Source organism: Cellulomonas sp. URHD0024, assembly GCF_000426185.1.
Lineage (GTDB): Bacteria > Actinomycetota > Actinomycetes > Actinomycetales > Cellulomonadaceae > Cellulomonas.
Genome location: NZ_KE384505.1, coordinates 286,440 through 667,974 on the forward strand (window position 1 = coordinate 286,440; position 381,535 = coordinate 667,974).

A 381,535-nucleotide genomic window follows, 5' to 3' on the forward strand; every position below is an offset into this window, starting at 1 on the left:
GATCTCCCTGTTCTCCGGCCACACCGTCGCCGAGGTCACCGACCCGAAGACGCGTGCCGCGCTGAAGGCCCAGCTCGTGACCGAGCTCGGCAAGGCCTACGACGGAAAGGTCATGGACGTCTATCTGACGAACTACGTCACCCAGTAGGGCACAGCAGGCCGGGAACGTGATCCCGGCGAGTCGGGGCGCCATGGAGGGCGCCACACCGCTCCGCAGCTGAATGTCCGACCCACGAAGGGTCGGTGCGGAGAAGCGAGCACCGGGTGAGATGGGCTTGACCCGCGCCGAAGTGCTCACAACGCGCGTGCGCCCGCCGATGAGTGGCTTCGTGACGGTCCCTGACACCCTTCCTCCTGCGCGCACCACGGTGCGGGCGCAGCGCCGCGGACGCACGGCGGAGCCCGTGGCGTACGACTTCCGTCGGCCGCTGACGCTGCCCCGTGACCACGCGCGCCACCTCGAGATGGCGTTCGAGCGGTTCGCCCGACAGTTCGGCAACCAGCTGACCGCTCGCCTGCGGGCCATGACGAGCCTGACGCTCGAGAAGCTGAACCTCCGCACGTACGACGAGTACATCAACCTGACGCCGACGCCGACCGCGATGGTGATGTGCACGGTCACGTACACCCGCCAGACGGCGATCCTCCAGCTCCCCGTGCCGGCCACGCTGGTGTGGATCGACTACCTCTTCGGTGGCAACGGCCGCGGCGACGACCGCGAGGGTCGCGAGCTCACCGACATCGAGCTCTCGCTGGTGAAGGACCTCCTGGGCCACTCGCTCAGCGACCTCGAGTACGCGTTCGCCGGTCTGGCGCCGCTCGCGCTCACCGTCGGGGGAGTCCAGTACAACCCGCAGTTCGTGCAGGCCGCCGGTGCCGGTGACGCCGTGCTCGTCGCCTCGTTCACCCTCCGTGTGGGCGACCACGTGGACGCCCTGACGCTGATGCTCCCCGCCGACGTCCTGCTCGCCCAGCTCCGGGCCGCCGACGGACCCGTCGCCCGATCGGCCGACGAGCGCGTCGCCGCGGCCAAGACCGCCGCCGAGATCGAGCGCGCCATGCAGGACGTGCCGGTCGAGGTAGCCGTCCGGTTCGCACCCGTCGTCGTGCACCCGCGCGACGTCATCGATCTCGCGGTCGGCGACCTGCTGCCGCTGTCCCACCCGTCGACCGACCTGCTGGACGTGGTCGTCGACGGTGTCGTGCTCGCCCGTGCCGCCGCCGGCAGCCACGGGTCCCGGCTCGCGTGCCGAGTCGTCACTGTCGAGGAGAACAAGGCGTGAACAGTATGAAGAGCCCCACCATCCCCACCGCGCGCACCGCCGGGGACGTCGACGCCTCCGAGACCGCCCTCGCCGCGGCGGCCGCCGCCGCAGCGCTGGTGCCCTCGACCGTGCCGCTCGTCGCCGTCAGCGCGAACCACCGCGACATCCCCGCCGGCTCCACCGCGCTCGTCGCGTCGTTCGTCGGCTCGCCCAGCGCCGAGATCGTCCTGGTGGCCGACGCCGTGATCGCGGACGTGCTCGAGGCCAGCGCGGCCGCGGGCGACGCGATCGACCTGAGCGACGCGCTGCGTCCGGCGATGGAGGCCGCCGCAGCCGTTCTCGGTGCCGGTGTCCTGGAGGCCGCGCGCCTCGAGCCCGTCGAGCAGGTCGTCGGACCCGACACGCAGGTCGTCACGCTCCAGCAGGGTGGCGAGTCCGTCGCCTGGTTCGCGCTGCGGATCCGTGCGTCGAAGGCCTCCGCCCCGGCCGGCGTCGTGCCGAGCCCCCGTACCAACATGCGCATGCTCTACGACGTCGAGATGACGCTGACCGCCGAGATCGGCCGCACCCGGCTCCCCGTGCGCCAGGTGCTCGACCTGGCCCCCGGCGCCGTCCTCGAGCTGGACCGCACCGCCGGCAGCCCCGCCGACGTCATGGTCAACGGTCGGCTCATCGCCCGCGGCGAGGTCGTCGTCGTCGACGAGGCGTACGGCATCCGCGTCACCGAGATCGTCTCCGGGTCGGAGTCCGGCCTCTGATGCTGACCGCGACGTTCGTGCTCCGCCTGCTGCTGGCGCTGACCTGCGTGGTCGGCCTGATCTGGTACATCGGTCGTCGGTTCGGCAACGGTGGTTCGCAGCAGCGCACCTCCCGTGAGCCGGGCGTCAAGATCGTCGGTCGGCAGTCCATGGGCAAGCACGCAGGCGTCGCCGTCGTTGCCGTCGGTCCGCGCCGGATCCTCGTCGGGTACGGCGACCAGCAGGTCTCGATGCTCACCGAGCTCGGGCCGGTCTTCGAGGAGCTGCCCGCTCCCAAGGTCACGGCGTCCACGGCCGAGGCCGCCGGCGCCCCGTGGGTGTCGGTGGTCCGGGCGACGAAGGCCGCCGCCGCCGGCATGCTCCCGACGCCGCGCAGCCGCAAGGCGAGCGCGCCCACGGCGATCACGCCGCAGTCGCTCGCCGCCGCCGGCGTCCCCGCGCCGCCCGTCGCTCCCACGGTGGCCAAGGCTCCCAAGGCTCTCAAGGCGCTCGACGCGAGCCCCATCGACCGGCTCGACAAGGACAGCTGGCCGACCCTCGCGGAGCCGACCGTCCACGTCGCACCCGCCGTGCCTCGCGCGGCAGCAACCCCGGCCCCGGCCCCGGTCGCGGTCGCCGCAGCGACGGCCGCCCCGGCCGCACCCGCTGTCGTCGACGTCGCGACGACGATCGAGACCCCGGTCGGCCCGGAGCTCGCCGGGACGACGTCCGGGCCGGCACACTCGGCGCTCGCCGGCTCGATCCTCGCCCCCGACACCTGGCGCCAGGCGCTGCGGTCGCTGCAGGACCGGACGGTCCGCCACTGATGCTCTTCGACCCCACGGCACCTGTGGTGCCGACACCTGCTATGTCCCCGGGCATCGGCGACACCGTCTCCGTGGCCGTCAACGGCGTCAACGGCACGCCGAGCAACTCGATCGTGGTCCTGCTCGCCATCACGCTGCTGTCGGTCGTCCCGGCGGTGCTGCTGATGACGACGAGCTTCACCAAGATCTTCGTCGTCCTGTCGTTCACGCGGAACGCGCTCGGGCTGCAGGGCGTCCCGCCCAACCAGGTGCTGGCCGGGCTGTCGCTCTTCCTCAGCCTGTTCATCATGGCGCCGACCATCTCCCAGGTGAACGACACCGGTGTGCAGTCCTACATGCACGGCGAGATGACGTTCAGCCAGGCCGTCGACATCGGCAAGCAGCCGCTCGAGAAGTTCATGCTCTCGCACACCCGTGAGCAGGACCTGGCGCTGATGACCCGCGCGGCCGACCAGGAGAACCCCAAGGACGAGGCGGACGTCCCGTTCACCACCCTCGTGCCCGCGTTCCTGATCTCCGAGCTCCGCTCGGCGTTCATCATGGGGTTCGTCATCTTCATACCGTTCCTGGTGATCGACCTCGTCGTCTCCGCGTCGTTGATGTCGATGGGCATGATGATGCTGCCCCCGGTGATGATCTCCTTGCCGTTCAAGTTGTTGCTGTTCGTCCTCGTCGACGGCTGGGGACTGGTCATCTCGTCCCTCGTCGGCTCCTACACCGGGAGTGGTTGACGATGGACACCAACGCAGTCCTCGACATCGGCATGCAGGCGCTGCTCCTCGCCGCCAAGCTCGCCGCCCCGGTCCTCGTGACCTCGCTGGTGGTCGGCTTCGTCGTCTCGCTCATCCAGTCCGTGACCCAGATCCAGGAGGTCACGCTCAGCTTCGTGCCCAAGGCCATCGCCGCAGCCGTCGCGCTGCTCGTGGCCGGGCACTGGATGATCTCGACGATCGTGCAGTTCACCACCGAGCTGTTCGCCCGCATCCCGTCGCTGACGGGGAGCTGAGCGTGGACCCGGTCAACATCACGTTGCCCTTGGACGCCGTGCAGACCGCGATGCTCGCCGGCGTCCGCATCGTCGCCTTCATGACGGTCGCGCCGCCCTTCTCGCAGAAGTCGATCCCCGGCACGGTGCGCTGGGTGATCGCGCTCGGGCTCGCGCTGGCGGTCTCGCCGCGGTTGTCGTCCGCCGGGACGGACACGACGGGCGCGTTCGTCGGCTCGCTGCTCCTGCAGGCAGTGATCGGGGTCCTCTTCGGCTTCCTCGTGATGATGGCGTTCTCGGCGATCCAGTCGGCCGGGACGCTCATCGACCTGTTCGGCGGCTTCCAGATGGCGACCGCGTTCGACCCGATGAGCATGTCCAGCGGTGCGCAGTTCCAGCGGCTCTACCAGTGGACCGCCCTGGTGCTCCTGTTCGTCACCGACGGCTACCAGATCGTGCTCGGCGGCCTGGTCCGCACGTTCGACGCCCTGCCCCTGGGCGCGGCGCTGAACCCCGACCTCTTCCTGCACTCGCTGACCACCGGCGTCGGGCAGATGTTCGTCGGGGCGCTCCAGATCGCGGGCCCGCTGCTCGTCGTGCTGTTCCTCGCCGACGTCGGCCTGGGCCTGCTGACCCGGGTGGCACCCGCGCTCAACGCGTTCGCCATGGGCTTCCCGCTGAAGATCTTGATCTCGCTCTCGCTCGGGGCGTTCGCGTTCCTCGCGCTGCCCAACGTGGTCCGCACGCTCACCGGCAAGTCCGTCTCCGCCATGCTCGGAGCCGGCTCATGAGCGGCGAGGGCGGCGACCGCACCGAGAAGGCCACCGCGCAGCGGATGAAGGAGGTCCACCGCAAGGGCAAGCTCGGGCGGTCGCAGGACCTCGCGTCGTGGCTCGGTCTGGGTGCCGCGGTGCTCGCGCTGCCGATAGTGATCTCCCGTGGCCGAGCGGCCGGGCTCGAGCAGCTCGCGCAGATGGAGCGGGTGGCCGACGACCCGACGGTCGAAGGTGCCGTGGCGCTGCTGGAGAGCGCCCTGCGCTCGGTGCTCTCGACGCTCGCGCCCCTGTTCGTCATCCTCATGATCGTCACCGTCGGCGTCGGCATGGCGCAGGGCGGCTACCACCCGCAGCGGTTCCGGTTGCACGTGGACCACCTCAAGCCGATGAACGGCCTCAAGAAGCTGTTCGGTGTGCAGGCCCTGTGGCAGGGCGCCAAGACGCTGCTCAAGTCGGCCGTCGTCGCGCTCGTGCTGATCATGGGCCTCAAGTCGATGGTGCCCGTGCTCATGGCGTCCGGGCAGCTGCCGCTGTCGAGCCTGCTGGGCACCGCCTCGAACGGCACGGCCACACTGCTGCGCACCGGCATCGCCGCGGGCCTGCTGCTCGCCGTCGCCGACGTGATCGTCGTGATGCGACGCAACCGCAAGCAGACCCGGATGACCCTCAAAGAGGTCAAGGACGAGAACAAGCGCACCGAGGGCGACCCGATGCTCAAGGGCGCGATCCGCGCCAAGCAGCTCTCGATGAGCCGCAACCGCATGATGTCGGAGGTCGCGACGGCGGACGTCGTCCTGGTGAACCCGACCCACGTCGCGGTCGCGCTGCGCTACGAGCCCGGCACCGGGGCGCCCAAGGTCGTCGCCAAGGGTGCCGGCGCCATCGCCGCGAAGATCCGCGAGGAGGCGACCGACAAGCGCGTCCCGATGATCGAGGACATCCCGTTGACCCGCGCGCTGCACGCCGCGTGCGAGATCGGCCAGGAGGTCCCCGCGCACCTGTTCACCGCGGTCGCCCGCGTGCTGGCGTTCGTGATGGCCCTGCGCCGTCGCGGTGCGTCCGCCGGGCAGCACCGCGTCCCCGGCGGCCCGACCATCGAGGCCGACGGCACCGACCACCGCGCCAAGGCCCGCGCCGCACGGCGGCCCGCCCGCCGTCCTTCCGCTGCGCAGGCCGTCACCACCACAGTGCTAGCCCACAACCTCACCGACGGCGCCGACGCGTCGCCGGAGTCGCCCTCGACGAATCAGGTCACGCGATGAAGAACAAGTCCCTCACGTCGCTCGCGGTGCCCCTGGGCGTCGTCGGCATCGTCCTGCTGCTCGTCGTGCCGCTGCCCTCGGCGCTGCTCGATCTCCTGATCGCGCTCAACATCACCGTCTCGCTCGTGATCCTGCTGACCGCGATGTACGTCAAGCGACCCCTCGACTTCTCGGTGTTCCCGTCGCTGATCCTGGTCTTCACGCTGTTCCGGCTCGGGCTGAACGTGGCCTCGACGCGACTGGTGCTGCGCGACGGATTCGCCGGCCACGTCATCGGCGCGTTCGGCGAGTTCGTGGTCGGCGGGTCGCTGGTCATCGGGCTCGTGATCTTCCTGATCCTCGTGGTCATCCAGTTCGCCGTGATCACCAACGGTGCCGGCCGCGTGGCCGAGGTCGGCGCACGGTTCACCCTCGACGCCATGCCCGGCAAGCAGATGGCGATCGACGCCGACCTGAACTCCGGCCTGATCGACGAGGACACGGCCCGTCGGCGCCGCGCGGACGTCGCCGCCGAGGCCGACTTCTACGGCGCCATGGACGGTGGCTCGAAGTTCGTCAAGGGTGACGCGATCGCGGGCATCATCATCACGATCATCAACCTCATCGGCGGGTTCGTCATCGGCATGGTCCAGCGTGGCCTGAGCGCGAGCGACGCCCTGCACCAGTACAGCCTCCTGACGGTCGGCGACGGCCTGGTCACCCAGATCCCCGCGCTGCTCCTGTCGGTGGCCACCGGCATCGTCGTCACTCGTGCGACCGCCGAGGGTGACCTCGGCGCCGTCGCCGCCAAGCAGCTCGGTCAGTCACGCATGGCGCTGCGGATCGCCGGGGGCGGAGCGATCCTGCTGGCGCTCATGCCGGGCATGCCCAAGGTGCCGTTCGTCCTCGTCGGCGCGACGCTGCTGATCGTGGCGCAGCGCGCCCGCAACACCGAGGTCAAGGAGGAGGCGGCCGTCCAGGCGGGTGAGCAGGCGAACGCCGTGGCACCGTCGAGCGACAGCCCCGAGCAGCTCATCGAGCAGATGCGCGTGCACACCCTGGAGATCCTCCTGGCACCCGACCTGGTCGACCTGGTCGGCAGCGGGCCCGACCAGGACCTGCTCGCCCGCGTCCGCGGCCTGCGCCGCAAGACCGCGCTCGAGCTCGGCATCGTGGTGCCGCCCGTGCGTACGCGCGACAGCGTCGACCTGCCCCGGTCCACCTACGTCGTCAAGATCGCCGGTGTCGAGGTCGGGCGCGGCGAGGCCCCCGCGGGCCGCATGCTCGCGCTCGGCGACGACCTCGCCGCCCTGCCCGGCACCACCGTCAACGAGCCGGTGTTCGGGCTGCCCGGCAAGTGGATCCCCGCCGAGCTCCGGCACGCCGCGGAGATGTCCGGCGCGACCGTCGTCGACCGGGTCTCCGTACTGATCACGCACCTGGGTGCCCTCATCGCCCAGCACGCCTCCCGTCTGCTGGGACGCGAGGACGTGCGGGTGCTCACCGAGGGTGTCAAGAAGGTCAACCCGTCGGTCGTCGAGGAGCTCATCCCGACGCTGCTCAGCCTGGGCGAGGTGCAGCGGGTTCTCCAGGGCCTGCTCGCCGAGGAGGTGCCCATCCGGGACCTGGGACGGATCTACGAGGCTCTCACGCTGCGCGCTCGCGTCAGCACGGACGCCGAGGGGCTCGTCGAGGCTGCGCGCGCGGCCCTCGGCCCGGCGCTCGGGTCCATGTACGTCCAGGACGACGTGCTCCGCGCGATCACCCTCGACCCGTCGCTCGAGCAGAGCCTCGTCGAGGCGATCCGGCCCGGCGAGCACGGCACGCACCTGCTGGTCGACCCGAACCGTCTCGAGTCGATGCTGGGACAGCTGCGGCACGCGGTCGCCGAGGCGGAGGCCGACGGTCGCACCGTGGTGCTCGCCTGCGCACCCGCGATCCGGCCGGCACTGCGCCGCCTCGTCGCCATGGGGCTGCCGCGCCTCGCGGTCCTGTCCTACGGTGAGGTCACCGGAGTGGGTGTCCAGGTCGAGACCGTAGGGGCGGTGAGCGGTGTCCCAGCGCTTGCTTCTTGAGGGGTCCGACCTCGCCGAGCTGATGGCGCACGTGCAGAGCGAGTTCGGTCCTGGCGCCCGGGTGATCCGCGCCGAGCGCGTCCGGACCGGTGGCGTCGCGGGGTTCTTCGCCAGGGAACGGTTCGAGCTCACGATCGACGTGCCCGAGGAGCCCGTCCCACGGCCGCGCGCACTCATGAACCCGCCGACGAAGAAGCCCGCTGCGCCGGCGCCCGAGGTCGACGGGATCGACGGTCTGCTCGCCGCAGCCGACGCGTATGACGCGCTTCCGGACGGGTCGATGCCCGAGGCGACCCTCGACGTCCTCGACGACCCCGACGAGGTCGCGCCCGAGCCGGCCGGCCCGAGCGTCAGCACCGGGAGCGCGTCGTTCGCGGGAATCCTCGAGCAGGTCCGCGCCCTGGCCGGCACGCCGGCCCCGGCCGACATCGAGGTGCCTGCACCGCCCCCCGAGGACCCGCTGCGCGCGTCGCTGCGCGGCATCGGCATCCCCGAGGCGCTGCTCGGCGGCGCCGGTCCCGTGACGCTGCCGTCCGTCCTCGCCCGCGTGCCCGCTGCGCCCGCGCTGCCCCGCACGCCGGGTTCCGTCCTGGTCGTCGTCGGCGAGCAGTCCGACGTCGACGCGGTCGCCCTGCTCCTGGCGGAGCGGCTGCGCCTCGACGCCGCCGCCATCTGCGCCGCCGGCGCCCGGCCCGGCGGTCGTGCCCGTGGCGGTCGCGTCGGGGTCTCCAAGGCCGGCACCGCCGACGAGCTGGCCGCCTGGGTCGAGCGCACCGCCAGCGGGCCCCAGATCGGGGTGGTCGCCCTCGCGGTCGGACCCGAACCCTCCGACCGCGCCGAGGCCGCCGAGCTGGTCCGCACCTGCGGGGCGGCACAGGTGTGGGCGGTCGTCGACGCTCGGACCAAGACGGCCGACGCCACGCGGTGGATGGCCGAGGTGGGCGGTCCAGCGGGGATCGACGCGGTCGCCGTGCGCGGACTGTTCGACACGGCGCAGCCCGGCACGGTCCTCGACCTCGGCGCTCCGGTGGCCTGGGTGGACGGCATCCCCGCGACGACGGTCGCCTGGGCGGCCGCGCTGGGACAGGCCCTGGGACCGTCCGGGAGGTAGCGCCCGCCAGGGTCGGCACGGCAGGTCCGGACGTTGTGCGCCACCGGCGCGCATCGCCGCGGGTGGGTACTCGCTACGGGGTAGGGTCGCCGCATGCTGGTGCTCAGTCGTCGCGTCGGGGAGCGGCTCGTGATCGGTGACGACATCGTCGTCACAGTCATCGAGGTCCGCAGTGACGGGGTGCGGCTCGGTATCGACGCCCCCCGCGAGGTACGGGTGCACCGCGCGGAGGTGCTCGAGGCCGTCCGGGCCGCCAACGTGGACGCCGTGGCGGCCGACGAGAGCACCGCGGCCGCTCTGCAGCGCCTGGTCCTGCCCCCGCGCCCGACGTCACCCGGTCAGCCCGAGCCAGCTGCCGCGGACTCCTCAGGAACCCCTCCCGCCGACCGATGAGGTCGTTCGCCGGGACGCCTCGGTCACGAGTGCGTCACGCGCGGAATCGGGAGGACATCGGTGGAGGACATCGACGAGATCGTCCGTGAGTTCCTGGTCGAGAGCTATGAGAACCTCGACCAGCTGGACCGCGACCTCGTAGCACTTGAGGAGAGCCCCGGCTCACGCCCGCTGCTGGGCAGCATCTTCCGGACGATCCACACGATCAAGGGCACCAGTGGCTTCTTGGCGTTCGGACGTCTCGAGCGCGTGACCCACGTGGGCGAGAACCTGCTGGTCGAGCTGCGTGACGGCAAGCGGTCGATGGACCAGCGGACCACCGACGTCCTGCTGCAGATGACCGACTGCGTGCGTGACCTCCTCACCCACATCGAGGCCGACGGCACCGAGGGCGAGGTGGCGATCGACCCGGTGATCGAGGCGGTCGACGCGATCCGCAATGCCGGCGCCGCAGCGTCCGAAGCGGGCGCCGCACCTGCGGCCGCTGAGACCGTCGCCCACGCCACGGTCGGCGACACCGCCGCAGCGCCGCCCGCGGCAGCAGCGCAGCCCGCGGCCGCAGCGACCCTGGTGGTCGAGCAGCCGGCGCAGGCCCGTGGCGACGAGCCCGCCCAGAAGATCGGCGCACCGGCCGACAAGCCGCTCGTCCCGACCCAGACGAGCGCCCCGGCGGCCGAGAGCATCTCGGACGAGGCTGCGGGCTCCCGCGGCGGCGCGGCCGACACCTCGATCCGCGTGGACGTGGAGCTGCTCGACCTCCTCATGGGCCAGGTCAGCGAGCTCGTGCTGGCCCGCAACCAGATCAGTCGGCTCGCGTCCGGCACCGACGACCCGGACCTGTCCCGGTCCGCTCAGCGTCTCAACCTCATCGCCTCGGAGCTGCAGGAAGGCGTCATGAAGACGCGCATGCAGCCCATCGAGCACATCTGGTCCAAGATGCCGCGCATCGTGCGCGACGTCGCGGCCGCGTGCAAGCGCGAGGTCACGCTCGAGATGACGGGCGGCGACACCGAGCTCGACCGCAGCCTGCTCGAGGCCGTCAAGGACCCGTTGACGCACCTCGTGCGCAACGCCGTCGACCACGGCATCGAGCCGTCGGAGGAGCGCATCGCCGCCGGCAAGCCCGCCAAGGGTGTGCTGACGCTGCGGGCTTACCACTCCGGTGGGCAGGTCGTGGTCGAGGTTGCCGACGACGGACGCGGGGTCGACCCCGAGGCCGTCGCCGCCAAGGCCCTGGAGAAGGGGCTGCGCACCCTCGAACAGCTCGACGCGTCCAGCGACGCCGAGCTCCTGCAGCTGCTCTTCCTGCCCGGCTTCTCCACCGCCGCGAAGGTCACCAACGTGTCCGGCCGCGGTGTCGGCATGGACGTCGTGCGCACCAAGGTCGAGGCGATCGGCGGCAAGGTCGACATCGACTCGACGCTCGGTGTGGGGACCATCTGGCGCCTGCGCATCCCGCTGACGCTGGCGATCATGCCCGCGCTGACGGTCGAGTGCGCCGGTGACCTGTACGCGGTGCCGCAGATCAACCTGCTCGAGCTGGTGGCCCTCGACGGCCAGCGGTCGGGTACGGGGATCGAGTACGTGCACTCCGCTCCCGTCTACCGGCTGCGCGGCGAGCTGCTCCCGCTGGTCTCCCTCGCGGGCAGCCTGGAGATCGAGCAGGGCGCGCGAGAGCTGGAACGCAAGAGCGTCATCGCGGTCGTGCAGGCGGAGAAGCAGCGTTTCGGCCTGCTCGTGGACCGCGTCCTGAACACCGAGGAGATCGTCGTCAAGCCGCTGGCGACCCGGTTGAAGTCGATCGGCGTCTACGCGGGTGCCACGGTGCTCGGCGACGGTCGTGTCGCGCTCATCCTCGACGTGCAGGCCATCGCGCGCCGCGCCGTCGTCGGCAACGTCGAGCAGGCCAACAACGACGCCCGGCGTCGCGCCGAGGAGGATGCAGCCCTGACGCTCGACCTGGAGCGGGTGCTCGTGGTCGGGGTCGACGGGCGGCGCATCGCGATGCCGCTCGCCTCGGTCGCACGCATCGAGCACCTGCGCGAGGAGCACGTCGAACAGGTCGGTGGCCGCGAGGTCCTGCAGTACCGCGGCTCGATCCTCCCGATCGCCCGCGTCGCCCGGTTGGTGGGCGCGCCCGCGACCGCCGCGGACGGCGAGCAGCTGGTCGTGGTGTTCACGAACGGTGAGCGCAGCGCGGGACTCGTCGTCGAGGAGATCTTGGACATCCTCGACGACGACCTCGCGCACCACTCGGACATCGACTACCAGGGCCTGCTGGGCTCCACCGTCGTCGGCGACCGGGTCACCGAGCTGCTGGACACCCGCGCCGCGATCATCTCGGCGGATGCCCTGTTCTTCGACGCCGACGCCCTCGTAGGAGCCTCGTCATGAGCCAGTACGTCACGTTCACGCTCGACGGCAGCCTCTACGGCATCGACGTCGTCCGGGTGCAGGAGGCGCTGCGCGCGCAGAGCCGTACCCGCGTCCCGCTCGCTCCGGCGACTGTCGCCGGGCTGGTCAACCTGCGCGGCCAGGTGGTCCTCACGATCGACCTGCGCACGTGCCTCGGGCTGGAGTCCCGTCCTGACGTCACCGAGCCGATGATGGTCGTCGTCCAGGTGGCCGGCGAGGTCGTGAGCCTGCTGGTCGACAACATCGGCGACGTCATCGACGTGGGTCCCGACTCGTTCGAGACGCCGCCCGACACGCTCGACCCGACGGTCCGCCCGCTCATCCGTGGCGCCCACAAGCTCGACTCCGGCCTGCTGCTCGTGCTGGACGTCGACCGCGCCGTCGCTGCTTGAGTCCACCCGTCCGACCCCTCATTCCGAGGGGCTAGCAGCCGATCGGCTGAAACGCGGGCCGCCAGTGTCCGGTACCTAAGGAGAACCCATGTCGACGACCCTGCCCGCGACCGGCGCAGCCGTGCCGCGCCGCCGCGCCGCTTGGCTCGTGGACCGTTCGGTCCGCCTCAAGGTGCTCGCCCTGACCGCGCTGTTCGGCGTCACGGCGCTCGCCCTCGGGGTGTCCGCGTACCGCAACATGGAGGACATGGCGTGGGACACGAGCCGGGTCGCCGACGTCATCACGGACCTGACCACGCCGCTCGACATCGTGCACCAGGACCAGCTCAAGGCCCGGATGATCGTGGCTCAGCTCGCGGCGCTCTCGACCCCGGAAGCGCGCGACTACTGGCTGTCGGAGCAGACGGCCAACGACGCCGAGCTCGACCAGGCGATGGCCACGTTCGAGGCGAACGGCGGCGCCGAGGTCGGCGAGTGGGCGACCTTCACCGCGGCCTTCGCCGAATGGCGCTCGGCGCGTGACTCCCAGCTGGTACCCGCCGCGCTCAGCGGTGACCAGGCGCAGTACGAGGACATCCTCGACCGGGTCACGGAGCCGCTGAAGTCGACCTATGTGGACGCGCTGGACGTCACGGCAGAGGCGGCGACCGACAAGGCGCTGCACATCTCGTCCCACGTCCAGAAGCAGGCCGACGCCGTCGGTCGTCAGCAGCTGCTCATGCTCGCCCTCGCCCTGATCGGCGTGAGCGTCGCCGGCGCCGCGCTCGCCACGTGGATCCGCAACGCCATCCGCAAGGTGCAGGTCTCGCTCGAGGCGCTCGCCGGCGGCGACCTGACGGTGCGCGCCGTCGTGGCCAGCCGCGACGAGATCGGCCAGATGGCCGCGTCGCTGACCGTCGCGCAGGACGCCCTGCAGCAGACCCTCGCCGGGGTCATCGAGACGTCCCAGACGGTGGCTGCTGCCGCCGAGGAGCTGTCGGCGTCGTCGCACGAGGTCGCCTGGGGTTCCGACGAGACGAGCGCGCAGGCGGGCGTGGTGGCCGCGGCCGCCGAGCAGGTCTCGCGCAACGTGCAGGCGGTCGCCGCGGGCGCCGAGCAGATGGGCGCCTCGATCCAGGAGATCGCCCAGAACACCGTCCTGTCCGGCACTCACGTCGCCCACGCGATGAGCCTCGCAGAGTCGGCCAACGACCAGGTGGCTCGCCTCGGGGAGTCGTCGCGCCAGATCGAGAACGTGGTCAAGACGATCACGGCCATCGCCGAGCAGACCAACCTGCTCGCCCTCAACGCGACGATCGAGGCCGCTCGCGCCGGAGAGGCCGGCAAGGGCTTCGCGGTCGTGGCGGGCGAGGTCAAGGACCTTGCCTCCGAGACCGCCCGGGCCACCGAGGACATCGTCCGCCGGGTCGAGACCATCCAGTCCGACACCGCGGGCGCGGTGGAGGCCATCGGTCAGATCTCGGTCGTGATCGAGTCGATCAACGACGTGGCGATGGTCATCGCGGCGGCGATCGAGGAGCAGACCGCGACGACGAACGAGATGTCGCGCGGCGTGACCGAGGCCGCGACCGGTTCCGGCGAGATCGCGACCAACATCTCGGGGGTCGCCTCCTCGGCGGCGTCCTCTTCACAGACGCTCGGGCAGATGGGCGACGCCGTGAACGAGCTCGCCCGCATGTCCACCGACCTGCGCACCCGCGTGTCCGCCTTCACGTTCTAGAGCGCCGCCGCACCCTCGCGGCCGCCCCTTCCCAGCCCTCTCCCGACCCCGCGCCCCTGCCGTCGATCGGGGGAACGACGACAGACCGCATCCCGGAGGACCCCATGAGGATCGCCAAGCCGAAGCGCACCGCTGCGCCGACGCCCACTGCTGAGCCGACGACCGGCGTCGAGCCGACGGAGGCCGTCGAGCCGACGACCGCCGCCGAGCCGACGACCGCCACCGAGCCGAAGACCGCCGCTGAGCCGACGGACGGCGCCGAGCCGACGGACGGCGCGCGGCCGACGCCCCTCGCCCGGCTCGCGGGCCTCGCCAAGCCGGCGCGCCTCGCCGAGCTGGCGCGTCTCGCCAACCCTGCGCGTCTCGCGCACCTCGTGGGTCTGGGCAAGCCCGTCAGCGCCTCCGAGCCGACGCAGGACGGTGAGCCGACGGGCGCGACCGGTGCTGCGGTCGCCGGTGGGCACGCGGGCAACGCGCCCGTCAAGGTCGCCGGCCGTGGGAACTGGTTCATGAACCGGTCCGTGCAGACCAAGATCCTCACCGCGATCCTGCTGCTCGCCGCCGTGTCGCTGGGCACCGGCCTGTACGCGATCCAGGGGCTGCAGAAGGCCGCCGCGGACAGCCAGACGTTCGCCGACATCCAGACGGTGGTCTCGGGGACGCGCGTCAAGGTCCAGGTCGGCGAGATCGACGCGCGCCTCATCGTCGCGCAGATCGCCGCCGTGTCCGACGACCCCTCGCTCCAGACGTCCTGGCTCGAGAAGCAGAAGACCAACGACGCCGAGATGGCCGCCGCGATGAAGTCCTACTCGTCCGTGGCGCGCGCCTTCCGGGGCAAGGACTGGGAGTCGTTCGCCGGCGCGTACGAGGCGTGGATCGAGGTGCGCGACTCGACGCTCATCCCGGCTGCGACCGGAGGCAAGGCGGCGGTGTACACCGCGGCGGTCGAGGCAGTGGGCCAACCGCTCGTCGAGTCGTTCCAGGCTGACCTGGACAAGGTCGTCATCGACACGGACGCCTACAGCACGGCGCTCGCCGCCCAGTCCCAGGCCTCGGCCAACCGCGCCGAGCTGATCCTCGTGGTCAGCGTCGTCCTCGGGCTCCTCGTCGCCGTCGCCCTCGGGTTCGTGATCGCCCGCAGCGTCCGCAAGTCCGTGCGCAAGGTCGGTGAGGTGCTCGACGCGATGGCCGACGGCGACTTCACGGGTCGGGTCGAGGTCACGTCCACGGACGAGATCGGTCGCATGGCCCAGTCCTTGAACCACGCTCAGGAGTCGGTGCGGGCGGCGCTCGGCGGGGTGGTCGAGACGGCCGAGACCGTGGCGTCCGCCGCGGAGGAGCTGTCCGTCTCCTCGAGCCAGGTGGCCGCAGGCTCCGACGAGGCCAGCGTGCAGGCAGGCGTGGTGGCCGCGGCCGCCGAGCAGGTCTCGCGCAACGTGCAGGCCGTCGCCGCCGGCGCCGAGCAGATGGGCGACTCGATCCGCGAGATCGCCCAGAACACCGTCGTCTCCGGCCATCACGTGTCGCAGGCGATCGCGATGGCCGAGTCGGCCAACGACCAGGTCGCGCGGCTCGGCGAGTCGTCGCAGCAGATCGGCAACGTCGTCAAGACGATCACGAGCATCGCCAAGCAGACCAACCTGCTGGCGCTGAACGCGACGATCGAGGCGGCGCGTGCCGGGGAGGCCGGCAAGGGCTTCGCGGTCGTCGCCGGGGAGGTGAAGGAGCTCGCCTCCGAGACCGCCCGGGCCACCGAGGACATCGCCCGCCGCGTCGAGGCCATCCAGGCCGACACCGCCGGTGCCGTGGACGCGATCGGTCAGATCACCGTGATGATCGGCTCCATCAACGACGTCGCGACGATCATCGCCACGTCGATCGAGGAGCAGACCGCCACGACGAACGAGATGACGCGCGGGGTGGGCGAGGCTGCGGCCGGCTCCGGCGAGATCGCGACGAACATCTCCGGTGTGGCCAGCTCGGCCGCGGCTGCGTCGCAGACGCTCGAGCAGATGGGCAAGTCGGTCAACGAGCTGGCCCGGATGTCCACCGAGCTGCGCACCCGCGTGGCCGCCTTCACGTTCTAGCAGGACCTCGCACGACCCCGGTCCGCTCGTGTGCCGGGAAAGCAAGTCGATCGTCCGGGCGACGTCCTGTCGCGCACCTGAGAAAGGTCTCCCATGAGCAACACCACGCCGTCGAGCCCGGCCACCGTCGAGAGCTCCCCTGGCGGCCGGCCGCGCAGTCTGTCGCTGCAGACCAAGATCCTCGCCGCGAACGTGCTGCTCGCCGTGGTGTCGATCGGCACGGGCCTGTACGCCGTGTCGGCCCTGAACAAGGCTGCGGACGGGGACACGTCGGGGGCCAAGGGCGCTGCGACCGTCCTCATGATCTGCCTCGCCGTCGGCCTCGTCGTCGCGATGGGCGTGAACCTCCTGGTGTCGCGCCACCTGCGCGCGTCGATGAAGCAGGTCGGTGACGTGCTGGAGCAGATGGCTGCCGGCGACTTCTCCACGCGGGTCGAGGTCACCAAGAACGACGAGATCGGCCGCATGGCCCTCGCGCTGAACAGCGCCCAGGACTCCGTGGCCGTCGCGCTCGGCGGCATGGTCGAGACCGCCGAGACCGTGGCGGCTGCGGCCGAGGAGCTGTCGGCGTCGTCGCACGAGGTGGCGTCGGGTTCCGACGAGACCAGCGCGCAGGCGAGCGTGGTGGCCGCGGCCGCCGAGCAGGTGTCGCGCAACGTCCAGGCGGTCGCCGCCGGTGCCGAGCAGATGGGCGCCTCCATCCGGGAGATCGCCCAGAACACCGTCGTGTCCGGCAGCCACGTCGCGCAGGCGATCGTGATGGCCGAGTCGGCCAACGACCAGGTCGCGCGGCTCGGCGAGTCGTCGCAGCAGATCGGCAAGGTCGTCAAGACGATCACGAGCATCGCCGAGCAGACCAACCTGCTGGCACTGAACGCGACGATCGAGGCGGCGCGTGCCGGGGAGGCCGGCAAGGGCTTCGCCGTCGTCGCCGGGGAGGTCAAGGAGCTCGCCTCCGAGACCGCCCGGGCCACCGAGGACATCGCCCGCCGCGTCGAGGCCATCCAGGCCGACACCGCCGGTGCCGTGGACGCGATCGGTCAGATCTCCGAGATGATCGGCTCCATCAACGACGTCGCGATGATCATCGCGGCGGCGATCGAGGAGCAGACCGCGACGACGAACGAGATGTCGCGGGGCGTGGCCGAGGCGGCGACGGGCTCCAGCGAGATCGCGACGAACATCTCCGGTGTGGCCAACTCGGCGGCGTCCTCGTCGCAGACCTTGGGGCAGATGGGTTCGGCCGTCAACGAGCTGGCCCGCCTCTCCATGGACCTGCGTACCCGCGTCGGGGCGTTCGCCTTCTGACGGCGCAGCCCGACGCCCGCCGCACGACCCGGCGGGTGTCGGGACGCCTGACGGCTTCGAGCCTGGCTCGAGCCGAAGGGTCCACGCCGCATCACCATCTCCTGTGCGACCACCCCGCGGTTCACCTGCGGGTGGCGGCCTCCGAGGGCTCAGAAAGTGCCCTCGTCGGTCGATCACACAGACAACGAATCCGACGCCGCGGGCTACCCCCGCGCCGTCTGGTCCCAGGCCACCAGGCCGGGGCCCGTGTCAGACCAACCCATCGGCTACCAGTTGATGCGAAGGAGGAACCTTGAGCCCGATCCGCGTGCTCGTCGTCGACGACTCGGTCGTCGTACGTCGGCTCGTCACGGACGTCTTGTCCCAGGACTCGGACGTCGAGGTTGTCGGCTTCGCCACCAACGGCCGGCTCGCGGTCGCCAAGGTCGCCCAGCTGGCACCCGACCTGGTGACCATGGACATCGAGATGCCGGAGATGAACGGCCTCGAGGCCGTCCGTGCCATCCGGCGCGCCGGCCACAAGGTCCCGATCATCATGTTCTCCACGCTCACCGAGCGCGGTGCGATGGCGACGCTCGACGCCCTCGCCGCCGGGGCGCAGGACTACGTGACCAAGCCGGCCAACGTCGGCAGCGTGCAGGAGTCGCTCGCCCAGGTGGCCGACAACCTGATCCCCAAGATCAAGGCTCTCGTCGCCCGCAGGCCGGTCCGTGCAGCGGTCCGGTCGTCGGCGTCGTCGGCGTCGTCGCCGTCGTCGTCGGCTTCGTCGGTGGTCGCCGTCCCCGCGCCTCCGGCCCCCAGGATCGCCACGCGCCCTGAGCCGGCTGCGCACGCGATCCGCGCGGTCGTGCTCGGGTCGTCGACCGGTGGCCCCGAGGCGCTGTCCCGGGTGGTCGCCGCGCTGACGCACGCACCGCCCGTGCCGGTCCTCGTCGTCCAGCACATGCCGCCCGTGTTCACGAAGCAGCTGGCCGCTCGTCTCGACCGCCTCGGCCCGGCCACCGTGGTCGAGGCCGAGAGCGGCACGGAGCTGCTGCCCGGCACCATCTACATCGCGCCCGGCGACCGGCACCTCGAGGTGCAGCGTCGATCGGGCGTCGTGCGCACGCTGCTCACCGACGGTCCGCCCGTGAACTACTGCCGGCCGTCCGTGGACGTGCTCTTCGGGTCCGCCGCGCGCGTCTTCGGCGGGGAGCTGCTCGGCATCGTGCTCACCGGCATGGGGTCCGACGGACGCACCGGCTGCCAGAAGCTGGTCGACGCGGGCGGGACCGTCCTGGTCCAGGACGAGCCGTCCAGCGTCGTCTGGGGGATGCCCGGCGCTGTCGCGCACGCCGGCCTCGCGCACCGGGTGATACCGCTCGTCGGGGTGGTCCCGGCGCTCGAGCGCATGCTCGCGTCGACGTCCCACGGGGATGCCCCGTCCAGCCGAGGGGGGGTGGCCTGATGGCCGTCAGCGGGGAGTCGTTCACCTTCATCGCGGACCTGGTGCGTCGCCGAAGTGCGATCCTGCTCGCCCCCGGCAAGGAGTACCTGGTCGAGGGGCGCCTGCTCCCGATCGCTCGCGAGCGGGGGCTGCCCGATGTCGACGCCTACGTCAACAGCCTGCGCAACGGCGCCATGGAGACGGAGTTCGTCCGTGTGGTCGAGGCCATGACCACCAACGAGACCTCGTGGTTCCGCGACTCCGGACCGTTCTCGGCGCTGCGCTCGCACGCCGTCCCCGAGCTCATCGCGGCACGCGGCAAGACCGCACAGCTGAAGATCTGGTCCGCGGCCTGCTCGACGGGCCAGGAGCCGTACTCGATCGCGATGACCCTCGCCGACTGCCTGCCCTCGGGCGCAGGCGTCGACATCCTCGCGACCGACCTGTCCGAGCAGGTGCTCACCAAGGCCCGTGAGGCCCGGTACAGCCCGCTCGAGGTCAACCGTGGCCTGCCCGCCGCGATGCTCGTCCGGCACCTGACCCGCTCGGGCGGCGACTGGCAGGTCTCGCAGGAGCTTCGCGGCCTCGTGACGTTCCAGGCGCACAACCTTCTCGACGCGCCGCCCAACGGACCGTTCGACGTGGTGTTCCTGCGCAACGTCCTCATCTACTTCGACCTCGCCACCAAGCGCGCGATCCTCGACCGGGTCCGGCGCGTGATGAGGGCGGACGGAATCCTCGTGCTCGGCGCGGCCGAGACCACGATCGGCGTCGACGACGCCTGGGCACGCGTCCCTGTCGGGGCCGTCTCGATCTACCGCCCCACACGGCCGGTGCCCGTCGGCTCCACCGTGACACCTATCGTTCCGCAACCCCGAACGGCGTCTCTGTCGCCGGTACTGACCCAAGGAGCACACCGATGAGAGCGCTCGTGATCGACGACTCGCGCACGATGCGACGCATCGTCGCGGGTATTCTGGAAGGCCTTGGGTTCGAGACCGAAGGCGCAGAGCACGGGCGCGCCGCGCTCGACCTGCTCGAGGGGGGCCTCGACGTGCAGCTGTGCTGCGTCGACTGGAACATGCCCGTCATGGACGGCCTCGAGTTCGTCACCGAGGTCCGTGCCCGCCGGGACTGGAGGCACATCACCATGATGATGGTCACCACGGAGGGTGAGCAGGGGCAGATCGTCCGTGCCCTCGCCGCGGGCGCCCACGAGTACCTGATCAAGCCGTTCACCCCCGACGCAGTCCGCGGAAAGCTGGACCTGCTCGGACTTCTTCCCATTGAGGAGCTGGCATGAGCACCATCGTCGAGCACGACCAGGTCTTCCTCATCGCGCAGGAGGTCTTCGCCTCGATGATCGACGGCGACCCAGGGCTGCTGCAGCCGTGGACCGGCGACCTGCCCGAGTTCGAGGAGCCGATCGTCGCCTGGGTCGACCTCTCCGGTGACTGGGCCGGTCGGGCCGAGCTCCTGACCGCGACGGCCACGGGCCACGACCTCGCGCGGGCGCTGCTCGCCATGGAGCCCGACGAGGTCGTCACAGCGCTCGACCTCGTGGACGCGTTCGGCGAGGTGGCCAACGTCGTCGGCGGCAACGTGAAGTCGCTGCTCCCGACCCAGGGCAAGCTCGGCCTGCCGCAGGTCGCGCCCGTCGCGCCCGTCGTGCCCGGCGCCGTCGTCGTGCAGGAGCTCCGGCTCGCGTGGCGCGGCATGCCGCTGGTCGTCACCGTGCTGGGCTTCGTCCCGGCCGACGAGGAAGGGACCGCCGGAGGTGACATCCGATGATCCGCGTACTCGTCACCGACGACAGCCGCGTCATGCGCCAGATCGTGATCCGCACGCTGCGCCAGGCCGGCTACGACTGGGACGTCCGTGAGGCGTCCGACGGCACCGAGGCACTCGAGGCCATCCGTGCCGACGAGCCCGACGTCGTCCTGTGCGACTGGAACATGCCCGAGATGAACGGCATCGACCTGCTGCGCAACATGCGCGCCGAGGGATTCCAGACTCCGTTCGGGTTCGTCACCTCGGAGGGGTCGCCGGAGATGCGCGCGACCGCCGAGGCCGCCGGCGCCCTGTTCCTCATCGCGAAGCCGTTCACCCCGGACGCCTTCCGCGAGGTCATCGAACCGGTGCTCGCATGAGCGCCGCGACGCCGCTGCCCTCCGCCAAGGAGGTCCGCGAGCTGATCGAGGGTCTCGTCGGTCGTGAGATCGCGGTCCTGACCGGTGGCCCGATGGTCGACCCGGGCTCCGAGGACGGTGCCCTGGTGGGCGTCTACGTCGACGACCGGCACAAGCTGACGGGCCTCGTGCTCTTCGACGTGCCGCTGGCCGCGTACCTGGGCGCGTCGCTCGGGCTCGTTCCCGTGCGCATCGCGCAGCAGCACGCCGACGCCGGCGTGCTCTCCGAGGCGCTGTCCGAGAACGCCGGCGAGATCCTCAACGTGATGTCGTCCTTGTTCAACGCCGAGGGTGCGCCGCACGTGAAGCTCGGCAGGGTCTACGAGCCGAAGGCTCACCTCCCGGCCGACGTCGCCCAGTGGGTCCTCACGTACGTGCGACGGATGGACCTGGAGATGGACGTGCCCGGCTACGGCCCCGGCAACTTCTCGCTCCTGGTCATCTGAGAACAGGTGTGAGCGTCGTCTGACGTCCACGGCGCGCGCGCCTGCCGACGTGCCCGTGCTCTGGCACACTGCGGCGCATGACGACGACCACCCGTGGCTCGACGAGCGCGATCGACCGGTTCTTCAGGATCACCGAGCGCGGCTCGACCGTCGGCACGGAGATCCGCGGCGGCCTGGTCACCTTCTTCACGATGAGCTACATCATCGTGCTGAACCCGCTGATCATCGGCACCGTGCAGTCCGGCACCGGGCAGTTCCTGGGCGGCGGTGACAAGCCGAACCTCGCGCTCGTCGCGGCCGCGACCGCCCTGGTCGCCGGCGTGATGTCGATCCTCATGGGCGTCGTAGCGAACTTCCCGCTCGCGCTGGCCGCCGGCCTCGGCCTGAACGCGGTCGTCGCGTACTCGATCGCCAAGCTGCCCGACATGTCGTGGCCGGACGCCATGGGGATCGTCGTCCTCGAAGGCCTGGTCATCCTGGTCCTGGTGGCCACCGGTCTGCGGCAGGCGGTGTTCCGCGCCGTCCCGCTCGAGCTCAAGACCGCCATCAGCGTGGGCATCGGCCTGTTCATCGCGTTCATCGGCCTGGTGGACTCCGGTTTCGTGCGGGTCCCCACCCCGGCGTCGACCCCCGTCGAGCTGGGCATCCACGGGTCGCTGGGCAGCTGGCCGCTGATGGTGTTCGTCGTCGGCCTGTTCACCGCGATCATCCTCATGGTCCGCAAGGTCAACGGCGCCATCCTCATCGCGATCGTCTCCGCGACCGTCCTGGCCCTCGTCGTGGAGCTCGTCGGCGATCTGGGTTCGAGGTCTGACGAGAACCCCGGTGGCTGGTCGCTGGCCGTTCCGCACTGGCCGTCCGGTGGCATCGTCGCGACGCCGGACTTCTCGCTGGTCGGCCAGTTCTCGCTGTTCGGCTCGCTCCAGTCGATCACGGCCCTCGCCGTGATCCTGCTCGTCTTCTCGCTCGTGCTCGCGGACTTCTTCGACACGATGGGGACGATGGTGGCCGTCGGCGGCGAGGCCGGCCTGCTCGACAAGGAGGGCACCCCGCCGGGCGCGACCCGGATCCTCGTCGTCGACTCTCTGGCCGCCGCCGCCGGTGGTGCGGGCAGCGTCTCGTCGAACACCGCCTACATCGAGTCCGCGTCCGGCGTCGGCGACGGCGCCCGCACCGGGCTGGCCTCCGTGGTCACCGGCGTCGCGTTCCTGCTGGCGACGTTCCTGTCCCCCCTCGTTGAGCTCGTCCCCTTCGAGGCCGCGACCCCGGCCCTCGTCGTGGTCGGCTTCCTCATGTTCACCCAGATCACGGGCATCAACTGGCGCAACTACGAGGTCGCCATCCCGGCGTTCCTGACCATCGTCCTCATGCCGTTCACCTACTCGATCACCGTGGGGATCGGCGCCGGCGTCATCATGTTCGTGGTGCTCAAGCTGGCCCTGGGGAAGGTCCGCGAGATCCACGCGTTCATGTGGATCACGTCCGCCCTGTTCGTCGTCTACTTCCTCCTGGGCCCCATCAAGGCGTGGCTCGGCATCTAGCCCGCGTCGGAGCGGTCGGCGGCGTGCGTCCCCAGCGCCGCTTGGGACTGATGGGTCACCTGAGTGTCCCGCGGCGGCTCGTGACGCCCCTGCCGCACCAACCGTCCCAAGTGGCGCTAGGTCGAATCACGACGCGAGCCACCCGCGGCCGCGGCCGACGTCGCCGTCGCCGTCGCCGTCGCGCGAGCCGACCACAGCCCCGGCGGACCGGCAGCGGGTCCGCGGCTTGTGCGCGGCCGCCCCACGCGACGCCGGCGCAGGGTGTGATCGGGGCGTGGACGACGTGATTCCGCGCCGCATCGCGGACCTCGGTGGCGCTGCACGCCGGCAGGACGTCGTCCTGGAAGGTGCGGACGTGCGGGCGCTCGACCGGTTGCTCCAGGCCGGCCGGGTCGTGCGACTCGCGCCAGGTGTGTACGGAGTGCCCGGCTGCTCGTCCGAGGCCGTCGCGGCGGCCGTCCACGGCGCCGGGATCGGGTGCGTCTCGGCTGCCGCGCGCGCGGGCGTCGCGATCCTGCGTCCGCCCGAGGCTCCGCACCTCGTCGTCCCCCGCGGGCGTGGACGGTCCGCGTCCCGGCTTCGCGACGAGTTCCCCGCGGTGCTCCACCACGAGTCGTGGTTCGCGCGGGGACGCGCTCGGGGCGCTGCGGTGGCTCCCGTCGGCCGGGCGCTCGCCCGGATGGTGCTCTGCCTCCCCACGCTCGACGCGGTGGTGGCGCTCGACAGCGCCTTCCAGAAGCGTCTCGCGACGATCGGCTCGGTCGGCGCACTGCTCCCCGCGACGGCCGACGTCCGGATGCGCCGGGTCCTCGATCTCACCGATGGGCGGAGCCGGTCGCCGATCGAGACGGTCGCGCGCCTCACGCTGCGGGGGGCGGGTCTGAGCGTCGTCGCGGGCGTCGTGGTCCCGATGGTGGGGGAGGTGGACCTCGTGGTCGAGGGGCGCGTCGTCGTCGAGCTGGATGGCTTCGCCCACCACTCCGGGCGCCGGGAGTTCGCCGAGGACCGCCGTCGCGACCGCGAGCTTACGCTGCAGGGTTACATCGTCCTGAGGTTCACGGCCCGCGACGTGCTCCGAGATCCTGATCGACTGGTCGCGACCGTCCGCGCTGCCGTCACGCTGTCGCGTGGAGGCCGTCGAGCCGGGCGGCCCTAGCGCCACCTGGTACAGGAGTTGCTCGAGTGATCGCTGCGGCGCCCCACGGGGTCCTCCGCGTCACCACACGTCCCACGTGGCGCTAGGCAGACACGACCGTCACCGAGCCGCGAGCCGCCGAGCCACCGAGCCGCCGAGCCGCCGAGCCGCCGAGCCACCGAGCCGCCGAGCCGCCGAGCCGCCGAGCCACCGAGCCGCCGCGTCAGCGGCGGACCAGGGCCGTCAGGGTCTCCACGGCCGGGAGGAGCTGGTGGAACGAGCGCTCGTAGAGCGCCGCGTCGCCGCGGAAGGGGTCGACGACGTCGTCGTCGGCCGGGCGGTACGCCGTGAGCCCCCGACGGCGAGCGACCAGGGGGACGAGGGCGCGCAGGCGGTCGGCGGTGGTCGCGTTCGCGCCGGGGAGTGCCGCCGGGTCGACGTCGGCCGCCAGCCGGGCCAGCTCGCGCAGGGTGAACGTGCGGCGGACGGCCGCCGGCACCAGCTCGACCACCGAGGACCGGTGCTTGCGGGTCATCCCGATGACGAGGTCGGCGGACCGGATCATCGACGCCTCGAGCTGACGGCTCGTGAAACCGGCCGGATCGCCTCCGTGCTCCGCCACGAGCTCAGCCATCGCGCGGGTCATCGGCCGACCGACGGGGGCGCCGGTCCCCGCCGACCCGATCTCGATCGCCGGCGCCAGCAGGCCCACAGCACGCCCCTGGAACGAGGCGCCGAGCCGAGCGGCCAGGAGCCGTTCGACCGCGGGCGACCGGCAGATGTTGCCCGTGCACACGACGAGGACGCGCAGAGGCGAAGCCACGTCGGAGGGGAACATGGCTCTATGGTCCCTGGCCACGGGCGCTGTTCGGCGCATTCGCACCCGATCGGCGCAGCAGGATCAGCCGGTCGTGCCTTCGGCGGTCCCGGCCCGGCGGCGGGCGTTGATCGACCGTGCTGCCTGCAGGCCGAGCAGGCCGATCGTGGCTCCGAGCGTGTTCATGACGACGTCGCGGATGCTGGGCACCCGCGTCGGGAAGAAGAGGAGCTGGGTCAGCTCGATCGCCGCGGACAGGCACAGCCCGAGCACCACGACCAGCCACCGACGCCGTACGAGCAGACCGACCAGCACGCCGAACGGCACGAACATGACGACGTTCGCGCTCGCCTCGAGCTGCGAGAAGCTCAGGGGGACGCCGGCCCGCAGGAACCAGGTGAGGATGTCGTCCACCAGGTCGAAGAACAGGCCCGAGGAGGACGGCGCAGGCCAGAGGGTGATGCGTGCGACGAGCCCGAGGTAGAGCACCAGCGTGACGACGACGGCGCGCCGGGTGGCAGGCTGGGGCACGTCACGGACGCTAGCAGGGCCTTTCACCCGTCCGGCCGCGACCGCGAATGATCACCCACCGGTGCCATCGACCGCCCCGGTACGCTCGTCGAGAATCCACCACAAAGGGGCATTTCGTGCGACTTTCTGTCATTGGGTGCGGCTACCTGGGGGCCGTGCACGCGGCGAGCATGGCTCAGCTGGGTCACGACGTCATCGGCATCGACGTCGACGAGCGCAAGATCGAGGCGCTGCGGGCAGGCCGTGCACCGTTCTACGAACCGGGGCTGCCGGAGCTGCTCACCGAGGCGGCGGCGACGGGTCGGTTGTCGTTCAGCACGGACATCGCCGAGGCGAACGGCGCCGAGGTCCACTTCATCTGCGTGGGGACACCGCAGGTGCACGGCGAGTTCCGTGCGGACCTCACCTACGTGAACGCGGCGGTCGCAGCCCTGCGCCCGCACCTGCGCTCCGGTGACGTGGTGGCGGGCAAGTCGACCGTCCCCGTCGGCACCGCGGAGGCGATCGCGGAGACTCTCGCGCGCACCGGCGCCGTGCTGGTCTGGAACCCTGAGTTCCTGCGGGAGGGCTTCGCGGTCCAGGACACGCTGCACCCGGACCGCCTCGTCTACGGCTTGCCGACGAACGACGACGGCGAGCCGACGCCCGAGGGCATCAAGGCGCAGGCGGCGCTCGACGAGGTCTACGCCACCCCGCTGTCGGAGGACACCCCGCTGGTCGTGACGGACTACGCGACGGCCCAGCTGGTCAAGGTGGCCGCCAACTCGTTCCTGGCGACGAAGATCTCGTTCATCAACGCGATGGCCGAGCTGTGCGAGTCGACCGGCGCCGACGTCACGCGCCTGGCCGACGCGATCGGCTACGACGACCGGATCGGCCGCCGGTTCCTGAACGCGGGGCTGGGCTTCGGGGGAGGCTGCCTCCCCAAGGACATCCGTGCGTTCATGGCTCGTGCCGGCGAGCTCGGCGTCAGCGACGCCCTGGGCTTCCTGCGCGAGGTCGACTCGATCAACATGCGACGCCGGGTGCGGGTGGTCGACCTGGCCCGTGAGGTCTGCCACGGCTCGATCGTCGGGCGTCGGATCGCGGTCCTCGGTGCGGCGTTCAAGCCCGACTCCGACGACGTGCGGGACTCGCCCGCACTGTCCGTCGCGGCCCAGATGCAGCTGCAGGGTGCTCACGTGACCGTGACCGACCCGCAGGCGATCCCGAACGCACGGGCCAAGTGGCCGGACCTGCACTTCGCAGACACCGCCCTCGAGGCAGCCGCTGGCGCGGACGTCGTCCTGCTCGCCACGGAGTGGGCGCAGTACCGCGAGCTCGACCCCGAGGAGCTGGGGCAGGTCGTGGCGCACCGGCGGATGCTCGACGGCCGCAACGTCCTGGAGCCCGCCCAGTGGCGTGCAGCCGGCTGGACGTACCGAGCGCTCGGTCGCCCCTGATCGAACGCGACGAGACTCGCACCTCGACGACGGCCGTCCCCCCGCGGGGACGGCCGTCGGCGCGTTCCGACCTAGCGCCACCTGGGACGGATGTCGTCGCCTGGGGCGCCCAGACGCGTCCCTGGCAGCACGTCCATCACGCGCGTCACAAGTGCCGCTAGGTTCGCGCGGGCGCGGTTTCGTTACGCAAGGTAATGACGTAGGCTAACGATATGACCAGCGCCCCCGACCCCACCGGTGACCTCCGCATCGCCATCGGGCAGGCTGCGCGGCGGATCCGGGCGGAACGCGGTGGCGCCGGACTGGCCGACCCGCAGTACACGGTCCTGCTCTGGCTGAACAAGAGCGGACCGCTGACGCCGGGGCAGCTTGCGGATCTGGAGCGCGTCCAGCCGCCGTCGATGACCCGCACGGTGAACTGCCTCGCCGAGCTCGGTCTGGTGGCCAAGGCGCCGCACCCGACGGACGGACGCCAGGTCGTCGTGAGCCTGACCGAGACCGGCACGGCGGAGGTCGAGGAGACCCGTCGTCGGCGCAACACGTGGCTGTCCGGCCAGCTCGACGCGATGACGCCCGAGGAGCGACGGGTCCTGGCGGAGGCCGCCGAGCTGCTGCGGAGGATCGCCCAGGCATGAGTCCCACGTTCTCCTCGCTGCAGTTCCGCAACTACCGCCTGTGGTTCGCCGGGGCTCTGGTCGCGAACATCGGCACGTGGATGCAGCGCGTCGCGCAGGACTGGCTCGTCCTCACCGAGCTGTCCGACGAGTCCGGTGTCGCCGTCGGCATCACGACCGCCCTGCAGTTCGCGCCCGTGCTCGTCCTGTCTCCGTGGGCCGGGTTGCTCGCCGACCGGGTGGACCGTCGCAAGCTGCTCATGGCCACGCAGATCGCGCAGGGGATCCTGGCCGCCGGCCTCGGGCTGCTCGTCCTGTCCGGGAACGCCCAGCTGTGGATGGTGTACCTGTTCGCGCTGACGCTCGGGTGCGTCACCGCGATCGACGGTCCCGTCCGGCAGACGTTCGTCGCCGAGCTCGTCCCGGCCGCCAAGCTGTCGAACGCGGTGGGGCTGAACAGCGCCTCGTTCAACGCCGCCCGGCTGATCGGCCCGGGCGTGGCCGGCCTTCTCATCGCGGCGGTCGGCACCGGCTGGGTGTTCCTCATCAACGCGGCCACCTTCGCCGCGACGATCGTCGCACTGGCCGCGATGCGCACGGCGGACCTGCGGCCGATGCCGACGGTCGTGCGCGCCAAGGGGCAGCTGCGGGAGGGCATCGCCTACGTGCGGGGACGCAGCGACATCCTCGTGATCATGGTCGTCGTCGGGACGGTCTCGACGTTCGGCCTGAACTTCCAGCTGACCAGCGCGATGATGGCGCGCACCGAGTTCGGCCGGGGCGCGGGCGAGTACGGGATCCTCGGCTCCGTGCTGGCGATCGGGTCGCTGACCGGGGCGCTGCTCGCGGCACGTCGAGAGAGGCCGCGCGTCCGGCTCGTCATTGGCTCGGCATTCGGATTCGGCATCGCGACGGGCGTCATGGCCCTGATGCCGACCTACCCGTCGTTCGTCGTCGCGACCATCCCGGTCGGTCTGGCCAGCCTGACGATGATGACGGCGGCGAACTCCACCATCCAGATGACGACCGATCCCGCTGTACGAGGACGGGTGATGGCGTTGTACATGATGGTCTTCCTCGGTGCGACGCCGGTCGGTTCGCCCATCATCGGCTGGATCGGGCAGACCTTCGGTCCGCGCTGGGCGATCGGCATCGGCTCGATCACCGCGCTCCTCGTCGCCGCCGGTGCGGCGCTCTGGGTGCGTGCGAAGTGGGACGTCCGCGTCCGCTACAGCGTCCGGAGCAGGCCGCACCTCCAGGTGGTCAACGTGCGGGTCCTGCCCGACGACGCCGCCGCCCGGCTCGGCGCGCAGGAGGCCGCGGACAACCGGTCGGCGGCGTGACGGCCGGTTGAGGGCCGGGTGAATCACGCGGACGACGTGCTCGCGTCGATGTCCGGCATGTGACGATCTGTCGGTGAGCGCAACGGTCGAAGGCACCCCGGACTCGGGCGATCTCTTCGACGTGCTCCCCGACGGGGACCCGGCACCGCGCACACGCAGGTCACGCCGCACCCGCATCGTGGTCTGGTCCGTCTTGGCCGCGCTCCTCGTGGTCGTCCTGCTCGGCGCGTGGCTGGGCTACCGGGCCGTCCAGGCCGCCGACGCCCTGTCGTCCGCACAGCAGGGCTTCGTCACGATGCAGAAGGACCTCGGTGACGGCGGCACGGACAAGATCGAGCAGCAGCTCCCGGCCGTCCGGAAGGACTTGGCGACCGCGGTGAGTGCCACGCACGACCCTGTCTGGCGCGTGGCCGAGCACCTGCCTGTCCTCGGCGCCAACCTCGAGGCGGTGCGCATCGTCTCGACGTCCCTGGACGACATGACGACCGACGCGCTGCCCGCGGTGAGCACGCTGAACGCCGTGCTGAACCTCGAGGGTGCACGTGGTCAGGACGGCCGGGTGGACCTGGCCCCGCTGGCTGATGCGGGCCCGCAGATCATCACCGCGGCCGCGAGCGCTCACCGGGCCCAGGACGCGGTGGCCCAGATCGACACCGGCGCGCTGGTCCCGCAGCTGGCCCGTCCGGTGGAGAAGCTGGGCTCGGCGCTCGACACCGTCACGGGTGCCCTCGACGCCGGCGCTCAGGTGGCCACGCTCCTTCCGCCGATGCTCGGGTCCGACGGCCCACGCAACTACCTGCTGGTGTCGCTGAACTCGGCGGAGCTGCGCAGCGCGGGAGGCATCGTCGGCGCGTTCGCCGTGCTGCACGCCCAGGACGGCGCTGTGACGCTCGTCGACCAGCGCTCCACCATCGACCTGCCCGCGATCCCCGAGTCGATCCTCCCGCTGAGCGACGAGGAGCTGAACCTCGACACCGACCGCCTGGGCCGCTGGGTGCAGGACTCGGTGCTCACGCCCGACTTCCCGCGCTCCGCCCAGCTCCTCGCCGCCCGTTGGGAGCGCGACACGGGACAGCACGTCGACGGCGTGGTCGCCGCGGACCCCGTCGGAGCCCGCTACCTGCTCGACGCCACAGGACCCGTCACCGACGAGGCGGGAACCACCGTGAACGCCGCCGACGTCGTGCGGGTGCTGCTCCACGACGCGTACCAGAACATCGAGGACCCCGCGAAGGTCGACGAGTTCTACGCCCGGGTCGCCGCCGCCATCTTCGGGGCGGTCGGGTCCGGTCAGGGGGACACCCACGGCCTCGTGACCGCGTTGACGAAGTCCGGGTCCGAAGGACGCCTGCGCATCTGGTCCGGCCACGAGGCGGAGCAGAAGACGCTCGCGGAGACGACGATCGGCGGGGCGTTCCTGTCGGGCGACCACCCGAACGCGACGGGCGTCTTCCTCAACGACGGCACCGGCGGCAAGCTCGACTACTACCTCACCACCAAGGTGACGATCGAGGACCTGTCGTGCACCGGCCCGGAGCCGACAGCGACGGTCCGTCTCGAGCTTGCCTACGCACCTCCCGAGGCCGTCGCAGCACTCCCGTCGTACGTGACCGGTCCGGGTGTCGGCGGGCTGCCGCTGGGCAGCCTCGCGACGAACATCAGCATCTACTCGGCCGTGGGCGAGAAGCTCGGACCGCTGGGCCTGGGCAACGGCTCGGTCGGTGGCAAGACGGGCTCGGCTGCCGGCCGTGACGTCGAGGTGGTGACGTCGATCCTGCAGCCGGGCGGCCACGAGACGTACTCCACGACGGTGCCCGTCAAGAACGGCAGCGTCAGCGTCTGGACGACGCCGACGCTGACCGATTCCGGCTTCGCATCGGCGACGTGCCCCTGACGCCCTGACCTGGACCTTCGTGCTCACCCCGGGTCCACGACCTGGACAGGATCTCACCCGACCGGGTGAACTATGGGTGAATTGGTCCGCTTTCGACCGCTTCACCCGATCTGTCCTCCCACTCGGGGGCCGGGGCGGGTCATGATGGTCGTCTGAAATGTCCGTTTCCGTGAACCAGAGGGCGAACATCATGGTCAGAAATATTCGTCGTGTGATCGTCGTGCTGGCGGTGGTGCTCCTCGGCTTCGCCCTGGCCGGCCCGGCGACCGCCATCTCGAGCGCGTCCCCCACGGGAAGCCCGACCGTCAGCCCGAGCCCCTCGCCCAGCGAGACCATCCCGACGACCGGCTGCGCAGACGACACCGACTACCCGGTGCCGTGTCTGTTCTCGGTCCAGGTCGCACCCACCTGCGTCGAGAACGTCCCCGAGGTGTCGTACGACGTGCTGGGCGCACCTGCCGGCGTGACCACCGTCGACCTGACGTTCGACAACCCCAGTGGCCCGAACGCGACGCTGACCGGGCTGCCCCTCCACGGCATCTTCGCGAACCCCGCCGCGTTCGTGAAGGCGGGCATCCTCATCCACTTCCTGGCGGGTCCCGGGATCGAGGCCACGGCCGCCTACCCGGCTCCGCAGGTGGACTGCGGCGCGACGCAGCAGACGCCGAGTCCGACGCCGACTCCGACGTCGACCCCGACCCCCCAGGTCCTCGTCGACACGCCCAGCCCCACGGCCACGCCGGTCAGCGAGGTGCTCGCCGATGACGGCGCCGTCCTCTCCGCCACCGGCAGCAACGGGGCACCGATCCTCGCGGCAGCGATCGGCTTCGTCCTGATCGGCGCCGCCGCGGTCACGTTCGTCACGATCTCGCGTCGCCGCCGGAACGCCTGACCGAGCCCCACAAGCACGACGCCCGCCCCTCACTGACCAGGGGGTGGGCGTCGTCGTGTTCCCGGCGACGTCGGGGCCAGCCGGCGGGCGGACCCGGCGGGACCGGGCGGACCAACCGGCCGCGCTGCCCGGGATCGTCAGCTTGTCGCTGGGCGAGCCGAACGGTGACGCCCACCCGTGGCGTCCGTGGACCAACCGGCCGGGCGGATCAACCGGCCGGGCGGACCAGGTGAGACGGGGCGGACCGGCGGCCGGGCGGACCAGGTGGGACCAGGCGGCCGGGCGGACGGGTCAGAGCAGCTGGTCCACGACGTGGTCGATGCAGGCTGTCAGGGCGAGCACGTCGTCCGGGTCGACCGCGGGGTACATCGCGACCCGGAGCTGGTTGCGGCCGAGCTTGCGGTAGGGCTCGACGTCGACCACGCCGTGCGCGCGCAGCACCTTGGCCACGGTGGGTGCCTCGATCTCGGGCGCCAGGTCGATCGTGCCGACGACGTTCGAACGGATCGCGGGATCGGCGACGAACGGGGTCGCCCAGTCGCGGGCCTCGGCCCAGCCGTACAGGTGGCCGGCCGAGGTGGCGGTCCGCTCCGCCGCCCACGGCAGGCCACCGTTGCCGAGGATCCAGTCGAGCTGCTCGGCCAGGAGGACGAGCGTGGCGATGGCCGGGGTGTTGAGCGTCTGGTCGAGGCGCGAGTTGGTGACGGCCGTCGTGAACGAGAGGAACTCGGGCACCCAGCGGCCACCGGCCTCGATGCGCGCGGCCCGCTCGATCGCGGCCGGTGAGGCGGCAGCGATCCAGAGCCCGCCGTCCGAGGCGAAGGACTTCTGCGGCGCGAAGTAGTAGACGTCGGTCTGCCGGACGTCGACGGCCAGGGCGCCCGCGCCCGACGTCCCGTCGACGAGGACCAGCGCACCCTGCTCACGCGAGCCGGTGACGCGGCGGACGGGCGCGACGACGCCGGTGGAGGTCTCGTTGTGCGGCCAGGCGTAGGTGTCGGCCCCGTCGACGAACGTCGGCACGGACACTCCTCCGGGCGCGACGGCGCTGACCACGGGCGTCGCGAGGAACGGTGCCCTGCCTGCTGCGGCTGCGAACTTGGCGCCGAACTCGCCGAACGTGCCGAAGGCGGCGACGTCGTCGACGAGGCACAGGGTGGCGATGTCCCAGAACGCCGACGAGCCGCCGTTGCCGAGCACGATCTCGTAGTCGTCGGGCAGGTCGAGCAGCGACGACAGGCCGGCGCGGACGCGTCCGACGAGAGCGCGCACGGGCGCCTGCCGGTGCGAGGTGCCCATCAGGGCCGCGGACGGTCCGGCGAGGGCCTCGAGCTGGGCGGCGCGGACCTTGGAGGGACCTGATCCGAAGCGGCCGTCCGCGGGCAGCATGCTCGCGGGGATCGTCGGTCGGAACGTGGCTGCGGTGTGGTCGTCGGGCACGAGCCCGAGGATAGGCGGTCGCGAGCCTCCGATGCCCGCGCGAGCAACTAACCTGTGCACCAGCACGGAGACGCGACGTTGGAGGCTGCAGCAGTGAGCGACCTGATCGACACGACGGAGATGTACCTCAAGACGATCTACGAGCTCACCGAGGAAGGCATCACCCCGCTGCGCGCCCGCATCGCGGAGCGTCTGGGGCACTCCGGCCCGACCGTGTCCCAGACGGTGGCGCGCATGGAGCGCGACGGCCTGGTCGTCGTGAGCGGCGACCGTCATCTCGAGCTGACCGGTGCAGGTGCCGCCAAGGCGACCCGGGTCATGCGCAAGCACCGGCTGGCGGAGCGGCTCCTCATCGACGTGATCGGCCTGGAGTGGCCGTACGTGCACGAAGAGGCCTGCCGCTGGGAGCACGTGATGAGCGAGCGCGTCGAGATCCGCCTGGCCGAGCTGCTCGACCACCCGCACTTCGACCCGTACGGCAACCCGATCCCGGGCCTGGGGGAGATCGGCGAGGAGACCACGCGCGAGGGTTTCCTCGACGGTGTCACGTCGCTCGTCGGTTTCCACGGCGAGATCGGGTCCGACGGGGTCGAGCGGGCCGTCGTCGCGCGCATCGCCGAGCCGTTGCAGGTGGATGTGGAGCTGCTGTCGCGTCTTTCCGAGGCCGGGGTGCTGCCGCACCAGGAGATCTCGATCGAGCGTTCCGACGGCGTCGTGACGGTCTCCACCGCCGGGTCGGACATCCTTCTGGACCTGCCCGAGGACGTCGCGCGACACATCTTCGTCGGGGTCCGCTGAGGGCACCCGTGGCCGTCGGACGCGACGCCGCCCGGTTCGTCACCGGACAGGTTCGTCCGTATTTCTGGTCAGATGGTGCATCGGTCCGACAGGTCCGTGATCAGCCAGAGGCTTGCCGGGTGAGGTCTGCCGACGCGGCAAAACGGGCGCCGACCTGCGTCTTTGCAGGTCATGCGGCGCGCGGGGAGCCCCGCTGCAGGACGCCCGTCCAACATGGACGAAGATTCTCGTGACCGGAACGTGACAATCGCTGCGGGCGTCATGTACGTTCGTCCTGCTTCTCCAGAACCCTCCTCTGAGGAAGCCCTCGAGCGGAACGCCTAACCCTGCCGTCGCTCCGAGGTTCGCTCTACACCGCCGGCAGGGGCGGGGGACCCAATTGCGGGCACCGGAAGTTCGGTGTCCTTGGGGTGAAGTCGCAGAACCGGTTCTCCGGGGACGCGGCCGGGTGTTCTCCCATCCGAACCCGACAGCTGACCTCGTAGGCCTCAGGAGAGGCACAGCGTGACCGTGAGCACTACTCGCGCCCGCCATCGTGCGGCGCGGCGTCCCTCGACGCCACTGACAGAGCTCGCTGCGGCGGCAACCGGTCAGATGGGCACCGTCGGTCGTCGTACGGCCGTCGTGGCCGCGTCGTCGGGACTCGTCGTCTCGATGCTCAGCTCGCCCGCATCGGCCACAGCCGGTGACGCAGGTGCGCTGCCTGCCGTCGACACCGCAGCACTGACCGCCTCCGCGCGAGCCGTGCTCAACTCCGCGCCCGTCGTCACGTCCCCGGCCGCAGCCACGTGGACGGTGGACATCCCGGGCGTCACGGTCGAGACGCCGCCGCCCCCGCCCGTCAAGGTCAAGGTTGCCAAGGCCGCCTCGCGCAGCGTCGCACGCGCCGGCGTTGCCCGTGCCGCAGCGGCGACCGCCAAGGCCGCTCCGACAGCCGCCGTTCCGCAGGCCGTCGCCGGCAACGCGGTCCTCGAGATCGCCGCGCAGTACGTCGGCACGCCGTACGTCTCCGGCGGCACCTCGCCCGGCGGCTTCGACTGCTCGGGCTTCGTCTCCTACGTCTACGCGCAGCTCGGCGTGAGCCTGCCGCGCACCTCCGGTGGCATCAAGGCTGCGGGAACGATCATTCCCCGCGACCAGGCCAGGCCCGGCGACATCATCTGGAGCCCCGGGCACGTGGCGCTCTACGCCGGCGGGAACTCGCAGATCGACTCGCCCCGCCCGGGCAAGACGATCCAGTTCCGCGCCATCTGGCAGAGCGCACCGGTCTTCATCCGGATCGGCTGACTCCAGCCCGAAGCACGACGAAGCCACGACGACGCCGCTGTCGTCGGGGCTTTGTCGTGTCCGACCGGCCCCCGCAGCGCCGTGCACGTCACCTCGGCACCCGACAGCTGAGGGCCGCGCGTAGTCTGGCCGTGCACCACGCTGTTGCAACGCTGCGCCGGGCCGGCAGCCAGCCGGTCCGACCTCCGAGGTCGGGAGAACGCCGTGCTCGTGAATGCCCCCGCGCTGACAGCCGAGACGACCGGTGGAGCGGAAGCCGCCGCCCCCCTCGCCGGATCCGGCGCCCGCTCACTGCTTCTGAACGCCAGCATGGAACCCCTGTGCATCGTGAGCCTGCGCCGTGCCGTCGTCCTCGTCATGACGGGCAAGGCCACGGTGCTCGAGTCGGACGGGCGGCTGCTGCACGCCGAGCACGTCGTCGTTCCCCTGCCGGTCGTCCTGTGCCTGACCCGGTACGTGCACGTTCCCGTCCGCAGGCCGGTGCCGCCCACGCGCCGGACCGTCCTCCAGCGGGACAACCACCGGTGTGCCTACTGCGGCGGGGGAGCGGACACGGTCGACCACGTGCACCCGCGGTCCCGCGGCGGCCGGCACGAGTGGACCAACGTGGTCGCGGCCTGCGTCCGGTGCAACCACCGCAAGGCGGACCGGCTCCTGCCCGAGATCGGGTGGGAGCTGCCGTTCGTCCCACGGGCGCCCCGGTGGTCGGTGGCCTTCGGGACCACGTCGGTTCGCGCCGAGCCGTTGTGGTCGCAGTACGTTGTGGCCTGACAGTGGTGCGACGCCGGCTTGACGAGTCGTAGGAGGTCCCCACGTGACGAGAGACGACGCGGTCCTCGTAGGGGTCGACGGGTCGTCGGCGAGCCTCCACGCGTTGGACTGGGCGGCCGCGCAGGCAGCGACGCACGGCTGGGCGCTGCGGATCGTGTGCAGCTACTCGCTGCCGTCCTTCACGGCCGCGTCCCTCGACGGCGGCTACGCGGCGCTCGACGACGCGACGATCCAGCAGGGCGCACGGGCGGTCCTCGCCGAGGCGACGGAACGCGTGTCTGCGCGCGGGGTGCCGGTCACCGCGAGCGTCGTCACGGGCGACGCGACGGGCGTGCTGGTCGAGATGTCGCACACCGTCCGGACGGCGGTCGTCGGCACGCGCGGGGGTGGCGGGTTCGCGGACCGGCTGCTCGGCACGGTGTCCTCGGCCCTGCCGGCGCACGCGTACTGCCCGACGGTGGTGGTCCCGCTGCGCAAGGGCGGCAAGCCGCTCCCCAGCGATGTCGAGATACCGGCGGTCCGGCCGCTGCGCCGCATCGTCGTCGGGGTCGACGGCTCGCCCGCCGCGGAGTACGCGTTGCGCTACGCGATCGCCGAGGCGGAGGTCTGGGGTGCCGACCTGACCGCCGTCGCCGGTGTGCCCGTCGGCGCGATGACCGGTGTGCTCGCATGGCTGCCGGCGGCCGTCGACCGCGAGCAGGTGCTGCGCGACGTGACCGAGGGCCTGCACGTGGTCGTGGACCGTGCCCTGGCCGACCATCCCGGGGTCGTCGTCAAGCGCCACGCGCTGGACGGCACCGGCGCCGAGCTGCTCACCGAGTTCTCCGCCGCGACCGACCTGATCGTCGTGGGGTCGCGCGGCCGTGGCGGGTTCGCCGGGTTGCTGCTCGGTTCCACGAGCCAGGCGGTCCTGCACCACGCGGACTGCCCGGTCATGGTGGTCACCAACCGCTGCGCGATGGACGCCGCCGCGGCGAGCTAGGGCTCACGACACCGGGTCGGGCGGGACGTCCGGGCGTCGGACCAGCGCCGACAGCACGACCGTGGACCGCGTCCGGGACACGAACGGCTCGGCGGCCAACCGCTCGACCACCCGTTCCAGGTGCCGCATGTCGCGCGCCCGCACCTGGACCATCAGGTCGACGTCGCCGGTCACTGTGCTCGCCGCGACGACCTCGGGGTACTGCTCGACCGCTGCCTGCATGACGGCGGGGCTCGTCGACCCCTGGCAGTAGAGCTCGACGAACGCCTCCGTCTGCCAGCCCATCGCTGCCGGGTCGAGACGGACCGTGAATCCGCGGATCACGCCGCGCTCGCGGAGCCGGTCCACGCGGCGCTTCACCGCCGGGGCAGAGAGCGAGACGAGGTCCCCGACCTGCGCGAACGTGGCGCGGGCGTCCTGGCCCAGCGCGCGCAGGATCGCGGTGTCCAGCGGGTCGAGCCCCGTCGCGTCGTTCACGTACACATCATGGCCGAGCCTGCGAAATGACGTACCTCGTCTGCAATGCCCCAAGAGGGCTCAAGCCGGACACCGGGCGTGCCGAGAGCACTGAAGGGCGTCTCGTGAGGGCGTTCTCGTGGTTCGTGAAGGAGGCGACGTGGCAAGAGACACCGCAAGGCGCATCGACACGGTACCGACGCCGCGTGCGTCGGACGTGGACGTGGCGGTCACCGAGCCCGTCGGTGTGTCGACGGGCGACCGGACGACCCTGCCCGCAGGCACCTCGAAAGCGACCGCCGCATCCGACGCGACCACCGCATCCGACGCTGCCGCCGCCTCCGAGGCGGCGACGCCGACGACGACGGTCAAGCCGCGGCGCGGCCCCGCCGCACGTGGTCTGTCCGCCGGAGCACGACCGGCGGGAGGCGTCCCGCAGCAGCCGTCGGCCTCGTCTCCGCTCGTCGCGACCACACCGGTCCGCCCGGCGACCGCGCCGGAGCGTCGGCACCGGGTCCGCCGAACGGTCTGGATCGCGGTCGCCGCAGCCGTCGTCGTCGCTCTCGGATCAGGCAGCGCCGTCTACGCCTCGGAAGCCGGCGACCTCTCGGCGCAGGACGCGGAGCTCGACGCGACTGTCCGTGTCGACGGGGCGGTCCTGGCCTCGTCGCGGGACGACGCCGTCGACCAGGACGCCGACCGCGCGGGTGTGACTGCTGCGCTCGCTGCCAACCGCGCACGCGCCGCGGCTCAGGCCAAGGCGGTCGTCGACAAGGCGAACGCCGTCCTCGCTGCCACCCCGAACGCCGGCGACGGCCCGCGTAGGGCTCTCGGAGCGGCCACGTCGGCCCTCGCCGCGAGCATCGCCGCACCGGCGACGAGCGCCGCGACCGTGCGCGACCTGGCTCACGCCGTGGCCGCGCCCCAGCAGGCCGCGACAGACGGTCAGGCCACCTGGCAGGCCACCGAGAACGCGCGCATCGCCGCCGAGCAGGCCGCCGCCGCTCAGCAGGCAGCCGGGCAGGCCTACGCGGGGACCGGGACCAGACCGCGCTCGACGGTGCGGTGGAGCGCCCCGCGCACCACGGCTCCGCGGGTGAGCTCGGGTGGCTCGGTCGCACCTCCCGCAGCGGCACCGTCGGGTGTCCCGGCGGGCGGCAAGGTCTGCTCGGGCTCGGGTGGTTCGGGTGCGAGCGAGTCCAGCGTCGCGGCGATCGGCGCCGCGATCAACGCCTACCGCGCAAGCCGCGGCCTGTCTCGGCTGTCGGTGTCGCGGAGCGGCACCCTGGTAGGGCACGCGGTGAACATGGCCAACACCGGCGGTATCTGGCACTCGGGCAGCGACAACATCGTGGCGTGCGTCAGCAGCGGCTCGGCGTCGGCGATGGTCTCGGCCTGGTCGCACTCGCCGCCGCACGACGCACAGATGCGCCGCACCGACGTGTCGAGCATGGCCGTCGGCGGTGCGAGCCTGCGCGGCTGGCTGTTCGGCGCTGTGAAGTTCAACTGACGGCCCGCCGAAAGACGTCCGAGCAGATGCGCCCTGCGGCGCGCGTCTGCTCGGACGTTTTTGCGCTCTGACCTGCGCTCGCACTGCGGTGTCGGGGCGGCGTGACCCGGTCCCGACGCTCTCCTGCCCGGCGCCCCGGGCCGTCGCGCCGTCGGCCGCGGGCTTGCGCGAATGCCCCAGAGATGTTCAAGTCGTACACGAAGCATGCCGCAGGGGACAGTGAGACGCATCGTCGGGCGCCTGAATGTTCATGAGGGAGGCGACATGGCTCGAGACACCGAGAAACGCATCGACACCGTACCGACGCCTCGTGCGTCGGTACCTGCACGTCCGGGGGGCGACGTTCCCCGGCAGGTATCGGCACCGGCCGCCGAGGAGACACCGGACGCGGCTGTGCGCGGACACCACGCCCGTCGGGGAGTCTGGGTCGCGGTCGTCGGAACCGCCGTGGTGGCGCTCGGTGCGGGGAGCGCGGTCTTCGCCGCAGACTCCGGCGACCGGGAGGCCCAGGACGCCGCGCTCGACGCGGCGCTCCGTGTCGACGGGACGGTGCAGGCCGCCTCAGGCGACGCAGCACTCGACGAGGAGGCCGACCTCACGGCCGCCACAGTTGCGCTCGCTGCCAACCGTGCGCGCACGGCGGCGCAGGCGCGGTCGGTCGTCGACCAGGCGAACGCCGTCCTCGCGGCGACTCCGAACGCTGGCGACGGCCCGCGCGGGGCTCTCGGTGCTGCGTCGTCCACCCTCGCCACGAGCATCGCCGCCCCGGCGACGAGCCCCGCGACCTGGCGCAGGCTCGTCGCCGGCGTGGCCGCCCCCCAGCGGGCCGCGACAGACGGTCAGAACGCCTGGCAGACCGCCGAGAACGTTCGCGTCGCCGCCGAGCAGGCCGCCGCCGCGGCCGTCGCCCACGATCGTGCGCCCGTGAGCAAGAGCGCCTCGCGCTCCGCCGTTCCGCGTCCGCGCTCGGGCTCGGCCGCCGCACCAGCACCCGCACCCGCTGCGGCCTCCTCGGGAGTCCCCGCCGGCGGCAGGGTGTGCACGAGTGCCGGTTCGGGTGCCGGCGAGTCCAGCGTCGCAGCGATCGGTGCCGCGATCAACGCGTACCGCGCCGGCCTCGGCCTGCCTCGGCTGTCGGTGTCCCGCAGCGGTGCCCTCGTGGGGCACGCGGTGGACATGGCCAACGCCGGCGGGATCTGGCACGCGGGAGACAACATCGTCGCGTGCGTGCCGGGCTCGGCCTCGGCGATGGTCTCCGCCTGGTCGCGCTCGCCGGGGCACGACGCTCAGATGCGTCGCACCGACGTGTCGAGCATGGCCGTCGGCGGCGCGAGCCGCAGCGGATGGCTGTACGGCTCCGTCAGGTTCGGCTGACCCTCGACGTCGTCCGTGGCACGGAAGGTCCGCGCCCGTGCGGTTCAGGGGGCCACACGGGCGCGGACGGAGGAAGGCGCCTCTCAGCGCAGGGCGAGCTCCAGACGGTCGGTGGCCAGGTCGAGCTCGTCGGCCGTGATGGTCAGCGGGGGAGCGAGCCGGATCGTCGACCCGTGCGTGTCCTTGGCCAGCACGCCGACGGCCAGGAGGCGCTCGCACAGGTCGCGACCGGTCATGCGGCCGTCCGGGACGTCCAGGCCCGCCCAGAGGCCCGCACGGCGGACGGACGCGAGCAGGCCGTCGGAGACCAGCGTGTCGAGTCGCTGACCCCAGCGGGTGCCCAGAGCGGCGGCCGTCGCCTGTACCGACCCGTCGGACAGGAGGCCGACGACCGCGAGCCCCACCGCGCACGCGAGCGGGTTCCCGCCGAACGTCGATCCGTGGGTGCCTGCGGTGAGGACACCGAGCACGTCGGAACGGCCGACCACGGCGGAGACCGGCAGCACCCCGCCACCGAGCGCCTTGCCGAGCGTCACGAGGTCGGGACGCACGCCCCACAGCTCCGACGCGAGGGTGGTGCCGGTCCGGCCGAGCCCGGACTGGATCTCGTCGCAGATGAGCAGCACGTCGGCCGCTGTGCACAGGGAGCGGACGGCCGGCAGGTAGCTCGGAGGCGGGACGACGACGCCCTGCTCACCCTGGATCGGCTCGATCAGGACGGCGACCGTGGTCTCGTCGACCGCGGCGGCCAGCGCCTCGGCGTCGCCGTAGGGGACCACCACGAAGCCCGGCGTGTAGGGGCCGAAGTGCCGGCGCGCGTCCTCGTCGGTCGAGAAGGACACGATCGTCGTCGTGCGGCCGTGGAAGTTGCCGTCCGCGACGACGATCGTCGCCCGCCCGTCGGGGACGCCCTTGACCTCGTAGCCCCACTTGCGGGCCGCCTTGATGGCGGTCTCCACCGCCTCGGCCCCCGTGTTCATCGGCAGGACCATGGGAGAGCCCGCGACCAGCGGCCCGACGAGCCCCGCGAGCGCCTCCGCGAACGGCACGAGCAGGTCGTGGTCGAACGCCCGGGACGTGAGGGTGAGGCGATCGATCTGCGCGTGGGCCGCAGCGACCAAGGACGGGTGCCGGTGCCCGAAGTTCAGCGCCGAGTACCCGGACAGCAGGTCGAGGTAGCGCCGCCCCTCCACGTCGGTCACCCAGGACCCGAGCCCGTCGACGAGCGTGACGGGCAGCGGGTGGTAGTTGTGCGCAAGGACCTGCGACGTCTCGGACGACGACGGCGACGGCGACGGCGACGAGGGCAGGGTGACCGGCGGGGCGATGCTCATCGCCGGGCGCGGATCTCGAGCGTGCAGCACTTGGCACCGCCGCCGCCCTTGAGCAGCTCGCTGGTGTCCACGGGTATCGGGTTGTAGCCGCGCTCGGCGAGGGTCGCGGCCAGGTCGACGGCCCCCGGTGCGACGACGACGTTCAGACCGTCGGAGACGGCGTTCAGGCCGAGCGCGCGGGCGTCCTCGGACGTGGCGTGGATCGCGTCGGGGAACAGCTGCTCCAGGACCGCACGCGAGCCGGAGGAGAAGGCGGGCGGGTAGTAGGCGATCTGGGGGTCGTCGGCGGAGCTCGACAGGACCGCGAGCGCGGTGTCCAGGTGGTAGTAGTGCGGCGACACGAGCTCGAGCGACACCACCGGGCGGCCGAACAGCTCCTGGGCCTCGGCGTGCGCCATCCGGTCGGTGCGGAAACCAGTGCCCGCCAGGATCAGGTCACCGACGACGAGCAGGTCGCCCTCGCCCTCGTTGGTCTCGGCGGCGGTGTGCGTCACGTAGCCACGGTCCGCGAACCACTTCTGGTACGCGGGGCCCTCGGCCGAACGCTCGGCGTAGCGGAAGCGTGCCGAGTAGACGACGCCGTCGACCACCGTCGCACCGTTGGCGGCGTAGACCATGTCGGGCAGGCCCTCGACGGGATCGATCGTGTCGACCGTGTGCCCGAGGGCGAGGTAGGTGTCGCGCAGCCGTCGCCACTGCTGGACCGCGAGGCCGGCGTCGGTGTGCTTGGTCTTGTCCATCCACGGGTTGATCTCGTAGGACACCGTGTAGTGCACGGGCTCGCACATCAGGTAGTGGCGGTCCGTACGTCCGGGGGCTGTGGGGGGCATGGGGTGGCTCCTCGTGGCGTGTCGTTCCTCCGAGGGTACGAGTCGGTACGGTGGAACGGCCGGATCTCGCAGTGCGCATCAGGGCGCGATCCGTTGCATCTCTGGCGTGTTCAACGACGATCTGTTGCGCGAACCTCGGCGACAGCGCGCATGAGTGCGTACCGGACCATCGCCCCGAGGAAGGGCCGCATCGCCAGCTCGGTGAGTCGGCGCGGCAGGGGCCCGGCCAGCCACACGTGCTCGGTCCACAGCACCCGGCACGACGAGGGACCGGCGGGGACGACGACGATCGACGCGCTCCCCCGCAGCACGTGCCCGGTCTTCGTGAACTCCGCGACGCCCGTGCGGGTGTCGGTCGGCGGGTCGTAGCGGTCGATGCTCATGACGTCGGCGAGCCCAGGTGCGCCCCGCGTCGCGAACGGTCCGGACACCGCCGTGACCACCGCCCCCACCTCGGGCGCGCTCGTGGACAGCCCCACGCGCGTCAGGGGTATCCACCGGGCGTGAGCGCGCGGATCGGCCACCAGGGCCCACGCGGTCGCGGCATCGACGGGAAAGGCGCGCACGACGGCGTCGGTGGTCATGCCCCCATCGTGGACCCCAGGTACGGTCTGCGGCATGGAGAACAGAGTGCTGGGGCGTACGGGTCGCAACGTCGGGGTGGTCGGGCTGGGGTGCTGGCAGCTGGGCGCGGACTGGGGGTCGGTCGACGACGACGTCGCCCTCTCCGTCCTGGCCACCGCGGTCGACGCGGGCGTGACGTTCCTGGACACCGCGGACGTGTACGGCGACGGGCGCTCCGAGCGGCTGATCGGCCGGTTCCTGGCGGAGTCCGAGCATGACGGGATCACCGTCGCGACGAAGATGGGCCGCCGCGCCGACCCGCACACGTCCGACGCGTACACGCTCGACGCGTTCCGGGCGTGGACCGACCGCTCGCGCGAGAACCTCGGCGTCGACACCCTCGACCTGGTCCAGCTGCACTGCCCGCCCAGCGAGGTCTACCGCCGCGAGTCGACGTACGACGCCCTGGACGCGCTGGTCCAGGAGGGTCGGGTCGCCGCGTACGGCGTCTCGGTCGAGACCGTCGACGAGGCGCTCGACGCGATCATCCGGCCCCACGTGGCGACCGTGCAGATCATCCTCAACGTGTTCCGGCGCAAGCCGCTGGACGAGGTGCTGCCCGTCGCGCGCGAGCACGGGGTGGGGATCATCGCCCGGGTGCCCCTGGCCAGCGGGCTGCTGTCCGGCAAGTACGACGAGCACACCCAGTTCGCCGCCGACGACCACCGCTCCTACAACCGGCACGGCGACGCGTTCGACGTGGGGGAGACCTTCGCGGGCGTGCCGTTCGAGATCGGCGTGGCGGCCGCTCGTGAGGTGGCGGCGCTGACGCCCGCCGGCTCGACCACCGCCCAGCTGGCCCTGCGCTGGATCATCGACCAGCCGGGCGTCTCCGTGGTGATCCCCGGTGCCCGCACGCCCGACCAGGCGCGCGCGAACGCCGCCGCGGCCGCGCTGCCGCCGATCGACGAGGAGACTCTCGACGGACTGCGCGGGATCTACGACAGCGCGATCCGCCCGCACGTGCACGGCCGCTGGTAGAGCGACGCTAGAGGTCCTCTTCGGCCGGTGCCGAGGGCTGGTCAGGAACGGCGGCGAGCGCCCGGCGTGCCTTGCGGCCGCGCGGAAGGCGGCGCGGGGGCACGGGCAGGATCAGCGGCGTGCCGCCGGACCCGGCGATCTCGTACACGCGGGCGAACCTGTCGGGCGGGGGACCGAAGGCCTTGCGGGCCCCTGCGATCACGGTGCGCCCGAGCCCGCGGGCGCCCGCCACGCCGATCACGATGCCGATGCCGAACGGGATGACGCGCCCGATCGCCAGCCCGGTCTGCTTGCCCGCCTGCGTCCGCACCAACCGGCGCGTCATGGTGGAGTTCACCTTGCGCACGGTCGCCATCGGCATCCGGGTGAGCAGGGCGCGCGCGACGCTCACCGAGGTCAGCTCGGTTCCGTCGGTGACGACCACACCCTTGTTCTCGCCGAGGATCGTGGTGAGCAGCAACGCCGTGCGACGGTCGGCGTCCTCGACCTCGATGCCGTGCACCGAGGCGACGGCGAGCGCGAACGCCGCGGACGCGCCGAAGAACGTGGCGATGTCGCTCGCGGTCAGGGCCAGTGCGACGCCGGTGCCGACCGCGGGGGCCGCCGCGACGGCGCCGACCGTGCCGCCGGTCGCCTGCACGACGCGCAGGTACTCCTTCTCGAGCAGCCGGATGATGCGTTCGGGGCTCGCTTCCGGGTTGCGTCGGCGGAGCGACTCCACGTGGGCGTGGATGGTCGACGACGGGATGGTGACCGCCTTGGCGAGTGCCGCGTCGACGACGCCGGCCATGCGCTCAGCGCTCCCCGGTGACCGTCAGCTGCACGGTCGCGCCAGCCTCGAGCGTGCGCCCGACCGTGCAGTGGTTCTCGATCGCGCGGTGCACCACGGTGAGCAGGCGCTCGCGGGCGGTCGCGTCCAGGGCGCTCAGATCCACGACGAGCTCCTCGAGGAACGCCGGGTAGCGGTCCTCGTCGTCGTCGCTCATGCCGGACACGTTGATCGTCACGTCCACGTCGTCGCCGAGCCTGTGCCGCAGCGCCGAGTCGGAGGCGAGCCCGCTGCATCCCGCGAGCGCGATCTTCAGCAGCTCACCAGGACTGAACGCCGCCTCGTCGCCCACGCTCCCGATGAGCACCTCCGCGCCGCGCGAGTTGCGGCCCGTGTACCGGCGCACCCCGGTCCGCTCGACCCACAGCTGGGTCTCCTGTGCGTTGGTCGTCACGTCAGGCGCTGCCTGCTCGGTCGTCATCCAGCGATCCTGCCATGGGACGCGCGTTCGAGCCGAAGTTAGGCAGTGACTACGGATGGTCTGCCCAGGCGCGCTGGCTAGGCTGCACCCGCGGTCGACCCTGTCCGCGCAAGGTGGAGGTCGGTGCGTGGTGAGGCTGGTGCGGTCCGTGCGGCACGGCGTGGCCCTCGGCGTGCTCGGGGTCGTCGTCGCGCTCGCGGTCTCGGGGTGCTCGTGGTTCGGGAACGACGACGACAAGGCGACGTCGATCGCGGTGTTCGACGCGAAGATCGGCGACTGCTTCCTGGCGCCCGAGGACATCGCGGTCGAGGTGACGCACCTGTCGCGCGTGACGTGCGCGACCCCGCACCAGCAGGAGTCGTACGCGCTGCCCACCTACATCGACCCCGGCACCGCGAAGACCGCCAAGACCTTCCCCGGGGACGCCGCGCTCAAGTCCTTCGCCGACGGCAAGTGCGCGGAGAAGTTCCAGGACTATGTGGGCGTCGACTACCGCGACTCGAGCCTCTACTTCACCTACCTCGTCCCGTCGGCGCGCAGCTGGCAGCAGGACGACGACAGGAAGGTGATCTGCTTCGTCACGACGACCGGCCAGACGCTCACCAAGTCCGTCAAGCACTCGGACATGTAGCAGGAGGAATCATGGGCAAGCCCGCCGCGGTCGCGACCGCGACACTGCAGTGCAGCTTCGGGTTGGCACCCTCCACGCTGAGCGTCCTGCCGACCGCCAAGGTCCTCATCGAGGGAAAGCCGGCGGGGACGATCACCGACATCATGCCCGGGGCCAACATCCCGCCCTTCGCCATGTGCACGAGCCTGGCCAACCCGACGGTCGCAGCTGCCACCGCCGCGGCCCTCGGCGTGCTCACCCCGATGCCCTGCATCCCGACGGTCGTGGCTCCGTGGGCACCACCCGCCGCGCAGACCCTGATCGGGGGGATCCCTGCGCTGACGCTGGGTGCGATGTGCACGTGCGCCTTCGGCGGGGTGATCCAGATCCTGAACCCGGGGGCGATGAAGACCCTCGAGGGCTGAGCGGCGGGCCCGACCGTGGGCTCGAGGGCGGAGCCGGAGCGCAGCGGAAGGTGCGGGTCGCGCAGCGGCGCGCGTCCGTAGGTCAGCCGGGCCGTGGCCTGGGCTGACGCCCGTCGGAGGGCCTCACAGGATCAACATCGGTAGCGATTACCGATGCTCCTGCCGCGCGCTCCTGCATACCCTGCAGACGTCCTGCCGGTGTCCGGTGCAGGTTCGCGCGCGTGGGTCCCCCGGGGGTCGTCGTGCGCGGCAGAGGTGCTGAAACCACGCACGGCACGACGTCAGCGATCGCATGAGGAGGCAGTGAGCATGCTGATCCCTGCTGTCGAGGACGGCCTGGAGAAGCTGCTGCGCAGCACCCTCCCGCTGCCGGTCGAGCAGGGTGACATCTCGTTCGACTCGCCGAACAACACCTGGTCGGCCCAGGTCAACCGGCTCACCGTGAACCTGTTCCTGTACGGCGTCTCGCGCAGCGGCCAGCCGCACCGTGGCCCCGCTCAGCGGACGAACGGGTCGGGCGCTCTCGAGCGACGCCGTGCCCTGCCGATGGTCGAGCTCTCGTACATGGTCAGCGCCTGGGCGGGCTCCACCCGCGACGAGCACCTGCTGCTCGGCGATGCGCTGGCGCGACTGCTCGCGCACCAGGTCCTGCCGGCCCAGCACACGTCGTCCGCCCTGCAGTCGTCCGTGCAGCTCTCGCTCGCCGACGACGAGAAGGTGCGGCCGCGCGACGTCTGGGGCGGTCTCGGGGGAACGCTCAAGGCGTCGTTCACGCTGCTCGTCACCGTCGCAGCCGACGCCTACGACTGGGAGGCCGAGGCTCCGCAGGTCACCACCGTCCTCGGCACCGCTGTCCCCATGCCGGCCGGCCCGCGTCCGTGAGAGTCAGCAGCACGGTCGAGCGGCTGGACGTGCCGCCCGGCGGGAGCGGCATCGTCCCTCTCGAGGTCATCAACACGTCGTCGGTCATCGAGTCCATGTCCGTGACCGTGATCGGCCTGCCGGACGACCTCTTCCGCTCGGAGCCGACCGCGCTGGCGCTCTTCCCGGAGGCCTCCGGCGCGCTGACCATGACGCTCGCCCTGCCCGAGGCGTTCCCCGCGGGGACCTACCCGGTGACGCTCGTCGTCTCCGGCAGCGCACCCGGAGCCGTCGAGGCCTTCCACGACCTCGACCTCGTCGTCCCGCCGCACCCGCACCTCGCGCTGCTGGCCACCCCGTCGCGCGTGCGCACGCGCGGGCGGGCCGCGTTCGCGGTCGAGGTCCGCAACGACGGCAACGTGCCGCTCGACGTGGCGTTGCGCGCCGTCGACAGCGACCGCACGCTGCGGACGACGCTGACGCCCTCGACGCTCTCCGTGGTGCCCGGTGCCGCGGTCACGAGCACCGTCCTGGTCAAGGGCCCGCGGCAGCTGCTCGGCTCCGACCGCGACCGGCCGCTCAAGGTCGCGGCGCAGGCCACGAACGCCCAGGCCGAGGTCGACCTGGTCCTGCGGCAGCGGTCGACGATCAGCCGCGGCCTGCTCACCGCGCTGATCCTGCTCTCGATCCTGGCCGCCTGGGCGCTCGCGTTCCTGCTCGGCATGCAGCAGGTCTTCGGGACCGACCCGTTCACGAAGGTCGCGCCCGCGTCGTACTTCGCGGCCACGGTCAGCGAGGACGGCACGACAGGGACGGACGAGCACCCGAACGGGCCGCCGGCGGGCGCCCTGGCCAAGGACGGGCCGGTCCCGGCCGGCGTCGGCGCGACGATCACCGGTGTCGTCACGGGGGCGTCGGACGGGCAGGGCGTGGGTCGGATCACGGTCGACGCCATGCGCGAGTCGCCGACGCAGGGGCTCGTCGTCGTCTCGTCCGCGGCCACGCAGGCGGACGGCACGTACTCGATGGCGGGGGTGTTCCCCGGCAGCTACATCATCCGCGTCAGCGCGGACGGCTACCAGACCGCCTACTACCCGAGCTCGGCCACCCCCGAGGGTGCCACCCTCGTCGGCGCACCGGCACAGAAGGTGAAGTCCGGCGTCGACATGCCGATCACCGGCCTGCCCGCGTCGATCAGCGGGAGCGTCGACACCGGGGAGGCCGCCGGCGAGGTCGCGGTCGCCGTGACCGCGAAGCCCGCGTGGGACGGTGCGGACCCCGCGACGGTCTACACGTCGACGGCCGACGCCTCCGGTGCGTACGTCTTCAGCGGCCTGCCGGCGCCCGGGACGTACGAGCTGAGCTTCGTCGCCGAGGGGTACCAGCCGTCGACCGTGACGGAGCGGGTCCTCGGCGGCCAGAACCGTTTCGCTCTCGACGTCCGGCTCGGCGCAGGGACCGGGCAGATCTCGGGGCTGGTCACCGACGGGCGCAAACCCCTCGGGGGCGTGGCGGTGACGACGACCTCGGGCGGGAAGGCGCTCGTCGTCGGCACCCCGACCGTGGGTCAGGTGGGCCAGTTCGTGCTCCCCAACCTGCCGACCCCGGCCACGTACGTCCTGACCTTCACGAAGGCCGGCTTCGGCAGCCGCACCGTCGTCGTCGACCTGCAGGCCGGTGAGGTCCGCGGCGACCTGAACATCGTCATGTCCGGTGGCGCGGGCGTGCTGACGGGGACGGCGACGGACTCGAGCGGCGCAGGCCTCGGTGGCGTGACCGTGACCGCCGGCGGCTCGGCGGCGACCACGCTCAGCACGACGACCCTGACCTCAGGCGCCGTGGGCACGTTCACGCTCACCGGCTTGACCCCGGGTTCGGTGACGCTGACGTTCAGCAAGCCCGGCTACGTGTCGGCGAGCGTCCCTGCGACCATCACGGAGTCCGGACCGACCGCACCCGTGAACGTGACCATGACGTCTGCGCTCGGGTCGGTCACGGGCCGGGTCCTCGACAAGGACCTCGCGGGCGTCGCGGATGCGACCGTCCAGGCGACCGACGGTGTGATCACCCGGACGACGACGTCCACCGCGGGCGGAGCCCTCGGTGCCGGCACGTACCTGCTGGCCGACCTGCCGGCGGGCACGTACACGCTCTCCGTGACGATGAACGGTGCGGTGGTCTCGACGGCCGTCGTGACGATCAGCTCGGGCACGGTCGCCACCCAGGACCTGCCGATCGGCGGTCCCTGACGATGCGCCTGAACGTCGAGCCGCAGCGCGCGACGGCGAACCCCGGCATCCCGACGATGCTGGGCGTCGTCGTCACCAACGCGTCCGACGTCATCGCGGGGTACGTGCTCCGGGTGCTCGGCGCCGACCCGTCGTGGGTCGAGATCGAGGACCCGTCGCCCCGGTTGTTCCCGGGCGAGTCCGTGTCGGTCGGCGTGATGATCACGCTCCCCGTCGGGGTGCCCGCCGGTGAGCGGCGGGTGGCCATCCAGGTGCGGGACGTCACCGACGAGGCCGCGATCGCGATCGAGGACGTCACGCTCGACGTGCCCCCGCAGCCGCGCACCTCGGTCAAGCTCGAGCCGACGACCGTCACCGCAGGCAAGGCCGCGGCGTTCACGGTGCTCGTGCACAACGAGGGCAACACCGTGCAGCACGGCAGCGTCCTGGCCAGCGACCCCGAGGCCAAGACGACCTACACCTTCGCGCCCGCGACGTTCAGCCTCGCTCCCGGGGAGAGCACGTCGGTCGCACTCGAGGCCAGGGCCAAGCGCCCCTGGGTCGGCGACCCGCTCCTGCGGCCCTTCGAGCTGCGCGTCGACAGCACCGCGACGCCCGTCACGCCGGACACGCCCGCCGCGGCCGCGGGTGTGTTCGTGCAGAAGTCCCGCCTCTCGCGTGGGCTCCTGAGCCTGCTCGGGCTGCTCTTCGCGCTCACCCTGTTCGCGGTGATCATCACGCTCGCGCTGAGCTCGGTGGTCGGCCACTCCGCCGCGGACCGCGACCTCGCGCTTCAGGTGGCGCAGGCGCGGCAGGCCGCTGCGAAGACCGGCACCAGCGCGATCAGCGGGACGGTAATCGACCTCTCGACGGGTGCGCCCGTCCCCAACGTGAGCGTCGCTCTGTTCACGCCTGACGACCCGTCGAACCCGTTCGTCACCACTGCCACCGCCGACGCCGGGACGTTCGCGATCAGCCGTCTTCCCGCCGGCACGTACCTGCTGCGCGTGACCGGCGCCGGCCTGACGGAGGTCTGGTACGCGGCGGCGGCCACCCAGGCGGACGCGACCAAGATCCCGGTCACGCCCGGGCAGACCGTCTCCGGGCTGACGGTCGTCGTCGGTGGGGTCCCTGCCACCGTCGCGGGGACCGTCGTGGGGGACGACGTCGCCGGGGCGACGCTGACGGTCGAGATGCCCCTCGACACCCCGCCGCTGGCCGGCACCGTGACGGCGGAGCCCGGCGAGGCGGACCCGCCGATCGGTTCCGGTGCCGTGGTCCGCACCGTCCCGATCGGCGCCGACGGCACGTTCCAGGTGGAAGGCCTGCCCTCGCCGGCGATCTACGACCTGGTCGTCTCCAAGTCCGGGTACGCCAGCACCGTGCAACGCGTCGACGTGGCTGCCGGCGAGGACCGCTCCGAGATCGAGCTGTCGCTGCTGACGGGTGACGGGTCGATCGCGGGGACCGTCTCGGGGTTCAGCGGGCCCGTGGGCGGTGCGACCGTCGTCGCGACGACCGGGCAGGTCACCGTCGAGACCGTGTCGCTCACGCAGGACGCCGTGGGCTCGTTCGTGCTGCGCGGGCTGCCGACCCCCGGGTCCTACACCGTCGTCGTGTCGGCCGACGGCTACGCGCCGGCGACCCTCAACCTCACGCTCACCGCCGGGCAGCAGCTCACGGGTGTCTCGGTCGTGCTCGGACGGGACCAGGCCTCGCTCGCCGGCCAGGTCACGGTGCCCGGCGGTGACGCGGCGGGCGTCACCGTGACGGTCACCGACGGTGCGGTCACGGCGCAGACGGTCACGCAGTCCACCGCGCCGGCCGGTCACTGGGAGGTCACCGGCCTGCGCGTCCCGAGCACGTACACGGTCACGTTCTCCCGCGCCGACCTCGAGTCGCAGGTGCTCTCCGTGGGCGTCGACGGCTTCGGCAACGTGACGTCCGGGGCGCCGAGCGCGAGCCAGGTCGACGCCACGATGCGTGCCGCGGACGCGAGCATCTCGGGCGTGGTCAGCCAGACCGCGTCGCCGGGAGAATCGGTACCCGTCGGGAACGTCACCGTCTCGGTCAGCTCCGGGATCACGCAGCGCACGGTGACGACCGCCTCGACGCCCGAGTCGCAGGTGGGCCGGTACATCGTCGGGCAGCTGCCGCCGGGCACCTACACGGTCACGTTCTCCCGTCCGGGCACGCGGCCGACGTCGACGATCGTCGTGCTCTCCGCGGCGCAGGACAAGATCCTCAGCCCGCTGCTCGTGGCCCCGGCCCGGATCACCGGGACCGTCACCTCAGCCTCCGAGATCTCGCCCTCGGGCCGCGCGGTCCTGCTCTTCCGAGCCACCGAGTACGGCAGCGCCGCACCCGCGGTCGCGTCGACGACCACAGGGCCGGACGGCTCGTACACGCTGGACGACGTCGACGCCCCCGAGAACTACATCGTCGAGGTCCGCGCCTCGCCGACCGGTGCGGTGCTGGTGACGTCGCAGACGTTCCCGATGTCGGCCAGCGAGCAGAAGACCGTCAACCTCGTCATCGGCACCCCACCGTGACGCTCGAGTGAGGACTCTCACGGGTAAGAACTGACGTCGCGACTCACCTTCAGGTCCCGACGAACCGACACACACAGAGACGCTCGAGAGGACAGACCGTGGCCGTCGCCCCGCAACGCACAGCTCAGGGCTCGCCGAGCGTTCTCGTCGAGCCTGGTTCCCACGCGTCCGCAGGGCAGGCCGCGCTCCTTCGCGTCTACGCGCGCAACGTCTCCGGGCAGCCGCAGGACTTCACGGTCTCGGCGGTCGGTCTCGAGGACTCGTGGCTGCCGCTCGCCGTCACCGTGCCGGGTGTGCCCCAGGACGCGACCGCGTCGTTCGAGCTGACCCTGACACCGCCCGTGGGCGCCTCGCCCGGCGACTACCCGTTCGTGGTCACGGTAGAGGCACGCACCGCCGCCGACGCACCGGCGGCCACGACTCTCGCCGACGGGTCGCTGCGCATCGACGGCGTCAGCGACCTGGTCCTGACCGTCGAGCCCGCCGACTCCCAGGCGCTCCGGCGCCGCAAGGTCCACGTCGTGCTGGCGAACACAGGCGACCAGCCCGTGCGGGTTCGGCTCGACGCCGGGTCGGACGCCGAGCTCGCGGTCGACCTCGGCGACGGTGACCTCGACGTCGGTGCGCACCAGACCGTACGCATCCCCGGCAGCGTCCGGGCCACGCGCCCGCGCATCGTCGGATCGGCACGCCGGACGGCGTTCCACGTGACCGCGACGGGTGCCCGTGCACCTCAGCGGTTCGACGGGACGGTGTCCCTGCGCGCGCTGTTCACCCCGGCGCTGCTGCGGTTCCTCTCGATCGCGATGGTGGCAGTGCTGTGGGTGGGTACGGTCCTGGCGGTCCTGCCCTGGGTGTCGGCGAAGTTCTCGCCGGGCTCGAGCGACAAGACCGTCACCAGGCCGACGCCCACGCCGACGAGCAGCACCGGAACGGGCACGGGGACCGGCAGCGGCACCGAGGGCGGGACCGGCGGCGGGGGCGGCGGCGGCACGACCCCCGACGCGGCCGCCGCGGTGCCCGGCGTGCGGGTCGCCGGGCTCGTGACCGGCACGGCGCCCGCGGGTGTCGTCGTCTCCGTGCAGCCGGCGTCGGCGCTGTCGACGCCCGCTGACGGCACCACCACCCCGCCGCCGAACGCCGCAGGCGTGGAGAAGGCCGTCGCGGCGCTCGTGAACCCGGAACGTGCGCTGGTCACCGCCATCGGGAACCGGATCGCGAGCACGAAGAAGTCGCCGAGCGCCGGCAAGGTCCTGGCGACGAGCCTGCCCGTCGAGCGCACCGACCAGATCTCCCAGCGCCGCAGCACCGTCACCGAGGACGACGGCACCTGGGCCTTTGCCGACCTGTCCCCGACCGCGCGCTACCTGATCGTCCTGGCCAAGCCCGGCTACCAGACCCAGCGGTTCCTCGTCACCGGTGCCCAGGCAGCCGCGGCGGCGATGAAGGTCGCGATGGTGCCGGGCAAGGGCACCATGTCCGGCCGGATCAGCGGTCCGTCCGGTCCGGTCGGTGGCGTCGAGGTGACCCTGTCCGACGGGACGACGACGGTCACCACGCGCAGTGCGACGAGCGGGCGCGTCGGCTTCTGGGAGGTCGACGGGTTGTCGACCCCGAGCACCTACCTGGTCAGCGCGAGCGGCGAGAAGCTCGGCGCCCAGTCGACGCTGGTGTCGATGGCCGCGGCCGCCACCCGGACCGTCAACCTCTCCCTGCGCCCCGGCGTGGCGACCCTGTCCGGCACCGCACGCGGCATCGACTCGCTCGGCGGGTTCGGCGGCCTGGGCGGACTGACCGTCACCGCGACCTCGGGCGAGACGTCGCGCAGCGCCACCACGGTGACGGGTGACCGCGCGGGCACGTTCGTCCTGCCCGACCTTCCCGTGCCGGCGTCGTACACGGTCACGGTCTCGGGCGTGGGGTACGCCACCCAGACGCGTCAGATCGACCTGACCGCGGCCGGCGTCGCCCCCATCGACCTGACCATGACCACCACCGGCGGCACCGTCCAGGGCACCGTGACCGGGCCCGACGGTTCGGGCATCGCCGGTGCCGGACTGATCCTGGACGGACCGTCCGGGACGTACAAGACCATGTCGGCGTCCGACGCCCACGGCACGTTCCGGTTCAGCGGCATCGAGCCCGGCCAGTACGTGCTGACGGCCATGGTGTTCGGGCACGAACCGGGTTCGTCGCAGGTGACGGTGACCAGCGGAGGGTCGGCGACCTCGGACCTGGTTCTGACGATCGTCCCGAACGACGGCGTGAAGGCCACGTCGTTCATCCGCGGCAGCGTGCACGACGCGAGCACCGGTGGCCAGATCGACTGCCCGTACGGCCTCAAGAACGAGCCGTGCGTCGTCACGGTCACCGCCCAGGTGACGGACCCGGTCACGCACACCACGTCCACGGTGCACATCGAGAACCCGAACCCCGACAACGAGTACACCTTCCCGGACAGCTCGAAGGTCTCGGGGCTGCTGCCTGGCTTCTACCGGCTGACGATCACCGCACCGGGCTACGAGCCCGGACATGTCAACGTCTCGGTGCCCATGGGCCAGGTGGTCGACGCGGCACCCGTCGCGCTGGAGCAGTCACCGTCGATCGTCGGCACGGTGCAGGCGCGTGTCGGCGCGTTGCCGCCGGCGGACGACACGTGCGTCGTCGCGGTGAAGGTGCTGCCCAACAAGCCCAGCCCGGCGCCGACCGGCCCCTGCGTCAAGACGGGCGGCAAGGGCGACGTGCACTGCTCGATCGTCCCCGTGACCGGGTGCTCCTTCCTCGGCACCAACGGGTCCTACGCCATCAACCGCCTGCAGGCCGGCGGCTACGACGTGTGGGTCCTGCCGGGTTCGCCCGGCGAGTTCCTGGCCCCCGAGAAGGGTTCGGTCTCGCTCGTGCCCGGCTCGTCCCGGCGCTTCGACGCGGTGCTCGAACGGTACGGCGTCCTGAACGTGCTCGTGATGCGTTCCGACGGTTCACCGCAGCTCACCCCGGACGTCGGCGCGGTGGTCAAGACCGTCCCCGGTCCGGTGGTGAAGCCGGTCAAGGACGCCGTGACGACCTCCAGCGGCTCCACGCAGATCCGCGGTCTCGCCCCGTTCGACCACTACAAGGTCACGTCGACGGGCAACTACGGGACGGCGAGCCTCGACGGCGTCCAGGTCGGGCTCAACCAGGAGCTCACGGTCCAGCTGGTCGTCACGACGGCACTCACGAGCAACGTGTACGGGGCAGTCACCTACCAGCCCTCGGCGGGATCGACGTTGCCGGTCGAGGGCGCAACCGTCGACGTCACCGGGACGACGGGGTACAACGGCCTTGTCCCCGTGCGGACCACGGCGACGACGACCACCACCGAGAACGGCCTCTGGACCCTGTGCGTCACCGCCGACGGGTGCAAGAACGACCCGGCACCGACCACGCTCCTGCTCGTCGGCAAGCAGGTCGACGTGCGGGTGAGCCAGGTGGACACCTTCGAGGACTACCGGGCCAACGACGTCGCGGCCGACTCGCTCTCCTCGATCACGCTGGCCCCCAGGGGTGTCCACTTCCAGGGCACGCTGGCATTCGATCCGGCGCTGCTCACGGACGACGACCTCACGGCGACCCTGCCCAAGGTGCGCTTCGACGTCGTCAGCGCGCCACCGGGCGTCGGTCAGGTCTCGTTCAAGGTGAAGAAGGGGACCGGGGGCACGGGGACGCTCGTCTGGACGGACACCAAGCAGCCAGCGGACGGCAGCACGGGCAGCACGCTGATCCGGCCCGGTGACTACGAGATCAGTGCGTCGCTGCCCGGCTACGACACGGACCTCGAACCGATCACCGTCCCGCTTCGCGTCGACGGCACGACGGCTATGGATGCGGTCGAGCTCAAGCTCGAGAAGTTCGGCTTCCTCCGGGTGCAGGCCGTCACGTCGCAGGACCAGTTGGTCGGCGTCCCCGGCACCGTCATGACGTTGTCGGTACCGGGCGGAACGACCAGGCAGATCGAGGCGCACCCTGGCGACACGTACGTGGACTTCGGTGACCTGCCGAAGGGCGAGTACACGATCGACGTCAAGGCACCCGGCTACCGGAGTGTCCTTGCCAAGACGATCAAGGTGGACGCGCAACACACCCGGACCGCCCCGGAGACGGTGGCGCTGGTCAAGCTCGGCGCCGCGAACGGGGTCGTCATGTCCAGGCTCGCGCCGGGGTGGACCGAGCTGTTGCCCGGCGCGCACGTGAGCGTCACGGACGGCACGAAGACCTTCAGCGGTGTCACCGACGGCTTCGGCGCCTTCCGGGTGACGGGCACCGCGGACGACCTCGGCCTGGCCAGCGGTCCGTGGACCATCTCCACGACGTCCCCTGGATACTCTCCCGGGTTGGCCACGGTCACTGTGCCGAACGACCTGGAGAACGCCACCCCGTCTGCTCTCGAGGTCTGGCCGCCGTCGACGGATTCCGCCGTGCCGAGGCCTCCCATCGTGATGGATGCGAACTCGGGCGACCTCGAGGTCTTCGCGAAGGACGGCGAGAAAGACGTCAACCTCCTCGACATGCAGATCACCTACCGCGACACGCGCGGCAACAACGAGGAGAAGGTGCCGATCTGCTACCCCGGGAAGACCACGGACGGGTGCAAGGGCACTGACGGGTTGTACATCTTCAAGGGCATCCTGCCCCTGACGTACAACCTGAGCATCTCGGGCGGTGGCTACTCACCCCTGACCCTTCCCGTCACGGTGGCACCCGGCGAGATCAAGCAGATCACGGTCCCGATCACCACGCCCGCGGGCTCGATCCAGGGCGTCGTGCTGCACCAGTCGGCGAGCGGTGGTTCCACCGTGGTCCCGTCGGCAAAGGTCTATCTCAAGAGCACCGCGGCGGGCGCGGTGGAGAGCTCCACCGTCGCCGACCCCCAGGGTCGCTACGAGTTCCCGTCGGTCCCCGCCGGCGTCTACCAGCTCCGAACGTCGATGGACGGTCTACCCGACGCCACCCGCACCGTGAGCGTCCTGGCGGGCCAAGGGCTGGTCGTCGACCTCACGTTGCAGGACGTGACGCGGCAGGTGGTCGTCACGATCACCTCCGCGCACAACACGGACCTGTCGGGTGCCCTCGTGGCGCTGACGCGCGACGGAGCGAGCGGTCCGGCGGCCCAGCCCGCGGTGCGCACGGCGGCCGGGGCGAACACCTACGTGACCACGTTCAACCAGGTGCCCGCCGTGGGCGAGTGGGTCGTCACGGTCTCCGGGCCGTCCGGGCACCTCGGGACGACCACGAGCAAGGTGGACGTCCCGTCGACTGCCACAGGTCCGGTCCCTGCACCGGTGACGGTCTCCGAGACCCAGGTGACCCTGCGGGCGACCAGCTCGGTCACCAGCGGTGGCCCCACCAGGCTCACCGCCACGATCACGCAGGACATCGGGACCGAGACGGTGGTCAACCGCGTCCCGCTGTACGTCGGAGCCGCCGACACGATCGTCTTCATCGCGGCCGAGGCCGCGAAGGTCACGGGCGCCCCGACGGACGTCGCCGACGCCGACTACCCGGTGACCGTGACCGGCGGCGTGATACCGGCCGACGACGACTTCCAGCTGGTCAGGCTGAACGTCACCGGCTACGTCACCACGACGACGGCGACCACCAAGACCCTGGTCGTGGGTGCCGGCGGGACGTTCAAGGCGTCGGTCAAGGTGGCGTCGTCGCCCACGGTCACCGGCGGCACGGTGAAGCTGCAGCGGCTGAGGACGGCACCCGACGACTGGGTGGATGTCGACAGCGCTACTGCCGACGGCACGACCCAGGTGCTGACCGCGACGGTCGACGCGGCCTGGGCCCCGGGCCCGGTGACGTTCCGCGCCGTCTACCTCGGCAAGGGTGCGTGGATGCCGTCGGAGAGCGACCCGCCGATGTCGATGACCTTCCCGGTGCCGACGAGCATGGTGCTGGCCAGCACGGGCGCCACCCAGATCACGGCGACGATCACGCCGGGCGGGGCGACCGGAAAGGTGGACTTCTACTGGGACACCCCCGGGAACAACGACGCCAAGGTGTGTGCCGACGTGGCCGTGAACGCCGGGAAGGCAGTCTGCGACTTCGCCGCGCCGAAGGCTACGACCGACGTCTACGCGACGACGAACCTCGACACTGGGTGGGTCGACTCGACCAGTTCGAACCAGATCTCCGTCACCGGCACCGGCTGAGCGGCACCCGTGTGGATGGTCTGACGGGTCAGACCATCCACACGATCATCAGGGTCAGCCCGACGGACACGATGGCCGTGCACATGGCGACCAGCCACGTGGGCGGGTGCAGGCAGGGCTCCGTCACCGTGATGATCACGGGTGCGGGGGCCGGCTCCGGGAGCGGCGGCGGCGGGGGCGGCGGTGGGGGGTCCATGAGGGCCCCGCAGCGGACGCAGTTCACGGCGGTCGGCACGTTGAGCTCGGCGCACGCCGGGCAGGCCAGCGTCGCGGAGACGGCATTGCCCGACGCGCCGGGTGCCCGGCGCAGGGCGTCGTCCGACGACCCGTCGGCCACCCCAGCGCTGGAGGACGGGCGGGCCCAGAACAGCGGGTAGTCGCAGGTCGGGCAGAAGTCGGTGGCCAGGCGGCGGTCGGCGTGGACCGTCGAGACCGTGCCGCACTCGGGGCACGCGAGCACGATCGAGTCGCCGGCCTGGGAGCCGTGCAGGACATCTGTCATGAGGCCACTCCTTGGGCAAGTCTCTCGGGCAGAGGCCAGGCCCGACGCTCCCCGATCCAGATCTCGGCGTGCACGTGGGCGGGAATCTCGTCGAGCACGAGGCGCAGGAAGTCCGCCTCCTCGAGCAGCCCGGTGGACTGTACCTCCATGACGACCCAGGCGGGTCCCACCGGGGCCTCTCCGCGGCGGAAGACGCCGCCCCCCTCGCTGACGGTCACGGCTCCGCCGGAGAAGAGCTCGAGCATCAGGCGCAGGCCCTTGGGCGTCCCGCGCCACTGGAGCGTCGCTCCGGCGGTGGTGAGGATCTGGCGCTGCACCGGGTCGGTGAAGGAGTCGTCGATGCCCGCCAGGCCGAGCCACTGGGACATCCAGTGGACCATCGCCAGCGGGGTGATCGTGCGGTCGGCCAGGTACGGCAGGTTGTCGGCGTGCGCCAGGAGCGTGCCGGCCTGCTCCTGGAAGATGCGCACGAAGCGCACGAAGAAGTCCTCGCCGAGCATCCCGGCGGGAAGCTGGTTCAGGAGCCAGTCGTCGTGCCGGCTCATCGGTAGCACCTCATCGCACGACCACCCGGTGCTCCGCCGAGAGGAACAGGGCGTACCGGGCCAGCGGGACGGACTCGCGCCCACCGCCGATCCGGCGTCCGGTGCGCAGGTCGTACTCGAACAGCTGCAGCTCGTCGACGGCGAGGACACCCTCGACCGACTCGATCACCTGGGTCACGGCGCTCGAGGTCAGGGACGCGTCGAACGGCCAGCCGGCCCCGTCAGGCCCGCCGGTCAGCGGGTGCACGTACCGGGTGAGCTGGTCGACGACGCGCTGCCGCACCATGGCGGCGGGACGTCCGGGCAGGGCCCTGATCAGCGCGGCGACGCTCACGCCCTGGTAGAACGGCGTGCCCAGCTCGAGCGGCACCCCGACCATCCGCCGAGCGTTCAGCGCCGACTTCACCGCGCCGAACAGCTCCGGCTCGAGCGCGAAGTCGTCGAGCTTGTGCGTGCGCGGGTCGGTGCGCAGCTGCGGGACGACCAGCACGCGGACCACCGAGGAACCGGTCTGCGCCGCGGGCAGGCAGCGGGCGCGGGCCACCTCGACGGAGGCCTGGCGGGCGATCGCCTCGAAGTCCGACGCGGTCACGGCACGCTGCCCGGTCCGCAGGGTCAGCGGTCCGCGGACCTTGGCCTCGGCTGCCGTCTCGGCGTCGACGCCGCCCCTGGCCGGCAGCAGGTTGGTGACCGAGGCGATGAAGGGCAGGGCCGTGCGAAGAGCCGTGAGGGTGCGGACACCGACGTTCCCCCCGGCGCCGCCGCCGGTGCGGTACCCGGACACGCGGATCTCGGCCCCGTCACGCGGGATCGCACCGTGCTGGCGCTTCTCACCGTTCGGGTGCCGGATGGACGGCCCGAACCGGACCTCGCCCGTGTTGGAGTCCCAGACGACGTGCAGGTCGTGCGGGCCGGACCTGGCGAAGTCCGGCACCTCGGTCCAGACCTGTGTCCCGCGACGGTCGGTGACGACGACGTGCTCCTCGCCGCGGCGCTCGGCCACGGGCGCCACGGACACGGTGAACGTCTGCCCCGCCACGCCGGTGGAGCGCCCGAGCATCTCTGCCGGTTCCGCGCTGGCGTGCTCGGCGGGCACCGTGATGCCGATGGCGTGCAGCGCGATCGACGCGATCCGGGGAGACGCCTGGTAGGTGGGCTGGCCGGGCTGCGGCCGCAGCAGCTTGACGCGCAACCAGTGCGCGAGCGTGCCGCCGAGCATCAGCGGCTCGTGCCGTTCGGGCACCAGGAGGACCACGGAGCCGGGCTTGTTCAGGCCGCCGGTGCCGTCGGACTCGACGAGCGTCTTGATCCAGGCCTCACCGTTCCAGGCCTCCCAGACGATGGGCGCGTTCAGCGGGTCGACACCGATGCCCTCGGCCCGGGCCGCGAGGTCGAGGCGCACGGCGTAGCCGGCCAGCGAGTCCTGGGTGCCCAGGTACAGGGCGTCGCCCTCGACCAGCGGGTCCGACGGGAAGCAGGTGGCGGACTGGCCCGGGAGCGTCAGGTCCTCCCAGACGTCGTTCGTCGCGACGAGCGACGCGTTGGACGTCAACGCCGCGACGAGCTTCGGGGGACCGACGACACCCTCGGCCGACGTGCTGAACACGATGGCGTCGGCGTCGCCGAGGACCGTCGACGCCTCCGTGCCGCTGGGCACGCGGACGATGCGCTCCGCCGGTGCGGACAGCCAGAACGTCAGGTCGGTGCGCGCCACGGACGGCGGGAACGGCTCGATGCCGACCAGGTTGAGGAACTCGACGTACATCCGCTCGGGGACCTGGTTGACGCGGTAGAGCACCATCTCGCTGACCCAGGCGAACAGCTCGATCAGCGCGACGCCGGGGTCGGACACATTGTGGTTGGTCCACTCGGGGGTGAACCGGGGGATCAGGCGCTTGGTCTCGTCGACGATGTCCTGGAAGGTCCGGTCGTCGAGGTTCGGCGGGTCGAGCGGCATCAGACGTCCTCGCGGGGAATCACATAGAAGGGGTACACCAGGTTGCGCTTGTCGTTGGTCGCGCGGATCCGGTAGGCGATGGCGATCCGGACCAGTCCCGACGAGGCCTCGTCCTGCACGGGCGTCACCTCGTCGACCTCGATCCGGGGCTCCCACTGCGCGAGCGCGTCCCGGACGGCCTGGGAGATGAGGCCCAGCAGGTTGGCGTTGACGGGTTCGAACAGCAGGTCCCAGATCCGGCACCCGAACTGCGGGCGCATGAGCCGCTCACCGGGCGCGGTCAGCAGGACCATCCGGATCGAGTCCTCGAGGTCACCGCCCTGCTGGGTCAGCGCGATGGAGCCCGTGTGGTCCACACCCATCGGCCACGCGAAACCGCGGCCGACGAAGTCCGAGGTCGGCGGCCCGAGTACCGGCTCGCTCAATTGATCTTCACCAGGGCCCCCTTGACCTCGACGACACCGGAGGCCGAGACCTCTGCCGTGGCGGTGCCCTTGAGCGTGGCCTGCGTGCCCTGCAGCTTGAGCCCGCTCGTCGCCGTGGCCTCGACGTCCACCCCGCTCAGGGCGACCTTGGTCTTGGCCTTGATCGTGATCTTCGTGGCGTCGATCGTGATGCCACCACTGCCGTCGAACTCGATGTACGACGACCCCACCGTGATCTTCAGCGGGACCCCGTCGGGCAGCTTGAGGTCTGCGCGGTCCTTGCCGATCCGCAGCGAGTGCTTGAGCCCTGCCAGCGCCAGCTGTACGTGCTGCGTGTCCGGCGTGGTGCCGTCGCTCATCGTCAGCGTGTGCCCGAGCCGCGATGTCAGCGCGCGGGTCACCACGGCACCGTTGCCGTCGACGGCCTCCGCCGTCGGCGTCGTGGACTTGTTGCCGTAGAGCCCGCCCAGCACCACCGGGCGCGTGACGTCGTCGTCCTCGAAACCGAGGAGCACCTCGTCGCCCACCTCGGGGATGACGACCTGGCCGCGGTTCGCGCCGGCGCCGACGGCCAGCACGCGTGCCCACGCGCTGGAGAGCTGCTCGGAGGCGGTGGCCAGCGAGACGCGCACGCGGCCCAGCCCGTCGGGGTCCTTGACGTTGTCGACGATGCCGACGGCGAGCCCGCTGCGCCGGAAGCTCGACACGGGCGACCCGGTCTCCCACGGGTCCGAGAGCTGGACCGGGTCGCGGTCACCGGCGACGAACCGTGAGACCGCGTTGCCGTTCATCCACGAGTTGTCGACCTCGCGGATGTAGTAGTTCCCGTTCGAGGGCCCGGCGCCCTTGACCACCAGGCGACCGCCGGGCACGAGCAGGGCGGTGTACTGGCACTCACCCTCCGCGATGACCCGCCCGGTCCGTGCGGCGATGGCGGCGGCCGCGACCGTGGCCTCGGTCTGCGACGTGGTCGCCGCCCGGGCATCCACCCGGGTGTACGTCGTGCCACCGCCGGTGGTCGCGTCGAATCCCCCGCGCGACGTGGGCGTGGCGGCCGTGCCGACCACCGCGGCCTGCGCGACGGGGTCCCAGCCGCGCACGGTGACCGACGTGGCGCCGTCGCCGACCTGCCGCGCCGAGAACGACATGACGTCCCGCCCTATCGTGACGCCGACGGGCTGGGCGTCGGGGGCACTGCCGGTGGCGGCGGACCACATTGAGAACGTGTGGCCGAGGATGCTCCAGTCGCGTCCGGTGCGCTCGGCGATCTCGTCGATCATGCCCAGCGCCGTGTCGTTGCGCAGCAGGTACTTCACGGGCGCGGTGGGCAGGTCGATCGTCCCGATGCTGAGCCCGACCGCCTGCACGAGCGTGCTGACGATGGTCTTGAGCGACCTGTCGGTGAACGACTCGACATCGGTGTTGCGGAGCAGGTCGTAGGCGCCGTCCTGGACCACCACGGTCAGGGTGAGGTTGCCCCAGGAGTCCACCTCGCTGGTGACCGAGGTGACCTTGCCCTCGAACGCGGGGTCGGTCTTGTCGCCGTACCCGGCCTCGACCGAGACCGACTTGCCGATGTTGAACATCCCGGACGAGACGATCGTGAAGGCGTCGTCGACGTACGTCAGCGTGCAGCGGCCGATGGTGCGCAGGCCGCGGTGGACGCGGACGCGCGTGAGCCGGAGCGTCTCGGGGACGGGCTGGCCCTCGGACTTGATGTCGACCCGCACCACACCGTCGGACTCGAGCAGCGGGCTCGTCATGAGTCGAGCTTCGGGATCGTGAGCATCGAGCCGGGCTTGAGGGCGAGCGGGTCGGCGATCGCGTTGGCGGTCGCGAGCGTCCGCCACCTGGTCGAGTCGCCGTAGTACTGCGCGGAGATGCGGTCGAGCGTCTCGCCCGGCTGCACGCGGTGCACGCGGTGCGGCCGCGGTGTCCCGGAGGTCGGGTTCTGACGGCCGAACGCCTGGGACTCCTCGTACTGGCGCAGCACGAGGGCCATCGTCGCGCGCAGCGGCATGCCCGTGCTCGAGAAGTACGTGTACGTCAGCTCGAGCTGGGCGATGACCGCCTTGAACGAGTGCAGGTCACCCCAGTGGAACGTCACGTAGGGCGGGCGGGTGCTGTGCTTGGACTCGTCGGTGCCGGGCAGGCTGGGGTCGACGTCCATCAGCGAGACGATCTTGCCGGTGTGGGCGCTGACGTCCGTGCCCGTGTCGGTCGTGTCGAAGAACAGGTCCACCTTGAGCACGCCGGAGTTCGCGCCGGTGTACCGCAGACGCGTGACCCCGCGACCGGGCATCGCAACCCCGGACCACGTGTTGCTGCGGCTGATCTTCAGCTGGGCCGGGTTGAACAGGCACGACACGCGCGTGCCGTCCTCGGTCTCCAGGAACGCCTTCTGGCTCGACGGAGCCGGAGCGGCCGGTGCGGGCGGTGGGGCAGCCATCAGAACACCTCCGACCCTCGACGCCAGGCGCGGCGCTCGGTCTCTTCGCGAAGTCGTTCGTCGATGATCCGCAGGACGGCCCAGCGGAACCTGTCGGTCTCGAACTGCGCGTCGGACCCGCCGCCGCCACCTAGCAGGCCGGGGTCGCCGACGCCGATGGTCTTGTCGACCTGTGAGTTGTCGAACTGGGCAAAGTCGAGGTCGCTCATGTCGAGTCCCCCCTCCCCTTCTCCGAAGAAGCGTCGCACGATGTGCGGCGTGCCGGCGGGAGCGCCGAAAGTCATGGGTCCGGCGGGTGTGCCGGGTGGTGCCGTTCGGGATCCACCGTCGTTCCGGGTGGACAGGGCGTTCGCCACCGCCGACGAGGGGACCGGCGGTCCCTGCTCGATCGGCGAGCGTCGCACGACCGTGCGCGGCGGCAGCATGCTCCAGGACTCCGGCAGCGAGGGCGGGTTGGCGCCGCTCGCGGGCCGGAGAGGTGGCGGGGCGTCGGGGCTGCCGATCGCGGAGGCCCATCCGGCCGCAGCGCTGCCCGGTGCCCAGGCGCTCGTCCCGGCGCGGCGGCTGATGCCGCTCGCGGACCCGGTCCCGTCCGACGCGTGCCCACCGGTGCCGGGCTTGCCGGTACCGGGCTTGCTGGTGCCGGACTTGCCGGTACCGGGCTTGCCGCCGGCCGGCGAGCGGCGGACCACGGCGCCCGGTGGGAGGCCGACGGTCGGGACGCCCGGGGTCCCGGCGCCGGCCCGACTCATCGTGGGGACGCCGTCGGACCAGGACGAACCGGCGGCGTTTCCCGCACGGGCCACGGTGCCCGCGCTGGTGCCCGCGCTGCTGACCGCGCTGCTGCCCGCGCTGCTGCCCGCCCGGTTGTCCGCGACCGGGCTGTTCGTCGTCGCGGCGCTGCGGGTGTTCGCGCCCGCGACTCCGCGGGCCGCGCCGGCGTTCGGGCCACCCGCGGAGCCGGCTGCTCGCGGCGCGCCCGCCCAGGTCGGTGCGGCGGGACCGGTGCCGGTGGCCGCAGCCGCGGTGCTGGTGGTCGTCCGGCGGCGCACGGGTGCGGAGGCCGAGAGGATCGAGCCCGCTCCGCCGCCCCCGGCCCCTGCGGTTCGGACGGACACGGGCGACATCATCCGCAGTGCGTGCCCCGGCCCGGCGAGCTCGGCCCGCTGCTCAACGTGGGCACCGGTGAACGCGCTGACCGGCGCCGTGCGCTGGGCGGTCGCGTACACGGCTGCGGCGCCCGTGGGCGGGGCGAAGCTGCCCCGATGGTCGCCGACCGCGATCGACGACGAGCCGCCAGGCGCACGGGTGGCGCGTCGAACGGTGGTCCGCTCGATGCCCAGGCCGCCTCCTGCGGGACGCGTGCGGGTGTGGCCGCTGCGGCGGTGGCCGGTGCCGGGCAGGTGGCCGGCGAAGCCGGGGTCGCTCGTCAGGTCCGTGCCGGTCGCGCCGTCGGCGGCCGAAGCGACGTCGACGGCTGCCGACGGGTGGGCTGCGGCGGAGTTCGGGCCCGAGTGCGCACCCAGCACCGACCGACGGACCGCCGGCGACGACCCGGCGGACGCCCACGACGAGGTCGCGCCCGCAGCGGCGGCTCCCGAAGCGGACGCGCCGGCTGCTGGGGTTCCGGACGCGCTCGCGGCCGCTGCGGAGGTGCTCACCGCGGTTGCCGAGGTGGTGGAGGACGAGGGCGGCGGTGTGGAAGGGCTCGACGCCGAGGTGCTCGTCGGGATCCCCGCAGACGTGCTCGCCCCGGAGTGGCTCGCCGGGGACGGAGCCGATGAGGACCTGCTCGCCGTCGAGGTGCTGGGTGCGCTGGATCCGACGCTGCCGGCTGCGGAGCTACCGGCTGCCGAACGTCCGGATGCCGAGCTGCCGGGTGTGGAGCTGCTCGATCCCGAGCTGCCGGATGCCGAGCTGCTCGATCCCGAGCTGCCGGATGCCGAGCTGCTCGATCCCGACGGGCTCGATGCTGCGGCACCTGGCGTCGGCGCGGCCGGTCGGACGTGCCGGGGACCCGCTGGTGCCGCGATCGAGCCGCTCGACGACGCCGAGACCGCGGGGGGCGTCGAGGCGGTCGATCCGGTCGTCGACCTACGGACGACCGTGGGGCCCTGCGAGCCCGGAGCGCTCGGCGAGCCTGGGCTGGAGGTCGTCGCGCCGGACGATGCGGCAGTGGTCGAGGGGCGCGCGATGGGCGTCGAGCCGGGTCGGGGGGTCGACGAGGAGGTCGAGCGGGCGGCAGCGGCGGTGCCGGCGGACGCCGCCGAGTCCGCGGCGACGGCAGCGACCGCGGCCGACGTCGGTGCGACCGAGCGGCGGACGCGGACCGTCGGGTCCTGGAAGGTGCTGGTCGGCCCGAACAGCGGGCGCGCGAGCGTCCGGCGGACGGCGCTGGCCAGCGGCCGGTGCGCGGGTGCCGGCATCGGCTGGTCGGTGGATCCCCCGAGGGGCGAGCCCGAGAACAGGGACCTCGTCGGTGCGCCGGCCGCAGAGGTGGGGGTCACGGTCGCTGCGGAGTCGGTCGTGGACGGGGCCGGTGCGGTGGGGGTCGTGCTCGAAGGTCCCGAGGTGCTCGTCGGCGGCAGGCCGACCCCGGATGCACCGGCCGAGGCGGACGAACCGCGGAGCGACTCCGGTCCGGCGTGCGGCGGGCCCGCGGAGGTGGTGGACGCCACGGAGGTGGGGACGGCCGACGGTCGGGGTGCCGACGGGTCCGGCGTGGACGCGGTCGAGAACGCGCGGCGGACGGTGGCTGGCTGCGTGGGCCCAGCCGCTGGGGGAGCGGACGCGGCGCCGGTCGTCGTCGGGGAAGTGTCCGTCGTCGTCGGCCGAGCGCCCGTGCTCGGGCCCGCCGCGGACGCAGCCGAGGTCCCAGGGGTACGCGTCGTCGGTGCTGCCGGCGACGACGGGCCGCCAGGCGTCGCCGGTGCAGACGACGGTGCCGACACCGACGACGGTGCCGACGTGGACGGTGTCGACATCGAGGAGGGTGCCGAGGCCGCGGTCGAGGCCGCGGTCGAGGTCGTCGTCGATGACGCCGTCGGCGCCGGAACCGCCACGGGCGACTGGCTCGGTGAGCGCCGGACCGGCGCGGGTCCAGCGGGAATCGTCGGAACGCCCTGAGCAGCAGTGGGCGCGTCCCTGCCGGAGGGCGCCGCTGGACCGGACACCGGACGGGGACGGGAGGTCGAGGGCCGCGCGGTGGACGGTGCCGCAGCGCGCCGGGACTCGGCGGTCGCGGCAGCGAGCGCACGCCGACGCAGGAGCCGACCTGACGGCGCCGGAGCAGCGGAGGCCGAGCCGGACGGCGAGGAACCCGGGCGACCAGGACCGGAGGAGAGCGTCGAAGCAGAGGGAGTCCGGGCACCCGGCACGGCGGACGACGCTCGTCCGGACCCCCCGTCGTTCCCCGGGCGGGCCGGAGGGCCGGCCGCGCGGGCCGGTGAGCGCAGGACCCGCTGGTCGGACGACGTCGTCATCGTGCCGCTGGCGCGCACGTCCTCGGGCACCCGGACGCGAACCGTCTGCGGCGCGAAGCGCGTGGAGGTGGTGCCGGGGCGGTAGCTCTTCTCGTCGGGCACACGAGCCAGCATCCGGGGGAGCCCACGGGCGGTGGGCGCCTCGGCCGGAACGTCCGCGGAGCGGATCGCGGCGACGTCGGACCACCAGCGCGGCGGCTGTACGCCGACGGGTCCGGAGGCGACGGAGATCGTCGACGCGGGACCCACGAGCGACCGGCGCACGGCGACGGAGCGGCCCCAGCCCGTCGAGAAGCGGGTGGACGACGAGGCCAGCGACCCGATCGGTGCCGGCCGCTGGTGCCCGAGCGACGGGCCGGGTCGGCGCAGGCGCTCGCCGATCGCACGCCCGAGGCGGGTGCGAGGGTCGTCGCCGGCGGCCGGAGCGGTCGCCGAGCCCGGGGTGCTCACAGCGTCTTCGCCCGGAACCCGTTGTGCGCGACCTCGAGCGTCTCGTTCAGGGACTCGGCGAGGTCGACGCTGAGGGTCGGACCGCTCCACTGCACGGCGAAGACTCCCTCGAACTCCCACGAGCGCAGCCGCGTGCCGTCGTAGGAGAGCACCGTGACGGCGCCGGTCGAGCGGGTCAGCTTGTTCTGGTTGCCGGCGAAGCCTTCGCCTGAGGACTTTCCGACCCAGGTGAACAGGGCGTCGGAGTCGACCAGGCCACGCTTGAACACGAGGTGCGGCCAGCGGATCACGCCCGGGAACTGCTGGACGTACTGGTTCTGGCCGCCCTCGACGTACTCGTGCGTGCCGACGGTCATCTGGAGGCCGGAGACCTCCTTGAACGTGCCGATGTGGACGCCGTCCACCTCGAAGATGAAGTTACTGGCGACAGGGAGGTCGCCGCCCAGGGGGCCGTCAGGCACTCTCTCTCACCGCTTCCCACGCTCGAGCGTTCATGGCAGACACCGCGCGCACCATCCGGACGCGGTCCAGGTGCTCGAGGTCGAGCAGCTCGTTCAGCGGCCAGTGCAGGTGGTACGCGAGGAACGCGATCTCCTGCCAGAGCGCCTCGGTGGGGTAGCGCAGCATGGTGGTCCTACCGGGCCTCGGACCGGATCTCCTCGATCGACGCGCGACCGGCCCGGTACGTGGTGGTGGCCGGCTCGGCAGCGGCCGGCTCCGGAGCCGCCGGGGCCGGCGCCGGAGCCACAGGCTCCGGCGCCGTCCCGGGGAGAGGTCCGGCCTGCTGCTGAGCAGCGACGAACTCGTCGAACTCCTCCTGCGACCCGAAGTTGATCACGCCGTAGAAGTCCTGCAGGTATGCCAGGTCGGCCGCGAAGAGACCTTCGATCTCGTGCGCGGTGACCAGGTCGAGCGACCCGAGCGTCTCCACCACCCGTGCGAGCACCACGATCGTGAGGCGCGGGTCGTCCGGCCCCGTGATCGTGGGGTCGCGCAAGGGCTCGAGCTCGTCACGCGCTGTTGCCAGACGCATGACGCCGTCGCGGTGGAGTCCGCCGTTCCGGTCCACGTAGCCGCGAGGCAGCGTGAACTCGTAGCGGGTCTTGAGGCTCACTTGACCCGGGCGAGAGACTCCACGACGAGCGTGATGGTCTCCTTGACGGGGTCGTTCGACTCGACGCTCAGCTGGTCGGTCGCGATCTTGCTCGGCCAGCCGTTGGTGAAGTTGAACCGGGCGATCTCCGCGTTGGCGGAGTCGTACATCACGATCGAGCCGTTCTTGCGCTGGGTTGCCCGGTCCGCGTTGGCCATGCCCTTGTCGCGGATGCCGTTGAACCAGGCCCAGAGCTTGTCGTTCGCCATGTCCGGCGCCGCCATGCGGACGAGGGAGAGGTCGGGCGCCTTGTTGGCCTTGCCCAGGGTCTTGACGACCTGGACCTTGCCGTTGGCTCCGGCCTGCTCCGTCGTCACGACCTCCATCTCGATGTCCAGCCCGGAGACCGAGCTGAGGATGGAGACGACGGAACCGTCGATCTCGAGGAAGAAGTTCTGCGAGACGATCGGATCGGTACTGATGAGTGCGTTCGGCATCTAGGTGCTCCTGTCAGGGGGTACGAGGCTGCGCGTCAGGACGCGGACTGCTTGTTCTGGCTGATGCGGAAGATCACGAACTCGGCCGGCTTGACGGGCGCGATGCCCACCTCGACGACGAGCTTGCCCGCGTCGATCGACTCCGGCGGGTTGGTCGTCGCGTCGCAGTTGACGAAGAACGCCTCCTGCGGGCTTGCGCCGAACAGCGCACCGGCCGACCACAGTCCGCGCAGGTACGCGTTGAGCGTCCGCTTGACGCCCTCCCACAGGGTCACGTCGTTCGGCTCGAAGACGGCCCACTGCGTGCCCTCGAGGATCGTCGCCTCGATCATGTTGAACAGGCGGCGGACGTTGATGTACGTCCAGTCCGTGTCCGACGCGAGCGTGCGGGCGCCCCAGATGCGGATGCCGCGCTGGCCGAACGGCCGGATCGCGTTGATGCCCAGCGGGTTGAGCACACCCTGCTCGGCCTGCGTGATGTTCCGCTCGACGTCCAGGACGCCGCGGATGGTGTCGTTGGCCGGGGCCTTCCACACGCCGCGGGTCTCGTCGGTCCGGGCCCAGACGCCGGCCACGTGGCCCGACGGCGGGATCAGGATCTCGGAGTTGCCGTTGGAGCCGGTCGGGTTCTCGACCTTGATCCAGGGGTAGTACAGCGCCGCGAACGCGGAGTCGAACTGCGCCGTGTCCGTGCGCCACTCCTTGACCCCCTGCGGCGACAGCCCGGGGGGCGCGTCGAGGATGGCCAGGCGGTTGGCGTGCTGCTCGCAGTGCGCGATGAGGCTCGTCTGCACGGCCTTCCAGAGGCCGAGGTCGAGCGACCCGTCCGCCTTCGTCGCGGCCGTGACCAGGTCCGGCACCAGGACGATCGTGACGTCGTCGGCGATCGCGAGGCCGGCGATGCCGGTACGAGCCGACTCCGAGCCCGCGAACTTGCGACCGTTGACCTGGACCGGCTTGGGGGCGGCGTGCTCGAGCGTGTACGCACCGGGCTTCAGCAGCTCGAGCTGGCTCGACAGGTCGACGTCCTCGGCGAGCTTGACCTCGACCTTGACGCGCTTCGACGTCTTGTTGATGACCGTCGCGGCGTCGCGGGGGCCACCGAGCGTGAGGTCGTCGTAGCTCTCCACGGCCTCGCCGCCGTCGACGATCGTGATGCTGAAGGGCGCCGGGCCGTCGTGGTCGTCGGCGACCTCGGCCGCCTCGACGACGATCGTCAGGTTGGCGTCGGGCTCGACGGACTCCACCGCGATGGGCAGGCCGAGCGAGCGGTCAGCGGCCGGCAGGGCGAGCCGTGCGGGCTCACCGGACGGCTCGGCGTTGGGCACGCGGACGATGTACGCGAGGCTGCCGCCGTTGAGGAAGTAGCCGTACACGGACAGAGGCAGGATCGCCCCTTCGACGAAGCCCCCGTAGAGGGACTCGTACTGGGTCCAGCTGGTGACCAGGCGAGGCGCGAGGCCCTGCGGGTCGTTGGGGTCGTCCTGAGGCGCTCGCTCGGTGAAACCGACGAATGCAGCCACAGCGGTCGGCGCCGAGGCGAGGACCTTCTGGCTCGACGGGATCTCTTCGACGTAGACGCCGGGCGCGGTGTATGTGGGCACTGGCCATCCTTTGGCTTTGGATCGCTCCCGCCCGGGCATGACCTGCGCGGGGACGCTGCGACGCGGGTGTGTCGTGGTCACGTTATGGACGAGACCCGTCAGCGGGCATCGGTAATCGCTACCGAGGTTTCCAAACCTCTCGCGCGAGCCTTAAGGTGCGAACCGGCACACGTGCTCAAGTGAGAGCCGAAAAGTGCCGACACACAGGTGAAGGACAGCAGTCCGACGCAGTGTCGTGCACGAGATGGGTACCCGATGGTCGCAGGGGCAGAGCATCCGTCATCGACGACGGTCGAAGACTCGTCGCTGCCGCTGCCGAAGCTGCCCGCCGTCGTCCAGGCGCACCACAGCCGTCGTCGCACGATGCTCGCCCGGCCGGTCGTCGACCAGGTTCGCGCCGAGCTCGCATCCGGTCGTTCGGTGCTGGTCGTCGGCGACGCCGGTGTGGGCAAGACCCACCTGGTGACCGCGGCGCTGGGCTCCTTGCGGCTTGCCGACGAGAGCGTCCCGCACGTCGTGACCATCTCGGGCGCGTCCGCGCGTGGTGGCATCCCGCTGGGTGCCCTGGAGCCGCTCCTCGGCGACGACGCGCTCGTCTCCCTCGGCAGCGTCGCCCGGACCGTCGACGCCGTCGCAGCCTCGCTTCGAGGACGCGCTCGTGGCGGCGCCCTCGTGCTCCGCGTCGAGGACGCCCACCTGCTCGACACCGCCAGCGCGCAGGCGCTGGGCTGGATGGTGCAGCAGGGAGAGGTCCAGCTCGTCGCGACCGCCCGTGCGTCCGCCGTGGCCGGGTCGCCGTGGCTGGAGCTGTGGAAGGACGACGTGGTCGAACGCGTCGACGTCCCGGCGTTCACCCTGGCCGAGGTCGAGCACTGGCTGATCGCCGAGCTGGGTGGGCAGGTGTCCCTCGACACCGTGCGCCGGGTCTGGGCGGAGACCAGCGGCAACGCCTTCCACCTGTCGGAGGTGATCCGCGCGGACCGGCTGGGTGGTGCCCTGCGCCAGGTCGACGGCGTGTGGGTGTGGACCGGTCGGGCGACGCCCGGCCGCCGGCTCCTGGACCTCGTCGCGCACGACATGGCGCTGCTGTCCGCGGACGCCCGTGCCGGGCTCGAGGTTGCGTCGCTGGCCTGCCCGATCCCGCTGAGCGCCCTGCTGGACCTCGTGCCCCGGCACGCCGTCGACGAGCTCACGCGCGTCGGCCTGGTCTCGCTCACGCCGCGCATCTCCGTGGCCGGTTCGGGCGACGTCCTCGTGGACCTCGCCCACGCGCTGTACGCGGAAGCGGTCCGCTCGAGCATCCCGCGAGCCCAGCGCCGGGAGGTCCTGCTCGCCGTCGCCGAGCTGACGCACGACGGCCAGCGCAGCGGCCCCGCCCTGATGCGCTCGGTGTCCCTCTCGCTCGACTGCGACATGCCGGTCGATGCCCCACGCCTACGCTCCGCGATCGACGCGGCGTTCGAGATGCAGCAGCCCGACACGGCCGTCCGGATCGTCACGGCTGCCCTGCGCCGCGGACTCATCGACGACGTGCACCGGATCGAGCTCCTGGTGGAACGGGCCGACGCGTGGTGGCACATGGACGAGACGGCCCACGCGTCCCGTGACCTTGCCGAGGCCATCGACTCCGTCCGAGTCCTCGAGCGGCCGACCGAGCCCGCCGTGCGGCTGATGGTCGCCGCCACCGCCATGCAGGCCGCGATCGCGCACTACCAGGACGGCGACCTGCTCCAGGCGCTCGTCGCGTTCGGCCCCACCGAGTGGTGGCTGGACACGCTGCCCGCCGGGCTCGCACTGATCGGTCGACGAGAGCTCGACATCGCCCGCCTGACCCGCCTCGGCTACGCCGGCCGTGCCGACCTCGACGCGGCGCTCGCGGTGCTGCTGTCACCGTCCGTCGCGGGCATGGCCCTGTCGCTGGCGTGTCCGACGATCCTGGGCCTGGCCCAGTCCGGGCGGTTCCGCGACGCGCACCGGGTGGCGGCGCGCTACGCCCAGCTGGCCGCCGCGCACCGCGACCGGTACCGCTGGGCCGTCGGAGAGGTGGCCGTCGCGTCGTTCCTGGCCACCGTGTGGTCGGGCGACCTGGCCTCCGCCGAGGCGTCCGCGCTGGCGGGCGTCTCCGAGCCTGCGCTCGACTGGGTCGCCACCCACGTCACGCGCGGCATCGTCGGCATCGCGCAGGGATCGTGGTCGTCGGCCCGCAACGACCTGCACGCCGCGTCCGCCCGCCTCGGCCTGGCCGAGCTCGGGGGAGTCTCCGTGTTCACCCAGGCCGCCGAGGCCGTCGCCGCAGCCGCGTCCGGCGACGGATCGGTCGCGCGGGGTCTGCTGAGCCTGCTCGACTCGTCGCCGCTGCGGTCCATGGGTGGCCTCGAACCCGAGGTGCGGCTGCTGCGCCTCGACGCCCTGCTCTGGATGCGCGACCCGCGCGCCACCGCCGAGGCGGTCTCCCTCGCGTCGTGGGCTGCCGCGTCCGGCCTGGACCGCATCGAGCTCGAGGCCCTGCACCGCTGCGTCGACCGGCACGGCCGCGGCCAGCTCCTGGACCCCGCCGTGCTCGAACGCGTCAGCGAGCTGGCGCAGTCCGTGGACGGTCCCCGCGCCGAGGCGCTCGTCGCGCACGTCTCCGCACTCGCCCTCGACGACCCCGACCTGATCCGCATCGCCGAGCGGGCCCTGAACAGGTGCGGCCTGTGGTTGCCTCCGCTGGAGTCGCCCGTCGCCCTGACGCGTCGCGAGCAGGAGATCGCCGCCCTCGCCGCCGGCGGCATGACCTCGCGCGCGATCGCCCTGCGGCTGACCCTGTCCGTCCGGACCGTGGACAGCCACCTCGCGCGCGTGTTCACGAAGACCGGCGTCCACTCCCGCGAAGGGCTCTCGGTCGTCCTGCGCTGAGCGGTGGCGGTGGCGTCACGGTGAGCGCCCTTCGATCGCCGATTGGAAGAACGACGCGGCCGACACCGCCAGCGATGCGACGTCGAAGGCTGCGCCGTGAGGGTCCACGTAATGGAGCGGGTTGTCGCCCGCGCAGCCGTACCGATGGACGTTCGCTGGGTCGAGGGGCCCGTCGAGGGTGTGCGCCGAAGCCTGATGACGAGCGCGACGCCGCGATCCGGCACTCACGATCGCTGTCCGGACCCGTCCCGATCTCGGTCGGCTCGCTCAGGTAGGCTTCCTCCGTCCGCGGGGGCCTCCCTGAGGGCGCTGCATGGCGCCAGCACGGAGGATCTCGGCAGGGCTGGGCAACCTGCCGACGACAGTCGGATCGGTGCCCAGCTGTTGCCCAGTGACTCGCGCCTGTAGCTCAGGGGATAGAGCACCGCTCTCCTAAAGCGGGTGTCGGCAGTTCGAATCTGCCCAGGCGCACGGTGTGTTGGTGTAGGTCAGGGGCTGTGTGGCTGCGGCGGATGAGTCCGCCGCGGTGTCGCAGAGGCCCCGGTGTCAGCAAATGGTCAGCAGTCGCCGAGGACGGGCTCGCACCCACAATTAGCCGGTCGCCGATGTGGATCTTGCGTATGCGAGTGCGGTCGGCGCGGTCACCGGACGTCGAGTCGGACTACTGGGTGAGCCGGGTCCTCCTGGGAGGTGAATGCGTCTAGTCCTTCGCAACTCGCCGTTTCGACCAGCGGCGCGGCTGCGACTGACTCGGCTGCTTCGGCGCCTCAACATGGATTGGGGACCGATGCCATGGCTCCCACGGATGGATGCGCTCCGCGCGCTCGTCCAACCTCAGGTCAGACAGCTCTCGCAAGGAAGGGGCTGCGCGTACCAGGTGCGAAAGGTGTACCAGCCGGATGTCTTCGGCCGGTAGGGCCGAGTGCTCGCCGTCGCACAGCACCTGCCAGTCCTCGCCACGCCTGTCATCACGCTCCCGGGTCACGTGCGCGACCGTGGCACCGTCCTCGAGGTGCGCGCAAGAGAACGCCATCGTGTCGGCGGGGACGGGCATCACCCAGTCCGGATCCGGGGCAAGTGGACCTGTGCGGCTGCTCGGGATGCGCCAGGACTCAGGCTGCCGTTCGCGGGTCAACTCGTGTGCCCCCGGCTGCCACGGCCAGATGCCGTCCATGTCGGTCCAGACGAGCTGGACGGCATCGATGGGCCCGCGGTGGAACCAGCTGCTGTAGGTCGCTGTCACCTCGACGGTTCGCCTGGTCAGTTCCTCGACGGCGACCGGGAAGCCACCGATGACACCTTCGGCCGACATGCCGGGGGTGAGGCGGTATCCGGCGCGCACCCGGTCGGCGGCGGCGTTGAGGGACCGGTGCATCAGCTCGGGCCTCTGGCCAGTCATGACGAGCTCCGGATGCCGGGCCTGATGCCAGAGTCCGATGGTGTAGGCGAAGGTCGGCTCGTCGGGTCCCTCACCGGCCGGGACCCAGATGATGTGCACGTAGTGCTCCAGCACGCTGTGAACGACCTTCTCCTCATGCTCGTTCTCGAGGGCGCTCGGGTCACAAACGCGGCAGGTGCACCCTTGCGTCAAGGCCATGGCTACATCCTGCCGTCTCGCCGGGCGCGAAGAAGACGCGCGTCGAAGCATGGTCGCGCTTCTCGGCCGCCAGATGCCGTTGACGGGACGTACTGGTGCGCTGGTCGGTCGCTCGCTCGGACGAGTCGAGGTCCGAGACCGCTATTGGTATGGGGTTCGCCGCCGACGCGGGTGATGCGAGCATCGCGGAGCGATCGCTGGCCGACGTCGTCACCACCTGGATCCGCTCCATCGACTCAGGCTTGCACTTTGGAGTCCGAAGGTGAGTACTGGTGTCGCGCCACCGTGATTGCATCCAGCGCAAAGACTGCGTGGGCGCAAGCGTGCCAAGGCTGTCACCGTCGAGCGCGTCACATTGTGTCTCTGGTGCGCTGCTCGTTGCCGGCCCGTCCCGCTGCACGTCCCGCTGGTGCGGAAGCCGGTCAAAAGCGGGGGTCGCAGGTCCCCTTGCCGAGCAGGGCCAGACCGGCCAGGTCTCCGGCCTGGAACGTGTTCACGCCGGGCATCGCGGACGGGTTCATGATCTGGGTCGGGTCGGCGACGTGGTCCAGACCGACCAGGTGTGCCAACTCGTGCATCACGATCGTGACGCCCTGCCCGTCGTAAGCCTGGGCGTCCATGACCTGCTCCACGTCCAGCTGGATGCCGCCGGTCACGTTGACCAGTAGCTGCCCGTCGATGGACACCGGTGTCGGTCCGCCAACGCCGGCGACGTTGCCGGCAAGGCGCATGTTCTGCGCCTCCGTGTCCCACTCGATCAGGACCGGGGCCCACCGGTCGCCGTACAGGGCCGGCTGCGACAGCGGCCGCATGCTGCGCAGCGGGTCGCTCTCCTCGGTGGCGCCGTCGTTGACGAACACGAGCCCGCTCGCCGCTGACACTGCCGAGACGGCGGCCTCGATCATGTCGTTGCCGCCGGGTGGTGCGCCGGCGGTGCGTGTCACGTAGTGAATCGGGCGGCACGGGTCCCACGAGACCGGGGTGATGCCGTCGGCTTGGACGTGCAGGAACTTGTACGAGCTCGACACCGAAGCGACGAGCGGCGGGTGCCCGAGCGGAACGGTGCCCGCCTCGAATCCGGGCGTGGGGAACCCCATCGCCGTGCGGACGTTCTCGGGGATGGTTGTGCCCATCGGCGTCGCCTCTGGCGCAGGTGGCAGAGGGACGTTGATGCCGCCCAGGTCAACGGGCGCACCGACGACCTGGGTGTGCGTGGTGAATGCGCTCCCGTACTTGAACCAGGCCCCCGTAACGAACACGACCACGACGAACAGGACGAGCGTGTTCTGGTATCCCGCGGACTGCCGGATGCCACCAGCTGGACGTCGCGACGCGCGAACGCTGCGGCGCGTGACACGCCCAGCGCGGCGACCGCGCCGCGCCCGTCTCGATGTCTGGACGGTTGCCGGCGTCCCATACACCGTGGGTCCCTGGCGCCACGGGTCGGGGACGATCTCTTTGCCGGTGTGGGCTTCGTCGGCAACCCACTTGGGGACACGACCAGACGGTGAACGGGGCAAGTCGTCGTGCGCGTTGTCGTTCACAGGCTGGCTCTGCTGCCCTTCAGGTTGGCGTTCGCACTGGTCATCGGCTTGCCGAGCTCGCAACTGAAGTTGAATCGCGGCTCGGGGATCCGCTTGCGGAGGTCTCGGTCGACAAGGATGTGCATGTGGCCACGGAACTTCTCAGTCGGGCAACGAACGCCTCGAAGAGCTGTTCGACAGCAGTCGCGTCGTCTTCATGGATCTCCGCCGTGCGTCAGTGGTCTGACTCGCACGGTGTCTCGTCGACGAGGTCGGCCCACCGACTGGCGTCGACCAACCCAAATGGAGATGCCGGACGTCAAGACCGTCCCGGCGGCCGAAGCGGTGCCTCAGCGGAAGGTGTGGACGACGTCGATGGTTCCGACGATGTTGTCGTTGAAGTCCTGGAGTTCCTCGGCGGGGATCCAGTACTCGAGGATCGTCTGCCCGCCCACCTGGTGGACCTCGTACCGGTCGAGGTACTCACCCCGCACGTCGAACCGCGTCACGTACCCGACCCCGGACGCCTCGACGTTCCAGTCGCGCGCGATTCGGATGGCGTAGTCCTCGTTCAGCACGGGGTAGAAGATCGGCTGGTCGGGGAGGCGTGGAGGCCAACGCCGGAACCCGGTCGCTCGGACGAGTTCGAGCTCCTGCGGGCCGGTCGGGCGCCAGAGTGTGACCAGCTGCTCGGACATGACCGGGACGCTAGATATCCAACTGCTCTGGTGGCACCGACTTCGCGTGCGCCGCTTCCAGACTCCCGCGGACCTAGCTGTACTGCCCAGGGACGTTGGTTGAACGAGTGTGACGACACGCTCTGATTGAGCATGGACAGGCGAAGACCTCCCGGCGTGGAGTGGGACTGCTGAAGGTTCCGCTCGACGACCAGGAGGTCTTCGTGTCTCACGCTAATGCTGCTTTGACCCCGGTGATGCGCTTGCGGATCGCGCGGCTGATCGTCGATGAGGGTTGGCCGGTCGCTCGGGCGGCCGAGTGGTTCCACGTGTCGTGGCCGACCGCGAAGCGGTGGGCCGACCGGTACGCGGCGATGGGCGAAGACGCGATGGCGGATCGCTCGAGTCGTCCGCACCGCGTCGCGAACCGCACCCCGCAGCACCTCGTGCGTCAGGTCGTGCACCTGCGCTGGAAGAAGCGGCTGTCCCCGATCCAGATCGGCGCCCGCCTGGGCATGCCGTCCTGGACCGTGCACGCCGTGTTGACCCGCTGCCGGCTGAACCGGCTCTCCCACGTCGACATCCGCACCGGCGAACCGATCCGCCGCTACGAACACCCCTATGCCGGGGCGATGATCCACGTCGACGTCAAGAAACTCGGCAACATCCCCGACGGCGGTGGCTGGCGGTTCGTCGGACGCCAACAAGGTGACCGGCACCGATCCGCCACCCCCGGCAAACCGAAGAACCGACACAGCAACCCCAACATGGGCACCGCGTTCGTGCACACCGTCATCGATGACCACTCGAGGGGTCGCCTACGCCGAGATCCACGACGACGAGACCGCAAACACCGCCGTCGCTGTCCTACGCCGGGCTGTGTCGTGGTTCGCTGCCCGCGGCGTCACCGTCGAACGGGTCCTGTCGGACAACGGGTCGGCCTACCGGTCTCACGCCTGGCGCGACGCCTGCACCGAGCTGGGCATCACCGCGAAGAAGACTCGCCCCTACCGTCCGCAGACCAACGGCAAAATCGAGCGATTCCACCGCACCATGGCCGCCGGCTGGGCCTTCGCCGAGCACTACAGGTCCGAGACCGCCCGCCGCAAAGCCCTGCCAGGATGGCTCCACCAGTACAACCACCACCGGCCCCACTCAGCCATCGGCAAGGTCCCGCCCATCACCAGATTGACCAACCTCCCTGGGCAGTACACCTAGCGGTGGTTGGCTGGCCTAGTGACTGACTGGCAGGCCGTGCGGGACGTGTATGGGAGCGCCGCCGACATCCCGGCGCTCCTTCGTGACGCGGCGTCGACGAACGACTGGGACGCCCGCGCCTGGCAGGAGCTGTGGGGAAGGCTCTATCACCAGGGATCCGTGGCCCCCGCGAGCTACGTGGCCTTGCCTGCGCTCGCGGAGATCGCCGCATCGCGTGCTGACGTCGCTCTGGACCCTGCGCTGTTCCTGGCCGCGGCGATCATCTCCTCCAACGACGGCCCTCCGGAGATCGACGGGGTGCGCGGCCGCTACGCCGCAGAGCTGGCGCTGCTACGGCCCGTCGCAGCGCGCAAGCTCGCCCTTGTCAGCGACCGAGGCGATGTTCTGTGGGCGCTCCAGGTCGTGGCCGCGTTGGAGGACCTCTCTCCCTGGCAGAGGCATCTGGAGGGCCTCGCCGGCGAGGAGCTGGAGCTCGAGTGCCCGCTGTGCGACGACCACATCTTTCTCGAGTTCCTCGGCGGCACGCTCGTGGCAACGGCGGATCCTGATGCCGCCGGTCGCGGCGTGCCGGTGCAGGCGGCGGCCAGCGACGGCCTCGACAGTGGGGAGGCCCGCCTGCTCACGTTGTGCCAGGAGTACGGCAAGGCCGCGGTTGCCGGCGAACTGCTGCAGTTGTTCGGCCGGGCATCTTGCCCGTACTGCCGCGCATCGTTCTCCATCGCGCGGGCCTGGGCTTAACAGGCGACGAGCGAAGGCTCGCCGCGGTCGGACTTCATCACGGCCGGCGGGTGCGCTGGTCGGGTTGGAGCGGTGACGCAGAGCTGAAGGAGGGCTCCGCTCTGGTGGAGTGGCTGGCGGCGCACGGTCTCGCTGGGCCGCTGGAGGAGAGGACACGCGCCGACCTTCGACGCGACGTCGCGATCGCCGAGCAGAACGCATGGAAGGACCGCGTGCCCGCGTGCCTCCGGACGCTTGCTGACGAGATGGTCGCTGCCGGTTCGTGGGAGCAAGTTCGCCCGCGTACTCGTCAGCCTGAAGGCCGCATTCGGCGTTGTGCTCGGAGCCGGGCTGGCACGATGACCGGCATGTGGAAACCAGGTCGGGAGCAACGCGAGCTCCGCAGGCTGCTGAAAGGACGTCCCAGGTTCAAGGTCTTCTTCTCGAAGAGCCTGGTATCGGCCAGCCTGTGGGACTACGGCGAGGACGAGCTCGCCGAGCGCGCCCTGGCAATCGATGACTCGGACTTGCTGTCGATCCAGGCGATCGCTGCGTGGTACGAGGATCCCACCTATCCGCTCCCGGTCGAGGGGCAACGCATCACCCACAACCACGTCACTGCGCTCGCCGCGATCACGTACTTCGAGGGAGCAGTCCGACCCCTCGTCCGAAGTCGCCGACGTCCCGCGAAGAACCGCCCGGCCCGATTCGATCCCGTGCCGCCGGACGCCGCCGCAGGCTTGTGACGCCGGTCCGGGCACGACGACTCGTCCTCGCCGGTCAGCCATCGCGCCTGCTTGAGCGGCGCTCGGTGGTCGTGTGATCCGCGTCTGAGACCACCGTCGCGGCAAGGCCGCCGGTACGTTGTGCGGCGTGATCATCGAGGACTCCGATCCGTCCGTTCTCCGCGTCGCGACGTCGGCTGGACTGCAGCTGGAGTTCGAGAAGGCCTACCCGTACGGGCCTGACGATCCCCACGTCGGCGGCATGATCGTGCGCGCGACGGGCCGTGACGTGCGCATCGAGCAGCAGGTCATCCTTGTGGAATCGGGCGGCCCCGCCGACTTCCTCATCGGGCTGTACGCGGACTTCCGGGGCTGGACCGGGGAACGTGTCTGGCGCTCCCTGGAAGACGAGCTCCGGATCACCGCACAGCACGACGGCCGCGTGCACCTGCGCTGGGAACTGACCCATGCTCCGTACCGAGAATCGCCGTGGACGTTCGCGGTCGGCACTCGCCACGGCGCCGGAGAGGACATCCGGCAGCTGGCGGAAGCGTTCGAGACGCTGCTCGGCCGGCCGGTGGGAGGTCGCTCGCCAGCGTAGCCACCGGGCCCTGGCCGTAGCGCCGTCCGGCAGGGGGCCTTGACGGACGGTCGGCGGCGACGAAGAGACCCGCGGCCCGTGAGGCAGGGCGTCGCCGTGGAGGTGACCGACCCGGTACAGGGACGCACAGAACGGAACTCCTGCTCGGATGCGCAAAGGGATCGGTGCGCAGACCTGCGTGGCACCGCGTCGTCCAGGAACTCGCGGCGGGCGTGGTCAGCACGTGGTGAGCAGCTGTGTCCAACGGAGTGCAATCAGGGAACTACCTGCACGCATCTGTGCAGGTCACGGCGGTAGGACCGTCCTCGATCGACCTCCTCACGCGCGTGTCGGCGGTGGGGTCTGTTCGGGCAGCCCGTGGCGGAGGACGCCGACGGGTTCGGTGAACCGCTCCCGTAGCGAAATCGTTATCGACATCGGTATCGTACGGATCGTCCGGAATCCGACTGTTGTGCCACAGCGTCGGACCCCGATCGGAGAGGAACAACGATGTCCCATTCCAGAACGCTGAGGCGTGCCGCCGCCGTCACCATGGCGGCGATCACCGCCTTCGCGCTGTCGACCCCGCTCGCCCAGGCCCACCCCATGCACTCGACGACCCTGCGCGCCGAGGCCCCCCGAGATCTCGAGATCGGCAGCGCCGTCTGGGGTCAGCGTGACCTGCTCGACTACAACCGCAAGCACCCCACGCAGTTCCAGCGCATCCTCGCCTCCGAGTTCAGCTCGCTGACCCCGGAGAACGACATGAAGTGGGCCGAGGTCCACCCCGAGCCCGGCGTCTACGACTTCTCGGGTGCGGACGCCGTCGTGGCCTTCGCGCGGGCGAACCACCAGGAGGTCCGGGGCCACACGCTGCTCTGGCACAGCCAGAACCCGCAGTGGGTGATCGACGCCAGCGCCACCTGGACCTGCCAAGAGGCGCGCAGTGTCCTCAAGGACCACATCCGTACCGTCGTCGGGCGCTACGCCGGCAAGATCTACCAGTGGGACGTGGCCAACGAGATCTTCCAGGACGACTGGGACGCCGGCGGTGTGCGCCTGCGCACCGAGGCCAACCCGTTCCTCAAGGCGTGCGCCGACGACCCGGTCGCGCTCATCGGTGACGCCTTCCGCTGGGCGCACCGGGCGGACCCCAAGGCGGTCCTCTTCCTCAACGACTACAACGCCGAGGGCATCAACAACAAGACGGACGCCTACTACGCCCTCGCGAAGGAGCTGCTGGCCGACGGCGTGCCGCTCGGGGGCTTCGGCGCCCAGGGACACCTCAGCCTGATGTACGGCTTCGACGAGTCGATGCAGGCGAACTTCGAGCGGTTCGCGGCGCTCGGGCTGCAGGTGGCCGTCACCGAGGCGGACGTCCGCATGCCGCTCGGCGAGGACGGGCAGCCGGACGCCGCCCAGATCGCGCTCCAGGCCGAGCGGTACGACAAGATGCTCCAGGCCTGCCTCAACGTCCCGTCCTGCACGAGCTTCACGGTCTGGGGCTTCGACGACGGGCGCTCCTGGGTTCCGGGCGTCTTCCCCGAGGGCTACGCGACGATCATGACCGAGGACTTCGTCAAGAAGCCGGCCTACTACGCGCTGCTCCAGAGCCTCACCGACGCCACCCCCGGCACGTCCCCGCGAACGCCACCGGGACACCACCGGCCGCCGGGACACCACAGGTAGGACCACTCGATGTGAGCATCGATGGCGCGTGGGCCCGACCGGCCCACGCGCCATCGCTCTGTACAGACCGGTTGACTCGAGTCACAGTTGCCCATACGTTGTCACCCGGCGAAAGCGACTGATCGGCGCAATCGCCGCACTGCGACACGGCGTCGCCCCTCGACGTCGCTCACCGACGAGCGGCGAACGAGAGCCCCCCTGGGCCCTCATGCGCCGAGCCGCCGACGTCCGCACCCCTCGCAGCCGGTGTTGCATCCCCTCGCGCATCCGGCCCTGTGGCGCCCATCGAACGGCAGCCGCCCGCCCGACCGCAGCACACCGCCCGAGAAATGTGGTGCCCCTCCATGACACACGCTCGTACCTCAGCACGCCTTCGGCTGTCGCAAGCAGCCCTCATCGCGGTCGGCGTCGTCGCCGCCTCGCTCGCGGGGGCCGGCGGCGCCCAGGCTTCCGCTCCGCCGACCCCGTCCGGCTGGACCCAGCAGTTCGTCGACGACTTCAACGGCGCGGCGAACACCGGCCTGAACACCGGCAACTGGTTGTACGACATCGGCACCGGCTACCCGGGCGGCGCGTCCGGCTGGGGTACCGGTGAGATCGAGACGATGACCAACAGCACCGCGAACGTCTACCAGGACGGCGCAGGAAACCTCGTCATCAAGCCGATCCGTGACGGCTCGGGCCGCTGGACCAGCGGCCGCGTCGAGACGCAGCGGACCGACTTCGCCGCACCGGCCGGAGGCAAGCTCCGCATCGAGGCGCGTCTCCAGCAGCCGAACGTCAGTGGGGCGGCTGCCGCTGGCTACTGGCCGGCCTTCTGGGCGCTCGGCGCCGCCGCCCGCGGCACCGGTGCCTCCGGCTGGCCCGGGATCGGCGAGATCGACATCATGGAGGACATCAACGGCCTGAGCTCGGAGTTCGCGACGCTGCACTGCGGCACCTCTCCGGGCGGTCCGTGCAACGAGACCACCGGCATCGGCAGCGGCCAGCGAGCCTGCTCCGGCTGCCAGACGGGCTTCCACACCTACGCGATGGAGCAGGACCGCAGCGTCTCGCCGGAGCAGATCCGGTTCTACCTCGACGGGAACAACTTCTTCACCATCGCCGCCAACCGCGTGGACGCGACGACGTGGAACAACGCCACGCACCACGGCTTCTTCCCGATCCTCAACGTGGCGATCGGCGGCGGGTTCCCGGCGGCGTTCGGCGGCGGTCCGACCGGCTCGACCCAGTCCGGTGTACCGATGGTGGTCGACTACGTCGCGGCCTACACCTCCGGCGGATCCACCGGCGGTGGTGGCGGTGGCGGCGGTGGCGGGACAGCCACGGCCGGCTCGATCACCAACGCCAACGGCCTGTGCCTGGACAACAACGCCGCCAGCACCGCCAACGGCAACAAGGTCCAGGTCTGGGGCTGCAACGGCACCGTCGCGCAGAGGTGGACGTTCGTGCAGGCGGGCACGACCCTGCACGTCCAGGGCAAGTGCCTGGACACCTCCGGCGGCGGTACGGCCAACGGCACCAAGGTGCAGCTGTGGGACTGCAACAACACCGGCGCCCAGGTGTGGATCCCGGGGGCCAACGGGTCCTACCGGAACCCGCAGTCGAACCGGTGCCTCGACGACCCGAACGGGTCGACGACGGCCGGGACCCAGGTGCAGATCTGGGACTGCAACGGCAGCGGCGCCCAGAACTGGACGCTGCACAGCTGACCCCGTACCGGGGAGGCCTCCGGGCCTCCCCGGTACGTCCCACGCCAGTCCGGAAGACGACTGGGGTCGACGGGGACGGCTGTCCGGGGTCAGATGGGCGGTGGAGGAACGCCGAACCGGGGGAGGGTCGATGACGACGAGCGACGGGCGGACCACCGACGACCGCACCACCGACGACCGCACCACCGACGACCGCGTCCCCGTCGCCGGCAGCGAGCGCCGGACGGCGACCCGTGTGCCGGTCACCGGGTCGCAGCAGGCGACCGTCACCGTGGTCCTGCGTCGACGCACGCCGCTCCCGTCGGTCGAGTCGCTCGAGAGCCCGCTCAGCAGCGAGGCGCTCGCCGAGCGGTTCGGCGCCGATCCGGGCGACGTCGCGACCGTCTCGCAGGTCGTGCAGGCCGCCGGGCTTCGGGTCGAGGAGACCTCGACGGCGTCGCGGACCATGCGGGTGACCGGGACGGTCGACGAGCTGAGCACCTTCTTCGGCACCCGCCTGTACGAGGCCACGGTCCCGGGGCAGGAGCGAACGTTCCGCGCGCGTCACGGTGCGCTCACGGTGCCGGGCGCGCTCGGCGAGGTCGTCGTCGCCGTGCTGGGTCTCGACGACCGGCCGCAGGCCTATCCGCGCTCCGAACGAGCAGCGAGCGCCGCGACGAGCTTCACGCCGCCTGAGCTGGCTGCGCTGTACGGGATGCCGGAGTCCGACGGCGCGGGGCAGACCATCGCGATCATCGAGTTCGGTGGGGGCTTCGCCCAGAGCGACCTCGACCACTACTTCGGGGGCCTCGGCCTCCCGACGCCGTCGGTGCGGGCGGTCGGCGTCGACGGGGCGAAGAACGTGCCCGGCAAGGACCCGAACGGCGCCGACGGGGAGGTGCTGCTGGACATCGAGGTCGCCGGCGGCATCGCGCCGGCGGCCCACCAGGTCGTCTACTTCGCACCGAACACGGACGCGGGCTTCCTCGACGCCGTGACGACGGCGACGCACGCCACGCCGCGACCGGTCGCCATCAGCATCAGCTGGGGCCAGAGCGAGGACCAGTGGACGCCGCAGGCCCGGGCCGCCATGGACGATGCGTTCGCCGACGCCGGCGCGCTGGGCATCACGGTGACCTGCGCCGCGGGCGACACCGGCAGCGGAGACACCGATCCTGCGGGCGGGAACCACGTCGACTTCCCCGCGTCCAGCCCGCACGCGCTCGGCTGCGGCGGGACGACGCTGAGGACCTCCGGCGGGAAGGTCACCAGCGAGACGGTGTGGAACTCGAACGGCTCGACGGGAGGCGGCGTGAGTGACGTCTTCCCGACACCCTCCTGGCAGGCGAAGGCAGGCGTCCCGACGCGACCGACGGGAGGTCGGGGCGTCCCGGACGTCGCTGCGGTGGCCGATCCGAACACGGGCTACGAGGTCTTCGTCGACGGCCACGCCGCGGTGTACGGCGGCACGAGCGCCGTCGCGCCGCTGTGGGCGGGTCTCGTCGCGCGCATCGCGCACCTGACCGGCGAGTCGCCCGGCTTCGTCCAGCCCGCGCTGTACGCCGGCGCCGCACCCGGCACGGCGAGCACCGCGCTGCGCGACATCACGAGCGGCAACAACGGCGCCTTCGCCGCAGGTCCGGGCTGGGACGCGTGCACCGGTCTGGGGGTGCCGGAGCCGGCCACCGCAGCCGTGCTCGGCGCCGGCGGCTGACGATCCCGCTGCGACGAAGATTCGGGCCACCGATCCGTCCCGGCTCCACGGCGGTAGGCTCCAGGTTCGTCGGCGATCAATCTGGGGACGATCCTGCCGTGGCGGTACACCGAGACGCCTGGCGGCATGTCACCATCGGCGGAGCACGGCTACGGGCGGTGCAGGCAAGGGCGCTGCGGGGGGACGCGGAGCCCGTCAGAGCACCTGGCACTCCGGCAGCGGGGTCCGTGGACCCGAGCCGGCCAGGGCGCGCGCCCGAGGCACGGCGCGCTGCGCCGTAGTCGCGGTGCGGATGCTGCGAAGGAGGAGAAGTGGCACGAGGAGGTCAACGCGGGTCGGGTCGCGCCCATACGGCGCCCGCGGCCCAGCGGCGTCCTGCCCCGCGCCCCTCCGAGCAGGGGATCATCCCGGTGCTCGCGGAGGTCGCCCGCGAGGTCGACCGGGCGGTGCAGCGACCGCCGACGCGCCCGGCGATGCGCACGAAGTTCCAGGTCGTGGCGCTGCTCGTGCGCGAGGAGCGGGCGCGGGTGATGGCCGATGCAGGGCTGAGCACGTCGCGACGTACCGAGCAGCTCAAGCGGCTCGACGGGGTGGCGACGATGCTGGCCCGGACTGCCGCCCGGGACACCTCGCTGCTCGAGCTGCTCGCCGAGGAGGCCCGGGTCTCCGACGCGGCGCGCAACTACAAGGCGACGCTCATGCGTGCCGGCGGGCTGGAGCCCGCGGAGGAGCCTGCGCCACCGCCGCCGGTCGCCCCTCCGCCGGGGGCAGCGACCCGGGTGGTGCCCCGGTCCGTCATCTCGCGACAGCTGGCGAACCCGTTCCTCGCTCCGGACTACGAGGCCGCGGCCGAGCGGACCGCGACCCGAGCCCGTCGACTGGCCGGCTGGGAGCTCCTCGAACCGCTCTTCCGGTCGTTCGAGCGGGCCGCGACCGGCGCGCCCGCCTGCATGCAGCTGCCCGAGCCGCGCTGGGTGCCCACCCCGGCCGGCCGCGAGCTGATGCCGCACCAGGCCCAGGTCGTCGCGGCGACGGTCGGCGGCCACCGCACGTTCCTGCTCGCCGACGAGCCGGGTCTCGGCAAGACCGCCCAGGCGCTGCTCGCCGCGCAGGCCGCCGACGCGTACCCGCTGCTGGTCGTCGTCCCCAACGTGGTCAAGACGAACTGGGCGCACGAGGTGGGGCTGTGGACGCCGTTCCGCCGGTCCACGGTGGTCCACGGCGACGGTGAGCAGGTCGACGGGTTCGCGGACGTCGTGATCGTGAACTACGAGCTCCTGGACCGGCACGTCGGGTGGCTCGGCGACCTCGGCTTCCGCGGCATGGTCGTCGACGAGGCGCACTTCATCAAGAACAAGACGTCCCAGCGCTCCCAGCACGTGCTCGCGCTGTCCGAGCGGATCCGTGCGCGCGTCGCCCGGCCGCTGCTGATGGCGCTCACCGGCACCCCGCTGATCAACGACATCGAGGACTTCCGGGCGATCTGGCAGTTCCTCGGCTGGATCGACGACAGCAAGCCGCTCGGCAAGCTCCAGGCGGCGCTCGAGGAGACCGGGCTCACGCCCGCCGACCCTGGCTTCTACGCCGCGGCGCGGGCCAGCGTGATCGACCTGGGCATCGTGCGTCGTCGCAAGGTCGACGTGGTTGCCGACATCCCGGCCCGTCGGGTCGCGGACCTGCCGGTCGAGCTCGACGGACCCGTGGGCCGCTCGATCCGCGCCGCCGAGGCCGCGCTCACCGCCCGGATGGTCGGGCGCTACCGGTCGGCCCTGGAGTTCCGTGGCGAGGGTGCCGCCCTGGACGGGATCGACGACGAGCTCGTCCGTCAGGTGGCGGCGGCGGAGCTGAAGGACTCGAGCTCGAAGGCCGGCGGCGAGAACGTGTTCACCATGGTCCGTCGGATCGGCCAGGCCAAGGCCGGGCTGGCCGCCGACTACGCCGCTCAGCTCGCGCGCAACGTCGGCAAGGTCGTGTTCTTCGCGAAGCACGTCGACGTGATGGACCAGGCCGAGCAGACCTTCGCGGACCGCGGGATCCGCTACGCCTCGATCCGCGGCGACCAGACGACGAGGACGCGCAACAAGAACATCGCGTCGTTCGTCGACGATCCCGAGGTGCAGATCGCCGTGTGCTCGCTCATGGCGGCCGGCGTCGGGCTGAACCTCCAGGTCGCCTCCAACCTGGTGCTCGCCGAGCTGTCCTGGACCGACGCGGAGCAGACCCAGGCCATCGACCGGATCCACCGGATCGGTCAGGACCAGCCCGTCACCGCGTGGCGGATCATCGCCGCGCAGACCGTCGACTCCAAGATCGCCGAGCTGATCGACAGCAAGGCGGGACTGGCCGCGCGGGCGCTGGACGGGGCACCGGAGGACGAGGGCTCGTCGTCGACGGACGTCCAGCTGGAGACCCTCGTCGGGCTGCTGACCGATGCCCTCGCCGTGGGCGTGGTCTGAGAGCCACGCCCACGGCTGGGACGTCAGAGGCCGCGCGCGGACCGCGCCTGGTAGTACGCGGAGGACGCGGGCCGCCAGAGCAGCACGAGGATCACCACGGCGAGCACGACCGAGACCAGCTGCAGCGCGATCGCCGGGCCTGCCGAGTTCGACAGGCTCAGCAGGGTGCCGACGACACTGAGGGCGCCGAGCACCGTCGAGACGATCCGGGCCCAGGACCGACCGGCCCCGTTGGCCGCAGCCATCCAGAGCCACACGATCACGGCGACCAGTCCGAGGACCGTCGCGAACACCAGGCCCGCCGTCACTGCGGTGTCCACCTCGTCTGCCGTGAGGGCCGGCCCCGCCGCCGCCACCTTGTCGTGCAGCTGGCTCTTGGTCGCCCAGCTGACGACGATGCCGAGCAGGCTCAGCGCGGCACCGACGTACATGAGCTGCACGGCCCGAGTCAGGCTTGACGGACGCTCCACAGGTTCCTGCGCCTGCGGCTGGTACTGGGGTGCGACGGGCATCGAGGGCGTCGACTCGGGGTCGCCGTACGTCATGGGTGCTCCTGAGAATAGATGTCGTGTGAACGTTTGCCTCCGGACGCTACCGGGTTCCGGCGGAAAGATCAGGGCATAGGGGGACATTTTTTCCGCGACGTCGCCGGGCAGCCTGGTCACGGTGGGCGTGGATCGCTCGTGCGCGATCGTGCAGGGCAGAACTGGTCAGGCGCTGCCGGCCCGGGCGAGCAGATGTGCCCGTTCGGCCCCGTTCGTGGTGAGCTCGGCGGCGCGCCGGAACTCGGCCCGCGCCTCCGCGGAGCGGCCGAGCTTGGCCAGCAGGTCGCCGCGCACGCTCGGGAGCAGGTGGTAGCCGCGCAGCGCGACGACGTCGAGCAGGTCGTCGGTCACTGCGAGGCCGGCCGCTGGTCCGTCCGCCATCGAGACGGCGACCGCGCGGTTCAGCTCGACGATGGGCGAGCGGGTCAACGTGACGAGGTCGCCGTACAGGGCGGCGATCTGGGCCCAGTCGGTGTCCTGCGCGCGGGGTGCTCGGGCGTGGCAGGCCGCGATGGTGGCCTGGATCGCGTAGGGACCGGCGCCGCCGAGCTCCTGCGCCCGACCGAGCGCGGCGAGCCCGTGGGTGATCAGGAGCCGGTCCCAGCGGCTGCGGTCCTGCTGGTCGAGCGTGACGATCGAGCCGTCGGGCCCGGTGCGGGCCCGCAGGCGGGACGCCTGGATCTCCATCAACGCCACGAGGGCGTGCGTCTCCGGCTCGCCGGGGGCCAGCGCGGCGAGCATGCGGCCCAGGCGCATCGCCTCGTGGCACAGCTCGGCGCGCGCCCACTGCTCCCCGGAGGTCGCGGTGTAGCCCTCGTTGAAGACGAGGTAGACGGTCTCGAGCACGGAGCCGAGGCGGGCGCCGAGCTCCTCGCCCACGGGGACCTCGAACGGCACGCGCGCCTCGGTGAGCGCCTTCTTCGCCCGCGTGATCCGTGCGGCCATCGTCGTCGTCTGCACCAGGAACGCGCGCGCGATCTCCTCGGTCGACAGTCCGGCGACCATCTTCAGGGTCAGGGCCACGCGGGCGTCGACCGACAGCACCGGGTGGCACGCGGTGAACATCAGCCGCAGGACGTCGTCGTCCACCCGGGGTTCGAGCTCGATCTCGCTCGTCGGATCCGGGTGGTCACCGAGCTCGCGACCGAGCAGCTCGACCTTTCTGCGCAGGGTCACGGCGCGACGGATCGAGTCGACGCCGCGGCGGCGCGCCACGGCCATGAGCCAGGCGCCCGGGTTGTCCGGGACGCCTGACTCGGGCCACTGCTCCAGCGCCGCGACGAGGGCGTCCTGCGCCAGGTCCTCCGCCAGCCCGACGTCGCGCACCACCCGGGTCAGGCCCCCGATCAGCCGGGCGGACTCGATCCGCCAGACCGCGTCGATCGCCTGCTGGGTCGCCGAGGTCACCTGAGGTCTGCGCGCGCCTGCTCGTCGGCCGCCGCGAGATCCGCGGGGAACGCGTCCCCGAAGTCGTCGGCGTCGAGGATCTTGCGGAGCTCGACGTGGCTGTTGCGCAGCGGCGAGCGCTTGACCCACTCGACCGCCTCGTCCATCGACGCCACCTCCCAGATCTGGAATCCGGCGATCAGCTCTTTCGTCTCGGCGAACGGGCCGTCGATCACCGAGCACCTGCCGTCGCCGTCGAAGGCGAGCCGCTTGCCCTTGCTGGTGGGCTGCAGCCCGTCGGACGCCAGCACGACGCCCGCCTCGACCAGCGTGTCGTTGAACTGCTCCATCGCCACGAAGTCCTCCGGGGAACCGAACTCACCGGACTCGGACTGCTCCGTCGCCTTGCCCAGAACCAAGACCCTCATCGTCGTGCTCCTTCGCGTCCGCCCAGGATCGGCCCGATTGACCACATCCACTCTGGCTCGCCCGAGCGTCGAACGGGAAGAGCGGAAATCGACAGGGTGTCCGAGCGACCCGACCTCGATAGCCTCGAGCATGATCTGGCTCGAGGTCGTCGGATGGGCCGGGTCGGCCCTCGTCATCGTGTCCCTGATGCAGGCGCGCGTGCTGCGCTTCCGGGTGCTCAACCTGATCGGCGCCCTCCTCGCGGCGGTCTACAACGCGATCATCGGGGTCTGGCCCTTCGCCGCCATGAACGCCGTGATCGTCGTCATCGACGTGTACTGGCTCGTCAAGCTGCTGCGCGAGCGGCACGACGAGACCGTCTACTCGGTGGTGGAGGTCGACGGCGACGACGCGTACCTGCAGCACGTGCTGCAGGTGCACCAGGAGGACATCGCGAAGTTCCAGCCGTCGTTCACGAGCGACGGGACCGGTGCGGCGTTCCTCGTGCAGCGTGGCGACGAGACCGTCGGCGTGGTGGTCGTGCGGGATGCGGGCGGCGGGGTCGGCCGGGTGGAGCTCGACTACGTGACGCCCCGGTTCCGGGACTTCACGCCGGGGGAGTTCGTGTACCGGCACAGCGGCGTGTTCGCCGCGCACGGCCTGCGGTCGCTCGTCGTCGACGCCCTGCCGCAGAACCAGGACTACCTCCAGCGCGTCGGCTTCCGTCCCGGGCCGGCGGGTTGGACCCGAGCGGTGGACGTCGCCGCGTAGGCCTGACGTTCGCGTGGACAGCGGTCAGCAGCCCCACAAGACTGGACGCACACACAGGGCAGCGCCCACGACGAGGAGGCCCGATGGCTTCGTTCGGCCGGTCCGACGACCTGCAGGGTGCCGAGTTCCGCTGGGTGAACCTGCGGGGAGCCCGGTTCGTCGAGGCCGACCTGTCCGGTGTCGTGATGCGCGCGGTCGACATCGCGAACGCCGACATCGACGCACCCTGGATCACCGACGGGGAGAGCTCGTTCTGGGTCAACGGCGTGGACGTCGCGCCGCTGGTCGACGCCGAGCTCGACCGGCGCTTCCCGGGCCGCGAGCAGCGCCGAGCAGCGGATCCGGAGGGTCTGCGGTCGGCGTGGGCGGCCGTCGAGCGCACCTGGGCAGCCACGCTCGAACGCGTCGCGACGATGCCGCCCGGCACGGTCCACGTGTCCGTGGGCGGCGAGTGGTCGTTCGCGCAGACTCTGCAGCACCTGGTGATGGCGACGGACACCTGGCTGGGCAAGGCGATCCTGCAGCTCGAGCAGCCGTTCCACCCGATCGGCCAGTCCTACACGACGGACCAGACCGAGGACGCGCCGGTGCCCTCGCAGGACGGCCCGTCGTACGAGGAGGTCCTCGAGGTTCGCGCGGGCCGGGTGGCGATGGTGCGTGACTTCGTCGCGACCGTGACGTCGGAGCAGCTCGACGCCGAGCGTGCGAACCCGCACGACCCCGACTACCCGGAGACCGTCCGGCACTGCGTGCAGGTGATCCTCGAGGAGGAGTGGGAGCACCACCGCTTCGCCGTCCGCGACCTGGAGCTGATCGGGAAGCTGGTGTGAACGCGCCGAGCAGCGGGCCGTTCATCCCGCGGGTGCCGACGGCTCACCCGCTGTTCGCACGGGTCGCCGAGGGTGGAATCGGCCGCTCGGGGCGGGTCGCGGCGTCATGCCGGTCGACGTGCGGCCCCGGCGGTGAGAGGGTCGACTGACGCAAAAGCCGCGGAGGGCGCAATGCGGACACCACGATGGAGAAGCGGGGGGCGTCACCGTGCGCGCCCGATTCCCGGCGCGTGGCGCTCCAGGTCCGTCGCCGCCTTCTCGTCGGTGACCGTCCTGGCGGGGGCCCTGGCCGTGGTCTCCTTCGCGCCGTCGCCCTCGGTCGGCGTGGTCCCGAGCACCGAGCGCCAGACGGTCAGCGGCCCCGCCACCCACAAGCAGCTGGCGCCGAAGCCCACGAGCGCGGCGTACCGATCGGCCCTGGCGCGGCTCACCGAGCGTGTGGAGGCCGTCGAGACCGCCTCCGTGACCCTCGTCGGCGGTCCGCTCGCCAGCCCGCCGGCGACGTTCGACCCCGTCTTTCCCGCGGCACCGCCCGAGTTCGTCGAGTCGGTGTCGAACGTGCCGCCGTCGGTGCTGACCGCCGACAGCCTTGCCCCGCGGGTGCGGGGCGCCCGCCAGCAGGTCGCGGGAGGTGACCTGACGGTCGCGTCCCGCGTGGTCAAGGGCGTCGAGACGGATGTGCTCCGGGTGGCCCTGGACCTCGCGGACCAGTCCGCTCAGAACTCGGCGCTGGCCCGCATGCTCTTCTCCACCGACCCGCACGTGGCGGTCCTGGACGCGGCGGTCGGGGCGACCCACGCCGCGGCAGCGAACCGCGACGTCGTCGCGGCGGCGACGGCCGCGGCGCAGGCCCGGGACGCCGCTGCAGCCATCACGGTCGCCGCCCAGGAGGCCAGCACGACGGCCGACGCGGCGACCAAGGCGGCGATCCTCCTCGCGGAGCAGCAGGCTCACTCGACCGACGGCTACACCAACGGCAACATCCCCCTCGACGTGCTGTGCGCGGTCGACTTCGCGCCCGGTCAGCACCTGCGGTGCGACGCGGCGGCGGCCCTCGTGCGGATGAACGCGGCCTACCACCAGGTGTTCGGCCACGACATGGTGATCACGGACTCGTACCGCAGCCTCGGCGCCCAGGTGATCACCAAGGCCGCCAAGGGTGGGCTCGCCGCCGTGCCCGGCACGTCGAACCACGGCTGGGGCCTGGCCGTCGATCTCGGCGACGGACTCGACAGCTACCGATCGCCGCAGTACGCGTGGCTCGCTGCCAACGCCGTGCTCTTCGGCTGGCACCACCCCACGTACATGAACGAGGACGGTCGCGGTCCCCATGAGCCGTGGCACTGGGAGTTCGGCACGACCGACGACCGCGGCACCGGCACGTCGACGCCGATCCTCGTGAACGGCCGGCCCAACGCGGCGACCCCGGCCCCGGTCGCGCCCACGGAGCAACCGAGCGCGACGCCGACGCCGACGCCGACGCCGACGCCGAGTCCGAGTCCCACGCCGACTCCCACGCCCAGCACTACTCCTACCCCGACGCCGACCCCCACCCCCAGCGTGTCGTCGACCCCGCACCCGACGCCGACGCCGAGCCCCGACCCACCCACCGAGTCGCCGACCGAGTCGCCGACGTCGACTCCGTTGCCCGACGCGACCGATCCGACGGTGCCCGGCCAGACGCCAACGCCCTGACGCACGCAAACAGGTGACTCGGACGGGCGTTCAGAGGTCGGCCCGCTAGGCTTCGCGCTCACCATGGCCCTTCAGACAGAGTCGTCCCCGGCCCGGTCGCGCACGCGGTTGCGCCGCCGCGAGGTCCGCACGTCCGTGATCGCTGGTTCGGTCGTCGTCGTGCTCGTCGCGCTGCTCGCGTTCCTCGACCCGACGGGGTTGCTCGCGCCGGTCGGCGGCCACGGCATGCCCGTGATCCGGTTCGGGGGTGTCTACCAGTGGGCGCCGCTGGTGGTCGGCCTGCCCGTCCTGCTCGCCGGCACGGTGCTGCCGGTCTACGCGGTCGGCCGGTCCAGCGCCCGAGCCGGCTGGATGTTCCTGGCGACGTGGATCGCCGTCACGGGGGCCGTCGCGCTCGCCGCCGCCGCCACCGGCCTTGCCGCCGCGCTCCCGCTGGTCGGACCGCATCTGAGCTTCGTGTCGGCGCTGACGTTCGCCGTCGCGACGAGCGGGTTCGCCGGTCTCAAGGGTCTGGTCGCCGGACCGCTGGTCGGCCTCGCGGCGGCGCTGGCCCACGGCCGACGACAGACCGACCCCGCCGGCACCGAGACAGCCGACCTCGACACAGCCGGCGACGACGCAGCCGTCGGCGGCAGGGCCGACACCGCAGCCGGCGCTACGGCCACGACGGGCGGTCCTGCGCCGGCTCCCGCCGAGGCGCCCAGCCGCCCGACCGTAGCCACGGCGACGGGTCTCGCCGTGGGGATCATGTTCGTCGTCGTGGCGCTCGCGGCTGTGGGCAACACCTCGTGGCGCGGCGGGCCGGTCGGCTACGCGTTCGCCGGACCGCTGCTGGCGCCGACCACTGCCGCCAGCGCGTTGGGCGCCCTGGCCGGGACGCTGGTGTTCCTCGCCATCTTCGGGCTGACCGTCCGGTCCGCGCTGCGGCGGACTCCCGACGAGGGCGCGCTTGCCGTCTGGCTCGCCGCGATCGTCGCAGGTGTGGCGCTGGGGGTGCTCGGGGCGGTCGTCGCCGGTGCGACCGGCCACCTCGACGTCGCGGGCCCGGACAGCTGGTGGATCGCGACGACACTCATCGCGGTCGCCACCGGGATCGGGTACGGCGTCGGGGTCGGCCCGATCGCCGCGGCAGCGACGGCACTCATGGGACGCGGCCGTGTGCGCGTGCCGCAGCTGCGCACCTGGGTCGTCGTCGGAACCGCCGTGGTCCTGCTCCTGGTCCCGCTCGCGGTGCCGACGCCCGCGAAGGGGCCCGACGCCGTACCGCCGCAGAAGGCGAGCGGCGGGATGGAGCGGCTGCACCTGCTGCCGGCGCGCGAGAAGGGCGGCCTGCCGGTGATCGGCGACGTCACCGGGCGGCGGGTGATCCTGCGCGGCGCCAACGTGAACCAGCTGATCGACTACTACCTGCGAGACCCTGCCGTCCCGGCGACACAGCCGCCGACCGACGAGGACTTCGCGCAGATGGCGGCGATGGGCTTCAACGTGGTGCGCCTCGGCATGTCGTGGTCGCGGCTGGAGCCGACTCGGGGTTCGTTCGACGAGGACTACCTGGACGAGGTCAAGAACGCCGTCGCGGACGCCAAGAGGAACGGCCTGTACACCGTCCTCGACATGCACGAGGACGCCTGGGGCAACGCGCTGGCGCGGCCCGACGAGAGCTGTGGCCTCGGGACCTCGCCGACCACCGGCTGGGACGGTGCCCCGGACTGGGCGACGTTCACCGACGGCGCCCTGCACTGCCAGTTCATGGCGCGCGACCTGGCGCCCGCGGTCGCGACGGCGTACAGCAGCTTCTACACGGACCGCGACGGGATCCAGAAGGAGCTCGTGCGCACCTGGGCGACCGTCGCCGCCGCCTTCGCGGACGAGCCGGCCGTCGCCGGGTACGACCTGTTCAACGAGCCCGGCATCGGCGCGACGCCGCCGGTCAGCAGCGGCCTGCTGCTCGGGCGGTACTACGACGCGGCGATCACGGCGATCCGCGAGGCCGAGTCGACGTCCGGCGGCTTCGCGCACCTCGCCTTCTTCGAGCCGAGCGTGCTGTGGTCCGGCCTCGGGTTCGACGTGACGCCGCCGCCCGGGTTCACCAGCGACACGCAGCTGGTGTTCTCGCCGCACCCGTACAGCGAGTCGATCACGCTGGACCAGAGCCTCGGGCTGACGATCGCGTCGATCGAGCGGAACCTGACGATGTCCGCCGAGGCGGCCAGGTCGTACGGCGCCGCGCTCTGGCTGGGGGAGTGGGGCTGGTTCGGGGACCCCGACGTCGACGGTGCCAAGGTGCAGCGCTTCGTCGGCGCACAGGACCGGCTCGGCGTCGGCGGCGCCTTCTGGGTGTGGCGGCAGGGCTGCGGCTCCCCGGAGACCGGCGACGACGCGACCAGCTCCGGCAACCTCGTCTCGGTCGACTGCGCCACCGGCGAGCTGACCCCGCCCCCGGCCGGCTTCGCGGAGCCGCTGAGCCGGGCGTACCCGCAGGCGTTCCCCGGACGGCTCGACTCGCTGATGTCCGGCGGCGCCGGACTGACGTTCCGGGCGTCCGTCGACGACCCCGACATCAACTGCCGGCTCGACGTGTGGGTGCCGGGCGATGCGTCACCGGTCGTGAGCACGGTGGGCGTGACGGGGGTCGAGACGACGAAGGTCGACGGCGGCTGGCGGGTGACCGGGTGTGCCACGGGCCGCTACACGGTCGAGGTGGGGGCCTGACCGCCTCCGCGGCGCGCGCCTGACGTCGACGCGAGACCATGGCGGTCTCGACTCGGCAAAGGAGCGTGCGATGCGCACGGTAGTCGTCACGGGAGCTGCGTCCGGGATCGGCTTGGCCACCAAGGAGCTGCTCGAGTCCCGCGGAGAGCGCGTCATCGGGGTCGACCTCCACGACAGCGACGTCGTCGTCGACCTGACGTCGGCAGACGGCCGGCGCGACCTGGTCGAGCAGGCCCGCGACCTCAGCGGCGGCACGATCGACGCGATCGCGGCGATCGCCGGTGTGGCGAGCTCGGGCGCCGCGGTCGTCGCCGTCAACTACTTCGGCGCGCTCGCCACCCTGGAAGGGCTGCGGCCGCTCCTCGCCGGCTCGTCCGCACCGCGCGCGGTCGTCACCTCCTCGATGTCCAGCCTGCTGCCGCGCGACGACGAGCTGGTCGACCTCTGCCTCGCCGACCAGGAGCGCGCTGCCCTCGACCGGGCCGACACGCTCGTCGACACCGGTCTCGGCCGCCTCGTCTACGGCACGTCGAAGGCGGCTCTGAGCCGCTGGCTGCGGCGGTCCGCCCCGGCCGAGCGCTGGGCCGGCGCCGGGATCCCGCTCAACGCGATCGCGCCCGGGATCGTCAAGACCCCCCTGGTCGCGAGCCTCATCTCCACCCCCGAGCGGCGGGAGGCTCTCGCCGAGCAGGTGCCGATGCCGCTGAACGGGTTCATGGAGCCGTCCGCGCCTGCGGCACTCCTCGCCTGGCTGATCAGCGAGGAGAACACGCACCTGTGCGGTCAGGTCGTCTTCATCGACGGGGGCTCCGACGCCGTGCTCCGTGGTGACTCGACCTGGTGAAGGTGCCCGGCGGCGCGGGCCGGGCCGATAGCCTCTCGCCGGTCTCCTGGCCGTCCGGGTAGGCGTCGTCGTGCCGACGGTCGCGACGTCCGCCCCGTCGAGCGAGCGGGCGCCGGCCCATCCGGCGTCGAGAACAACCTGAGTGCCGTCATAGGGGGTCTTGGCGTCACCCACGTTGTTCTCGGTCAGCGTCGGGCTGGTTGCGGTCAGTCGGGAGGACTGAGCGCGGCCTCGGCGTCCTTTCCCTGGGGATGACGTGCTCGTGATGTCCCCGGCGGCTGGCAGGGTTGGCCCGTGACCGACACGACGTTCGACGATGCCCTGGCGGTGCTGCGGCAGCTCGTCGGCAGTCCGGCCGCGGTGTTCCATGACGGGCAGCTCGAGGCGATCGAGCAGCTTGTCGACGAGCACCGGCGGGCGCTCGTCGTGCAGCGCACGGGCTGGGGCAAGTCGGCGGTGTACTTCGTCGCGACGATGCTGCTGCGTGCGCGCGGTGCGGGTCCGACTGTGCTCGTGTCCCCGCTGCTCGCGCTGATGCGGGACCAGGTGGCCGCCGCCGAGCGGGCGGGTGTGCGGGCCGTCGCCATCAACTCGACCAACGCGCACGAGTGGTCGTCGCTGCTGGCGTCGCTGGCGGCCGACGAGGTCGACGTGCTGCTCGTCTCGCCCGAGCGGCTGAACAACCCGTCGTTCCGTGAGACCCAGCTGCCCGCGCTCGTCGAGCGGCTCGGGATGCTCGTGGTCGACGAGGCGCACTGCATCAGCGACTGGGGCCACGACTTCCGCCCGGACTACCGCCGCCTGCGCGACCTCATCGCAGCGATCCCGCCCGATGTCCCGGTCCTCGCGACCACGGCCACCGCCAACGCCCGGGTCGTCGCCGATGTGGCTGAACAGCTCGGCGGATCGTCCGTCCTGACGATCCGCGGACCGCTGGCACGCACGTCCCTGCGGCTCGGCGTGCTGCGGCTGCCCGACGCCAAGACCCGGCTCGGCTGGCTGCTCAGCCACCTGGCGGACCTGCCCGGGTCCGGGATCATCTACACGCTCACCGTCTCGGCCGCCGAGGACACCGCCCGTCTGCTGCGCGAGGCGGGGTTGTCGGTGCGCGCCTACACGGGGCAGACCGATCCGGCGGAGCGTGAGTCGTTGGAAGCCGCCCTGAAGGCCAACGAGGTGAAGGCCCTGGTCGCGACGAGTGCGCTCGGCATGGGCTTCGACAAGCCCGACCTCGGCTTCGTCCTGCACCTCGGCGCGCCCTCGTCGCCGGTCGCGTACTACCAGCAGGTCGGCCGCGCCGGCCGCGCGACCGCGTCCGCCGACGTGCTCCTGCTCCCCGGCCCCGAGGACCGCGACATCTGGCAGTACTTCGCGACGGCGTCGATGCCGTCCCAGGACCGGGCCTCACGCGTCCTGCGCGAGCTGGCCGACGGTTCGGTCCTGTCGACGCCCGCCTTGGAGGCGCTCGTCAACGTGCGCCGGACCCAGCTGGAGCTGCTGCTCAAGGTGCTCGACGTCGACGGTGCCGTGCGTCGGGTGAAGGGCGGGTGGGAGTCGACCGGCCGGCCGTGGACCTACGACGCCGAACGCTACGAGCGGATCGCGGCCGCCCGAACCGCCGAGCAGGACCACATGATCGAGTACGAGCGCACGTCCGGCTGCCGCATGGAGTTCCTGCAGCGCTCGCTCGACGACGAGACCGCCAGACCGTGCGGCCGCTGCGACTCGTGCGCGGGCGCGTGGTACCCGGTCGACGTGGCTCCAGACGCGTCTGCCGAGGCCTCCCGTGCCATCGACCGCGTCGGCGTCCCGATCGAGCCGCGCGCCCAGTGGCCGGTCGGCGTCGCGGACCGCCTGGGCGTCCGCGGGAACATCCCGGTCGGGGAGCGAGCCTCCGAGGGCCGAGCCCTCGCCCGTCTGACGGACCTGGGTTGGGGCAACGTCCTGCGGTCGGTGTTCGCGGCAGGGGCGCCGGATGCTCCGGTGACGAGGGCGATGCTCGACGGCTGCGTCCGCGTCCTGGCGCAGTGGGACTGGGAGGAACGGCCCACGTCCGTGGTCGCGATGCCGTCACGACGGCGCCCGCTGCTCGTCGACTCCCTCGCCCGCGGGCTGGCGGAGATCGGGCGTCTGCCCTACGCGGGCGCGCTCTGTCTGGTCGACGGGGGCCCGACCGGCGAAGCGGGCGGCAGCAGCGCCTTTCGTCTGGCGGGCGTCTGGCAACGGTTCGACGCATCGATGCTCGAGCTGCCTCCCGGTCCGGTGCTGCTGGTCGACGACTTGGCGAGCAGTCGCTGGACGATCACCGTTGCCGCCCGTGAGCTCCGCCGATGCGGCGCGTCACGTGTCCTGCCGCTCCTGCTGGCCACGGTTGCCTGACAGGTGCAACCCCGACGCGCGCAACGAGACACAGGTGCGTCAGTCGGCGAGGCGCGTGGGACCAGGCCTGAGGGACATGAACCGCGTCGAGAGCGCATTGCCACCTTGGTCGTGGAGCTTGATGAGCGCATCCGAAGCCCGTAAGAACTTTCGGTCGAACAGGGTGAGTGAAACACGCATCGCCATGTAGGGGTAGGTGAGCAACATCGTCGTGACGTCTAGCGAGAAATACTTTCGAAGCAGGAGCAGCATCCTGTAGTGGGTCCGGCGCGCAACCGGACGAACAGCGACGACAATCGAGAACAACAGCAGCAGGGTCACCGCGATCGACAAGGCTCCGGCCTGGTTGGCGCTGAGCGGGGCGCCTGCCAGTGCGACGAACCCCGCGAAGCCAATACCCGCCAGCGCAAGGCCCGGCCACATGTGCATACCGACAGCCGGTGCTGGCACGAGCGAAAGCGCGTCGACCAGCGGGAATTTCGACTCCACTGCGTCCGTGGCGACCCTTTCGTGCTTCCCAGCCGTGCCGTGCATCGCGAGCGACATTGCCGCGGCGTAGATCGATGGGCGATGGGCGGACTTGGGAAAATCGCGGTCCAGCCGGGCCGATCTGGGCATCAAGGCGAGCTCATCGAGCCAACGCGACGGACACGGCACCTTGTTGAGCGTCACGGCGAGGTATCGAGACTCGAGAGCGGCCTCCGCAATAATTCGTGCCCACGCCCTCGCGTCTGTGGAGTCCGCGCCGGCCTGTTCGATCGCAAAGTCAAGGAACGGTGCGTCCTCGTGCATCGCGTTGACAATAAGACCAGGAGACTCCGTGACAAGGTCGACGCCTACTCCGCGGGCCAGGCGGAATGCGGCGGAGGCGCCCTCCCCTGCATAGCGTGAGAACAGGGTGTTTAGCCGATCGCGGCTGTCGCCCACGAGCGTGCTGAACATCGTGAAGAGGTCGTCGCCGTCCAGCGCCTGGCGCGGGCGAACATTCATCGTCTCCGCATTGGTTGCGTCGGCGACAACCGTTTGATAGAGGTGCAGGCGGCGAAGCCACGAATCGTCCCAAGCCGTAGATTCGACGGAGAGAAGGAACGTCCGCTCGTGTGTGAAGTACTGCGGCCAGATGTCGTGGTCGTACGCCTGGGTCTCCAGGAGACAGCGGCCGAGCAGGGGATCATGGCCGATTTCGGCGACCGCAGTGAGCGCAGCACGTTGTTGCTCGCGATTAGGGAGCAGGCCGACCATGAACGCCACGGTGTCGTCGAGTCGGGAGTCCGCGCGCCGCGTCGAGTCCGCGGCCAACGCCCTGCGCGCGTCGATGACTCCACGCCAGGCATCCGACCTTTCCCCGCGCGCTGCCTCGAGCGCTGCAAAGAATTCACAGAAGCTCCGATGGAGGAAGCGGAAGGACTCGCCGTCCCGTTCGACAGCCGTGAGCCCGGTCTCGGATCCCAGCGTGGTGAACGCTTCGTCGGCGTCGTCAGCCTCGACCCCGGTGACCTCGGCGACAACCTCGAGCGCGCGTGCCCAGGAGAGCGAGTTCGTCGCCTGTGCGGGATCCACCATGTTCTCGAGCGCGAGGATCCCGAAGATCGCTTGTCTCTGCCGCAGCGCGACGACCTGGGCCCGTCTGTCCCCCAGCTGTTCGCTCCTGCGTCGGATGAGCAGTTCCTTGGTGACTTCCTGGTAGAACTGGGTGCGGGTGTCGGGGAGGTTCTGTCCCCGCACCTTGAGGAAGTTTGAGACGTACATCGCGAGCACCAGTGGATTCCTGCACAGGTCGCGGAGGCTAGGTTTCTCCGCCAGCTCGGCGTGGACGTTCGCCGCAGTCACCGTCTTTGACGGAAGGGTCGTGAACCAGCGGACGAGGAAGTCGTAGATGTCGCCGGTCGAGAATGGTCGGACCGCGAGCACGCTTGGATATTGGTCGGCGAAGTCCTGGCGGCTCTGCTGGTGGAACTGCACGCGCATCGTCAGGACCACCCGATTGGCTGCGCTCCTGTCGGACAGGCGGCGGCTCAGGAGGTTCAGTGCGCGTCTTACCGCTGGGTAGCGATCAGCAGCGACTTCGTCGAGACCGTCGAGCAGTACGAGCAGGCCGGAATCGGAGGATTTGCTGTACTGCTCGAACAGGGCGTCCATCTTGTAGCCGTGCACGGGTTCGACCTTGTCCTTGCAGACCCGCCATATCCACTCCTCGATCTCCTCGTCGGAAACGTCCGACGCCGGAGGTCTCAGCGTTTTCAGCTCGATGATCAGTGGCAGCGGCTGCGTCTTTGGTGAGGCGATCGCTTTGCGGCAGCTGTCGCGGAAGATGCGCTTGACGAGCGATGTCTTGCCCGAACCAGGATCTCCGATCACTCGGAGGCGGTGCCCGGCATCGAGAACGTCGATGCTCGTGTACGCCGCCTGGTCGGTGGACTCCAGATTGAGGCGAACGAACATCCCGTCGGTCGGTATTTCCCGATCGTCGCCGGGGACCCGTAGCGATGCGGTATCTGGCCGTGCCAGGGCGATCCGACAGTATGTCCGCATGCTCGCCGAAGCGCTGATCGTGAAGTTGATCCAGCGATCCAGGCTGTACTGCAAGGCGTCGGCGACCTGGATCGCCTTGGACCGGAAGAATTTTCGGAAGCTTGCTATGAAGGCGATGACGGGCACGGTGAGAAACAGGATCAGCGGGGTGCGGATAGGATCCCACACGTCTGAAAAGAATGTTCCCATCTGCGTTGTCTCCTCGGCGTCGAGTTTCGAGACTGTCCTGTCCGAATACTCGTGAGACAGGTCTACGCGCCGCCCGCCGGGCGGTGAAGTGGCGACGGCCACGGGTCGCTGTGCATCAAGTCGACATGACGAGAATGTCAGATTCGACTTGTGCGTGTCTCTGGTTGCGCGGGGTGAATAGTGTGCCCGCCGTCATTGGCGGTCGGGGCCATCCGTGGCTTGCCGGTCGGGCCGTGCTCAGTCCGTGCTGGTAAGGAGCGACCGGCGAGGTGCTGCGACGCAGTGAGGAGGGGCCTGGCTGAGCACGGGCGCGGAGCGCCGCCGTATCAGGCTGGTCGCGGCACGCTGGCACCTCCGAAACGTCGAACGGGACCGCCTGCGGTCGTTCGCCGCGATGCCGCCGAGAGCGGGGTGACGCCGGGGCATGGTCAGGGGCGCGTCCGGCGTTCCCGGTGCGCCGCGATGACCGCCGAGACGATCAGACCGACGGCGCTGAGCAGCATCACGACCAGCCCGAGGCCGGCGTAGGCCGCGGCCGCAGGCTCGGGCCGGAAGTCGTCGGCAGCATCGACGACCGCGCCGACCGACCAGAAGACGTACCCGAACGCGACGACACCGACGACCACCGACGCGACCATCAGCCAGTGGCTCCAGTGCGACGGCGTCCCGGTGCGCGCCAGGATCAGGACGACAGCGACGACCGCGACGAGGCTGAGGACGACGAACGGTCCACCGATCAGAGACGTCGCCACGAGAAGCGCGCCTAGTCCGCCCCAGAGCCCCAGCGCGGGACCGGCACCCGACCGGCCCACCAGCACGTGTCCCAGCTGCCCCATCCGCAGTCGGACCGCCAGGCGCACAGCTCCCCGCGCGACGTCGTGGGCGTCGAGACCCTGCGCCTGCGCTTCGGCGAGGTCGGTGCGCCACTCGGGCTCGTACCGGGGGCGGTCGTCCCGCGGCGTGAGCCGGACGGCCCGGTCGACGCGCTGTGCGGGGGTGGTCATGGGACGTCCCTTCCGGTGCTGAGCTTGTCGGTCGCCCACGCGTGGCCCTCGGGCGTCAAGGTGTACAGCCGCCGGCGTGCGCCGGGCGCGTCCTCGCCCCAGCGTGATCGCACGAACCCCTCGCGCTCGAGGCGTTCGAGCAGCGGGTAGATCGTTCCGGTGGGGCGACCGGTCTGCTTGGCCACGAGCAGACCCCAGACCTCGGCCTCCGCTGCCAGGAAGCACCCGAGCACGCCGCGCAGCGCAGGCGTCAGCCTCAGATAGGTCCCCACGTGCTGACTCTACATATATAGGAACAGAACGCGACAAGCCAACCGCGCGATCCCCCCATGCGACGGCCCTGACGCTCACCGCCCACCCCCGCCCGAGTTCGAGCCTTTGAGGCGAGTTCGTGCGTTTCAACGCACGAACTCGCGGCAACCGCACGAATTCGGGGTGCCGGCGCCGATTCTGCCGCGGACGACAGGGCAGACCTGCTGGTCACGTCGCCGGAGGTGCCATATATTGCGGCACAGCAGGGGTCGGATCGAGGCTCGTGCAGGAGGGGAACCGCGTGCCTGCGCTGCCGGACGGTGGGGACCTGTTCCTCAGGGTCCTCGGGGGCATGGGCGCGACGAGCGCCGGCAGGTCCCTCGACCTCGGCGGACCCCGGCAGCGCGCGGTGCTCGGGCTTCTGCTCGTCGCCCGTGGCGTGGCGGTTCCTGCGGGCCGGATCGTCGACGAGGTCTGGCAGGACGGTGCGCCCGGGAACCCCGCGGCGGCGCTCCAGTCGTACGTCTCGCACCTGCGGCGAGCGCTCGAACCCGCCAGCGCGGCGCGCAGCCGCGGGTCGCTGCTGGTCAGCGAGGGTCGCGGCTACGCGGTCCGGCTCTCCGACGACGCGGTCGACGCCTGGCGGTTCGAGGACCTGGTGCGCGAGGCGTCGGCGCTCGGGGAGGTCCCCGCGGCGGTCGGCCCGTTGCGCACCGCGTTGGAGCTGTGGCGAGGCACGCCCTACGCCGAGCATGCCGGTCAGGGGTGGGCCGATGCGGAGTCCGCCCGGCTCGACGCGCTGAGGGCCGTCGCCGTCGAGCAGCTGGCCGCCGCGCGGCTGGCGACGGGGGAGACGGCCGTCCTGGTGCCCGAGCTCGAGGCGCTGGTGGCCGACGAGCCGCTGCGCGAGGACCGCTGGCGGCTGTTGGCGCTCGCGCTCTACCGGTCGGGGCGGCAGGCGGACGCGCTGGGCGCGTTGCGACGAGCCCGCACGCTGCTCGTCGACCAGCTGGGCGTGGACCCGGGGCCGGCGCTGCAGGCCGTCGAGGCGCAGATCCTCGCGCAGGACCCGGCGCTCAGCCCGCGGGTCCCGCCGCCGAGCACACCGTCGAACGGCACGCGCGTCACCCAGGCGGCGCCCGCCCGTCCTGCCGACCAGCTGGTCGACCGCCACCGTGAGCTCGCCCAGCTCGACCAGCGGCTGGACGACGCGTTCGCCGGTGAGGGGTCGATCGCGCTGGTCGAGGGCCCGGCGGGCATCGGCAAGACGCGGCTGCTGACCGAGGTCCGCGGCAACGCGGAGCAGCGTGGAGCCCGGGTGCTGGTCGGGCGGGGGAGCCTGCTCGAGCAGGAGTTCGCGTACGGCGTCGTGCGGCAGCTGCTGGAGCCCCTGCTGGCGGACGTGTCCGTGCGAGCGTCGCTCCTCGACGGTGCGGCGGCGGGCGCCAAGGCGGTGTTCGACGTCGGGCCGGACAACGCCGCACCGCCCGGGGACAGCTCGTTCTCGGTGCTGCACGGCCTGTACTGGTTGACGGTGCGGCTCACCGACGACCGCCCCCTGGTGCTCGCGGTCGACGACCTGCAGTGGTGCGACGTGGGCACGCTGCGCTTCCTCGCGTACCTCGCTCGCCGTGCACAGGACCTGCCGCTGCTCGTCGTCGCGACGATCCGGACGGGCGAGCCGCACGCGGAGCAGTCGTTGCTCGCGGACCTGGCCCAGGACCCCGCGACCGTCGCCGTCCATCCCGGGCCGCTGACGGCGGAGGGCGTCGCGGACCTGGTGACGCAACGGCTCGGGCCCGCCGAGCAGCCGTTCGTCGACGCCTGCCACCGCACCACGGGAGGCAACCCGCTGCTGGTCCGCCAGCTGCTGCGGGCGCTGGAGTCGGAGGGCGTCCGGCCCGACACCTCGCACGCCGACACGGTGAACGCGATCGGTTCGCGGGCGATCTCCAGCATCGTGATGCGCCGCCTGGACCGGCTCTCGGCCGACGCCGGCGAGGTGGCGCGGACAGTCGCGGTGCTCGGCGACGGGTGCACGCTGCCGCTCGTCGCGACCTTCGCCGGACTGTCCGAGACGGCCGCCGCCGACGCGATCGCCGCCCTGTCCGCCACCGAGATCCTGCGGTACGACTACCCGCTCGGGTTCGTGCACCCCCTGGTCCGCGACGCCGCCTACCGCAGCCTGGCGCCGGGTCAGCGCGAGCTCGCGCACGAGCGGGCCGCGCGGCTGCTCAACGACCAGGGTGCTGCCGCGGAGCGGGTCGCGGCGCACCTGCTCCAGGCACCGCACCGCGGGGAGCAGTGGGTGGTCGACGCGATGCGCGAGGCGGCACGCGTGGCGGCGGAGCGCGCCGCACCCGGCAGCGCGATCACCTACCTGCGCCGGGCGCTCGCCGAGCCGCCGGCCGACCGCGGTCCGGTGCTGGGTGAGCTCGGCATCGTCGAGGCGGTGGTCGACGGCGCCGAGGCGGTCGACCACCTGCTCGAGGCGTACGCGCTGCTGCCTGCGGGCCCCGAGGCCGCACGGGTCGCGGCCGTCGCTGCCCAGACTCTGGTGTTCGCGGCCGGTCCGGGGGTGGCGACGGAGTTCGCGAGCCGCGCCGCCGACGCGCTGCCCCCCGGCATGGACGACCTGCGCCAGGGCCTCGAAGCCATCGCACGCATCGGTGGCTACATCCACGGGCTGCCCGCCGACCGTTGGCAGACCCGCGCGGTCCACGTGGAGGGCGACGGCGTCGGGGCGCGCATGCTCGCGTCGCAGCTGGCGTGGGAGAAGCTGATCGCCGGCGTCGACCGGGAGGGCGCGGTCGCGCTCGCTCGGTTCGCGATGGACGGCGGGGTGCTGCAGGCGAACGACCCCGGACTGTTCTGGGTCATCGCGACGTTCGTCCTCGACGCGGCGGACATCGACCTGGGCTCCTTCTGGCCCGACACCCTCGCGCGCGCCTACACGCAGGGCCCTCTGTTCACGGCCCTCTCGACGCACCTGTGGTGGGGGCACGCCCAGTCCTGGGCCGGTGAGCTGCGTGAGGCCGAGCACTCCCTGCGCACGGCGATCGAGCAGTCCAACGAGTGGGGTGCGATCGGCATCGCCTCGTCGTACTCGGAGGCCTACCTCATCGTCGTGCTCGTGGACCGCGGAGACCTGCGCAGGGCTCGGGCGTTCACGGATGCGACCGAGGGGCGGGTGCGTGCGGGCGACGGGCGACGGCTCTACCTCGATGCGACGGCGACCCTGCTCACCGCCGAGGGACGCTACGCCGAGGCGCTCGCGGTGCTCGACGAGAGCGAGACCCTGATGGGGTCCGTGATCAGTCCCGTGTGGCGGCCGTGGCGGTCGTTGCGCGCCGGCGCGCTGGCGGGCCTCGGGCGGGTCGACGAGGCGATCGCCCTCGTCGACGACGAGCTCGCGCTCGCGGAGTCGTGGGGGTCCCCGCGCCTGCTGGGCCGCATCCTTCGCGTCCGCGGACAGCTGCGCGGTGCAGACGGGGCCGACGACCTGCGCCACGCCGTGGACCTGCTGCGCACGACCCCGTCCCGCGTCCAGCTGTCCCGGGCGCTCGTGTCGCTGGCGGCCCTGGTGCCCGACGACGAGGCGGTCCAGCTCCTCACCGAGGCTGTGGCCGTCGCGCACGGCGGTGGTGCCGACGGGATCGCCGCCAGTGCTCGGGAAGGACTGCGCCGGCTCGGCGCACCCGAGCAGACGATCGCACCGATCCCGCTGACGACGACCCAGCGTCACCTCGCGGACCTCGTCACCGCGGGGGTGAGCGTCCGTGCTATCGCGGACCGTCTGCAGGTCAGCCCGCAGCTGGTGGAGCACCTCCTCGCAGGCATCTCAGAAGGCCTCAAGTAGGCCCCAAGGTCGGCGGCGCATGGTGGCATGGACCAGCTCCGCCCCCGAAAGGCCGCTCCGTGCTCCTGCCGCAGCCCGTGCTCACCACCCTCATCGATCTGTGCGGTGGTGCGGTCCACCTGCCCGGTGACCCCGGTTATGCCGCCGGCGCGCAGGGTCTGAGCCCGCTCGCGGTGGCCTACCCCGGCGACGAGGCCGAGGTGTCCGAGCTCGTCGCGTTCGCGCACCGGCACGGTCTGCGGGTCGCGGTGCAGCGCACGGCGATGGGCTGCCGCCCGATGAGCGCGTTGCACGACGCGATCCTGCTGCGCACCGCCGGGATGTCGGGCGTGCGCGTGGAGGCTGGGCTGGTGCGCGTGCAGGCCGGCGCCCTCTGGGGTGACGTGGTCGACGCGGTCGGCGACCGACTGGTCCCCGTGCCCGACGACCCGCGCCTCGGCGTCGTCGGAAGCACGCTGGAGGGTGGGATCGGCACGTTCGGTCGCCTGCTCGGGCTGGCCAGCTCGCGGGTCGTCGGCGCACGTGTCGTGCTCGCGAGCGGCGATGCGCGGGAGGCCGACGAGGACCTCCTCTGGGCCGTGCGCGGCGGCGGCCCCTCGGCCGCCGTGGTGACGGAGCTCGTCCTGGCCACCGCCGAAGCCCGGACGCTGTCGTTGTGGACGGCCCAGGTCGATCCCGACGAGGCGGTCCGGCTGCTGCGCGATGCGCACCCCGACGGTGCCGGCGTCACCGTGCGACTGTCGGACGGCCGGCTGCGTGCGGACGTCGTGACGTTCGACGGCCCGGGCGAGCCGCTGAGCGCCGGCACCGTGCTGCGTGATCTGCGTTCCGAGCACGCGACCACCGGACCGCTGGCCGCCCGGTTCCTCGAGCACCTCGGAGTCGACGACCTGCGCACCCTCGCCCGGACGCCCGCGGAGGTGACCGTCCGCCTGGCCGGTGGAGCCCTGCTCGGCCAGCCGACCGGTGCACGCACCCACACGAGCAGCACGTACCTCGTGACGAGCTACGGCGCACCGATCACGCTGGGCGTCGACGCGATCGCGCTGCCCGCGGAGGTCGAGGACCGGCTCGTCGCGCTGCGTCGTCGGATCGACCCGGCAGGAACGTTCGTCCTGCCCGTCTGACCGGACCACCGCACGGCCGTCTGCCACCCGGTCCGGCTCGCGACCTCCTCGTAGGCGTCGACATCCTCGACGCACGGCTCGTGGTCCCGCGGGCCGAACCGGATGCCGGCACGCGAAAGCCCCCGACCGATGTGACGTCGGTCGGGGGCTCGCGTCTAGTGCGTCACGGGTTGCTGTAGTTCTGGTCCGCCTTGGCGTTGGAGAGCGCCTCCGCGAGATTGCGGTTGTTCCCGCGGAGCGTCGCGTCGGTCCCGCCGAGCTCCACCTTGTACTCCTCGTTCGTCTTGAACCAGTCGCCGAGGCCGAACGGGAGCTTGGACAGCTTCTCGACGGACGCCGAGAACTTGAGCCTCAGGTACACCCACGGCTTGGACGGGTCGGCGTACGTGGTGACCCCTCCCGCGCCCTCGCACCCGAAGTCGGCGACCTTCTGACCGTTGATCTCGGGGCTGAACTTCACTCCCACGCTGACCTCGGGCTTGTCGGTGCTGATGCAGAACGGACCGTCGCACACCTTGGAGTACTTGGACTTGATCGCCTTCTCCGCGTCCTCCTCGGCGTCGTTGGCGGCCCAGTCCTTGGCCCAGTCCCAGGCCTTCTGCAGCTGGCTCTCGGCCTTCTCCAGCGCGGTCAGGTTGGGGATGTCCGCGTACGGGTCGATCTCCTCCTCGTCGAGCCCGCTCAGGTCCCGGGCCTGCGTCGGGTGGTCCCCGACGTAGGCGTACAGGTCCGTCTGGCCGCCGCCGAAGCCGGCCGGGTCGCGCGTGGTCCACCGACCGGTGCCGGGCTCGTAGTCACGCAGCCCGAACCGGACCAGACCGGTCACGGCGTCCGTGAGCCCGCCCGCATACCCGACGGGCGTCTGGACGGTGGGTGCGCTGTCGGTCAGCACGGCACCGTAGGCGTCGTACGTGACCTGCTTCAGCACGGTGCCGGCGGCGTCGGTGACCACGCGGGGCGAGCCCACCTGGTCGGTGCCGACGTAGAACCGAGCGCCGCCGTGCAGGTACGACACCACGTGACCGAGGGAGTCGTACGTCAGCGTCGTGAGCACGCCGTCCGGGGTGCGGATCGCGTTGACCCGGAACGGTGAGGTGGGGTTGCCGTACAGGTACTGCGTGGTGCCGCCTCCGTCCGTGCGGGTGGTGCGACGCCCCTCGGCGTCGTACCCGTACGTGACGGTCTGCCCACCGACGCTCGCCGAGCGCAGCTGCCCGTCGAACCCGTAGGCGAACGTGTCCGCACCACGGCTCGCCAGCGACCCGTCCGGGGTGTAGCCGTAGGCCACCGACCCGACCGAGAGCAGCCGGTCCTGGTCGTCGTACCTCTGGGTCCCTGCAGGGCCCTGCGAGCGGCGGCCGTCCACGTCGTACACGTCGTGCTCGACGGCGGTGCCGTCGCGGGTGACGTCGGTGAGGCGGTCGTCGGCGTCCAGGCCGTAGGCGAGCGTCGAGGTGACGCCGTCGACGGTCTCGGTACGGCCCGTGACCGTGGTTCCCCGGGCGAGGGTCAGGTCGTAGACCGCGTGCCCGGCGACCGTCAGGGACGAACCGGTGAGCCGTCCGAGGTCGTCGTACGAGTACGCCAAGGCGCCGGTGCCGTCCGTCATGGTCCGGACGGACCCGAGAGCCGGGTCACGGGTGAACGTGAAGGACCCGACGCGCAGGGCGCGGCCGTCCTTGTCGTAGGCGAGGTCGTACGACGCGGTATCTGCCCCGCTGGTGAGCGTGAACGTCGCCGGTACCAGGTTCGCGTCGTAGGTGAACGCGAACGCGGCGGGAGCTGCGCCGGTGACGGTCATGCCGGTGAGCAGCGGACCGTCGGTGGTGAACGAGCGTGTCTGCGTCGGTCGGCCGTCGCCCGGGTCGGCCGTGACGGAGCTGACGCGGAACTTGTCGGCGCCGTACTGGTAGAGCACCGAGCCCTGCGGCTCGCCGGCTCCCGTGAGACGGCCGTTCGCATCGTGCGTCAGGGTCGTCTCCGCGCCACCCGGTCGACTCCAGGCCGTCGCCGCACCGTCCGTGTCGTACGTCGTCGTGTACTGGCCGTCGCCGGGCGGGTCGTAGCTCGTCTGCCGGTCGCCCGCCTGGTATCCCAGCCGGTGCTCCGTCCCGCTCGGCAGCGTCACGCTCGTCACGTTGCCGTTGGCGTCGTACTCGAGCTTCGTCGTCGCGTGGCCCGGCGTGGTCTGGGACGTCATCCTGTCGGCCGCGTCGTACCCGTAGGTCGTCGTGCGGTCGTCGGAGTCCCTCGTCGACGTCAACCGGTTCTTGGCGTCGTACACGTAGGTGGTCTTCAGGGAGCCGCGTGTGATGCGGGTCAGGCGACCCGCGTCGTCGTACGTGCGGACCACCGGGGCCAGGCCCGTGCCGAGGTCGGTGCGCACGACGCGCAGCTGGTCGTCGATCGTGGCCACCTGCGAACGGCCCTGCGGACTGGTCGCCGTGACGGTCCCGGCCGCCCGGTCGTACACCTGCGACGAGACCCGCCCGTTGGTGGTGACCTTCGTGGTCAGCTTCGTGAGGCTGAGCAGGTCGGCCGGGTCGGCCAGGGTGGCCGTCGCGACGGTCGTCGAGGTGAGCGTCTTGCCCGACGGCACCGTGGACGTCTGGGACGTGATCAGCGGTGCCACCAGGCCGAACCGCGGATCCGGTCCGAGCACGACGCTGAGCGTCGACCCGTCAGGGTTGGTGACCGAGCGCGTGCCGTCCTTCGAGATCAGGGCAACCGTGGTCGCACCCGTGGCGTCGACGGTCGTCCGCTTGGTCTGCCCGTTGGGCAGTCGCTCGATCGCGTAGCTCCGCACGCGGCCGAGGGTGGAGGTGGCCGTGACCTTCTGGCCGGTCGGGGTGGCCTGCCGGGCCAGGGTCGTCGAGACGCCGTCCGGTGCCTGGTCCTTCTCCAGCAGCCCGTAGTAGTCGAACGTGAACCGGTGCACCCCGTTCTTGGGGTCGGTGTACGTCTCCAGGAGGCCGTTGTCCGACGACGAGAACCGGCTGGTCAGCCCGCCCGGCGCCGTGATCTCGGACAGGAACCCGTGGGCGTCGACGGTCAGGTCGGTGCGCTGACCGCCTGGGGCCACGATCGCGGTGGGCCTGCCGTCGGCGGCCCGCTCGACCGTCGTGACGTTGTCGTCACCGTCGGTGACCGAGACGAGCCGTCCCACGGAGTCGTACGCGACGGTCGACGTCACGGCCCCCGTGAGGGTGCTGCGCGTCTGCACGTGGCGTCCGTGCTCGAACGTGTACATCTCGCCGCCGTCCGGCGAGACCACCGCCTGGTTCTGCCAGCCGTACCCGGGCATCGGGGTGGCGACGACGCGGACGCGGTTGTTCAGCATGTCCGCGATGACCACCCGACCGTCGGGCAGGACCGCGGTGCCGCTCGGACCGTACAGGCGTGCCTGCGGGCCCGTCCCGCCGTCACCGGAGTTGCCGGCCGTGCGGGTGTTGCTGGCGTACGCGTTGATGATCCCGTCGGGGGTGACCACGCGGATGCGGTTCATCTGGTCCTCGGTCACCAGGTAGGAGCCGTCGGGCAGGACCGTGATGTCGTGCGGGAAGAGGACCTGCGCCCCGACCGCCGGGATGCCGTCCTGCTGGGTCGTGCCGCCGACGACGGTCGAGACCTTGCCGTCGGTGCCGATCTTGCGCACGCGGTGGTTGTCGGAGTCGGCGACGAGCAGCGACCCGTCCGCGGTGAGCGCGACGTCGGCGACCCGGCCGAAGAACGTCTTGCTCGCGGCAAGACCGTCCCGGTCGAACCCGCACCGGGCCTCGTTGTCGACACCGATCACACCGGCGACGTGCCGCATGATCCCGTCCGGACCGATCGCCCGGATCCGGCATGCCGACTGGTCGGCGAAGTACACCGTGCCGTCGGGCGCGACGTCCATGCCCTGGACCGACGCGACCGTGGCGGCCGTGGCGGGCCCGTTGTCGCCGGTCCAGCCGCTCTGACCGTTCCCGGCGACGGTGCTGATGATGCCGTCCGGCGCGATCCTGCGGATGCGGTTGTTCGTCGCGAACAGCAGCGAGCCGTCCGGAGCGACCGCGAGCGCGTGCGGGTTGGTCAGCGCCGCCGCCGTCGCGGGTCCGCCGTCGCCGGCGTCCACCGGGGTGCCCGGCGGGGTGGTCCCGGAGGGGATCCCGATCCCGGCGATCGTGGTCACGGTGCCCGTCGGCGACACCGCGCGGATGCGGAGGTTGTACGAGTCCGCGATGTACACGGTCCCGTCCGGTCCGGCCGCGACGTCGCTCGGCGTCGCGAACGTCGCCGCCGCGGCGGGCCCGTTGTCGCCGCTGAACCCCTTGGCGCCGGTGCCGGCGAAGGCCCCGATGGCCTTGGACAGGTCCGTGCCGCCGTCGGTGCTGCCGTCGCCGCGGTGCACCAGCAGGGAGACCGGGTCGTACGCGTGGACGCCGGACAGCGACCAGCCGCCGAGGCCGAGCCCGCGCGCGTCCCAGTGGCCCACGGGCACCTCACGGGTGGTCCACAGGACGATCGTCTGGCGGGACCTGCTGCCGGTGATCGCGTCGCCGCCGAAGCCGCCGAAGCTGTTGCTCCCGACCGCGGGGCTGTTGTACGCCCCCTGGTACTCGTACCCGACGGAGATGCGCATCAACTGGGCGCCCTGGACCACGCGGCCGTAGGGGTCCTTCCCGTCCCACGACACGTTGGTCACCATGTTGGCCGACGGGGTGACCGAGCCCTCGGAGACCTGACCGGCCACCTCGGTGCGCAGGAGGATCTGCTGGACCCCCGGGGGCAGCGTGGCGCCGGTCAGCGGCACCCGGACGTTCCGGTCGGAGCGGCCGGGCGTGCGCTCGCTCTGGTAGTGCAGCGACTGGCTGGTGCCCGCGAGCGACACGGCCTCGCCGAGCGTCTGGTTGTCGCAGCCGATGATCGAGCCCGCCTGCTCGCCCTGGCACTGGTACTGCGCGTCCGGCACGAGCTCCGGCAGCTTCGGGAAGCTCGCGTTCGCGGGCGGGCCGAAGGGCCAGTTGTGGTCCCACGGCGTGAAGTGGTCGACCGAGACCCGCCACAACGACGTGCCGGCGGCGTACAGCGACGCCAGCTTCGCGCGCTCGGCGTCGGTGACCCCGAGCGTCGTCAGCTCGGCCGGCGTCGCCGCCACACCCTTGCCCGCGACGTCGAGGACGGCCGTGCCACCGGTGATCGACAGGATCTTGACGACCCGGCCGTTCGGCGCCGCCACCCAGGCGTTGCTCCCGCGGTCGTAGTAGCCCGTGGGCACGGGCGTGCCGACGGGGAAGTTGAGGAAGTTGTCGGTGTAGTTGGCCACGGGCTTGCTGAACGTCACCTGCGACGCGCCCGCGGCGACGGCCTCGTCGACGCTGTACTCGGCGGCGTAGGTGTAGCCGCTCGCCGCCGGCAGGTCGCCGGGCATCGCCTTGGGGCCGTCCGTGCCGACCGTGAACTCGGTGGCGCGCACGTGGACGTCGTCGAGCGCCTGCGTGGTGCCGTCGGGCAGCGTCATGGACGCCGCCGTGCCCTGCGCGAACAGGAGGGTGGCCTGGCGCGTGCCGGAGGCGTCCGTCACCGGGCTGCCCTGTGCGACCTCGATCGGGTCGGTGAAGTCGACGGCCGTCACCTTGGTGTCGAACGGCACCAGGACCACGTCGTCGAGCGTGGTGAACGCGTCCCAGGACGGCGTCGTCTCGCGCTGCGCCTCCGGGTAGCCCTCCTTGGCGTACCGGACCACCAGTGGCCCGCCACCGTTGACGGCCAGGTCGTAACCGCCGTCGGAGCGGCTGACGGTGTGGCCCAGCTCCGGGTGGCCGTCGATGCTCACGGTGACGCCGTCGAGCGGGTCACCGGCGCGGTCCTCGACCGTCCCCCGGATGACGGCGGCGCGCTGCGCGACGATGGTGCCGGGCGCGACGCCCACCTGGATCGGGTGCGGACCGGTGTAGAGGAACGAGGTCGAGCCGGCGACGTCGGTCGGGACCGTGTGGTCGATCGGCGTGGCGACCGTGGTCGGGTCCTGCGGGAGGCCGTTCGGAGGCTCGGGCACGGTCCACGTCGTGGTGGCCGGGGTCGGGTCGGTGTTCCCGGCGCCGTCCGTGGCGCGGACGGCCAGGGTGTGGTCGCCGACCGCGAGCCCGGTCAGGCTCAGCGGGCTCGCGCAGGCGACGAAGTCGGCGCCGTCCAGGCTGCACTCGAACGTCGACGCCGGTTCGGTGCTGGTCAGCGTGAACGTCGCGTTCCCGAGATCCGTCTGGACGTCCTCGATGCCCGTCTGCGGGGGCGTGTGGTCGCGGTTGTCCTCCGGGACCGCCGTCGCCGTCGCGGCACGCGGGCCGCGCTGGCCGAGGGTGTCGATCGCCTCGATCGTGTACGCGTACGTGGTCCCGTTCGTCAGGTCCGTGTCGACGAAGGTGGTCTGGTCGGCGCCGAGGCTCGCGACCACGGCGAACGTGCCGTTGCCGGTCGCGCGCAGGACGCACTGCGTCGCCACGTCGGTCGCGGTCGACGGGGTCCACGCCAGCGCGACGGAGCCGCCCGCGTCACCGGGCACGTCCACGGCCGTCAACGCGGTCGGTGCGGCGGGCGCGGTGGTGTCGAGGGTCAGGCCGACGGCCGCCGAGGTGGTCGTGACCCCGACCCTGTCTGCCGCGGTGGCTCGCACCTGGAACGCACCGTCGGGAAGGTCCGTCGGCAGGGTCGCCGTGAAGGGCGCGGTCGTGTCGGGCGTCCCGACGGGAGTCCACGTGGCGCCGTCCGCGCTGACGGCGAACGCGACGCTCGCCACCCCGCTGGGGTCGGTCGCATCGGCCGTCACCGAACGGCTCGCCGTCAGGCCGCCGCTGGTCACGCTCACGGCCGGGCCGTGCGTGTCGACGGTGGTCGTGCCGGTCCGCGCGACCGCACCCGGCGCGCTGATCGTGTACGTGTAGGTGCCGTCGGCCACCGACGCCCCGTTCCACACCTCGGTCGAGGTGCCCTTGGGCCGGTTCGCGTCGACGAGCGTCGTGACGGGCGTGCCGCCGGCGGCGGTGAGCTTGAGCGTCACCTTGGCCGCCTGCGAGAGCGTGTACGAGATGGCCGACGAGTCCGCAGTGCCGTCCGCGTTCGGCGAGAACGGGTCGGGGCTGTCGCTGACGGCGGAGATGTCGACGCCCGCCGACTCCGTGATCGCGGGGACCACGGCGGCCGGGCCGAGCTTCCACTGGTCGAAGTCCGTCAGGACGAACCGGTTGACGGCGTTCTGGGCCAGCTTCACCGTGATCGACCAGGTGGTGCGGGTGCCGACCAGCCAGTCCGCGCCCGCGGGCGCCTCGGCGCGGTCGCGCAGGCCGTTGCCGTTCGCGTCCACCCACGCGAGCACGAGGGTGCCCTTGGGGGCCGTGCCCTTGAGCACGTAGGTCGCCGCGTCCACCGTGACCGGTGCGGCCGGCGTGCCGATCTTGATGGGCGACACGGTCGCCGTCGCCGGCTTGGTCGTGCTGGCGGCCGTCGTGCCGGCCGCCGCCGTCTCGGCTGCCTTCTGCGCCGCCGCGGCCGATGTCGTCGTCTCGCACTGCGCCGCGGCCGCTGCCGCTGCCGCAGCCGTGGCCGCTGTTGTCGTCGCGCTCGCCGGCAGCGCTGTTGCCAGCGTCGCCAGCAGTGCCGCGACGACGGTGGCCGCAGCCGCCCTCGTCCGTCCTCGTCCGTGTGCCATCGGTCTCGCGCGCCTCTCGTCGGTCCGTCTCGAATGCCTGTGAGACACCTGTGTGTCCTAGGACATTTCTGGCGGTTCGCCGTTGGAGCCGGCTTGGGACGCACTGGGGGAGGCGGTCGCAAGTTCTCCGCAAGTTCCGGGCAGCGCTCAGCCCCAGGTCGTGCGTTCCAGCCGAGTTCGTGCGTTGCAACAGGCGAACTCGGCGCAAACGCACGACCTGGAGCGCGCGACGGAGGAGCGCGGCGGCGGAGCGCGGCGGGGCGGCGCTCGACGGGCGGGGTGGTCCGGGGCCTCAGCGGCCGTCGAGCTCGTCCACCTGGGCCTGCAGGTCGTCGAGGGGAGCGCGGCGCGCCTGGGCGGCCGCGACCTCGGGTGTCAGCTCGCCGGCGATGACGGCGTCCATCAGGTCGCGGTACCGCGCGGCCGTCGCCTCCACGGCTTCGACGGACGCGACGAGCAGCTGACCGAGAGACTCGGCGTCGAGCTCGAGCTCACCGAGCAGGACCGGCGACCGGTAGGCCACCGACCCCGTCGAGAAGTCGATCTCCAGGGCGGCGTCCAGGAGGTCCGACGTGGCCCGCAGGATGAGGGCGGCCACGTCGGGGTACTCCGTCGCGGGCACGAGGGTCGGATGCACCACGTAGAACGTGACCGCCCGCGCGACCGGACGCACCACGCCGAGCACCGAGCCGATCTCCGGATCCGCCGACGCGATGTCGATCGCCATCAGGTCAGCGTCGATCTCGAGCTCCCGACCCGCCGACGCGAGCGCCTCGACGACCAGGGCGAGGAACGGGTCGCCGCTCACGACTTCCCCGAGGGGGTGGCAGAGACCCACGGCGTCGGCGCCGGCGACGAGGGCCGCCCCGGTGCTGCCTTGGCGGCCTTGTCCCGCAGCGCCTCCCGCAGGAACTCGATCCACTCCGGCCGGTTGCGGCGCGGGGTCCGCTTGAGCTCGGCCTCGATGGCCTGGACGGTCAACGAGTCCGTGAACTTCTTGATGTCGGGTGGGCTGGCCTGGTCCTTGAGCTCGAGGTCGCCGACCATGCAGACGATGCCCGAGGGCAGCGACTCGGCGTTGCCGAGGGCAGCGGTCTTCTCCTTGAGCATCCCGCGGTGCTCCGAGCGGAACAGCTGCTGGATGCGCCAGCCGAGGCCACGCTCGGTCTTCTTGTTGTCGCCGAGTCTGCCGTCCTTGGCCTGCTGGTTGCGCTTCTGTGCCAGCTCGTCCGTCTCGGCCCAGGCCTCGGAGATCCCCGTGAGGGCTCCGGTGACCGGCGACGCCTTCTTCTTGAGGTCCTCGAACACCGACTGCGGGTCGGCGTTGGTGTCCATGCCCTCCAGCACGACCGCACGGATCTTGAGGAGCAGAGCGTCGTTGCTCGTCTGCTCCTCGTTCGCGTCGGGCTTCGCCTTCGGGTCGAACGGCTTCACAGGCCTCGGCTTGATCAGGGCGACGTAGGCGGGCGTGATCGGCTTTCCGTCGATGCGGTAGTTCGAGAGGAACTGCTGGGCCGTCTTGTCGCCCGCCGCGGCCTTCATGATGATGCCGTCGACGGCCATCTTCGGGTGCTTCTTCAGCTCGTCCTCGGCGCCGCCCTCCAGGTGCATGACGGCCGACTCCTTCTGTGCCGTCTTCGCCATCTGGTTGAGGACCTTGCTGGCGATGTAGTGCGCGATCTTGTGGAGGTTGTCGATGACGGCCGTGGCCGCCTTGATCGCCGCCGGGACGCCGAAGCCACCGGCCGAGGCGACCTGTGCGACCGACGTGCTGAAGTTGATGATGTTCACGCCGAGCGACCAGCACTGCTGCTCGAGGTGCTTGGTGTAGACCTGCGACACCTTCATCAGCGGGTACACCATCACGTTGACCTTCTCGCCGCTGCCCGCGCGCGCCTCGAACATCGAGAGGTCCGTCTCGCGCTGCCGCATGCCGGCCGTGGCGACGTCGGTGACACCGCGCACCATGGCGAGCGCCGAGGCCGCGATGTCGAGCCCGGGGATCACCTGCTTGACGCCCTCGGACACGCCGCTGTCGATCAGCTTGGCCAGGTCCGCCGAGTTCTTGGCCACGCTGACGAGCCCGTCGAGCCCCACGGCCCCGGCCTTCGTCGCCTTGAGTGCCTCGTACGGGTCCTTGGTGGTCCACGCCTGCTCGGCGGACTTGACCATCGTGAACGCCGAGTCCACGGCCGTCATCAGCCCCGAGAGGATCCCGGTGACCTGGCTGATGCCGAACTTGGCCTTCGTCGCGTCGGACTGCGGGAGCGTCTGCGAGGTGGCGCTGCGCTGCCCGGTGGCCAGCTGTTTGTGGGCCTGCAGGCCTGCCCGACCGAGCTCTCCGGCGCCCTGGTCGACGGCACCCGGGAGGTAGGTGGTGAACTCCTTCTCCTTGACGATGCCCTGGTCGGCGCGCAGGCCCTTGTCCTGCTGGCTGCCGATCTTTCCCGCGATCCCGCCTCCGACCGTGGTGACGACCGTCTTGCCGAGACCGACCTTCGAGCCGACGTCCGAGACGGTGTCCATCGTCTCGTCGGAGACCAGCGGGGCCTTCTGTGCGCCGCCGCGCTTGGCCGGGTCGAGGAGCAGGAGGTTCTCCTCGATCGTCGCGGCATCGCGCTTGGCCTGCTTGTCGCGTGCGACGACGCGCCCCTCGGCCGCGGCGAACGCGGCCTGGTCCAAGGGCCCGTCCTTCGGGGGGAGCTTCGCGGCTTCCTTGGGCCCGAGCTGCTTCTTGACCAGCTCGTAGGCCTCGTCCTGCGCCAGGGACTCGATGCGCTTGGGGTCGGCCTTCATCAGGTCGTTGCGGTGGGTCACCATCCGCTCGTACGCCGACTCGACCTCCTTGGGGAGCATCTTGACCTTGAGCACGGCCTTCTCGGCCTCGGCGTGGCTCACGTCGACCTCGGCGCCCGTGCGGGCCTGCCGAACCTGGATCACCAGGCGTTCGGCGGCGGTCTCGCGTGGCGGGGCCAGAGACCCGAGATCCTTGTACTCGCCCCTCCAGACCCGCTCGTAGGCCGTCGCGGCCGACTTCTCGTCGGTGCCGCCCTTCGCCTTCAGCTCGTCGAAGATCTCCTGCTCCCGCAGCAGACCCTCCTCGAACCGCTTGTACTTGTCGTCCATCCGTGCGCCGCTGGCGTCCTTGCCGAGCGGGACGTGCCCGACCTCGTTGACCTTGCCCGAGACCGGCGCCTGGGGTGCGTCGTGGGAGGTGTCGTAGACCTGGGCGACCTGAGCCTCGCGGCCGGCGACCCCCTCCTTGCGCGCCCCCTTCAGCTGCGCCTTCTCGGTCTTCTCGGTCTTCTTGCTCTGCTTGACGCGGGCGGCCTTCGCCTCTTCCTCGGCCTTCGCCCGAGCCTTCGCCGCCTTCTCCTCGGGCGACTGCTTCTTCTTGCCGGGGAAGCGGCGGACGGTCGACGCGCTGGGGCTGGAAGTGGTGCGCGCGGCGGGGTCCTCGGCCTGTCCGCCCGTCAGGCCAGCCACCGGCACCAGGGCCGCCGGGACGTCTGCGGCAGGCCTCGGCGGGGCCTGTTCCAGCGGACGCTTGCGCTGAGCGCCTGCGGTGACGGGTACCCGTGGGGCGTGCCTGCTCACAAGACCTCCGGCAGATCGGACAAAGGACGTAGCGCCCCCACGCGCCCAGCGTGGCGGGTGCCCGGGGCGTGCGGCATCAGTAAGGGATACGCAGGTTCGGCGACCGGACGCGGATCACCCGCGGTGCTGCCCGCCCGGCGCAGGCCTCCCCGGCCGGTCAGCGGCTCTCGATCCCGTCCACCTGGGCCTGCAGCTCGTCCAGGGGAGCGCGGCGTGCCCGGGCGGCCGCGACGTCGGGCGCGAGCTGGCCGGCGATGACCGCGTCCATCAGGTCGCGGTACCGCGCGGCCGTCGCCTCCACGGCTTCGACCGACGCGACGAGCAGCTGACCGAGAGACTCGGCGTCCAGCTCGAGGTCACCGAGCAGGACCGGCGAGCGGTAAGCAACGGACCCCGTCGAGAAGTCGATCTCCAGGGCGGCGTCGAGCAGGTCGGAGGTCGCCCGCAGGACGAGCGCGGAAACCTCCGGGTACTCCGTCGGGGCCACGAGCGTCGGGTGCATCACGTAGAACGTCACGGCCCGCGCGACCGGGCGCAGCACGCCGAGCACCGAGCCGATCTCGGGGTCGCGCGACGCGATGTCGATCGCCATCAGGTCTGCGTCGATCTCGAGCTCCCGGCCGGCGCAGACGAGCGCCTCGGAGACGAGACTGAGGAACGGGTCGGCGCTCACGGAGCCACCCGGGCCGACGATCGCTGCCGTGTCGCCGGCATGTCCGACATTCCCCGGCCCGACCCTCGCTGCCGTGTCGTCGGCGTGTAGTTCATGTCCCGGAGGGCCCCGCGCAGGATCGCGATCCACCCGGGCTCGTTGCGGCGCGGTGTGCGGGCGATCTCCTCCTCGATCGCCGTGTCGGACATCGCGGCGAGGAACGTCCGGACGTCCTCGGGGGTGGCCCCTACGGGGACCGAGGCGTTGCCGACCATGCCGAGGACGCCCGACGGCAGAGGCTCGATCTTGTCGAGCTGCGCAATCTCGGCCTGGCTCGGCGAACCCAGGGCGTTCCCGATCTTCATCAGGATGGCGCCCTTGGTCGCAGCCAGCTTCTTGATGTCCTCGTACGCGGACTTCGGGTCGGCCTCGGCCCCCATGCCCTCGAGCACCACCTTCCGGACCTTGGCCAGGAGGGCGTCGTTGCTCGTCACGCCGTCCTCGGCGTCCGGCTTCGGTTCCGCCGGGTTGCCGGCCGAGGTCCGGACCGCCTGCTTCGGGCTCGGGTCCATCGGCCTGATCGGGCGCGGCTTGATCTGCTCGAGGTATTCGAGGGTGAGTGGCTCGCCTGCGATGCGGTAGTGGGAGAGAAGCGCCATTGCGGTCGTGTCGCCGCCGGCGGCCTTCAGGATGATGGCGTCGACGGCCATCTTCGGGTTCTTCTTCAGCTCGTTCTCGGCGCCGCCCTCCTGGTGCATGACCGCGGACTCCTTGTTCGCGGTCAGGGCCATCTCGTCGAGGACCTTGCCGGCGATGAAGTGCGCGACCGTGTGCAGCTTGTCGAGGACGGTCTTCCCCATCTCGACAGCCTTGGGGATGCCGAAGCCCCCCGCGGTCACCACGTTCGCGACCGAGGTGGTGAGGTCGAAGATGGCCATGGCCAGCGACCAGCACGCCTGCTCGAGGTTCTTGGTGTACATCTGCGACACCTTCATCAGCGGGTACACCATCACGTCGACCTTGTCGGCGCCCCCCTTGACGCGCGCCTGGAAGATCGCGCTGTCCGTCTCGTGTTGCCGGCTCCCGGCGGTGGCCAGGTCTGCGCCGCACTTCACGATGGACAGGATGGCCGACGCGAGGTCCAACCCGGGGATGAGCCGTTTGACGCTCTCGGTCACGCCGCCGCCCATGTCCTTGGCCTCGTCCGCGGCTTTCTTTGCCGCGCCCACCATGGTCTCCAGGGCCCCCGCGCCCGCCTTCGTCGCCTTGAACCGTTCCTTCGGGTCGGGCTCTGACCATGACTCGCGGACCGAGCTGGCGTACGCGTCGGTCCCCGTCACGAGCGACTTGAGGTGATGCCAGGTCGTGATCGTCTTGGCAGCGCCCATCTCGGCGTTCGCCTCGTCGGACTGCGGGCCGCCGACCTTGGGTGTCTGCTCCGGCGCCGCCCCGGCCTTCCAGGCGGTCTCGCGATCGGCGGGATCGAGCAGCAGCAGGTTCTCCTTCGACGCCGCGACCCGACTCTCGGCGGCGGCCCACGCCGCCTGGTCCAGCAGTCCGTCCTGCGGGGGAAGGTTCTCTGCGACCGGTGCCGGCAGGCCCTTCTTGACCTCCGCGTACGCCTCGTCCTGGAAGAGCACCTTGCTGCCGCCGCCGTTCGCGAGGTCGTCGCGGTACCGGACCATGCGCTCGTACGCCTGCTGGACGCTCAGCGGCAGCTTCTTGACCGTCGCGTCGATCTTTTCGGCCTTCTCCGCCTCCGCGCTCTTGGGGAGCTTGACCAGGCCCTCGGGCTCCTGAACCTCGCGCGCGGCGGCCCGGGTCTGGCGAACCTGCATCACGAGCTTTTCGGCCTCGGTCCCGCGTTCCGGGGCCCTGTGTGCGAGGTCCTTGAACTCGTCCTGCCACACCTGCTTGTAGGCCTTGTCGACGATGACCTCGTCGGACTCGGTGGGCTCCGTCGCCCTCAGCTCCTGGTAGAGGTCCCACTCGCGCTGCAGTGCCTCGTTGAAGCGCAGGGTGACGGCGTCGACCCGCGCACCCACGGCGTTCTTGGCCCGGGGCTGGTGTCCCGCCGCGTTGTCCGGACCGGAGGGCACGGGCTCTGGTGCGTCCTTGCTGGTGGCGTAGACCGCCTCGGTCTCGGCCTTGCGGGTGGCGACGCCTTCCACGCGCGCCTCCTTGAGCCGCTTGTCCTCGGCCGCGACGACCCCGACGTTCGCCTTGGCGGCGGCCTTGTCGTCTTTCGGCGACCGCCGCGCCGTCGAGGAGCCGCCCTCGGTCAGCACGTGGGCGATCTCGTGCGCCAGCACCCGCTCACCGGAGGGCGTCTCGGGGGCGAACCTGCCCGCGCCGAAGAAGATGTCGTTGCCCGTGGTGAAGGCCTCGGCGCTCATGCCCGCGCTGAGGGCGCCCGCCTGAGCCCCGTCGTGGACACGCACATGGCTCAGGTTCGTGCCGAACCCGGTCTCCATACGGCGCCGAACGCCGTCCGGCAGCGCGGAACCGCCACCGCGGGCGGACTCGATGCGGTCGGACGACGAGGCGTCGAGCGCGCCGCCGGCCATCCCGACCGTCGCGGTGGCCGCGGGCGCGGGCGACCGGCGCAGGTGGCCGCAGCCGGGGTCGTGCGCGTGCTTGTCGGCCTCGGCACCCGGGGAGACGGTCGCGCGCAGCCGGGCCAGAGCGCCATCGGCCATCCGGTCTGCGGCGTGCTCGGCCGGGTCGTCGGCGCGCCCGACCGTGAGGCCCGACATCGGGACCGGGGCCGACGGGGTCGAGGCGGCAGGCGCAGCGAAGGTCCCGTCCACGGCCTGCGCAGGCTGTGGCACCGCGGCGACGGGCACGCGTACGTCGGGACTGCTCACTTGGACCTCCGGCATTCGAACGAGGACGCACAGCCCCCGGGCGGACAGCGTGCGCGGCGTAGGTGCCCAGGGCATCGGTAAGGGCTACGCAGGTTGCCGTGTCGGACGCAGATCACCCGTTCGCACTCCGGGAGGAACTGGTGCGTTCGGGTCAGATCGCGTCGTCGGTCCACCGTGCGTCGTTGGTGCGTCGGCCGAGCTTGGCCATCTCGCGCACGGTCGCGGCGCGGACGTCGCGCATCCCGACCAGCCGGTGCACGGCGACCGCGTCGTAGGCCGCCGCCAGGACGATGTTGCGGATGTCGCCGCCGGCCAGCTCGACGCTGGCGGCCAGGAACTCGACGTCCATCGGGTCGTCAGGGTCGGTCTGCGGCAGCTGGGCCAGGTGGTGCTCCCAGAGCATCCGGCGCGTGAGCTCGTCGGGGTCGGGGAAGTGGATCATGAAGTGCAGCCGACGGGCGAAGGCCGGGTCCAGGTTGCCGCGCAGGTTCGTGGCGAGGACCGTGATGCCCTCCGACGCCTCCATGCGCTGCAGCAGGTAGGACACCTCCTGGTTGGCGTACCGGTCCTTGGCGTCGGACACCGAGGACCGGCTGCCGAACAGCGAGTCGGCCTCGTCGAAGAACAGCACCGCGTTGAGCGACTCAGCCTGCGTGAAGACCTTCTCGAGGTTCTTCTCGGTCTCGCCGATGTACTTGTCGACGACGGCCGACAGGTCCACCTGGAACAGGTCCATGCCGAGGGAGTCGGCGACCACGTGCGCCGCGAGAGTCTTGCCGGTGCCCGGACTGCCCGAGAACAGGGCGCAGATGCCGGCGCCCTTGCCGCCCTTGCCCTGCAGCTCCCCCAGCGCGAGGACGTCGTCGCGATCCCGGGCCCAGCCGATCAGTCGCTCGACCTCGTGCCGCGTGCGCGCCGGCAGGACCAGGTCGTCCAGCGTGGCCGGCGACCCGCTCGTGCGGACCCGCGGGCCGTGCGTGTTCCCGAGGCGGCGCGCAGCCATGCGCACGTCGTCGGGCTCGACCGTCCGGCCGTCCCGGGCGGCGTCGGTCTCGGCGCGGCGGCCGACCGCGCTGATCTCCTCGGGGGTCATCCGCAGCGTCAGGACGTCCCGCGTCGTCGCGTGCTCGCCGACCACGCGGTGCCACTGCTCGGCGCGCTCGCCCTGGCTCAGCCGTCCCGCGACGACCGCCGCGGGCAGCCCGATCGCCCAGCGTGGGTCCCAGGGGGAGCGGCCGACGGCGATCACCGGGACCACGGCGTCGAGCTCGCCCAGCAGCTCGGCCGCGAGGTGGGCGCCTGCGAGCACGAGGACGCTGCCGTCCAGCCCGGCCTCCAGCACGAGCGCCCGGGTGGTCTCCCGCACGAGCCCGAGGTCCGTGCCGAGGCCCGGCGTGACCGGTAGCCGTTCGAGGTCCGCGACGAGGCACGTCACCTCGACGTGGCGGCAGGCCGCGACGGCGAGCGCGGTGCCGGCCGTGCCGATGGGCGAGTGCACCCAGACGAGCTGTTCGCCCAGCGCCAGCGCCGCCGCGACGTCGAGGTAGCCCTCGACGTCCACCGGCTGCGGGTCGCGCAGCACCCGGGCCACGAGGTCCGGCACCCGGTACGAGCCGAGGAGCCGAGCGACGACCCGGTCCGGGACCCTGAGCCGGCGGGCCAGCAGGACGTCGTCGCCCTCGAGCGTCAGGAGGCCGCGGCGTTGCAGCGGTCCGTCGTCCGTGAGCCGGGCGCGTGCGGCCCCGTCGACGACGCTCGCGCCGACGAGCTCGAGCGCGAGGGCGGCCGTCGGCCGCGCCGGACCCTCGTCGCCGGACAGCAGGCCCATGAGCAGGTGCGCGCTGGGGTGCAGCTCGGCCAGCAGCGCCACCTCGAGCAGGGCCCTGTCCGTCGTCGAGAGCCCGAAGACGTCACCGACTGCGGCGAGGTGCTCCTGGGCCGCCCCGACCGGGTCGTCGAGCTCCACGGCGGTGAGGGCGGCCCGAGCACGCTCGCGCCCCGGCCAGTCGGTGCGCCGGTCGACCGCCGACGCCAGTGCCGCGGTCGTCGACCGGGCGGGCTGGTCGGTCGTCGTGCTCATGGGGTCTCCTCGGCGGCGCGTTCTCGATCCGTACTCTCACCCGCCGGGAGGGCCCGCGTCGAGTGCACGCGGACAAGTCCGGTAGCGATTACCCAGTGCGGAGCCGTGTGGCCACGCCCGCGCTGCTCCGATTCAGCGACACGCTCGCTGTGGGTCTCCCAGGCGGCTGCTGTGTCGACGGGTCGGGTTGGAGGAGACCATCACCCGGGTCGTCTCGGCCGTGACGTGTCACGCCCTCGGGCTCTGCCGCGGAATAATCACGTGAGGCCCGCTACGACTCCATCACGGGCGCGAATGACTGGACCCGACCCTCTGTCTGCCCCGTGATCCTGCGGATCGGGTGCGTGATGCGTCACGTGGTGGACGTCACGAGGAATCTCCCCTGGACGTTTGACCAGTAGAGATTTCTGCAGCAGACTCGTACCTGACGGTGCGCATCGCCTGCCCCCTGCGCGGTGCGCACCGTCTTCACTTCCGAAGGGCGCGGCGGATCATCTGATCCGGTCCGCGCCCTTCGTGCGTCCGCCCCGGCGCGCCCTCCCCGGCACGGGCCGAGTCCGCGGTTAGCGTTCGATCGTGACCGTCCCCGCGCTCTCCACCGGCTCGGGGCCCGACCAGGCTCCCGAGTCCGCCACCGCCTTCGGCGACGCCGCCGACGCTGCGGCCGCAGTCGTCGGCGCGGCCGTCGACGCCCCCGTGGTCCTGGTCGAACCACCCAGTCCGGCCGAGCTCCTCGAGAGCGCCGTCGCCACCTGGCGGGCCGCGCTCGTCGAGGCTGCGGGCGGGTCGACCCTCGTCGACGTCGAGCTCCTCGGCGAGGCCGCGCTCGACCTGACGGCGGCGCACCCGTCGGGGATCTCCCAGCTCTTCGCCGGCCGCGAGACGCGCCTGTCCAACCTCGTGCGCGACGGTGCCGCCCTGTCCACGGCACGCCGCCGTGCGCGTGCCGTGTCCGCGCGCGCTGCCGTCTACGCCCAGCGGTACGGGATCCTGCCCACCTCGCTCGCCATCGGCGTCGCGACGTGGACCGAGCGGACCACCCCCGACGTGGCGACCGACGACGTCGCCGCACTCGCGTCGGTCACCCGGCACCGCGACCAGACGGGCGTCGAGCAGTCCGAGGCCGTGCCGCGCACGGTCCGCGCGCCCGTCCTGCTCCGTCCGGTGAGCCTCAAGGCACGCGGTTCGGGGGAGAGCGACTACGAGCTGGCGCTGGAGCCGTCGCTCGAGGTCAACCCCGTGCTGGCCCGCGCTCTGCGCTCCCGCGGCGCCCTGCTGGACCCCGGCGCCGTCGCGCGTGGCACGTTCACCTCCAACGGCTTCGACCCGCGCGGCGCCCTGCAGCGGCTCGCGTCCCTCGGCGAGGCCGTGCTCGACGACTTCTCGCTGACCGATCGCGTCGTCGTCGGGACGTTCGTCCACCCGGGCCAGATCCTCGTCGACGACCTGGACAACCTGTCCGGCACGCTCGAGCGCCACGAGGTGGTCGCCGCCCTGGCCGGCATCGACACCTCTCTGCGCCGGCCGCTGCCGGTCCCCGTGCCGGGCGACCGTGACCCCGCGCTCGAGCGTGGCGTCGGCGACCTCGATCCCGCCCAGCAGCACGTGCTCGACGTCGTGGCCACCGGGACGCACCTGTTCGTGGACGCGCCCGCCGGTGCCGACGTGACCGGCACCCTGGCCGCCCTCGTCGCCGACGCCGCGGCGTCGGGCCGGACGGTGCTGTACGTGCCGGGCCACCGCCGCGCGGCGACCGCGCTGGCCTCCCGGCTCTCGTCGCTCGGCCTCGGCGACCTCCTGCTCGACGTCGCGCCCGACGCCGGGTGGCGGTCGGCGATCTCCCGACGCCTGCTCGGGGCCATGACGCTCGAGGCGCCGCCGGTCGACGCGCACGGGGTCGTCGCGCTGCGGTCCTCGCTCGTCGCCGAGCGCGAACGTCTGCGTGCCTACGTCGACGCCCTGCACACCGAGCGCTCCCCGTGGGGCGTGTCCGCGTACGACGCGCTGCAGCAGCTCGCGCGGTTGACGTCGACGCGACCGACCCCCAGGACGACCGTGCGGCTCACCACCGACGTCGCCCGCGTGCTCGACGCTCCTCGGCGGGCGGAGCTGACCGCCGACCTCGTGCGTGCGGGCGAGCTCGGGGCGTTCCAGGTCCGGCCCACCGACACGCCGTGGTACGGCGCCGACCTGCGCACCCGCGCCGACGCCGACAACGCCGTGCGCCGCGTCGAGCGACTCCTCGACGGCATGCTGCCGGCCCTGGTGGAGCGGACCGCCCAGGTCGCCGCCGAGACGGGCCTCGTGCAGGCGACCACACTGCGCGCCTGGGCCGAGCAGCTCACGATGCTCGACGGCGTGCGTGCCGCGCTCGACGTGTTCCAGCCGATCGTCTTCGAGCGCACCGCCGCCGACCTCGTCGCGGCGACGGCGACCAAGCAGTGGCGCGAGCAGCACGACGTGCCCATGGGGTACTGGGTGCGGCGCCGGCTGCGCAAGCAGTCCAAGGACATGCTGCGCCCTGGCCGCCCGATCGCGGACCTGCATGCCGCGCTGCTCGAGGTCCAGGCGCAGCGTGAGGTGTGGCAGGCGCACTGCCCGTCCGGCGGCTGGCCGCGCCTGCCCGACGGGCTCGAGCTCATCGAGGAGGAGTTCGCCGCCGTGCGCGCCGACCTCGACGCCCTCGACGACGTGCTGGAGGGCACGCCGCTGGGCGCGGGCCTGTCGTCCCTGCCCTTCGCCACCCTCGTCGAGCGCCTGACCCGGCTGCGTGAGGACACCTCCGCACTGGACACGCTGCCCGACCGCGCCGGCCTCCTGCACCGCCTGCGGTTCGCCGGGCTCGGCCCGCTGGTCGAGGACCTGGCATCGCGTCGTACGGCTCCGGCCCTCGCGGCCGCGGAGCTCGACCTCGCCTGGTGGAGCACCGTCATCGAGCAGATCCTGGCCGACGACCCGGCGCTCGCGGGCTACGACGGCACCGCGCTCGGGCGCCTGTCCGCGCACTACGCGACACTCGACCGCGCACACGTCGACAGCCTGCCCGGGCCGGTGCTCACCTCGGTCGTCGCGCACATCGGCGCTGCACTGCGCCAGCACCGTGAGCAGGCCGAGGCGCTGTTCGCGGACCTCGTCGAGGAGCGGCTGACCACGCTGCGCGACACGGTCACGCGCCACCCGGACGTGGCCCGTCGGCTGCGCCCCGTGATCGCCGCGAGCCCCATGCTGGTCCCGCAGGTGCTCCCGCCCACGCGCACCGTCGACCTCGTCGTCCTGGACTCGGCCGCGCACCTCCCGGTCGAGGTCGCGCTCGCCGCGATCGCCCGCGGTCGTCAGGTGGTCGTGCTCGGGGACGCGCGCTGCGCCTCCAGCACCGCGGTCCGCGCGCTCGCCGACGTGCTGCCCTCCGTGGCACTGCTCGCCGGTGCGTCGCGTCGCGACCCGTACCTGACCGCCTTCCTCGCCGCGCACGGCTACGCGGGCGTCCTGCGTCCCACCCCGCTGCCCCAGCACCGGCCGCTCGTGCACCTCGACATCGTCGACGGCACCGGCATGCCCGACCGAGCCACCGGGATCATCGACTCGACCCGTGAAGAGGTCGAGCACGTCGTCGAGCTCGTCCTGACGCACGCGCTGCTGCGTCCCGACGAGTCCCTTGCCGTCATCACCGCGACGCCCCGGCACGCCGAGGCCGTCCGCGAAGCCGTCCTCGCCGAGGTCCGCGCCAACCTCGCGCTCGCCGCGTTCTTCGACGCCGGCCGCGCCGAGCCCTTCGTCGTCACCGACCTGCCGAACGTCGCCGGGCTGCGCCGCGAGGCCGTCATCCTGTCCGTCGGGCTGGGCCGGACGCCGCACAAGCGGGTCCTGCACAGCTTCGGGCCCGTCTCCGCGCCCGGTGGCGACGCGCTCCTGCTCGACGCTCTCGGGTCCACCCGGCACCGGCTCACGGTCGTGTCGTGCTTCGGGGCCGACGACCTCGACCCCGACCGTCTGCGCGGCGCCGGGCCGCAGCTGCTCGCCGACCTGCTCGCGTTCGTCGGCCGCCGTTCCGCCGGCTCGGCCGACGCCGACCTGGTGACGCCACGGTTCACCGTGTCGGACTCGGCGGTCGCGCTGGCCGTGGCGCCCGGGTCCGCCGCCGACTCCGTCCCCGTCGAGTCGCCCGAGCCCGACCGCCTGCTGCTCGACATCGCCGAGCGCCTCTGGAAGCACGGGCTGCTCGTCGAGGCGAACCACGGCATCCCCGGCGGCGAGCGCATCCCGCTCGTGGTCGGCCACCCGGACCTGCCCGACGAGATGCTCGTCGCCGTCCTGACGGACGACGCCGAGTACACCGTCGAGCCCTCGGTGCGCGTCCGCGACCGGCTCACGGCCGACCGTCTCGAGCGCGTCGGTTGGTCCGTCGTCCGTGTCTGGTCCGCCGCCGCGTTCATCGACCCGCAGGCCGAGGTCGACCGCATCCGCCGAGCGGTCCACGCGCGCGTGCCCACGCCCGCCAGCCCCCGCAGCGGCCCGCTCCACCTCGGCCTGCCGGGTCTGATCGACGAGGCCGACGACGTCGAGGACCTCCCGACCGCAGCGTCTGGCGCTGCGACCGAGGTTGCGACGACTCAGGCGGCGGGCTCGGACGTCGCCTCGACGACCGACCCTGCAGATCCCGCTCAGGCGGCAGGCTCGGACGCCGCCTCGACGACGGGTGTCTCCGACGACTCGAGCACCGGGTTGCAGGACGCCGCACCGGTGACCGCGACCGACGACACCCCGGCCGGTGCCACGCCTGACCCCTCCGCCGGTCGGGCCGCCGCGGTGGACGCCGGGAAGCCCCTGCCGACCGGGTCGGTGGCGACGACGACCGGCGCCCTGCCCGTCCACCCCGACGGTTCCGTCTCGACGGACTCGGGTGCGTTCGCCGCGCATCCCGACGAGTCGGCACGTACGGATTCCGGACCGGTGCGTTCGGTTCCCGCACACCCGATCCTCGTGGACTCCGTCCTCACGGGTGCCCTGAGCGCAGCCGCGGTGCGCGCCGAGGCGGCACGTCCCGCTGCCGCGCCGGCGGCGGTCTCGCGGGCCGCCCACAGCGCGCCCCGCGGGATCCCGGTCCAGGCTCCGGCGTCGACCCCTGCGTCCGCGTCGTCTGTCTCGACGTCTGAGCCTGCCGCGCCGTCCGACGCCTCCGCCGGGTCGACCGGCTCCCCGGCCTCGACGTCCGCCCCTTCGTCGTCGGCGGTGGCCTCGACTGCACCGGCCAGCACGGCGTCCGGCGGCGTCCGTGCCGACCAGGGCACGCCAGAGACGCCGACGAGCCGTCCGCTCCAGCTGGCGCTCGCCGTCCCGACGCGGCAGCGTCCGGACGTCCGACGGGGGCTGCCGATCGGCGCGTACAGCGACGACCAGCTGGACGAGCTCGTCGCCTGGCTCCGCTCCGACGAGCAGGAGCGCACCCGCGAGGAGCTCGCGGCCGCCCTGCGCGACGAGCTGGGAGTCACCCGCCGCTCGTACCGCATCGACACGGCTGTCCGCTCGGCGATCGCCCGAGCCCTGTCCTGAGCAGACCGGACGACGCCCCGTCGCTTGTCGGGCCTCGCCCGGTACCCGATACGGCCGCTGCTGTCCCGCCGGTGATGGCAAGATCTCGCCGTGCCCCCGATATGGCGAGCCCTCGACCGTGGTCGAAGCACGAAGGCCGTGACGGCCGAGTCGGGACCGATCACGAGCGACGTCGAGCCGGTCGCGGCTCCGGACGTCGCAGACGGTAGCGCGCGCCCTGGCGCTTTCGACCTGTGGTTCGAGGCCGAGGGCGGTCTGCGGATGTCCTCGGGCGACGGTCCGACGTTCCCCGTGCCGGCGTCTGCGGTCCCGTCGGGCTGGATCGGGACGACAGGCCCGGGCTTCGACCCGACGACCTGGCCGCGCGGCACGGCAACGGGACTGCCCATGTTCCACGCCATCACGCTGCTGCTCCCCGAGGATTTTCAGCGTCGCGGCCCGCACTACCCGGCGGTTGCGTTCTTCCAGGGTGAAGGTCAGTTTGCCGCGTCGCGGACCGCGGCCGACGCTGATGATCCGTTCGAGGTCGACCTCGCACGTTCCACGCCGCACGCGCAGCTGCGCCGCCGCGAGGACGTCATCGACGGGCAGTTCGCGCTCGTGTGGCTCACCCAGGAGGAGTTCGACGCGGGTCCGAGCGCACCGCCGCCAGACCCTCGACGCCCGGGTGAGCATGTCGCCACGGACGAAGGCCCGAACGCGTGGGACACCCTCGAGCCGACCCGCACGGTCTGGCTGCGGGAACGGCCCGATCCCAACGCGGGGCTACCCCCGGTCGACGCGTTCGGAGCCGACGGGTCGCCCGGGTACGTCTCGCCGTTCGACGAGCAGTTCGCGGTGCTGCCGTGGGCGCAGGACCTGCCGACGTCCCATCTCGGCGGGACGGCGTTCCCGGTCCAGGGCCTCGCCGAGGGCTTCACTGCCTACTACCTCGAGCTCGAGGAGCTGCCGGGCCTGAACTTCGGGTCGGGGATCGCGCAGATCGACCTGGAGTCGGACGCGTTCGACTGGGCGTGCTGACCAGTCGTCGTCCGTCAGGCGCCGGGGACCTGGCCACGGTGGGATCATCGGAGGGTGTCGGACACTCGGGGTGGGCGTGGCCAGGGGCCGCGTCGGGCCGTCCGGCGCGCCGGAACCGTGGGCGGCGACGACGCGAACGTCGTCTCCGTGCTGCCGGCGATGACGGCCGGCGCGGGCGACAGGGCGTCCGAGGAGTCCACCGAGCACCGGCCGGCTGAGGCCCCGTCGGAAGCGCGGCGCGCAGCCCGCACGGGCGACCACGACCGAAGCGCTGACGACACCGACGTCGGCTGGGGGGAGCGGACGCCGGGCTCCAACGACGACCGGCTGATCACGGACAAGCCGCCGCACTGGTGAGCGCCGACCACGCCGGAGACTCGGAGCCCAGTCCCGAACAGCCGGACGTGGGCACCCGGGATCTCCACATCCGCAGCTGTGGGTCGGTGGGTACCTCCGCACGGCGGCGCGGCGTCAGGTGGGCGGCGGTGGTGTGCCTGGGGTGTTCGGGCCGGGGTCGTTGCGCCCGCCCGGCGCCGCGCGCCCGGCGAGCAGGTCGCGGATCTCCTGGAGCAGGAGGATGTCCTCGGCCGGGGCCGCCGGCTCCGCCTCCACACCTCTCCGGCGACGGTTCGCCAGCGCGTTCAGCGGCAGGATCACGAAGAAGTAGACGGCGACCGCCGTCAGGAGGAAGGCCATGAGGGCGTTCAGGATCACGCCCACCTGGATCGGCTGGGCACCGTCGTTGCCCGGCCAGGTGTACGGCCCGATGTTCCAGAGGTTGTCGAGGTTCGGCTGACCGAAGATCCACCCGATGAGCGGGTTCAGGAAGTTGTCCTGGACCGCGTTGATCACGGCCCCGAACGCGATGCCGATCACCACCCCCACGGCCAGCTCGATCGCGTTGCCGCGTGCGATGAAGTCCTTGAAGCCCTGCAGGACCGGCCTGCTGCCGTGGAGCCCGTCGCCGCTGGTGAATCGATCCGTCATGGTGCTCCTCGTCGAGGGGGCTGGTGGGCGCCGGCACTCCCGGTGGACGTGCACCGCCGGCCGAGGTGGACCGTCGGGCGCCGTGCATCTCCCGTCGCTGTGCACCGACGGTTGACGATCATGGCACGACGACCGCGGACAGCAAGGCGGAGGCAGCGGCGCCGGCGAGGGCCGGTGCCTCGTCGGGTGACACCGCGACGAGCACGGGCACCGAGTCGTCGTCGGACGTCCTGCCGCCGAGCAGCCCGCTCGGCTCAGCGACCTTGTGGGCGACCGGCAGGACCAGCGCGCGTCGGGCGACGACCCCACCCGGACCGCCCTCGGCGGTCGCGGCGAGGACGTCGACGTGCATGCCCGGGGAGAGGAGGCCGGCCACCGCGGCATCGGCGAACCGGACGGTGGCGACGACCGTGCCGGGCGGACCGCGGACCTCGTCGGACGCGAGCAGGCCGGGCCCGAGGGGGCTGCCCGTGCTCAGCGGAACCGCCGCCGACGCTCCCACGGCTGCGCCGACGTCGGTCAGAGCGCCGTCCGGTACGGCCCCGACGGGGAACCGGGCGATCCGCACGTCCGAGAGGGTCAGGGCGGCTCCCGCCGGGACCGCACGAGCCGCGACGACGACGCCGACAGTCGGTGCGCGGGGCGGGCGGAGTGCGTGCACGGTCGAGGTCGCCGCGACGCCGAGGCAGAGGGCGCAGACGAGGAACCGGCAGCGCCACGCCACTACCCGCAGCCGGAGGGAGCCGGGGCGGCGGCGGGCCGTGAGCGGCGGCGGACGTCCGTCGGATGAGCGCATGCCCTGACGGTAGAAAGCAGAGCGCGCGCGCAGGTGCGGCGCCTCGGGTGGACGGCCCGACTCGGGGCTGTGGGCGCGTCGCGCCCAGGGAGTGCCCGAGTCGGACTACCAGCAGGTCAGGAGGATGCGGCGGGCTTCGCGGCAGCGGGTGCGGGGGTGGGGGTCGCCGGCGCGGGCGTCGACGAGCTGGCCGTGGACGAGTCGGACGTCGAGGGCGTCGACGGCGCCGGGCTCAACGTCGACGACTTCGCTCCGGCGCGGGCGTCGTTGCGGTAGAACCCGGACCCCTTGAACACGACCCCGACCGAGGAGAACACCTTGCGCAGGCGCCCCTCGCACTCGGGGCACGAGGTCAGGGAGTCGTCGCTGAAGGACTGGACCGCCTCGAAGGCGTGGCTGCACGCGGTGCAGGCGTAGGCGTAGGTAGGCACGGAACAACGTCTCCTGGCAGGTGGTCGGCGGCTCAGGCGATCAGGAGACAACCTGGCACTCACAACATCCGAGTGCTAATCCTAACGGCAACCGCCGCCACGTCATTCCGAGCGAACGTCCGAGGCGCGGGCGAAGTACCCTCCGAAGCGTGCCTCGTCGCCACCTGGTCCGTCTCTCGGTCGTCACGCTCGCCGTGGTGCTCGTCGTCGTGCTCGTCGGCGTCCTCGTCACCGGCTTCGTCGTGGTCCGCCGCCCGCTGCCCGAGGTCGCGGGGACGCTCGAGCTCCCGGGGCTCGGGTCGGACGTCACGGTCACCCGGGACGGCCGGGGAGTGCCGACGATCACGGCGCAGTCGTCGAAGGACCTGTTCATGGCGCAGGGCTACGTCGCCGCGCAGGATCGGTTCTTCGAGATGGACTACCGCCGGCACGTGACCTCGGGCCGGCTGGCGGAGCTCGTCGGCAACGTGAAGGACGCCATCGACGCGGACAAGGTCACCCGGACGCTGGGGTGGCGCAGGGTCGCCGAGCAGGAGTGGAAGGCGGCGACGCCGGCCACGCGGGCGGCGCTGCAGGCGTACGCGGACGGCGTGAACGCGTACCTGGACGGCAAGCCGAAGGGTGCGATCGCGGTCGAGTACACGATCCTCGACCTCCAGCTGGACATCCGAGACCCCCAGAAGTGGGACCCCGTCGACTCGTTGGCCTGGTTGAAGGCCATGGCGTGGGACCTGCGCGGCAACTACGACGACGAGCTGGGCCGGGCGGACGCCTACTCCACGATCGGTGACGTGGGCCGGGTCGACGAGCTCTACCCGACGTACCCGCAGGAGATGAACGCGCCGATCCTCGACCGTGCGGACCTGCCGAGCACCGTCACCGACGCCGCCGCACTCGCCCCGCTCGACCTGTCCCAGGGTGAGCTCCAGCGCGCCGTGGCCAGCGCCCGGAAGGCGCTCGACGCCGTGCCGCACCTGGTGGGGCAGGGGGAGGGTGTCGGCTCCAACTCGTGGGTGGTCAGCGGCGCCCTGACGGCGTCGGGAGAGCCGCTGCTGGCGAACGACCCGCACCTGGGCATCTCGGCGCCCGGCGTCTGGGCGCAGGTCGGGCTCCGCTGCGCGGACGTCTCGCGGGCGTGCCCGTTCGACGTCTCGGGATTCTCGTTCGCCGGCATCCCCGGTGTGGTCATCGGCCACACCCCCCACCTGGCGTGGGGGCTGACCAACCTGGGGGCGGACGTCAGCGACTTCTTCCTCGAGGACGTCACGGGCAGCACGACGAAGGTCGACGGTGGCACGGCGCCGATCTCGGAGCGGACCGAGATCATCGCCGTCAACGGTGGGGACCTGATCCGGCTGCCGGTCCGGGAGACGGTGCACGGCCCGATCGTGTCGGACGTGCTCGACGTCGCAACGGTGGCCGCGGCGCCAGCGCCGAAGGAAGGCCGAACGTTCGAGGTCGCGCTCGCCTGGACAGCCCTGCAGCCGACCCGAACCATGGAGGCGCTGCTCGCGATGGACGTGGCGGCCGACGCGGGCGACATCCAGTCGGCCGCGGCGCTGCTCGACGTCCCGTCGCAGAACATCGTCTTCGCGACGACGGACGGCCACATCGGCTACCAGGCACCCGGCCGGATCCCGATCCGAGCCGATGTGGTCGGCGGCCCGGTCCCCTCGGACGGCACCTGGCCGCGTCCGGGCTGGGACAGCGCGTACGACTGGCAGGGCTTCGTCGACCCGGCCGACATGCCCCGCACGCTCGACCCGGTCGACGGGTTCGTCGTCACGGCCAACAACGCCGTGACCCCCCAGGGTGTGGGGCCGTTCCTGACGAAGGACTGGGACTACGGCTACCGCGCGCAGCGGATCCGCGAGCAGATCCAGGCCGCGAAGGACCACAAGCTCACCGTCGCGGACATGAGCCGCCTCCAGCTCGACCAGCACAACCCGTACGCGGACGTCCTGGTCCCGGTCCTGCTCCAGCAGCACATCGCCTCGGCGTTCGACCGCGAGGGGCAGGACCTCCTGCGGTCCTGGGACCGGGCGCAGTCCGGCGACTCGGCCGCGGCGGCGTACTTCGCAGCGGTGTGGGCGGACGTGCTTCGCTCGGCGTTCGCCGACGACCTCCCGGAGGGCTCCGGCCCGGTCGGCGGGTCGCGCTGGCTCGAGGTGGTCCGCGGGCTGCTCGACCAACCGACGTCTCCCTGGTGGGACGACAAGCGGACCGCCGGGGTCGTGGAGGGGCGCGACGAGGTGCTGACCCGCGCGATGGTCTCCGCCCGCCGGCAGCTCACGGCTCAGCTCGGCCGGGACACGAGTCAGTGGCGCTGGGGTGACCTGCACAAGGCCGCTCCCGAGCACCTGGTCCTCGGGGGACCGTCGGTCCCGGGTCTCGTCCGGTCGATGGTCAATCCCTCCGCCCTCGGGGTCGGGGGAGGCTCGTCGATCGTCGATGCGACGTCCTGGGACGCGAGCTCGGGATCGTTCGGGGTCACGTCCGCGCCGTCGATGCGGATGGTCGTGGACCTGAGCGACCTGGACTCGTCGACCTGGGTGACCCTCACGGGCACGTCCGGGCACCCGGGCAGCGTGCACTACGCGGACCAGTTCGGACCGTGGTCGCGGGGCGAGACGTTCGCGTGGCCGTTCTCGGCAGCCGCGACGCAGGCGGACGCCCACGACGAGCTGACCCTGGTCCCTCGCTCGTGACCGCCTCCGAGCGGCAGCCGCCCTCGGCGCCTAGTTCCTGAGCGCCTCGATCGGGTGCCAGCCCTCAGGCGTGGCGACGGCGTCGACGGTGCGGTCGTGGCGCTCGCTGGGCAGCGGCCGGACGCCGGCGTCGTAGAGCTCCTCGGGGAAGACGAGCGCGACCACCGGGACGCCGGGTCGGATGTGCTCGAGCGCGCGGTCGTACCAGCCGCCGCCCTGCCCGAGCCGTGCCCCGCTGGTGTCGACGGCCAGCGCCGGGGCGATGACCACGTCGGCGTCGGCCAGCGCGTGGGCGCCCAGGGTCGGACCGCCCGGCTCCGGCGGACGTCCGGGCGCGCGCTCGCGCAGGTCGTCGGGACCCGTGTACTCCGCCCAGTCCCGCTGCAGGCCGCTGCCCAGGACCGGCATCAGGACGCGGACCCCACGGGCGGACAGCTCCTCGAGCAGCGCACCGGTTCCGGGCTCCGTCGAGCGGGCGGCGTAGACCGAGACGCAGCGGGCGTCCTGGACGGCCGGGATGGTCAGCACGACCCGAGCGAACGCCTGCGCCGCCTCGTCGCGACGGCGGGCCGAACGCGCCCTGCGGGCCTCCCTGATGGCCAGCCGCAGCTGCTCCTTGACGTCCTCGACGTCGTCACCCTCGGAGACGTGCGGATAGGGCTGGGCGACGCTGCTCATGCGGCAAGTGTCGCACCTGCGACCGTCCGGGTGATCCCCCTGGGGGTGGGTCCCGTGACCCACACCACTGCACATTCCGGACACCCCGGATAGTGTCCCTAGATGACTATCCTCAAGGCCGTCATCCCCGCCGCGGGTCTGGGTACCCGCTTTCTTCCCGCCACCAAGGCGACTCCCAAAGAGATGCTCCCGATCGTCGACAAGCCGGCGATCCAGTACGTCGTCGAGGAGGCCGTGCGGGCCGGCCTCGACGACATCCTCCTCATCACGGGCCGGTCCAAGCGCTCGCTGGCCGACCACTTCGACGCCTCTCCCGAGCTCGAGGCGGCCCTCGAGGCCAAGGGCGACACCGAGCGGCTGGCCAAGGTCCACGAGTCGACCGACCTGGGTCACGTGCACTTCGTCCGGCAGGGTCAGCCCAAGGGCCTCGGGCACGCGGTGCTGCAGGCCAAGCACCACGTGGGCGCCGAACCGTTCGCCGTGCTGCTGGGCGACGACCTGATCGACGAGCGCGACGAGCTGCTCAGCACGATGCTCGCGCTGCAGGAGCGCACGGGTGGCTCGGTGATCGCGCTGCTGGAGGTGCCACCGTCGCAGATCTCGCTGTACGGGTGCGCCGCGGTGGAGCCGTTCTCCGACGACGACGAGGACCAGGTCCGGATCACGGCGCTCGTCGAGAAGCCGGACGCCGACGCGGCGCCGAGCAACCTCGCGATCATCGGCCGGTACGTGCTCAACCCGGCCGTGTTCGAGGTGCTGGAGAGCACGGAACCCGGTCGCGGCGGTGAGATCCAGCTGACGGACGCGCTCGCGACGCTCGCCGAGACGCCTGCCGAGCAGGGTGGCGGCGTCTACGGGGTGGTGTTCCGCGGCCGGCGGTACGACACCGGCGACAGGCTGGACTACCTCAAGGCGGTCGTGCAGATCGCGTCGGACCGGCCCGACCTCGGACCCGACTTCCGCGAATGGCTCACCGAGTTCGTCCGGAAGCGCGACGCCTGACCGACCGCGACGGGGCAGAATGCCCGCATGAGATCGGTGCAGGACCACCTGGCCGCGGTGCTCGCGGCCGTCGGGCCCGTATCGCCGCTCGACGTCGTGCTGCACGACGCTGTCGGCTGCATCCTCGCGGGTGACGTCGTCGCGACGCAGGACCTGCCCGCGGTGGGTGTCGCCACCCGCGACGGCTACGCGGTCGCCGCGCACGACACGTCGCGGTCCGGCCACGCGAGCGAGACGCCGTTGCCGGTCGCCCACGACGTCCGGCCCGGCCAGGGCGGTCCCCTTCGCCTCGTGCCGGGGACCGCGGTGCGGATCGCGTCCGGTGCCCCGCTGCCGATCGGTGCCGATGCGGTCGTCCCGCTGGAGGAGACCGACCGGGGGACCGCCCGCGTCTCGATGCAGCGACCCGCTGTATCCGGCCAGCACGTCCGGCCTGCCGGGTCCGACGTGCGGGCGGGCAGCGTGGTGCTGGAGGCGGGGACCCGGCTCGGTGCCCGACAGCTCGCCCTCGCCGCCGCGCTGGGTCGGGGACGCCTCCGGGTGCATCCGACGCCGCGAGTCGTCCTGATCTCGGTCGGCGACGAGCTCGTCGAACCCGGCAGCACGGGCACGCTCGCCGGAACCGTGTACGAGGCCGACGGGCACGCGCTCGACGCCGCCGTCCGGGACGCGGGAGCCACGTCGGTACGGGTGGCGGCGCTGCCCGACGACCGTGCCGTCCTGCGTGAGGCCCTCGAGGACCAGCTCGTCCGCGCCGACCTCGTGATCCTGACCGGCGGGCTGTCCGAGCTCGCGCACGACACGGTCAAGGACGTGCTCGCGCCGCTCGGCACCGTGCGCCTGGACCAGGTCGCCATGACGCCCGGCTACCGGCACGGGTTCGGCACGATCGGCGGTGAGAACTCCGACGTCCAGCACGACCGGGCCGTGCCGATCTTCGCGCTGCAGGGGCACCCCGTCGCCGCCCAGGTGTCGTTCGAGGTGTTCGTCCGGCCCGCGCTGCGGGCGATGGCCGGTCACGCCGAGCTGTTCCGACCCTCCGTCGCGGCCCTCGCGGAGACGGGGTGGATCTCGCCGCCCGGCCTGCGCCAGTTCGTGCCGGCCACCGTGCTCGGGTCTCCCGACGAGGGCTACCGCCTGACGCCCCTCGGCGACCCGTCGGAGCCCAGCATCAGCGCGCTCGCGCACGCCAACGCGCTGGCGGTCGTCGGCGAGACGGACCTGACCGTGCACCCGGGGCAGACGATCCACTGTCTGGTGCTCGAAGGATGACCGCCGCCGGCTGGCCCGCGGTCCTCGTCGACGGTGCCGTGCGGTTGCGCCCGTTGCGTCGTCGGGACCAGGACGCCTGGATGGAGCTGCGCCAGATCAACGCCGGCTGGCTCGAGCCGTGGGACGCCACCAGCCCGACCCCGTTGACCGGCCCGCGGCCGTCGTTCGGCTCCTTCGTGCGGACGCTCGCCTCGCAGGCCCGCGCCGGCACGACCTTGCCGTTCGCGATCGACCTCGACGGTGCCCTCGTCGGCCAGCTCACGGTCTCGTCGATCGTCTACGGCTCGCTGAGGTCCGCCGCGATCGGCTACTGGGTGTCCGAGCACGTCGCGGGCCGCGGCATCACCCCCACAGCCGTCGCACTCGCCACCGACCACTGCTTCGACGCCCTCGGCCTGCACCGCGTCGAGGTGAACATCCGGCCCGAGAACCGGCCGTCTCTGCGGGTCGTCGAGAAGCTCGGGTTCCGGGACGAGGGGGTGCGCGAGCGCTTCCTGCACATCCAGGACCACTGGTGCGACCACCGATCCTTCGCGCTGACCGTGGAGGACGTGCCCGAGGGGCTGCTGGCGCGCTGGCACGCCCGCCGGGGCTGACCCGGTCCACTCGCGGGTGACGCCTCCCCGACACGCCGCCGCCCTCCCCAGAAGCGTCCGGTCCGGCGCCTACCGTCGGTGCGTGAACGATCTCGCAGGACCGGTCGCGCTCGCGCTGGTCGGCCTGTGGGTGGCGTACCTGGTGCCGCACAAGCTGCGGCACCGGCAACAGCTGCTCGAGTCCCGGGCGGACGACCGGTTCTCCGAGGCGCTGCGCGTGGTGGCTGTGACGTCCCGCGCGTCGCCCTCGGCGGCGTCTCAGGCCACGACGGCAGCCAGCAGTACCGCGGGGCTACTGACCCCGGGCAAGGGGCTACCGGTGCAGATCGGGAGCGCGACAGGAGGCACCACCGTGGACCGACCGCACGGCATGCAGGACCGGATCACCGCCGACGCCGCTCGGCGCGCAGCTCAGGCGCGCGCTGCGCGCGCCGCTGCGGTCGCCCGCCGCGCCGCTGCGGCTCGCCGTCGTGCGGTCCTTGCCGGCCTTCTTCTGCTCGCGACCGTCGCCGGATGGGCCGCCTTCGCGGTCGTGCCCACCGTCGGCTGGGTCGTCGGCGTCGCACCGACCGTCCTGCTCAGCACCGTCCTCGTCCTCGGCCGTCGCGCGGTCCTCGCCGGCCGCGAGGCCGACGCCGAGTGGGAGGCCCGCATCGCCGACGAGCGCCGCGTGGCCGGTGCTCCGCGCACCGGAGCGCAGCGCGCCGTGGCGACCGCCGCCGCGACCGCCCGTTCGGCGGCGACCGAGGCGACGAGCGCGTCGGCCGGTTCGGCGCCTCGCGCCGCCCGTCCGGCGGCCAAGACCGCGACCGCCGAGCAGTTCGCGGCGGCAGCCCGCACCGCGTCCGCAGCCAAGGCCGCGTCGCGGACCGCGGCCGCTTCCGGCAAGGCGGCTCATACCGATCCTTCGTCCGTCGCCGGTCCAGAGCAGGCCGCGGACCCAGCAGCCCGCGACCGCCGCGAGTCGACGCTCCCGTTCGTGACGGGCCGGGCGATCCACCCGTCGGATGCCAGCACCGAGGTGTTCGAGCGCATCGTCGAGGACCAGGGCGAGACCGGCGGCCTGGCACGGCACGCCACGGGTGCGATCCCGGTCGTGCGGCGCTCGGCGCTCACGGGGCCGACCGCCCAGGTGGCCGAGCAGCCCGCCGAGGACGAGGCCTGGTCGCCGATCCCGGTCCCGCGCCCGACCTACACGATGAAGGCGTCGGCCCCGCGCCGCGAACCCGCTCCGCTCGAGAACCTCGAAGGCTCCACGGCGGCCCGCACCTCCACGGTGGCCGACGCCACGTCCGAGGCGGTCGAGGACGTGCGCGGCCCGCTCGAGGCCCCCGTCGAGACCACCGGCAGCATCGACCTGAACGCGGTCCTGGCCAAGCGCCGCGTTGCGGGGGAGTGAGCGGGATTTCGCGAAGCGAGCGGCCGTGGTGTTAGTCTTTAGCCCGCTCGCGGGGCTGTGGCGCAGTTGGTAGCGCGTCTCGTTCGCAATGAGAAGGTCAGGGGTTCGAATCCCCTCAGCTCCACCCGCAGGTGCTAGCAGTTGGTCCGTCTCGGGCTGACGATTGGGATCTGAAAGAGCACGACGAAGGACCCGGCACCGTTCCTGGTGGCGGGTCCTTCGCAGTTTCCGCCTCTTCGGGCGCGGCATCACGCCCACGGGCGTACGTGGCCCGTGCTCCCCGTCGCGGGCTGCGGCTTCGGCGGCTGCTCGCCGGGCGTGCCAGCGGTCGAGCCAGATTGGTGGCGATGACGCTCATCGGGGTCATCAGTGAGGTCTTGGCCCGGCCTAACACGCGGATGCTGCCGCGGCTGATGTCCTGGATGGCAACAGCAGGCCACGAATCGCCGCGAACGTCGACGGCCTCCGGCGCAGTCGGTCTCGCCGATCGAACTGACGTTCCGAACGAGAACCCGGGCAGCCGTCGGTGGTCATTCGATCGAGAAGTAGACCTCCTCCTCGGTCGAGCCCGCTCGCAGTACCGCTGGCATAGGACCAAGACCTGCTGGTGGAGACTCCACGGCCCACGTGATGGAGTAGTCGGAGCCGCGGCTCGCCGCGTCAGCGGTGCCCAGAGACCAGACGTGCCCGTTCTGCTCGACGGTGAGCTCCACATCGACGCTGGCGGTCTCATCGCCTGGCGAACCGGTGTCGCCGCAACCGTCGTGGAAGCCCTCGCCGACGACGACGAACGAGTGGGGAAGGACGACGGTCGGCGGCTCGCTTGCGTCGCTGGCTTCGGCCTGCGCGCCCGCGACGTGCAGGACGGGGGAAGAGCAAGCGGCCGCAGCGCCGGGCGAACTGTGGTCGGACGAGCCAGGCCCGGCGCACGCGCTGCTCGCTGCACCAGCAGCGAGCAACGCCCAAACGACTCGGACACCGCGGCTGCGACCCTGAAGCACTCGAAGCACTTCGCCCCCTCACGTGTTACCCAGTCTGTGTCGTGAAGTCGACCGATCTTGCACCCGTTGGCGGTGCATCTGCGCACGCGCACCCCCGGGCAGCGAGTGTTCCGATGGCGGCATCGAGCGAACCGGAAGGGGATTGGTAGCGCGCCGCCCGGAGTCGGTCCGCCTCGTTGTCATCCGACCACGTTTGCCGGGGCGGGAAGGAGGTCGGAGGCGCATCCCGCAGGTCCCCACGGTCCGCCCGTCCCGCGCTGACGATCGGACCGAATGAGCATGACGAAGGACCCGGCACCGTTCCTGGTGCCGGGTCCTTTGCCCTTCGTGGCCCTTCCGGTCACACTCGAACGCGTGACGCCCGAGCAGTACTCGCAGCTTGATCCTCTGGCTCGCGCACGGTGGATCACCTACGTCGGGCCGCAGTCGGCCGAAGAAGAAGAGCTGATCGCCGGCGAGCAGCATCACTTCGTCCGCGCGGAAGCAGCCGGCTCAGTCACCTCACCGGCTCTGCTGCAGCGCCTGTACGACGACGAGCCCGATCCCGGCGTGCGTGTCGTCATAGCGACCAACCGACACGCACCGCTCGCGCTCATCGGGTCGGTGCCCGTCTATCGCCAGACCGGTGCCTCACTCGTCGCCTATCTGGATGGCCGAGGCTTCGAGGGGGACGAACGGGAGCTGATCGGCGAGGCGCTGAACGCCCACTCGAAGGACGGTCGTCCGCTGGAAGTCTTCGTCGCGGCGGTTCTTGCGGGCCCCTGAATAGAGCTGGCAGGCCCTGTTCACTGCCCAGCGTTCCGGCCGTTCCCGGTACGTCTTACAGGGTGTCGTCGTTGCCGCACTCCGGTCCGGTCTGATCCGGTCCGCGCCAGGCGGGGGTCCGCTAGCCTGGCCGACGAACCAAGGGGGCGGCATGATTCGGGTTCGACACCTGTCCAAGTCCTTCGGCGCAGTTCGCGCGGTCGACGACGTCTCGTTCGATGTGGAGCGTGGCTCGATCTTCGCGTTCCTGGGGACCAACGGCGCCGGGAAGAGCACCACGATCGGCTGCGTCACGACGGTCCTCGCGCCGGACGCCGGACACATCGAGGTGGGTGGGCACGCGGTCGGCACGGAGGCCGACGAGGTGCGCCGGCTCGTCGGAGTGGTGTTCCAGCAGTCTCTGCTCGACCCGGTCCTGACCGTCCGCGAGAACCTCGACCTACGCGCGGCGTTCTACGGTCTCGACCGGGCCGCCCGCCGCGCGCGCATCGGGGAGATCGCGCCGTTGATCGGCGTCGACGGCATCCTCGACCGGCGGTACGGCACGCTGTCCGGCGGGCAGAAGCGGCGGGCCGACATCGCACGGGCCCTGGCTCACGCGCCGTCCGTGCTCTTCCTCGACGAGCCGACCGCAGGGCTGGACCCGGCCAGCCGCGAGCAGGTGTGGGAGACCGTCCACAGGTTGCGACGGGACGCGGGGCTCACCGTCTTCCTGACGACGCACTACATGCACGAGACGGAGGAGGCCGACCAGGTCTGCGTCATCGACGCCGGCAGGATCGTCCAGGAAGGCACTCCCAGCGCCCTGCGCGAGCGGTTCAGCAGCAGCATCCTGACGGTCACCCCGCGGGACCCGGCGCCGATCCGGACCGCCTGCGCCAACCGCGGGCTCACCGTCACCGAGACGCAGGGTGTGCTCGCGATCGAGGTCGACTCCAGTGCGACGGCCCGCGCGATCCTGCACGAGCACGACGCCCACATCGAGGACTTCGAGTTCAGGCACGGCACGATGGACGACGTCTTCCTGGCCCTGACGTCGCGGACGGTCGACGCATGACCGTGCAGACCGTGGCCAGGCGGGGCGAGGTCGGGGCGCTGCCCGTGGCGCTCGTGCTTGCGCGTCGGAACCTGACGCTCTTCGCCCGCGACCGGACTGCCGTCTTCTTCTCCATGCTGTCGCCGCTCATCCTGCTCGCCCTCTACACCTTCTTCCTGGGCAGTCAGCAGGTGGACAGCCTGAGGGCGCAGTTCCCGGCTGCCGACCTCGGCGACGTCCACGGGTTCGTCGACGCCTGGGTGTTCGCAGGGATCACGATGATCACGTCGCTCACCACGGGCCTTGCCGCGATGAGCGTGTTCGTCGAGGACGGGGAGTCGGGACGGTTCCAGGACTTCCTCGTCTCGCCGGTGCGCCGTTCCAGCCTGATCCTCGGGTACATGGGCGCCACGGCTGTGGTCGCCGTCACGATGACGGCCGCGTTCGTGGTGATCTCGCAGGTGTACACGGTCGCGCGCGGCGGTTCCGTCATGACCGCGGCCGAGCTTGTCGAGTGCCTCGGGGTCGTCGTCCTGTCGGCCGGAACGTTCTCGGCGCTGTCCGCCTTCGCGGTGACGTTCGTGCGGACGAGCAGTGCGTTCGCGGCGCTCAGCACGATCGTCGGAACCCTGATCGGGTTCCTCGCGGGCGCCTACATCCCGATCGGCGCCCTACCGGCAGGAGCGGCCAACGTCGTCGACGCCCTGCCGTTCGCGCAGTCCGCGATGCTGGTCCGGGGGCCGTTCACCGCGCAGCCCCTCGCTGTCCTGACCGACGGGCAGCCCGCCGCCGCGGCCGATATGGAGTCGTTCTACGGCCTCACCGCCTCGGTCGGCGGTCTCGAGATCACGACGACGATCGCGGTCACCGTCATGGTCGTCGTCCTGGTGGTCTTCGCTGCGCTCGGCGCCTGGCGCATCGGCCGCCGGATCGGCTGACGGTCCAGACCAGCCGAGGGAGTCATCGCACGCTGCGACGACCCCCTCGGGCCGGCAAGCGGGGCGACGAGCCTCGGCCGGCAGAGCGGCCAGAGGCTCGCGAGCCCCGTCTGCAGGTGACCTACAGGATCGACCGGCGACGGCGGCGGCCCGACACGGCCGCGACGAACACGGCCGCCAGACCCACCTGGAGCGCGAGCTCGATCCAGTCGACGCCACCGGTGTCGCGGACGCCGATCAGGGTCGCCAGCCAGGTGCCGACGAGCGCCGCGACGATGCCGACCAGGATGGTCACCAACCACGAGATGCGCTGCCTGCCGCGGACGAGCAACCGGCCGAGGATGCCGACGATCGCACCGATCACGATGGCGCTGATGATGCCGTGCTGAGTCATGGTCCACTCCTTGTCGAAGACGGTCCCCCCACGACAACTAGCGAAGATAGGGCGATCCGGGCACGACCGCTCGTCGAGAAGCAAAGTCCGGACCAGGTGCGGCGGGGGTGCACTTCAGGTCCTGAGCGGCGCTCTGTCGCCGGCGTCCAGTAGCGTTTCCCGGGCGACCCGCGCCCCACCACGCACCGATCCCAGGAGCCTCGTGCCCGCCGTCCCCGCCGTCATCCCGAAGCCCGCACGCCTGGAGGCGACCGGGGGTGCTCCGTTCGTCGTCTCGGAGTCGACGACCGTGGTGGTCAACGGTCGGCCGGACCTGATCGGGATCGCGGTGCTCGCGGCCGACCTGCTCGGGCGGGTGACCGGGCGCTCGATCGAGATCCGCTACGCGGAGACCGACGCACCGGACGTGGTGCGGCTGCGCCTGACGACCCCGGACGGTGAGGGCGACGAGTCGTACAAGCTCATGTCCACCGCCGGACGCGTGGACCTGGAGGCGCGCTCGCCGGCGGGCCTCGTCCGCGGGATCGTCACGTTGCGGCAGCTGCTCACCACCGCCCCGGACGGCTCCCTGCGGGTGCCCGCCGTGATCATCGAGGACGCGCCGCGGTACGCGTGGCGGGGACTGTCGATCGACGTCGCCCGGCACTTCGTCGCCAAGCGGGACCTCAAGGTCATCATCGGGCTGATGGCCCACTACAAGCTCAACGTGCTGCACCTGCACCTCACCGACGACCAGGGCTGGCGCATCTACGTGCGCTCGCGCCCGCAGCTGACGCGGCTGTCGAGCAGCAGCGCGGTCAACGGTGACCCGGGCGGCTACTACACCGCCGACGACTACGCCGACATCGTGGCGTTCGCGTCGGTGCGCGGGGTGCGCGTGGTGCCCGAGATCGACGTTCCGGGACACGTCAACGCGGCCACGCACGCGTACGGCAACCTGACGCCGAGCGGCGAGCCGACCGACGTCTACACAGGGATCGAGGTCGGCTTCAGCCGCCTGTACGCGGACCTGCCCGCCACCGGCGACTTCCTGCGCGAGGTGTTCGCCGACGTCGCCGAGATGACCCCCGGCGAGTACGTGCACATCGGCGGCGACGAGGTCCTGACCATGGAGCCCGCCGAGTACGCGACGCTCGTGGGTGCCGCGTCCGCGGCGGTGCGTGCGGCCGGCAAGAAGGTGGTCGGGTGGCAGGAGATCGCCGGCACGCCGCTCGAGCCGGGCACGGTGGTGCAGTACTGGGACACGCGGGTCGACCCGGAGCCGTTCGTCCGAGCCGCTCAGGCTGGGGCGTTCCTGCTCATGTCACCGGGCTCCAAGGCCTACCTCGACATGAAGTACGACGCCGACACCGTGCTCGGCCTGGAGTGGGCCGGGCACATCGAGCTGCGCGACGCCTACGACTGGGAGCCGTCGACACTCATCCCGGGCGTCCCGGAAGCCAGCGTCATCGGCGTCGAGGCAGCCGTGTGGACCGAGACCCTGCGAGACCTGCCGGCGCTCATGTCGATGCTGCTGCCGCGCCTCGCCGCGATCGCCGAGGTGGCCTGGACCAGCCCCGAGAGGCGCGACTGGGACGACTTCCGCGGCCGGATCGCCGGCCAGGCCGCGTTCTGGGACCGGCTCGGCCTCTCCTGGTACCGGAGCCCGCAGGTCGACTGGTAGGCGCTCGCGAGACGACTGGTAGGCGCTCGCGACTCCACTGGTGGGGCCAGGTGCGAGTCCGCTCGAGCCGTGCTCAGATCCAGGTCTCCAGCCACATGTGCAGGTGCCAGAACTTGTAGGGCACCACCCACGCGGACCAGATCGGGTAGAAGAACGCTCCGACGAGAACGATGAGCCCGACGAGGACCCCGCAGCCGATGATCGCTCGTCGTCGACCGACGGGTTCGAGGTCCTTCGGTCCGACCACCAGACCGATCACGTAGGTCAACGTCAGGACGACCCACGGCGTGAACACGATCGAGTAGAAGGTGAAGATCGTGCGGTGCTCGTAGGCGAACCACGGCAGCCAGCCCGCGACGATGCCGGACAGGACCGCACCGGCCCGCCAGTCGCGGTAGCGGATCAGCCAGAGGACGGTGACGAGGAGCGCGGCGGTCGCGCACCACCACAGGATCGGGTTGCCGAGCGCGGTGATCGCCTGCGAGCAGGACGTCGCCCCGCACGCGTCCTGGGCCTGCTGACCGGTCAGGCCGGAGACCTCGGTGGGGTAGAACATCGACGTCGGCCGCCACTGCACGATCCAGCCGAGCGGGTTCGCCGCGTAGGTGTGCGGCGTCTCGAGCCCGTTGTGGAACGCCCACATGTCCTGGTGGTACTTCCAGAACGACCGCAGCGCCGGCGGCAGCCACTGGACGCCCGCGTCGGGATTCTGCGCGGCCCACTGGTGCCCGTACGACTCCGGGTGCGCGAACCAGGACCACCAGCTGCCCAGGTAGACCGCCACCGCGACGAACACCATGGAGATGCCCGCCACCAGGCCGTCCTTGACGATGCCGGCCCAGATCCACTGCCGGACGCCGGCGGTGCGTCGTGCCGTGACGTCCCAGGCCACGCTGAGCAGCCCGAACACCGCCAGGAAGTACATGGCGGACCACTTGGTGCCCAGCCCGAGCCCCAGCAGCACGGCGGCGGCGAGCCGCCACCAGCGCACCCCGAGGCCAGGACCCCACCCGAGCGGCCCGTCCGCGTCGAGCAGCGACGCGGTCCGGTCGGCGAGCCGTCGTCGCGCCTGGTCGCGATCGAGCAGGAGTGCGCCGAACGCCGCGAGCATGAAGAACATGAGGAACGGGTCCAGCAGGGAGACCCGTGACATCACGATCGCCTCGCCGTCGACGGCGAGAAGGAGGCCGGCGACCGTACCGAGCGCCGTCGAGGTGAACAGCCGACGCCCGATCCGGGCGACCATGAGCACGGCGAGCGTGCCGCAGATCGCGGCCGACAGGCGCCAGGCGAACGAGCTGTCGGCGCCGCCGCCGAGGTGGATGCCGAGCGCGATCATCCACTTGCCGACCTGCGGGTGCACGACGTACTCGCCGGTGGTCTGCAGCCCGCTGAGGTCACCGGACTCGAACGCGGGGTTCGGGTTGTCCACCCAGTTGGCCTCGTAGCCGTGGATCAGCAACGACCAGGCGTCCTTGACGTAGTACGTCTCGTCGAAGACGAGCTTGTGCGGTCGGCCGAGGTGCCAGAACCGCAGGATGCCGGCCAGCAGCGTCACCGCGAGCGGCCAGACCCATCCCATGAGGCGCGCCCGCGGGGCGTCGTCCAGGGTGAGCGTGTCCTGGCCGAGCAGCAGCCGGAGCAGCCGGGGCCGGTTCTCCTCGGGCTCCTCGGGCTCCTCCGGCTCGCCGGACTCGCCCGGCTCCTCGAGCCCGTCCGGCTCCGACTCTGCGGGCTCCTCGGGCTCGTCCAGCTCCTCGTCCCCTGGTGCCGAGAGCGTCGCGACGGCGCTCGCCGCGGTGCCCTCGTCGAGCGGGCCGGCAGCGGACGTCGAGCTCGACGGAGCCTCCGGCGAGTCGGCGGCGGCGTGTGACGGCGTCGCGGCGTCGTCTTCGGTGGGCGGCACGAGCGTCATCGTAGGGGGGAGCGCTGTGGTGCGCGGGCAAACAGGTGGCAGGCTCACCCGCGTGGACATCCCTGCGCCCGGCCGGCTCGTGCTGGCAGCGACCCCGATCGGCAACACCGAGGACGCATCGGCGCACCTGCGTCGTCTCCTCGAGGAGGCCGACGTCGTCGCGGCGGAGGACACCCGACGCCTGCGCGCCCTCGCCGCCCGCCTCGGTGTGGTGATCGGCGGTCGGGTGGTCAGCCACCACGAGCACAACGAGGCCTCGTCGTCCGCGGAGCTGTTGGCGGTCGTGGCGGGCGGCGGCACGGTCGTCGTCGTGACCGATGCCGGGATGCCCGCAGTGTCCGACCCGGGCTTCCGCGTGGTCACCGCAGCGGTCGCCGCGGGCCTGCCCGTCACTGCCGCGCCGGGTCCGAGCGCCGTCCTGACCGCGCTCGCCCTCTCGGGCCTGCCGACCGACCGCTTCTGCTTCGAGGGCTTTCCCCCGCGCAAGCCGGGGGAGCGCCTCCGGGCCCTCGAGCTCCTGGCCGACGAGCGCCGCACGATGATCTTCTTCGAGGCCCCGCACCGCCTGGACGACACCCTCGCCGCGATGAGCTCGGCGTTCGGCGCGGACCGGCCGGCCGCCGTCTGCCGCGAGCTGACGAAGACCTACGAGGAGATCCGACGAGGAGGCCTGGCCGAGCTCCACGCGTGGGCCCTCGCAGACCAGGTGCGCGGCGAGATCGTGGTGGTGGTCGGTGGTGCGTCGGGCGCGGTCGAGCTGTCCACGGCCGACCTCGTCGCCGAGGTCCTGTCCCGCGCCGACGCCGGCGAGCGCCTGAAGGACGCGGTCGCCGACGTCGCCGCTGCGGCGGGCGTCCCGAAGCGGGACCTGTACGCGGCGGCCCTGGCGGCGAAGTCCCGCTGACGATCCCCGCAACCGGCTCCCCGGTTCCATGACCACATGTCGGGGCGATCGGGGTCCCACCACCGATCGAATCCCACGAGGAGCCTGCCGCGGCGGACGGCGCCTGGGGCGCGCTCGACCGGCCTCCTCGGCTAGCGGCGATGCGCGGACCGTGCTGGGCTGACGGGATGGGTCGTCGTCGGGCGCTCGCCATGGTCGCCGTGCTGCTGCTCGGCGCGCTCGCGGGGTGCACGGGTTCCGACGAGGGCGCCGCGCCGACCGCCACCGGCCTCACCGCCGGCCCGGCCTACGACCCCGCCTCCCCGCACGTCCCGGCACCCATCCCCGCGGAGGCCACCGACATCGTGACGGGCCTCGACGCCCCGTGGGGCATCGCGTTCCTGCCGGACGGCCGGGCTGCCGTGACACTGCGCGACGCCGCGCAGCTGGTGCTGGTCGACGCCCACGGGACCGTGACGACGGTGACGGGTCCGGGGGCCGACCAGCTTCTCGACGCGGTCGCACCTGGTGGCGAGGCCGGGCTGCTCGGGGTCGCCGTGCTGGACTCGTCGTCGCAGAGCGCGGACCTCGCCCTCTACGCGACCACGGCCGACGACAACCGCGTGCTTCGCGGGACCCTCAGGGGCGACGAGCTCGGCGAGCTCAGGCCGATCCTGACCGGGATCCACAAGGCGGGCCACCACGACGGCGGCCGGCTCGCGGTCGGCCCGGACGGCTACCTCTACGTGAGCACCGGCGACGCCGGGGACCGGCCCGACGCCCAGGACCCGGGCAGCCTGAACGGGAAGATCCTGCGGGTCACGTTCGACGGCGACCCGGCCCCGGGCAACCCGACGCCCGGCAGTCCGGTCTGGAGCCTCGGGCACCGCAACGTGCAGGGACTCGGCTGGGCCGACGACGGGCGCATGTTCGCCTCCGAGTTCGGGCAGGACACCTGGGACGAGCTGAACGTGATCGAACCGGGCCGCAACTACGGCTGGCCGGAGGTGGAGGGCGTCGGTCGCCACGAGGGCTTCGTCGACCCCGTCGCGACGTGGGCGACCGACGACGCGTCGCCGAGCGGGCTCGCGGTCACGGACGACGCCGTCTACCTCGCAGCGCTGCACGGCGCACGGCTGTGGCGGGTCCCGCTCACCTCGGACGGCGTCGGCACGCCCGAGGCGCTGTTCGTCGGGACCTACGGACGCCTCCGGGCCGTGGCGGTCGCACCGGACGGTTCGCTGTGGGTGCTCACCAACAACACGGACGGCCGGGGTGACCCGCGCCCGGGCGACGACCGGATCGTCCGGGTGCCGATCGGCTGAGCGGCCACGGCCCCTCGAGCGCTTCATGACGGGGTCGCAGGGTCCGTGTGCCTCGCTCACCTAGGATCTAGCCCATGTCCCGCATCCTGTCTGCCGTCGCGTGGCCCTACGCGAACGGCCCCCGCCACATCGGTCACGTCGCCGGCTTCGGTGTCCCGTCGGACATCTTCAGCCGCTACATGCGCATGGCGGGCAACGAGGTGCTGATGGTCTCCGGGACCGACGAGCACGGGACGCCGATCCTGGTCCTCGCGGAGCAGGAGGGCGTCGGACCGCAGGAGCTCGCGGACCGGTACAACCGGGTGATCGTCGAGGACCTGGTCAACCTCGGGCTGTCCTACGACCTGTTCACGCGCACGACGACCCGCAACCACTACGCGGTCGTGCAGGAGATGTTCCGCACGGTGCACAAGAACGGCTACATGATCGAGCAGTCGACCATGGGCGCCATCTCCCCGAGCACCGGCCGCACGCTGCCCGACCGGTACGTGGAGGGCACCTGCCCGATCTGCGGGTACGACGGCGCGCGCGGCGACCAGTGCGACAACTGCGGCAACCAGCTCGATGCGATCGACCTGATCAACCCGCACAGCCGGATCAACGGCGAGACGCCGAAGTTCGTGGAGTCGAACCACTTCTTCCTCGACCTGCCCGCGTTCGCGTCCGCGCTCGAGGCGTGGCTCCGCACGAGGACCGACTGGCGTCCGAACGTCCTGAACTTCTCGCTCAACCTCATCGACGACCTGCGCCCGCGCGCCATGACCCGCGACATCGACTGGGGCATCCCCGTGCCGCTGGAGGGCTGGGAGACCAACCCGAACAAGCGGCTCTACGTGTGGTTCGACGCGGTCATCGGGTACCTGTCCGCGTCGATCGAGTGGGCGCGCCGGTCCGGCGACCCCGACGCGTGGCGCCCGTTCTGGAACGACCCGTCCGCCCTGAGCTACTACTTCATGGGCAAGGACAACATCACGTTCCACTCGCAGATCTGGCCGGCCGAGCTGCTCGCCTACGACGGCGGCGGAACGCGCGGCGGCGAGCCGGGGCCGTTCGGGACGCTGAACCTGCCCACAGAGGTCGTGTCGAGCGAGTTCCTCACGATGGAGGGCAAGCAGTTCTCCTCGTCGCGCGGCGTGGTCATCTACGTGCGGGACGTGCTGTCCCGCTACCAGCCGGACGCGCTGCGCTACTTCCTGAGCGTGAACGGACCCGAGAACCAGGACTCGGACTTCACGTGGGCCGACTTCAAGACCCGCACCAACACCGAGCTGGTGGCCGGCTGGGGGAACCTGGTCAACCGCACGGCGAGCATGATCGCGAAGAACTTCGGCGAGATCCCCGCTGCCGGTGACCTGCAGCCCGTGGACCAGGCGTTGCTCGCGACGACGGCCGCGGGGTTCGGGAAGGTCGGGGAGCTGCTCGGCGGCCACCGCAACAAGGCCGCGATCGGCGAGGCGATGCGGGTGGTCCAGGAGGCCAACCGGTACATCTCCGAGACCGAGCCGTGGAAGCTGACCACCGACCGCGACCGCCTCGGCACGGTGCTGCACACGGCTGCGCAGGCGGTCAGCGACGCGAACACCCTGCTGGCGCCGTTCCTGCCGCACTCCGCGCAGCAGGTGCACGAGACGCTGGGCGGCACGGGGACGTTCTCGCCCCTGCCGCGGATCGACGAGGTGACCGACCTGGACGACGCGTCGCGCGCCTACCCGATCATCACCGGCGACTACGAGCTCGGTCGGACGGTCGCGCCGTGGGCGAGCACGCCCGTGGTCGCCGGGCGGCCCGTAGGCAAGCCGACGCCGGTGTTCACCAAGCTCGACGACTCGATCGTCGAGGAGGAGCTCGAGCGGCTGCGTCAGGCCTGATGGCACGGTCTCGGTCGAAGGGCTGGCCGGACGCCCCGGAGCCGCTGCCCCTGCCTGTCGTCGACAACCACACGCACCTCGAGTCGGTGCTGGCGTGGCGGGCCGACGGCTGGGAGGCGTCCTCCTCGCTGGACGCGCAGCTCGAGCGGGCTGCCGCAGTGGGTGTGACGCGGATGGTCCAGGTGGGCTGCGACCTGGCCGCTGTCGACTGGACGTCGACGATGGTCGGTGCCCACGAGCAGCTGCTCGGTGCCGTCGCCATCCACCCCAACGAGGCCGTGCGCCACGCGGGCATCCAGGAGGTCGCAGCCGACGGGCTCGATCCGGAGGACCCCTACGAGACGTCGCTGGACGAGGCGTTCGCGCACGTCGCCGAGGTCGCGCGCGACAACGACCGCATCCGGGCCGTCGGCGAGACCGGCCTGGACCACTTCCGCGCGGGACCCGCCGGGCGTGCGGTCCAGCGCGAGGCGTTCCGCGCGCACATCGCCCTGGCCAAGGAGCTCGGCCTCGCGTTGCAGATCCACGACCGCGACGCCCACGACGAGGTGGTCGGGGTCCTGCTCGCCGACGGTGCACCGGACCGGACGGTCTTCCACTGCTTCTCGGGCGACGCGGCGCTGGCACGGCTCGCGGTCTCGCACGGCTGGTTCCTGTCCTTCGCCGGACCGGTCTCGTTCGGCCCGAACGACGCGCTGCGGTCCGCTCTGCGTGAGGTCCCGCCGTCGCAGCTGCTCCTCGAGACCGACGCCCCGTACCTCACCGTGCACCCGTTCCGTGGGCGACCGAACGCGCCGTATCTCCTGCCCGGCACGGTCCGGACGGTCGCCGAGGTGACCGGCAGGTCGGTCGACGAGGTCTGCACGTCGGTCGTCGCGACCTCCGAGGCGGTCTACGGCCGCTGGTGAGCGGTTTGTCCCGAATGTCCGTCTCCGAGGTACCGCAACCCGGACACCGGGTTTCGGGGATCATCACGGATCGGTTACGGTCGGACCGCCGTCCAGGACGGTGCACCCCCCGAAGACCGAGGAGCCACCGCGTGAGCGACCCGATGGAGCGAGCGACGCACCGTCGCGCCGCGCCTCGTAGGCGCCTGGGACGGCTCGTCGCCCAGGCCGCCGTGCTCGCCGTCGTCGCCGGGGTGACCAGCGCATTCGCGGTGCTGCACAAGCAGGTGACGGTCGACGTCGACGGTCGACCGGTGCAGGTCGAGGCGTTCGGCCGGACCGTCGGAGACATCCTGGCCAGCCGGGACATCACCGTCGGTGACCGCGACCTCGTCGCGCCCGCGCTGGACGAGACGATCGCCTCCGACGCCCAGATCGTCGTCCGCCACGGTCGCGACGTCGACGTCGAGGTCGACGGGTCGCAGCGCAAGGTCTGGACCACGGCGCTCACGGTCGGCGAGGCTCTCGACGGGCTCGGCCTGCGGGACCGCGAGGTCCGCCTGTCGGCGTCCCGCTCCGCCGAGCTGGGCCGCCAGACGCTGCGGGTCTCGACTCTCAAGACGATCCACCTCGTGGTCGACGGGCAGGTGATCGACGGCGTGAGCAGCGCCGCCACCGTTCGCGACTCGCTCAAGGACATCGGCCTCGTGCTCAACGAGGGCGACCAGCTCTCGGTCCCGCTCGACGCGACCTCCGTGGACGGGCTCGTGGTCCTGGTGACCCGTGCGAGCAGCGAGGGCGAGACCGTCACCGAGGCCGTGCCCTTCGACTCCCAGGAAGTCGAGGACCCGAAGTCGATCAAGGGCACCAAGGTGATTGCCACCAAGGGCAAGGCAGGCATCCGGACCACCACGTACGACGTGCAGGTGGTCGGGGGAGTCGTCACCGGCCGGACTCCGGTCGCGTCGGTGATCACCGTCCCGCCGGTCACGCAGGTGACCAAGGTGGGCACCCAGGAGCTGCCGGACCCGGCGGTCGTCGTCGTGGCGCCCGGCAGCGCGCAGGAGATCGCCAAGGGCATGGTCGCGGCCCGCGGCTGGGGCGACGACCAGTTCGCCTGCCTCGTCTCTCTGTGGAACGCCGAGAGCGGCTGGCGCGTCAACGCCGGCAACAAGTCCTCGGGCGCGTACGGCATCCCCCAGGCGCTGCCCGGCTCCAAGATGGCCTCCGCCGGCGCCGACTGGAAGACCAACCCGGCCACCCAGATCACCTGGGGCCTGGGCTACATCTCCGCGCGCTACGGCACGCCCTGCGGGGCTTACGCCAAGCACGAGTCGTCGGGCTGGTACTGACCGGCTGCATCGGCCGCCTGGCGCGTGTTCACGAGATCTCCTCGTTTGCCGACGACCCGCCGCTGACGTGCACCGATGCGCGAAGGGCGCGCCGCGCTGCCGCCTGCTGAGGCGTGCGGGCTTGGTTTTCTGATCACGGAACGGTTACGGTCGAGGCGCTCCGGAAATTGGACAGCGGCCCAGATGGACCGCCGACCGAGTTCCTGGAGCCGACGGGGCCCGCCAGCGGCGGGCCGCCGTGACGGCCGGATCGGGGATCCGGGACCGCCGGGGACATCTCCCTCCAGGTGTCCGCACGAGCCGCACGACGGGCTCACCGACGGGTGTCGCACCGCGACACGACCTGCACCCCGTGCCCGGGCACCTCGACGGCTGGAGCCTCGTGCAGTTCTCGACCCTGAACCCCTTCGCGCGCGCCAACACCGCCCCCGACCCGTCGGACGGCACGGCCGTCGACCACACGGCAGACGAATCCGCGAAGGGCCATCGGTCGATGCGCTCTCGCGTCCTTCCCGTCTCGGCAGCGACCCTCGCCCTCATCCTCGTGGGCGGCACGGCAGCGTTCGCCCACGCCCAGAAGACCGTCACGCTCGACGTCGACGGCAAGGTCAGCAAGCTCACCACGTTCGCCGGCTCGGTCGAGGGTCTGCTCGACGCGCACGACGTCACGGTCGGCAGCCGCGACGACGTGAGTGCGAGCGGTGCACTGACCGAGGGCGCGGACATCGTCGTACGGCACGCGCACCAGGTGACCGTGCTCGTGGACGGCAAGCAGACCTCGCTCTGGACGACGGCACTGTCCGCCGACGACGCGCTCGACGCGCTGTCGGCCCGCGGACAATCGGTCGCGCTGGTGGCGACGCGGTCGGCGAACCGCGCAGAGCTGCCCCTGGAGCTGGCCGTGAACGGTCCCGCCGACGTGCTGGTGGACGGCAAGACGCTCCCGGTCCCGGAAGCCGACACGACGGTCGGTGAGGCGCTCAAGGGGCTCAAGGTCACGCTGCAGCCGCTCGACCGGGTCTCGGTCCAGCACGCCGACAGCGGCCACCTGCAGGTCGTCGTGAACCGCGTGGTCGAGCAGGACGTGACCACGACCGTCGAGGTGGCGTTCGCCTCCGTCACGCAGGACGACCCGACCCGGTACGCCGGTCAGAAGCGCGTCCTGTCCGCCGGCGTCCCGGGCGTGCGCACCGTGGTCGACCACGTCACCACCGTGGACGGCGTCGAGACGGAGCGCGTGCCGGTCAGCGACGCGGTCACGCAGGGGCCGGTGAACGAGGTCGTCGGGGTGGGCAGCAAGGCGCGGCCGGTCAGGGTCGCGACTCCGGCCGCTCCCGCTGCGAGCAGTCCTGTCGCGGCAGGCGGCTCGGCCGACGGGCTGAACTGGGCCGCGCTCGCCGCCTGCGAGTCGGGCGGGAACCCCCGGTCGGTCTCGGGCAGCGGCAGGTACTACGGGCTCTACCAGTTCTCGACGAGCACGTGGGCGTCCGTCGGCGGCTCCGGTCTGCCGTCGCAGGCCTCCGCCGGCGAGCAGACGGCCCGCGCCAAGATGCTCTACAACCGCTCGGGTGCTGGCCAGTGGCCCACCTGCGGCAAGCGCCTGTTCAGCTGAGCGGCACTCGCGGCGAGGCCTCCGTCCCGACCGGGCGGGGGCCTCGCGGCGTTCACGCGGCCGGCGGCCGGGACGACGGCGCGCGGTGCGCGGCGGCGCGGGTCACTCGCCTAGGCTCTGGCGCATGTCGAGCATCGAGCTGTTGAACGCCACGGAGATCCGTGAGCTCGCGGCCCGTGCCGGCATCCGGCCCACCAAGCAGCTGGGACAGAACTTCGTCCTCGACGGCGGAACCGTGCGCAAGATCGTGCGACAGGCCGACGTGCTCCCCGGCGACCGCGTGGTCGAGGTCGGACCGGGGCTCGGCTCGCTGACGCTCGGTCTCCTCGAGGCCGGCGCCGACGTCGTCGCGGTAGAGATCGACCCCGTGCTGGGCCGCCTGCTCCCGACGACGGTCCTCGCGCACGTGCCCGGGCTGTCGCTCGTGCCCGCGGTGTCCGACGACGACCCGGTCGTCCTGCGCGACGCCGACGGCCGCGACCGGCTGACGATCGTGCTCCGCGACGCCCTCGAGGTGCGCGCGCTGCCCGGACCCCCGCCCGTGGCCCTCGTCGCGAACCTGCCGTACAACGTGTCCGTGCCCGTCCTGCTGACCTTCCTCGAGCGGTTCGACTCGCTCGAGCGGGTGCTCGTGATGGTGCAGGCCGAGGTGGCCGACCGGCTCGCCGCGCCCCCGGGAAGCCGGACCTACGGCGTCCCGTCCGCCAAGGCCGCCTGGTACGCCTCGGCCCGCCGCACGGCGACCGTCGGGCGCACCGTCTTCTGGCCGGCACCGAACGTCGACTCGGCGCTCGTCCGTTTCGACCGGCGCGAGCCGCCGGTCGCCACGGCGTCGCGCGCAGAGGTGTTCGCGGTGGTCGACTCCGCCTTCGCGCAGCGACGCAAGATGCTCCGCTCGGCGCTGGCCGGCCTCGCCGGGTCGCCGGAGGCCGCCGTCGCCGCGATCGAGGCTGCCGGCATCGACCCGCAGGCCCGCGGGGAGGTCGTCGACATCGCGGCGTTCGCTCGGATCGCCGCCGCCCTCGCAGCGCAACCTGGCAGGGTGGTGTCGTGACCCTGACTCCCGTAGCACCGCTGCCCGAGCACGAGGTCCGGGTCCGCGCTCCGGGCAAGGTCAACCTGTCGCTGCGTGTCGGCGCGCTCGAGCGCGACGGCTACCACCCCGTCTCGACCGTGTTCCAGGCCGTGTCGGTGTTCGAGGAGGTTGTCGCGACCCCTGCCGACCGCCGGCTGCTGACCGTGAGCGGGCCGCAGTCCGAGCGGGTGCCCACTGACGCCAGCAACCTCGCCCTGCGGGCCGCCGCCCTGCTCGCCGAGCGCGCGGGGATCGACGACGGCGTCCACCTGCACCTGCACAAGGGGGTGCCCGTCGCCGGCGGCATGGCCGGCGGGTCGGCCGATGCCGCCGCGGCGCTGATGGCCTGCGACGCGCTCTGGCGCACCGGCATGAGTCGCGACGACCTCCTGGAGCTGGCCGCGGAGCTCGGGTCGGACGTGCCGTTCGTATTCTCGGGTCACACCGCCGTCGGGTCCGGTCGCGGTCACCTGCTGACGCCGGCGCTCAGTCGCGGCGAGTTCCACTGGGCCTTCGCGGTCCAGGACCATGGTCTGTCGACGGCGGCCGTGTACGCCGCTTTCGACGAGCTGTCCGACGACCCGCGAAGCCCTGACGCCGAGGACGACGTCCCGCTCATGCAGGCCCTCAGGGCCGGTGACCCGCGCGCCCTCGGCGCGGCCCTGCACAACGACCTGCAGCTCGCTGCGCTCTCGCTCGACCCCGGTCTGGCCGAACCGCTCGCCGTCGCCCAGGACGCGGGCGCCCTCGGCGTCGTCCTCTCGGGCTCCGGCCCGACCGTCGCCGCGCTCGGGCGCAGCCGCCAGCACGCCCTGGTCCTGGCCGCCGCCTTCACCGCGTCCGGCGTCGCCGACCGCGTCCTGACCGCCGCCGGCCCGGTCGCGGGTGCGCGCGTGGTGAGCTCGACCGACTGACTCTCCCCGTCCTCTTGACACCGCTGCGCTCGCGCGGATACTTAAGTATGTGCTTAAGCATGGCGATCTGGACACGGTCTTCAAGGCCCTGTCCGACCCGACGCGACGGGCGATGGTCGAGCGCCTCGTCCGCGGGCCGGTGTCGGTCAGCCAGCTCGCCGAGCCGTTCGCGATGTCGCTGCCCGCCGTCCACCAGCACCTCGCTGTGCTGGAGGACGCGGGGATCGTGACCTCGCACAAGATCGGGCGCGTCCGCACGGTCCAGCTCGCCGCAGACGCACTCACGCCTGCCGGGGAGTGGATGGGTCGCCAGCGGCTCCCCGCCGAGCGCCGCCTCGACCGACTGGGCGCGTTCCTGGCGGTTCCTCCTCCCGTCCCCTGACGCGCCACGCCACCCACCCCGGCCGCCTGCCGGCCATCCGAGAGGAAGCACCATGTCCACGGACACCAGCACGGAGAGCACCGTCGCCCACGCGACCTTCGTCATCGACCGCACGTTCGACGCGCCGCTCGACCGCGTCTGGGACGCGTTCGCCATCCCGGAGCAGCACGCGCAGTGGTTCGGCGCCGACGAGAACTTCACGACGAGCGAGGCCGGAGAGGACTTCCGCGTCGGGGGAGGGGCCGTCCAGGACGGGCAGTGGCACGGCGGGCCGACCAGCCGGTACGTCGCGACCTACACCGACATCGTCGAGAAGCAGCGCATCGTGTCCACGTACGACATGTGGGTGGCCGGCGAGCACTTCTCGACGTCGGTGACGAGCACCGAGTTCACGGCCGTCGAGGGTGGCACCCGCGTCACGTACACCGAGCACGGGGTCTTCCTGGACGGCAAGGACGACGGGTCGCAGCGCGAAGCCGGCTCCCGCGGCATCTTCGACGCGCTCGGCGCCTACCTGGCCCGCTGACCGGCCGCCACCTCACGACCGCACCTCACGGCCACGGATCCCCCTGCGGTCCGCCGGCGTGAGGGTGCGGTCGTCTCAGGTGCACCGTGCGGTGGCCTCCGCCGTGGTGAGGGCTCCGCCGGACGGCGTCCACGGCGTGTCGACGTTGGCGTCGGGCTCCGAGCCATCGGATGTGGGGGGTGCGGCGCTCGTCGTCGGCCTCGGAGCGCCCTCCGCGTCCGGCGCCTCTCCCACAGGCCGGTCGGCGGCGATCCTGGCCCAGAGCGTGTCCGCCTCGGGGGCCCAGACGACCCGGTTCTTGTTCTTGGGCGAGACGGCCGTGGGCATGGACAGGAACACGATCCGGTCCGCGCCCACATGCCGCAGAGACAGCCCGAACCCGGTCAGGTCGGTGAGCGACGCGAACCCGTCGCTCGCGGTGAGGGAGCCGGTCACGGCACGGCCGAACGAGAACAGCGTGGCGGGACTCGTGAGCGTCTTCTCGCTCAGCACCTTCTCGGACATCGCGGCCATCAGGTCGTGCTGGCGGACGATGCGCTGCGTGTCGGAGCCGTCGCCGATGTCATGCCGTGCCCGGGCGAACTGCACGGCCGTCTTCCCGTCGAACACCTGCGGACCGGCGAGCACGTGCAGGCCGGTGTTCTCGTCGTCGTAGGCCTGGGGCAGGCAGATCGGCACCCCGTGGATGGCGTCGACCATCGCCGTCAGCCCGACGAAGTCGACGACGATGAACCCGTCGAGGCGCACGTGCGTGAGCGTCTCGACGGTCTTCCAGGTGCACGCCGCGGCGGTCCCCAGGTCCTTGCTGTGGTGCCAGCCGATCGCGAACGCCTCGTTGATCTGGTGCTGGGCCTTCGCCGGGGTCGACGACCCGTCCTTCGTCGTGCAGGAGGGGATGTCGATCACGAGGTCGCGGGGGATCGAGATCAGCTCGACGCGGGTCCGGTCGGCGGAGACGTGCGCGACGATCGCCGTATCGGAGTGCATCCCGTCCATCGAGCCGCCGATCACCCCGTTCTGACCGCTGCGGTCGTCCGAGCCGAGGATCAGGACGTTCACCGCCGTGCCGGCGTGCGCGTCGCCCGGCGCGGTCGTCGCCGGCGTGGGCATCGTGGGCCGGGCGCCGAGCAGGCCGGTCAGGTCGCCCGCGTCGTTGATGTTCGAGTCGAGCACCCGGTACGCCGCCGCAGCGGCTCCGGCGCCGACCGCGAGGGTCACGACGAGAGTCAGGGTGACCGCCCGCACGGCCCGCGCACCGGTCCGTCGACGATCACGAGCGTGCGACGGCGGACGCGTTGTCGGCATGCTCTGGACGCTAGGCCGCAGGTCAGGCGCGGTGTGCGTGCTTGCGTGGAGATCCGGTCGAGGACCTGTGCACGTGTGCGGGTAGCCTTCACGCCGATGGCACACCTACTCGGCGCGGACCGCGTCACGTTGACGCTGGGCACCCGGACGCTGCTGGACGAGGTCTCCCTCGGGCTGGACGACGGCGCCCGGATCGGCGTCGTTGGCCCGAACGGTGCCGGCAAGTCCACGCTGCTGCGCGTCCTGTCCGGCCAGCAGCCGGCCGACGCCGGCCGCGTCACCCGGGCGGGCGGCGTCCGCATCGCGGTGCTCGACCAGCGTGACCAGCTCGCACCGGGCCGCACCGTGCTGGACGTGGTGCACGGGTCTGCCGACGAGCACGAGTGGGCGGCCGACTCCCGCATCCGCTCGGTGCACGCGGGCCTGCTCGCCGACGTCTCGCTCGACACCGAGGTCGACACGCTCTCCGGTGGCCAGCGTCGCCGGGTCGCCCTGGCTGCCTTGCTCGTGCGGGACGAGGAGGTCCTCGTCCTCGACGAGCCCACCAACCACCTCGACGTCGAAGGCGTGGCGTGGCTGGCCGAGCACCTGGTCGAGCGGTTCGGCCGCGGGCAGGGCGCGCTCGTCGTCGTCACGCACGACCGCTGGTTCCTCGACGCGGTCTGCACGCGGACGTGGGAGGTGCACGACGGCGGCGTCGACCAGTACGAGGGCGGCTACGCGGCGTACGTGCTCGCGCGGGCCGAGCGCGCGCGCAACGCGTCCACGGCGGAGGAGAAGCGGCAGAACCTCCTGCGCAAGGAGCTCGCCTGGTTGCGCCGTGGCGCGCCGGCGCGGACGTCGAAGCCCAAGTTCCGCATCGATGCGGCGAACGAGCTGATCGCCGACGAGCCGCCGCCCCGCGACCAGCTGTCGCTCACCAGGATGGCGACGGCGCGGCTCGGCAAGGACGTGCTCGACATCGAGGACGCGTCGGTCGTCTACGGCGAGCGGGTCCTGCTGCACGACGTCACCTGGCGGCTCGGTCCCGGCGACCGGGTCGGCCTCGTCGGGGTCAACGGCGCGGGCAAGACCTCGCTGCTGAGGCTGCTGTCCGGTCGGCTGGAGCCGACGACCGGCCGGGTCAAGCGCGGCAAGACGGTGCAGGTCGCCGAGCTGCGCCAGGACGTCGAGGACCTGGACGAGCTCGCGAGCCTGCGCGTCATCGAGGTCATCGAACGCGAGAAGCGTTCCGTCGTCGTCGGCGGCAAGGAGCTGACCGCCGCGCAGCTGGTCGAGCGTCTCGGGTTCACCCGCGAGCGGTCCAGCACGCCGGTGCGTGACCTGTCGGGCGGCGAGCGCCGACGGCTGCAGCTGTTGCGGCTCCTCGTCGGCGAGCCCAACGTCCTGCTTCTCGACGAGCCCACCAACGACCTCGACACCGACACGCTCGCCGCGCTGGAGGACCTGCTCGACGGCTGGCCTGGGACCCTGATCGTCGTCTCGCACGACCGGTACCTGCTCGAACGCGTCTGCGACACGCAGATGGCCCTGCTCGGCGACGGCCTGCTCCGCCAGCTGCCCGGCGGCGTCGAGCAGTACCTGACCCTGCGCCGCACCGCGATCGCGGCCGGCGGGTCGGTGACCTCGGTGCTCGACGCCCGCCCGGCAGGGGAACCGGCCGCCGAAGTCTCCGTCGCGGCGCCCTCGGAGGCCGAGCTGCGCACGGCTCGCAAGGAGATCGCCCGCATCGAGCGCCGACTCTCCCGGATCGCGGACCAGGAGTCGGTGCTGCACCAGAAGATGTCCGAGCAGGCGACCGACCACCAGGCCGTCCTCGCCCTCGACGCCGAGCTGCGGGCGCTCGCCGCCGAGAAGGACGAGCTCGAGCTGGCCTGGCTGGAAGCCGCCGAGATCGTCGGCTGACGTCGTCGGCCCCTGCGGTCAACCCTGCGGGCCGTACCAGGACGGAGGGGTGCCGTCCGGTGCCTCTGGGTACCCGCCGGCGGGCGGGTAGCCCGGGTGCTGCTGCTGAGGGGGCTGGTCCCAGGGCGCCGGCTGCGCGTACGGGGCGCGTCCGGACGGTGGCGGTGAGCCGTACCCGTCGAACGACGGGTACCCATTGATGTAGCCGCCGCCCCCGGCCGCCTGCAGCCTGCGTACCTCGGCCTGGATGGGCCACTCCTTGAACACGAATATGAGCATGACGACGAAGCCGAGCAGCGGCACCACGCACAGGGCCGCGTACCAACCCGAGTACCCAGCCTTGCGGGCCAGAACGACGTAGCAGAGGAGGCTGAACGCGATGACGACCGCCTCCAGGAGCAGCACGCCGACGCGAAAGCCGGCCATATCGGCCGCGGACGAAACTGACGGGTCGTACACAGCAGCCCCCTGGTGAAATGTCGATCGCCCGTCGAGCCCGCAGCGAAGTGGTCCCACGCAGGGCGGGCTCCCCGGACAATGAACCCGGCGGGCACACTACTGAGGGACGGAGCCGGGCGCGGCGCGTTTCCCGGCGAGCCACCCGAACGGCTCAGCGCCGGACCGACGGCTCAGCGCCGCACCAACGGCAATGCCCGACATGCATGCCGCACTACCGCCAACGGGCGGACGTCAGGACGCGTCGAACGGGGCGACGACCTCGCGCAGCAGAGCCGCGAGCTGTTCGCGGCTGCCCTCGTCGAGGTCGCCGAGCAGCCCGCGCTCGACGTCGAGCAGGTCGGCGAAGGCGGCGTCGACCCGTGCACGACCAGCCGAGGTGAGCTGCACGAGCACTCCGCGGCGATCGTCGGGAGCGGGCAGTCGTTCCACGAGCCCGTGCTCGACCAGCCGGTCGATGCGGTTGGTCATGGTCCCGCTGGTGACGAGCGTCTGGGTGAGCAGGGCGCCGGGCGAGAGCCGGTACGGGGATCCCGCGCGCCGCAGGGCCGACAGGACGTCGAACTCCCACGTCTCGAGGTCGTGGCGGGCGAAGGCGCTGCGCCGTGCGAGGTCGAGGTGCCGGGCGAGGCGGCTCACGCGCGAGAGGACGGTGAGGGGGCGGACGTCGAGGTCGGGCCGCTCGCGCTGCCAGGCGAGGACGATCCGGTCGACCTCGTCCCGCGCGTCGTCGCGATCCGGGGTGGCCATAGGGCCGAGATTACTCGACGTCGAGAGAAGTCAGCATCGGTCGACGCTCGAGTCCGGACAGCCCGTTCCACGCGAGATTCACGATGTGCGCGGCGACCTGGTCCTTGCTGGGCCGACGGGCGTCGAGCCACCACTGCCCGGTCAGAGCCACCATGCCGACGAGCATCTGCGCGTACATCGGGGCCGTCTTCGGATCCTGGCCCTGGCTCCTGAACTGGTCGGCCAGCAGGTGCTCGACCTGCGTGGCGACGTCACCGATCAGGCTGGAGAAGGTGCCGGTCGCCTGGGCGACGGGGGAGTCGCGCACGAGGATCCGGAAGCCGTCCTCGGACGTCTCGATGTACCCGAGGAGCGCCAGCGTGGTCCGCTCGACGAGCGCCTTGGGGTGGCCGCCCTCCTCGAGCGGCGCGCTGAGCGCCCGGGTCAGCGCCTGGATCTCCCGGTCCACGACGACCGCGTAGACGCCTTCCTTGCCGCCGAAGTGCTCGTAGACGACGGGCTTGGAGACCTCGGCGCGGGCGGCGATCTCCTCGACGCTCGTGCCGTCGAAGCCCTTCTCGGCGAACAGCCGTCGCGAGACGTCGAGCAGCTGTGCTCGGCGCTGCGTCCCCGTCATCCGGGTCCGGGCTGCGCGCTTGGGGTCGGTGGCCACGCGCCCATCATGCCGGTTGCCCACAGACGGCCGTGCAAAACCAGGGCGTCGGCACTGGCAGACTTGGCGACGAGGCGGCACGGACCGCCGGTCCGCCCTGGTGTAACGGCAGCACGCCGGCCTTTGGAGCCGTGCAGTCCAGGTTCGAATCCTGGGGGCGGAGCACGCGGACGCACGGGCGAGCGCCCCGCGAGCGCAATGGGGCATTGCGCGCAAATGGGGCATGGACGACGATGGCAACCTGGGTTTCGACCGCAGGGGGCACTCCGTGAGAATCGGCACCGTCGCCGCGCCACGACTCGCGGTCGCGCTCGCCCTGATGTTGGCGGCCTTGGTGATGGGTGCGGCCGCGCCCGCCGAAGGTGCCTCCGACGCACTCTGCGGGCAGGCCTCCGACCTGGTACGCGATGCCGACCCCGGGGCGGCGCTGACGTTGATCGACAAGCGCGAGCAGGCGCTCGACGAGGCCACCGGCACGGATGCTCCGGCGGTCTGTCCCGGCATCGCGAGGCAGGCGCGCTACCAGCAGGTCAAGGCCGACGCCGCCGTGAAAGCCGCCAAGGGCCACCTGAAGGACGCCAAGGAGGCGGGCGAGAAAGCCGCCAACACGGACGACCCGACGAAGAAGAGGGCCGCCGAGTCGGAGCAGAAGGTGGCCCTCGCCGCAGCGCAGGCGTCGCTCGACGAGGCGAAGGGTCTCGACGCCAAGGACGCCGAGTACGTCCGGCTCAGCACCGAGACGACCAAGGCCGAGGACTTCCAGGAGAGCTGGGACTCGTTCGTCTCGGACTGGCTCGAGCCCCTGGGTGTGCCGCTCGGCGTGGCGCTGGCCATCGCGCTCGGATGGCTGGTCCTCGGTCGGATCCTGGTCCAGGCCTACGCCACGCGCGTGCCGCTGCTGAACGGTCGGCTCTCACCGGGACTGCTCATCGCGGGCGCCCTGTGTGCCCTGGCGTCCGGTCTGCTCTTCACGCTCCTCGTGCCGTCATCCGACGCCGGTCCAGATCGGTGGTGGTCGTACATCGCCGTGGCCGTCCTCGGCGCCGTCGCGGCCGTCGCGCTGGCGATCGGCTTGGCCATCCGGCTCCGGGTCACCATCGAGGCGATGTCCACGTCCGAGACGAAGGACATGCCGTCGGCCGCCCGCATCGTCGCGATCCTCCGCAAGCTCGGCGCAGACGCCCCGCGAGGCGTGGAGGTGCCCGTCGGCACCGACGTCAACGTGCTGGCCGATGCCGTGACCAAGGTGGCGCCCAAGGGATGGGTGTCGAGCGTCGTCGACGCCTTGTCGGCCGTGCTCGGTTTCACGCCCTGGAAGGTCGTCATCGACCGGACCGCCGGCGGTACCGCCGTGCTGATCACCCGCAACGGGCGCACGGTCGACTCGGCCATCGTCCGTGCCGACATCCTGGGTCCGGACTCGCCGTCGGCGTCGCCCGACGTGCTCGTCGCGTCGTTCATCCTGATGACCCTCGCCGACAACTACCGCAACCGCGCGGGGTTCGAGGGTCTGCTCGGCAGCACGAGCTGGAAGAGCATCGCGTACGTCGCCTCGACCCAGGGGGCGATCGCCCCGCCCGCGGCGACGGCCCCGTCCGAGGTGCGTCGCATGCTTGCCGCGGCAGCCTTGCTCGAGGACAACCCGTTCGCCCGGATCGCTCTCTACGAGGACCTGTACCGGAACCGCGACGAGCCGGAGATCGCCGAGGGCTATGCCCGGTGGCTGCACAAGGAGGCGATGAACGACCTCTACGACTCCGGAGCAGGGCTCGCCACCAGGGCGCGGTTGCTGTGCGCGTGCATCTCCGTGACGTTGAACGTCCTCGGCACCAGACCTGCCGACGGGGTCGCCAGGAAGCGGCTCAAGGAAGCCTTCGTCCAGATCGACGAGGTGCTCCTCAAGGTCGGCAGGCAGCCCGGAACGTTCGACCAGATCTACGGCAGGATGACGGTGCTCAAGATGGCGAAGGACGCGGCGCTCGCGCGCGCGAGTGCGCTGCAGCAGGGCGAGCCGACGATCTGGGACGGGGACCAGGAGGAGAAGATCGGTGGTGTCGCTCTGACGGCACTCGGACAGCGCGCCTACAACACGATGTGCGACCTTGCCTCGCGCGACGCGGGGCTCACCCGGGCGGTGACGTTGTACGAAGTCGTCTGCGCCGACCCGCAGAACCGGGCGTGGAGCCTCGTCGACCCGAGCCTGGAGAAGCTTCGGCACGACGGTCGCATGTGGACGTTCGTGGCGAAGGGCAACGACCTCCTCGGGGCGGCTCCGTTCGCGGTCCACGCGCCCGCCTTGCGCGAGGTCGGCCTGACGTCCGTCGCGGCTATCGCCCGGACGTCGGCGGAGGGGCTCGCGGGGCTGATCGCCACCACGCAGGAGCGGGCCGACCGGCTCGTCGACCTCGCGATCCTGCTCGACACCCTGCCCCCGGAGCTCGCAGGCCGGTCGGTCGACGTGCTGGCGGTCCTCGTGGAGTGGGGAGCGACGACCCTGGCCCTGCTGAGCGCGAACGGCGACAAGGTCGGACCCGCGCTCCGTGAGATCCCCGGGTTCCGGCGGGCCGACGCTCACCACGCAGCTGCGGAGGCCTGGATGACGACGAACGGCGTTCCGGCACTCGTCTGACGCTGCGACGGGTCGGGCTGGAGGTCGGCCCCGCGACGTCAGCCGATCGACTCGGTCGCGGCCGGCGCCGAGGCCCCGAAGCCCTTGGCGGCGAGCCAGTCGAGCACGAACTCGGCGACGTCGTGCCAGCCGTCGTCGATCGTCAGCGAGTGACCCTTCGCCTCGAACTCGTGGTACTCCGTCGTCGAGGCGGTGTTGTCCGCGTAGAGGGCGAACACCTCGCGCGTGACCTTGGCCGGGACGGTGTGGTCGTCGGTGCCGGAGGTCAGCAGGAGGGGACCGCGGACGGCCGTGTGGGTGTCCACCTGGGCGGGGGAGTGCCGGGAGAAGTTCGCGGCGGCGTCCTCGAAGAGCGGACGCCCGGGCCCGGGGATGGTGACGGCCGACCAGAGAGCGTCCGACTCCTCCTGGCTGAGCAGGTTGCCGAAGCTGTAGCGGAACTCCTTGGCCGTCAGGGACACCGTGCGCTTCTTGTTGGCGGGGTTGCCGAGCACCGGCAGGCCGGACTTCAGCTGCGAGAACGGCAGCGACTTGGCGCCCTTGATCGGGGCCGGGTCGATCGCGACGGCGGCAACGGCGAGGTCGTGGGCGAGCAGCTCCTGGGCGATCAGGCCGCCGAAGGAGTGGCCGACGACGATCGGTTTGATCCCCTGCGCCTCGAACAGGCCGGCGTAGTGCTCGCAGATCGCCTGGATGCCGACGTCGTTCTGGGCGTCGGGGTCGGCGCGGGTGGCCTCGACGGTGTCGGCCTCGCCGGGCCAGCCGGGTGCGGTCGCGGTCAGGCCGCGGGTGGCGAAGAGGTCGATCCAGGGCGCCCAGGCGGACGCGTGGATCCACAGGCCATGGATGAGGACGACGGGTGCGGTCACGGGGGTGCTCCTTGGGTTGGGGTGGACGGGACTAGCGGCCGGCTGCGTCGAGGATCACCTTCACGACGGCGTCCGGGTGGCTGAGCATCGCGACGTGCGAGGACGTCGACAGCTCGGAGGTGACCGAACCGGCGCGCAGAGCCATCGCACGCTCCGCCTCGGGTGGGATCGCGCGGTCGCGTCCGGCGACGACGTACCAGGACGGGATCGTGCGCCACGCGGGAACCCCCGACGGCGTCCCGAGGGCGGAGGCGAGCAGCGGGCGCTGCCCGGCGGCTATCACGGCGGCCTGCGACGCCGGCAGGTCCGCGGCGAAGACGGCCCGGAAGAAGGCGGTGTCGATGTAGGCGTCCACGTCGGGGCCCGCACCCGCGGTCGGACGGACGACGATGTGCTGGCCGAGCAAGGCGGTGCCGCCGCCCAGGGCGTTGGCTGCGCCGATGCTCTCGTCCTCGTCGAGCGCGTAGGCCGCGACGTAGACGAGGGCCGTGACTGCACCGTTCCCCGTCGCCGCGTTCGTGACGACCGCGCCGCCGTAGGAGTGGCCGACGAGGACGATCGGTCCGGGGATCGTCGCCAGGAACGCTCGCAGGTAGTCGGAGTCGGGGGCGATGCCGCGCAGGGGGTTGGCCGGGGCGTAGACGGTGTAGCCCTTGCGCTGGAGCCGCTGCGTGACCTGCGACCAGCTCGACGCGTCGGCGAACGCTCCGTGCACCAGGACGATCGTCGGCTTCGGGGTCTCGGGCCGGTGCGCGCTGGCGCTGCCCATCGTGAAGGCCGCGGCGAGGCAGAGCAGGACGGCGGTCGCGAGCGAGCGCGCGACGACGCGTGTGCTCCGGGCGGTCGGTGCAGGCATGGTGGGCTCCTCGGTGGGTGGCGCGGTCACAGGGTCGTGACGAGCCCGCCGTCGATGCGGATGTCGATGCCGGTCGCGTTGCCGGCGCGGCCACCGGCGAGCAGGACGACGAGGTCGGCGACCTCGTCGGGCCGGGTGAACCGACCGGTCGCGGAGTCGGCGGCCGCTCCGGCGGCGATCTCCTGCGGGGTGCGGCCGGCGTGCGCTGCGATCGTCTCGGCGACACCGCCCCCGCCGAGCCACAGGTCGGTGGCGACCGGACCGGGGCTGATGGTGTTGACCCGCACTCCGAGGGGCGCCACCTCGCGGGAGAGCGACTTGCTGAAGTTCGTCAGCGCCGCCTTGGCCGCGCTGTAGTCGATGACGGCCGGGTCGGGCAGCGCGGCGTTGACCGAGCTGATCGTCACGATGCTCGACGGTGCGCTCGCGACCAGGTGCGGCAGGGCGGCTCGCGTCGCTCGGACGGCCGGCATCAGGTTCGTCGCCAAGGCCCAGAGCCAGTCCTCGTCGGTCACGGCGGCGAAGCCGTCCAGCCGCGGCCGGACCCCGCCGATGTTGTTGACCAGGACGTCGAGCCGGCCGTGCGCGGCGACTGCGGCCTCGACCAGGAGGCGGGGTCCGTCGGCGGTCGAGAGGTCGCCGGTGACGACCTGCACGGGCAGCGCCTCGAGCGCCTCGTTCGACGAGCGCACGCCCGCGACGACGATCGCGCCCTCCGCGACGAGTGCCTCGGTGATCGCGAGACCGATCCCGCGGCTCGCACCGGTGACGACGACGACCTTGCCGGTCAGCTCCTGGTCCATGCGTCCACCGGACCACGGCGCCCGATTCGTCCGCACCCGGGAAAGACCCCAGTCAGCGCCCGAGCAGCCCCCGTAGCTCGCGGCGTGAGGTCGTTCCGGTCTTGCGCAGGATCTTCGTCATGTGGAACTCGACGGTCGACGCGGTGACGAACAGGCTGGAGGCGATCTCGGAGTTGGTCAGTCCTCGCGCAGCGAGGGTCGCGATCCGCGACTCCTGGGGGGTCAGGGTCGCGTCGCCCGGCTCGTGGACGGTCACTCTGGCGCGCACGCCGGTGGCCAGGAGCGCGGAACGGGCTCGCTCGGCGAACGCGCCCGCGCCCATCTGCGTGAACAGCGTGTGGGCCTTGCGGAGCTGCACGCGTGCGTCGACCCGCCGACCGGACCGCCGGAGCCACTCGCCGTAGAGGAGGTGCGTGCGGGCGAGATCGGTCGCGATCGGTGTGGTGCCGACGAGCTCCAGGGCGGTGACGAACAGCTTCTCGGCGTCGTCGTCCGTGGCGAGCAGGGCCTGCGACCGGGCGAGGAGGGAGGCCGCCCAGGGAGTACCCGTCGCGCTCGCGCGACGGGTCAGGCGGTCCAGCGCGCGTCGGGCCCAGGCGTCGTCCCCTGCGCGCGCGGCAGCCTCCACCAGGTCGGGCAGCGCGATGCCGCTGAGACCCGGGGCGTCGTCGTCGAAGGTCTCCACGAGCGCGTCCCGGGCGGCTGCGTACTCCTGGACCCCCAACCCCAGGATGCCGAGACAGTGGGCTGCGGACGTCGCCCACAGGCCGACCTGGTGCTGGCTCCGCATGAGGTCGGCCAGCGCACGCGTCTCGTCGACCCGGCCCTGCCACGCGTAGAGCACGATGAGCGGGGCGTCGTTGCGCACGCCGTACGCCGCGGCGACGTCCATGCTCTCCGCGTACCGGTCGCCTGCCTCGGCGAGCCGGCCCTCGCGGACGAGGCCGGCCCCGCGCCCAGCGAGCGCGACGGCGAGGGCGATGAGCGAGCCCTCCTGGCGCAGCGCAGGCTCGAGCCGGTCCAGCAGGTCGTTGCGCGCTCTCACGTCCCACAGCTCGTCGCAGGCCATCATCCCGAGCAGGACGGCGCCGACCGCGTTGCGGCCGAGATGGCCCGGACGGATGGTCAGGGCGTCGACCGCCGTGCGGAGCTGGCCGGCCGCGGCCTCGAACCCGGACCCGACCCGCGTGGCCAGCGCGTCGTGCAGCCGGTCGAGAGCCTCGTGCTCGGGGCGGTGGCCCGCGGTGGCCAGGGTCGCCGCGGCGACGGCCCGCAGCGTCGTACCGGTGAGGTAGCGGCCGGCCATGACCGAGGAGAGCAGGGCGTCGAACAGGCATCCGCGGACGAAGTCCCGGTCGCCGGGTGTCGCCTCGGCCACGGCGTGCATGAGGGTCGCGGCGGCGGACGCAGGACGTGTCCGAGCGATGGCGATCTCGGCCTCGATCTGCAGACCTCGGGCGCGCTGCAGGCCGGTCGACGACGGACCGGTCCGCTCGACGAGGGCGGCCGCGGTCTCCAGCTCTCCGGACAGCACGTAGGCGTCGGCAGCATCCAGCGCGCGGGTCAGCGCGAGTGCCGGGTCCGTCGTCAGCTCGGCCGCCCGCCGCAGGAACGTCGCCTGCGCGGCATGCCCCCCGCGGGCGTGTGCACGCTGTGCGGACAGCTCCAGCTCGGCTGCCACCGCGTCGTCCGGCGCGCCCGCGGCCTCCGCCAGGTGCCAGGCACGCCGGTCGGGATCGGCGGTCGCGGTGGCGTCCGCCAGTGCCGCGTGCGCCGCTCGCACGGCCTGCGGCTGGGCGGCCCCGTAGACCGCCGAGCGCACGAGCGGATGGCTGAACCGCACCTCGCCCTGCACGGAGCAGATGTCGGCCGCGGCGGCGGGGTCGGCGTCGAGCGTCGTCAGGCCGAGCTGGTGCGCCGCCCGCCAGACGGTCTGGGGGTCGTCCGCGGAACCGCACGCCGCGAGCAGCACGAACTCCTGCGTCGCAGCAGGCAGGGCGGCGACGGCCCGCAGGAAGTAGTCCTGGACGCCGTCGGCCAGCGGCAAGGGGTCCGGCAGCGCCGCGACGCCCGCCCGCTGCTGGGCGCTGAGCGACCGGGCCATCGCCAGCACCGCCAGCGGGTTGCCGTTGCTGTGCGCGACGAGGCTCTCGACGACGGACGGATGCATCCGACCCGGCACGCGCGCGGCGAGCATCGCGGCTGCGGCTGCGCTCGTCAGTCCGGTGAGGACGGTCCGGTCCACGCCGTCGACCGTCGCCAGGACGGCCGGCTCGTCGCGTGTCGCGAGCACCAGGGCGACTCGTTCCCGCTCCAGTCGTCTGGCGACGAACGACAGGACGCCGACAGACTCGCGGTCCATCCAGTGCAGGTCGTCGACGACGCACAGGACGGGCCTCGTCCGCGCCGCCACGCCCAGAGCGGTCAGCGACGCCAGGCCGACGAGGAACCTGCTCGGCGCAGGCCCGGCGAGCTCGCCGAACGTGACCTGCAGAGCGGCGCGCTGCGGCTCCGGGAGCCGGCCGACCTCGTCGGCGAGCGGGCGCAGGATCCGGTGCAGCCCGGCGTAGCTCATCTGCTTCTCGGGCTCGGAGCCGGAGACCCGGAGCGCGCGCGCCTCGGGTGCCGAGTCGACCGCGGCCTGCAGCAGGGCGCTCTTGCCGATGCCGGGCTCGCCGACGACGACGACCGAGCGCCCCAGTCCCCCCGCAGCGTCGGCGATCAGCGACCGCAGCGCGACGGACTCGGCGTCGCGACCGACCAGCGTCGGTATCGGTCCCTGCGGCATCCGGCCCCGCCCGCCCGTGCTCTGTGGCCCGTGACCACGGCAATCGAGCCGGACGGGTGTCCGACACAGTCGCGAACGTACCGTGCTGCGGTTCGCCGGGGAACCGCTGCGGAGGTCGGCCGGCCAGGCGTTCTCCGGGCGCGCGGCCGGCGCTGACAGCCGGGACCTTCGGCCCTGAAGGTAGGCAACCCTCACTTCCTAGAGTGCGAGCGTGAACCTCGCCACCTGCACCCAGCGGGCCCTGGTCCGCATCCTCGACGTCGGCCTCGACGGTCACGTCCGGCTGCGGCTCAGCGAGCTGGGGTTGCGGCCGGGCGCGCTGGTCGAGGTGACGCACGACGTCCGGTCGCAAGGTCGGGTCGTCGCGGTCGGTGCCGAACGGTTCGCGCTCGACCACCGGACCTGCTCGGGCATCCAGGTCGAGGTCGCCGGATGAGCTGTCACGACACGGACGGCCTGCCGGTTCAGACGCGGGGGGCGACCGTTGCCCTGGTCGGGAGCCCGAACGTCGGCAAGTCGACGCTGTTCAACCTGGTGACCGGCGCCCGGCAGCGCGTGGTGAACGCACCGGGCACGACCGTCGAGCTGGCCTCCGGCGACTGGCGGGAGGCCGGGGTCGCGGTGCTCGACCTGCCGGGCGCGTACTCGTTGCTGGCGCGCACACCGGACGAGCAGGTCACCGCCGACGCCCTCGCCTCCGCGGAGGACGGCGACGTCGCCCTCGTGGTGGTGCTCGTCGACTCCACAGCAGTCGCCCGCTCGCTGTACCTCGTGGGTCAGGTCGCGCGCGCTGGTCTACCGACCGTCGTCGCGCTGACCATGCGGGACGTCGCGCGGGCGCGCGGCATCGAGGTCGACGCCGCCCGGCTGGCGTCCGCGCTCGGGGTTCCCGTCGTCGACGTCGACCCGCGGACCGGAGCGGGGTCGACCGCCCTCGCCGACGCCGTCGGCACCGCGCTGATCACGCGCCCGACGCTGTCCGTGCCCGACCCCGGCGACGACCCCATGGACGACGCCGAGGCGCTCTTCGGCTGGGTCCTGGACGTCTCCCGGGACGCCGGGCTCGACCGTCCGGCTGCACCCGCCGCTCGTACGTGGTCGGACCGGGTCGACGAGCTGCTGCTGCGCCCGTGGGTGGGGCTGCCGGTGCTGCTGGCCGTGATGTGGGCCCTGTTCGAGCTCGTCACGGTGGCGGCCGCACCGCTGATGGGCGCCGTGAGCCACGCGATCAACGACTGGATCGGGCCCTGGCTGTCGGACCTGCTCGGTTTCGCCCCCGCCTGGGTGAGCGCGTTCGTCGTCGACGGGCTCCTGGCCGGGGTCGCCACGGTCGCGTCGTTCGTCCCGCTGATGGCGCTGATGTTCGTCGCCGTCGCGCTGCTCGAGGACTCGGGCTACCTCGCGCGGGCGGCGTTCGCCGCGGACAAGGCGATGCGCGCGCTCGGCCTGGAGGGTCGGGCGGTGCTCCCGCTCGTCGTCGGCTTCGGGTGCAACGTCCCCGCGCTCTCCGCGGCCCGGGTGCTGCCGCACGCGCGACAGCGGCTGCTGACGGGCCTCCTCGTGCCGCTGACCTCGTGCACCGCCCGCCTGACCGTCTACCTGCTGCTCGCGTCGGTGTTCTTCCCGCACGACGCCGGACTCGCGGTCCTGGCCATGTACGTCGGCTCGGCGCTGCTCGTGGTCGGGGTCGGTGCCGCGCTCCGGCTCACCGCGTTCCGCGACCTCGTCCGGGAGCCGTTCGTCCTGGCGCTCCCCGCGTACCAGCGACCCCGGCTGCGGGGGATCGTCGCCTCCACCTGGGTGCGGGTGCGCTCCTTCGCGACGAAGGCGGGCACGATCATCGTCGCGACCCTGTCGGTCGTGTGGGTCCTCATGGCGGTCCCGGCCGTCTCGGGCCACGCCCTGGCCTACGTCCCCGTCGAGGACAGCGTCTACGGGCGGGTGGCCGCGGGCATCGCGCCCGTCTTCGCACCGGCGGGCTTCGCCGACTGGCACGCCTCCGCAGCGCTGATGACGGGATTCGTCGCCAAGGAGGTCGTCGTCGGGTCGATGGCGCAGACGTACGCCGTCGCAGAGCCCGTCGACCACCCGGACGACCTCGGCGCCCAGCTGCGGGCCACGTTCGACCGGACCTCCGACGGTGCGCCCGGGGCGGCGGCGTTCGCGTTCATGGTGTTCGTGCTGGCGTACACGCCGTGCTTGGCGACCCTGGCGGAGCAGGCGCGCCTGTTCGGCTGGCGCTGGACGGGTGCGGCCGTCACGGCCCAGCTCGCGCTGGCGTGGCTGCTCGCCGTGGCCGTGTTCCAGCTCGGGCGGCTGCTGTGAGCGCGCTCGCGGCGATCCTGCGGGAGACCGACCGGGGGCTGCGGCCGCAGCGTGTCGCCGAACGCCTGCGCCTCCCGGTCGACGTCGTCTCCGCGGCACTCGAGCACGCGGAGGCGGTGGGCCTGCTCGTGCGGTTCTCCGCGGCCTGCTCGGGGTGCCCCACAGACACCGTGATCGAAGGGTGCGCGGGGTGTCCGCTGGCGGCCGCAGGTCCCGCCGGTCGTCCGGCGGGCGGGAGCGCCCCCGCGCGACGGTAGAGTTGCCGTGCGCACGAGATCCGCCGCCCGACCTCTCGGGCAGATCCGCGAGGAGCCCTCCCAGGTGACGTTCCCCCGCCCGGCCGCCGTTGTCGTCCTCGCCGCCGGTGAAGGGACCCGGATGCGCTCGGCGACACCCAAGGTCCTGCACACGCTGGCCGGTCGCAGCATGCTGGGTCACGCACTGGCCACGGCACGCGCGCTCGACCCCGGTCGGGTGCTCGTCGTCGTCCGGCACGAACGTGAGCTGGTCGCCGCGCACGTGACCGAGGTCGACCCGCAGGCGCTGATCGTGGACCAGGACCACATCCCGGGCACAGGTCGTGCGGTGCAGGTCGCCATGACGGGTCTCGACGCCGCCGCACAGGCTGACGCGGCGGGCGACGGGACGATCGGCTCGGCCACGAACGCCCAGGTGGCGGGTGCTGTCGTCGTCATCGCGGGCGACGTCCCCCTGCTCGACGCGGCCACGCTGCACGAGCTCCTGGAGGCGCACCACGCGGACGGCAACGCGGTCACCGTGCTCACCACGGAGGTCGCGGACCCCACGGGCTACGGCCGCATCCTGCGCGAGCCCGGCACGGGTGACGTGCTCGGCATCGTCGAGGAGAAGGACGCCACCGACGAGCAGCGGACCGTCGCGGAGATCAACTCCAGCATCTACGTGTTCGACGCGGGCGTGCTTCGCGGTGCGCTCGGCCGGCTCGGGCGCGACAACGCCCAGGGCGAGGTCTACCTGACGGACGTGCTGGCGATCGCGCGGACCGACGGCGGTCACGTGCGGGCGCTGCGCACGGACGACCCGATCCTGGTCGAGGGCGTGAACGACCGCGTCCAGCTCGCGGTCCTGCGTGCGGAGATGAACCGTCGCATCCTCGAGGACTGGATGCGCGACGGCGTCACGGTGGTCGACCCGGCCACCACCTGGGTGGACGTGGACGTCGAGCTCGAGCGCGACGTGACGATCCTGCCCGGGACGCAGCTGCACGGCGCGACGGTCGTCCGCGAGGGCGCGACGGTCGGCCCGGACACCACGTTGACCGACGTCGAGGTGGGTCCGCGCGCATCGGTGGTCCGCACGCACGGGAATCTCGCCGTGATCGGCGCGGGTGCCAGCGTGGGTCCGTTCGCCTACCTGCGCCCTGGCACGGTCCTCGGAGCAGACGGCAAGATCGGCACGTTCGTCGAGACGAAGAACGCGCAGATCGGCACGGGCTCCAAGGTGCCGCACCTCTCCTACGTCGGGGACGCGACGATCGGCGAGCACACGAACATCGGTGCCGCCTCCGTGACCGTCAACTACGACGGCGTCAACAAGCACCACACGACGATCGGCTCGTACGCCCGGACGGGCGCCGACAACATGTTCGTCGCTCCCGTCTCCGTCGGCGACGGCGCCTACACGGGAGCCGGCAGCGTCATCCGCCGCGACGTGCCCTCCGGCGCCCTCGCCGTGAGCGCCGGCGCGCAGCGCAACATCGAGGGCTGGGTGGCACGGTCTCGTGCCGGCACCCCGGCTGCGGCCGCCGTCGTCCGCCCGCGCGACGACCTCTCGCCCCAAGCGCGTGCGGAGCGTGACCGGGCTGCGACCGCCGCCGGGTCGACCGCCCCGACACCGCCGCCCGTCCTGCCCTCCGACCCGAAGGACTCCGCACGATGACCGGGATCATCTCCACGGACGGCGAGAAGCGACTGGTGCTGCTCTCCGGCCGCGCCCACACGGACCTGGCCAACAACGTGGCCTCCCACCTGGGCATCGAGCTGCTGCCGACCACCGCGTACGAGTTCGCGAACGGCGAGATCTACACCCGGTTCGGAGAGTCGGTGCGCGGCGCGGACACGTTCGTCCTGCAGTCGCACGCGTCGCCGATCAACACGTGGATCATGGAGCAGCTGCTCATGGTCGACGCGCTCAAGCGGGCCTCCGCCAAGACGATCACCGTCGTCGCACCGTTCTACGGCTACGCCCGTCAGGACAAGAAGCACCGCGGCCGCGAACCGATCTCGGCGCGCCTCATGGCCGACCTGTTCAAGACGGCCGGCGCCGACCGCCTCATGAGCGTCGACCTGCACGCAGCCCAGATCCAGGGCTTCTTCGACGGACCGGTGGACCACCTGTGGGCCATGCCGATCCTCACGGACTACGTGCGCAGCCGCGTCGACACCTCCAACGTCACGGTCGTCTCGCCCGACGCCGGCCGCATCCGGGTCGCCGAGCAGTGGGCCGCGAAGCTGGGCGGGGGGCCGCTGGCGTTCGTGCACAAGACGCGCGACATCCGCAGCCCGAACAAGACGGTCGCCAACCGTGTCGTCGGTGACGTCGAGGGTCGCAGCTGCGTGCTCGTCGACGACCTCATCGACACCGCCGGCACGATCGCCGGTGCGGTGCGGGTGATCCTCGACGCGGGCGCCAAGGACGTGATCGTCGCCGCGACCCACGGCGTGCTGTCCGACCCGGCCGCCGAGCGGCTGCAGGGCTGCGGTGCCCGCGAGGTCGTCATCACGGACACGCTCCCGATCGCCGACGAGCGCCGCTTCCCCAAGCTGACGGTGCTGTCCATCGCGCCCTTGATCGCCCGCGCCATCCGCGAGGTCTTCGACGACGGCTCGGTCACGTCCCTGTTCGACGGGCAGGCCTGAGCTCGGTCACGTCCCTGTTCGGGGCGTGAGCTCGGACACGTCCACCGCGAGGATCAGGTCCTCGATCTCGGGTTGCGTCGGTGTCGTCGCGACGCGTGCGAAACCCGCCGGCGTGCGTCGGTAGAGCCCGCCTGCCGGGGGGCGGCCCGGGTCGCGGGTGTGGTCGACGATGAAGAAGTGCCCGTCGTCCGCCAACGAGGCGTGCACGGCCCGCAGGGCGCGGCTCAGGTCGGCGTCGTCGAAGTAGAAGCGGCGCAGCAGGTTCCCGACCTTGATGACGTCCGGGCGCTCGCCCGCCCAGGTCTCGAAGACGTCGTGCTCGCGGTACGTGACGCGCGGGTCGGTGCGCATCCTGGCCCGCACCTGCGGGTTCAGGAGCGTGGTCAGCTGCTGCGGCTGCTTGCGGCCGCGCCTGACGAGCGGCGCGTACAGGGCCGCGACCGTGCGCGAGAGCTCGGGCCACGCGAGGAACCGCCTGCCGGCGACCAGGATCGACGTCTGGTGCTTGTCGAACAGGAACAGGTGCTTCGCGGTGCGGGCCCAGGGGACCTCGATGTAGAGGTCGCTGATCGTGTACGAGGCGAACTCGGGCAGCGCGTCGATCAGGTCCATCGAGGTGGAGCCGTCCGACGCCCCGATGTCGACGATGCGCGCCCCGGCCAGGTCGACGTTGTCCAGCAGCAGAGGGTCGATGTCGAGGTGCCGGCCTGCGGCGGTGATCTTGATCGTCCCGCCGATGTGGATGCCGAGCATCACCGAGCGGTAGTCCTCCGGCGAGGCGTCGTCGTCGACGAGCACCGCCGGATCCGTGTAGAAGAAGCGGTGCGCGCGCCGCTCCAGCCATCGCGGCCATCCACCTCGGACCAGTCGGATCGGCAGCAGCATGCCGTGAGAGTACCGAGAGGTTCGGCACGTGAGGTTTCCGGTCTGCGTCGGAATGGGTGAATCTGAACGAGGTCTCGACGCGGCTGAGTTGCGCAGTGGCGCCGGCCGCGACCCCGGGGGTTGGGTGAGGGCCTCCGGCTCGGGTAGTCTCTTCAGGTTGCCTCGGCGAGGGACGAAGGACGGTCGAACGGTTCGGCGCTCAGGCGGCGGGCCAGCAAGGCCCCTGAGCTCCGTGATCGACTGGGCGAGCCGCCTCCGCGTGCCCGTCCTGCGTCCCGCGTCGAGGCCACCACTTCTGTCACCGCGGCACGTCGCCGCCTCACCTTGTTCCGACCACGCCCGCGACCACTGCGCGGGCGCCTACTCCCGGAGTCACCGTGTCTGAGATCAAGCTCGTCGCCACCACCCGTTCCGAGTTCGGCAAGGGCGCCGCGCGCCGCCTGCGCCGCGCCGACCAGGTCCCCGCCGTCCTGTACGGGCACGGCTCCGACCCGCTGCACGTGGCGCTGCCGGGCCACGAGACGATGCTCGCCGTCAAGCACGCCAACGCGCTGTTCGCCATCGAGCTCGACGGCCAGACCACGCTGGCGATCACGAAGGACGTCCAGCGCGACGTCGTGAAGAACACCATCGAGCACGTCGACCTGCTCATCGTGAAGCGTGGCGAGAAGGTCGCCGTCGACATCCCCGTCACGGTCGTCGGTGAGTCCTACCCCGGCACCATCCACGTCGTCGAGACGCAGACGCTGTCGCTCGAGGCCGACGCGACGGCACTGCCCAGCGAGGTCCAGGTCTCCATCGAGGGTCTGGTCGGCGGCTCGTCGGTCACGGCCGGCGAGATCACGCTGCCCGAGGGCACCACCCTGCTCTCGGACCCCGACCTGACCGTCGTCGCGATCAGCGTCCCGCACGCCTCCGCCGACGACCTCGCCGCCGAGGCCGCCGCCTCGGAGATCGCCGCGTCGCAGTCGGCCGCGAGCGCCGCTGCAGCCGAGGCCTGACGCAGGCCGACCTCGGGCACCGAGGCCTGAGCCTCCGCCCGACGCCCGGTACCGTTTCTGACGGTGCCGGGCGTCGTGCTTGCCCGACGATGCCCGAAGGAGGCGACATGACCGACGGACCCTGGCTGGTCGTGGGCCTCGGCAACCCCGGCGCCCAGTACGCCGGCAACCGCCACAACGTCGGGCAGATGGTGCTGGACGAGCTGGCCCGGCGCACGGGCTCCACGTGGAAGGCCGCCGGACGCGCGCAGGCGGTCGCGGCCGAGGGCCGGCTGGGCGTCCTGCCCGGCGGGGTCCCGGGTCCTCGGGTGGTGCTGGCGAAGCCCACGACCTACATGAACGTGTCGGGCGGCCCGGTCTCGGCGCTCGCGCAGTACTACGACGTGCCCGTCGAGCGGACGATCCTGGTGCACGACGAGCTCGACATCCCGTTCGCCGACGTCCGTCTCAAGCGCGGCGGGGGCGAAGGCGGCCACAACGGGCTGCGCGACACCACCAAGGCGCTCGGCAGCAAGGACTACGTGCGGGTGCGCGTGGGCGTCGGTCGTCCGCCCGGGCGCATGGACGCCGCCGACTTCGTCCTGCGCGACTTCGCCAAGGTCGAGCTCAAGGAGCTTGCGTGGCTCGTCGACCGGGCGGCGGACGCGGTCGAGGCCGCCGTCGTGAAGGGCCTCGAGGCGGCCCAGCTGGAGTTCCACACCCGGACGTGACGACAGGCGTCCTCGGGTGAATCGCGGGTGAAAACCGGACAGAACGTACCAGAAGGTACCTTTCCCCCGTATACCCTCCAAACATCCCAATGGTGCTTGGACGTGTGGGGGAACGATGACGCTGACAGCCGACGGCACGGGCCGGTGGACTGAACACGGCGCCGACCGTCGTCGCGAGGCGACCGAACCCCGGCGGTCGTGGGCATCGTCCGAACCGTTCATCGTCCGCAGCACCATCGACAACTCCGAGCAGGGTGCGGCGGGCCGCTGGGCGGCCGTCGGGATCGACTACTCGCGGGCGGCCGTCGTCGCGGACGCTGCCTGCGCCTTCGTCGTCTCCGTGCTCGCGCTCCTTCCCACGCTCGGCCCGAAACCCCTCACGTTCGTGCTCGGTGCCGCAGGCGCCGTGGTGTTCGTCCTTCTCGTGCTGTGCTGGGGCGGCTACCGCAGCTCGAGCCTCGGGGACGGGCCGACGGAGTTCCAGGCCGTCATCCGGGGCGGATTGAGCCTCGGCGCCCTGCTGGTCGTGCTCGAGTTCTCGCTGCACGTCCCCGTGCCGCGGGTCGTCGTCCTGATCGGGATCCCCGTGCTGCTGCTGGTGGCGTGCGGCGACCGGTACTGGCGGCGCAACCGGCTGCACAAGTCGCGCGAGCTGGGCGTCGGGATGCGGCGCACGCTCGTGGTGGGCGACCTGGACTCCTGCGACCACATCGTCCACGACCTCAAGGGCGCTCCCCACCACGGTTACCTCACGATCGGGGTCTGCCTGCCCGAGATCTCGACGTCGGACGTGCACGACGTCCCGGTCCTGGGGGGCATCGCGGACGTCGTGCAGATCGTGTCGGACCGTGCCGTGGAGACGGTGGTCGTCGCCGGTTCGGTCCTGAGCGGCGATGCGCTGCGGCGTCTCTCGTGGGCCCTCGGCCGAGCCGGGGCGCAGCTCGTCGTCGCCCCCGACATCATCGAGGTGTCCTCTCCTCGGCTCACCGTGCGCCCGACCGCCGGCCTGTCGCTGCTCGAGGTCGAGCTCGCGGCGCCGAAGAGCCGGATGGTCGCGAAGTCCGTGCTGGACCGCACCGTCGGACTCCTGATGCTGCTCGTGGCAACGCCGGTGATCGCGATCGCCGCCATCGCCATCAAGGCGGGCTCGTCCGGTGGCGTGTTCTACAAGCAGCCGCGCGTCGGCCGTGACGGCACCACGTTCACCATGTGGAAGCTGCGCACGATGTACGCGAACGCCGACGACCAGCGCCACCACCTCCTGGACAGCAGCGACTGCGACGGCGTGATGTTCAAGATGCGTGAGGACCCGCGCGTGACGAAGGCCGGGCGGTTGCTCCGCCGGTACTCCCTCGACGAGCTGCCGCAGCTCTGGAACGTCGTCCGCGGCGACATGTCGTTGGTCGGTCCGCGGCCGCCACTGGTCTCCGAGGTCGAGGCGTACTCCGACCCTGTCGGTCGTCGGCTGCACGTCCGGCCGGGCCTCACGGGGCTCTGGCAGGTCAGCGGCCGCTCGGACCTGAGCTGGGACGAGTCGGTGCGACTGGACCTGCGCTACGTCGACAACTGGTCGGTCACGATGGACCTGATGATCCTCTGGAAGACGGGTCGCGCCGTGCTGCGCGGCTCCGGGGCCTACTGACCGCTGCACTCGCTCCTCAGGAACGGCCCCGCCCGGCACGTGCGCGCCGGCGGGGCCGTTCCTCGTGCGTCGCCAGCCCGCCGCCCGCGCCGGCGCGCACACCCACGGGCCGGGCGCCCTTCGTGCGTCAGGAGCTCGTGCGTACGCCGTGCTGCGCCGGGCATTCCTCGGGGGTAGCGCGTCCGTCGTGCGCACGGCGTTCTCGGCCGTCGCTCGCACCGGGACGCCTCGCGGTTGCGAGCGTGGCACCCGAGCTCACCCCGTGGCGTCGACCGCACCCGCGCTCGTGGCGCTCGCGCTCTGGGTGGCTCTGGGCTCGGCGCCCAGCGTCAGCCGCACGGTGACGACCAGGACGACCGCCTGCAGGGCGAACGTCGACGACAGTCCGATCGCGGCACCGACGCTGCCGCCGAGGAGGGCGCCGACGACGATGTCGACGAGGAGCAGGACGGCGAAGACGACGCTGCTCACGGCGCCGAGACGGGCCCGCCCCTGACCCTGGAGCAGGGCGAGCAGGGGGACGGTCAGCGCGAAGAAGGGCATGCCCACCAGCAACCACCGCAGGATCGGTGCCGAGGAGGCGTAGTCCTGCCCCATCACCAGGGTCAGGAGCGGCCCGGCGAAGATCATCAGCGGCAGGACGACGACGAACGACGTGGCGCAGGCCAGCACGAGCGGCCGGACCAGCCGTCGCGAGTCCGTCGCGTCGAGTCGCGCGGACCGGGGCAGGACGAGCGAGGCGATCGTCTGCGGCACCAGGAGGGCCGGCTGGACGAGCTTCGACGCCGCCGCGTAGCCGCCGGCAGCCGCCGGGCCGACCACGGCCGCGACCAGGGCCGTGTCCAGCATGCGCACCTGCCCGGACAGCGTCGTCCACATGTACGGGGAGCCGTCCCGGATGAGCGCGCGGGCCGCCACGGTTCCCCGTTCGGGGTGGCGCACGATGCGACGGGTGAGCCACTGGGCGCTCACCGCGCCGAAGAAGGTCGCCACGGCGTAGGACCAGATCGGGTCGAACCCGGCGGTGAGGCCCACCACCAGGAGGACGACCGCGACCACCCGGCGCAGGAGGATCGGCCAGGTCGAGAGAGTCACCTGGCCGTCTGCGATCGGGACGTTGAGAGCGGCGTCGGACGTGCGCTCGATGACCAGAGCCATGGCGATCAGGGCGATGGCGAGCGGTACCCCGCCGACGGCCAGCGACCAGGCGACGACGAACAGCGTGATCGCGAACGCGGTGATGAAGCCGGACCACACGGTCAGCCTGATCGCCGACGCGACGGCGTCGTGGTCAGCCTGTGCGTGCGCGCGCGAGATCACCCCGGCCATCCCCGCGCCGGTCAGCACCAGGAGCACGCCCACGACACCCGTGAACGCGGTGACGAGCCCGAACGTGCTCGCGGTGACCGACCGCGCGAGCAGCCCGAAGAGCACCGCTTGCATGACGGCGGCGAACCCTCGGGACCCGAGCAGCACGACGAACTGACGCTTCACGGGGACCCTTGATCGGTGAGACGACGAGCGGAAGACCCCAGCATCGCGTCCCGGGACGCGTGAGGCGAGCCTTCTCCGCCGATCCGGCGGGTGATCATGGGACGATATGGCCCGGTTCGGGCCTGCACGACGTAGGTTTGGCCGCGGGATCCGACGACGCCCCGAACCGCCACCGACGGATGCCGAGGAGGAACCGATGGCCGCGCTCGCACCGCGCGTGCTCACCGCGCGTTCCGTCCGGGTGGAGTCGTGGGTCATCGTGCTCGGGTGCGCCGCGCTGGTGCTGCTCGTCGCGAAGCTCGTCGCCGGAGGATACGCACCGCAGTACGTCCTGGCGCTCGCGGCGCTGCCCGCGTTCGTGGCGGTCGGCTACCGTTTCGGGTTCGCGCTGCTCGCCGCCGCGGTCATCATCCGTCCGCTGATCGACACCGCCGGGATCCCTGGCGCGACGAGCGGGCTCGCGATCACCGTGATCATGCTGGGTGCGCTGTGCGCGGTGCACGATGTGCGGGCCCTGATCCTGCTGACCCTGGCCGCCGGTGCCCTCGTCGCGCCGGCGATGCTCGGGCGTGAGGCCTGGGGCGCGGTCGCCATCGGTGAGGCGCTGCGTCTGTTCAGCGTCGTCGCCGTCGTGTCGATCACGCTCGTCGTGCCCGGCCGCGTGACCCGGGCGGGTACAGCGCGCATCGTCCAGCTCTCCGCGACCATCCCGGCGTTCGTCGCCCTCGTGCAGGCCGCGACCGGCACCGGCACGACGATCGGCGAGGTCGAGCGGTCCTCGGGCACGCTCTCGCAGGCCAACCCGGCGGCGTTCTACTTCACGGTCGCCGCCATCTGCTCGCTGGTCCTCGTCTTCGAGGGCAGACATCCCCGGTACGACGCCGTGGCGCTCGTCGCCTTCGCCGGGGCGATCGTCACTACCGGCAGCATCACGGGCCTGCTGACCTTCGTGGCGGGGATCGTCGTGTACGTCTGGCTGGCCCGGGGGCTCTTCTCGAAGGCTATGGCGACCATCACGACCGCCCTGCTGATCCTGCTCACGGCAGCGCTCCTCTCCCCGGTGGGGCAGGGGCGCATCGCCGAGTACACCGTGCCGGCCGGACCCGAAGCCGAGGGCAACTCGCTGCTGTGGCGCTACGCGGCGTGGGACAAGATCCTCGACGTCTGGAAGCACCATCCGGTGACCGGGCTCGGCTTCGGCGCCACGTTGCCGGGCGGCATCCTCGCGACGAACATCGCGCACAACGAGTACATCTGGATCCTTGCCGAGATGGGCCTGATCGGGCTGGTGGTCGTGATCGGGATCCTCACGGCGTACCTCGGACTGCTCCGCCGCTTCGTGCGTCGAGGAGCGTCGCGCATGGGCTGGGCTCTGGCCGTGACGCTCCTGGTGGCGACGGGACTCGACGCGACGGCCGACAACACGCTCCACTTCACGCCGTCCCTGTATGTGCTCGCGATCCTGCTCGCCACCGTCTGGCGGTGCGCGAGCCAGGAGTGCGCGGCCGTCGAGGCGGAGTCCCCACCGCTCGACGTCCCGGAGGTGGCCGTTGCTCGACCGTGAGACCAGGCCCCTGCGGGTCATGGAGGTGCTCGATCCTCCCGACTCGACGACGCGGTACGTGGACCAGGTGGTCTCTCGGTTGCCGGACTGGATCGAGGTCGTCTACTTCACCTGGCGACGCGCGCTGCTCACCAGGTACGACGTGCTGCACGTCCACTGGCCGGAGCGCCTGCTGCGCGGCGGTGGCCGGGTCAAGACGTGGGCGAACAGAGCCGCGTTCGTCCTGCTCGTCGTGCGGGCTCGGCTGCTGCGGGTCGCCCTCGTGCGCACGGAGCACAACCTGCGGCCCCACGAGGCCGGAGGCGGAGTGGAGGACCGGCTGATCGACTGGTTCCGGTCCCGGTCGACCGCGGTGATCCGGCTCAACGACGCGACGCCGGCGGAGCCCGAGCGGCTCGACCGGTTGATCAGGCACGGCGACTACCGCGAGGCCCTCGCCGCGCACCCACGGGCCGAGCAGGTGCCGGGCCGACTCCTCTACTTCGGCATCATCCGCGAGTACAAGGGCGTCGAGGGCCTGCTCGACGTCTTCACCGCCCTCCCGGACCAGAGCCTGACCCTTTCGGTGGTCGGCCGGCCGTCGTCGGCCCGGTGGCACGACATGGTCGTCTCGGCCTCGGCTGCCGACCCGCGGATCACCAGCAGGCTGGCGTTCGTCCCCGACGACGTGCTCGTCGCCGAGGTCACCGCCGCCGAGCTCGTCGTCCTGCCCTACCTCGAGATGCACAACTCGGGAACGGTGCTCGTCGCGCTCTCGCTGGACCGCACGGTCCTCGCTCCACGGAGCCCCGCCAACGAGGAGCTGGCAGCCGAGGTGGGCAGTGGATGGTTGTGCCTCTACGACGGGCCGCTCACCGAGCAGGTGCTGCTCGACGCGCTCGCGAGCACCCGCCGGAGGGCATCGGCCGGCGGACGCCCGGAATTGGTCGGCCGCGACTGGGATACCGTCGGCGACCTGCACGCGCAGGTCTATCGCGACGCGGTGCGGCGAGCCCGCGGTCACGTGGCCGTCGCGGGAGGCAACGGATGAAGTTCGAGCACTCTCCCGGGACTCCTCAGAACCGGTCTGTAACATCGGATGTCTGGCTGACGGCGGCTGTGGCCTCGTCGCCATGCTGACTCGACTGCGGCCGAGGAGAAGGGTGGGCACGTGGATCTGCGCGAACTGCTCGGACTGATCAAGCGACGGTGGCTGCCGATCGTCCTCATGGTGGCGCTCGGTGGAGCCGCCGCGATCGGCTTCACCCAGAACCAGCAGAAGCTCTACACGGCGCAGGCGATCCTCCTGGTCCAGCCCGGAAGCGGCGCGACCACCTCCGACCTCAACGACGGTGCGGTGTTCGTCGCACGCGTCGTCCAGACGTACGCGAACCTCGCCCGGACACCGGTCGTCCTGGACCCGGTGGGCGAGAAGCTGGGCCTGGGCAACGGTGGGAGCCTGGCCGCGCACGTCACGGCCTCGATCACCTCCGGCACCACGTTCCTGACCGTCCGCGCGACGTGGAGCAATCCCGAGACCGCAGCGGCGCTGGCCAACGGGGTCGCCGACCAGCTCGACGTCGCGGTCTCCGACATCGCGCCCCGGCAGGGCGGCAACGCCGCGCTCGTGGTCAGCACGATCACACCGGCGACGCCTCCGTCGAAGCCGTCGTCGCCGGACCTGATGGCCAACCTCGCCGTCGGCCTCCTCGGGGGGCTCGTCGTGGGACTCGGGTACGTCCTGCTGGTCTCGGCGCTCGACGTCCGGGTCCGCACCGCCTCCGACGTCCGCCGGATCACGTCCGTCCCGGTCCTCGGCGAGATCGCGAAGCGCGGTCGCCCGTCGAAGTCGACGATCGCTCGCACCAACCCGTGGGCAGAGGACTACCGGCGGGTGCGCACCAACCTGCGACTGCTGGACGTCGACGAGCGCGCCTCGACGATCGTCGTCACGTCGTGCACGTCGGGGGAGGGTGCCGTACACGTCGCCTTCAGCCTGGCGCGCACCGCGGTGGAGGGCGGCCTGCGCGTCGCCCTCGTCGAGGCGGACCTGCGTTCACCGAGCCTCGCGCGGTCGTTGGGCCTGGTCGGCGGGCTCGGACTGGGTGATGTGCTGACCCTGGGCGCGGAGTTCGGGGACGTCCTGGAGGACGTCGACGGGGTCGACGTCCTGCACGCCGGCGCGCAGGTGCGCAACCCCGGCGACCTCATCACCTCCGTGCGGATGACCGAGCTCGTCCAGGCGCTCGCGGAGCGGTACGAGCTCGTCGTGATCGCCACCCCGCCCCTGCTCGCGGTGACCGACGGTGCCGCCGTCGGTGCTGCCGCCGAGGGTGTCGTCCTCGTGGTCGGACGCCCGAAGATCACGCGTGACCAGCTCGGTGAGGCGGTCACCGCGTTGAAGATGGCTGGTGCGCGACTTCTCGGCATCGTCATCAACGACGCATCCGACGAGACCCCGACCCGGCTGCCGGTTCGGGGCGCCCGCTCCGGCCGGTCGTATGCGGCGCAGTTCGAGCCTGTTCCGACGGCGGCGCCGTCGCCCGAGGCCTCCTCCGAGGCGCCCTCGCCCGAAGCCCCGTCCGCGGAGCTCGCGCCCGACGCGTCCTCCCAGGAGTCGTCGCCCGAGGCCTCGCCGCACGAGTCGTCGACAGCGGCCTCGTCCCCGGGGTCGTCGACCGAGCTCGTGGCGGACTCTGCGCCCGAGGAACGGCGGGCCGACGCCGGGTCCGAGCCGGAGGACGGCGCACCCCGGCTGGAGGGCCAGGACGACGCGCTGACTCCGTGGGCAGGCGCGTCCGCGCCCTGACCCTGGCGCACGGCTCACGCTGACCGGGTCGGTCGGCGTGGCCGTCAGTGCTGGGTGACGAGCCGCACCGTGCGGACGATGGTCGCCGCGTCACGTCGCACCGGCGGTGTCAGGGCACCCACCACGAGGACGGCCAGTACCGCGGCCAGGAGGCCTGCGGCGATCTGCGCCAGGGGGCCGTCGACCAGGTGCGCGGCGCCCCACGCCGCAAGCCCGGCGGGGAGCGCGACGCCCAGGACCGCTGTCGCCGCCGTGGAGAACAGGGCGCCGACACCGACGCCGGTCGAGCGACCCACGGCGACGAGCGACGCGATCCAGTAGAAGATGTTGGCGACGAGCCCACCGACGGCGACGCCCACGCCGCCCCACGGCACGCCTCCGACGATCAGGACGACCATCACCGGCTGCGTCCACAGCTGCAGCCGGAACAGCGCGGCGGTGTGGGCGGTCGCCAGGTAGGCCCAGTACGCGATCTGCGAGATGGATCGGAAGAGCCCGCCGAGGGCGAGGATCGCGAACATCGGCGCCACCTCGGTCCACTGCTTGCCGAGGACCACCAGGATCAGCGGCTGGGCCAGCGCGGCGGCGACGACGAGGGCCGGTGCCGTGACGTAGCACGCGACGAGCTGGGCGCGCTTGAGCCCCGCGGTGAGCGCCGACCGGTCCTCGTGCACCCGGGAGAGCACGGGTACGGCCACGTTGGTGAGCGGCGCGTTGATCTGGTTGATCGGCACCATGACGAGCATGTAGGCCCGCGAGTAGAGGCCCAGCTCCTGCGGACCCCAGCGTGCGCCGATCGCGATGTTGTCCACGTTGCGGGTCAGGTAGTTGAGCAGCTGGGCGCCGAGGACCCCGCCGCCGAACCTGAAGAAGCGGGCGATCGAGACCGAGCGCCGGTACCACCCCGGGGCCCACCGACCGCACAGCACGGTGAACGCGAGCGTGACCGCCGCAGCGACCAGCTGCTGGGCGACGAGCGCCCAGTAGCCGGCACCGGCGACCGCGAGCCCGATCGCCGCCAGGATGCCGCTGGCCGGGCCGACGAGGTCGGCGAAGGCCACCGCCGTGAATCTCAGGTTTCGGGCCAGGTCGGCGCGGTACTGGGTCGTCATCCCCGAGAGCACGAACACCGCGGCCAGCGGGGGGACGAGCCGCGCGAGCGTCGGCTCGTCGTAGATCCGGACGATCAGCGGTGTCAGGGCGAGCGCCAGGAGGGCGCACGCGGTGCCGAGCCCGGTGTTGGCCCAGAACAGGTTGCCGCGCTCGGCCCGCGACACGTCCTTGGCCTGGATCGAGGCGAGGGAGAGGCCGAAGTCGCGGATGAGCTCGGCGACGCCGATGATCGCGGTGACCATGGCGACCAGCCCGAACGCGGACGGTGTGAGCAGGCGGGCGAGCACGATGACCGAGCCGAACTGCAGAACGATCCGGCCGATCTGCACGCCGACGGTCACTGCCGTGCCGCGCGCAGCCGCTCCTGCGAGTCGACTCATCGGGCGAAGAGGTCGAGCAGGCGGCCGCGCACGGCGGCGAGGCGGCTGCCGGCCGTGTCCGCGCACCCCAGCACCTCCGCGCGGCGCTCGAGCAGGTCGTGCACGCGCGAGATGTCGCCGGCGACGTCGTCTCCTGCGACGAACGCGGCTCCGGTGACGCCGACCGCACTCAGGGTCCGGTCGAGCTTGGCGACGGAGTCGGTTCCGAGCCCGACCGGCACCGCCCCCTCGGTGTGCCCCATGACGACGGCGTGCAGCCGGTCGCTCACCACGAGCGCGCTGCGCCGGTAGACGCTGCGGACCTGGACCTCGACGTCGGCGTGCGCCGTGCCGGTCCAGTCGACGAGGTCCCCGTCGAGCAGCCGTGCGAGGTCGGCTGCACGCGGCCGGTCCCTTTCGACCTGCGCGATGGCGACGATGCGCAGCCCGCGGTCGTCGGCGACCGCCCGGACCGTCTTGAGCCACGCAGCGCTGGGCGCGGGTCGGTCGAACCGCAGCGACACCGCGAGCACGTCCCGCCCGGACGTGGGCAGCTCCGCGACCCCGTCAGGCGCCGCTGGTCCGGCGGCGTACGCCCAGTCCGGCGCCACGGTCCCGGTCCCCACCCAGTCGCGGGAGGCGGCGTCGCGCCAGGTGACCAGCTCGCACGGCGCGAGCGACAACCGCATCACGCGCGCCCAGAACCTGTCCTCGGAGCGCAGCCCGAAGCCGAGGTGGACGGCATGACCGCCGCGCAGGCGGTTCAGGACGAGAAGCGGGGCCAGCCGGGCGTAGGTGACACCCCACCCCCGCGTGAGCTGCGCCTCGCCCGCGTTGTAGGCGAACCCGCAGCCCCTGCGCGTCTGCGACGCGACGAGCGAACGCCACTCCCCGCTCGAGCTGACCACCTCGTCGCTGTCGTGCAGCCCGAGTCCGCTGGCGTAGTCGGGCGTCGAGCCGCGCAGGCCCACGACGAGCTCGCCGAGGGGACGGAGGGCGTCGAGCAGGCCCCGGCGCAGCACGGAGTCACCGATGTTGTCGACCTGACCTTCGGCCGAGACGAGGACACGCGTCATCCACGGGCCCCGGTCGGCGCGTGTCCCGCGTCGGCGGTCGCCCGCGCGGCAGCCGCGGCCGCGTTCGGCCGACCCATCGCCAGGACCAGCAGCAGGGCGACGAGCGCGAACGGGTGGTACATCTCCCGGTCCACGAAGCCGAGCGGCACCTCGAACGTCGCGGTGACGAGCAGGGCGACCAGCATCATCGTCGGAGCGATGTCGTGGTTCGCGCACCGCACAGCGCGGACGATCGCCCAGACGACGACCGCCGCGCACAGGGCGAACATCACGATCCCGCCCGTCACGAGCAGCTGCACGGTCTGGTTGTGCGCGTGGTAGGCGAATCCGCCGAGGTCGCCCGTGGTGGCGGCGACGTCCCAGTAGTACCGCGGCCCAGCGCCGAGCCAAGGTGCGTCGCGCCAGGTGTGGAGCCCGTCGATCCAGTACGTCCCCCGGTTGGTGAAGGCCGTCGGGGACCGCGTGACGAACGGGAGGAGGACGGCGATCGAGCCGGCGCCCGCGAGCACGAGCGCGGAGAACGCATCCCGCCAGCGCTCCGTGAGCCGCATGAGGAGGCCGACGATGATGCTGAGCGAGGCCGCCAGCACGGCTGTGCGCGACGCCGTCCACAGGAGCGCCACCCCGGTGAGCGCGACCCCGGCGGCGGCGATCCAGCGCCGTCGGATCAGGGCGACCGCAGGCAGGCCGATGGACAGTGCGACGCCGAGGTTGTTGCCGGTCGGGTAGACGCCGGCGAGGATCCCGAGGCTGGTGAGCGGCTTCTCGTCGGAGAGCTCCTGCGGACGGAGGTACCGGCCGGCGTCGGGATCGAACAGGCCCATCAGGATGCTGAGCGCCGCGAGGGTGACCGTGACCCATCCCAGCGCGCCGACGGCCCGCCGGCCCGGTCGCATCATCGTCAGCGCGCACACGACGAACGGGAAGAGGAGCACGACGCGGAACAGCTGCTGGCTGTGCGCCCACGACCCGAGGATCGCGACCAGCCAGGCCACCAGCAGCAGGCCCGCCGGGCCGAGCACGTCGCGCCAGTTGCGCCGGAACAGCCAGATCACGAGCAGGCTCGCCGCGAGGATCAGGACGTTGCCGGCCGTCGCCGACAGTGACTGCAGGTGGGAGCTGGCGGCAACGCCCTCGGTGATGGGCCGGAAGGCCTTCACACCCTGGAAGGAGTCGACGACGTGGGGCGTGAGGTAGCCGACGGCCACCGCGATGACGTAGCCGGGCTCGATCCAGTGGTCCAGGAGCGACCGCGCCGCCGAGGTGGAGGTCCCGGTGATGGGTCGCGTGACTCCTGCGTCGCCGAACGTCGCGGCGCTCATCGCGCCGGCCTCCGGTCGCCCGGCAGGGCCAGGACGCCCCGTCCGAGGGCTGTCAGGCCGGTCCACCAGACGCGCTTCAGCGCCGACGGTGCGCACCTGCGCCGGATCCCCGCCACGATCGTCCCGATGCGGACGCGGTCGCGCCACGTCATCAGCGACCGGTGCTTGCGGTAGTAGGTGAGGACGCCCTGGGCGCGAGCCTCGGTCTTGTCGGTGAGCTGCGCGCCGTCGTGGATGCGATTCTGGAGCGTCACGACGGGCACGGTGCGATAGGTCGTCCGCCGTTCGAGGAGCCGGACCAGCAGGTCCTGGTCGTTGGAGACCCGCAGCGTCGGGTCGAAGCCACCGACCGCCCGGAACGTCTCGGTCCGGATGAGGAAGTTGCTGCCGACGAAGCCGGGGTTGCGGGAGACGACGTCGGCGGTGCCCAGGCCGTCAGCCATCCGCGCGAACGTCCACGTCGGGTCGTCCGCGCTCGTCCACGACACCGCGAGCTCGACGCCCGACTCGAGCTGTGCAGCCAGGCGTTCGAGGTGGTCGGGTCGCCACAGGTCGTCGTCGTCCAGGAACGCGAGCACGTCGCCGCGTGCGACGGCCGCGCCGGCGTTCCGGGATGCGCCGGCGGTCCGGTACCCCGTGCCGGAGCTGTCGAGGTACGAGACCAGACCGTCGGTCCGCTCCGCCCACTGCGCGACGAGGTCCCGCGTGGACGCCGAGCCGAGGTCGTCGCAGACGACGACCTCGAGAGCGTGCAACGACTGGCCGACGACCGAGGCGATCGCCTCGGACAGGAGGTCGTCGCGCGCATGCGTGGGAATCACGACCGTCACGGTCGCCACCGGGAGCGCGACAGGCTCCCCGGTGTCCACACTCTCCTTGGTCAACTGGCCCCCATCTCCGATCAACTGGCGCCCCGCAGCGCGGCGAGCGCTGATCGCCCTGCAATCACGATGAACAGCGGGCCACGTTGGAGATACCGCTTGGCCAGACGTCTCGGCTCCTGACCCAGACGATAGAGCCATTCCGCGCCGACGGCCTGGACCGCGCGCGGAGCACGTGACTTGACCCCGGCGGCGAAGTCGACGGCCGCGCCGGCGCCGATGTAGAGGGCGGGCGGCAGCTTGTCCCGCCACTGGGCGATCCACACGTCCTGCTTGGGAGACCCCAGGCAGACGAAGACGACGTCCGGCCGTGCGGCCGTCAGGGCGTCGATCACCTCGGCACCCGCCGGGTCGTCGGGAGCGCTGATCTTCGGGAACGGCACGGACGTCACGTCGGCCTTGTAGGTCGAGGCGAGGTGCTCGACCGCCTGCTCGGACACCCCCGGCGCGCCGCCGGTGACTACGACGCGCCATCCGCGGGTCGCGGCGTGCGCGATCGTCGTCGGGAGCAGGTCCGCGCCCGTCAGACGACGCAGGCCCCGTGCGCCGAGCGCGCGACCCAGCATGACCAGCGGCGTACCGTCGACGATCCGCAGGTCCGCTGCGGCGAACGCCGCCATCAGCTCCGCGTTGTCACGCAGGTTGACCGTCTGGTCGACGTTCGGCGTCATGACGGCGTACGCCCGGGTGGCGGGCAGCAGGTCGTCGATGTGGTCCAGCAACGCGCCGAAGTCGCCCGTGAACAGCTCGTGACCGGCGAGGTACGCACGTTGATCGGCGTCGACGGTCAGGAGGACGTCCGCCTTGTCACGTGACATCGACACCGGAGCCCCGAAGGATGCGCTGGACGATGACGGGCGCGCTGAGGGTCTCCACCGAGCGGCGTGCCGTCTCGCGGGAGAGCGCGGACGCCTGCAGCACGGCCCGCGCCAGCTCGCCGGGGTCGCGCGAGACGACGTAGCCGTTCTCGTCGGCAGCCACGAGGTCGCCCGTGTCGCTCCCCGTGGTCACGACCGCAGGCAGCCCGGACGCCAGCGCCTCGACGAGGACCCGGGGGTGCCCCTCGTAGCCCGGGACGGACGTCATGAGGAAGACCCCCGAGGACGAGAGCACGCGCCCCACCTCGGTCGGCGAGACGGCTCCTGACAGCTCGACTCGCGAGCGCACAGCCTCGGGCAGGGCGGCGCGACGCTGGCTGAGCTGGTCGGCGAGCGTGCCGGAGCCCAGGACGACCAGCCGCCAGGCACGGTCGGGGTCCAGGGCGACGAGCGCCTCGAGGACGTCGACCGCGAGCAACGGGTCCTTGGGTGGCTCGAGGCGCCCGACCCACACGACGCGGTCCGGGTCGTCCGGCTCGTTCGTCCACCTGACGAGGTCCGGCTCGTACCAGTTCGGGGAGAAGACGACGTTGGGCTCCGTGGCGCCGAGGCGCTCGGCATACTCGGGGTTGAAGACGACGACGTCGCGCGACGCCCGGACCGCCGAGCGCTCCATCGCGGCGTGCACGCGGGGGGCCCTGCGCCAGAACGAGTCGGTCGCTCCGCTGGTCAGCCCGTTCTCCTGCGTGTGCACGAAGTAGGTCATCGGGACGTGCCGCAGCAGCGTGTGGGCGCTCCACGCGGTGTCCGCGCGGTGCACGTGCAGCGACTCAGCCCGGGGGAGCGAGCGCCGGTGGCGAGCGAGTCCGGCGACGAGTCGGATCGAGTGGGGCAGCACGCGGCGCTGGTTGCTCGCATCGAGCTCGGCCACCGGCAGGAACCACACCGTGCGGCCGTCGAGGTCGTAGCACTCCCACCGACCGACGGCGCGACCGGGCCCCGCCCGGGCGATCACGCCGGCGACCGCGGTGACCTCGTCGACCGGTCCGAACCGCAGGATCCCTCGGATGACGCCGTCGATTCCGCCCGGGACGGGGTGTGAGATGTCTATCTGGTGGACAACGAGGCGCTGAACTTGTGAAGGAATCGTGCCCGGGACGGGGAGCCGTACGGGGTCGACGGACGACATCTGCACCTCCGGGCTCGACGCGGTCTGGAGTGGCGTCCGGATCGATTCATCCGAGAGGGTGACGGACCGCTGACCGGCGGCTTCCCTCCCGACGCACGTCGTGGAGCCGTGGCGAGACGCTACCAGCGCGGTCCCGGAACAGGGTCCGTTCTGACCCGATTTCGCCCGTTCGGTCCCAGGTGAACTCCGGGTCCTCGAACGGCTCGCCGACCCGGTCAACCCCGCGACGATGTGATCTTGGACACGGGAATTTCATCCGATCCTCGATACAGTTCACCCGCTCGGCCCATCAGGTCGTATGTCCGTCTTGCCGCTAATGCTGCATCGGACCGAGATGTCGATCGGTATCTCGGTCGTCCCTGGCCAAGACGTGTTGGCTTTTCTGCAGCTGGAGGTCCCGTGGTTTCTCGTCCAGTCCATGCCCGCACTGTCGCCACCATCGTCGGCGTCGCTCTCGCCGTCGGCGGGTCTGCCGCCGTGCTCGTCACGGCGGATCCGGTGGCCGCCTCGGCATCGGCTGCCTCGGCTCCGCGATACGCGGACCGGCTCCTGCCGGGTGAGCGGATCACTGTCGGGCAGTCCCTCGTCGCCCAAGGTGGTCAGTACAGGCTCACCGTCGAGGCGAACGGAGCCGCCGCGATCCGCACGATGTCCGGCGCCGCCCTCTGGATCACCAAGGCCGCCGGCGCCGGTGCCTACCTGACGCTCCGCGCGGACGGGAAGGTGATCCTGTACTCCCAGAGCAACGTGCCGATCTGGTACAACGCCGTGCAGGGCGCGAACAGCGTCCTCGTCATGCAGAACACCGGTCACCTCGTGGAGTACGTGGGCACGGTGGCCAAGTGGAACACCACCCGCAAGGCCTGGGGTCCCGTCCTGGTGCTGCCCGCCCCCCCGGCGGCGACGGGCACGACGACGCCCCCACCGACGACGACGCCCAAGCCCGTCGTGACGCCCACGCCCACGCCGACGCCCAAGCCGACGCCGACGGTGACCGCGCCTCCCGTGGTCGCTCCCCCCGCCACCACGCCGCCGCCGGTCGTGGTGACGCCCGCTCCTCCCGTCGCACCCGCGCCGGCGCCCGCACCGCCCGTCGTCGCAGCGCCCGCACCGGCCGTCACTCCCACAGGCAAGCGTGATGCTGCCCAATACCCCTTCGCCTCGAGCTCGCCGTGGAACACGGCCATCGGCTCGCACGCTGTCTTCGAGGGGGCGAGCGGCAGCCGCACGGCATCCCTCCTCAGCGGCAGCAAGCCCGTCGTCAACCGTGAGACGTGGTCGGTGTCGGTCAACCAGGCCAGCACGTCGGACCCGCTGGCCTCGCTGAACCTCATCCGCAACGGCATCACGTACTCGGCACGCATCCCGTCGGGTGCCGTGGCGACCGCAGGCGAGGACCGGCACGTCTCGATCATCCAGCCCGACCACGTCACGCTCTACGACACGTTCAAGGCGACGAAGCTCAGCAACACCTCCTGGAGCGCCCAGGTCGGCTTCCAGGTCGACCTGCGCGGCAGCGGCATCGGCCAGGGCACGCGCGCGGCCTACGTCCCGGCCGTTGCCGGACTGGTCCGCGCGCAGGAGCTCCAGAACAAGAGCATCAACCACGCCCTGGCGCTGGCCATCCCGGGGGAGATGCTCAAGTCGGGCTTCGTCTGGCCGGCCGCTCGCCAGGACAGCGACGGGGCCAGCACGTACAGCGGCGGCGTCCCGATGGGTTCGCTGTTCGCGATCCCGCCGTCCGTCGACGTCACCAAGCTCGGCCTCTCGCCGACCGGCCTCGCGCTGGCCAAGGCCCTGCAGAACTACGGCGCCTACGTCGTGGACCGCTCCGGGATGGTGACGCTGTACTGCGAGATGTCCTGCGACGACACGGGTACGACCGACCTGCGCAGGGCCTGGGGGGTGCTCGAGCCGCAGATCCGCGCGGTGACGAACAACTCGGCCGCGTCTGTCGGAGGTGGTGGAACGCCGCGCGTCGCGGCGCTTCCCTCCGCAGGGTGACCTGACGAGCGCCGTCGTCTGAACGGCGCCCGTGAATGACGACGGAGGCGCCTTCCCGGTGACGGGAGGGCGCCTCTGTCGTACCCCCGCTCACGGTCTGCGCTCGGCCGGCCCCTCGGACGTCGAGGGTCTGTGCCCAGACGCTCGGGGGAGGACGAAGCCGCGCGACCGGCCCCGGCAGGTCCCGGGAACAGCGCGTGGGCCCCGGGGGGGGAACCCCGGGACGCCCGCCCGACCGGCCCCGGCAGGTCCCGGGAACAGCGCGTGGGCGCCCGGGGAAACCCCCGGACGCCCACGGCGTGTGGTGCAGCGTCGGTCAGGAGACCGAGGCGAGCGGAGCGAGACGCGCCGCGCCGCCGCCACCGACGGTCGTGGCGGAGTTGTTCGTCACGGCACGCAGGTACGGGTACAGCGCCTTCCAGGCGTCCTTCGTCGCGAGGGACTTGGTCGCGTCGGCGGTCGGCTCGATGTAGAGCGCAGCCGTGCCGGAACGGTCGACGGTGTACGAACCGTAGTTCTGCAGCGCCTTCGCGAGCGCGAGGCCCTCGGAGGTGAGACCCAGCTTGGTGATGTCCACGTCGCCCGGGATCGCGAAGAGCGTGCCCATCGGGATCGTGCCGGAGTACGCCGTCGCCGAGTCGCTGTCCTCGCGGACCGCCGGCCACACGGGGCCGCGCTTGAGCGCGGTGTTCGTGAGCGCCATCGCGAGGGCGTGGTTGATCTCACCGGACTGGACCTCGTTCGCCCGGATCAGGCCGGCGATGCCGGGAACGCCTGCGGCGCGCACGCCGTAGCCGATGCCGCTGCCGGTCAGGTCCGAGTTCACGACGATCTGCGCGACGGACGACGTGTTCGAGACGTGCTGGAACTTGTACGTGTCCTTGGCGGTCTTGCCGTCGATCGAGATGAGGGTCACGTGTGCGTCCGTGCCACCGGTCGGGGCGGCGTTCGTCGGGATGTTGAGCGACTCCATGCTGCCGTTGCGCACGCCCTGCAGCGTCGACCAAGGGTCCGTCGCCTTGGCCTGGAACACGCCGATCGACCACTGGTCGCGGTTCACCGTGGGCTTGCTCTGCAGCAGGCCCTTCGTCATGGTGCCGGTGGCTGCCTCGAAGATCGCGCCGGAGCCGATGGGGGTGTTCCACGGGGAGCTCGAGGCGAACGGGTAGAGCGCGGTGTCGCGCTTCTCGGCCGGCGCGAGCAGGGTGAGCACCGGGGTGGAGATCGAGCGCGTGGTGTTCCACACGGCGGTCGTCCCGGAGTACGCGACGAGGTGCCCCGTGTCCTGGACCGCGACGGTCATGCGCGGGCCGGTTGTGGCGTTGTCCCAGACGACGACGCCTGCGGCGGAGTAGAGCGCGAGCTTGCCGTCGGTCCCGAGCGCGACGTACGCGCCGGCGCCGGCGGCCGGCGTCGAGAAGATGACGCCGCTGTCCGGCTTGAGCAGGGCGAGGGAGCCGTCGGCGCGGACGGTGAAGCGGTACTGGCCGTCCTGGGTCACGATCTGCTGCCCGATCGCGAGCCGCTCACCCGGGAGCATGCGGTCGCCGTACTTGGTCACACCGGACGCGACGTACAGCGGCGCGGTCGCGGCGGCGACAGGGGTGGGCGAAGCCGTCGGCGCGACGGGGCTGGGGGAGGCCGTGGGCGCGACGGGGGCGGGGGAGGCCGTGGGCGCGACGGGGGTGGGCGAGGCCGTCGGCGCGACGGGGGTCGGCGAAGCCTTCGGGGCGGGTGCGGGCTCGACCGGGGCGGGGAAGACGAGCACCGGGGCGCCCGTGCTGCGCGTGGTGTTCCACTTCGCCACGGTGCCGACGTACTCGACCAGGTGACCAGTGTTCTGCACCACGAGAGTCGCGTTCGCGCCGAGTGCGGCCGTGCTCCAGACGACGGTGCCCGCGGCGTTGTACAGGCCGAACGTGCCGTCGGTCCGCAGCGTGAGGTAGGCGCCGGTACCGGCGGCCTTCACCGACCAGATCACTCCGCCGTCCGGCTTGAGCAGCGCGGCCGAGCCGTCGGCGCGCACGGTCAGGCGGTACTGCCCGTCCTGGGAGACGATCTGCTGGCCGATGGCGAGCTTCTCGCCGGGAAGCAGCCGGTCTCCGTACTTCGTGACGCCGGTGGTCGCCACGTACGCGGGGACCGTGGCGGCGGAGGAGGTGGTGGCCACCGCGACCGACGCGCCACCGAGCAGAAGTGCAGTGGTGATGACCACCCCGACGAGACGAGGCTTGGCAAGAGAGCGCATGGCGAACTTCCTTCCGGCGCGACGGAGCGCGCCCAGATGGGTTGTGTGGGGAGCCACCCGGTTGCCCGGGCGCACGGCGTTCGGTGCCGTGGTGCGCTGGTTCGGGTTCCTGGCGCTGCCCCTTCGCGGGGGGAGCGGCGCCGGAGACCGACCTGCTCTCCGCGGCGCAGGCCGGTGGAGAGGCGCGTTTCGTCCTCAATGAACTCCGTTCGGACGCTTGTCCAAGTTGATGAGGGAAAGTCGGCGAGAAACGTCCGTCGATGTCGGATCCGTCCGCCGACGCGCGTCCGCAGGTAGGCCTCGGCCCGCGTGGAATGCCCGATCTCGAGCCACCGCCGGCATCGACCAGGACGCGGTCTCGGATCGCTCACCCGGGCCGTGGCGTTCGGCGAACCCGCAGGTCGTCGGGCCGGAGCCGTCGTCCACGGCGGTCGTCCGCCGGGCGGAGACGTCCGACGCGCTCTCCGGCACGGCGGCCGACCGCGAGATCGGTGCGCCGCGAGGGGCGTCTGCGGCCAATCACCCGATCGGCGCAGCGGGCGTCGCGGCGTCGTCGGCCGGTTCGCGGTTCAGCCGTTCGGGCGCCGCGGAGTGCGGGAGCGGGCGAAATTCCACCGCGAACGGGCGATATCCGCCCAACTACCTCCGAAAGCCACAGAACACCCGGCTAATGTGTCCGAATCGTCGCGATTGCCCCTGATCTGGCCCGGTCCTCGGGACCGGTGCAGCGGTTGGTCTGACGACCTGGCTACGGACGAGAGGGGTGACGGTTGCGCATCGCGATGCTCGGGACGCGCGGCGTCCCCGCGCACTACGGGGGCTTCGAGACGTGTGTCGAGGAGGTCGGCGCGCGCCTCGCGGCCCGCGGTCACGACGTCGTCGTGTACTGCCGGTCGACCGCACCGAAGGCGCAGCGCCCGAAGCGTCACCGCGGCATGCGTCTCGTCTACCTGCCCGCCATCCGACGTCGCTCGCTGGAGACGCTGTCCCACTCGGCGATCTCGGTCGCGCACCTGATGCTGCACGGCGCCGACGTCGCGTTCTTCTACAACTCGGCGAACGCGGCGTTCCTGCCCCTGGCGCGGCTGCGGCGCATCCCCGTGGCGACGCACGTCGACGGGCTCGAGTGGAAGCGCGCCAAGTGGTCCGGCGCCGGCCGACGGTACTACCGCGTGGCGGAGCAGCTGGCCGTGCGGTGGTCGGACGCACTGATCGCCGACGCCCAGGGGATCGCGGACTACTACACGGCGCAGTTCGCAGCTCCGACGGTGGGGATCGCGTACGGCACTGCGACACCGACGCCTGAAGCGGTCCACCGGATCAGCGAGCTCGGTCTCGAGCCGGGCGGCTACCACCTCGTCGTCGCGCGGTTCGAGCCCGAGAACCACGTCGACACGATCGTCGACGGGTATGTGCGGTCCGGTTGCGCGCTCCCCCTGGTCGTCGTCGGATCCGCGCCGTACGGGCGCGAGTACACCGACCGCGTCCGGCGCCTGGCCGACGGCCGGGTCCGCATGCTCGGCGGGATCTGGGACAACGAGCTGCTCGACGGCCTGTACGCGGGGGCGCTGACCTACCTGCACGGGCACTCCGTAGGTGGCACCAACCCTTCGCTGCTGCGCGCCATGGGTGCGAGCACCGCGGTCATCGCGTGGGACGTCAACTTCAACGAGGAGGTGCTCGGCGACGCCGGGCTGTACTTCTCCCGGCCGGACGAGCTCGCGCGGCTGCTCGAAGCCGCCGAGTCGGATCCCGAGGCGGAGGCTCTGCGGGGTCTGCGCGGCGCCGAGGAGGCCAAGCGGTACGACTGGAACGACGTCGCGGAGCGCTACGAGGCCCTCGCCAAGGAGCTGCCGGCGCGGCGTGCGGCCGGCCGCCGGATGTCCGGTCGTCGGCTCGAGGCGGCTCCGCGATGACGGGGAACCGGCGCTACCTCGCCATCGGCCTTGCCGCGCTGGCCGTGCTCGCCGTGGTGATCGCCGTCGTCGTCTGGCCGCGCGGCGCGTCGGATGCCGGTGCGACCTCGACGCCCGGCGCGAGCGCGAGCTCGAGCTCGAGCTCGAGCTCGACCCCCAGCCCGACGGCGACGACCCCCGCACCGTCGACCACCACACCTGCACCAGGCGCAGCCCCTGCGCAGGACCCCGCGACGCAGAAGATCGTGGCCGCGGTGGTGGAGGTCGAGTCGGACCAGCAGCACACCACTCCCGTGGCACCGGGCGAACCGGCCCAGCCGGTGGCCGGCGTCCAGGTCGCGGTCGACTCCGCGGAGCCCATCAAGGGTGAGGCCCACGGTCCCGGCGAGGTGGCCGGCCCGGCCTTCCTCATCGCCGTGACCGTGCAGAACGCGACGGGTTCACCCCTCTCGCTCGACGGCGTGGTGGTCAACGTCTACGGCACCGACGGCGTTGCGGGCTCGGTGCTGGCCAGCGATCCCCGCGGGTCGCCGGTGCACGGGGATCTCGCGTCTGGCGCACGTGCCAGCGGTGCCTACGTACTCACTCGACCCGGTGACGCCGACGGGTCGTATGTCATCTCCGTCTCACTCGGCGCAGACGCCCAGACCGTGCTTGTCACTCTCCCCCCGAAGGCAGGCTGACCATGTTCACATCCCGCTCTGCGCCCCCGCGCAGCACCCGAGCGCGATTGACCGCCCCCGCGGTCACCGCCGCGCTCGCGCTCGTCCTCGCCGTCGGCATCTCCTCGTCCCCCGCGAGCGCAGCCCCCGGCGACCCCACGATCACCGGCGTGCCCGCCAACGCGATCACCGAGCCGACCGTCAGCGCCGACCCGCTGCCGACCGTGCAGACCAACGGCATCGTGTGGGCTCAGGTCGTCGTCGGCAACACCGTCTACGCGACGGGTGACTTCACGACCGCTCGCCCGGCGGGCTCGCCGGCCGGCACGAACGAGGTGACCCGGACCCGGCTCCTCGCGTACGACATCCGCACGGGCGAGCTGATCACGACCTGGGCGCCGTCGATCAACGCCCCCGGGCTGACCATCGCGGCGTCGCCCAACGGCAAGGTGATCTACGTCGGCGGCGACTTCACCGCCGCGGGCGGCACCGGGCTGGGCATGACGACTCGGGCCAGGTTCGCCGCGTTCGACGCCACCACGGGCGCGATGAGCACCGTGCTCAAGCCGGCCATCAACGCGACGGTCCGCTCGATCACTGCCAGCGCGACGACGGTCTACTTCGCCGGGTCGTTCGACACGGTCAACAGCACCCGCAAGCCGCGCGTCGCCTCGATCGACGCGACCACCGGCACGCTGAACTCCTTCTTCGCCTCGGTCCAGCCGGCCCAGGTCGAGTCGATCCGACTGACACCCGACGGGTCGAAGCTCGTCCTCGCCGGGCGGTTCCAGTACATCACCAACGTCCTCAACCCCGGCGTGGGCTGGGTCAACTCCACGACCGGTGCGGTGCTGCCCTTCCCGACGAACACCCAGGTGATCAACTACGGGTACAGCGCCGGCGTGTACAGCCTGACGGTCGTCGGCAACCACATCATCGGCAGCGGCATGGGGTACCTGACCAAGCCCGACGGCAGCGTGGCGAACGTCGAGGGCCTGTTCTCGGCCGACACGACGACCGGCGCGCTCCAGTGGGTGCAGGACTGCCACGGTGACACCTACTCGACCTTCGGCTCCCCGGACGGCTTCGTGTACGAGTCGGGCCACCCCCACACCTGCTCGAACAACGCGGCGTTCCCCGAGGTCAGCCCGCGGCTGAGCAAGTACGGGCTCGCCTTCACCCAGAACGCCCGCCACCTCAACGTGCAGAACGCCGACGGCGGCTACGGCCAGTGGGCCGGCACGCCGGCGCCCGCGATCGGCAACTGGTTCCCGACGTTCACCACCGGCTCGTGGAGCGGCCAGTCCCAGGCCGGCTGGTCCGTCGCCGGGAACGCCGACTACGTCGTCTACGGCGGCGAGTTCCCGTCGGTGAACGGCGTCCCCCAGGCGGGTCTCGTCCGCTTCGGCAAGCGCTCGGTCGCGACGAACGCGAGCGGTCCGCAGCTCAGCGGGGCGGCCATCGCACCGGTCGCCGCCTCGCGCGGCAAGGGCACCGTGCAGCTGTCCTGGCCGGTGAACACGGACATGGACGACGCGACGCTGACCTACTCGGTGATCCGCAACGGCAACACCGCGAGCCCCGTCGCGACGCTGACGCACACGGCCGCCTACTGGGACCGCACGCGGTTGTCGTGGAGCGACTCCGGCCTGGCCAACAACACGCAGTACACCTACGCGATCGTGGTCAAGGACCCCTGGGGCAACTCGGTGACGTCGCCGCCCGTGAGCGTCACGACGGGGGGCAACTCGCAGGCAGCGCTCGGCGTGTACGCCAGCACCGTGATGGCGGACGGCCCGGCCAACTACTGGCGCCTGTCCGACACGAACTCGACGGTCGCGAGCTGGACGGGCGGGTACAACCCCGGGACGAGCGCCTCCGTGACCCGCGGAGTCCCCGGCGCCCTGGCGAACGACTCGAACACCGCCATGACGTTCAACGGGAACTCGGCGTCGTACATCCGCTCCAACTCCACCGAGATCGCGACGAACACCGTCTCGGTCGAGGCGTGGTTCAAGACCACGACGACGAGCGGCGGGAAGATCGTCGGCTTCGGCACCAAGCAGACCGGTGACAGCGACGGCTACGACCGGCAGGTCTGGATGGCCAACGACGGGACGCTGAGCTTCGGCGTCTACCCCAACACCACCAAGGTGATCACGTCGGCCCAGGCCTACAACAACGGCGCCTGGCACCACACCGTGGCGACCCTGGGTGACACCGGCATGAAGCTGTACGTCGACGGCGCGCTCGTCGCGGCGAACGGCGACGTCATCTCCGGGCAGCAGCCGATGACCGGCTACTGGCGCATCGGCGGTGACAACCTGGGCGGATGGTCGCCGGGGCCGGCGTCCTTCTACTTCCAGGGCACCATCGACGACGTCGCCACCTACAACAAGGTGCTCACGCCGACGCAGGTCGCGATGCACAACAGCATCGGCCGGACCGGGCAGCCGCCGAACGTGCCGCCGACCGCGGCCTTCACCGCCACCTCGCACCGCCTGACGGCATCGGTCGACGCCTCGACCTCGACCGACTCGGACGGGCAGGTCACCGGGTGGGCGTGGGACTTCGGTGACGGGACCACCGGCACCGGCAAGACCGCGACCCACACCTACCTCACGCCGGGGGACTACACCGTGTCCCTCGTCGTGACCGACGACGACGGCGACGCCTCGCTCACCACCGCGACGCGGACGGTCAATGTCATCACGGGCCTCCCGACGGCGTCCTTCACGTCGACCGCGGACCGCCTGACGGCCTCGTTCGACGGCACCGCCTCGAGCGACCCCGACGGGACGCTCGCGTCCTACTCGTGGGACTTCGGGGACGGCAGCCAGGCGGGGGTCGGCAGCACGGCGCAGCACACGTACTCCGCGCCGGGCGTCTACCCCGTCGTCCTCACCGTGACGGACGCGGACAACCAGCAGGCGACCTTCACCGCGGACACGGCCGTCATCACGGGTCTGCCCACGGCGGCGTTCACCTCGTCGTCCAACCACCGCACGGTCTCCGTGAACGCGGCGACCTCGTCGGACCCGGACGGCACCCTCACGGGCTACAGCTGGGACTTCGGCGGCGGCAACATCCTCACGGGCGCCCAGCAGCAGTTCACCTACCCGAGCGTCGGCACCTACCCGGTGACCCTGACGGTCACCGACGACGACGGCCAGACGGCCACCGTCACGCAGGACGTCACCGTCTCGCTCGTCGCGCCCGTCGCGGCGTTCTCCGCGACGACCGCCAAGCTGAAGGCGGACGTCACGGCGGCCGACTCGACCGACGCCGACGGCACGATCGTCAGCTATGCGTGGGACTTCGGGGACGGGACCACCGACACGGGGCCTACTCCGGCGCAGCACACGTACCCGGGCAACGGCACCTGGACCGTGACGCTCACGGTCACCGACGACGACGGGCTGACCAGCACCGCGACGCACGACGTCAGCGTGGCGCTCGCGCCTCCGACGGCGTCGATCTCCCTGGCTCAGACCCAGCGCACGATCACCGCGAACGCGGCCGGGTCCACGGACACGGACGGCGCGATCGTCGGGTACCTGTGGAACTTCGGTGACGGCACCACGTCCGTCGCCAAGAGCTCGTCCCACACGTACACGACGGCCGGCACGTTCACGGTCTCGCTGACGGTCACGGACGACGACGGCCTGACCAGCACGGCGACGCAGGACGTCGTCACCGAGCTGATCGCTCCGACGGCGGCGTTCACCGTCACGGCGAACCAGCTGCAGGTCCAGGCGAACGGCACGGGTTCCGTCGACCCCGACGGCACCCTCACCTACGCGTGGGACTTCGGTGACGGTGGGACCGCGACCGGCCCCACCCCGACGCACACGTACGGCGCGGGGGCGACCTACACGATCACCTTGACCGTGACGGACGACACCGCCCTCACCAGCACCGTGACGCACGACGTGACGGTCACGCCGGCGCCGACGGTCCTGGGGGCCGACCTGTTCGAGCGGACCGTGGCCTCCGGCTGGGGTACGGCCGACGTGGGCGGCGCCTGGACGACGGTCGGTGGCATCACCGGGGTCTCCGGCGGCGCCGGCAAGGCGAGCCTGGCCGCCGGCAACTCGACGGCCGGCGCCCGGCTCCTCGGGGCGAGCGGGACGTCGACGCTCACCACGGTCAGCATGTCGCTGGACAAGCGGGCCAACGGGACCGGGTCGTACGAGCTGGTGCGCGGACGGATCGCCCCCAACGGCGACGAGTACCGCGTCAAGCTGCAGATCGACCAGAACGGCACGCTGACGGCGCGGATCATCCGCTCCGTCTCGGGCACCGACGTCCTGGTCGGGTCGGCCGTGAGCCTCGGTGCGGTCGCGGCGAACACCAAGGTCTGGACGACGTTCTCGGTCACCGGGACGGCGCCCACCCTGCTGCAGGCCAAGGTCTGGGTCGCCGGCAAGCCGGTCCCCAGCACCTGGACGCTCTCGGGCACCGACTCCTCGGCCACCCTGCAGACGTCCGGGCACGTCGGGGTGTTCGCGCAGCTGTCGGCGACGACGACCAACGGACCGGTCGTCGCCTCGTTCGACGACTTCTCCGTGACGATCCCGAACTGAGGACGGCTGCATGAGGATCCTCGCCATCCATCCCTCGGACGAGCTCTACGGCGCCGACCGTGTGCTGCTCGAGGCGGCGGGCATCCTCACCGGCTCCGGGGTGGTCCACGTCCTGCTCCCTCTGGACGTGGACTACCCGGAGCACCTGCTCACGCAGGCGCTCGAACAGCGGGGAATCGCGGTCAGCCACGCCGACCTGCCGATCCTGCGCAGGGACTACCTGCGCCTGCGCGCACTGCCCGGCCTGGCGCGGCGGTCCTGGCGCACCTGGGCCGGCCTGCGTCGGTCACGGCCCGACGTCGTCTACCTGAGCACGTCCGCGGCCCTCCTCGTCGCACCTCTGGCCCGTCTCGTCGGCGCCCGCGTCGTCGTGCACGTCCACGAGACGTGGGGGCGGTCGGAACGACTCCTGCTCGGCCCCATGCTGCGGGCCTGCACGGCGGTGCTGGCGGTCAGTGCGGCTGTCGCCGAGCGGCTCCCCGGTTCCGTGACGGTGGTGCACAACGGCTTCGAGATGCCCGAGGTCCCGCCGGGCGACGCGGCGGCGGTCCGTTCAGGGCTGGGCGTCCCGCCGGGTGCGCTGGTCGCGCTGGTGGCCAGCCGCTGGAACGCGTGGAAGGGCCACGACGTCCTCCTGCAGGCGTGGGCCGGCCTGAGCCGCCCGGACCTGCACCTCGTCATCCTCGGTGCGCCGCCGCCCTCCGGTGGGTCCGTCGACGTCCCGGCCCTGGTCTCCGAGCTCGCCGACCCCGGCCGGGTGCACGTGGTCGGACCGCGCGACGACGTCGCCGCCTGGGTGCGGGCGTCGGACGTCGTCCTCGTGCCGAGCACCCGCCCGGACCCCTTGCCGACGATCGCGATCGAGGCCGCCGGCCTCGGCCGGGCCGTCGTGGCGTCGGCGGACGGCGGCCTGCGCGACATCGTCGAGGCCGGTGTGACGGGTGCGCTGGTCGCCGCAGGCGATGTCGCCGGGTGGACCGCCGCGCTCGAAGCGCTGGATGCGGCGGTGCTGACCCGGCAGGGGGGTGCTGCCCGCGACCGTTTCGAGCGTATGTTCACCCTCGCCGCGTTCGCGGAACGGTTCACGGCGGCGCTGACGCCCGTGCTGGGCGACGGGACCGCCGAGCGATCCGAGGGTGAGGTCCGATGACGGGTGTGACCATGGGAACGGTCCGCGATCGCTACCGCGACGGGGTGCGCGAGCTCGGCGGCAGGCAGAAGACCTCCAAGGGCGCCCCCGCCTACTCGCGCTGGGTGAACCGGTGGCTGGGACGACGGTTCGCCGCCGCGGCGAACGTCGCGGGCCTGACACCTAATGCGGTGACGGGGCTCAGTGCCCTGCTGACCTTCGCGGCGATCGCCACCCTCGCGACGGTCAGGCCGACGCCGCTGGTCGGCGTGCTCATCGGGGTCGGGCTTGCACTCGGCTACGCGCTCGACGCGGCCGACGGCCAGCTCGCCCGCCTGCAGGGCACGGGGTCGAGGTCAGGGGAGTGGCTCGACCACGTGGTCGACGCGATCAAGACCGCCTCCCTGCACCTCGCCGTGCTGATCGCGGCGTTCCGGTACTTCACGATCGACGACGCCTGGCTGCTCGTGCCGCTGGGCTACTCGGTGGTGTCCGGCGTGTTCTTCTTCACCATGACGCTGACGGACCAGCTGCGCCGCTCGGCGCGTGGCAAGGAGACCCAGTTCATGGCGGCGGACGGGTCGTCGTCGACGCTCTACTCGCTCGCGGTCGCGCCGACGGACTACGGGATCCTCTGCCTCGCGCTCGGCCTCGTCGGGTGGCAGGACGTGTTCGTTCCCGTCTACACGCTGCTCTTCGTCGCGACGGCCGGCTTTGTACTTCTCGCCCTGCCGAAGTGGTACAGGGAGATCCGCACCCTCGGCTGACGCTCAGTCCCCGATGGCGAGCTGCGGGTCGGCCAGCGGTGTCTCGAGGGCCGCCAGGGCACGTCGCAGGATCGTGCTCGACGTGGCCACGGTGTACGGGAAGTAGACGACCTCGACGCCGACCTCGGCGAACCGTCGCTCGAGCTCGATGCCCTTGAGCGTGCCCCGCCAGTCGTCTCCCTTGAAGAAGACGTCGAAGGGGCGCTCCCGCCAGGTGACCAGCTTGTCGGGCTGGGTCTCGATGAAGATGTCGTCCACGTAGGAGACATGGCGCACGATCTCCGCACGCTCCAGGGTCGGGATGACGGGCGGCCGGCCCTTGGCGAGCGTGAGCATCTCGTCGTCGACGACGCCGGCGATGAGGAAGTCGCAGTGCGCCTTGGCGTGGCGCAGGATGTTCAGGTGGCCGACGTGGAACAGGTCCCACGCTCCGGGTGCGTATCCGACGGTCACAGCAGTCCTCCGGTGGCCGGGATGGCGGAGTGGGTGTCGTGCCCGGGGGAGCCGGGCGTGGCAGCGGCGGTGGAAGGCTCGGGGGCGGGACCGTCTACGCGGGCGGCCGCGCGGCGCGCCATCAGCCGGCGCTTGAACGCCTCGACCGGCCGCTCGAGCCAGGCCCACACCGCGACTCCGATGGCGACGCCGGACACGACGCTGACGCCGAAGGCGAGCGCGGTGGGCCAGCCGGCGAGCAGAGGGCGCAGGGCGACGTCGACGACCAGGTGGATGAGGTAGATGCTGTAGCTCGCCAGCCCGATGACCTGCACGATCCGGATGCCTGCGACGCGGCCCAGCGCCTCGCGCACGCGTCCGTCGCGCCGTTCGAGGCCGTAGAGGATCACGGCGGCGGCTGCGGCGGCCTGGAACGTGTAGCGCAGCGTCTCGCGGAACCACTCGTCGCGGATGACGAGCGACGCCAGGTAGAGGACCAGGGCGAACGCCGGAGCCCAACCGCTGGCGACCGCCGTCCGGACGCGAGCGGGGAGCCGCCCACGGCGCGACAGTGCGAACAGGACGGCGGCGAGGATGCCGAACGCGATGCCGTCGGCCCGCGTGTCGGTGCCGTAGTAGATGCGCCGGTGCGCGCCCAGGGCGCCGTCGCTCGAGACGAGCAGGATGCGAATGGTGAGCGACCCGACGATCGTCGCGCCGGCCGCGATGCTCAGGAACATCAGGTGGCGACGGAGCAGGACCGCACCGAGCCAGATGAGCGCGAAGGCGATGTAGAACTGCTCCTCGATCGCGAGGCTCCACACGACCGGTGAGCCCGGCAGCACCGCCGGCAGCCCGTGCATGTAGACCCAGTTGAACGTGAAGAAGACCTGGGAGGCGAAGGCACCCCAGTCCAGCGGGTTCGTGATGGCCCACAGCAGGGTGGGCACCGCGATGAGGAGGAGGAAGGGCGGCGCGAGCTTGAGCAGTCGCCGCAGGTAGAAGTCCGAGACGGAGAAGGCGCCGGTCTTCTCCCGCTCCGTGAGCAGGATGTGCGTGATGATGAACCCGGAGATCGCGAAGAAGATGGTCACGCCGCTACCGCCCGGCACCACCCCGCCCAGCCCGGCGTGAGCGACGACGACGAGCATCACGGCCAGGGCGCGCAGCGCGTCGATGTGCTCGTAGCGCCCCCGGGAGGAGACACCCCGGGCGAGCGTCGCACCGCCGTCGGCGCCGTGTGCGCCGAACGCGGTGGCGGTCGAGGGGGCGCCCGTCATTCCGTGCCTCCGGTCTCCAAAGGGGTGGCCGCGGCGTCGTCGAATTGCGGCGAATAGTCCGGATCGTACCCTCGGTACGCGGCCCCTCACGAGGTCCGGCCGGGTGGTCCTGGGGCAAGTTCACCCGCGCCGACGGCTCGTTGGAGCGTGAACATCGCAATCCCTGCAGGGTGAATTTGGTATGAATCGCGCCGTTTGTCCGTTTTTCGGTTCTAATCTGACGTCCAGCTAGTGCCGAGTCAGAACCCCGAGCACGACCGCGGGCAGCCGCGTTCACGCGGGAGTGGGACACGATGAACGGACGCACCGAGCACGTCGCCGCCCGCAGGTACTCGCGCCGGTGGGCCAGGACGCTCGGAGCGACGATCGCATCCGTCGCCCTGGTGCTGGCCGGCCTCGTCGCGGCCTCCGGCCCTGCCGCGGCCGCCGACCCGCCGCCACCGCCGCCGCCCACGCTCTCGGACGCCGTGACGACGGACCCGCTGCCGACCGTCCAGATCGACGGTGTCGCCTGGTCGCAGGTGATCGTCGGCGGCACGGTGTACGTGGCGGGCGACTTCACGACGGCCCGGCCGGCGGGCGCGGCGGCCGGGGTGAACACGACCCCGCGGGCGAGCCTGCTGGCCTACGACCTCGCCACCGGCGAGCTCGTCACCAGCTGGGCGCCCACCCTGAACGGTCCTGCGTTCGCGATCGCGGCGTCGCCCGACGGCAGCAAGATCTACGTCGGCGGTGACTTCACACGGGTCAACAACGTGGCCCGCAACCGGTTCGCTGTCCTCAGCCGCGCGACGGGTGCGCTGAACACCGCCTTCACGGGCGGCGCCAACGCGGCGGTCCGCACGATCACCGCGTCCTCGTCGGCGGTGTACCTGGGGGGCAACTTCACCGTCGTCGCCGGCGCGGACCGGCCGCGCGTCGCGTCGTTCGACGCGAACACCGGTGCGCTGCGCAACTGGCGTGCCTCGGTCCAGCCGGCGCAGGTCGACTCGATCACCCTCAGCCCGGACGGCGCGTCCCTCTTCATCGGGGGGCGCTTCCAGTACATCAACAACCAGGTCCGCAAGGGCACGGGGGCCGTGGCGACGTCGAACGCCGCCCTGCTGCCCTGGACCGTGGGCGACCAGCTGTTCGCGTACGGCTACTCCGCCGGGATCCAGAGCCTGACGACGGACGGCACCTATGTCTACGGATCGTCGTTCGCGTTCCTCGGGCAGGACGACAGCGACGCCAACTTCGAGGGGGTCTTCGCGGCCGACCCGGTGACCTCCAACGTCGTCTGGGTCGAGGACTGCCACGGCGACAGCTACTCGGTCTACCCGAACCCCGGCAAGGACCGGATCTTCATGGCCGGCCACCCGCACCAGTGCAGCAACATCGGTGGCTTCCCGGAGATCAACCCGCGGCTCTCCTGGTACGGGCTCTCGTTCGGCAAGGAGATCGTCGGGCAGGTCCAGCCCAACACCCAGGCGGGCCACTACTCGAGCATCGAGGGCTTCGCGACGCCGGAGCTGCGACCGTTCTTCCCGACCTTCGCGACCGGCACCTTCACGGGCACCAGCCAGGCGGGCTGGAACGTCACGGGATCGGGTGACTACGTCGTCTACGGCGGCGAGTTCCCCCGGGTGAACAACATCGCGCAGCAGGGCCTGGTGCGCTTCGCCACCCGCGACAAGGCGCCCGATGCGTTCGGACCCCAGGTGACGGGCTCGTCGTTCGCACCCACGGCCCAGTCGCACGGCCGCGGCGCGATCTCCGTGAGCTGGCCCGCGAACTGGGACCGCGAGGAGGCGTCGCTGCGCTACGACGTGTACCGCGACGGTGTGCTCGTCTACTCGGTGGACGCGGCGTCGCGGTTCTGGGACCGGACGCGGCTGTCGTTCGTCGACACCGGGCTCGCGGACAACCGCCAGTACGCCTACGTCGTGCGCGCGGTCGACGCCGGCGGCCTGTCGGTCGCGTCGCCGAGCGTCGCGGCGACCACCCTCACCTCCGGCGGCGCAGCCCTGAGCACGTACGCCCGCGAGATCCTCGCGGACAACCCGGCCCAGTACTGGCGCCTCTCCGAGACCTCCGGCTCCATGCAGGACTGGACCTCGTGGGACGACGCGGGGGTCGGCGCTGCGGTCGGTCGCGGCGTACCGGGCGCGATCGCCGGCGACCCCAGCACGGCAGCGAGCTTCACGGGCTCGGGGACCTCGCGGATCTACGGCACGCGGCAGGTCGTCGGCCAGCACCGTCTGTCGATCGAGGCGTGGTTCCGCACGACATCGACGGCCGGTGGCTCGATCGTGAGCTTCGGGACGACGAGCGGCACGGCCAACAGCACCACCAACGACCGCAAGGTGTACATGGGCGCCGACGGCCGCCTGACGTTCGGAGTCTTCCCGGCGATCAACCGGACGGTGACGTCACCCCAGGCCTACAACGACGGCGCGTGGCACCTGGTCGTCGCCACCCTCGGTCGGCAGGGGATGAAGCTGTACGTCGACGGATCCGTCGTCGCGTCCGACTGGAGCGTCACCTTCGGCCGGTTCGGCAACGGGTTCTGGCGCATCGGCGGCGACATCGTCGCGGGGTGGCCCAACGCCGCCGGGCAGAACTTCGTCGGCCAGATCGACGAGGTCGCCATCTACGGGCGCGAGCTGACGCCCACCGACATCGCGAGCCACCAGGCCGTGGGGTCCGGCGGTGTGCTGCCGAACCAGCCGCCCAGCGCGGCCTTCACCGTCACGGGCGGGGTGCTGCACGCGGACGCGAACGGCACCGGATCGGCCGACCCGGACGGCGTGATCACGTCCTGGTCCTGGTCCTGGGGCGACGGCACGACGACGACCACGACCGTGCCGACCACGTCGCACGACTATGCGACCGCCGGGACCAAGACGGTCGCCCTGACGGTCACCGACGACGACGGAGCGACCGGCACGGTGAGCCACACGGTGGCCGTCGCAGCGGCGAACCAGCCGCCCGTCGCGGCGTTCACGGTGACCGGCGGGGTCCTGTCGGCGAGCGTTGACGGCAGCGCGTCGAGCGACGCCGACGGCTCGATCACCTCGTACCAGTGGCAGTGGGGCGACGGCACGACGACGACCACCTCGGTGCCGACGACGTCCCACGCGTATACCGCGTCGGGCACGCCGACCGTGGTCCTGACCGTGACCGACAACGCCGGGGCGACGGGGACGGTCAGCCACACCGTCACCGTCGCCCCGAACCAGCCCCCGGTGGCGTCGTTCACGGCGGTCGTGAGCTCGCTCTCCGTCGCGTTCGACGGCACCGGGTCGAGCGACCCCGACGGGTCGGTGACGTCCTACGCCTGGACGTTCGGGGACGGGGCGACCGGCACCGGGTCGCAGGTCTCCCACCTGTACTCGGCACCGGGCGTCTACTCGGTCGGGCTGACGGTCACGGACAACGCGAACCCCGCCGCGACCGGGACGACGACGCACGACATCGCCACCACCGCCCCGCCGCCCGACGGCGTGATCGCCCGCGACGCGTTCGGGCGGACCGTCACGGGTGGGTGGGGCAACGCCGACCTCGGCGGTGCCTGGACGGCCACGGGCACCCCGGCGAGCGTCGACGGGTCGACCGGGCTGCTCACGCTCGGGGCGGGCGCCCTGGCCAGCTCGCGTCTGCCCGGCGTGGAGACGTCCGTCGCGACCCTCCGGTTGACGACCACGGTCGACAAGCGGCCCAACGGCGGCGGCGGCTGGACCCTCGTGCGCGGCCGGATCACACCGGCGGGCGAGTACCGGCTGAAGACGGCCTGGCCGGCCACCGGCGTGATGACCGCGTCGCTCGTCCGCACCAACGCGGCGGGTCAGGACACGGTGCTGGTGGGCACCACCTCGCTCGGCGTCACCTATGCGGCGGGAACCGTCGTCCGGACCAGGTTCGAGGTCTCGGGCACGTCGCCGACCACGATCCGGGCCAAGGTCTGGTCCGGCGCGACGGAGCCGGCGGCGTGGCAGCTGCAGACGACCGACTCCGCGGCCGGCTTCCAGGTCGCCGGGCACACCGGCCTGGCAGCCTCCACCTCGAGCACGGTGACCAACGGACCCGTGACGTTCCGGTTCGACGACTACACCGTCACCGGTCCTGACGTCCCCCCGGTCGTGGTCGACCCGCTGCCGGCCGCGATGGGCGGCACGCCGAAGAACATCATCGAGCTCATCGGCGACGGGATGGGCTACAACCAGGTCGACCTCGGGAGCCTGTTCGAGAAGGGTGAGCAGGCGTACCAGGCGACGATCCAGAACGGGGCGATCGTCACGCCTGTCGCGGGTCACAAGGCGTCGCAGTCGTACCAGCGGTTCGCCGTGCAGACCGGCATGTCGACGTACCCCGCGGGCCAGTCCTACGACCCGACGGCGACCTGGGCCACCTTCGGGCAGGCGCTCAAGAACCCGACGGACTCGTCGGCCTCGGGGACCGCTCTGTCCAGCGGCGTGAAGACGCTCAACACCCTCGTCGGCGTGAACCCGGCAGGGACGCCGGTGCGCAACATCGCCGAGCAGGCCGCGCTTCTGGGGAAGTCCACAGGCGTGGTGACGACGATGCCGTTCTCCCATGCGACGCCGGCGTCGTTCCTGGCGCACGCCGACGACCGCAACGACTACGCGCAGATCGCGGACCAGGTGCTCGCGTCCGACGCCGACGTCGTCCTCAGCGCGGGCGACCCGCGGTACGACGCGAACGCGACGCTCCTGGCGACGCCGAGCTACGACTTCGTCAGCCAGCCGACGTGGGACGCGATCACGACGGGGGCGACCCCGTTCACCTACATCGGCGACCTGGGGCAGTTCCAGGCGCTGCAGACGGGCCCGACGCCGGACCGCGTGATCGGCGTGGCGCACGCGTCCGAGACGTTGCAGGAGGGGCGCACGGCGCTGACCGCCACGAGCACGCCGTTCTCGGTGCCGCGCAACACCGACGTGCCCACGCTGGCGGAGATGACCAAGGGAGCGCTGAACGTCCTCGACAACGACCCCGACGGCTTCTTCGTCATGATCGAGGGTGGCGCGATCGACGTCGCCGGGCACGCGAACAACCAGGCGGGGATGGTCGAGGAGCAGGTCGACTTCAACCGCGCGGTGGACGCCGCCGTCGCCTGGGTCGAGGCCAGCTCGAGCTGGTCGGACACGCTGGTGATCGTCACAGCGGACCACGAGACCGGCTACATCTGGGGTCCCGGCGCGGACCCCGTGCGCACCCCCGTCGTCGGTGCGCAGGGTCAGCTCCCGCAGCTGACCTGGCACTCGGGCACGCACTCGAACTCACTCGTGCCGTTCTACGCGATGGGAGCCGGCTCCGCGCAGCTGCTCGCCGCGGCGACGGCCAACGACCCGGTCCGCGGCGCCTACCTCGACAACGCGCTCGTCGGCACCGTGACCATGGGCCTGTGGGGTGGCACCCCCGGCGACGTGCCGCCCGCCCCGGCCGCACCCGCAGCCGCGGCACGCGTCGCCGCACCAGTCGCCGCACCAGTCGCCGCACCAGTCGCGGCACCAGCCGCAGCACCGGCTGCCGCACCGGCGGATGGGCCGGCCCCAGAACCACGGGTCGCAGACCCAGCCGCCGCGGACCCGCCACCGACGCCGGTCGTGGCCGCCCCGGACCCGGTCGTGCCGGCTCCCGAACCGGTCGAGATCGCGCCCGCGCCCGCGGCCGCGCCCGTCCCACCCGATCCGGTGCCCCCGGATCCCGTTCCGGGCACCGGGCCGCCCGTGCTGCCGGATCCGGTCTCGGTGGATCCTCCGCCCCAGGCCGTGGGGTGACGCGACCCGGTCGGCCGGTGGGGTGAAAACCGGACAAAACTACCCAACCGCGACGACGTGACGCCTAGAGTTTCGCGCACCGACGACCCGTCGTGCTGACCTGGAGGAGGCCGGATGGCGCCCGCGCCCGGAGGTGTCCGACACGCGGTGACCGTCATCGTGCCGACCTTCAACGAGTCGCCGAACGTGGGTCCCCTGGTCGAGCTGATCGAGATCGCGCTCGCGGGCGTCGACGCCGAGGTCCTCTTCGTCGACGACTCCACCGACGACACCCCCGAGGCGGTCGCACGGGCTGCGCGCGCCGCGAGGATCCCGGTCCGGCTGCTGCATCGCGACGAGCCGGTGGGCGGTCTGAGCGGAGCGGTCGTCGACGGGCTCGTCGCCAGCGCGTCGACGTGGTGCGTGGTCATGGACGGTGACCTGCAGCACCCGCCGGAGATCATCCCTGCGCTCCTCGAGGCCGGGCGGTCGTCGGGTGCGGACGTCGCGGTGGCCTCGCGCTACACGGGCGACGGGAGCAGCGTCGGGCTGGCCGGGGTGGTGCGGCGGCTCGTCTCGTCGGTCTCGACCACGTTGACGCGCGCCATGTTCCCCGTGCGGCTCGCGGACTGCACCGACCCGATGACGGGGTTCTTCGCCGTGCGACGCGACGCCCTCGACCTCGACGAGCTGCACCCGCGCGGGTTCAAGGTGCTGCTCGAGATCCTGGCCCGCAACCAGCTCACGGTCACCGAGATCCCCTTCGTCTTCGGCGAACGGCACGCCGGCGAGTCCAAGGCGTCGTTCGCGCAGGGTTTCCAGTTCCTCGCCCAGCTCACGTCGCTGCGCTTCGGCCGGATGTCGCGGTTCGCCGCGATCGGCGTGTTCGGCGCGCTGGTCAACCTCACGCTGGTCGCGCTCATGACCGGGCTCGGCGCCGGGTACGTCGCCGCGGTGCTGGTCGCCGCCGAGACGACCATCCTGATGAACTTCCTGCTGCAGGAACGGTTCGTGTTCCGCGACCTGCGGCACGAGGGTCGATCGACCTCGCACCGGTTCTGGCAGTCGATCGCGTTCAACAACGTCGACACGGCGATCCGCCTGCCGATCGTCGTCGTCCTCGTCGCCACCCTGCACTGGGCAGCGGTCCTGGCCACGGCGGTCACGCTCGTCGTGGCGTTCCTGGCGCGGTTCGCGTTCCTGTCCCGGATCGTCTACCGGCCCCGTAGCCGGCGGCCGGTCGCCGGCGAGAGCGAGACCGAGACGGTCGCCGTGGAGCGGGCGACGTGACACCCACGGCGGAGGGCCAGCTGACGCAGGCCGGTCCCGTCGCCGCTCCCGCGGAGGGCGGCGACGGTTGGCGGACCCCGTCGCTCGTCGGGCTCCTCGCCTTCCTCGTCGCGTTCGCGGGCTCGTGGATACCGTCCGTGTGGGTCGACGAGGTCGCGACGATCGACATGGTCGGCCGCCCGTGGCCGGACATGTTCGACATCCTGCGCCACGTCGACGCGGTGCACGGGGCCTACTACGTGCTGCTGCACGCATGGTCCGAGGCCTTCGGCCTGTCGCCGGTGAGCCTGCGCATCCCCAGCGCGATCGCGGTCGGTCTCGTCGCAGCCGGCACGGTCGTCCTGGGTCGGACGCTCGCCGGTGCGCGCGCCGGGCTGGTCGCCGGGCTGGTCGTCCTGATCCTGCCGGCGACGACGTGGGCGGGCGAGGAGGCGCGTTCGTCGGCCTTCGTCATGGCAGCGTCGGTCTGGGCGGCGGTCGCCCTCGTCGGCGCGCTGCGGGGGAGGTCGCGCCGGTGGTGGGCCTACGGGGCGCTCGTCGCGTTGACCGGGGTCCTCTTCCTGCAGGCCTTCCTCGTCGTCCTCGCCCACGCGGTCTCGCTCCTGTGGTCCCGGGCCGGCGCGCAGACGTGGCGCAGGTTCGGGCTCGCGGCCGGTGCCGCCGCCGTCGTCGTCGCCCCGGTCGCGGCGTTCGGGCTCTCCCAGCGGGGTCAGGTCGCCTGGATCCAGAGGCCCGGTGCGGACGTCGTCGAGGCCGTGCTCGTTCGGCAGTGGTTCGGTGGCTCGCGCGTGCTGGGTCTGGCGGTCTGGCTGGCCGTCGGGGCGATCGTCCTGGTCCCTCGCCTGGTGCCGGCCGTGCGCTCGGCGACGCCCCTGTCTCTCCTGCACCTGGCCGTCCCGTGGCTGCTGCTCCCGACGGCACTGGTGGTCGCCGTCTCGGTCGTCTCGACGCCGCAGTACACGCCGCGGTACCTGCGCTACGGCGTGGTGCCGGTCGCGTTGCTGCTCGGCACGGGCATCGCCGCGCTGCGGCGCACGTGGATGCAGGTCGTCGCCTTCTGCGTGATCGGCCTGCTGTCGCTGCCGCCCTACGTCGCGGAGCGTGGGGAGCACGCGAAGGAGGGGTACGACTGGTCGAGCGCCGCGGACGCGGTGTCGTCGCACGGTGCTGACGGCGACGGGGTGGTCTTCGTCCCGGACGACGGCGCCTACCAGTCACCGCGGCGCGCGAGCGAGGCCTACCCGGCGGCGTTCCGAGGCCTCGCGGACGTCGGGCACGACCGGTCCGGGCGGGTCGGGCAGGTCTGGGCCGACGGCGTGCCGGAGGCGGCTGCCGACGCGGCGATGGCGGACCTGGGCACCGTCTGGGTGCTCGTCGAGCACAAGGCGCTCGCCGGGGAGAGCGACGCGTGGTTGGCGCGGCACCGCGCGGCCGGGTGGACCGCGACGCTGGTGTACGACGGGCCTCGCACGGACGTCTACCGGCTCACGTCGTCGAGCTGACCCGCGGCGGGCGGCTTGTCGGAGGGCGAGCCTAGGATGGTCGCTGCACCCCGGTCCGCACGGATCCGGGGCGCGTCTGCTGCCACGAGGCAACCGCTCGACCAGCCGTACGACACGCTGAGCCCCGCCCGAGACGGTGTGGGCGCTCGCGACGACGAAGGACCCCATGGACCTCTCCGGCCTGCTCGCCCCCCTGCTCGCTGACCCGGCCGCCGCCGAGGCGGTCGACTCCGTACGTGCTCGCGGCGAGCTGGACGTGGTCGGTCCGGCGGGCATCCGACCCCCGCTGCTCGCCGCGCTCGCCAGGCACCGACCGCTGGTCGTCGTCACGGCGACGGGCCGGGACGCGGACGAGCTCGCCGCCGCCGTCCGCTGCTACGTCCCGGCCGACGAGGTCGCCGTGCTGCCGGCCTGGGAGACGCTGCCCCACGAGCGACTGTCGCCCCGGAGCGACACGGTTGCGCGCCGGCTCGCGGTCTTCCGGAGGCTGGCACACCCGGAGGGCTCCGGCTACGCCGGCCCGATCCGGGTGCTCGTGGTCCCGGTGCGCGCCCTGCTGCAGCCCGTCGTGGAGGGTCTGGGGGACCTGGAACCGGTGGCCATCAGCACGGGCGACCGGGTGGACCTGGGTGAGCTGGCCGAACAGCTCGCCGGCGCCGCGTACTCGCGCGTCGACATGGTCGAGCGGCGTGGCGAGTTCGCCGTGCGCGGCGGGATCGTCGACGTGTTCCCCCCGACCGAGGACCACCCGCTGCGCGTGGAGCTGTGGGGCGAGGACGTCGAGGAGATCCGTTGGTTCTCGGTGGCCGACCAGCGCAGCCTCGAGGTGGCCGAGCACGGGGTGTGGGCGCCGCCGTGCCGGGAGATCCTGCTGACCGACGCGGTCCGCAAGCGTGCGGTGGAGCTGATCCCGCAGCTCCCGGGCGCCACCGACATGCTCGACCGCCTGGGGCAGGGGATCGCGGTCGAGGGCATGGAGTCGCTCGCCCCGGTGCTGGTCGACCACATGGTGCCGGTGCTGGACCTCGTGCGCGACGACAGCCTGGTCGTCATGGTCGACCCCGAGCGGGTGCGGCGCCGGGCGCACGACCTCGTCGCGACCACGCAGGAGTTCCTCGCGGCGGCGTGGACGTCGGCTGCGGCCGGTGCGGCGACACCCCTGGACCTGTCCGCCGCGAGCTTCGCGTCGTTCGCCGAGGTGCGGGCACTGTCGGCCGTCCGCGGTCTGGGCTGGTGGACGATGAGCCCGTTCACCTTGGACGTGGACGCCACACCGGCGGGCACGCCGCACGACACGGACTTCTACGGCGGGACCGCGGGCAGCGGTCATACGGCCGCGCGCAACCAGGCGCCGGTCGAGCACGGGATGGCCGACGACCTCACGGCGACCGCTCGCACGGTCGTCCTGCAGGCGCGCGACGTCGAGCGCTACCGGGGTGAGGTCGACCGGGCGGTCGCGGACGTCCGCAGGCTCCAGCAGGCAGGCTGGCGGCTCGTGCTCGCGACGGAGGGGCACGGGCCCGCGCAGCGCATGGTCGAGCAGCTGCGTGCGGCCGAGGTACCGGCGCGACTCGTCGCGACGATCGAGGAGGAGCCCGACGGCGGCGTGGTCCTCGTCGTGCCCGCCCCGGTGGGCGCCGGCTTCGTGGCCGAGCCGCTGCAGCTCGCCGTGTTCTCCGAGTCGGACCTCACCGGGCGCGCCGGCACCAGCACGCGCGACATGCGCAAGATGCCGAGCCGTCGGCGCAACGTCGTCGACCCCCTGCAGCTGCGGCCGGGCGATCACGTGGTCCACGAGCAGCACGGCGTCGGTCGCTTCGTCGAGCTGGTCCAGCGCACCATCGGCACCGGACCGAACGCGACCACCCGCGAGTACCTGGTGATCGAGTACGCGTCCAGCAAGCGAGGGCAGCCGGGTGACCGGCTGTTCGTGCCCAGCGACCAGCTCGACCAGGTGACCAAGTACGTCGGCGGCGAGTCGCCCACCCTGTCCAAGATGGGCGGCGGCGACTGGGCCAAGACCAAGGGGCGCGCGAAGAAGGCGGTCAAGGAGATCGCCGCCGAGCTCATCCGGCTCTACAGCGCGCGCATGGCCACGCAGGGGCATGCGTTCGCCCCGGACACGCCGTGGCAGCGCGAGCTCGAGGACGCGTTCGCGTACGTGGAGACGCCCGACCAGGCGGCGACGATCGACGAGGTCAAGGCCGACATGGAGAAGCCGATCCCGATGGACCGGCTGGTCTGCGGCGACGTCGGCTACGGCAAGACCGAGATCGCCGTGCGGGCAGCGTTCAAGGCGGTGCAGGACGGCAAGCAGGTGGCCGTCCTCGTGCCGACGACGCTGCTCGTGCAGCAGCACCTCGACACCTTCAGCGAGCGGTACAGCGGGTTCCCGGTGACGGTGAAGGCGCTCAGCCGGTTCCAGAGCCCGAAGGAGTCCAAGGAGGTCGTCGCCGGCCTCGCCGACGGGACCGTGGACGTCGTGATCGGCACCCACCGCCTGATCACGGGTGAGGTGCACTTCAAGGACCTGGGCCTCGTGGTGGTCGACGAGGAGCAGCGGTTCGGCGTCGAGCACAAGGAGACGCTCAAGGCGCTGCGCACCAACGTGGACGTGCTCTCGATGAGCGCGACCCCGATCCCGCGCACGCTCGAGATGGCGGTGACGGGCATCCGCGAGATGTCGACGCTCGCCACCCCGCCCGAGGAGCGGCACCCGGTCCTCACGTTCGTCGGGGCGTACGACGAGAAGCAGATCACGGCGGCGATCCGTCGCGAGCTGCTGCGCGAGGGCCAGGTGTTCTACGTGCACAACAAGGTCGACTCGATCGAGCGCACGGCGTCGCGGCTGATGGAGCTCGTGCCGGAGGCGCGGGTCGCGGTCGCGCACGGGAAGATGAACGAGCACCAGCTCGAGCAGGTGATCGTCGACTTCTGGGAGAAGCGGTTCGACGTGCTGGTCTGCACGACGATCGTCGAGACCGGCCTGGACATCTCCAACGCCAACACCCTGATCCTCGAGCGCGCCGACCTGCTGGGCCTGTCGCAGCTGCACCAGCTGCGCGGACGCGTGGGCCGCGGGCGCGAGCGGGCGTACTCCTACTTCCTCTACCCGCCCGAGAAGCCGCTGACCGACACGGCGCACGACCGCCTGCAGACGATCGCCGCGAACACCGACCTCGGCGCGGGCATGGCCGTGGCGATGAAGGACCTCGAGATCCGCGGCGCCGGCAACCTGCTGGGTGGCGAGCAGTCCGGGCACATCGAGGGCGTCGGCTTCGACCTCTACATCCGGATGGTCGGCGAGGCGGTGTCGAACTTCCGCGGCGACGTCGAGGAGGAGGTCCCGGACGTCACCATCGAGCTGCCCGTCGACGCGCACATCCCGCACGACTACATCGCGCACGAGCGCCTGCGGCTGGAGGCCTACCGGAAGATCGCGGCAGCCCTCGACGCGAGCACTCTCGGCGACGTCCGGGCCGAGCTCGTCGACCGGTACGGACCGGTCCCGGCCGCCGTCGACAACCTGTTCGAGGTCGCCGAGTTCCGGCTGCACGTACGGGCGTCCGGGATCTCCGACGTCACCGCGCAGGGTAAGTTCGTGCGCTTCGCACCGGTCGAGCTGCCCGAGTCGGCGCAGCTGCGGCTCAAGCGGCTCTACCCGGGCGCGGTGCTCAAGCCGGCGGTCCGCACGGTCCTGGTCCCCTGGCCGATGACCGCGCGGATCGGCGGCAAGCCGGTCCAGGGCCGGGAGGTCATGCTCTGGGCGACCCAGTTCATCGACGCGATCGTGCGCGGTAACGTCTCCGCGGCGGCGACCGTCGGATCGCAGCGGCCCTGATGGGCGCCTCGGACACCCAGGACGAGGCCCTACGATGACCCCGATCGACGAGCGACGACGCAGGAGGTCCTGGTGACGGTACGTGGTGGGGCGCGCAAGCGGCCGTGGAGAGGTGCACTCATGGTGCTCGCGACCGCGGCGGTGCTGGCCGGGTGCGCCGGACAGCCGGGGGCGGCGGCCGTCGTCGACGGCACCCCCATCCCCACGTCCGACCTGCAGACCGCGCTCGACGAGATCAAGCCGTACGTCCCGGGGGCGACGCCGTCGGCCGTCCTGGGGGCGCTCGTGGTCGAGCCCACGGTCTCAGCGATGGCTGCCGAGGCCGGCGTCGGAGGCTCGGACGAGGACGCGAAGGCGTACCTGGACGCGGTCGTCAAGAACGTGAGCCCCGAGGCGCACCCGACCTTCAGCCCCGCCTCCATAGCGATCGGGCGGTACTTCGTGGCCTTCACCAACCTGTCGAACCTCTCGAACCAGAACGTGGTCTCGGACGACATCACCAAGCGCATCGCGGACCTCGACGTCGAGGTGAACCCACGCTTCGGGACGCTGGGCGAGGACAACAAGGTGGCGCCCGCGGTCCCGCCGACGTGGCTCGTCGACCCGTCCGCGCCGAAGCCTGCGGATGGCCAGACCCCGGCGCCCAGCCCGTCGGCAACGCCCTGATCCGGTGACCGACGCGCTCCGTGACCTGGTCCGCGTCATGGACCGTCTCCGCTCGCCGGGCGGCTGCCCGTGGGATGCCGACCAGACGCACGAGTCGCTCGTGCCGTACGCGCTCGAGGAGACGTACGAGCTGGTCGAGGCGATCGAGACGGGCGACCGAGCCGGGCTGCGAGAGGAGCTCGGCGACGTGCTGCTGCAGGTGGTGTTCCACGCCCGTATCGCGGCCGAGGACCCGGACGACCCGTTCGACGTCGACGACGTGGCGGCGGACCTCGTCGCGAAGCTCGTCCGGCGGCACCCGCATGTCTACGGACCAGCCGAGGTCGCCGCCAAGAAGAAGGGCGCAGACCTGCACGTGCAGTGGGACACCCTGAAGAACGCCGAGAAGGCGCGCGAGTCCGCGCTCGACGGCGTCCCGCTCGCCCTCGGCGCGCTGGCGCGGGCGCAGAAGATCGCGGGTCGCGCCGCCCGCGCCGGGCTGACGGTCGACTCGGTGCCGCCCGCTGACGACCTGGGCGGGCGGCTCCTCGCCCTCGTGCTCGAGGCCCATGCAGCCGGCGTGGACGCCGAAGGGGCGCTACGGACGAGCGCCGCGGCGTGGGAGGCGTCCCTGCGGGCGCAGGAGTCGGGGACATGACGAGCACCGGTTGACTGCGGTACCGGCCCCCGACCACCCGACGACGAAGGAGCGCAGCGATGCGGATCGGCATCCCGACGGAGAGTCGGGCGGGTGAGCGGCTCGTCGCGGCCACCCCCAGAACGGTGTCCCAGCTGGTGGGCCTCGGCTACGAGGTGGTGGTGCAGAGCGGCGCCGGCGACGCTGCGACGTTCGACGCGGCGGCCTACGAGGCCGCGGGCGCGCAGATCGCCGACGACGTGTGGGCCTGCGACGTCGTCGCCAAGGTGAACCCCCCGACGAGCGCGGAGGTCGAGGCCCTGCGGCCGGGGGCCACGCTCGTGGCGATGCTGGCACCGGGTGCCACGCCCGGGCTGGTCGAGGAGCTCCGTGCGCGAGGTGTCACCGCCCTGGCCCTGGACGCGGTGCCCCGGGTGTCTCGGGCGCAGGCGCTCGACGTGCTGAGCACGCTCTCCAACGTGGCCGGGTACCGCGCTGTCGTCGAGGCGGCCCAGGCCTACGGCGGCATGTTCACGGGGCAGGTCACGGCGGCCGGCAAGACCCCGCCGGCGCGCGTGTTCGTCATCGGTGCGGGTGTCGCGGGCCTGGCGGCGATCGGGGCGGCCGGCGCGATGGGTGCCCGCGTGCGTGCGTTCGACGTCCGGCCGGAGGTCGGGGAGCAGATCGAGTCGATGGGCGCGACGTTCGTGCAGGCCGCTGCGGCGCAGCAGGCGGTGAGCGCCGACGGGTACGCCAGCGCGCTGACGCCCGAGCAGGAGGAGCTCACGGCACGGATGTACGCCGCCGAGACCGCCGACGCCGACATCGTCATCACGACGGCGCTGGTGCGGGGGCACGCGCCGACGACCATCAGCGCCGCGATGGTGGCAGGGATGCGCGCGGGGAGCGTGATCGTCGACCTGGCCGCCTCGGGCGGGGGCAACTGCGAGCTCACCGTCCCGGGACGGACGGTGGTGAGCGAGAACGGCGTCACGATCGTCGGCGACACCGACCTGACGAGCCGCATGCCGCAGCACACGTCACAGCTGTTCGGCACCAACATCGTCCACCTGCTCCAGCTCCTCACGCCGGCCAAGGACGGGTCGCTGGTGCTGGACCTCGACGACCCCGTGCAGCGCGGGATGACGGTGACGCACGAGGGCGAGGTGCTCTGGCCGCCGCCGCCCGTGCCGGTGTCCGCCGCGCCGGCCGTCGCGCCGGCCCCTGCCGGACCGACGCCGCAGGAGATCGCGGCAGAGGCGGCGCGCCGGGGGCAGCGGCGGTCGGTCGCGCTCGCGCTCGTCGCCGTCCTCGTGATGCTCGGGATCTCGTTCGCGCCGGCCGCGTTCCTCGGGCACTTCACGGTGTTCGTGCTCGCGGTCGTCGTCGGCTACTACGTGATCTCGAACGTCAGCCACGCGCTGCACACACCGCTGATGGCGCAGACGAACGCGATCTCCGGGATCATCCTGGTCGGCGCCCTCCTCCAGATCGGCGACGACAGCGCCCTGGTCACCACGCTCGCGGTCGTGGCGGCCTCGGTCGCGAGCATCAACGTCTTCGGCGGCTTCCTCGTCGCGAACCGCATGATCCGCATGTTCCGGAAGGACGCCTGACGTGCCGCAGTCCCTCGCCCCGGCCGTCTACCTCCTCGCCGCGGTGCTGTTCGTGCTCAGCCTCGCCGGCCTGTCGAAGCAGGAGACCGCGCGCCGCGGCAACCTCGCCGGGATCGTGGGCATGGCGCTCGCCCTGGTCGCGACGATCGCGCTGGCGCTGGACGACTCCGAGCGTCCGGTCGCCGTCACGGGGTCGCTGATCCTCCTCGTGCTCGTGGTGGGCGCGACCGTCGGCACGTGGCAGGCCCGCCGCGTCGAGATGACGCAGATGCCCGAGCTGATCGCCGTCCTGCACTCGTTCGTCGGGCTCGCGGCGGTGCTCGTCGGCTACAACTCCTTCCTCACCGAACCGGACGACCCGGCGCACCTCGTCGAGGTCTTCCTCGGCGTGCTCATCGGTGCCGTGACGTTCACCGGCTCGATCGTCGCGTTCCTGAAGCTGTCGGCGCGCATCCGGTCGGCGCCGCTGAACCTGCCGGGCCGCAACTGGCTCAACCTCGCCATGGTCGTCGCGTGCGCCGGGCTGCTCGCCTGGTTCCTGGCCGCGCACGGCGTCCTGCCGCTGCTGCTCATGACCGCCATCGCGCTGCTTCTCGGCTGGCACCTGGTCGCCTCGATCGGCGGCGGCGACATGCCCGTCGTCGTCTCGATGCTCAACTCGTACTCCGGGTGGGCGGCGGCTGCGGCGGGGTTCATGCTCGGCAACGACCTGCTCATCGTCACCGGGGCGCTCGTGGGGTCGTCGGGTGCGATCCTCAGCTGGTTCATGTGCCGGGCCATGAACCGGTCGTTCGTCAGCGTGATCCTGGGCGGGTTCGGCACGTCCGAGGGCACGGTGGTCGCCTCCGACGGCTCGCTCGGCGAGCACCACGAGATCACGGCGCCCGGGGTCGCGTCCCTGCTCCTCGACGCCCGCACCGTCGTCATCACGCCCGGGTACGGGATGGCCGTCGCCAAGGCGCAGTACCCGGTGGCGGAGCTCGTCGGCAGGCTGCGGGCGCGGGGGATCGACGTGCGGTTCGGCGTACACCCCGTGGCGGGCCGGTTGCCCGGGCACATGAACGTGCTGCTCGCGGAGGCGCGCGTGCCGTACGACATCGTGCTCGAGATGGACGAGATCAACGGCGACCTGGCGGGCACGGACGTGGTGCTCGTCATCGGCGCGAACGACACCGTGAACCCTGCGGCCGTCGACGACCCGTCGTCGCCGATCGCCGGGATGCCCGTGCTCGAGGTGTGGAAGGCAGCGCGGGTCGTCGTGTTCAAGCGCTCGATGGCCACCGGGTACGCGGGCGTCCAGAACCCGCTGTTCTTCCGGGAGAACACGTCGATGCTGTTCGGGGACGCCAAGGACCAGGTCGAGCAGATCATGCTCGGTGTGTGACGTAGAGCGACCGTCCCAAGGCCGAAGGGCTCTACGCAGGGGGTCACCCCGCGGCACTAGGGTGAGGTCGTAAACCCACCCGCTCGTCAAAGGAGCTCCCATGGCCAGCATCGAGGCCGTCGGCGCCCGCGAGATCTTGGACTCGCGCGGCAACCCCACTGTCGAGGTCGAGGTTGCCCTCGACGACGGCACCATCGCCCGTGCTGCCGTCCCGTCGGGCGCGTCGACCGGAGCGTTCGAGGCCGTCGAGCGTCGTGACGGTGACTCGGCCCGCTACCTGGGCAAGGGCGTCGAGGAGGCCGTGAACGCGGTCATCGACGAGATCGCCCCCGAGCTCATCGGCTTCGAGGCCACGGAGCAGCGTCTCGTCGACGCCGCCCTGATCGACCTCGACGGCACCGCCAACAAGGGCAAGCTCGGCGCCAACGCGATCCTCGGCGTCTCCCTGGCCGTGGCCAAGGCCGCCGCCGACTCGGCCAACCTGCCGCTGTTCCGCTACATCGGCGGACCCAACGCCCACGTGCTGCCGGTCCCCATGATGAACATCCTCAACGGCGGGTCGCACGCCGACTCGAACGTCGACATCCAGGAGTTCATGGTCGCGCCCATCGGCGCCACCACCTACCGCGAGGCCCTGCGCAGCGGCGTCGAGGTCTACCACTCCCTGAAGTCCGTGCTCAAGGGCAAGGGCCTGTCCACGGGCCTGGGCGACGAGGGTGGCTTCGCCCCCAACCTGGCGAGCAACCGCGAGGCGCTGGACCTGATCCTGGTCGCCATCGAGAAGGCCGGCTTCACGCCCGGCGTCGACCTGGGCCTCGCGCTCGACGTCGCCGCGACCGAGTTCTTCAAGGACGGCGCCTACCAGTTCGAGGGCAAGTCGCTGTCGAACGAGGAGCTCTCGGCCTACTACGAGCAGCTGGTGAAGGACTACCCGCTGGTCTCCATCGAGGACCCGCTGTCCGAGGACGAGTGGGAGGGCTGGAGCCACCTGGTCGCCACCATCGGCGACAAGGTGCAGATCGTCGGCGACGACCTGTTCGTCACCAACCCCGAGCGTCTGCGCAAGGGCATCGAGCTCAAGTCGGCCAACTCGCTGCTGGTCAAGCTCAACCAGATCGGCACGCTCACCGAGACGCTGGACGCCGTCGAGCTCGCGCAGCGCAGCGGCTTCACGACGATGACCTCGCACCGCTCCGGCGAGACCGAGGACACCACGATCGCGGACCTGTCCGTGGCCACGAACGCCGGCCAGATCAAGACCGGTGCCCCGGCCCGTGGCGAGCGCATCAACAAGTACAACCAGCTCCTGCGCATCGAGGAGGAGCTGGACGACGCCGCGGTGTACGCGGGTCGTTCGGCGTTCCCCCGCTTCAAGGGCTGACGCACCGCACGACGAAGGCCGGTCACGACAGGTGGCCGGCCTTCGCCGTGCCCGCAACGCTCCGGTCGTGACGAGCCGCCTGCGGCCGACCGGGTCCTTCCGCTGGGACGCGTCGGTGCGTGAGCGGTCCGGCGCGCCCGTGGGGAGCGGGGTCCGGCCGGGTCGGCTCGGGCCGGGGCAGAATCTGTCGCATGTCTGCCCCTCGACGTCCGGCGTCCCCGAGCGCGCCGCCTCGTCGGGCGACGCCGCGCACGGGTGCGGGCAGGGCGTCGTCGGCAGGTCCGACCGACGGAACGCCACCGGACCCCGGCCCGCGCGCACCGTCCTCGGCGGCACGCCCGTCGCCCTCGCGCCCTTCGCCGCCGCCGTCGGCCTCTCGGCCGTCGTCGTCCGCCCGGCCTGCGTCGTCGTCGGCCAGACCCCCGTCGTCGTCGCGACCTGCGGCGACCCGGCCCGCGTCCCGCGGCACGCCGGCGACCCCGCCGCGGGGCACCGCGCGTGCAGAACGCGTGCAGGTGACCGTGCCGCGGCTGTTCACCGTGCGGGCGATCGTGTTCGGCTGCGTCCTGCTGCTCGCCTTCGTGCTGGTCTACCCGACGCTGCACTCCTACCTGCAGCAGAAGGCGGACGTCGACCAGCTGCGGGCGCAGGTTGCCGCTGCCCAGGAGCGCAACGACGACCTCCAGGCGGACCTCGACCGCTGGAAGGACCCCGCCTACGTGGCCACCCAGGCGCGCGAGCGGCTGTCGTTCGTCCTGCCGGGCGAGAAGGCGTTCCACGTGTCCGACCCCGAGACCGTCCCGGACACCACGCCGACCGCGCAGGGACCGGCAGCGGCGCTCGACACCGGTTCGACGCAGCCCTGGTACGCCTCCGTGTGGCAGTCGGTGCAGGTGGCCGGCAAGACTCCGGTGGCCGCGACCCCGGACGCCCCGGGCGACAATGGGACGTCGGCCCCTTCGTCGGGCGGCTGACGCTTCCCCGACCTGAACGGACCTCTCGTGACGCGCAAGCCCCTCGACGCCGTGACCGACCACGACATCGCCGTCCTGGCCGAGCAGCTCGGTCGCCCGCCCCGAGGGGTCGTCGGCATCGCCGCCCGGTGCATCTGCGGTCGCCCGCTCGTCGTCCGCACCGCACCGCGCCTGGACGACGGCACCCCGTTCCCCACGACCTACTACCTGACCTCCCCACCGGCGGTCGCTGCCGTGAGCACCCGCGAGGCGACGGGTCTGATGAAGGAGCTCACCGCCCGGCTCGCCGACGACGACGAGCTCGCGGCCGCCTACCAGCGCGCGCACGAGGCCTACCTGGCCGACCGTGAGGAGCTCGGGCACGTCGAGGAGATCGCCGGCATCTCGGCGGGCGGCATGCCGAACCGGGTCAAGTGCCTGCACGTCCTCGTCGGTCACGCACTGGCGGCCGGTCCGGGCGTCAACCCGATCGGCGACGAGGTCCTGTCCCTCATCCGCGACGAGTGGCGCCCCGACCGCTGCACCTGCTGACCCCCGGACACCCTCCCAACGTCCGCACTCGTATGGCCCCTGGCCCCACCGAGTGCGGACGTTGCTGATTCACCTGACGTGACGTCCGCGCTCGTGTGGCTCATAGGCCCATCGAGTGCGGACGTTGGGAGTGTTGGGTCCGGCGTCGTCGGCGGGTGGGGGTGCGAGGATGGGTGGCGTGACGCGTGTGGCTGCCATCGACTGTGGGACCAACTCGATCCGGTTGCTGGTGGCGGATGTCGATCCGCGCGCCGGCACGCTGGTGGACCTGGACCGGCGGATGGAGGTGGTCCGGCTCGGGCAGGGCGTGGACCGCACCGGTCGGATCGCCCCGGAGGCCCTCGCGCGGACGCTGGACGCCGCCCGGCGCTACAACGACATCTGCACGGAGCTGGGCGTCGAGGCGATCCGGTTCGTCGCGACGTCCGCATCGCGCGACGCCGAGAACCGCGCCGACTTCGTGAACGGCGTGCACGACGCGCTGGGCGTGGAGCCTGAGGTCGTCGAGGGGCTCGAGGAGGCCGAGCTGTCCTTCCAGGGCGCCACGGGCGTGCTGGCCGGCAAGCACCCGGGACCGTTCCTCGTCGTCGACCTGGGTGGTGGCTCGACGGAGCTCGTGCTCGGCAGCGACTCGGTGCAGGCGGCCTTCTCGATGGACGTCGGGTGCGTCCGGCTGACCGAGCGGCACCTGCACACCGACCCGCCGACCCCCGACGAGGTCGGGCGGTCCCGACGAGACGTCGCCGCGGCCCTCGACACGGCGTCCGCGCACGTGCCGCTCGGCGAGACGGTCACGCTGGTCGGGCTGGCGGGCACGGTGACGACCGTGACGGCCCACGCGCTCGGGCTGACCAGCTACGACCCCCACGCGATCGACGGCTCGGTGCTGCCCGTCGAGACGGTCCTGGCCGCCTGCGAGGACCTGCTGGCGCGCAACCACGAGCAGCGGGCAGCGCTGGGGTTCATGCACCCCGGACGAGTCGACGTGATCGGTGCGGGTGCACTGGTGTGGCACGAGGTGGTGAGCCGGGTGCGCGACGACGTCGTGCGGGCCGGGGGAGAGCTGACCTCCGTCGTGACCTCGGAGCACGACATCCTCGACGGCATCGCCTGGAGCGTCGCGACCCGCTGAGCTGCGTCCGTCCGACGAACCGGCCGGAGATCGGCGCGCACGCGTTGCCGCACCGATTCCCGCCGTCGGCCGGGAAGCTCTGTCCGCACCTCGGCACGACGGCCCGCGCGACTCGCCGGTGTTTCGTCGTGGACGGTAGTGCGCAGCGTGTACTACCGTCGCGTCTGCGGGAGCTCGGAGGGGGCTCGCACCACGCTCGCCCGACGCTCAGCGCGCCTGGCCCAGGGGAGAACCGAGGAGGTCGCATGGACACCACACAGCTGCTCAAGGGCGTGCTGGACCTGGCCGTGCTTGCCGTCGTCAGCACGGAGGACGGGTACGGGTACGACGTCGTGCGACGCCTGCGGGCTGCCGGCATCGAGGAGGTCGGGGACGCCTCCGTGTACGGGACGCTGCGCCGGCTCTACTCGTCGGGGGCGCTGACGTCCTACGTCGTGCCGAGCGACGAGGGACCGCACCGCAAGTACTACGGCATCAATGCGCAGGGGCGAGCGATGCTCGACGCCCAGCGCAAGGACTGGCAGGAGTTCGCAGGGACCATGAGTCGCCTGCTCGAGACGGAGGTCGTGCGATGAGCGTCCTGGACAGCACCGAGGTTCTGGACGTCGCGGGCTAAGCGGCCGCGGTACGCCGCAGCCTCGTCGACCTCGGCCCGGACCAGGTGGACGACCTGACCGACGACCTCGAGGCCGACCTGGCCGACGCGCTCGCGGACGAGCGGCACAACGCCCACGGCCGCGGTGTGCTCGAGCAGTTCGGGCCGCCCGAGGACTACGCGGCTGAGCTGCGGACGGCGGCAGGTCTGCTCCCGATGGCCGAACCGAGGCGGCGCTCGGTCAGGGAGCTGGCCGGCACGCCGAAGGCGAGCCTCAGCCGCCTGCTCGGGTACCTGCGCGGGTAGCGCTGGTGGCCGCCGGTCGAGGGCTTCCTCGTCGCGATCCGGCCGGTCTGGTGGCTGGTCCGCGCCTGGGTGGGCTACCAGGTGGTGCTGCTCTTCCTGGGCATCCAGGGCTGGCTGCCCGGCTCGGCCCCGGCGTTCGTCTTCCTCGCCGCCCTCGTCGTGCTCAGTGTGCAGTGGGGCCGTGGAGTCTGGTTCCGCTCCGGTGCGCTGCACGGGCTTGCGGCTACGGCCAACGTGCTGGCGATCGTCGCGGTGCTGCCTGTCACCGCCGGGCTGCAGGCGACGATGGGCAGCTGGGAGGACGCGTACCACAGCGGCGGGTACTCGTATTCCGAGTCGCAGGTGCCGGACGACGGCGTGCTCATCGACGGGAGTCCGGTGAGCAACATCTACGCGTACGACGCGGAGGGCAACCCGCTCCAGGACGTCCAGCTCTTCGATGAGGCCGGGCGCCCGATCCGCACCTCAGGTGCCTACGACTCCTCGCCGACCTGGACTCCCGAGACGGGTGAGCCGTGGATGCTGCTCAGCAGGCCGGACGCGGACGGCCGCACCCGCTGGAACGTCTACCCGCTGCTCGGTGCGCCCGAGTCGACGCTCAACACCGATGGCGACGGGATCTACTACCCGCCGGTCGGCGGTGTGACCCCGCGGATCCCACCCGCACCGTTCGCCAAGGCACCCGCCCTGGATGCGGCACCGTCCACAGATGCCGACCCGGCCGCGCCGACGCCGAGCGCCAGTGCGTCGGCGTCCGCCGCGCCGCCCGCCGGCCAGGACCCGGCGGTCGCCAGCCCGGGCGCGGGCCCGGTCGTGCCGCCGGGCACCACTCCCTGAGGACCGTGAGACGGCGCACGGCACCAGACGTGCGCCGTCTCACAGTCCCTGTGCGCCCACTGTGCGCATCGTCACCGGCTCAGGGAGGGCGTCCGCGATGCGGCGCCGCTACCGTTGAGGTATGCCCTCCTCATCCCCGGACGTCGCCAGCCCCCAGGCCACCGTGGACTTCGCGGTGCGGCCGGGAAAGCCCCGCAAGGTGCCCCGCATCGTCGTCCTGGGCGGCGGAACCGTGGGCCTGTACACCGCCCGCCGGCTGCGCAAGCGGCTCGGCAAGCGCGAGGCGGCGATCGTCGTCGTCGACCCGCGTCCCTACATGACCTACGCCCCGTTCCTGCCCGAGGCGGCGGCCGGCTCCATCGACCCGCGTCACATGGTCGCCCCGCACCGCCGCGCGCTCAAGGGCGTCGACGTGCTGCAGGGCAAGGTCAGCCAGATCCACCACGCGGAGCGCACCGTGGAGATCACGCCCGAGGAGGGCGCCTCCTACTGGATCACCTACGACCACCTGGTCGTCGGTCTCGGCGCGGTCGCCCGCACGCTGCCCATCCCGGGGCTCGCGGAGGTCGGCATCGGCTTCAAGAACGTCGAAGAAGCCGTCGCGCTGCGCAACCACGTGCTCAACCGCATCGACGTGGCCGCCAGCACCTGGGACCCGGAGCTCCGTCGCAAGATGCTCACCTTCGTCTTCGTCGGCGGCGGCTTCGCCGGTGTCGAGGCGCTCGGCGAGGTCGAGGACATGGCACGCGCCGCAGTGAAGTACTACAAGGCCGTCGAGCAGGAGGAGCTGCGGTTCGTCCTGGTCGAGGGGTCGCCACGGATCCTGCCCGAGGTCAGCGAGGAGCTGGGCGGGTACACGCTCGAGCAGCTGCGCAAGCGCGACATCGAGATCCACCTCTCGACGTTCCTGAGCAGCTGCGTGGACGGTCACGTGGTCCTGTCCAACAAGCTGGAGTTCGACGCCGAGACGATCGTGTGGACCGCCGGCGTGAAGGCCAACCCGGTGCTGCGGAGCTCGGACCTTCCGCTCGACAAGCAGGGTCGCCTCATCTGCAACGTCTTCCTCCAGGTCGCGCAGGAGGACGGCACCGTCGTCCCGGACGCGTACGGAGCCGGCGACTGCGCCGCGGTGCCCGACCTCTACAACCCGGGTCAGTTCTGCCCGCCCAACGCGCAGCACGCGCTGCGCGAGGGCAACCACCTCGGCGACAACCTGGCTCGGATCCTGCGCTCGGCGCCGCCGACCGAGTACAAGCACAAGAACGTCGGCGCCGTCGCCTCGCTCGGCATGTACAAGGGCGTCGCGCAGATGTTCGGCCGGATCAAGGTCAAGGGGTTCCTGGCCTGGGTGCTGCACCGGAGCTACCACGTGGCGGCCATGCCGACCTGGAACCGCAAGATCCGGATCGCGGCCGGCTGGACCGGCGCCCTGCTGCTTCGTCGTGAGGTCGTCGCCCTGGGCAGCCTGCACGACCCGCGCGCCGAGTTCCGGGCCGCGTCCGTGCCGGCCAAGCCGCGTGCGGTCGAGGACTCCCCAGCCCTGCCGCCGCAGAAGGCCGAGCCGGGCTCGCCCGCGGAGAAGGCCGCCACAGCCTGAGGATCGTCCGTCTCGACGACGAGCCCCGGCCCGCCCTGTTGCGGACCGGGGCTCGCGCGTTCCCCTGGCAGGATGAGCGGCGTCCGCCCCCGTAGCCCAACTGGCAGAGGCAGCCGGCTTAAACCCGGCACAGTCCGGGTTCGAAACCCGGCGGGGGCACCCGAGCATCCGAGCCGACGTGGGCCCGGTGGTCCACGCACCCGGCGCGGCGGCACCGAACCTCGGAGCGACCAGGAGGTCAACCACGGCGCCCGTCCGACCGATGACATGTACGGGCCGTGCGTACCGATCGGGAAGCGGCCACCCGTCGGGCGCGCCCGTGCCACGGGCCTCTACCTGGGAGACGCATGATGAGCACGCCTGCGGCCGGCTGGTTCCCCGAACCAGACGCCCCGCCTGGCCCGCCACGCGAACCCGAGGGCTTCGGCTCGATCGACGGGGCTCACCTGGGCCACCCCGCCGGCTCCCTCCGGGCGGTCGACGTCCCGACGCCGGCCGAGCCGCGGGAGCCGGCCGCCGGGCCGACGCCGGCCGAGCCGCGCCACCCGGCCGCCGAGCCGGCGCCGGCCGAGCCGCGCCACCCGGCCGCCGAGCCGACGCCCGACGCCTGGGCGGTCGACGGCCTGCCGGCCGGCTGGGACGAGGGTCTGGTGGACGTCGGCGACCTGGTGTGGGAGCTGCCGCGCGAGCGGCACACGGGCCGCATGATCGCGATCGCCGTCGGTGCGCTCGTCGCGCTGCTGGTCGTCGTCAAGATCATCAGCGCGGTCGTCGGCGGGACGGACGATCCGCCCGTGGGCGGACCAGGCATCGTGGAAGCGCCTGCAGCGTGGGTGGTGCCGGCGCCGGGCGCGGGCGAGGAACCCCCGCCGGACGCGACACCGAAGGCCCCGACCTACGCCTAGCCCGGACACGGGCCCGCCCGTGACCGGCCGTCCGGCCGCCGCGGAGACGAGCCGACGACCCTCAGACGAGGCCGGCTGCGACCTCGGACTGTTCGATGGTCGCGAGCCAGTCGCGCTTCGTCGCGCGCCAGCCCTCGTCGTCCGCCCCGAGACGCCAGTAGCCGGACACGGACAGCTGGTCGCGCGGTACGTCCCGCTCGGTGCGCAGGTGGCGGCGGAGCTCACGGACCGCGCCGGCCTCGCCGTGCACGAAGGCGCTGACGGGTCCGTCGAGCGGCGGGAGGCCGGCGACTGCCTCGACGAGCGCTGGGCCGGGCACGCCGAAGCCCTGGTGCACCCAGTGCACACGGACACCCGGGGGGCCGCTGAGCGGGATCTCGTCCTCCGGGCCGTGGACCTCGATCACGGCGTGGCCGACGGCGTCGGGTGCGAGTCGTTCGAGCGCGACGGCGATCGCGGGCAGGGCGCTCGCGTCGCCCGCCAAGAGGTGGCAGGCCGCGGTCGGGTCCGGGGACCAGGCGCCGCCGGGGCCGACGAGCAGCACCTCGTCGCCCGTCTGTGCGCCCTCCGCCCAGGGCCCTGCCACGCCGTCGTCACCGTGCACGACGAAGTCGAGCGTCAGCTCGCCGTCCGCGAAGTCGCGGACCGTGTACGAACGCTGCCGAGGCTGGTCCGTGGGCGGCAGGGCGGCGCGCACGGCGTCGAGGTCCAGGCGACCGTCGGAGCGCAGGGGCCGCGGAGCGCCCGCCGGCAGGAACACGACCTTGACGTAGGAATCGGCGTGCGGGGAGGGCTCGAACGCGGCCAGGCCGGGACCGCCGACGACCACGCGGACCATCGTCGCCGAGATCTGCTCGGTGCGGACCACCTCCGCGACGAACGGTGCGGGGCGGGCCTTGGCCTGGGGGATCGCGGTGTCGGTCATCGGTGTCCTTCGTGTGTCTGAGTCGCCCACGCTACCTGGGCACGACGAAGGGGCGGCCCGGCGTCCGGACCGCCCCCTCGAAGACCAGCGTCAGGCGTCGCGCCTCTTGAGCAGGATCGCGGCGACCGCGAGGATGACGAGCACCCAGGCCACGAGGACGCCGTAGCCCTGCCAGGCCGTCAGGTGGGCCCCGATCGAGCCGGTCTGGAAGTCCGCGATCTCTCTGTCGGTGAACGTGATCAGCAGGCCGGCGCTCGGGGCGATCACGCTCCCGGGCAGGAAGACCGCGATCTCCTGGAGCGGCTTCCAGGGGACCAGCTGCAGGACGATCGGGACGAGGAGGATCAGCCCGAGGACCGAGGACACGGCCGCCGCGGAGTGGCGCATGAGTGCCCCGAACGCGAACGCGAGCAGACCGATCGTCGCGATGTACAGCGCCGTGCCGATCAGGGCGCGCACGTGCTGGGAGTTCCCCAGGTCGACGCCGAGCCCGTTGTCGTGGAAGAACAGCCACTGCAGCGCCGCGGAGACAGCGACCCCGATCAGGGCCACCCCGAACATGGAGAGGCCGGCGACGATTCCCTTGGACCACAGCACCGGCAGCCGCTTGGGCGCGGCCGACAGGCTCGTCCGGATCATGCCGGTGGAGTACTCGCCCGTGATCGTGAGCGCGCCCAGGACAGCAACGGCGAACTGCCCGAAGGCGACGCCGAGGATGAACGGCGCGAGCGCGTTCGTCGCGTCGGGGTCGGACGGATCGCTCGCGCTCTTCAGCGCGAGGGTGAACAGCAGGATCATCGCGACCATCGTGACGAGGAAGGTTCCGAGCGTCCAGAAGGTCGAGCGCACGGACCAGAACTTGATCCACTCGCTGCGCAGCAGGTGCAGGAACGAGAGCCTGCCCTTGGGCGGGGCGGCGGCGACCGGGGTGGTCGGCGGGGTGGCGACTGCGGTGCTCATCGAGCGACCTCCTGCGTAGGCGCGGCGGGAACCTCGGACGAGTGGTACTCGACCGAGTCCTGCGTCAGGGACATGTAGGCCTCCTCGAGCGAGCCGGCGACCGGCGTCAGCTCGTGCAGGACCACGCGGTTGGCGGCGGCGAGCTCGCCGACCTGGACGGACGTTGCGCCGACGACGGTGAGCACGCCCGGCGAGTCGGACGTCACCGTGACGTCGGGACCCTGCAGCAGTGCCGCCAGGTCCGTGGCCTGCGGCGAGACGACGCGGACCGTCTCCTGGGTAGCCTGCGCGATCACGGTCGCGGTCGGTCCGGAGGTGATGATCCGTCCACGGCCGATGACCAGGAGGTGGTCGGCCGTCACGGCCATCTCGCTCATCAGGTGCGAGGACAGGAACACCGTCCGGCCCTGGGACGCGAGGTAGCGCACCAGGTTGCGGACCCACAGGACCCCCTCCGGGTCGAGGCCGTTGACGGGCTCGTCCAGGATCAGGGTGTGCGGGTCGCCGATCAGGGCCGACGCGATGCCCAGCCGCTGGCCCATGCCGAGGGAGAAGCCGCCGACGCGACGCTTGGCCACGGCGTCGAGACCCGTCATCGAGATGACCTCGTTGACCCTCTTGTCGCCGATGCCGTGCGTCGCGGCGAGCGCGCGCAGGTGGTTGCGGGCGCTGCGGCCGGTGTGGACCGCCTTCGCCTCGAGCAGGGCGCCCACCTCGGTGAGCGGCGAGTGGTGCTGCGCGTAGGGCTTGCCGTTGACGGCCACCGTGCCGGCCGTCGGGCGGTCCAGGCCCATGATCATGCGCATCGTGGTGGACTTCCCGGCCCCGTTCGGACCGAGGAATCCGGTCACCCGGCCCGGCTCCACGGTGAACGAGATGGCGTCCACTGCCGTCTTGGACCCGTACCTCTTGGTCAGGCCTTGTGCCTCGATCATTGCCAGATCCTCATTCTCGGGAGCACGTCTTCTGCAAACTGCCAGGAACGACCCTAGGCGGGTCCGCCGACGCGGTGCATCGGTCCATGGGGGGAGGGCCGCGCTCCGATCGGACGATGCGGCGTGTCACAAGGAACGATCCCCTGCCCCGAGGCGTTCGCTACGGTGACAGACTCGTACAAACGCGCCCGATCCGTCCAGGAGGACGCCATGGCAAACCCGATCTTCGACAACAGTCCCGTCTTCCAGGACCCGGTCAAGCGCCGCGGTGACAAGACGAACGCCGCCCCGGGCGGGGTGACGTACGCCACGCCGGCTGCGACGACCGACGCGGCGTCGCTCGAGGCGCTCTACGGCACGCCCGCGGCGACCACCCGCGAGACCGGTCGCCTGACGTACGACGACGTCGTCGTCCGGACCGCCGGTCTGCTGGTCGTCCTGGTCGCGGTCGGCGCCGCGACCTGGGTGCTCGCGCCGGGCCTGTGGTGGATCGGCGCGATCGTGGGCCTTGTGCTCGGCCTCGTGAACGCGTTCCGCCGGGAGCCGAGCCCGGGCCTCATCATCCTGTACGCCGCCTTCGAGGGCATGTTCCTCGGGGGGCTCAGCAAGTTCTACGAGGAGCAGTGGAACGGGATCGTCGGGCAGGCCGTGCTGGCCACGCTGTCGGTGTTCGCGGTGTCGCTCGTCCTCTTCTCGTCCGGCAAGGTGCGCGTGACGGACAAGTTCCGCCGCACCGTGCTCCTGGGGCTGATCGGCTACTGCCTGTTCTCCCTGGTCAACCTCGTGGTCTGGCTCTTCAACCCGGGCAGCGTGTTCGGCCCGCTGCGTTCCGGTTGGCTCGGGATCGCGGTCGGTCTGATCGCCGTGGGCCTCGCCGCCGCGAGCCTGATCATCGACTTCGACTCGATCAAGCGCGGCGTCGACAAGGGCGTACCGGCCAAGCTCGCCTGGACGGCCGCGTTCGGCCTCGTCGTGACCCTGATCTGGCTCTACCTGGAGCTCCTGCGCATCCTGGCGATCTTCCGTAACTAGCTCGTCTGGCATGGTCTGCCGGCTGCCCGGGTGCGAAGATCGCGCTCGGGCGGTCGCGCGTCAGGACCGTCCACCCCGGACGCATCGGAGCACCGTGAAGTACGCGAAGCACATCTCTGAGCTGGTCGGCGGGACGCCCCTGGTGCAGCTGACGGCCGTCACCGAGGGCATCGCCGCGACGATCCTGGCCAAGATCGAGTACCTGAACCCCGGCGGGTCCGTGAAGGACCGGATCGCGCTGAAGATGATCGAGGCGGCCGAGGCGTCCGGGGAGCTCCAGCCCGGCGGGACGATCGTCGAGCCGACCAGCGGCAACACGGGCGTCGGGCTGGCGCTGGTCGCCCAGCGCAAGGGCTACCGCTGCGTGTTCGTCTGCCCGGACAAGGTCAGCCAGGACAAGCGGGACGTGCTGCGGGCCTACGGCGCGGAGGTCGTCGTGACGCCGACCGCGGTCGCACCCGACCACCCCGACTCCTACTACTCGGTGTCCGACCGCCTGGTGCAGGAGATCCCGGGCGCGTGGAAGCCGAACCAGTACGCCAACCCGAACGGGCCGGCGAGCCACTACGAGTCGACCGGTCCCGAGATCTGGGCGGACACCGACGGCCAGGTCACGCACGTCGTGGCCGGCGTCGGGACGGGCGGCACGATCACCGGGACCGGGCGCTACCTCAAGGACGTGTCGCAGGGGCGGGTCGTGGTGGTCGGAGCCGACCCGGCGGGCTCGGTGTACTCCGGCGGCGACGGCCGGCCGTACCTCGTCGAGGGCGTCGGTGAGGACTTCTGGCCGACGGCCTACGACCCGTCCGTGCCGGACGAGATCATCGCGGTCACCGACGCGGACTCCTTCGAGATGACCCGGCGGCTCGCGCGCGAGGAGGGGCTGCTCGTCGGCGGCTCGTGCGGGATGGCCGTCGTGGCGGCCCTGCAGTACGCGCGCGACCTCCCGGCGGACGCGGTCGTCGTCGTGATCCTGCCCGACGGGGGCCGTGGCTACCTGTCCAAGATCTTCAACGACTCGTGGATGCGGTCGTACGGGTTCCTGGCGGCCGACGAGGGCGCGACGGTGGCCGACGTGCTGCGCACGAAGACCGGTGCGCTGCCCAACCTGGTCCACACCCATCCCAGCGAGACGGTGCGCGACGCGATCGAGATCCTGCACGAGTACGGCGTCTCCCAGATGCCGGTAGTCGGTGCCGAGCCGCCCGTGAAGATCGGCGAGGTGGCGGGAGCGGTCAGCGAGAAGCTGCTGCTCGACGCGGTGTTCTCGGGGGAGGCCGGGCTGGCCGACCGCGTCGACAAGCACATGGCACCCGCGCTGCCGCTGATCGGGTCCGGGGAGAGCGTGCAGTCGGCTCGGGAGGCGCTGCAGAAGGCGGACGCCCTCATGGTGGTGGACGACGGCTCGCCGGTCGGGGTCCTCACGCGGCACGACCTCCTGGGCTTCCTGGCGAGGTGACGCTCAGACGCTCAGTCGGACGAGCCCGCTGACGAGTCCGTCGACGAGGAACGAGAAGCTCGCGTCGACGTCCTCGGGCATCCCGAACCCACCGGCCAGCTCGAGCACGACGAACCCGTGCACGGCGGCCCGCACCGCGCGGACCGCGTCGATCCGGTTCTCCGCCGGCACGCCGAGCGCGACGACCGCCCGGGCCAGGTCGTCGACGACCGCCGCACTGGCCTCTCGGACCTCGTCGGCCGCCGGGTCGTGGATCCATGCCGTGCCCTGGACCGCGTCGTACCGCCCGGGCGTGGAGCGAGCGTAGGCGCGCGTGGCGTGACCTATGGCCGACAGCGAGTCGAGGGTGCGCATGAGGTCGGCGAACTCCCGCACGCAGACGAGCGCCACGTCCCTGCGCAGCCCGGGGAGTCCGTCGACGTGCTTGTACAGGCTCGGCACCGCGACGCCCGCGCGTGCCGCGACCGCGGCGAGGGTGAGGTCGGCGTAGCCGGTCGGGCCGCCGTCGTCGACCACGCGCAGGGCGAGGTCGACGACGGCGGCGTGGTCGAGGCCGGCCCTAGGCAACGGCCTGGAACGTGTTCTCGAGGCGGGGCAGGGAGGCCAGGAAGGCGAGGGTGTCGTCGACGACGACCTGGGGTGCCTGGTGCTCCGGGTGGTGGCCGACGTCCGGGATGAGGGTGACCTCGGCGTCGATCGCCGACCGCAGCCAGAGCGCCTCGGCGGCCGGGTCCGTGAAGTCGGGGTCCAGCGCGCCGACGAAGGCGACGGCCGGCGCGACGACCTCGCCGAGGCGGGTCTCGACCGGCGCGTGCGTGAGCTGGAGCGACAGGTGCCGGAACGAGCGCAGGTGGCCGGGCCGCCGGAGCGACGCCTTGATGTCGGCGACGTGCTCGTCGAGCCACGGGCCCTGGGTGCCACGCGTGAAGTAGGTGCGGTAGAGGCGTGCCCACGCGGCGGCGCCCCAAGGGCGCTGCAGGGCCACCCGGACCAAGCCGTGCATGGTGGCGCTGGCGGCGGCGCCCATCGGAGCGTCGCGCAGGATCGGCCCGGTCAGGACGAGCCCGGCGACGAGGTCCGGCCGCTCGGCGGCGGCCCAGGCGGCGGAGGCCGCCCCCATCGAGTTGCCGCCGACGACGGCCGGCCCGCCCAGGTGCTCGACGAGCGCGACGATGTCCTCACCGGTCACGACGTCGCCGTGGGTGGCGAACGTGGTGTCGGAGTCGCCGTGGCCTCGTAGGTCCATGCAGGCGACGCGGTAGCCGGCGCCGGTCAGGGGGCCGACGACGTCCCGCCACGCCGTGCGCAGGTCACCCATGCCGGGCACGAGGACGACGAGCGGTGCGTCGGGTGCGCCCTCGATCGTGTAGGCGATCCGCCCGTCGGGGCGGCTGATGTGGTGGACGGTGGTCATGACCTAAAAGCTAATGGCATTAGCTTTTAGCGTCAACCCCTGTGATTCGGCGAGTGTCAGGGCGGGGCGGCAAGATGGGCGGGCACTGTCATCCACAGAAGGAGTTGTCATGTCCGCAGCGCTGCCCGAGGTCTCGGGTTCCTTCGGCGAGAAGCCGACCCTGACGTTCCCGGCGGGCTCTCCGTCCGGTGAGCTCGAGATCTCGGTCCTCTCCCGCGGCGACGGCGCGCTCGTCGAGGCCGGCGACGACATCGAGGTCCACTACCTCGGTCAGGCCTGGAACGGCGGGGTGTTCGACAACTCCTACGACCGCCGCTCCTCGATCAGCTTCGGCATCGGCGTCGGGCAGGTCATCGCGGGCTGGGACGAGGGTCTCGTCGGCCAGCAGGTCGGTTCGCGCGTGCTCCTGTCGATCCCGTCGCACCTGGGCTACGGCGACCGTGGCGTCCCGCAGGCCGGGATCAAGGGCGGCGACACGCTCGTCTTCGTCGTCGACATCGTCGGCACCAGCCACTGAGCTCATGACCGACAGACCCCCGCCTGCGTTCGTCGGCGGGGGTCTGTCGTGCCTGAGGTGACGATCGGGGAGTTCGCGCGACGCTCCGGGCTGTCGCTCAAGGCGCTGCGGCTCTACGACGCCCGCGGCCTGCTCCCGCCGGTCCGGGTCGACGACGCCAGCGGCTACCGGTACTACGCGCCGGACCAGCTCGAGCGCGCTCACACCATCGCGCTCCTGCGCCGGCTCGACATGCCGCTGAGCGTGATCGGCGACGTCCTGGCCGAGCCACCGGAACGGGTGGGCGTGACGTTGCGCGCGTGGTGGCAGGAGCGTCGCCGCGACCTGTCGGAGCGCGGGCCGGAGATGGAGCTCGTGCTGACCTCGCTGGGAGCGGACTCGACCCTGGGTGCGACGGGACGGTTCGGGGTGGACGACGTGGTCGTCGCTCCGCACCCGGCGCGAACGGTGGCGACGATCCGCAAGCACGTGCTCCAGGAGGACCTCGTGCCGACGATCATGGCGGACGTCACGGAGCTCCGGGCCTTCCTCGCGGCCGCCGGTGCGCGCTACGGCGTCGAGTACTGGGTGCTGTTCCACGGCGCCGTCGGCTTCGACGGCGACGGTCCGATCGAGGTCTGCGTCCCGTACGGCGGGCTCGTCGCGCCCACCGGCGCCATCACCCTCCGGCACGAGCCGGCGCACAGCGTCGCGTACGTCCCGGTGACGGCGGCCGACTGCCGCTACCCGGAGATCATCGGCGCGTACGTCGCGCTCGAGACGTGGCTGGTCGGTCGCGCGACCGTCGGGCCCGTTCGCGAGATCTACCCGGTGCCGTGGTCGGACGACGCGGTCGTGGTGCACGTCGCCCAGCCGATCGCGTGAGGGCCGCTTGACCCTTCCCCTGGGGAAGACACCACGCTGGCCCCATGCCGAACCTCGACGAGTACGCCACTCACAGCCCGTTCAGCGACCCCGGCCCGTCAGCCGGTCTGCTCGACGGGCTCTCGACGCAGACCGATGCCGTCCAGGAGGCCGCGCGCAACGCGATCATCCACTACCGCGGCAGCGCCGACGCGCTGTACGACGGCCAGGACGCGGACGTCGACCTGCGCTGGCTGTCGGAGATCCTGCGTGTGGCACAGGAGCGGTCGACCGCGCCCCTCTCGCAGGCGCGACCGCCGGGTGAGCAGGTGGCAGGCTGCTGCCGCGACCACGCGCTCTTCGCGATCTCGGTGCTCCGCCAGCACGGGATCCCTGCCCGCAGTCGTGTGGGGTTCGCTGCCTACTTCCAGCCCGGGTTCCACCACGACCACGTCGTCGGGGAACGGTGGGACGGCACGCGCTGGGTGCGGTTCGAGATCACCAACGGCAACGTCTCGTTCGACGGCCGTGACATGGCGACTGGGCTCGGTGCGCCGTTCGAGACCGCCGCCGAGGTCTGGCTGGCGCACCGAGCAGGCGCCGACGTGTCGTCCTACGGCGTCGACCCGTCGCTCCCGCACCTGTGCGGCCCGTCGTTCGTGCGCGGCTACGTCGTCGAGGAGCTCGCCCACCGGCAGCGCGACGAGCTGCTCCTGTGGGACGTCTGGGGCGACACGGTGCCGGACAACCCCCTGCCCGACGCGGAGCTCGACGCCCTTGCCGACGAGATCGCCGCCCTGCTCGTCGCGGCCGACGCGGGCGACGAGACCGCCGAGAAGGAGCTCGCGGAGCGGTACGCGAGCGACCCCCGACTGCATCCGCACGACGTGGTGACGCTGTCGCCGGTCGGGCGCGTGGGGGACACCGATCTCGACGCTCGGGTCACGCGCTGGCGGTGAACCCGGCTCGCCGACCGCGGTGCGCCCGCCGCGTCAGGACGAGGTGAGTGGGACGTCCTCGAACGTCGGCCACCGGCAGTCGATGCTCACGGCGAGAGCGTCGGTGTCGAACACGGGGGCCGGCAGGGTCGCCTCGAACCGCACCGGCACGCCCGGCACGAGATCGAGGCCGAAGAGGAACCGACGCAGGGAAGGGTGTCCACGAAGCGGCCTCCGCCGTCCGCTATCCCGACAGGCCGTGCCGCTCCAGGAACGCGTTGCGGAAGACGCCGTCCGGGTCGGTGCGGGCGACCAGGGAACGGAAGTCGTCCCACCGCGGGTAGAGGTGAGCCAGATCGCCCTCCCCGTCGGCGAACAGCTTGCCCCAGTGCGGCCGGGCGGCGAAGGGCGCAAGGGCGGCCGCCAGCGCCGGCAGCAGGGCGGCGACGAGATCGTCCAGCGGCCGCCACGTGAAGTGGATGCCGACGTGGTCCCCGCCGAACGCGGTGGAGAGCCACAGGTCGTCGCCGGCGATGGTGCGGATCTCGCTGACCTGCAGGAGCGGCGCGATCTGGTCGGACAGTGCGCGGACGGCGTGCAGCGCCTCGACGGCGCTGGAGCGTGGAACGAGGTACTCGGTCTGCAGCTCGGCGCCGTTGCTGGGTGTGAAGTCGAGGCGGAAGTGCGGCAGCCGTTCGTGCCAGGGTCCGGGCGAGGCCAGCTGCGCCGTGGTGTGCACCGGGTCGATGCCGGGCAACGGGTGCAGCTGGGCCGCGGCAGGGGTCGAGCCGTAGAACTCGGCGCGCGGCGCGAACGAGGACGACACGCGGGTCTTGCGCCAGACCTGCTGGATGCCGGAACCGCGCCAGTCCGTGAAGAGGCTGACGGAGCCGGCGCTCGAGGTCACGTCGTCGAGGTTGGCCAGGGCCGTCTCCCAGGGCAGGTCCTGGTGCACCTCCTGCGCGACGTCGTAGGTGGGCTCGATGTCGAGGCTCACCTCGACCGCGATCCCGAGCGCGCCGAGCGCGACGACCGATCCGGCGAAGTCGTCGTCGCCCCGCACGACGCGACGCGACGACCCGTCGGGGCCCACGAGGACCAGGCCGGACACCGCAGCGGCGAGGTTCTGCGACCGGTCACCCGAGCCGTGCGTCGCGGTGGCGACGGCGCCGGCCACCGAGATGTGCGGGAGCGACGCCAGGTTGCCGAGCGCCCAGCCGGCCTCGTGCAGCTGCTGGGCGAGGGTTCCGTAGCGGGTGCCCGCCGAGACGGTGACCGTTCGGGCGCCCGCGTCGATGCGGACCGAGGGCGGAAGCCCGTCCAGCGCGACGAGGGTCCCGGGTCCGTCGGCAAGGTCGTTGAAGCTGTGCCGCGAACCGAGCGCCCGCACGTGTGCGGACGACGCGACGATCTCCGACAGCTCCTCGACGCTGCGCGGGTGCCGGACGGTCGGTGCGCGGTAGGCGTAGTTGCCGGACCAGTTGGTGAGGGTCACGGACTCACCGTAGGCGCCGTCACGAAGATGTCGAACAGGGCCGGGTCGTGGGCGTGCACCAGGACCATGAAGACGAACAGGTCGAACAGGAGGTGCACGCAGACCACGTAGGTCAGGGAGGTCGTCCGTCGGAAGATCCAGCCCTGCACCAGCGCGAACGGGATGGTCAGCAGGGGACCCCACGACCGGTAGCCGAGCTCCCAGAGGAACGAGACGAAGACGCACGCCTGCAGGACGTTGGCCAGCCAGAACGAGAAGTGCGTCCGCAGCAGGGCCAGCACGATGCAGATGAAGAACAGCTCGTCCCAGATGCCGACGGCGTTCACGCCGACGAACAGCCGGGCGACGTCGCCCGGACCGTCGAGCGGCGGCCAGTTCTGCCAGACGCCGGACCGCAGGAAGTACGCGGGGAGGATGAGATAGGCGAACACCGCGACCGCGACGAGGTACACGGCCTGCCACCGGTCCCATCGCCGACCGGTGCGGACCGGGAAGTGGATCGCGTCGTCGTGGAACACGCGGCGAGAGAGCACGACGGGCACGACGACCGCGAGACCGAGCGCCACGGTGAACCGCAGCATGCCCGCGTTGGACAGGTCCGCGTGCAGGGAGATCGAGCTGACGGTCGCGATGCCGAGGCCCACGAGCCCGAGGTCGCGCCCGAGGCGCCGGTCGACCGCGAGCGCGAGCGCGATGCCGGCGACGAGCGGGACGTACCCGACCGGTCGGACGTGCACCGCGAAGATCAGGATCGCGGACCCGCACACGAGCGCGGCGGCGAGGAGCCGGAGCACCCGCACGAGGGCGGAGGGCCCGGGCCGGGCCGGGCCGCTCGACTGGTCGCTCACCTGAGCCAGTCTGGCGTAAAGCCCCAGGTGGACCGGGGTCCAACGCCGCGTGGACAGCCGTAGACCGACGCAGGGGACGCTCGATACGTTCTCACCGGACCGGCAGGCGTCAACGCCGACGCTCGCCGGCCCGCAGAGCCAGCTCGAGGGCGGCCGGCTACGGCTGCGGGGGACGCGTACCGGCCCCACATCGGGCGGGTGGCCGACACGCGGGGGCGAGTCGGCCGCCCGCCCGATCGCGCGGGATCGACGCCCGAGGTGGTGGTCGCGCGGCTCCGGCGCTGGCGCACTGAGCCGCGGACCGTCCCGGGCGTCGCGGTGCTACGCGCCCGTCGGACGCGGGCAGCTGGCGCCGGTCGCGTGCACCGGGCAGTAGCCGGCGGGGTTCTTGTCGAGGTACTGCTGGTGGTAGCCCTCGGCGTAGTAGAACGGGCCGGCCTCGTCGGCGGAGCGGATCTCCGTCGTGATGGTGCCGTAGCCCCGCTCGGTCAGTCGCGGCTGGAAGTCCGCGAGCGTGCTGCGCGCAGCCAGCTCCTGCTCGGGCGTCGTGGTGTAGATCGCGGAGCGGTACTGCGTGCCCGCGTCGTTGCCCTGCCGGTAGCCCTGCGTCGGGTCGTGGTTCTCCCAGAAGGTGCGGATGACGTCACCGGCCGACACGACGGCCGGGTCGTAGGCCACCAGCACGATCTCGGTGTGCCCGGTGAGGCCGGTGCACGTCTCCTCGTAGGTGGGGAACGGGGTGAAGCCGCCCTGGTAGCCGACGGCGGTCGTCACGACGCCCGGCAGGTTCCAGAAGGTCTTCTCAGCGCCCCAGAAACAGCCCATCGCCAGGTAGACGACCTCGGTGCCCTCGGGCCAGGGGCCCTGCAGGGGTGTGCCGAGCACGGTGTGGGTGGTGGGGATCGTGTACGCGTAGGCGTCTCTGCCCGCCAGCGCCCGCTCCGGGGTCACCATCGTCGTCTTGAGGGCGGATCCGAACAGCCAGTTCATGGTGGTGGTCCTCTCCGGGAGCCCGGTGGTCACCTGGGTGCTCCCGGCGTGTGCAACGGTGCCGGTGTTGTCCGTGTTCCCGCGGCGTCGCTCGTTCGGAAGGCCGCGTGCCCGTAGTACCGCCTAGCCTGGGGAACGTGACCGACGACGCGCAGCTCCACGAGGACGACTGGTCGAAGGCGGGCTTCTCGACGAGGGCCATCCACGCTGGTCAGGACCCCGATCCGACGACGGGCGCCGTCGTGCCGCCCATCTACGCGACGTCGACCTACAAGCAGGACGGAGTCGGGGGCCTGCGCGGCGGGTTCGAGTACTCGCGGTCCGCCAACCCGACCCGCACCGCCCTCGAGTCCGCGCTCGCGGCCGCAGAGGGCGGTGCTGCCGGGTTCGCGTTCGCGTCGGGCCTCGCCGCGGAGGACACCCTGCTGCGGTCGACGCTGCGGCCAGGTGACCACGTCGTCGTCCCGAACGACGCCTACGGCGGCACCTACCGTCTGATCGCGCGCGTCTTCGGGCCCTGGGGGATCGACCACACCGCGGTGGACCTGTCCGATCCCGACGCCGTGCTGGCGGCCATCGAGCCGGGCCGCACCAAGGTGGTCTGGGTGGAGACGCCGACCAACCCGCTCCTCGGCATCGCGGACATCGCCGTGCTCTCCGCGCACGCACGGTCGGTCGGTGCCCTGCTCGTCGTCGACAACACCTTCGCGACGCCCTACCTTCAGCAGCCGCTCGCGCTCGGCGCGGACGTCGTCGTGCACTCGACCACCAAGTACGTCGGTGGGCACTCGGACGTCGTCGGCGGTGCGCTCGTGGTCGGGGACGGAGCGATGCTCCCCGTCGGGCTCGACGGTCCCCTCATCGACGCGGTGCGGTTCCACCAGAACGCGTCCGGGGCGGTCGCCGGCCCCTTCGACGCGTGGCTCACGCTCCGCGGGCTCAAGACGCTGGCGGTGCGGATGGACCGGCACTGCGCCAACGCGGCGGCGATCGCGGAGTTCCTGTCGACCCACGACGCGGTCACGTCGGTGATCTACCCCGGGCTGGCGTCACACCCGGGGCACGCGGTGGCCGCGAAGCAGATGACCGGGTTCGGCGGCATGATCTCGTTCCGCACGGGCTCGGAGGCGTCCGCGCTGGCGGTGTGCGCGGCGACGCGGGTGTTCACGCTCGCGGAGTCGCTCGGCGGGGTCGAGTCGCTCATCGAGCATCCGCACAAGATGACGCACGGGTCGGTCGCGGGTACGGCCCTCGAGGTACCCGACGACCTCGTACGCCTCTCCGTCGGCATCGAGGACGTCCAGGACCTGATCGCCGACCTCGCGGGCGCGCTCACGACGGGACGCCCCTCGTGACGCAGGTCCCGGCCACCAAGGCCCAACCCGTCCAGGCCACCAAGGGCCAGCCCGTCGGGGCCACCAAGGGCCAGCCCGTCCCGCCGTCCGTCCAGGCCGCCGCGAGCTGGTCGTGGCGCCTCCTGCTCATCGGTGCCGCGCTGGCGGTCCTGCTCTGGCTGCTGAACGAGCTCAAGGTCGTCGTCGTGCCGATCGCGGTGGCGCTGCTGCTGAGCGTGCTCCTGGCGCCGCTCGTCAACTGGCTCGACCGGCATACCCGACTGCCGCGGGTCGCCGCGGTCGCGATCGCGGTCGTCGGCATGGTGGCGCTCGTCGTGGGCCTGGTCACCCTGGCGGCGCGGTCGATCATCAAGGGGATCGGCGAGCTCTGGGACCAGGCCGCGCAAGGCATCGACCAGCTCACCACCTGGCTCGCGGACGGTCCGCTCGAGCTGACCACCGCGGACATCAACAAGTACGTCGAGAGCTTCCAGAAGTCGGCGAGCGGCGGCAGCTCCGAGCTGGTGTCGGGCGCCCTGCACGCGACGACGACCGTCGGGCACGTCGTGGCCGGCGTGCTCATCGCGCTGTTCTGCCTGTTCTTCTTCCTGCTCGACGGACGCACGATCTGGTCGTGGGTGGTCGGCCTGCTCCCGCGCGGCTCGCGTGAGCACGTGCACCAGGCCGGTCGCCGCGGCCTCGTGACGCTCGGGGCCTACACGCGCACGCAGATCCTGGTCGCCGCGGTCGACGCGCTGGGCATCGGCATCGGCGCCGCGATCCTGCAGGTGCCGCTCGCGCTGCCGCTGGCCGTCCTCGTGTTCCTCGGCTCGTTCGTGCCGATCGTCGGTGCCGTGGTCACCGGCTCCGTCGCCGTGCTCGTCGCGCTCGTGGCCAACGGCCCCGTCAACGCCCTGCTGATGCTGGCCGTCGTGCTGCTGGTGCAGCAGATCGAGGGTCACGGCCTGCAGCCGTTCCTCATGGGGCACGCGGTGTCGTTGCACCCCGTCGCGGTACTGCTGTCGGTGGCAGCCGGCTCGTTCGTCGCGGGGATCGTCGGCGCGCTGCTCGCCGTGCCCATCGTGGCGACGCTCAACACGGTCGTCCTGTACCTGCACGGTCACGACAAGTTCCCGTCGCTCGGTCGGGAGGACCACGTCCCCGTGCGCGGTCGTGGCCATCCCGTGCTCGATCGCGCCATCGCGCAGGTGGCCGAGGCCGAGATGGAGCACGAGGCGACGTTGGCCGAGGTGGAGGAGGCGGGTCCGGACACGGACGCACCCGATCCCCGATGACACGTCTGGCCGACGTGCGCGCCGCCGCCGAGCTGCTCGTCGGCGTCACCGACCAGACGCCCGTGCAGCTCAGCCGGGCCCTGTCGCACCTCGTCGGCACCGAGGTCTGGCTGAAGTGCGAGCACCTGCAGCGCACCGGCTCGTTCAAGCTGCGCGGCGCGTACGTGCGGATGGCGCGGCTGTCGGCGCAGGAGAAGTCCCGGGGCGTCGTGGCAGCCAGCGCGGGCAACCACGCGCAGGGTGTCGCGCTCGCCGCCCAGATGCTCGGCATCGAGTCCGTGGTGTTCATGCCCGTCGACGCGGCGCTGCCCAAGGTCGCGGCGACCCGCGAGTACGGCGCGCGCGTCGAGGCGGGCGGGACGAGCGTCGACGAGGCCCTGCAGCACGCGCGCGAGTACGCCGACCGCACGGGCGCGATCCTCATCCACCCGTTCGACCACGACGACGTCGTGGCCGGGCAGGGCACCATCGCGCTCGAGATCGTCGAGCAGGTACCCGACGTCGCGACCGTGCTCGTGCCGGTCGGCGGCGGCGGGCTCGCGGCCGGGGTCGTCGCCGCGCTCGCTGAGCTGCGCCCCTCGGTCCGGGTGATCGGCGTGCAGGCCGAGCGCGCTGCGGCGTACCCGGCGTCGCTGGCGGCCGGTCACCCCGTGCCGGCGTCCGAGATGCGCACCATGGCCGACGGCATCGCGGTGGGCGTCCCCGGGACCGTGCCGTTCGGCATCCTCGCCGAGCACCGGACCAGTGTGCGGACGGTGTCCGAGGAGGACATCTCGCGGGCGCTGCTGCTCGTCGCCGAGCGGGCCAAGATGCTCGTCGAGCCCTCGGGTGCGGCCGCCGTCGCCTCGCTCATGGCCGAGTCGAACGGTCTTGCGGGGCCGGTCGTGGCGATCCTGTCCGGCGGCAACATCGACCCGTTGGTGCTGATGCGGGTGGTCCGGCACGGGCTGGCGTCCGCCGGACGGTTCCTCCAGCTGAGGGTCCGTCTCGACGACACTCCGGGAGCCCTCGCGTCCCTGCTGCGCGACCTGGCCGCGACCGGCGCGAACGTCATGGACGTCTCGCACGCCCGCACGGGGGTGGAGCTCGCGATCGACGAGGTCGCCATCGAGGTGCAGGTCGAGACCAAGGGCCCGGCCCACTGCGCGGACGTCGTCGAGGCCCTGACGGTCGCCGGCTACCGCCTCACGGGCGCCTGAGCCGGCGCCGCTCCCCGAGAAGGGGGTGCGGCGCCGTGCGGCCGTCTCAGCCCGTGAAGGGCTTGGCGTCGGTGATCGCGACCGTGATCTCGCGACCGTTCGGCGCGAGGTAGCTGGTCGAGTCGCCGATCTTGGTGCCGTTGATCGCGGCGCCCAGCGGGGACGTGGGGGAGTAGACGTCGATGTCGGACGACCCGGCGATCTCGCGCGAGCCGAGCAGGAACACCATCTCGTCGCCGGCCACGACGGCCGTCACGACCATGCCGGGCTCGACGATCCCGTTGTCCTGCGGCGTGCCGATGTGCACGTTGCGCAGCTTCTCCTTGAGCTCACGGATGCGGGCTTCCTGCTTGCCCTGCTCCTCGCGTGCCGCGTGGTAGCCGCCGTTCTCCTTGAGGTCTCCCTCTTCCCGGGCGGCGGTGATGCGGGCGACGACCTCGGCGCGGCCGGGGCCCTCGAGGTGCGCGAGCTCCGCAGTGAGCCGGTCGTAGGCCTCCTGCGTCAGCCAGGTGGCTGCATTCGTTTCGGTCACGATCGCTCCTTTCACACGTGCGTGGGATGCCCCAGGGCCAGAGACAACAGAACCGCCTCGCGGTCGCGTCGACGAGCCGTGACGCCGGACCGGGGCGGCGTAGAAACGAACAGGATAGCAAGTCAGGTGAACACCAGTCCGGTTCAGGGGGTGATGTCGCACCGGTCGACGGTGCCGCTGACGGCCAGCTCGGTGGTCTGCACGGTCGCCGTCACGCGCTGGGTCCCCTCGTCGGCGGGACCGACGGTGACCATGCGGACCCCGACCTCGGCGTAGGCCTCGGACAGAGCGCGAACCTTGCACACGACGGTGTCCTCGCGCGGCTTCGTCACCTCGAACGTCACGTCGATCGCCTGCGGTCCCTGGACGTGGAAGCCGACGTCCTTCCAGGACACCGGCTGGCTGGCGACGTTCAGCGCGAGCCAGACGGCGACGCAGAGCCCGACCGCGCCGGCGGCGACGAGGCCGATACGTCGTCGACGGTGCGTGGAGGCGGTCGGCGACGGACCGTAGCGGCCGGGAGGCGGCTGCAGGACGGTCACGACGATCTCCTCGGTGCTCTGGTCTGGTCCGTGGCGCGACGACCCCGCCGCGTGCGCGATCATTGTCTCTCGTCCCACCACCCGCTCGCCGACGACCGGCGCGTGGACCTAGGAGGCCCGAGGTGACCGGAGAGCGGCTGCGCCTGATGGCGGTGCACGCCCATCCTGACGACGAGTCCAGCAAGGGCGCGGCGACCACGGCGAAGTACGCGGCCGAGGGTGTCGACGTGCTGGTCGTGTCCTGCACCGGCGGGGAGCGCGGCGACGTGCTGAACCCGAGCTACGGCGAGGTCCCCGGCGGGATCGAGGGCATGCAGGCCCTGCGCCGCGAGGAGATGGCCGCCGCGGCCGAGGCGCTCGGGGTTCAGCACCACTGGCTCGGCTTCGTGGACTCGGGTCTGCCTGAGGGCGACCCGCTGCCGCCCTTGCCGGACGGGTGCTTCGCCCTGGTCCCGCTCGAGGAGGCCGCAGCCCCGCTGGTCGAGCTGGTGCGCACGTTCAAGCCCCACGTGATCACGACGTACGACGAGAACGGCGGCTACCCGCACCCCGACCACATCCAGTGCCACAAGGTCTCGGTCGAGGCGTTCGAGGCGGCCGGTGACCCGGAGCGCTACGTCGGCCGCGGCGAGCCGTGGACACCGTCGAAGCTCTACTACAACGGTGGTTTCTCGCTGGTGCGCATGCGCGCGATCCACGAGGCGCTCCTCGAGGCGGGCCGCGAGTCGCCGTTCGGCGAGTGGATCGAGTCCCGTGAGTCCCGCCCGTGGCCGGAGCGCGAGGTGACGACGCGGATCGACGCGGGCGCCTACTTCGAGCAGCGGGACGCGGCTCTGCGGGCCCACGCCACGCAGATCGACCCGGACGGGTTCTTCTTCGCCATGCCGCGCGAGATCGAGCTGGTCCAGTGGCGCACCGAGGAGTACGAGCTGGCGCAGTCACGGGTGCCGACGAACATCCCGGAGGACGACCTGTTCGCCGGGCTGCGGGACGGCGCTGCGTGATCCGCCTCGTGTTCGAGCCGAGCCCGTCGCCGTCCGACCTGTCGATCGACGCGACCCACGGCGGCTCGCCGGGGTTCCTCGGGTTCGTCTTCACGTTCCTCGTGGCGCTCGCCGCGCTCTTCCTGTTCCTCTCGCTGACCAAGCAGATGCGTCGGGTCGACCGCAACGCGAAGCGGCTCGGACTCGTCGACGACGACGGTTTGCCGATCGACGACGACCGGCCTCACCTGGACGTCGGGATGATCGACGCCGGGGCCGCGGGGCCGGACTCGGAGGTCGACGCGGACCTGCCGGTCAGGTTCGACGAGCCGGGCGACGACGGGCCGGACCGGTCACGATGACCACCGGGGACCAGCGGGTGCGCGAGAGCGCGGGCGTGTCGTGAGCAAGCCGCCGGAGCGCCCCTGCGTCCGGGTCACGATCGCGCAGCTGGAGGTGGGCGCCGACCACGACACCAACCGCGAGATCGCCGGCGACGCGTTCAAGATCGCGGCCGGCCGGCGTTCGGACCTGCTGGTCCTGCCGGAGTACGCGTCGGGCTTCGACCCGCACGGGGTCGGACCGGAGCACGCGGAGCCCCTCGACGGCCCCTTCGTGACGATGCTGCGCGAGCGGGCCGCCAGGACGAAGGTCGCGGTGCTTGCGGGCACCACGCTCCCGGGTCCGGATCCGCAGCACGGCGTGAACGCGATCGTCGCGATCGACGGGTCGGGCACGGTGGTCGGCCTGTACCGCAAGGTGCACCTGTACGACGCGTTCGGGCACCGCGAGTCCGACCGTCTGGCGGCCGGCCCGGCCGACGCTCCGCCGCTGGTGCTCGAGGTGGGCGGCCTGTCGTTCGGGGTGATGACCTGCTACGACCTGCGCTTCCCGGAGTCGGCGCGCCGGCTGGTCGACGCGGGTGCCCGGGTCCTCGTGGTCCCGGCGGCGTGGGCCGACGGGGAGCTGAAGGCGATGCACTGGCGCGCGCTCGCCGTGGCGCGGGCGATCGAGAACACGGCCACCGTCGTCGGGGTGGGTCAGGCCGGCCGCGGGGTCGTGGGCCGGTCCCTGGTCGTCGGACCCGATGGTGTGGTGGGCCTGGAGTTCGACGAGCAGCCGAACATCCGCACGGTGGACATCGACGGTGACGTGATGGCTGCGGTTCGCGAGCGGAACCCGTCGCTGGCCAACCGGCGGTACACCGTCGTTCCGGTGGAGTAGCGCTTCAGGACGAGTACGAGGCCATCGACACGGCGATGTAGTGGCTGCCGTACCCGACGACGGTCAGCACGTGGAAGACCTCGTGGAACCCGAACCAGCGTGGGCTGGGGTTGGGCCACTTGGTGCCGTACACCGCGGCGCCGAGCGTGTAGGCCAGGCCGCCGAGGGCGATCCAGAACACGATCCAGGGTCCGCCCGCGCGGTAGAACGACGGGAAGAACCAGACGGCCACCCAGCCGAGGGCGACGTAGACCGGCACGTAGAACCACCGCGGCGCACCCAGCCAGAAGACGCGCGCGAGCACGCCGGCGAGTGCACCGGTCCAGACCACGATCAGCAGGACACGGGCGGTCGAGGTGGGCAGGAGCAGGACCGACAGCGGCGTGTAGGTCCCGGCGATGATCAGGAAGATGTTGGTGTGGTCGAGTCGTCGCAGGACGACTGCGGTCGTCGGTGACCAGTTCCCCCGGTGGTACAGGGCGCTGGTCCCGAACAGCATGATCGCGGTGAGGCCGAAGACGGCGCAGGACCACTTGGCGGTGGGTGTCGGGGAGAGCGCGACCAGGACGATCGACGCGACGACCACCAGCGGCGTGACGCCGAGGTGGATCCAGCCGCGCAGGTGAGGCTTGAGCTGCGCGGCAACCGCTTCGGTGAGCGACGACGCGGCTTCGGGGCCGGCTTCCGACGGGCCCGAGGCGGGCGCGGGGGAGGTGCTCATGGAGCTGATCTCGATTCGTCGGCCGTAAGTTACGACTGCGTAGGTTACGGCACCGTAGGTTGTGCTGTCGACCGACCTCGATCATGCCTCCGATCGACCCGGGACGGCGACGGTGCGAGCGAGTAGCGTGTGCGGGTCCGGCCGCGACGACGAACCCGGGCCGACGATGGACGAACAGCCGGATCTCTCACCGAAGGAACGCGCGTGCGCCTGCCCCACCCGCTCTACGGGCTGTACGAGCGACGGCTGGCAGCCTCGATCCCACCCGCGGGGATCCCGCGGCACGTCGGCGTCATCCTCGACGGCAACCGCCGGTGGGCGCGCAGCCAGGGCGGTTCGACGGCGCACGGCCACCGCGCGGGCGGCGACAAGATCGCGGACCTCCTGGAGTGGAGCGAGGACATCGGCGTCGAGGTCGTGACGCTCTGGCTGCTGTCGACGGACAACCTCGAGCGCTCGCCAGACGAGCTCGAGCCGCTGCTCGCGATCATCGAGGACGTCGTCGGAGAGCTCGCCGCCACCGGACGCTGGCGTGTCCAGGCCGTCGGGGCGCTCGACATGCTCCCGGACCACACGTCCAAGGCCCTCGTGGCCGCGCAGGACGCGACCGCGGGCATCGTCGGCCTGCACGTGAACGTCGCGGTGGGATACGGCGGCCGTCGCGAGATCGCCGACGCGGTGCGCGCGTTCCTGCGCGAGCATGCCGAGGCGGGCTCCAGCCTGGACGAGCTGGCCGAGGACTTCGACATGGAGCACATCGCCGAGCGGCTCTACACCAGGGGCCAGCCCGACCCGGAGCTCGTGATCCGCACGTCCGGTGAGCAGCGGCTCGGCGGCTTCCTGCTCTGGCAGAGCGCGCACTCCGAGTTCTACTTCTGCGAGGCGTACTGGCCGGACTTCCGCCGCATCGACTTCCTGCGGGCGGTCCGTGCGTACGCCGCGCGCGAGCGGCGACTGGGCCGCTAGCGCGAGCTGCTAGGTGAACACCGTGTGACGTTGTCGCGTGTCGGGCTGGACAGCGGTGATCGCGAGGTAGTTTCCGCCGTAGAGGACAGCGACCGTTGTCCCCGGGAGGCCAGCCCATGGAGCACTCGCTCCGGGAGGAGGGCCGGATCCGGCCCACCCTCTCCGGAGGGGCCGACCGCCCCCGTCCCGTCGCCGAACATCGGTGCGTGAATCTGCCCTGGGACGTGTCCCTGGAGCAGGTGGCCGGTCTTCGGTGCTCGTCTCGGCGCACCTAGCGCCAGAGGGAGCCTGCCGTGGTGAACAAGGCGCAGAACCACCCGAAGTCCGTCGAGGAGACGGACGGCCGCAGGATGCACGTGCTCGACACCTCCGTCCTCCTGTCCGACCCGCGGGCGATCCTGCGGTTCGCCGAGCATGACGTGGTCCTCCCGGTCGTCGTCATCACGGAGCTGGAGGCCAAGCGCCACCACGCCGAGCTCGGCTACTTCGCTCGTTCGGCGCTGCGGATGCTGGACGACCTGCGGATCGAGCACGGTCGGCTCGACGTCCCGATCCCGCTCAGCGACGAGGGCGGCACGCTCACGGTCGAGCTCAACCACACCGACCTGACGGTCCTGCCCGCCGGCTTCCGGCTCGGCGACAACGACACCAAGATCCTCGCGGTGGCGGCCAACCTCGCCGCGGAGGGGCATGACGTCACCGTCGTCTCCAAGGACCTGCCGATGCGGGTCAAGGCGTCCGCGTGCGGTCTGCGGGCCGAGGAGTACCGCGCCGAGCTGGCGGTCGACTCCGGCTGGACCGGGATGGACTCCCTCGACCTGGCCGAGAACCAGATGTCGGCGCTGTGGGAGCACGAGTCGATCGCTCTGGCTGACGTGGCCACCGGGTTCGCCCCCTCGTCGATGGCGTCGACGAACCCCAACGACCTGCCCTGTCACACCGGCCTGGTCCTGCACAGCCCGCGTGGGTCGGCCCTCGGCCGGGTGACCGCCGACAAGCACGTGCAGCTCGTCCGCGGTGACCGGGACGTGTTCGGCCTGCACGGCCGTTCGGCTGAGCAGCGGATCGCGATCGACCTCCTTCTCGACGAGGAGATCGGCATCGTCTCGCTCGGCGGCAGCGCCGGGACCGGCAAGTCCGCGCTCGCCCTGTGCGCCGGCCTCGAGGCCGTGCTCGAGCGTCGTCAGCACCGCAAGGTCATGGTCTTCCGGCCGCTGTACGCGGTGGGCGGCCAGGACCTGGGCTACCTGCCCGGTGGCGCCGACGAGAAGATGAACCCGTGGGCGCAGGCCGTGTTCGACACCCTGGGCGCGCTCGTGAGCAAGGAGGTCGTCGAGGAGATCATGGACCGCGACATCCTCGAGGTCCTGCCCCTGACCCACATCCGCGGGCGCTCGCTGCACGACGCGTTCGTGATCGTCGACGAGGCGCAGTCGCTCGAGCGGAACGTGCTCCTGACGGTCCTGTCCCGCATCGGGCAGAGCTCGCGCGTCGTGATGACCCACGACGTCGCGCAGCGCGACAACCTGCGCGTCGGCCGGCACGACGGGGTCGCGGCCGTGATCGAGGCCCTCAAGGGCCACCCGCTCTTCGCGCACGTGACCCTGACCCGGTCCGAGCGGTCGCCCGTCGCCGCACTGGTCACCGAGCTCCTCGAGGGCATCGAGGTCTGACGTCGAGACCGACGCCCGCGCCGCGCGTTGAAGGGCGCGGGCGTCCGGTTTGCCCGACCTCGAGGGTGAACTTCTCAGGTCGTCCGCGGTTCGGCCGCGCGGGGCGGCCCGGATCGCTAGGGTCGGTCGACCCCGGCGGCCCGATGGTTGGCCGTCGCCGAACTTGGAGGAACATCTCATGAGCGCTCCCGTCCCGACCGGGCCCGTCAGCCCGAAGCTGCTGCTGCCCGCCGTCCTGCTGTGCTTCTTCCTCGGCACGCTCGGCATCCACCGCTTCTACGTGGGCAAGGTCGGCACCGGGATCCTGATGATCGTCACGCTCGGTGGCCTGGGCTTCTGGGTCCTCATCGACTTCATCGTGCTGCTCATCGGCTCCTTCAAGGACAAGGAGGGGCTCACGCTCAAGCAGTGGACCTGATCCCCTGACGTTCGAACGGGCACCGACCTTCCCGGGTCGGTGCCCGTTCGCGTTCCTGGCCACCGCCCTGTGCCCCGGTCCACCGGCACGGTCTGATGTTCCGCTCAGGCGCTCAGGCGCTCAGGCGCTCAAGGCGCTCAGGCGCTCAGGCGGTCGGGCGCTGGGGAGCTGCGCGCTCAGGCGCTCGGGCCTCCGGTGTGGTGGCCCGGCCGTCCGTCGTCGAGCTCGCCCAGGACCCGGATCAGCCCGCCGAGCCCGACGGTCAGCGCCTCGCGCTCCTGCGGCGTCAACCGCGACAGCAGCAGGTCGTGCGTGGCACGCAGGTCCGCACCGACGCGCTCTGCCACCGCGGCGCCCTCGTCGGTCAGGCTCAGCCGGTAGACCCGTCGGTTGCCGTCGTCCCGTGCGCGCGTCAGCCAGCCGCGGCTCTCCAGGCCTGCCGCGAGCCGGCTGACGGTGCTCTTCTCCAGGCCGAGCCGGGTGGCGAGGTCTTGCTGCGACATGGTGCCTGCATCGGAGAGCTCGCCCAGCGCGAGCGACTCGGACACCGACACCGCGGTGCCTCCGAGGGAGTGCGGCCTGTGCGTCGGCTCGAGCAGCCCGGCGTTGCGGATGAGCTCCTGGAGGAATCGTCGAAGGTCGTCGTCGGGAAAGGTTGTGCCGTACAACTGTCGCGCCTACTCTCCAGGTAAGAGTTGTTGCCTACAACTATAGAGGAGATGCCTGATGGGAACGGTGAACCGCCACGCGCACGCCACGATGTTCGGGCTCGCGCGCCATCCCGAGCAGTACGAGCGCTCCGCCGGGCGCGTGGCAGGGAGACTGCACGCGCGAGCGGCACGGGATGTCGCCCAGCTCGGCCTGGCCGCCGGAGCGCGCGTCCTCGACGTGGGCACGGGGCCGGGCCTGCTGCCCCGCCTGATCGCCGACGCCTGTCCCGAGCTGCAGGTCGACGCGGTCGACCTCGCGCCGGAGATGATCGCCCGGGCGCAGGCTGTCGCCGGCGACCGCATCGCGTTCGCGGTTGCCGATGTCTGCGCGCTGCCGTTCCCCGACGCCACCTTCGACGTCGTCGTCTCCACGATCAGCCTGCACCACTGGGACGATCCGCCGACGGCTCTGCGGGAGGTCCGGCGGGTGCTGCGGCCCGGCGGTCGCGCCTGGATCTACGACGTGCGCTGGGTGGTGCGCCGCGCGGAGCGGGAGGCGATCGTCGTCGCCGGATCCTCGCTCGTGTCCTGCGAGAGCCCGCTGGTGGGTTCGTCCATGGTCAACCCGTTCGGCCGGCTCGTCGTCGTGCCGGCGTGACAGCGAGACCTCCCATAGGTATATTCCGATCGGAATAATCCGTCGGAAGGATGTAGCGGTGGCGATCGGTGAGCTCTCCGCGGCTGCTGTGCTGATCCTCGCGCTGCTCCACGAGGAGCCGATGCATCCGTACCAGGTGCACCACACCCTCGTGGAGCGCGGCGACACCCGCCTGGTCCGCGTCAACGCCGGCGCCGTCTACCACGGCATCGAGCGGCTGGAGAAGGAGGGCCTCGTCGAGGCCGCCGCGGTCGAGCGCTCCGGCAACCGGCCGGAGCGGACCATCTACCGGATCACCGACGCGGGCCGGTCGGCGTTCGCCGCACGTCTCACGTCGTTCCTGGGCGACGACCACCCGTCCTACCCGCTGTTCCCCGTCGGCCTCGCCGAGGCTCACGAGCTGGCGTCCGACGGGGTCGTCGCCGAGCTCACGCGACGCCACCACCGCGAGACCGCGCGGATGGACGCGCTCCGGCAGGCGCACGGCCGCCTGCGGACGCTGGGCCTGCCGCGGCGGTACCTGCTGGACGTCGAGCACGACCTGGCGATCCTGGCAGCGGAGGTCGCCTGGCTCGACCGCACGCTGCAGGAGCTGCGGGCGGACGAGCTCGAGTGGGGCCGGCCGTTCCCGCAGGAGCTCGCCGAGGCCCGCGCCGAGCTGAAGGCGTGTCAGACCCCCACGGCATAGTCGATACGTCGGCATCTCGAACGTCTTACCTACAGACCCGTTCCACCCGAACCAAGGAAGCCTCATGACCTCTGAGTCGCCCAAGGCGCTCGTCGACCTGCACGGGCGCAGCCCGTGGAGCATCCTGCCCGCGCTCTGCCTCGGCTTCTTCATGATCATGGTCGACACCACGATCGTGAACATCGCCATCCCCTCGCTGGTCACCGCCTTCGACGCCGACCTCACCGCGGTCGGGTGGGTGAACAGCGCCTACCTGCTCACGTTCGCCACGCTGCTGCTGGTCACCGGCCGACTCGGCGACCGCTTCGGTCCGCGCCCCATCTTCATGCTGGGCCTCCTCGTATTCACGCTCGCCTCCCTGGCGTGCGGCCTGTCCGGCACCATCGGGCTGCTCATAGCGGCCCGTGCCGTCCAGGGCATCGGGGCGGCACTCATGACGCCCCAGACCATGTCGCTGATCACGCGCGTGTTCCCGCCGCAGAAGCGCGGCGCGGCCCTCGGCATCTGGGGAGCCGTCGCGGGTGTCGCGACGATCGCTGGTCCGGTCCTCGGCGGGATCCTCGTCGAGTCGGCGGGGTGGCAGTGGATCTTCTACATCAACATCCCCGTCGCGGTGGTCGCCCTCTGGTTCGCGAGCACGCGTCTGCCCACCCTCCCCACCGCCAACCGGACCTTCGACGGCCTCGGCGTGCTCCTGTCCGTCGGCGGCATGTTCCTGCTCGTCTTCGGCATCCAGGAGGGTGCGACCTACGACTGGGGCACCATCACCGGTCCGATCACCGTCTGGCGCGTCATCGGCGCGGGCGTGCTCGTGCTCGTCGGGTTCGTCCTGTGGCAGCGCCACCTCAAGGCGGACGCGCTGCTGCCGCTGTCCCTGTTCCACAGCCGCAACTTCTCGCTGTCCAACGTCGCGGGCGCGGCGGTGACCTTCGGGCTCACCGGCATCTTCTTCCCCCTGACGCTGTTCCTGCAGGAAGTCCTCGGCCTCAGCCCGCTGCACGCCGCCCTGGTGGGGCTGCCTGGGTCGCTCGTCTCCGGGTTCGTCGCGCCGTTCGCCGGTCGCCTCTCCGACCGCGTGGCCGCCAAGTGGGTCGTTGCGACGGGGTTCCTGCTCGTGTCGGTCTCCGTGTTCCTGATGGCGATCGCGATCGTGCCCGACGTGGCGATCTGGCGGATCATGCTGCCGAACGTGCTGTTCGGCGTCGGCGTCGGTTGCCTGTTCTCGCCGTTGGCGTCGTTGGCCACCTCGGGGCTCGACCAGCGGACCGCAGGGGCAGGTGCCGGTGCGTTCAACACGACCCGGCAGATCGGCGGTGTCATCGGCTCCGCGGTGATCGTGGCCCTGCTGACCTCGCGCCTGGCGGCCACCATCCCGGCCGCAGCTCGCGAGCAGGCCGCGAACCTGCCCGAGGGCTTCCGGCAGAGCTTTATCGACGGGTTCGCCAACGCTGGCGGCGCGTTCGCCAACGGGTCGGCGGGCGGTGTCCAGCTTCCCGACTCCGTCCCGGCGGACGTCGCGGCGCAGATCCACGCAGCCGCTACCACGGCGGTGCACTCCGGGTTCGCGACCGCGGTGATGCAGACGATCATGGCCACGGTGGTCGTGCTCATGCTCGGGTTCGTCGCGAGCATCGCCATGAAGGGTGGTCGGACGCACCACGCAGCGTCCGCCGAGGCAGCACCGCCGGTCCCGGCGGCCAGCGCGGTCTGACGTACATCGACAAGCCCGGTCCTCGTACAGCAGGACCGGGGTTGTCGGTTGTGCGGGACAGCGTCGGCTGCGTGCTCAGCGGGGCGGGCGGGTCATGCTCAGCACATCGAGCGCGGAGTCGAGCTGCTCCTCGGTGACCTCGCCGCGCTCGACGAAGCCGAGGTCGATCACCGCCTGTCGCACCGTGATGCCCTGCTTCACCGAGTGCTTGGCGATCTTCGCCGCCGCCTCGTAGCCGATCACGCGGTTCAGCGGCGTGACGATCGACGGCGACGACTCGGCCAGCGCGCGGGCCCGCTCGACGTTGGCGACCAGACCGGCGACCGTCTTGTCCGCCAGCAGCCGGGACGCGTTGGCCAGGAGACGGATGGACTCCAGGACGCCCGCCGCGATCACCGGGATCTGCACGTTGAGCTCGAAGGAGCCGCTCGCCCCGGCCCACGCGACGGTGGCGTCGTTGCCGACCACCCGCGCCGCGACCATGAGGACCGCCTCCGGGATCACCGGGTTGACCTTGCCGGGCATGATCGACGAGCCGGGCTGCAGGTCGGGGATGGCGATCTCGCCGAGTCCGGTGTTCGGGCCGGAGCCCATCCACCGCAGGTCGTTGCAGATCTTGGTGAGGCTGATCGCGATCGTGCGCAGTGCCCCGGACAGCTCGACCAGTCCGTCGCGACCGCTCTGCGCCTCGAAGTGGTCCCGTGCCTCCGTCAGCGGCAGTCCGGTGTCCTCGCGGAGCAGCTCGATCACGCGTTGCGGGAAGCCGGCCGGCGTGTTGATGCCGGTGCCGACCGCGGTCCCGCCGAGCGGCACCTCGGCCGCGCGGGGGAGTGCCGACTCGAGCCGCTCGATGCCGTACCGGACCGCCGCCGCGTACCCGCCGAACTCCTGGCCCAGGGTGACCGGAGTGGCGTCCATGAGATGCGTCCGGCCGGACTTGACCACCTGCGCCCACTCGACGGACTTGGCCTCCAGGGCCTCCGCCAGGTGTGCGAGCGCGGGGACGAGGTCGCGGACCACACCGGCGGTCGCCGCGACGTGCACGGACGTCGGGAAGACGTCGTTCGAGGACTGCGACGCGTTCACGTGGTCGTTGGGGTGGACGTCGCGGCCGAGCCGTCGCGTCGCCAGCGTCGCGAGCACCTCGTTGGTGTTCATGTTCGAGCTGGTGCCCGAGCCGGTCTGGTAGATGTCGATCGGGAAGTCGCCGTCGTAGGCGCCGGCGGCGACGTCGTCGGCGGCTCCCACGATCGCCTCGGCAATCTCGGGCGACAGCACGCCCAGCTCGGCGTTCGCGCGGGCGGCAGCCTTCTTGATGCGGGCGAGCGCCTCGATGTGGCCGCGCTCGAGCCGGTCGCCGGAGATCGGGAAGTTCTCGACGGCGCGCTGGGTCTGTGCGCGGTAGAGGGCGTCGACCGGGACCCGGACCTCACCCATGGTGTCGTGCTCGATGCGGAACTCAGCAGTCATACGGCCATCCTGCCGCACCTCTGGGGTGACTCCGTGCGGTGTGACCAGGCGCGCACCGGGCACGAGCGGGCACGATCGATCCATGGCCCCAGCGATGGACGACCGGTGCCCGGCCGACCGGTTCCTCGACCACGGACGGTGGGTTCGCGCACCGCGGCGGAGCGCCGACAGGACTCTCGTCCTCGAGCACCTGGCCGCGCGGGTGCTCGCGCCCGGCGAGTGGCTGACCGAGGCCGAGGTGACTGACCGGATCGCGCCGCTCACGGACGACCCGGTGCGACTTCGTCGGGACCTGGTGGAAGCAGGGCTGCTCGGCCGACGAGCGGACGGTTCGACGTACTGGCGCGAGCGCCAGACCGCGCACGACGACGAGCGGGGCGCGCTGCCGAGCCCTGACGACGTGTGGTGGCCCTGAGGGCTCCCGGGGCCGCCTCAGACGGAGCCGACAGCCTCCGTCAGGTGGACCGTGCCGTCGGCCAGCGTGTACTCCAGGCCGACGATCGCGACCTGCCCCTTGTCGACCGACTCGGCGAGCGAGCGCGAGTAGCCCTGGAGCATGCGCACGGTGTGCCGGACGTGCTCGTGACCGAGAACGGCCGGGTCGAGCGAGGCCACGGCGCCGGACCCGCCGAGGTTGACGATGCTCGGGATGACGCGGTCGACGATGGCGCGCACGAAGCCGGTGGGCAGCTCGCCGGTCGTGAGCGCAGCGGTCGCCGCCGCGACCGCGCCGCAGCTGTCGTGGCCCAGGACGACGACGAGCGACGCGCCGAGCACGTCCACGCCGTACTCGATCGAGCCGATGACGGTCGTGTCGAGCACGTGCCCCGCCGTGCGGACCACGAACACGTCGCCGAGTCCCTGGTCGAAGATGATCTCGGCGGCCACCCGTGAGTCCGAGCAGCCGAAGATCACCGCGAAGGGGTGCTGTGCGCTGCTCACCTCTGCACGATGGTCCACCCCCTGCGACGGGTGCTGCATCTCTCCGCGGACGAATCGGTCGTTGCCTTCGCGCAGTGCGGACCAGGCTTCGGCGGGCGTGGTGGGTCGAGTCACGTGGGCCATATTCGCAGGTCCTGGTGACGAGATGCCAAACGGATCGGACATCTGGGGTGGCGCCGACGGTCGCGAAGGAGTACCCAAGGTTATGAGGCGCTGCGGCCTCGGTACGGAGGACTCTCGTGCGACGACGTTCACGGGCTCTCGCCCTCGTCGTGGGGTTCGCGGTTGCGGCTCCGCTCGCTGCGTGTGCGAGCGAGGGATCCGGTCCGCCGACACTCACCTGGTACATCAATCCCGACGACGGCGGCCAGGCGACGATCGCCAAGCAGTGCACGGAGTCGTCGGGAGGCGCTTACAGCCTCGAGGTCTCGGTCCTGCCACGCGACGCCAGCGCCCAGCGCGAGCAGCTGGCCCGACGGCTCGCGGCCTCGGACTCGTCGATCGACATCATGAGCCTGGACCCGCCGTTCATCCCCGAGATGGCCGAGCCCGGGTTCCTGGCGCCGGTGCCGGACGACGTGGCCGAGAAGGTCACGCAGAACGTGGTCGCCGGTGCCCTGGCGGGAGCGAAGTGGCACGACAAGCTCGTCACCGTCCCGTTCTGGGCGAACACCCAGCTCCTCTGGTACCGCAAGAGCGTGGCGACGGCGGCGGGCCTCGACCCGGCGAAGACCCCCGTGACGTGGGACCAGATCATCACGGCGGCCAAGGACCAGGGCAAGTACCTGGGCGTCCAGGGCACCAAGGCCGAGTCGCTCACGGTCTGGATCAACGCCCTGATCGCGTCGGGCGGCGGGGAGATCATCCAGAACCCGGAAGCCCCCGCCGAGGACATCAAGCTCGGGCTCGACTCGCCTGCCGGCAAGGCCGCCGCGACGATCATGGGCACGATCGGCCGCGACGGTACCGGTGGTCCCGCGCTGCCGACGGAGGACGAGGGCGGCTCGCTCAGCATCTTCCAGGGTGACAAGGGCTCGTTCATGGTCAACTGGCCGTTCGTCTGGTCGGCCACGAAGGCCGGCGTCGAGGACGGCACGTTCCCGCAGTCCTTGCTCGACGACTTCGGCTGGGCCCTCTACCCCCGCGTGGACGCGGCGCAGGAGACGGCGCCTCCGTACGGCGGCATCAACCTCGGCGTCGGCGCCTTCAGCAAGCACGTCGACCTCGCCTACCAGGCCGCGGAGTGCATCGTCACCCCGGAGCACCAGGCGCAGTACTTCGCGACGAACGGCAACCCGCCGTCCAACACCACGTCGTACGACGACCCAGCGGTGAAGGAGGCGTTCCCCATGGCGGACGTCATCCGGCAGTCGCTCGAGCTCGCCGTGCCGCGGCCGCAGACGCCGTACTACAACGAGGTGTCCTCCGGGCTGCAGCAGACGTGGCACCCGCCGAGCTCGGTCAAGCCCGAGACGACGCCCAAGGAGTCGAACGATCTGATCACCGCTGTGCTTCGAGGGGAGCAGCTGCTATGACCACAGCGTCGGCCGGAGCGGGCGCGGTCCAGGCCCAGGTGCCCGGCGGACCGGCCCCGGACCTACGGGACGCGGCCGCCAGAGCCGGGCGGAGCGACCGGGCGAAGTCCGAGGCGCGACTCGGCTGGCTGCTCGCCGGCCCCGCGTTCGTCGTCATGCTCGCGGTGACGCTGTACCCGATCATCCAGGCCTTCATCGACTCGCTGTACCACTACCGCCTCACCGCGCCGGAGGACAAGCGCTGGGCCGGCCTGAGCAACTACATCGTGGTGCTCAGCGACCCGGTGTTCTTGCAGGCGCTGCTCGTCACGCTCTTCATCACGGTCGTCACCGTCGTGATCGAGCTGTTCTTCGGCTTCGCGCTCGCGCTCGTCATGCACCGCGCGATCAAGAGCCTGCGTGGCCTGCTCCGCACGGCGATCCTCGTGCCCTACGGGATCATCACGGTCGTCTCGGCCTTCGCGTGGTTCTACGCGTTCGACATCAACTCGGGGTACATCAACCACTGGTTCAACTGGGTGCCCGGCATCAGCGAGGACCTCAACTGGTTCGCCTCGCAGGGCACCAGCCTGTTCGTCATCATCTGCTCGGAGGTCTGGAAGACGACCCCGTTCATCTCGCTCCTCCTGCTCGCCGGCCTCTCTCAGGTGCCGACGGAGCTCGAGGAAGCGGCTGAGGTCGACGGCGCCACGTGGTGGCAGCGGCTGACCCGCGTGGTCCTGCCCAACATGAAGGCCGCGATCATGGTCGCCGTGCTGTTCCGAGCACTCGACGCGTTCCGCATCTTCGACAACGTGTTCATCATGACCAACGGCGCCAACGGCACCGAGGTGCTGTCGCTCCTGGCCTACCGGACGTCCATCGGACGGCTCGAGATCGGCCTCGGCTCGGCCATCTCCGTCATCTTGTTCCTGTGCGTCATCCTCATCTGCTTCGTCGCCATCAAGCTCTTCAAGGTCGATCTAGCCGGCGGCTCGAGGGGGGCAAGCTGATGAAGCAGCTGTCGACGCGGGCCAAGTGGGCCTGGGCATTCATCACGATCGTCGTCATCGTCTACGCGCTGCTGCCGGTGCTGTCGATCTTCGCGACGTCGTTCAAGCTGCCGAGCCAGCTGAACCTGGGCACGTTCTGGCCGAAGACCTGGACCTGGACCAACTACGAGGAGATCCTCAGCCCGAACGGGTCGGCGCAGACCCTGTTCCTGTCGTCGCTGCGCAACTCCGTCGGCATCTGCCTGATCGCCACCGCCATCGCCGTCGTCCTGGCGACGCTCGCGGCCTACGCGATCGCCCGGCTCGACTTCCCGGGCAAGCGGATCGTCCTGCTCACCGCGCTCGGGGTCTCGGTCTTTCCCGTGGTCTCGATCGTCACCCCGCTGTTCAACCTGTGGCGCCAGATCGGGCTCTACGACACCTGGCTCGGCCTGATCATCCCGTACCTGTCACTGACGCTGCCGATCTCCATCTGGACCCTCGCGGCGTTCTTCCGGCAGATCCCGTGGGAGCTCGAGCAGGCGGCCCAGGTGGACGGCGCGACGACGTGGCAGGCGTTCCGCAAGGCGATCGTGCCGCTCGCCGCACCGGGCGTCTTCACGACCGCACTGATCGCCTTCTTCATCGCGTGGAACGACTTCGTCTACGGCATCTCGCTCACCTCGACCGACGCGGCCCGACCGGTCCCGGCAGCGTTGGCGTTCTTCACCGGCGCCTCGCAGTTCGAGGAGCCGACGGGGTCCATCTCCGCCGCGGCCATCATCGTGACCATTCCGGTGGTCATCCTCGTCCTGCTCTTCCAGCGCCAGATCGTGTCCGGCCTGACCCAGGGCGCCGTCAAGGGCTGACGCCCGACGACGCCGCCCGTCCCACGAAGGAGATCCCATGGCCGCCATCACCATGAAGGATATCGTCAAGCAGTACGGCGACGGCTTCCTCGCCGTGAAGGGCGTCAGCCTTGACATCGCCGACGGCGAGTTCGTCATCCTCGTCGGCCCGTCAGGCTGCGGGAAGTCGACGCTGCTGCGCATGATCGTCGGCCTCGAGGACATCACCGCGGGCGAGATGACCATCGGTGGCAAGCGCGTGAACGAGAAGGCCCCGCGAGACCGCAAGCTCGCGATGGTGTTCCAGAACTACGCCCTCTACCCACACCTGACCGTCTTCGAGAACATCGCCTTCCCGCTGCGGCTGCAGAAGGGCAAGTTCACCGAGGCGCAGATCAAGGAGAAGGTCGAGTTCGCGGCCCGGACCCTCGAGCTGCAGGACCACCTGGACCGCAAGCCCGCCAACCTCTCCGGCGGTCAGCGGCAACGCGTCGCGATGGGTCGCGCGATCGTCCGGGACGCCGAGGCGTTCCTCTTCGACGAGCCACTGTCCAACCTGGACGCCAAGCTGCGTGGCCAGATGCGCACCGAGATCGCCCGCATGCAGCGCAAGATGGGCACCACCACCGTCTACGTCACGCACGACCAGACCGAGGCGATGACGCTGGGCGACCGGGTCGCCGTGCTCCGCAAGGGCGAGCTGCAGCAGGTGGCCAGCCCCCGCGGCCTGTACGAGCAGCCCAGGAACCTGTTCGTCGCCGGGTTCATCGGCTCGCCGCCCATGAACTTCCTCCCCGGTGAGGTGGTGGACGGGCGCTCCCTGCGGCTTCCCTTCGCCGACATCCCGCTGACGCCGGAGCTGTCGGCCAAGCTGCGCGGGAAGAGCCTCGTGATCGTCGGCCTGCGCCCCGAGCACTTCGAGGACGCGGCGCTCCTCGAGCCCGCCAAGCGCAGCCAGGGCGTGGAGTTCGCCGCACCCATCGACGTCACTGAGTGGCTGGGATCCGAGCTGTACGCCTACATCCCGTTCGACACCAACCCCGATGTGGCGGGCAAGCTCGAGGAGCTCGACCGCGACCTCGACGGCGAAGGGCTGCGCACCCAGCTGATCGTCGCGCTCGACTCCGAGAGCAAGATCCGTGACGGAGACCAGGCACCCCTCTGGTTCGACCCCGCGCGCGCCATGATCTTCGACCCGGAGTCCGGCGAGAACCTCACCTGGAACGCCGACGCGGCGCGCCGGATCGACGAGGAGAACGAAGCCGACCGCAAGGCCTCCCTGGAGCGAGCACACGCGCGCGAGGCGGCGAGCGCGTAGGCCTCAGATCAGCTCTCGCGCGAGCGGCGGGTTCGCGCCCGCGCGAGAGACCGTGATCGCGGCGATCCGCACGCAGCGTTCGAGCACCGTCTGGATCACCGCCGGTGAGGCGTCGGCCAGCGCCTGCCGACTCGCTGCGCCGAGCAGTCCGACGGACCACAGGCCGTCGATGAGGCCGCCCATGAAGGAGTCGCCCGCGCCGACCGTGTCGACGACATCGACCCTCAGGCCCGGGACGTGCAGGCGGGCGCCCGCCGACGTGCTGGCGAACGCGCCGTCGGGACCGTGCGTGACGACGACGAGCGACGGACCGGACCGGCTCCACTGCTCGGCGATCTCAGCCGGCGCGACGCCCGGGAGCAACCAGGCGAGGTCCTCGTCGCTGACCTTGACCACGTCGGAGAGCCGCACCAGCGCGTCGACGACGGGCAGCACGTCCGCCGGGGACCCCATGAGCATGGGCCGCAGGTTCGGGTCGTAGGTGATCGACGACGTCGGCTGGCTGCGGGCGATCAGGCGCTCGACCGCGGCGCCGCCGGGCTGCAGCACCGTGGCGATCGAGCCCGTGTGCACGACCAGCGGGCCACCTCCGGACTCGTCCCACGAGCTCGGCAGGTCCCATTCCAGGTCGAAGGAGTAGCTGGCGACCCCCTGCGCGTCGAGGTTCGCTGTGGCCACGGGCGTCCGGACCGCCCAGCGGTCGCCGGTCAGCACGTTCACGTTCGAGCGTCCGAGGTGCTCACGGACCAGGTCCCCGTCGGCGTCCTCGCCGAGCCAGGTCAGCAGGTCGACCGAGCGGCCGAGCCTGCCGAGGCCGAGTGCGACGTTGGCCGGGCTGCCGCCGGGGTGTCGCTCGCGGGTCCCGTCAGGGCGGGCGACCTCGTCGATGAGTGCTTCCCCGACGACAAGTGCGCGATCGGTCGTTGCGGCGGTCATCACTGCTCCTCGATGTCGTCCGGGCCGATCTGCGTGCCGAGCCCGGCTGGGTCGCTCGCGTCGGCCGGGGCGGTGTCCTTCGTCCGTACGGCACTGAGTCGCTGCCGCGCGCCGTCCAACCACTCTTGGCACCGGGCGGCCAACGCCTCCCCGCGCTCCCAGAGCACGAGGGACTCCTCGAGAGTCTGCGCACCGGCCTCGAGCCGGGCGACGACCGACACGAGCTCGTCGCGAGCCTGCTCGTAGCCGAGCTCGTTCACGTCAGCGTTCGGAGTGGTCGCCTTCGGCATGAGGACAGTCAACCAGCACCGACCCACGCGGGCCTGACGCTGTCCGCGTGACGGGGTCCGCGTCCGCGAGCCGCACCATCGTCGGGCGGGACGGGTCGGCGCAGGCCGTGCAGGCGGCCCGCTCCTGACTGGGGGCTGCTCACTGGACCGCACTGTTCGCCTGGCTCGCCCCAGCAGTCGGCCGTCCGCGCGTAAGACCGCGTCGGCCGCGTTCTCAGGCCGACGTCGCCGTGGCGGTGAGCTCGCCGCGGGCGACCCGCACCCGGAGCTCGTCGCCCGCGGTGACCTCGGCGGGGTCGCGGACGACGTGCCCGTTCGTCGCCTGCACCACGGCGTAGCCGCGCTCGAGCGTGGCCGCCGGCGAGAGAGCCCGAACCTGCGCGGCGAGACCGACGACCTCGGCCAGCCCGTGCACCAGGCCGGAGTGCAGGGCACGCCGCCCGCCCTCGCGGAGGGCCGCGACACGGTGCTCGTGCTGGTCGACGAGGGTGCTCGGGCTCCGCAGCACGGGCCGGCTGCGGAGCTGCTCGAGGGCCGCCTGGTCGCGCTGCACCCGGCCTGTCAGGGCTGCCCTGGCCCGCAGACGTGCCTGCGAGATCCGTGACCGCTCCTCGCCGACGTCGGGCACGATCCGCTTCGCCGCGTCCGTCGGCGTCGACGCGCGGAAGTCGGCCACCAGGTCGAGCAGCGGCGTGTCGAGATGGTGCCCGATCGCGCTCACGAGCGGGGTCCGGCAGGACGCCGCGACGCGGACCAGCGCCTCGTTGCTGAACGGGAGCAGATCCTCGAACGAACCGCCGCCGCGCGCGACGACGATCACGTCGACACGCGGGTCCGCGTCGAGCTCGGTGATGGCGGCGCTGACCTCAGGCACCGCCCGCGGGCCCTGCACGGTCACGCGCCGGATCTCGAAGTCGACCGCCGCCCAGCGGGCCCGCGCATTCGACACCACGTCGTGCTCCGCATCCCCTTGCTGCGCGACGATCAGCCCGACGGTACGCGGCAGGAACGGCAGGTCGCGCTTGCGGCTGGGCTCGAACAGGCCCTCCGCCGCGAGGATGCCCTTGAGGTGCTCGATGCGGGCCAGCAGCTCGCCGAGCCCGACGAGCCGGACGTCGTCGGCCGCGAACGTCAGCGTGCCCTTCTTGGCGTGGAACTGCGGTCGCGCGTGGACGACGAGGTGGGCGCCGTCGGAGACCTTGTCCGCCAGCGGGCGCATGGACGCCGCCGGGACGGTGACGGACAGGGACATGTCGAGGTCGGTGTCCCGGAGCGTGAGGAAGTACAGGGTGTTCCACCGTTTGAGGTTGAGCACCTGGCCCTCCACCCAGACCGGCGGCATCTTCGCGACGTAGTCGGCGATCTTGGGAGCCAGGTGCCGCACGGGCCAGGGCCGCTCCGGTGTGGTGTCGGCGGCCTTGAGAGGCCGGGGCCCCGAGCTCACGGGTGTACTGATGACCGGCTCGCTGCTCACGCCCCCAGCCTGCCCCATGCGACCCACATCCCGATTCCGGCCGGGAGCACCGGCCGCGACGACGACCCTGCCCGGGGACGAGCGAACCGTGGAGGATGGCTCCCGCCGGAGGCGACGGTTGCACTCGAGCGCCGTCCGCTGACGTTTCCGGGAGCGCGAACCTAGCGGCACGTGCGACGGGTGGTGGCTCCTGGGACAGCGGGTGCGCCACAGTGGTCCACCCCTGTCACAGGCGCCGCTAGGGCGGCACGGTCGGCGGTGTCCTGACCGCCGTCGCGCCGGTGAACCCGTCGTGCGGCCGGCCCACCACCAGCGCGCACGGGCCGGGCCGTGGGCGTGTGGTGGAGGTCGCGTGGTCATCCTGGCGGTGACGGGCACCGCCCGGAGGTCGCGACGTGCGGCCGAACTAGACTCGCCGGGTGACCACCTCCACGTCCGCCACCGGCAAGCGCGTACTCCTGGCTGCTCCGCGTGGGTACTGCGCCGGCGTCGACCGGGCCGTCGTCGCCGTCGAGAAGGCGCTCGAGCACTACGGCGCCCCGGTCTACGTGCGCAAGGAGATCGTGCACAACAAGTACGTGGTCGAGACGTTGGCAGCGCGTGGCGCCATCTTCGTCAACGAGACCGACGAGGTGCCCGAGGGTGCCCGCGTGGTGTTCTCCGCGCACGGCGTCTCGCCGGCGGTGCACGCCGCAGCAGCCGAGCGCTCGTTGCAGACGATCGACGCCACCTGCCCGCTGGTCACCAAGGTGCACAAGGAAGCCGTGCGTTTCGCGGCCGAGGACTACGACATCCTGCTGATCGGGCACGACGGTCACGAGGAGGTCGAGGGCACCTACGGGGAGGCACCCGACCACATCCAGGTCGTCGACTCTCCGGACGCGGTCGCCGGTCTCGAGGTGCGTGACCCCGACCGCCTGATCTGGATCTCGCAGACCACCCTGTCCGTCGACGAGACGATGGAGACCGTCCGCCGGTTGCGCGAGCGGTTCCCCAACCTGCAGGACCCGCCCAGCGACGACATCTGCTACGCCACCCAGAACCGTCAGGTGGCCGTGAAGAAGCTTGCCCCTGCCTGCGACGTGGTGATCACGGTCGGCTCGGCGAACTCCTCCAACTCGGTCCGGCTGGTCGAGGTCGCTCTCGACGCCGGCGCCCGCAGCTCCTACCGCGTGGACTCCGCGGCCGAGATCGACCCTGCCTGGCTCGACGGCGCGGCGACCGTGGGCGTCACGTCAGGCGCTTCGGTGCCGGAGATCCTGGTCCGCGACGTGCTTGCCCTGCTCGCCGAGCACGGCTTCGACACCGTCGAGGAGGTGCGGACGGCCACCGAGGACCTGATGTTCTCGCTGCCCCGCGAGCTCCGTGCGGACCTCAAGGCGGCGGGCACCCCGGTGGCCAGCCCCCGCCGCGACGGCCGCCGCTCCCTGGACGTCCAGCCAGTTTGAGCCGACGCGCCCGGCGCCGTGAGTGCCCGGTCCAGCGCGACGCCTCGGGCACGGTCGTCCGCGGGCCGGGACCCTTCCGCGGCGAGCCTGCGGCGGCAACCCCCCGGCCGGGACCCTTCCGCGGCGAGCCCGCGGCGAGCCCGCGGCGGGAACCCTCGGCCGGGAGCCTGTGGCGACCGAGCGGCGGCTGGTCAGGCGCTCGATGCGTCGGCCGATCCGCCTGCGTCGCCGTCACGAACGGCCCGCTCCGCACGGAGCGCTCGTTCGTCGCGTTCCGCCCGACCGTCGAACAGGACCACGTGCTCGTCCGGGGATACCTGCGCCTCGGCCGGTGCCACCAGCTCGGGGGCGCTCACGCTCGACAGGCGCGGGTTGGCGGGCTCGGGCATCGGTAGGTCACCGTCCACGACGTTCAGCTCAGCGAACCGACGGGCGCTGACCAGGACGCGGTTCTCCAGCGACGACACGGTCTGGTTGTACGCCCCGGCGGCGGAGTCGATGGCACGACCCAGCCGAGCAAGGTGCGCGCCCATCGTCGCGAGCCGGCCGTGCAGCTCCTTTCCCAGAGTGAGCACCGCCTGCGCATTGGTGGCGAGCGCGTCCTGGCGCCACGCATAGGAGACGGTGCGCAGCAGGGCGAGCAGGGTCATGGGCGTGGCGATGACCACGTTGCGCTCGAACGCGTACTCCATCAGGAGCGGATCCTGCTCGGCGGCGGCACCCAGGAACGACTCGGCCGGCACGAACATGACGACGAACTCCGGCGCCGGGGCGAACTGGTCCCAGTAGCGCTTGCTCGCCAGGTCGTCCACGTGCGAGCGCACGTGCCGGGCGTGTGCCGCGAGCCGGTCCGCTCGAACCGACTCGTCGGTCGTCTGCGCGGCGTCGAGGAAGCCCAGGAACGCGACCTTGGCGTCGACGACGACGTTCTTGCCCCCGGCGAGCCGGACCACCATGTCCGGCCGGAGCAGCCCGTCGTCGGTGCGGACCTGCGCCTGCTCGACGAAGTCCACGTGCGGGAGCATCCCGGCCGCCTCGACGACCCGCCGCAGCTGCACCTCGCCCCAACGGCCACGCACCTGCGACGACCGCAAGGCGGTGACCAGCCGGGACGTCTCGTCGCGAAGATGCTCTGAGGCTGCGTGCATGGCGCGGACCTGCTCTCCGAGCGCCGCGTTCCCGGCCGCGCGCGCCTGCTCGGCCGTCGACAGCTGTGCTCGGACCGCGTCGAGCGTGCTCGACAGCGGCTCGACCATCGCGCGGACGGCGGCCTCGCGCTGAGCCAGCTCACCCGACTGCGTCTGGTGGTCCGCGGCGAACTGCTGGTGGGCGAGTGCGAGGAACTGGTCGGTGCTCGTCGCGAGAGCCTCCGCCGCCAGCGCGCGGAACTGGTCCGCCTGTCGATCGGTGTCGCCGATCCGAGCCTGGGCCGCCGCGAGCGCCGCGCCGGCCTGCGCGGACGTGACGGCGCCACGCCAGGACGCGACGACGGCACCGAGCACGGCGCCGATGACGCCACCGATCAGCAGCCCGAGCAGCACGGAAGGGTTCATGGGGGGACCCTCCCAGGGGGTACTGACATCCACCGCTCGGCGGAGGGTCTTCGGCGGTCTCGGAACGTAGTGTGGTCCGGTGCCTGCCGACCAGTTGCCCGCGCTGGACCTGCGAGGCCTGTGGCGCCGGTTCGGCCAGAAGGTCGCGGTCGCAGGCATCGACCTCGTCGTGCCGTCCGGGTCGTTCTACGGCCTCGTCGGCCCGAACGGCGCCGGCAAGACGACGACGCTGTCGATGGCGACGGGTCTGCTGCAGCCCGACTTCGGCACCGTGCTGGTCCACGGGCAGGACCTGTGGTCGCACCCGCTCGAGGTCAAGCGGATGCTCGGTGTCCTCCCCGACGGCGTGCGACTCTTCGACCGCCTCACCGGCGAGCAGCTCATCACCTACGCGGGCCTGCTGCACGGCCTGGACCGCGAGACGGTCGCGACCCGCGCGCACGACCTGCTGGTGGCGCTCGACCTCGACAAGGACGCGCAGACCCTCGTCGTCGAGTACTCGGCGGGCATGACGAAGAAGGTGGCGCTGGCGTGCGCGATGGTGCACGCCCCGCGGCTGCTCGTCCTGGATGAGCCCTTCGAGGCCGTGGACCCCGTCTCGGCCGCCAACATCCGGGACATCCTGGCGTCGTACGTCGCCTCGGGCGGCACCGTCATCGTGTCGTCGCACGTGATGGACCTGGTCCAGCGCATGTGCGACCACGTCGCGGTGATCGCCGGCGGGCACGTGCTGGCCGCGGGGACCGTCGACGACGTCCGTGGCGAGGCCAGCCTGGAGGACCGGTTCGTGCAGCTCGTCGGGGGTCGGGTCAGCGGTGAGGGGCTCGCGTGGTTGCGCACCTCGTCCGGCTGAAGCTCACGCTGCTGCGGAACGGGTTGCGACGAAGCCCCTGGCAGGTCGTCGGCCTCGTCGTCGCGGCGCTGTACGGGCTGTTCGCGATCGTCATCGTCGTGGCGGCGATGGCAGCGACGAGCGTCCAGGTGCCGGACATCCGGGGGCTGGTCACGGTCCTCGTCGGATCTGTCCTCGTCCTGGGCTGGTGGGTGGTCCCGCTGGTGTCGTTCGGGGTGGACGCGACGGTGGACCCGGCGCGGTTCGCGACGTTCACCATCCCTCGCCGCAGCCTGCTCGTCGGTCTGGCGATCGGGGGCGTCATCGGGATCCCGGGCATCGTCACCGCCGTCACGGCGCTGGCGCTGACCGGCGTGTGGTGGCAGGACCTGGACGTCGTGCTCGTCGCTCTGCCGTGCGGGTTGCTCGGGCTCGCGACGTGCATCGTCGGCAGCCGGGCGACCACCTCGGCGTTCTCGAACCTCATGGGCAGGCGACGGGTGCGCGAGCTCACCGCCGCGGCCGCGCTCATCCCGCTGATCCTCGCGGGCCCGCTGCTCAGCCGCGTCTCGATGTCCGGCGGCATGCCCAGCAAGGAGGCGCTCGGACAGGTCGCCCGCGTCCTCGGGTGGACCCCCCTCGGCGCGGCCTGGGCGGTGCCGTGGGAGGTCGCCGACGGGCACTGGGCCGGTGCGGCCGCGCGCTTCGGGATCGCCGTCGGGACGCTCGTGGTCCTCGCCATGGTCTGGGCGCGCGCCCTCGCCCACGCACTGGTGAACCCCGTCCACGAGTCCACGTCGACGCGGAACCGGGGACTCGGCTGGTTCGGCCGGCTGCCGGCGACGCCGCTCGGTGCCGTGACCGCCCGCACCTTGACGTACTGGGTGCGGGACCCGCGGTACGCGCTCGCCATCGCGATCGTGCCGCTGCTCCCCGTCCTCATGCTGGTCTTCGGTGGAGGCAGCAAGCTGTTGTTCCTCGGCCCGACGGCCGCCTTCCTGATGGGGTGGGGCATCTCGTCGGACGTCGCCTACGACGGTTCTGCCTTCTGGACGCATCTCGCGGCACCCGTGACCGGCCTGACCGACCGGCTCGGGAGGGTGCTCGGCGCCTCGGCGCTCGCGGTGCCCGTCGTGGCCACGTACGCGATCGGGTCGGCTCTGGTGACCGGGCGTCCCGAGGTCGTCCCCGCGTTGCTCGGCGTCTCCTTCGGAGTGCTCCTCACGGCGTTCGGCGGTGCCAGCATCGTGTCGGCGCTGGTCGTCTTCCCCGTGCAGCAGCCGGGGGAGAACCCGTTCCAGACCCGGCAGGGTGCGTCGATGATGGCGGTGACGTCGCAGCTGCTCGGCTGGGGCGCGGTGCTCGCGCTGAGCGCTCCCGAGGCGGCCTTGGCGTTCCTGGCGATCACGCAGCACGAGGTGGGCGTCGGGTGGGCTGCTCTCGTCGTCGGAGTGCTTCTCGGTGGGCTGCTGCTCGTCGTCGGGCTGCGCGTCGGTGGGCGGGTGCTGGAGCGCACCGGCACCGACCTGCTGCGACGGATCCTGTCGTTCGCCTGACGCCCCGTAGACTCGTCCGACGTGGCACTCACCATCGGCATCGTCGGCCTGCCCAACGTCGGCAAGTCCACCCTCTTCAACGCGCTGACCCGTGCGTCGGTCCTCGCCGCGAACTACCCCTTCGCGACGATCGAGCCGAACGTCGGTGTGGTCCCGCTCCCGGATCCCCGCCTGAACACGCTCGCCGAGCTGTTCGGCTCCGAGCGGATCCTTCCCGCCACCGTGTCGTTCGTCGACATCGCCGGGATCGTCAAGGGCGCCAGCGAGGGGGAGGGTCTGGGCAACAAGTTCCTCGCCAACATCCGTGAGGCCGACGCGATCTGCCAGGTCACACGCGTCTTCGCCGACCCGGACGTCGTGCACGTCTCGGGTGAGGTGAACCCGAAGGACGACATCGAGATCGTCAACACCGAGCTGATCCTGGCCGACCTGCAGACCCTCGAGAAGGCGATCCCGCGTCTCGAGAAGGAGGTCCGCGCCAAGAAGGCCGACGCCGGCCTGCTCGCCGCCGCGCAGGAGGCGTTCGCGATCCTGGAGACCGGCCAGACCCTCGCGCAGAGCGGCAAGAAGATCGAGCACCTGGACGAGCTGCAGCTCATGACGAGCAAGCCCTTCATCTACGTCTTCAACACGGACGACGCCGGCCTGGCCGACACCGCGTTCCAGGACGAGCTGCGCGCACTGGTCGCCCCCGCCGACGCCATCTTCCTCGACGCCAAGTTCGAGTCCGAGCTCGTCGAGCTCGAGCCCGACGAGGCGAAGGAGATGCTCGCCGACAACGGTCAGGAAGAAGCCGGCCTGGACCAGCTCGCCCGCGTCGGCTTCCACACCCTCGGCCTGCAGTCCTACCTGACGGCAGGCCCCAAGGAGTCCCGCGCCTGGACGATCCACCAGGGCTGGACCGCCCCGCAGGCAGCTGGTGTGATCCACACCGACTTCCAGAAGGGCTTCATCAAGGCCGAGGTCATCTCGTTCGACGACCTCGTCGCCGCCGGCTCGGTCGCCGCCGCACGCGCCGCCGGCAAGGCCCGCATCGAGGGCAAGGACTACGTCATGGCCGACGGCGACGTGGTGGAGTTCCGCTTCAACGTGTGATCGCGTCCTCCCTGGGCTGCGCTGTTCACCCGACAGAACCGAACCGGAGAAGTCGGGCGGAGCCCCCTCTGCGTCGATGAGAGTGGGAGGCGAAGGGAGCGGCGATGATCGAGATCCTCAACCGGCTCGTCGACGAGATCGAGCAGCGCCTCGGCGACGACCTCGACGTCGATGACCTCGCGGCATCGATGGGAACGACGGGCTATCACGCGCGTCGCATGTTCTCGTCCTTGGCGGGCATGCCGGTGTCCGACTACGTGCGGCGGCGGCGTATGACTGTCGCCGCGGCTGACGTGATCGGGGACGAGGATCTGCTCACGATCGCCGTGCGGTACGGATACGGCTCGACCGAGGCATTCGGGCGAGCATTCCGTGCCGTGCACGGCGCCAGTCATGGCGACGTCCGCCGCGATGGAGGCCCCCTTCGTGGTCAACCGCAGCTCAGGTTCCGCCTGACCGTCGAAGGGACGCACCCTATGGATGCCCGCATCATCGAACGCCCCGCTTTCCGTCTGATCGGCCACGCCGCTCGCGTGCCGCTGGTCTACGAGGGTGTCAACCCACACATTCAGCGGCACGTCGCTTCGCTGCCCGTCTCCGAGCATGAGCGCCTCAAGCAGCTCGGCGGCACCGAGCCGTCGGGGCTGCTGCAGGTCAGTGCTGATGTCGAACCGGACGCGACTGAGGGCAGCGAACTGACATATCTGCACGGCGTGGCAGTTGACGTCGACGCCCAGACTCCCGATGACCTCGACGTGATCGACGTCGACGCCGGAGCGTGGGTGGTCTTCCGCACTTCCGGTTCGCACCCGGCGGCCCTCCAGGAGGCGTACGCGGCGTCTGCGACAGAGTGGTTCCCCTCCAACCCGTGGCGGCTGCGCCCTGGTCCGTCGATCGTCTCCGTACTCGACCGCGCGCCCGACTTCAGTACCGCGACGTGTGAGCTCTGGTTCCCGGTCGAGCGGGCCTGAGTGAGCGGCCGGACCGGGCTCGGGAGTCCCTGGGCCCGGTCCGCCTCCGTTTCACACGTTGTTCCGGTACGGAACGTGGTGGAGTTCCGCTTCAACGTGTAGGTCCTCTTCGTGCCGTCCGGGGTCGCAGGGCCGGGTGAAGAAGCCGGTGTCCGCTGAGGCCGCGTCAGCACCGACCGCCGTCGTCGCCCCGAGTGCGTCCCGCCTGCCTGCCGGTTACCGTGCTGGAGAGATCCGAACGCGACGCGGGCAAAGAAGACCGCTCGGGCGTTCGTGACCTGCGCCCCGGGAGGCACCGATGCAGGACGTGAATCGACACTGGGCCCGCACGCTGCGCGGACTGATCGCCGCAACGGTGACCGCCCTCTGCCTGGCCGTGGTGGGCGTCCTCGCGGCGCCCGCGGCATCGGCGGGAGGCCATGGCCATGGCCACGGTGGCAGAGGGATACCGACGAGCAAGATCTCGATCCAGCTCTGGACCTTCGCCGAGTACATCGGCTTCGGCACCGACGCCGAGACCGTCGCCCGGACCGAGGAGGTGTTCAGCCGCCTGCACGCGATGGGGTACCGGAACGTCGAGCCGTTCACCCTCAGTGGGATGACCGCGGAGCAGTACCGGGCGCTCCTGGACCGGTACCACCTCAAGGCCTCCGCGCGGCACGTCGATGTGGGGACGCCGCAGAACCCGGCCGACATCGAGCAGATCCTCAGGGACAACAAGACGCTGGGGATCAGGTACTTCGGCTCCGGAGCCACCCCGATCTTCCCGCCGATCTACTCGACCGAGGCCGAGTGGATCGCGTACGCGCAGTACCTCGACAAGGTCGGCGCCGAGGCCCGCCGGCACGGGCAGCAGCTGATGGTGCACAACCACAACGTCGAGTTCGAGACGGTCTTCGGCGACCGCACCGTGTACGACATCCTCATGGCCTACACGGACCCGAAGAACGTCGTGTTCCAGCTCGACCTCTACTGGGCGACCAACGGCGGCGGCATCGGCAACCCGCTGGACGTGATCGAGCGGTACGGCAACCGGATCAAGCTGTTCCACGTGAAGGACATGGCCGCCGGCGAGTTCCCCGGTCGGATCGAGATCGTGGGCCGCGGGATCATCGACTTCCCGGCGATCTTCGCGGCGGCGGGCGGCAGCACGAAGTACTACGTCGTCGAGCACGACCCTCGCTTCGGTGACTCGACCTTCGACCCCTTCGAGGCCGCCCAGGTGGGCTTCGACTACCTGGACAACGTGACCTACTGAAGCAGGGCTGGTGCCTGCCGCGGTCCGGTGCTCGGGCCGCGGCACACCGGACCGGCCGGCGTCCAGTCGAGCGGGTCGATGTGCATGCGTCGGGCGACGCCCTCGGGGTCCCAGGCGTGGTAGACCAGCCAGTCCTGCCCGTCGTCGTCCGTCACGACGCTGGCGTGCCCCGGTCCGACGGCGTCGGGCGCGGACCGGACGACCGACGGCAGCTCGCCGGGCTCCTCGGTCCACGGGCCGAGCATCGCCGGTGCGGATGCCGCTGACACCCCGTAGTTCTGCTGCTGCCAGTTCCCGCCGGAGTAGAGGCACCAGTAGCGTCCGTCGCGTCGGACGGTGAACGCGCCCTCGCACGTGTACCAGTCGTAGGTGGCCTCGTACATCGCCCGGCCCGCGAGATAGAGCTGCCACTCACCTGTGGCCGCCACGACCGGTTGCGGGTCGCCGGCGAGGCGGGTGGGGGTGAGCATCCGGTCGACGACGATCACCGTGCCCACGCGTGGCCCCGTGAGCCGGTCGACGCAGTAGAACAGGTAGAGGTTGCCGTCGGCGTCGCGGCAGGGGTGCGGGTCGATGGCGAACGGTTCGTCCGGCGTGAGCTCGAGCCCGGTGTCCCTGTACGGTCCGCCCGGTGTGGCGCTGACCGCCGCGCGGATCCGGTGCCCCTGGTCCCGCAGACCGGCCGAGTAGTACAGGACGTACCCGTCGTCCGTGGCGAGGACCTCGGGGGCCCAGTGGTGGGGCTTCCCCTCCGGTGTCGTGGCCGGATCGATCACCGGTCCGTGGGGGGTCCAGGTGACCAGGTCGTCCGAGACGAGGCCGACGACGTCCTGCGACTCCTCACCACCACCGGTACCGAACGCCCAGAACCGACCCTCGGCGCGGAGCACGAACGGGTCCGCGAAGTACCCGTCCCAGACGGGGTTCCGGTACGTGCCGGAGGTCATCCCTTCAGGCCTGCGCGCCCGACGCCCTCCACGATGTACCGCTGGGCAGCGATGTACATCACCAGCACCGGCACGCTCGCGACGACGGCGCCCGCCATGAGCAGGTCGTAGCGGACCGCGTTGGCGTTCTGGAGTGTCGACAGGCCGGCCGGCAGCGTCTGGTTCTCGGGCGAGAAGAGCACGTAGACGGGCCACAGGAAGTCGTTCCAGTTGGTCAGGAACGACAGCAGGGCCAACGTGACCAGGGCGGGCCGCGACAGCGGCAGGACGATCGTGCGGAACGTGCGCCACCGGGTCGCGCCGTCGATGAAGGCGGCTTCCTCCAGCTCCTTGGGCAGGGACAGGAAGAACTGCCGCAGGAAGAACACGCCGAAGGCACCGGCCGCGCCCGGGACGATGACGGCCAGAAGCGTGTCCAGCCAGCCGAGCCGCCCGACGATGAGGTAGTTCGGGATCAGGAGGATCACCGGCGGGATGAACAGCGTCGCGATGATGAGCCCGAAGACCCAGCGCTTGCCCGGGAAGTCGATCCGGGCGAGCGCGTACGCGGCCATCGACGCCGTGATCAGGACCAGAACCGTCTGCATGGTCGCCGCTGCGAGGCTGTTGACCAGCCACCGGACCACCGGGGTGCCCTGCGTCGTGAAGATGCTCTCGTAGGCCTGTGTGGTCGGGTTCGCGGGGATCCACTGCGGCGTGGTGGAGGCGGCATCGGCGGTCGTCTTGAACGACGTCGAGACCATGTAGATCAACGGCGAGATGAACACCAGGCTCAGGACGACCAGGGCGACGTAGAGCAGCACCTTGCGTGGTCCGCGTCGGCCGTTCTCCGACTCCCGGGCAGGGTCGCGAGAACCGCGGGCCGTCGCGCTGGTGGGGGCAGTTGCGGTGCTCATCAGGCTTCTCCCTCCGCTCGAGCACTCGTCGTGCCGCGCTCGCGGAAGAGCGCGAAGACCCCGACGCTCACGACGGCGAGGAAGACGGTGAAGATCATCGACATCGCCGACGCCATGCCCGAGTTGAAGTTCGTCAGGCCGGTGTCGGCGATCTGGTAGATCGCCGTGCGGGTGGCCGTGCCGGGTCCGCCCTGCGTCATCAGGTAGCTCTGGCCGAACATGTTGACCGACGCGATGATCGTCACGCTGGTGACGAAGAGGAGCACGGGACGCAGACCCGGGAGCGTGACGTTCCGGAACCGCTGCCAGACGTTCGCGCCGTCCATCTTCGCGGCCTCGTACAGCTCGGGCGAGATGTCCTGGAGCGCCGCCAGGTAGATGACGGAGTTGAAGCCGAGCGTCCACCAGACGGTGACTCCGACGAGCGAGATCCAGGCCCACGGCAGCTGGGTGAGCCACGGGATGGCGCTGTCGAGGCCGAGCCGGGACAGGTACTGGTTGACCAGCCCGATGTTGGTGTCGAGGAGGTACCGCCACAGCACGGCGACCACCGCGACGCCGAGGACGTAGGGCGCGAAGTACGTCGCCCGGAAGAAGTTGCGGCACTTCACCTTGAGGTTCATCAGGAGGGCGACGCCCAGCGGGAGGACCAGCAGGAGCGGCACGGAGAACACGGTGAAGATCGCGGTCCCGCGCATCGCCTGCCAGAACGTCGACGCGAACGGCGAGTCACCGGTGAGGAGACCGGTGTAGTTGTCGAGGCCGACGAACGGCTTGTCGGGGAGGCTGTAGTCGTAGTCGTGCAGGCTGATCCAGACGCCGAACCCGGCGGGCAGCAGCACGAACACGGCAAACAGCACCAGGTACGGCGCCAGGAACAGCCAGCCGTCTCGCCGGTCGCGACGTCGGCTCGTCGCGCTCGTTGTGCTCGACCCGACCGCGGCCGTCGAGCGCGCGGGGACGCCGTGCCGTCGTCCGATGGCGATCTGCGTCATGACTTCACCTCGAACTTCTTCAGGTTGGCCTGCATGAGCTGGGTCGCCTTCGACGCGTTCCCGCGGAGCGCCGCCTCCGGCGACTGGCGACCGAGGATCGCGTCCGCGAGCGCGATCTCCAGCGTCTGCGCCTGGACCTCGCCGAGTGCCGGCACGGGTGGCAGGAACCGCATCGTGGGAACCGCGGGCTCGAGGACCGCCTGTGGGCTCTTGAGGAACTCCGGCGTCTTGCGCGCCTCGGACCGCGCGGGGATCAGCCCGGAACCCGACCACGCCTCGGAGTTGTCGATGAGGAACCGTAGGAACGCCTTGCTGGCGAGGATCCGGTCGTCGTTCGGCGACCGGTTCTTGAACAGCACGAGCTGGTGGGAATTCGCCCAGACGGCGGGGGTGTCACCGATCGTCGGCAGAGCAGACATGGTCCACGGCAGGTCGGGGGCGGTGCTCTTGAGGTCGTTGATCTGCCAGATGCCGTCCCACGTGTAGGCGCCCTGGCCGCCCTTGAAGGCCGTGTACTGGGAGTCGGGGGCCACGTTCTTCGGGCTGACGCCGGACTGGATGAGCCCCGTCAGCCAGGACAGCGCGGCGATGCCGGCATCGCTGTCGAAGGTCGCCTTGCTGCCGTCCTCGGAGTACGGCTCACCCCCGAACTGCCACAGCAGCGACAGGAAGATCAGGTGGGCCGGCCACCGGTTCGGCACCCAGAACGGGGTCTTGACCCCGGCGGACATCAAGGCCGAGATCGAGGCCTCGAGGTCCTGTCGCGTGGCCGGCGTGGGATTTCCGCCGCCCTTCGCCACCAGATCGGTGTTCGCGTACGACGCCAGTGAGTGCACGTCGAGCGGGACGCCGTACCGGTGGTCGCCGAAGACTCCGCGCTCCCACACCTCGTGCGGGTACTGCTCGGCGCTGACGCCGATCTCGTCGAGGATGTCGTCGAGGGGGGCGATCGTCTGGCGCGACGCCTGGGTGGCGAGCTGCTCGACGTGCATGGCTCCCACGTCCGGGCCCTTGCCGGCGTGCACCGCGGCGACGACTCGTTGGTAGTACTGCGCCCACTGGACGACGTTCATCCGGACGGTGATCAGGTCCTGGCTCTTGTTGAAGTCGGCCACCAGCTGGCGCATCGCGGGTCCGTCGCCGCCCGTGAAGCCGTTCCAGTACTCGATCTGGACCGGGGGCCCGTCGTACTCCCCGCTCAACGGTGGTCCGGAGCTCGCCAGCGGTGTCGCCGATGCGCAGGCCGCGAGGCCGAGTCCGGCACCCACGGCGAGGGCGCTGAGCGTCAGGAACTCGCGCCTGGTGGTGGGTACGTCGATCACGCGACCCATGGGTTCACCACCCCGTCGTGACGATCGGTCGCACGGTCTTCTCCCGCTCCATCACCTTGCTCCCGCGTTCGACACCTGTCCACCGGAACGGGGGCAGACAGACGGAACGGGCCGCTCCCCTGCCCGTAGGACAGGGGAGCGGCCCGCTCCGCGAGGATCAGTTGGTGATCGAGCGGCGGCCGCCGACCCGGATCCAGATGAGAAGCACGATGATCGCACCGATGATCGAGCCGAGCAGCCCGGCAGGCTGCAGGAAGCCGTCATCCGCGTCCTTGTGGAACAGCAGGTAGCCGAGGAAACCCCCGACGAACGACCCGATGATCCCGATGAGGATCGTCATTCCGATCGACAGGTTCTGCCTTCCGGGGACGACGAGCCGCGCGAGCGCCCCGGCGATGAGCCCGACGACGACGATGGTGATGATCAGTCCCAGCATGGTGGTGCCTCTCTGCTCGTGTGGTGACGTCCCTCGACCTCACCACCCTACGGACGGTGCAGTACACCCCTAGGGGGGTCTACGGTCGAGCTGTGAACAAGTCTGGACGACCGATCAGGATTGCGCTCGTCGACGACTACGACGTGGTGGTCATGGGGGTGGCCCGGATGCTCGACCCGTACCGCGACCGTGTGGTGGTGGCCGAGATCGACACGAACGAACCGGTCGAGGACGACGTCGACATCGTGCTGTACGACGCGTTCGCCCAGCCGGAGTCCGACCAGCACGAGGTCGGCGTGCTGGTGCGCAACCCGAGGGCCCGCCAGGTGGTCGTCTTCACGTGGAACTTCCATCCCGACCTCGTCGCCAGTGCCCGCGCGCAGGGCGTGCGCGGCTATCTGTCCAAGGCGCTGCCGGCGCGTGAGCTCGTGAGCGCGCTCGAGTCTGTCCACGACGGCGACGTCGTGATCAGCGAGGTGCCGAGCCGCGCCCGACCCGCCACCGGACTCGACTGGCCCGGCCGCGCCGAAGGCCTGACGGACCGCGAGTCGGAGATCCTTGCGCTGATCACCCAGGGGCTGAGCAACGCGGACGTCGCCTCGCTGACCTACCTCAGCCCGAACACCGTGAAGTCCTACATCCGGTCGGCATACGGGAAGATCGGCGTCGAGAGCCGGACACAAGCGGTGCTGTGGGGCGTGGGGCACGGCTTCGTGCCCGACCACCAGCGGATCGACCACTGGCGCGGCGGTCCGTGAGGCGGCCGATGCCGCAAAAAAGGGACCAGCGATGTTCCCTGCAGGCTGCAGACTCACTGCATGCTCCTGCTCCTGCCCGCCGACCCGCTGAACCCTCGATCGTGCGACCCGCACTTCGCCCCCGAGGCGCGTGCTGCCCGTGACCTGGGCATCGACGTCGCGTTCGTCGACCACGACGCGCTGTGCGCGGGTGCCGCCGGCCAGGCCGTGGCGCGGGTTCCCGGCTCGGACGACGCGGTCTACCGGGGCTGGATGCTCCGCGGCGGCGAGTACGCCGCGTTCGAGCACGCCCTCGGTGCGCGCGGTGTCGCTCTGCGCACGTCCGCGGCTGCCTTCCGGACGGCGCACGAGCTGCCCGGCTGGTATGCGGCGCTGAGCGACCTCACCCCGCAGACCGTGTGGTCGACGGGCGGCGCGCCCGACGAGGTCGCCGCCCTGTGCGCGGCCCTGGGTACCGGCGGCGCGGTCCTGCGCGACTACGTGAAGTCGATGAAGCACTACTGGGACGAGGCGTGCTTCATCCCCGACGTCACCGACATCGACACCGCGACGCGCGTCGCGGCACGGTTCGTCGAGCTGCGTGAGGACTCGCTCACGGGCGGTCTGGTCCTGCGCCGGTTCGAGCACTTCCGGGGTGCGGAGGTGCGCACCTGGTGGATCGACGGCCGCTGCGCCCTGGCGACGGCACACCCGGACACCGCCGATGAGCTGCCAGGGCCGGAGCTCGTGCTGCCCGACCTCGGGCCGACGGTCACCGCTCTCGGGTTGGGCTTCGTGACCGTCGATCTCGCCCGCCGCGAGGACGGCGTGTGGCGCGTGATCGAGCTCGGCGACGGCCAGGTCAGCGACCGCCCGACGTCGACCTCGCCCGAAGACCTGGTGGGCGCACTGGTGCGGCACGACGCGGCGCTGGGGTGACGCGCGCAGTGGCCGACGCGATCTTCGAGGACCCCCGCCTGACCACGATCTACGACGCATTCGACGGTGACCGCAGCGATCTCGACGCCTACGTCCCGATCGTCGATGCACGAACTGACTCGAGCGCTACCGGCTCGGGCCCCACGCGAAGACACCGTCGGCGTCGAGGTGTGCGGGCACGACGTCGACCACCCAGGCCGGGTCGATCGGCCCGTAGATGTGCGGGTAGAGCTCGCCGTTCCCGCCGTCCTCGTAGCGGACCTCGGTGCCGGCCGCGATGATCGTGCCGGTCTCCAGCAGCAGGACGCACACCTCGTCGGGTTCACCGGCGAACACGAACGCGGCGACGGCGGGAAGCTGGGCCCGCGACGACGCGTGGATGAACCCGACGTCCTCGTAGGTCCGGCCCTTCGTCGACCAGCGGTAGGTGCCGCTGTCCACGGCCGCGTCCCAGTCTGCGCGACGGGTGATGTGCAGGATCTCCACGTTCGGACGGTAGCCGGACAATCGCCGGTCGATGTCCAGCCGGGCGCGGTGCGCCGGGAACTTCACCGAGGAAGCGGTGCTGACAGCGCGCCCACCGGCGTCAGGTGCGTGCCAGGCGGAAGACCCGGAGCTCCCGGTCCGAGGCGCGGTCCGCGTAGGTCTCGTAGGCCGGCCAGACGGCTGTGAGCGCCGGCAGGAGGCGGGCGCGCTCGTCGTCGGAGGCGAGCAGCGCGGTGACCGGGGTGGTGACGCCGGCGATCGTGACGGTGCCGGTCGGGTTCGCCAGCAGGTTGCCCGACCACGCCGGGTGGTGGGCCTGGCCCCAGTTGGAGCCGATGAGCACCCAGCCGTCCCCGTCGACGGCGTAGAGCAGGACAGCCTCGCGGGGTTCGCCGGTCTTGCGCCCGGTCGTCGTCAGGACCAGGTGGGGCAAGGTCGGCCTGCCGAGGACGCTGAGCCGGCCGCGTGTTGCCTTCTGGAGCCGGCGGTCGAAGCCCGAGACGGCGCGGCCGAGGCGGGCGAACCAGCGGGTCCGGCCGAACCGACGGGTCAGGGAGAGCACGCTCATCTCACGATTGTCCCTGCTCAGCGGGCTGCGACGAACCCGCCGGAGTACGGTGGAAAGCGAGGTCCGAGCAGAGCACTCATGATCAGCACGACCGCGGTTCATAGCAGATCCGAGACGGATCGTCAGGGGCTTTGCCTCGATGACACCCGTCCGGAGGAAGGTTCGGACAGGTAACCGTGGTGTTTCTGCGGGGTGACGATCTCACATCATGGACGTACCGGTCAGTATCAATAGCGTAACGATCACCAGATCTGTGGCTACCTGTCCGTTTTGTCCGTTGGGGCTTCACTAACGTGTCCGCAACCCCCGGAGGGCTCTGCTCCCTTGTGCGCCGTGACCATCGACGCCCGTGTGACTCGGCAGACCCGCCACCGTTTCAGGAGGAACATTGAAGATCACACGGAAGGCCGCGACCGCAGCGGTCGCCTCGCTGAGCCTTCTCGCTCTCGCTGCGTGCAGCAGCGGTAATGGCGACACGACCGACGACAACGCAGGCATCAACCAGAGCACCGCCGTCAACGCCGCGTGGGAGTCACCCCTCACGTCGTTGAACACGGACGAGTTCAACGTGGGCAACGCGACGCAGAACGCGGTCGTCACCTACCTGACGAACTCGCAGTTCAACTACTACGAGCCGGACCTCACGCTCCACAAGGACACGAGCTTCGGCAAGTACGAGAAGGTCTCGGCAGATCCCCTCGTCGTGAAGTACACGATCAGCAAGGACGCCACGTGGTCGGACGGCACCCCCGTCACCGCCACGGACAGCCTGCTCGAGTGGGCGGCGACCTCGGGCCACCTGAACACGATCGAGGGCAACTTCGACGCTGATTCCAACGACCTGACCGACTACAAGGCCGGTGTGTTCTTCAACGGCGTGACCCCCGGCGCTGCGCTGGTCACGAAGACTCCTGAGGTCTCCGACGACAACAAGTCGATCACCTTCACCTACGACAAGCCGTTCGGTGACTGGGAGCTCGAGTTCCAGGGCCCGGTCGTCCCCGCGCACGTCGTCGCCACCCACACGCTGGGCATCACGGACCCGACGAAGGCCAACGAGGCGCTGGCGAAGGCGATCACCGACAACGACGTCGAGAAGCTCAAGCCCATCGCGGAGTTCTGGAACCACGGGTTCAACATCTCGAAGTTCCCGGACGACAAGTCCCTCGTCGTTTCGGACGGCCCGTACATCATCAGCGACTTCGTCGACGGCCAGTACCTGACGGTCAAGCGCAACGACAAGTACAAGGGCAGCCGCACCACGGGGCCCGACACCTTCACGTTCCGCTACATCGACGACCCGATGGGGCAGGTGCAGGCTCTCCAGAACGGTGAGGTCGACATCGTCGGCCCGCAGGCCTCCGCCGACGTCCTGACGGCACTCAACGACCTCGGGACCGTCAACGTCCAGAACGCCGACGAGGGCACGTACGAGCACATCGACCTGCAGTTCACCAACAAGGGCCCGTTCGACCCGGCCACCTACGGTGGCGACGCCGCGAAGGCGCTCGCCGTCCGCAAGGCGTTCCTGACGGCCCTGCCGCGACAGGCGATCATCGACAACCTGATCAAGCCGCTCAACCCCAAGGCCGAGGTCCGTAACTCGTTCCAGGTCCTGCCGAGCGCGCCGAACTACGACGAGGTCGTCAAGAACAACGGCTCGGACGAGTACCCGAACGCCGGCGACCCCGCCAAGGCCAAGTCGATCCTGGCCTCCGCTGGAGTCACCGGTCCGATCAACGTCCGCCTGGTCTTCAACGGCGACAACCCGCGCCGCGTCAACGAGTTCGACCTCATCAAGAACGCCGAGGCTGCAGTTGGCTTCACGATGGTCGACGCCTCGGCTCCGGCAGCGAAGTGGGTCAACAAGATCAACACCGGCCAGGCCGACTACGACGCCTCGCTGTTCGGTTGGCAGTCCACCTCGACGGCAGTGACCGCCGGGGAGCCGACCTACCGCACCGGTGGCAGCCAGAACAAGAGCGGCTACACCAATGCCAAGGTGGACAGCCTGTACGACCAGCTCTCCACGGAGCTCGACGGCAAGAAGCAGACGGAGCTGCTCTACAAGATCGAGCAGCAGCTGAACGCCGACGCCTTCGGCACCACGATCTTCCAGTTCCCCGGGATCCACGCCTGGAGCAAGAAGCTCACCGGCCCCGATCCCCTCTCCCTGAGCCCGACGATCATGTACGGGTTCTGGAACTGGAAGATCGAGGGGTCCGGCGCGACGGACAAGGCCACGAGCTGACCCGTCAGACCGCCTGACTGACACCGGTCGGGGCGGCGGAGCCTACGGGTTCCGCCGCCCTCACCGTGTCTCCAGGTGCGACGTCCGCGGCCGGGTCCCTCGATCCTGAGCCGTGGCCGCGGGCCCTGCACGTTACACGCGTGGCGCTCCGTGGCGCTCTGACCAGGCGTTCCAGCTCCCTTGCTGCGTAGACTCGGGCAATCGGAGTGCAACGCCCTCAACTGCGAGGTGTACGCATTTGATCTCGTTCCTGTGGCGACGTCTACTCGCCGGGCTGGCAACGCTGCTGGTCTCGACATTCGTGATGTACATCCTCGCCTCCGCGTCGATGGACCCGTTCGGGGACCTGGGCCAGTCGACGGCCGCGAACAAGCAGCAGCTGATCGCCCAGCGGATCCAGCTGCTCGATCTCGACACGCCCGTCGTGATCCGCTACTTCAAGTGGCTCGGCAACTTCGCGCACGGCGACCTGGGCACGGCGTGGGTCAGCGACCAGCCGGTCTCGACGGTCCTGCACGGGGCGATCCTGTCGACGATCCAGCTCGTCACCGCGGCGACGGTCATCGCGATCGTCTTCGGCGTCGCGGTCGGCATCGTCAGCGCACTGCGCCAGTACAGCTCGTTCGACTACCTGATGATCTTCGTCTCGTTCCTCCTCTACTCGCTGCCCGCCTTCTGGGTCGCGGTGCTGCTCAAGCAGTGGGGCGCGATCGGCTTCAACAACTTCCTCGCGGACCCGGTGCTGTCCTGGGCCTTCATCGGAGTCGTCGCACTGCTGGCGGGCCTCCTGTGGAGCCTCGCGATAGGCGGTGAACGACGGCAGCGGATCCTGACCTTCGTGGTGGCGTTCGCCGCGACGTTCGCCACGTTCGCGTTCCTGCAGCTGAGCGACTGGTGGACGCACCCGAGCATCAACCCGCCCCTGCTCGCCCTGCTCGGCACGGCGACCGCGTTCTCGGTCACGACGCTGTCGACCGGGCTGAAGAACCGCCGAGCGCTGGGCGCGTCACTGACCACGGTCGTCATCGGCCTGGTGCTGTACCTGCCGTTGCAGGTCTTCTTCCAGAAGGTCGACGAGTCCTGGTGGATGATGCTCGTCCTGGCGCTCGTCACGGTCGGCGTCGGGATCGGCGTCGGCTACGCCTGGGGTGGCCCCGACCGGGGCGTCTCGGCGCGCACGGCCGCGATCACCGCGTTCCTGATTGCCTCGATGCTCTTCGTCAACCAGGTCATGCGGGTCTGGCCCGCGTACTACAACGCACCGGCGATCAACGGCCGACCCGTCCCGACGATCGGCGACCGGACACCGAACCTCGGCGGCAACTTCTGGGTCATCACGCTCGACCAGTTCATGCACCTGCTCCTGCCGACCCTGGCGCTGGTGCTGATCGGGTTCGCCTCGTACACCCGCTACTCACGCTCGAGCATGCTCGAGGTGATGAGCCAGGACTACATCCGCACGGCGCGCTCGAAGGGCATGCCCGAACGCACGGTGATCATGCGCCACGGGTTCCGCAACTCGCTGATCCCGCTGGCCACCGTGGTGCCGATCGACGTGATCACCCTCCTCGGTGGCGCGATCATCACCGAGCGGGTGTTCGCCCGACCAGGGATGGGCACCCTGTTCCTCTACTCCCTGACCCACGCGGAGATCGAGCCGGTGATGGCCTACCTCGTGATCGTCGCCGCGCTCGCGATCGTCGCCAACATCGTCGCCGACCTCGTCTACGCGGGTCTCGACCCCAGGATCCGGGTGAATGCATGAGTACCGTCGAGCAGGTACCCCCGCAGGGCTCGGCCGACGAGTCGACGGAGAACGCGATCGAGCTGCGGGAGGTCGCCGGCCTCTCGCAGGGACAGATCGTCCGTCGTCGCTTCCTGCGCCACCGCGGTGCGATGGTCGCCATCGTCGTTCTGACGCTCGTCGTGATCCTCGCGTTCTCGTCCGTCGGGATCGGCGGCTGGACGGGCTGGTGGCTGTTCACGCCCAACGAGATCAACGTCGTCATCAACGGCGGCAAGCCCACGCTCCTGCTGCCTTCGTGGCTCGGCGGTGACGCCGGCCTCTGGTTCCACTGGGGTCTGCACCCGTTCGGCCAGGACGAGATCGGTCGCGACGTCTTCGCGCGCGTCATGCGGGGCACGCAGACGTCCCTCATCATCACGGCGACCGTCGGGATCGTCGCGACGGGCGTCGGGATCTTCGTCGGCGCCCTGGCGGGCTTCAACCGCGGCCGGACCGACGACATCCTGATGCGGGTCACGGACCTGGTCATCACCATGCCGGTCATCGTCATCGGCGCCGTCCTCGGTCAGCTCGCGGGTGGCAACAACCCGCTCATCTTCGGCGCGTTCCTCGGCCTGATCACGTGGACCACGCTGGCGCGGCTGGTGCGCGGTGACTTCCTGACCCTCCGGGAGCGTGAGTTCGTCGACGCCGCGCGCGTGGCGGGCGCCAGCAACTCCCGGATCATGTTCAAGCACATGCTGCCGAACGCGATCGGCGTGATCATCGTCAACACGACGCTGCTCATGAGCTCGGCGATCCTGCTCGAGACCGCGTTGTCCTACCTCGGCGTCGGGATCAAGGCGCCGGCCACGTCGCTCGGCCTGCTGATCAGCCAGTACCAGGAGGCGTTCTCGACGCGGCCGTGGCTGTTCTGGTGGCCGGGTCTGATGATCGTGATCATCGCGCTGTCGATCAACTTCATCGGAGACGGCCTGCGCGACGCGTTCGACCCCCGGCAGAAGCGCATCCCGTCGGAGCGCAAGATGGCCAAGGCGATGAGCGTCGACGGTTCGGTGGCTCGGTCCATGTCGAGCACGGTCGCGCCGTCGAACCAGATCGGCAACGCCGGGATGGGCCCGTCATGACGGTGGGTTCAGAGCAGGACGAACGACGCGGCGGTCAGCACGACGACGCTGCCGATCAGCAGCCAGTGCCAGCGTCGCTGCGGCACGACGCCCGCAGCGACGGCGGCCTCGGCGTCCTTGAGGTAGCCACCGTCCTTGAGGGCCACCTGGCGCTCGATGACGGCGTCCGCCACGCGGTCGGCGTTGGCGTTGTGCCGGCCCGGTCCGAGCGGTCCGCTGACCGTAGGACGGCGGCGCAGGCGCTGCGCGGTGCCGCTGGACCGGGGAGCGGCCCACACCGTCACGTCCGCGCCGGTCGTGTGCACGACGAGCGAGTACTTGACGGTCACGCCGCGGTAGGCGGGCCACGGGACGCGCACGGTGGCCAGCACGTTGCGGATCACGAGCTCGCCGTCGGACACCTCGACGCCGGGGTTCCAGAACAGTGCCCACACCAGCAGCACGATCAGCGCCAGGAGCGGCACCAGCTGCAGGCACTCCGCCACGCCGTCGACGAAGAAGACGCTGACCAGCGCAATCACCGCGGCCAGCGCCGCAGCTCCCGTCAGCCAGCGCCCGTACGTCGAACTGAACTCCTGCGTGCCGCCCATGCGCACATGCTCCCAGACCGACGCTCGTCGACGGCGACCCCGTCCACCGTCCGTCTCTTCCTCGGCCAGTAAGGAAACCTTCGTGGCAATCGACACCACCGACGCGGTCCCGGCTGGGGCGCCCGCACGGACGCCCGTGCTCTCCGTGCGTGACCTCGGCGTGGACTTCTACGTCGACGGGACCTGGTACCCGGCCGCGATCGGCGTGAGCTACGACGTCTTCCCCGGCGAGGTCCTCGCCATCGTGGGCGAGTCCGGCTCCGGAAAGACCCAGTCCTCGATGTCCCTGCTCGGCCTGCTGCCGGCCAACGGCCGCGCCAACGGCAGCGCCAAGCTGGGCGAGCGCGAGCTCCTGGGCATGTCGCAGCAGAGGCTCCGGCAGGTCCGCGGCAAGGAGATCGCAGTGATCTTCCAGGAGCCGATGACGGCTCTGAACCCCGTCTACACGATCGGTTTCCAGATCGTCGAGACGCTGCGCACGCACTTCGACATCGGTCCCAAGGACGCCCGTGCCCGTGCGCTGGAGCTCCTGCGACTCGTGGAGATCCCGGACCCGGAACGACGGATCGACTCCTACCCCCACCAGCTGTCCGGCGGGCAGCGCCAGCGCGCGATGATCGCCCAGGCGCTCGCCTGCGACCCGAAGCTCCTCATCGCCGACGAGCCGACGACGGCCCTCGACGTGACCGTGCAGGCGGAGATCCTCAAGCTGATGCGCGACCTGCGCACGCGCATCGACTCCGGCATCGTGCTCATCACCCACGACATGGGCGTCGTCGCCGACCTGGCCGACAAGATCATCGTGATGAAGGACGGCCGGGTCGTCGAGGAGGGGTCGTCGATCGACATCTTCACGGCGCCGACCCACCCGTACACGATCAAGCTCCTCGAGGCTGTTCCCCACCTCGGGCGCAGCGCCGACGTGCTCGCGGCCGAGACGTCCGACACGTCCGACACGTCCGACACGTCCGACACCACGACCGCCGACCGACCGGTCGAGCCCGTCGTCGCGCCCGAGACCGCCCAGGACGTGGTCCTCGAGGCCAAGGACATCGTCATCGAGTACCCGGGGCGTCGTCGCCAACCGGCCTTCCGGGCGGTCGACGGCGTCAGCCTGACGCTCCGACGCGCCGAGGTCGTCGGCCTGGTCGGTGAGTCCGGCTCCGGCAAGACGACGATCGGACGCGCCGTGGTCGGGCTGCTGCCGGTGACGTCGGGCGAGCTGAGGATCGTCGGCCAGGACATGGTCGGCGCCACGCTGAAGGACCTCAAGCCGCTACGGAGCAAGGTCGGGATCGTCTTCCAGGACCCCGGCAGCTCGCTCAACCCTCGCCTGCCGATCGGCGAGTCGATCGGCGAGCCGCTGCTGCTGCACCGCGGCCTGAAGGGGGCGGAGATGTCGCGCGCGGTCGAGCGTCTGCTCGACCAGGTGCAGCTCCCTCGGGCCATGCGCAACCGCTACCCGCACGAGCTGTCCGGCGGGCAGCGCCAGCGCGTGGGGATCGCCCGGTCCCTCGCGCTCGAGCCGCAGCTGCTCGTCGCCGACGAGCCCACCTCCGCGCTGGACGTGTCTGTGCAGGCGACGGTGCTCGAGCTGTTCCAGGACCTGCAGCGTGAGCACGGGTTCGCATGCCTCTTCATCAGCCACGACCTGGCTGTCGTCGAGATGCTGTCCGACCGGATCGCCGTGATGCACAACGGGAGGCTGGTCGAGATCGGCGACGCGGCTCAGGTGGTCAACCACCCTCGGGACACGTACACGCAGCGGCTCCTCGCCGCCGTGCCCGTGCCCGACCCGGTGGCCCAGCAGGAGCGCCGGCTGACTCGCGACGCCCTGCTCGAGGCCCAGCGCGACGAGCTCGAGCGAGCGGAGATCGCGCGGGCCGAACAGCTCACGGACGCCTCGGAGAAGGCGGACCTCGACGCCCACGACGTCCTGGACCAGGAGGGCGGCCACACGACCGGTCGCGGCTTCTGACCTCGCCCTCTCGTCCGGCGCGCCACGGCGACTCGTCGAGTTTCCACCGATTCGTACGGCATGGTTGAGGTTCGGCGGATCGGAACCGATACCTCCGTATAGGGCAGTCGGTGCCCGTCCGAGGTCGCGGGAGGCAAGCGGTGCGCAGTGGTTCACGTCTGACGGTCGTGGCGGTCGCCGCCGCAGGGATCGCGATGCTGCTCGCCGGGTGCACCGACCCCGCCCCGCAGCCCGACCGTCCGGGGACCGTGGTCGTCGCTGTCGCGTCGCCGTTCACGTCGCTGAACGGGGGGACCGCGCAGGGGCGCGCGCCGGGCAGCACCCTGGTCCGCGGGCTGGCCCAGTCCGGCTTCGTCAGTCTCGACGAGGACGGCACCGCCGTGCTCGACCCGTCGTTCGGCACGGTCGAGAAGGTGTCGGACGCACCGCTGACGGTGAAGTACACGATCGCGAAGGGTGCCACCTGGTCGGACGGGGTGCCCGTGACCGCGGACGACCTCGTCCTGGAGTGGGCCGCGCGCAGCGGGCAGCTGGACGACGTCGCGCCCGAGCTCGACGAGGCGGGCGACGTCACCAACGACGACGAGCTCGCCGCCGGCGTGGCCTTCGCAGCGGCGTCGCCGGCCCTGACCTACGTGGAGCTGCAGCCCGTCGTGTCCGGGGCGACCGTCACGGTCACGTACACGAAGCCGGTCGCCGACTGGCAGGTCGCGCTCGACGTCGGCCTCCCGGCGCACGTGGTCGGCCAGACGGCGCTGGGGGTCGAGGACCCCGCTGCCGCCGCGGCCGCGGTGACCGCCGCGATCACGAAGGAGGACAAGAAGGCGCTGAGCTCGATCTCGGTCACCTGGCGCACGCAGTTCGACGCCGACGCGCTGGCTCAGCACATCGACCTCGCCGTCAGCGACGGCCCGTACGTCGTCGACCGGATCGTGCCGGACCAGCGAGTCGAGCTGGTGCGGAACACGAAGTACACCGGAGACCGGCCCGCCGCCTACGACCGCATCGTGGTGCGCACCGACGTCGAGCCGCTCGACGAGGTGAAGGCGCTGTCGGCGGGCACGATCGACGTCATCGCCCCGGCGGACACCGCGGACGTGATGGACGCGCTCGCGAAGGTCGACGACGCCACCGTGCACACCGGCGGCGACAGCACGCTCCAGCTCGAGCTGCAGGTGGCCGGCGGCGGCGCGTTCGACCCGGCGACCTACGGACGTGACGCGGCGACGGCGGCCGCGGTGCGCACGGCGTTCCTGCTGACCGTCCCGCGCGACACGATCGTCGACGACCTCGTGAAGCCCTTGTGGTCCGACGCCGAGGTCTCGACGGGCGTCCTGCCGCGGGTGGGACCGGAGGCAGGCGGAGCCGCGGGAGGCAGCGGTGCGGCCGACGTCGACCAGGCGAAGTCCGTCCTCGCGGACGCCAAGGTGACCGGCAAGGTCGTGGTCCGCGTCCTGACGAACACGACCGACCCGCTGCGCACGGCGATGCTCGACCAGATCACGGACTCGGCGGCGCACGCGGGCTTCGACGTGCGGCCCTACACACCGGTGCAGGCGTGGGCGACGGACCTCGCCGGCGCGCCGGCCGCGTGGGACGTCGCTCTCGTGCCGGTCCCGCAGTCCGAGCTGCCGGTCGACGCCGTCGTGACGCGCTGGCAGACGAAGGCCTTCGCCAACCTGACCGGCTGGTCCGACCCCGCCACCGACAAGGCCCTGAAGACCGTCGCCGCGACGGTCGACCCCGAGGCGGTGCCGGCGGCGCTGGAGCCCGTGGCGACGAGCCTGGTCGACGGCGGTGCGGTCTCGTCGATCGTCCAGCAGCCGGTCGTGGTCGCTCAGCGCGCGCTGCCGGACGGGACTGCGCTGCCGCAGATCGAGCCGCTCGCGCTCGGCCGCGCGGACCTGACGTCGTGGTGGGGCTGGGCGCGGAAGGTGTAGTGGGGCTGGTCACCTCTGGGCCATTCCGGCCTACGGACGGGTAGGATTGACCGGCGCAGCCGACGACCGGCGCGCTCCCCACCTTCTGAGATGAGTTCCCCCATGTCTGAGCCCACGTCTGCGCCGAGCACGTCTGTCGGCACGAGCGTGCGCGGAGACCTGCGCAACGTTGCCATCGTCGCGCACGTCGACCACGGCAAGACCACCCTCGTCGACGCCATGCTGTGGCAGTCCGGTTCGTTCGGTTCCCACGCCCACGTGGACGAGCGCGCGATGGACTCCGGCGACCTGGAGCGCGAGAAGGGCATCACGATCCTCGCCAAGAACACGGCGATCCGGTACACGGGTCCCGCGGCGGCAGAGATCGGTCAGCCCGACGGCATCACCATCAACGTCATCGACACCCCGGGCCACGCCGACTTCGGTGGCGAGGTCGAGCGCGGCCTGTCCATGGTCGACGGTGTCGTCCTGCTCGTCGACGCGTCCGAGGGCCCGCTGCCCCAGACCCGGTTCGTGCTGCGCAAGGCGCTCGTCGCCAAGCTTCCCGTGATCCTCGTCGTGAACAAGACCGACCGCCCCGACGCGAGGATCACCGACGTCGTGCACGAGGCGACGGACCTGCTGCTCGGGCTCGCCTCGGACCTGCACGAGGACGTGCCGGACCTGGACCTCGACGCGATCCTCGACGTCCCCGTCGTGTTCGCCGCCGCCAAGGCCGGTCGCGCGTCGATGAACCAGCCCGCCGACGGCGGCCTGCCGGACTCGGAGAACCTCGAGCCGCTGTTCAAGACCATCCTCGAGCGCATCCCGGCCCCGACCTACACCGAGGGCGCGCCGCTGCAGGCGCACGTCACCAACCTCGACGCGTCGCCGTTCCTCGGTCGCCTCGCCCTCCTGCGCGTGTTCAACGGCACGATCCGCAAGGGCCAGACCGTCGCGTGGGCCAAGGCCGACGGCACGCTGGCGAACGTGAAGATCACCGAGCTGCTGGAGACCAAGGCGCTCGAGCGCGTCAGCACCGACTCCGCCGGCCCCGGCGACATCGTCGCCGTCGCCGGCATCGAGAACATCACCATCGGCGAGACGCTGACGGACCCGGACGACCCGCGCCCGCTGCCGCTCATCACGGTCGACGACCCCGCGATCTCCATGACCATCGGGATCAACACGTCCCCGCTGGCCGGCCGTGGGGGCAAGGGCCACAAGGTCACCGCCCGCCAGGTCAAGGACCGCCTCGACAAGGAGCTCGTCGGCAACGTGTCGCTGCGCGTCCTGCCCACCGAGCGCCCCGACGCCTGGGAGGTCCAGGGCCGTGGTGAGCTCGCGCTGGCCATCCTCGTCGAGCAGATGCGTCGTGAGGGCTTCGAGCTGACGGTCGGCAAGCCGCAGGTCGTCATTCGCAAGGTCGACGGCAAGGTGCACGAGCCCGTCGAGCGCATGACGATCGACGTCCCCGAGGAGTACCTGGGCGCCGTCACGCAGCTGCTCGCGCAGCGCAAGGGCCGCATGGAGACCATGTCGAACCACGGCACCGGCTGGGTCCGCATGGAGTTCCTCGTCCCGGCGCGCGGCCTGATCGGGTTCCGCACCCGGTTCCTCACGGACACGCGCGGCACGGGTATCGCGTCCTCGATCTCCGAGGGCTACGAGCCGTGGGCCGGCAACATCGAGACGCGCATCAACGGCTCTCTCGTCGCCGACCGCTCCGGTCCCGTCACGCCCTTCGCCATGATCAACCTGCAGGAGCGGGGCTCGTTCTTCGTCCAGCCGACGCAGGAGGTCTACGAGGGCCAGATCGTCGGTGAGAACTCGCGCAACGAGGACATGGACGTGAACATCACCAAGGAGAAGAAGCTGACCAACATGCGGTCGGCCACCGCGGACAACTTCGAGAACCTCATCCCGCCGCGCAACCTGACGCTGGAGGAGTCCCTCGAGTTCGCCCGTGAGGACGAGTGCGTCGAGGTGACGCCGGAGATCGTGCGCATCCGCAAGGTGGTGCTCGACCAGACCGAGCGCGCGCGCATCACGGCCCGCTCGAAGCGCGCCTGAGCACGCTCTGATGGCCGGCGGCCTCGTCGCGGTGCACGCGCACCCCGACGACGAGTCGCTGAGCACCGGCGCGCTGCTCGCCACCTGGGCGCGCGCCGGTCTGCCGACGACCGTGGTCACCTGCACGCGCGGTGAGCGCGGCGAGGTCATCGGGGTGCCGCTCGCGCACCTCGAGGGCGATGGGCCGGCCCTGGCCGATCACCGCTCGGGCGAGCTGGCGCACGCGCTCGAGGCCCTCGGTGTGCCCGACCACCTGTTCCTCGACGAGGTGCCGGGCGCGGCTTCGGGCCAGTTCGAGGACTCGGGCATGGCGTGGCTCGGCACGGGCGAGGCCGGGCTTTCCGACGACGTCCCGCCCCACGCGTTCGTGGGCGTGAGCGTCGAGGACGCGGCTCAACGGCTGGCGGACGTCCTCAGGTCGCGCGACGCGTCCGTCGTCGTGACCTATGAGCCCGGTGGCGGGTACGGCCATCCCGACCACGTCCGCGCCCACGAGGTGACACGACGGGCCGTCGAGCTCGTCGAACCGCGCCCGGTTCTGCTGGTCGCGGTCCAGGGCGAGCACGCCTTGCGCGCCGGGTACGCCGCCCTTGCCGGACGTACGTCGCCAGGCCTCCGCCTCCCCGACGTCGACGGTCCGCTGCCGTCGGTGGCGGTGCCCGACGACCTGGTGGACCTCCACGTCGACGTGCCGCCGGTCCGCGAATCGATCCTCGCCGCCCTCCGGGCCCACGCGACCCAGGTGCAGGCCGTGGACGCGATCGACGACGACGCCGCGCTGGTCGGCTGCTACGCGCTCAGCAACCAGCTGCTCGCGCCCCTGCTGCCCGTCGAGGCGTACCGGATCGTCGGTGACGGTGACGTCGCGTGGCCGGCCGGCGTGCGCCGGATAGCCTGACCGCGTGCGCTTCTCCGTCGCCCTGCTCGGCAAGACCGTCCTGACCGTCGGCGTCGGCTTCGTCGTCGGGCTGATCGGGACGATCATGCACCGCAGCGTCCAGCCGTGGGGCCTCGTCCTCGCTCTGCTTCTCGTGCTGACCGCCGCCACCACCGCTCGGGCGCTCGGCGGGTTGGTCGCCTGGATCGGCTTCGTCGCAGGACTCGGCGTGACCGTCCTGGCGCTGTCCCAGGAGGGCCCGGGCGGCGACGTCCTCATACCGTCGGGACCGAAGCTCGGCGTCGTGTGGCTCGTCGGCTCGATGGTCCTGGCCGTCGCGGCGATGTTCCTTCCGCGCGCGTGGTTCTCGGACGCGCCTCGTCCTGCCCGGCCCGCGCGGCCCGTGGCCGGGGATGCCGTCGGGGAGCCGGACACCACGCAGTGAGCCTCGACCTGTCGTCCGACGACTTCCGGTCCGCCATCGGTCGTCTGCCCGCCGGCGTCGCCGTAGTCACGTTGCGCTGGCGGGAGACCGTCCACGCGATGACCGCGAGCGCGGTCGCATCCGTCTCGCTCGAACCCCCGATGCTCCTGTTCTGCGTGCACGTGGACGCCCGGTTCCGTGACGCCCTGGACGATGTGGACACCTGGGCTGTGAGCGTCCTCGCCGACGACCAGGCGCACACCGCCGACTGGTTGGCGTCTCCCGGCCGGCCCGCGTTCGACCAGCTCGCGCGCGTGCCGCACCGGCCGGCGCCGCTGTCCGGCGGGGTCTGGCTCGACGGGGCGGCCGCGTCGTTCGACTGCCGGACGTCCGCGATCCACCGCGCCGGGGACCATGACGTCGTGGTCGGCGACGTGCTCGCAGCGGAGCAGGGGGAGGCGGACGTGGGCGGTCTGGTCCACCTGCGCGGCCGGGTGCGGCCCGTTCGCTGACCCTGCTGCAAGGCCTCCCGCCGGGTTTGTCCGATGCGTCCACCTCGGCAGACCCGACCCGGACCGGTGCGGTCTCGCGGAGGTCTCGATCTGCTGTGAATCGCTGTCCGGCGGGTGGTGTGGTCGTCGGGAAATCGCTCGCCGCCACGTAGACTCGCGCGGGCGCGTTGTACGCGCGGGGAGCGGCAGGGGAGCAGTATGAGCAAGGGTACGGAGCAGGACCAGTCCGGGCAGGGCGGCGCGACCTCGGGCGCAGGCGCGTCCGCAGATCCGGTCTGGCCCGTCTGGGGCGGCGGCGCGCCGATGGTGCCCGCCGCAGACCACGAGGCCGAGGACTCGGCCGCCGTCGACGAGGCTGCCGACGAGGTCACGCCCAGCGTCGCCAGCGAGCCGACGACTGACCCTGAGCCGGCAGCGGACGATGCCGACGACGACAGCGAGACCCCCACGCTCGAGGCGGACGAGCCTGCGACGGACGAGGTCGCGACGGACGAGCTCGCGACGGACGAGCCTGCGACCGACGAGCCTGCGGCGGACGAGCCTGCGACGGACGAGCCTGGGGCCGCGATTCACGAGCCCGCGCACGACGAGGCCAGCAGCGACGATGCCACGAGCGACGAGGTCATCAGCGACGAGGCCACCACCGACGAGGCCTCCAACGACGAGCCTGCGACGGACGAGCCTGCGACGGACGAGCCTGCGACGGACGAGCCCGTGGCTGAGTCCGACGAGGTCGCGATCGACGCGGATCCGGTCGGCGAGGCGCGGATCGACGAGGCCGCGATCCACGAGCCCGCGGCCGACGAGCCCGCGGCCGAAGAGCCTGTGGCGGACGAGCCCGCGGCGGATGGGCCCGTGGCCGACGAGCCCGCGGCGGACGAGCCCGCGGCCGGGCCGGACGAGGCCAGAGTCGACGACCCTGCGAACGACGAGGTCCCGAACGACGGGACGGACGCCGGACCGACGGACGACGGGGCCGCAGGCGACGAGGCCAGCCTCGCTCCGGTAGCTGCTGCCGAGGAGCCTGCGAAGGCTGACGAGGCCCCCAGCGAGCCGGCGCCGGTCGAGGAGACCGTCGCGGCGGCTGCTGTCGCCGAGACCGACGAGGCACCCGCGGACGTGGTCCGCACGGCCGACGTCTCCGACGAGCCCGCCGAGCCCGAGCCGTCCGAGGTGGTTGGTGAGGGCGCCTCGGTGGAGCCGACGGGTGGCCCGGAGCCGGTGGCCGAAGCCGTCGAGGACGAGTCGGCGCAGCCCGCACCCGAGGGCGAGCAGCCGGCGCCGACCGACGAGACACCGGTCGTCGTCGCCCCTCCGGCTGAGCCCGAGCCGGAGGTCGTCCGCCCGAATCCGTTCGCGGCGCTGGCGAGCGCTGCGCTCGCTTCGGCGATCAGGCCGACCGCACCCACAGTCGTCGCCCCCGAGTCGGAGCCCGCCCCGGCGCCGCAGAGCGCCGTGGTGCCGGCAGCGCCGACCGAGGTGCTGCCGCCCGTCGCCGCGGAGCCCGATCCGGTACAGGCGCCGACCGAGGTGCTGACGCCGGTCGCCGCGGCGGCCGTCCCGGTCGTGGCGCCCACCGCGGTGACTGCGCGCGTCGAACCGACGCCGGTTCCGGCACGCGCGTTCGCGCCGGTCAGTGCCGCGGCCGCCGCGGCGTCCGGCACGATTCAGGCGGGCCCGGTGCCGCCGCGCGAGCGTGACCGCGACCCTTCACCGTTCGACGTGTTCGAGCCCGAGAACGGTCGACGCCGGTGGCCGCGACGGCTGGCGATCGTCGGTGGCATCGTGCTGGTGCTCGGGGCGGCGTACGTCGGTGCCTCGTTCGCGGAGGCCGACAAGGTCCCGCGTGGTGCGAGCGTCGCAGGTGTGGACATCGGTGGCCTCGCGTCGGCGGACGCGGTCGCGCGCCTCGATGACGAGCTGTCCGGCCAGGCCACCAAGCCGATCCCGGTGGTCGCGCAGGACACGCAGGCCACGTTGGACCCGAAGGTGGCAGGCCTCACTCTCGACGCGCAGGCCACGGTCGACGAGCTGACGGGCCTGGACCTGGCGACCCCGAAGCGGCTGTGGAACCACCTCGTCGGGGTCGAGGAGCAGCCCGCGGTCACCGCGGTCGACCAGACCAAGCTGGCCGCGGCCCTCGACGGGCTGGGCACCTCCGTGCAGCTGGAGCCGGTCGACGGCACGATCGTCTACGTCGACGGGACCGCCCAGTCCACGCAAGCCGTCGACGGCTGGGCCCTCGACCCCGAGGGGGCGGCGAAGGTCGTCACGGACGACTGGCTCGTCGCGCCCCGGCCCCTGAAGCTGCCGACGAAGCCGGTCGAGCCGACGATCACGCAGGAGGAGACGGACGCCGCCCTCGCGGAGGCGACCACGGTGAGCTCTGCGCCGGTCTCGGTCTCGGTCGACGGGCAGGTGGCTCTCCTCGACGCGAAGACGCTCGCGGACAACGCGTCGTACGTGCCGACCGACGGGGACCTGGCCCTGCAGCTGAACGGCGAAGGCCTGACAGCGGCGGTCCTCGAGAAGCTGCCCACCCTGCTGACGGAGTCGGCCGACGCGCACTTCGAGTTCGTGAACGGCGCGCCGGTGATCGTCCCCGGTGCCTCGGGCACGACGCTCGACCCCAAGGCGATCGCCGCGGCCGTCGCGAAGGCGGCTGTCTCGAGCAACCGCTCCGCCACGGCCGAGCTCGTGCAGGCGGACCCGACCGAGTCGACCGCCGCGCTCGAGGCTCTGGGGATCAAGGAGGTCGTCTCGAAGTTCGACACGCCGCTCACCAGCGAGCCGCGCCGGACGGTGAACATCACGAACGGTGCCAGCAAGATCAACGGCACGCTGATCAAGCCGGGCGAGACGTTCAGCCTCACCGAGGCGCTCGGGCCGATCGACGCGGCGCACGGCTTCGTCGAGGCGGGCGCGATCGTCAGCGGTGAGCACACCGACGCCTGGGGCGGCGGCCTGAGCCAGGTGTCGACGACCAGCTACAACGCGGGGTTCCTCGCGGGCTTCGAGGACATCGAGCACAAGCCGCACAGCGAGTGGTTCGCGCGGTACCCGGAGGGCCGCGAGTCGACGATCTTCACCGGCACGCTCGACATGCGGTGGAAGAACAACACCCCGTACGGCGCCCTGGTGCAGTCGTGGGTGGCCGACAACCGCGTCTACGTGTGGGTGTGGGGAACCAAGTACTGGACGGTCGAGTCGATCACGAGCCCGCGGTCGAACGTCGTGCACCCCACCACCGTGTACTCCCAGTCGCGCACCTGCGAGCCGTCCTCGGCAGGGAACCCCGGCTTCTCGGTGACGGTGACCCGCAAGACGTCCCTGAACGGCGAGCTGGTCAAGACCGAGTCGGACTCGTGGCGCTACAAGCCGCAGAACAAGATCGTCTGCGGGCCGGCGCCCACGCCGGCGCCCTAACCTGAGCGGTGCCGCGGCGCGGGTGGCGGCGGCACCAGCTTGGTGAGGACTATGTCCGCGGCGGGAACCCGGACGTCGCCGCGGCGCGTGCGCACGAGGACACCGGCGTCGTCGACGGCGAGAACCTCACCGAGGACGTCGGTGTGCCGGGGTTCGTCGGCCGTGGGTGCCGCAGGCAGGTCGTCGCGGAGCCGGCGGACCACCACGCGGACGCCCGGGGACCAGGTGCGCCACTCGGTCGAGCTCACCGCGCAGTCCGTGGACACGCGATCGCGGTGGGAATCATGTGAGCGATACTAGGAGCGACCCCCGGCCACTGTGGAGGACCGACCGTGACGTATGTGATCGCCGAACCTTGCGTTGATGTCAAGGACAAGGCGTGCATCGAAGAATGTCCCGTGGACTGCATCTACGAGGGCAAGCGGTCGCTGTACATCCACCCGGACGAGTGCGTGGACTGCGGCGCGTGCGAGCCGGTCTGCCCGGTCGAGGCCATCTACTACGAGGACGACGTCCCGGAGCAGTGGACCGAGTACTACAAGGCGAACGTCGAGTTCTTCGACGACCTCGGCTCGCCCGGCGGTGCCGCGAAGATGGGTGAGATCGACAAGGACCACCCGATCATCGCGACGCTGCCGCTGCGCGTGCACGGCGACTGACGCCTGCTCGATGGGTCTGCTGACCGGCGCACTGCCCGACTTCCCCTGGGACACGCTCACGCCGTTCAAGGAGCGTGCCCGCGCGTACCCCGGCAGCATCGTCGACCTGTCCGTGGGAACTCCGGTCGACCCCACGCCTGCTCTGGTGCAGGAGGCGCTCGCGTCCGCGGCCGACTCGCCGGGCTATCCGACGACGCACGGCACACCGGAGCTGCGCCAGGCCGTCGTGGACTGGTTCGCGCGCCGCCGTGGTGTGCGCGGGCTCGACCCGGCCGGCGTGCTGCCGACCGTGGGCTCCAAGGAGCTCGTCGCCTTCCTGCCGTCGCTGCTCGGCCTCGGCGCCGGCGACGTGGTGCTGCACCCGTCCGCGGCGTACCCGACGTACGACGTGGGCGCTCGGCTGGCCGGCGCGACCCCGGAGCCCACCGACGATCCCGCGGCGCGTCTGCGCCAGGGCGGCGTGCGCCTCGTCTGGCTGAACTCGCCGGGGAACCCCACCGGCCAGGTCCTGGGGGTCGACGAGCTCACGCGGGTCGTCGACGCCGCGCGCGCGGCCGCCGCGCGGGACGGTCGACCGGTCGTCGTCGCCTCCGACGAGTGCTACGCGGAGCTGGCCTGGGACGAGCCGTGGGTGAGCGGCGGCGTGCCGAGCGTGCTCGACCCGCGCGTGACCGGCGGCGACCTGACCGGTCTGCTCGCGGTGTACTCGCTGTCCAAGCAGTCCAATCTCGCTGGGTACCGGGCGGCCTTCGTCGCGGGGGACCCGGTGCTCGTCGCCGGGCTGCTCGAGGTGCGCAAGCACGCGGGCATGATCGTGCCCGGACCGGTCCAGGCGGCGACGGCCGCAGCGCTGGCCGACGACGCGCACGTCTCGGAGCAGCGGGAGCGGTACCGCCGTCGTCGCACCACGCTCCGTTCGGCGTTCGAGCAGGCCGGGTATGCGGTCGACGCGTCGCACGCCGGGCTCTACCTGTGGGTGCGCCCGGAGGCCGGCGACCAGGACAGCTGGGCCACGGTCGGGGACCTCGCCTCGCTCGGGATCCTCGTGGCACCCGGCGCGTTCTACGGTGCACCCCGGCACGTGCGCGTCGCCCTGACGGCGACAGACGAACGCATTGCCGAGGCTGCCGCACGACTTGCCGGCGCCTGACGCCCATCGGGCGAACGGTTCTGTGATCGTCGTCACAGGCCCAACGTCCGGTCCAAGATTGGTCACGGAACGTCTCGCGCAGGTACCGTCGATCCAGGCCAACGGGGGCCCGTATGCGCACGCCGAACGGCGGCCATCAGCTGGCGGCATGGACGCGCGGGACATCCCCGCCCCCGAGCCGTCGCAGGAGAGGAACACCATGTCGGACGTCGTCACCGTGCCGGTTCACCAGCCCGTCCACCAGCCCGTCCAGCTGATCGTCGACGGCAAGTCGAAGGACCTGCCGATCGTGACCGCGTCCGAGGGCAACGACGGCATCGTCGTCTCCTCGCTGCTACGGGACACCGGGCTGGTCACGGTCGACCCAGGGTTCATGAACACCGCGTCCTGCGAGTCGAAGATCACGTACATCGACGGCGACGAGGGGATCCTGCGCTACCGCGGGTACCCGATCGAGCAGCTGGCAGAGAAGTCGACGTTCCTCGAGGTCGCGTACCTGCTCATCCACGGTGAGCTGCCCACGCCGACCGAGCTGGACGGGTTCGTCGAGCGCGTGAACCGGCACACGCTCGTGCACGAGGACTTCCGCACGTTCATGGGGACGTTCCCGCGCAAGGCGCACCCGATGGCCGTCATGTCGTCGGCGATCAATGCGCTCGCCACGTTCTACCCGGAGTCCCTCGACCCGTTCGACCCCGAGACGGTCGAGCTCGCCACGGTGCTGATCCTCGCCAAGACGCGGACGATCACGTCCTACGTGCACCGCGCGAGCAAGGGCGAGCCGCTCCTCTACCCGGACTACTCGCGCGGCTACGTCGAGGACTTCCTGCGCATGACGTTCGCGGTCCCGTACCAGCAGTACGAGGCGGACCCGAAGATCGTCGCGGCGCTGGACCAGCTCCTCATCCTGCACGCCGACCACGAGCAGAACTGCTCGACGTCGACCGTCCGGATCGTCGGCTCCAGCCACGCCAACCTCTACGCGTCCGTCGCCGCCGGCATCAACGCCCTGTCCGGCCCGCTGCACGGTGGCGCCAACGAGGCGGTGCTCAAGATGCTGACCGAGATCCAGGCCAACGGCGGCGACGCGTCCGGGTTCATGAAGCGCGTCAAGGACAAGGAGCCGGGCGTGCGGCTCATGGGCTTCGGGCACCGCGTCTACAAAAACTACGACCCGCGCGCCGCGATCGTGAAGAAGAGCGCCGACTCCGTGCTGGCCGCGCTCGGTCACAACGACGAGCTGCTCGACCTCGCCATGGGCCTCGAGGAGATCGCGCTCAACGACGAGTACTTCATCTCGCGCAAGCTCTACCCGAACGTCGACTTCTACACCGGCCTCATCTACAAGGCGATGGGCTTCTCCGAGGAGATGTTCACGCCGCTGTTCGCGCTCGGCCGCATGCCGGGCTGGATCGCGCAGTGGCGCGAGATGATGACGGACCCGCAGACGAAGATCGGCCGCCCGCGGCAGATCTACACGGGCGCCGTCGCGCGCGACTATCCCGGCATCGACGCCCGCTGAGCAATCCGCAGACGTCCGCACTCGTGGGGCGTACGACCCTGACGAGTGCGGACGTTCCGCGTTGCCTACGTCGTGATCGTGAGGCTCACGGTGCCCGCGGGCACCGGGGTCGTCGACGGGCCCCAGGTTCCGCCCGCGCGGTCCCAGGTCTGGTCGCCGACGCTCACCGACGTCAGTCCCAAGGGGTCCGAGACGGCGACGGCCCACTGGGCGAGCGCCCAGTCCCGCTCCCCGGCGTCGTCGACGGACGTCACCGCCGAGGTGGGGAACGTCAGGGTCGCGCCACCGTCGATGGGCGTGACCTCGACGGGCACGTGAGAGCCCAGGTCCCGTTGGATCCGCGCGACGACGGCGTCCGAGGTGCTCGGCGCGGCGTCGTGCAGGGTGCAGGTCAGGGCGCCCGGCGAGTTGCCGGTGAGCGCGGAGGCCCAGGCGCGCGAGGTCTCCTCGTGCTGGGCGTAGGCGTCGGGGAAGCCTGAGCGTTGGACCGCCTGGGCGGCCTCGGTGACGGGCAGGTCGCGGTAGCCGGGCACCTTGATCAGGTGGTCGTAGAAGGTGCCGGCCGCGTACAGCGGATCCTGGACCTGCTCGACGGTTCCCCAGCCCTGCGACGGGCGCTGCTGGAACAGCCCGAGGGAGTCACGGTCGCCGTAGTCGACGTTGACGAGCCTGGACTCCTGCATCGCCGTCGCCAGGGCGATGGTCACCGCCCGCGCGGGCAGCTCGCGCTGGACGCCGAGGCCTGCGATCAGGGCAGCGTTCTCCGCCTGCGTCGTCGACAAGGACCAGGTCTGGCCGTCGACCGTCGCGTCGCACCGGTCCGCGAAGGGCGCGGGAGGGTGGGTGCGGGTGAGGAACCAGACGACTCCGCCCACGCCCAGGGCCAGGAACGCCAGTGCGACGAGAACGGCGCACCCGGTTCGTCGGGCCGACCCGGCCCGACGCCTGCGACGGGCGCTCACTCGTTCGTGTGCAGGGATGCGTTGAGCTCGACGCCCGAGCCCGCACGCGTGACCGCCTCGACCCCACCGGTGAGCGAGTTGCGGCGGAACAGGATGTTGTTGCGGCCCGCCAGCTCGCGGGCCTTGACGACGATCGGCTCGGTCGGTGCCGAGGCAGAACCGGCACCGAGCAGAGTGACCTTCGTCCCCGCCGTGACGTACAGGCCGGCCTCCACCACGCAGTCGTCGCCGAGCGGGATGCCCACGCCGGCGTTGGCGCCGAGCAGGGTCCGGCTGCCGATGGAGACGACCTCGCGGCCTCCGCCCGAGAGGGTGCCCATGATCGAGGCGCCGCCGCCGATGTCCGAACCGTCCCCGACGACGACCCCGGCCGAGACGCGTCCCTCGATCATCGAGGTGCCGAGCGTGCCGGCGTTGAAGTTCACGAACCCCTCGTGCATGACGGTGGTCCCGGCGGCGAGGTGAGCCCCGAGCCGCACCCGGTCGGCATCCGCGACCCGCACTCCGGCGGGCACGACGTAGTCGACCATCCGCGGGAACTTGTCGACCGACAGGACGGTGACCGGCACGCCGGTCGCCGCCCGGATCCGACCGCGCGTGGCCTCGAACCCCTCGACGGCGCACGGACCTCGGTCGGTCCACACGACGTTGGGCAGCACCCCGAACAGGCCGTCGAGGTTCTGGCCGTGCGGCGCGACGAGCCGGTGCGAGAGCAGGTGCAGGCGCAGGTAGGCGTCGGCGGTGTCCGCCGGGGGAGCGTCCAGGTCGATCACCGTCCGCACCACCTGGATGCGGACCGCGCGGGCGTCGTCCTTGCCCTCGGCGGCGGTCAGCGCCGCGGGCGGCTCGGTGTCCGAGTCCGGGGCTCCCAAGGCCGGGGAGGGGTACCAGACGTCAAGGGTGGTGCCGTCGTCGGTCACCGTGGCAAGGCCGTAGGCCCAGGCCGTCCGCGCAGTCGCGCCAGCATTCATGGCCCCAACCCTAGGACAAACGGGTGGGGCTAAGGTCGCGTCGTGGCTCCCGAGACCCCTGTCATCCTCGACCTGTCCACCGACCCCGTCGCGCTCACGCGGGCCCTGTGCGACATCGCGTCGGTCAGCGGTGACGAGCGCGCGATCGCGGACGCCGTAGAAGCGGCGCTGCGCGGGTACCGGCACCTCGAGGTCCTGCGGGACGGCGATGCGGTCGTGGCGCGCACGAACCTCGGCCGTCCGACGCGGGCCGTCATCGCGGGCCACCTGGACACGGTGCCGGTCGCGGACAACCTGCCGACGCGTCTGATCGGCGAGGGAGCGCTCGCGGAGCTGTGGGGACGGGGCACCGTCGACATGAAGGGTGGCGTGGCCGTGCAGCTCGCGCTGGCGGCGGAGCTGTCAGAGCCGACGCACGACGTGACGTGGGTGTTCTACGACCACGAGGAGGTCGCCTCCGACCTCAACGGCCTGGGGCGGCTGGTGCGCAACCACCCGGACTGGGTGCGTGGCGACTTCGCGGTGCTCGGCGAGCCGACCGACGGCGGCCTGGAGGGCGGCTGCAACGGCACGCTGCGCGTCGAGGTCCGCCTGGAGGGCGTCGCCGCACACTCCGCGCGGGCGTGGATGGGTCGCAACGCCATCCACGCGGCGGGCGAGGTGCTCCGCCGGCTCGAGTCCTACGAGCCGGCGTCCGTCGAGGTGGACGGTCTGGTCTACCGGGAGAGCCTCAACGCGGTCCTCGTCTCGGGCGGCATGGCAGCGAACACGATCCCGGACTCCTGCGTGGTGACGGTGAACTACCGGTTCGCGCCGTCGGCGTCGGTCGCCCAGGCCGAGGCGCACGTGCGCGACCTGTTCGAGGGCTACGACGTCGTCCTGGTGGATGCTGCCGCCGGCGCGCGCCCGGGCCTGGACGCGCCCGCCGTCCAGCAGTTCGCAGCCGCGGTCCTCTCGGTGACCGGCGGCCAGGCCGGCCCCAAGTACGGCTGGACGGACGTCGCGCGGTTCGCCGAGCTCGGCGTCCCGGCGGTGAACTTCGGTCCGGGGGACCCGCTGCTGGCACACAAGCGCGACGAGCACGTCGTCGTCGGCCAGATCACGCTCGTCCACGAGGCGCTGCGGCACTGGCTGACCACCTGACCCGATCCCTCCGAACGTCCGCCCTCGTGGGCCCAATACCCCCCACGAGCGCGGACGCAGCGGCCGACCGTCGCGGTACGTCCGCCCTGGTGGGGGTCATAGGCCACACGAGTGCGGACGTTGCGGGTGGGTGACCGTTCGGTGACTATCGCCGTCGTCGGCGCTCGCGGACCTAGAGTCGGTGCCATGAGCGACGACGGTCAGCCCACAGCCGGACTCGGCTACCGCAGGGGCCCGGTCCTCCTGCGCGGCCAGCAGATCCCCAAGACCACCTCCGACCAGCGCCTGCTCAGCGGCGGCGACGGCGCCGACTGGCTGCACGGCGACCCGTGGCGCGTGATGCGGATCCAGAGCGAGTTCGTCGAGGGGTTCGGGGCGCTCGCGGAGGTCGGGTCGGCGGTCAGCGTCTTCGGCTCGGCGCGCGTGCCCGCGGACCACCCGGACTACGCGGTCGGCATCGCGGTCGGACGCCGCCTGGCGGAGGCGGGGTACGCCGTCATCACCGGCGGCGGCCCGGGGATCATGGAGGCCGCGAACCAGGGCGCCAAGCTGGCTGGTGGTCTGTCGGTCGGGCTGGGCATCGAGCTGCCGTTCGAGCAGGGCATGAACCAGTACGTCGACCTCGGCGTGAACTTCCGGTACTTCTTCGCGCGCAAGACGATGTTCATGAAGTACTCCGAGGGCTTCGTGGTGCTGCCCGGTGGGTTCGGGACCTTCGACGAGCTCTTCGAGGCCCTCACCCTCGTGCAGACGCACAAGGTGATCGGCTTCCCGATCGTCCTCGTCGGGCGCGCGTACTGGCAGGGCCTCATGGACTGGGTGAGCAGCGCGGTGCACGAGCGTGGGATGGTCGGCCACGCCGACATCGAGCTGATCAAGGTCGTCGACACCGCCGAGGAGGCCGTCCAGGCCGTCCTGGCACGGGGCGCCGAGCTGCGGGCCGAGGAGGAGCGGGCGGCCGCCGAGACCGCGCTCGCGCAGCAGTCGCCGGAGAGCGCGTGAGCGTGGTCCCACCCGCGGGTGCGGCTCTGCGGCTGCGCGGTCGCGAGATCGGACCGGACCGACCCGTCGTCATGGCCGTCGTGAACCGCACTCCCGACTCGTTCTACGCCCCCGCACGCCACGACGACTCCTCCGCGGACGCCGCCGTGGCACGTGCCGCGGACGAGGGAGCGGACCTCGTGGACCTCGGCGGTGTCCGCGCCGGCCGGGGACCGCGGGTCGACGCGGCCGAGGAGATCGCCCGGGTGATCCCGCTGGTCGAGCGCGTCCGTCGACGGCACCCCGACCTGCTGGTCAGCGTCGACACGTGGCGGGCGGAGGTCGCCCGGGCAGCGGCAGACGCGGGCGCCGACCTGATCAACGACACGTGGGCGGGGCACGACCCGTCACTCGTCGAGGTGGCGGCCGAGCGCGGTCTGGGCATCGTCTGCTCGCACACGGGCGGCGCCCTCCCGCGGACCGATCCGTTCCGCGTCGAGTACCCGGCCTCGCAGGGTGCCGACCCGCTGGACGGCGTCCTCGACGACGTCGTGCGCACGGTGTCGTCCGCGGCGCGTCGAGCGGTGGACCTGGGCATCGACCCGGCCAGCATCCTGGTGGACCCGACGCACGACTTCGGCAAGAACACCTGGCACAGCCTGCACCTGGTCCGCCGCACGGAGGCGCTCGTCGCGCTCGGCCATCCCGTGCTCATGGCGCTGTCCCGTAAGGACTTCGTCGGCGAGAGCCTCGACCTGCCGGCGGAGGAGCGCCTCGAGGGCACTCTCGCGGCGACGGCCGTCGCCGCCTGGCTGGGCGCCCGGGTCTTCCGGGCGCACGATGTGCGCGCGACCCGCCGAACACTCGATATGGTCGCCACGATCCGCGGGGACCGAGCCCCCGCCAGGACGGTGAGAGGACTGGTGTGAGCGACGTAGCCGCGGCCGTCCCCACGTCCGCGACGCGTCTGTGGGAGTGGACGCGGACGCGGCCGTGGTGGCTCCAGGTCCTCGCGGTGTACGCCGGGGCGCGTGTGGCCACGACGCTGGTCTTCCTCTGGGTCGCGTCGATCCAAGGCCCGAACGCATGGACCCCGGCCCACCCGGGCTACTTCCCGTACGTCGGGTTCCTCTTCGACGGCAGCTGGTACCGGCACGTTGCGGAGAACGGCTATCCGAGCACGCTGCCCGTGGACGCTTCCGGCAAGGTGCAGCAGAACGCCTGGGCGTTCTTCCCGCTGTTCCCGCTGACGGCGCGCGGCTTCATGGAGCTCACGCGGTTGCCGTGGGAGGTCGTGGCCCCGACGCTCGCGCTCGCGCTCGGTGCCGTGGCGATGCTGGCTATCCACCGGTCGATCGCTGAGGGTGCTCCTCGCGCGGTCGCCGCACGTCCGGGGCTCCCGCTGGCCACGGTCGCCGTGGTCAGCGTCTTCCCCACTGCCGCGGTGCTGCAGACCGCCTACACCGAGGCGCTGGCCCTCGCCCTGATCGCGGCCGCGCTGCTCGCGCTGATCCGACGGCAGTACGCGTGGATGGCGCTCGCCGTGCTGGCGCTCGGCTTCACCCGAGCCGTGGCGCTGCCCATGGCGGCCGTCGTCATGGTGCACGCGTTCGTCCGTTGGCGGCAGGCTCGCGCGGACCGCGACACGTTCACCTGGCGAACCGGCGTCGGAGTCGGCGCGCTCGCGGTCTGGTGCTTCGCCTCGGGTCTGCTCTGGCCGGCGATCTGTGGCTGGGTCACCGGGACCTCGGACGGCTACCTGCGGACGCAGGAGGCCTGGCGCGGGGTCGCCAGCGTGACGCCGTTCTACGGCTGGACCTACGTGCCGACCTTCTGGTTCGGGCAGTGGGCGGTCCCGATCGTCGTGGCGGGCGCGGCACTGGTCGTCGCGACGCTCGTCGTGCCGGCGGCCTGGCGGCTGGGCAACGAGCTGCACGCGTGGGCAGCGGCGTATCTGGGCTACATCGCGGCGGTCGTCGAGCCCGGCAGCAGCCTCGCGCGGTTCCTCCTGCTCGCCTATCCGCTCGGCGCCGTCACCGCCGGCGTGGTGACCCGGCCCACCGCGGCGCGGCGCTGGTGGTTCGTGTGCGTCCTCCTGCTCATGTTCGGCCTCCAGTTCCTCTGGGTCAGGGAGATCTGGCAGGCCAACCCGGGCCCCGACTGGCCGCCGTGATCGTCGTGCGGGAATCTGGACGTGCGTCCGATCGGTGGGTGGGCAGCGCAACGGTCAAGGTGAGGGCCGTCCTGTGAACTAGGATGGATCCCGGACAACCGGCAGTGGAGGCAGACGTGAGGTGCGCGCGAGCGCGCCCCGTGACGCCTCGCAGCTGCCCGGACGCACGAGCGAAGGAGACGCCCCGCATGGCCGCGATGAAGCCGAGGACCGGTGACGGCCCGCTCGAGGTCACGAAGGAAGGCCGTGGCATCGTCATGCGCGTGCCGCTGGAGGGCGGGGGACGGCTGGTGGTCGAGCTCAACGCGACCGAGGCCGCAGAGCTGGGTGAGGCCTTGACGTCCGTCGTCAGCTGACGATGGCACGCGCAGGTTCGGCGGAGCGGATCGGACGAACGCCTCCGACGGTCACTCTGGCCGGGGGGACGATCGCCGATTCGACACTGCTCACGGACGGGTCGACCGACGCGGTCGCCGTCCCGGTGTCCCCTGCGCGCGACGGTGACGACGCGCTGGCCCCGGGGGAGGGGACGGCGGCGGCGGCGGCCCGGTACGGGATCGACCTCGCCGAGATCGGCGAACGCGCGCACCTCGCGGGCAAGGCGGGGGACGTCTACGTCCTGCAGCTGCCCCGCCCTGTGGGGTCGTCGGTCGTCCTGCCGTGGGCCGGTCTGCCGCCCCGGCTGGTGCTCGTCGGAGTGGGGGCCGGGCGTCCCGACGACCTGCGTCGCGCCGGCGCTGCGCTCGCCCGCGCCACACGCGGCCTGCGCCGGGTGGTGACGACCCTCGGCGCCGAGGCTCAGCAGACCGCGTCGCAGGCGGCGACCGCGGCGCGCGCTGTGGCGGAGGGATATCTGCTCGCCGCGTACACGCCGTTGCGGATCACGGCGAAGGACGAGACGACGGAGCTCACGGAGCTCGTCCTGCTCGGGCGCGACGGGTCCCGCGCAGCGGCCGCCGTCGGCGCGGCGCGGACCGCGGCCACGGCCACCTGGCTGGTCCGAGACCTGGCGACCACCCCGTCCAACATCAAGAACCCGGAGTGGATGGCCGAGCAGGCGCGCCGGCTCGGCAGCGCAGCCGGGCTCGAGGTCGTCGTCCGAGGACCGCGCGAGCTCGGTGAGCACGGCGGGATCGTGGCGGTCGGCGGCGGGTCCGCCTCGTCGCCACGGCTCGTCACCGTCGGATACACGCCTGCGACCTTCACACCGGGGTCCGGCACGCACGTCGTGGTCGTCGGCAAGGGCATCACGTTCGACACGGGCGGCCTGTCCATCAAGCCCAGCGACGCGATGGTGCCCATGAAGACGGACATGACCGGCGCCGCGGTCGCGCTGGCCACCGTGCTGGGCGCCGCCGCAGACGGGATCGCGCACCGGGTGACCGCGGTCCTGCCCCTCGCCGAGAACCACGTCGGAGCCTCGTCGTACCGACCCGGTGACGTGCTGACGATGTTCGGTGGCACGACCGTCGAGATCGCGAACACCGACGCCGAAGGACGCCTCGTGCTCGCCGACGCCCTGGCATGGGCAGACGCCACCCTCGACCCGGACGTGCTGATCGACGTCGCCACGCTCACGGGCGCGGCGACCATCGGGCTGGGCAAGCAGCACGCCGCCCTGTACTCGTCGGACCCCGTCCTCGCCGACGACCTGGTCGCGGCCGGGCAGGCATCCGGCGAGCTCGCCTGGCACATGCCGCTCGTGGACGACTACGAGGAGGCCGTGCGTTCGGACGTCGCGGACCTGCGGCACGTGCCGCTCGACAAGAAGATCGGGGGCGGGTCGATCACGGCGGCACTGTTCCTGCGGCACTTCGTCGGCGCGCGGACCTGGGCCCACCTCGACATCGCCGGACCCGCCCGGTCAGGCTCGGACAAGCACGAGGTCAGCGAGGGCGCGACCGGATTCGGCGCACGTCTGCTGCTGCGCTACCTCGACGACCTGCGCTGATCAGGCGGCCGCGACCTCGGGCTTCTTCTCCGAGCCCGGCTGCTCGGCCGGGATCCTGCCCGTGAAGAACAGCCCGATCACGGCGATGAGGGCGAGCACCGCGAGAGCGCTGCGCAGGCCGTCGAGCCGCGCCTGAGCGTTCTCGTCGACGATCGCGGTGGCAGCGTCGTCGCTGACGCCCGCGTCCTCGAGCGCCGACTGGAGCGCGGCGTCGGAGATGAACGGGATGCCCGCGGCCAGCTCGACGCTCGCCGTGCTGGACACCTCCGCCGGCACGGCCTCGTTGTGCGCGATCCCCGCCAGGAACGACGACGTGAGCATCGCGATGAGGATCGAGCCGGCGAGCGCGGTGCCCAGGGAGGCGCCGAGGTTGGTGGCCGTGTTCTGCAGCCCACCCACCTCGTCGCTCTCGTCCGCCGGCACCGCCGAGACGGTGACGCTGCCCAGCTGGGACGCGAGCGCGCCGATCCCCAGGCCGGCGAGCAGCAGCGGCACGGTGACGATCTCCGCGCCCGCCGACGACTCCATGGCGGTGAACAGCGAGACGATCCCCAGGCACAGCGACAGGATGCCGAGCCGGACCACGCGCCGCGGGTTGGCGTTGGGGAAGAAGCGCGGGATGCCGGCGGCGGCGAGCAGGAGCGTGATGGACAGCGGCATGATCCGCAGCCCGGTGTCGATCGCGGAGAGCCCGAGCGCGACCGACAGGTACAGCGGGATGGTGAAGAACAGGCCGGCCTGGATCAGGAACTGGAAGAAGAACATGAGCAGGCCGCCCGTGAACTGGCGGTTGGTGAACATCTCGAGCTCGACCAGCGGTTCGCGGCCGCGGCTGACCATGCGGCGCTCCCAGGTGGTGAACAGCCACAGCACGAAGATGCCGGCCAGCACGAGGATGATCGTCGGCGAGAGCCCCAGGATCGCGGGACCACCCGGCTTGGGCATCACCCAGCCCCACGAGCTCGAGCGCAGCACACCGAAGACCGCGAGCCCGAGACCGGTGGCCGACAGGACGGCGCCGATGATGTCGAGCCGCGGGCCGCGCTCCGTCTCCGGGTCCGAGATCTTGCGGGTCCGCAGGAGTATGAACAGCACCACGACGACCTCGCCGGCGAACACCCAGCGCCACGAGAAGTAGGTCGTCGCGAAGCCGCCGATGAGCGGGCCGAGGGCGACCGCGACGGCGCCGGCCGCCATGACCAGACCGTAGGCGCGGGGACGACCGGCCATCGGCACGTTGCTCGCGACGAGGGCGACGATCGCGGGCAGGATCAGCGCGGCACCGATGCCCTCGAGCAGCGACCAGCCGAGCAGCAGGATCGGCAGGTTGGGTGCGAGGGCCGTCGTCAGCGACCCGGCGCCGTAGATGACGCAGCCGATCGCGAAGGCGCGCTTGCGCCCGATCAGGGTGCCGACCTTGCCGCCGGGGATCATGAGCATCGCCATGACCAGCGTGTAGAGCGTGATGGCCGTCTGGATGCCCTCGATCGTCGTCCCCACGTCTTCCGCGACCGTGGCGATCGCGACGTTCATGACCGAGCTGTCGAGGGTCATCAGGAACTGGCCCGCGCCGAGAGTCAGGATCACCGCACCGGCGGTCGAGGCGGCGCGGGTGTCGACGCTCACCGCTTGACCGCCACCAGCAGTCCGTCCCCGGAGGGTAGGAGCGTCGAGACCAGTCGGTCGTCCGAGCGGACCACCCGCCCGACCTCACGGATGATCGTCGTGGTCTCGTCGCGTCGCGCCGGGTCGGCCACGCGGTCGTGCCAGAGCGCGTTGTCGACGGCCAGCACGCCGCCCGGCCGGAGCATGCGGACCGCCTGCTCGACGTACTGGGGGTAGCTCTCCTTGTCGGCGTCGACGAACACCAGGTCGTACGCGCCGTCGGTGAGCCGGGGCAGCACGTCGATGGCTCGACCCGGGATCGTGCGCGTGCGGGTCGGCTTGACGCCCTCCTCGGCGAACGCCTCCTTGGCCGCGCGCTGGTGCTCGAGCTCGAGGTCGATCGTCGTGAGCACCCCGTCCGCCGGCATGCCGCGCAGCAGGTACAGGGACCCGACGCCGGCGCCCGTGCCGATCTCGACGACGGCGCGTGCGGACACGGCCGCGGCGAGCACGGTCAGTGCCGCACCCGAACCCGGCAGCACCGGCGTGCAGCCGAGCTGACCCGCACGCTCCCGGGCGCGCAGCAGGACGTCGTCCTCCGGCACGAACTCCTCGCAGTAGACCCAGCTCTGGGCCTTGTCGGTGGAGATGGCTGCCTCCTACGGGTATGGGCGGTCCTCGCCAGCGTAGTGGGGCGGTCGAACCCCGGGTGGGAGGTGTGCGGAGACGTCGGCTCCTCTGACGGCGGAAACCTTTCGCCCGTCCCGAGCGTTCCTTGAGTTCGAGCTCCACAGGTTTGCCTGGGAGACTGGTGGACGACATGGCTGACCGCGAGGAGACGTTCCCCGATGAGCACCCGATGAGCACCGAGCCCGCCACCTGGCAGGCGCCGTCGTGGGAGGACATCGTCCGCGACCACTCGGCGCGGGTGTACCGGCTGGCCTATCGCCTCACCGGCAACAGGTTCGACGCCGAAGACCTCACGCAGGAGACGTTCGTCCGCGTGTTCCGCGCCCTGCACTCCTACCAGCCGGGCACGTTCGAGGGTTGGCTGCACCGCATCACCACCAACCTCTTCCTCGACCAGGCTCGTCGTAAGCAGCGCATCCGTATCGACGCCATGGGCGAGGACACGGAGCGGTACGCGTCCGGTGACCAGCTCGCGGCGCCGGAGCGCGCGTTCGAGCACGGCAACCTGGACCTCGACGTGCAGCGCGCCCTCGACGAGCTGCCGCCGGAGTACCGGGCGGCGGTCGTCCTGTGCGACATCGAGGGTCTGTCGTACGAGGAGATCGCGGTGACGCTCGGCATCAAGCTCGGCACGGTGCGTTCCCGGATCCACCGGGCCCGCGCCCGCCTGCGGGTGTCCCTCGAGCACCGCGCGCCCGAGGCTCTGAGCCTGCTCCCCGGGCTTTCCGACGACGAGGCGACGAGCGAGACGGTCCGGCGATGACCGCGCACCTCGGCTCCCGGATCAGCGCTCTGGTCGACGGCCAGCTCAGCGTCACTGCCACGGAGCGCGCGCTGGCCCACGTGGCAGCCTGCCCGCTGTGCGCGGCGGAGCTGTGCGCCGCCCGCTCCGCGCGTGCCGCCCTCACGTCCGTCGACGAGCCGTGCCCGGCACCGGACCTGACCGCCCGGCTGCTCTCGCTGCCGGGCAGCGCACCCATCGACCAGGTCCGCAACGACCCGTTCGCCGCGCCCACGCCCGGATCTCGCTCGGAGCTCGCGTCGTACGGTGTGACGTCGCCCGGCGGGTGGCTCGGCCGCTCGAGCGTGCGTGGAGACCTGCGACAGAAGCGCGCGGGCGTCCGCCTCGTCGCCGGCTCGATGGCCGGGGTCGGCGCCGTCGCGGCGATGCTCTTCGTCCTGGGCGAGCGGCCGGCCGTCGTACCCACCAGCCAGCCCGGTGCCGACCTCGGACTGCTCGGCGGGGCGATCACGGACCGGCAGCCCGCGTCGTTCGACACCGGGCCCCGGTCCGCCGGGTCCGGCGCGATCTCCGTCGCCTGGCTGCAGGCGCACCGGTGGTCCTTCCCGACCGAGCTGCCCGAGGGCTGGACGGTGAGCGCCGTGCGCTGGTCCGGTGACCGAGACAGCGAGCTCGAGGTCGACGTGGTCGGCCCGGAGGGCTCCGTCGTCGTGACGGAGCAGCAGGGCCGCCTCGACACCGGCGCACTCGCGGGTGCGCCGACGAGCGAGGTCGGCGGGCGCGAGGTCTTCGTGCTCTCGTACGCGCCCTGGCACGTCGTCTGGCAGGCCGACTCGACCGTGGTGCAGGTGGTCGCCTCGGAGTCGAGCGGCTCCGCGGAGCAGCTTGTGGGAGCCTTTCCCGGCGGCGCCTTCGACGACGGCGTGCCCGCGCAGATCACGCGCGGCTGGGACACCGTGACAGGAGCTCTCGAACGACCATGAGCACACCCGACGACCCCTCGGTCCCGGGTGCCCCGCACGGCGCACCCTCACCCGAGGGCCCCGCGCGCGCGGCTGCCCCGGACGACGGCTTCCCGTTCGCGTCCCCGGCGGGACAGCGCCCGCTCCCGGCGACTCCCGAGGCGCCCGTGCACCCCGAGGCGGCGAGGAACCCGTACGGGCCGCCCGCCCCGCCTCCGCCGGCCCCGTCGGGGACTGCGCCCGCGGCGGACCCGCAGACCCCGGCCCCCGTGGACCCGTGGACGCCGGCCGACGCCGCCGACCCGCGGACCGCGGGGCCCGCCGCCGACCCGCGGACCCCGGGCACCTCCCCGAACCCGTGGGCATCGGCGCCGACGCCGGCTCCCGAGCCGTGGGGCGCGCCTCGTGATCCCTGGAGCCCGTACCCCCACGATCCGCGCCCCGCACCGGACGCCGTTCCCCCCTGGGGTGCGGCCACCTATCCCAACCCCGCACCCACGCCGGGTCAGGTGCCGCACCCCGCCGTCAAGACGGTGACCAAGAAGCGCCGGGCGCTGTCGGTCGTCTGGGTGGTTCCGCTGGTCGCGCTCGCCCTGGTCGCCGGGCTGGTGGGGGGAGTGGTCGGCGGACGCATCTCCGCCACGGACCACCTCGAGGACGCGGGCCTGCCGCCCGCGGGCACCGGCACGGCCTCCATCGAGCGAGCGCCCGACTCGGTGGCGGGGATCGCCAGCGGTGTCCTGCCGAGCGTCGTCTCGATCCAGGTGGACGGCGCGCTGGGCAGCGCCACGGGCTCGGGCTTCGTGCTCCGCCAGGACGGCTACCTGGTGACCAACCACCACGTCGTCGCGCAGGCCGACACCGCTGCCTCCACGACGATCACGGTGACGTTCGTCGACGGCAGCGAGAAGCCCGCGACCATCGTCGGCAGCACGTCGGACTACGACCTCGCGGTTCTGAAGGTCGAGGTCGACGGGCTCACGCCCCTGCTCCTGGGGGACTCAGGTGCGGTCGTCGTGGGTGACCCGGTGGTGGCGATCGGTGCACCGCTCGGTCTGGCCGGCACTGTGACCACCGGGATCGTCAGTGCGCTGAACCGCCCCGTCACCGCCGGTGACGAGAGCAGCACCGCGTTCATCAACGCGATCCAGACCGACGCCGCGATCAACCCGGGCAACTCCGGCGGTCCGCTGGTCAACGCCGCGGGTGAGGTCATCGGCATCAACTCGGCGATCGCGCAGCCGCCGGGCTCCACCTCGACGGTCGGCGGGAGCATCGGCCTCGGGTTCGCCATCCCGTCCAACCAGGTGCGTCGCACGGCCGACCAGCTCATCGAGACCGGTCACGCGACGTTCCCGATCATCGGCGTGCTGCTCGACAAGAGCTACACGGGCGAAGGGGTGCAGGTCTCCGCCAAGAACCAGAACGGGCAGCCACCGATCAGCTCGGACGGTCCCGCCGACCGAGCGGGGATCCACCCCGGCGACATCATCCTGGCGATCGACGGCCGCCCGGTGACGCAGCCCGACGAGCTGATCGTCGCGATCCGCGCGCTGACGCCCGGGGACACCGTCCTCCTGCGCGTCCGCACCGGGTCCGCGGAGCGGGACGTCCGCGTCAGGCTCGACGAGTCCTCGGCCCCCTGAGGAATCCGGCCCGAGAGGTAGTCTGGCGAGGTGTTGTTCGACATCAACGGCGGAGAGTGGATCATCCTCCTCGTCGTTGCCGCGCTCATCATCGGTCCGTCGCGGCTGCCCGGTTACGCCGAGCAGCTCGGCACCCTCGTGCGACGCGGTCGGGTGTTCCTGCGGGACGCCAAGGCGCGTGTCGACCAGGAGCTGGGCGAAGAGGCCAAGGACGTCGACTGGGCGTCGCTCGACCCTCGTCGCTACGACCCGCGCCGGATCGTGCGGGACGCCTTCCTCGACGAGCCCGCGCCGCCCCCCGTCCGTCAGGTGACCCGGCCCGGTGCGGCTCCCGCGTCGAACACGGGTGTCGTCCGTGGTGGAGCGGTCGCGGCCGTCCCCGTCGTCGCCCAGCGTGCGCCGTTCGACGACGAGGCCACCTGACCGACCCGACCCCACCCCCGCTCCGGTGCGGCCACCTGGGCGACTCGGCCGTCCCACCGTCGGCGACCTGTAAGAATGGGCGGATGCACTTGGCGCCGCAGTCGTCGCGCATCTTCTCGGGGATGCAGCCCACGTCCGACTCCCTCCAGCTCGGCAACTACCTCGGGGCACTGACCCAGTGGGTGGCGCTGCAGGAGGAGCACGACGCTCTCTACTGCGTGGTGGACCTGCACGCGCTCACGGTCAACCCTGACCCGGCCGTCCTGCGTGAACGGACCCGACGCACGGCGGCTCAGTACCTCGCGGCCGGCGTGGACCCGGCCCGCTCGATCCTGTTCGTCCAGTCGCACGTGCCCGAGCACACCGAGCTGGCCTGGCTGCTGTCCTGCCACACGGCCTTCGGCGAGGCCAACCGGATGACGCAGTTCAAGGACAAGTCCGGCAAGCACGGGACCGACGGCACCACGGTCGGCCTGTTCACCTACCCGGTCCTCATGGCCGCGGACATCCTGCTCTACGACACCACCCTGGTCCCCGTGGGCGAGGACCAGCGCCAGCACCTCGAGCTCACGCGCGACCTGGCGAACCGCATCAACAGCCGGTTCGGCTCGGACACGGTGGTCGTGCCGGAGCCGTACATCGTCAAGGCCACCGCGAAGATCTACGACCTGCAGGATCCGACGGCGAAGATGAGCAAGTCCGCCGAGAGCCCGAACGGTCTGATCGAGCTGATGGACGATCCGTTGGTCGTGACCAAGCGCATCAAGAGCGCGGTGACCGACGCGGGGACCGAGATCCGCTTCGACCCGGAGCACAAGCCGGGCGTCTCGAACCTGCTCACCATCTTCTCGGCGCTCACCGGCCGGTCCGTCGAGTCGCTCGAAGGTGACTACGCAGGGAAGGGCTACGGCCACCTGAAGGTCGACCTGGCGGAGGTCGTCGTCGACTTCCTGCGTCCGTTCCAGGCGCGCGTCAACGGCTACCTCGCCGATCCGTCCTCGCTCGACGACGTGCTGGCCGACGGAGCCGACCGCGCCAGCGATCTTGCCGAGGTGACCCTCGCGCGGCTGTACGAGCGCTCGGGGCTCCTGCGGCGGCGCGCGCGGGTCCGCGCGTGAGGCTCCCCGAGCGCTCGGGCGACCAGCTCCGGATCGGCATCGCCATCACGGTGCCGGAGCCGTACGGCTCGATGCTCCAGTCGGCGCGTGCGCGGTTCGGTGACCCCTGGGCCGACTTCATCCCGCCGCACATCACGCTCCTCGGCCCGACGGTCGTCGGGTACGACGCGATCGAGGCCGTGGACGAGCACCTGGCAGCCGTCGCCGCGTCGCACGTGCCGTTCGTCGTCCGGCTACGCGGCACCGGCACGTTCCGGCCCGTCTCGCCGGTGGTGTTCGTGCAGCTGGTCGACGGTGCCGCGGGGTGCGCGGCGCTCGAACGGAGCGTGCGGTCGCACGTGCTCGACCAGCGGGTGCAGTTCGAGTACCACCCGCACGTCACGGTCGCGCACGAGGTCCCGGACGAGCAGCTGGACGCTGCTTCCACGGACCTCGCAGCCTTCGACGCCACGTTCCTGGTGGACGCCTTCCACAGCTACACGCACGGGGACGACGGCGTCTGGCGGCCCGTCCGTGACTTCACGCTGACCGGCGCGGCAGCGGATGCCGGGGTCGGAAGCCCGACCTAGGGTGCAGGGCATGGCCACGGAGGACGCCCACCCGCCCGCCGGCGCAGGCACCGCGCAGGCGCACGCGTTGGCTGCGGAGCCCGACGACGCAGGAGCCGTCGACAAGCCGAGTCTGGCGACGCGTGGCATGGCGTTCTGGGACTGGGTCAAGCACACGCGCCCGATGCGGGCGAACGCGCGGTTCGGGGCCCGCAGCGGGGGAGTGCTCACGGGCGGGATCGCCTACTCGACGTTGTTCTCCGTGTTCGCGGCGCTCACCATCGGTTACACGATCTTCATGAGGTTCCTGGGCGACAACGAGCTGCTGCGCGCGCAGATGCTCAAGTCCATCGACGACGCGCTACCGGGTCTGATCGACACAGGCGACGGCAGCGGCGGCGCCATCGACCCGGACGCGCTCGTCCTGAACACTCAGCTGACGCTCGCCAGCATCGTCGCCGCCGTCGTCCTCCTGCTCTCCGCCATCGCGGCCGTCGCTGCCCTGCGCCGAGCCGTCCGTGCGATGTTCGCGGACGACAACGTGAACGGCAACGGGATGCGCGGCAAGGTGCGCGAGCTCGGCGGGTTCGCCTGTTTCGCGCTCGCGTTCCTCGCCTCGGCCATCCTGACGATCGCCGTGACGTCCGCGACGCAGTGGGTGCTGGGCGCGCTGGGCCTGAGCGGGTACACGACGACGATCCTCACGGTGCTCGGGATCGCCGTCGGCTTCGTCGTCGACGCCACGGTGTTCGTCCTGATCGTGACCGTTCTCGCGGATCAGCACCCGGCCCGGAAGGACCTGGTGTGGGGGGCGACGTTCGCGGGCATCGGGCTCGGTGTCGTGCGCCTGCTGGGGACCGCGGTCGTGGCGGGCAGCGTGCACAAGAACCCGCTCTTCACGTCGGTCATCGTGCTCGTCACGCTGCTGGTCTGGATCAACCTGCTCGCGCGCATCATCCTGCTGGTCGCGGCGTGGACCGCGGACCCGCCCTACGTGGACAAGCTGGCCCTGTCGCGCACGGCGGTGTCACGCCCGGCGGCGACGCGCCAGGAGGAAGGCACCCGCACCGAGCACCACGAGCCCGAGCGCCAGCCCCGCTAGCGGCCCGGACGTGCTCCCGGTCGCGGACAGCTCGCCCCCCTCGGGAACGGCGGGGACGGCGGGCGTGGCCGTCGAGGTCGGGGTCGGGGTCTGGGTGGGGGTCGGCGTCGGGGTCGGTACGGCCGTCACGGTGAGGAGGGCCGACTCGGACGTGGTCCACTCGAACACCACGCTGTGCACGACCGCCCGGACCTGCAGACCGGAGTCCGCGAGGACCGGGTTCAGTGTCAGCGTGGTCCCGGACACGTCGGGTACCGGCGTCCAGGTCGCACCGTCGCGGCTGGTCTCCCAGGTCACGTCGGTCACGTCTCCGGTCGTCGTCACGGAGAACGTCGCGGCCTCACCCTCGACGAGGCTCACGTCGACCGGCGCGGTGACCGTCGGGCGCTCGAACGGGATGACCGTGTCGTTCGCCGCATCCGTCACGTAGACCAGCCGCCCGTCGGGGGAGGCGTCGACGCCCTCGGACGACGGGTCGACGAGTGCGATCCCGCTGCGCAGGGGGTTGGCGAAGTTGACCACCTGGAGAGACGGCGTCGAGTTGGTGATGTACAGGCGGTCCCCGTCGGGGGAGACCGCGAGCGCGCGCGAGCCGGGCCCGACCGGCAGCGTCCTGGTCACGGTGTTGGTGTTGGGGTCGATCACCGAGACCGACGGGGTGCCCGAGTTGCCCACGTAGAGCTCGTCACGGACCGGGTTGTAGACGATGCCCCACGGGTTGTTGTCCACCGTGACCGTCGGCGGCGGGGGTGGGGGCGGCGCGGCGCACGTGAAGGTCGCGGTGTCGACCGCCTGCACGCCGTTCAGGTCGTACAGGGTCGCGTAGGCCGTGCCATGGGCGAGCGCGACACCGCGGGTCGGCGTCTGGAGCTCGCATCCCTGGGCCGCACCACCGGCCGCCGGGAACCGCGTGAACTGGCCGGTCGCGTTCGTCACGTAGACGAACGACGCGTCCGCGGCGATGCCGCTCGGGTTCCCGAGCGGCCCGAGCTGCGGGCTCACCGTTCCGGTGCTCGGGTCGACGATGTCGAGCGAGCCGGGGATCGGACCCTCGCCGATGGCCGACGCGTACACCCGGGTGCCGTCGGGCGAGACGGTGACATCGAACGGCTTGGGCGACGTCGCGATCATGTCGACGACCGTGCCCGTCGCCGTGTCGATGACGCTCAGCGAGTTGCCGTCGGCGTTCGCGACGTACGCGCGGGAGCTGTCCGGCGAGAACGCCACCCCAAGTGGACGGTCCCCGACGGGGATCGTCGGGCCGGGTGCTGCGACAGAAGGGGCGGGCGCGACGCCGACGGCGACGAGGGCCACGGCGCAGACGGCAAGGGCAGTGCGAAGACGACGGTCGGCCATCACGCCTCCTGGTGCGGGGACTCGCACCGTATCAAGTCAGGGCGATCCGGGCGCCATCCGAGCGTGCAGCTCCGGGATTCGGGCGCTCAACCTCGCGAGCCGCGCGAGGGTCGAGGCCGGTTCACCGATCTCGCCGAGACGCAGCATCCCGGGGTCCCCGGCCCGTTGGCCTGCGGCGATACGGTCCGTCGCGGCGACGATCCGGACCGGGACGTGGTCCAGGAGGTCGCCGGCGCCGATCGATCCGTACCCGTCCGCGATGGTGCGTAGTCCGTCGACCATCTCGGCCGCGTCGGCCTCGGGGTGCAGCAGGGCGGAGTTCCACGCGTACATCGCCACGTCGTCCAACGGGACGCCCGGCCCGGCGACGTCCCAGTCGAACACGCCCGCCAGCTCGTCACCGTCGAACGCGAGGTTGTAGATCGCCGTGTCGTGGTGGCAGACGATCTCCCCGGGCTCGAGCGCACGCTCGACGAACCGCCACCGGCGGGACTGCCGCGGGAACCCGGCCACCGCGGTGTGGAACGCCCGCAGCCAGCGCATGGCGGACCGCGTCTGGGCGGCTGAGGGCTGCTCCGTGCCGATGGCCAGCACATGCCCGGGCAGGAACGTGAGGATCTCGCGGCCACGGTCGTCGATGCCGAGCACCCGCGGAACCCTCTCGACGCCGGCCGCGGCGAGGAAGTCGAGCAGCTCGTGCACCGCCGGGGTCCAGGGGCCGGTCGGGCGGCGCACCGTGTCACCGACGCGGACCGCCCCACCCACGTTCCCGCCAGGCAGCGCGATCTCGGCGTCAGGCGTCACGGCGGCGCTCCAGGACGGGCTCGGCGCGGCGGCCCGCCGCGCGGCGACGATTCCGAGGATCTGCCGACGAATGGGCGGCGGATCCTCTGATTCTTGGCTGGCGGGTCAGAAGGCGCGCGTGATCATCGCGCGCTTGACCTCTTGGATCGCCTTCGTCACCTCGATGCCGCGGGGGCACGCCTCGGTGCAGTTGAAGGTCGTGCGGCAGCGCCACACACCCTCCTTGTCGTTGAGGATCTCGAGGCGCTGGGTGCCGCCCTCGTCGCGACTGTCGAAGATGAACCGGTGCGCGTTCACGATCGCGGCGGGGCCGAAGTACTGCCCGTCGGTCCAGAACACGGGGCACGACGAGGTGCACGCCGCGCACAGGATGCACTTGGTGGTGTCGTCGAACCGGGCGCGCTGCTCGGCGCTCTGCAGGCGCTCCTTGGAGGGCTCGGTCCCGGTCGTGATGAGGAACGGCATGATCTCGCGGTAGGACGCGAAGAACGGCTCCATGTCGACGACGAGGTCCTTGATCACCGGGAGGCCCTTGATGGGCTCGACGATGATCGGCTTCTTGATGTCGAGGTCCTTGAGCAGCGTCTTGCAGGCCAGGCGGTTGCGGCCGTTGATCCGCATGGCGTCGGAGCCGCAGACCCCGTGGGCGCAGGAGCGGCGGAACGTCAGGGAGCCGTCCTCCTCCCACTTCACCTTGTGGAGCGCGTCCAGCACGCGGTCGGTGCCGTGCGCGCGCACCGTGAACTCGTCCCAGTACGGCTCGCCGGTGCCGTCGTCGCCGGGCAGGTACCGACGGACCTTGAGCGTGACGTCGAAGGACGGGATCGCGGGTGCGGCCGAGGGGGCGTCGAGGGTGGCGGTCATCAGTACTTGCGCTCCATCGGCTGGTAGCGGGTCACCGTGACGGGCTTGGAGCCCAGCACGAGCTGGTAGTCCTCGAACACGGTGGTGTGGGCGAACGCACCCTTGTGGTCGCCGTCGCCGTCCGTGCCCCACAGGCGGTGCCCCTTGACCGGCAGGGGTCGGCGGTACGCCATCGTGTGCAGCATGTAGTTCTTGTCGTCGCGGTCCGGGAAGTCCTCGCGGAAGTGCCCGCCACGGGACTCGTCCCGGTTCAGGGCGCCGACGACGACCGTCTCGGCGATGTCGAGCAGGAAGCCGAGCTCGACGGCCTCGAGCAGGTCGGTGTTGAACATCCGGCTCTTGTCCTGGACGCTCACGTGCCGGAACCGCTTCTGCAGGCTCTTGACGTCCTCGAGCGCCTGCGTGAGCGACTCCTTGGTGCGGAACACCTGGGCGTTGAGGTCCATCGACTCCTGCAGCGCCTTGCGCAGGTCCGCCACCCGCTCGCCGTCGGGCCGCGTCCGGATCTCCTCGAGGCCGGCGACGACGGAGTCGGCGGCGCCCTCGGGCAGCTCGACCCAGGACGCCTGGAGCGCGTACGCCGCCGCCGAGATGCCTGCCCGCTTGCCGAACACGTTGATGTCCAGCAGCGAGTTGGTGCCCAGGCGGTTGGAGCCGTGCACGCTCACGCACGCGACCTCGCCGGCGGCGTACAGGCCGCGGATGACGTCGGTCTGGTTGCGCAGGACCTCGGCCTCGATGTTGGTGGGAATGCCACCCATCGCGTAGTGGGCCGTGGGGTAGACGGGCACCGGCTCCGTGTACGGCTCGATGCCCAGGTAGGTGCGCGCGAACTCGGTGATGTCCGGCAGCTTGGCGTCGATGTGCGCCGGCTCGAGGTGGGTCAGGTCGAGCAGGACGTAGTCCTTGTTCGGGCCGGCGCCGCGGCCCTCGCGGACCTCGTTGGCCATCGACCGCGCCACGATGTCGCGGGGGGCCAGGTCCTTGATGGTGGGGGCGTAGCGCTCCATGAAGCGCTCGCCCTCGGAGTTGCGCAGGATGCCGCCCTCGCCGCGCGCCGCCTCGCTCAGCAGGATGCCGAGACCCGCCAGGCCGGTCGGGTGGAACTGGAAGAACTCCATGTCCTCCAACGGGATGCCGCGGCGGTACGCCAGCGCCATGCCGTCACCGGTGAGGGTGTGCGCGTTGCTCGTCGTCTTGAAGATCTTGCCCGCGCCGCCCGTGGCGATGACCACCGACTTGGCCTGGAAGACGTGGATCTCGCCGGTGGCCAGCTCGTAGGCGACGACGCCCGAGACGTTGACCTCCTCGCCCTCGGCAACGTGGCCGGCCGCGAGGTCGTGGTCCACCAGCAGGTCCAGCACGTAGAACTCGTTGAAGAACTCGACCTCGTTCTTCACGCACTGCTGGTAGAGCGTCTGCAGGATCATGTGGCCGGTGCGGTCCGCCGCGTAGCAGGACCGGCGGACGGCGGCCTCGCCGTGGTTGCGCGTGTGGCCGCCGAAGCGTCGCTGGTCGATCCTGCCCTCGGGCGTGCGGTTGAACGGCAGGCCCATCTTCTCCAGGTCGAGCACCGCGTCGATGGCCTCCTTGGCCATGACCTCGGCGGCGTCCTGGTCGACCAGGTAGTCACCGCCCTTGACGGTGTCGAACGTGTGCCACTCCCAGTTGTCCTCCTCGACGTTGGCCAGTGCGGCGCACATGCCGCCCTGGGCCGCACCCGTGTGGGAGCGCGTCGGGTAGAGCTTGGAGATGACGGCCGTGCGTACGCGCGTGGAGGACTCGAGGGCGGCACGCATTCCTGCGCCGCCCGCGCCGACGATCACGACGTCGTACTGGTGGGTCTGCATCGGGGTCGATGCCTTCCTTGTTCTTGGGGAGGTCAGGCGGTGCAGAACGACGGCAGGAGGTCCGCCGGTGCGCCCGTCGGGCACGGGTCGAACGTGAAGATCACGAGCGTGCCCAGGACGACGACGACCATGAACGCGAGGTAGAGCAGGCACTTGAGCGCGAGGCGCAGGCCGTCACGCTCGGCGTAGTCGTTGACGATCGTCCGCACACCGTTCGTGCCGTGGATCATCGCGAGCCACAGCATCAGCAGGTCCCAGACCTGCCAGAAGGGCGAGGCCCACTTCCCGGCGACGAAGCCGAAGTCGATCGCCTTGACGCCCTCGCCCGCGACCAGGTTGACGAACAGGTGCCCGAAGATCAGGACGAGCAGGATGACACCGGAAGCTCGCATGAAGACCCAGCCGTAGAGCTCGGTGTTGCCGCGGGTGGTCAGGCGGGCGGGACGCGCCCGCGGGGCACGAGGCGCCTTCGGGTCGGCGATGGCGCTCATCACTCGCCCCCGAACACGTGCATGAGGTGCCGGGGCAGGAAGCCGGCCATCGTCACGACGAACAGGCCGAGGACGATCCAGAGCATCAGGCGCTGGTACCTGGGGCCCTTGGCCCAGAAGTCCACCAGGATGATCCGGATGCCGTTGAACGCGTGGAACACGATGGCGGCGACGAGCCCCGCCTCGCCGAGGCCCATGATCGGGTTCTTGTACGTGCCGATCACGCTGTTGTAGTCCTCGGGCGAGATGCGCACGAGGGCGGTGTCGAGGACGTGCACGAGGAGGAAGAAGAAGATCGCGACGCCCGTGACGCGGTGCGCGACCCACGACCACATGCCTTCTCGCCCTCGGTAGAGCGTCCCGGCGGGCGCTTTGCGCTTCACCGGCGCATCGGGCGCTGCGGACACTGGGGTCCTCCTGGCAAGTCAGAGGTGCGGACGACGGCGTCCCTAGACCACCTCACTGTAGTGAACGACATCGACCACGACGCGACGTGGGGGGCCCGCTGTGAGGTACCGCACACGCGGACCTCCTGGGGCTGATCGCTAGCCTGACCCCTATGTCTGCGATCCCTGACTTCCATGCCGTCATCCCCGCCGGTGGCGCGGGCACTCGGCTGTGGCCGCTGTCGCGGGCCGGGCATCCCAAGTTCCTGCTCGACCTGACCGGCACCGGCCGCACCCTTCTGCAGGGCACCGTCGACCGTCTGCAGCCGCTGGCGGCGGGCATCCTCGTGGTCACGGGGACACGGCATGCGGACGCCGTCGCTGCCCAGCTTCCGGAGCTCGGGGCCCGGCAGGTGCTCGCCGAGCCGTCGCCGCGCGACTCCATGGCCGCCATCGGGCTGGCAGCGGCGGTGCTGCTGGAGCGGCACGGCGAGGACGTCGTGCTCGGGTCGTTCGCGGCCGACCACGTCATCTCCGGTACGGAGGCGTTCGAGCGGACCGTCCGGGAGGGGGTCGTGGCCGCGCAGGCGGGGTACGTCGTCACCATCGGGATCCGCGCCACCGAGCCGTCGACCGCCTTCGGGTACGTCCGGTCCGGACGGAGCCTGGGTCTCGACGAGGCGCCGAGCGCCCAGCACGTCGAGGGGTTCACCGAGAAGCCGGACGCGCTCACCGCGGCCGGCTACCTGGCCACGGGCGAGTACCGCTGGAACGCCGGCATGTTCCTCGTCAGGGCTCGGGTCCTGCTCGACCACCTCGCCGCCCAGCTCCCCGCGCTCGCGGCGGGTCTGGTGGAGATCGCCGCCGCGTGGGACGGGCCGGACAAGCAGGCCGTCCTCGACCGGGTCTGGCCCGGGCTGACCAAGATCGCCATCGACCACGCCATCGCTGAGCCGGTCGCCGCGGCCGGCGGTGTCGCGGTGGTGCCGGGCGACTTCACGTGGGACGACGTCGGCGACTTCGCCTCGCTCGCCGGGCTCCTCGCCGGCGGGACCCTCGGCGACGCGTCCGCCGTGCAGCGCATCGACGCCGACGGCTCGCTGGTCGTGACCGGGGACGGCCGGACCGTCACAGTCATCGGGCTGCCCGGGGCGGTCGTCGTCGACACGCCCGGCGCCATCCTCGTGACCACCCGGGAGCACGCCCAGGCCGTGAAGCGAGGAGTCGACGGCTGGCGCGCCCAGGGGCGCGACGACCTCCTGTAGGTGGACCCGCATCCCCTGCGCCGCTGGCCGCGGCTAGGGTCGATCCGTGCCTGACCTCACCACCGTCGCCGCCCTGAGCTCCCTGCGTCCCGCTCCCACCGAGCCGGTCGCCGGACGGCTCGCCTCGCTCTACGACGGCCTCCGCGACGAGCTCGTCGCGGTCCGTCGGGACATCCACGCGCACCCCGAGCTCGGTCGCACCGAGGTTCGGACGACCGGTCTGCTCGCCGAGCGGCTGCGTGCCGCCGGCCTGGAGCCCCGCCTGCTGCCGGGCTCGGGGCTGGTCTGCGACATCGGTCCGGGGCCGGCGGTGACCGGGCGGCAGCGGATCGCCCTGCGTGCGGACCTCGACGCGCTGCCCGTCGTCGACACGACCGGTCTGCCGTGGGCGTCGACCACCCGCGGGATCGCGCACGCCTGCGGCCACGACGTGCACACCGCGTCGGTCCTGGGGGCCGGTCTGCTGCTGGCGCAGGTCGCCGACGAGCTGACGACGGGCGTGCGTCTCGTGTTCCAGCCGGCCGAGGAGGTCCAGCCCGGCGGCGCACTCGACGTGATCGCCGCGGGCGGGCTCGACGGCGTCGGGCAGATCTACGCGTTCCACTGCGACCCCAAGGTCGACGTCGGCCAGGTCGGGACGCGCATCGGGCCGATCACGTCGGCCAGCGACGAGGTCACCGTCACGATCTCCGGCTCCGGCGGGCACACCTCCCGACCGCACCTGACGGGCGATGTGGTCTTCGCGCTCGGGCAGGTCATCACACAGGTGCCGGCGATCCTCGGTCGGCGCCTCGACCCTCGCTCGGGCGTCAACCTGACCTGGGGAGCGGTGCAGTCCGGCTCCGCGCACAACGCCATCCCGGCGAGCGGCGTGCTCCGCGGCACGCTGCGCTGCCTGGACGTGCGGGCGTGGGAGAAGGCTTCGGAGGTGTTCCAGGCGGCGGTCGAGAACGTCGTCGCGTCGCTCGAGGTGGAGGTCGAGGTGCGGCACCACCGCGGCGTGCCACCCGTCGAGAACGCCGAGCACGCCACCACGGTGCTCGAGGAGGCGGCACGTGTCGTCCTCGGGGCGGGCTCCGTCCTGCTGACCGAGCAGTCCCTGGGCGGCGAGGACTTCGCCTGGTACCTGACCAAGGTGCCCGGCGCGATGGCCCGGCTGGGCACCCGGACGCCCGGCGGCCACACGTACGACATCCACCAGGGAGACCTGCGGGTCGACGAGCGCGCGGTCGAGGTCGGAGCCCTCTTCCTCGCCAGGGCTGCGCTTCTCGCCGGCTGAGACGATCCGTCCGCCACCTGGTCGGAGGTTCCAAGTTCGTAACGTTACCTGCGGGTATACGCGCCAGTAACATGCGCGACACGCGCGGCTGACTAGTGTCCGAAGCATCAATGCGGGGGCGGTGTCCGTCGGCCCACTGGCCGACGAGCCCGCCCGCGATTTTGCTGACGAGATTCAGGAGACGCCCGTGAAGAAGATCATTCGAGTGGCTGCGCTCGGCGGGGCGCTCGCGCTCGCGCTTGCGGCGTGCGGCAGTGCCCCCGAGGACACGCCCTCGTCCTCACCTTCGTCGTCGGGCGGGGCCATGGCCTCCGACTTCAAGGGCTGCATCGTCTCGGACTCGGGTGGCTTCAACGACAAGTCGTTCAACGAGTCGGCCCTCAACGGCCTCAACAAGGTCAAGACCGACCAGGGCATCCAGACGGCGCAGGCAGAGTCCAAGACGGACGACGCGTACGCGCCGAACATCAACAACCTGATCAGCCAGGACTGCAACATGATCGTGTCGGTCGGCTTCAAGCTGTCGACCGCGACCGGTGACGCCGCCACGGCGAACACGGATGTCGACTTCGCGCTCGTCGACTCGCTGCCCACCGACGCCGACGGCAAGGCGATCGAGCTGCCGAACGTCAAGCCGCTGCAGTTCGACACGGCCCAGGCCGCCTACCTCGCCGGCTACCTGGCCGCGGGCACGTCGAAGACCGGCAAGGTCGGCACCTACGGTGGTCTGGCCATCCCGACCGTCACGGTCTTCATGGACGGCTTCGCCGACGGCGTCGCCAAGTACAACGAGGTCAAGGGCAAGGACGTCAAGCTGCTCGGCTGGGACAAGGGCACCCAGAAGGGGCTGTTCAACCCCCCGGAGGCGCCGTTCGCCCCCGGTTCCGGCAAGGCCAACGCCGACTCGCTCGTCGCCCAGGGCGCGGACGTCATCCTGCCCGTCGCCGGTGGCGCCGCACTCGACGCCCTGACCACGGCCAAGGCCACGCCCGGGACGCTCGTCATCTGGGTCGACTCGGACGGCGCGCTGGTCAACCCGGACTCGTCGTCGGTGATCCTCACCTCGGTGATGAAGCTCATCGACGCGGCAGTCGAGTCGGCCGTCACCGACGCAGCAGGGGGCAAGTTCGACGCCGCTCCCTACGTCGGGACGCTCGAGAACGGCGGTGTCGGTCTGGCGCCGTATCACGACCTCGATTCGGCGGTCCCCGCCGACCTGAAGGCCGAGGTCGACCAGCTGAAGGCCGACATCATCTCCGGGAAGATCACCGTCGAGTCGCAGAGCTCGCCGAAGTAAGGCACGCAACGATCGAGCCGGCCCGGGCGCCACGGAACCGGGCCGGCTCGCTCGCGTTCACGACCTGCGGGTTCTAGTGTTCGAGCAGGTCATTCGCTGAGGAGGGCTGCACGTGCTGCTGGAGCTGCGTGGCATCACCAAGCGGTTCGGGCCGCTCGTGGCCAACGACCACATCGACCTCGTCATCGAGCCGGGGCAGATCCACGCCCTGCTCGGGGAGAACGGGGCGGGCAAGTCCACCCTCATGAACGTCCTGTTCGGGCTGTACGAGCCCGACGAGGGCGAGATCGCCGTGGACGGTTCGGTCGTGGGGTTCCGGGGACCCTCCGACGCGCTGGCCGCCGGGATCGGCATGGTGCACCAGCACTTCATGCTGGTACCCGTCTTCACGGTCGCCGAGAGCGTGATGCTCGGGCACGAGCTGACGAAGGGCTCCTTCCTGGACCTGGACTCGGCCCGCGCCCAGGTGCGCACCCTCTCCGAGCGGTTCGGGTTCGACGTGGACCCGGATGCGCGCATCGAGGACCTGCCGGTCGGGGTCCAGCAACGCGTCGAGATCATCAAGGCGATGGCTCGCGACGCACGAGTGCTCATCCTCGACGAGCCGACCGCTGTGCTGACGCCGCAGGAGACCGACGAGCTGATCGAGATCATGCGTCAGCTCGCCGCAGCCGGGACGTCGATCGTCTTCATCACCCACAAGCTGCGCGAGGTGCGCGCCGTCGCTGACGTCATCACGGTCATCCGTCGAGGACGCGTGGTCGGGTCCGCCGCACCCACGGCCCCCGAGACAGAGCTGGCCGCGATGATGGTCGGCCGCGCCGTCATGCTCGAGCTCGACAAGGCGCCCGCCGAGCCCGGCGCGGTGGCGCTGTCGGTGCGCGACCTGCTCGTGCTGGACGGTGCCGGGACCCGGGTGGTCGACGGGGTGTCGTTCGACCTGGCGCGCGGTGAGATCTTGGCGATCGCCGGTGTGCAGGGCAACGGCCAGTCCGAGCTCGCCGAGGCGATCGTGGGGCTGTCGACGCCCCTGCGCGGGTCGATCCTCCTCGAGGGCACCGAGCTGGTCGGGCTCTCGGTGCGCGACGTGCTCGACCACGGCGTCGGCTTCGTGCCCGAGGACCGGTCGCACGACGGTCTGGTGGGGGACTTCAGCGTCGCCGAGAACCTCGTCCTCGACCTGATCTTCGACCCACGGTTCCGTTCCCCCCTCGGCGTCGACCTCGCCGCCGTCCAGGCCAACGCGACCCAGCGGATCGAGGAGTACGACATCCGGACGCAGGGCCCCGGCCAACCGGCCGGCCGGCTGTCCGGCGGGAACCAGCAGAAGGTGGTCGTCGCTCGCGAGCTGTCGCGACCGCTGCGCCTGTTCATAGCGAGCCAGCCGACGCGCGGCGTGGACGTGGGGTCCATCGAGTTCCTGCACCGCCGCATCGTGAGCGAACGGGACACCGGGACCCCGGTGATCATCGTGTCCACCGAGCTCGACGAGGTCAGCGCGCTGGCCGACCGGATCGCTGTGATGTACCGCGGCAAGATCATCGGCGTCGTGCCGGGCGACACCCCGCGCGACGTGCTCGGCCTGATGATGGCCGGCGTCCCGCTCGACGACGCCCGACGGCAGGCCGCCGAGAACCCCACGACCGAGACGAAGCTCGAGGAGGGCGACCTGTGACGGACGAGCTGGTTCCGGACCAGGCTGACGCCCCGCCGGCCGCGCCCCCGCCCAAGGACCCCACCGAGGACGCCGCAGCATCGTGGCTGCGCCGCGTCTCGTCCAGCGGGTCGACGGTCACCGTCCTGGCGTTCGTGCTCGCGCTCGTGATCGGCGGCATCCTCATCGCCGTCGTGAACCCCGCGGTGACCGCCGCTGCGCACTACTTCTTCGCTGCGCCGCTCGACACCTTCGAGGCTGCGTGGACGGCCGTGAGCGAGGCGTACTCGGCACTGTTCCGCGGGGCGGTGTTCGACTACCAGGCGGACACGTTCGCCAAGGCCATCCGCCCGCTGACGGAGACGATGACGGTCGCGACGCCGCTGATCATCGCAGCGCTCGGTGTCGCCGTCGCGTTCCGGGCCGGCCTGTTCAACATCGGCGGCCAGGGTCAGGTCATCATGGGCGCGAGCCTGTCCGCCTACATCGGGTTCACGTGGCACCTACCGGCCGGGATCGCCTGCGTCGTCGCCCTGCTGGGCGGCCTGTTCGCCGGTGCGGTCTGGGGCGGCATCGCGGGCGTGCTGAAGGCGCGGACCGGCGCTCACGAGGTGATCGTCACGATCATGCTCAACTACGTCGCCATCTCGTTCCTGGCGTACTTCCTGACCACCGAGGCGTTCCGGGTGCCCGGGTCGGCCGAGCCGAAGTCCCGGACGGTCCGGCCGGAGGCCCAGCTCCCTCTGCTGTTCGGGTCGCAGTACCGGGTCACGTGGGGATTCGTCATCGCGATCCTCGCCGCCGTGTTCGTCTGGTGGCTCATGTCGCGCTCGCGCATCGGGTTCCAGTACCGGGCCGTCGGGTTCAACCCCAACGCGTCGCGCACCGCCGGATTCTCGGTCCAGCGCATCACCGTCTACGTGATGCTGACGTCCGGTGCCCTTGCCGGCCTGGCCGGTGCCGTGCAGCTGCTGGGGACGTCCAAGTACCTGACCGACGGCATCGCCGGCACGATCGGGTTCGACGCGATCACGGTGGCGCTCCTCGGTCGCTCGAAGCCGCTCGGCATCTTCTTCGCCGGGATCCTGTACGGCGGCCTCAGCGCCGGCGGCCGTTTCATGGAGGCGGTGACCGGCACCCCGATCTCCATCGTCCTTGTCCTGCAGGCGCTCGTCGTCCTGTTCATCGCGGCGCCGTCGCTGGTCCGCACGATCTTCCGGTTGCCAGCGCCCGACGCCGAACTCAAGGGAGCGACCGCATGAGCACGGTGATCGAGGACCGACCGGTTGCCGACGCACCCGTGATGTCTGCCCGTCCCGCTCTGCGTGTCCCGATCACGCTCGGCGTGCTGGGCGTCATCGCGCTGCTGGCGTTCGGCCTCGGCTCGGACTCGGGCATGGACTCGACGTTCAACCTCTCGTTCCGGACCGACGTGGTGCAGCTGCCCGACCTCGTGGTGCCGACCAAGGGGACGTGCCTGGTGCTGTCCCTGCTGTGCCTGGGGATCGCGGCGTACTCGTACTTCCTCGCCACCAGGCTCCGGAAGACCCCCATGTGGCTGACCGCGCTGTACGGCGTGGCGTGGGTGTTCGCCTTCCTCGTCTGGGCGATCGAGGGCAAGTCCACGTCGCTGGTCGACCTGCTGCAGGGCTCGCTGCTGCTGGCGGTCCCGATCGCGTTCGGGGCGTTCGGCGGGGTGTTCTGCGAGCGGTCGGGCGTGGTGAACATCGCGATCGAGGGCCAGCTCCTCGCCGGGGCGTTCGCAGCGGCCGTCGTCGCGAGCGTCACCGACAGCGTCTACCTCGGTCTGCTGGCCGCCCCGGTCGCCGGCTGGCTGCTCGGTCTGCTGCTCGCTCTGTTCACCGTGAAGTACGCGGTCAACCAGATCATCGTCGGCGTCGTGCTCAACGTGCTGGCGGTCGGCTTGACCAGCTTCTTGTTCGCGGCCGTCCTCAAGCCGAACGCCGAGACGCTGAACACGCCGCCGCTGCTGCAACCGATCGCGATTCCGGTGCTGTCGAAGATCCCCGTGCTCGGCCCGGTGCTGTTCCGGCAGACGATCATCGTCTACGCCATGTACGTCATGGTCGTCGTGCTGACCCTCGCCCTGTTCCGGACCCGCTGGGGGCTGCGGGTCCGTGCCGTCGGGGAGCACCCGGAGGCAGCGGACACGGTCGGTATCCAGGTCAACCGCACGCGGTGGCGCAACGTCATGTGGGGTTCGGCGACTGCCGGGTTCGGTGGCGCGTTCTTCACGGTCGGCTACATCGGGGCGTTCGGGCCGGAGATGTCCGGCGGCAAGGGGTACATCGCCCTGGCCGCGATGATCCTGGGCCGGTGGACGCCGATCGGGTCGCTCGGTGCGGCGCTCCTGTTCGGCTTCGCGACGAAGCTCGTGTCCGCCCTGTCCGTCCTGGGCACGCCGGTGCCGAGCCAGTTCCTGCAGATGCTCCCGTACCTGCTGACGATCTTCGCCGTCGCCGGGTTCGTCGGTCGAGTGCGCGGTCCGGCTGCGGCCGGTGTGCCGTACCTGAAGGGGTAGCGGTGGACATCGACTGGGACGCCCTGCGTGCCGCAGCCACCGACGTCATGCACCGCGCGTACGCGCCGTACTCGGACTTCCCGGTGGGCGCCGCCGCGCTCGTCGACGACGGTCGCGTGGTGGTCGGCTGCAACGTCGAGAACGCGTCGTACGGGGTCACGCTCTGTGCGGAGTGCGCGCTCGTCTCGGGTCTGCACGTGTCCGGTGGTGGGCGGCTCGTGGCGTTCACGTGCGTGGACAAGCACGGCAACGTCCTGATGCCGTGCGGCCGGTGCCGTCAGCTCCTGTGGGAGCACGGGGGAGCGCGGCTCCTCGTCGAGACCGTGCACGGGGTCAGGCCGATGACCGAGGTGCTCCCCGACGCGTTCGGACCGGCCGACCTCGAGGAGCGGGCATGAGCTTCGACGCCGTCGACGTCATCGTCGCGAAGCGGGACGGGCACCGGCTCACGGATGCGCAGATCGACTGGGTGGTCGACGCGTACACGCGCGGGGCGGTGGCGGAGGAACAGATGTCCGCGCTGACCATGGCGATCCTGCTCAACGGGATGGACCGCGTCGAGATCGCCCGCTGGACCGCTGCGATGATCGCGTCCGGCGAGCGGCTGGACTTCTCCCGGCTGTCCCGGCCGACCGCCGACAAGCACTCCACGGGCGGCGTCGGCGACAAGATCACGCTGCCGCTCGCGCCCCTGGTCGCGGTGTTCGGAGTTGCCGTGCCGCAGCTCTCGGGCCGCGGGCTCGGGCACACCGGCGGGACGCTGGACAAGCTGGAGTCGATCCCCGGCTGGCGTGCGGCGCTCAGCAACGACGAGATGATGACGCAGCTCGAGGGCGTCGGAGCGGTGATCTGCCAGGCGGGTTCGGGGCTCGCGCCCGCCGACCGCAAGCTCTACGCCCTGCGGGACGTCACGGGCACCGTCGAGTCGATCCCGATGATCGCCGCGTCGATCATGAGCAAGAAGATCGCCGAGGGCACGGGCGCGCTCGTGCTCGACGTCAAGGTCGGCTCGGGTGCGTTCATGAAGGACGTGGACAGGGCGCGCGAGCTGGCCCGCACGATGGTCGAGCTCGGCACGGACGCGGGCGTGAAGACCGTCGCGCTCCTCACGGACATGTCGACGCCTCTCGGCCTGACCGCCGGCAACGCGCTCGAGGTCCGCGAGTCCGTCGAGGTGCTGGCCGGCGGAGGTCCCGACGACGTCGTCGAGCTCACCGTGGCGCTGGCGAGCGAGATGCTCGCCGCCGCAGGGGTTGCGGGTGATCCGGCGGCTGCGCTGGCCGACGGTCGCGCCATGGATGCCTGGCGGCGGATGATCGCCGCGCAGGGCGGGGACCCGGACGCTTCCCTGCCCGTCGCGCGCGAGACCGAGCAGGTGCTGGCCGAGGTCGACGGGACCGTCACGGTCCTCGACGCCTACGCGGTCGGCATCGCGGCGTGGCGCCTCGGTGCGGGGCGGGCACGCAAGGAGGACCCCGTGCAGGCGGGCGCGGGCGTCGAGCTGCACGCGCGGCCCGGCGACATCGTCCGGGCCGGCCAGCCGCTGCTCACGCTGCACACGGACACCCCGGAGCGGTTCCCCCGGGCTCGGGAGGCACTCGCCGGTGCCGTCGTCGTCGCCCCGACCGGCGCTCCCGTCGGGGTGCGGCCGCTGGTCATCGACCGCATCGAGGCCTGACGGGCGCGTCCGGTGAGCCAGGGGCACGATGTCGCTATGAGCACTGTTCCCGGGAGTGACGCCTGGCGGGATGCCGGACTGGTTCCGGTGGACCCGAACGGTCCGTTGAGTCTCGCCGACGACACGGACAGCACGGACGACGAGGACTACGAGCCGGGGTTCGGTCGCGCCGACCTCGACGGGCGGGCCGACGAGGCGGACGTGGTCGAGCAGGACACCGAGGTCGCTGAAGACGACGACGTCCTGGGGTGACCAAACCGGACAGTTCGGTACGGTGAGGCCATGAGCACCCCCGCCGAGACCTCTGCCGTCGTGCCCACCGACGACACCGCCGCTCGCGCGGACGAGCGCGACGCGCTCGTCGCGTCGATCCCCGGACTGCCCAAGGTCCTCCTGCACGACCACCTCGACGGTGGCCTGCGCCCGCAGACGATGGTCGAGCTGGCCGCCGAGGTCGGCCACCAGCTGCCCGCCGCGGACGCCGAGGCGCTCGGCAGCTGGTTCTACGACGCCGCGTCGTCCGGCACGCTGCCGCTGTACCTGGAGACGTTCGACCACACGATCGCGGTGATGCAGACCGAGGAGCAGCTGCGTCGCGTGGCGCGCGAGTCCGCGATCGACCTCGCGGCAGACGGGGTGGTCTACGCCGAGCAGCGCTACGCGCCCGAGCAGCACCTGCGCAACGGCCTGACGCTCCAGCAGGTGGTCGACGCCGTGCAGGCCGGGTTCGCCGAGGGGGTCGCCGAGGCGGCCGCGGAGGGCCGATCCATCCGCATCGGCACCCTGGTCACCGCGATGCGGCACGCCGACCGCTGGGACGAGATCGCCGAGCTGACGCTGGCCAACCGCGACAACGGCGTCGTCGGCTTCGACATCGCGGGGGCCGAGGACGGCTTCCCGCCGTCGCGGCACATCTCCGCGTTCCACACGCTGCGGGACGCCAGCTTCCCGGCGACCGTGCACGCCGGTGAAGCCGCGGGCTACGACTCCCTGGCCGAGGCCGTGCACCTTGCGGGCGCGGCCCGCATCGGCCACGGCGTGCGGCTCGTCGAGGACATCTCCACCGACGAGCTCGGCGACAAGCTCGGGCTCCTGGCGCACTGGGTGCGCGACCGGCGCATCCCGCTGGAGCTGTGCCCGTCGTCCAACCTGCAGACGGGCGGCGCGCCGTCGATCGCCGAGCACCCCGTGACCCGCCTCAAGCGGCTCGGGTTCGCGGTCACCGTCAACACCGACAACCGGCTCCAGTCCCGCACCTCGCTGTCCCGGGAGCTGACGCTGCTGGTCGAGCAGGCCGGCTGGACGCTGGACGACCTGCGCGACGTCGCGGTCACGGCGGCCTCGCACACGTTCCTGCACCAGGACGAGCGCCAGTCGCTCATCGAGAACGTGATCCTGCCCGCCTACTCCGCAGCCGCCCGGCCGGGGCGCCACCGCGCGTAGCGGCCGGGACGGGCGAGCTGTGCCCGGGAGGACTAGATCAGGCCCTTCGTGTGCCAGACCGTCTTCGTCTCGGTGAACGCCGTGATGCGGCCGAGCGACTGCCCGACCTCCTCGGGCGCGAGCACGCGCTTGAGGGTGTCCGCCGCCGCGATCTGCAGGTCCACCCAGTCGAGATCACCCGCGCCGGCCAGGTCGAGCCCGTTGACATCGGCGTGGCTCGCCAGCCAGGGCGTGATCTCTGCCGGGGAGCCGGTGAGCACGTTGACGACGCCCTTGGGCACGTCGCTGGTCGCGAGCACCTCGGACAGGCTGATCGCGGACAGGGGCAGCCGCTGCGACGCCACGACGACGACCGTGTTGCCCGCGACCAGGGCCGGAGCGACGACGGACACCAGACCGAGCAACGACGAGTCCTGTGGCGCGACGATGGCGACCACCCCGCTGGGCTCCGGCACGGAGATGTTGAAGTACGGCCCCGCGACGGGGTTGGCGTTCCCGACCACCTGCGCGTACTTGTCGGCCCAGCCCGCGTACCAGACCCACCGGTCGATCGCGGCGTCGACCTGCGCCGTGGCCTTGGCCGCGGACGCGCCCTCGACGTCGACGATCTCCGCGACGAACTGCTCACGGCGTCCCTCGAGCAGCTCGGCGATCCGGTAGAGCACCTGCCCGCGGTTGTACGCGGTCGCACCCGACCAGCCGGACACCGCCGCGCGGGCAGCCACGACCGCGTCGCGGGCGTCCTTGCGCGACGCCTTCGCGGCGTTGGCCAGGAATGCGCCCTTGGCGCTCGTGATCTCGTACGTGCGGCCCGACTCGCTGCGCGGGAACGCCCCGCCGATGTAGAGCTTGTACGTCTTGGGGACAGCGAGGCGGCTCACTTGGTCGCTCCCTGCAGGTACGCGGCGATGCCGTGCCGGCCGCCCTCCCGGCCGTAGCCGGACTCCTTGTAGCCGCCGAACGGGCTCGACGGATCGAACCTGTTGAACGTGTTGGCCCAGATCACGCCGGCGCGCAGCTGGTCGGCGACGGCGAGGATGCGGCTGCCCTTGTCGGTCCAGATGCCCGCCGACAGTCCGTACGGGGTGTTGTTCGCCTTGGCGATCGCCTCGGCCGGCGTGCGGAACGTCAGGACCGACAGGACCGGTCCGAAGATCTCCTCGCGAGCGATCCGGTGGCTCGTCGAGACGTTGTCGAAGATCGTCGGCGCGAACCAGAACCCGTTCGCGGGGATCTCGCACGCCGCGGTCCAGCGCTCGGCACCCTCGGCCTCGCCGACATCGCTCAGAGTGCGGATCCGTTCGAGCTGCGCCGCGCTGTTGATCGCTCCGATGTCGGTGTTCTTGTCGAGCGGGTCGCCCAGGCGAAGCGTCGAGAGGCGGGCCTTCAGGCGGTCCACCACCTCGTCGTGCACCGACTCCTGGACGAGCAGGCGGCTGCCGGCACAGCAGACGTGCCCCTGGTTGAAGAAGATGCCGTTGACGATGCCCTCGATGGCCTGGTCGATGGGCGCGTCGTCGAACACGATGTTCGCCGCCTTGCCACCCAGCTCCAGGATGACCTTCTTGCGCGTGCCGGCGGTGCTCTTGGCGATCGCGCGCCCGACCGGCGTCGAGCCCGTGAACGCGACGATGTCCACGTCCGGGTGCCCCACCAGCGGGACGCCGGAGTCACCAGCGCCCGTGATGATGTTGACGACCCCGGGCGGCAGGTCGGCCTGCTGCACGATCTCCGCGAACAGCAGGGCCGTCAGCGACGTGGTCTCCGCAGGCTTGAGCACCACCGTGTTGCCGGCGGCGAGCGCGGGCGCGATCTTCCACGCGAGCATCAGCAGCGGGAAGTTCCACGGGATCACCTGCGCGGCCACGCCGCGCGGCGCGGGCGAAGCGCCGAGACCCACGTGATCGAGCTTGTCCGCCCAGCCGGCGTAGTAGAAGAACCAGGCGGCGACCAACGGCACGTCGACGTCGCGGCTCTCCTTGATCGGCTTGCCGTTGTCCAAGCTCTCCGCCACGGCCAGCTCGCGCGCCCGCTCCTGGAGGAGGCGCGCGATCCGGAACAGGTACTTGCCACGGTCGCTGCCCGACAGCTTCGACCACGTCGTCGTGTACGCCTTCCGGGCGGCGGCCACAGCGGCGTCGACATCAGCCTCGTTCGCGTGCGCGATCATCGCGATCTGCTTCTCGGTGGCCGGGTTGATCGAGGCGAACGGGGTGCCGCCCCCGGCCCGGAACTCGCCACCGATGAACAGCCCGTACTCGTCGCGAAGGTGGAGGACCGCCTGGGACTCGGGTGCCGGGGCGTAGTCGAGGAATGTCATCAGGGGGCCTCAGTCGATCGTCACGTAGTCGGGACCGGAGTAGTGGCCGGTCGCCACCTTCTGGCGCTGCAGGAGCACGTCGTTGAGCAGGCTGGACGCCCCGAACCGGAACAGGTGCGGCGTCAGCCACTCCTCGCCCGCAGTCTCCGCGACGGTCACCAGGTACTTGATCGCGTCCTTCGAGGTGCGGATGCCGCCCGCGGGCTTCACACCGACCTGGTGACCGGTCAGGCGGTACCAGTCGCGCACCACCTCGAGCATCAGGAGCGTGACCGGCAGGGTCGCCGCGGGCGACACCTTGCCCGTCGACGTCTTGATGAAGTCGCCGCCGGCCAGGATGCCCAGCCAGCTCGCCCGGCGGACGTTGTCGTAGGTGTTCAGCTCGCCCGTCTCCAGGATGACCTTGAGATGGGCGTACGTGCCGTCGGCGCGTCGGCACGCCTCCTTGACCGCGGCGATCTCGTCGAAGACCTGCCCGTACCGGCCCGCCAGGAAGGCGCCGCGGTCGATGACCATGTCGATCTCGTCGGCACCCGCGGCGACCGCGTCCGCCGTGTCCTCCAGCTTGATCGAGCGCGACGCCCGGCCGCTGGGGAACGCCGTGGCGACCGCCGCGACGGCGATCTCCCCGTGCGCGGCACCCAGAGCCTGCACCGCGTGGGGCACCATGTCGCCGTAGACGCAGACCGCGGCGACCCGGGGGCAGGTCAGGTCGCCGGGATCGGGCGTCACGGCCTTCGCGACGAGGGACCGCACCTTGCCGGGCGTGTCGGCGCCCTCGAGGGTGGTCAGGTCGATGAGCCCGATGATCCGGTCGAGCGCCCACGCCTTCGAGGTCGTCTTGATCGACCGCGTGCCGAGCCCGGCGGCACGCTGCTGCAGACCGACCGCGTCGACCCCAGGGATGCCGTGCAGGTAGCGACGCAGGTTGGCGTCGTTCGGCTCGCCGCCGATCAGTGCGAGCGCGCGGTCCGCGTGGACGATCTCCGTCATGACAGGTCCTCGCTGTTCCTCACACGTTGATCTTCGCTCATCCGAGCGCGACGAGCGCACCTAGATCCCGAGCGCGACCCGCACGTCGGCGGCGACGGCGTCCAGGCGCCTGCGGGCCTCGTCGCGGGCGTGACCCAGGGCCTTGCCGTCCGCGTGCGAGCCGACCGGCTGGATGACCTCGAGGTAGGCCTTGATCTTGGGCTCCGTGCCGCTCGGGCGCACGACGACACGCGTGCCGTCCTCGGTGAGCAGACGCAGTCCCTCGGTCGCCGGCAGGCCGTCGCGGTCGTCCTCGGTGCCGGCCGCGAGATCCACCACCGCGGTGACCGGGGAGCCGCCGAGGCTGCGCGGCGGCGTCCGCTTGACCGAGTGCACCAGCGGCAGGATCTCGGCCTGGTCGACGAACCGGGCAGAGACCTGGTCGGTCAGGTGCAGGCCGTACGTGCGCGCGATGTCGTCGAGGGCGTCGAGGAGGTTCCGTCCGTCCGCGTGCAGGCGGGCCGCGAGGGAGGCCACGAGCAGCGCCGCGGAGATCCCGTCCTTGTCGCGCACGTGCGCCGGGTCGACGCAGTAGCCGAGCGCTTCCTCGTACCCGAAGGCGAGGTGGTCGACCCGCGAGATCCACTTGAACCCCGTCAGCGTCTGCGCGTACCCCAGGCCCGCCGACTGGGCGATCTTCCCGAGCAGCCGCGACGAGACGATCGAGCTGGCGAACGTCGGTGTCGTCGCGTCCGGGTCGGCGTCCGCCGCGAGCCAGCGCGCCACCATGGTGGTGCCGAGCAGCGCACCCGTCTCGTCGCCGTGCAGCATCCGCCACCCCTCGGCGCTGGCCGTGTCCGGGCCGCGGTGGCTGCGGTGCCGCGGGTCCTGGACCGCGACGGCACACCGGTCCGCGTCCGGGTCGAGCGCGATGACCAGATGGGCGTTCTCGTCGCTCGCCAGGCCTGCCGCCATGTCGATCGCGCCGGGCTCCTCCGGGTTGGGGAAGGCGATCGACGGAAACTCGGGATCGGGGTCGAACTGCTCCGGCACGACGACGACGTGCCGGAAGCCGGCCCGCGCGAGCACGCGCTGTGCCACCTCGCCCCCGACGCCGTGCAGCGGCGTGAGCACGATCTTCAGCCGGCCGGCCGCGGCCTGGCTCGCCTCGTCGGAGCCCGCGAGGGCGACGACGGCGTCGACGTAGGCGTCGAGCACGTCGGAGCCCAGCACCGTCCAGCCGGTGGTGGCGCGCGGGACCGACGCGACCGACGGGACGTGGGCGATCTCCGCGGCGATCGCGGCGTCGGCGGGCGGGACGATCTGCGAGCCCTGGCCGGAGCCGGTGACCACCCGGCCGCCGAGGTAGACCTTGTAGCCGTTGTCCTCGCGGGGGTTGTGGGACGCCGTGACCATGATCCCCGCGTCCGCGTCCAGGTGCCGCACCGCGAAGGCGAGCACGGGGGTCGGCAGGCTCTGCGGCAGCACCAGGACCTCGATGCCGACCGCCGTCAGCACGGCCGCCGAGTCGCGCGCGAAGTCCACCGACTTGTGGCGCGCGTCGTACCCGATCACGACCCGTGGCCGTGGGTGCACACCGTCGAGCTCACCGAGCAGGTAGTCCGCCAGACCGGCGGCGGCGCGGATGACCACCGCGCGGTTCATCCGGTGCGGACCGCCCCCCAGCCGCCCGCGCAGACCCGCGGTGCCGAACTGGAGCAGGCCGGTGAACCGGTCGGCGAGCTCGGCGCGGGCCGCGCGGCGGGCCTCGATCGCCTGCCGCTGCGTCGGGTCCGGCTCCGCCGTGTCCGGGCGCTCCGCGTCGGCCAGTGCCAGTAGCCCTCGGAGCTCGTCGGCCGTCTGCGGATCCGGGTCGTCCTCGATCCAGGCCTGTACGCGCGTCCGGAGGTCTGCCCACGCATCGTCGCCGGTCATGTGGCCAAACTACTCACGCCCGCGAGCGAGCGCTCACCAAGGACTCCGCACGCCCACGGGCGCGAGCTCTGTCAGAGCATCCGGACGATCTCGGCCAGCAGCGCGCTGATCCGCGGACCGGCGGCGATGCCCGCCTCGATCACCTCCGCATGGGAGAGCGGGGTCGGGCTGATCCCGGCGGCGAGATTGGTCACCAACGAGATGCCCAGGACCTCCAGCCCTGCGTACCGCGCCGCGATGGCCTCCAGGCCGGTCGACATGCCGACGAGGTCGCCGCCGATGACACCCGCCATCTTCACCTCGGCGGGCGTCTCGTAGTGCGGACCGGGGAACTGCACGTAGACGCCCTCGTCGAGTGTCGGGTCGACCTCGCGCGCGATGGCCCGCAGTCGCGACGAGTAGAGGTTCGTGAGGTCGACGAACGTCGCACCCTCCAGCGGCGACGTCCCTGTGAGGTTGACGTGGTCGCTGATCAGCACCGGAGTGCCCGGCCCCCACGCGAGGTTCAGACCGCCGCAGCCGTTGGTGAGCACCACGGTCTTGGCGCCGGCCGCGGCGGCGGTCCGCACGCCGTGCACGACTCGTCGGACCCCGCGGCCCTCGTAGAGGTGCGTGCGGCTGCCGAGCACGAGCGCGTGCCTCACGGGTGTGCCGGGCGCCCCGTCGAGGCGGATCGAGCGGATGGTCCCGACGTGCCCGACCACCGCCGGCGCCGAGAACCCCGGCACCTCGTGGCTGGGCAGCTCCGCGACGGTGTCGCCCAGGAGGTCCGCCGCACCGCCCCAGCCCGAACCGAGCACCAGCGCGACGTCGTGGGTGGGCACCCCGGTCGCCCGTGCGATGTAGTCCGCGGCGGCCCGTGCGACCTGGAGCGGGTCGGCGGCCAGGTCGTCGAGAGATGTGACGTCGCTCATGGTCGAAGGCTAGCCCGCCCACCCGGTGGCGACATGGCGGCAGAATGGATCACCGTGAGCACCCCGGAGCAGCAGCCCGTCAACCCTCGCGTCGTCATCGTCGGTGGCGGACCAGGTGGGTACGAGGCGGCGCTCGTCGGCCGACGACTCGGCGCGGACGTCACCGTCGTCGAGGCGGCGGGCCTCGGTGGTGCGGCCGTCCTGACCGACGTCGTGCCCTCGAAGACCCTGATCGCGACCGCCGAGTGGATGACGATCGCCGACCGCGCCCCCGAGCTCGGGATCCGGCTGGACGGGACGGCCCTGGACGGTGCGGCCCTCGACCTCCTGCGGCACCGCATCGACCTGGCAGCCGTCAACACCCGCGTGAAGGCGCTCGCGGCCGCGCAGTCCGCGGACATCCGCGCCCGCCTCGAGCGCGAGGGCGTGCGGATCGTCCTCGGCCGCGGTCGTCTCGACGGGCCGTCGCGGGTGCTGGTTTCCACCCCCGAGGGGGCCGACGACCTGGCGCTCGACGCGGACGTCGTCCTCGTCGCGACGGGCGCCACCCCGCGGGCGCTCCCCGAGGCCCAGCCGGACGGCGAGCGCATCCTGACGTGGACGCAGCTGTACGACCTGCCCGAGCTGCCCAAGAAGCTGATCGTCGTCGGGTCGGGTGTCACCGGCGCCGAGTTCGCCGGCGCGTACACGTCGCTCGGCGCCGAGGTCGTGCTCGTGTCCAGCCGCGACCGCGTGCTGCCCGGCGAGGACGCCGATGCCGCACAGCTGCTCGAGGACGTGTTCAAGGCCCGCGGCATGACCGTCATGTCGCAGTCGCGTGCGTCCGGTGCGGTCCGGACCGCCGACGGGGTCGAGGTCACCCTGGCCGACGGGCGCGTCGTGGAGGGGTCGCACGTCCTGTTCGCGGTCGGGTCCATCCCGACCTCGCGCGGTCTGGGTCTGGAGGAGGCGGGCGTCCGGCTGACGGCGTCCGGGCACATCGAGGTGGACAAGGTCTCGCGCACCACCGTCCGAGGCGTGTACGCGGCCGGCGACGTGACCGGTGTGCTGCCCCTCGCGTCCGTCGCCGCGACGCAGGGGCGGCTGGCGATGGCGCACGCGCTCGGTGACGCCGTCGCGCCGCTCTCGCTGCGGGGCGTGTCGTCGAACATCTTCACGCTCCCCGAGATCGCCACGGTCGGGTTCTCGGAGGCGCACATGCAGGAGCAGGGGGTCAAGTACTCGGTCAGCATGCTGCCGCTGGCCCGCAACCCCCGCGCCAAGATGCTGGGCGTCCGCGACGGGTTCATCAAGCTCTTCGCCCACGCCGGGACGGGGACGGTCCTGGGTGCGGTCATCGTCGGCCCGCGGGCGAGCGAGTCGATCTTCCCCCTGGCCCTCGCGGTCAAGTACCGGATCACCACCGACCAGATCGCCGAGACGTCCACGGTCTACCCGTCGTACTCAGGCACGATCGCCGAGGTCGCGCGCATGCTCCACCACCGCATCGAGGACTGACGCTCGGGCCGCTGTCCCGGTCCGGAGCCTCGAGAACAACGTTGTGCACGCCAACGCGTCCCATAACGTCGTTCACGTTGTTCTCGGGGCTCCGCGCGGTCGCTAGCCTCCGGTGATGCGCCAGGTCGACGGCCGGCGCGCGTCAGCCGGGGGTGCGGAACCTTGCGACCAGCGGCAGATGGTCCGACTCCGTGTGGCCGGTCAGGACGTGCGCCGACTCGAACGTCACGCCCTGACCGAAGATCCAGTCGATGCGTTGCGTCGGGTCCAGGCTCGTCGACGTCTTCGCGGACGGGTCCCCGACCTCGTCGATCGCGCTGGTCCAGCCCGCATCGGTCAGCAGGGCGATCTCGGGGGAGCCGGGTGCCGCGTTCAGGTCGCCGGCGAGGACGGCCGGAGGGGCGACCGGTTCAGCCGACGCCAGCGCGTGCAGCTGGTCGAGACGGGTCGGCGTGTTCGAGGCCCGGTGCTGCAGGTGCACGGACGTCACGCGCAACGGCACCCCGGAGGCCGTGGTCACGGTCGTCGCCAGCGCCGAGCGGTCCTGGGGGCCGGCGCCGTAGGGCAGGTCGTGGATCGCGACCTGGGTCAGGTGCGAGCGGGACAGCACCGCGTTGCCGAACTGGCGGTCCGCGGCGGGCGCGAAGTGGATCGTCATGCCGAGCCGACGGGACAGCCACGTCGCCATGTCCGCACCACCGCCGAAGATCCAGCCGCGCTCGACCTCCTGCAGGGTCACGACATCGGGGTGCTGGGCCTCGATCGTCGCCGCGATGTCTTCGAGGTCGACACCGGTCAGGGGAGAGACGCCGTAGTGCAGGTTCCAGTCGACGAGCGTGAGGGTGTCCGATCCCGCGCGTGCCGGGACGGTCGGGGTGGACAGGGCGACCAGCCCGATGGTCGCCACGACGAGCGTGGGCAGCACGAGCAGGCGCACCGAGGCCATGCTGCGCGGAAGCCGGTCGGTCGAGTACATCGTCGACGGCGTGTACGTCGCCGTCCCCACGGGCGGCGTCCGGCGGCGCAGGCCCGACAGGGCGAGGGCGAGTGCGGTTCCGACGAGGACCCAGGCGTTGTCGACAGGCAGCGGCAGGTCGTAGTCGAGCATGTAGACCAGCAGGGGAGCGATGGTCAGGACGCCGACGACGAGCGCGGCGGCGGCGGTCCGTGACAAGCCCCGGGGCGCGGGTCGATGCGCGCTGAACGCCGCGGAGAGCACCACACCGATGCAGATCTCGAGCACGGTGATCGCGACGAGAGCCCCGACGCCGGTGAGCCAGAGCGCGCAGCCGACGCCCACGACGACCAGCACCGCAGCGCCGACCCGCCAGCGGGCCGACCACTGGGTCGGCCGGAGCAGGAGGCCGGCGCCGACCAGGTTCCCTGCGACCACCACGATCCCCGCGGTGCGCAGCGACGAGCCCGACTGGGAGGCGGCGAACGCGGGATTGGCCACGATCGTCGCGGCGATGGCCAGGAACGGTCCGAGGGCCCAGAGCCGGCGTGGTCGGCCGGTCGGCTCGGTGTCCGCCGTGGTGAACGCCGCGAGGCCACGGGCCGTCGCCAGCAGCAGCCCGCCCACGACGACGGCGAGCACCCAGCCGGACCAGCCCGGCTGCCACAGCGCGTCCCAGGTGCCCAGGAGCAGCTGCAGGCCGATCGAGAGCCCGCAGCCGAGCACCAGCCCGACGGCCGCCTGCCGCCCGCCGGAGGGGCGTCCGGCGACGAACGCGACGGCGAGCGTGAGCACACCGACCGCCACGGCGACGGTCAGGAGGCCGACGACGTTCAGCGCGATCCCGTCGAGACCCTGGATGAGGATCCGCAGCACGGCGAGGAGCGCCGACCCGATCAGCAGCGTACGGGCGTCGGGGGTGCCCGTGGTGCGGCGTCCGATCGCGAGCACCAGCGCGACGACCAGGCCGGCTCCGGCATAGGCCCCGAACGCGGCCAGCGCCGCCTCGAACGTGCCGACCGCGAACGCCCGGTCCAGCAGCGGCCCACTGGCGCGCACCATCTCGAGGGTCACGACCGTCAGGAGGGCGACGAGCCACACCCGGGTGGGTGTGCCGGCGTCGAGCGGGGTGCGCGCCGGCTGCTCAGTGGTCACGCGCGGCACAGTACCGCTGTGCCCGTCGCGCGAGCTCAGCTGAAGAGCGCTTGGCCGATGTAGGGGCTCTGCTCGGTGGTCACCGGCGTGCCGTCCGACCCGAGCACCAGTGACCCCTCGGGCAGTCCCGGCGGGACCGCGAAGAGGCCGGACCCCGTGTGCGTGAGGTACTCCATCAGCCCGTCCTTGCTGGACAGCGCCGTCTGCATCGGGATGTAGTGCGTCCGCGGGTCCTTGACGAAGGCCAGGAAGAAGAGCCCGGCGTCCAGCCGCCCCAGGCTGTCGTTGCCGTCCGTGAAGTTGTAGCCGCGCCGGAGCATCCGTGCACCCTTGTTCTGACTCGGGTGCGCCAGGCGGACGTGCGAGTCGAGGGGGATCAACGGCTTGCCGTCGCCTCCCTTGGCGGCGAGGTCCGGCTCCGTGAACTCGGTGCCGCCGGACAGCGGCGCGCCCGCGCCCTTCGTCCGGCCGATCAGGCCCTCCTGCTCCCCGAGCGAGGTGCGGTCCCACGTCTCGATGCGCATCCGGATGCGGCGTGCGACGAGGTAGGAGCCGCCGGCGAGCCATGCCGACGACGACGTCAGCTCCTCGGCCGGCACCCACACGTGCTCCTCGAGGTCGGCGGTCTCCTCCGCCTTGACGTTGGCCGTGCCGTCCTTGAAGCCGAAGAGGTTGCGCGGCGTGAGCTGGGCGGTGCTCGTCGACGAGGTCCGCCCGTAGCCGAGCTGGGTCCACCGGATCGTCGCGCTGCCGAACGCGGCGCGGGACAGGTTGCGGATCGCGTGCACGGCGATCTGGGGGTCGTCGGCGCAGGCCTGCACGATGAGGTCGCCGTCGCTGCGCGCGGGGTCCAGGTCGTCGGCGGCGAAGTGCGGCAGGTCCACGAGCCCCTCGGGGAGCCGGTCGGCCAGGCCGAACCGGTCCTCGCCGGGCGTGCCGTCGGGTGAGGGCGTCCCGACGAACATCGACCGGCCGAACCCGAAGGTCAGGGTCAGGCCCGCGGGGAGCAGGTCGGCGGCCTCACCGGTGTCGTCGGGCGGAGCGTCGTAGGGACCGGACGCGGGACCGTACGGGCCGGCCGAGAGGCCCTGTGTGAGTCGCGCCGCGATCGTCGTCCACGTGCGGAGCAACGCGACGAGCTCGTCGCGGGACGTCGTCGTCAGGTCGAACGCGGCGAGGTAGAGCCGGTCCTGCGCCGGCGTGACGATGCCCGCCTGGTGGAGGCCCGTGAACGGGTACGTGCCCGGCGCGGTGGACGCGGCGACCTCGGGTGCGGTCGCGCGACCGACGCCGAACCCGGTGGCGGCGGCGAGGCCGACGGCGAGCCCGCCGCCCAGCCCGAGGAACCCCCGCCGCGAGATCCGGGAGGGTCCGGGCTGGTTGGCGGGCTCGGCGCCGCTCTCGTCCGACACGTGGCCCCTCAGCTGCTGGTGACGGTGGTGGTGAGCTGTGAGAGCGGCTCGGCGAGCGCGTCGACCGCAGCGGCGAGGGCCTTGACCTGCGCGTCCGACAGCTTGTCGTAGGAGGTGAACCCGGACTCGATCGAGCCCTGCTCCGTCAGGAGGCCCTGCAGCTCGGTGAAGCGCGCGGTCAGCTGCTCGGCCAGGTCGGGGTCCTGCGCCTGCACGACGTCGGCGAGGACCTCGTACGCGACGCGCGCGCCGTCGACGTTGGCCTGGAAGTCCCAGAGATCGGTGTGCGACCAGATCTCCTCCTCGCCGGTGACCTTTCCGGTCGCCACCTCGTCGAGCAGCTCCTTCGCGCCGTTGGCGATCTGGAACGCCTCGAACGTGAAGTCGGGACTGTTGACCTGGTCGGCGAGCACCTGCGTGTACTTCACGAGGTCGGCGGCGGCCGCGTCGCGCTCCTGCGGGGTCAGCGGCACGTAGGCCACCCCGCCGTTGGCGTCGGGTCCGGGCTGCCACAGGTCCTTCTCGATCAGGTGCCAGCCGCTCCAGGGGACGCCCGCCTCCACGTCCGCCTCGCGCAGGTCCAGGAGCGGGTCCAGCTCTCCGAACGACTCGGCGACGGGCTCGATGCGCTCCCAGTGGGCGCGGGTGCCGGCGTACAGATCGCGTGCGGCGCGGTCGCCACCCTTGGTGTAGGCCTCGGCGAACGCCTGCGTGCCGGCGAGGAGCTCGCCGACCTGGTCCTTCACGTACGCGACATACTGCGCCTCGGCGGCGGACAGCTGCTCGGCGGCGCTGCCCGTGGGGCCGACCGCGGCACCCGAGTCGGTCACGGTGAACGTCGAGCGGATGCCGTCGCCGACCATGCCGGGCTTGCAGGCCGTGTAGTAGGTGCCCGGCTTGACCTGGGCGACCAGGTCGCGGCTGAGGCCCGGACCGACGTTCTCGACCTCGGCGACGACCCGCAGACCGTCCTTGGCGAGGAGGTAGAACTCCGTCACGTCGTCGCCGGCGTTGGTGACCGCGAAGGTCACCGTGCCGGACGGCGCCTGGGACGCGGAGACCGTGCAGGCGTCTGCCGTCGACGTCACCGAGATCGCGTCCGTCGAGGACGTCGCCGTCGAGCCGGGAGCGTCGTTCGAGACGCACCCCGTGGCGAAGGGCAGCACGAGGACGGCCAGGGCGCTCGCGGACAGGACGGTACGGCGGCGGGACATGGGTCTCCTCTGAGACGTCGTGACGCTGAGGGTCAGGCGGCGGAGGCCGTGACGACGGGGGCGGCCGGCGCGGGGCGGGACGGCGCGTGACCCCAGGTGGTACGGATGAAGAAGAACAGTGTCGGGACGATGTACGCGACCCACACGACGGCCTGCAGCCAGGTGGTCTCCGGGGAGAAGTTGAAGACACCCTTGAGGACGGAGCCGTACCAGCTGGTCGGCGGGATGCCCGCGGAGACGTCGAACGCGAGGTTGTCCAGGCCCGGCAGGATCGTGGCCTCCTGCAGGTCGTGGACGCCGTAGGACAGCACACCGGCGGCGACGACGATCAGGAACAGCCCGGTCCAGGCGAAGAACGTGCGCAGGTTGAGCTTGAGCGCGCCGCGGTAGACCAGCCAGCCGAGCACGACGGCGGTGGCCAGGCCGAGGGCTGCGCCGACCAACGGTGCGGCGTTCGGCGTCGCGCCGGGCGCGTTGGCGCTGGTCGCCTGGGCGCCCGCCCAGAGGAACAGGGCCGTCTCCAGGCCCTCGCGCCCGACGGCGAGCAGCGCGACGACGAGGACGGCCTTCTGACCGCCACCGATGGCGTCGTCGAGCTTGCTGTGCAGGCCCGACTTCATGTGCCGGGCCGTCTTGGCCATCCAGAAGATCATCCAGGTGATCAGGCCGACGGCCGCGACGGACAGGAAGCCGCCGATGGCCTCCTGCGCCGTGAAGGAGAGGCGCTGCGGGCCGAACGTCAGGAGTGCACCGAATCCGAGCGAGACCAGGACGGCGATGCCGACGCCGGCCCACAGTGCGGGGAGCTGGTCGCGCCGCTCGGTCTTCACCAGGTACGCCACGAGGATGCTGACGACCAGCGCGGCTTCGAGGCCCTCGCGAAGACCGATGAGGTAGTTGGCGACCATGAGCACTTCCGTCAGGGGGACCGTGAGGAGAGGCTTACCTCACTGGTCGGCGAGACTACCCCTAAGGGTGCCCTTAGTGCGACCCCGTCACCCGCCCAGCCGTGTGACTCGGCTCACGGGCTCACCGGCTCGACCTGGTCGGGTGCGTCGAGCCGATCGCGCAGGGACGGCCACGCGTCCGCGAACGCGGGGAGCAAGGGCAGGGCGGCGACGTCCTCGACAGGGACCCAGCGCAGCTCGATGCTCTCGGCGTCGGTGACCGACGGTTCGACGGGAAGGAGCTCGTCGGCGACCACGGTCGTGTAGGACCAGTCCGGGTGCTGCAGGACGTGCTCGCTGCGCAGACGGACGCTCGCGCGGTCGATGCCGGCCTCCTCGGCGGCTTCCCGCAGCGCGGCGTCCGCGGCGCTCTCCTGCGGCATCCGGGCACCGCCGGGCACACCCCAGGTGCCGCCGTGGTGGCTCCAGCGCGCACGGTGCTGAAGGACGACAGCCGTCGCGCGGCCGCCGTCGTCACGCCGGACGAGCAGGAGGCCGGCGGCGCCGAACAGACCCCAGTGCCGCAGTCCGCAGCCGCACTCCACCCAGCCGTCGCCGGGCTGGCGGGGGCGGTGCGGCGGCTCCACGTCGGACGAGGTGCTCAGCCGACGATCTCGCAGATGGCGGTGCCCGCGCTGACGCTCGACCCGACCCCGGCGGACAGGGACGTCACGGTGCCGGCGCGGTGGGCGAGGAGCGGCTGCTCCATCTTCATGGCCTCGAGGACGACCACGAGGTCCCCCTCGGCGACCTGGGCGCCCTCGGCGACGGCGACCTTGACGATCGTGCCCTGCATCGGGGAGGCGAGCGTGGTGCCGTTCGACGAGCTCGTCTTGGCGGCGCGTCGGACCGGTCGGCGGGCGGCCGGACCACCGCGGCCCGTCTGCGACAGTCCGCGGCCCAGGGCCAGCGCGGCGGGCAGGACGACCTCGATGCGCTTGCCTCCGACCTCGACGACGACCCGCTCCAGGGCGGCCGGCTCGTCCTCGTCCTCCTGCGGCTGTGCGGGCGCCGACGCACCGAGCGCGGCGACCGTCTCCGCGAACTCGGTCTCGATCCAGCGCGTGTGGACGGTGAACGCCTCGTCAGGGTCCGCGGGGGCGAACGCCTTGGCATCGAGGACGGCCCGGTGGAACGGGACGACCGTCGGGATGCCGACCACCTCGAGCTCCGCCAGGGCGCGGCGCGCGCGGGCCAGGGCCTGCGGACGGTCGGCGCCGGTGACGACGAGCTTCGCGATCATCGAGTCGAACAGGCCGGAGACGCTGTCTCCCTCGACCACGCCGGAGTCGACGCGCACGCCCGGGCCGGTGGGCAGGCGCAGCGTGGTGATCTTGCCGGGCGCGGGCAGGAAGCCCGCTGCCGGGTCCTCGCCGTTGATGCGGAACTCGATCGAGTGCCCGCGCGTCGGGACCGACTCGTAGCCGAGGGGTTCGCCGGCGGCGATCCGCAGCTGCTCGAGGACCAGGTCGACGCCGCTGACCTCCTCGGTCACCGGGTGCTCGACCTGGAGCCGCGTGTTGACCTCGAGGAACGAGATCGTGCCGTCGGCAGCGACGAGGAACTCGCACGTGCCCGCGCCGACGTAGCCGGCCTCGCGCAGGATCGCCTTGGAGGACTCGACGAGCTGCGTGTTCTGCTCGGCGGTGAGGAACGGCGCGGGCGCCTCCTCGACCAGCTTCTGGTGGCGGCGCTGCAGCGAGCAGTCGCGGGTGGAGACGACGACGACCGTGCCGTGCTCGTCGGCAAGGCACTGGGTCTCGACGTGCCGCGGACGGTCCAGGTACCGCTCGACGAAGCACTCGCCGCGACCGAACGCCGCGACAGCCTCGCGGACCGCCGACTCGAACATCTCGTCGATCTCGTCGACGGTGCGGGCGACCTTCAGGCCGCGTCCGCCGCCGCCGAACGCCGCCTTGATCGCGATCGGCATGCCGTGCTCCGCCGCGAACGCGTGGATCTCGGCGACGCCCTGGACCGGGTCGGGTGTCCCGGCGACGAGGGGGGCACCTGCGCGCTGCGCGATGTGCCGTGCGCTGACCTTGTCGCCCAGCGACTCGATCGCCGACGGCGGGGGACCGATCCAGGTCAGCCCGGCGTCGATGACCGCCTGCGCGAACGCGGCGTTCTCCGCGAGGAAGCCGTAGCCCGGGTGCACGGCGTCCGCGCCGGAGCGCCGAGCGACGTCCAGCAGCTTGGCGATGTCGAGGTAGGTCTCCGCGGCGCGGGCACCGCCGAGTGCGAACGCCTCGTCGGCGATGCGCACGTGCAGGGCCTCGCGGTCGGTGTCGGCGTAGACGGCGACGGAGCCGATCGACGCGTCGCGACAGGCACGGGCGATGCGGACGGCGATCTCACCGCGGTTGGCGATGAGGACCTTGGAGATGACGGGCACGGCTCACCGTAACGTGGAGGCAGGCTTTGGCTCGCGCCGTGGCCGCGCGCCCGCGCAAGATTGGGGATCCGGCCAGGCCCGGCGTGCGGTTCTTGTAGGTTTCCGACGACGACCGGCCCGAAGACGGCGCGCTCGGGGCGCCGGGTTGTCGCCTAGGGACAATTTCTACGCCGAACGCCACAGGTCCGGGATGCGTACGCCGACCGCGCCGAGCAGCTCGCGCAGCAGCGGCAGGCTCAGCCCGACGACGCCGTGGTGGTCGCCCTCGATCCGCTCGACGAACGGTCCGCCGAGGCCGTCGATCGTGAACGCGCCGGCCACGGCGAGCGGTTCACCGGTCGTGACGTAGGCGTCGATCTCGTCGTCGGTCAGGTCCGCGAACGTCACGGTCGTCGACGAGGTCGCGCCGAGCATGGTCGGCGTCGCGCGCTCGTCCATCAGCCAGTGCCCGGTGTGCAGGACGCCGGTCTTCCCGCGCATCGCCTGCCACCTGGTCCGGGCCTCGTCCGCGTCGGCCGGCTTGCCGTAGATCTGGCCGTCCAGCTCGAGCATCGAGTCGCAGCCGAGGAGCAGGAGGTCGTCGGCGTCGTCGAGGTCCTCGGGCAGGTTCCGGGACACGTCCTCCACCTTGGCCTGGGCCAGCAGCAGCACCGCGTCGGCCGGCTCCAGCGCACCGAACCTGACCTCGGCGGCGGCCAGCGTGGCCACCTCGTCGAGGTCGGAGACCGCGACCAGCGGGTCGATCCCCGCGGCGACGAGCGTGGCGCGGCGGGCGGGCGAGGCGGAGGCGAGCAGCAGGCGGGTCACGGGATGCGAGCCTACGGCGTGGTGCGTCAGGACGGCGGCGGCGCCGTGCTGTCCCGGACGACGAGCGCGACCGCGACGACGTGCTGCTCGGGGTCGGCGGGGTCACCGGCGCGTTCTCGCGCGATCGAGCGGGTGAGTGCCCCGGCCGCGGCCCTGCCCTTGGCCTCGAAGTCCTGGCGGATGGTGGTCAGCGTCGGTCGCAGACGTCGGGCCAGCGGGACGTCGTCGTACCCGATCACCGACACGTCCTGCGGTACCCGCAGGCCACGCTGCTCGGCGGCGTGCACGACGGCCGCGGCCATCAGGTCGGAGAAGCACAGGACGGCCGTGGGAGGCGTGTCACCGGCGAGCAGCGCGCGGGCGCCCTCGGAGATGTACGGCTCCATGTTGTCGTGGACCTCGTACGTCACCGGTGTGGCGCAGCCGGCGGTCAGGGTCTCGATCCAGCCGAGCTGGCGCTCGCGCGCGACGAACCCGCTCGCCGCCGCGGTGACGTCCGGTGCCCAGCCGGGTGGGACCTCGACGTTCATGGTGAAGGTGGCCACGCGTCGGTGGCCGAGGTCGAGCAGGTGCTGGGCGGCCAGGCGCGCACCCTCGCGCTCGTCGAGGATCACGCTCGCAGATCCGGGCCGCGGGTCGCCGTCGACGAACACGAGCGGGAGCTTGCGGCGGACGAGCCAGTCGACGGCGGGGTAGTCGGCGGCGCAGCCGTAGACGAGCGCCGCGTCCATGGGGATGTCGCGCGCGGGGATCATGCCCTCGGCGCCGTTCGCGGGGAGCAGGACGACCGCGAGCCCGGTCGGGGCCAGCTCCTCGGCGACCGCGCCGAAGAACGCGGCGGCGATCGGGTCGCGGAACGCGGCGCCGACGGACTCGGTGAGCAGCACGCCCACGGCGCCCGTCGTGCCGCGGGCGAGCGCCCGTGCCGACGGGTCCGGGCCGACGTACCCGAGCTGGGCCGCGGCGTCGAGGATCGTGCGGCGCATCTCGGCCGAGAGCTGGTCGGGGCGCGAGAACGCGTTGGAGACCGTCATCCGGCTGACGCCGACGCGGTCCGCGATGGTCTGCAGCGTCACGCGCGCCACGGGCGTACCGCCGTCCCGGTCCGCGGGAACGAGCCCGATCGGCGGCGCGCTGCGGCCCGCACGCGCGCCGACATCCTGTTCCGCTCCATGCGGGACAGGGTAGGTCGCCGCGGCGTTCGTCACCGCGTCGCCGTGCCGCCCGGGTGTGCCGGGGCGGGGCTGATCGCGTCGGCCACGTGGTGCAGGAGGCCGGCGACGGAACGGCGGGTGCGCGCCACCGGGGGCCGACGGCTCTGGGAGGTGCGACGGCGCCGGGTCACGACGACCGGAGCCGTCGGGAAGGCGCTGTGCGCTTCGTGGTACGTGGCGGGCGGCCCGAAGAGCAGCCCCAGCTGGGGTCCGTCCATGGACATGGTGTCCTCCGGTTCCTGGTCGGTCCATGTATTCTCTGTACCGATAAAGTCGCCGGGACTCCTATACCGGTCAAGATGTGTTCGGACGGGACTTCCGGCCCGGTCCTGAGCACAGCGAACGCAGGGCAGAATGGAGGCGCACTGGGCGGGTCGCGGCGGGCGGTACCGCCGGCCCGGGCGGGCGGCGACGGAGTCGGCCCGAGCGCACGAGGAGAGCAGATGGCTGACGCGACGCGAGCAACGTCGAAGGGTGTGGACGACGGCGTCCCGGACCCCGAGACCGACCTCGACCCGATCGACGACGACGACCTCGACGACTACGTCGATCCCGACCCCGACCTGCTCGAACCGCCGACCCTGGAGTGGCGGCGCCGGACCGCGATCGAGATGGTCATCTCCGGCGCGCTCGGCCTGCTCGCCTCGTTCGTCCTGTCGATCGACGCGCTCAAGCTGGCGCACGACCCGAAGGCCGCGCTGAGCTGCTCGATCAACCCGGTGCTCGACTGCGCCAAGGTCGCGCTCCGGCCCGAGGCGCACATCCTGGGCGACTACTTCCCGAACGCGTTCCTCGGCATCGCGGCCGAGTCGGTCGTCATCACGATCGCCGTAGCCATGATCGGCGGCGTCGTGTTCCCGCGGTGGTTCATGCTCAGCGCGCAGGCCGTCTACTCGGTCGGCCTGCTCTTCGCCTGGTACCTGTTCGGCGTCTCGTACTTCGCCATCCACGCCCTGTGCCCGTGGTGCCTGCTGATCACCGCGACGACCACGCTCGTGTGGGCCGGCCTGACGCGCATCAACGTCCGCGACGGGGTGATCGACATCGGCCCCGGGGCGCGGCGGTTCGTCGCGAGCGGGAACGACTGGTTCGTGACGGTCGCCGTGCTCGTCTTCATGGTCGCCGCGATCGTGCTGCGGTACGGGTCTCAGCTGATCGCCTGACGCCGCCAGGGCGCGGGCCGGGTCCGCGCTCAGCCCGGTTCGCGCTCAGCCCGGTGACGGTTGAGCCGGGCGTCGGTTGAGCCGGGCGTCCGCTGAGCCGGGCGTCCGCTGAGCCGAGCGTCCGCTGAGCCGGGCGCCCGCTCAGCCGGGCGCGCGCCGCCCGCTCAGCCCGCGAACGCCTGCTTCAGCACGTCCAGGGGGAGGGCACCCATGCCCAGCGCGCGGGCGTGGAACGCGCGCAGGTCGAACGCTTCGCCGGCAGCGGCGGACTTCGCGGCTGCCTCGTCGCGCGTCTGCTCCCAGAGACGCTGGCCGATCTTGTAGGACGGTGCCTGCCCGGGCCACCCGAGGTACCGGTTCCACTCGAACCGGATGAACGCCTCGGGCATGTTGAAGTTCGCCTTGAGGAACTCCCAGCCCTTGTCGGCGTCCCAGGTCCCCCCGCCCCACTCCTGCGGCGCCGGCAGCCCGAGGTGGACGCCCAGGTCGAAGACCACGCGGGCGGCACGCATGCGCTGGCCGTCGAGCATGCCGAGGCGGTCGCCGGGGTCGTCGAGGAAGCCGAGGTCCGCCATGAGCCGCTCGCTGTAGAGCGCCCACCCCTCGCCGTACCCGGAGGTCCAGCACGCGAGCCGGCGCCACCGGTTCAGCGTCGCCCGCTCGTAGACCGCCTGGCCCATCTGCAGGTGATGCCCCGGGACGCCCTCGTGGTAGACCGTCGTCTTCTCCCGCCAGGTGTTGAAGGTGGTGACCTCGGGCGGCACCGACCACCACATGCGGCCCGGTCGGCTGAAGTCGTCGCTCGGCGGTGTGTAGTAGATGCCGCCGTTCTGGGTCGGGGCGATCCGACACTCGAGGCGGCGCAGCTCGGCGGGGATGTCGAAGTGTGCCCCGTCGAGGGCCTCGATCGCCGCGTCCGCGGTCTCCTGCATCCACGCCTGGAGGGCGTCCGTGCCGGTCAGCAGGCGGGACGGGTCCTGGTCGAGCACCGCGACGGCGTCCGCGACGGTCGCTCCCGGTCCGGCGATCTGCGCAGCGACGGCTTCCTGCTCGGCGACGACGCGCGCGAGCTCGTCGAGTCCCCACCGGTAGGTCTCGTCGAGGTCGACTCTCGCGCCGAGGAACTCACGCGACCACAGTGCGTACCGCGTGCGACCGGCCGCGTCGGACTCCGGGGCCAGCGGAGCGAGCTCGTCGCGCAGGAAGGCGGCGAGCGTGCTGTAGGCCCGCCGTGCGGCGGCCGCGCCGTGCTCGAGCTCCGCGCGCACCAGGGAGCAGGACGCCGACTCGTCGAGCACCGAGTCCACGAGCTCGCCCGTGATGAACGTCGTGAAGAACGAGGTCGGGGGGTCGGCGAGCTCGTCGGCCTGCCGAGCTGCCTCTGCCACCTGACGCGCGGCAGCGACCCCGGACAGCGTGGCGCCGAGCCGCAGGGACTCGACGTAGCCGTCGACCGCGAACGGCAGCGCGTTGAGGCGGGCGGCGATGTTGGACCACGCCTCGACGGTGTCCGTGGGCATGACGTCGAAGATGCCGCGCAGGTGCTGCACCGGCGACTCGATGCTGTTCAGGGAGCGGTGCTGCTCGCCGGCCTCGTAGAGCTCGATCGTGAGCCCCAGCCGTTCGCGCATCGCCGCGAGGGTGAGCTCGTCCACGGCGTCGACCGGCACCTGGCCGTCGAGGGAGGCCAGGGTGGACCGCGCGAGGGCGACGCGTGCGTCGATGCCCGCCGGCGAGAGGTCCGTCATCTCGTGGTCGTGACCAGCGATCCCGATCGCCGTCGCGGCCAGCGGGTCCAGCACCGCGTACCGCGTCAGGTACGACTCGGCGATCTCGTCGATGGAGGTGCTCGCACGTTCTTCCGACCTCGGCGTCATCGTCACGCCCGCGAGCGTACTTGTCGGTACGCCGCGCCGCAGGTGTCCGGTAGCGGTCGCCCAGCACCGGAGGGTCAGGCGCGCAGGCTCCAGCGCCATGCGTCGGGGCCCGGGCGGAGAGCGTCGTCGCGCACGCCCCGCATCGTGCGGCGGCGGTCCGCCCAGGGCGCCGCGACCCCATCCACGGCCGGCTCGGCATGGCCGGCGCGCTCCGAGGCCGCTGCCATCAGGCCCGCGACGAGCGCAGCGAGCTCGACGTCGTCAGGGGTGCCGCGCACCACCTGCATCTGCGTGCTCTCGGGCGCGTCGCTCACGCGTCGTCGCCATCCTCGTCGTCCTCGTCCTCGTCCTCGTCGAAGTCGAACGGCGCACCGCGGGACGCCCCCCAGCCGTCGACGACGAAACCAGCCTCGACGAGGCGACCCGCGAGGTCCGAACCGCCCTGCTCGACCAGGTCGAGGACGGAGTCGAGCGACAGGTCCGAGGTCCCCACCGGGGGACCGATCAGGAACCCGAGGTGGAACGTGTCGACCTCGAGCGGCTCGGCCAGCCCGTCCGCGTCGCCGTCGTCCTCGTCGCCCCACGACATGCCCGTGAGATCCGCGTGCAGGCCCAGGCGCTCGTGCAGGAGGTCGTAGAGGCGGGCGTTCAGGCCGCCGATCTCCGACTCGAGCGCGAGGATGCGCGGGTCCTCGTCGGCCTCGGTCGAGCCGAACTCGGCGCGGACGCCGACGGCGGTGTCCACGTACCCGTGCAGCGCGGTCGTCAGCTGGTCGACGAGGACGTGCAGATCGGCGCTCTCGACTCCGTGCAGCGGGTCCGGACCGTGGGCCGCGTGGGTGTGGTCGTCGTGGTCGTCGTGGCTCATAGGTCGAGGCTCATAGCGGTATGTTCCCGTGCTTCTTCGGGGGCAGCGACGCCCGTTTGGTGCGCAGCAGACGCAGGGCCTTGGTGACCTCGGCGCGGGTCCTGCTCGGGGGGATCACCGCGTCGACGTAGCCGCGCTGGGCAGCATCCCACGGGTTCACGATGGCCTCCTCGTACTCCGCGGTCAGGCGGCGCCGCTCGGCCTCGACATCACCCTCGGCGTCGGCCACCTTCTTCAGGGCGCCGCGCTGCAGGATGTTCACCGCACCGCCGGCCCCCATGACCGCGATCTGCGCCGTGGGCCAGGCGAGGTTGACGTCCGCGCCCAGCTGCTTGGACCCCATGACGATGTAGGCGCCACCGTACGCCTTGCGGGTGATCACGGTGACGAGCGGCACGGTGGCCTCGGCATAGGCGTAGATGAGCTTGGCGCCGCGCCGGATGATGCCGTTCCACTCCTGGTCCGTGCCCGGCAGGAAGCCCGGGACGTCGACGAACGTCAGCACCGGGATGTTGAACGCGTCGCACGTGCGCACGAAGCGGGCGGCCTTCTCGGCCGCGTTGATGTCGAGCGTGCCGGCCATGGACATCGGCTGGTTGGCGACGATCCCCACGGGGTGGCCCTCCACGTGCCCGAACCCGATGAGCACGTTCTGGGCGTACAACGGCATGACCTCGAGAAGTACACCGTCGTCCAGCACGTGCTCGACGACCGTGCGCATGTCGTACGGCTGGTTGTCCGAGTCGGGCAGGAGGGTGTCGAGCTCTTCGTCCTCCTCGGTGACCGACAGGTCCGCCGCGTGGTCGAACGTCCACGGGTCGGTGAGGTTGTTCTGCGGCAGGTAGGTGAGCAGCGCGCGGACGTAGTCGAAGGCGTCGTCCTCGTCGGAACCCATGTAGTGCGCGACGCCGGAGCGGGTGTTGTGCGTGGTCGCGCCGCCGAGCTCCTCGAAGCCCACGTCCTCGCCGGTGACCGCGCGGATGACGTCGGGGCCGGTGATGAACATGTTCGACGAGCCGTCGGCCATGACGATGAAGTCGGTCAGCGCGGGGGAGTACACCGCGCCGCCCGCCGACGGGCCGAGGATCAGGCTGATCTGCGGGATGACACCCGAGGCCGCGACGTTGCGACGGAAGATCTCCGCGAACTGGGTGAGGGCCGCGACACCCTCCTGGATGCGTGCGCCGCCGCCGTCGCTGATACCGATGATCGGGACGCCCGTGCGCAGCGCGAGGTCCATGACCTTGGTGATCTTCTCGCCGTGCACCTCGCCGAGGCTGCCTCCGAAGACCGTGAAGTCCTGCGAGTAGATGCACACCGGGCGGCCGTCGATCGTGCCGTGGCCCACGACGACCCCGTCGCCGGCGAACTTCTTCTTGTCGAGGCCGAAGTTCACCGACCGGTGCTGGACGAACGCGTCGATCTCGGTGAAGGAGTCCTCGTCGAGGAGCTGCTCGATGCGCTCGCGGGCGGACCGCTTGCCGCGGGCGTGCTGCTTGTCGACCGCGTTCTGCTCGGCCTCGCCCTGCGCCTCGTACCGAGCAGCGAGGTCAGCCAGCTTGCCGGCCGTGGTGCGCGGGGCGGCGGTGTCCGCAGGCTGCTTGATCTCAGTCACCCGACGAGGCTAGTTGTCGAAGCCCTCCATCGACGTGCAGGCGCATCACGGTCTTCGTCGCGTCGGGGTGTCGAGTTCCCACAACGCGCGACAGGATGACGTCATGACGACGTCACGACCGGCCTTGCGTGCCGACGAGCTCAAGTCGCTGCTGCTCGCCCCGAACGGCCCGCTCGCGCGCGTCGAGATCGTCGACGTGACGGAGTCGACCAACTCCGACGTCGCGGCCGACCTCAGAGCCGACCCGGCATCGTGGCCGGACGGGAGCGTGCTGATCGCCGAGCACCAGGCCGCAGGGCGCGGCCGGGCAGGTCGCACCTGGGAGACGCCCGGCGGTACGTCGTTGACCTGCAGCTTCGCGGTCCGGCCGGTCGTCCCGGCGTCCACGCTCGGCTGGCTGAGCCTGCTCGCCGGCCTCGGCGCGGTCAACGCGCTGCGTGCCACTGCGGGCGTACCGGCCGTCCTGAAGTGGCCCAACGACCTGCTCGTGCCGGCAGAGACCGAGATCGACGGCTGGGGGCCGGTGCGCAAGGTCGGCGGCATCCTCGCCGAGGTCGTCCCGATGAGCGACGGGGGACCGGCCGCCGTCGTCATCGGGATCGGGATCAACGTGAGCCAGGGCGTCGACGAGCTTCCGGTGCCCAGTGCGACGTCGCTCGCCCTCGCGGGTGCGCAGCACGTGGACCGCGAGGGTCTGCTCGTCTCGCTGGTCGACGCGCTGATCGCGGTGACCCGCCGCTGGCGTGACGCGGGCGGGCACACCGTGTGGTCGGGGCTCTCCGACGAGATCGCTCTCGTGTGCGGGACGCTCGGTGACACGGTCCGGGTGGAGCTGCCGGGCGGGTCCGAGGTGACGGGCGTCGCGGTGCGGTTGTCCGAGGAGGGAGGGCTCGTCGTGCGGGACGCGTCCGGCTTCGAGCACCTCGTCCTCGCGGGTGACGTGCACCACGTTCGCGGGGCTGGGTGAACTACCCTCGTCCCGTGCCCGACGACCGATCGCAGGACCTCGACTTCCTCGAGTCGACGGTAGGGGAGCTCGATGCCGAGCTGCTCGGAGGGCCCCGCACGCTCAGCGCTCGGGATCTCGCCGAGCGGGCCCAGATCGACATCGAGGTCGTCCGCGGGTTCTGGACGACCATGGGCCTGCCGCACGCCGACGCGGACGACAACGTCTACACCGAGCGCGACGCGGAGGCGGTCGACCGTGCCGCCGCCCTGGTCCGCGACTACGGCCTCGACCTGCGCACGGTCATCACCGTCACGCGCGCGCTCGGGCACACCTCGGACCGCCTCGCACTCTGGCAGGTCGAGGCGCTCGTGGAGGACATGGCCGACCGGTACGAGCTGGACGACACCTCCGCGCGGCTGCTCGTGCTCGACCGGCTCGGCGCGCTCGCGCCCGTCCTCGAGGCCCAGCTGGTGCACTCCTACCGTCGACAGCTCGCGGCGATCGCGGGTCGGTACGCCGCCGAGTTCGGCGAGCTGCGTGCCCCTGGCCCCGACCGGTCGGCGCTGCCGCTGGCCCGCGCCGTCGGCTTCGCGGACATGGTCTCGTTCACGCGCCGGACCGCGGGGCTCGGGTCCACGGACCTGTCCCAGTTCGTGCAGCGGTTCGAGACCGCGGCACGGGACATCGTGTCCGCGGGTGGCGGGCGCGTGGTCAAGACCATCGGTGATGCGGTGCTCTTCGTCGCCGACAGCGCCGGGACCGGGGCGGCCATCGCCCTGCGGCTCGCCGACGCCCTCGGCAAGGAGCTCGACGTCGACCGCGAGACCACGACGGGTGGCCTGTTCGAGGGTGCGCGCGGGGTCACGCCGGTGCGCGTCGGCCTGGTCTGGGGTCGCGTGCTGTCGCGGTTCGGCGACGTGTTCGGCCCGCACGTGAACCTCGCCGCCCGGCTCACGGACATCGCCGACCCGTCCACGGTCTACGTCGACGAGGCCACGGCTCAGGTGCTGTCGACCGACGGCCGCTTCGTGCTGGAACCGCAGGCCCCGCGCGAGCTCGCCGGGATAGGCACGGTCACGCCGGTGCAGGTGCTCTCGGCCGCCAGCGGCTGAGGGTCGGCTGAGAGCCGGGACCGTCCACGTCCACTCCTCGCTACCGTCGAGCGACCGGCCGTCGACGAGGACCGAGCAGATGAGACTTCCGAGCTCCGAATACCTGAACCGCCCCTGGCGCCTGCACGAGGTCGCACCGGACTTCGAGGTCGAGGACGTCTGGCAGCTCCCGACGCCGGGCGGGCCCGACGACCTCGACCGCCTCGTGCGGGGCTTCACCAGTGGCGACGGATCCACGGTCCGCCGCGGTGTCGTGGGGTTTCTCTTCCTGGCGCGTCGCAAGCTCGGGACCTGGTTCGGCTGGGACAGGCCCGAGTCCGGGATCGGTGGCCGGGTGGCTTCCGTGCGCGACCGTCTGCCCGCCGACCTGGCCGCCGGGCCACGCGGCCCCGACTCGAAGGTCCTACCGTTCCGGTCCGTGTTCCAGACGCACGACGAATGGGTCGCCGAGACGGCCAACGGCACCGTGCACGGTCTCGTGCACATCGGCTGGGTGCGCGGCGCGGGCGACGTCTACAGCGCGCAGCTGACGGTGCTCGTCCGGCCGAACGGGTGGACCGGGCGGCTGTACATGGCGTTCATCACGCCGTTCCGGTACCTGATCGTCTACCCGAGCATGCTGCGCGCGATCGGGCGTCGTTGGGCGGCGACCCCTCAAGGCGCGGGCCCCGGTCGCAGCAGCTCGTAGAGCCCGGCTGTAAGTCCGAGGGCCTGCCGGACACTTCAGAGCATGGGAACTCGACAGGACAGCCCGCCTGGTGGCAGCGACACAGGTGCCGAGCACTTCCAAGGCCTGTGGTCGGCGCACGCCCCTCGGATCCACGCCTACGCGATGCGGCACGTCGACCCGGACACCGCCCAGGAGGTCGTCTCCGAGACGTTCCTGGTGGCGTGGCGCCGGTTGGCCGAGGTTCCCGGCGAGGCCCTGCCGTGGCTCATCGTCGTGGCCCGCAACACGATCGCGAACGCCAGGAGATCGCACGTCCGGCAGCGGGTGCTGCACGACGAGCTCGCCCGGCTCGCGTCGGTCTCGCCGGCTCCCGCCCCGGGCGCCGAGACCCTGGCGATCGAGCGCACGACGATGCTCCGCGGGCTCGCTGCGCTGTCGCCCCGGGATCGCGAGGCGCTTCTGCTGGTCACCTGGGACGGACTGACACCCGCGCAGGCGGCGACCGTGCACGGGGTCAGCGTCGCGACGTTCCAGGTCCGCCTGCACCGGGCTCGGCGCCGACTGGCGGGCCTGGTGGAACCGCCGCCCGACGAACCGCCTCGTGACCGTCCCCGCCCGGACTCCGCTGACCGCATCCATGACCTAGCCCGGAGGACGCTGTGAACACCACTCTCGAGGACCGCCTCGTCGCCATCGGCCCGAACGGTTCGCCGGACCCCGATGCGCTCGCCGCTGCGTACGCCGAGCTGAGGACCGCCATGGAGCTGCCTCGCGTCGAGGGCGCCACCGTCCTGCGCCGCCGACGAGGTCGCCGGATCGGCCTGACGGTCCTCGTCGGGGCCGCTGCAGCGGTCGCCCTCGTCGCCATCCCCGTGCTCAGCACCGGGGGGCGCACGCCGATCTCCACCGCGAGTGCCGCGGAGCTCCTGGTGCGCGCGGGTCAGGCGGCCGGCGAGCAGCCGGACGTCTCCCGCGACGCCGCCTACTGGCACTCCGTGCAGATCTCGGACAGCCGAAGCGACGTCACCGGGGAAACCCAGCGCGGCCGTCTGGAGATCTGGTCGGGTCACCACGAGCCGACCGTGTGGATCGACGTGGCGAGCACCGAGCCGACCGTGACCGGGCCGGCAACCTTCGGTCCCGGCATCACCTGGGACGAGATGTTCACGCTGCCGACCGAGCCGGTCGCGCTCGAGCTCGCGCTGCGGTCGTACACCGACCCCGACCAACCGGACCGGGTCGAGGACCAGACCCTCTGGGGCTCGGTCGAGGAGCTGCTCGTCAACAGCCCGGCCTCGCCGGCGCTGCGGCAGGCGCTCTGGGAGGTGGCCGCGCAGATCCCTGGCACGACGGTCGGAGCGAACATCACCGACAGCACCGGGCGCCCCGGAGTGCTGGTCGCCCGCCCCTCCGAGCGGGTGATCGTGGATCCGGTGACCGGGCGGCTGCTCGAGCGGGTCCGGGACGTCAGCGCCGACCGCCCGCCGTACCGCGACACGTTCGTCGACCAGGGGCCGACCGACACCGCGCCCCACGTGCCGTACCCGGACCTTCCCGCCGGTTGCACGCTCGACGAGCACTGCGACGTGTCCGTTGATCCCTTGGGACGGAACTGACCCCGTCCGCGGGTGTCGCGCCGGCTGGTCACTCCGCGGGAGGATCAGCCGGCGCGCGGGGGTGAGCCGGCGCGCGGGGGTGAGCCGGTGCGCGGGGGTGAGCCGGTGCGCGGGGGTGAGCCGGTGCGCGGGGGTCAGCCGGCGGGCGAAGGTCAGCCGGCGGGCGAGGGTCACTCGATGGCGTCGTGGTCCAGAGGTACCTCCTCGACCAGGCTCGGGTCGTTGTTGGCCACGGACCCGACCGCGCCGGACACGGGCGTCGCGACGATGTCCGGTGCGGGCGCCTCGAGCAGCGTGGCGGCCTCGTCGGCGCCGACCGCCGGATCGAGCCAGGCGTCCCAGGCCTCGGGCCGCAGCATGAGCGGCTGCCGGTCGTGGATGTGCGCGAGCTCCTCGGAGGCCGGTCGCGTGATGACGGTTGCGCTCACCACCCAGCGCTCCGGGTCGTCGTCGGCCTTCGAGGGGTCCTTCCAGAACTCGTACAACCCCGCGAGTGCGACGACGGCACCGTCGGCGGGATGCAGGAAGTAGGGCTGCTTGCGCTTGCTGGCCGAGTCCGGTGACGGCTTCTTCCACTCGAAGTACCCGTCGGCAGGCAGGAGCGCACGCCGGGCGGCGAACGGCCTCGCGAACGCCGGCTTGTCGGCGATCGACTCGACGCGCGCGTTGATCATCCGGCTGCCGACCGAGATGTCCTTGGCCCACGACGGGACCAGGCCCCACCGCGCGACGCGCAGCTGCCGTGTGATCTCGCCGGTCTGCTTGTCCGCCCGCTCGACGACCATCCGCACGCCGTCCGTGGGCGCGACGTTCCACGACGGGCCCAGCAGGCGCACGTCGTCGGCGATCGTCGCGATCGCGAACTCGTCGGCCAGCGCCTGGTCCTCCCGGAAGGAGGCGTATCGACCGCACATGCGCCCAGCCTGCCAGCAGGCTCCGACATATCGCCCGCCGGCCGGAGACCAGGCGTCGAAGGTCACATCGAATCGATTCGACAAATCGCTCGGGGCAAGGAAAAATGGAATGCGATGAGCTTGCGCACCGCCCCACCTGTCCCGACGGCACCGACCGTATCCGCCGCACCCACCGCCGCATCGGCGGGCCCCGACGCACCCCGCCGGACGTACACCCCGGACGTCCGGTACGTGCTGCTCCTGGGCCTGATGTGCGCGCTGCCGGCGATCTCGACCGACATCTACCTGCCGTCGCTGCCCGAGGTCGCCCGCGACCTGGGCACGACCGCGACCATGGCGCAGCTGACCATGACGGCGATGCTCCTCGGCGGCGCCGTGGGACAGCTCGTGATCGGTCCCGTGTCCGACCGGTTCGGTCGCCGGCTGCCCGTGCTCCTCGGCGTCGCGATGCACGTGTTGACGTCGCTGCTGTGCATGGTCGCGCCGGCGATCATCCCGCTCATCGCGCTGCGGACGTTCCAGGGGTTCTTCAACGCGTCGGCGTCCGTGGTGGCCATGGCGATCATCCGCGACCGGTTCGTGGGCTCCGACGCATCGCGTCTCATGTCGCGCCTGATGCTCGTCATCGGTGTCGCGCCGCTGTTCGCACCGTCCATCGGCGGCCTGATCGCCGGGCAGCTCGGGTGGCGTGCGGTCTTCGGTGCGCTCGCGCTGTTCGGTGCGGTGCTGTGGGTCGTCGTCTGGCGGCGCATGCCCGAGACGCTGCCGGTCGAGCGGCGTCGCGACGGGGGGCTGCGCACCGCGGTGGCGGGCTACGGCCGACTGGTACGCGACCGGCAGTTCGTCGCGCTCGCGATCCTGCCGGGTCTCGGCATCGCGGTGCTCATGGCGTACGTCGTCGGGTCGCCGTTCGTGCTCCGCGAGGGGTACGGGTTGACGTCGAACCAGTTCGCGCTGCTGTTCGCGGTCAACGGGATCGGTCTCGTCGCCGGGGCGCAGGTCAACGCGGCGCTCGTCCGTCGCGTCGCGCCGATCCGGATCCTGCGCGTCGTGCTGCCGATCTCGGTGACCCTCGCGCTCGGGCTGCTGGCGATCGCCGTCACGGGCTGGGGTGGGCTGGCGGCGCTGCTCGTCGTCCTGTGGCTGATCCTCTTCATGGTCAACTTCATCCCGCCCAACGCGTCCGCACTCGCGCTCACCCGGCACGGGGCCCTCGCCGGCACCGCGGCGGCGGTGATCGGTGCGACCCAGGCGGGTGTCGCAGGGATCGTCAGCCCGCTCTCCGGCCTGCTCGGCGGTGACGCCGTCGCGATGGCCGCCGTGATGCTGGCGTCCGCAGCGGGAGCACTTGTCGTCCTGGCCGTCGGTACCCGCGCGTACCGGCGCGACGGGGCATGGTCGGGCGGGTCGACGGTCCTGGACTGAGCGCCCACCACGTTCGATCGACCACAGACCGGCACATCTCGGACAAGTCGTACGGGTGAACTCGTCGTCGACGTCGACCTCCACCCGAACGGCGCACGGCAGACGTCGCAATCGTCCGTAGTGTGCGCGCGAACCCCGCCGGCTGGACGCGCAACCGGCTCGCGATGCGCACCGCGGCCTGGCGGGAACCCGGAAGGATCGGTCCCGCGTGCTCCGCCGTCTCCTGCTCTGCCTGGTCGTGTGCGTGCTCGCACTCGGGGGAGCCGCCACGCCTGCGCTGGCGTCCGGCAGCGCCGACCTCTACCCGGGCTCCGCGCTCGCCGACCCGCCCTGCAACGGCACCTCACCTGACGCGCGGTGCCGGGCGGCGATCGAGTGGCGGACGAACGCGTACGGGCCCGACACCGAGACCCGCATCCAGCGGCGGACGCTGTTCTCGGTGTTCGCCCGGGCCGGCGAGCAGATCCTCACCGGATCCTCGTCGGTCGGCACGGGTGCCGCAGACATCACCATCTGGAACCCCGGTCAGATCACCGACACCGAGGCGCCCGTGCTCCCCGTCGTCGTCGACGGCCAGAACGGCTTCCTGTGCTCCGCCCATCGGCTGACGACCATTACGGGCCTGATCTCCACACGCGCGCAGGAGCTCGCGCGGGCCCGGTCGGTCGACGGGTCGGCGAACACCGCCGGCTACGTCCCCTGCGTGTACAAGGCACCGAAGACGGGCCTCTACCGGGTCGCGTTCTACGGCTCCGCAGGCGCGTCGGGCACCGCGGACGGCACGCCGGACTCGGTCCTCGATCCCGGCACGTTCCGTGCCGCAGCGGGCACGGCGGTGAACGCCTGGGACCTGACGGTGCGCGCTGCGACGGACGCCACGGGCTCGGGCGGCATTCCCGGACGGGTCTTCACGTACGTGCTCGCGGCGTTCACGGGAGGCAACCCGCGTCCCGTCACCATGTCGATGTACCTCAACACGCTCGACGGCTACCGCTACCTGGTGAACACCAACGGATTCGACCCGAACGGCTTCGTCTTCTACGGGAACCGCGAGGGATTCCTCGACGCCGACGGGGTCACGCCGCTCAACCACGACGTCGTCGGCGTGGGACCTGCACCGCAGCAGCTCCCGGCGCTCGCCGGCGGTGTGCACCTGGCCCGTCCGCAGTACCCGTTGTCGTTCGAGCCCCTCGCTCCCGCGACCCTGGCCGCGCTGGGCATCCCGAGAGCCCCGGTCCAGCCGGTCCTGAAAGCCGTCAAGTTCACGGGTCGGGCCACCGCGCACGGCAGCTACGTCGACCAGGGAGGGACCTTCACGCTCAACGCGGGGACTGGCGGCACGTACGAGATCGTCATCTCCCGGTCCGACACGAGCTCCGACCCCAAGGTCTACGACCCGTCGCGCTACGACCCGGGCCTTCCCGCCAACCGTGTCCTGCGCGGCGTGGTGGGGCCGGGCGTGAAGACGATCGTCTGGGACGGCAAGGACAACTCCGGCGTCGCGTTCCCCGTGCGGAACAACTACCTGGTCAAGGCAGTGCTCCGAGCGGGCGAGTACCACGCTCCGATGCTCGACGTGGAGAGCTCGACGCGCGGTGGGCCGAGCATCACGCTGCTCAACCCGCCGAACAACGTCTGCCCGTTCGCGGACGTCCCGAGCACCGGGAAGAACTGCACCCGGGTCTTCTTCGACGACCGCAGCTACACCTCGAGCTCCCATGTCTTCGTCGGCGACGAAGACAGCGGGCTGCTGTGCCCGTCGTTCGTGGGCGTCCTGCCGAGCAGCCCGGCCGCCGACGCGAGGGACGGCGTCGACAGCACGAGCCTCGCCCGGGCGTTCGGCGACGGTGCCGGGAAGAACGCGAACGCTCAGTGCTCCACCACGAACGGCACCCTCGGCGACTCCAAGGGGCTCGACGTCTGGACGTACTTCCCGTCCCAGCAGTTCGAGACGTCGCTCGACATCCTGCCCGTCCCTGCAGAACCGGTCGCGGTCGACGACTACGGAACGACGACCGTCGACACCCCGCTCGTGGTGCGCCCCGTCGGGATCCTCGGCAACGACGCCGGGACCCGGCTGACGGTGCGCACGCCCGTCACGAGTGCGCCGACGCACGGCCGGCTGGTCCTGGGCGGCGACGGCTCCTACCGGTACACGCCCGACCCCGGCTACCTCGGCCTCGACAGCTTCACCTACACGATCACCGACGACGCGGGGCAGACCGCGTCCGCGATCGTGCACCTGACGGTGACGCCCCGAGCGGTCGACGACCAGTGGACGACCGCCGTGAACACTCCGCTGACGGTCGTCGCCACGGGCGTCCTGACCAACGACGTCGGCAGCCCGCTGGTCGCCTCGCTCGTGTCGCCGCCGACGCACGGTTCGGTCGCGCTGCGTCCCGACGGCTCGTTCGACTACGTCCCGGCGCACGACTTCTCCGGCATCGACACCTTCACGTACCGGGCTGACTCCGACGACCTGTCCTCACCGCCGGCCACCGTCACGATCACCGTCACGCCCACGGCGGCCGACGACGACGCGGGCACCATCCCCGCGAACACCGTGCAGGTCGTCGCGGGTCCAGGTGTGCTGACCAACGACCACGGCACTCGGCTGACCGTGACCTCCGTCGGGACCTCGCCGGCACACGGCACCGTCGTCATCGACCGGGACGGCAGCTACCGCTACACGCCGGCGCCCGGGTGGAGCGGTGCCGACTCGTTCACCTACAACGCCCACGACGCCGCGGGCCAGCCTGTCTCCGCCCGAGTGACCGTGCACGTCGCGCCGCCGCCTGCACCGCCCGTGACGGCGGCGCCGGTGACCGCACCCCCGACGCTGCTGCCGCCCACGGCGGTCGTGCCGGCGACACCCGCGCCCGCCGTGCCGACGACCGACCCGTCCCTCGCACAGACCGGTTCCGAGCCGGCGGGTGGGTTGGCGCTGGCCGTCGCGATGGTCGCCCTCGGGTTCGCTCTGGTCGTCGCGCGACGCCGGCTCGCGGTCGTCCGACGCTGACCGGTCAGGTGTGCAGGCGGCGGAGGCGTCGCACGGCCTCCTCGAGCACGTCGTCGCGCTTGACGAACGTGAACCGGACCCACGAGCGCAGCGCCTCGTCGACCCGCGAGCGGGAGTGTGTGAACGCACTCACCGGGACGCCCACCACGCCGGCGAGGCCGGGGAGGTCGCGGCACAGTGCGGTGCCGTCCGCGTAGCCCAGCGGTGCCGCGTCGGCGAGCACGAAGTACGTCCCTTGCGGACGCACCACGGTGAAGCCAGCGTCCAGCAGCCCGGTGCACAGCAGGTCGCGACGACGCGACAACGAGTCGGCCAACTCGTCGACCCACGCGGCGACCTCCGGGTCGCGCAACGCGAACGCGATCGCCGGCTGGAACGGCGCCCCAGAGACGTAGGTGAGGAACTGCTTCACCGTGCGGACCGCGGTCACCAGCCGCTCCGGACCCGTCACCCAGCCGATCTTCCAGCCGGTGAAGGAGAACGTCTTGCCGGCGGACGAGACGGTCAGCGTCCGCTCCGCCATCCCGGGCAGTGTCGCGATCGGGACGTGGGTCGGCCGGACCCCGGCATCGTCGCGCAGCAGCAGGTGCTCGTAGACCTCGTCGGTCAGCACGATCGCGTCGTGCGCCTGCGCCAACCGGGCGATCGCCTCCAGCTCGGCCCGCGTCAGGACCGTGCCCGTCGGGTTGTGCGGGGTGTTCACGAGGAGGAGCCGGGTGCGGTCGGTGAAGGCGGCGGCGAGCGCGTCGAGGTCGAGCCGGAAGCCGTCGTCGCCTGCCTGCAGCGGGGCCGTCGTGTGCGTCGCACCGGCCATGGCGATCACCGCTGCGTAGGAGTCGTAGAAGGGTTCGAGCGTGAGCACCTCGTCGCCCGGCCGGACCAGCGCCAGCACGGCTGCGGCCAGGGCTTCGGTGGCGCCCGCCGTGACGAGCACCTCGGTGTCCGGGTCCCAGCGCAGGGCGTAGTGCTCGAGCTGGTGCGCGGCGATCGCCTCCCGGAGCTCCGCGATGCCGGGACCCGGCGGGTACTGGTTGGCCCCGCCGAGGATCGCGTCGGCAGCCGCGCGGGCCACCGACTCCGGGCCGTCGACGTCCGGGAACCCCTGCCCGAGGTTCACTGCGCCCGTGCGGGCGGCGAGGGCCGACATCTCGGCGAACACGGTCGCGCGCGGAACGCCGTCGGCGCCGAGGAGTCCGGTGGCGCGTGCGACGGCCTGCCAACGAGCGTCAGTCATGCCGGCGAGGATATGCGGGTCGGTCGGCGGCCGTGCGCCGAGACCCCGGAAGCGGGTGGGGTAGCGGCCGTGCGCCGAGGCCCGGTTGACGCTGGTGGGTGCCGGCAGTGCGTCGAGGCCCAGGTGACGCTGGTGGGCGGCAGCCGTGCGTCGAGGCCCGGACCCCGCCGGAGGGGGCCCGTGGAGCGCGTGCGCTCAGCTCACCAGTCCGGCGGCGGCTGTGAAGCCTGCTGCCGCGACCAGCGCGAGGGACGCCCATGCGGTCACGATCCACCACTCGACGTGGTGGCGTCGCAACTCGCGGTGCGCCTGACGATCTGCCATACATTCAAGATCGGCACGCCGCGCGATTAGTACAACGTCCCGCGCCGACGGGCGGCCAATTCACCCCTTCGCAGCACACCAAACCGCTCGAACCGCGCGATTCAGGAACCTGCGGCGTCCAGCTGGTCGCTCAGCTGCGACAGCTGGGCCGCGAGGGAGTCGAGGGACTCCGCGGCGGAACCGCTCGCTGTGGCCTTCGCGGCCTCGACCTCTGCCTGGGCGTCGTCGACCTTCTTCTTGGCGTCGTCGAGAGAGTCCTGCGCGCTCGCCGCGCCGTTCGCCTTGGCATCGTCGAGTGCCGTCTGCGCGCCCGTCACCGCACCGGTGGCGTCGTTGACCGCCTTCTTGCCGGCCCCGTCCAACGCCTCCAGCTTGGCCGCGAGCTCGTCGGCCTTGGCCTTCGCCTGCTTCGCGGTCGACTCCGCCTCGTCGACCTTCGCCGACAGCTTGTGGGCGGCGTCGCTGGCCGAGGCCGCGGCCTCCTTCGCCTTCTGCGCCGCATCGTCGATACCGGAGTCGGAACACGCCGTGAGGCCGAGGGCCAACGCGGCCGCGATCAGCGGCATCGCGAGGTGGGAGAGGCGTCGGGAGGTCGTCGGGGCTGTCATGCGCAGTTCCTTCGTCGTCTCGTCGTCGGGCATCGCAGGCCCAGAGACTACTGCGGCGAGCGCATCGACGGAGGCGTGTCGCCGTGGCGGGCGGGCGCCACCCCGGAAACCCACCCGCCACGGCTGCTTGCAGACCGAGACCTCGCGGGCGCGAGGTCTCGGTCGAACGTGCGGGTCTCTCAGACCCGTGCCTCGTCTCCCGCGCGACGTGCGCGCGCGTCCTGGACCGAGGTCCCGTAGTAGGCCGCGACCATGAGGTCCTTCATGTCCTCGATCATCGGCATCCGCGGGTTGGCCGGGGCGCACTGGTCCTCGTAGGCACCCATGGCGACCTCGTCGAGCTGGCCGAGGAATGCGGCTTCGTCGACACCCTGGCTCTGGAACGAGCTGGGGATCCCGACGGCCGAACGGAGCTCCTCGACGGCCTGCGCGTAGGACTCCACGCCCTGCGCCGGTGTCGCCGCGGGCAGCCCGAGCATCGCCGCGATCTGCTGGAACCGCTCGGGAGCCACGTAGTGCTCGTACTTCGGCCAGCTGGTGAGCTTGGTCGGGACGGTGCCGTTGTAGCGGATGACGTGCGGCAGGAGCGTCGCGTTCGTGCGGCCGTGCACCAGGTGATGCGTCGAGCCGACCACGTGGGCCATGGCGTGCACGATGCCGAGGAACGCGTTGCCGAAGCTCATGCCCGCGATCGTCCCGGCGTTGTGCATCTTCTCCCGGGCGTCCTGCGTCGCAGGGTCGGTCGGGTCGCCGTTCACCGAGAGCGCGAGGTTCTCGAAGATCAGCCGGATCGCGTGCAGCGCCATGCCGTCGGTGAAGTCGTTGGCGTAGACGCTGACGTAGGCCTCGGTGGCGTGCGTCAGGGCGTCGAAGCCGGAGTCCGCCGCCAGCGACCTCGGCATCCGGGACGTCAGGACCGGGTCGATGATCGCGACCGACGGGGTCAGCGCGTAGTCGGCCAGGGGGTACTTCTTGCCGGCGTCCGGGTCCGAGATCACCGCGAACGGCGTGACCTCCGCGCCCGTGCCCGACGTGGTGGGGATGCAGACGAGCTGCGCGAGCTCCCCGAGCACCGGGAACTTGAACGCACGCTTGCGCACGTCGAAGAACTTCTGCTTCAGGTCGGAGAACTCGATCTCCGGGTGCTCGTAGAGCAGCCACATCACCTTCGCGGCGTCCATGGGGGAGCCGCCGCCGAGCGCGATGATCGTGTCGGGCCGGAAGTGGCGCATCTGCGCGGCGCCGGCCTGGACGGTCTTGACCGAGGGCTCGGGCTCGACCTGGTCGATGATCTGGAGCGCGATCTTGTTGGGACGGCGGTTCAGGACGTCGATGATCTTGTCGACGAAGCCGAGGGTCGTCATCGTCGCGTCGGTGACGATGGTGACGCGCTCGACGTCCGGCATGTCGGCGAGGTAGCGGATCGAGTTCGGCTCGAAGTACGTCTTGGCCGGCACCTTGAACCACTGCAGGTTGTTGTTGCGACGACCCACGCGCTTGATGTTCAAGAGGTTCACCGCCGAGACGTTGTTCGACACGGAGTTGTGGCCGTACGAGCCGCAGCCCAGGGTGAGCGAGGGGATGAACGCGTTGTAGATGTCGCCGATGCCGCCGAGCGACGAGGGCGCGTTGACGATGATCCGGACAGCCTCGACGCGCTTGCCGAACTCCTCGGCCAGGGCGTCGTCGCGTGTGTGGATCGCGGCCGAGTGACCCAGGCCGTCGAACTCGACCATCTGCTCGGCGAGCGTGATGCCGTGCTCCGTGCTCGTCGCGCGCAGCACCGCCAGGACCGGCGCGAGCTTCTCGCGGGTCAGCGGCTCCTGCGGCCCGACCGAGGGGACCTCGGCGAGGATGATCGACGTGTCGTCGGGAACCTCGAACCCGGCCTGCCGGGCGATCCACTGCGGCGACTGACCCACCACGGACGCGTTGAGCTTGGCGCCGCCGCAGTTCTTGCCCTCGGCGGTGACGCCGAAGATCAGCTGCTCGAGCAGCGCCTTCTCGGCGGGGGTCGCCCGGTATGCGTGCAGGGTCGCGAACTCCTCCATCGCTGCGTCGTAGATCTCGTCGTCGAGGATCACAGCCTGCTCGGACGCGCAGACCATGCCGTTGTCGAACGCCTTGGACAGCACGACGTCGTTGATCGCCCGCTTCAGCTTGGCCGACTTCTCGATGTAGGCGGGGACGTTCCCCGCGCCGACACCGAGAGCAGGCTTGCCGCACGAGTAGGCGGCGCGGACCATGGCGTTGCCGCCCGTGGCCAGGATGAGCGCCACCCCGGGGTGCTGCATCAGCGCGGTGGTCGCCGCGATGGACGGGTGCTCCACCCACTGGATGCAGTCCTTGGGGGCGCCGGCGGCGACCGCTGCGTCCCGCACGACGCGGGCGGCCGCCACCGACGAGCTCTGCGCGCTCGGGTGGAACGCGAAGATGATCGGGTTACGGGTCTTGAGCGCGATGAGCGCCTTGAAGATGGTGGTCGACGTCGGGTTGGTCACCGGGGTGACGCCGCAGATGACGCCGACAGGCTCCGCGATCTCGGTGATGCCGGTGAGCTCGTCGTGCGAGATGACGCCGACGGACTTCAGGCCCGAGATCGAGTTGGTCACGTGCTCGCACGCGAAGATGTTCTTGACAGCCTTGTCCTCGAAGACGCCGCGGCTGGTCTCCTTGACCGCCAGCTGGGCGAGCGCGCCGTGCTGGTCGAGGGCCGCGACCGACCCCTTCTTCACGAACCGGTCCACGTCCTCCTGGGTGAAGTGCGCGTACTCGGCGAGTGCCTCGGTCGCCCGGGTGACCAGCTCGTCGATCTCGTCGGACGAAGCCTCCACGGCGACGGCCTCGACCGCGGAAGCCTGCGACGCCGGTGCAACGGTCGTCGCGGGCACCGGGCTCACCGGCGCCTCGCTCAGGGGTGCCTCGGTCGCGGGGGTCGCGCTGATGGGAGCCGCGCTCGCGGGGGCGTCGAGGGCGGGTGCGTCAGGACCAGGCGCAGGGGATGCAGGCGTCTTGTCGGACGTCTGCGACGAGGTGGTGTTCTTACGGTTGGCGCGGTCCGTGACAGTCACGGTGTTGTGCTCCTTGTCGAGGCCGGGGTGGTGGCTGATGACATCGACGCTACGGAGCGCGAGGGTGTCCCCGATAAAGGCAAAGGTCCCTATTCGTGGGACGACCGCGATGCTGTAGTGCTTGCCGAGGCGCACGGTGACCCGCGCCGCGCGCGGCAGCGGCGCGCGATGACCTGCTGCGCCGGGTGCGGTAGCAGCCCCCGGTGACCTCCGCCGCGGGGGGCAGCGCGCGCGGTGACCTGCTGCGTCGGGGGCGGTACCGGCGCGCGGTGACCTGCTGCGTCGGGGACGGTACCGGCGCGCGGTGACCTGCTGCGCCGGGGACGGTACCGGCGCGCGGTGACCTGC

The 381,535-nt window shown here is 71.7% G+C and carries 316 protein-coding genes, 4 tRNA genes, 1 pseudogene and 1 riboswitch (1 of these 322 running past the window's edge); of the genes and pseudogenes, 197 read left to right on the forward strand and 124 right to left on the reverse strand.

Annotated elements, in window-relative coordinates:
• From fliL to I847_RS24645, 24 genes are all read left to right on the forward strand, one after another.
• Positions 1-148, forward strand: partial view of a flagellar basal body-associated protein FliL gene (fliL, locus tag I847_RS0117585; RefSeq protein WP_028050732.1) — the 3' end only. Its footprint begins 368 nt before the window's first position; 148 of the gene's 516 nt are visible here — the last part of the coding sequence; its start codon lies beyond the left edge, outside the window; the stop codon is at positions 146-148.
• A 181-nt stretch (positions 149-329) separates the two neighbouring features.
• Positions 330-1,283: a flagellar motor switch protein FliM gene (locus tag I847_RS0117590; RefSeq protein ID WP_231384270.1), complete on the forward strand. Its 954-nt coding sequence runs from the start codon at positions 330-332 to the stop codon at positions 1,281-1,283.
• Positions 1,284-1,288: 5 nt separating this feature from the next.
• Complete coding sequence (gene fliN, locus I847_RS0117595; RefSeq protein ID WP_028050734.1) at positions 1,289-2,023, forward strand: flagellar motor switch protein FliN; 735 nt, start codon at positions 1,289-1,291, stop codon at positions 2,021-2,023.
• The gene (locus tag I847_RS0117600; protein WP_028050735.1) at positions 2,023-2,829 is read left to right on the forward strand and encodes a flagellar biosynthetic protein FliO; all 807 of its coding nucleotides are present in this window, start codon (positions 2,023-2,025) and stop codon (positions 2,827-2,829) included. The genes fliN and I847_RS0117600 overlap by 1 nt, the downstream gene beginning before the upstream one ends.
• On the forward strand, positions 2,829-3,560 hold the full coding sequence (gene fliP / locus I847_RS0117605) for a flagellar type III secretion system pore protein FliP (protein WP_028050736.1): 732 nt from the start codon (positions 2,829-2,831) through the stop codon (positions 3,558-3,560). The genes I847_RS0117600 and fliP overlap by 1 nt, the downstream gene beginning before the upstream one ends.
• Positions 3,561-3,562: 2 nt before the next feature.
• Complete coding sequence (gene fliQ, locus I847_RS0117610; RefSeq protein WP_028050737.1) at positions 3,563-3,835, forward strand: flagellar biosynthesis protein FliQ; 273 nt, start codon at positions 3,563-3,565, stop codon at positions 3,833-3,835.
• 2 nt (positions 3,836-3,837) lie between these two features.
• On the forward strand, positions 3,838-4,605 hold the full coding sequence (locus I847_RS0117615) for a flagellar biosynthetic protein FliR (RefSeq protein WP_028050738.1): 768 nt from the start codon (positions 3,838-3,840) through the stop codon (positions 4,603-4,605).
• Positions 4,602-5,852 carry a flagellar biosynthesis protein FlhB gene (locus tag I847_RS24625; RefSeq protein WP_081681093.1) on the forward strand — a complete coding sequence of 417 codons (1,251 nt, stop codon included), beginning with the start codon at positions 4,602-4,604 and terminating at the stop codon, positions 5,850-5,852. Before I847_RS0117615 ends, I847_RS24625 begins: the two co-directional genes overlap by 4 nt.
• Positions 5,849-7,906 carry a flagellar biosynthesis protein FlhA gene (gene flhA, locus I847_RS0117625; protein WP_028050739.1) on the forward strand — a complete coding sequence of 686 codons (2,058 nt, stop codon included), beginning with the start codon at positions 5,849-5,851 and terminating at the stop codon, positions 7,904-7,906. Before I847_RS24625 ends, flhA begins: the two co-directional genes overlap by 4 nt.
• Positions 7,884-9,017: a hypothetical protein gene (locus I847_RS0117630; protein WP_028050740.1), complete on the forward strand. Its 1,134-nt coding sequence runs from the start codon at positions 7,884-7,886 to the stop codon at positions 9,015-9,017. Before flhA ends, I847_RS0117630 begins: the two co-directional genes overlap by 23 nt.
• 93 nt (positions 9,018-9,110) lie before the next feature.
• On the forward strand, positions 9,111-9,410 hold the full coding sequence (csrA, locus tag I847_RS0117635) for a carbon storage regulator CsrA (protein WP_028050741.1): 300 nt from the start codon (positions 9,111-9,113) through the stop codon (positions 9,408-9,410).
• A 60-nt stretch (positions 9,411-9,470) separates the two neighbouring features.
• Complete coding sequence (locus tag I847_RS0117640) at positions 9,471-11,804, forward strand: chemotaxis protein CheA (RefSeq protein WP_028050742.1); 2,334 nt, start codon at positions 9,471-9,473, stop codon at positions 11,802-11,804.
• Entirely contained in the window at positions 11,801-12,217 is a 417-nt protein-coding gene (locus tag I847_RS0117645; RefSeq protein ID WP_028050743.1) for a chemotaxis protein CheW, read from the forward strand. Before I847_RS0117640 ends, I847_RS0117645 begins: the two co-directional genes overlap by 4 nt.
• An 88-nt stretch (positions 12,218-12,305) precedes the next feature.
• The gene (locus I847_RS0117650; RefSeq protein ID WP_034610832.1) at positions 12,306-13,937 is read left to right on the forward strand and encodes a methyl-accepting chemotaxis protein; all 1,632 of its coding nucleotides are present in this window, start codon (positions 12,306-12,308) and stop codon (positions 13,935-13,937) included.
• A 104-nt stretch (positions 13,938-14,041) separates the two neighbouring features.
• Entirely contained in the window at positions 14,042-16,024 is a 1,983-nt protein-coding gene (locus tag I847_RS0117655) for a methyl-accepting chemotaxis protein (protein ID WP_231384272.1), read from the forward strand.
• A 93-nt stretch (positions 16,025-16,117) separates the two neighbouring features.
• On the forward strand, positions 16,118-17,332 hold the full coding sequence (locus I847_RS24630; protein ID WP_051275031.1) for a methyl-accepting chemotaxis protein: 1,215 nt from the start codon (positions 16,118-16,120) through the stop codon (positions 17,330-17,332).
• A 292-nt stretch (positions 17,333-17,624) separates the two neighbouring features.
• Positions 17,625-18,779: a chemotaxis response regulator protein-glutamate methylesterase gene (locus I847_RS0117665; protein WP_028050746.1), complete on the forward strand. Its 1,155-nt coding sequence runs from the start codon at positions 17,625-17,627 to the stop codon at positions 18,777-18,779.
• The gene (locus I847_RS24635; RefSeq protein WP_081681095.1) at positions 18,779-19,681 is read left to right on the forward strand and encodes a protein-glutamate O-methyltransferase CheR; all 903 of its coding nucleotides are present in this window, start codon (positions 18,779-18,781) and stop codon (positions 19,679-19,681) included. Before I847_RS0117665 ends, I847_RS24635 begins: the two co-directional genes overlap by 1 nt.
• Positions 19,678-20,061, forward strand: a complete 384-nt coding sequence (locus tag I847_RS0117675) for a response regulator (RefSeq protein ID WP_028050747.1) — start codon at positions 19,678-19,680, stop codon at positions 20,059-20,061. Before I847_RS24635 ends, I847_RS0117675 begins: the two co-directional genes overlap by 4 nt.
• Positions 20,058-20,549 carry a chemotaxis protein CheX gene (locus I847_RS24640; RefSeq protein WP_034610835.1) on the forward strand — a complete coding sequence of 164 codons (492 nt, stop codon included), beginning with the start codon at positions 20,058-20,060 and terminating at the stop codon, positions 20,547-20,549. The genes I847_RS0117675 and I847_RS24640 overlap by 4 nt, the downstream gene beginning before the upstream one ends.
• Positions 20,546-20,908 (forward strand): response regulator, encoded by a 363-nt coding sequence (locus tag I847_RS0117685; RefSeq protein ID WP_081681097.1) that lies wholly within the window; start codon positions 20,546-20,548, stop codon positions 20,906-20,908. The genes I847_RS24640 and I847_RS0117685 overlap by 4 nt, the downstream gene beginning before the upstream one ends.
• The gene (locus I847_RS0117690; protein WP_028050749.1) at positions 20,905-21,393 is read left to right on the forward strand and encodes a hypothetical protein; all 489 of its coding nucleotides are present in this window, start codon (positions 20,905-20,907) and stop codon (positions 21,391-21,393) included. Before I847_RS0117685 ends, I847_RS0117690 begins: the two co-directional genes overlap by 4 nt.
• A gap of 77 nt (positions 21,394-21,470) precedes the next feature.
• On the forward strand, positions 21,471-22,934 hold the full coding sequence (locus tag I847_RS0117695; RefSeq protein WP_028050750.1) for an NCS2 family permease: 1,464 nt from the start codon (positions 21,471-21,473) through the stop codon (positions 22,932-22,934).
• A gap of 274 nt (positions 22,935-23,208) precedes the next feature.
• Positions 23,209-24,090 (forward strand): type IV toxin-antitoxin system AbiEi family antitoxin domain-containing protein, encoded by an 882-nt coding sequence (locus I847_RS24645; protein ID WP_051275032.1) that lies wholly within the window; start codon positions 23,209-23,211, stop codon positions 24,088-24,090.
• A 202-nt stretch (positions 24,091-24,292) separates the two neighbouring features.
• On the opposite strand, the gene I847_RS0117710 is transcribed toward I847_RS24645, so the two are convergent.
• Together I847_RS0117710 and I847_RS24650 are read right to left on the reverse strand one after the other, a co-directional pair.
• Positions 24,293-24,907 (reverse strand): low molecular weight phosphatase family protein, encoded by a 615-nt coding sequence (locus tag I847_RS0117710; RefSeq protein WP_034610837.1) that lies wholly within the window; start codon positions 24,905-24,907, stop codon positions 24,293-24,295.
• A gap of 63 nt (positions 24,908-24,970) precedes the next feature.
• Entirely contained in the window at positions 24,971-25,417 is a 447-nt protein-coding gene (locus I847_RS24650; RefSeq protein ID WP_051275033.1) for a VanZ family protein, read from the reverse strand.
• A gap of 116 nt (positions 25,418-25,533) precedes the next feature.
• Between I847_RS24650 and I847_RS0117720 the strand changes: the two genes are divergently transcribed.
• From I847_RS0117720 to I847_RS24660, 5 genes are all read left to right on the forward strand, one after another.
• Positions 25,534-26,859, forward strand: a complete 1,326-nt coding sequence (locus I847_RS0117720; RefSeq protein WP_028050752.1) for a UDP-glucose/GDP-mannose dehydrogenase family protein — start codon at positions 25,534-25,536, stop codon at positions 26,857-26,859.
• 212 nt (positions 26,860-27,071) lie between these two features.
• Positions 27,072-27,494 (forward strand): MarR family winged helix-turn-helix transcriptional regulator, encoded by a 423-nt coding sequence (locus I847_RS0117725; protein ID WP_028050753.1) that lies wholly within the window; start codon positions 27,072-27,074, stop codon positions 27,492-27,494.
• Entirely contained in the window at positions 27,491-28,816 is a 1,326-nt protein-coding gene (locus I847_RS0117730) for an MFS transporter (RefSeq protein WP_028050754.1), read from the forward strand. The genes I847_RS0117725 and I847_RS0117730 overlap by 4 nt, the downstream gene beginning before the upstream one ends.
• A gap of 73 nt (positions 28,817-28,889) precedes the next feature.
• Positions 28,890-30,710: a DUF4012 domain-containing protein gene (locus I847_RS24655; RefSeq protein ID WP_231384274.1), complete on the forward strand. Its 1,821-nt coding sequence runs from the start codon at positions 28,890-28,892 to the stop codon at positions 30,708-30,710.
• A gap of 157 nt (positions 30,711-30,867) precedes the next feature.
• Complete coding sequence (locus I847_RS24660; RefSeq protein WP_034610839.1) at positions 30,868-31,602, forward strand: hypothetical protein; 735 nt, start codon at positions 30,868-30,870, stop codon at positions 31,600-31,602.
• A gap of 291 nt (positions 31,603-31,893) precedes the next feature.
• On the opposite strand, the gene serC is transcribed toward I847_RS24660, so the two are convergent.
• A complete protein-coding gene (gene serC / locus I847_RS0117745) occupies positions 31,894-32,991 on the reverse strand; it encodes a phosphoserine transaminase (protein WP_034611117.1) in 1,098 nt (365 codons plus the stop codon).
• A gap of 144 nt (positions 32,992-33,135) precedes the next feature.
• Between serC and I847_RS0117750 the strand changes: the two genes are divergently transcribed.
• The 4 genes from I847_RS0117750 to I847_RS0117765 all read left to right on the forward strand — a co-directional run bounded on the left by I847_RS0117750 (position 33,136) and on the right by I847_RS0117765 (position 36,880).
• Positions 33,136-33,840, forward strand: a complete 705-nt coding sequence (locus I847_RS0117750) for a metal-dependent transcriptional regulator (RefSeq protein ID WP_028050756.1) — start codon at positions 33,136-33,138, stop codon at positions 33,838-33,840.
• Positions 33,841-34,147: 307 nt separating this feature from the next.
• Positions 34,148-34,342, forward strand: a riboswitch (cyclic di-AMP (ydaO/yuaA leader).
• Positions 34,343-34,344: 2 nt separating this feature from the next.
• The gene (locus I847_RS0117755; protein ID WP_028050757.1) at positions 34,345-35,127 is read left to right on the forward strand and encodes a C40 family peptidase; all 783 of its coding nucleotides are present in this window, start codon (positions 34,345-34,347) and stop codon (positions 35,125-35,127) included.
• A gap of 204 nt (positions 35,128-35,331) precedes the next feature.
• Positions 35,332-35,898: an HNH endonuclease gene (locus I847_RS0117760; RefSeq protein ID WP_231384276.1), complete on the forward strand. Its 567-nt coding sequence runs from the start codon at positions 35,332-35,334 to the stop codon at positions 35,896-35,898.
• A gap of 43 nt (positions 35,899-35,941) precedes the next feature.
• Positions 35,942-36,880, forward strand: coding sequence for a universal stress protein (locus I847_RS0117765; RefSeq protein WP_028050759.1), 939 nt, complete (start codon positions 35,942-35,944; stop codon positions 36,878-36,880).
• A gap of 3 nt (positions 36,881-36,883) precedes the next feature.
• Here I847_RS0117765 and I847_RS0117770 read toward each other — a convergent pair whose 3' ends face one another.
• Entirely contained in the window at positions 36,884-37,357 is a 474-nt protein-coding gene (locus I847_RS0117770; protein WP_034611121.1) for an Lrp/AsnC family transcriptional regulator, read from the reverse strand.
• 139 nt (positions 37,358-37,496) lie between these two features.
• On the opposite strand from I847_RS0117770, the gene I847_RS0117775 reads away from it, so the two are divergent.
• Together I847_RS0117775 and I847_RS0117780 are read left to right on the forward strand one after the other, a co-directional pair.
• Positions 37,497-38,846, forward strand: a complete 1,350-nt coding sequence (locus I847_RS0117775) for a hypothetical protein (protein ID WP_155856210.1) — start codon at positions 37,497-37,499, stop codon at positions 38,844-38,846.
• A gap of 393 nt (positions 38,847-39,239) precedes the next feature.
• Entirely contained in the window at positions 39,240-40,220 is a 981-nt protein-coding gene (locus tag I847_RS0117780; RefSeq protein ID WP_155856211.1) for a hypothetical protein, read from the forward strand.
• Between the two features lie 83 nt (positions 40,221-40,303).
• Here I847_RS0117780 and rocD read toward each other — a convergent pair whose 3' ends face one another.
• The 3 genes from rocD to I847_RS24665 form a co-directional block, all read right to left on the reverse strand.
• Entirely contained in the window at positions 40,304-41,554 is a 1,251-nt protein-coding gene (gene rocD, locus I847_RS0117785) for an ornithine--oxo-acid transaminase (protein ID WP_034610843.1), read from the reverse strand.
• Positions 41,551-42,384 (reverse strand): dimethylargininase, encoded by an 834-nt coding sequence (gene ddaH, locus I847_RS0117790; RefSeq protein WP_028050764.1) that lies wholly within the window; start codon positions 42,382-42,384, stop codon positions 41,551-41,553. The genes rocD and ddaH overlap by 4 nt, the downstream gene beginning before the upstream one ends.
• A gap of 110 nt (positions 42,385-42,494) precedes the next feature.
• Entirely contained in the window at positions 42,495-42,968 is a 474-nt protein-coding gene (locus tag I847_RS24665) for an SRPBCC family protein (protein WP_034610845.1), read from the reverse strand.
• Between the two features lie 34 nt (positions 42,969-43,002).
• On the opposite strand from I847_RS24665, the gene I847_RS0117800 reads away from it, so the two are divergent.
• A complete protein-coding gene (locus I847_RS0117800) occupies positions 43,003-43,989 on the forward strand; it encodes an aldo/keto reductase (RefSeq protein ID WP_028050765.1) in 987 nt (328 codons plus the stop codon).
• Positions 43,990-43,996: 7 nt separating this feature from the next.
• Here the strand turns inward: I847_RS0117800 and I847_RS24670 are convergent, their stop codons facing one another.
• The gene (locus I847_RS24670; RefSeq protein ID WP_051275035.1) at positions 43,997-44,779 is read right to left on the reverse strand and encodes a hypothetical protein; all 783 of its coding nucleotides are present in this window, start codon (positions 44,777-44,779) and stop codon (positions 43,997-43,999) included.
• A 4-nt stretch (positions 44,780-44,783) separates the two neighbouring features.
• The gene (locus I847_RS0117810) at positions 44,784-45,239 is read right to left on the reverse strand and encodes an OsmC family protein (protein ID WP_028050766.1); all 456 of its coding nucleotides are present in this window, start codon (positions 45,237-45,239) and stop codon (positions 44,784-44,786) included.
• A 127-nt stretch (positions 45,240-45,366) separates the two neighbouring features.
• On the opposite strand from I847_RS0117810, the gene I847_RS25930 reads away from it, so the two are divergent.
• From I847_RS25930 to I847_RS0117840, 6 genes are all read left to right on the forward strand, one after another.
• Positions 45,367-45,870, forward strand: a complete 504-nt coding sequence (locus tag I847_RS25930; RefSeq protein WP_196804603.1) for a septum formation family protein — start codon at positions 45,367-45,369, stop codon at positions 45,868-45,870.
• 11 nt (positions 45,871-45,881) lie between these two features.
• Positions 45,882-46,274, forward strand: coding sequence for a DUF4280 domain-containing protein (locus I847_RS0117820; protein WP_028050767.1), 393 nt, complete (start codon positions 45,882-45,884; stop codon positions 46,272-46,274).
• A 309-nt stretch (positions 46,275-46,583) separates the two neighbouring features.
• The gene (locus I847_RS0117825; RefSeq protein ID WP_196804604.1) at positions 46,584-47,156 is read left to right on the forward strand and encodes a DUF4255 domain-containing protein; all 573 of its coding nucleotides are present in this window, start codon (positions 46,584-46,586) and stop codon (positions 47,154-47,156) included.
• On the forward strand, positions 47,153-49,384 hold the full coding sequence (locus I847_RS0117830) for a carboxypeptidase regulatory-like domain-containing protein (protein WP_028050769.1): 2,232 nt from the start codon (positions 47,153-47,155) through the stop codon (positions 49,382-49,384). The genes I847_RS0117825 and I847_RS0117830 overlap by 4 nt, the downstream gene beginning before the upstream one ends.
• 2 nt (positions 49,385-49,386) lie before the next feature.
• Complete coding sequence (locus I847_RS0117835; protein ID WP_028050770.1) at positions 49,387-51,915, forward strand: carboxypeptidase regulatory-like domain-containing protein; 2,529 nt, start codon at positions 49,387-49,389, stop codon at positions 51,913-51,915.
• 98 nt (positions 51,916-52,013) lie between these two features.
• Positions 52,014-58,109, forward strand: a complete 6,096-nt coding sequence (locus I847_RS0117840; RefSeq protein WP_028050771.1) for a carboxypeptidase-like regulatory domain-containing protein — start codon at positions 52,014-52,016, stop codon at positions 58,107-58,109.
• A 28-nt stretch (positions 58,110-58,137) separates the two neighbouring features.
• On the opposite strand, the gene I847_RS0117845 is transcribed toward I847_RS0117840, so the two are convergent.
• From I847_RS0117845 to I847_RS26895, 7 genes are read right to left on the reverse strand one after another with little or no spacing between them, the layout of a single operon-like run.
• Positions 58,138-58,611 carry a hypothetical protein gene (locus I847_RS0117845; RefSeq protein WP_028050772.1) on the reverse strand — a complete coding sequence of 158 codons (474 nt, stop codon included), beginning with the start codon at positions 58,609-58,611 and terminating at the stop codon, positions 58,138-58,140.
• A complete protein-coding gene (locus I847_RS24680; protein WP_051275037.1) occupies positions 58,608-59,156 on the reverse strand; it encodes a phage tail protein in 549 nt (182 codons plus the stop codon). Before I847_RS24680 ends, I847_RS0117845 begins: the two co-directional genes overlap by 4 nt.
• 10 nt (positions 59,157-59,166) lie before the next feature.
• Positions 59,167-61,113 (reverse strand): putative baseplate assembly protein, encoded by a 1,947-nt coding sequence (locus tag I847_RS0117855; protein WP_028050773.1) that lies wholly within the window; start codon positions 61,111-61,113, stop codon positions 59,167-59,169.
• Positions 61,113-61,538, reverse strand: coding sequence for a GPW/gp25 family protein (locus I847_RS0117860; RefSeq protein WP_028050774.1), 426 nt, complete (start codon positions 61,536-61,538; stop codon positions 61,113-61,115). The genes I847_RS0117855 and I847_RS0117860 overlap by 1 nt, the downstream gene beginning before the upstream one ends.
• Entirely contained in the window at positions 61,535-63,301 is a 1,767-nt protein-coding gene (locus tag I847_RS0117865; protein WP_028050775.1) for a phage baseplate assembly protein V, read from the reverse strand. Before I847_RS0117865 ends, I847_RS0117860 begins: the two co-directional genes overlap by 4 nt.
• Positions 63,298-63,987, reverse strand: a complete 690-nt coding sequence (locus tag I847_RS0117870; protein WP_051275038.1) for a LysM peptidoglycan-binding domain-containing protein — start codon at positions 63,985-63,987, stop codon at positions 63,298-63,300. The genes I847_RS0117865 and I847_RS0117870 overlap by 4 nt, the downstream gene beginning before the upstream one ends.
• On the reverse strand, positions 63,987-65,648 hold the full coding sequence (locus tag I847_RS26895) for a hypothetical protein (RefSeq protein WP_155856212.1): 1,662 nt from the start codon (positions 65,646-65,648) through the stop codon (positions 63,987-63,989). Before I847_RS26895 ends, I847_RS0117870 begins: the two co-directional genes overlap by 1 nt.
• Between I847_RS26895 and I847_RS25935 the strand changes: the two genes are divergently transcribed.
• Positions 65,641-67,113, forward strand: coding sequence for a hypothetical protein (locus I847_RS25935; protein ID WP_155856213.1), 1,473 nt, complete (start codon positions 65,641-65,643; stop codon positions 67,111-67,113). The genes I847_RS26895 and I847_RS25935 overlap by 8 nt on opposite strands.
• 802 nt (positions 67,114-67,915) lie before the next feature.
• On the opposite strand, the gene I847_RS0117890 is transcribed toward I847_RS25935, so the two are convergent.
• From I847_RS0117890 to I847_RS0117910, 5 genes are read right to left on the reverse strand one after another with little or no spacing between them, the layout of a single operon-like run.
• A complete protein-coding gene (locus I847_RS0117890) occupies positions 67,916-68,380 on the reverse strand; it encodes a phage tail protein (protein ID WP_051275039.1) in 465 nt (154 codons plus the stop codon).
• Positions 68,373-68,546 (reverse strand): DUF6760 family protein, encoded by a 174-nt coding sequence (locus tag I847_RS27215; protein ID WP_196804605.1) that lies wholly within the window; start codon positions 68,544-68,546, stop codon positions 68,373-68,375. The genes I847_RS0117890 and I847_RS27215 overlap by 8 nt, the downstream gene beginning before the upstream one ends.
• A gap of 7 nt (positions 68,547-68,553) precedes the next feature.
• Positions 68,554-69,033 carry a hypothetical protein gene (locus I847_RS0117900; RefSeq protein WP_028050781.1) on the reverse strand — a complete coding sequence of 160 codons (480 nt, stop codon included), beginning with the start codon at positions 69,031-69,033 and terminating at the stop codon, positions 68,554-68,556.
• Positions 69,030-69,509 (reverse strand): phage tail protein, encoded by a 480-nt coding sequence (locus I847_RS0117905; protein WP_028050782.1) that lies wholly within the window; start codon positions 69,507-69,509, stop codon positions 69,030-69,032. The genes I847_RS0117900 and I847_RS0117905 overlap by 4 nt, the downstream gene beginning before the upstream one ends.
• A gap of 35 nt (positions 69,510-69,544) precedes the next feature.
• Positions 69,545-71,113 carry a phage tail sheath C-terminal domain-containing protein gene (locus I847_RS0117910; RefSeq protein ID WP_028050783.1) on the reverse strand — a complete coding sequence of 523 codons (1,569 nt, stop codon included), beginning with the start codon at positions 71,111-71,113 and terminating at the stop codon, positions 69,545-69,547.
• Positions 71,114-71,368: 255 nt separating this feature from the next.
• Here I847_RS0117910 and I847_RS0117915 point away from each other — a divergent pair, with 255 nt between their 5' ends.
• Positions 71,369-74,011, forward strand: a complete 2,643-nt coding sequence (locus tag I847_RS0117915) for a LuxR family transcriptional regulator (protein WP_028050784.1) — start codon at positions 71,369-71,371, stop codon at positions 74,009-74,011.
• Positions 74,012-74,409: 398 nt separating this feature from the next.
• Positions 74,410-74,482: transfer RNA gene (locus tag I847_RS0117920), tRNA-Arg, on the forward strand.
• 229 nt (positions 74,483-74,711) lie between these two features.
• Here I847_RS0117920 and I847_RS0117925 read toward each other — a convergent pair.
• The 5 genes from I847_RS0117925 to I847_RS0117945 form a co-directional block, all read right to left on the reverse strand.
• Entirely contained in the window at positions 74,712-75,608 is an 897-nt protein-coding gene (locus tag I847_RS0117925; protein ID WP_028050785.1) for a DUF4262 domain-containing protein, read from the reverse strand.
• The gene (locus tag I847_RS27220) at positions 75,571-75,840 is read right to left on the reverse strand and encodes a hypothetical protein (protein WP_196804606.1); all 270 of its coding nucleotides are present in this window, start codon (positions 75,838-75,840) and stop codon (positions 75,571-75,573) included. The genes I847_RS0117925 and I847_RS27220 overlap by 38 nt, the downstream gene beginning before the upstream one ends.
• 190 nt (positions 75,841-76,030) lie before the next feature.
• Entirely contained in the window at positions 76,031-76,873 is an 843-nt protein-coding gene (locus I847_RS24695; RefSeq protein WP_051275040.1) for a hypothetical protein, read from the reverse strand.
• Positions 76,874-77,148: 275 nt separating this feature from the next.
• Positions 77,149-77,277: a hypothetical protein gene (locus I847_RS27585; RefSeq protein WP_255346401.1), complete on the reverse strand. Its 129-nt coding sequence runs from the start codon at positions 77,275-77,277 to the stop codon at positions 77,149-77,151.
• 204 nt (positions 77,278-77,481) lie between these two features.
• Positions 77,482-77,829 (reverse strand): hypothetical protein, encoded by a 348-nt coding sequence (locus I847_RS0117945; protein WP_028050786.1) that lies wholly within the window; start codon positions 77,827-77,829, stop codon positions 77,482-77,484.
• 203 nt (positions 77,830-78,032) lie between these two features.
• Here I847_RS0117945 and I847_RS24700 point away from each other — a divergent pair.
• From I847_RS24700 to I847_RS0117985, 8 genes and pseudogenes are all read left to right on the forward strand, one after another.
• Positions 78,033-79,026, forward strand: a pseudogene (locus I847_RS24700) (IS481 family transposase).
• Between the two features lie 18 nt (positions 79,027-79,044).
• Entirely contained in the window at positions 79,045-79,764 is a 720-nt protein-coding gene (locus I847_RS25940) for a hypothetical protein (RefSeq protein WP_051275041.1), read from the forward strand.
• A gap of 104 nt (positions 79,765-79,868) precedes the next feature.
• Positions 79,869-80,489 (forward strand): hypothetical protein, encoded by a 621-nt coding sequence (locus tag I847_RS26900; RefSeq protein ID WP_155856214.1) that lies wholly within the window; start codon positions 79,869-79,871, stop codon positions 80,487-80,489.
• A gap of 127 nt (positions 80,490-80,616) precedes the next feature.
• On the forward strand, positions 80,617-81,069 hold the full coding sequence (locus I847_RS0117965; protein ID WP_051275042.1) for a DUF6228 family protein: 453 nt from the start codon (positions 80,617-80,619) through the stop codon (positions 81,067-81,069).
• A 489-nt stretch (positions 81,070-81,558) separates the two neighbouring features.
• Complete coding sequence (locus tag I847_RS0117970; protein ID WP_028050789.1) at positions 81,559-82,737, forward strand: endo-1,4-beta-xylanase; 1,179 nt, start codon at positions 81,559-81,561, stop codon at positions 82,735-82,737.
• A 344-nt stretch (positions 82,738-83,081) separates the two neighbouring features.
• On the forward strand, positions 83,082-84,449 hold the full coding sequence (locus tag I847_RS24710; RefSeq protein ID WP_034610854.1) for a glycoside hydrolase family 16 protein: 1,368 nt from the start codon (positions 83,082-83,084) through the stop codon (positions 84,447-84,449).
• A gap of 130 nt (positions 84,450-84,579) precedes the next feature.
• A complete protein-coding gene (locus I847_RS24715) occupies positions 84,580-86,142 on the forward strand; it encodes a protease pro-enzyme activation domain-containing protein (RefSeq protein WP_051275043.1) in 1,563 nt (520 codons plus the stop codon).
• Positions 86,143-86,453: 311 nt separating this feature from the next.
• Positions 86,454-88,598: a DEAD/DEAH box helicase gene (locus I847_RS0117985; protein WP_028050790.1), complete on the forward strand. Its 2,145-nt coding sequence runs from the start codon at positions 86,454-86,456 to the stop codon at positions 88,596-88,598.
• 23 nt (positions 88,599-88,621) lie between these two features.
• Here I847_RS0117985 and I847_RS0117990 read toward each other — a convergent pair whose 3' ends face one another.
• The 3 genes from I847_RS0117990 to I847_RS0118000 form a co-directional block, all read right to left on the reverse strand.
• Positions 88,622-89,143: a hypothetical protein gene (locus I847_RS0117990; RefSeq protein WP_028050791.1), complete on the reverse strand. Its 522-nt coding sequence runs from the start codon at positions 89,141-89,143 to the stop codon at positions 88,622-88,624.
• Positions 89,144-89,308: 165 nt separating this feature from the next.
• Complete coding sequence (locus I847_RS0117995; protein WP_028050792.1) at positions 89,309-90,550, reverse strand: RNA polymerase sigma factor; 1,242 nt, start codon at positions 90,548-90,550, stop codon at positions 89,309-89,311.
• Positions 90,547-90,957: a YciI family protein gene (locus I847_RS0118000; protein ID WP_028050793.1), complete on the reverse strand. Its 411-nt coding sequence runs from the start codon at positions 90,955-90,957 to the stop codon at positions 90,547-90,549. The genes I847_RS0117995 and I847_RS0118000 overlap by 4 nt, the downstream gene beginning before the upstream one ends.
• 130 nt (positions 90,958-91,087) lie before the next feature.
• On the opposite strand from I847_RS0118000, the gene I847_RS24720 reads away from it, so the two are divergent.
• The 6 genes from I847_RS24720 to I847_RS0118030 all read left to right on the forward strand — a co-directional run bounded on the left by I847_RS24720 (position 91,088) and on the right by I847_RS0118030 (position 100,168).
• Positions 91,088-91,708, forward strand: a complete 621-nt coding sequence (locus I847_RS24720; RefSeq protein ID WP_034610856.1) for a hypothetical protein — start codon at positions 91,088-91,090, stop codon at positions 91,706-91,708.
• A gap of 83 nt (positions 91,709-91,791) precedes the next feature.
• Positions 91,792-92,538 carry a DinB family protein gene (locus tag I847_RS0118010; RefSeq protein WP_028050794.1) on the forward strand — a complete coding sequence of 249 codons (747 nt, stop codon included), beginning with the start codon at positions 91,792-91,794 and terminating at the stop codon, positions 92,536-92,538.
• 264 nt (positions 92,539-92,802) lie between these two features.
• Positions 92,803-94,233 (forward strand): D-alanyl-D-alanine carboxypeptidase family protein, encoded by a 1,431-nt coding sequence (locus I847_RS25945; protein ID WP_051275044.1) that lies wholly within the window; start codon positions 92,803-92,805, stop codon positions 94,231-94,233.
• Positions 94,234-94,296: 63 nt separating this feature from the next.
• Positions 94,297-96,945 carry a cellulase family glycosylhydrolase gene (locus tag I847_RS25950; RefSeq protein ID WP_051275045.1) on the forward strand — a complete coding sequence of 883 codons (2,649 nt, stop codon included), beginning with the start codon at positions 94,297-94,299 and terminating at the stop codon, positions 96,943-96,945.
• 70 nt (positions 96,946-97,015) lie between these two features.
• The gene (locus I847_RS0118025) at positions 97,016-97,789 is read left to right on the forward strand and encodes an SDR family oxidoreductase (protein WP_028050796.1); all 774 of its coding nucleotides are present in this window, start codon (positions 97,016-97,018) and stop codon (positions 97,787-97,789) included.
• Between the two features lie 294 nt (positions 97,790-98,083).
• Entirely contained in the window at positions 98,084-100,168 is a 2,085-nt protein-coding gene (locus tag I847_RS0118030) for a RecQ family ATP-dependent DNA helicase (protein ID WP_028050797.1), read from the forward strand.
• A 39-nt stretch (positions 100,169-100,207) separates the two neighbouring features.
• Here I847_RS0118030 and I847_RS0118035 read toward each other — a convergent pair whose 3' ends face one another.
• The 3 genes from I847_RS0118035 to I847_RS24730 form a co-directional block, all read right to left on the reverse strand.
• A complete protein-coding gene (locus tag I847_RS0118035) occupies positions 100,208-102,991 on the reverse strand; it encodes an NACHT domain-containing NTPase (protein WP_028050798.1) in 2,784 nt (927 codons plus the stop codon).
• Between the two features lie 326 nt (positions 102,992-103,317).
• Positions 103,318-103,893, reverse strand: a complete 576-nt coding sequence (locus I847_RS0118040; RefSeq protein ID WP_028050799.1) for a hypothetical protein — start codon at positions 103,891-103,893, stop codon at positions 103,318-103,320.
• Positions 103,890-104,165 (reverse strand): PadR family transcriptional regulator, encoded by a 276-nt coding sequence (locus I847_RS24730; RefSeq protein WP_051275046.1) that lies wholly within the window; start codon positions 104,163-104,165, stop codon positions 103,890-103,892. The genes I847_RS0118040 and I847_RS24730 overlap by 4 nt, the downstream gene beginning before the upstream one ends.
• A 281-nt stretch (positions 104,166-104,446) precedes the next feature.
• Between I847_RS24730 and I847_RS24735 the strand changes: the two genes are divergently transcribed.
• Positions 104,447-108,004: a BTAD domain-containing putative transcriptional regulator gene (locus tag I847_RS24735; protein ID WP_155856215.1), complete on the forward strand. Its 3,558-nt coding sequence runs from the start codon at positions 104,447-104,449 to the stop codon at positions 108,002-108,004.
• A 59-nt stretch (positions 108,005-108,063) separates the two neighbouring features.
• Positions 108,064-109,131, forward strand: a complete 1,068-nt coding sequence (locus I847_RS27225) for an FAD-binding oxidoreductase (protein WP_028050800.1) — start codon at positions 108,064-108,066, stop codon at positions 109,129-109,131.
• A gap of 163 nt (positions 109,132-109,294) precedes the next feature.
• On the opposite strand, the gene I847_RS0118060 is transcribed toward I847_RS27225, so the two are convergent.
• The 6 genes from I847_RS0118060 to I847_RS24750 all read right to left on the reverse strand — a co-directional run bounded on the left by I847_RS0118060 (position 109,295) and on the right by I847_RS24750 (position 126,011).
• Positions 109,295-116,815, reverse strand: a complete 7,521-nt coding sequence (locus I847_RS0118060; protein WP_155856216.1) for an RHS repeat-associated core domain-containing protein — start codon at positions 116,813-116,815, stop codon at positions 109,295-109,297.
• A gap of 292 nt (positions 116,816-117,107) precedes the next feature.
• Positions 117,108-117,623 (reverse strand): hypothetical protein, encoded by a 516-nt coding sequence (locus I847_RS0118070; RefSeq protein WP_028050803.1) that lies wholly within the window; start codon positions 117,621-117,623, stop codon positions 117,108-117,110.
• On the reverse strand, positions 117,620-120,412 hold the full coding sequence (locus I847_RS0118075; protein ID WP_155856217.1) for a hypothetical protein: 2,793 nt from the start codon (positions 120,410-120,412) through the stop codon (positions 117,620-117,622). Before I847_RS0118075 ends, I847_RS0118070 begins: the two co-directional genes overlap by 4 nt.
• Positions 120,413-120,569: 157 nt before the next feature.
• Positions 120,570-121,085, reverse strand: a complete 516-nt coding sequence (locus I847_RS0118080; protein WP_028050805.1) for a hypothetical protein — start codon at positions 121,083-121,085, stop codon at positions 120,570-120,572.
• Positions 121,082-123,931: a DUF4157 domain-containing protein gene (locus I847_RS25960; RefSeq protein ID WP_155856218.1), complete on the reverse strand. Its 2,850-nt coding sequence runs from the start codon at positions 123,929-123,931 to the stop codon at positions 121,082-121,084. Before I847_RS25960 ends, I847_RS0118080 begins: the two co-directional genes overlap by 4 nt.
• 151 nt (positions 123,932-124,082) lie before the next feature.
• Entirely contained in the window at positions 124,083-126,011 is a 1,929-nt protein-coding gene (locus tag I847_RS24750) for an ATP-binding protein (protein WP_051275048.1), read from the reverse strand.
• 576 nt (positions 126,012-126,587) lie between these two features.
• Between I847_RS24750 and I847_RS24755 the strand changes: the two genes are divergently transcribed.
• The 3 genes from I847_RS24755 (at position 126,588) to I847_RS0118105 (ending at position 132,938) form a co-directional block, all read left to right on the forward strand.
• The gene (locus I847_RS24755; RefSeq protein ID WP_231384277.1) at positions 126,588-131,561 is read left to right on the forward strand and encodes a hypothetical protein; all 4,974 of its coding nucleotides are present in this window, start codon (positions 126,588-126,590) and stop codon (positions 131,559-131,561) included.
• Between the two features lie 138 nt (positions 131,562-131,699).
• On the forward strand, positions 131,700-132,581 hold the full coding sequence (locus I847_RS0118100; RefSeq protein WP_051275049.1) for a hypothetical protein: 882 nt from the start codon (positions 131,700-131,702) through the stop codon (positions 132,579-132,581).
• Positions 132,582-132,635: 54 nt separating this feature from the next.
• Positions 132,636-132,938: a hypothetical protein gene (locus I847_RS0118105; protein ID WP_155856219.1), complete on the forward strand. Its 303-nt coding sequence runs from the start codon at positions 132,636-132,638 to the stop codon at positions 132,936-132,938.
• A gap of 114 nt (positions 132,939-133,052) precedes the next feature.
• On the opposite strand, the gene I847_RS24760 is transcribed toward I847_RS0118105, so the two are convergent.
• The 3 genes from I847_RS24760 to I847_RS26355 form a co-directional block, all read right to left on the reverse strand.
• Complete coding sequence (locus I847_RS24760; protein ID WP_034610864.1) at positions 133,053-133,568, reverse strand: MscL family protein; 516 nt, start codon at positions 133,566-133,568, stop codon at positions 133,053-133,055.
• Positions 133,569-133,686: 118 nt separating this feature from the next.
• On the reverse strand, positions 133,687-134,364 hold the full coding sequence (locus tag I847_RS0118115) for an SAF domain-containing protein (RefSeq protein ID WP_028050808.1): 678 nt from the start codon (positions 134,362-134,364) through the stop codon (positions 133,687-133,689).
• Positions 134,365-134,480: 116 nt separating this feature from the next.
• Positions 134,481-134,795, reverse strand: coding sequence for an FmdB family zinc ribbon protein (locus I847_RS26355; RefSeq protein ID WP_081681111.1), 315 nt, complete (start codon positions 134,793-134,795; stop codon positions 134,481-134,483).
• A gap of 149 nt (positions 134,796-134,944) precedes the next feature.
• Between I847_RS26355 and I847_RS0118130 the strand changes: the two genes are divergently transcribed.
• The gene (locus I847_RS0118130) at positions 134,945-137,503 is read left to right on the forward strand and encodes a penicillin acylase family protein (RefSeq protein WP_028050809.1); all 2,559 of its coding nucleotides are present in this window, start codon (positions 134,945-134,947) and stop codon (positions 137,501-137,503) included.
• Between the two features lie 30 nt (positions 137,504-137,533).
• Here the strand turns inward: I847_RS0118130 and I847_RS0118135 are convergent, their stop codons facing one another.
• On the reverse strand, positions 137,534-138,181 hold the full coding sequence (locus I847_RS0118135) for a 5-formyltetrahydrofolate cyclo-ligase (protein WP_028050810.1): 648 nt from the start codon (positions 138,179-138,181) through the stop codon (positions 137,534-137,536).
• 102 nt (positions 138,182-138,283) lie between these two features.
• Here I847_RS0118135 and galU point away from each other — a divergent pair, with 102 nt between their 5' ends.
• From galU to I847_RS0118180, 8 genes are all read left to right on the forward strand, one after another.
• Positions 138,284-139,183 (forward strand): UTP--glucose-1-phosphate uridylyltransferase GalU, encoded by a 900-nt coding sequence (galU, locus tag I847_RS0118140; RefSeq protein WP_028050811.1) that lies wholly within the window; start codon positions 138,284-138,286, stop codon positions 139,181-139,183.
• Positions 139,184-139,210: 27 nt separating this feature from the next.
• The gene (gene glp / locus I847_RS0118145) at positions 139,211-140,455 is read left to right on the forward strand and encodes a gephyrin-like molybdotransferase Glp (protein WP_028050812.1); all 1,245 of its coding nucleotides are present in this window, start codon (positions 139,211-139,213) and stop codon (positions 140,453-140,455) included.
• Positions 140,452-141,051, forward strand: coding sequence for a GNAT family N-acetyltransferase (locus I847_RS0118150; RefSeq protein ID WP_028050813.1), 600 nt, complete (start codon positions 140,452-140,454; stop codon positions 141,049-141,051). Before glp ends, I847_RS0118150 begins: the two co-directional genes overlap by 4 nt.
• A gap of 82 nt (positions 141,052-141,133) precedes the next feature.
• Entirely contained in the window at positions 141,134-142,450 is a 1,317-nt protein-coding gene (locus I847_RS0118155) for a hypothetical protein (RefSeq protein WP_028050814.1), read from the forward strand.
• A gap of 51 nt (positions 142,451-142,501) precedes the next feature.
• A tRNA-Ala gene (locus I847_RS0118160) sits at positions 142,502-142,574 on the forward strand.
• A 1,156-nt stretch (positions 142,575-143,730) separates the two neighbouring features.
• Entirely contained in the window at positions 143,731-144,216 is a 486-nt protein-coding gene (locus tag I847_RS0118170) for a hypothetical protein (protein WP_196804608.1), read from the forward strand.
• A 151-nt stretch (positions 144,217-144,367) separates the two neighbouring features.
• Positions 144,368-145,273, forward strand: a complete 906-nt coding sequence (locus tag I847_RS0118175; RefSeq protein WP_028050817.1) for an ABC transporter ATP-binding protein — start codon at positions 144,368-144,370, stop codon at positions 145,271-145,273.
• Complete coding sequence (locus tag I847_RS0118180; RefSeq protein ID WP_051275050.1) at positions 145,270-146,190, forward strand: ABC transporter permease; 921 nt, start codon at positions 145,270-145,272, stop codon at positions 146,188-146,190. The genes I847_RS0118175 and I847_RS0118180 overlap by 4 nt, the downstream gene beginning before the upstream one ends.
• A gap of 121 nt (positions 146,191-146,311) precedes the next feature.
• Here the strand turns inward: I847_RS0118180 and I847_RS0118185 are convergent, their stop codons facing one another.
• Positions 146,312-146,584 (reverse strand): GlsB/YeaQ/YmgE family stress response membrane protein, encoded by a 273-nt coding sequence (locus I847_RS0118185; protein ID WP_028050819.1) that lies wholly within the window; start codon positions 146,582-146,584, stop codon positions 146,312-146,314.
• 202 nt (positions 146,585-146,786) lie between these two features.
• Between I847_RS0118185 and I847_RS0118190 the strand changes: the two genes are divergently transcribed.
• Positions 146,787-148,247, forward strand: coding sequence for a family 20 glycosylhydrolase (locus tag I847_RS0118190; RefSeq protein WP_028050820.1), 1,461 nt, complete (start codon positions 146,787-146,789; stop codon positions 148,245-148,247).
• A 73-nt stretch (positions 148,248-148,320) separates the two neighbouring features.
• Here the strand turns inward: I847_RS0118190 and I847_RS24765 are convergent, their stop codons facing one another.
• A complete protein-coding gene (locus tag I847_RS24765) occupies positions 148,321-150,162 on the reverse strand; it encodes a dolichyl-phosphate-mannose--protein mannosyltransferase (protein ID WP_081681115.1) in 1,842 nt (613 codons plus the stop codon).
• A gap of 52 nt (positions 150,163-150,214) precedes the next feature.
• On the opposite strand from I847_RS24765, the gene rsmI reads away from it, so the two are divergent.
• From rsmI to I847_RS0118245, 10 genes are all read left to right on the forward strand, one after another.
• On the forward strand, positions 150,215-151,066 hold the full coding sequence (rsmI, locus tag I847_RS0118200; RefSeq protein WP_028050821.1) for a 16S rRNA (cytidine(1402)-2'-O)-methyltransferase: 852 nt from the start codon (positions 150,215-150,217) through the stop codon (positions 151,064-151,066).
• Between the two features lie 167 nt (positions 151,067-151,233).
• Positions 151,234-152,370 carry a sorbosone dehydrogenase family protein gene (locus I847_RS0118205; protein WP_028050822.1) on the forward strand — a complete coding sequence of 379 codons (1,137 nt, stop codon included), beginning with the start codon at positions 151,234-151,236 and terminating at the stop codon, positions 152,368-152,370.
• 74 nt (positions 152,371-152,444) lie between these two features.
• Positions 152,445-154,238 carry a methionine--tRNA ligase gene (gene metG / locus I847_RS0118210; RefSeq protein WP_028050823.1) on the forward strand — a complete coding sequence of 598 codons (1,794 nt, stop codon included), beginning with the start codon at positions 152,445-152,447 and terminating at the stop codon, positions 154,236-154,238.
• Positions 154,238-155,146: a TatD family hydrolase gene (locus tag I847_RS0118215; RefSeq protein ID WP_028050824.1), complete on the forward strand. Its 909-nt coding sequence runs from the start codon at positions 154,238-154,240 to the stop codon at positions 155,144-155,146. The genes metG and I847_RS0118215 overlap by 1 nt, the downstream gene beginning before the upstream one ends.
• Positions 155,147-155,277: 131 nt before the next feature.
• A complete protein-coding gene (locus I847_RS0118220) occupies positions 155,278-156,477 on the forward strand; it encodes a ubiquitin-like domain-containing protein (RefSeq protein WP_028050825.1) in 1,200 nt (399 codons plus the stop codon).
• Between the two features lie 352 nt (positions 156,478-156,829).
• Positions 156,830-158,089, forward strand: coding sequence for a resuscitation-promoting factor (locus tag I847_RS0118225; protein WP_051275051.1), 1,260 nt, complete (start codon positions 156,830-156,832; stop codon positions 158,087-158,089).
• Positions 158,090-158,213: 124 nt separating this feature from the next.
• On the forward strand, positions 158,214-159,143 hold the full coding sequence (rsmA, locus tag I847_RS0118230) for a 16S rRNA (adenine(1518)-N(6)/adenine(1519)-N(6))-dimethyltransferase RsmA (protein ID WP_028050827.1): 930 nt from the start codon (positions 158,214-158,216) through the stop codon (positions 159,141-159,143).
• Entirely contained in the window at positions 159,140-160,078 is a 939-nt protein-coding gene (locus I847_RS0118235) for a 4-(cytidine 5'-diphospho)-2-C-methyl-D-erythritol kinase (RefSeq protein WP_028050828.1), read from the forward strand. The genes rsmA and I847_RS0118235 overlap by 4 nt, the downstream gene beginning before the upstream one ends.
• Positions 160,079-160,127: 49 nt before the next feature.
• A complete protein-coding gene (locus tag I847_RS0118240; protein WP_155856221.1) occupies positions 160,128-160,460 on the forward strand; it encodes a helix-turn-helix transcriptional regulator in 333 nt (110 codons plus the stop codon).
• 52 nt (positions 160,461-160,512) lie between these two features.
• Complete coding sequence (locus I847_RS0118245; RefSeq protein WP_028050830.1) at positions 160,513-160,986, forward strand: SRPBCC domain-containing protein; 474 nt, start codon at positions 160,513-160,515, stop codon at positions 160,984-160,986.
• Positions 160,987-161,061: 75 nt separating this feature from the next.
• Here I847_RS0118245 and I847_RS24770 read toward each other — a convergent pair whose 3' ends face one another.
• Positions 161,062-162,291, reverse strand: a complete 1,230-nt coding sequence (locus I847_RS24770) for an LCP family protein (protein ID WP_081681117.1) — start codon at positions 162,289-162,291, stop codon at positions 161,062-161,064.
• Positions 162,292-162,387: 96 nt separating this feature from the next.
• Here I847_RS24770 and I847_RS0118255 point away from each other — a divergent pair, with 96 nt between their 5' ends.
• On the forward strand, positions 162,388-164,196 hold the full coding sequence (locus tag I847_RS0118255; protein WP_028050831.1) for an ABC-F family ATP-binding cassette domain-containing protein: 1,809 nt from the start codon (positions 162,388-162,390) through the stop codon (positions 164,194-164,196).
• 18 nt (positions 164,197-164,214) lie between these two features.
• Here the strand turns inward: I847_RS0118255 and I847_RS0118260 are convergent, their stop codons facing one another.
• From I847_RS0118260 to I847_RS0118270, 3 genes are all read right to left on the reverse strand, one after another.
• On the reverse strand, positions 164,215-164,622 hold the full coding sequence (locus I847_RS0118260) for a hypothetical protein (protein WP_028050832.1): 408 nt from the start codon (positions 164,620-164,622) through the stop codon (positions 164,215-164,217).
• Between the two features lie 264 nt (positions 164,623-164,886).
• A complete protein-coding gene (locus tag I847_RS0118265; RefSeq protein ID WP_028050833.1) occupies positions 164,887-165,402 on the reverse strand; it encodes a MarR family winged helix-turn-helix transcriptional regulator in 516 nt (171 codons plus the stop codon).
• 10 nt (positions 165,403-165,412) lie between these two features.
• Positions 165,413-166,018: a TetR/AcrR family transcriptional regulator gene (locus I847_RS0118270; protein ID WP_034611169.1), complete on the reverse strand. Its 606-nt coding sequence runs from the start codon at positions 166,016-166,018 to the stop codon at positions 165,413-165,415.
• Between the two features lie 127 nt (positions 166,019-166,145).
• Between I847_RS0118270 and I847_RS0118275 the strand changes: the two genes are divergently transcribed.
• Positions 166,146-166,217: transfer RNA gene (locus I847_RS0118275), tRNA-Gln, on the forward strand.
• A gap of 105 nt (positions 166,218-166,322) precedes the next feature.
• A complete protein-coding gene (locus tag I847_RS0118280) occupies positions 166,323-168,683 on the forward strand; it encodes a hypothetical protein (protein ID WP_155856222.1) in 2,361 nt (786 codons plus the stop codon).
• Positions 168,684-168,721: 38 nt separating this feature from the next.
• Here the strand turns inward: I847_RS0118280 and I847_RS0118285 are convergent, their stop codons facing one another.
• The 4 genes from I847_RS0118285 to I847_RS0118300 are packed head-to-tail and all read right to left on the reverse strand — an operon-like array spanning position 168,722 to position 173,999.
• Positions 168,722-169,552 carry an alpha/beta hydrolase gene (locus I847_RS0118285; RefSeq protein WP_028050836.1) on the reverse strand — a complete coding sequence of 277 codons (831 nt, stop codon included), beginning with the start codon at positions 169,550-169,552 and terminating at the stop codon, positions 168,722-168,724.
• A 31-nt stretch (positions 169,553-169,583) separates the two neighbouring features.
• On the reverse strand, positions 169,584-170,408 hold the full coding sequence (locus I847_RS24775; protein ID WP_034611171.1) for an alpha/beta fold hydrolase: 825 nt from the start codon (positions 170,406-170,408) through the stop codon (positions 169,584-169,586).
• A gap of 26 nt (positions 170,409-170,434) precedes the next feature.
• Positions 170,435-171,211 carry an SDR family NAD(P)-dependent oxidoreductase gene (locus I847_RS0118295; protein WP_028050837.1) on the reverse strand — a complete coding sequence of 259 codons (777 nt, stop codon included), beginning with the start codon at positions 171,209-171,211 and terminating at the stop codon, positions 170,435-170,437.
• A 52-nt stretch (positions 171,212-171,263) separates the two neighbouring features.
• Positions 171,264-173,999: an AAA family ATPase gene (locus I847_RS0118300; protein ID WP_028050838.1), complete on the reverse strand. Its 2,736-nt coding sequence runs from the start codon at positions 173,997-173,999 to the stop codon at positions 171,264-171,266.
• A 211-nt stretch (positions 174,000-174,210) separates the two neighbouring features.
• Here I847_RS0118300 and I847_RS0118305 point away from each other — a divergent pair, with 211 nt between their 5' ends.
• The 5 genes from I847_RS0118305 (at position 174,211) to I847_RS0118325 (ending at position 179,221) form a co-directional block, all read left to right on the forward strand.
• Positions 174,211-174,435, forward strand: a complete 225-nt coding sequence (locus I847_RS0118305) for a FeoA family protein (RefSeq protein WP_028050839.1) — start codon at positions 174,211-174,213, stop codon at positions 174,433-174,435.
• Entirely contained in the window at positions 174,432-176,324 is a 1,893-nt protein-coding gene (locus I847_RS0118310) for a ferrous iron transporter B (protein WP_028050840.1), read from the forward strand. Before I847_RS0118305 ends, I847_RS0118310 begins: the two co-directional genes overlap by 4 nt.
• The gene (locus I847_RS0118315) at positions 176,321-176,581 is read left to right on the forward strand and encodes a hypothetical protein (RefSeq protein ID WP_028050841.1); all 261 of its coding nucleotides are present in this window, start codon (positions 176,321-176,323) and stop codon (positions 176,579-176,581) included. Before I847_RS0118310 ends, I847_RS0118315 begins: the two co-directional genes overlap by 4 nt.
• Positions 176,582-176,645: 64 nt before the next feature.
• Positions 176,646-178,241, forward strand: coding sequence for a bifunctional UDP-N-acetylglucosamine diphosphorylase/glucosamine-1-phosphate N-acetyltransferase GlmU (gene glmU / locus I847_RS0118320; protein WP_028050842.1), 1,596 nt, complete (start codon positions 176,646-176,648; stop codon positions 178,239-178,241).
• Positions 178,238-179,221, forward strand: coding sequence for a ribose-phosphate diphosphokinase (locus I847_RS0118325; protein WP_028050843.1), 984 nt, complete (start codon positions 178,238-178,240; stop codon positions 179,219-179,221). The genes glmU and I847_RS0118325 overlap by 4 nt, the downstream gene beginning before the upstream one ends.
• A 6-nt stretch (positions 179,222-179,227) precedes the next feature.
• Here the strand turns inward: I847_RS0118325 and I847_RS0118330 are convergent, their stop codons facing one another.
• Positions 179,228-180,106: a hypothetical protein gene (locus I847_RS0118330; protein WP_028050844.1), complete on the reverse strand. Its 879-nt coding sequence runs from the start codon at positions 180,104-180,106 to the stop codon at positions 179,228-179,230.
• Positions 180,107-180,483: 377 nt separating this feature from the next.
• On the opposite strand from I847_RS0118330, the gene I847_RS0118335 reads away from it, so the two are divergent.
• The 3 genes from I847_RS0118335 (at position 180,484) to I847_RS0118345 (ending at position 183,459) form a co-directional block, all read left to right on the forward strand.
• Positions 180,484-181,107: a 50S ribosomal protein L25/general stress protein Ctc gene (locus I847_RS0118335; RefSeq protein ID WP_028050845.1), complete on the forward strand. Its 624-nt coding sequence runs from the start codon at positions 180,484-180,486 to the stop codon at positions 181,105-181,107.
• 107 nt (positions 181,108-181,214) lie between these two features.
• The gene (gene pth, locus I847_RS0118340) at positions 181,215-181,817 is read left to right on the forward strand and encodes an aminoacyl-tRNA hydrolase (protein WP_028050846.1); all 603 of its coding nucleotides are present in this window, start codon (positions 181,215-181,217) and stop codon (positions 181,815-181,817) included.
• Positions 181,818-181,932: 115 nt separating this feature from the next.
• Entirely contained in the window at positions 181,933-183,459 is a 1,527-nt protein-coding gene (locus tag I847_RS0118345; protein WP_028050847.1) for a sugar transferase, read from the forward strand.
• Between the two features lie 255 nt (positions 183,460-183,714).
• On the opposite strand, the gene I847_RS26365 is transcribed toward I847_RS0118345, so the two are convergent.
• Positions 183,715-184,953, reverse strand: a complete 1,239-nt coding sequence (locus I847_RS26365) for an oligosaccharide flippase family protein (protein WP_028050848.1) — start codon at positions 184,951-184,953, stop codon at positions 183,715-183,717.
• Between the two features lie 196 nt (positions 184,954-185,149).
• Between I847_RS26365 and I847_RS0118355 the strand changes: the two genes are divergently transcribed.
• From I847_RS0118355 to I847_RS0118365, 3 genes are all read left to right on the forward strand, one after another.
• Positions 185,150-186,517, forward strand: coding sequence for an O-antigen ligase (locus I847_RS0118355; RefSeq protein ID WP_028050849.1), 1,368 nt, complete (start codon positions 185,150-185,152; stop codon positions 186,515-186,517).
• Between the two features lie 19 nt (positions 186,518-186,536).
• On the forward strand, positions 186,537-187,547 hold the full coding sequence (locus tag I847_RS0118360) for a hypothetical protein (RefSeq protein ID WP_051275053.1): 1,011 nt from the start codon (positions 186,537-186,539) through the stop codon (positions 187,545-187,547).
• A gap of 120 nt (positions 187,548-187,667) precedes the next feature.
• The gene (locus tag I847_RS0118365; protein ID WP_028050851.1) at positions 187,668-189,305 is read left to right on the forward strand and encodes a polysaccharide biosynthesis tyrosine autokinase; all 1,638 of its coding nucleotides are present in this window, start codon (positions 187,668-187,670) and stop codon (positions 189,303-189,305) included.
• A 44-nt stretch (positions 189,306-189,349) separates the two neighbouring features.
• Here I847_RS0118365 and I847_RS0118370 read toward each other — a convergent pair whose 3' ends face one another.
• The 6 genes from I847_RS0118370 to I847_RS0118395 form a co-directional block, all read right to left on the reverse strand.
• On the reverse strand, positions 189,350-190,798 hold the full coding sequence (locus I847_RS0118370) for a lipopolysaccharide biosynthesis protein (protein WP_028050852.1): 1,449 nt from the start codon (positions 190,796-190,798) through the stop codon (positions 189,350-189,352).
• The gene (locus I847_RS0118375) at positions 190,795-191,853 is read right to left on the reverse strand and encodes a polysaccharide pyruvyl transferase family protein (protein WP_028050853.1); all 1,059 of its coding nucleotides are present in this window, start codon (positions 191,851-191,853) and stop codon (positions 190,795-190,797) included. Before I847_RS0118375 ends, I847_RS0118370 begins: the two co-directional genes overlap by 4 nt.
• Complete coding sequence (locus tag I847_RS0118380; RefSeq protein WP_028050854.1) at positions 191,850-193,175, reverse strand: O-antigen ligase; 1,326 nt, start codon at positions 193,173-193,175, stop codon at positions 191,850-191,852. The genes I847_RS0118375 and I847_RS0118380 overlap by 4 nt, the downstream gene beginning before the upstream one ends.
• Complete coding sequence (locus I847_RS25965) at positions 193,172-193,996, reverse strand: glycosyltransferase family A protein (protein WP_231384280.1); 825 nt, start codon at positions 193,994-193,996, stop codon at positions 193,172-193,174. The genes I847_RS0118380 and I847_RS25965 overlap by 4 nt, the downstream gene beginning before the upstream one ends.
• 80 nt (positions 193,997-194,076) lie before the next feature.
• Complete coding sequence (locus I847_RS24790; protein ID WP_051275054.1) at positions 194,077-194,874, reverse strand: WecB/TagA/CpsF family glycosyltransferase; 798 nt, start codon at positions 194,872-194,874, stop codon at positions 194,077-194,079.
• Positions 194,864-196,063: a glycosyltransferase family 4 protein gene (locus I847_RS0118395; RefSeq protein WP_155856224.1), complete on the reverse strand. Its 1,200-nt coding sequence runs from the start codon at positions 196,061-196,063 to the stop codon at positions 194,864-194,866. Before I847_RS0118395 ends, I847_RS24790 begins: the two co-directional genes overlap by 11 nt.
• Positions 196,064-196,462: 399 nt before the next feature.
• On the opposite strand from I847_RS0118395, the gene I847_RS0118400 reads away from it, so the two are divergent.
• Positions 196,463-198,067 carry a hypothetical protein gene (locus I847_RS0118400; protein WP_155856225.1) on the forward strand — a complete coding sequence of 535 codons (1,605 nt, stop codon included), beginning with the start codon at positions 196,463-196,465 and terminating at the stop codon, positions 198,065-198,067.
• Between the two features lie 316 nt (positions 198,068-198,383).
• Here the strand turns inward: I847_RS0118400 and I847_RS0118405 are convergent, their stop codons facing one another.
• Complete coding sequence (locus I847_RS0118405) at positions 198,384-200,315, reverse strand: hypothetical protein (RefSeq protein ID WP_155856226.1); 1,932 nt, start codon at positions 200,313-200,315, stop codon at positions 198,384-198,386.
• A 770-nt stretch (positions 200,316-201,085) separates the two neighbouring features.
• Here I847_RS0118405 and I847_RS0118410 point away from each other — a divergent pair.
• From I847_RS0118410 to I847_RS0118430, 5 genes are read left to right on the forward strand one after another with little or no spacing between them, the layout of a single operon-like run.
• Complete coding sequence (locus I847_RS0118410; RefSeq protein WP_028050859.1) at positions 201,086-202,231, forward strand: DUF1972 domain-containing protein; 1,146 nt, start codon at positions 201,086-201,088, stop codon at positions 202,229-202,231.
• The gene (locus I847_RS0118415) at positions 202,228-202,914 is read left to right on the forward strand and encodes a hypothetical protein (RefSeq protein ID WP_028050860.1); all 687 of its coding nucleotides are present in this window, start codon (positions 202,228-202,230) and stop codon (positions 202,912-202,914) included. Before I847_RS0118410 ends, I847_RS0118415 begins: the two co-directional genes overlap by 4 nt.
• A 2-nt stretch (positions 202,915-202,916) precedes the next feature.
• A complete protein-coding gene (locus tag I847_RS0118420; RefSeq protein ID WP_028050861.1) occupies positions 202,917-207,479 on the forward strand; it encodes a PKD domain-containing protein in 4,563 nt (1,520 codons plus the stop codon).
• A gap of 10 nt (positions 207,480-207,489) precedes the next feature.
• Positions 207,490-208,629, forward strand: coding sequence for a glycosyltransferase family 4 protein (locus tag I847_RS24795; RefSeq protein ID WP_051275056.1), 1,140 nt, complete (start codon positions 207,490-207,492; stop codon positions 208,627-208,629).
• Positions 208,626-209,375, forward strand: coding sequence for a CDP-alcohol phosphatidyltransferase family protein (locus tag I847_RS0118430; protein WP_081681128.1), 750 nt, complete (start codon positions 208,626-208,628; stop codon positions 209,373-209,375). Before I847_RS24795 ends, I847_RS0118430 begins: the two co-directional genes overlap by 4 nt.
• A gap of 3 nt (positions 209,376-209,378) precedes the next feature.
• Here the strand turns inward: I847_RS0118430 and I847_RS0118435 are convergent, their stop codons facing one another.
• Positions 209,379-209,828 carry an adenylyltransferase/cytidyltransferase family protein gene (locus I847_RS0118435; protein WP_028050863.1) on the reverse strand — a complete coding sequence of 150 codons (450 nt, stop codon included), beginning with the start codon at positions 209,826-209,828 and terminating at the stop codon, positions 209,379-209,381.
• Positions 209,825-211,087: an acyltransferase gene (locus I847_RS0118440; RefSeq protein ID WP_028050864.1), complete on the reverse strand. Its 1,263-nt coding sequence runs from the start codon at positions 211,085-211,087 to the stop codon at positions 209,825-209,827. Before I847_RS0118440 ends, I847_RS0118435 begins: the two co-directional genes overlap by 4 nt.
• Before the next feature lie 293 nt (positions 211,088-211,380).
• Between I847_RS0118440 and I847_RS24800 the strand changes: the two genes are divergently transcribed.
• From I847_RS24800 to eno, 9 genes are all read left to right on the forward strand, one after another.
• Positions 211,381-216,870: a PKD domain-containing protein gene (locus I847_RS24800; protein ID WP_028050865.1), complete on the forward strand. Its 5,490-nt coding sequence runs from the start codon at positions 211,381-211,383 to the stop codon at positions 216,868-216,870.
• A 147-nt stretch (positions 216,871-217,017) separates the two neighbouring features.
• Positions 217,018-218,139 (forward strand): glycosyltransferase family 2 protein, encoded by a 1,122-nt coding sequence (locus I847_RS24805; RefSeq protein WP_231384282.1) that lies wholly within the window; start codon positions 217,018-217,020, stop codon positions 218,137-218,139.
• Positions 218,136-219,641, forward strand: a complete 1,506-nt coding sequence (locus tag I847_RS24810) for a glycosyltransferase family 39 protein (protein ID WP_051275057.1) — start codon at positions 218,136-218,138, stop codon at positions 219,639-219,641. Before I847_RS24805 ends, I847_RS24810 begins: the two co-directional genes overlap by 4 nt.
• Before the next feature lie 166 nt (positions 219,642-219,807).
• On the forward strand, positions 219,808-223,482 hold the full coding sequence (mfd, locus tag I847_RS0118460; protein ID WP_028050866.1) for a transcription-repair coupling factor: 3,675 nt from the start codon (positions 219,808-219,810) through the stop codon (positions 223,480-223,482).
• A 120-nt stretch (positions 223,483-223,602) separates the two neighbouring features.
• Positions 223,603-224,148 carry a hypothetical protein gene (locus tag I847_RS0118465; protein ID WP_028050867.1) on the forward strand — a complete coding sequence of 182 codons (546 nt, stop codon included), beginning with the start codon at positions 223,603-223,605 and terminating at the stop codon, positions 224,146-224,148.
• A gap of 4 nt (positions 224,149-224,152) precedes the next feature.
• Positions 224,153-224,785 carry a MazG family protein gene (locus I847_RS0118470; protein WP_028050868.1) on the forward strand — a complete coding sequence of 211 codons (633 nt, stop codon included), beginning with the start codon at positions 224,153-224,155 and terminating at the stop codon, positions 224,783-224,785.
• A gap of 59 nt (positions 224,786-224,844) precedes the next feature.
• The gene (locus I847_RS0118475) at positions 224,845-226,380 is read left to right on the forward strand and encodes a Re/Si-specific NAD(P)(+) transhydrogenase subunit alpha (protein WP_028050869.1); all 1,536 of its coding nucleotides are present in this window, start codon (positions 224,845-224,847) and stop codon (positions 226,378-226,380) included.
• A 1-nt stretch (position 226,381) separates the two neighbouring features.
• Entirely contained in the window at positions 226,382-227,764 is a 1,383-nt protein-coding gene (pntB, locus tag I847_RS0118480; RefSeq protein WP_028050870.1) for a Re/Si-specific NAD(P)(+) transhydrogenase subunit beta, read from the forward strand.
• A 100-nt stretch (positions 227,765-227,864) separates the two neighbouring features.
• On the forward strand, positions 227,865-229,145 hold the full coding sequence (gene eno / locus I847_RS0118485; RefSeq protein WP_028050871.1) for a phosphopyruvate hydratase: 1,281 nt from the start codon (positions 227,865-227,867) through the stop codon (positions 229,143-229,145).
• 22 nt (positions 229,146-229,167) lie between these two features.
• On the opposite strand, the gene I847_RS27505 is transcribed toward eno, so the two are convergent.
• Positions 229,168-229,614, reverse strand: coding sequence for a hypothetical protein (locus I847_RS27505; protein ID WP_155856227.1), 447 nt, complete (start codon positions 229,612-229,614; stop codon positions 229,168-229,170).
• A 40-nt stretch (positions 229,615-229,654) separates the two neighbouring features.
• Between I847_RS27505 and I847_RS27510 the strand changes: the two genes are divergently transcribed.
• The 9 genes from I847_RS27510 (at position 229,655) to I847_RS0118530 (ending at position 236,022) form a co-directional block, all read left to right on the forward strand.
• Positions 229,655-230,119, forward strand: a complete 465-nt coding sequence (locus I847_RS27510; protein ID WP_231384283.1) for a septum formation initiator family protein — start codon at positions 229,655-229,657, stop codon at positions 230,117-230,119.
• 27 nt (positions 230,120-230,146) lie between these two features.
• Entirely contained in the window at positions 230,147-230,650 is a 504-nt protein-coding gene (locus tag I847_RS0118495; RefSeq protein ID WP_028050872.1) for a DUF501 domain-containing protein, read from the forward strand.
• Positions 230,651-230,828: 178 nt separating this feature from the next.
• Positions 230,829-231,782, forward strand: a complete 954-nt coding sequence (locus I847_RS0118500) for a Ppx/GppA phosphatase family protein (RefSeq protein ID WP_028050873.1) — start codon at positions 230,829-230,831, stop codon at positions 231,780-231,782.
• Between the two features lie 245 nt (positions 231,783-232,027).
• Entirely contained in the window at positions 232,028-232,357 is a 330-nt protein-coding gene (locus I847_RS0118505) for a PadR family transcriptional regulator (RefSeq protein ID WP_028050874.1), read from the forward strand.
• 86 nt (positions 232,358-232,443) lie between these two features.
• Complete coding sequence (locus I847_RS0118510) at positions 232,444-232,683, forward strand: hypothetical protein (RefSeq protein WP_028050875.1); 240 nt, start codon at positions 232,444-232,446, stop codon at positions 232,681-232,683.
• Between the two features lie 69 nt (positions 232,684-232,752).
• Positions 232,753-233,520: a hypothetical protein gene (locus I847_RS0118515; protein WP_028050876.1), complete on the forward strand. Its 768-nt coding sequence runs from the start codon at positions 232,753-232,755 to the stop codon at positions 233,518-233,520.
• Positions 233,521-233,641: 121 nt separating this feature from the next.
• Entirely contained in the window at positions 233,642-235,117 is a 1,476-nt protein-coding gene (locus I847_RS0118520; protein WP_028050877.1) for an NAD(P)/FAD-dependent oxidoreductase, read from the forward strand.
• 85 nt (positions 235,118-235,202) lie between these two features.
• A tRNA-Leu gene (locus I847_RS0118525) sits at positions 235,203-235,276 on the forward strand.
• A 191-nt stretch (positions 235,277-235,467) separates the two neighbouring features.
• On the forward strand, positions 235,468-236,022 hold the full coding sequence (locus I847_RS0118530) for a hypothetical protein (RefSeq protein ID WP_155856228.1): 555 nt from the start codon (positions 235,468-235,470) through the stop codon (positions 236,020-236,022).
• Positions 236,023-236,083: 61 nt separating this feature from the next.
• Here the strand turns inward: I847_RS0118530 and I847_RS0118535 are convergent, their stop codons facing one another.
• From I847_RS0118535 to I847_RS0118545, 3 genes are all read right to left on the reverse strand, one after another.
• Positions 236,084-236,947 carry a siderophore-interacting protein gene (locus tag I847_RS0118535; RefSeq protein WP_028050879.1) on the reverse strand — a complete coding sequence of 288 codons (864 nt, stop codon included), beginning with the start codon at positions 236,945-236,947 and terminating at the stop codon, positions 236,084-236,086.
• 90 nt (positions 236,948-237,037) lie between these two features.
• Positions 237,038-237,907 (reverse strand): ABC transporter permease subunit, encoded by an 870-nt coding sequence (locus tag I847_RS0118540; protein WP_028050880.1) that lies wholly within the window; start codon positions 237,905-237,907, stop codon positions 237,038-237,040.
• Positions 237,904-238,842 carry an ABC transporter ATP-binding protein gene (locus tag I847_RS0118545; RefSeq protein ID WP_028050881.1) on the reverse strand — a complete coding sequence of 313 codons (939 nt, stop codon included), beginning with the start codon at positions 238,840-238,842 and terminating at the stop codon, positions 237,904-237,906. The genes I847_RS0118540 and I847_RS0118545 overlap by 4 nt, the downstream gene beginning before the upstream one ends.
• Before the next feature lie 210 nt (positions 238,843-239,052).
• Here I847_RS0118545 and I847_RS0118550 point away from each other — a divergent pair, with 210 nt between their 5' ends.
• The gene (locus I847_RS0118550) at positions 239,053-239,874 is read left to right on the forward strand and encodes a Bax inhibitor-1/YccA family protein (RefSeq protein ID WP_028050882.1); all 822 of its coding nucleotides are present in this window, start codon (positions 239,053-239,055) and stop codon (positions 239,872-239,874) included.
• A gap of 94 nt (positions 239,875-239,968) precedes the next feature.
• Entirely contained in the window at positions 239,969-241,333 is a 1,365-nt protein-coding gene (locus I847_RS0118555) for a cystathionine beta-synthase (RefSeq protein WP_028050883.1), read from the forward strand.
• Positions 241,334-241,336: 3 nt separating this feature from the next.
• On the opposite strand, the gene I847_RS0118560 is transcribed toward I847_RS0118555, so the two are convergent.
• Together I847_RS0118560 and I847_RS0118565 are read right to left on the reverse strand one after the other, a co-directional pair.
• Positions 241,337-241,900 (reverse strand): TetR-like C-terminal domain-containing protein, encoded by a 564-nt coding sequence (locus tag I847_RS0118560; RefSeq protein ID WP_028050884.1) that lies wholly within the window; start codon positions 241,898-241,900, stop codon positions 241,337-241,339.
• Positions 241,893-242,747, reverse strand: coding sequence for an alpha/beta fold hydrolase (locus tag I847_RS0118565; RefSeq protein ID WP_028050885.1), 855 nt, complete (start codon positions 242,745-242,747; stop codon positions 241,893-241,895). The genes I847_RS0118560 and I847_RS0118565 overlap by 8 nt, the downstream gene beginning before the upstream one ends.
• Before the next feature lie 109 nt (positions 242,748-242,856).
• On the opposite strand from I847_RS0118565, the gene I847_RS0118570 reads away from it, so the two are divergent.
• From I847_RS0118570 to I847_RS0118580, 3 genes are read left to right on the forward strand one after another with little or no spacing between them, the layout of a single operon-like run.
• Positions 242,857-243,264 (forward strand): FKBP-type peptidyl-prolyl cis-trans isomerase, encoded by a 408-nt coding sequence (locus I847_RS0118570; protein WP_028050886.1) that lies wholly within the window; start codon positions 242,857-242,859, stop codon positions 243,262-243,264.
• 48 nt (positions 243,265-243,312) lie between these two features.
• Entirely contained in the window at positions 243,313-244,128 is an 816-nt protein-coding gene (locus I847_RS24825) for a MerR family transcriptional regulator (RefSeq protein ID WP_034610887.1), read from the forward strand.
• 44 nt (positions 244,129-244,172) lie between these two features.
• A complete protein-coding gene (locus tag I847_RS0118580) occupies positions 244,173-245,066 on the forward strand; it encodes a transglutaminase domain-containing protein (RefSeq protein ID WP_028050887.1) in 894 nt (297 codons plus the stop codon).
• Positions 245,067-245,289: 223 nt separating this feature from the next.
• Here the strand turns inward: I847_RS0118580 and I847_RS0118590 are convergent, their stop codons facing one another.
• The 3 genes from I847_RS0118590 to msrA form a co-directional block, all read right to left on the reverse strand.
• Positions 245,290-246,540: a D-arabinono-1,4-lactone oxidase gene (locus I847_RS0118590; protein WP_028050888.1), complete on the reverse strand. Its 1,251-nt coding sequence runs from the start codon at positions 246,538-246,540 to the stop codon at positions 245,290-245,292.
• Entirely contained in the window at positions 246,537-247,388 is an 852-nt protein-coding gene (locus I847_RS0118595; protein WP_051275061.1) for a CPBP family intramembrane glutamic endopeptidase, read from the reverse strand. The genes I847_RS0118590 and I847_RS0118595 overlap by 4 nt, the downstream gene beginning before the upstream one ends.
• Positions 247,389-247,709: 321 nt before the next feature.
• Positions 247,710-248,378, reverse strand: a complete 669-nt coding sequence (msrA, locus tag I847_RS0118600; RefSeq protein WP_034610890.1) for a peptide-methionine (S)-S-oxide reductase MsrA — start codon at positions 248,376-248,378, stop codon at positions 247,710-247,712.
• 137 nt (positions 248,379-248,515) lie between these two features.
• On the opposite strand from msrA, the gene I847_RS0118605 reads away from it, so the two are divergent.
• The 3 genes from I847_RS0118605 to ilvA are packed head-to-tail and all read left to right on the forward strand — an operon-like array spanning position 248,516 to position 252,206.
• Positions 248,516-249,733, forward strand: a complete 1,218-nt coding sequence (locus tag I847_RS0118605) for a cystathionine gamma-synthase (protein WP_028050891.1) — start codon at positions 248,516-248,518, stop codon at positions 249,731-249,733.
• Entirely contained in the window at positions 249,730-251,007 is a 1,278-nt protein-coding gene (locus I847_RS24830) for an AI-2E family transporter (protein WP_081681130.1), read from the forward strand. Before I847_RS0118605 ends, I847_RS24830 begins: the two co-directional genes overlap by 4 nt.
• Entirely contained in the window at positions 251,004-252,206 is a 1,203-nt protein-coding gene (gene ilvA, locus I847_RS0118615) for a threonine ammonia-lyase (protein ID WP_028050892.1), read from the forward strand. The genes I847_RS24830 and ilvA overlap by 4 nt, the downstream gene beginning before the upstream one ends.
• A gap of 46 nt (positions 252,207-252,252) precedes the next feature.
• Here the strand turns inward: ilvA and greA are convergent, their stop codons facing one another.
• Together greA and I847_RS0118625 are read right to left on the reverse strand one after the other, a co-directional pair.
• Entirely contained in the window at positions 252,253-252,738 is a 486-nt protein-coding gene (gene greA / locus I847_RS0118620; protein ID WP_028050893.1) for a transcription elongation factor GreA, read from the reverse strand.
• A 143-nt stretch (positions 252,739-252,881) separates the two neighbouring features.
• Complete coding sequence (locus tag I847_RS0118625) at positions 252,882-253,280, reverse strand: DUF4307 domain-containing protein (RefSeq protein ID WP_231384285.1); 399 nt, start codon at positions 253,278-253,280, stop codon at positions 252,882-252,884.
• 146 nt (positions 253,281-253,426) lie between these two features.
• On the opposite strand from I847_RS0118625, the gene mca reads away from it, so the two are divergent.
• Genes mca through I847_RS0118640 form a run of 3 tightly spaced genes read left to right on the forward strand, consistent with a single transcriptional unit; the run spans position 253,427 to position 255,487 of the window.
• Positions 253,427-254,284 (forward strand): mycothiol conjugate amidase Mca, encoded by an 858-nt coding sequence (gene mca / locus I847_RS0118630; protein ID WP_081681173.1) that lies wholly within the window; start codon positions 253,427-253,429, stop codon positions 254,282-254,284.
• Positions 254,281-254,625, forward strand: a complete 345-nt coding sequence (locus tag I847_RS24835) for a hypothetical protein (protein WP_034610893.1) — start codon at positions 254,281-254,283, stop codon at positions 254,623-254,625. The genes mca and I847_RS24835 overlap by 4 nt, the downstream gene beginning before the upstream one ends.
• 40 nt (positions 254,626-254,665) lie before the next feature.
• Entirely contained in the window at positions 254,666-255,487 is an 822-nt protein-coding gene (locus I847_RS0118640) for a carbon-nitrogen hydrolase family protein (RefSeq protein WP_028050896.1), read from the forward strand.
• 4 nt (positions 255,488-255,491) lie between these two features.
• Here the strand turns inward: I847_RS0118640 and I847_RS0118645 are convergent, their stop codons facing one another.
• Positions 255,492-256,208 carry a hemolysin III family protein gene (locus I847_RS0118645; RefSeq protein ID WP_028050897.1) on the reverse strand — a complete coding sequence of 239 codons (717 nt, stop codon included), beginning with the start codon at positions 256,206-256,208 and terminating at the stop codon, positions 255,492-255,494.
• 204 nt (positions 256,209-256,412) lie between these two features.
• Between I847_RS0118645 and I847_RS0118650 the strand changes: the two genes are divergently transcribed.
• The 3 genes from I847_RS0118650 (at position 256,413) to I847_RS0118660 (ending at position 259,265) form a co-directional block, all read left to right on the forward strand.
• Positions 256,413-257,174, forward strand: coding sequence for an isoprenyl transferase (locus tag I847_RS0118650; protein WP_028050898.1), 762 nt, complete (start codon positions 256,413-256,415; stop codon positions 257,172-257,174).
• Between the two features lie 350 nt (positions 257,175-257,524).
• Positions 257,525-258,847: a PhoH family protein gene (locus I847_RS0118655; RefSeq protein WP_155856236.1), complete on the forward strand. Its 1,323-nt coding sequence runs from the start codon at positions 257,525-257,527 to the stop codon at positions 258,845-258,847.
• A gap of 178 nt (positions 258,848-259,025) precedes the next feature.
• A complete protein-coding gene (locus I847_RS0118660; RefSeq protein WP_028050900.1) occupies positions 259,026-259,265 on the forward strand; it encodes a TM2 domain-containing protein in 240 nt (79 codons plus the stop codon).
• Between the two features lie 176 nt (positions 259,266-259,441).
• Here I847_RS0118660 and I847_RS24840 read toward each other — a convergent pair whose 3' ends face one another.
• Positions 259,442-259,933: a MarR family winged helix-turn-helix transcriptional regulator gene (locus tag I847_RS24840; RefSeq protein ID WP_051275062.1), complete on the reverse strand. Its 492-nt coding sequence runs from the start codon at positions 259,931-259,933 to the stop codon at positions 259,442-259,444.
• A 58-nt stretch (positions 259,934-259,991) separates the two neighbouring features.
• On the opposite strand from I847_RS24840, the gene I847_RS0118670 reads away from it, so the two are divergent.
• The 3 genes from I847_RS0118670 (at position 259,992) to I847_RS24845 (ending at position 262,972) form a co-directional block, all read left to right on the forward strand.
• Positions 259,992-260,573, forward strand: coding sequence for a class I SAM-dependent methyltransferase (locus tag I847_RS0118670; protein WP_051275063.1), 582 nt, complete (start codon positions 259,992-259,994; stop codon positions 260,571-260,573).
• A 58-nt stretch (positions 260,574-260,631) separates the two neighbouring features.
• Positions 260,632-261,261, forward strand: a complete 630-nt coding sequence (locus tag I847_RS0118675; RefSeq protein ID WP_231384286.1) for a PadR family transcriptional regulator — start codon at positions 260,632-260,634, stop codon at positions 261,259-261,261.
• A gap of 64 nt (positions 261,262-261,325) precedes the next feature.
• Positions 261,326-262,972, forward strand: coding sequence for a DHA2 family efflux MFS transporter permease subunit (locus I847_RS24845; RefSeq protein WP_034610895.1), 1,647 nt, complete (start codon positions 261,326-261,328; stop codon positions 262,970-262,972).
• 75 nt (positions 262,973-263,047) lie between these two features.
• Here the strand turns inward: I847_RS24845 and I847_RS0118685 are convergent, their stop codons facing one another.
• Positions 263,048-264,442, reverse strand: coding sequence for a class II fumarate hydratase (locus I847_RS0118685; RefSeq protein ID WP_034610897.1), 1,395 nt, complete (start codon positions 264,440-264,442; stop codon positions 263,048-263,050).
• 82 nt (positions 264,443-264,524) lie between these two features.
• On the opposite strand from I847_RS0118685, the gene I847_RS24850 reads away from it, so the two are divergent.
• Entirely contained in the window at positions 264,525-264,857 is a 333-nt protein-coding gene (locus I847_RS24850; RefSeq protein WP_051275064.1) for a DUF2087 domain-containing protein, read from the forward strand.
• Positions 264,858-264,874: 17 nt separating this feature from the next.
• On the opposite strand, the gene I847_RS0118695 is transcribed toward I847_RS24850, so the two are convergent.
• Positions 264,875-265,507, reverse strand: coding sequence for a carbonic anhydrase (locus I847_RS0118695; protein ID WP_028050904.1), 633 nt, complete (start codon positions 265,505-265,507; stop codon positions 264,875-264,877).
• 116 nt (positions 265,508-265,623) lie between these two features.
• On the opposite strand from I847_RS0118695, the gene I847_RS0118700 reads away from it, so the two are divergent.
• From I847_RS0118700 to I847_RS0118715, 4 genes are read left to right on the forward strand one after another with little or no spacing between them, the layout of a single operon-like run.
• Positions 265,624-266,919, forward strand: coding sequence for an extracellular solute-binding protein (locus I847_RS0118700; RefSeq protein WP_028050905.1), 1,296 nt, complete (start codon positions 265,624-265,626; stop codon positions 266,917-266,919).
• The gene (locus I847_RS0118705; protein WP_081681136.1) at positions 266,916-267,911 is read left to right on the forward strand and encodes a carbohydrate ABC transporter permease; all 996 of its coding nucleotides are present in this window, start codon (positions 266,916-266,918) and stop codon (positions 267,909-267,911) included. The genes I847_RS0118700 and I847_RS0118705 overlap by 4 nt, the downstream gene beginning before the upstream one ends.
• Complete coding sequence (locus I847_RS0118710) at positions 267,911-268,759, forward strand: carbohydrate ABC transporter permease (RefSeq protein WP_028050907.1); 849 nt, start codon at positions 267,911-267,913, stop codon at positions 268,757-268,759. The genes I847_RS0118705 and I847_RS0118710 overlap by 1 nt, the downstream gene beginning before the upstream one ends.
• Positions 268,760-268,796: 37 nt before the next feature.
• Positions 268,797-270,056 (forward strand): ABC transporter ATP-binding protein, encoded by a 1,260-nt coding sequence (locus tag I847_RS0118715; RefSeq protein WP_028050908.1) that lies wholly within the window; start codon positions 268,797-268,799, stop codon positions 270,054-270,056.
• A 3-nt stretch (positions 270,057-270,059) separates the two neighbouring features.
• Here I847_RS0118715 and I847_RS0118720 read toward each other — a convergent pair whose 3' ends face one another.
• From I847_RS0118720 to xseA, 3 genes are all read right to left on the reverse strand, one after another.
• The gene (locus I847_RS0118720; RefSeq protein ID WP_028050909.1) at positions 270,060-270,992 is read right to left on the reverse strand and encodes a carbohydrate kinase; all 933 of its coding nucleotides are present in this window, start codon (positions 270,990-270,992) and stop codon (positions 270,060-270,062) included.
• Positions 270,992-271,282, reverse strand: a complete 291-nt coding sequence (locus tag I847_RS0118725) for an exodeoxyribonuclease VII small subunit (protein WP_028050910.1) — start codon at positions 271,280-271,282, stop codon at positions 270,992-270,994. The genes I847_RS0118720 and I847_RS0118725 overlap by 1 nt, the downstream gene beginning before the upstream one ends.
• A gap of 214 nt (positions 271,283-271,496) precedes the next feature.
• Positions 271,497-272,774 (reverse strand): exodeoxyribonuclease VII large subunit, encoded by a 1,278-nt coding sequence (xseA, locus tag I847_RS0118735; RefSeq protein WP_081681174.1) that lies wholly within the window; start codon positions 272,772-272,774, stop codon positions 271,497-271,499.
• Between the two features lie 401 nt (positions 272,775-273,175).
• On the opposite strand from xseA, the gene I847_RS0118740 reads away from it, so the two are divergent.
• Entirely contained in the window at positions 273,176-274,204 is a 1,029-nt protein-coding gene (locus I847_RS0118740) for a 4-hydroxy-3-methylbut-2-enyl diphosphate reductase (RefSeq protein WP_028050912.1), read from the forward strand.
• A 191-nt stretch (positions 274,205-274,395) separates the two neighbouring features.
• On the opposite strand, the gene I847_RS0118745 is transcribed toward I847_RS0118740, so the two are convergent.
• Positions 274,396-275,757, reverse strand: coding sequence for a DNA recombination protein RmuC (locus I847_RS0118745; RefSeq protein WP_028050913.1), 1,362 nt, complete (start codon positions 275,755-275,757; stop codon positions 274,396-274,398).
• 79 nt (positions 275,758-275,836) lie between these two features.
• On the opposite strand from I847_RS0118745, the gene I847_RS0118750 reads away from it, so the two are divergent.
• The 5 genes from I847_RS0118750 to I847_RS0118770 all read left to right on the forward strand — a co-directional run bounded on the left by I847_RS0118750 (position 275,837) and on the right by I847_RS0118770 (position 281,469).
• On the forward strand, positions 275,837-276,610 hold the full coding sequence (locus tag I847_RS0118750; RefSeq protein ID WP_028050914.1) for an ABC transporter ATP-binding protein: 774 nt from the start codon (positions 275,837-275,839) through the stop codon (positions 276,608-276,610).
• Entirely contained in the window at positions 276,586-278,145 is a 1,560-nt protein-coding gene (locus tag I847_RS0118755) for a hypothetical protein (protein ID WP_028050915.1), read from the forward strand. Before I847_RS0118750 ends, I847_RS0118755 begins: the two co-directional genes overlap by 25 nt.
• Positions 278,146-278,166: 21 nt before the next feature.
• The gene (gene ychF, locus I847_RS0118760) at positions 278,167-279,240 is read left to right on the forward strand and encodes a redox-regulated ATPase YchF (protein WP_028050916.1); all 1,074 of its coding nucleotides are present in this window, start codon (positions 278,167-278,169) and stop codon (positions 279,238-279,240) included.
• A gap of 104 nt (positions 279,241-279,344) precedes the next feature.
• Complete coding sequence (locus I847_RS0118765; RefSeq protein WP_028050917.1) at positions 279,345-280,211, forward strand: AraC family transcriptional regulator; 867 nt, start codon at positions 279,345-279,347, stop codon at positions 280,209-280,211.
• Positions 280,212-280,509: 298 nt separating this feature from the next.
• Complete coding sequence (locus tag I847_RS0118770) at positions 280,510-281,469, forward strand: sugar phosphate isomerase/epimerase (RefSeq protein ID WP_028050918.1); 960 nt, start codon at positions 280,510-280,512, stop codon at positions 281,467-281,469.
• On the opposite strand, the gene I847_RS0118775 is transcribed toward I847_RS0118770, so the two are convergent.
• The 5 genes from I847_RS0118775 to I847_RS0118795 all read right to left on the reverse strand — a co-directional run bounded on the left by I847_RS0118775 (position 281,463) and on the right by I847_RS0118795 (position 286,074).
• Positions 281,463-282,416: a glycoside hydrolase family 43 protein gene (locus I847_RS0118775; RefSeq protein WP_028050919.1), complete on the reverse strand. Its 954-nt coding sequence runs from the start codon at positions 282,414-282,416 to the stop codon at positions 281,463-281,465. The genes I847_RS0118770 and I847_RS0118775 overlap by 7 nt on opposite strands.
• The gene (locus tag I847_RS0118780; protein ID WP_028050920.1) at positions 282,413-283,312 is read right to left on the reverse strand and encodes a carbohydrate ABC transporter permease; all 900 of its coding nucleotides are present in this window, start codon (positions 283,310-283,312) and stop codon (positions 282,413-282,415) included. Before I847_RS0118780 ends, I847_RS0118775 begins: the two co-directional genes overlap by 4 nt.
• Entirely contained in the window at positions 283,312-284,307 is a 996-nt protein-coding gene (locus I847_RS24855; protein WP_051275065.1) for a carbohydrate ABC transporter permease, read from the reverse strand. Before I847_RS24855 ends, I847_RS0118780 begins: the two co-directional genes overlap by 1 nt.
• Positions 284,304-285,638 (reverse strand): ABC transporter substrate-binding protein, encoded by a 1,335-nt coding sequence (locus tag I847_RS0118790; protein WP_034610905.1) that lies wholly within the window; start codon positions 285,636-285,638, stop codon positions 284,304-284,306. Before I847_RS0118790 ends, I847_RS24855 begins: the two co-directional genes overlap by 4 nt.
• A gap of 157 nt (positions 285,639-285,795) precedes the next feature.
• A complete protein-coding gene (locus I847_RS0118795; protein WP_028050922.1) occupies positions 285,796-286,074 on the reverse strand; it encodes a GlsB/YeaQ/YmgE family stress response membrane protein in 279 nt (92 codons plus the stop codon).
• A 152-nt stretch (positions 286,075-286,226) separates the two neighbouring features.
• Between I847_RS0118795 and I847_RS0118800 the strand changes: the two genes are divergently transcribed.
• Positions 286,227-286,832 (forward strand): DNA-binding response regulator, encoded by a 606-nt coding sequence (locus I847_RS0118800; RefSeq protein ID WP_081681175.1) that lies wholly within the window; start codon positions 286,227-286,229, stop codon positions 286,830-286,832.
• Positions 286,833-286,892: 60 nt separating this feature from the next.
• A complete protein-coding gene (locus I847_RS0118805) occupies positions 286,893-287,750 on the forward strand; it encodes an ATP-grasp domain-containing protein (protein ID WP_028050924.1) in 858 nt (285 codons plus the stop codon).
• Between the two features lie 126 nt (positions 287,751-287,876).
• Here I847_RS0118805 and I847_RS0118810 read toward each other — a convergent pair whose 3' ends face one another.
• Both I847_RS0118810 and I847_RS0118815 read right to left on the reverse strand, forming a co-directional pair.
• Positions 287,877-288,236, reverse strand: coding sequence for a DUF952 domain-containing protein (locus I847_RS0118810; RefSeq protein WP_028050925.1), 360 nt, complete (start codon positions 288,234-288,236; stop codon positions 287,877-287,879).
• 100 nt (positions 288,237-288,336) lie between these two features.
• Entirely contained in the window at positions 288,337-288,804 is a 468-nt protein-coding gene (locus tag I847_RS0118815; protein ID WP_028050926.1) for a nitroreductase family deazaflavin-dependent oxidoreductase, read from the reverse strand.
• 388 nt (positions 288,805-289,192) lie between these two features.
• On the opposite strand from I847_RS0118815, the gene I847_RS0118820 reads away from it, so the two are divergent.
• The 3 genes from I847_RS0118820 to I847_RS0118830 all read left to right on the forward strand — a co-directional run bounded on the left by I847_RS0118820 (position 289,193) and on the right by I847_RS0118830 (position 293,929).
• Entirely contained in the window at positions 289,193-291,055 is a 1,863-nt protein-coding gene (locus I847_RS0118820) for an ABC transporter family substrate-binding protein (RefSeq protein ID WP_028050927.1), read from the forward strand.
• Positions 291,056-291,293: 238 nt separating this feature from the next.
• Positions 291,294-292,820, forward strand: coding sequence for an ABC transporter permease (locus I847_RS0118825; protein WP_028050928.1), 1,527 nt, complete (start codon positions 291,294-291,296; stop codon positions 292,818-292,820).
• Positions 292,817-293,929 carry an ABC transporter permease gene (locus tag I847_RS0118830; protein WP_028050929.1) on the forward strand — a complete coding sequence of 371 codons (1,113 nt, stop codon included), beginning with the start codon at positions 292,817-292,819 and terminating at the stop codon, positions 293,927-293,929. Before I847_RS0118825 ends, I847_RS0118830 begins: the two co-directional genes overlap by 4 nt.
• A gap of 8 nt (positions 293,930-293,937) precedes the next feature.
• On the opposite strand, the gene I847_RS25970 is transcribed toward I847_RS0118830, so the two are convergent.
• The gene (locus I847_RS25970; protein ID WP_051275067.1) at positions 293,938-294,519 is read right to left on the reverse strand and encodes a PH domain-containing protein; all 582 of its coding nucleotides are present in this window, start codon (positions 294,517-294,519) and stop codon (positions 293,938-293,940) included.
• Between the two features lie 88 nt (positions 294,520-294,607).
• Between I847_RS25970 and I847_RS0118840 the strand changes: the two genes are divergently transcribed.
• From I847_RS0118840 to I847_RS25975, 7 genes are all read left to right on the forward strand, one after another.
• Positions 294,608-296,497: an ABC transporter ATP-binding protein gene (locus tag I847_RS0118840; protein ID WP_155856237.1), complete on the forward strand. Its 1,890-nt coding sequence runs from the start codon at positions 294,608-294,610 to the stop codon at positions 296,495-296,497.
• 140 nt (positions 296,498-296,637) lie between these two features.
• Positions 296,638-298,437 carry an ABC transporter substrate-binding protein gene (locus tag I847_RS24865; protein ID WP_155856229.1) on the forward strand — a complete coding sequence of 600 codons (1,800 nt, stop codon included), beginning with the start codon at positions 296,638-296,640 and terminating at the stop codon, positions 298,435-298,437.
• A gap of 102 nt (positions 298,438-298,539) precedes the next feature.
• Positions 298,540-300,489, forward strand: coding sequence for a translational GTPase TypA (gene typA / locus I847_RS0118850; protein WP_231384288.1), 1,950 nt, complete (start codon positions 298,540-298,542; stop codon positions 300,487-300,489).
• Between the two features lie 10 nt (positions 300,490-300,499).
• Positions 300,500-301,387 carry a PIG-L family deacetylase gene (locus I847_RS0118855; RefSeq protein WP_028050932.1) on the forward strand — a complete coding sequence of 296 codons (888 nt, stop codon included), beginning with the start codon at positions 300,500-300,502 and terminating at the stop codon, positions 301,385-301,387.
• Between the two features lie 4 nt (positions 301,388-301,391).
• On the forward strand, positions 301,392-301,811 hold the full coding sequence (locus I847_RS24870; protein ID WP_051275069.1) for a hypothetical protein: 420 nt from the start codon (positions 301,392-301,394) through the stop codon (positions 301,809-301,811).
• Positions 301,808-302,302, forward strand: coding sequence for a flavin reductase family protein (locus tag I847_RS0118865; protein WP_028050933.1), 495 nt, complete (start codon positions 301,808-301,810; stop codon positions 302,300-302,302). The genes I847_RS24870 and I847_RS0118865 overlap by 4 nt, the downstream gene beginning before the upstream one ends.
• Positions 302,303-302,500: 198 nt before the next feature.
• Positions 302,501-305,728 (forward strand): VanW family protein, encoded by a 3,228-nt coding sequence (locus I847_RS25975; RefSeq protein ID WP_051275070.1) that lies wholly within the window; start codon positions 302,501-302,503, stop codon positions 305,726-305,728.
• On the opposite strand, the gene I847_RS24880 is transcribed toward I847_RS25975, so the two are convergent.
• On the reverse strand, positions 305,725-305,976 hold the full coding sequence (locus I847_RS24880) for a hypothetical protein (RefSeq protein ID WP_034611211.1): 252 nt from the start codon (positions 305,974-305,976) through the stop codon (positions 305,725-305,727). The genes I847_RS25975 and I847_RS24880 overlap by 4 nt on opposite strands.
• Positions 305,977-306,060: 84 nt before the next feature.
• Here I847_RS24880 and fdxA point away from each other — a divergent pair, with 84 nt between their 5' ends.
• The 3 genes from fdxA (at position 306,061) to I847_RS0118890 (ending at position 309,059) form a co-directional block, all read left to right on the forward strand.
• The gene (fdxA, locus tag I847_RS0118880; protein ID WP_028050935.1) at positions 306,061-306,387 is read left to right on the forward strand and encodes a ferredoxin; all 327 of its coding nucleotides are present in this window, start codon (positions 306,061-306,063) and stop codon (positions 306,385-306,387) included.
• 10 nt (positions 306,388-306,397) lie between these two features.
• Positions 306,398-307,537 carry a succinyldiaminopimelate transaminase gene (gene dapC, locus I847_RS0118885; RefSeq protein ID WP_028050936.1) on the forward strand — a complete coding sequence of 380 codons (1,140 nt, stop codon included), beginning with the start codon at positions 306,398-306,400 and terminating at the stop codon, positions 307,535-307,537.
• A gap of 199 nt (positions 307,538-307,736) precedes the next feature.
• Positions 307,737-309,059, forward strand: coding sequence for a citrate synthase (locus tag I847_RS0118890; RefSeq protein WP_081681176.1), 1,323 nt, complete (start codon positions 307,737-307,739; stop codon positions 309,057-309,059).
• A 65-nt stretch (positions 309,060-309,124) separates the two neighbouring features.
• Here the strand turns inward: I847_RS0118890 and I847_RS0118895 are convergent, their stop codons facing one another.
• Together I847_RS0118895 and dapD are read right to left on the reverse strand one after the other, a co-directional pair.
• Positions 309,125-310,021 (reverse strand): hypothetical protein, encoded by an 897-nt coding sequence (locus I847_RS0118895; RefSeq protein WP_028050938.1) that lies wholly within the window; start codon positions 310,019-310,021, stop codon positions 309,125-309,127.
• A complete protein-coding gene (gene dapD / locus I847_RS0118900) occupies positions 310,018-310,992 on the reverse strand; it encodes a 2,3,4,5-tetrahydropyridine-2,6-dicarboxylate N-succinyltransferase (RefSeq protein WP_028050939.1) in 975 nt (324 codons plus the stop codon). Before dapD ends, I847_RS0118895 begins: the two co-directional genes overlap by 4 nt.
• A 42-nt stretch (positions 310,993-311,034) precedes the next feature.
• Here dapD and dapE point away from each other — a divergent pair, with 42 nt between their 5' ends.
• From dapE to I847_RS0118930, 6 genes are all read left to right on the forward strand, one after another.
• Entirely contained in the window at positions 311,035-312,135 is a 1,101-nt protein-coding gene (dapE, locus tag I847_RS0118905) for a succinyl-diaminopimelate desuccinylase (protein WP_034610910.1), read from the forward strand.
• A 186-nt stretch (positions 312,136-312,321) separates the two neighbouring features.
• Entirely contained in the window at positions 312,322-313,137 is an 816-nt protein-coding gene (locus I847_RS0118910) for a TIGR00730 family Rossman fold protein (RefSeq protein ID WP_028050941.1), read from the forward strand.
• Entirely contained in the window at positions 313,134-314,045 is a 912-nt protein-coding gene (folP, locus tag I847_RS0118915; RefSeq protein ID WP_051275071.1) for a dihydropteroate synthase, read from the forward strand. The genes I847_RS0118910 and folP overlap by 4 nt, the downstream gene beginning before the upstream one ends.
• Positions 314,042-315,289, forward strand: coding sequence for a hypothetical protein (locus I847_RS0118920; protein ID WP_028050943.1), 1,248 nt, complete (start codon positions 314,042-314,044; stop codon positions 315,287-315,289). Before folP ends, I847_RS0118920 begins: the two co-directional genes overlap by 4 nt.
• A gap of 188 nt (positions 315,290-315,477) precedes the next feature.
• Complete coding sequence (locus tag I847_RS26370) at positions 315,478-315,645, forward strand: DUF3117 domain-containing protein (protein WP_013772033.1); 168 nt, start codon at positions 315,478-315,480, stop codon at positions 315,643-315,645.
• 2 nt (positions 315,646-315,647) lie between these two features.
• Positions 315,648-317,240: a M17 family metallopeptidase gene (locus tag I847_RS0118930; RefSeq protein WP_028050944.1), complete on the forward strand. Its 1,593-nt coding sequence runs from the start codon at positions 315,648-315,650 to the stop codon at positions 317,238-317,240.
• Here the strand turns inward: I847_RS0118930 and I847_RS0118935 are convergent, their stop codons facing one another.
• Both I847_RS0118935 and I847_RS0118940 read right to left on the reverse strand, forming a co-directional pair.
• Complete coding sequence (locus I847_RS0118935) at positions 317,241-318,866, reverse strand: MFS transporter (RefSeq protein ID WP_028050945.1); 1,626 nt, start codon at positions 318,864-318,866, stop codon at positions 317,241-317,243.
• Positions 318,863-319,495 carry an O-methyltransferase gene (locus I847_RS0118940; protein WP_028050946.1) on the reverse strand — a complete coding sequence of 211 codons (633 nt, stop codon included), beginning with the start codon at positions 319,493-319,495 and terminating at the stop codon, positions 318,863-318,865. Before I847_RS0118940 ends, I847_RS0118935 begins: the two co-directional genes overlap by 4 nt.
• Before the next feature lie 209 nt (positions 319,496-319,704).
• Between I847_RS0118940 and sigE the strand changes: the two genes are divergently transcribed.
• The 7 genes from sigE to I847_RS24895 all read left to right on the forward strand — a co-directional run bounded on the left by sigE (position 319,705) and on the right by I847_RS24895 (position 326,076).
• The gene (sigE, locus tag I847_RS24885; protein ID WP_034611219.1) at positions 319,705-320,298 is read left to right on the forward strand and encodes an RNA polymerase sigma factor SigE; all 594 of its coding nucleotides are present in this window, start codon (positions 319,705-319,707) and stop codon (positions 320,296-320,298) included.
• Complete coding sequence (locus tag I847_RS0118950; protein WP_028050947.1) at positions 320,295-321,260, forward strand: anti-sigma factor; 966 nt, start codon at positions 320,295-320,297, stop codon at positions 321,258-321,260. The genes sigE and I847_RS0118950 overlap by 4 nt, the downstream gene beginning before the upstream one ends.
• Positions 321,257-322,885, forward strand: a complete 1,629-nt coding sequence (locus I847_RS0118955; RefSeq protein ID WP_028050948.1) for a trypsin-like peptidase domain-containing protein — start codon at positions 321,257-321,259, stop codon at positions 322,883-322,885. The genes I847_RS0118950 and I847_RS0118955 overlap by 4 nt, the downstream gene beginning before the upstream one ends.
• 30 nt (positions 322,886-322,915) lie before the next feature.
• Positions 322,916-323,308: a twin-arginine translocase TatA/TatE family subunit gene (locus I847_RS24890; protein ID WP_369751757.1), complete on the forward strand. Its 393-nt coding sequence runs from the start codon at positions 322,916-322,918 to the stop codon at positions 323,306-323,308.
• A gap of 83 nt (positions 323,309-323,391) precedes the next feature.
• Positions 323,392-324,426 (forward strand): tryptophan--tRNA ligase, encoded by a 1,035-nt coding sequence (gene trpS / locus I847_RS0118965; RefSeq protein ID WP_028050949.1) that lies wholly within the window; start codon positions 323,392-323,394, stop codon positions 324,424-324,426.
• The gene (locus I847_RS0118970) at positions 324,423-324,995 is read left to right on the forward strand and encodes a 2'-5' RNA ligase family protein (RefSeq protein WP_028050950.1); all 573 of its coding nucleotides are present in this window, start codon (positions 324,423-324,425) and stop codon (positions 324,993-324,995) included. The genes trpS and I847_RS0118970 overlap by 4 nt, the downstream gene beginning before the upstream one ends.
• 10 nt (positions 324,996-325,005) lie before the next feature.
• Positions 325,006-326,076 (forward strand): YihY/virulence factor BrkB family protein, encoded by a 1,071-nt coding sequence (locus I847_RS24895; RefSeq protein WP_081681179.1) that lies wholly within the window; start codon positions 325,006-325,008, stop codon positions 326,074-326,076.
• On the opposite strand, the gene I847_RS0118980 is transcribed toward I847_RS24895, so the two are convergent.
• The 6 genes from I847_RS0118980 to sdhC all read right to left on the reverse strand — a co-directional run bounded on the left by I847_RS0118980 (position 326,002) and on the right by sdhC (position 331,824).
• Positions 326,002-327,432 carry a YncE family protein gene (locus tag I847_RS0118980; protein WP_081681149.1) on the reverse strand — a complete coding sequence of 477 codons (1,431 nt, stop codon included), beginning with the start codon at positions 327,430-327,432 and terminating at the stop codon, positions 326,002-326,004. The genes I847_RS24895 and I847_RS0118980 overlap by 75 nt on opposite strands.
• 36 nt (positions 327,433-327,468) lie before the next feature.
• A complete protein-coding gene (locus tag I847_RS0118985; RefSeq protein ID WP_028050952.1) occupies positions 327,469-328,236 on the reverse strand; it encodes a phosphotransferase in 768 nt (255 codons plus the stop codon).
• Positions 328,237-328,341: 105 nt separating this feature from the next.
• Entirely contained in the window at positions 328,342-329,100 is a 759-nt protein-coding gene (locus tag I847_RS0118990) for a succinate dehydrogenase iron-sulfur subunit (RefSeq protein WP_028050953.1), read from the reverse strand.
• The gene (gene sdhA, locus I847_RS0118995; protein ID WP_028050954.1) at positions 329,100-330,950 is read right to left on the reverse strand and encodes a succinate dehydrogenase flavoprotein subunit; all 1,851 of its coding nucleotides are present in this window, start codon (positions 330,948-330,950) and stop codon (positions 329,100-329,102) included. Before sdhA ends, I847_RS0118990 begins: the two co-directional genes overlap by 1 nt.
• A gap of 32 nt (positions 330,951-330,982) precedes the next feature.
• The gene (gene sdhD, locus I847_RS0119000; RefSeq protein ID WP_028050955.1) at positions 330,983-331,441 is read right to left on the reverse strand and encodes a succinate dehydrogenase, hydrophobic membrane anchor protein; all 459 of its coding nucleotides are present in this window, start codon (positions 331,439-331,441) and stop codon (positions 330,983-330,985) included.
• Positions 331,441-331,824 carry a succinate dehydrogenase, cytochrome b556 subunit gene (gene sdhC, locus I847_RS0119005; protein ID WP_369751761.1) on the reverse strand — a complete coding sequence of 128 codons (384 nt, stop codon included), beginning with the start codon at positions 331,822-331,824 and terminating at the stop codon, positions 331,441-331,443. The genes sdhD and sdhC overlap by 1 nt, the downstream gene beginning before the upstream one ends.
• A gap of 176 nt (positions 331,825-332,000) precedes the next feature.
• Here sdhC and I847_RS0119010 point away from each other — a divergent pair, with 176 nt between their 5' ends.
• The 10 genes from I847_RS0119010 to I847_RS0119055 all read left to right on the forward strand — a co-directional run bounded on the left by I847_RS0119010 (position 332,001) and on the right by I847_RS0119055 (position 342,985).
• The gene (locus tag I847_RS0119010) at positions 332,001-333,092 is read left to right on the forward strand and encodes a mannose-1-phosphate guanylyltransferase (RefSeq protein WP_034610914.1); all 1,092 of its coding nucleotides are present in this window, start codon (positions 332,001-332,003) and stop codon (positions 333,090-333,092) included.
• Between the two features lie 46 nt (positions 333,093-333,138).
• Positions 333,139-334,371, forward strand: a complete 1,233-nt coding sequence (locus I847_RS0119015; RefSeq protein WP_028050958.1) for an amidohydrolase — start codon at positions 333,139-333,141, stop codon at positions 334,369-334,371.
• 187 nt (positions 334,372-334,558) lie between these two features.
• A complete protein-coding gene (locus I847_RS0119020; RefSeq protein ID WP_028050959.1) occupies positions 334,559-335,668 on the forward strand; it encodes a BMP family protein in 1,110 nt (369 codons plus the stop codon).
• A 112-nt stretch (positions 335,669-335,780) separates the two neighbouring features.
• Positions 335,781-337,343 carry an ABC transporter ATP-binding protein gene (locus tag I847_RS24900; protein ID WP_034610917.1) on the forward strand — a complete coding sequence of 521 codons (1,563 nt, stop codon included), beginning with the start codon at positions 335,781-335,783 and terminating at the stop codon, positions 337,341-337,343.
• Positions 337,340-338,584, forward strand: coding sequence for an ABC transporter permease (locus I847_RS0119030; protein ID WP_028050960.1), 1,245 nt, complete (start codon positions 337,340-337,342; stop codon positions 338,582-338,584). The genes I847_RS24900 and I847_RS0119030 overlap by 4 nt, the downstream gene beginning before the upstream one ends.
• On the forward strand, positions 338,581-339,864 hold the full coding sequence (locus I847_RS0119035) for an ABC transporter permease (RefSeq protein ID WP_034610920.1): 1,284 nt from the start codon (positions 338,581-338,583) through the stop codon (positions 339,862-339,864). The genes I847_RS0119030 and I847_RS0119035 overlap by 4 nt, the downstream gene beginning before the upstream one ends.
• Positions 339,865-339,866: 2 nt before the next feature.
• On the forward strand, positions 339,867-340,262 hold the full coding sequence (locus I847_RS0119040) for a cytidine deaminase (RefSeq protein WP_028050962.1): 396 nt from the start codon (positions 339,867-339,869) through the stop codon (positions 340,260-340,262).
• The gene (locus I847_RS0119045) at positions 340,259-341,542 is read left to right on the forward strand and encodes a thymidine phosphorylase (protein WP_028050963.1); all 1,284 of its coding nucleotides are present in this window, start codon (positions 340,259-340,261) and stop codon (positions 341,540-341,542) included. The genes I847_RS0119040 and I847_RS0119045 overlap by 4 nt, the downstream gene beginning before the upstream one ends.
• 36 nt (positions 341,543-341,578) lie before the next feature.
• Positions 341,579-341,794, forward strand: coding sequence for a hypothetical protein (locus I847_RS0119050; protein WP_028050964.1), 216 nt, complete (start codon positions 341,579-341,581; stop codon positions 341,792-341,794).
• Positions 341,795-341,824: 30 nt separating this feature from the next.
• Positions 341,825-342,985: an adenosine deaminase gene (locus I847_RS0119055; protein ID WP_028050965.1), complete on the forward strand. Its 1,161-nt coding sequence runs from the start codon at positions 341,825-341,827 to the stop codon at positions 342,983-342,985.
• Between the two features lie 32 nt (positions 342,986-343,017).
• Here I847_RS0119055 and I847_RS0119060 read toward each other — a convergent pair whose 3' ends face one another.
• The 5 genes from I847_RS0119060 to I847_RS0119080 all read right to left on the reverse strand — a co-directional run bounded on the left by I847_RS0119060 (position 343,018) and on the right by I847_RS0119080 (position 349,126).
• A complete protein-coding gene (locus I847_RS0119060) occupies positions 343,018-343,866 on the reverse strand; it encodes an aldehyde dehydrogenase family protein (protein WP_028050966.1) in 849 nt (282 codons plus the stop codon).
• Positions 343,863-345,305, reverse strand: a complete 1,443-nt coding sequence (locus I847_RS0119065) for an aldehyde dehydrogenase family protein (protein ID WP_028050967.1) — start codon at positions 345,303-345,305, stop codon at positions 343,863-343,865. Before I847_RS0119065 ends, I847_RS0119060 begins: the two co-directional genes overlap by 4 nt.
• A 9-nt stretch (positions 345,306-345,314) precedes the next feature.
• Positions 345,315-346,298: a deoxyribose-phosphate aldolase gene (gene deoC / locus I847_RS0119070; protein ID WP_028050968.1), complete on the reverse strand. Its 984-nt coding sequence runs from the start codon at positions 346,296-346,298 to the stop codon at positions 345,315-345,317.
• Positions 346,299-346,358: 60 nt separating this feature from the next.
• Positions 346,359-348,212 carry a phospho-sugar mutase gene (locus I847_RS0119075; RefSeq protein WP_028050969.1) on the reverse strand — a complete coding sequence of 618 codons (1,854 nt, stop codon included), beginning with the start codon at positions 348,210-348,212 and terminating at the stop codon, positions 346,359-346,361.
• 71 nt (positions 348,213-348,283) lie between these two features.
• Positions 348,284-349,126: a purine-nucleoside phosphorylase gene (locus I847_RS0119080; protein ID WP_028050970.1), complete on the reverse strand. Its 843-nt coding sequence runs from the start codon at positions 349,124-349,126 to the stop codon at positions 348,284-348,286.
• 33 nt (positions 349,127-349,159) lie between these two features.
• On the opposite strand from I847_RS0119080, the gene I847_RS0119085 reads away from it, so the two are divergent.
• Positions 349,160-350,623: an NAD(P)H-quinone dehydrogenase gene (locus tag I847_RS0119085; RefSeq protein WP_051275072.1), complete on the forward strand. Its 1,464-nt coding sequence runs from the start codon at positions 349,160-349,162 to the stop codon at positions 350,621-350,623.
• Positions 350,624-350,765: 142 nt separating this feature from the next.
• Here the strand turns inward: I847_RS0119085 and I847_RS0119090 are convergent, their stop codons facing one another.
• From I847_RS0119090 to I847_RS0119130, 9 genes are all read right to left on the reverse strand, one after another.
• Complete coding sequence (locus I847_RS0119090; RefSeq protein WP_231384289.1) at positions 350,766-352,733, reverse strand: endonuclease/exonuclease/phosphatase family protein; 1,968 nt, start codon at positions 352,731-352,733, stop codon at positions 350,766-350,768.
• A 35-nt stretch (positions 352,734-352,768) separates the two neighbouring features.
• Complete coding sequence (efeB, locus tag I847_RS0119095) at positions 352,769-354,145, reverse strand: iron uptake transporter deferrochelatase/peroxidase subunit (protein ID WP_028050973.1); 1,377 nt, start codon at positions 354,143-354,145, stop codon at positions 352,769-352,771.
• Between the two features lie 8 nt (positions 354,146-354,153).
• On the reverse strand, positions 354,154-355,359 hold the full coding sequence (gene efeO, locus I847_RS0119100) for an iron uptake system protein EfeO (protein WP_028050974.1): 1,206 nt from the start codon (positions 355,357-355,359) through the stop codon (positions 354,154-354,156).
• A gap of 32 nt (positions 355,360-355,391) precedes the next feature.
• A complete protein-coding gene (gene efeU / locus I847_RS24905) occupies positions 355,392-356,267 on the reverse strand; it encodes an iron uptake transporter permease EfeU (RefSeq protein WP_034611236.1) in 876 nt (291 codons plus the stop codon).
• 113 nt (positions 356,268-356,380) lie between these two features.
• Positions 356,381-356,893 carry an NUDIX domain-containing protein gene (locus I847_RS0119110; RefSeq protein WP_028050975.1) on the reverse strand — a complete coding sequence of 171 codons (513 nt, stop codon included), beginning with the start codon at positions 356,891-356,893 and terminating at the stop codon, positions 356,381-356,383.
• A 14-nt stretch (positions 356,894-356,907) separates the two neighbouring features.
• Positions 356,908-358,701: a biotin carboxylase N-terminal domain-containing protein gene (locus I847_RS0119115; RefSeq protein WP_028050976.1), complete on the reverse strand. Its 1,794-nt coding sequence runs from the start codon at positions 358,699-358,701 to the stop codon at positions 356,908-356,910.
• A gap of 165 nt (positions 358,702-358,866) precedes the next feature.
• Positions 358,867-359,508 (reverse strand): nucleoside triphosphate pyrophosphatase, encoded by a 642-nt coding sequence (locus I847_RS0119120; RefSeq protein ID WP_028050977.1) that lies wholly within the window; start codon positions 359,506-359,508, stop codon positions 358,867-358,869.
• 26 nt (positions 359,509-359,534) lie between these two features.
• Complete coding sequence (locus I847_RS0119125) at positions 359,535-360,584, reverse strand: LacI family DNA-binding transcriptional regulator (protein ID WP_231384290.1); 1,050 nt, start codon at positions 360,582-360,584, stop codon at positions 359,535-359,537.
• 128 nt (positions 360,585-360,712) lie between these two features.
• On the reverse strand, positions 360,713-360,940 hold the full coding sequence (locus I847_RS0119130; protein WP_028050979.1) for a hypothetical protein: 228 nt from the start codon (positions 360,938-360,940) through the stop codon (positions 360,713-360,715).
• Between the two features lie 225 nt (positions 360,941-361,165).
• Between I847_RS0119130 and I847_RS0119135 the strand changes: the two genes are divergently transcribed.
• Entirely contained in the window at positions 361,166-361,885 is a 720-nt protein-coding gene (locus I847_RS0119135) for a vitamin K epoxide reductase family protein (protein WP_081681151.1), read from the forward strand.
• A 164-nt stretch (positions 361,886-362,049) separates the two neighbouring features.
• Here the strand turns inward: I847_RS0119135 and I847_RS0119140 are convergent, their stop codons facing one another.
• The 4 genes from I847_RS0119140 to I847_RS0119155 form a co-directional block, all read right to left on the reverse strand.
• Positions 362,050-363,762 carry a DUF885 domain-containing protein gene (locus I847_RS0119140; protein ID WP_028050981.1) on the reverse strand — a complete coding sequence of 571 codons (1,713 nt, stop codon included), beginning with the start codon at positions 363,760-363,762 and terminating at the stop codon, positions 362,050-362,052.
• A gap of 74 nt (positions 363,763-363,836) precedes the next feature.
• Complete coding sequence (locus I847_RS0119145; protein ID WP_028050982.1) at positions 363,837-364,076, reverse strand: acyl-CoA carboxylase subunit epsilon; 240 nt, start codon at positions 364,074-364,076, stop codon at positions 363,837-363,839.
• On the reverse strand, positions 364,073-364,630 hold the full coding sequence (locus I847_RS0119150) for a hypothetical protein (protein ID WP_028050983.1): 558 nt from the start codon (positions 364,628-364,630) through the stop codon (positions 364,073-364,075). The genes I847_RS0119145 and I847_RS0119150 overlap by 4 nt, the downstream gene beginning before the upstream one ends.
• Positions 364,631-364,640: 10 nt before the next feature.
• Positions 364,641-366,245, reverse strand: coding sequence for an acyl-CoA carboxylase subunit beta (locus I847_RS0119155; protein WP_028050984.1), 1,605 nt, complete (start codon positions 366,243-366,245; stop codon positions 364,641-364,643).
• A 103-nt stretch (positions 366,246-366,348) separates the two neighbouring features.
• On the opposite strand from I847_RS0119155, the gene I847_RS0119160 reads away from it, so the two are divergent.
• The 5 genes from I847_RS0119160 (at position 366,349) to I847_RS0119180 (ending at position 370,592) form a co-directional block, all read left to right on the forward strand.
• Complete coding sequence (locus I847_RS0119160; protein WP_028050985.1) at positions 366,349-367,212, forward strand: biotin--[acetyl-CoA-carboxylase] ligase; 864 nt, start codon at positions 366,349-366,351, stop codon at positions 367,210-367,212.
• Between the two features lie 14 nt (positions 367,213-367,226).
• Entirely contained in the window at positions 367,227-368,306 is a 1,080-nt protein-coding gene (locus tag I847_RS0119165) for an adenylate/guanylate cyclase domain-containing protein (RefSeq protein WP_051275107.1), read from the forward strand.
• 79 nt (positions 368,307-368,385) lie between these two features.
• A complete protein-coding gene (locus I847_RS0119170) occupies positions 368,386-368,994 on the forward strand; it encodes a DUF2867 domain-containing protein (RefSeq protein ID WP_028050987.1) in 609 nt (202 codons plus the stop codon).
• A gap of 42 nt (positions 368,995-369,036) precedes the next feature.
• On the forward strand, positions 369,037-369,639 hold the full coding sequence (locus I847_RS24910) for an RNA polymerase sigma factor (RefSeq protein ID WP_051275073.1): 603 nt from the start codon (positions 369,037-369,039) through the stop codon (positions 369,637-369,639).
• Positions 369,636-370,592, forward strand: coding sequence for a CU044_5270 family protein (locus I847_RS0119180; RefSeq protein WP_028050988.1), 957 nt, complete (start codon positions 369,636-369,638; stop codon positions 370,590-370,592). The genes I847_RS24910 and I847_RS0119180 overlap by 4 nt, the downstream gene beginning before the upstream one ends.
• 170 nt (positions 370,593-370,762) lie before the next feature.
• Here the strand turns inward: I847_RS0119180 and I847_RS0119185 are convergent, their stop codons facing one another.
• Positions 370,763-371,506: an SOS response-associated peptidase gene (locus I847_RS0119185; protein WP_028050989.1), complete on the reverse strand. Its 744-nt coding sequence runs from the start codon at positions 371,504-371,506 to the stop codon at positions 370,763-370,765.
• 114 nt (positions 371,507-371,620) lie between these two features.
• Between I847_RS0119185 and I847_RS24915 the strand changes: the two genes are divergently transcribed.
• Together I847_RS24915 and I847_RS0119195 are read left to right on the forward strand one after the other, a co-directional pair.
• Positions 371,621-372,931 (forward strand): multidrug effflux MFS transporter, encoded by a 1,311-nt coding sequence (locus I847_RS24915; protein ID WP_051275074.1) that lies wholly within the window; start codon positions 371,621-371,623, stop codon positions 372,929-372,931.
• 208 nt (positions 372,932-373,139) lie between these two features.
• A complete protein-coding gene (locus I847_RS0119195) occupies positions 373,140-375,950 on the forward strand; it encodes an Ig-like domain-containing protein (RefSeq protein WP_028050990.1) in 2,811 nt (936 codons plus the stop codon).
• Positions 375,951-375,954: 4 nt separating this feature from the next.
• On the opposite strand, the gene I847_RS0119200 is transcribed toward I847_RS0119195, so the two are convergent.
• The 4 genes from I847_RS0119200 to adhE all read right to left on the reverse strand — a co-directional run bounded on the left by I847_RS0119200 (position 375,955) and on the right by adhE (position 381,007).
• A complete protein-coding gene (locus I847_RS0119200; protein ID WP_028050991.1) occupies positions 375,955-377,184 on the reverse strand; it encodes a pyridoxal phosphate-dependent aminotransferase in 1,230 nt (409 codons plus the stop codon).
• A gap of 195 nt (positions 377,185-377,379) precedes the next feature.
• The gene (locus I847_RS0119205) at positions 377,380-377,508 is read right to left on the reverse strand and encodes a hypothetical protein (RefSeq protein ID WP_028050992.1); all 129 of its coding nucleotides are present in this window, start codon (positions 377,506-377,508) and stop codon (positions 377,380-377,382) included.
• A gap of 101 nt (positions 377,509-377,609) precedes the next feature.
• Positions 377,610-378,116 (reverse strand): hypothetical protein, encoded by a 507-nt coding sequence (locus I847_RS0119210; RefSeq protein WP_028050993.1) that lies wholly within the window; start codon positions 378,114-378,116, stop codon positions 377,610-377,612.
• 179 nt (positions 378,117-378,295) lie between these two features.
• Positions 378,296-381,007, reverse strand: a complete 2,712-nt coding sequence (gene adhE / locus I847_RS0119215; protein ID WP_034611245.1) for a bifunctional acetaldehyde-CoA/alcohol dehydrogenase — start codon at positions 381,005-381,007, stop codon at positions 378,296-378,298.
• Positions 381,008-381,535 lie beyond the last annotated feature (528 nt).

Excerpts from the sequence above, each read along its gene's own strand:
- I847_RS0118135 (WP_028050810.1), bottom strand. The coding sequence starts at position 138,181 with ATGAGCAGCGTCGCCCAGCCCTATCCGCACGTCTCCGAGGGTGACGAC.
- fliQ (WP_028050737.1), top strand. The coding sequence starts at position 3,563 with ATGGACACCAACGCAGTCCTCGACATCGGCATGCAGGCGCTGCTCCTC.
- ilvA (WP_028050892.1), top strand. The coding sequence starts at position 251,004 with ATGACACGTCTGGCCGACGTGCGCGCCGCCGCCGAGCTGCTCGTCGGC.
- I847_RS0118255 (WP_028050831.1), top strand. The coding sequence starts at position 162,388 with ATGGCACACCTACTCGGCGCGGACCGCGTCACGTTGACGCTGGGCACC.
- I847_RS0118205 (WP_028050822.1), top strand. The coding sequence starts at position 151,234 with ATGGGTCGTCGTCGGGCGCTCGCCATGGTCGCCGTGCTGCTGCTCGGC.
- I847_RS24790 (WP_051275054.1), bottom strand. The coding sequence starts at position 194,874 with ATGTCACGTGACAAGGCGGACGTCCTCCTGACCGTCGACGCCGATCAA.
- I847_RS24855 (WP_051275065.1), bottom strand. The coding sequence starts at position 284,307 with ATGACGCAGATCGCCATCGGACGACGGCACGGCGTCCCCGCGCGCTCG.
- I847_RS0118115 (WP_028050808.1), bottom strand. The coding sequence starts at position 134,364 with ATGCGCTCATCCGACGGACGTCCGCCGCCGCTCACGGCCCGCCGCCGC.
- I847_RS0117645 (WP_028050743.1), top strand. The coding sequence starts at position 11,801 with ATGAGCCAGTACGTCACGTTCACGCTCGACGGCAGCCTCTACGGCATC.
- I847_RS0118715 (WP_028050908.1), top strand. The coding sequence starts at position 268,797 with ATGGCCGCCATCACCATGAAGGATATCGTCAAGCAGTACGGCGACGGC.
- dapC (WP_028050936.1), top strand. The coding sequence starts at position 306,398 with ATGGGTCTGCTGACCGGCGCACTGCCCGACTTCCCCTGGGACACGCTC.
- I847_RS0117845 (WP_028050772.1), bottom strand. The coding sequence starts at position 58,611 with ATGACAGATGTCCTGCACGGCTCCCAGGCCGGCGACTCGATCGTGCTC.
- I847_RS0119010 (WP_034610914.1), top strand. The coding sequence starts at position 332,001 with ATGTCTGCGATCCCTGACTTCCATGCCGTCATCCCCGCCGGTGGCGCG.
- I847_RS0118025 (WP_028050796.1), top strand. The coding sequence starts at position 97,016 with ATGCGCACGGTAGTCGTCACGGGAGCTGCGTCCGGGATCGGCTTGGCC.
- I847_RS0118570 (WP_028050886.1), top strand. The coding sequence starts at position 242,857 with ATGTCCGCAGCGCTGCCCGAGGTCTCGGGTTCCTTCGGCGAGAAGCCG.
- I847_RS0118245 (WP_028050830.1), top strand. The coding sequence starts at position 160,513 with ATGTCCACGGACACCAGCACGGAGAGCACCGTCGCCCACGCGACCTTC.
- I847_RS0117600 (WP_028050735.1), top strand. The coding sequence starts at position 2,023 with ATGCTGACCGCGACGTTCGTGCTCCGCCTGCTGCTGGCGCTGACCTGC.
- I847_RS0118725 (WP_028050910.1), bottom strand. The coding sequence starts at position 271,282 with ATGCCGAAGGCGACCACTCCGAACGCTGACGTGAACGAGCTCGGCTAC.
- I847_RS25950 (WP_051275045.1), top strand. The coding sequence starts at position 94,297 with ATGGCCCTTCAGACAGAGTCGTCCCCGGCCCGGTCGCGCACGCGGTTG.
- I847_RS0118505 (WP_028050874.1), top strand. The coding sequence starts at position 232,028 with ATGGACACCACACAGCTGCTCAAGGGCGTGCTGGACCTGGCCGTGCTT.
- I847_RS0118395 (WP_155856224.1), bottom strand. The coding sequence starts at position 196,063 with ATGTCGTCCGTCGACCCCGTACGGCTCCCCGTCCCGGGCACGATTCCT.
- I847_RS0118980 (WP_081681149.1), bottom strand. The coding sequence starts at position 327,432 with ATGGCCGACCGTCGTCTTCGCACTGCCCTTGCCGTCTGCGCCGTGGCC.
- I847_RS24720 (WP_034610856.1), top strand. The coding sequence starts at position 91,088 with ATGATCTGGCTCGAGGTCGTCGGATGGGCCGGGTCGGCCCTCGTCATC.
- I847_RS0119135 (WP_081681151.1), top strand. The coding sequence starts at position 361,166 with ATGGCTGACGCGACGCGAGCAACGTCGAAGGGTGTGGACGACGGCGTC.
- I847_RS24680 (WP_051275037.1), bottom strand. The coding sequence starts at position 59,156 with ATGAGCCGGCACGACGACTGGCTCCTGAACCAGCTTCCCGCCGGGATG.
- I847_RS24660 (WP_034610839.1), top strand. The coding sequence starts at position 30,868 with ATGTCCGTTTCCGTGAACCAGAGGGCGAACATCATGGTCAGAAATATT.
- I847_RS0118775 (WP_028050919.1), bottom strand. The coding sequence starts at position 282,416 with ATGACCTCCGGCACGTACCGGAACCCCGTCTGGGACGGGTACTTCGCG.
- I847_RS0117905 (WP_028050782.1), bottom strand. The coding sequence starts at position 69,509 with ATGCCGAACGCACTCATCAGTACCGATCCGATCGTCTCGCAGAACTTC.
- I847_RS24760 (WP_034610864.1), bottom strand. The coding sequence starts at position 133,568 with ATGACGGATCGATTCACCAGCGGCGACGGGCTCCACGGCAGCAGGCCG.
- I847_RS0118265 (WP_028050833.1), bottom strand. The coding sequence starts at position 165,402 with ATGGCCACCCCGGATCGCGACGACGCGCGGGACGAGGTCGACCGGATC.
- I847_RS0119055 (WP_028050965.1), top strand. The coding sequence starts at position 341,825 with ATGAGCACCCCCGCCGAGACCTCTGCCGTCGTGCCCACCGACGACACC.
- I847_RS0117835 (WP_028050770.1), top strand. The coding sequence starts at position 49,387 with ATGCGCCTGAACGTCGAGCCGCAGCGCGCGACGGCGAACCCCGGCATC.
- I847_RS0117685 (WP_081681097.1), top strand. The coding sequence starts at position 20,546 with ATGATCCGCGTACTCGTCACCGACGACAGCCGCGTCATGCGCCAGATC.
- mca (WP_081681173.1), top strand. The coding sequence starts at position 253,427 with ATGGCGGTGCACGCCCATCCTGACGACGAGTCCAGCAAGGGCGCGGCG.
- I847_RS0117870 (WP_051275038.1), bottom strand. The coding sequence starts at position 63,987 with ATGGCTGCCCCACCGCCCGCACCGGCCGCTCCGGCTCCGTCGAGCCAG.
- I847_RS0118185 (WP_028050819.1), bottom strand. The coding sequence starts at position 146,584 with ATGACTCAGCACGGCATCATCAGCGCCATCGTGATCGGTGCGATCGTC.
- xseA (WP_081681174.1), bottom strand. The coding sequence starts at position 272,774 with ATGGGGCAGGCTGGGGGCGTGAGCAGCGAGCCGGTCATCAGTACACCC.
- I847_RS24625 (WP_081681093.1), top strand. The coding sequence starts at position 4,602 with ATGAGCGGCGAGGGCGGCGACCGCACCGAGAAGGCCACCGCGCAGCGG.
- I847_RS0118010 (WP_028050794.1), top strand. The coding sequence starts at position 91,792 with ATGGCTTCGTTCGGCCGGTCCGACGACCTGCAGGGTGCCGAGTTCCGC.
- I847_RS24640 (WP_034610835.1), top strand. The coding sequence starts at position 20,058 with ATGAGCACCATCGTCGAGCACGACCAGGTCTTCCTCATCGCGCAGGAG.
- I847_RS25975 (WP_051275070.1), top strand. The coding sequence starts at position 302,501 with ATGAGCAAGGGTACGGAGCAGGACCAGTCCGGGCAGGGCGGCGCGACC.
- I847_RS27585 (WP_255346401.1), bottom strand. The coding sequence starts at position 77,277 with ATGCACATCCTTGTCGACCGAGACCTCCGCAAGCGGATCCCCGAGCCG.
- msrA (WP_034610890.1), bottom strand. The coding sequence starts at position 248,378 with ATGAACTGGCTGTTCGGATCCGCCCTCAAGACGACGATGGTGACCCCG.
- I847_RS0119075 (WP_028050969.1), bottom strand. The coding sequence starts at position 348,212 with ATGACCGGCGACGATGCGTGGGCAGACCTCCGGACGCGCGTACAGGCC.
- I847_RS24910 (WP_051275073.1), top strand. The coding sequence starts at position 369,037 with ATGGGAACTCGACAGGACAGCCCGCCTGGTGGCAGCGACACAGGTGCC.
- I847_RS24670 (WP_051275035.1), bottom strand. The coding sequence starts at position 44,779 with ATGGCCGGCGTCGTCGACGCGGCACTCGCCAAGGCGGTCACCATCCCG.
- I847_RS0117690 (WP_028050749.1), top strand. The coding sequence starts at position 20,905 with ATGAGCGCCGCGACGCCGCTGCCCTCCGCCAAGGAGGTCCGCGAGCTG.
- dapD (WP_028050939.1), bottom strand. The coding sequence starts at position 310,992 with ATGAATGCTGGCGCGACTGCGCGGACGGCCTGGGCCTACGGCCTTGCC.
- I847_RS0117730 (WP_028050754.1), top strand. The coding sequence starts at position 27,491 with ATGAGTCCCACGTTCTCCTCGCTGCAGTTCCGCAACTACCGCCTGTGG.
- sigE (WP_034611219.1), top strand. The coding sequence starts at position 319,705 with ATGAGCACCGAGCCCGCCACCTGGCAGGCGCCGTCGTGGGAGGACATC.
- I847_RS24915 (WP_051275074.1), top strand. The coding sequence starts at position 371,621 with ATGAGCTTGCGCACCGCCCCACCTGTCCCGACGGCACCGACCGTATCC.
- sdhA (WP_028050954.1), bottom strand. The coding sequence starts at position 330,950 with ATGCAGACCCACCAGTACGACGTCGTGATCGTCGGCGCGGGCGGCGCA.
- I847_RS0118720 (WP_028050909.1), bottom strand. The coding sequence starts at position 270,992 with ATGACCGCCGCAACGACCGATCGCGCACTTGTCGTCGGGGAAGCACTC.
- I847_RS0118345 (WP_028050847.1), top strand. The coding sequence starts at position 181,933 with ATGACGCTGACAGCCGACGGCACGGGCCGGTGGACTGAACACGGCGCC.
- I847_RS24775 (WP_034611171.1), bottom strand. The coding sequence starts at position 170,408 with ATGCCTGCACCGACCGCCCGGAGCACACGCGTCGTCGCGCGCTCGCTC.
- I847_RS24895 (WP_081681179.1), top strand. The coding sequence starts at position 325,006 with ATGGCCACGGAGGACGCCCACCCGCCCGCCGGCGCAGGCACCGCGCAG.
- I847_RS0118790 (WP_034610905.1), bottom strand. The coding sequence starts at position 285,638 with ATGGGTCGCGTGATCGACGTACCCACCACCAGGCGCGAGTTCCTGACG.
- I847_RS0117710 (WP_034610837.1), bottom strand. The coding sequence starts at position 24,907 with ATGTTCCCCTCCGACGTGGCTTCGCCTCTGCGCGTCCTCGTCGTGTGC.
- I847_RS0118660 (WP_028050900.1), top strand. The coding sequence starts at position 259,026 with ATGAGCGCTCCCGTCCCGACCGGGCCCGTCAGCCCGAAGCTGCTGCTG.
- I847_RS0118375 (WP_028050853.1), bottom strand. The coding sequence starts at position 191,853 with ATGACGCGTGTCCTCGTCTCGGCCGAAGGTCAGGTCGACAACATCGGT.
- I847_RS0117650 (WP_034610832.1), top strand. The coding sequence starts at position 12,306 with ATGTCGACGACCCTGCCCGCGACCGGCGCAGCCGTGCCGCGCCGCCGC.
- I847_RS0119035 (WP_034610920.1), top strand. The coding sequence starts at position 338,581 with ATGAGCACGGTGATCGAGGACCGACCGGTTGCCGACGCACCCGTGATG.
- I847_RS0118300 (WP_028050838.1), bottom strand. The coding sequence starts at position 173,999 with ATGCCGCAGGGACCGATACCGACGCTGGTCGGTCGCGACGCCGAGTCC.
- I847_RS0117865 (WP_028050775.1), bottom strand. The coding sequence starts at position 63,301 with ATGACGAGCCCGCTGCTCGAGTCCGACGGTGTGGTGCGGGTCGACATC.
- I847_RS0118405 (WP_155856226.1), bottom strand. The coding sequence starts at position 200,315 with ATGCGCTCTCTTGCCAAGCCTCGTCTCGTCGGGGTGGTCATCACCACT.
- pth (WP_028050846.1), top strand. The coding sequence starts at position 181,215 with ATGACCGACGGACCCTGGCTGGTCGTGGGCCTCGGCAACCCCGGCGCC.
- I847_RS0119170 (WP_028050987.1), top strand. The coding sequence starts at position 368,386 with ATGAGACTTCCGAGCTCCGAATACCTGAACCGCCCCTGGCGCCTGCAC.
- I847_RS0119200 (WP_028050991.1), bottom strand. The coding sequence starts at position 377,184 with ATGACTGACGCTCGTTGGCAGGCCGTCGCACGCGCCACCGGACTCCTC.
- I847_RS0119080 (WP_028050970.1), bottom strand. The coding sequence starts at position 349,126 with ATGAGCGACGTCACATCTCTCGACGACCTGGCCGCCGACCCGCTCCAG.
- I847_RS0118655 (WP_155856236.1), top strand. The coding sequence starts at position 257,525 with ATGCACGTGCTCGACACCTCCGTCCTCCTGTCCGACCCGCGGGCGATC.
- I847_RS0118670 (WP_051275063.1), top strand. The coding sequence starts at position 259,992 with ATGGGAACGGTGAACCGCCACGCGCACGCCACGATGTTCGGGCTCGCG.
- I847_RS0118465 (WP_028050867.1), top strand. The coding sequence starts at position 223,603 with ATGGTGCTCGCGACCGCGGCGGTGCTGGCCGGGTGCGCCGGACAGCCG.
- I847_RS0118170 (WP_196804608.1), top strand. The coding sequence starts at position 143,731 with ATGACGAAGGACCCGGCACCGTTCCTGGTGCCGGGTCCTTTGCCCTTC.
- I847_RS0118745 (WP_028050913.1), bottom strand. The coding sequence starts at position 275,757 with ATGAACCCTTCCGTGCTGCTCGGGCTGCTGATCGGTGGCGTCATCGGC.
- I847_RS24850 (WP_051275064.1), top strand. The coding sequence starts at position 264,525 with ATGGCCCCAGCGATGGACGACCGGTGCCCGGCCGACCGGTTCCTCGAC.
- I847_RS0118930 (WP_028050944.1), top strand. The coding sequence starts at position 315,648 with ATGGCACGCGCAGGTTCGGCGGAGCGGATCGGACGAACGCCTCCGACG.
- csrA (WP_028050741.1), top strand. The coding sequence starts at position 9,111 with ATGCTGGTGCTCAGTCGTCGCGTCGGGGAGCGGCTCGTGATCGGTGAC.
- I847_RS0117855 (WP_028050773.1), bottom strand. The coding sequence starts at position 61,113 with ATGCCGCTCGACCCGCCGAACCTCGACGACCGGACCTTCCAGGACATC.
- I847_RS0118890 (WP_081681176.1), top strand. The coding sequence starts at position 307,737 with ATGTCGGACGTCGTCACCGTGCCGGTTCACCAGCCCGTCCACCAGCCC.
- I847_RS0118310 (WP_028050840.1), top strand. The coding sequence starts at position 174,432 with ATGAGCTGTCACGACACGGACGGCCTGCCGGTTCAGACGCGGGGGGCG.
- I847_RS24800 (WP_028050865.1), top strand. The coding sequence starts at position 211,381 with ATGAACGGACGCACCGAGCACGTCGCCGCCCGCAGGTACTCGCGCCGG.
- I847_RS0118550 (WP_028050882.1), top strand. The coding sequence starts at position 239,053 with ATGGCAAACCCGATCTTCGACAACAGTCCCGTCTTCCAGGACCCGGTC.
- I847_RS0117970 (WP_028050789.1), top strand. The coding sequence starts at position 81,559 with ATGTCCCATTCCAGAACGCTGAGGCGTGCCGCCGCCGTCACCATGGCG.
- I847_RS0118705 (WP_081681136.1), top strand. The coding sequence starts at position 266,916 with ATGACCACAGCGTCGGCCGGAGCGGGCGCGGTCCAGGCCCAGGTGCCC.
- I847_RS0118180 (WP_051275050.1), top strand. The coding sequence starts at position 145,270 with ATGACCGTGCAGACCGTGGCCAGGCGGGGCGAGGTCGGGGCGCTGCCC.
- I847_RS0118330 (WP_028050844.1), bottom strand. The coding sequence starts at position 180,106 with ATGCTGCTGCCGATCCGACTGGTCCGAGGTGGATGGCCGCGATGGCTG.
- I847_RS27215 (WP_196804605.1), bottom strand. The coding sequence starts at position 68,546 with ATGCTGCGCTACCCCACCGAGGCGCTCTGGCAGGAGATCGCGTTCCTC.
- I847_RS0118710 (WP_028050907.1), top strand. The coding sequence starts at position 267,911 with ATGAAGCAGCTGTCGACGCGGGCCAAGTGGGCCTGGGCATTCATCACG.
- I847_RS0118415 (WP_028050860.1), top strand. The coding sequence starts at position 202,228 with ATGACGGGGAACCGGCGCTACCTCGCCATCGGCCTTGCCGCGCTGGCC.
- I847_RS0118805 (WP_028050924.1), top strand. The coding sequence starts at position 286,893 with ATGCTCCTGCTCCTGCCCGCCGACCCGCTGAACCCTCGATCGTGCGAC.
- I847_RS27220 (WP_196804606.1), bottom strand. The coding sequence starts at position 75,840 with ATGGAGCGGATCCAGGTGGTGACGACGTCGGCCAGCGATCGCTCCGCG.
- rocD (WP_034610843.1), bottom strand. The coding sequence starts at position 41,554 with ATGAGCATCGCCCCGCCGGTCACCCTGCCCTCGTCGCCGTCGCCGTCG.
- I847_RS0117915 (WP_028050784.1), top strand. The coding sequence starts at position 71,369 with ATGGTCGCAGGGGCAGAGCATCCGTCATCGACGACGGTCGAAGACTCG.
- I847_RS0118955 (WP_028050948.1), top strand. The coding sequence starts at position 321,257 with ATGAGCACACCCGACGACCCCTCGGTCCCGGGTGCCCCGCACGGCGCA.
- efeO (WP_028050974.1), bottom strand. The coding sequence starts at position 355,359 with ATGTCCCGCCGCCGTACCGTCCTGTCCGCGAGCGCCCTGGCCGTCCTC.
- I847_RS24665 (WP_034610845.1), bottom strand. The coding sequence starts at position 42,968 with ATGACCACCGACGCCGTCGTGCGCGCCTTTCCCGTCGATGCCGCGACC.
- I847_RS0119130 (WP_028050979.1), bottom strand. The coding sequence starts at position 360,940 with ATGGACGGACCCCAGCTGGGGCTGCTCTTCGGGCCGCCCGCCACGTAC.
- I847_RS0119205 (WP_028050992.1), bottom strand. The coding sequence starts at position 377,508 with ATGGCAGATCGTCAGGCGCACCGCGAGTTGCGACGCCACCACGTCGAG.
- I847_RS0118950 (WP_028050947.1), top strand. The coding sequence starts at position 320,295 with ATGACCGCGCACCTCGGCTCCCGGATCAGCGCTCTGGTCGACGGCCAG.
- I847_RS0118060 (WP_155856216.1), bottom strand. The coding sequence starts at position 116,815 with ATGGCACACGGACGAGGACGGACGAGGGCGGCTGCGGCCACCGTCGTC.
- I847_RS0118325 (WP_028050843.1), top strand. The coding sequence starts at position 178,238 with ATGACCGGGATCATCTCCACGGACGGCGAGAAGCGACTGGTGCTGCTC.
- I847_RS0119150 (WP_028050983.1), bottom strand. The coding sequence starts at position 364,630 with ATGAGCCACGACGACCACGACGACCACACCCACGCGGCCCACGGTCCG.
- I847_RS24795 (WP_051275056.1), top strand. The coding sequence starts at position 207,490 with ATGAGGATCCTCGCCATCCATCCCTCGGACGAGCTCTACGGCGCCGAC.
- I847_RS24750 (WP_051275048.1), bottom strand. The coding sequence starts at position 126,011 with ATGAGCACGACGACCGACCAGCCCGCCCGGTCGACGACCGCGGCACTG.
- I847_RS0117800 (WP_028050765.1), top strand. The coding sequence starts at position 43,003 with ATGGAGAACAGAGTGCTGGGGCGTACGGGTCGCAACGTCGGGGTGGTC.
- I847_RS0117825 (WP_196804604.1), top strand. The coding sequence starts at position 46,584 with ATGCTGATCCCTGCTGTCGAGGACGGCCTGGAGAAGCTGCTGCGCAGC.
- ddaH (WP_028050764.1), bottom strand. The coding sequence starts at position 42,384 with ATGCCCCCCACAGCCCCCGGACGTACGGACCGCCACTACCTGATGTGC.
- I847_RS0118355 (WP_028050849.1), top strand. The coding sequence starts at position 185,150 with ATGGCCGCGCTCGCACCGCGCGTGCTCACCGCGCGTTCCGTCCGGGTG.
- I847_RS0118175 (WP_028050817.1), top strand. The coding sequence starts at position 144,368 with ATGATTCGGGTTCGACACCTGTCCAAGTCCTTCGGCGCAGTTCGCGCG.
- typA (WP_231384288.1), top strand. The coding sequence starts at position 298,540 with ATGTCTGAGCCCACGTCTGCGCCGAGCACGTCTGTCGGCACGAGCGTG.
- I847_RS0118910 (WP_028050941.1), top strand. The coding sequence starts at position 312,322 with ATGAGCGACGACGGTCAGCCCACAGCCGGACTCGGCTACCGCAGGGGC.
- I847_RS0118770 (WP_028050918.1), top strand. The coding sequence starts at position 280,510 with ATGCAGGACGTGAATCGACACTGGGCCCGCACGCTGCGCGGACTGATC.
- I847_RS0118430 (WP_081681128.1), top strand. The coding sequence starts at position 208,626 with ATGACGGGTGTGACCATGGGAACGGTCCGCGATCGCTACCGCGACGGG.
- rsmA (WP_028050827.1), top strand. The coding sequence starts at position 158,214 with ATGTCGAGCATCGAGCTGTTGAACGCCACGGAGATCCGTGAGCTCGCG.
- I847_RS24630 (WP_051275031.1), top strand. The coding sequence starts at position 16,118 with ATGAGCAACACCACGCCGTCGAGCCCGGCCACCGTCGAGAGCTCCCCT.
- I847_RS0117675 (WP_028050747.1), top strand. The coding sequence starts at position 19,678 with ATGAGAGCGCTCGTGATCGACGACTCGCGCACGATGCGACGCATCGTC.
- I847_RS0119185 (WP_028050989.1), bottom strand. The coding sequence starts at position 371,506 with ATGTGCGGTCGATACGCCTCCTTCCGGGAGGACCAGGCGCTGGCCGAC.
- metG (WP_028050823.1), top strand. The coding sequence starts at position 152,445 with ATGTCCCGCATCCTGTCTGCCGTCGCGTGGCCCTACGCGAACGGCCCC.
- I847_RS0117820 (WP_028050767.1), top strand. The coding sequence starts at position 45,882 with ATGGGCAAGCCCGCCGCGGTCGCGACCGCGACACTGCAGTGCAGCTTC.
- I847_RS25970 (WP_051275067.1), bottom strand. The coding sequence starts at position 294,519 with ATGGGCGGCACGCAGGAGTTCAGTTCGACGTACGGGCGCTGGCTGACG.
- I847_RS0118040 (WP_028050799.1), bottom strand. The coding sequence starts at position 103,893 with ATGACCACCCCCGCACAGCGCGTCGACCGGGCCGTCCGGCTCACGCCG.
- fliP (WP_028050736.1), top strand. The coding sequence starts at position 2,829 with ATGCTCTTCGACCCCACGGCACCTGTGGTGCCGACACCTGCTATGTCC.
- galU (WP_028050811.1), top strand. The coding sequence starts at position 138,284 with ATGACTATCCTCAAGGCCGTCATCCCCGCCGCGGGTCTGGGTACCCGC.
- I847_RS0118150 (WP_028050813.1), top strand. The coding sequence starts at position 140,452 with ATGACCGCCGCCGGCTGGCCCGCGGTCCTCGTCGACGGTGCCGTGCGG.
- I847_RS0117725 (WP_028050753.1), top strand. The coding sequence starts at position 27,072 with ATGACCAGCGCCCCCGACCCCACCGGTGACCTCCGCATCGCCATCGGG.
- I847_RS0118215 (WP_028050824.1), top strand. The coding sequence starts at position 154,238 with ATGGCACGGTCTCGGTCGAAGGGCTGGCCGGACGCCCCGGAGCCGCTG.
- I847_RS0118440 (WP_028050864.1), bottom strand. The coding sequence starts at position 211,087 with ATGACGGGCGCCCCCTCGACCGCCACCGCGTTCGGCGCACACGGCGCC.
- I847_RS0118260 (WP_028050832.1), bottom strand. The coding sequence starts at position 164,622 with ATGGCCGGCTTTCGCGTCGGCGTGCTGCTCCTGGAGGCGGTCGTCATC.
- I847_RS0117810 (WP_028050766.1), bottom strand. The coding sequence starts at position 45,239 with ATGACGACCGAGCAGGCAGCGCCTGACGTGACGACCAACGCACAGGAG.
- I847_RS0119045 (WP_028050963.1), top strand. The coding sequence starts at position 340,259 with ATGAGCTTCGACGCCGTCGACGTCATCGTCGCGAAGCGGGACGGGCAC.
- I847_RS0118380 (WP_028050854.1), bottom strand. The coding sequence starts at position 193,175 with ATGAGCGCCGCGACGTTCGGCGACGCAGGAGTCACGCGACCCATCACC.
- I847_RS0118685 (WP_034610897.1), bottom strand. The coding sequence starts at position 264,442 with ATGACTGCTGAGTTCCGCATCGAGCACGACACCATGGGTGAGGTCCGG.
- efeU (WP_034611236.1), bottom strand. The coding sequence starts at position 356,267 with ATGGTCGCCAACTACCTCATCGGTCTTCGCGAGGGCCTCGAAGCCGCG.
- I847_RS0119050 (WP_028050964.1), top strand. The coding sequence starts at position 341,579 with ATGAGCACTGTTCCCGGGAGTGACGCCTGGCGGGATGCCGGACTGGTT.
- I847_RS0118795 (WP_028050922.1), bottom strand. The coding sequence starts at position 286,074 with ATGCTGGGACTGATCATCACCATCGTCGTCGTCGGGCTCATCGCCGGG.
- I847_RS0117655 (WP_231384272.1), top strand. The coding sequence starts at position 14,042 with ATGAGGATCGCCAAGCCGAAGCGCACCGCTGCGCCGACGCCCACTGCT.
- I847_RS0118540 (WP_028050880.1), bottom strand. The coding sequence starts at position 237,907 with ATGAGCACCGCAGTCGCCACCCCGCCGACCACCCCGGTCGCCGCCGCC.
- deoC (WP_028050968.1), bottom strand. The coding sequence starts at position 346,298 with ATGACGGAGATCGTCCACGCGGACCGCGCGCTCGCACTGATCGGCGGC.
- I847_RS0117945 (WP_028050786.1), bottom strand. The coding sequence starts at position 77,829 with ATGTCCGAGCAGCTGGTCACACTCTGGCGCCCGACCGGCCCGCAGGAG.
- I847_RS24765 (WP_081681115.1), bottom strand. The coding sequence starts at position 150,162 with ATGACGCTCGTGCCGCCCACCGAAGACGACGCCGCGACGCCGTCACAC.
- I847_RS26370 (WP_013772033.1), top strand. The coding sequence starts at position 315,478 with ATGGCCGCGATGAAGCCGAGGACCGGTGACGGCCCGCTCGAGGTCACG.
- I847_RS0118990 (WP_028050953.1), bottom strand. The coding sequence starts at position 329,100 with ATGACCGCCACCCTCGACGCCCCCTCGGCCGCACCCGCGATCCCGTCC.
- I847_RS0119065 (WP_028050967.1), bottom strand. The coding sequence starts at position 345,305 with ATGACATTCCTCGACTACGCCCCGGCACCCGAGTCCCAGGCGGTCCTC.
- I847_RS0118815 (WP_028050926.1), bottom strand. The coding sequence starts at position 288,804 with ATGAGCGTGCTCTCCCTGACCCGTCGGTTCGGCCGGACCCGCTGGTTC.
- mfd (WP_028050866.1), top strand. The coding sequence starts at position 219,808 with ATGGACCTCTCCGGCCTGCTCGCCCCCCTGCTCGCTGACCCGGCCGCC.
- I847_RS0118645 (WP_028050897.1), bottom strand. The coding sequence starts at position 256,208 with ATGAGCACCTCCCCCGCGCCCGCCTCGGGCCCGTCGGAAGCCGGCCCC.
- I847_RS24715 (WP_051275043.1), top strand. The coding sequence starts at position 84,580 with ATGACGACGAGCGACGGGCGGACCACCGACGACCGCACCACCGACGAC.
- I847_RS0118800 (WP_081681175.1), top strand. The coding sequence starts at position 286,227 with ATGGGGGTGGCCCGGATGCTCGACCCGTACCGCGACCGTGTGGTGGTG.
- I847_RS0118370 (WP_028050852.1), bottom strand. The coding sequence starts at position 190,798 with ATGAGTCGACTCGCAGGAGCGGCTGCGCGCGGCACGGCAGTGACCGTC.
- sdhD (WP_028050955.1), bottom strand. The coding sequence starts at position 331,441 with ATGAGCGCCATCGCCGACCCGAAGGCGCCTCGTGCCCCGCGGGCGCGT.
- I847_RS0118270 (WP_034611169.1), bottom strand. The coding sequence starts at position 166,018 with ATGACGGGGACGCAGCGCCGAGCACAGCTGCTCGACGTCTCGCGACGG.
- I847_RS0118830 (WP_028050929.1), top strand. The coding sequence starts at position 292,817 with ATGAGTACCGTCGAGCAGGTACCCCCGCAGGGCTCGGCCGACGAGTCG.
- I847_RS0118475 (WP_028050869.1), top strand. The coding sequence starts at position 224,845 with ATGCGGATCGGCATCCCGACGGAGAGTCGGGCGGGTGAGCGGCTCGTC.
- I847_RS0119210 (WP_028050993.1), bottom strand. The coding sequence starts at position 378,116 with ATGACAGCCCCGACGACCTCCCGACGCCTCTCCCACCTCGCGATGCCG.
- I847_RS0118765 (WP_028050917.1), top strand. The coding sequence starts at position 279,345 with ATGATCGAGATCCTCAACCGGCTCGTCGACGAGATCGAGCAGCGCCTC.
- I847_RS0118780 (WP_028050920.1), bottom strand. The coding sequence starts at position 283,312 with ATGAGCACCGCAACTGCCCCCACCAGCGCGACGGCCCGCGGTTCTCGC.
- I847_RS0118855 (WP_028050932.1), top strand. The coding sequence starts at position 300,500 with ATGGCCGGCGGCCTCGTCGCGGTGCACGCGCACCCCGACGACGAGTCG.
- I847_RS0118535 (WP_028050879.1), bottom strand. The coding sequence starts at position 236,947 with ATGACCGACACCGCGATCCCCCAGGCCAAGGCCCGCCCCGCACCGTTC.
- I847_RS24770 (WP_081681117.1), bottom strand. The coding sequence starts at position 162,291 with ATGCCGACAACGCGTCCGCCGTCGCACGCTCGTGATCGTCGACGGACC.
- I847_RS24710 (WP_034610854.1), top strand. The coding sequence starts at position 83,082 with ATGACACACGCTCGTACCTCAGCACGCCTTCGGCTGTCGCAAGCAGCC.
- I847_RS0118545 (WP_028050881.1), bottom strand. The coding sequence starts at position 238,842 with ATGATCGAGGCACAAGGCCTGACCAAGAGGTACGGGTCCAAGACGGCA.
- glp (WP_028050812.1), top strand. The coding sequence starts at position 139,211 with ATGAGATCGGTGCAGGACCACCTGGCCGCGGTGCTCGCGGCCGTCGGG.
- I847_RS0119160 (WP_028050985.1), top strand. The coding sequence starts at position 366,349 with ATGACGACGTCACGACCGGCCTTGCGTGCCGACGAGCTCAAGTCGCTG.
- I847_RS0118695 (WP_028050904.1), bottom strand. The coding sequence starts at position 265,507 with ATGGCCCACGTGACTCGACCCACCACGCCCGCCGAAGCCTGGTCCGCA.
- eno (WP_028050871.1), top strand. The coding sequence starts at position 227,865 with ATGGCCAGCATCGAGGCCGTCGGCGCCCGCGAGATCTTGGACTCGCGC.
- I847_RS0118000 (WP_028050793.1), bottom strand. The coding sequence starts at position 90,957 with ATGAGGGTCTTGGTTCTGGGCAAGGCGACGGAGCAGTCCGAGTCCGGT.
- I847_RS0118565 (WP_028050885.1), bottom strand. The coding sequence starts at position 242,747 with ATGACCACCGTCCACCACATCAGCCGCCCCGACGGGCGGATCGCCTAC.
- I847_RS0118530 (WP_155856228.1), top strand. The coding sequence starts at position 235,468 with ATGAGCACGCCTGCGGCCGGCTGGTTCCCCGAACCAGACGCCCCGCCT.
- I847_RS0119085 (WP_051275072.1), top strand. The coding sequence starts at position 349,160 with ATGGCGGCAGAATGGATCACCGTGAGCACCCCGGAGCAGCAGCCCGTC.
- I847_RS0117990 (WP_028050791.1), bottom strand. The coding sequence starts at position 89,143 with ATGACGTACGGCGACCCCGAGTCGACGCCCTCGATGCCCGTCGCACCC.
- fliN (WP_028050734.1), top strand. The coding sequence starts at position 1,289 with ATGAAGAGCCCCACCATCCCCACCGCGCGCACCGCCGGGGACGTCGAC.
- I847_RS24635 (WP_081681095.1), top strand. The coding sequence starts at position 18,779 with ATGGCCGTCAGCGGGGAGTCGTTCACCTTCATCGCGGACCTGGTGCGT.
- I847_RS0118420 (WP_028050861.1), top strand. The coding sequence starts at position 202,917 with ATGTTCACATCCCGCTCTGCGCCCCCGCGCAGCACCCGAGCGCGATTG.
- I847_RS0117695 (WP_028050750.1), top strand. The coding sequence starts at position 21,471 with ATGACGACGACCACCCGTGGCTCGACGAGCGCGATCGACCGGTTCTTC.
- serC (WP_034611117.1), bottom strand. The coding sequence starts at position 32,991 with ATGCTGCCCGCGGACGGCCGCTTCGGATCAGGTCCCTCCAAGGTCCGC.
- I847_RS0117925 (WP_028050785.1), bottom strand. The coding sequence starts at position 75,608 with ATGGCCTTGACGCAAGGGTGCACCTGCCGCGTTTGTGACCCGAGCGCC.
- I847_RS0119140 (WP_028050981.1), bottom strand. The coding sequence starts at position 363,762 with ATGACGCCGAGGTCGGAAGAACGTGCGAGCACCTCCATCGACGAGATC.
- I847_RS0118295 (WP_028050837.1), bottom strand. The coding sequence starts at position 171,211 with ATGGACCAGGAGCTGACCGGCAAGGTCGTCGTCGTCACCGGTGCGAGC.
- I847_RS0118580 (WP_028050887.1), top strand. The coding sequence starts at position 244,173 with ATGCCGAACCTCGACGAGTACGCCACTCACAGCCCGTTCAGCGACCCC.
- trpS (WP_028050949.1), top strand. The coding sequence starts at position 323,392 with ATGCACTTGGCGCCGCAGTCGTCGCGCATCTTCTCGGGGATGCAGCCC.
- I847_RS24845 (WP_034610895.1), top strand. The coding sequence starts at position 261,326 with ATGACCTCTGAGTCGCCCAAGGCGCTCGTCGACCTGCACGGGCGCAGC.
- I847_RS0118360 (WP_051275053.1), top strand. The coding sequence starts at position 186,537 with ATGGAGGTGCTCGATCCTCCCGACTCGACGACGCGGTACGTGGACCAG.
- flhA (WP_028050739.1), top strand. The coding sequence starts at position 5,849 with ATGAAGAACAAGTCCCTCACGTCGCTCGCGGTGCCCCTGGGCGTCGTC.
- I847_RS0118520 (WP_028050877.1), top strand. The coding sequence starts at position 233,642 with ATGCCCTCCTCATCCCCGGACGTCGCCAGCCCCCAGGCCACCGTGGAC.